Source organism: Devosia sp. J20-27 (assembly GCF_055808595.1).
On the sequence record NZ_CM147875.1, the window covers coordinates 1,070,977 to 1,524,837 of the forward strand.

Sequence of the window (453,861 nt, forward strand, 5' to 3'; positions counted from 1 at the left end):
CGGCCGCCAGCATCTACAGCGTCGAGGGTTTTGCGGGGCTGGTCGGGCGGCTGGTTTTCGGCGTGCTGGCCGATCGGGTCGGGGTGCGGCGGGTGATCGTCGGCGGCCTGGCGCTGCAGGCGGTCGGCATCTACACCTATATCTACATCACGCAACTCACCGAGTTCTACATGCTGGCGGCGGTGCTGGGCATGGCCTATGGCGGCGTCATGCCGCTCTATGCAGTGCTGGCGCGCGAGTATTTCTCGCCGCGCGTCATGGGCACGGTGCTGGGCGCCGCCACCATGACCTCGAGCATCGGCATGGCCTTCGGGCCGCTGGGCGGCGGCTGGCTCTACGACACGTTCGGCACCTATCACTGGCTCTACATCGCCTCGGCCGCCGTCGGTCTGGCAGCCGCTGCCGTGGCGCTGACCTTTCCGCCGGCCCGCCCCGATGCCGCCGGACGCCCGGCGGCACCGCAGCCGGCCTAGGCTGGCTAAAGCGTGATGCCGCCGTCGGCGATGAAGTTGGCGCCGGTGGCGTAGGCGGATTCGTCGCTGGCGAGGTAGACGGCGAGGTGGGCGATCTCGGCCGGCTGCGCCATGCGGCCCATGGGCTGACGGGCGACAAAGCTCTTCCAGACCTCGTCATGATCGCCCAGCGAGTGGGCCCGTTCGTGCAGCGAGGGGGAATCGACACTGCCCGGGCAGATGGCGTTGGCGCGGATGCCCTTGCTCATGAAGTCGAAGGCGATGGATTTGGTGAAACCGATCACCGCCGCCTTGCTCGACATGTAGCTCACCCGGTTGGGCACGCCCTTGAGAGAGGAGGCGACCGAGGCAACGTTGACGATGGTGGCGCCGCCGCGGGCGATGAAGCCGGGCAGGAACGCCTGGGTGAGGACGAACATCGGCGTGACATTGATGTCGAAGCTGCGCTGCCAGTCGGCCAGTTCGGTGGTCTCGAGCGTCCCCTGATGCACCCAGCCGGCGCAGTTGAAGAGCACATTGACGTCGCTGTGGCGCGCCGCCGCCGCGCGCAGCGCGTCATGGTCGGTGACATCGAGCACATAGGCCTCGTGGCCGGGGCCGATGGCGGCCAGATCCGCCTTGAGCTGCTCGACGGCTGCCGCGTCGCGGTCGGTGGCAATGACCCGCGCGCCCTCCCGCGCAAAGGCCAGTGCGGTGGCCCCGCCAATGCCCGCGGCAGACGCCGTCATGAATGCAATCTTGTTGTCGAGCCGGCCCATGCAAATCTCCCAATCCCTTTTGCGGCCACGACAATCGTCGCCCCGGGCGCGCTTGGCAAGTCGCTCGCAAGCTGGCACCGTAGTGCCGAGGACGGGTGAGGGGACTATTCGACATGGACAATAGCTGGGACAGCGTGCTGCCCGCCATGCTGCGGGCCGCAGGGCTGCCGGAGACCGGCTTTACGGTGGAGCCGCTGACCGGCGGCGTGTCGTCCGATATTGTCCGCATCACGCTGGGCGATGGCCGGCTGGCCTGCGCCAAGCGGGCGCTGCAAAAGCTCAAGGTGGCGACCGACTGGCAGGCGCCGCTGGAACGCAATCACTATGAAGTCGCCTGGCTGCGCCGCGCCGCGGGCATCGTGCCGGGGGCCGCCCCGGCCGTCTATGCCGAGGACGAAACGCGCGGTATCGCGCTGCTCGAATATCTGCCGGCCGACGACTTCCTGCTGTGGAAGACCGAGCTGCTGGCCGGGCGTGCCGATCCGGATGTGCCGATCAAGGTGGCCGATGCGCTGGGCCGCATCCATGCCGCCACGCTCGATGATGCCGCGGTGGCGGCGGAGTTCCCGACCGATCATCTGATCGACGCGCTGCGGCTCGATCCCTATCTGCGCTTCACCGCCAGCCGGCACCCGGCCGTCGCCGACCAGATCCTCGCCGTCCTCCAGCGGACCGCCAGCACCAAGCAGGCGCTGGTGCATGGCGATGTCAGTCCCAAGAACATTCTGATCGCCAGGGCCGATGGTCATCCGGTGCTGCTCGATGCCGAATGCGCCTGGTATGGCGACCCGGCTTTCGATGCCGCCTTCTGCCTCAATCACCTGCTGCTCAAGGCTGTTCATATGCCGTTCATCAAGCAGGCGCTTCTGGGGCAGGCGGCCGATTTCACCCGTACCTGGCTGACGCATTTCCCGCCCGAACGGCGCGGCGATCTCGAGGTGCGCACGGCGGCGCTGCTGCCCTGCCTGCTGCTGGCACGGGTCGACGGCAAGTCGCCTGTCGAATATCTCGACGAGCCAAATCGCCAGCGAATCCGGGACGTTGCACTGCCGCTGATCGCTTCGGCACCGGTCACCATCGGGGCCATTCTCGAAGGACTATCGTCATGAGCATGGACATTGTTTCGGTCAAAGGCCGGCAGGTCTGGGATTCGCGCGGCCGCCCGACGGTCGAGGCCGAAGTTATCCTCGCCAGTGGCGCCATCGGCCGCTCCATCGCCCCCTCCGGCGCCTCCACCGGGCGGCGCGAGGCGCTGGACCGGCGCGATGGCGGCAAGCGGCTGGGCGGCTTCGGCGTCAATGCCGCCATCGCTGCGGTCAGCGGCGAAATCGCCACCACGCTCAAGGGCATGGACGCAACGCAACAGTCGCAAATCGACGCCGCGCTGCTGCGTCTCGATGGCACGCCGCAGAAAGAGCGGCTGGGCGGCAATGCCATTGTCGCCGTGTCGCAGGCCGTCGCCTGGGCCGCTGCGGCGGCCAAAGGTGTGCCGCTCTGGCAGCATCTGCGCGGCCTGTCGGGGGGCGCCGAGGCGCCGATTCCGGCGCCGATGATCCAGATCTTCGGCGGCGGCCGGCATGCCGGCAATCGGATCGATATCCAGGATTTCCTCATCCTCTGCCTCGAGGCCAGAAGTTTTGCCGAGGCGGCGGAGTGGACTGCCGAGGTCTATATGGCCGCCGCGTCGGCGATGAAACAGGCCGGCAAGCTCAACGGCGTCGCCGACGAAGGCGGGGTGTGGCCCGACTTTACCGCCAATGAGGACGGGCTCGAGCATCTCACCCGCGCCATCGAGGCGGCGGGCTTCGTGCCGGGCAAGGATATCGGCATCGCCCTCGATGTCGCCGCCAGTTCGTTCTTTGTCGATGGCGCCTATGTGCTGTCGCTCGACGGCAAGCGGCTCGATACCGGCGGCATGATCGGCCTTCTGGAAGACTGGGTGAAGAGCTATCCGATCGTCTCGCTGGAGGATCCGCTGGCCGAAGACGACGACGCCGGCTTCACCCGGATCACGGCGCAACTGGGCGACCGGGTGCAGATCGTCGGCGACGACTATCTCACCACCAGCGCCGACCGCATCGGCCACGCCGCCGGCCTCAAGGCCTGCAACGCGGTGCTGCTCAAGGCCAACCAGTGCGGCACCATCTCCGAGCTGATCGCGGCCTCCAGCGCGGCGCGGGCGCTGGGCTGGAACACCATCCAGTCCGGGCGCTCCGGCGAGAGCGAGGATGTGACGCTCAGCCATCTGGCCGTCGGTCTGGGCTCGGACCAGATCAAGGTCGGCTCGATGACGCGCTCGGAACGCACCGCGAAATGGAACGAGGTGATCCGCATCGAGGAGAGCTTCGGGCCCGGCAGTTCCTGGCGGTTCTCGATTCCGTAAAATGCTGCTAGTCTGAGCGGGCTTGGGGGAAGACGTTTGGCAAACAAGGTCGGCAGCAGCGCGCGCCGCATGGTGCGCGTGGAAGATGTGGCGCGCGAAGCGGGGGTGTCACCGATTACGGTGTCCCGCACGCTCAGCAATCCCGAAAAGGTGCGTGAGGAAACCCGCAAGCGGGTCGAGGCGGCCGTCGCCAAGACCGGCTATGTGGTCAACCGTTTCGCCTCCAGCCTGCGTTCGGGCCGCTCGACCATCATTTCAGTCTTTGTCTCTGACCTCGCCAATCCGCACCACGCCCGGGCCATCCAGGGCTGTGCCGATGCGCTCGACGGCAGCCGCTATCACCTCTTGATGGCGCAGACCGGCTATTCGGCTGAACTGCAGGAAGACATGCTGCAGGAGGTGATGCCGTTCCGGCCGGCGGCCGTGGTGTTCATGGGGCTGATCCACTCGCCCAAACTGCGCGAGCAGCTGCGGGCCATGGGCCTGCCGGTGATGGAGATGTGGGACTATACGCCCGATCCGATCGACATGCTGGTCGGCTTTTCCGGCGCCGAGGCGGGGCGGCTGATGGGCCGGCACTTTGCCGATCGCGACTTTCGCAAGGTCGCCTATGTGGGCTGGACCGAAGATGATGGCACGCACCGGCGCGACGGTTTTGCCGAGGGGCTGGGGCGGCAACCCGAACTGGTGCTGCCGATTGCCGGCGAGCGGGATTTCGACGCCGGCATGCTGGCCTTCGAAACCGTGCTGAAGCAGCTGCCGGGTTGCGACGCGATCTTTTTCGGCGGCGACCTGCTGGCGGTGGGTGGCATCCTGCAGGCCCGCAAGATGCGGGTCGACGTGCCGGGGCAGGTGGCCATTGCCGGACATGGCGATCTGCAGTTTTCCCAGCACCTGACGCCCTCGCTCACCACGGTGCGCGTTTCCGGCTACGAGATGGGACTGGCGGCCGGGCAGATGCTGCTCAAGCGGCTCAAGCAGGAGGCGCTGGAGACGCGCGTGCTGATCTCGCCGGTCGAACTGGAACAGCGCGAGAGCACCTGACCGTCCGGTCCCCGGCTCAGTCGGGAAGCACGACGCCGATCTTGGCCAGCAGGCCGCCATCCACCTTGTAGTCGCCGCCGGTACAGAAGGCGGCGCGCGGTCCGGCAAGGAAGGCCACCATGTTGCCGACATCGGCCATGCTGCCGACCCGACCGATGGGGTGAGCCTTGCCCCAGCTCTCCACCACCTCGTCCTCGGTCTTGCCATCGAGGTTCTGCGAAGCGGCAAAGCGCAGCATCGGGGTATCGACGGAGCCTGGACACACGGCGTTGACGCGGATGCCGTCCCTGGCGTGATCGAGCGCCATGGCACGGGTCAGCGCCAGCACGGCGCCTTTCGAGGCGACATAGGCAGCGAGATTGGTCTGGCAGGCTATGCCCTGCACCGAGGCGATGTTGACGATGGCGCCGCCGCCGGACCGGCGCATCAGCGGTACTGCATGGTGCGAGGTGAGGTAGATGCCCTTGAGGTTGACCGCCAACACCCGGTCCCAGTCCTCCTCGTCCATGGTCTCGACGGTGCCGTAGGGCTGGATGGCAGCAGAGTTGACGACGATATCGAGACGGCCGAACGTGCTGGCGACCGTTTCGAACAGTGCCGCGACGGCGGCGGACGAGGCGACGTCGCCTTCGACCGCCGTGCCGCCGGTTTCTGCGGCGGCGCTGTCGAGCGCGGCGCGACCGAGCCCGAAGTGCACCACCCGGGCGCCTTCCGCCGCCAGGGCGCGGGCGCTGCCGAGCCCGATTCCGGTTGCGCCACCGGTGACGATGGCCACCTTGCCGTCGAGTTCACCCATACTTTCCTCCCTCTTGCCGGACGGCATCAGAGCGCACAATGTGTCGGTCCGACAAGAGCGTCCGAAACCATAGACAATTCGCCGCTGGCGCGAGAATCCCCCTGCGCCCGGCAGAAGTTTGCGCTATGAAAGACGCCAAACAGTATTACTTATTGAGGAGATAATGATGAGTTCGGCCCCCACCGGCGGCAACAAGCTGCGCAGCCGTGCCTGGTTCGATAATCCGGAAAATGCCGACATGACGGCGCTCTATCTCGAGCGCTACATGAATTATGGCCTTTCCCGCGAGGAGCTGCAGTCGGGCAAGCCGATCATCGGCATCGCGCAGACGGGTTCGGATCTGTCGCCGTGCAACCGCCATCACATGGTGCTGGCCGAACGCGTGCGTGAAGGCATCCGCGAAGCCGGCGGCATCGCCATCGAGTTCCCGGTGCATCCGATCCAGGAAACCGGCAAGCGTCCGACCGCGGGTCTGGATCGCAACCTCTCCTATCTCGGCCTTGTCGAAGTGCTCTACGGCTACCCGCTCGACGGCGTGGTGCTGACCATCGGCTGCGACAAGACCACTCCGGCCATGCTGATGGGCGCGGCAACGGTGAACATTCCGGCCATCGCGCTCAGCGTCGGGCCGATGCTCAATGGCTGGCACAAGGGTGAGCGCACCGGCTCGGGCACCATCGTGTGGAAGGCGCGCCAGATGATGGCCGCCGGCGAGATCGACTATCCCCAGTTCATCGAACTGGTGGCCTCCTCGGCCCCCTCGACCGGCTATTGCAACACCATGGGCACGGCCTCGACGATGAACTCGCTGGCCGAAGCGCTGGGCATGCAGCTGCCGGGTTCGGCCGCCATTCCGGCGCCCTATCGCGACCGCGCCGAAATGGCCTGGCGCACCGGCAAGCGCATCGTCGACATGGTGCGTGAGGACCTCAAGCCGTCCGACATCCTGACCAAGGACAATTTCATCAACACCATCGTCGTCAACTCGGCGATCGGCGGCTCGACCAATGCGCCCATCCACGTGCAGGCCATTGCCAAGCATATCGGCGTCGAAATCGAGCTGCAGGACTTCCAGACGCATGGCCACAAGGTGCCGCTGCTGGTCAACCTGCAGCCGGCCGGCGAATATCTGGGCGAGGACTTCTACCATGCCGGCGGCGTACCGGCGGTGGTCAACGAGCTGATGAGCAAGGGCCTGATCCGCGAGGACGCCCCGACCGTCAACGGCAAGACCATCGGCGAAAACTGCCGCAACACCACGATCCAGGACGACAAGGTCATCCGCAAGTTCGACAACCCGCTCAAGGTCGATGCGGGCTTCCTCGTGCTGCGCGGCAACCTGTTCGACAACGCCATCATGAAGACCAGCGTGATCTCGTCCGAGTTCAAGGATCGCTATCTCAACAATCCCGACCATCCGGGGATGTTCGAGGGCAAGGCCGTGGTCTTTGATGGTCCCGAGGACTACCACCACCGGATCGACGATCCGTCGCTCGAAATCGACGAGCACACGCTGCTGTTCATGCGCGGCGCCGGCCCGATCGGCTATCCGGGCGCCGCCGAGGTGGTCAACATGCGGCCGCCTGATTACCTGATCAAGAAGGGCATCACGGCGCTGGCCTGCATCGGCGATGGCCGGCAGTCGGGCACGTCGGGGTCACCCTCGATCCTCAATGCCTCGCCGGAAGCGGCAGCGGGCGGCAATCTGGCCATCCTGCGCACCGGCGACCAGGTGCGGATCGATCTCAACAAGGGATCGGCCGATATCCTGATCTCGGACGAAGAGATCGCCATCCGCCGCGCCGACCTCGACTCGATGGGGGGCTACCAGTACCCCAAGAGCCAGACGCCGTGGCAGGAAATCCAGCGCGGTATCGTCGACCAGCTCGGCAGCGGCGCCGTGCTCAAGCCGGCCGTCAACTACCAGCGCATCGCCCAGACCAACGGCATTCCGCGCGATAACCACTGATCTTGGCTATCGCCATGACATGCAAAGGGGCCCGGCAACCGGCCCCTTTTTTTGATTAGAGCTCGGTTGTGCTGAGACCTCATCCAGAGCCTGTCGAAGGACGAGGTCGGGTACCCAGCGCCGCACTCCCTCGGCTCCCCCCTCCCCTTGCGGGGAGGGAGACCCGACCGTGGGATCGATGCGCGTGCGAAACCCTAGTGCGCCCCCGGTCGCACCCGGGCCTCGCGGCGGAAGTCGGTGGGGGACATGCCGGCGATCTTGCGGAAGCTCTTGTTGAAGGCCGAGAGCGAGCCGAAGCCGGATTCCATGGCGACCCGCAGGATATTGCCGTTGTCGCGCAGCAGCATGGCCTGGGCGTAGGAGAGGCGGAGCAGGTTGACGTATTCGTTGAGCGTCATGCCCGTCGATTTCTTGAACACGCTCATGGCGTACTTGGGATGGATGGCGGCCGAGCCGGCGATGTCGACGGCGTCGATGTCCTCGCGGAAATTCTCGGAAATGAACTCGCAGATATTGCCGATATTGTGAAAGTTCTGCGCGTCGACCGGGTGGCTCAAGCCGCTGGCGAGTTCGGCGGGTTCGACGAGGCGATAGGGCTCGAACTGCAGGCGGTCGATGCGCAGCAGCAACTCGTCGACGGCGTGTTCGCGCCGCTCGCGGATATCGCTGTCGAGATAGCGGGCCCAGCGGTCAAAGCTGGGCGCATCGGTGGCATCGGGCTCGGCATTCACCAGCGTGGCGCCGTGGATCAGCTTGTGGGTCAGGGCTGGCGGCAGGCGCAGACGGAAGAAGTGGATCAGCGGCAGGTGGATGGCGATGTAGAAGGCGTCGTCGCTGGTGTCGGTGGTCTGGTGCGGCAGGCCGCCCCAGAACAAGGCGAGGTCGCCGGCATTGAGCCGCACGGTGTGGCCATGCATGCGGTACTCGACGGTGCCGGAATAGACGAAGTTGATCTCGACCTGGGCGTGCCAGTGCGGACAGGGCATGATGCCGGGCTCGGCCCGGCTGACGAGGACCGCATGCGGCATCTCGCCGAGCGTGCTCTTGCGCGGATCCCAGAAACGCTTGGCCACAGTCTTCTCCGTCAGCAGATAGGTCGGGTCTGGCAGCAGACCGGGGTGCATTTTTGCATATCGATCGCCGTGCGTGCACGCCTTCCCTGCTTCAACTTAGGCGAAAGTCTCACCCCGGACGCGCCCGATTGTCCGATCTGCTGGCGCCCTCAGTTCCGGCGTTCGTCGACGCTGCGCCAGGGCAAGTGCCAGGCGCGTGGCATTGCAGTTACAGCACTCGGACAACAGTGTTTTCGTCTTCACGCGGCGGTTTGACCGCTGCCATGCGGTTGGCGCATATTGCCGCCAACTTTTGGGGTTTGAGGGAACATGTCGGATATTCTTGATTTTTGTGCCGGGCGGACTGCCAAGACCTTCAAGCCAGGCGAGATCCTGATCCGGGAAAACGGCGAGGACGGCCGGCTCTTCGTGCTGATCGAGGGACAGGTCGAGGTGCTCCGCAAGGAGACCCAGGTGTCCTATATCGATGAGCCAGGTTCGATCTTCGGCGAAATGTCGGTGCTGCTCGACATGCCCTACAGCGCCACGGTCAAGGCACTGTCGGAGGTCAAGGCCTATGTCATCGACGATGCCATCGCGTTCTTGTCATCGAGGCCCGAGATCGCGGTTTATCTGGCATCGCTGCTGGCGCGCCGGCTCTACTACACCACGTCCTATCTGGTGGACCTGCAGCAGCAGGCAGCGGGCAAGCGCGAGGATCTCGACATTGTCGACCGCATCCTCGAGCAGCTGGTGCAGAAGCCGGACGAAGCCAAGCACGCCAAGAAATCCAGATAGCGATCAGCCGACGCCCTTGGCCAGCAGCGTCAGATAGATGATGGCGGCATAGGTCAGCTGGTGGGTCAGCTGGTCGATGCCATGCAGCGCCCAGAAACGGCGTGGTGCGGCATCGACATGCACACCGCGGGAATAGTGGATCTTGGAATAGTCGAGGGCATAGTGCACGACGAACTCCGCGGCCACGATGGCGGCGAGCGTCGCGAACGGGATGCCGGCAAGCAGCAGGACCAGCGCCGTCAGGCCGGCGTGAACGGCGGCGTGGGCATAGCCGCCGGGCTGGCGGAAGTCACCCTTGCCGGCGAGCATCCAGGCGGGCTGGAGGAAGTAGTCTGCGACGTAGTGCTTGATTTCCAGGCCGAGCAAGAGAGTAAAGAACAGACCGAGCATTCTGGCGGGCACCTCAATCAGGCCGCATCGTTCCGGCACTCCGGCCGGCGGCAGCACTTGCGCTAGGGGTCAATGCTGACAATCAATAGTCTGTGCGTGCAAGGGCAGAGTTTTGCATTCCGGCAAAAGACTGTCACAACTGTTCAGTAAGCGTTCAGGTAGCCCGTGCGAAGCGGCTGGGGCGGATCAGCCGGTCGGCCGCCATCGAGGTATGAAGATGCAAAAACTTGTACTCAGTCTTGCCGCATGCCTGTGTCTGTTGTTGCCGGGAGCGGTACTTGCGGCAGCTACCGGTACGGCGCGCGGTGTCGACCCGGATGCTTCGGCCAAGACCGGCGCGCAGACGCGAACACTGGTGGTCGGCGCCGATATCTTCATCGGCGATGTGGTGGCCACCGGCCCTGCCGGCCAGGTGCAGATCAAGTTCTCCGACAATACCGAGCTGGTGGTCGGGCCGCGTTCCTCGCTGACCATCGAGGACTATCTGCTGCGCGAGAATGGCTCGGCCGGCAAGATGGTGGTCAATACGCTGGCCGGCACCTTCCGTTTCGTCACCGGCAATGCACCCAAGGATCGCTACCTGATCAAGACCCCGACAGGGACCATCGGCGTGCGCGGCACGGCCTTCGATTTCGCCAATACCGCTGCCGGCACCGCCGTCATGCTCTATCACGGTGCGGTGCAGGTCTGCACGACGGGCGGCACCTGCGTGACGCTGGACGATGTATGCGATCTGGCCGAATACAATTCCAGCGACGCGCAGCTGATCGGGCATTTCGACAACGTCAGCGGCGACGCCCGCTCGGTCTTCCGCAATCTCTTCCGCTATGCAACCAGCCAGGTACCGCTGCTGCGCGAGTTCCGCATCAACGGCGCCGAGCGCTGCGTCAACCGCAAGGCCACGGATGGCGGACCAGGATCGCTCGTCGATCCGCTGAGCACGCCTGACCGTTCCCCTGGCAACCCGAGCCCCGGCTATTCGGGCTACTTGTTCGGCTACAAGGGCTGACGCCGCCGCAGCTGTAGCGGCGGCACAGTTCCCTGATTATGCTGTGACATGTTCAAGCGTCGCCTGCTGCCCGGATTGTTCGGTCTGCTGTTCGTGCTGGCCCTTGCCGGGCTGCGCATCGCCGATCCCTATCCGGTCTCGGTGCTGCGCGAAATCTCGTTCGATTTCTACCAGCGGCTGCAGCCGCGCGACATCCCGGCCGATCCGCCGGTGCGGGTTATCGATGTCGACGAGGCATCGCTGGCCAGCCTCGGGCAGTGGCCGTGGCCACGCGACCGGCTGGCGACGCTGGTCGACCGGCTGACCGAACTGGGTGCGGCGGCCATCGTCTTCGACATGCTGTTTCCCGAACCCGACCGGATGTCGCCGCAAAGCCTTGCCAGCCAGCTGCCCGGTGTCGATGCCACGACGCTGGCCGATTACGACGCGCTGTTCGCCACGGCGCTGGCCAATGGCCCGAGCATTCTGGGCACCAGCCGAGTGCCGGAGGGCGTGGCGCCGCGCCTGCCGCCCAAATCGGGCTTTGCGGTCAGCGGCAGCGATCCGCGGTCGGCATTGCCACCGATCGAGGCGGCGACCGAGCCATTGAAGCAGCTCGCCGATGCGGCGCAGGGGCTGGGGGTGGTGAGCCTCAATACCGGCCTCTCGGTGGGGGCGGTGCGGCGCCTGCCGCTGGTCTGGAGCAGCGGCCGCGAATTCTACCCGACGCTGGCGATCGAGGCGCTGCGCCTGGCGCAGGGCGCGCAGACCATCGTGCTGCTGGGCGAAACCTCCGGTGGCGGAGACTATCCGGTGGGCGTCCGGGTCGGGCAGTTCGACATACCCACAACCTCGGACGGCGATCTCTGGCTCTACTATCACCGGCCCTATCCGGAGCTCTTCATCTCGGCCAGGGACATGCTGGGCTTTGCCTACCAGCGCTATGCCGAGCGCATTGCCGGGCACATCGTCCTGATTGGCACCTCGGCCAGCGGCCTGCTCGATCTGCATGCCACGACGCTGGGCGACAATGTGCCGGGCGTCGCCATTCACGCGCAGGCTATCGACCAGATCTTTTCGGGCCAGTTCCTGACACGGGCGGACTGGGTGGAGGGCCTGGAGATCGTCGGCTTCGTGCTGCTCGGCCTGCTGACGGTGCTGGTGACGCTCAGTCTCGGTCCGCTGGCGGGCCTGCTGGCGGGCGCGACGGTGATGATCGGCACCGGCTGGTTCTCGTGGTTCATGTTTGCCAGCCAGGGGCTGATGATCGACCCGAGCTTTCCGCTGACCGGCATCGCGCTCTGCTATGCGGCGATGCTGTTCTTCCAGTTTGCCATCACCGATGCCGACAAGCGGCAGATCCGCCGGGCCTTCGGCTATTATGTGGCGCCGGCGCTGCTCAGCGAGATCGAGCGCAATGGCGACCGGCTCAAGCTCGGCGGCGAACTGCGCGACGTCACGGTGCTGTTCACCGACATGCGCGGCTTCACCTCGCTCTCCGAAAGGCTGCCGCCGCAGCAGATCCTGGGCGTGCTCAACACCCTGTTCGGCGCCCTCGGCCAGCGGATCATCGAGCAGTTCGGCACCATCGACAAGTTCGTCGGCGACGCCATCATGGCGTTCTGGAATGCGCCCCTCGACATCAAGGAGCATGCCCGCAAGGCCTGCATCGCCACCCTGGCCATGCGACAGACGCTGGCCGATCTCAATGCGCGCAACGCCTTTGGCCTGAAGACGCCGGAGGCGGCGGACGACCTGCAGATCGGCATGGGCATTGCGACGGGCGAGGCGCTGGTCGGCAATATGGGGCTCGACACGCGGTTCGATTATTCGGCGATCGGCGATACCGTCAACATCGCCAGCCGGGTGGAGGGCGCCAGCAAGGACGTGGCCTACGATATCGTGGTGGTCAACGCGACCCGCGATGCGGTGCCCGATTTCGCCTTCCTGGAAGCCGGGTCACTGGCGCTCAAGGGCAAGCGCCGGCGCGAACCCATCCATATCCTCGTCGGCGACGCCACGCTGGCCGCAAGCGGCAACTTCAAATTGCTGCGCATGTCGCATGACGAAACGCTCAAGCTCCTGCGCGCCGGGCAGGACGCGGCTGGCGGCATTGCCGAGTGCAAGGTGCTGGCGGCCGCGGTCGAACCGGGGCTGGTGCGCTTCTACGACCGGATGGCCATGCGTCCGGGGGACTTCACGCCTCAGGCGTAGGCGCGGCGCATCGCTTCGATGTCCTGCAGGGCCGTTTCAAAGGCGCTCCAGTCGTCGCTCTCGGCGATCGGCGCCCAGATCGCTTCCACCTCGTCGATCAGCATGGTGCGGGGGGTGCGGCGTTGCCAATAGGGGTGGTCGAGCGTCACGCCGGCAGCTGGCGCATAGGCGACCAGCGCATCGCGGACCGGTGCAAAACCCTCGCCCTGATAGTGAGCCGCAGCCGGACTCCTGGCAGCGCGTTCGGCGCTGAGACTGCCGCCGCGCCAGTCAAAGAAGAACTGCTCGTAGGGCGCCTGTGACTCGTAGAGGAAGGCGAAAATGGCGCTGACCAGAGCCGCGTCCTGCTCGTCGCCCCGCGGCGCCAATCCCAGCCGCTCCAGCATGGCGGTCCAGATCTCGTGGCGGAACGCCGGCCAGAAGCGGTTGAGCCCGGCCTCGAGCGCATCATGCTCGCCCAGCGGCAGCAGGCATTCAGCGAGGCGCGTCAGGTTCCAGGCCAGCGCATCGGGCTGGCGGCCAAAGGCATAGAGGCCCGATTCGTCGAAATAGGCGGCGGTGAAGGCCGGGTCATAGGTTGGCAGGAAGCGCCACGGGCCGTAGTCGAAGCTTTCGCCGGTGATGTTGATGTTGTCGGTGTTGAGCACGCCGTGAACGAACCCGGCGACCACCCAGCGGGCGCCGGTGCGGGCCACATGCTCGGCGACCGCACCCAGAAATTTCGGAGCTCGAGCGTTGTCGTCGTCGGCCCACAGGGCCGGGTAGTAGGTCTTGATCGAGTGGTCGAGCAGGGTCTTCAACCGCGCCTCGTCCCTGAAATAGGAGAGGCGCTGGAAGGTGCCGATGCGGACATGGCTGTGCGACAGGCGCACCAGCACCGCCGACCGCGTCGGCGAGGGTTCGTCGCCGCGTTCGAGTTCCTCGCCGGTCTCGATCAGCGACAGGGTCTTGCTGGTATCGACGCCATGGGCCTCGAGCATGGCCGTGGCCAGCGCTTCGCGGACGCCGCCCTTCAGCGTCAGCCGGCCATCGCCGCCGCGCGACCAGGGGGTGCGCCCCGAGCCCTTGGTGCCGAGGTCCATCAGGCGGCCGTCCTGATCCTCGAGCTGGGCGAAGAGAAAGCCGCGGCCATCCCCGAGGTCGGCATTGTAGGTCTGGAACTGGTGGCCGTGGTAGCGCAGTGCCAGCGGCTGCTCGAAACTGCCGGGCAGCGGTTCGAAGCGGCCAAAATGCGCAATCCACTGATCGTCGGTCAGCAGATCAAGGCCGATCGAGGCGGCGGCACGCTGGTTGCGGTAGCGGAGAAGCGTCTGCGGGAAGCTGGCCGGCTTGACGAGGTCGAAGAAACCGTCGCCGAGATCGGCATGCGTCTTCCGTGTCTTCACCGCCTGAATACTCCGACCACCTCGACATGTGCGGACCAGCCGAACTGGTCGACCGGGGTCACGCTTTCAAGGCGATAACCCCCGGCGATGAGAATAGCTGCATCGCGGGCAAAGGTCTTGGGCTCGCACGATACGGCGACGATGGTCTTCACCTTGGATCGCGCCAGTTCCCTCGCCTGGGCCTCGGCGCCGGCGCGGGGCGGGTCGAAGACCACCGCGTCATAGGGCTGCAGTTCGACCGGCGCCAGCGGATCGCGGAACAGGTCGCGGGCGAGGGTGGTGACGGGCTTCAGGCCCTTGGTGAACCGGACGGCCTTGGCGAGGGCTGCCGTTGCCGGCTTGTCGCTGTCGGCGGCAAAGATGCGGGCCGTCTGGGCCAGACGCAGCGCGAAGGGACCGACGCCGCAGAAGAGATCGGCGACCGACTTGGCCGGGCCGACGGCGGCGATGACCAGTCCGGCAAGCGTCTCCTCAGCCAGCTGCGTTGCCTGCAGGAAGCTGCCGACCGGCAGTTCGACGAGGCTGGTGCCAATCTTGATCGCCGGCGGGCGGGCCATGAACAGCGTTTCGCCGTTGAAGGCAAGGCGGGCCACCTTGTGGGTCTGCGCAAAGGTCGAAATAGCTTCGGGCCTGGGTTTGCGCTCGCTCTTGATGGCGAGATCGAGCCCGGTGTCGGTTGCGGTAATGGCGACATCGCCGTCGCCGGCAATGCTATGCAACGCACCGGCGATACGCGGCGCGGCCTTCTGCAGGCCGGGCACGAGGATCGGGCAGACATCGATATCGAGAATGTCGTGGGTGCGGGCCCGGGCGTAGCCGGCGCCGTGCCTGCGGATGTGCAGGGTGGTGCGCCGCCGGCCTGCGCCACGGGCGTCGATCACTGGCGCGACAGGCACGTCGATGCCGGCATGGCTGAGCGCGGTGACCACGAGGTCGCGCTTGAACGCGGCATAGGTCTGCGGCCCGGCGTGCTGCAGGCTGCAGCCGCCGCAGGTGCCGAAATAAGGGCAAAACGGGTCGATGCGGTCGGGGCTGGGGGAGAGCAGCTCGACCAGTTGCCCGCGCTCGCCCTCGGTATCGACGCCGACACGCTCGCCGGGCAGGGTGAAGGGCACGAAGACGCGATGGCCGTTGACTTCGGCAATGCCTTCGCCGCGCTGGCCGAGGGCCGTGATGGTGGTTTCAATCATGACCGAGGCTGTAGCAGCCTCAGGCCTGACTGACCATCTCCAGCACGCTGGCCAGCGAAACGAAGGGAATGCCGGCGTGTTCGGTCAGTCCCGAGGCGCAGGTCGAGACGGTCGAGACGCCGAGCGTGCAGTCGGCCGGGATTTCGGCCTTCACGAAACGGGTGGCGTGGGCGTTGAGCTCAGGCGCGAACAGCCCGCGGTCGCCGCCATAGCCGCAGCAGGTGAAGGACGACAGCACCACGACCTTGTCGGCCATGGCATTGGCCAGGGCCTCGATGGTCGCCTGCTCACCCAGCCGCTGGGCCGAACAGTTGTGGTGCACCGCCAGGACCGGCAGCTTCCTGGTCAGCTTGAGGCGCGGCAGCACGTGCTCGAGCAGGAACACGGCGCTGTCGGACACCTCGGACTGGCCCGGATGACCCTTGATATGCTTGGCGCAGGTGGAGGCATCGGTGACCACCGGCAGCTTGCCGTTGCCCGACAGGCCATCGAGCGTGCCGTTGAGAGCGTCGCCCAGGCGATCGGATTCTTCAGGGAAACCCTTCGAGAGGAAGGGCTGGCCGCAGCACTGGCCGTCGAGCTTTTCGGGAACGACCGGATTGAAGCCGGCGCGTTTGAGCAGTTCGAGCATCGCGTCGGTGGTCGGCAGCATGCCATTTTCGCGTGTCGGGGCACCGAACATGCGGGTGGCGCAACTGGGGAAGTAGACGACATCGCCGAGCGGCGCCGCGGGATTGGCGGTGACCTTCGGGGCGCCCGGGCCAGGCTTTAGTGCGGGCGACACTCGCGGCACCGTCTTTTTGGTCACCTTGCGGGCAAAGCCGGCCAGCGCATCGGTGGCGCCATTACCGATGATGGTGCGGCTCAGGGCCTGGGCGCCGACGGCCAGCTTCATGGTGGTTTCGACGGCGCCGGCATTGCCGGCCAGCCAATGGGCGGTCTTGTGGTCGGCCGGCGTGCGGCGGCGGGCCCGCTCGCCGATCACCATCGTGCCGGTCTCGATGCCGACCGGGCAGCGCATGGCGCAGACATTGCCGGCGGCGCAGGTATTGAGCCCGGCATACTGGAAGTCTTCTTCCATGGCAGCGAGCCGCGCCGGATCCTCGCCGGTCTGGCGCAGGCGGGCGCGCTCGCGGGTCACGGCAATGCGCTGGCGCGGCGACAGGGTGAGGTGGGTGGCCGGGCAGGCCGGTTCGCAGAAGCCGCATTCGATGCAGAGATCGACGATCTCGTCGGCCAGCGGCATCAGCTTGAGGTTCTTGATGTGGATATCCGGATCGGGGTTGAGCAGCACGCCCGGATTGAGCAGGCCCTCGGGGTCGAACAGCGCCTTGACCCGATGCATGATGGCATAGGCAGCGGCGCCCCATTCGGCCTCGACGAAGGGCGCGATGGCGCGGCCGGTGCCGTGCTCGGCCTTGAGCGAGCCGCCATAGCGGACGGAGACGAGTTCGCTGAGCACTTTCGAGAAATGATCGAACTTGGCCGCCGCTGCGGGCTCCATGAAGTTGTCGCTCATCTGGAAATGCAGGTTCCCGGCGAGGGCGTGGCCGAAGATGATGGCATCGTCATAGCCGCAGTCGTCGAGCAGTTGGCGCATGTCGAGGACGAATTCGGCGAGCCGGTCGATCGGCGCGGCAACGTCCTCGGTCAGCATCGAGGTGCCCTTGGGTCGGGCGGCGCCGCCCGAGGCGAAAAAGCCCTTGCGGACGTCCCAGAGGCCGGCCGAAATCGCCTCGTCGGGCGAGAATTCGATATGGGTGGCACCCTCGGATTTCAGGATGTCGACAGCCTTGGCGGTCTCGGCATCGAGGGTCGCCTGGTCGGGGGCGGTGACGTCGATCAGGATCACCGGCGAGGTTTCGGTGAAAAAGCGCACATAGGGCTGGATTGCCGGCAGGTGCTCCACTGTGGCGAGGGCGCGGCGCTCGATATATTCGGCGGCGGTGACGCCGGTGGTGGTCTGCACGCCGCCATTGGCCAGTTTCGAGATGGCGCGGGCGCAGGAATGCGGATCGGGGAAGGGGATCAGGCCCGTCACCTTGAAGGGGTGCTCGGGGATGGTCTCGTAGGTGACTTCGGAGACGAAGCCGAGCGTGCCTTCGGAGCCGACGATCAGGTGGATGAGGATGTCGATGGGGTCGTGGAAATCGACCAGCGCATTGATCGAATAGCCGACGGTATTCTTGATGCGGTATTTCTTGCGGATCAGCGCGACGAGTTCGGCATTGGCCGTCACCTCGTGATGCAGCGTCTGCAGATCGGCCAGCAGCACGGCATGGCTCTGGCGGAAGGCGGCAACCGACTCGGGATCGCCCGAATCGAGCACCGTGCCGTCGGTCAGCATGACGCGCAGGCGGCGCATGGTGTGGTAGGTATTGTAGGCGACGCCGCAGCACATGCCGGACGAGTTGTTGTTGACCACGCCGCCGATCTTGCAGGTGGCCTGGCTGGCCGGATCGGGACCGAGCTTGCGGTTGAAGGGTTTCAGCGCCTTGTTGGCATTGGCGACGATGATGGCCGGGCCGAGGGTGATGCGGTCGCCATTGTCGAAAATGCTCATCTTGCGCCAGCCATCGCCGAGCACGGCGAGCACGCCTTCGGTAATGGCCTGGCCGCTCAGCGAGGTGCCGGCGGCGCGGAAGGTCAGAGGCAGGCTTTCGGCGCGCGCGGCAGTCATGACGGCGCGGACTTCGTCCTCGGTATTGACGATGACCACCACGGCCGGGACCAGCCGGTAGGAGCTGGCGTCGCCCGAATAGGCATAGGTCATGAGCGGATCGGTCATGATGCGGTCCTTGCGGATCACGCCCACAAGGCGTGCCGCGACCCGCTTGCCGGCCTGGCTCTTGTCTCCCGCAATCGGCGCCATCTGGTTCAAGACTATCCCCTAAACTGGAATTCCAGATACCAGTCTAGACAGTTCGGGATGGTTTTGAAAGTCCCGGGCTGAGCAAATGTGAACCTGTTCCTCCTTGAAGCGACGGATGGGACGCCGGACCAGATTCCGCGCCATCGGCAAAGACTCCCGTTGACTCTGCAACCGAGTCTGATGTTCTCTATTTGTTCTCTGGCGTAACGAGAATGAAGGGAGCCCTCCCCATGCAGGGCGCGCATCGAACCACCCATCCGGATCTGGAAGCGCTGCGCTTGCGGATTGCGGCGATTGAAACGCGGCCGGTGCTGGCCGGCACGGCGCTGACGCAGCCCGGAACCGCGCAAGGCGTCCTGCCGCTGCCGGCAGGCGTGCTCACCGAGGTGTTTGCCGACGAACAGCGCGACAGCGGTGCGGCGCTGGGGTTTTCACTGGGGCTGGCGCGCGGCCTGCTGAGCCACCGGCGTTCGGCGCTGATCGTGCTGCAGCTGGCCGAGGAGGCGCAGGAAATGGGCGTCGCCTATGGCAGCGGGCTCAGCCATTTCGGGCTCGATCCGGAGCGGGTCGTGCTGGCGCGGCCCAGGACGATCATCGAACTGCTGTGGGCGATGGAGGAGGCGATTGCCTGCCGCTCGGTGGCGGCGGTGATTGCCGATATCGGCAGCCGTCACAAGGCGCTCGATTTCACCGCATCGCGTCGCCTCAGCCTGCGCGCAGCGAGCGGCGGGGCCTCGGTCTTTCTGGTGCGCTATCTGCGCGAGCGCGAGGCAAGTGCCGCAAAATACCGCTGGCGGGTGACCCCGGCGCCCAGCGGCGCCGTGCCGTTCGATGCTCGCGCGCCAGGGCCGCCGCGATGGCAGGCGCGCCTCGAAAAGGGACGGTTGCGCCCCGAACAGCCGGCTTCGGCCGATGGTGAAAACTACCTTCTGGATTGGACGGACGATGGCTTCGTTCTCGCTCACCCCCCGCGACACACCCAGGGTCCAGGCCGGCACGCTGCTGACGGCCGGCCGACGCTACCTCGCCCTCAACCTGCCACGCTGGGCGACGGACTGTCTCAAGCGAGCTGATCCGGCGCTGGCGGCCTCGCAGCGGCCGCTGGTGCTGTGGGAGCGGATCAAGGGCGGCATGCGGCTGGTGGCGATCGACAGCGTCGCCGCCGCACAGGGGCTCAAGTTCGACCAGGCGCTGGCGGATGCGCGGGCCATGGTGCCCGATCTGGAGATGCGGGAGATCGATCACGGCTATCTCGGCCAGGTGTTTGCCGAATTTGCCGACTGGCACTCCAATGCCAGCCCGATCGTGGCGGTGCAGACCGAGATGGCGCCCTATGGCGATCTGGTGCTCGATATCGCCGGGGTGACGCATCTCTTCGGTGGCGAAGCACAGATGCTCGACCGGCTGACCGGGCGGCTGCGCAAGCTCGGCTTTGCGGTGCAGGGCGCCATAGCCTCCACCGTCGGTGCGGCCTGGGCGATGGCGCATTACCGGCCGGGGGTCATCGTTTTGGAGGGGACCGAGGAAGCGGCGCTGGCCCAGCTGCCGGTGGCGGCGCTGCGTCTGGATGAAGCGCAGGTGGTCGGGCTCAACCAGATGGGCCTCAAACGCATCGGCCAGCTCTGGCAGCGCGACCGGCGGGCGCTGCAGGCGCGGTTCGGCGACAGCCTGCTGCTGCGGCTCGACCAGGCGCGCGGCGTGCTGGCGGAGCGGCCGGTGCCGCGGGTGCCACTGGCCGAACGCTATACGGAACGGCGCTTTGCCGAGCCCATCGGCATTCTCGATGATGTGCTGATGTGCGCCCATGATCTGGCCATCCAGCTCGGATTGCGGCTCGAACAAGAGGGGTTGGGGGGACAGAGCTTTCATCTCTTCATCTACCGGGTCGACCACAAGGTGATGACCCTCTCGGTCAATGCGGCGCGGGCGACGCGGGACCCCGAGCATATCTCGCGGCTCTTCAGCCATCGGGCCGAGCGGCTGGTGGCCGAATATGACCCGGGCTTCGGCATCGACATGATCCGGCTGGCGGCCGGCTCGATCTCCGAGCTCGACTCGACCCAGACGGGTGCCTTCGAGACCGATGACGGGGCTGCCGATCTCGACAGGCTATACGACCGGATGACCAGCCGGCTGGGGCCGTTTGCGGTGGTGCGGACCAAGTTCGTCAACACCCATATCCCGGAGCGGGCGGTGCGGCTCGAACCGGTGGTGGCGCGCACGGCCGACGACCCGGCTGCGGCCCCCGACCCCGCCATGCAGCGACCATTGCGGCTGCTGCCCAGCCCCGAGCCGATCACCGTCATCGCCGAAGTGCCGGACGGGCCGCCGGTGCGCATGGTGTGGCGCCGGGTGAGCTATCGCTTCGCCAAGGCCTCGGGCCCCGAGCGGATCGAAGCGGAATGGTGGCGGTCGGGCCAGAGGCTGGCCTTTCTGCAGCCGCAGCCTGCAGAAGAAATCGGAGAAGTAGAGGCAGGGTCACCCGCCGGCAAGCCGGCAGCACCCGCGCTTCCGGCGCTGGTCCCTGAACATGTCATGCGTGACTATTACGTTGCCGAGGACGATGGAGGCCGGCGGTTCTGGCTGTTCCGGCAGGGGCTTTATGGCAGCGAGCGGACCCCGGGCTGGTTCCTGCACGGGTTCTTTTCGTGACCGAGATCGTGCCGCTCGGGCGCCGCGCAGGGGTCTCGCGCGCGACCGAGCACCCCTATGCCGAACTGCTGGTCACCAGCAATTTCTCGTTCCTGCGCTCGGGGTCGCACCCAGAGGAACTGGTGTCGGCGGCCATGCATCTGGGGCTGTCGGGGCTTGGCCTCTGCGACCGCAACAGCTTTGCCGGGGTGGTGCGTGGCTATGTGGTGCATCGCGACCTGAAGGCGCAGTTCCCGGATTTTCGCTATGTGGTCGGAGTGCGGCTGAGCTTTTCCGACAAGACGCCGGACATCATCGCCTATCCCAGCGATCGCGACGCCTATGGCCGGCTCTGCCAGTTGCTGACGCGGGGCAATATGCGCGGCGAAAAGGGCGACTGCCGGCTGGTCTTTGCCGATCTCGAGGAGTTCATCGAGGGGCAGTTGCTGATCCTCACCTGCGGCACGGCGTTCGAGGTGGCCGAGCGGGTGCTGGCACGACTGGCGGCGCTGGCGCCCGGTGCCGTCTGGCTGGGGGCCTCGGTCGCCTACAAGGGCCACGACCGGGCGCGGCTCAACCGGCTGGCGGCCATGGCGCAGGCTGCCGGCGTGCCGCTGCTGGCCAGCAATGACGTGCTCTACCATGAGCCCGGCCGGCGCATCCTGCATGATGTCGTCACCTGCATCCGCGAAGGCCTGACGCTGGAAACGGGGGGGCGACGGCTCGAGCAGAATGCCGAGCGGCATCTGAAACCGCCGCGCGAAATGGCGCGGCTCTTTGCCGACCATCCGCAAGCTCTCGCCGAAACGCAGAACCTGTTATCCCGGATCGGGTTCAGCCTCGATCAGCTGCGCTACAACTATCCCGAAGAAACGGTCGGCAATGGCGAGACGGCGCAGGAGACGCTGGAGCGGCTGACCTGGGCCGGCGCGGCGAAACGCTATCCCGACGGCGTGCCGGACAAGGTGAAAGCCAGCATCTGGGCGGAAATCTGCCTGATCGCCTACAAGGGCTATGCTGCCTATTTCCTCACCGTTGCCGATATCGTCCGCCATGCCCGCGACGATCTGAAAATCCTCTGCCAGGGGCGGGGTTCGGCCGCCAATTCCTCGGTCTGCTTCTGCCTCGGGGTGACCGAGGTCGATCCGGCCAAGGCGCGGCTGGTGTTCGGCCGCTTCATTTCCACCGAGCGCGACGAGCCGCCCGATATCGATGTCGATTTCGAGCACGAGCGGCGCGAGGAGGTGATGCAGTATGTCTACCAGAAGTATGGCGGCACGCGCACCGGGCTGACCTCCACCGTCATCTCCTACCGCTCCAAGAGCGCCATCCGCGAGACAGCCAAGGTGTTCGGGCTCTCGGACGACACCATCGTCGCGCTCAACCAGATGAGCTGGGGCTGGGGGTCGATGATCGATGCCGACGGGGTCCGCAAGATCGGCCTTGATCCCGATGACCCGACGCTGTCGCAGGTGTTCGATGTGGTGCGGGTGCTCAAGTCCTTCCCGCGGCATCTCAGCCAGCATGTCGGCGGCTTTGTCATCACCCGCGATTCGCTCGAAAGTCTGGTGCCGATCAGCAAGACGGCGATGGAAAGCCGCACCATTGTGGAGTGGAACAAGGACGATATCGATGCCCTGGGCATTCTCAAGGTCGATATCCTGGCGTTGGGCATGCTGACCTGCCTGCGCCGTGCCTATGAGATGATGCATGTCCATTATGGCCGCGACATCGAACTCAGCCAGCTGCTCGACGAGGAGGCCGACGCCACCAATGCTGCCCTGCCATGGCAGCAGCGGCAGAGCGCGGCGATCTACAGGATGACGCATCGCGCCGATACGCTGGGGGTGTTCCAGATCGAGAGCCGGGCGCAGATGTCGATGCTGCCGCGGTTGCAGCCAAAAACCTTCTACGATTTCGTCATCGAGGTGGCGATCGTGCGCCCCGGGCCGATCCAGGGCGGCATGGTGCATCCCTATCTCAAGCGCCGGCAGGGGCTGGAAAAGACCGAGCCGATGCGGCCCGAGCTGGCCGAGGTGCTGGAGCGTACGCTGGGGATTCCGCTGTTCCAGGAGCAGGCCATGCAGATTGCCATTGTCGGAGCCGGGTTTTCGCCGGGCAAGGCCGACCAGTTGCGCCGGGCCATGGCGGCGTGGCGGCGCACCGGGCGGATGGCGCAGTTCGGCGAGGAATTCATCGAGGGCATGGTCAGCCGCGGCTATCCGCTCGACTATGCCAAGCGCTGCTTCTCGCAGATCCAGGGGTTTGGCGAATACGGCTTTCCGGAAAGCCACGCGGCTTCCTTCGCGCTGCTGGTCTATGCCTCGTGCTGGCTCAAGTGTCACTATCCCGATGTGTTTGCCTGTGCCCTGCTCAACAGCCAGCCGATGGGGTTTTATGCCCCGGCGCAGATCGTGCGTGATGCCATCGAGCATGGCGTCGAGGTGCTGCCGGTCGATATCAACGCCTCCGACCAGTTGCATGTGCTCGAGGCCAGCACGCCGGCGCGTGAGCGGGTGTGGGCCCGGCATGCCGAAATGGCCGATGACATCTGGTCCGATCATGCCATCCGCCTGGGCTTTTCGCAGATCAGCGGGCTGAAGGCCGATCATGCCAATCTCATCGTGGCGCGGCGCGGGCGCGGCTATGATTCGGTGCGCGACCTGTGGCTACGCACCGGGCTGTCGCCGGCAGTGCTGCAAAAGCTGGCCGATGCCGATGCCTTCGGTTCGCTCGGGCTCAACCGGCGCGATGCCTCCTGGGCGGTGCGCGGGCTGATCGGCACCAATGGCGCGGATACCCTGCCGCTGTTTGCGGCTGCCGGGCGGCCGCAGTCGAGCCGCGAGCCCGATGCCGATCTGCCGCCCATGCCGCCGGGGGAATCGGTGGTGCAGGACTACAAGGCGCTGTCGCTGTCGCTCAAGGCGCATCCGGTCAGCTTCATGCGGCCGATGCTGGACCGGCGCGGCACGACGCCGTCCGAGCGGCTCGGCGACCTGCGCGATGGCGCCACAGTCGAGGTGGCGGGGCTGGTGCTGGTGCGGCAGCGCCCGGGTACGGCAAGCGGCATCATCTTTGCCACGCTGGAGGACGAAACCGGGGTCTCCAACATCGTCATCTGGGCCAGGCTGTTCGAAGCCAACCGCAAGGCGGTGCTCGGGGCCCGCATGCTGGCGGTCAAGGGCAAGCTGCAGCGCGAGGGGCTGGTGATCCACGTCATCGCGCAATCGTTCACCGACATGACGCCGCTGCTGCTCGAGATCGCCAACGGCCATGATCTCGGCGACAGGGTGCTGGCGCGCGGCGATGAAGGCCGCAATGAACCGCCGGGTCGGGACGAGGCCGCCATCCGGCGCACCGATCAGGCCCGGCGTGCGGCCCGGGCGGCGCTGCCGGTCGGACGCAATTTCCATTGAACCCGGATGATGCTAGCGTCGTTGTCCGAGGTGCCTCCCGCCTCAACAGTCCGTGACCCGGCCATCGCCCTCTTTTCGGCAGCGCCGGCACCCTCTATCTCTCAGTTCAAACCTACAGGACGACGCCATGTTCGAAGCCCTGCGCTCGATTTTCGCCAAACCCGATGCCACGCTGCTCAGCATGGAGCCGAGGCTCGCGGTCGCCGCGCTGCTCGTCCATCTCGCCGCCGTCGACGGTTCCACCAAGCCGGAAGAACGGGCGGCGGTGCGCGGCGCGCTGATGGATTTCTACTCGCTCGACGAAGAGGAAGTGGACGACCTGATGAGCGAAGCGACGCGGCGCGACGCCGAATCGGTCGATCTCTATCGCTTCACCTCGGCGCTCTCCTCGCTGGAAAGCGGCGAGCGCATCGAGATCATCCGCATGATGTGGCAGGTGGTGTTTGCTGACAAGAAGAACCACGAGCTTGAGGATAACATGGTATGGCGAGTGGCCGAACTGATCGGCGTCTCGGCCCGAGACCGCACCGTGCTGCGCTCGCAGATGGCGCGGCAGGACTGATTTCAGTCTAGCCCCTTACATCCCAGGCTTCGAACTTGCCGACGATTTCCGGGTCGCTGCCGCAGTCGAAGGCGGGCGCCTTTTCGTCCGCCGTCTGGCGCGCCAGTGCTTCGGCATCGGGATTGGCCAGAGCGTCGATCCAGGCCACCTGGCAGGTGGCCCCCGGCGATACCTTGGTCACCACCAGCACCTCGCCATCGGGTGTCTCCGCAGCTGAATCGGCATTGGAGCTGTTCTCACGCTGCACATGGAAGCGCAGGATGGTGGCGAAGGACTTGTAGCCCCCTTCGCTGTTGGAGAGCCGCCATTCGATGCTGTCCCCCAGGTGGTGCACCGGCGGCAGCGTCTGCGATGCGGCCTTTTCGGTGGTCGAGGTCAGGCCGTAGGACACCTTGAAGCGTTGATTGACTTCCCGGATCATCACCGGGATGCCCTTGTAGCCACTGCAGGCCCAGGTGGTGCCGAAATCGTCGGACTGCACCACTGTGCAGGCATCGAGATCGATGGCGGTTTCTTCGGACTGGTTGAACTGCGCCTCGGCCGTGCCGCTGGTCACGAGCAGCAGAAAACCGGCAAGCAGAGCGCGAGAATGCACTGTCAAATCAACGTCTCCCTCCGGGCGCATGCCCGATATCCGAATTCTATGCCTTGCCTTGATGGCGCGAGATAGGCGAGAACCCGGCAACTTCTCCCAAGTAGTGCAGGCTCCAGATGAATATCGACGCCATCCCGATCGGCAAGAATCCGCCCGACGACCTCAATGTCATCATTGAGGTGCCGCTGGGCGGCGAACCGATCAAGTACGAGATCGACAAGGCCTCCGGCGCGCTGTTCGTCGATCGCTTTCTCTACACGCCGATGCGCTATCCGGGGAATTACGGCTTTGTGCCGCACACCCTGTGCGGCGATGGCGACCCGCTCGACGTGATCGTCATGAACTCGCGTCCGCTGGTGCCCGGCGCCGTGGTGCGCTGCAGGCCGTTCGGCGTGCTGTTCATGGAAGACGACGGCGGCAAGGACGAAAAAATCCTCTGCGTGCCGGTGTCAAAACTCACCAAGATGTATGACGCGATCAAGGACATCTCCGACATGCAGGAGATCCAGCTCGAGCGGGTGAAGCACTTTTTCACCCACTACAAGGATCTCGAGCCCGGCAAATGGGCCAAGATCGAGCGCATCGGCGGTGTCGAAGACGCCCGCAAGGTTATCCTCGACTCGATCGCAGCGGCCAAGTCCGACAAGACGGCCTGATTGTCGTCCCGATTGGCGCGCGCGGGATTGTCCCGCGGGCGCAGCCTGACGCGAAAGGCCCCGTAGGGCTGCCGTGACAGCTGTCGCCTCATGAAAAAATCTCCCCGCACGTCCCTGTTCTCATGACGCGCGAGGAGCCTTGATTTCGACAGCAGCCCTGTCAGTGGCCGCCCATGGCGTGCATGTGCGGCTCGGCCGGTGGCTTCTTGACGAAGAAGCTGGCAGCGACCGCGAACAGCGAGATGATGGCGCCGCACAGAAAGCCCATGCGGATGCCTGCCGCCAGCGCGTCTATCGGCTCGGCTCCCGTCGCCGCATCTGCCGCGCTGCGGATGGTCATGACGGCAACGAACAGCGCCACGCCGGCGGCGCCGGCCATTTGCTGCACCGATCCCAGGATGGCACTGCCGTGCGAGTAGAGATGCGGCGGAACCGAGCTGAGCGAGGCGGTAAAGAGCGGCGTGAACACCAGCGCCAGCCCGATGCTGATGACGATGTGGCCGGTCAGCACGCCCCAGACCGGGGTGTTCTGGTCGACCAGCGTCAGCGCCCATAGCACCGCCGAGACGATGATGGTGCCGGGCACCAGCAGGCGGGTGGCGCCGATGCGGTCATAGAGCCTGCCGACGCTGGGGGCCAGCAGCCCCATCAGCAGGCCACCCGGCAGCAGCAGCAGACCCGTCTGCAGCGTGTCGAGGCCGAGCACGTTCTGGGTGTAGATGGGCAGCAGGATGACGGTGCCGAACAGGGCCATCATGGCAATGGCCATGGTCAACACGGCAAAACTGTAATTGCGCGAGGCAAAGGTGCGCAGGTCGAGCAGCGCCTTGTCCTGCTTTTGCAGCTGCAGCTGGCGGAAGATGAAGACGGTCATGGCAATCGCACCAATCAGCACCGGCACCCAGGCGGGGAACAGCTGTGCCTCGGGATGCGCGGCACCCTCCCCCAGGCTGGAGAGGCCATAGACCAGACCGCCGAAGGCAAAGGCCGAGAGAATCACCGAGAGCACGTCGAGCGGCGCGTAGCGCGGTGTCGACACGTTCTGCACCCTGGCCCAGCCGAGTGCCAGTGCGCCAAGCGCAATCGGCAGCACGAGGATGAACATCCAGCGCCAGTCGAGATTGTCGAGGATGAAGCCGCCGATGGTGGGGCCCAAGGCCGGTGCCACGGAAATGACGATCGAGATATTGCCCATGGTCTTGCCGCGGCTTTCGGGCGGCACCAGCGTCATCACGGTGGTCATCAGCAGCGGCATCATGATGGCCGTGCCGGTGGCCTGGATGACGCGGCCGAAAACCAGCAGTTCAAGGCCTGGCGAAACGGCGCAGATCAGCGTACCGACCGAAAAGATCGACATGGCGAGCACGAAGATCGGGCGGGTATTGAGGCGCTGCAGCAGGAAGCCGGTCACCGGAATGACCACGGCCATGGTGAGAAGGAAGGCGGTCGTGAGCCATTGCGCGGCGCTGGCCGTGACGCCGAGGTCGGCCATCAGGTGCGGGATGGCGACGCTCATGATGGTTTCGTTGAGAAACACCACGAAGGTCGAGGTCAGCAGCAGCGCGATAACGAGCTTGTTGCGTGCCGCAGTGGATGCGTCGAGCGGCGCGGCAGGGGCCTGTGCGTCAGGCGAAAGCGATTCGGCAGTCATCGGAGGTCACTCCAGAAAATTCGGGCGGCGGCGGACGGCGCCAGCCGGGACGGGGTGCTTATCGGCATTTCCCCGGCGATGCAACTACAGTTAAGTCATAACTTTAGTATTCGAACCAGTACGCGAAACGCATAGCGGGCATTCATGACATTTGGTCAGCAGGGCGGAGACGAACTCTGCCGGAACAGCGATCGCCTGACATCCTCCCCGTTGGAGCAGGAAAGCACGACCCCCTGCCAGATCCTGTCAGCAGACCACTCCCAATCCGGTTCCGGCATGGCTTCGCCAGCGCCGGGGACTGCGCTATGCTGCCGGCATGAGCACCCGCCAGATCGTCGTCCATCACGATGACATTGCCGCCAACCACGCCACCAACGTGGCCTTTGTCGACCTCTTTGACGCGGGCGTCTGCTCGTCGGGATCGGTGATGGTACCTTGCCCGTGGTTTCCCGAAACGGCCGAAATCGCGCGTCGCCGGCCGGACCTCGACCTCGGCGTGCACCTGACGCTGACGGCCGAATTCGGGCCCTATCGCTGGCGGCCGCTGACCGGCGTCTCGGGCAATGGCCTCACCGATGCCGATGGCTTCATGTGGCACGACGTGGCCAGTGCCCGGAAAGCCGATCCGGCCGCCGTCGAGGCGGAGATGCGGGCGCAGATCGATACGGCCCTCGCCGCCGGCATCGATGTCACGCATCTCGATGCGCATATGGGCACGATCATGATGCCGGAGTTCTTCGACATCTACCTGCAGCTCGGCACCGACTACCGGCTGCCGCTGTTCCTGTCGCGCGATGTCGCCGCGCTGGCGCCGCCGGGCACGCATGATGCAGCGGTGGTCGCCCGCTACGCTGCGGCGTGCGAGGCGCAGGTCGCGCGCGGCAATCCCGATTTCCTGAAGTTCATTTCCAGCCCCTTCGGGCAGACTGGCGATGTCGAGACGCTCTACCGACAGATCCTCGGTGCCGCACCGCCGGGTCTCACCTGGGGTGCCTTCCATTTCGACATGCCGGGCGCCATCGAGCACTACTCGCCCGACGCGCAGATGCGGATCGACGAATACGACTTCTTCGCCAGCGGCCGGGTGACGGCGCTCTACAAGGAGCTCGATGTCGAGCTGGTGGGCATGCGGGCCTTCCGTGACGCCATGCGGGGCCGGCAGGGTTGAGCCGAAAACTGACCTGCAGCTGTCGAAACCGGCCGGCGCCCTTCGACCAGATGCAGGCCAGCAACGGAGGAAGCCATGAAATTTGTCGGTCTCGTCTATATCGACCCGGAAAAGATCGCCGCCATGACGCCTGACGAGGGCCGGCAACTGACCGATGCCACCATTGACGAAGACTGGCAGTTGCGCCGCGACGGCCGGCTGGTCCTGTCGCAGCCGCTCGACGAGCCGATCAACGGCAAGACGCTGCGCAGTGATGGCTCGGTGACCGACGGCCCCTTTGCCGAGACCCGCGAACATCTGGGCGGCTTCTTCATCATCGAGGCAAAGGACATGGCCGAGGCCCTGGAACTGGCGAAGGGCGTCATCCTCAAATATGGCAGCATCGAAGTGCGGCCGGTGATGGAGCAGACGCACAGCCAGACCGGCGTGGCGCGCCCGCCGCTAGCCGACACCTGATACGAAAAGGCCCCCGTACGCGACACGGGAGCCTTGGTTACAGACGGCTGGCGGCGCGGCCGCCAGCCCGGTGTGTGGATCAGAACTCCGACCAGTCCTCGGACTTCAGCGCCGCATTGCCCTTGCTGAGATAGTTCGAGGCCGCAGCCTTGACCTTGGCCTGCAGGCCGCGGATGCCACCCGGCTTGGCCGGGGCCTCTACCGCAGTTGGGGTCTTGGTGGCCGCCTTGGCGGTGGTCGGGGCGCGATGCTCGCCGTCGACAGCAAAGGTATCGACGATGCCGTCGAGCTGGGTCGCCTGGCTTTCCGTCTGCTCGATGGCGGCGTTCATTTCCTCGACCAGCGCCGCATTGTGCTGGGTCATCTCGTCCATCTGGCGCACGGCGGAGGTGACTTCGCCAATGCCCTGGGCCTGTGCCTTGCTGTCGCGGGCAATTCCATCCATCAGTTCGGAGGTGGACCGCACGCCCTGCAGCATCTCGCCGAGCTTGGCGGCAGCTTCCGCCACCAGCTTGGAGCCGCCGGCGACTTCGGTGCCGGACTGTTCGATCAGCACCTTCACATCGGAGGAGGCTTCGGCGGCCGACTGGGCCAATCGACGCACTTCGACGGCCACGACGGCAAAGCCCTTGCCGGCTTCACCGGCACGTGCCGCCTCAACCGAGGCATTCAGTGCCAGCAGATTGGTCTGGAAGGCGATGTCATCGATCATGCCGATGATGTTGGAGATCTTGCCCGACGACTCGGTGATGCGGGTCATGGCGCTGGTGGCTTGCTCCATCACCGTGCCGCTCTGCTCGGCAATGCCGGTGACATTGCGGGCGGTGGTGCTGGCGTCGCCGGCGCGCTGGGCGTTCTGCAGCACGGTCGAGGCGAGCTCTTCCATGGCTGCCGAAGTTTCCTCGATGGTTGCCGCCTGCTTGGTGGTGCGTTCGCTCAGGTCATTGGCGCCGGCGAGAATTTCGCCAGTGGCCAACTTGAGCGAGCTCGAGGTGTCGCGCAGCTGGCCGACAATCTCGGTGAGCTTGGCGGCAACGGCGTTGGTATTGTCTTGCAGGCCGGCGAAGGCACCCTTGTAGGAGCCTTCCATGCGCCGGGTGAGGTCGGCCTGGGCCAGTGCTTCCAGCACGGTGCCGGCATCGCCAAGCGCCACGTTGAGGGTTTCGAGCATGTGGTCGAAATTGCCGGCCACGCGGTCGAGGTCGGGATCGCCAAAGGTGGTCTGGATGCGCTTGGAGAAGTCACCGTCGACGGCAGCGCCGATGACGGTGTCAAAGCTCGCCTGGAAGCGCTGCATGGTTTCGGCGCGGCTGGCGGCAGCGCCGGCACGGCTGGCCTTCTCGGCCTCAGCGGCGCGGGCAAGCCGGCCATCGGTCTGGAACACTTCAAGGGCACGGGCCATCTGGCCAAGCTCGTGGCTGGCCTCGGTGCCGGTGATCTCCTGGTCGAGGTCGCCTTCCGACATCGACCGCATGGTCCGGGTCATGCGCGACAGGGAGGCGGAGAACCAGCGGCCGATCAACAGGGCCATGATAACGCCGATCACACCTCCCACCGCGCTGATCGAGAGGACCACCAGCACCTGGAAATCGGCATTGGCGGCGGCCTGCGGCCCCAGCGTGCTCTGGATCTCCTTGGCGCGGTCGGCCATGCCGTCATAGATGTCCTGCATCTGCGGGCCGAGCACGTCGAGCTTGGCGCGGTCGGCCATGAACTCGGCGGTGCCGGGGGCTGTGGTCGCGAGCTGCGCGAAGATCGCGCGATAGGATTCGGCGAGGGCGGTGACTTCCTCGATCGAGGCAGTGTCCTCCGGATTGGAGGCGAAGACGGCATAGCCGTCGGCATCGGTGGTGGCGACGTCGTCGATCCAGACATTGACCTCGTCCACCTGTGCCGCCGATGGCGCGTTCAGGTAGTTGAGGAACTCGATGCGCAGACGCGCGACGTCGGCCTTGTAGTCGTTGATCTCGAGCGTCTTGTTGGCCGCTGCGTGGAACTCGTCAAAAATACTGGCTGTCTTGCTGACGCCAAGATAGCCCATCGCTCCGACAGTTGCGAGCAGCGCTATGAGCGCACCGAATGCTAGATAGAGCCTTGCAGCCACTGATAGTCTTGAAAATACAGACACCTTCGAACCCCGTTGAAACAGCTGACGCTTAAGGCGGTCAGAATCGGGGCTTATGATTAAATTACCGTTGCGCTGCTCGGTCTCTTGGCTCGGAAATTGATCAAAATCGACTTCATTGGCGCGAAATAGGCCCCTCGATCAACTTGCATCCGGGTTTGTCGCGAGCCGCAACAACATTCCGGTTTCGGTCGCGATGCCTTCGCACAGCCGCGCCGCCGCCAGGCAGGGCAACCAGGCGAGGATTTCGGCCCGACCGAGGCCACTCAGTTCGGCGTAGCGGTCGAGATAGTTTTCCGCCAGTTCGGGGACGGCGCCCATCATCAGCAGAAAACTGCGACAGACGTCGGCGGCCGGCGGGCCGCTGGTGGCATCGAGCCAGTCGATGATCATGGCCTGGCCGGGCAGGCCGATGATGTTGAAGGGATGAAAATCGCCGTGACAGAGGCGATCCCCGTCCGGCAGCGCCGCCAGCCGCATCAGCAGGCTTTCGCGCACCGCCTCGGGCAGTTGCGGCGCCTGCCGGAGACGTGCCGCGATGCGGACCTTCAGCGATGGCAGCCGCGCCTCGGGTCGCTGATGGATGCGCCGATGCAGCTGCACCATTGTGTCGAGCACGTCCGGCACCTGGTCGGGCCGCTCCTGCGCAAAGCGAGCCAGCGGCTCGCCCGGCGCTCGGTCCATCACCAGCCCCCAGCGCCCGTCATAGCGGCCTGCTTCATGCACCGCCGGCGTCGGCAGGTCGTGGTCGGCGACAATCGCCAGAATGGCGGCCTCGATGAATGCGGGGCTGCGGGCGTCGGGGCGCCGATAGAGCTTGATGACGGCCTCGCCATATTCGAACGCCTCGGCGACATTGCCCGAACCGACGAGCGGACCGATCTGTGGTGCCATCCAGTTCTCCGTTTCGCTGTGTGTGTTCTCAACGTCAGCAAAAGGCCCGGGATTGCTCCCGGGCCTCGTTCAGTGCGGCCGATGCCTCTGGATCAGGCACCGCCACCCATATGGGCCAGCACCGCCAGCAGCAGCAGGGCGACGATGTTGGTGATCTTGATCATCGGATTGACGGCCGGGCCGGCCGTGTCCTTGTAGGGGTCGCCGACGGTATCGCCGGTGACCGAGGCCTTGTGCGCGTCGCTGCCCTTGAGGTGCTTGACGCCATGGCTGTCGGTGAAGCCGTCCTCGAACGACTTCTTGGCATTGTCCCAGGCACCGCCGCCCGCCGTCATCGAGATGGCGACGAAGAGGCCGGTGACGATCACGCCCATCAGCATGGCGCCGAGGGCGGCAAAGCCGTCGGCCCGGCCGGCGATCCAGAAGATCAGGCCGAACACCACCAGCGGGCTGAGCACCGGCAGCAGCGAGGGGATGATCATCTCCTTGATCGCCGCCTTGGTCAGCATGTCCACGGCCCGGGCATAGTCGGGCTTGGAGGTGCCGGCCATGATGCCCGGATCGGCCTTGAACTGCCGGCGCACCTCGACCACCACCGACATGGCGGCGCGACCGACGGCGGTCATCGCCATGCCGCCGAAGAGGAACGGCAGCAGGCCGCCGAACAGCAGGCCGACGACGACATAGGGGTTGGCGAGCGAGAAGTTCACCACGCCCATGCCGAAGAAGAAGCTGCCCTCGACCGCGGTAGCGACAAAATACTGCAGATCCTGGGTATAGGCGGCGAACAGAACCAGGGCGCCGAGGCCGGCCGAGCCGATGGCATAGCCCTTGGTGATGGCCTTGGTGGTGTTGCCCACGGCATCGAGCGCGTCGGTATTCTGGCGCACTTCCTTGGGCAGGCCGGCCATTTCGGCAATGCCGCCGGCATTGTCGGTGACCGGACCGAAGGCATCGAGTGCCACCACGATGCCGGCGAGCGCCAGCATGGTGGCGACGGCAAAGGCGATGCCGAACAGACCCGCCAGATTATAGGTGACGATGATGCCGGCGATGATGACGATGGCCGGCAGCGCCGTGGATTCCAGCGAGACCGCGAGGCCCTGGATGACGTTGGTGCCGTGGCCGGTGACCGAGGCCTCGGCAATCGAGTTGACCGGGCGGCGGCCCGTGCCGGTGTAGTATTCGGTGATGACGATGATCAGGCCGGTGATGACCAGACCGGTGACGCCGCACCAGAAAAGGCTCCAGGGCGTGAACGCCCGTTCGGCCGTGCCCAGGGCGACGTTGAGGTCGCCGAAGGTGAGCCAGAGCACGGGCAGCAGCGCCACGAGCGAGAACACGCCGGTGGCGATGATGCCCTTGTAGAGGGCGCCCATGATGTTGTTGCTCGGCCCCAACTTGACGAAGTAGGTGCCGATGATCGAGGTGATGACGCAGGCGCCACCAACGGCCAGCGGCAGGACCATGCCGGCCAGCTTGAAGGCGTCGGGCAGCACGATGGCCGCCAGCACCATGGTGGCGACGATGGTCACCACATAGGTCTCGAACAGATCGGCCGCCATGCCGGCGCAGTCGCCGACATTGTCGCCCACGTTGTCGGCGATGGTCGCCGGGTTGCGCGGATCATCCTCGGGGATGCCGGCTTCCACCTTGCCCACCATGTCGCCGCCGACATCGGCACCCTTGGTGAAGATGCCGCCGCCCAGACGGGCGAAGATCGAGATCAGCGAAGCGCCGAAGCTCAGCGCCACCAGCGAGTCGATGATGGTACGTCCGGTGGCCTCGAAGCCGAGGAAGTCCTTGAGCACGATGAAGTAGAGGACGACCCCGAGCAGGCCGAGACCGGCGACGAGCAGGCCGGTGATGGCGCCCGCCTTGAAGCTCAGGTCGAGGCCCTTGCCCAGAGACGAGGTTGCGGCCTGCGCCACGCGCACATTGGCGCGTACCGAGACGTTCATGCCGATGAAGCCGGCGGCGCCCGACAGCACGGCGCCGATCAGGAAGCCGATGGCGGGATAGACGCCAAGCAGCCAGAGCGCGAGAAAGAAGATGACCACGCCGACAATGCCGATGGTGGTGTACTGGCGCTTGAGATAGGCGGAGGCGCCTTCGCGCACCGCGGCGGAGATTTCCTGCATGCGGGCCGAGCCCGCATCGGCGGCCAGCAGGCTTTGCGTCGTGACGACGCCGTAAACGATTGATAGTGCACCGCACACCACAATCGCCCAAAGCAATAGTGTCATAAGAATTCCCTCGATTTCGACCCGACCGAGGGAACGCTCCTGTGGTGACTGGCAGACTCAGGGCCTGCCACATCCTCCCCGCCCCCGCGGCGTATAACAAAGCTTGTGATAATTCGGGCGGTTACGCAATGGCGTTAAGTCGAGGCCGGACGGTCCCGACGGTGCCTTCATTCTTCGTCGCCCAATACCGAGATATCGGGGTCACCGTCGATGCGGATGGTCTTGAGGCGGGCCGTGTCGCCCGACACCAGGGTGAGCGCCGATCTGGGCAGTTTCAGTGCCTTGGCGAGGAGCGCGATGACGGCGGCATTGGCCTTGCCCTTGTCGGGGACCGCCGCAACCCGGATGCGCAGGACGCGGGTGCCATCGGCAAGGGCATCGTAGCCCTCGATGCGGTCACGCCCGGCATTGGGCGTGACGCGGAGTCTGAGCAGCACGGAAGCGGCCGCTGCGGCCTCGCCTAGATGACGCGGCCCACGGCGATCGAGGCGATCCAGTTCTGCAGGAAGAAGATGATGACGAACACGATGATCGGCGACAGGTCGAGGCCACCTACGGGCGGCACGATGCGGCGGATCGGGCGCAGGATCGGCTCGGTGATCTGGTTGATGACGCGCCAGACCGAATCGACGAACTGGTTGCGGGTATTGATGATGTTGAAATTGATCAGCCAGCTCATGATGATCATGATCAGGAAGATCCACCAGACGATGTTGAGGATGAAGCTCAGCGTCTGCAGAATGGCGAAGATCACGGCACGGCCCTCTTGGTTGCCCGATTTATCTAGTGTTTTGACCCGGTCGGGACAAGCCGATGGTGCCAAAAAGCCGTGGAACGGTAAATCGGCGCGGCGCGCCCAAAGAGCAAGACCCGCCCGAGGTCACCGGGCGGGTCTCAATCTGACTTTGGCCCGGTACGCACAACAATATCCGGGGCACTGCATCAAGTGCACAAAGCGTGCCAGTCCGCGGCCCCCGGTTTTCGGGTCAAGTGCCTGCCGGCATGTCGCAAATTGCGAGTCCGAGTTGCAATCTGCAAGGCAGGGCGCGAGTCAGACCTTCTGGCTCGGGCGCCAGGTGATGAGGCGGTAGAGATAGAGCAGCACGACGGCGGCGATGACGATGGTGCTGAGCGGGTCGAGCCAGACCTCGATGACCTCGTAGTGCTCGGCCATCAGGTAGCCGGCGCCGGCCAGCAGCGAGTTCCAGACGATCATGCCGGTCATGGAAAAGCCGAGGAATTTCCAGAGCGGCATGGCGGCCAGCCCGGCCGGCACGGAAATCAGCGTGCGGATGATCGGCAGCAGGCGGCCGAGCAGCACGATCCAGGGGCCGAAGCGATGGAAGACGCGGGTGGCGAGGTCGACTTCCTCGGCATTCAGGGTCAGCCAGCGGCCATAGCGGTCGGCGAGGTAGCGCAGGCGGTGCACGCCGAAAATGCGACCGGCCGCATACCAGGGCAGGGTGCCGACTACCGAGCCGAGGGTGGCTGCGGCGATGACGCCAAGAAACGACAAATCACCCCGCGCCGCGGCAAAGCCGGCGAAGGGGATGATCAGCTCGCTGGGAATGGGTGGAAAGATGGCTTCCACCAGCATCAGCAGGAAGAGCCCGCCATAGCCGAACTGTTCGATCGTCGAAATGATCCAGTCGGCCACGGGTTCTATCCTGATCTAAGGGGACTCGGAAGGATCCGGTCAGCCTGCCTTGGCGGCGCGCATCATCTTCTTGCGCTCGTTGGGATCGAGGGCGATCTTGCGCAGGCGGATGCTCTTGGGCGTCACCTCGACATATTCGTCGTCGGCAATATAGCCGAGCGACTGCTCGAGGGTCAGCTTCTTGGGCGGCGTCAGCCGTACCGCCTCGTCCTTGGACGTGGTGCGGATATTGGTCAGCTGCTTGCCCTTGAGCGCGTTGACCTCGAGGTCGTTCTCGCGCGCATGCTCGCCGATGATCATGCCTTCGTAGATGTCGACGCCGGCGTCGATCATGATCTGACCGCGGTCTTCCAGGTTCCACAGGGCGTAGGTCACGGCCTGGCCGGTCCCGTTGGAGATCAGCACGCCGGTGCGGCGGCCGGGCAGGTGGCCCTTGTAGGGCTCATAGGCGTGGAACAGGCGGTTGAAGATGGCCGTGCCGCGCGTGTCCGAGAGCAGTTCGGGCTGGTAGCCGATCAGCGATCGGGTCGGCACGTAAAAGCGCAGACGGGTGCGGCCGACGCCCGAGGGGCGCATGTCGACCAGGTCGCCCTTGCGCTCGGTGAGCTTCTGCACGATGACGCCGGTATGCTCGTCATCGACGTCGATGATGACTTCCTCGATCGGCTCGAGCTTCTGGCCGTCCTGTTCCTGCAGCACGACGCGCGGGCGGCCGATGGTCAGCTCGAAGCCTTCGCGGCGCATGTTCTCGATCAGCACCGCCAGCTGCAATTCGCCGCGGCCGGCGACGTCGAAGCTGTCGTTGTCGGTGCCTTCGGTGATCTTGATGGCGACATTGCCTTCGGCTTCGCGCATCAGCCGCTCGCGAATGACGCGGGACTGCACCTTGTCGCCTTCGCGGCCGGCCAGCGGGCCGTCGTTGATGCGGAAGGTCACCGACAGGGTCGGGGGATCGATCGGCTTGCTGGGCAGCGGCACGGTGACCGACGGGTTGACCAGCGTATCGGCAACCGTCGAGGTCTCGAGACCGGCGATGGCGACGATGTCACCGGCTTCCGCCAGGTCCACCGGGGTGCGCTCGAGGCCACGGAAGGCCAGCACCTTGGAGACGCGACCGCGTTCGACGATCTTGCCGTCGCGGCCCAGCGCGTGGATTGGATCGCCGGCCTTGACGGTGCCGGAGGTGATGCGGCCGGTCAGGATGCGGCCGAGGAAGGGGTTGCGCTCGATGGTGGTCACGAGCATGCGGAACGGGCCTTCTTCGGTCTTGGGCTCGGGCACGTATTCGACGACCTTGTCGAGCAGCGGCGCCAGGCTGTCCTTGGGGCCTTCCGGCTTTTCGCTCATCCAGCCGAGCTTGGCGGCGCCGTAGAGCACGGGGAAGTCAAGCTGCTCGGGCGTCGCGTCCAGCGCGATGAAGAGGTCAAAGATTTCCTCGAGCACTTCGAGGTGACGTTCGTCGGGACGGTCGATCTTGTTGATCGCAACAATCGGGCGCAGGCCCTGGGCCAGCGCCTTGCCGAGCACGAACTTGGTCTGCGGCATCGGGCCTTCGGCGGCGTCGACGAGGATCACCACGCCATCGACCATCGACAGGATGCGCTCGACTTCACCGCCGAAATCGGCGTGGCCGGGGGTGTCGACGATATTGATGCGCGTGTCTTTCCAGACCAGCGACGTCACCTTGGCAAGAATGGTAATGCCGCGCTCGCGCTCGAGGTCGTTGCTGTCCATGGCGCGTTCTTCAACGCGCTGGTTGTCGCGGAACGAGCCCGACTGCTTGAGCAGCACATCGATCATGGTCGTCTTGCCATGGTCGACGTGGGCAATGATTGCGATGTTTCGCAAGGACATGTATGCGGCCAATCAGAATTGGGGAGATTAGTCGCGCCCCATATCGGACCGAGGTCACATTCTCAAGACAATTCGCCGTATGGCAGGGTTGCGAGGGCGGTACTCACGCCGTCTTGGTGAACGCAGGACGTGTCGCCAGCCCCTTCGAAGACCGGGACTGAACCCTCCGAAACCGGAAGTCCACCGCCGGCGCATCACGCAAGAGGCCGCCCACGTGGGCGGCCTCTCGCTTTTGGCAGAGGTCAGGCTCAGGCGAGGAAGGGTGTCGCCGCGGCCAGGACTTCTTCCTTGGTCATCGGCTCGTCGAACGCGCCGTCCCAGCTCTTCTTGCCGCCGATCTTGCGGACGATGGCGGCATGGCGCGCCTCGACCGAGTGGATCTGCAGCGCGGCGGTCAGAATGCCGTCATCGGCCATCAGGTTGGCGGCCTGGCCCTTGTAGGCGGCAACACCGAGATCCTCAAACGTCTGACTCAGGGTCAAATAGGTATCGAAGTTGGTGAGGGCGTCGGGATACTTGCCGCCGGCCGTCAGATCGAGTGCCGGCCGTTCGATCGCGGCGGCGGCGAGCACGTCGGACAGAAACGCCACATGCTGCGCTTCGTGCAGCCCGATATGGTTGAAGATGGTCCTGTACTCGTCCGGGATCAGGCCATCGGCGTCAAGGCCGGACCGGTAGAATGCGTCCTCGATATGTTCGAGCGTCAGCGCGAAGACCAGCGTGTCTTCGATCTGCTGTGGCAGATGCGCCCCGAAAGCCTGCTGCGAGGCCATGGCCAGCACCAGTGGCGCGGAGGCGAGAGCGCCAAGCTTGAGGGCAGAACTCCGGAAGAACTCGCGGCGATTGGCGGTGAGCCGTTCGGTGATCTCGGGATCAATGGTGGCAAGCAGATTGGTTTGCGTTTTCATTTGGTTTCTCCTTACACCAGCGACATGGCGGTGACTTCGGTCTTGATGAACGGGCCTGCGGCAGCCAGCACGGCGGCCGGCTCAAGCGCCACGTCGAGACCGTTCTCCTGGACCACGTCGGGGCCGGCGAAGGCCACGCTCCACTCCTGCAGCAAGTCGCGGATGGCGGCCGCATGGCGCGCCTCAATCGAGACGATGCTGCCGGCGGCGGCCAGATAGTCGGGGTTCTCGATCAGCTTGCCGGCCCCGTTATAGGCGCCGACGCCGAGGTCCTCGAACGTCCTGGCCGTCTCGAGCACACTCTGCCGGCTGGTGAAATCGACGGCGGAGAAATCCACCTCGAGATCGGGAATGGCGCCATCGGCCAGCGCGGTCTTCAGAAACTCGCGGTGCTCGACTTCATGGTCGCGGATGTCGGTCAGGAGCGTCGTCTCATCGGCCGTCATGCCGGTGTAGGGTGTGTCGATGACCTGCGTGTAGAACGCCGCCTCGAGCTGCTCGAGCGCATAGGCGTAGTTGAGAACGCCGATGTCACCTTCGCCGAGATCGGCCGCGAGCGCTGCGGAGATACCGAAATTTGGCAGCACGGCACCGGCCACGACGACGCTGGCTGCGGCTCCGGACCATTTCAGGATGTGTCTGCGGGACAGTGAATTCTTGATGTCCATGGTTGTGGACTCCCATCTTGTGTTTCGGGGACGCGTGAAGTTACGCATCCAGTGCAAGATGAGTTTCAGAAGTGATGCCCGTAAACAACATCACAACTGTAATTTTATGTCGGATTTTAAATGGAACCACTGCGTCTCTCTAATGTTCACGAGCGCTACTTGGTCACTTTATTATCATGGAACCATGTTACACTGCGGTCGTTCGCGCGAAGTCGGCTGCTGCCGTGGTCCCGCCGCGTCGCGGCAGCCGGAACGAAACTCTCCGGCCCTGCTCTCCGTAACGAGAGCATGGAAGAGAATGAAACCCACTTCACCCTCGACGAGATTTACCGGGGCTACCGCATAGCCGTGACGGGCGGAGTTCGGTTCGCGGCCAGGATTTCGAGCCCACGCGGTCCGGTCGTGCCGATTGTCGCCGAAGCCACCGTGGACGAAGGCCCGGAGACCTGCCTGCGGCGGGCCCGCGAGGTGGTCGACCGCTATATCGACTATCTGTCCGGGCGGGCAGTGGATGCGGACTAGCTGACGCGGCGCAGTTTCGGCCGGTTTTCCGCCTTGAGCAGTTCGATGACGGCCTTGCCGTCGATCGGCGGCGAGAACAGGAAGCCCTGGACTTCGTCGACGCCCTGCTCGCGCACGGCAGCCAGCTGTTCCTCGGTCTCGATGCCCTCGGCCGTGGTCGACATGCCCAGTGAATGGCCGAGGCCGATCACCGCCTTGATGATGGCGAGACTGTCGCCGCGCAATTCCAGGTCGCGGATGAAGGAGCGGTCGATCTTGATCTTGTCGAAGGGGAACGAGCGCAGGTAGCTCAGCGAGGAATAGCCGGTGCCGAAATCGTCCATCGAGATGCGGATGCCCAGCATGCGCAGCCGATGCAGGGTCACCAGCGTCGGCTCGTCCTCGGCCAGCAGCAGCGACTCGGTGATCTCGAGTTCGAGCCGGGTCGGCGGCAGGCCGCTGTCGGTAAGGGCGGCGACCACGGTGTCGTAAAGGTGCTTGTTCTTGAACTGCACCGAGGAGAGGTTGACCGCCACGCGGGCGTCGGTTGGCCAAGTCCTTGCCGCCTTGCAGGCCTCGCGCAGCACCCACTCGCCGATCGGGATGATCAGGCCGGTTTCCTCGGCAATCGGAATGAACTCCACCGGAGAGATGACGCCGCGTTCGGCATGGTCCCAGCGCAGCAGCGCCTCCAGGCAGGTGATGCGCCCCTGCTGCAGACCGACCAGCGGCTGAAAGACCAGGCGCAGTTCGTTGCGGGCCAGTGCCTGCCGCAGGCCGGCCTCGAGGCTGCGCCGATACTGGATGGCCTCGTCCATGCCGCGCTCGAAGAAATGAAAGGTCGAGCGTCCCTCGGTCTTGGCGCGATAGAGAGCCAGGTCGGCATTCTTCATCAGCTGGTCGGCGGTCTGGCCGTTGGCCGGACCCATGGCAATGCCGACCGAGGCGCCGATGGTCACCTGGTGGCCGTCGACGGTGAAGGGCTGCGACATGGTGCTGGTGATGCGCTCGGCGATGGCCGCGGCATCGGAGGGGCTGTCGATCTTGCGCAGCAGCAGCGCGAACTCGTCACCGGCAAGGCGTGCGAGGACGTCGTTCTCGCGGGTCGAGCCCCAGAGCCGGGCCGAGGCCTGCTTGAGCACCTTGTCGCCGATGGCGTGGCCCAGCGTGTCGTTGACCTGCTTGAAATCGTCGAGATCGACGCACAGCACGGCAACCGTCTCGCCGCGGCGGATATCGGTCTCGCAGTCCAGCAGTTCGGCAAGGAACTGGCTGCGATTGGGCAGTTCGGTGAGGGCATCGTGGCGCGCCAGGTGCTGGATGCGCGCCTCCTGCTGGCGCTGCTCGGTGATGTCCTCGTGGGTCGAGACCCAGCCGCCATCCTTCATCGGATGGTGCTGCATCATGATGATGCGACCGTTGAGTTCGTGGATGGTCTTGCCGAACTCGCCACGCGAGATGACCTCGCGGCGCCACTGGATATAGGCGTCGCGGTCGCCGCCGGCCTCCATGCCCTTTTCGAACAGGTGATTGAGGATGGTTTCGAGCTGGGTGCCCGGCTGCAGCATGTCCTCGGGCAGGTCGTAGATGCGGGCATAGGGTGCATTCGAGACCACCAGCCGGCCCTTGGCATCGTACATGCAAAGGCCCTGGCTGATATTGTCGACCACGGCGCTGAGCCGCAGGTTCTGCTTTTCCAGCTCGTGCTTGCGCCGCTGCACGATTTCGGAGGAGGCGATTTCCTCGGTGACATCCTCATGCGTCACCACCCAGCCGAGGCCGGGCGAATAGACATGGGCGGTCTCGATGGTGCGGCCGCCTTCGACCAGCTCGCGCACCTTGGCCCGCAGGCCGGAGCGGTTGTTGAGCAGTTCGGCCTTGTAGCTGGCGAGAAACTCTTCGGGGGCCTGGTCAGGGTGGTTGCCCAGTTCGGACGACAGCCTGACGATCGCCGCCAGCGTCATGCCCTTCCTGATGCGCCTTTCCGGAAATCCGTAGATCTCGAGATAGTGCTTGTTCCACATCACGAGCCGGAAATCGCTCGACCAGACGCAGAATCCGTACGGAATGTTCTGGAGGGCTGCGTCGAGGAGTAATGCTCCATCTGACGCCGCCTGCCCGTCAATTGGTATGGTCTTCAAAACCAGCGCCCCACCTGAATAACGCCCAAAGTATGGGGTCACACTATAGTCCGTTACTTAACTGCGACTTAAGGCGGGCGGGCTGTTTCAGGCAGGGTGCCGCAGGGCGGCGGGGTGCTGCCGCCCCGGCTCCGGGCGGGGCGGCAGCAGCATACCAATTTCTAGGATTTCATCTTCATGTTGCGCGCTGCGTAGGTCTTCAGACGCAGCCCGTTGAGCTTGATGAAGCCCTCGGCATCATGGTGGTCATAGGCAACGGCACCTTCCTCGAAGGTCACGAGGTCCATCGAGTAGAGCGAGTAGGGTGAGGTGCGCGCCGTCACATAGGCCGAGCCCTTGTAGAGCTTGAGGGTCACCTCGCCGGTGACGAACTCCTGGCTCTTGTCGATCAGCGCCTGCAACATGACGCGCTCCGGCGCGAACCAGAAGCCATTGTAGATGAGCTCGGCATATTTGGGCATCAGCTCATCCTTGAGATGGGCAGCGCCGCGGTCGAGCGTGATGGACTCGATGCCACGATGCGCGGCCAGCAGGATGGTGCCGCCCGGGGTCTCGTAAACGCCGCGGCTCTTCATGCCGACAAAGCGGTTCTCGACGAGGTCGAGGCGGCCGACGCCATGCTTGCCGCCCAGCTCATTAAGCTTGGTGAGCAGCGCTGCCGGGCTCAGCTTCTGGCCGTTGACCGACACCGCGTCGCCCTTTTCGAAGCCGACGGTGATGGTTTCGGGCTCGTCGGGAGCGTGCACCGGGTCGACGGTGCGCTGGTAGACATATTCGGGCGCTTCCTCGGCGGGGTCTTCCAGCACCTTGCCCTCGGACGAGGTGTGCAGCAGGTTGGCATCGACCGAGAACGGGGCCTCACCGCGCTTGTCCTTGGCGATCGGGATCTGGTGCTTTTCGGCATAGTCGAGCAGCTTGGTGCGGCTCTGCAGGTCCCATTCGCGCCACGGCGCGATGACCCGGATCGCCGGATCCAGCGCATTGGCGGTCAGCTCGAAGCGGACCTGGTCATTGCCCTTGCCGGTGGCGCCGTGCGAAATCGCGTCGGCGCCGGTTTCCTGGGCAATCTCGACCAGCCGCTTGGAGATCAGCGGCCGGGCGATCGAGGTGCCGAGCAGGTACACACCCTCGTAGAGGGCGTTGGCGCGGAACATCGGGAAGACGAAATCGCGCACGAATTCCTCGCGCAGATCCTCGATGCGGATATCCTTGATCCCCATCATCTCGGCCTTCTTGCGGGCCGGCTCGAGCTCTTCACCCTGGCCGAGGTCGGCGGTGAAGGTCACCACCTCGCAACGATAGGTTTCCTGCAGCCACCGCAGGATGATCGAGGTATCCAGTCCGCCTGAATAGGCGAGGACCACTTTCTTGATTTCAGACGCCATTGAGATGCACCTTCGCATTGTTATGGTGACACGATACACCAGAGCGAGCGCAATAATCTTGCGATTGCTTCACGCATGAGGCATTCGTTGGCACGATCTGCCAATAAACCGTGCAAGCGAGAGTTTTCATGTCAGCCGAACTCGATGCCGTCGATCGCCGCATCCTGATGGTCCTGCAGCGCAATGGCCGCATTTCCAATGTCGATCTCGCCAACGAGGTCGGGCTGTCGCCGTCGCCCTGCCTGCGCCGGGTGCGGCTGCTCGAAGAGTCCGGGATCATTGACCAATATGTCGCCGTGCTCAATGGCCCGAAGGCCGGACTGGGGCTCACAGTGTTCGTCCGGGTGTGGTTCAAGACCCAGGATGCGGCCATCACGCACCAGTTCGCCGAGACAGTGCGGAAGTTCCCCGAAGTGGTGGAATGCTATCTGACCACTGGCGAGTGCGATGCAATCATGCGAGTGGTGACGGCAGACCTCCATGCCTACTGGCGTTTCCAGTCCGACCACCTGACCCGGATCCCCAGCGTGCAGAGCGTCAAGACCGACGTGCCGATGGAAACCATCAAGCGAAGCTACGAGCTGCCTCTCGTCTGAGGCGCCGTGGCACATCCCAGCCGGAACCAGACATGCCCGCTTTCGTCCCCGATCTGACCGTTCTTCTCGCCTTTGCCGTGGCCACGCTGGTGCTGGCGGCGACGCCGGGGCCGGACATGGCGCTGCAGCTCAGCCGGGCGATCAACTATGGCCGGGCGCATGGCCTCGTCGCCCTTGCCGGTGCGCTGACCGGTATCCTGGTCCATACCACGCTGGTGGCGCTGGGCATCTCGGTGCTGATCCTCGCCGCCCCGCCGGCCTTCCTGGCGCTCAAGATCGGTGGCGCGATCTACCTGATCTGGCTGGCCTGGCTGGCCATCATGCATGGGGGCGGGCTGCGCATCGCCGACAAGGCCCGGCGCACGCCGCGCCTCCTCGACAGCTACATTGCCGGGGTCGGCATCAATCTGCTCAATCCCAAGGTGGTGCTGTTCTTCGTGACCTTCCTGCCGCAGTTCGTGCAGGCGCACGATCCGATGGCCACCGGCAAGCTGCTGTTCCTGGGTGCCGAGTTCGTGCTGCTGTCATTGCCGGTGGGACTTGCCATCGTGCTCGCGGCGGAATGGCTGGCGGCAGCGTTCAAGCGCAGCCGCTGGGTCGAACGGGCTCTGAACTGGGGCTTTGCGGCCGTCTTCACCAGCTTTGCAGCTGTCATTCTCACGGCTCAGGCGAGGCACTAGATGAACTACAGACACGCCTACCACGCCGGCAATTTCGCCGATGTCGTCAAGCACATCATCCTGACCCGGCTGGTCGAATACATGAAGCTCAAGCCCGGCGCCTTCCGGGTCATCGACACGCATGCCGGCATCGGTCGCTATGACCTGACCTCGTCGGAGGCGCAGCGCTCGCCCGAATGGGTGGATGGCATCGGCAAGCTGCTGGAGGCCGAGCTGCCGGCCAAGGCCAAGGAGCTGGTGGCGCCCTATCTGGACGTGGTGAAGGCGGAAAACCCGGGCAAGCTCAAGACCTATCCGGGTTCGCCCTGGCTGGTGCGGCAGCTGTTCCGGCCACAGGACCGGCTGGAGGCGCTGGAACTGCATCCCGAGGATGGCTGGGCGCTCTCCAAGCTCTTTGCCGGCGACATCCAGGCGCGGATCATCACGCTCGACGGCTGGCTGGCGCTCAATGCCCACCTGCCGCCCAAGGAAAAGCGCGGCCTGGTGCTGGTCGATCCGCCCTTCGAGGAGCCCGGCGAGTTCGACCGGTTGCTCGACGGGCTGGTGAAAGGCCACAAGAAATTCGCCACGGGCGTGTTTGCGCTCTGGTATCCGCTCAAGGACACGCGGGCGGTACACGATTTCATCTCGAACCTGCGGGCCACCGGCATCCCGAAGATCCTGCGGGCCGAAATCAGCATCCGTCCGGCCAGCAATCCGCCGCGGCTGCACGGCACCGGCATGATCATCGTCAATCCGCCATATACGCTGGAAGCCGAGCTGCGCGTGCTGCTGCCGGCGCTGGCGCGACTCTTCGGCGACGAAGGGCAGGGTCGCCACAAGCTCGAATGGGTGGCCGAGGAAACGCCGGCGACGGCGACAGCGGCGGCTCCGGCCGCGCCGGAACCCCGCCGTCCGGCCTCCACACGGCCCCGCGCCCCGGCCATCAAGTCCCGCGCCCGTCCGTCGACGTCACGGCCGCGCAAGAGCTGAGGCGCCGGATCCGGCACCCGCAACCCCCGTCATTCTCGGGCTCGACCCGAGGATCCGGCCCGCTCCATCACAACCTGAACAGGTAATACTGGATCGCCTCGTCCTCGGCCGGCGCGTGCTTGCGATAGAGGGCGTTGGCAGCGGTGTTGTCGATTTCAGTGCCGAGCCAGGCCTCCTCACAACCTAACTCGCGGCCCCAGGCAAACATCTCGGCCATCAGTGCCGTGGCGATGCCCTGGCGCAGATGGCTGTCGGCCGTGCCGACCTCATCGATATAAAGCTCTGTCTGCTTGTCGGGGTGTCGGTGCAGCACCGCGGCGCATTGCCCGACCACTTGCCCGGCATCGAGTGCCAGCAGCATCAGATGGCCAGGATCGGCCAGATAGTGCCGCAGGCGTTCGGGTTGCACCGGGGCGTCAAAGACGCCAGAGGCGATGGTGTTGAACGTCGCGTCGTCGCCCTGCGACAGGCGCTTGAGGGTGATCGGCATGGGGTGTTCCCCTGCGGGCGCAGCCCCTGGCGTGGGGCCGGTTGCGCCGGTCATCGAGTCAGACGTGCCGTGTCGGCACCGCGCCTCCGGGAAATCTAGGCGCGGCCACCGCTCGGGGCAAGCTCAGCCGATTTCCGCAATCAGCGGCAGGATATCAATGATCTTGTCGAAACGCCGGAAATGGCTCGCGTCCTGAGGATCGTCATGCAGGTCGAGGGCCCAGACATGCTCCGACGGCACGTGCACGCCCCAGGCGCCGGCCTCGAGCGCCGGCACGACGTCGGCGCGCATGGAATTGCCGATCATCATGGCCCGGCTGGCGCCTTCGCCATGGCGCGAAAAGATGCGGCGGTAGACCGGCGCGGTCTTGTCCGAAACGATCTCGATGGCATCGAAATAGCGCGCCAGCCCCGAGGCATTGAGCTTCCGCTCCTGGTCGAACAGGTCGCCGCGGGTGATCAGGATCAGCGTGTGGCTGGCGGTCAGCTGCTGCAGGGTCTCCTCGACGCCGGGAAAGGCCTCGACCGGATGCTGCAGCATGTCGTGGCCGGCGGCCAGAATGTCCTTGATGACACTGCCCGGCACCTTGCCATCGGTCACGTCGATGGCGGTCTCGACCATGGAGAGCATGAAGCCCTTCACCCCGAAGCCATAGTGCAGGACATTGCGCTTTTCGGCCGCGTGCAGGTGCTCGACCAGGTGCGTCGGCTCGGCATAGGGCTTGAGCAGCTCGACGAAACGGGCCGTCGTCAGCTCGAAATAGCGCTCGTGATGCCAGAGCGTATCGTCGGCATCAAAGCCGATAGCGGTCAGGCTAGGCACCCGTCAGCGCCTCGCGGTCGGCCTTGGTGAGCCGTTCGGTTTCCGACTTGAGCTGGCCGCAAGCGGCAAAGATGTCGCGGCCACGCGGCGTCCGGACCGGGCTGGCGTAGCCGGCGCGGTTGACGATATCGGCGAACTTTTCGATGCGCGACGAGCTCGAGCAGTCGTAATTGGTGCCGGGCCAGGGGTTGAACGGGATCAGGTTGATCTTGGCCGGAATGCCGGCCAGCAAGCGCACCAGTTCGCGGGCATCGGCGTCGGAATCGTTGATGTCCTTGAGCATCACATATTCGAAGGTGATGCGGCGCGCATTGGAGAGCCCGGGATAGTCGCGGCAGGCCTGGATCAGTTCGGCCAGTGGCCACTTCTTGTTGATCGGCACCAGCATGTCGCGCAGGTCGTCGCGCACGGCATGCAGCGAGATCGCCAGCATGACGCCGATCTCGCGGCCGGCCGGTCCGATCTGCGGCACGACGCCCGACGTCGACAGCGTGATGCGGCGCCGCGACAGGGCAATGCCGGCCTCGTCCTGGGCGATCAGCATGGCCTGCTTGACGTTGTCGAAATTGTAGAGCGGCTCGCCCATGCCCATCAGCACGACATTGGTAATGGCACGGCTGTCGCCCTCGGAGCCACCCGAGCCGCGCGGCGCCGGCACCAGCCCGCCATCATCGGGACGGCTGCCGCCAGGGAAGTCGCCGAGGCGTTCACGCGCCATCAGGATCTGGCCGAGGATTTCGCCGGCCGTCAGGTTGCGCACCAGCTTTTGCGTGCCGGTGTGACAGAACGAGCAGGTCAGCGTGCAGCCCACCTGGCTGGAGATGCAGAGCGTGCCGCGGTCATCCTCGGGGATGTAGACGGTTTCCACTTCGACCGGCGGCAGGTTGGGGTTCTGCGGGTCGCGGAAGCGGAACAGCCACTTGCGGGTGCCGTCGATCGAGATCTGCTCGGTCACGATCTCGGGCCGGTCGAGCAGGAAATTGTCGGCCAGCTTCTGGCGGAAGCCCTTCTGGATATTGGTCATGCGGTCGAAGTCGGTGACTCCGTTCACATACATCCAGTTCCACAGCTGGCTTGCGCGCATCCTCGCCTCGCGCTCGTCGAGGCCGATGCCCATGAGCGTGTCGCGCAGGTCGCTGCGGCCAAGGCCCACCAGCGAGCGGCGCTGCGGCGTGGTCGCGCGCGCCACATTGGCGGCATGGTCGAGGTTGAGAGCAATGCTCATAAGGCCCGGCTCCGGCAGGGGGACAGCAAATATAGTCTTAGATCAGGATGGCGCCCACCTATCACAAGCCGCGCCGCCGCGAAAGCGGTCAGCCCTGCGCGTGGCGAAAGGTCGGCAGACCGGATCAGCGGGTCTGGGTCAGCACGACTCGATGGCACGGGAGGCGGCAGTGGCGCCCGACAGCGAGAAGGTCTCGACGATGCGGATGCCCTTGTCGGACGTCGCCTCGATGGTCATGGTCGAGCCGGCCCGCATTGATCCCGCCAGGTCGCCATTGCGCGACGGATCGAGCAGCCAGGCGGCGTCACCTTCGGTGAAGAGGTCATAGCTGACGCCAGAAATGGTCAGCGTCGCCGGGGTGTCGGGGGCGAAGGTGAAGCCGGCGACGAGGTTCATCTCGTTGCGCACCGACTCGGCCGGCCGGTGGGTCAGGTAGAGATAGGCGCTGGTATAGCCGTCCGGCGCGGGGCTGACATCGGTCGGCTTGCTCATGGCAAAGCACACCGGACCGGCGCCGTCGGAGGCCGAATAGGCCGACCAGTCGCGATAGTCGCCGAGCGAGCGCACCGACTGGGCGGTCGCGGGGGCGATGGAAAAAGCAATCACGGCAGTGAGCGCAATGGCGCGTCGGATCATGGGGAGCCTCGTTCTGCTGCCGTGCTTAGCAGGGCACGGTCAGCATTTCCACTGCCGGAACGAGGCCGGCAGTGTCGGAGTTCCGTCCGAAATCAGGCGCAGGCCTTGTCGATCTCGGACATCGCTGCAGTCACGCCGCTGAGCGAATAGGTGTCGGTGGTCACCGTGCCGCGCTGGCTGGTGCCCTTGACCACCAGCGTGGAGCCGGCCTTGAGCGCTTCGACAAAGGCGGCTTCACCGGCCGTATCGGCCAGCCAGGCGCCTTCGCCATCGGTGACCATCGGATAGCTCTTGCCGTCGATGGTGGCCGAGGCCGCCGAATTGGTGGTGTTGAACGGATAGCCGATCAGCGTCTGCACCTCGTTCTTGGTGCCCATGCCCTTGCGATGGATGACGAGGAAATGGATCGGGCTGCGGTTCACATTGCCCGGCTCCGATTTCTCGGGCTGGCTGGAAATGTAGCAAACGTCGCCTGAGCTGTCCTTGCCCTTCCAGGCAGTCCAGGACTTGAACGTGGCCATCTGCGCGGCCTCGCCGCCGGCTTGCGCAAAGCTCGGTCCGGTGAACTGGGTCGCCAGAAGGCCACCGGCTAGCAGCCCGGCCAGGAGCGTGCGGGTAATCGAAGTCATCGCCGAAGCATCCCTATTTCCGAAGGTCGCCCCTCTCGGGCATCTGCGCCGTCCACTGTGCCGGGTTATGGTTACCAAGCGGTTTCGGGCCGATGCATTTGAATTAATTGACGACCATAGCGGCAATCGTGACGGCATTTTGGCGCGCCACATCAACTGCGTTCGTGTTTGCCCTGCCAGGGTAAAGCAAAAGTTAATTTCTGGCTCAGGCGGCCAGCGGATAGGTCTCCTCGATGCGGTAAGGACCGCCGCCGACGGAATCGCGGCTGGAATAGAGCACGAAATGCTTGACCGGGAACTCCAGCGGCTCGAACCGCCCGGCCATGGCGAGAAAGCGCGCCAGTTCCCCGGCGCTGCAGCCGCGCAGCCGCGCTAGCGATACATGCGGCACGAACTTGCGGCCGTCGGGCGCCAGACCGAGCCGCTGCAGCACCCGCTCCTGGCTGGCCTGCAGATGCGCCAGCGCGCCATTGGCCTCGACCCCGGCATAGAGCGCCCGCGGCTTGTCGCCGCCAAAGGCGCCCAGGTGGCTGAGCCTGATGCTGAAGGCCTCGCTCTCGGCCAGCCGGTCGAGGCCGTCGACCACCTCGTTGGCGGTGGGACGATCGACATCGCCGATAAAGCGCAGCGTGATGTGATAGTTTTCGGGATCGATCCAGCGGGCGCCCTGCAGGCCGCCGCGCTTGAGCGAGAGCATGAACCCCACCTGGGATGGGATTTCGATACCGGTAAAGAGTCTGGGCAAGATCCGACCCTCCTCTCATGTCGCGTTTTTCAACGCGATTCGTGACACCCGCACGACGACCGTAAACCGCATCCGATCTGCGCCGCAATGGCGCCTGATCGGGCTTTGCACGGGCAAGCCCGCCGCCAGTGCGGGCAATGAATCGGAAAACCCCGCTAACCCCCTCGCTCACTGCGACATTACGCTTGCGTTAGGTCCGCCGCTTTCCCTTGTATTGTTGGCAGGACGCGCCATATTGTGAGCCAACGCGTTGCATGCCGTGGGCATGGCGCCTTGTGTTGCCAGGAAGGGGATCTAAATGGCTGAATTCGACCGACCGACTATCGCCGCCGCGCGGGCCGGAAGCGCCGCGGCCATCGATGAGGGCCTTCGCAGCTATATGCTCAAGGTCTACAACTACATGGGCATCGGCTTGGTGGTGACCGGGCTGGTGGCCTGGTTTGCCAATCAGGCTGCCGTCACCGACGGGCAGCTGACCGCATGGGGCGAACTGCTCTATACCAGCCCGCTGATGTGGGTGATTGCGCTGTCGCCGCTGGCCTTCGTTCTGGTGCTGAGCTTTGGCATCAACAAGCTGAGCGTGACTGCCGCGCAGGGTGTGTTCTGGGCCTTCGCGGCCGTCATGGGCCTGTCGCTGTCGTCGATCTTCATGGTCTACACCGATGCCTCGATCGCCAAGGTGTTCTTCATCACCGCCGCGACCTTCGGCACGATGAGCCTTTACGGCTACACGACCAAGCGTGACCTGACCTCGATCGGCAACTTCCTGATCATGGGCCTGATCGGCCTGATCATCGCCTCGGTGGTCAACATCTTCCTCGCATCCTCGATGCTGGAATTTGCCATCTCCGCCGTCGGCGTGCTGATCTTTGTCGGCCTTACCGCCTATGACACGCAGAAGATCAAGGAAAGCTATGACGAGCGTCATGGCGCCGAGATCCTGGCCAAGGGCGCCATCATGGGCGCGCTGAACCTCTATCTCGACTTCATCAACCTGTTCATGATGCTGCTCCGGCTGTTCGGCAACCGCGAGTAATCAATAGCTGCAATCAGCAAGTCTGATTGGACGTCTGGCGGGGCTGCGATCTAGATAGGTCGCAGCCCTTTGCTTTGCCCGGTGCCACATGAGTGATCTGATTATCCGTCCCTTCGAATGGCGTGACGTGCCGGCGATAACCGCAATCTACCGGCACTATGTCGACGAGACGGTGATCACCTTCGAAACCGAGGCGCCGAGCGAGGCGACCATGGCCGAGCGCTTCGGCAAGCTGGTCGATCTCGGCCATCCGCTGATCATCGGCGAGGTGGACGGCACGACCATCGGCTACGCCTATGCCTCGTTCTACCGCCCCCGCGCCGCCTACCGTTTCACCTGCGAGGACTCGATCTATCTGGCGCCCGATGCCATCGGGCAGGGGATCGGCGGCAAGCTGCTGGCCAACCTGCTGGTGGCCAGCAAGACCGCCGGATTCACGCAGATGCTGGCGGTCATTACCGGGGAGCGCGCCAACTCGATCCGCCTGCATGAAAAGATGGGCTTTCGCAAGGTCGGCCACTATGATGCGGTCGGCTTCAAGTTCGACCGCTGGCTCGACGTCGTGCATCTGCAAAAGGCGCTCTGATCATGTCCGTGCTCTCCGCAGGCCTCTCCACGCAATACAGCACCAGTGAGAAGCTTGCGGCCCGAGCCAGGCTGCACCGGGATTTCACAGTCGCCGATGGCGGCTGGTTCGAGTGGGTGGCCGCCCGGCTCGACCTCGGCGAGGGCAGCAAGGTGCTCGATATCGGCTGCGGCCCGGGCTGGTTCTGGGCCACCGTCGCTGCCGCGCTGCCGGAAAAGGTCGCGCTGACGCTGGCCGACAGTTCAGCCGGCATGGTCAAGGAAGCCAGCGAACGCTGCGCCGCTCTGCGCAGCTGGCAGGTCACCGGCGTCGAGGCCGATGCGGTCAAGCTGCCCTTCGGCGACGCCAGCTTCGACACGGTCGTTGCCATGCACATGCTCTATCACGTGCCCGATCCGGCGGTGGCAATCGCCGAGTTTCACCGGGTGCTGAAGCCCGGCGGCCGGCTGGTCGTCACCACCAATGGCGCCGGCAATACGCGCGAACTCTACGCCCTCACCACGGCCTTCGGCGCGGACGGCAAGGAGCCGGTCGCCGCCGCCTTCGGCTACGCGCAGGCGATGGACCTGCTCGGGGCGCAGTTCGACGCCGTCGAACAGCACGAGCACCCCGCCAGCCTGCGCATCACCGACCCCGAAGTGGTCTACATGGCCCTGACCTCCTACCCGCCGGGCGACGGCGCCTCGGAAAGCCAGCTCGCTGCCTTCCGCACGGCCATCGACGCGGCTTTCAGCGCGGGCAACGGCGTGCTGGAGACGAAGAAGGAGATGGCGGTCTTCGTGGCCCGTAAGCGGTAGGGTGGCAGGCTACAACGCCTTGCTCATTGGGTAGCTCGCAACCGTTCCTTCCAGCTGCGCGGGACCGGTGTCCGTCCAGCCCCTCGATAGATAGAAGCGATGCGCTGTCGAGGTACTGGTCAGCAGGCCAAGGGTTGTGCCGCGGGCGCGCATGGCGTCCTCGAGTGCCGCCAGCATGAGCGTGCTGACGCCAGCGAACCGATGGGTCGGATCCACATAGTTGGGACCGATCTCGCTTGCACTGTTCAGGCAACCGACGGCGACTATCCCACCGGCCGCTTCAGCCAACAGCACATGCTTTTGCGGATCCGCGATCCAAACGGAGATCGACTCCGGCGATTTGTTTCGGGTCCAGGCGGCAATGACGGCCGGATCGTTCCGATGATCGGCGGCGCACAATTGTGTAATCGAAGCGACGATAACCCGGCTCATCGCCAGTGCATCTGCGGCCTCGGCCATGCGGACCGTGATCACTTCACCACTGCCAGCTCCAGCACGCGCAGTACGTTGGCCAGTTCGTGGCCGCGCTTGAGCACGCGGCCTTCCTGGCTGGTGACCATGTACTGGCCCTGCTTGTTGCGCAGTTTGGGGATTTTTTCGACGACAAAGAACGGCCGCTCCGAGCTGCGCTTGTAGATCGAGAACACCGCCCGGTCGCGCAGGAAGTCCATGGCATAGTCGCGCCAGTCGCCGCTGGCGACCTTACGGCCATAGAGATTGAGGATGGCGTTGAGTTCGGCCCGGTCAAAGCTGACAAAGAGCGGCACACGTGAGGGGCCGCCCGGTTGGGCCGGTGCGGCAGGCGTGAAATCCAGGAGCTCGCCTGAACCACGCTGCGATGGTTTTTCCGCCATATGGCTCGTCCCGTTACAGGAGTGTCATGATTGCGGCATTTGCCCGCCATGGCAAGGCGGGTGGCCGGCTTTGCAGTATTGGCCGCAAAAAGACGAAGTCGTGCGCAGCAGATTCCGCAATCTGGTCACAATCCGTCCCTCGTTGCGCCAGAATGCACGCGTAAAAGTTCAGCATTGCCTCCAGCGGCTGGCAAGCGGGCTGACCGAGCCCCCAAACCATGATGCCCGAGTGTCAGCCGCCCTTTTCATGCACAGTCGTTCTAGCGCCTGCCTGTCCCCCACAGGCGGGCGTTTTTCTTTTGCGGCATCCGGTCAGGGTGCCGGCTTGTCCGCTTGGCCGGATCTGGCCTGTTCGACAGCGGCAATCACCTCGGGCAGCGATCCGGCGTCGATCGGGCCGACATGCTTGTAGGTGATGATGCCGTCCGGGTTGACCACGAAGGTTTCCGGCACGCCATACACGCCCCAGTCGATGGAGATCCGGCCTGCGCTGTCGGCACCGACGGCGTCATAGGGATTGCCGAGTTCGCGAAGGAATGCGGCGGCGTTTTCCGGCGCGTCCTTCTGGTTGATGCCCAGCATCTGCACGCCTGTCTGCTCGGCCAGTGCCTCGAGGAACGGATGTTCGGCGCGGCACGGCACGCACCAGCTGGCAAAGACGTTGACGACGCTGACCTGGCCCTTGAGCCGCGCATCGTCGAGGCCGTGCAGTCCGGTCTCGACGACGGCCGGAAGGGTGATGCCCGGCGCCGGCTTGTCCAGCAGCACCGAGCGGATCAGCGACGGGTCGCGGTTCATGTTGAGGGCAAAGATGGCGACCAGCGCCACGAGGATGGCGAGCGGGCTCAGCAGGAGCAGGATACGGGTCACGCGGCGGTCTCGTCCGAACGGCGGCGGATGCCCGCGGCCTCCAGGCGCCTGAGCTGCGCTGCTACCTGTCGGCTCTGCCACAGCACCCAGCCGACAAGCGCCAGCGTCCCGGCGGCGACGCCGATATAGCCCCAGATGATGAATTCGGCGTGCTGGCCGAGGTCGATCATGCACTTTCTCCGGTACGGCGGCCGGCGCTTGCCGCGCTCGTCGCGCTCATGGCGGCCTGGCGCTGCAGGCTGGTGGCGCGGCGGCGCAGCACCTCGGTGCGCATCGAGATGATGTGCAGCAGGAAGAACAGCAGCGAGAAGGCCGCCAGCATAAGCAGCAGCGGCGTCAGGATGGAAGCCGGCATGCGCGGCCCTTCGGCCGTGATGACGCTCGAGGGCTGGTGCAATGTCTGCCACCAGTCGACCGAGAACTTGATCACCGGAATGTTGAGCGCGCCGACCAGCGTCACGATGGCGATGATGCGGCCGGCCTTGAGCTGGTCGTCGAAGGCGCGCCAGAGGGCGATGATGCCGAGATAGATCAGCAGCAGCACCAGCGTCGAGGTCATGCGGCCGTCCCACTCCCAGAAGGTGCCCCAGGTCGGGCGGCCCCAGAGCGCGCCGGAGTAGAGCGCCAGTGCGGTGAAGGTGGCGCCCAGCGGTGCGGCGGCCTTGGCGGCCACGTCGGCCAGCGGATGGCGCCAGACCAGCGTGCCGAAGGCGGCAACAGCCATTACGCCATAGACCATCTGGCTCAGCCAGGCGGTGGGCACGTGTACGTACATGAGCCGCACGGTGTCGCCCATCTGGTAGTCGGCGGGCGAATTGTAGAGGGCGAACCAGAGGCCGAGCGCAAACAGCGCCACGGTGCCGATAGCCATCGGCAGCAGCAGGTAGCGCGACCAGACGAGGAATTGCCCCGGATGCGCGAGACGGCTGAACCAGTTGGCTTTTGGCGCGACATCGAGTGACATGGAAGCGGTTTAGTCCTCGCCCGCACGCAAGGCAAGCGCGGCAAACAGAGGCGAAAAGGCGCAGGTCAGCAGGCTGATCGCGGCAAGGAAGATGATGGCCTGTGTGCTGCCGAGGCCGGAAATGGCGCCGACCCCGAAGATCAGCACCGGCACGCAGAGCGGCAGGATGAGCACCGGGGCAATCAGGCCGCCGCGCTTGAGGCTGACCGTCACGGCGGCCCCCAGGGCGCCGAAGCCGACCAGTGCCGGCGTGCCGACGAGCAGCGACAGCACGGCGTTCAGCCAGTCGGTCATCGACATCGACAGCAGCACGGCAAGGATCGGCGAGGCGAGGATCAGCGGCAGGGCGGTCAGCAGCCAGTGGGCAATCAGCTTGGCGCCGACCAGGGCCTCGAGCGGCAGCGTGGAGTGCCGGAAGAGCCGCAGCGAGCCGTCCTCCTCGTCGGTCCGGAACAATCGGTCGAGGCCGAGCAGCATCGAGAGGAATGCCGCGATCCAGACAATGCCCGGCGCCAGCCGGCTCAACTGGGCCGAGTCGGGGCCGATGGCAAAGGGCACGACAACGCCGATCATGACGAAGAACAGCACCAGCGTCAGCGCTTCGCCGCCGATACGGGTGGCGAGGCGCAGGTCGCGGACGATGATGGCGGCAAAGGCTCTCATGGGGCCGCCAGCGTCAGGGTGCGCACATTGGCGGGCGGCGGCACGTGGATGTCGTGATGGGTGGCTGCCACGGCGATGCCGCCGCGCTTGAGATGCGCATCGAGCAGGCGCAGGACCAGCTGTTCGCCCTCGGCATCCAGCGCCGAAGTCGGTTCATCGAGCAGCCAGATCGGCCGGTCGGCGACCAGCAGGCGGGCCAGAGCCAGCCGCCGCGTCTGCCCGGCCGAAAGATGTCCGGCTTCCAGCCCGGCGATATGTGCGAGGCCCGCTGCTTCGAGCGAGGGGGCCACGAGGGCGCGGTCGCCGGCGAAGAGATCGGCCCAGAATTGCAGGTTTTCCGCGACGGTCAGCCGTGCCTTGATGGCGGACTGGTGACCCAGCAGGTGCAGGTCAGTCCCCGGCCGGTCGTCCTCGCCGCGGCCGGTCACGGCCACGCTGCCGGCCTCCGGGCGGACGACGCCGGCGAGAGCCAGCAGCAGGGTGGTCTTGCCGACGCCATTGGGGCCGCGCAGCAGCAGCAGTTCGCCTGGCGGCACGGCAACATCCAGCCCGGTGAACAGCAGGCGCTCGCCACGACGGCAGCTCAGGCCCGATACGGTGATCGTCCTTGGCGGCAGGGCGTTGCGGGGGCCGGGTGCGGGCTTCATGGGCTAGAACTCGTATTGAACCAATGAGGAGGCTGGCAAGCGCGAATTTGTTTCTCTATAAGCGCCGTAGATTGGAGTCTTTCCAATCAAGCCCCTCTGCCCGCACCGGCCAGAAGTCCGGCCCGGCGCGCGGGTTGCGGGCGTTTGCAACGCTAGCGACAGGCACCGCACGTGACCAAATCCCTCGACAGCTTCAAGTCCAAGTCCACCCTGACCGTCGGGGGCAAGGACTATGTGTATTTCTCGCTCGTGGAAGCAGAGAAGAACGGGCTGAAGGGCATATCGCGACTGCCCTACTCGATGAAAGTCGTGCTGGAGAACCTGCTGCGCTTCGAAGACGGCGTCACCGTCACCAAGGCCGATATCGAGGCCGTCGCCGAATGGCTGAAGACGCGCAAGTCCGACCATGAGATCAGCTACCGCCCGGCGCGCGTGCTGATGCAGGACTTCACCGGCGTTCCGGCAGTTGTGGATCTGGCGGCCATGCGCGACGCCACCGCCAAGCTCGGCGCCGATCCGCAGAAGATCAATCCGCTGGTGCCGGTCGATCTGGTCATCGATCACTCGGTGATGGTCGATAGCTTCGGCTCACCCATGTCGTTCGGGCAGAACGTCGATCTCGAGTATCAGCGCAACGGCGAACGCTACGAATTCCTGCGCTGGGGCCAGAAAGCCTTCGACAACTTCCGCGTCGTGCCGCCCGGCACCGGCATCTGCCACCAGGTCAACCTCGAATATCTGGCGCAGACCGTGTGGACCAAGACCGAGGATGGCGAGACCATCGCCTATCCCGACACGCTGGTCGGCACCGACAGCCACACCACCATGGTCAATGGCCTGGCCGTGCTCGGCTGGGGCGTCGGCGGCATCGAGGCCGAGGCCGCCATGCTCGGCCAGCCGATCACCATGCTGATCCCGGAAGTCATCGGCTTCAAGATGAGCGGCAAGATCAACGAAGGCATCACTGCCACCGATCTGGTGCTGACCGTCACCGAAATGCTGCGCAAGAAGGGCGTGGTCGGCAAGTTCGTCGAGTTCTACGGCCCGGGCCTTGATTACCTCAGCCTCGAGGACCAGGCGACGATCGCCAACATGGCCCCCGAATACGGCGCCACCTGCGGTTTCTTCCCCATCGATCGCGACACGCTCGATTATCTGCGCACCTCCGGTCGCGCCGCCGAGCGCGTGGCGCTGGTCGAGGCCTATGGCCGCGCCCAGGAGATGTTCCGCGAGACCGCGACCGCCGACCCGGTGTTCACCGACACGCTGGAACTCGATCTCTCCACCGTCGTGCCGTCGCTGTCGGGCCCCAAGCGTCCGCAGGACCGCGTGGCGCTGCCCGACGTGGCCCGGAAATTCTCCGAGGCGCTGGTCGAACTCGGCGGTGGCCGCAAGGACCGCACCGCCGTCCCCGACAGTTCCGCCGAGAGCCGCTATGTCGACGAGGGTGCCACCGGCGTCGATGACATCCCCGAAGAGGCCGCCTTCCCGGTCAAGGGTGCCGACTACGGGTTGCATGACGGGCATGTGGTGATCGCCGCGATCACCTCGTGCACCAATACCTCGAACCCCTCGGTGCTGATCGCCGCGGGTCTGGTGGCCCGCAAGGCCCGGGCCCTCGGCCTGCAGTCCAAGCCGTGGGTCAAGACCTCGCTGGCACCGGGCTCGCAGGTGGTCACCGACTATCTCGATGCCGCCAACCTGACCGACGACCTCAATGCCCTAGGCTTCAACCTCGTGGGCTATGGCTGCACTACCTGCATCGGCAATTCCGGGCCGCTGCCGGAAGCCATTTCCGAGTGCATCAATGCCAATGACCTGGTCGCGGCTTCGGTGCTGTCGGGCAACCGCAATTTCGAAGGCCGCGTGAACCCCGACGTGCGGGCGAACTATCTCGCCTCGCCGCCGCTGGTGGTGGCCTATGCCATTGCCGGGTCGCTCAACGTCAACCTGACGACCGATCCGCTGGGCATCGGCAAGGATGGCAAGCCGGTCTATCTCAAGGATATCTGGCCGACCAACACGGAGATCGCCGATCTCGTCCGGACCCATATCACGCCGGAAATGTTCCTCGGCCGCTACTCGGACGTGTTCAAGGGCGACAAGCACTGGCAGGGCATCGCCGTCGAAGGCGGCGAGACCTATGGCTGGAACTCGTCCTCCACCTATGTGCAGAATCCGCCCTATTTCGAGGGCATGTCGATGACCCCCGAGCCGGTCACCGACATCAAGGATGCCCGCATCCTCAGCCTCTTCCTCGACTCGATCACCACCGACCACATCTCGCCGGCCGGCTCGTTCAAGATCGGTACGCCGGCAGGCAAGTATCTGAGCGAGCGCCAGGTGGCGCCGAAGGATTTCAACTCCTACGGGGCCCGTCGCGGCAACCACGAAGTGATGATGCGCGGCACCTTTGCCAATATCCGCATCAGGAACCAGATGGTGCCGGGCGTCGAAGGCGGCTTCAGCAAGGCGCCCAACGGCGAGACCGTGGCGATGTATGACGCGGCCATGGAATACCAGAAGACAGGTACGCCGCTGGTGGTGTTCGCCGGCAAGGAATACGGCACCGGCTCGTCGCGTGACTGGGCGGCCAAGGGTACCCGACTGCTCGGTGTGCGCGCCGTCATCGCCCAGAGCTTCGAGCGTATCCACCGCTCCAACCTGATCGGCATGGGTGTGCTGCCGCTGCAGTTCACCGAGGGACAGAGCTGGCAGACGCTGGGGCTGGATGGCAGCGAGGTCATCTCCATCGAGGGTCTCACCACGCTGACGCCGCGCTCGACCGTGACGGTCAAGATCGTTCACGCCGACGGCCGCGTCGACGAGGTGGCCACCCGCTGCCGCATCGATACCGTCAACGAGCTCGAGTACTACCAGCACGGCGGCATCCTGCAGTACGTGCTGCGCAATCTCGTCGCCGCATAGGCCGACGACTGCCAAGGTTCTGCGATGGCGGCCTCCGGGCCGCCATTGTCGTTTGAGGGCTGCGCCCCGGCGATGCGCGCGGTGCCGTCGGCGCAGTTTTCCCCGATCACATGGTCACACGCCAATTTGACTCGCCAGTGCGCCGGCGCGTGCCTAAAAGATCAGCATGTTTTTGCGCCCTGTTATCGCCATTGCCCTTCTCGGCCTTGCCACGCTGTCGCCAGCCCTGGCCGGCGAGACCCGCGCGAAGTCGAAGGCCGTGCTCGAGCTCTTCACTAGCCAGGGCTGTTCATCCTGCCCGCCCGCCGATGCGCTGCTCGAAAAGATGAGCGAGAACCCGGACTACATCGCGCTCGCCTATCACGTGGACTACTGGGACTATATCGGCTGGCCCGACACCTATGGCGCCAAGGCCAATTCCGACCGGCAGCGCGACTATGCCGCCAGCTGGGGCTCGTCGCGCATCTTCACCCCGCAACTGGTGGTCAATGGCGTCAAGAGCGTGGTGGCGTCGCGCCGGGCCGAGGTCGAAAGCGCCGTCGGTGCCACCGGGCTGCACCTGCCGATCGATCTGACCACCGCCGGCGACATGCTCGAAGTGTCCGTCGCCGGCGATGACGACATGGAAGAGGCGGTCGTCTGGCTGATCACATTCATCGATCGCGCCGAGGTCGATATCCAGCGCGGCGAGAACAAGGGCAAGAAGATTGCCTATACGCAGATCGTCACCGGCCGCCAGGCCGTCGGCATGTGGGAGCCGCAGTCGGGCGCCCGGTTCAAGCTGCCGCTTACCGAGGTGCTGCCCGAAGGCTCGAACGGCGCCGTGATCATGATCCAGCAGGAACGCGACCATCTCCCCGGCCGTATCCTCGGCGCCGCCAGTTACACGCGCTAGACCTTCCGGAACCCCTGTTGTTGCTTGTGCGTTGAGTCCCAGACGCCCGTTGTTGCGGGCACACAAAGGGAGACAAGCCATGCAGGATTTTTTGCGCAGCGTTCATGAAGGCATGAAGGTCTACGACGCCCGGAACCACGAGATCGGCAAGGTCGATTGGGTGCAGTTCGGGGCCGACGATCCGTCCACGCCGGAGCTGGAAGCGACTTCCATCGAAGGCATGGAGCAGCCGCAAAACCACAGCCTGATGAATGATCTGGCCGAGGCCTTCCGCGCCGACGAGGTGCCCGAGGTGGTGCACGAAAAGCTGATGATGCAGGGCTTTATCCGGCTCGATGCCGACGGCATCTTTGCCGCCGACCGCTATATCATGCCCGACCAGATCAGCAGCGTCAGCAACGACAAGCTGACTTTGAAGGTCGAAAAGTCCGACCTGATGAAGACCCACTAGCTGTCAGCTTTTAGCCTTCTCCCCTCAGGGGAGAAGGTGGCGCCTTGGCGCCGGACGAGGGGTGCGATGCGTCAGCACGCGCCCTTCCTCAGCTTGCATTCCACGACAGCAAGAGCCTGCCTCAGGACGCCGTTGCTTCCGGCTCCGGGTCGGGTGCGTATTTCTGCAGTATCGGCAGCTGCAGCATGGAAAAGACCACCGTCAGCGGCATGATGCCCCAGACCTTGAACGACACCCAGTAGTCGGGGAAGGCGCGCCAGACGACTTCATTGAGCGCCGCCAGCACGAAAAAGAAGATGCCCCAGCGCAGGGTCAGCACCAGCCAGCCCTGCGGCTTGAGCTTGTAGACCTCGCCGAACACATATTTGAGCAGCGACTGGCCGAACAGCAGTCCGCCCAGTAGCACCGTGCCGAACAGCGCGTTGACGATGGTGGGCTTCATCTTGATGAAGGTGGTGTCCTGGAAGACGAAGGTCAGCGTGCCGAACACGGCCAGCACCACCGCCGTCACCACCGGCATCACCGCAATCCGCTTCAACAGCAGCCAGCTCAGCAGCAGCGAGATGGCCATGGCCACCATGAAGAAGGCGGTGGCCGGATAGAGCGGATCGTCAAAGCCCTGAAACAGCGGAATGGTGTCGATCAGCTTCTGGCCGAAGGCATTGGCGACGAAGAAGACGATCAGCGGCCCCAGTTCCAGCGCCAGCTTGAGCAGCGGCGCCTTCAACTCGCTCCAGTTGACTTCTTCGGACTTGTCGGTCGCTTCGGACATCAGTTGGTCTTTCCGGCAATGGCTTCGGCAAAATCGCGGGCAGCGAACGGCTCGAGGTTGTCGACGCCTTCGCCGACGCCGATGAAGTGCACCGGCAGCCCGAACTTCTGCGCAATGGCCACAAGAATGCCGCCGCGCGCTGTGCCGTCCAGCTTGGTCATGACAATCCCCGTCACCCCGGCACGCTTGCCGAAGATTTCGACCTGATTAAGGGCATTCTGCCCGGTCGTCGCGTCCAGCGTCAGCAAAGTTGCGTGAGGCGCTGAGGGATCGACCTTCTTGATGACGCGGATGATCTTTTCGAGCTCGTTCATTAGCTCGTCGCGGTTGTGCAGGCGTCCGGCGGTATCGATCAGCAGCACATCGCTGCCTTCGGCCCTGGCGCGGGTCACCGCATCGAAGGCGAGGCCCGAGGCATCGGCGCCGGCCGGCTTGGTGACGACCGGCGCGCCGGTCCGTTCGCCCCAGACCTGCAGCTGCTCGATGGCAGCCGCACGGAAGGTATCGCCGGCGGCCAGCATCACCTTCTTGCCCTGCGCTGCATAAAGGCTCGAGAGCTTGCCGATGGTGGTGGTCTTGCCGGTGCCGTTGACGCCGACCATCAGGATGACGAAGGGCTTCGGGCCGGCCGCGATCTCGATCGGCCGCGCCACGGGGTCGAGCACCTTGACGATTTCGGCGGCGAGCACCTCGCGCACTTCCTCGGTCGAGATGTCGCGGTCAAAGCGGTCGCGGCGCAGCGTGTCGGTGACCTGGATCGCCATTTCCAGGCCGAAATCGGACTGGATCAGGATGTCCTCGAGGTCCTCGAGCATGGCGGCGTCGAGCTTTTTCTTGGTGAAGACCGAGGTGATATTAGTGGTGAGCTGATCGGAGGAGCGCTTGAGCCCGCTGGCCAGCCGCTGGAACCAGTTCAGCTTGCGTGCCGGTTCGGCGGCTGCCGCCGGCGTGCGCTCGATATAGTGGGGGGTCGCTTCGGGCGGCCCGGCCGGCGGCTCGGAGTTCGGCACGCCTTCGATGCTGCCGCCCGCGTTGTGCAGCGCCTCGACCAGCGCCAGTTCCTCATCTGCCGGCAAGACCAGCGGGTCGGCTTCGACGATGTCGTCGAGGATGATGTCGGCCTCGAGCTCGTCGGCAACGCTGGGCTCGGCCGGTGTCATCTCTGGCTCGCCGACTGGCGCCTCGGTCTCGGGGGTGATGGCAACGCCGGCATCGTGCAGGGCTTCGACCAGCGCCAGTTCCTCGTCCGCCGGCAGCACCAGCGGATCGGCCTCGACCACGTCATCGAGCAGGATGTCGGCTTCGAGATCCTCGGCAACCGTGTGCTCGGGGGCGGGCGCCGGATCGGGGCGGGGCGTCTCTCCGCCAAACAGGCGCTGGAAGAAGCCCTTTTTCTTTTCGGCCATCAGGCTGCTGTCCTTACCGCTTCGCCAATCAGGCCGTCGTCGGCGGTGCCGGTGACCCTGGCTGCAATGATCTGGCCAGGCGCAAAGCCCGGCACCGCGATCGGCATGAACTGCTCGGTGCGGCCCATGCCTTCGTGCTCGACCAGCACGTTCTCGATCAGCCCGAGGCGCGACTGGCAGAGCGCGTCCACCCTGGCACGGCCGGCGGCGCGGAGGATGGCGGCGCGCTCGCGGGCGATCCCGCGGTCGACCTGCGGCATGCGCGCGGCCGGCGTGCCGGGGCGCGGGCTGTAGGGAAAGACGTGGAGATAGGTGAGGCCGGCCTCGTTGACGATGTTGAGCGTGTTCTCGAACATCTCGTCGGTTTCGGTCGGGAAGCCGGCGATGATATCGGCGCCGAACACCATCTCGGGCCGCAGCGCGCGCAGCTTGCCGACCACCTCCAGCGCTTCGTCACGCGAGTGGCGGCGCTTCATGCGCTTGAGGATCATGTCGTCGCCCGACTGCAGGCTCAGATGCAGATGCGGCATCAGCCGCAGGTCCGATGCTATGGCGTCATAGAGAGCCGCGTCCGCCTCGATGGAATCGATCGAGGAGATGCGCAGGCGCGGCAGCTCGGGCACGTGCCGCAGGATCGACTGCACCAGCTTGCCGAGCGTCGGGGCGCCCGGCAGATCAGGTCCATAACTTGTGATATCGACGCCGGTCAGCACCACTTCGCGGTAGCCGTTGCCGACCAGCTTCTTGATCTGCTCGACCACGGCGCCCATCGGCACCGAGCGCGACGGGCCGCGGCCGAAGGGGATGATGCAGAACGTGCAGCGATGGTCGCAGCCGTTCTGCACCTGCACGAAGGCGCGCGCCCGGCCGTCCATGCCCTCGATCAGGTGACCGGCGGTTTCCCGCACGCTCATGATGTCGTTGACCTGCACCTTGTCGTTGAGCGGCACGCCGAAGGCCATCGGCTGGTAGCTCTCGGCCTTCATCTTGTCGTTGTTGCCGATGACGAGATCGACCTCGGTCATGTCGCCGAAGGTGCGGGCCTCGGTCTGCGCGGCGCAGCCGGTGACGATGATCTTGCGGTCCGGATTGTCGCGACGGGCCTTGCGGATCGATTGCTTGGCCTGGCGCACGGCCTCGGCGGTGACGGCGCAGGTGTTGATGATCAGCGCGTTGTCGAGCCCGGCCTTTTCGGCCTCGCCCTTCATCACCTCGGACTCATAGGCATTGAGGCGACAGCCGAAGGTGAGTGTTTCCACGCCCATCAGGCGACGTCCTGCCGGTGCTGCGACCAGCTGCCGGTGGCCGGATCGAAGCTGCCGGCAAACTCAAGTTCGGCCGGTCCGGTGAGCAGCACGTGGTCGTCATCCCGCCACTCGATCAGCAGGTCGCCGCCGGGCAGGGTCACCGTGGCTTGGCGCGCGGTGCGCTTGGTACGCACGCCATTAACCAGCGCGGCACAGGCGGCGGTTCCGCAGGCCTGGGTAATGCCGGCGCCGCGTTCCCAGGTGCGCAGGATGATGTGATCGGGCGCTACCACTTGCGCCACCGAGATATTGGCGCGTTCGGGGAAGATCGGATGGTTTTCGAGCAGCGGCCCGAAGCGGTCGAGCGCGTAGTTCCAGACGTCGTCCTCGACCCAGAAGGTGGCGTGCGGATTGCCCATCGAGGCGACCGAGGGCGTATGCAGCACCGGCGCGTCGATCGGCCCGACCTGCAGCTCGATGCCGGTGGTGTCGTAGAATTCCTCGGCCAGCGGGATGTCCTGCCAGCCAAAGCGCGGCACGCCCATGTCGACGGTGATCTGCCCGTCGGGGCGCTCGTCGCCGGTCAGGATGCCGGCCAGGGTCTCGAAGACGAAGTTCTTGTCGCCGGTCTCGGCGGCCAGCGCCTGCACGACGCAGCGCATGCCGTTACCGCAGGCCTGGGCCAGCGAGCCGTCGGAATTGATGATCTCGATATAGCCGAAGGTGCCGGGCGTGCGCGGGTCATGGATGGCCATGATCTGGTCGAAGCGGGTCGCCGGATCGGCATTGATCGCGATGGCGGCGGCCGGCGTCACCCGGTCGGCACGGCCGCGCATGTCGGCGACGATGATTTCGTTGCCGAGCCCGTTCATCTTGAGGAATGGGGCGCTGCTCATTGTGGCCTCCAGGGGCCAGAACCGGGTTTCGTTCGCGCCTATATGGCGCAAGGCAGTCCAAATTGCCAGTGGCCGGGGTCCCGGGTGGATTTTAGTCGATTCAGATTCAATTGAGCATAACCGGCTGAAAGCCCCGGCTGCCGGGCTTCACGGCAGCTTAACCAGAAACAGCGGTCGTCGCCGACGCGGGCAATAAACGCGCTAATCTGATGCAGTTATCTCACCACCAGACCAAGCCACTATCTGGGCAGGGATATGCGGACGCATGCAACAGGCACTATCGGGCATTGAGGGCGGGTTTTCCGGCGCGGCGGTTTCGCCTGCGTCGACGCGCGCCCAGCTCATGCCCTTCGCCGCCATCCTGCGGATCCAGTGGAACAGCCTCGCTGCCCGGCCGCTGGAGGCGAACGGCTTTCTCGATCCCGGCTTCGTGCTCAGCTCCGCCGCCCATGCCCGCAATGGCGCCGGCGGCCAGGCCCTCACGGCCTATTCCGCCCAGGGGCTCAGCGGCCTGCTGCCGGTCACCAGTGCGGCGCGCGCCCTGAAGCTGCCGATCCCGGTGCTGGTGGCGACGCAGCCCTATAACGTGCTCAGCACGCCCCTGCTCGACCCCACCGATCCCGTCGCTGCCGCCGGCGGGCTGATCGATGCGGCGGCGTCACGCGTACCGCTGCTGGTCCTGCAGACCGTGGCGCTCGAAGGTCCGGCCCATGCGGCGCTGCAGGCGGCGCTGGCCGCCCGCGGGCTGACGGCCGTCACGGACAATGTGCATGCCCGGGCCGTGCTCGCCACCACCGATCTCGACGACGAGACCTATCTGCGCTCCGGCCTCGGCTCGAAAAAACTCAAGGAATTGCGGCGCCAGGGCCATCGGCTGGCCGATGAGGGCACCGTGGCCTTTGCTGTGGCCAGTGCCCCCGACGCGGTGGCACCGGCGCTGGAGCGGTTCCTGGCGCTGGAAACGCGCGGCTGGAAGGGCCAGCGCGGTACCGGCCTCAGCCAGGATGCGGGCGACGCGCAATTTGTCCGGGCCATGGCTGCCGACCTGTCCGCCCGCGGCAAGTTCGAAGTTGCCGAGCTGACGCTCAACGGCACCACCATCGCCTCGGGCCTCGTGCTGCGGCAGGCCGACCGGGCGCAGTTCTTCAAGATCGCCTATGACGAGACGCTGGCGCGGCTGTCGGTGGGCGTGCAGCTGACCCTCGAGATGACGCGGCGCTTCATCGCCGATCCGACGCTCAATTTCGTCGACAGCACGGCCAGTGCCGAACACCCGATGATCGACCATGTCTGGCGCGAGCGCCTGACGGTGGGCGACCTCTATATCCAGACCCGCGCCGGTGACGCGGTGGGTCCGGCGCTCGGCAAGCTGATCCGCCTGCGCCACGACGCCCGCAACCATGCCAAGCGCCTTTATCATTCCGTCCGCAATCGATTGGAGAAGAAGTCATGACCTCAGTCCTGACGGCCGACAGCGCGGCCTTTGAATCGCAGTTTCCGCTCAAGCCCTTCCGCATCAGCCACGCCCTCGCGGGTGACCCGCGCCTCGAGCTGCCGGCCATTCTCGAGCTGGTGAAGTCGCTGCCGCGCGACCGCATCGAATATAATTCGGGCAAGGTCGCCGTCAACCAGGACGCCGCCTCGACGCCGCTGGTCGATCTCAGCCCCGAGGAAGTCGTCGCCAATGTGCAGACGGCCGGCGCCTGGATGGTGCTCAAGCGCATCGAACACAACCCGGTCTACAGGGAGCTGCTCGAGCAGGCGCTGATGTCGGTGGCCAAGGCGCAGGGCTTTGCCTCGCTCAAGGCCGCCGGTTTCACCGACGTGCAGGGCTTTCTGTTCGTCTCCTCGCCGGGATCGACAACGCCGTTCCACCTCGACAGCGAGGATAATTTCTTCGTCCAGGTGCATGGCGACAAACAGTTCTCGATCTACGACAACGAGGATCGCAGCATCGCCAATGAAGACACCATCGAGTACGCGATCACCAAGCATCGCAACATCAAGTATGCCGAAAGCTTCGAGCCGCGCGCCATGCACAACAAGCTCAAGCCGGGCGAGGGCGTGTTCGTGCCCTATCTCTGGCCGCACTGGGTCAAGACCTTCGACAGCTACTCGATCTCGGTCGCCATCACCTGGAAGACCCGGGCGGTGAACCGCCGCAACGACATCTACCAGGTCAATGCCATGCTGCGCGATCGCGGCCTGCCGCAGCCGGCGCCGGGCGTGCAGCCGCTGGCCGACGAGGTCAAGCTGGCGGCCTTCCGGGCGCTGAAGCTGGTGGTTGATCCGCTGCGCAAATCGGAAGGCTTCCGCCGCTGGATCCGCGGCCTCGTGCGCGGCAAGGACGCCAACTACTACTACAACGCCACCAAGCCGAAGAAGGCGCAGTAGGCCGGACACCCGGCTGCGAACGCACATGTCCAGCCTCGCCCTGCAACCCGCAACCGTCGCCCCCGTGCCGGAGCTCCTCGATGAGCTTCGGCTGATCGTCGATACCCTTGTCGACACGGCCCCGGCGCCGTTGCGGCTCGAGGTGGTCGATACCCTTGCGGCGGCTGAGCCGACCTGGCGGGCCTTCGAGGCCCACGCGGTCATCTCGCCCTATCAGCGGTTCGACTGGATCGCGCAGCTGCTGGCGGCGCGCGGGCCCCGCGGCCGCATCGCCATCGCCTTCATCTACGAGGGCAGCAAGGTCGTCGGCCTGCTGCCGCTCGAAATCACCAGCCGTCTCGGCGTCAGGGCGGCACGGCTGATCGGCTGGGATTTCAGCAATGGCGACTGGATGGGTATCGATCCCGCCGTCGCGCATCGCCTCGACCGGGCGACGCTCGAGGCCTTGCTGGCCGAGCTGTCGCGGCAGACCGGTGCCGATTACCTGGCGCTGCATAGCCAGCCCGAACGCTGGCAGGACGTGCCAAACCCGCTGCTGGCGCTGCCGCACCAGCCGGCGCCCGATCATTTCTATGTCGCGCCGCTGTTAGTCGACCGGCTCACCGCCAAACGGCACCGCAATATCGAGCGCGGCCGCCGCCGGCTGGAGGAAGCGCTGGGGCCGGTGCGCATGGAGCGGGCGACGACACCCGACGCCATCGACGCCGTGCATGCCGAGTTCCTGCGGCAGCGCGATATCCGGTTCCGGGAAATGGGCGTCGCCAATGTCTTTGCCGAAGACTGGATGCAGCGCTTTTTCCGCGATGCGGCGCGGCGCGGGCTCGATCAGACCCAGCCGGTGCTGGTGCTGCACGCCCTCTATGCCGGCGAGCAGATGGTCGCCACTTCGATCGGCAGCGTCTCGGGCCAGCATTACGCCCAGTACATCAACTCCACCACCGAGGGTCAGGCCGCCAAATACAGCCTGATGGGGCTGCTGATGCTGCTGCTGGTTGAGGACCTGCGAGCCGACGGCATCACTTCGATGGACATGGGACTGGGCGATTTCGACTACAAGCTGGACTGGACCGACCAGCAGACATCCTATGATACCGTCATCGCGCTGACGCCGCCCGGCCGCTGGGCCGCCCGCCTGCTGCAGGGCCTGCGCAACGCCAAGCGCACCATCAAGCGGCAACCCCGTCTCTGGCGCCTCGCCACCGCCATCCGCTCCTGGCTCAACCGCCGCTAGGCTCGGGGGTCGCCGTTTCGCTGCCGACCTCGGCGGTCGAAAAATGGATATAGGGAAAGAGCTCGGGAATGTGCGAATCCCAGACGCCGTGGGCGCTCCAGGCCCAGCCACCCGAATCCTCGGCAGGTTTCGCCTCGCGATAGGTATTGAAGCGCGAAAAATTCATGCGCCAGGTGTCGCCGTGGCGCGGCGGCAGGGCGCGGCCGTCGCCCCTGGCCAGCCAGTCCATGCCCGACCAGGGCAGGGCGATCTCGGCGGTCCAGCCGCGGTCGCGGTCGGTATTGTCGTTGATGGTGCCGTCCACGGCCACGGCGCTGCGGACGCCCGGCAGGTCCCAGTTGAAAAAGCCGAGGCGCGGGCCGCGCGGATGGGTGGTAAAGCCCACGCCGTTCCACGGCTTGGCGCCCGGGGCGTTGCGGGCAAATTCCGCGGCGGCGCTGAAGCCGCCGCGCTCATAGGCGTCCTCGAACAGGAACAGCGCCTCGTACATCGTGCCCAGGGCGTTGATCTCGAATTCGTAGTAGGCGTCCTGGCCGGCAATGAAGAGCTCGACGTCGTTCTCGGTCCAGATCAGCGCATCGCGCTCGGTCAGCGTCGCCTCGACAAACGGCTCTTCCACCCAGAAGCCGACATAGAGATAGGCATCGTCCCAGAGCACTGCCGCCCGGGTGTCGTGGATCGTCGGCCGGCCGGTGATCAGATCGACAAAACGCGGCGAGCGCGGCGCCAGCCGCCAGCTGGCCTCGTCGAGGCGGCCATCGATGCGCAGCGGCTCGGGGGCACGAAAAGCGGTGTAATGCGCAATGCGCTCTTCCGGCCAGGGAAAGGGGGATGGCTGTGTGGTGGTCATGCGGGCTCGCCTCGTTGCTCCCCCGCTTATGTCCGCAAAAGGCAGAGTCTGCCAACAGCTGACCCGCTCCGGAGAGGGCGTTGGACCTGCTTTTCCTTGACTCTGCCGCGCTTCCTCTCTAGGTCAGCAGCCAATTCATCAGGTTCAAACGCCTGACGCCGACCGGGACCCGCAAAGGTATAAAGAGATCCCGGAGGCAAACACCCGACAGCGCGCTGCGCTCTCGGGTGTGTTTTGCGTTTGGCTTCTTGGACACTACATCCCGGTGACCACCGCCGGGACAGGGAACGGAATATGTTTGAAAGCCTAAGCGATCGCCTTGGCAAAATCTTCGACGGCCTGCGGGGCCGTGGCGCACTCAGCGAGGCGGATACCGACGCCGCGCTGCGTGAGGTCCGCCGCGCGCTGATCGAAGCCGACGTGTCGCTCGAGGTGGTTCGGGCGTTCGTCGAGCAGGTGCGCGAACGCGCCGTCGGCGCTGAAGTGACGCGCTCGGTGACGCCGGGCCAGCAGGTGGTCAAGATCGTCCACGACGAGCTGGTCAAGGTGCTCGGCGAGACGCAGGTGCCGATCGATTTCAACACCACGCCGCCCATGACCATGCTGATGGTGGGCCTGCAGGGCGCCGGCAAGACCACGCTGTCGGCCAAGCTCGCCAAGCGGATGAAGGAACGTCAGGGCAAGAAGGTCCTGATGGCCTCGCTCGACAATCGCCGTCCCGCCGCCAAGGAACAGCTGCGCGTGCTCGGCGAGCAGGTGGGCGTCGATACGCTGGCGATCATTGCCGATGAAGCGCCGCTTGAGATCGCCCGCCGCGCCCAGCGCGAAGGCAAGCTGGGCGGCTATGACGTGCTGATCCTCGATACGGCGGGTCGCACCCATATCGACGAAGAGCTGATGGATGAGACGGCCGCGATCAAGGCCGCCACCGATCCGCATGAAATCATCCTCGTGGTCGATTCGCTGACCGGCCAGGACGCCATCAATGTGGCGCGCTCGTTCGACAGCCGGCTCGATGCCACCGGTATTGCGCTGACGCGTGTCGATGGCGATGGCCGCGGCGGCGCGGCGCTGTCGATGCGGGCCGCCACCGGCAAGCCGATCAAGCTGATCGGGACCGGCGAAAAGATGGATGCGCTGGAGGATTTCCACCCCAGCCGCATCGCCGACCGCATCCTCGGGATGGGCGACATCGTCTCGCTCGTCGAAAAGGCCGCCGAGAACGTCTCTGCCGAAGACGCGCAGAAGATGGCCAAGAAGCTCAAGAAGGGCTCCTTCGATCTCGACGACCTGCGCAACCAGCTGCTGCAGATGAAAAAGATGGGCGGCATGGGCGCCCTGATGGGCATGATGCCGGGCATGGGCCAGATGAAGAAGGCCATGGCCGGGGTCAATGTCGACGAGAAGGTGTTCGACCGGCAGGTCGCCATCATCAACTCGATGACCCGGAAGGAACGCGCCAATCCCGAGCTGCTCAACGCCAAGCGCCGTATCCGCATCGCCAGCGGTTCGGGCACGCGGGTCGAGGACGTCAACAAGCTGATGAAGCAGCACCGCCAGATGGCGGACATGATGAAGAAGGTCAGCAAGGGCGGCATGGGCTCGCTGGCCGGCATGTTCGGCGGCAAGATGGGCGGCATGATGCCCGACATGGGCAATATGCCCAGCCCCGAGAACATGGATCCCAAGGAACTGGAAAAGCTGGCGCGGCAGATGGGGATCGACCCCGCCTCGATCCCGCAGCAGGGCGCTCCGCAAAAAGATCTCTCCGACAAGCTGCCGACCGATGTCGGCAAGCTCCTCAAATCCGGCGGTTCGGGACTTCCCGGCCTGGGTGGCGCCGCGCGCTTCCCCGGCCTTCCCGGGCTCGGCGGCGGCTTCGTGCCGAAGAAAAAGTAGTCATTTCAACTCAACAGAACTCAACGCAAGGACTGAACCTATGTCGCTCAAACTCCGCCTCGCCCGTGCCGGCACCAAGAAGCGCCCCTATTACCATGTCGTCGTGGCCGATGCCCGTTCGCCGCGCGATGGCCGCTTCATCGAGCGCATCGGCACCTATGATCCGCGCCTCGCCGACAAGTCGGCCCGCGTGACCCTGGTCACCGAGCGCGTGCAGCACTGGCTCGGCGTTGGCGCCCAGCCGACCGACCGCGTCGCCCGTTTCTTCGATGCCGCCGGCCTGCTCAAGCGCGCCCCGCGCAACAACCCGGAACGCGCCGTGCCGGGCAAGAAGGCCACCGAGCGCGCCGAAGCCAAGGCCAAGGCTGCTGCTGATGCGGCCGCCGCCGCTGCGGCTCCGGCGCCCGCCGAGGCCCCGGCCGAAGACGCTGCTGCCGAGTAAGCATGGCGACCAGCGACACTTCGCGAAAACTGCTCATGGGCCGCATTGGTGCGGCCCATGGGATCAAGGGCGAGGTGCGCATCCAGTCCTATACCGAGGATCCGCTGGCGATCATGGACTACGGCGTGCTGTCGACCGGCACGCCGGGCCAGGGCATCGAGATCCTCGAGGCGCGGACCACCACCAATGTGCTGGTGGCCCGCATCAAGGGCGTCAGCGACCGCACCGGGGCCGAAAAGCTCAACGGCACCGAACTCTATATCGACCGCGATCTGCTGCCCGAGATCGAGGACGAGGATGATTTCTATCACGCCGATCTGGTGGGCCTCAGGGCCCAGCTCGCCGATGGCACCAGCCTGGGCGAGGTGATGGCGGTGCCCAATTTCGGCGCCGGCGACCTGCTCGAACTGCGCGACAAGGCGAGCGGGGAGACCCGCTTCATCCCGTTCACCAAAGACGCCGTGCCCGAAGTGCATATCGCGGCGGGCTACGTGGTCATCGTGCCGCCCGTCGAGGTCGAGGGCGAGGTCGCGCCCGGCGCGGACACGTCCGAGCCCTCATGAGCTGGCGCGCCGACGTCATCACGCTCTTCCCCGATCTCTTTCCCGGACCGCTGGGCGCGTCGGTGATCGGTCGCGGCATGGCCGACGGCGCCTGGTCGTTGCACGCCACGCAATTGCGTGATTTCGCCACCGACCGGCATCGCACCGTCGACGATACCCCGTCGGGCGGCGGCGCCGGCATGGTGCTCAAGCCCGATATTCTTGCGGCCGCGATTGATGCCGTGGCCGACGAGCGCCCGAAACTCCTGATGAGTCCGCGTGGCCGGCCGCTGACCCAGCAGCGGGTGCGCGAACTGGCGGCGGGCCCGGGGGCGATCATTGTCTGCGGCCGCTTCGAGGGTGTCGACCAGCGGGTCATCGAGGCGCGCGAGCTCGAGGAAATCTCGATCGGCGACTATGTCCTCGCCGGTGGCGAAGTGGCGGCGATGGCGCTGATCGAGGCGGTGGTGCGCTTGCTGCCGGGCGTGCTCGGTGCCGCCGAAAGCCATGCCGACGAGAGCTTTGAGGACGGGCTGCTGGAATATCCGCACTACACCCGGCCGCAGGTCTTCGAGGGTCGCGAGATCCCGGCGGTGCTGACCTCGGGCGATCACGGCAAGATCGAGAAGTGGCGCCGGGCCGAGAGCCTGAAGCTCACGACGGCCCGGCGGCCGGACTTGCTGGACAAATAGTCCGCTACACCTTGGCAAGCAGCTTGCGGATCTTGCCGACAGCGGTGGCCTGATCCTCACCATAGGCGATGGTGCCCTCGAACTCGCCTCTGGCATTGATCAGATAGACCGAAGCGGTGTGGTTCATGGTGTAGTCGTCCGGCGACTGCCCCTCGACCCGCTCGGCCACGGCGCCCCAGGCCTTGACGATCTTGTCGATCTCGGCCGGCTTCCCGGTGACGCCGATGATACGGTCCGACACCCACGAGACATAGTCGCCCAGCATTTCGGGCGTGTCGCGCAGCGGATCGACGGTGATGAAATAGGCCTGCAGCGGGCCGGCGGCATCGCCCAGTTCCTCGAACCAGCCGGCCATCTCGCCCATCGTGGTGGGGCAGACGTCGGGGCAGTGGGTATAGCCGAAAAACAGCAGCGAGGGATGGCCGACCAGCATGGTCTGGTCGATGGCCTGGCCGCGCTGGTCGACGAGGGCATAGCTGCCCCCGCCGATGCCGGCACCCGCCTTGGGCGGCGCGAAGACGAAGAGGATCGTCGCCGCAACCGCCGCCAGCACCACGGCGATCCAGAGTCCGAGCCGGACGCGGGCGAGTGTCGTGCCTGTCATCTCAGCCCCCGTGGCCGGCATGGTCCATGGCCGGCCCCTTGGCCGCCATGCCTGCCACCGACAGCTCGATCTCGACCGTACCGGCCTTTTCGAAGGTCAGCGTCACCGGCACCGTTTCGCCCTCGACCAGTGCCTGGTTGAGGCCCATGAACATGATGTGCAGGCCGCCCGGCGCCAGCGTCACCGTCTCGCCGGCGGGGATGTCGATGCCGCTCTCGAGCTGGTTCATCTTCATGACGTCGCCCTCCATCTTCATCTCGTGCAGCTGGGTGACCTCCGCGACGGGCGAGCTGGCGCCGATCAGCCGGTCGGCTTCCGCCCCGGCATTGTGGATCGTCACATAGCCGCCGCCCACCGGCGCGTTGGGGAGGGTGGCGCGGGTGAAGCCGCCGGTGATGGTGAGATCGCCCAGCGTCACTTCGGGCGCCATCTCCATGGCCACGGTCATCGCCGTCGTAGCGGCAGTGTCTTGGGCAGAGGCAGGGGCGGCGAGCAGCGCCAGCCCGGTAGCCGCGAGAGCGGCCAGTGTCAGTTTGGTAAGCATGTCAGTCTCGTTCTGTTGGCCGCAGCTCCCCGGAGTCCGGGCGCGGCGTTTGATCTCAAAGCAGGTTTCGGATCAGGCCAGAACGGGCGGGCCGCGCGCAGTCTGCGGGCCGACATAACGGTCGGGCAGGCTGAGGACGGGCAGGGCGCCATAGGTGAAGGCGGTAACGGCGCAGGGGCCCAGCGGCACCTGCGTGGGCGCCGGCAGGTCGGCTATGCCAACGCGGCAGGCATGACAGGGCGCATGCCTGGACGTCTCGTCGTCGAGCGGCGTGCCGCAGAAGCCGAGCGTCGAGGCGATGGCGAGGACGTCGCCCGGCGCCGCCTGCACAGCCACAGGCTGGTGCGCGAAATTGAGGAAAAGCAGCGCCAGCACGCACAGGGCGCGCAGGATCTCCGCAATTGTCCTCTTGGGGCTCATGGCTGCTCTCATAGCTGACCGCCTGCACCCTCGTCATGCGACAAATGCGTCGAAGCTTCATTGATCTTGCGCAAGCTTCCTGACAGAACTGACGCATGAAGACGGTGCGCGGGGGCAGCAAACCCTCCGCGTGAAACGGGAAGCAGGCGAACACCCTGCGCCGCCCCCGCGACTGTAACGGGTATCTCCTCCAGCGTGCCACTGGTTTGCGACTGGGAAGGCGGAGAGAGATACAAGCCCGGAGCCAGGAGACCGGCCGTCTTTGCAACGCAACCCGGATTGCGGGACGGTGGGTCCCGCAAAGGAGAAAATATGCGCCTCAAACTGGCTTTCGCCCTTCCTCTCGCCCTGCTGCCCTCCGCCGCCTTCGCCCATAGTGGTGCCGGTCAGGCCCATGATCTGCTGCATGGCATCCTGCACCCGCTGGCCGGCTTCGATCATCTGCTAGCCATGCTGGCCGTCGGCGTCTTCGCCGTCGCGCTGGGCGGACGTGCCCTGCTGGCCGTGCCGCTGGCCTTTGTCGGCATGATGACCGCCGGCTTCCTGCTCGGCACTGCCGGCATCCAGCTGCCCTTCATGGAACTGGTGATCGGCGCCTCATCGCTGGTGATCGCCGGTGCCGTGGTCTTCGGCCGGTCGATGAAAACCGCCGCCGCTGCCGCGCTGGTCGGCGTCTTTGCCGTCTTCCACGGCGTCGCCCACGGTGCCGAACTGCCGCTGGGCGCTTCGGCCTGGCAGTTCGCCCTCGGCTTTGTCGCCGCCACAGCTGCCCTGCATCTGGCCGGGATCGCCGCGGCCATGCTGGTCACGCGCCTCGCCCGCCGGTCGCCGGCACAGGTCGCAGACAAGCTCTAGCCCCTAGACTCCGGGCCTCACTTGCTCTATACGCGCGCTCGCTCCCCTCACTGGGGGCGAGCCAATAAGCGCATACAACAATCCGTGCAAAAACCAAGACCGGGCGGTCAGTCCCACAAGGGCTGGCAAAACGCTCCTTTGAAAAGATCAACGGAAGACGACAATGAACATCATCGAACAGCTCAATAAAGAGCAGTACGACGCGCTGACCGCCAAGGCACCGCGTCCCGACTTCACCCATGGCGATACCGTCAAGGTGTGGGTCAAGATCCGTGAAGGCGACAAGGAACGCCTGCAGGCTTACGAAGGCGTGGTCATCGCGCGTTCGGGCACAGGCATCATGGAAAGCTTCACGGTCCGCAAGATTTCCTACGGCGAAGGCGTGGAGCGTGTGTTTCCCATCCTGTCGCCCAATGTCGATCGCATCGAAGTCCTGAAGCGCGGCAAGGTCCGTCGCGCCAAGCTCTACTACCTGCGCGACCGTCGCGGTAAGTCGGCCCGTATTTTCGAGTCGACCTCGTCGCGTACCCGCAAGATCGAAGCCGGGGAGCGCGAATCCGCTCTCGAGGCCAAGAACGCCCGCGAGGCTGAGAAGATCGCTGCCGCCGAGGCGCTGGCCGCCGAGCTCGCGCAGAAGGAAGCTGAGGAAGCTGCCGCCAAGGCCGCTGCCGAGCAGGCCGCTGCTGCCGAGGCTCCCGCCGAAGCCGCCGCCGAGCCGAAAGCCGAATAATTCAGGGGCGTCCGTCGCCCCTGACGCTGACATTCAGCTGAAAGCCTGGCCCCCGCAAGGAGGTCAGGCTTTTCTGTCTTGAGCACCCACCAGCCGGACCTGAGGAGAGCCGCCCTGATGTCGACTGCCGAAACCCGCGCCGAAACAGCCGCTTCGCTGCTGCGGCAGGCCGGCCTGCTGCTGCACCGGAGCGGATTGTTCCGCCTGCTCGAGGAGCGTTTCGGCAAGGTCAAGATTACCGGCAGCGCCGGCTATGACCTGATGGTGTGGCGCGATATCGACATTCACATGCCGGTCGAGGCCTCGGCCTGGGCCGACTGGGCCTATCTCCTCTCCGAGATTGCCCGGCAGCTCCAGGATGCGGGCCTGCAATTGCACCGCGCCAATTATCTCAACGACTATGTCGACCCGCACCCGCTCGGCGCCGGGCTCTACTGGGGCCTCGAGTTCCGCGACCATGACGGCCAGGCCTGGAAGTGCGATCTCTGGGGCTGGGACCCGTTCGATTTCGCCATCCGCGAGGCCCGCGACGAGAGCCTGCGGCTCGACCTCAGCCGCTGCGACCGCGACCTGATCCTCCGCCTCAAGACCGAGGCACGCGCGCGCGACGACTACTATGGCGTCGTGATCAGCAGCTTCGACATCTACCAGTTCGCCATCGCCGGTGCCGGCAGCACGCTGGACGAGCTGGAAGCCTGGAAGGGTGTGCAGGAGGCGTAAGCTTTCAGGACTACGCGGGAGGTGTATTCTTGGCTAGAAATGCCAAGATCTCCACGAGGGCGCATCATGCAATCGTTCTTCTGCACCACCTGCGGCACCGGATTTCCGCCGTCGGACACACCGCCGCAACACTGTCCGACCTGCGCCGACGAGCGGCAATATGTGAATGCGGCGGGGCAGAGCTGGACCACGCTGGCCGAGTTGCAGGCCAACCACAGCAGCGACATCCGCGAGCAGGAGCCCGGGCTCTGGGGGATCGGGGCAACGCCGGGCATTGCCATCGGCCAGCGGGCGCTGGTGATCGCGCAGCCGGGCGCCGGGGTGATGTGGGACTGCACGCCGCTGGTCACCGACGCGGCCATCGCAAAGGTCAAGGCGCTGGGCGGGGTGCGGGCCATCGCCATTTCGCATCCGCACTTTTTTGCCGCGATGAACGAGTGGAGCGTTGCACTTGGCGGCGTGCCCATCGTGCTGCACGAGGCGCTCAGGCCGCACGTGGTGCATGAAGGCCCGAACGTCACCTACTGGTCGGGCGAAACGCACGACCTGGGCCAGGGCGTCACGTTGGTGCGCGGCGGTGGCCATTTTACCGGCAGCACCTATCTGCATTGGGCCGATGGCGCCGGTGGCAAGGGCGTGCTGATGACGGCGGACACCATCATGGTGGTGCCCGACCTCCGCTGGGTCAGTTTCATGTATTCTTATCCCAACCTCATTCCGCTCCCCGCCCGCGAAATCCGGCGCCTCGTGGCGACCACCGAACCCTTCGCTTTCGACCGGATCTATTCGGCCTGGTGGGACCGGGTGATGCAAAGCGACGCCAAGGCCCGCGTCGCCGCCTCGGCCGAGCGCTACATCACGGCCATTACGGGGTAGCCGGCGGCGACGCCGGCACGGGCAGCCACCCGGCCACCCCACCGGTCACCGAGAGGCCTCATCCTGAGCCTGTCGAAGGACGAGGCCGGGCCGCTCCCTGCGGAACAGCAGCGTCACACCAGCTTGTCGATGGCCGCTGCCAGCTGCACGTCCTTGTCCGTCAGCCCGCCGGCATCATGCGTCGACAGTGTGATCGACACCTTGTTGTAGGCATTGCTCCAGTCGGGATGATGGTCGGCCTTCTCGGCCAGCAGGGCGACGCGCGCCATGAAGCCGAAGGCTTCCGAGAAGTTTTTGAACTTGAAGTCGCGCCCGATCGCGTCCTGCGCCGCGTCAAAGCTCCAGTGTGGCAGCCGGGCGAGTGCGGCGGTGCGATCCGTAGCGTCGAGCCGATTGGCCATGGCGTTCCTCCTCCTCCTCAGCTCGTCGCCAGCGCTGCGGCCGGCGGCGAGTGTCTGGTGCAGCCTACGCCGCCAGGCCGGCGGCGTCACCCGGGATGATCCGCGTCACCCGCCCGCGCTCGATGCCCTCGGCGTCACGATAGGCAATCACGCCCGGTTCCACATCGATCTGCCAGGAGGCGCTGGGGCCATCGGCCCAGTCGACGTGGTAGCCGGTCTCGGTAATGGCCCAGCTGCCGGTGCGGCGCTTGCCATCGGGCATCAGCATGCCGGCCGCGTCCGTGCCATAGTAGATGGCGAACTCGGTGTTCGGCCCAACCTCGAGATAGTGCGTGGTGCCGGTCAGCAGCAGGTTGAGCGACGATTTGTCAGTGATAACCATGGGCTTCTCCTTTCGCGCCAGGTGGCGCCGTAGTAATCAAGATACTTGACGATATATGAGGCGCAACAGGTAATGGTCAAGTCCCTTGACGATAAGGTCGAGCTGATCGACCACATCGGCCTTCTGCTGTGGACGGCAGCGCTCGACTGGCGCACACGGATGCGGCAGGACATGGTGGCGCGCGGCTATCCCTGGCATGGCGAGGCACGCGGCGAGGTGCTGGCACATGTGGGCCCCTCCGGCACGCCGCAGGCGGAGCTGCCCGAGCGCATGGGGCTGACCAAGCAGGCGGTGCAGCAGCTGATCGATCAACTGGTCGCCGACGGGGTGGTGGCTCGCGAGCCCGATCCAGTGGACAAGCGCGCCCGGCGCATCGTGCTCACCGAACTGGGTCGCAAGGACTTCGCCGAACGCAACCGGGTCAAGCGCGCCATCGAGGATGAGTATCGGACCAAGCTGGGTGAAAAGCGCTACGACCGGCTCGCCAGAGCCCTGCGCCGGCTTACGGCCTGACGCGACCCAGCGTCGATTCCCGCAGCACCAGGTCGGGGTCGATCATGATGATCTGCGCCTCGGGCAGCGGCCCGCTGGCGCCGATCAGCTGCATAAGCCGCTCGATGGCGCCACGGCTCAGCACGCCGGCGGGATAGTCGACGCTCGAGATCGGGGTCGAGGCGTGAGCCGCGAACTCGATATTGTCAAAACCGATAATCGCCAGATCGTCGGGCACGTCGAGACCGTGCTTGAGGCACCAGTGCAGGGCGCCGATGGCGAGGGAATCGTTGCTGGCCAGCAGCGCCGTCGGCCGGTCCGGCCGCGCCAGCAGCGTCTCGGCCGCCTCATAGCCACGCGCCACCGACCGGCCGGGCGACAGCACGGCGAGGCTCTCATCGAGGCGGATGCCGGCGTCCGCCAGCGCCTGGCAGAAGCCGTCGTGCTTTTCGCGGTTGCCACGCGATCGCGCGCCATCGATCAGGCCGATGCGACGGTGACCCTGCGCGATCAGATGGGCGGTGGCCTTGTAGGCGCCGCGCTGCTCGTCCATGCACACCGCGTCGATGCCGGCATCCGGGTCGCCGACCAGCAGCACGATCGGGTAGTCCGCCTGGCGCAGCGCGCGGATGTGATCGAGCTGGCGGTGACTGGTGGGATAGATCAGCATGCCGTCGACCTGCCGTGCCCGGAACATCTCGATGGCCCGAATCTCGTCGGCGAGGGTGTTGTTGGAGGTGGCAAACAGGGTGCCATAGCCGAGCTCGGAGAGCGCCAGCTCGATGGTCTGGGCGGTATGGGTCAGGGCCGGGTTGGTCAGGTCGGTCAGCACCAGACCGATGGTCCTCGTCTCGCGGCTGACCAGCGACTTGGCGATCTGGTTAGGCAGGTAGTTGAGCTCCCGCGCGGCCTGGCGGATGAGGTCGCGGGTCGGCTCGGGAATACGGGGGCTGTCGCGCAGCGCCAGCGACACCGTGTTGGTGGAATAGCCCGTCCTGCCGGCGATGTCCTTCAGCCGTACGATGGTCTTGCCCATGGAAGCCCCCCGGTCCTTGGAAACCTTGGATAGCGCATGTGCTGCGCCCAGTGCCACCGATATCGCGGCAACCGGCGTTCAGACGGCGTTCATCATGCAGGCGCCGGCGTGGCAGCATGGTGGCGCCGCCGGCGGGCTGCTCCGCAAGGAAGCATTAATCATCTGAAAAGGTTGGTGCTTTTTGTGACACCTGAGGGCCGCCGCAGCACCCCCCGGAAAGCCGCCATTAACGGCTCCCCGCGCATCATGCCGTCCAATATTGGTGAGAAATGTTCGAAGCCGCATCCAAGTCGCTTCCACCGCTGGACTACGTCTCGATGATCCGGTCGCTCTACAACGACCGGCGCTCGCAGATGCTTGGCGCGCTCGGCTCGGCCGTCGCGGTTGCCCTGACATGGCTTGAATCGCAGGACGTTGTGCTGCTGCCGATCGCCCTGGCGTTCGTCGTGGTGGGTGTCTCGCGGCATCTCGACATGCTCGCCTTCGAGCGCGCCGATATCGCCGAGGACGACGTTGCCGGCGCCGCGCGCTGGGAAATCCGCGCCACCATCGGCGGCGGCGCCATCGCCGCGCTCTATGGCCTGTGGACCATCTACTGCTTCCTCATCGTCAACACACCGTTCTCCGAACTGGCCAGCCTGGGCGTCACCATGTCGGTGCTGGTTGGCGTGGCGGCGCGCAATTTCGCCGTCGAACGGGTGATGATGATCCAGGTGATGCTCATCTGCATCCCGACCTGGATCGGCATGCTGTTCGACGGGCATTTCCACACGGCGCTGCTGTCCTTCATCTTCCTGCCGTTCTTTGCCAGCCTGCGCAATGTTTCGGGCAACGTACGCGTCATCCTGCTGCGGGCGGTGCATGGTCGCGTCGAGGCCTCCCGCCTCGCGGCCGAACTCGATACCGCGCTCGACACCATGCAGCACGGCATCTGCATGCTCGATTCGGCGGGCCTGATTGCGGTGTCCAATGATCAGGCCGAAGCGGTTTTCCGCACCCTGGCGCCGGGCAGCTGGGAGGGGCGCCCGTTCGCCGCCCTGATCTCCAACGCGGCCGCGCGCGGTGCCGTCCCCCAGGATGCGGCGCGGGCCCTGGCGACCATGATCAACGAGCAGGGCAACGGCAAGGTGTTGCTTTATCTGCCGGGCCATCAATATTGCGAAGTGACGGTCAGCTCCCGCGAAGAGCGGACGGTGCTGCTGTTCGAAGACATCACCGCCCGCATCCGCGCCGAAGAGCGCATCAACTTCATGGCGCATTACGATGCCCTGACCGGCCTGCCCAATCGCGGCTATTTTGCCGAGCAGGTGGCAGCGGACCTCGCCCGGCGCAGCGATGGCGGCGGCTATGCGCTGCTGATGATCATCGATGTCGACGACTTCAAGCATGTCAATGACACCATGGGCCATCTGGTCGGCGACCGGGTGCTGGTGGAGACATCGGAGCGGCTGACGCGCGTGCTCGGCGAGGACAGCCTCGTGGCGCGTCTGGGCGGCGACGAGTACATCGCCTATCGCTGGTGCAATGGGGAGTTTGACGAGGCCGATCCGGGCGTCCGCGCCATTGTCGATGCCTTCCAGCAACCGTTCCAAGTCAGCGGCGAAGTGTTTTCGGTCAATGTGTCCGTCGGCATCGTCCACTCGACCTCGAAATCGGACGATCTCGACGCCCTGATGACCAAGGCCGATCTGGCACTCTACAAGGCCAAGGCCAACGGCAAGAACCAGGTTCAGGTGTTCCACAACGAGATGGACACCGACTATCGCTACCGGCAGCGATTGAAGGGCGACCTCAAGCAGACCGTGGCGGCCGGTGGCCTGACCCTGGCCTACCAGCCGATCGTGGATCTGGACTCCCGCCGCGTGGTCAGTTGCGAAGCCCTGGCGCGCTGGCACCACCCGGAACTCGGGGTCATTCCGCCGTCACTGTTCATTCCGCTGGCCGAAGAGAGCGGTCTGATCTCCGAGATCAGCCGCTGGGTGTTGGCGACGGCGACGGCCGAGTGCCGCAACTGGCCCGAAGATGTGTACGTGTCGGTCAATATCTCGGCGCGCGACTTCCGCAATGCCGATGTCGAGGCCATGGTCGAGACTGCGCTCGCCGCCTCCGGCCTCGCGCCGCATCGCCTGGAAGTGGAAGTCACCGAGACAGCCGTCATCGAGGAAAAGGATGCGGCCACCGCAACGCTCACCAAGCTTGCGGCGAAGGGTATCGGTATTGCGCTGGACGATTTCGGCACCGGTTACTCGTCGCTGAGTTATCTGCATGCCTTTCCATTCAGCAAGCTCAAGATCGACCGTAGTTTCGTGATGGAAGTCGGGACGAGCCAACGTTCTCTCAAGCTGTTGTCCAACGTAGCGCAGCTGGGAAAGGACATCAACTTGACCGTTACTGCCGAAGGCGTGGAGACCGAGGAGCAGCTCTTGCTCATTCGTCAGTACACCAAGGTAGATCAGGTGCAGGGCTATCTATTTGGCGTGCCACTGTCGCGCACCGACATTGGTGAGCTGATTCACCGCATGCTGGCCGCCTCCTACCAGGCCGAACCAAAGCGCAAACTTGGTTAAATCCCTAAACCTCTGAATTGTCTGCGGTTCCAGCCGGGGCGTGCGGCCATGGGCGGCCGTGCAGGGCAGCTATGGGATCTTTTGCGATTTCATTGGTGTTAACAAACGGTTAACTTCACTCAACAGTAGTGGAGTTCTCAATGAATCCGAATGAAGACGGTGCGAGTGCCGCCGCCTCCATGCCGGCCTCCAGGTTTGCGGGTACCTTGCTCGATGTTCTGGACCGCGTGAGCTACGCGCGTGTTGACATGAGTGCCGCCGACAACGCCGTGTACAGGCTCAGGTATGATGCCTATCGGCGCGAGGAGTTCGTGCCGTTCAACGACCAGGGCGTGGTCGTGGACGATCTGGACGAGACTCCCAATGCGATGTGCTACGGCGTGCTGATCGACGGCGAGCTGGTGAGTTCCATCCGGCTGCATCACCTGACGGCCGAACATAGGCAGTCGCCGAGCATGAAGGTCTGTCCCGATATTCTGGGGCCCTTGCTCGACGCGGGCCAGCGGTTCATCGATCCGAGCCGCTTTACCGCCGACTACGACGCGTCGCTGGCCTACCCCGCCTTGCCATTCCTGACGCTGCGCCTGGCGGTGATGGCTACGATCTATTTTCGTGCCGACATGTGCCTGGCTCTGGTGCGTCCGGAACACACGGCCTTCTACCGACGTGTCTTCGGCTCAGAGGAGATGTCCGAGTCTCGGCCCTATCCGGGACTCGCCTTCCCGGTGCAGCTCTACGGCGCGCGGGTCGAAGGCAGCCGCTACCAGTCGATCTTTTCGCGCTTTCCGTTCTTCCTCTCGACCGAGACCGAACGCAACGCGCTGTTCGGTCCCGGTTCGACAGATAGCGGCATTCCGGCAGTCAACGCCTCGTCGCGGCAGGCCTACGAGACTGCGCTTTCGCTGGCTGCCCGGAAGGATACCCAGATCGCCTGATCAGGCCTCCGGAATCCAGACCATCATCGATCCCTGGCCGCGGTTGGCCCACAGGTAGTAGGGCAAAGCCGTCAGGGTGGCCGGACCCTCGGCGGAGGGTTTGGTGCGGTAGAGCGTCGACCAGTCGCTTTCGTCAATGGCGACGGCATCGGCAGACAGGGTGACGATCCCGTCGAACAGGTCCTCGCGCCTGTTCACCTTGAGCTCGGCCTCGCGGGGCAGGCGCAGGCGCTGGACGCGGCCTCCGGGATTGTCGGTTTCCTCGACGCAATAGACGAGTGGCCCGCGCTTGAGCGTGACCCGTCCGGCATCCATGATCACGCCGGGGTGGGCGTAGATCCGCTCGGCCGGCATCTCCAGATCAAGGGTAATGACGTCTCCCTTGGCCCATTCACGATGTATGGTGACGTAGCCATTCACGGCTTTCTCCGTCACCTCGGAGCCGTTGACGGCAAGCCGTGCGTCCTTGCACCAGCCGGGGATGCGGATCTTCATGTCGAACGTCGTCGGGGTCGCGGGATCGACCTCGATCTTGATATTGCCCGACCATGGATAGTTCGAGGTCTCGCGCAGGTCGACCGTAGTCCCGGCCGTCTCGACCGTCGTGGAAATGCCGCCATAGAGATTGATGGCAATGCCATCGTCGGCGCGCGAGACAAAGTAGCCGCCGACCGAGGCGACCAGCCGGCTGACGTTCATCGTGCAGCACGGGCAGGTGTGCCAGGCCCAGCGTTCGGCCGAACCGTTGGATTCGAGCGGGTTAGCATAGAAGTAGTGCTCGCCGTCGCGGCTCAGCCCGGAGAGGGCGCCGTTGAACAGGGCCAGTTCGAGAATGTCGCCGTACTTGCCATCAAGGTCGAGATGCAACATGCGCTGGGCCCAGAAGATCAGCGCCACCGAGGCGCAGGTCTCGGCATAGGCGGTCTGGTTCGGCAGGTCGTAATCGAAGGTGAAGCCTTCGTTCTGGGCCGACGGGCCAAGCCCGGCCGTCACATACATCTTGGTCTCCATGACATCGTCCCAGAGCGTTTCGCAGGCCCGCTTGAGATCGGCATCATTGAGTTCGGCGGCGAGGTCCGCCATGGCGGTGTACATGTACATGGCCCGCACAGCATGGCCGACGACCTTGGTCTGCTCGCGCACCGGCAGGTGCGACTGCGAATATTCGTAGTTGGCAAAGACGTAGCGCTGCGTGTCCCAGCCCTTCTTCTCGCGTTCCTCGCGCTCGACATCGAAATAGTGCGGCGGCTGCCGGCCGCGCTCGTTGATGAAGTAGGTGGCCAGATCGAGATGCTTCTTCTCGCCGGTCAGCCGGTAGAGCTTGATCAGGGCGATCTCGATCTCCTGATGGCCGCAATAGCCGCGCTTCTTGCCGGGCTCGGTGCCCAGGGTCTGGCGGATGTGTTCGACAAAGCGCTCCATGATATCGAGCCAGCGGCGGCGCCCGGTGGTCTCGAAATAGGCGATGGCGCCTTCCAGCATGTGGCCGGCATTGTAGAGCTCGTGATTGTCGCGCAGGTTGCTCCAGCGCTTTTCCGGCTCGTGCCCGAGATACCAGCAGTTGAGATAGCCATCGGGCGCCTGGGCCTTCTCGAAGTCGTCAATGACGGCCTCGATCTTGGCCTCGATGTCGGCGTCGCGCCGGTGCGACAGCGCATAGCTCGCCGCTTCGATCCACTTGCCGATATCGGAATCCCAGAACACCTGGACGGTGAACCCATTGGCATGCCGCGGAAAGCGCAGGGGCGGGGGCGGCTGCGGCAGCTTGAGCGAGTCGAGCAGGCCATACTCACCCAGTTTGACGTGCTGGCTGGGGATGGTCCGGCTCAGCACGGTGTCGAGGCGCTCGCGCCAGAAGTCGCCTTCGAGGCGAACGTCGACAAATCGTATGGGCAGATACTGGCTCACTTTGAACTTCCTTGTGGACTGGAGGATTGGCGAATGACCAGCGAACAGGGCAGACGCCTGACGCCACGGTCCCTGGCGCCACCGATCATGGCGAGAAGCCGTTCGCCGGCCTCCCGCCCGAGGGCGCTCAGGTTCAAGTCGATGCTGGAGAGAGGCGGCCGGGCGGCGCTGGCCATGACGTCCCAGTTGTCGAAGCCGACAATGGCAACGTCGGCTGGGATGGCGATACCGCGCTCGCGGAGGGCTTCGGTGGCCCCGCGGGCAATCTGGTCGTTGCCGCAGAACAGCGCATCAGGCGGCTCGATGCTGCCGTCGAACAGCTTTTCGATGGCTTCGCGGCCCCAGGCCTCGGACCAGACACCGGGCAGGAAATAGTCGGCGCGAATTGGCTGACCGGCGGCCGCCAGCGAGGTCTCGTATCCCTGCCGCCGCAGGGCGACGGCCTCGAAGCGCTCCGGCCCGCTGATATGGGCAATGCGCTGGCGGCCAAGCGAGAGTAGGTGCTCGGTGGCCAGGCGTGCGCCGCCCTCGTCGTCGGGCAGCAGCGACAGCGAGTTTTCGTCATCGGCCTGCGAGAACACGTAGACCGTGGGAATATTGCCAGCGAGGATCGGCGGACGCTTGTCGGAGCGGCGAGCCGTAACCACCAGGCCATCGATACGCTTGCCGAGCAGCTGGTTGAGATGCTGCTGCTCGCGCGCCGGATCGTCGGTTGCGTTGCACATGAACACGGCAATGCCCTGATCGGCGAACTGCTCTTCCAGTGCCTGGAAGATCGGCAGGGTGAAGCGGCCGAAGCTGTCGGTCGAAATGATGCCGACTGTCATCGAGCGGGTGCGGTGCAGGCTTTGCGCCATGTCGTTGGGGCGATAGCCGATTTCCAGCGCCACGCGCCGCACGCGCTCCCGCGTCTCGTCGCGCAGCCGGCCATTGGCGTTGAGCGCCTTGGAGGCCGTGCCGATGGATACTCCGGCGAGGCGGGCCACGTCGCGAATGGTCGGGCCATGCCGGCCGGTGCGATCGCCCTTGATGGGTGTGTCGTCGTTCATGCTGCCTCTACTTCACTGCTCCGCTGAGGAAGCCGGAAACATAGTATTTCTGCAGCAGCAAGTAGATCAGGACGCACGGCAGGATGGAGATGACCACGCCGGCCTGCAGCGCACCCCAGTCGACGGCACCGAGGCGGCCGGCACGAACGCTGACCAGCATGATGGGCACGGTGAAGCTCTGTTCGTTGTTCATGAAGATGAGAGCCGACAGGAACTCGTTCCAGCTGGCAATGAACGCAAAGAGCGCCACGGTGACGATGCCCGGCATGACCAGCGGCATGAAGATCTTGAGCAGGGTCTGGAAAGACGAACTGCCGTCCACCCGCGCTGCCTCCTCGAGCTCGCGGGGAATGCTCTCGAAGCTGTTGCGCATCAGATATATCGAGAACGGCAGCTGCAGCACGGTATGGACGATGGCCAGCCCGAGATGGCTGTTGGCGAGACCCATCTTGGAAAAACTGAGATAGAGCGGCGTCAGCAGTGCCTGATAGGGGATCATCAGCGGCGCCAGCAGCAGCAGGAACCACACTTCCTTGCCCCAGATCTTGAAGCGGGCGAGGCCGTAGCCCGCCGGAATCGCGAGGGCAAGGCACAGCACGATAGTGAAAGCTGCGACCAGCAGCGAGTTGCTGACATAGGTCCAGAGACCCGCCTGGAATTCGAACACCTTGAGGTAGTTCTCGATGCTCAGCGCGGAGGGCAGATAGCTTGGCGGTGATTGCTGCGCTTCCGCCGACGGCTTGATCGAGGCGAGCAGGGACAGCACGATCGGCATCAGCATGATGGTGATCACGGCCACGCAGATCGCGCCGATCAGATAGGCGAGCGGGCGACTTTCGCCGACCACGCGGGACTTGCCCAGGCCCTTGCTGGCGGCGCGCGGGGCGGCTTCGGCGAGCGCGGTCATGACTGCGGACTCCGGTTGGAGAGGAATACCTGGATCGAGGAGAACACCAGCACGATCAGCGTCAGGATGATCGACAGGGCAGCGCCGTAGCCGAGTTTGAAGCTGATGAAGCTGTTCTGGTAGATCCAGTACACCGAGGTGAAGGTCTGCCCCCGCGGGTTGCCGCCGGTCATGATGTAGAACTGCTCGAAGGCCAGCATCGAGCCGATGACCGAGATCAGCGTGGTGAGCAGGATGGTCCGCTTGGAGAGCGGCAGGATGATGTGCCAGACGCGTTGCCAGTAGTTGGCGCCGTCGATCAGGGCCGCTTCCGAGACTTCGGCCTGGATGGACTGGATGCCGGCCACAAACAGCAGCATGCCGAAACCGATCACCTTCCAGGTCACCGAGATGATGACGGCAGTCAGTGCCATGTCGGCCTTGGTGAACCACACGGCCGGCTGCGCCAGCACGCCGAGATCGACGAGGATCTGGTTGAACTGGCCGACCTGCTGGTCGAACAGCCAGTACCAGAGCAGGCTGGAGGAGCCGAGGCCGATCACCACCGGCAGGAAGACGATGGCCCGGGTCACCTGTCGCAGCGGCCGGTTCGGTGCGGTCAGCAAGGCGAGGGCAAAGCCCAGGCCCATCAGGATCGGCGTGATGAACACCGTATATTTGACGGTGAATCCCAGCGCCCGCCAGAAGGAGGCGTCCTTGAAGGCCTTGAAGTAATTGTCGAGGCCGATAAAGCCGCCGCCGCCCAGCAACGAGGCGTCGGTCAGCGACAGATAGATCAGCTGGCAGAGCGGCCAGAGAACGAATGCGCTCACGAAGAGCAGGGCGGGCAGCACGTAGAGCATGCCCTGGTGTCTCGAAAGCGTCTTCAGCATTCGCCACATCCCACAAGAGAGCAAGGAGATGGGCCACGGCCGGAGTGCGCCGTGGCCCGGTCCGGGAGGACCTTACTGGGAAGCGATGTCGCGCATCGTCTCGCGGGCCGCTTCGATGGCACCGTCGATGTCGCCATCGAACACCGCCGTCTGCAGCATGGTCAGCCACGGCGACTGGTCGGCATTGACCATGTCGTTGAAGCGGAAGGCATAGGGCGTCTGGCCGATGCCGACCGCCTTGGCCGTGGTGATGTAGCGCGGCTCTTCCTTGAAGTACTGGTTGTCGGCCAGATCCGAGCGTGAGGGCAGGATCAGGTTCTTGGCCAGGCCCTCGAGCTGGGCTTCATCGGTGAGCTGCCACTGGATGAACTGCGTGGCGATCTCGGGATGCTTGGAGCCCCTGGGAATGGCAATCACGTCGCCGCCGACAAAGCTCGACTGGTCGCCGTCATTGATCCCTGGGATCGGCGCAATGCCGAAATCGAGATCGGGATTGCTGGCCTTGAGGCTGGCGATGGCAAAGCCGCCAGAGCCCTGCATGCCGATGGTGCCGGTCTGGAAGGTGGCCATGAAGTTGGCACCGGTGTCGGCTTCGGCACTCTCGGGGATGACGCCCGCCACCCACATCTCGTGCAGCATGGTCAGCACTTCCTTGACGCCCGGGCCTTCCATGGCCGGTGCGTCGCCCGAGGTCGGCAGCAAGGTTGCACCCGAGCCCCACATCATGGGCGCCTGGGTGAAGATGTTGCAGCCGCCGCAGGAGCCGGAAAAATAGTAGCCATAGGCCCCCGGCACCGTTTCGTGGATCTTGGTGGCGTAGTCCTGCAGCTCGGCGATGGTCTTGGGCGGGCTCTCCGGGTCGAGGCCGGCCTGCCGGAACAGATCCTTGTTGTAGAGCAGGATCGAGACGTCCGGCGTGAAGCCGGTGCCGTAGAGACGGCCCTCATAGCTGGCGAGGTCACGGAAGGCCTGGGCGACCTTTTCCTGGTTGGGATCGGCGCCGAGCGTCTCGGTCAGGTCCGTCAGCAGGCCGGCCCGCATGAAGTCGGGCATGAAGATCAGATCGAACGAGATCAGGTCGGGCACATCGCCAGCCTGCACGCTGGTGGCCAGCTTGGTCACCATCTGGTTGTCGGGAATGGTGGTGAGTTCGAGCTTGTCGTCATGGGACGCGTTCCACAGATCGACCATGTGCTGGGCCGCGTTGGCACTCGACGAGCGGGCCCAGATGCTGAGTGTTTCAGCAAAGGCCGTGCCCGGGACGAGGGCGACGGCCGACATCGAGACGGCAAGCGCCGCCGACCAGAGACCTGGCAATTTCATAGGTTTTCCTCCCTTTTTGCCGTTGACGTCCGAGCCTCCATTCCCGCCCGGCCGCAATTCAGGAAAAGCTTTTCCGTATCGTGCTGCAGCGTTGCCGAACCGGTCGCCGCAATCATTGGGAAAAGCTTTTCTCGATGCATCCATGCCATGGATGGAAACCTGATGCAAGATAGCTGCGGGGCCAAAAATGCAATTCTGTCGCCGGTCCAGCCAATGGCGGCTGCCGACGTCAGAAGCAATGGTCCCGGGCACGAACTTGCATTAGCATCCACGCTGCGATCGTGCCGCGAGGCCGGTCCAGCCGGAGGGGAGCGTCGTGAGCCAGACCGAATCCGCACCACTTTACGTGCCGCGCGCGCCCGTATTGCGCCAGCTTGGCTGGACCGACATCCGCCTGGCCGTCGCCCGCGGCTTCGCCGATTTCCGACGTGCGCCGCTGATCGGGCTCTGTTTCGGCCTGCTGATGGCCGGCAGCGGCGGGCTGGCCATCGCCATGCTGGCGGTCTTCGACGCCGCCTGGGCGGCCATCCTGATCGCGGTGATCTTTCCGCTGGTCTTCCCTTTCCTTGCCGCCGGGATCTACGAGATCAGCCGACGCCTTGCCGCGGGCCGGCCCGTCACCTGGGGAGGCGTCGTGGCGGCAATCTGGCAGCAACGCGAACGGCAGATGGGCTGGATGGCCTTTGTCATGCTGTTCGTGTTCTGGATCTGGATCTACCAGGTGCGGATCGTGCTCGCCATTTTCATGGGCTCGTCGGCCTCCGCCAGCCTCGAAAAGTTTTTGCTGCAGACCGTCACCACGCCAGGCGGCCTGAGCTTTCTGGCCGTCGGCTCGGTGATCGGCCTGGCGCTCGCCCTGGTATTGTTCTCGGCCACGGTCATTTCGCTGCCGCTGCTGTTTGAGAACGACGTCGATTTCGTCACCGGGCTGATCAACAGTTTTCAGTCTGTTGCCAGAAGCCCCGGCCCGATGCTGGGCCTCGGCGTGCTGCTGACCATTGCGACAGTCCTCGCTGTGGTTCCGACCTTCCTCGGCCTCGTCTTCATCGTCCCGATCTTCGGCCACTCCACCTGGCACCTCTACAGGATAGCGGCTGGCAAGGATGCCGCGTGATCGTTGCCTGGGCGTTGCTCAGCGGAAACGGCAGTCCCCGGTCGAGACGAAGAGTTTCTGGCCGTATTTGTGGCGTCAAACGATGTGCGCTGGCAAGAAGCCGACCTGAAGTCTTCAATAGAGACAGAAAATCTTCAGTGTTGATTGCGCGATGCTCGCTTCGTCGCTAGCGTGAACTTTCAAAGGTTGGTGGTTGTCGCCAATCAAAGGCAATCGCGAAAGTGATAATAATGAAGATCGCTGCCCTTGTTGTGCTGCTGTTCAGTCTCGTCCTGCCGTCGACCGCCAACGCCGCCGATTGGCAGTTGGTCGGCAGCTGGAAGCTCAAGGTCACCTGCAAGAACTTCACGCAGGTCAACACCGTGTCCGTATCGGAAGCATCGGCCTCCCGGGTCCGCGGAACGACCAACGTGAATGACGGCTTCGGCAAGATCGTCGCCGGGAAGTTCGACGGCGAGAACTTCATTTTCGCCAACCAGTACAAGTGGGAGGGGCGCACCTACACCGAGCAGTGGCAGGGCAAGCTGAGCAAGGGCGGACGCTATCTGCAGGGCAAGTTCTCGACCGACAATGCACAAGGCGGCGGATGTTCGTTCAAAGGCCCGCGACTCTAGCCACGACTTCGCACCCCGTCAGGTGTGCGGTGCCAGCGATTTCAAGTGGAGAAAAAATGGTGCCGCTTAGGTGACTCGAACACCTGACCCCATCATTACGAATTTCAGGATAATCGTTGTCAACTGTCGCTTGACGTTGCCTGAAGTTACCCAGAATCCTTGATATTCTGGGCGTTACCTCATATCGTGTTGCTCGGCGTTGCCTTGCGTTTTCGCACTTGGTGGTGCCCCAGTGGCGCCCGGTGGTGCCCCAGCGAGGCGGACGACCTGATGTCTACCCAGAAACTGACCAAGCGCGCTGTGGACGCGGCTCTGCCTAGATCGGCCCGCTACACGGTCTTTGACACCGAAATTAGCGGTTTTGGCCTAAGGGTGTCGCCCAGTGGGGAGAAATCTTGGGTTTATGAATATCGCGCGGGTGAAGGCGGGCGCCGGGCGCCAAAGAAGCGTGTGACCCTTGGTTCCAGCAAACGCTTCACACCCGACGAGGCGAGGACGGAGGTCGGGCGACTGCGGTCGCTCGTAAATATGGGTAAAGATCCGCAGGATCAGAAAGCCAAGCAGCGCAACGCGCTAACCGTTGCTGAACTAGCGGAAGCTTTTCTTTCTGAGCACATTGCGACGAAGCGAAAGGCTGGCACCAGGGTCAGCTACGAGGGAGTGCTGCGCGTTTGGGTGGTGCCTGCGCTTGGAGCGAAGAAGGCCAAAGACGTGAAACGTGCGGACGTCGCGCGGCTCCATTTGAGCATGCGAGATACCCCGGCTCAGGCCAACAGAACCGTTGCCATCATTGGTTCGATGTTTGGATTTGCACTTCGCCGGGGACTAGTCGATGGCGAGCAAAATCCTGCGCGAGCTATCGAGAAGTACAGGGAGGAGAGCCGGGAACGCTTCCTTTCCAGCAACGAGCTGGAACGGCTGGGTGCGGCCATTCGGGACGCCGAAACGATAGGGGTCCCGTGGAACTTGGATCCTGAGAAGAAGGTCAAGCACCTCAGGAAAGACAAGCGAGAGACAGTGATTGGCGAACACGCGGCAGCTGCCCTGCGACTCCTCATTTTCACCGGTGCCCGGCTGCGTGAGATTCTGCACCTGAAATGGTCGCACGTCGATTTTGAACGCGGTCTACTGCTCTTGCCAGATTCGAAGACCGGAAAGAAAACCATCGTTCTGAACGCACCTGCAATGGCCGTGCTCAGTGGACTTAGCCGGATGGGCGAATATGTCATTGCCGGAGACACCGCAGAGACCGACGATGAGCGGCCGCGCTCTGACTTGAAACGTCCATGGGCGCTTGTAACGCGGCATGCTGGACTTGATGGCTTGCGGCTGCACGATTTGCGGCACAACTTCGCCGCCTTTGGTGCTGGCGGTGGGATGGGACTTCCGATCATCGGCAAACTTCTCGGTCATTCCCAACCACAAACAACAGCTCGATATGCACATCTGGATGCCGATCCACTGCGGAAGGCGTCCAACACCATTGGAACCGGACTGGCTGCGGCCATGGGAGAGTTGCGACCCAGCGCAACTGTGGTGAAGTTGAAGGATCGCTTCTGATCTTACCGGCGTTCGAGCGGCCGCTTGTGGCCCAATGAGGACTCTCGATCTTCGGAGCGAAGTGCAAGTCACTTGGGCTCCTTCCAGAGCGCACCCTGAGCACTGCGGATGGCCGCTAATGTCACAACTTCGATCGAAGGCTTCGCAGTTACGGATCGCAAGACTGTATTAGTTGATGGCTAAGGCCGGGCAAACAACGTGGGCAGTCCCGATCATCAACTAAAGCGCGCACGCGCCGATCCATACTGCATGGCCGGAATCGTTTGAATCCCGCACTGCGCGTAGCCATTCTTGACCGCAAACACCCGCGCAGACGGCGCAAGGACGGGTAAGAGCGTATCCATCACAAACAGGGCACGCTCGTCGCGCCTCGCCCCGTGACCAGACCGAGCCGCACGCCGCGCAGACCGCTTCAACCTCATTGGCCAACGCAGCAACGTATTGGCGCTCTTCTTCGGTCCAGGCCAAAAAATCTTGCAGGTCATCGAAGAACGCACACGATGGAAAGTCCGCAGTGGCGGGTCTGTTGTGTGTCAGATGCACCTTGGCGACGCCGCCGCCATCATCGGCAAACAAGACATCATCAGACTGCCGGTCGCGCGCAACAGCAGTCCACTTCTTGCCGTGCATCTTGTGACCCACGCGCAACTCGTTCCTCAACACGCGCCCCAGCCACCAGGTCGAAACAGGGCCGGTACGCTCCCAGTTGTCGGGCAGTGCCGCTGCGTCGTGATGCGCCATGACTTCCTGTCTTCTTAAGACCTACGCGGTACCTTGGGTGCGGGGCGGGTTGATGCAGCAGCGTCGAAAACTCGCCAGTCAGTTGCTGCGGGCGTGCCTTGCCAGGACGCACATGTCCTGCGGCGCGGGTTCGACCCCCACGACGTCGAGATGAAGGTAGTGCTCGCCTTCTGGTCCGTTGGAACTCCGCATGGCCTCACCTTCCACGAGTGTGCCTCGCATGGCCATTTCCGCATCTTCTGACGGCATCGATGTCTGACGCATCGACGGTTCCGAACGCGATTTCGTTGAGGCGGAACACCTCGCCCCGTTGGTTTCGCACCTCGATATTGGCACACGGTTTCACAAGGCAGGTCATCATGAAGTCGGTTTCGACCCACAGCATTTCGTCAGTGGGCGTCTGCGGCGAAAATCTGGAATTCAGATAGACATCGCCAATCACCGCATGCTCATCGGGCACGAAATCGGCGAGCAGGTTCTTGGTGATGGCCGGGTGTACCGGAATGCTCTCTACGCTCTTGCTGTTGCGATAGATGTACCACTCGCGCAGTGCCCTCATGACCTCGGTGCGGTCATCAATGTGCCCAGAAGCGAGGAACTTCCGGTCGACCAGCTCTTCGCCGATACGTGATAATTCACTGTCGGTAAGCGGCGCTTCCAGGACTAAGTAGCTGGCCGAGTTGTTCCAGGTCATCGCTAGGACGCGCGCGTCGGCCTGAAAGATCGTCGTCACAGGTTCGCCCTCGCAGGCTACGGCAAAGGATCGTGCGAGCCGATGGTCCGCAGCGGCGCTTTTGCTTCCACCCGGCGGCAGCCAAAGGTCGAAGAGATTGGGGTCAGTCTCGAAATAATACGGGGTCGCGATCTGTTCGATCTGCCAGTGCGCACAAGAGATGCCGGCCATTGAGATCGAACTGTCGCCGATCTCAATGGTTTGTCCGATCGGGTGAGTATTTTCTGTCGATGGCCGGCCGCCTAGTGTGGCGACGTCGGCGCTGACGCGGCTGTCGACCACGATGTATATTCCCACAAGTGACGAGGGGCTGCCCGCCAAAGAGGCGGTCGCGATGACTGCTGACGTCGCAAAGGCAGCAAGCAAGAGGCGCGGTCGGGTGAAAGAGGCGCAGCGTCTCATGATTTCTCCTGATCGTATCGTATCGTATTGTCCCGCGCAGCAAGACGCCGCTCGACGCGATAGCGACTGCACCATAGCGTGGCCGTCATACCCCCACGGTAGCCTGCAGCCCGAACTGAGCACTCAGTCTAGTTGATCCCCGGCAGGCCGGGGATTTCGATGCTCTCGATCTCGAAATGCAGCGGCTGACCGGCCTGATTGTAACCGGCAATGATGAAGCGGTGCTGGCCAGACTGGTCAGTCAAAAACTGCGTCTCGCCACTGAGTTCACTCGACCGGTTGAGAAGTTGCGATCCACCCCCAGGCCCCTGCGCCACCATGTCCACGGCATTCACGCCATACCCGGTGAAGTCCCAAATCAAGTTCACCGCGGCTTGATATTGGCCCGATTGATTGCCAACCGCTGGCGCCGCAACTATTGAAATCTTCTTGCCCGGCAGGAATTCCCCGAAATCGAGAACATTTGCGAGCTTCGACCGCAAGTCCACGGTGTCGGGCGTATCGGTCAATTCGCAGGTCTCGGGGTCGAGTTTGACGGTGTCCACGCGGATCGCGAGCTTGCGATCGACGACCTGCGCGACGCCCTTGTCCCACCAAAATTTGCCCGGGCAGCAGCCCTTGCAGGCTATTGAGAACCAGCCGGACCATCCGGCGCCGTTCTGCCGGGCGTAGCCGATAGGCGTGCCCAGCGCTCCGGTGGTGCTGTCAACGACATACTCGATGAGGAACGGCCCGACATTGTTGATATGAACCAGGTCGATCTTCGCGTTGTCATCGCCCTTTTCGGCCGTCCACAACCCTGTCAGCGCCCCCAGCATGTCCAATGAGGGGTTGCGAGACATCTCAACGAAATCAGGCTCGAAACTATTGAGAAACTGCACCATTTCGCTTGGTGGCGGGTCGGCCTGCGCCGGCCCGGCAGTCAATGGAGCCAGCAATGCGCCGGCCAGCGTCAACACGAAGCGCATTCGCCTCTCTGCGCGAAATCGCGCCGGGACAGGGATGGTCATTGCCGTTCCTTCCACACTTCTTGACATCCACAACGTAGCGGTGACGTACGGCGATGGCAAATTGCAGGGGCGGCGCGCGTCACACGGGTATCAAACACGCGCGGTGCCCCTCGAAATGCTATTGCCCGTCGCCAGCGCACTCACTACCGCTTCGACGCGAAATAAGGTTTTACATACTCCGGCAGAATGCTGAGCCACAGCCAGACCGCCGGTTTGCCGTCGGCATGGAACGGGTCTTGATCGACAACGAGAGGAAAATCCTCAAGGAATGCCTCGGCGCCGCTTCGGGACTTGGCGCCCCACACTCCGTCAGAAGGGCCCGCCGCGTAGCCCATCTCGTTCAGCATCGCCTGGATGGCGTATGCCAGTTCCTCCTCGGTCGCCGGAAGCCGGGTGCTGACCCTATATTCCGGGATGACCGGCGGCAGGTCTGCTAGGTCAGCATTTACGTCATCCACCGATCGCACCCGCCTGACATCATCGGTGAAGGGTGAACCGGGTGCTACCTGCTCGACGCGAACATGTGTCTCATCGGCCTCCTTGTTGACGTAGATGCGGGTATCCAACTCGGCCTCGACTCGCCGTCGGCCCGAGATAACGTCACTTCCCGCCAAGCTGACGTGGTATCGCCCCGTCGGCAGTGTGATAGGCCGCGCGCCCACCTTGGACTCCGCGATCAATTGCCCCAAATCGTCCATGACCTGATAGGGCGCAACAAAGGCCGACCGCAGGGCGCGACGAAGACCCACCTCGCCACCGCCAAAATAGAACTCGCCTCCGGTGATGCCGGCAACCGCCGCGAGGCTATCTTGCGTTGCCGGATCTGAGACATCGAAACCTACAATATTGATGCGCAGCCCAAAGCCCGTCTCGACGAGGCCGCGGGCGATATCCTCGGGGTAGTAAGGGTCTCCCGGTGCCGCGTCGCAGGTCTCCTCTCCGTCAGTCAGTAGTATGATCAACGAATTGTCCGCCCCGCCGGCATCCTCAGCCGCGAGCGCCAGCGAATAACCTAGCGGCGTCTGTCCCCGCGGGACGATCGCCTTGACCACGTCGGTAATTTGATCGCGCGTATTGGACAGCGGCGCGACCGACAGCTCGCTGTCGCGACAGCTCTGCTCCTTCGGCTCTGCTGACATGTTTTGACCATAGACCCTGAGCCCGACCGGAACGCTTTGCGGAATTTCACGCAGGAGGTCCAGAACTACGGTTCGCGCCACGTTGATCCGCTGGCGACCTTGATCGGTTCCTGCCCGCATCGACCCGGAGGCGTCTATAATCAGCATGATATTACCAACCGCTGCGGCCGAGACAAATTCCTCGCCCGTTTCGAGGACCTGGAGGCGGCCATCCTGGTCGGCAATGGAGAAGCCTATGGTGTAGCTGCCGCGATCCCGAATGCGTGCAGCGATCTCGTCGTACACGGCGTACAGTTCTTCACCCGTCGGCGAGTCGAAATAGGCACCCAGCGTGCCGAGAGAAAACCCGTGCAACATATCGTCTAGGTCGCTGCCGACGGCACTATCGAACTTGCGCATGGCATTGCCGAGACCAATTGCGTAGATCGGCACGCCGGCCGCCACGATCTCGCGCCACAATTCCGGATAGGAGGCCTGTGACGAAACGTCCTCACCATCCGTCAGCAGCACGATGGCGCGGTTACCCGCTTCGTTTCGTAAAGTCTCGATCCCTGCGAGCACGGCATCGTAAACCGAGGTGCCGCTTCCCCCGTCCGTATGAACGCCAGTCTCGATCGCTTCAGCAATCGCAGCGCCATCGGTCGTCAGCTCCGACAGGGTTTCGACGTCCCCGGCAAACCGGACCAGCGACAAACGTTCTTCCGGTTGCTTGGCGAGCGCAAATAGCTTGGCGGCATCAATCGCAGTCAGAACGTTGCTACCCATGCTCCCACTGTCATCGATAACAATGGCAACGCCGGACTGTGGCTCCTCGAGCCGGATCAGATAGTTGCCCGGATCCAGTTTCCAGGTGAAAAACTGTTCAACTGAAGCTGAGGCCGGACTGTAGTCGAACAGGAGGCCTCCAGCTGAAGCCAAGAGTTGTAAGTTCGTTCGAATATGCGGCCTGCCACGCAGCACGAAATTCACAGTCTGCGGGGTTTCGCCTTCGACCGCAAAACTGAAGTAATCGACATCACCGCTGCGATCGGATCGTCCAGCATAATCGAGGTCCTCATCCATCGGCGTTGCGTAAGACGGATCGTCATTGGGTTCGGTCTCTGATTGCATAGTCGACGTGTCAGCAACTGTCTCGTCGACTGCCAATACAGTTTCGTGCTGGGCCCTGAGCCACGCATCGTACGTAGAAGTGATCTGTGCGCCCCGAATGCCCATCCGGGGGGCGCCAGGTTCGATAATGGTGAGCTTTAGAAATCTAGTCGCGGCGGCAGGGGCAAGGTCCAGACTCAATTGGTTCTCGCTGGCGTCGGGCTGCAAGTAGCCCACATCCCGAAATCCGCCCAGCGGAGAGTATCCGGTTGAAACGGACACCCTGACCTTTGGTGCCCAGCTCTCAGGACGGCCATCCGGCAAGTCGACGGCAACCGCAATTCCGCCAACCGGAATCACTGCAAACTCTCGGAACGAAAACACCAGTTCCTGCGGATAGCGCTCCTCGGCGGGGAACCAGCGCATTGTGTTGTTTGCAAACAGCCCAACCAGCCCATCGCCGCGGCCATAGGACTGCGAGGTGAAATAGGCCACGCGCCCGCCATTCTGCGGCAGAAGCAGGTCGACCTTCATGTCCGAAAGCAGCGAGGCATACCCCGCGTCGGAGAGCCGCTCGTACACTTCGATCTCGGACAGCCGGACGCTATAATTACCCGGTGAGCTGCCGACCCTCGCCATCAACTGAACCATGATGGCCTTTGTCGCCACGGGCTCAGGCATGGACAGGAATAACTTAGTTTGAGTCGCGGGTAGTTCTTCTGTCGCTCCAATGAGCTGCCAAGGGCCCGACGCACCGTCCATCGAGGCGTAGAGTTCAACTCGTCCCGGCACCCAGTCGAGCGACGAACGGACAAGAGTATTGATGGCGACACCTTCGATTTCGGCGGCGTGTCCGCCCTCGAAAGTAAACACAATCTGCGCCGGCGCCTCTGTCGTGAAGCCGATTTGGGTCAGTGCCTCGTCAGTGCCTTGCAAGCCATTGTTGATCTGCCCGACCTCACCAAATCCAACGCCGCCGCCGACGAGATCAACCTGGCCGCCATTCCCGGCCAGCGATAGCAGCGCGCCAAAACTGCGCGGATGCGCGAACTCTACAGACAAGGTCCCGGCTGCATCGTCATGAGCTGGGACGGGCTGGGAAACCGAACTCTCCTCCATTGGCGCGATGGGGGCGTCTGTTGGCGTCTCCGGCGCCTCGGGCAGAAGGTCCGGACTGGGTGTGGCAATCGGCGGGCCCAGATCCAACTCGATCAGCTCGGGTGGGGCCGCGGAAAGGTCACCTGCCGTCAACTCACCCAACGCAATCACAATCGCGCCCGCGCCCGCAGGAATCTCGAGGGTTAGCGCCCCAGAGATCGTCGGCTCAACTGCATAGGCAACCACAAAACGGCGACCGGACAAGGGGTCGAGCGGCCCTGCAAATTCGGGCAATAGTGCCGTCTCAACTCGCTCCAGGCCCGATTGCCTACGACGATCAACTCCAAGCCGTAGGAGAGTGCTTGCAGCCGGAAGGTTGATGCCGTTGGCGGCATTGCGGTTGGTAACCTTGCCCTCAGCGACGACATAGCGCTGACCCTCCGCCGCCACTACCCCTTCAATCGCTTCGAGCACGCAATATGCCTCGACCCGCAACGAAATAATCGCGTTAGCACCATCCAGCGGCTCGAGCAGGCGATTGGCTTCGGGACAGACATAGGGTTCTGAAAGCGGGCTTTCGATCTGCTCTGCCTGTCGCAACAGGTCGCCCAGATCAAAGTCATCTTGCGCCACTACAGGCAATGCTGAGATATAAGTGGCAATCAGGAAGCAGAGCGAGTGAAGAGGAAACCAGAACTCCATCCACCGAACGCGTCATCAGAGCAGATCCTGAAACAACGCGTTTAGCGCCTTTACGGCGAGGGATATGCCAAGAGCACCCCGAACTCCAGAAGTCCCCAAAGCCACTCCGTTCGCCAACATCTCGACGACGCACTTTCCGAGTGGGTCAGCGAAACGAACTTTGGCAGCGGGCAGCGTAAAAACGCACTGTGCAAATGAGTAAATCATATATGTCAGGTCGAATACTAACTTGACCACGATTTCGTAATTTGCGGCGGCCACGGTAGCTTTTTCAGTCACGATAATTGTGATTTCCCCGGACTCGGCTAGTGCATCCCCCCGACCGCCAACGACCCGGCCGATAGCCATCCCGGTTTCCGGATCGAGGCTCCACCAGATCGGTCGATCGGACTGGTGGAGCAGGCCTATATGCTGACCTGACGACACGTCCTGGTCGACGTCATGCTTGAAACTTTGGTTCCCTGGTAGAGCTCCGATTTGCTTGGCAAAGTCGAGCGTCTGGTCGGCTTCTTCGTTGAACTGGGCCGCAAATCCGAAACTGGATGAAGGGCCGACGGATGCTCTTGCGAGCAGCTGAGACTCCAGCCAGGTCCATAACACACCATTGGAAAGCAGACCGCGCGGGCCCGGCGCATAGGAGGCCTCACCGATACGTGCGAGATCTATCGAATGCAAAAGTGAGGCTTGCTGCGCGTCACTCGAGATAGCTTGTTCTTCTATAATCAGCGACGACTTGACGGAAAAAGGCTCTTCGCCAACTAGCTCCGGGCGGTTGGCCTCGAATTGATGCACCATTGAAGCAAGTGTTGAAGCCAAGCTCTGGTTCAATGCCGATGATGAAGCAGCAGCATCGGTAGACACGCCCAGCATCCTGCCCGCCTCCGCCTTTATCGGACCGAGTATCGCCGAGAGCCGCTGCAACTGAAGAAAGCCGTCATATTGTTCGTCGATGCGCGCTGGCAGCACCGCGGCTTTGGCCGTCCAGAATCGTCCCGGCAATGCCCCTGAACTGATAGCATCCGCCGTTGGCTGATCCTCGAGGGACAAGCGCCGTGTGATCGTCTCCTGCTGCAGTGGCTGGCCGAACCCCTGGCTGTCGCTAAGCACATACTGCACCGAGATAGCCTCGGCGCTGCCGGCAGGCTCTGTGGCACCGTTCATCATGTTAGTAAGCCTGCCTAAGCCGCCGCCAAGGCTATTCTGAACACCCGACTCGGCCGGCAGGTCCGATACCTCTCCCGACATCCGGTAGAACCGGGAGGACACAACCTCGTCACCGACCATGATGGTGAAGGCGAATTGATCATCCGGGCCCGGTTCAGAGAGCCAATCGGTCGGGGGCAAGCCACTCAGTATGCCGCCCAGATCGAGGGGCGTATTGGCCAGTTTGAGTGTCTTGCCAAGAGCATCAATCGATGTCAGCCCGGCTGTGCCCAGTTCGCGCTCCTCCACGCCGGACTCTGTTTGCGCCATCAAAGTGGCCTTGGCCTCTACACGGTGGAGCAGTTCTGTCGGCAACGCCTCGGGGTCAAAATGGTCCGCCGCGGCGAAGTTAAGCGCAGCCAACTCGACAATTCCCAATGTTTCCAGCCGAGTCCAGTCTCCGGATGACGCCATGACCTCAGCCCAATAGAAGTCCGATGCCATTTTGGCCCAACGACCCGACGCGATCGGGTCAGGAATAGTGATATTGCTTTCGTCGATCGCTTCTTTGAGCAGACCGCCCACGGCCACTAAATCTTGTGAGATGCTCGCCTCAAGCACGGTGCCCTCGGCCTCGCCCTCCGTCGCTAACGCAGAAATCTCGCTGGCACTTAGCCGCCCTTCATTGAGAAAAACGGCGAGAATTTCCGGCGTAAGCCGCAGTGCAACGGGTGCTGCCTTCAGCGGGACGCTTGCCAGTTGTGCCAGTTGCCCAGCGACAGGGGCGTCCAAAGTCGCGTGGCCAATTCTCACCTGATGGCCATGATGCTGCAGCAGCGCCGCGAGCAGCAGGCTACGATCGAGAGCGTTGCCGGCGCGATCGACCAGAACGCCCGTAGCGCCCTTCAGGGCGCCCCAATACGGACGATAGCCGATATTGTCCTGAACAAAACTGCGCGCCGCTTCTGGATTCGGTCCCAATCGCTCCGCCAGGCTGCCGACATCGTAGACCGATGTGTCGACCTGCGCGCGCACGTACTCGACAATGCGCTCCATCCGATCCAGTCCTGCGGCGATCTGTGCATAGCTTTCTCGCGCCTCGACCGGTTCGGCCTCCTGCGCCAGCGGCGTCAGGCAGGTCTGCGCCGACAGTATGGCTGCAACACACCAGGCACCAAGTCGCGAATAGGCGGAGTGCTTCATAGCAATTCCCAATCGTGAGGTCGGTATGCAGTTAATTCAAATAGACCGCAGACAGTCCAGCGAGTCAAATTTGAACGAATGATTCGCTGGCGTAACTTCGATGACGGATAATCGAGTCTTCGTGGACGTCATCCAAGCGGTGGCCGCGAGAAAGAACGCGAGCGCCGCTCAGATCGCCTTGGCCTGGTTGCTGGCCCAGAAGCCCCGGTTTGCGCCAATCCCCGGCACCACGAAACTGCAGCGCTTGGAAGAGAACACTGCTGCCGCCGATATCCCGCTCAGTGACGCTCCGGCGCAGCTTGGACGACGGAATGGCTTACCCTGCCTGAACTTGTTACCCTCACCGCAGCGTCATTGAACCTCGCTTGGCAACTGACGAGCCAATTGTCGTTCCACTGAGTTACCGCTTCCGGCGCGAAGCGGTCATTGGCTAGTTAGAATTCATCCCTTGAGCCAATCTCAGGCTTCAACCAATATCGGCCATGGTTCACTTGGTTCCCGAGGGTTACGTCTCACTTCCTGCCGCCTTTAACCGATTCCACGACATACTCTGGAACGGCCACTCTCCTGCTTTCGAACTTCGGACGCGAGTTCTCGGCGGGAGATTGCCCGCCGAAGTAGTTGGTACTCATATCGCCGCGCTCGATGCGGTTACCGATCTCGAACTTGCAGAGGTCACGCGTCCGTTCATTGAAGGTACCGTGGAGGCACTCGTCAGACCGGGTGAATTCGAGAACTTCACGATCCCTCGTATGGAATGGGCGTCGGCCTTCTTCCCAGAACGGTTCTTTTTGGATTCCGTGGTCAAGATTGGGCATGGAAACTATTGGGATTCCCTGGCGGGGAGAACGCCATTTGTTCGACTAACTCAATTTGAAGTGTGGCTGATGGGACTGGGGCTCCCTGCGGCCAATCCCCGTGGTCGCCGCATTCCACCGGTGCATGCCTTGCGACAGTCGATGATTAGTCTTGTGATGGACGGGGCCCTTCCTCCGGAGGAGGCCGAGGGGCTTGCGGCGAGGTGGGGCCAGCGGCCGTTCGCCAACTCGCCCCGGCCGTCGAAGTTCGATCCGATGGTCGAGTCCGGCTGGTCGCTTGCGATGACAGTCGCATGGATCTCGATGCGTTCGGCCCAGGCGGTTCGGGATAGCTGGGCGGCGTACCGAAATGAATGTTGGGAGTGGTTCGGCGTCAGGCGCCGGTTGCCGCTAGATGGCGCGGAGGAGTGGTGGATTGCCGAGGGTGCCGAGCTGCGTCCACTGGATGCCCGAACCGTTCAGGATCTGGGGCTCCTTGAGGCCACAAATTTGGACTCTGAACCCAAGGTCGTTTCCATTAAGAGCGCTCGCGAAGAGCTTTGGCGCAGGCTGGCTGAAGGTCAAATTGTGGCCACCGGACTCGACCCACGCGGAACGGCCATTCAGATTCCCGCCCATGAGTGGCACTATCTCGAGCTGTCAGGAAAGGTCGACGGGGCGGACTATGTCATCCAGCGGTCTGTGTCCCTGAAGGCGGCATACACCGACCTGAAGTTTCTTCGCACCGCTGTGATGGCCCTGTGGCCTGAGCCGAAGAACTCTGAAGAGGCACCACCTCCGTTCGACCTGTCCGCTGCCGACTGGACGCTGTGGGAGGCCGCCCAGTGGGTCGGATGCGAGGGTCTGGCGCGCTCATCGCAGGAGATTGCGGATGGTGACCTCGACGACAAGGGCGCCACTGTGCTGTTTGCGGCGTTTTTCCAGGAACGTCTCCCGGTAACCGGCCTAACCCACGTGCTGATTCGTGAACAGATTCCAGCAGTCTATTGGGAAATGGCGACGACCGATCCGGGACAGTTCCGCCAGCGCCACTTCGTAAGCTTCATCGACGAAACCCTAAACGACTACGGAGGTGAGTTTACCCCGGTTGGTACAGAGAAGCCTCGATGGTTTGGCATCCAGGTCAAGCGCGACGCCCTCTTAGCCGCCTTCCCGCAATTCGTGAGGGCTGGCGAGGCGGCCTCTCAACACTCGCCACAGCGCGGGGCAAGCGCAGCTCGCAAAACCGGTGGGTCGCTCAAATCACCGGACAAGCTCGATGCGACGAGGCGCGCGATAGCCGAGCTATATCCGCTCGGGTTACCGCTGGGATTGACCTCGAAAGATCGACTCAAGGTGGTAAACAACTGGCATCTCGCAAACGGCGGCAGCGCAGTTTCTCCCAGTACTGTTCGCAGGGCCCTTCGGAAAGAGTAGCGTCAAACCACGCCAAATTGAGCCATGAGCCGGCTGGCCTCGTTTGGCGTTTTCGTTCCACACGGTGTTTCCGCAGGTTGCGTGCAGAAGGCGCGCCGATCCGGTGCTTGCCGGGAACCTGCACGATGAACCCCGCTACTCCCCAGACTCACCGCCGCAAACTGCGCACCCGCGAGGCCGCGGCCTATACCGGCCTTGCCAAGTCCACCCTTGAAAAACTGCGCGTGCATGGCGGCGGCTGCCCCTACATGCGCGTCGGCCGCGTCGTGGTCTACGACCCGGACGATCTGGACGCCTGGCTGGCGTCGCACAAGCGCATGTCGACGTCGGACCGAGAGTAACTCGGGTGCCCGCCGCGCCGCACAACCCCCTGACCTCACCTCCTCGGCAATCCCTGCAGGCGCATAAAAAGCGCCGGCCGAACTACCGGCTGATAAAGATACATCGTCCATACACTGTGGACGACGCCGCGCGAGCGACGGGCTGTTCGAAGGGCACGATCAGGCGCTGGATAAAGTCCGGTGCCTTGCCGGCGATGGTCGACCAGAGACCAAACTTGATCCTCGGTGCTGATCTTGCCGAGTACCTCAAGGGCCGCGCCCAATCAGGACCGAAGCTACGGCTTCAGGAATTCTTCTGTTTCAAGTGCAGGGCACCGCGAGAGGCCGGCTTGAGAATGGCTGATTATGTCCCTCGCACTGCCTCGACCGGCAATCTGAAAGCGCTCTGTGCGGTCTGCATCACACCGATGAACAAGGTGATCGCTGCCGCCTCGCTGGAGCCGCTGGGGCGCATTCTTAACGTGACGCTGACGCAGGCGGTGACACACCTAGTAGATGCCGCCGGGCCCTCTCCAAATGATCACTTCAGTCAGGATCCGAAAACCAATGGTTAGGCACCACCCCGAAAACGAGAGAATGAAGCGCGCGTACTTCATCTATCTGGAGGATGCGAAGCGCATGGCAGGTTCGAGCGTCGACCAGGTCGCGGCCCATCTCGCCGCGTTCGAGGAGTCGACAAATTATCGGGCCTTCAAGAGCTTTCACATCGAGCAGGCGCGTCAGTTCAAGCGGCGGCTTCGTGAGCGGGTGAGTGCCAAGACTGGCAAGCCCCTCGCGGTCGCGACAATCAATTCTCGTCTCAAGGCGCTGCGTGCGTTCTTCATCTGGCTCGCGGACCAGCCCGGCTTTCGTTCGAAGCTCAGTTACCTCGACGCCGACTACTTCAACGATAGCAGCAACGACCAGCGTATCGCCGGCGCCGTCCGGGAGAAGAGGGTAGCGACCCTGGACGAGGTTCGGCACGTCATTCTTTCGGCTCCGATCTCAGCTGCCATAGATCGCCGCAATCAGGCCCTCATCGCCCTGGCTCTGCTCACGGGAGCCCGCGACAGTGCCATCGCGTCTCTCCGCTTGAAGCACGTAGATCTGGCTCGCAGTTCGATCTTTCAGGACGCGCGCGATGTGCACACCAAATTCCGCAAGACCTTCTCCGCCTGGTTCTTCCCGGTCGGTGAAGACATCGAGCGAATCTTCGCTGACTGGGTTAACTACCTGCGAAACGAAATTCACTTCGGCCCGGAGGACCCACTGTTTCCTGTCACCCAGATCGCACTAGACGCGAGAGGCCTGTTTGCGCCGATCGGCTTGAGCAATATGCACTGGCAAGGAACCGGCGCCATTCGCAAGATCTTCAAGACCGCATTCGAGGTAGCAGGACTCCCCTATTCAAATCCACACCTCATCCGGGACACGCTGACCCTTCTCGGCGAACAGGTCTGCAAGACACCCGAGGAGCTCAAGATCTGGAGCCAGAATCTCGGTCATGAGAAGGTGCTGACGACCCTCACCAGCTACGGAAACGTGGCAGCGCACCGTCAGGCTGAAGTCCTTGCTGCGATGCGCCTACGAGCAAAGGCGGGTCCGGAAGGTAAGCCGGGAGATCCGGACAGCGAGACGATCGCTACGGTACTTGCCTATCTCCAGCGCCGCACATCATAGTCGTTCGCGGTCAAATTCTCTCGACGAGAATGCCTTCAACAGCATAGAGCGCGACCTTCGGGCGGAGGAGGGGATCGCCAACGAGCTTAGATTGTGTCGAGCAGATCTCGTGGGTGCTGTTCCTGAAATATCTGCACGATCTGGAGGCCGATCGCCGCGACCAGGCCGCTCTGGAGGGCAAGACCTACACCCCGATCATCGAGGGCGATTTCACCTGGGACAAGTGGGCGGCGCCCAAGAAGGGCGGAGCAGGAGTTCCTGGTGGGAGTGTTGAAGGTCTACGCATCACACGGCGAGGGCGAGCTTTCACTCTCCAAAGTCTCAACTTTCCTGACTGCTCGCTACGGCAGCATCGCGGATGCCAAGATCAAGCTCGGTGACATACCGGTGATCAAGGCCGTTTTCGTCGACATGCAGCGGAAGTTTTATGAGGATTGAGGGGGGAATAGGTGGGAAGCCCATATCTCAAGGCCGGTCGACTTTCGGATGTCATCGCGACCAAGCTAGGTAATTACAAGTTTAACAAGCCCGATGCGGCCGGCTGGGCCGACAGAATATCAGGGCGTCAGAAGTCCGCTGAACACTGGGTGTCCGTATTCCGCGAGCATCCTGAGTTCTTTCGACAGGCCTCCGAGAATGAGAGGTACTCGCTGGTCTGGAGACGACAGTTTCCGCTGAGCTTCGACGTGGACGCCGAGAAGGAGATCAGCCCAAATCACCAACTGACGGCGGAGGCGTACGACCGCATCAGTCGCCGCCCACTCGAGCCCTCAGAATTGACTGCCCTGATCGGCGTTGCCGTAAACTTGCACCAGGCCGCGCTGGATCACGTCAGTTCCCGTCGGTGGTGAATTCCGCTTGCCGCCGTGGTGCTCGGTTTTCTCGGATCACTTGCGGGTGGCTGGATCAACAGCGCTTGGCAGAATTCCGGCACCGGTGGCGACCCGGTGGTGCCCTCGGGTTATTGCTTCTCCGAGTCCTCGGAAGCACCGAAGCAATAACTTCAACAATGTCAGAAGGTTGGAGTGGTGCCGCTTAGGTGACTCGAACACCTGACCCCATCATTACGAATTAGGCTCGGATACTGCAGCTGGCGTCGTACAGGGTTTGACACTTTTTGATAAGGCACTGAGCACGAAGGAACTTTCATCGGCTGAGCTTGGATCCAGCACCACGGCTTTGCACTGGCTTCCCCTACTAATCCCCTACTAGCCCCAGAGCCACAGCCGCCATGGCTCAATTGCCATACATTGAGTAGGATCGCAGCATGCGTCTCCCCCTGCCGTCCGCCGCTATCGGCCTAATCCACGCGCGTAATGCACTTCGACTGCACTACTTGTCCACGGGTCTATCCTTTACCCTCGATGGCAACCTGATTGGCGACCTGGGGGAGGCCCTCGCCAACGAGTATTTTGGCGTGAAGCTCGTCGAGCGGAATGGGACGGGTATCGATGGGTACGCGGCCGATGGTCGAACGGTGCAAGTGAAAGCAAGCGCTACCGGGCGAGGCGCCGCGTTTCGGAACACCGAAACCCGGGCCGATCATCTCCTCTTCTTCGCTCTGGACCTTGAGAGCGAACAGCTGGAGGTTCTGTTCAACGGGCCCGAGCACCACGTTGTTGCGCGGCTGCCGGCGACTTGGAATGGTCAGCGTTCGGTCTCACGAGGCCAGTTGATTGCCGCCGACAAACTCGTTGATCCGCACACGCGTCTTTCTGTCGTGAGAAGATAGGGGCGCGGGCGAGGGGCGCTCGCCCGGCGTTGTCATTTAGTTGGTTTTAGCGAAAAGCTGCCGCTCTCCCCTGGAAAAGCAGCCTTGGGATTATGCTGCCACACGAACGTGACCTCGATTGACGCGCCGATAGCAGATGCGAGGTGATATGCGGCCTTCCACGCCGCGTTGGCGTCCTGACCCTGCACCGAGAGCTTGGCTTCGGCGATGTACTTGTATCCGCCGTCGTCCTTCTGGCCCGCCACATTGTTGATAATAAGCAACGAGCTGATCTTCGCCGGTGACATTCCCTGCGCCGCGGCCTCACGGATCGCTGCAATAAGTATCGAATTCCAATAAGTCTCGGAAGGGACGTGGCGTTTGCCATTGAACACGACGGAACGAACGGTCGTGAATGACAGACTGGGCGGCGATTCCGGGCTGAAAGGCCGAAAGCTCGATGTCGTCGTCGGCGATGTGTCGTCCGCCTCTAGCGCATCAAGAGCTTTGTTGATGACCGTTTCTATGGAATCGATCAAGGGGACGGCATGGGATTGTAGCCGGGCGAACGTTTCTTGAGAGAGGCTGACCATATGCACCACAAGCTCCTTACGATTTGACCGTTATAAGTCCTATAAGCCTCATAGAAACGTGTCAAGGGTCGTATGGAATCCTAGAGCTTCATGACGCGTCTTGGTTTCGGGGAGAACATTTCCGGGTGTTCGTGACACTTTGAGCCCAGTGGAGAACGCGCGGTATTACTGACGCTAGCCACTTTCGACTTCCCTCTCCGTTGAGGTCCCGTCGGCCTCAAAGGACCACGGGAACTCCAATCGGCTTCGCTCTGGTGAGTGCTAGCTAGGCAGAGGTGCGTTTACGGGTCCCATATTCCGCTCGCGGGCCCTGCCCCTCTGACGCCGAGAGGCAAATTTCCATCAAAATTTTTTCATCTTCGCGAGAGTGATTGTCGCCTGCAACCTGCCACAGGAAGTGGCAGCTACTGGGAGCGGGCCAAACATCGGTCTACACTGTGACCTGAGCCCCTGGATCTCCTCCAGATTTTGGTAGAGTCCGCCGCATTAGGGGGCGGACGGATGAAGCGCAGCAGGTTCAACGAAGAGCAGATCATTGCGATCTTGAAGGAACAGGAGGCCGGGCTGGGGACGGCCGACCTGTGCCGCAAGCATGGGATCGGCAGTGCCACCTTCTACAAGTGGAAGGCCAAGTATGGTGGCCTGGAAGTGTCCGATGCCCGTCGGCTGAAGGCACTCGAGGACGAGAACACTCGGCTCAAGAAGCTTCTGGCCGAGGCAATGCTGGACAACGCCATCCTCAAGGATGTCGCTGCAAAAAAATGGTGACGCCCGACGCGAAGCGGGATGCGGTGGCCCATGCCTGCCTGGTGCATGGCGTGAGCCAGCGGCGGGCGTGTGAAGCTCTCGAAGTTGACCGATCGAGTGTCAGGTATCGCAGCCTGCGGCCGGACGATCGGGAACTGCGTGAGGCGATGAAGGCAGTCGCGTCACAACGCCGGCGGTTCGGCTACCGCCGCATCCACGTGATGCTGCAGCGGCAGGGCATCGACATGAACATCAAGAAGCTCAGGCGGCTCTATGGCGAGGAGAGACTGCAGGTGCGCAAGCGCGGCGGTCGCAAACGGGCCTTGGGCACGAGGCGCCCGATGATCGTGCCGGACCAGCCGAACCAGCGCTGGAGCCTCGACTTCGTCTCCGATGCCTTCACCGATGGTCGCCGCTTCCGGGTGCTGGCCGTCGTCGACAATCATACGCGCGAGTGCCTGGCTCTGGTCGCCGATACCGCGCTCTCGGGTAGGCGTGTGGTGCGCGAGCTCGATACCATCATTGCTCGCCGCGGTCGGCCCCTGACGGTGGTCAGCGACAACGGCACCGAGTTCACCAGCATGGCGATCCTGCGCTGGACCCAGGACCGCCAGATCGACTGGCACTACATCGCTCCCGGCAAGCCCATGCAGAACGGCCTCATCGAGAGCTTCAACGGCAGCTTCCGCGATGAATGTCTCAACGAGACGCTGTTCTCGTCACTGGCTGAGGCTCGGGACCGGATCAGCGCATGGAAGGAGGACTATAACACCCAGCGACCACACTCCTCGCTGGGCAATCTCACGCCCAACGAGTTCGCCACGCAACTGGCACTGGAAAAGCAGGCCGCATAGGGCCAAAACATCAACCAAGGACTCTCCTCAAAGCCGGAGGGAACTTGGGGCTCAGGTCAACTGAAATCCTGCAACTCGCCTGTCTCATACTTGACATAAAGGCATCGCGATCCGCCCTTGGCCTTCGCGACGGTGAAGTGTCGGACTGCCCGATTCTCTACCCTGTCTTCGAACTCTGGATGCATGCGGAAAAGAGCCTCGGCAAATAATGCGGCGTTCCCCACCAATGGCTCCTCGTTCGTAGTGTGCGCAGCAATCTCCTGAAATCGTCTCACGACGGCCGCCATGCTCGGAAACGTTTCATTTCCAACAGTGACTGGAATTGGTTTGGGCATCCGACCCTCCCTGCTTGAAGAGGTAAAGGATAGCTGGATCGCTGGAGAATCCCAATTGGACAGCCCAGTACAGCGTTGCACAGCATGATATAGACTGCTGATTTCTCTATCGATTTTGTAGCAATCGCCCTATCGAGATTCGAGTCTCAGGAGGTCTCCGAATGTCGATCTTGTCGCTCACGAAGAAAACCGTCGATGGTTTGCAGCACCCAGCCCGTGGACAGGTCCTCTACCGCGATGCCCAGTTTAGGGGGTTGGGCCTGAGGGTCGGCAAAGAGTCCAAGGTGTGGTTCGCGGAGGGTCAGGTTGCCCGGCGGACACGGCGCGTCACCATTGGCCGTGCGGACCTTATCCTTCCCGAAGCGGCACGCAAGAAAGCGATGACCATTCTCAATGACATGAACGCTGGGGTGGATCCCAACCGAGCGAAGCGAGAGCTGCTCGCAGAGCGGATCACGATGGACGAAGCGTTTAAGGCGTTCTTTCGGGCCAAAACCCTGTCCCGCTTTACGATAGACGCCTACGAGCGGACCCGAGCCGTTTATCTCGCGGCATGGCGCGCCAAGAGCCTGCAGGACATTAGCCGGCAGATGGTGTTGGCGCAGCATCGCAAGATCAGCGCGGAACGCGGTAATCCCACAGCGAACAGCGTTTTCCGACACTTTCGCTCCGTCTACAATTTTACGGCCGCCAACTACGACGTATTCCCACCTAACCCTGCAGGAATCCTAACGCAGGCAAGGGCGTGGCATAAGGAGCGCCGTCGACGCCGGCTCATCTCGGTGCAGCAGCTGCCCAGTTGGTGGCGGGCGGTGCAGAACGAGTCTCGAGGTGCGCGCGACATCCTACTGTTTGCCCTGTTTACCGGGATGCGCCGCTCTGAGGTGCTAACCCTGCGCTGGGAGAGTGTTGATCTCGCCGGCAAAGCCCTGCATCTGCCGACGACCAAGAATGGGGACCCGCTCGACCTGCCGATGTCCGACTTTGTCGCCGAACTTGTCTCCTGCCGGCGCGAGCTTGTGGGCCAGTCTGAATGGGTGTTTCCCGGCGATGGAGCGAGCGGGCATATCACCGAGGTAAAGTCTTTCGTCGGGAGGGTCGTCGAGGTGTCGGGCGTTGAATTCAGCATGCACGACTTGCGCCGGACCTTTGTGACCGTGGCCGAGAGCCTTGACGTCAGCGCGTATGCACTCAAGCGCCTACTTAACCACCGGGCAGACACCGACGTTACCGGCGGGTACATTATTATCGACGCCGAGCGGCTTCGGGCACCGTCTCAGCTGGTTGCAACGCGTCTACTGGAGTTGGCCTATGCTTCTGAAGTTTGATGAGTTTGATCAGCTGCTTGGTGAGTACCAGTCCGAGTTTGGCGAAGACCTGGTGAACGAACTCAAAGGCGGTCGCGGCGCCGACGACCTGCTTAAACGGATTGTGCTTGGCTTCATTTGGGCGAACCCCTCAAAAACTACGAGCGACAAAGAGCGGCTTGCGAGCGCGCTCAGCGCTCTGACGGGTCGGCCGCAGCGGGTCAAAGTCTATGACGACGAGAGCGTACTGGAAGCGATGGCAGAAGCGCGCGCGGAGGATGAGATCAGACAGAGACGCGACTCCGCTTTCCGTCCGCGTTCGGACCGCGGGTTAGCGGAACTCTATGCGCCGCTGCTCAAGGACCAACAGTCTGTCACTTCAACTGCAGAGAGGCTCAGAAAGTCATTTTCGAAGCGACAGGCGGAGCTCCTTCATACCGTCAACGAGCGAGCAGTGGCAGTTGAGGTCCTAAGGCGTTACGTCCTTGCCGACATGGAGAAAATGCTGGGCAAGTTTGGCATCGGTTTCTTTGGCGAAAGCTGAGTTGTTGGGGAAAAGTTCGCTTGAACTTCCCCCGCCCGGACCGGCAAAAATGTGAGTATTAGGAGACCTCGCTTCAACCAAGGAGGTCTCTATGTACAACCCGCGTCGCTCGCCACCCGCTTTCGACTACAGCTCTGACGACCAGCCAAACACGTCGTGCTTGGGCTGTCAGCGCGGACCGGAACAGTGCCCGTTTCGCCGACATTCCGACCTCCGTCCAGATGGACCAGCGGCCCACGATGTTGAGTCGCCTACGACTCTCACGTGCCTCATTTGGGAGGCAAAAAATGAAAAATCCTGATCCGCTGCTCAATGAGGTCGAAGCCGCGGACTACATGCGCATCAGCGTGTACTGGCTACAAAAAGTCCGTTCCCAGCAACGGACCGGGCCGAGTGTGACGCGAGTTGGCGCTGCGATCCGTTACCGGCGATCGGCGCTCGATGAATTCTTGCAAGAGCACACAGCGCCGGGCGATCCCCTTGCGCCCCCTCAGCGGGGTGGCAAATGACCGAGCCCACGACCGAAACCATCGCAGGCGACGTCGACGCCGCCATGAGCTTTCTTACTTCGCGAAACCCAGATGGTCCGTGGCACCTTTGTGCCATCATCCCGGATGGCGGGCTGCTCTCGAAGACATTTCTCGCGTCTGAGAGTGCGGCCGCACGCGCCTTTATCCAGCAGCATAACGGTCGACGAAATCTCTATGTCCACGTGAATCTGCTGCTGGACGGGCTAAAGGATATCAAAGCCAAGAAGTCCGACGTGGGTCATGCGCTCTGGGCACATGTGGACCTCGATGATCTAGATGCTCTGCCCCGAGTGGTGGCATTCCTCCCCGCTCCGACTGCGGTGGTTTGCTCGGGTGGCGGATACAACGTCTATTGGGCCTTTTCCGAACCGATTGCAGACCTTCCGCGCGTAGAGCGCATCAACCGTTGGCTGGTGGCGAAGCTTGATGGCGACCCAGCTGCGACGGATTGCAGTCGCATCCTTCGTCTTCCCGGCACTATAAATCTGCCGACGAAAAAGAAGCGCGAACGCGGCCGCACGCCGTCACTGGCATACCTAGTTGAGGAGCAAACGAATTGGACGCGACGTTACGATCCCGCAGAGTTTGGTGAGAGCACAGCTGATGCAACCGCGGTGGCGCTGATCGAGCCCGATCACCTCACAGTTGCTCCTATCGATCTGCCGGAGGGGATCAGCGAGCGTACGCGAGAGGTCGCGATCCTTGGCGACGACCCCACGCGTCCCCGTTCCAGCGACGATCCGCGCTTCAATAGCCGCAGTGAGGCGGTCTTTTCGGTGGCATGCGGTCTAGTCAAGGCAGGTCTTGATCTGCTCGCGGTCGCCGGCGTCCTCATTAACCCAAGGTACGCCATCTCCGAGTCCATTCTAGAGAAACAGTCGCCCTCGGCTGAGGCGCTGCGCCAAGCCACCAAGGCGTCCATGAGAATGAAGGATGCCTGGCCGGATGGCAGCGACGGCCGAAGCGCTGCGCCCCGCCGCACTTTCCAAAACACCCAGGCTGCCCTGTTGCGGCTCGGGGCAGAATTCTATTTCGACGAGTTTCAGCAGCGGATGTTTGTATCCGGGAGGGAGCTGCAATCCTTCCAAGGCGAGGTCAGCGACGTAGTCTCCCTCCACCTCCGTGACGCCATTAACAAGCGTTTCGGCTTTGACCCGGGCAAAGAGATGACGCGCGATGCCGTCGAGCAGCTCTGCCACCAGAACCCGATCGATCCGGTGTGCGATTACCTGGCGTCCTTGGAATGGGATGGTCAACCGCGCATCGATACTTGGCTGGTCGACTTCGCCGGTGCTGAGGACAACCCGTACACGCTGGCAGTCGGAGCGATCCTGCTGATGGCTGGCGTACGTCGACCCAGACAGCCGGGCGTAAAGTTCGATACAATAGTCGTTCTGGAGGGTCCGCAGGGATCAGGAAAGTCGACACTTCTCAGGATCATGGCGAGCGACAAGTTCTTCAGCGACAGCGACCTTCTAGCCCTAGACCAGCGCGCCCAGATGGAAGCACTCGGAGGCGTATGGATTTACGAAATTGGCGAGCTTTCGGGATTGCGGTTCACCGACGTGAACAAGGTCAAAGCCTTTGCATCGAGAGCCGTCGATCGTGCCCGGCCCGCCTATGCCAGATACAGCGAAGTGCGCCCTCGCAGGGGCGTCTTGGTGGGGACTACGAACGACGATCAGTACCTGAAGGACGAAACCGGCAACCGTCGATTTTGGCCCGTGCGAACGGGTACGATCGACCTGGTCGGACTCAGTGTTTATCGGGATCAACTTTGGGCTGAAGCTGCTCACCGCGAGGCGATGGGCGAAAGCATAGAGCTGAAGGCCGAGCTTTGGCCCGCTGCCCGCGTCGAGCAACAGAAGCGCCTTGAGGCGGACGGGTGGGAGGGGATTCTTGAGAACCTGACTGGGTCACTTGCGCACGGAAAGGAAATGGTGGCGAGCAACTGGATCATGACCGAGACCCTTGGAGTCTTGCCCGGTCATGTCCACGCACATCACTGGAAGAGACTGAGCCGGGCAATGAATGGGCTCGGGTGGAACGGCCCGCAAACCCTCACGTTCGCAAGCGGAAACAAAGCCAAAGGGTATTGGCGCGAGCCCGTCCACGACGATCAGTCGGAACCGATATAACCTTGGTAACGGTAGTAACTCTTAGCCTTACCTTTACCGGGACGCGGCTACGGCCCGGCGCGCCGGGCCCGCCTTTAACGCCCGGCCCGTTACCACGGTACGGGCGTAGGCACCGTTACCACGAGCCCTCCAGCGGTCACACAGTCGGTTGCGTCGCCGTTAGGGCGCCGTAACCTTTAGCGGGGCCTAGGACGGTGGTGATCCTCCAATCGCCATAGGGCGTCTTGTATGCAGGATGGGCTTAAGGACGTATCATAGGTAGGTGCTGCAGAAGCTCACCGTGACTTTCCTGAAATTGCACTGACAGTTTTATTCCCATCGCGTCGATCATGAAGGTGCGCCAAACATGACCGCTGACATTCTAAAACTTGCAGGTCTCGAGTTTGCCTTTGTCGCTCCAATCGAACCGGAGCGAGACGACGCCGGCGCCTTGCGGCTAACCTGGCCTCAAGCAAGATATGCGAACATCGGAAGTCTGGCGCTTAATGCTTACGGAGTAGGGCCATTCTGCAAGTTTAGGATTCCGAGCCGTCTTAAAGTGGCAGGTGTTTACGTCATCACGATCGGCGGCGAAGCGAATTACGTAGGGGAGTGCGCCAACTTCGCCGCGCGGTTCAATGCGGGCTATGGCAACATATCGCCCCGGAACTGCTTCAAGGGCGGGCAGGAAACGAATTGCCGCGTCAACAATCTCATTTGCAAGGCTGCTGGGGAGGGCACGACGGTTGGACTATGGTTCTATGAGACCACCGATTTCAAAGCCGTCGAGGCGAGACTTCGGTCCGTTCTCCGCCTTCCGTGGAACAGGATTTGATATGCCGGCCACCGCACCCCACCCTTCCCATCTAACCTGATTAGGTGCCAACGTGATCATCTGGCACCGGCGATGGTCGCCAATGAACGCATGTGGTCGACTGTTTGCTATTCCTAAGGAAATGGGCAGCCTGTAAATCGACGCTGCCCACTTGATGTCCTGCCGTCGGCAGGATGGACCAAGGGGTCGCAAGAGCAGTGAGGACTATGCCATGCCTGTCGCCACTGTATTACTTCCGGATCGTACGGATTTGGAAACGATGCTGCGCTTTGGCATTGAGCTTGATTACTACGCAATGCACAATCGGCTCTCAATTGATTTTGGGAATCAGCCCCACTTCTTTTCCCCATTCTATATGTTGTTTCTTGCTGCTAAGCTGCGAGCGCTTAAGGCTCGCAACCCCGATTTGCGCATCGACGTTAAGAACCATTCGGCCAATGTATATCCCGGCCACATGGGGTTCTTCCACATGTTCGGGCTCGACTTGGGCAGGGAGGTGGGAGAAGCGTGGGGAAGCGACAACTATGTGCCGCTGACTTGCATTGAGCGCAGCGCTCTCTATGAGGAGCCGGGCGACAAGTATAGGGAGCTTCCTGACCTAGTTCAGCGACATGCTGACGGCGTGGCCCGTGTCATTGCGCGAAGCGATGAGGTATCGGAAATGTTCAATGTTTTGTCGTTCTCCATTCGGGAGGTGATGAGGAACGTTTTTGAGCACAGTCGTTCTGACACGCTGTTCTACTGTGCTCAGTATTGGCCCAGGAGCAATAAGGTGGAATTTGCGCTTGCCGACTTCGGAATTGGTGTTCGGAAAGGATTGGCTGAAAACCCAAACTTCCGTTTCCCGTCCGACAAGCAGGCGATTGAGTGGAGTCTGCTGCCGAGCGTTTCCGGAAAAACGCACCTGCCGAGAACATCAGAGACTTGGTTCAACTCAGGATACGGCCTGTACATGACCAGCCGGCTGGCTCGCAATGGCGGGAATTTCGTGCTTGCGAGCGGTTCAACCGCCGTCCATCTGTCCAGAAAGACCAAAACCAACTACCGAACGTCATTTCCTGGTACAGCCCTGCGCTTTAACTTAAGCGTGGAAGAAATTGGCAACGTCAAGGACAGGCTGCAAGAGTTTCGTAGGGACGGCTTCGAACTTGCGAAAACTATCGCCGGGTCAGGCAATCGACCTCCCTCCGCTATGTCTCTGTTGTTACGCAGCGATTACAAGGCATAGCAGCAGCGGCGCCATGAAGTGCAGGCTTCCACCTAAGGTGGATGTCTACCGCTCGACTTTGCGTCATATGGCAAGGCGCCCTTCTTGCGGAAGTTCGACGGAGCAGGAGTTGGTTTTTGGATTGTTCAGGAAACCGGCAGCAAAACCTCTCGAGATAGGTAGTTTACGCGCGGGGTGCGTCGTCGAACGTTTGTTCCTCGGCCATCGTCGGCCGAATGTTGAGTGAACCAAGGTGCGATCGTGCGCCGCCGGATTCGGCCCGTAAGCAAGTGATGACCGAAGCCCCGATAGATAGTTAGAGATGCTGCGCCAGCTCGAATGCGCCTGCCGAAGAAACTCGCACCTCGAATTGGTCTATCTGAAAGCCCGCCTGTCTCAGCAGTTCACCGTAAAAACTGCGCCGCTCATCGGTCATTCGAAGGCCGAATGCGACGCTGGTTAGTTCACCGGGGAAATCAAACGATCCACTCGTTTCTTCGACGTATCGCCACTCCCGCTCATAGCTCCAAGTCGTTGGCTTCGTACTTATACTCGCTCGAAATACGGGATCGTCAAAAGAGAATTTCGAATTCGAAGCGAACCGAATTCCGTCAAAAGTAACTTCTACCGTCTGGTTGAAGCCGACAGTGAACGTGGGTTTGCTGTCCGCATAGGTCACGGGCAGGGTGTGGTACGAGTCGGCCAGCTTGCTGCCGTCTTGAACAGCAAAGCCCAGCGCGAGCCCGCTGTGGTCACCTGCATAGTGCGCCCACATGGGATGATTGTCTGCGCACTCGCTGAGGCTAAAAATGCCGACAGCGGAGAGCTGTGTCTGGAGACTATCGAAGATCCTTCTAGGATCTGAAAGCGCTACTCCGTGTTCTCGGTAGAGCTCCCTCATTGCGCGTATGCGCCTGTCGTGCGGGAGCTTCGATACATGCTTGAACCACTTACGGGTGCGTTGAGGGCTATATGAGAAGAGCCTGCCGCTGGGTCCCGCTGGGTTGTAAAGTACCCCCATGAACTGACCCCTCTCCATTTCTTGGATGGTTTGCTGCTTCCAGTCTTCGGGAATGATGCCGGTCCTACACTCTAGCGGGTCATTCATTTTCGCAGCGGTAGACAGCCATACCTTGCGGCTCGTTATAATTTCCTCAGTTCGGGCGCTATCGGGACGGTATTTATAGAGGATCGTTGGCATTGTTGCGGGCTGCCCTTTTTCTCACGTGGTTGGCGGTGGGGCGTGGCCGGCTCCGCGCCAGCCCCCGTCGCTCACCCCGCCCGAGTCTCCTTCAGGCTGGATGGAAGTTGGGGGCAACGTCACCGCGTCGGCCCCAAGCGACAAGGCCCAGCTAGAGGGTACATTTCACCAACCGCATGGCAATCAGGTAGGCGGGCTTGTAGATTTGGTTGTGCGTTTCATTCGGCGTTATCGACCCGTGGAACAGCGCGTTGCGGAGCCCGTAAAGCACGTCGATCAACGCGGAAAAGTTCTTGCTAGCGTCATTGATGAAGTGGACTTCGCCATAGGTGAGCTTCTTTTGTGCACCGTGGCCCGCCAAAACGCTCATAGTCACACGCGGAGCGACTGCTTCGAATAAGGCCAAGAGCAATGCGCGCTGCTCGTCCTTCAGGGCTTGGAAATTTCCGTCGTCCTCAAGCGTCTTCCGATCGTGCGAGGGAAGCGTGAGCGCAAAGGCCGCGACAGTCTTCGAGGCGGATACTTCAATGTATACTTCGCCTTTGTTCGGATGGTCGCGGCGGCAGCGAAAATCTCGCTTCCACTTTGTTTTTTGTTCGTCCTTCTTTATATTCGCGCCGATATCGACAGTGTCGAAGCAGACCCGACCTTTGCGGCCTTCAACAATGCATTCCTGAAGGCGACTGTGAAGTTCGTTGATTTGTAACCGGAACTCGCGTGCGTCGGGGCTATCGTCTTGCCAACCACCTTCTGCGTCATACGCGACCTTCAAATACTTCGACATCATGGGTAATGTCTTGTTCTTCACGACGTTGCCGGTTCCCTTGACCTTGTCCAGCAATTCGCGGTCGGAAAGGTCGCCGAATGTGTCGGTCATCCATGCGTTGAAGGGTATCCATGCCTTGATGAATTGGCTGAACCAATCGACTTCTGCCTGGTCGCGCCACCGTTTCAGATTGTCCCCCAAGCCCGGCATCACAGGGCCCCCATCTTGTCGAGATAGGCCATGGCAGCGGCCTCGCTGTCTTCGATGGCAATTTCAACAGCGCGCTTGGCAGCGTCGAGCAGGTCTCTGGCTCCACGCTCCTGAGCGAAGGCATCCATGATTGACTGACATACAGCACTCTGAACGTCATCTGGTGCCTGCCAAACCACCACCTTAGCAATGTCACTGGGATAGAGTTCAATTTGGCCTGAAGAGCCCCTGATGTGCCGCTCGATCTGCCACTGGCCGAGTGGACTATTCAGAAACACCGCCATATAGACGGGGTCGAGTTGTCCCGTTCGCAGAACTGTGACGTGATTGTCAGGCAGTGCCCTCTCAGCATGAAGATAAGCGGCCGCGCGCCCAATCGTACCCACGCCGGTTCCGTTCACCAAGACGTCGCCGTTCCCGATGACGACCGGGGAGCCTTCCTCAGTGGCGGTGCGATTGTCGTCGAGGGCCACGCGGTTGATCCGAACATGCTTTGAGTTCACGACTGGCAGACCGGTGTCAGCGTATTGCGGCTGTCGTCCCCGCGCGTTGGTGGTCAATATATCGCCCAACTCTATCCCGCGACCTGTAAGACGCAACCGCTCCGCGATCTCCGCGAAGATGGGCCTGAAATACTGAGCATCCAGCCGCCCGGCGGCGAAGGCGTCGCTGGCGCGGGCCGCGTAGGACAGTGGCCCCTGCGTGGTCCAATCAGCAAAACCAAGCGCCTTGAGTAAGGCGGTTTCGGCGTCTTTGTGCAGCTGTTTTGAGACTTCGGTGGTCGAGAGCGCTTTTCGGAAGATCGATTCAACTCTCGCCTGAAAAATTACACTTGGACGATGAACCATCACGTCCTTCAGGTCATCCAGATTCAAACCCTTCTGAATTGCGCCCCGTTCTTTGCGAAGTAATAAATTTCTACCGTATTCACTATTCAGATATACGGTCAAATATACAGGATTGATATCTCTCGGTCTTAGTACGGTGCTTTTGCAGCTAAATACAGCCGGAATATCTTTTTCCGTAACCAGCGCAGCGTTACCAAGAGTACCGACAACCGAGACCATAACGTCGTTGTTTCGAAGCGCATACTTCCTCAAGCGCTGATAGTCCTCACCTGGCATGAAGACATTGTCATTGTCCATAAGAATTAAAGGCTTGACGTCCTTTCCTCGTATGTATCTGTAATTCTGCTCATTGGTGTAGCTATCTATAGTAAACTCGGAACCGAACGGCCCAATCAAGAAATCAGTTCCGGTTCCCAGTTTTGCCGAATCGACACGCCCAATTCTCTCTTCTAGTTCAAGGAAGCGCTTCCTGTAGTACTCGCTGTCAATCCGATCGGTGAACTCGAGTTCTGACTTGGAGATAAGGCTTACTTCGAGCCCCCCCGATAGCGCATCCAATTTTGCGCTATCGTGAGGGCCTAGTGAAAAAAACTTAGGCGCTCTTTCTTCGCGAATTCGATGAACGCTTCGGCAATTCCTTCCGGTCGTTCGATCACAGTTCCGTCGGGCAGTTCGGCGTTGTGCCGGAACAGATCGTGGGCCACGATGAAGTGCCCGTGTTCGTCCCGCTCATTCACGCCATCGGCGTTCTTGACGTAGACCTTTTCGCCCCGGTTGTTGACGCTTTCGATCTGCTGCGTAGCGAAGAAGATGTTGTAGTCTTCTACCTTCTCGCACAGCGGCCCGGCGTTAACATCTTCGTTCCACTTCTGTACGAACAGCACGCTTGTCTTGGTGCCGGTGTGCGGCTTGAACGTGTTCGGGTGTAGCCCGACGACCGCCAGAATGCGGCACTGTTCCATGATGAACTTGCGCACCCGTTGGTCGCTGGAATTGTTGAAGCGGCCTTGGGGTAGCACGACCGCCATGCGCCCGCCGGGCTTCAGGAAATCCAGATTGCGTTCGATGAACAGAAGGTCGCGCCCGACGGAGCTTTCGTACTTGCCGTTGTCCTTTTGTGCGATGCTGTAAGGCGCAAGCATGTCGGTTTGTTTGATATCGCCCGCAAAGGGCGGGTTCGCCATCACCAGGTCGAAGTTGAAGTTGCGGAAGTCGCCGTTCTTCTTGTTCGCCCGCAGCTTCTTCAGCTTCGTCCAGCCCGGCCCATAGGTTTCCTGCCACTCGTCTTGCTTGGTCGTCTCTTCCCATTTCTGCCAATCCAGCGTGTTCATGTGCAGCACGTTGGTCTGACCATCGCCGGCGATGAGGTTGAGGCAGCGGGACACGCGGACACTCTTTTCGTCGAAGTCCAGCGCGAAGACTCTGTTCGTCACATAGTCGATGCAGCGTTGGGGTTTGCGTTCGGCGGTAAAAAGGTTCGATCGGGGCAAGCCCAATTCTTCAAGGATATTGCCCCAGACGTGGAACATGGAATGCACAGTGAAGCCCGCCGACCCGCAGGCGGGGTCGATGACGGTTTCCTGTTCGGTTGGGTTCAGCATCTTCACGCACATGTCGATGACCCAGCGCGGCGTGAAGTATTGCCCCTTTTCGCCCTTGGCTGATTTCGACACGAGATACTCAAACGCGTCGTCCACCACGTCCAGGTTCGAGTTGAAAAGTTTCCATTCTTCCAGCGAGGCGACGCAAACCTGTAGGTGGTCCTGCGAGAGCTTGATCCGTTCGTCATCGGAAAAGACGCCCGGCCATTCCTCCTTAGCCGCGTCGAATAGTTTTTGAATGTTCTCTTTCAGCTTCGAGGCGGTATTGCTGTTGCGAAAACGCAAGTGTGGGTATCGGCCTTGGTGGCACGACATTTCGTCGTAAAGCTTAGTGAAGACCAGCTTGAAGACCTCTTCGAACACGTCCACGCCCGCGTTCGCCAGAACTTCGTCTTCCAGGTCGACGATCTTTTCACGCAATGCCTTGTTGCCCGCCGAGGAAAGGGCGCGTTCGTTTTCCTTGTCCTCAAGGGTTTTCAGTGTCCACGGCTCATTGATGATATCTTCGATGTCCTGCGTGGCCGTAGGCAGGTGCGGGATTTCTTGTAGGTAGTTCGGGTTTTTGCGGTTCCAGACCTTGCTGTCAGGTCCGTTGCTCCAAAGCGCCAAGGGTGCGCCCGTAGCATGGGTATAAGAACGAAGCTGCTCTTTGCCGTCTTTTGCTTTCCCCTGCTTCACTTCGACGACGATATAGGGAACGGTCGGCCGGTCGGCGTCGAAGACCACGATATCCGCACGCTTCGATGAGTCGCGGCCGAAGGTTATCGGGTATTCGACGGCAAGACGGCTCAACGGATATCCATATCTGCCTTGAAGCTGGTGCAATAGAAATTGGCGAACGCACTCTTCAGGCTTGGCCAAAATCTCCTTCTTCCGAACCGGGCACTGGAAATAGAACTTGTCGTTCTTTTCAAATAGAAGCCCATCAAGCGCAGCCACTTCAGCTGCGGACAATGATCCGAGCCAAGGGCCAATGTCGCTTCCGGCAAATAGTCTAGAAACACCCACTTTAAGTCCGCCCCTCTTGCCGATTTGCCCGGATCGTTACCACACGGCGATTCGCTGTGTCAGTTCTTTCAAGCGTTCACTAGCGCCCATCTGCCACGTGCAAAAGCATCCGAAAGCGAAAGCGAAGACTGGAACTTACGTAGCAGGCAGAACAACCCGGCTCCAGCGGGTGTCACACCTTGCGACCCTCCTCGCAGCAACGCAGTTTTCGATGTGTGGTGGTGTCCGATGGTGCGCCACCGCCGAGCGGCTGAAACGCCGAAAATGCGCAGCCGATGAATACATAACGATATCAGATCATTGAGTTGGTGCCGCTTAGGTGACTCGAACACCTGACCCCATCATTACGAATGATGTGCTCTACCAACTGAGCTAAAGCGGCTTACCAGACGCAGGGCAACCTACTATCGCCCTACTATTTCGTTTCATAGCCCACCAACTCATTGGCGGCAAACGTCATTCACGGACGGACCCGCTAATTACGAATGATGTGCTCTACCAACTGAGCTAAAGCGGCGACGCGGGCGGCCGGAGGCTGCGCGACGCCGGTCTTTTACTGGCGCCGGTGCGGCTGTGCAAGGGGTCAGTTGTCGGGAAGTGCCAGCTGGGTGCCCGATGCCCGCTGCCCCTCGGGGGGTGTCTCGGGGACGCGGGTGGCGACGGCGCTGGTGGGCACCCGCCACTCGAAGGCGTCGAGCTTGCCGGTGACGGGAGAGAGCGGTTCCCATTCCTCGGCGGTAATGCCGTCGGCGGTCCAGACCGGGTCGCGCGGCGCCCGCACGGCGCGGTTGACCCATTCGCGGGCCTTGCCCTGATCGTCGGACTGGCCTTCCTCGATCTCGGCCATCAGCAGGCACACCGACTGGCTGGGATTGGCCGAGGAATAATTGGCCAGCGCATGGCGCGCCGCCGGCCAGTCATAGGCGTCGATGCAGGCGCGGGCCAACACCAGGGCGGCAGGCTTGTTCTGCGGCGGCGCATCGATCAGTTCGCGCACTCGCTTCAGCCGGTCGACGGCGGAGGTGCCCTGCACGGCATTGGCAAACAGCGTGGCGATGTCGGGATGCGAGGTGGCGCGCCAGACCCGGCGGAGCAGGCTCATGGCCTTCCGGCTGTCGCCGCGGTTGATGTAGATGCGCGCCGCGATCAGCGCGGCGGGGACGAAATCGGGCACCAGCTTGAGCGCGCCCAGCGCGTGGTCCAGTGCGGCCATCGCGTCGGTGTTTTCGGCGAGCTGGGCGCGGGCAGTGGCAACGACCGCCTGGCGGCGGCGCTTGCGCATCTTTTCCTCGCGGCTGACGGCCGGCGCGGAGGCCACCATTTCGGCAGCTTCCGCCCAGAGGCCCTTGCGCGTCAGATCGTCGAACACCGCAGCATTGGCCCACGGGGTGTGCGGCGCAATCTCGGTGGCCTTCTGGGCAAAGGTCAGCGCCGCGTCGGTGCGGCCCTGGGTGCGGGCCTGGTCATAGAGGCCCGACAGCGCCGCCAGGGCGGTCTTCTTGTTGGTGATCAGCGCCCGGTAGTGTTCGCGGGCCGAATGCATGTCGCCCAGCGCCAGGTCGGCACGCGCTTCTAGCAGTTGCGCGGCAGCGTTCTGCGGCAGGTTGGCGCGGGCCTCGCGGGCCAGCAGCCGGGCCTTTGAAGGATCGCCGGCCTGCAGGGCGATGAAGCCGTCCGACAGGGCCGAAAACGCTACGTCCTTGCGGCGCTCGCGGGCGCGGCGGGCCAGATAGTAGGGGGCCCCCAGCACCCGGCGCAGCAGGCCCCAGGTGAAAATGATGAGGGCAATCGCCGCCAGCACGAAGAACACCGCGACGCCGAGCCGCGGCTGCATGCGAAAGCCCAGCAGTTCCAGCGTCAGCGTGCCGGGCAGGCTGATCAGCCAGGCAATGCCGGCCGTGACCAGCAGGCTGATGATGATCCAGTAGGCGAGGCGGATCACTGTGCTGCCTCCGCCGTCGGCGCCAGGGCCTGGGCCCGCAATGCGGCGACAAACTGCTCGGCGGCAGCGTGATTGCGCACCGACGTGGCAACGTCTCCGGCTGCAGACTGCATCGCCGGCGGCAACTGGCCGAGCAGGTCGGCGGCGGCGACGAAGTCCTGCCGCGCCATGGCTGCCTCAAGGCGCGAAACGATGGCCTCGGGCGTATTGCCCGGCATTTCCCCGGTGGGGCGCAGCGCCAGCAGGCCCTTGGCCCACTCGATGGCGTCCTGGCCCCAGTCGCCGGTGCTCTCGGCCGTGCGGCCGGCCAGCATGGAGGGCACCACCGCTTCGAAATCGTTGAGCAGCCTGTCAGGGCGGGCGAGGCCGGTTTCCGCCGCGGCAGCCAGGGTCTCCGGCACGGCAAGGTTGGGCAGCAGGGCGTTCAGGCTCTCGAGTTCGGCGGCAAACGGGCGGCCGGCGGCGAACGCGGTCTCAAGCCCGGAAACGACGAGCGGCAGCTTGACGGCCGGGCCGATATTGGCGCCGCCCAGCGTCTGGGTCTGCTTGGCGATGGCGGATTTTGCGGCTTCGAGATCGCTGCGGAGGCCGGCAATCTCGCCCGCCTGGCCATCGAGCCCGTCGAGCCGGGCCGTTATCGCGGCGATCGCCGCCTCGATGCCGTTGAGGCTTTCCGCCAGCGCGGCCGCATCGGCAGAGGATGCGCCGGCGGCAATGGCAGTGACGCGGGCGTCGAGCGTATCGAGTTGCGTTGTGAGCGGCCCCAGATCCACGTCTGTGACGGTCGGAATACTGGCCTGCACATCATCGATGCGTGTCGCCAGCGCGTCCTGACCGGCTTTGAGCTGGTTGAGGCCGGTATCGAGCTGGGTAATCGTCGCGTCGAGGCTCACCTGGGTCTTGAGGGCCCCCTCTTCGAGCGCCGGCAGCCGGCTTTCGAGCGCAGCCAGCCGTCCGTCGAGGTCAACCAGCTGTTCGGCGGGATCGGCAAACCCCGGACTGGTCGACGGCAGCGGCACCAGATTGACCAGGGCATAGGTCAGCGCTGTGCCCAGCAGCGCGCCGGCAACCACGGCGATGGAAATGGCACTCCACGGCATGGCCAGCCGCGCCTGGCGCACCGGCGTTGCGGGTGGTGTCGGCGGCGTGGGCGGGACCGGATTGCGCGGCGTTTCGGGCTTCGGTTCCGACTTCGTTGCCGCCGGCGTCTCCGGCTCGGTCTCAGGTCTGGCTTCAGATCCCTCTGTGGCCTTCTGCGCGCCGGAGCCTGCCGGCGCGACGGTCGTCTCGGGCCTGGCAGCGGCCTCAGGCTTTGCGGCGTCCGGTTTGGCAGCGGTGTCCGGTTTGGCCCTGGTCGAGGTCCTGGCGTTCCGTGCGGCGGGCTTTTCCGGCTCGGCGGACTGGCTGGCGTCGTTGGCCTTGAGATCGATGACCGGTGGTTTCACGGGTCCCGATTTGCGCTCAGCCATGCGGCGTTTCCTCGAATTGCTGGGTCATCATGTGTTGCGGTCGCGCGAAAAAGACAAGGCCAAAGCCATCATAGCCTCTTCGCTCGGGTAGTCGGCCAGTCCCACGCGGACAAAATGGACATCGAGCAGGGGTGCGGCAACCGTTTCGGACAGACAAAGCATCCCCATTTCGAGTCGTGACAGGCCGCTCAACTGCTGCGCGCTCAGCCTGGCGAAGGTTTCCGCCGTGCGGCGCGAGTAGAACAGAACGGCGTCGATACTGCCATCCTCAAGCTCGCCGACGATCTGCGCCGGCAGTTCGGCAATTGCCGTCATGGCGTAGACCTGGGTGGCAATCACCATCAGGCCGAAGGGCGCCAGCGATTTGGCCAGGTCGCCGGACTGATCGCGGCCCGCGGGATAGAATATCGGACCGGCGAGACCGGAATGTGCCAGCAGTTCGACGAGGTCGGCAAAGCCGCCACCGGCGCTGGTCACATCGGCAAAGCCCGTGTCGCGCGCCACTGCGGCCGTGCGGTCACCCACGGCAAATACAGGCAGCCTAATGAAATCGGCGATGGCGCCGCGTTCGTCGAGGGCGCGCAGCGCGTTGGTGCTGGTGACAGCAATCGCCGCAAACCCGGCTGCATCGGGCAGACTGGTGGGCAGGGTGTGGAAGGTCAGCAGGGGACAGAGCGCGGCTTCGATATCGAGCGCAGCGAGCCGCGCGGCGGTGTCGCTGGCGTCAGGTTCGGGACGTGTGACGAGCATACGGACCAAACTGGCTCATCCCCACAATCGTTTCATGAAGGCCGGTCCGGCAAGTTCGAGCAGGTGCCGACCCAGTTGTGTTCCCAATGCGCGGGCCTCGCCCGGCGTTCCGCTGAGGCTTGCATTGAAGGCCTGTTTGCCGTCCGGCGACAGAATCTCCCCGTGCAGCGTGCAGGAACTCTCGGTCAATTCCGTGAACGCACCAATCGGTGTCCGGCATGATCCGTCCAGTGCCGCGAGCATGGCACGTTCGGCCGCAATTGCAATGGAGGTCGGGCCATGGTCGAGCGGCGCCACCAGTTCGGCGGTGCGCGTATCGTCGGCCCGGTGCTCGAGCCCGATGGCACCCTGCGCCGGGGCCGGCGGAAAGCGGCGCGGATCGATGTAGCTGCGGATAAGGCTGGATTTGCCGAGCCGGTTCAGGCCGGCAGCGGCCAGCAGGGTGGCGGCGGCGATGCCCTGTTCGAGCTTGCCGAGCCGGGTTTCCACATTGCCACGAAACGGCACGACCTCGATGTCGGGTCGCTCGCGCAGCATCTGCGCGGCGCGGCGGATCGATGAACTGCCCAGCTTGCTGCCAGCGGGCAGTTCGTCAATGCCGGCATAGTCATGCGAAACGAAGGCGTCGCGGACGTCCTCGCGCTGCAGGAAGGTCGAAAGCACCAGCCCATCCGGCAGGTCGGTCGCCATGTCCTTGGACGAATGCACGCCGACATCGACTTCGCCGGCGAGGATGGCCGCCTCGATTTCCTTGGAAAACAGGCCCTTGCCGCCGGCTTCGCTGAGGGGACGGTCGGTCAGCCGATCACCGGTGGTGGTGATGACACGGATTTCGATTTCGGCGACTGGGACGCCGTACCGCTCGGACAGCAGGCGGGCGACCAGATTGGCCTGGGCCAGGGCCAGCGGCGAACCGCGGGTGCCGAGGCGAAGGAATGGGGCGGCAGATTGCAATCTCGTCTCGTCCTCTATAGCTCAAGACGCGGGCGACGGGACGGCTTAGACCACGAACAACGACCGGGCAAGGCGCATGAAGGTATTGGGTATCGAGACCAGCTGCGACGAAACCGCCGCCGCCGTCGTCGAACGCGACGCGGCGGGGCGCGCCACCATCCTGTCCAACATCGTGCGCAGCCAGCTCGACGAGCATGCGGCCTTTGGCGGCGTCGTGCCCGAACTGGCGGCCCGCAGCCATGTCAGCCATCTCGACGGCATCATCGCCAAAGCGGCGGAACAGGCTGGCGTGGCGCTGCGCGACATCGATGCGGTCGCTGCCACTGCCGGGCCGGGGCTGATTGGCGGCGTGCTGGTGGGGCTGACCACCGGCAAGGCGCTGGCCGCGGCGCTGGGCAAGCCGTTGATCGCGGTCAACCACCTCGAAGCGCACGCGCTGACGGCGCGGCTAACCGACGGGGTGCGCTTTCCCTATCTGATGCTGCTGGTCTCGGGTGGTCACAGCCAGTTTGTGCTGGTGCGCGGCGTCGGCGACTACGAGCGCTGGGGTTCGACCATCGACGATGCTCTGGGCGAGGCCTTCGACAAGGTGGCCAAGCTGCTCGGGCTGGGCGTGCCGGGCGGACCGCATGTCGAGCGGCAGGCGCTGCAGGGCGATCCCAAGCGTTTCAGGTTTCCGCGGCCGCTGCTGCGCGAAAAGAACCTCGATTTTTCGTTCTCGGGTCTGAAGACCGCCGTGCGGCTGGCGGCCGAGCAGATCGCGCCGCTTTCCGATCAGGATGTGGCCGATATCTGCGCCAGCTTCCAGGCGGCCGTTGCCGAAATCGTCCGGGTGCGCGCGGGGCAGGCGCTGGAGCGCTTCGGCAGCAAGGCGACCCTGGTGGTGGCCGGGGGCGTCGCGGCCAACAAGGCGATCGGCGCGGCCCTGCGCGAGGCCGCCGATACGGCTGGCGCGACGCTGGTCATTCCGCCCATGGCGCTCTGCACCGACAATGGTGCAATGGTCGCCTGGGCCGGGGCGGAGCGGCTGGCGCTCGGATCGGTCGACGAAATGGCGTTCTCCGCCAAGGCCCGCTGGCCGCTGGACTCGGCGGATATGGGGCTCGACCATGGCCATTGAGCATGTCGCCGTCATCGGTGCCGGCGCCTGGGGCACGGCCCTGGCGCAGGCGGCCGCATTGGCCGGGCGCCGCGTCACGCTTGTCGGTCGCGATCCAGCGGCTTTGGACGAGATCAACCAGCAACACCGCAACAGCGCCCATCTGGGAGACTTGCCGCTGTCATCGGCGATTGCCGCCCGCCCGGACCTGCCCGCTGCCGATCTGGTCATTCTGGCCGTTCCGGCGCAGCACAGTCGCGCCGCGCTGCAGGTCCATGCCGGAATGCTGGCGGGCAGGGAGCTGGTGCTGTCGGCCAAGGGGCTGGAGACCGGCACGCTGAAGCGGCAAAGCGAGATCCTTGTCGAGGTCGTTCCCACGGCAACGCCCTATGTGTTGTCGGGTCCAAGTTTTGCCATCGATGTTGCGGCGGGACGACCGACGGCGGTGACGCTGGCCGGCCAGTCGACAGAGCGGACGCTGCAGATCGCGAGTGCGCTGGCAGGGCCGAGTTTCCGCCCGTATGCCGCAGACGACATGCTCGGCGTCGAGATCGCCGGAGCCCTCAAGAATGTCTATGCGGTAGGTTGCGGTGCCGTCGAGGGCGCAGGGCTCGGTGCCTCGGCTCGTGCAGCCCTGCTGGCCCGCGGCTTTGCCGAACTCAGTCGCTTCGTTGCCGCGATGGGCGGCTCGCCGGCAACCCTGACCGGCCTGGCGGGGCTCGGCGACCTGACCTTGTCGTGCACATCACCCGACTCCCGCAATTACCGCTACGGCATGTCACTGGGTGCAGGCACGCCGCCGGGTTCGGCGCTGGCCGAAGGTGTGGCCACGGCGCCCGTGGCCCGCGCGCTGGCTGCCAAACTGGGTGTCGACGCGCCGCTGGTCGATGCGGTAAACCTCCTGCTCGAGGGAAATTCATCAATATCGGCAATCGTTGCGGGACTCATGTCCCGGCCGCTGAAACGGGAGGACTAGCAATGCAGTATTCCATCGTCGCCTATGACAAGCCCAATGGTCTGGCACATCGCATGGAGGTGCGGCCGGACCACTTGGCACACCTGGAGACGCTGGGCGACACGCTGGTGCTGGCCGGGCCGTTTCTGGATGCCAATGGCGACATGAATGGCAGCTTCATGGTGATCGAGGCGGGGAGCCAGGCGGAAGCCGAGGCGATCTTCGCCAGGGACCCGTTCGTCTCCCGCGGTGTCTTCGGCTCGATGGACATCCGGCCGTTCCGCATCGGCGTCAACAATACCAAGGCGTAGACCGGTGGCCTACTGGCTGATGAAATCCGAACCCGATGTGATGTCCTATGACGACGTCGTCGCCAAGGGCGTGCCCGAAGAGTGGCACGGGGTGCGCAACTATGCGGCGCGCAACCATATGCGCGCCATGCAGCTGGGTGACGAAGCGTTTTTCTACCACTCCAACATCGGCAAGGAGATCGTCGGTATCATCAAGGTGGTGGCGCTGGCCCATCCCGATTCGACTGCCGAGCTGAACGCCAAGGGCGAGGTGGTTTGGGAGTGTGTCGATGTGCTGCCGGTCAAAAAGCTGCCCAGGCCGGTGACGCTCGAGACCATCAAGCAGACACCCGAACTCGAGAACATGGCACTGGTGAAGCTCTCGCGCCTCTCGGTCGGCCCGGTCACGCCGGACGAATGGCAGCTGATCTGCAAGATGGGCGGCCTCTGAGGTCTCTGGCCGCGCCGACGGAACGGCGCTAGTCTTCCCCCGTCGGATGCGTCCAAGGGGGGACCGAGATGACTTTCGCTATCAACTGGCTCGCGGTGATCGTGGGCACTGTCGTCAGTTTCGGCGTGGGTGCGGCGTGGTATGGCGTGCTCTCCACGCAATGGCTGGCGTCGATCGGCAAGACGCGTGACCAGATCAATTCCAAGGATCCAACGCCTTATGTCATCGGCTTTGTCTGCCAACTGGTGATGGCCGCGGTGCTGGCCGCGGCGATCCCGGGGCTTTTCGGCGCCACCACGGTCGCTACAGGCCTGATGGGCGGCGCGGTGCTGTGGTTCGGCTTCGTGATCACGGCGATGATTCTCAACCACCGTTACGAGGGCGCGCCCTGGATGCGCACCTTCATCGACGGCGGCTACATCCTGCTGGCGCTGCTGGTGCAGGGCCTCGTCATCGGGCTGTTCGGCTAGGCTCAGAAGTCGGCGGTCAGGCCCTTGATTTCCCAGTCGCCATAGCGATTGGGATCGAGACCGCCACGGCCGCCTTCTTCCCTTGGTGCGGCTGCTGCTTTGGCATCGATCTCCCGCCGCCGCGCGGCGGCTTCGGCCAGTGCGCGCTCAGCTGCCGGGGTCAGCGGCGGGCGTGGCGTCGGTGTGTCTTCGGGGTCAGGAACGTCCACGGGTCTTCCGGCATTACGATTTGGTCATCTGCCCTTGGCGATAGCCCGCGGGCATACCATTTTAGGCCTATCCATTCGGTCAAGTCGAGGATCAGGGCCCAAAGCGATGTTCAACTTCCTGCGTACTGGCGTGCTGTTCGCCGTGCTGACGGCACTTTTCATGGCGGTCGGCTATTTCATCGGCGGCACCAACGGCATGCTGATTGCTTTCGTGGTGGCTGCGGGCACGAACCTCTTCTCCTACTGGAATTCGGACAAGATGGTGCTCTCGATGCAGGGTGCCCGGGAGATCGATCCGCGCTCGGCGCCGGACCTCTATGCCATGGTCGAGCGGCTGGCGCGCAATGCCGGCATTCCGACGCCGAGGGTCTATCTCATCGACACGCCGCAGCCCAATGCCTTTGCCACCGGCCGGGATCCCGATCATGCGGCGGTCGCGGTTTCCAGCGGTCTGCTGCAATATCTGCAGCCCGATGAGGTTGCCGGCGTCATCGCGCACGAACTGGCGCATATCCGCAGCCGTGACACGCTGATCATGACCATTACCGGCACCTTTGCCGGTGCCATCTCGATGCTGGCGCAGTTCGGCCTGTTCTTCGGCGGCGGCAATAATCGCGACAATCCGCTGGGCGGCATCGGCGCCCTGCTGATGGTTTTCCTGGCGCCGCTCGCAGCCGGCCTTGTGCAGATGGCGATCAGCCGCACACGCGAATACCAGGCCGACAAGTATGGCGCCGAGATTTCGCGCGACCCGTTGGCCCTGGCCTCGGCGCTGGCGAAAATCTCGCAGGCGGCGCAGCGCACGGTCAATGTCGCTGCCGAGCGCAATCCGGCCATGGCGCATCTTTACATCACCAATCCGCTGTCGGGCGCCCGCATGGACAACCTGTTCTCGACCCACCCCAATGTCGAGAACCGCATTGCCCAGTTGCAGCGGTTGGCCGGCGAGATGCGGACCGACCGGACCGGTCGCCGCTACGAGTCGCCGCGCCAGGTTTCACCCGACGTGCCGCGTAATAGCGGCTGGCGTGTGCCGACGATTGGCGGTAGCGAGGGTGGCAGCGGACAACAGCGAGGCCCCTGGGGCTAGATAATTTGGCAAAATCGAAGTCGACGCCGGGGCTTGGGCTCCGGCTTTCTGCCGCAAGCCGGTTGCGGACCGTGCTGGCGGGAGATCACATGGTGCCGCTCGGCGCGTCCGAAGTGGCCGACAGCCGCGACCGGGCGCTGGCCAACAAGCTGCTGACAGCAGCGCTCCGCCACCACGGTCAGGTGACGGCGGCGATCGGCATCCTGCTCGACAAGGGCATGCCCAAAAAGAGCGGCAGCTTTGAAGCGGTGCTGCGGATCAGCCTGGCGCAACTCCTCTATCTCCCCGATATGGGCGACCACAGTGCTCTTTTTCTCGCGGTGGAAGCCGTCAAGCGCGACCCCAAGAGCCAGCATCTGGCGGCATTGATGAACGCTGTGCTGCGTCGGGCGCAGGGTGAGGCAGACGTTCTCCGCGCATTGCCGACCGATCTGCTGTTTCCTGACTGGCTGAAGGCCAAATGGACCGAGGCTTATGGCGATGTGGTGCCGGCATTCGGCGCGGCACTGGCCGAGGGGGCGCCGCTCGATGTGACGCTCAAACACGATAATCCGGTGCTGGTCGAACTGCTCGGCGGTCAGGTGATCTCCGCCGATACGGTGCGTGTCGACAAGCGCGATGCGCCAGTCAGCGAACTGCCCGGCTATGCCGATGGCCGCTGGTGGGTGCAGGACGCGGCGGCAGCGATCCCGGCACGGCTGCTGAAACTGGCAGACGGCGCGCGGGTGCTCGACCTGTGCGCGGCGCCGGGCGGCAAGACGGCACAACTGATCAAGGCGGGCTATGCAGTCACCGCCCTCGACAGCGATCCCGTGCGGCTCGAGCGGCTGCGCGAGAACCTGCACCGGCTCAACTATGCCGCCGACGTCGTCGCCGCGGACGGGACCAGCTATGTGCCCAAACAGAAGTTTGACGGCATCCTGCTCGACGCGCCGTGCTCGGCCACGGGCACGTTCCGCCGGCATCCGGAGGTCATCTGGCATCGCACCGCCCGTGACATTGCCGGCCGGGTGGCCCTGCAGCGCCAGTTCATTTCCCATGCGGCGAGCCTGCTTGAGCCGGGGGGCGCGCTGGTCTACTGCGTCTGCTCCCTTGAACCCGAAGAGGGTGAGGCTCAGGCCCGCTGGATTGCCACGCATCGGCCCGAACTCGTCGCCGATCCGGTCTCTGCCGGCGAGGTGGCGGGCCTTGAAACGACGGTGACTCCGGAAGGCTGGGTGCGGACGCATCCTGCGGTCGCAATAGGCGATTCCGGGGGAAAGGGCGGTACTTTGGACGGGTTCTTCATTGCGCGGTTCCGGCGAGCTTGACTAGTTAGGGTTGGCAAAGCGGCCGGGTGGGGACTATCACCGGCCGGGGCCTAAAGGCGTAAGGACGAGTAGTTTGGCAATTTCGATGCGATTTCTTGCGCGCCGGACTTTGCTGTCGCTTGCCGACTATGCCGTCACCAATCCATTGATTCGCTGGACCTGGACCGGTCCGTCGAACGAGGAACTGGTGGGGGCCCTCGGTGAATTCCGGCCATCGGACCGCGAAACCGTGCTCGAGATGATGCAGGGGCGCTACCTTCTGCAGTCCAAGCTCGTCGATACACACGGCGTGTCGCCGTTCTCGGTCGAGGTCAACAACGCCGACTGGCTCGACGACCTGCATACATTTGCCTGGCTGCGGCACTTCCGCGATGCCCGCACCGATGAGGAGCGGCGCTTTGCGCGGACCCTGACGCTCGACTGGATTGGCCGCGAGGGTGGTTTCAACTGGCAGACCTGGGGGCCATCGCTGACCGCCCGACGGGTCCTCAACTGGCTGCGCCACCTCAATATACTGGTGGAGGGCGCAACGCTCGAGCAGCAGGAAACGATTTCCCGTTCGCTCTCCTCGCAGATCCAGTCGCTGAAGCTGCGCGGCATACTGGCCACCGATCCGCTGGACGCGCTGCTGGCTGCCATCGCTCTTGTCGGCGTGGCGCTCAGCAACGAACGAGCCGAAGCCGAGGTTTATCCGCGGGTGCGGCGGGCGCACCGCCTGCTCGACGACCAGATCGACGAGGACGGCCTGCACCGGTCGCGCTGTGCCCGGCAGCAGGTGCTGATCCTTGTCGAACTGATCACCATCAAGCAGGCCCTGCGACGCAACCACGAGCAATATTCGAACGAGTTCACCGAACTGCTCGAGAAGATGCATAGGGCGCTGGACGCCATTTCGCTGGGTACCGGCGAGCCGGGCTATTTCAACGGTACGGGGCAGATGCCGCATGACCTCGTGGTTGCCGTGCAGGCACAGAGCCCGGCGCGGGCCCGCTCCACCGGCATTACCGGCGGCTATGGCCGGCTGATCTCGGGCCGCGCTACCGTGGTGGCCGATTCCGGCCTCGTGCCGGAGCCCGAGTATTCGGCGCTGGCGCACGCCGGTGCACTGTCTTTCGAGTTCAGCTATGGCCGCGACCTGGTGGTCTGCAATTGCGGCCCGGCGCCTGCGGGTCTGGAAGGTGACAATACGCTCTTCCGCCAGGGTATTGCCCATTCGGCGCCAACCATCAATGCGCTGTCAGCAGCGGCAATCGGCACATCGGGAGCGATGGAAGGCCGGCTCCTGCCGGTCGGACGCGACCCGGAACTGGAGACCTTCGAGGCCGACCAGTCGCTGATGATGCGCACGCATGGCTATGAGGATCGCTTCGGCGTGGTGCTGGAGCGTCATCTGACGCTGATGTCGGAAGGCAAGACGCTGGTCGGTCAGGATCGCTTCACGCATGCGCGCCGCGTGTCGGGCGCCTGCGCCATCCGCTTCCATCTGGCACACCAGACCGAGGTGCAGCACACCGACGACTTGCTGCGTCTCAAACTCTCCTCGGGAGCGATCTGGACCTTCCTGTGGGAAGGCGCGGACATGCGCGTCGAAGACAGTGTGCGGCAGTCGGCCTATTTCGGTTTTCACCGGACCAAGCAGATCGTCCTCGATGTGCTGGCGGCCGAAGCCAGCGAGGTCAGCTGGATTTTCACCCTCGAAGAGGGTTGATTCTGGTTCCAATCGTCGCGGCAAGGTGCTAGCAGGCCGCGCATCAACACCAGCGCAGGCAGCTTCTCATGTCGGACGGCAAAACCATCCCCATCAAACGCGCGCTTCTGTCGGTGTTCGACAAGACCGGCATGGCCGAATTTGCCAGCGCACTGGCCGAGCTCGGCGTGGATCTGGTGTCGACCGGCGGCACGCACAAGCTGATCGCCGGGACCGGCGCGGCGGTGCGAGACATTTCCGATCTCACGGGCTTTCCCGAAATGATGGACGGCCGGGTCAAGACGCTGCACCCGAAGGTGCATGGCGGGCTGCTCTCGGTACGGGACAATCCGGCGCACAAGGCGTCGATGGAGGACCACGAAATCGGGGCAATCGACCTGGTCGTGGTCAATCTCTATCCGTTCGAGGCGACTATCGCCAAGGGCGCGAGTTATGACGAAACCATCGAGAATATCGACATCGGCGGCCCGGCAATGATCCGCTCGGCGGCCAAGAACCACGCCTACGTCACGGTCGTGGTCGACCCCGCCGACTATCCGCAGATCCTCGAGTCGATCCGCCAGACCGGCGGCGTGCCCTACGCTATGCGTCAGAAGCTGACCGCCAAGGCCTATGCCCGTACCGCCAACTACGACGCCACAATCTCGAACTGGTTCGCCCAGACGCTCGATTACGCCGACATGCCCTACCGCAGTTTCTCGGGGCAGCTGCGGGAAGTGATGCGCTACGGCGAGAACCCGCACCAGTGGGCAGCGTTCTACGCCACCGGCGAACAACGTCCCGGCGTCGCGACGGCCCAGCAGGTGCAGGGCAAGGCGCTGAGCTACAACAATCTCAACGACACCGATGCCGCCTACGAGCTGATCTCGGAGTTCGATCCAGCGGTGCCGGCCGTCGCCATCATCAAGCACGCCAATCCCTGCGGCGTGGCCACCGGGACCTCGCTCAAGGACGCCTATCTCAAGGCGCTGCGCTGCGACCCGGTCTCAGCCTTTGGCGGCATCATCGCGCTCAACGGCGAGATTGATGGCGAGACGGCTACCGAAATCGTCAAGACCTTCACCGAAGTGATCGTGGCGCCGTCGGCCACCGCCGAGGCAGTGCAGATCATTGCGGCGAAGAAGAACCTGCGGCTCCTGACCACCGGCGCGCTTGCCGATCCGGCCTCGCCGGCGCTGATGGTCAAGTCGCTGGCCGGCGGCCTGCTGGTGCAGACCCGCGACACCGGCCGGATCGACGATGTCGAGCTCAAGGTCGTCACGAGGAAGCAGCCGACGGCGGCCGAGCTGGCCGACCTGAAGCTGGCGATGAAGATCGCCAAGCACGTCAAGTCGAATGCCATCATCTACGTCAAGGACGGCGCGTCGGTGGGCATTGGCGCGGGGCAGATGAGCCGGCTCGATTCCAGCCGCGTGGCGCATCGCAAGTCGATCGATGCAGCACAGGCAGCCGGTCTCGGAGGGGCATTGACGCAGGGGTCCGTGGTTGCCTCCGACGCCTTCTTCCCGTTCCCGGACGGCATGCTGGCGGCGGTCGAGGCGGGTGCCACGGCGGTGATCCAGCCGGGCGGCTCGGTCAAGGACCAGGACGTGATCGATGCGGCCGACGCGGCCGGCATCGCCATGGTCTTTACCGGCATGCGCCACTTCCGCCACTGATCAGGCGAGTTGCAGGCCCAAGTGGCGATGCATCGGCAGAAAGTCGCGATCGCGATGCAGAAGCTTGTGGCCGTTCTCGATGCAATAGGTCCCGATGATCAAGTCGGACGAGTTGCGGAGCGTGACGCCGCTGGAGCGTAGCGTGCGATAGTTTCGGGCCGCCGCGACAGCAAGGTCAGCGGTCAACATTGGGCGAACCGTGAAGAGCCGCAGTTCGTGCTCGATGATCCGGGCGGTTCGTTCCGAGCGAGCGCCTCTTAGAACCTCTAGGAGGATGAGGTCGCCGACAAGCACGTCATGCGCATTTTCCAGGCTGCGCAGACGCAGCACCTCAGGTTCGAGAACGCTGTTGAAATGCGAGATCCAGACCGAACTGTCGACGACGATCATCAGGCTTCATCTAGCGGTGAGCCGTCCTCGGAAAACTCCCTAAGAACCGGCATTTGGTCGGCCTCCCAGCCGATGCCGGCAAGATTGCTTATCGCCTGCTTGAGCCGGGCGTTTCTGGCGTAGAATTGCAAGGCCTCTTCGACCACAGCCTTCTTTGTCTTCTCGCCACTCGCCCGCATGGCGGCGGCCATCAGGTCATCGTCGATATCGATATTCGTGCGCATGACGTCACCGGATGTGTATGGATTTCGATTTCCATACACATAACACCTCAGGCGCTCCTGGCCAAGTCGGCGAGGAGGCCGGCGGCGACGCTGAGGCGCGATACGGTCATGTCTCCCTCGGTCAGTGACTGTACGGCGGCAGTCACCCGGTCGATGGCATCGGGGCTGGCAGCATGCCAGGCAGCGAGGCGCTCGTGGATCGGGCCGGTGCCAAAGCCGATGACGTCGGCGGTCAGGTCGCGCTGGGCCCGCATCAGGTTGGCAAGGCCGCGGTCGAGCGCCATGCGGTCGAACTTGTCGGCCAGCACGATCCGGCTGCCTGCCTCCAGCACCCGGCCGAGCTGGAAGACGTCGAGCACACCGTAAAAGGCGACGGCTGCATCGACCACATCGATACCGGTGCGGTCTGCGACCAGCACAATGTCGGTGGCAACTGCGAGGGCCGAGAGCTCGGCGATGCGCCTTGCGATTGCCTTGGGCGCGCCACCGGCCTCAAACACCGCGGCGCGCTTGCCGATGCTCTCGCTGAGGAAGGGCGAGAGCAGATGGCCCAGCTGATTGCGGATAGCCAGCACGCCGCCGGCATAGCGGTCGATCAGCGGTTGCAGCCCCTGGTCGAAAACGGCATTGCGCAGGAACCAAAGCGTCTCGCGGGTCAGCAGGGCCTCGATCTCGGCATAGAGCTGCAGCTGGGTCTCGCCGGAGATGGTGCCGTCGAGCGCGTCGATGGCGGCGTTGTAGTCCTGCAGGCCGTAGCTGTCGCGGGCGGCAGCGTAGGCCGCGGCAACCTGGCCGACATCGGCGCTGGTGGCGGTCTGCATCTCGCTGACAAAGGCGGGGCCGCCGCGGTTGATCATGGCATTGGAGAGCACGGTGGCGATGACCTCGCGCCGCAGCCGGTGCGTGGCGACGGCGTCCGGGAAGGTCTCGTCGAGCCGGGCCGGGAAGTAGCGATAGAGCTCCTTGCCCAGGTAGGGGTCGTCGGGCACCGAGGAGTCGAGCAGGTCGGAATAGACCGTGATCTTGGCATAGGCCAGCAGGACAGCGAGTTCGGGTCGGGTGAGTCCCTGGCCGCCCTGGGCGCGTTCGCGCAGGACCTGGTCGTCGGGGATGAACTCGACGGCGCGCATGAGCAGGCCGCGCCGCTCCAGCGTGTCGATGAGGCTCAGATGATCGGGGAACTCGGAGAGCCCGCGATACTGCGCCACGGAAATGGCGAGCGTCTGCAGGTAGTTGTTGCGCAGGCAGAGGGCCGCGACCTCCTCGGTCATGGACGCGAGGAACTCGTTGCGCACCTGATAGGTGAGCTCACCCGAGCGCACGACCGTCCCCAGCGCGATCTTGATATTGACTTCGAGGTCGGACGAGTTGACCCCGGCGGAATTGTCGATGGCGTCGGTATTGATGCGGCCTCCCGCGAGGGCATATTCCACCCGTCCGCGCTGCGTAACGCCCAGATTGGCGCCTTCACCCACGACCTTGGCGCGCAGTTGCGCACCGGTGATGCGGATGGCGTCATTGGCCTTGTCGCCGGCCTGGGCTTCAGTTTCTCCCGAGGCGCGGACATAGGTGCCGATGCCGCCGAACCAGAGCAGATCGACTTCGGCCTTGAGAATGGCCCGCATGACGTCATTCGGGGTCACCGGGTCGTTGCCCAGGCCCAGCGCGCGCCGCGCCTCGGCAAACAGCGGCACCTGCTTGAGCGAGCGGGAATAGACGCCGCCGCCCTTCGAGATCAGCTCCTTTTTGTAATCCTGCCAGCTGGAACGGGGCAGGGTGAAGAGCCGGGCCCGCTCGGCCAGGCTGACGGAGCTGTCTGGGTCGGGATCGATGAAAATGTCGCGGTGGTCGAAGGCGGCAATCAGCCGGGTATGCGGCGACAGCAGCATGCCGTTGCCGAAAACGTCACCTGACATGTCGCCGACGCCGACCACCGTGAAGGGTTGGGACTGGATATCGCGGTCGAGTTCGCGGAAGTGGCGCTTGACCGCCTCCCAGCCGCCGCGGGCGGTGATCCCCATCTTCTTGTGATCGTAGCCGACCGAGCCGCCGGAGGCGAAGGCGTCGCCGAGCCAGTAGTCGCGTTCCAGCGCAATGGCATTGGCGGTGTCGGAAAAGCTCGCCGTGCCCTTGTCGGCGGCGACCACCAGATAGGGGTCCTCGGGGTCGCGGGCGATGACGTTCTGCGGCGGCACGACCTCGTTGGCGACGAGGTTGTCAGTGACGTCGAGGAGGGTGGAGACAAAGATCTTGTAGCAGGCGGTGCCTTCGCGCTGCACCGTCTCGCGGTCGGCCTTGGCCGGCATGCGCTTGGGCACGAAGGCGCCCTTGGCGCCGACCGGAACGATGATGGCGTTCTTGACCTGCTGCGCCTTGACCAGGCCCAGCACTTCGGTGCGGAAGTCCTCTGGCCGGTCGGACCAGCGCAGGCCGCCGCGGGCAATGGCGCCAAAGCGCAGATGCAGTCCCTCGACGCGCGGCGAGTAGACAAAGATCTCGCGGAACGGCTTGGGTTGCGGCAGTTCGTCGACCTTGTGGCAATCGAACTTCAACGCCAGGGCCGGCCGGCGCTGACCGGCTTCGTCGCGCTGATAGGCATTGGTGCGGACAATGGCATCGACGAGGTTGAGGTAGCGGCGGATGATGCGGTCGTCATCGATCGAGGCGGTCGCCTCCAGCGCTGCCGCGATGGTGTCGCGGGCGGCGGCGGTCGCTGCATCGCGGTCGGCGTCCAGATGCGGATCATTCTGGGCATGGAACAGCGCCACCAGCGCTGCCGACACTCCGGGATGCGCTGCCAGCGTGGTCACCAGATAGCTGCGCGAATAGGCGATGCCGATCTGGCGGAGATATTTGGTGAGCGCCCGCAACAGTTCGACATCGTCCCAGGCGAGCCCGGCCGCAGCGGTCAGCCGGTTGAGGCCGTCGCTTTCGGCCGCATCACCCCAGACGGCAAGGATGCCGCTTTCCACCTTGGCCGCCAGCTCGCGGTCGGTGAGGTCGACGCCGTCGGCGGCCTCGACCACCATGTCGTGCACCCAGATCTCGCCAAGCGAGGCGGGGGAGATGGTGTAGGTCGACTCGTCGATGACGCGGAAGCCGAAATTTTCCAGCATCGGTACGCGTGACGAAAGCGGGATCGGCGCCCCGCGGTGATAGACTTTCAGACCCAGCGTGCCGTCGCTGCCCTGCCGCGCGCCCAGGCGAAGGGCAATCGAGGTGTCATCGGCAAGGCCATTGATGACGCCGATATCGGCCAGCGCCCGTTCGGGCGTGTTATGGGCCTGGTAGCCGGCAGAGAACGCCTCGAGATAGGGCGCGAGCAGGGCCGCATCCTCGGTCAGGGCGGCGAGCCTGTCGTCAAAGCTCAGGGTGATTTCGGTGACGGCCGCTTCGAGCTCGTCGCGGTCCGGCTCCGGGGTCTGCCCGCTATTGCGGCCGATAATGAAATGCACCCGCACCAGGTCGGCTTCCGGGAAGCTCGGGTAGTAGGCCGAAACGCGGCCTTCATAGACCCCGGCCAGGTAGTCGCCGATGCGGGCGCGCACGTCGCTGTCGTAACGTTCGCGTGGCACGAAGACGAGCACCGAGACGAAATTGTCGAAACGGTCGAGACGCGAGAGGACGCGGACCCGCGGCCGATCGGTCAGCGCGGCAATGGTGGTGCCGAATTCAAGCAGCTGGGCGACGTCGATCTGGAACAACTCGTCGCGCGGATAGGTGTCGAGCGCGTTCATCAGCGCCTTGCCGGCATGGCCGGCCGGGTTGTATTCGAAGCGGCGCATCACTTCGCTGATCTTGCGACGGATCAGCGGCACTTCGCTGTGCGGGGTGGCAAGGGCCATCGAGGTGAAGAGGCCGAGGATGCGCAGCTCACCGGTCACCTCGCCAAGGTCGCCGTAAAGCTTGACGCCAATGTAGTCCATGTGGGTTCGGCGGTGCACGCGGGAGCGGATATTGGCCTTGGTGACCAGCAGCGGCTCGGCCTCCTTGAGGAAGGCGACGTGCTGCGGCGTCATCTCCACGTAGTCGGCGCCGGCGCGCAGGAAGCGCACCTTGTGATCCTCGAGAATGCCGACGCCGCTGTCGGCGATCGGCTCAAGCGCCGAACCCTCGAGCCGGTATTCGCGCATGCCCAGGAAGGTGAAGTTGTGTTCGGCCAGCCAGCCGAGAAAGTGCATGGCTTCGGCAACCGCCGGCGGCGCGGCCTTGGGCGGATGGTCGTGCCAGCTCTGGATGGTCTGGCGGACGCGCTCGAGCATCGGCCGCCAGCCGGCGACAACACGGCCGACATCGGTCAGCACGGCATTGATCTCGGCGATCATGGCTTCGCGCGCACTGTCGCTGGGCAGCGGGTCGATCTGCAGGTGCAGGAAGCTCTCGTGCCGGCTGCCGGGTGTCGGCATGTCGAGCACGCGATAGGTCTGCGGATCGAACTGCAGGATGGGATGGGTGAGGAAGCGGATCACGCCGCCATGGGCGCGAATGGCCCCAAGGACGCTGTCGACAATGAAGGGCATGTCGGTCGAGAAGATCTCGATGATCTCGGGGTGTCCCGGATGCTCGGCCGGCAGGAAATAGATGCGGTGGTTGGCCAGCTCGCGCTTGCCGAGCCGCGAATAGGACTTGCGAAACAGGGCCTCCAGCAGATCGGCCGGACAGGTCTTGAGGTCTTCGGGGTCGGCAGCCTCAACCGTCAGGCGCAGGAAGCGGCCGAATCCGGGCTCGGTGGCCAGCAGATTCTGGGCGCGCGCCAGCAGGTCGGCACGGGTCTCTAGAAATAGCGCCTCGTTCACTGTTGTCCCCCTCGAACCGCAACGCAGTGTTCGGGTCAGAGTGCGTTGCGGGGCAGATATTGTCGAGTGCCAAGACCCGGCCTTGGGCTACCCTCTCAGCGTGACGCCGCCACGACGGCGGGTGCCATTGCCGCACCTGCGGGCGCGGTCCTCGCGCCGAGGTGTACGGCTCCGCCATCCGGTGAGCTTGACCAGCTTGCCTGCCGGGGACTAGAACGCCGCGTTACCCCTCACCTCCGGAGCTGGATACCTCAGGCTATGGCCAGAACGCTTTACGACAAGATCTGGGACGACCATCTGGTCGGCACGAACGAGGATGGCACAGGCATCCTCTACATCGATCGGCACCTCGTGCACGAGGTGACGAGCCCGCAGGCGTTCGAGGGCCTCCGCATTAACGGCCGTACCGTGCGCCATCCCGAGCGGACGCTCGCCGTGGTCGATCACAATGTGCCCACGTCGGACCGCCGCTTCGGCATCGACGATCCGGAATCCAAGCTGCAGGTCGACACGCTGGCGCAGAACGCCCAGGATTTCGGCGTCGAGTATTTCAACGAACTCGACCGCCGGCAGGGCATCGTTCACATCGTCGGCCCCGAGCAGGGCTTTACGCTGCCGGGCATGACCATCGTCTGCGGTGACAGCCACACCTCGACGCATGGCGCTTTCGGCGCCCTGGCGCATGGCATCGGCACCTCGGAAGTCGAGCATGTGCTCGCCACCCAGACGCTGATGCAGCAGAAGGCCAAGAACATGCTGGTGCGTGTCGACGGCCAGTTGCCGCCGGGCGTCACCGCCAAGGATATCATCCTTGCCATCATCGGCGAGATCGGCACCGCCGGCGGCAATGGCCACGTCATCGAGTTTGCCGGCGAAGCCATCCGTTCGCTGTCGATGGAAGGCCGGATGACGGTCTGCAACATGACCATCGAGGGCGGCGCCCGCGCCGGCCTGATCGCGCCGGACGAGAAGACCTTCGAATATGTGAAGGGCCGCCCCCGCGCGCCGACCGGCAAGGCCTGGGACATGGCGCTCGACTACTGGAAGGGCCTCTACACCGATGAGGGTGCGCATTACGACAAGGTCGTGGTGCTCGATGCCGCCAAGCTGCCACCAATCGTCTCCTGGGGCTCGTCGCCCGAGGACGTGATCTCGGTCAACGGGGTGGTACCCAATCCCGACGACATCGAGGACGCCAACAAGCGCGCCTCCAAATGGCGGGCGCTCGAATATATGGGGCTGACCCCCGGCACCAGGATCACCGATATCGCGGTGGAACGGGTGTTCCTCGGGTCGTGCACCAATGGCCGTATCGAGGATCTGCGGGCCGCAGCAGCGGTGGTCAAGGGCCACAAGGTCAACCCGGCGGTCAGCGCCATGGTCGTGCCGGGCTCGGGTCTGGTCAAGGAACAGGCGGAAGCCGAGGGCCTCGACGTGATTTTCAAGGACGCCGGGTTCGACTGGCGCGAGCCGGGCTGCTCGATGTGCCTGGCCATGAACGCCGACAAGCTCAAGCCGCAGGAGCGCTGTGCCTCGACCTCGAACCGCAATTTCGAGGGGCGTCAGGGGTTCAAGGGTCGCACCCATCTGGTGTCGCCTGCAATGGCAGCGGCAGCGGCCATTGCCGGGCATTTCGTGGATATCCGCGAGTGGCCAAGCCACTGAGCCCGGTGCTCGAAGGACAGGACTGGGCGGCTCAGGCCGCCCCGTCACTCGATGATTTCGAGATCATGGCGGCCGAGGCATTCGCCCGGCTGCCGGACGAATTCCGGGCGCTGGTGGGCCATGTGCCGTGCGTCGTCAGCGATTTCCCCGATGCGGAAACGATCACCGAGATGGCGCTCGAAAGCGAGTTCGACATTCTCGGGCTGTTTCGCGGCGTCGGCCTGCCGCAGGGCGCCGGTAATCCGCTGACCGGGCAGTTGCCCAATCAGATCTGGCTCTATCGCCGTCCTATCCTCGACTACTGGGCCGAGCACGAGGAGACGCTGGGGGCGATCATCACGCACGTCCTCGTGCACGAGATCGGCCACCATTTCGGCTTTTCCGATGACGACATGGAAGCCATCGAAGCCGGCGACTGAGAGTCACCGGCCTGCAGGTCACCTTTGCGGCGAGGCGACTCAGTCGCGCGGCACGAAGTCGAACTCGGCCTCGTTGCCGCCCGACGGATCGTCGGAGACGCGGACGGCAAGGCCATTGGCCTCGAGGGCGGTGAACCAGTCATCCCAGCTCGACAGTTCGAAGCCGCCCGGACGATCCGGCCCCTCGTTCTCGTCGGTATTCAGCTCATATTGTCCAAATGTCAGCTGCAGCAGGGTGCGGCTGCCGGTCCCGTCCGGAACTTCGGCGAGCATCGGATTGCCACCGCGGGCGATGGCCCACTGACGGATTTCTTCGCGGGACTTGAGGATTTTGGACATATGACGCCTCTGCTGGTTGAACCTTTACCCTACGTAGGGAGCCGCGCTGCGGTTCCCAATACAGTGCAGGACATTAACCTGTTCTTGGCGGGATGTGCCTAGTCTGATTGCGGTACCATAGTAGGATAGATTCATGAGCGGCGCGGGTTTCATCCTCGCGATCAACCTGTTTGTGGCCGGGCTATTCGCCCTGGCCTTCCTGCTCGTTGGCCTGAACAACCGCTCCGACCGGGTGTCGTACTGGTTCGCGATGGCCTATGGCTTCGTCATTGTCTATCTGTCGTGCGAGTTCATCCTGCCCACGCAGGTCTATCCCAAGCCGGTCTATCTGCTGGGGTTCACGGCATTCTTCCTGACGCTGGCAGCGGCCGTGGTGGGTGTGGCGCGACGGTTCGGCGTGGCAGTGCCCTGGCCGTTGCTGGGTATGCTGCTGCTGGCCAGCTTCGGCGCCAACTGGATCGGCTACGACCTGGGGCGCGATTCACTCTTCCGCCAGTTTGCCTACCAGGTCCCCTATGCAGCCCTGCAGGGCCTTGCCGCCTGGCTGGTGCTGCGCTCTGGACGGCGGGAGGGGCTGGATCTTGCCATCCTGGCGACGCTGGTGCTCAGTGCGGTGCAGTTCCTCTCCAAGCCGCTGATGGCGGGCCTGCTGGGCGGTCCCGGCGACAGCCCGCAGACCTATATCGCCACGACCTATGCGCTCTACTCGCAGAGCCTGGGCGCCATGCTGCAGGTCGCCATGGGGCTGCTCATGCTGACGCTGCTGGTGCGGGACATGCTGGTGGAAGTTACTGCACGGTCCGAGACCGATCCGCTGTCGGGGCTCTACAATCGCCGCGGCTTCGAGCAGCGCGTCGAGCCGGGTCTGGCCGCCATGCGCAAGAGCGACCTGCCGGCGGCGATGGTGGTCTGCGATCTCGATCACTTCAAGTCGGTCAACGATACCTACGGCCACGACATGGGCGACCGGGTCATCACCGCCTTTGCCGGCATTCTCAAGCGCGTCGCCGCTGCCCGGATGACCGTGGCGCGGGTGGGCGGCGAGGAATTCTCGATCTTCCTCCCGGGATCCAACGCGGCCGGAGCGCGGCTCTTTGCCGAAGGCGTGCGGGCCGGCTTCGCCGCCCTGCCGGTGCCGGGGCTGCCGGAGTGGAAGCGCTGCACGGCGAGTTTCGGGGTGGCCGAATGGCAGAGCGGCGAAAGCGTTTCGGATCTGCGCCGCCGCGCCGATGCGGCGCTCTATGCGGCCAAGCGCAACGGCCGCGACCGCGTCTGCATGGCCGAACTGCCGGCCGATGTCATGCCGCAGCATCCCTATCCCTCGGCGGTTCACCGCATCTGACAGCAGACAAAAAGAAAGGCCGGACTGAAATCCGGCCTTGAGGCGATGTTGGGGGTCGAAGGGGTCGGTTGAGGCCTCCGAGGCGGAGGCGGGGGCGCACTCCGTCGGCAGCCATCCCGGCTCTTAGTTGAGATCCTTGCGTTCGATCAGTTCGAACTCATCGCCCTGCGAGACGCGCAAGGCGAGACGCTGGCGATCGAGTTCAGCCAGCCACGCTGTCCAGGACACCGGGCTCATGCCGTCGTCCTGGGTGGGGGTGCTTGCCGGCATGCCGCGACGCCGGGCAAAATTGAGGGTCAGGCGGGGGTGGATCGTACCGGAATGGTCGGCAATCCGCTTGATTGCCGGCAAGCCGGACTTGCTGGCGACCCAGTTCTGAATGTCCTGATGTCGCGTGAGTGTCTGTTTGGTCTGCATCTTGGGCCTCCTCTCCCGAGTGCAAAACGCACCCGCGCGGCGAAGGTTCCAGACTTAGTTTTCCAGTGCGGTGATCAGACGATAGTCGGTCATTTCGGCCGGCGTCAGGTAGTAAAGCCGCGCCGGCGGTGTCTCGAGCGCATGCAGCCAAAGCGCCGGGTCGACGCCTGCATCGGTGAGATACCGGGTGATGGTCGCTGTCGTCTTCTGGGCGTCCGACATCGCGGCTCCCGCCGCCCGCAGGCTGGCCGGCATGCTGTTGGCGGCGACATTGGCGTAAATCTGGTGCACGCCGATGGCGGAGCCCGCATCTGCCAGCCGCTTGATGCCACCGGCCAGCACCAGCGGGCAGGACGAGGCGCAGAGCGATCCCGCGGCCACCGAGGTGCTCAGTCCCTCCTCGCGGATCAACCGGCCCATTGCCAACGCGTCGTTGACCGAGCCGCCGGGCGAGTCGAGCGCCACCACCTTGACGTATTCGCGCACGGCTTCGAGCTCGGTGGCAAAGCGGGCGGCAGATCCGGCATCGATGGTGCCGGTCAGCTCCAGCGTGCCGCCACTGCCCAGCCTGACGTCGAGCGGCTGTCGCAGGGTGTCCTGATCCGTGGTGACAGCCGGTCCGGCCGGCGCGTCGGGCGCATCCGGATCGAAGGCGGGCAATACCGGCATCTGCGGCGCCGCCAGCAGCGGATCGGCCGCCTCGTTAAGCTCGCCATAGTCGACATAGAGCACTGCGGCGCAGCCGACGAGCATGACGTAGAACGCGGTGCGGATAATGGCGCCATCATCCAGCCCGGCAAGCCAGCCTGCCAGTCCGCGCCGCTTGATGGCCTGGGTCACGAGCGTGCCGGTCCGTCGCTGCGCTTGCCGCGCCCGACTTCGATCGGGGTGACGGTGGCGTCGGTATCCTTGGGCGCTTCGGGGCGCGTGGCGGCTTCGGCCGCGACGAGGTCATCCTCGGTGGGGCCGGGTTCGCGTGTCATCTGGCGATAGAGGGCGAGGGCCCGCAGCAGTTCGCCGGCGGTCATCGAATCGGCTTCGGCGGTATTGTGGGTTTCGCGGCGCATGGCGTCGTGCACGATCATCAGCACCAGCACCAGGACGACCGGCAGCAGATCGATGGATATGGCGCCGGCCCAGCTGGGGATGAAGTCGCTCCAGTAGCGCAGCACCGCTTCGGCCGAGCTGAGCGGCACGAAGCGCCGCGGCTCGACCTTGCCCTCGGCGAGGATTTCGTCGGCGGCCTGGGTCAGCGCTGCGGACTGCGCGGCAACCGAAGCGCGCACCGTTTCCATCACCTCGTCCTGGCGGCTGACCAGCGAGGCATTGCCGCCATCGGCGACCGGCGCGATGAAGCCGAGCGACAGGTCCTGGGCGGCGCGCTTGACCGACGGCGCCACGCCGGTCTCCTGCAGCGCCGAGATCACGGCATTGAGTTCCACCACCTCGGCGGCAAAGGCATCCGAGCGCGGTTCGATGGTACCGGTGCCGGAAACCAGCTCGCGCATCCTCGCCAGATGCTCGGAGCCTTGTGAAAAGAGCGCCGATACCTCGTCGCGGCTGGCGGTGATGGTGGTGCTGAGTTCGCCCATCTGGGCGCTCATCTGGGTCAGCAGTTGCACCACCGAGCCGGAGCCGGTGGTGCCGGTCAGGGCGCCGGAATTGCGTTCATCGGTGGCCAGCCGGGCAAAGCGCTCCTGGGCGCGCTGCACGTCGGGCAGCAGCGACTGCGCCGAGAGGGCGTTGCCATGGGCATCGTCGAGATCGGAGACATAGCCTTGCAGGGTCACGGCCAGGTGCTGTTCCAGCGCCGCCGAACCGGCCAGCGCGGCGGCGTTGAGCCAGCTCGACATGGCGATGATCATCACGCAGCCGATCGCCATCGTCAGGAACAGCGCGACACGCTGCACGCCCGAGATCACCAGCGGCACAAAGCGCAGCATGAAGCTCCAGAAGGCGTAGATCGCCACCGAAACCGCCGCCGAATAGATGATGGCGGCAAAGAACACGAATGTCGCCGTGCCATCGAGCAGGCTGCGGACGCCGAGGTAGGTGTAGACGCCCGATGCGAGCGCCAGCACCGCCAGCGCAAATCGCGTCATCGTCTCAATGCTCTTGACGGATTCACTGAGACGGGCGGCGTTGGTCTTGGCAAGCATGCGGGGGTCCCCTGTTAAGGGGATGTTAAGGGACAAAACGCGGCGGGATAAGGGCGCAACTGATCCCGCTCGCGTGAAGCCTGCGTGAGGTCAGGCGCCGACCGCCACGTCGAGCGCCAGGGCGACCATGTCCTTGAGCGAACTCTGGCGATCTTCGGCGCTCAGTTCGTCATGGGTGATCAGGCAATCGGTCATGGTGCAGATGGCGAGGGCCTTCACCCCGAAGCGGGCTGCCAGGGTATAGAGCGCGGCGGCTTCCATCTCGACGCCGAGGATGCCGTGCGCCGGCAATTTGCCATAGCCCTCAAGGCCGGGCTCGGCGTGGTAGAAGAGATCGGACGAGAACATGTTGCCGACGTGGTAGCGGAGCTTTGCTGCTTCGGCTTTCTCGACCGCCGAGCGCAGCAGGCCGAAATCGGCGATCGGCGCAAAATTGAAGCCCGGGAAGGCGTCGCGGACGATGGCCGAGTCCGTGGTGGCGCCCTGGGCGATAATCAGGTCACGCACTTTCACATTGGCATTGAGCCCGCCGCTGGTGCCGATGCGGATGAGGTTCTTGACGCCATAGGTATTGATCAGTTCGTGCACATAGATCGAAAGCGACGGCTGGCCCATGCCGGTCGCCTGCACCGAGACGCGCTTGCCATTCCAGGTGCCGGTAAAGCCGAGACAGTTGCGCACCGAATTGACCTGCCGGGCGTCGCCGAGGAACGTGTCGGCCACCCACTTGGCCCGCAATGGATCACCGGGCAGCAGGACGCTTTCGGCATAGTCACCGGGCTTGGCGTGATTGTGCGGGGTCATTGGCGGCCTCTCCGTATTTCCTCGTTCTGGTTGCTTACCGCGTGCAGCGGCGGCTTGAAAGCCCCCGAGCGGCGCCGACGGGTTGCCTCGGAAGGCCTCCGGGCATATTCATGATAAAAATACTCAGGAAAAAGATGTGATGGATAGAACCCCGGTCCGCCTGCGCCACGAAACCCGAATCCGCGTGCTCGATGTCACTGCCGTGACCGATCTGACGCCGCGCATGCGGCGTGTCACCCTGTCGGGCGAGCAGCTGGCGGGCTTTGCCAGTCCGGGCCATGCCGATCACATCAAGATCTTCTTCCCCGAGCCCGGCTGCGCCCCGGTCTTGCCGGTCGCCGGTCCGAACGGGGTGCAGTTTCCGGCCGATCAGCCGCGCCCGGCAATGCGCGACTACACGCCCCGACGCTTTGATCCGGTGGCGCAGACGCTCGACGTCGATTTCGTGCTGCACGGCGATGGTCCGGCAGCGAGTTGGGCCGCGCAGGCGGAAGTCGGCCAGCAGCTGGTCATTGGCGGCCCGCGTGGCTCGCAGATCGTGCCCCTGGCATTCGACTGGTACCTGCTGATCGGCGACGAAACCGGCATTCCGGCGATTGCCCGGCGGCTGGAGGAGCTGCCCGACGGCGCAATAGCGGTCGCCCTCATCGAGATTGCCGACGATGCCGAACGCCAACCGCTGGAGACACGCGCTGCATTGCAGACCCACTGGGTGTCGCGACAGGGCCCAGCTGCCGGCGATCCAGCGCCGCTTCTGACGCAAGTCGCCGGCCTGGAACTGCCGGCCGGTGATGCGCATACGTTCATGGCTGCCGAGAGCGGCATTGTGAAAGCCCTGCGAGCCCATCTGGTGGAGCAGCGCGGTTTCAACCTCGAGTGGATCCGGGCTGCTGGCTATTGGCAGCAGGGGGTTGCCGACGCACACGAGCCGCACTGAGCCCCATGCAACGGGTTTGCCCGGCGTCACTTATGACCTATATGACGCGCTTGGTCCCATGCGACGGAGGCAGACGATGGTTGCGAAGATTTTCATCGACGGCGAGGCCGGTACCACGGGGCTGCAGATCCGCGAGCGGCTGGCCGGACGGCGCGATCTCGAGGTGATTTCCATCGCCCAGGACAAGCGCAAGGACCTTGCCGAGCGCAAGCGCCTGCTCAATCTCGCTGACGTCGCCATTCTCTGCCTGCCCGACGATGCGGCCAAGGAGAGCGTGTCGCTGATCGAGAACGACACCACCAAGGTCATCGACGCCTCCACCGCGCACCGCATTGCCGACGGCTGGTCCTATGGCTTTGCCGAGATGGACAAGGATCAGTCTGCGGCCATTGCCAGCGCCCGGCGCGTCGGCAATCCCGGCTGCTGGCCGCAGGGCGCCATCGCCATGCTGCGGCCGCTGGTCGAGGCCGGTCTCGTGCCGCCGGACCTGCCGATCAGCGTCAGCGGTATTTCCGGCTATTCGGGCGGCGGCCGGCAGATGATCGAGGACTATGTCGCTCAGGGCGAAGGCGCCAACGAGTTCATGCCCTATGGCCTCACCTTCAAGCACAAGCACCTGCCCGAGCTGCAGGCCTATGCCAAGCTCGGCCGCGAGCCGCTGTTCACCCCGGTGGTGGGCAATTTCGCGCAAGGCATGATCGTCATGGTGCCGCTGCATCTCGACCAGCTTTCCGACGACGTCACCGGCAAGCAGCTGCACGCGGCCATTGCCGACCATTTTGCGGCGATCCGCGACGGCTTTGTCGAAGTGGCGCCTCTCGCGGAGGCCGAGCGCAGCGCCGAGCTCAATCCGGAAATCTACAACAACAGCAACACCATGCGGCTGCACGTCTTTGCCAATGACAGCAAGCGCCAGGCTGCACTGATCGCGGTCTACGACAACCTCGGCAAAGGCGCCTCCGGTGCCGCGGTGCAGAACCTCAACCTGATGCTGGGTGTGGCGGCCAAGACGTCGCTGGCGGCATAGGGTCGGTTCCGGGCACAGCGCACCGCCGGCCAGTGGTGCGCCGCCCCGGGCCGAACGCCTACATCTTTCGCCGCCCTTGACCGGGAACCCCCGATTGGCTCATTACACCGCCACCAAAAGGGGTTTTGCCGACATGGACAAATTCACCACGCTCACCGGGGTCGCGGCGCCGCTGCCGATCATCAATGTCGACACCGACATGATCATCCCCAAGCAGTACCTGAAAACGATCAAGCGCACCGGCCTGGGCTCGGCGCTGTTCTCGGAAATGCGGTACAATGACGACGGCTCGGAAAATGCCGCCTTCGTCCTCAACAAGCCGGCCTACCGGCAGGCCAAGATCATCGTCGCCGGCGACAATTTCGGCTGTGGCTCGAGCCGCGAGCACGCGCCGTGGGCGCTGCTCGATTTCGGCATCCGCTGCGTCATCTCCACCAGCTTTGCCGACATTTTCTACAATAACTGCTTCAAGAACGGCATCCTGCCCATCGTGGTGACGCCCGAGCAGCTGGCACTGCTGATGGACGACGCCGAGCGCGGCTCGAATGCCACGATTACCGTCGATCTGGAAAGCCAGACCATCAAGGGTCCCGATGGCGGCACGGTAACGTTCGACATCGACCCGGCCCGCAAGCACATCCTGCTCGAAGGCCTCGACGATATTGCCGCCACGCTCAAGCAGCACGCGATGATCGGCAGCTTCGAGAACAAGATGGCCGCCGAGAGGCCCTGGATCTGATGGTGCGCCGCATTTCAACCGGGTCGCCGTTCGAGGCGACTTTTGGCTATTCGCGCGCCGTCGTCGATGGCGATCGCGTGCATGTGTCGGGCACCACCGGCTATGACTATGCCACCATGACCATGCCGGAAACGGTGGGCGAACAGGCGCGCAATGCGCTCAAGACCATCGAGAAGGCGCTCAACGATGCCGGCGCCGATATCAAGGATGTGGTCCGCGTCACCTATTATGTCGGCGACCGGTCCTATGTGGACGAGGTGGTCAAGGCCGTCGGCCCGGTGTTTTCGGACATCCGGCCGGCCGCGACCATGCTGCTGGTCGGCATGATCGAAGAGACGATGAAGATCGAGATCGAAGTCGACGCCCGCATCGGCGCGCACAAGAGCTGATGGTCGTCTACGCCGAAAAGCTCGACCCGACGACGGCCGATGTCGACGCGGTGCTGGCGGCGCTGGTGGCCAGCGAGAAGCTGGCTGGCCGTGATGCGGGGTATCAGCCCTACAGCGTGCTCCTGAGCGACGCGCCTGGTGGTCCGGTGACCGGCGGCCTCTACGGCTACCAGATCTTCGAGTGGCTGTTCATCCAGTACGTGGCAGTGCCGCCCGGCCAGCAAGGTCGCGGCATCGGCCAGGAGCTGATGGCACGCGCCGAAGCCTGGGCGCGCGACCGGGGCCTGGTGGGCCTCTGGCTTGACACCTTCTCCTTCCAGGCGAGGCCGTTCTACGAAAAGCTCGGCTTTTCCGTCTTCGGCAGCATCGACGAGCATCCGCGCGGGTCGAGCCGCTTTTTCTTGCAGAAGCGGCTCTAGCCGCCCAACCCCGAGATCATCATGTCCCAGAAACTGTTTCTTCTTCCCGGCGACGGCATCGGCACCGAAATCATGGCCGAGGTCGAAAAGCTGGTTGCCTGGACCAATAGCGAGCAGCTCACCGATTTCGCGACCGACAGCGGCCTGGTCGGGGGTTGTGCCTTCGACAAGTATGGCGAGGCCATCTCGGAAGAGGACATGGGCAAGGCGCTGGCCGCCGACGCGGTGATCTTCGGTGCCGTGGGCGGCCCGAAGTGGGACAAGGTGCCCTATGACAAGCGGCCGGAAGCCGGCCTGCTGCGCCTGCGCAAGGATTTGCAGCTGTTTGCCAATCTGCGTCCGGCCATCTGCTATCCGGCGCTGGCCGACGCCTCGGCGCTCAAGCGCGAGATCGTCGAAGGGCTCGATATCCTGATCGTGCGCGAACTGACCGGCGGCGTCTATTTCGGCGAGCCCAAGGAAATCACCGATCTGGGTGGTGGCCAGAAGCGTGCCGTCGATACCCAGGTCTACGAGACCTACGAGATCGACCGCATCTGCCGCGTGGCCTTCGATCTGGCCCGCACCCGCAACAAGCTGGTGCATTCGGCCGACAAGAAGAACGTCATGAAGTCGGGCGTGCTGTGGGACGAAGTCGCGCATGCCGTTGCCGCCGACTATGCCGATGTCGAGTTCCAGCACATCCTGGCCGATAACTGCGCCATGCAGCTGGTGCGCAATCCCAAGCAGTTCGACGTCATCGTCACGGACAACCTGTTCGGCGACATCCTGTCGGACGCGGCCGCCATGCTGACCGGCTCGCTGGGCATGCTGCCGTCGGCGTCGCTGGGCGCTCCCGACGCCAAGGGCATGCGCAAGGCGCTCTACGAACCCGTGCACGGCTCGGCCCCGGACATTGCCGGGCAGGGCATTGCCAACCCGATCGCCATGCTGGCCTCGTTCGCCATGGCACTGCGCTATTCGTTCAACATGGTGGAACTGGCCGCGCGGCTCGAGGGCGCCATTGCCTCGGTGCTCGGTTCGGGTCTGCGGACCGGCGACATCGCGCAGGACAACCGCAAAACCATCGGCACCGAAGAAATGGGCGCCGCCATCCGCAAGGCGCTGGCCGCCTGACGCATTAGCGTGTGCCGGCAGCGCTGATTTGCACTAGGCTCATCTCTCCTATGGAGGGATGAGCATGTCCGACTTGCTGCAGGCCCTGTTCGACGAGGCGGTTGAACACGCGGTTGCCTATCGCGACGGTGTCGGGACCGGGCCGGCCCGGCCCCTCGAAACCTATCACCAGCAGCGCGAACGGTTCGCTGCGCCCCTGCCCGAGACGGGCATGGACGCGCGGGCGATGCTGTCTGAGCTGGCGGAGATGGCCGGGCCGGGGCTGATGCCGACGGTGGGGCCGCGGTTCTTTGCCTGGGTGATGGGCGCCTCGCATCCGGCGGGCGTCGCCGCCGACTGGCTGGTCAGCGCCTGGGGGCAGAATGCCGGCTACCAGTCGACGGCGCCCGCCGCTGCGGCCATCGAGGAAACGGCAGAAGGCTGGCTGCTCGACATGCTCGACCTGCCGCGCCAGAGCGGCATCGGCTTTTCCACCGGGGCCACGGTTGCCAATGGCACCTGCCTTGCCGCCGCCCGGACCGGTACGCTGCTGGCTGCCGGGTGGGATCCCGATGCCGACGGGCTGTTCGGCGCGCCTCCGGTGCATGTGCTGATCGGGGCGGATGCACATTCGTCGCTGTTCTCGTCGCTGCAGCTGATCGGCTTCGGCCGCAAGCGGGTCATCACCATTGCCACAGACGATCAGGGCCGCATGCTGCCGTCGGCGCTGGAGACTGCCATTGCCGGGCTGAGTGGCCCCAAGGTGGTGATCGCGCAGGCCGGGCAGATCAACACCGGCGCCTATGATCCGTTCACGGAGATCGTCGCCATCGGCAAGGCGCATGATGCCTGGGTGCATGTCGATGGTGCCTTCGGGCTATGGGCCCGCGCCGTGCCCGCGCTCAAACAGCTGACGGCAGGTATCGAGGGATGCGACTCCTGGGTCACCGATGGCCACAAATGGCTGCAGGCGCCCTACGATTCCGGCTTCGCCATCGTGCGCGACAAGGACACTCTGATCGGGGCAATGGCACAGTGGTCGAGCTACCTGCCCTCCATCGCCCAAGGCGACCGGGTGCCCTCCAACTACGTGCCGGAATTGTCGCGGCGGGCACGTGGCGTGCCGGTCTATGCCGTGCTCAAGACCCTGGGTCGCGAGGGTGTCGTTGATCTCGTTGCCGGCCATTGCCGCATGGCGCAGCAGATGGCGGCACTGCTGGCCGGCGAGCCGGGCGTGCGCGTGGTCAACGCGGTGACCATCAATCAGCTGATCATCGGCTTTGGCGAAGGCGACGTGGCGGCGCGCAACGCCGCGACGGAAGCCGTCATTGCCAGGGTGCAAGCCGACGGCGTCTGCTATGTCGCCGGCGCCATGTGGCGCGGCGAGATGGTGATGCGCATCTCGATCACTTCGGGCAGCACCACCGAGGCCGATATCGCACTCTCGGCCGAGGCGATCATTGCGGCCTGGAGGGCCGTCCGTTGAGCTGTCAAAGCCCGAAGGCTTCGGCCAGCAGCCTATAGCTGCGCAGCCGCAGGGCATAGTCCCAGATGGTGGTGGTCACCATCACCTCGTCGGCGCCGGCCGCATCGGCGCGGCGCTGGATATCGTCGCGCACGGTTTCGGGCGAGCCGATGATCCAGAGCGGCGACTGGTTCTCGATGATGGCGGTTTCGCGCGCCGTGTAAGCATGTGCCGCTGCCGTCTCGGGCGACACCAGCTTGCGGATCTGCCCCGAATGGAACAGGGCCCAGCTGAGCGCTTGGGAGCCAGCGAGGAATTTTGCTTCCTCATCGGTCGGAGCGACAATGGCCGAGACGGCGAGGATGGCGCGCGGCTCGGGGAAGATGGCGTTGGGCTGGAAGGCCTTGCGATAGGCGTCGAAGGCCGGCCGGGGTGGCGTCGGGCTGAAATGAGCGGCGAACGAATAGCCAACCCCCAGTTGCCCGGCCGCCTCGGCACTGGCGCCGCTGGAGCCGAGCAGATAGATCGGTGGCAGGTCGACGCCTTCCGGCACCACGCGCACCTGCTCGAACGGATGCCCGGCGGGGAACGTCCCCTCCTCGAAAGCCAGCAGTTCGGCCAGCTCCTGCGAGAAGTATTCGCCACCGACGCTGCGCAAGGCCGACAGGGTGCGGCTATCGCTGCCCCCCGCGCGGCCGAGGCCGAGGTCGATGCGGCCGTCATTGAGGCCATTGAGGGTGCGATAGGTCTCGACCACCCGCAGCGGCACGTGGTTGGGCAGCATGACGCCGCCCGAGCCGACTCTGATGCGGCTGGTGGCGGCCGCGGCGGTGGCGATCAGCACCTCCGGCGAGGACGAGGCGATCGAGGGCATGCCGTGATGCTCGGCATACCAGAGCCGGGTATAGCCCAGCTCGTCCCCGAGCCGGGCGAGGTCGAGGATGTGGCGCAGGGCCTGCGGGGTCGTCGTACCCTCGGCAACGGGCGCGAGGTCGAGAATGGAAAGCGGGAGGCTGGACATGCAGCGTTATATCGGCACTTGGCGATGAATTGCCAGTGCGGGCGATGAAACTATATCGGTCGCGGCCCGTTGCTTCATGCAAGTTCCAGCGCCCTCCCTCAGACGTTGCGAACCAAATCAGTCTCCTCCCCTGCACGAACTGACCCCGGCAACTTGCCGGGGTCTCTTTATTCGGCCGGCATCAGGCCCTTGGTGAGTTCGAGCGCCTGCCGCTCGAACAGGCGGCGATAGATGCCGCCGTCGCGGCGCACCAGCGCCTCGTGCGTGCCTTCCTCGACCACCTTGCCGCCATCGAACACCAGCAGCCGGTCAAGGGCGCGGACCGTCGACAGCCGGTGCGCGATGACAATGGTGGTGCGGCCGATCATCAGCCGCTCCATCGCCTGCTGGATCAGCAGCTCGCTCTCGCTGTCGAGGCTCGACGTCGCTTCGTCGAGGATCAGCACCGGCGCATCGGCGAGAAAGGCCCGGGCAATCGCGACGCGCTGGCGCTCGCCACCGGAGAGCTTGACGCCGCGCTCGCCCACCATGGTCTCGTAGCCCTTGGGGAGGCCGATGATGAAGCCGTGCGCACTGGCCAACCGCGCCGCCTCGACGATCTGCTCCATGGTGGCGTCCGGCCGGGCATAGGCAATGTTTTCGGCCAGCGAGCGGTGAAACAGGATCGGCTCCTGCTGCACGATGGCGATCTGCTGGCGCAGCGACGCCTGGCTGACCTTGGCGATATCCTGTCCGTCGATGGTGATGCGGCCCGAATTGACGTCGTAGAGCCGCTGGATCAGCTTGACGAAGGTAGTCTTGCCCGAGCCGGAGTGGCCCACGAGGCCGACGCGCTCGCCCGGCGCGATCTCGACCGAGAAGTCGCGATAGAGCGGGGTGGCGTGGTTGCCATAGTGGAAGCCGACGGATTCGAAGCGGATGCGGCCCTCGCCGATCTGCAGCGGCACGGGGTCCGCGGCGTCCTTGATGCCGAGCGGCTCCTCATGGATGGCCACCAGTTCCTCCATGTCGTTGACGGCTCGCTGCAGGTTGCGGATGTGCATGCCGACATCGCGCAGATAGCCCTGCAGGATGAAGAACGTCGTCAGCAGCAGGGCGATGTCGCCCGCCGTCGCGAGACCCTGCTGCCACAGCACCAGCGAGGCGCCGATCAGGGCCGCCCGCAGGATCAGCAGCATGACGAACTGGCCGGTGCCGGCATAGGTGCCGCGTACCCAGGTGCGCATGGTGCGCTTGTGCCACTTGCCGACGACGCGCTGCAGCCGGGTTTCCTCGCGCTCTTCGGCGCCAAAGCCCTTGACCACGGCATTGCAGGAGACCGCGTCGGCAAGGGCGCCGCCCATCCGCGTGTCCCAGGCATTGGCAAGGCTCGCCGCCGGAGCGACGACGCCGACCGACAGCAGCACGGTGACCGCGACATAGATCAGCGAGCCGACGGCAACGATCAGGCCCATCACCGGCCAGATGGTCCACAGCATGATCGAGGTGCCGACCAGCATCATGGCCGAGGGCAGCAGCATCATGAGCAACTGGTCGTTGAGCATGTCGATGCCCCACATGCCGCGGGTGATCTTGCGCACCGTCGAACCGGCAAAGGCATTGGCGTGCCAGTCGGTGGAAAAGCGCTGCACCCGGTAGAAGGCATCGGTGGCGATTTCCGACATCATCCTGAGTGTCATCGGAATGATCGACATGAAGGCCAGATGGCGCAGCAGGGCGCTACTGATGCCAAGCCCCATCAGCAGCAGGAAGGCGGTCACCGCAGCATTCCAGGCGACTGTTTCGGTGGCCGCACCCATGGCGACGGCATCGACCAGCTGGCCGGCATAGAGCGGCGTCAGCACGTCGGCGAGCGTGGCCAGCAGGAAGGCGCCGCCGACGACGGACACCCGCACGGGCTGTTTGCGCCAGTGGGCAAAGGTAAAACCGAGGACGCGGCGAAAGGCATCACTGCGGATATCGAGTTTGAAGCGGGCCATGAAACGATCCGGTGGCGCGCAAGCGTCGAACCGGTCCCAGAAATGATTGAACTGAAAACAGGGGGTGCCGCGGTCCGTGGACCTCACAAGCAATGGCGGCGTCGGCGATACGAGAGGTCCGGTGGACCCCGGATGACCTACCGGTGCGGTCGGTGCATCAAGCCTCGCGGGGCGAACATGCGTTTGGTCATATGTCGCCCTCCTTGCTGCTCGTGGGTGCGCCCAAGCTTTCTAGGCGACTTGCCGATGGCTGTCCAGCGTGCGGCATTGGCACATCAGTTGACCAGAATCGGCGCCGCGCGGTTGACTTGAAAGGGTGGTCATGGCCTTGATGGCGCTCGATTTCGGGGTTCGGGTGCAATGACTAAAACGGTCGTCAAACTGGTTGTGGCTCTGGCGCTGGCGGTGTTTGCCGGCCGGGCAATGGCACAGGATGCCTATGATTTCGGTATCGACGAAGTGCGCGGCGGGCTGTTCTTCCACAGCGTGGACCATGCGCCGCCGAGCGCCTTTCTCGGCCTGATCGACACCAGCCGCCTCGAGGACGTCAATGTCGAGCTGCTGTTCAGGCCCTTCGACCTGGGCGATCTCAACTGGCTCGGCGCCATCCGTCCGCATTTGGGTGCCACGGTCAATTTCGGCGGTCTGGAAAGCCAGGTCTATGGCGGCCTGTCGTGGACGCACCACATCTTCGATGGCCCGGTCTTCATCGAGGCGAGCTTTGGCGCGGCGCTGCACAATGGCGCGCTGTCGGGCGCCACGCTGCCGGCGCGGAACCTCGGCTGTTCGGCGCTGTTCCGCGAGAGCGGCAGCATCGGCGTCAATGTCAGCGAGCAGGCCAGCGTCATGCTGACCGTCGAGCATTCGAGCCATGCCGGGCTCTGCGGCGCCAACAATTACGGCATCACCAATCTGGGCGTCCGCGCCGGCTGGAAGTTCTAGACCGGCTGCACGCCGCGCAAGGACCCACCATGACCGACATTTCCCATGACGTGATCGTCATCGGGGCCGGCCCGGCCGGAGCGCTGTGCGCCTATACGCTGCGCCGCCTCGGGCTTTCCGTGCTGGTGCTCGACAAGGCCAGCTTCCCGCGTCAGAAGCCCTGCGCCGGCGGGCTCACCATCAAGGCGCTGGCCCTGATGCCATACTCCGTGGCGCCGGTGCTCGAGCGGATGACGCGCGGGCTGGAACTGGGCTTTCGCACGCCGGGGGGCGACGTCTTCCGGCGGGCGCTGGGACGCGATCCGATCTGCACCTTCGCGGTGCGCGAGGCGTTCGACAGCTTCAATTTCGAGAAGATGCTGGAACTCGGTGCCGATTTCGAGACCATCGGCCGGATCGAGGCGATCACCGAGGCCAGCGACGGCGTCAGCGTCCAGACCGCCGGCAAGACCTTCCGCGCCGGCTACCTCGTGGGCGCCGACGGCGCCAACAGCAGGGTCCGCCGGCTGCTCAAGCTTGATGCCCATATCCAGCGCGGCTTTGCCCTCGAGGGCACCGTGCCCTATGCCGTGCTGGCGCAGGAGCCGCGGCCCGAGTTCTTCTTCGGCGTGGTGCGCAACGGCTATGGCTGGCTGTTTCCCAAGGGCGATCACGTCAATGTCGGCCTCTACACCACCGACGATAATCCTTCCCTCAGCAAAGACGCGCTGCGCGCCTATGCGCGCGAGCGGCTGGGCACGGATGCGGTCGAGCATGTGGTCGGCTTTCCGCTCGGCTTTGGCGGTGAACGGCGGATTCCGGTCCGCGACCGGGTGCTGCTGGCCGGCGATGCGGCGGGCTATGCCGAACCGCTGCTCGGCGAGGGCCTGCACAATGCCCTCAAGAGCGGCATCGCGGCGGCGCAGGCGATCTTCACCACCCGCGCCGGCGGTGGCCGGTTGCAGGAAGCCTATCGCCGGCAGGTGGCGCCGTTGATGGATGATCTGGTGCGCTGCCGGCAGATGGCGCGGCTCTTCTATCCGGACGTGTCGCGCGGCGCAGCGCTGGTGGGATTGGGCAAGCCCGCCCTGCTGCGTGGCTTTGCGGCGGGCAAGACCATGGTCGAGCTCACCAACCTGGCGCCGTTCTCGGCGTTGTTCCGGCCGGCGCATCCCAAGTCACTGGACGAGTTCGTTCAGGCGGCCTGACCGGCAGCCCAGCCCGACGCCCAGGCCCACTGGAAGTTGTAGCCGCCGAGCCAGCCGGTGACATCCACCACCTCGCCGACGAAATAGAGGCCGGGCACCTTGCGGGCAACCATGGTGGTCGACTCGAGGTCGCGGGTGTCGACGCCGCCCAGCGTCACTTCGGCGGTGCGGTAGCCCTCCGAGCCGGTCGGCTTGGTGGTCCAGTGCTTGAGCGCGTCGACGACGGCGGCGATCTTCTTGTCGGAAAAGTCGCCCAGCATGTTGGGGATGCCGATATCCTCGGCCAGCATCTGTGCCAGCCGCTTGGGCATGACATGGCTGAGCACCGTCTGCAGCCGCAGTTTCGGCGTTTCGCTGCGCGCCGTGGCCAGCAGCTTGCCGATGTCGAGACCGGGCAGCAGGTCGATGCTGATCGGGTTGCCCTCGCGCCAGTAGCTGGAGATCTGCAGGATGGCCGGGCCGGACAGGCCGCGATGGGTAAAGAGCAGGGCTTCGAGGAAGCTCTTGCCATTGGCCGTGGCCACGACGTCGGCGGAGATGCCGGCCAGTGGCTGCAGCCGCTCCATGATGCTGGGCTCATAGGTCAGCGGCACCAGCGCCGGCCGCGTCTCGGTGACCCGCAGCCCGAACTGCGTCGCCAGATGATAGCCCTTGGCGGTCGCGCCCATCTTGGGGATGGACTTGCCGCCCGTCGCCACGATAACCGACGCGGCAGTTACATTGCCGGACGACAATCCGACGGTGAAACCATCGCCCGTCTGCGCCACCGATTCGACGCCGGTGCCCAGCTCCAGCTTGACGCCGGCCTGCCCCATTTCGGCAGTCAGCATGTTGATGATCTGGCTGCTCGAGCCGTCGCAGAACAGCTGGCCGAGCGTCTTCTCGTGGAAGGCGATTCCGTATTTGCGCACAAGGGCGATGAAAGTGTCGGGGGTGTAGCGGGCCAGCGCCGACAGCGCGAAGCGTGGGTTCTCGCTTAGAAACCGGTCGCGGCCGACCTTGGTGGTGGCATTGATATTGGTGAAATTGCAACGCCCGCCGCCGGAGATGCGGATCTTTTCGCCCGGCGCCTGGGCATGGTCGACCAGCAGCACGCGACGGCCGCGCTTGCCGGCCTCAATGGCCGCCATCATCCCGGCGGCCCCGGCTCCGAGGATGACGACATCAAAATTTCTCATGGCGCTCTCATAGCGAGTTCATTGACTCTTTGCCAATCTGGCGTAGAAAGCCCGCCATTGCTTCGAGCTTTGGGCATTCCGCCGTGTTTCGCACTGCTGAAAATAGCCGATCGGTTGCGCCCCGGATGATCCGGTCGCACGCGCTTGCAGTCAAAACCACCAAAAAAACCCGCTGAGCCGATCCCCGGGCATCTCCCGCCGGGGAGAGGCCGGACGCTACGTGCCGCGGGCGCCATGCCCCGCGCGGGGGAACGGGTAAAAGGACTGACACAATGGGTTATCGGGTCGCCGTCGTCGGAGCCACGGGTAATGTGGGCCGCGAAATGCTCAACATCCTTGCGGAGCGGAAGTTTCCCGCCAGCGAGGTGATTGCGCTCGCCTCGTCGCGCTCGCAGGGGCAGGAAATCAGCTTCGGAGACAAGCGCCTCAAGGTGCGGAACCTCGAGAATTTCGACTTCAGCGGCGTCGATTTCGCGCTGATGTCGGCAGGCTCGGGCATGTCCAAGGAATATGGCGAAAAGATCGGCCGCACCGGCTGCATCGTCGTCGATAATTCCAGCTTCTGGCGCTACCACGGCGATGTGCCGCTGATCGTGCCGGAAGTGAATGCGCATGTGCTGGACGCCTATATGGCGCGCAATGATCGCAAGAACATCATCGCCAACCCCAACTGCTCCACGGCCCAGCTGGTAGTGGCGCTCAAGCCGCTGCACGATTTTGCAACGATCAAGCGCGTTGTCGTCTCGACCTATCAGTCGGTGTCGGGCGCCGGCAAGGATGGCGTCGACGAGCTCTGGACCCAGACCAAGGGCATTTTCGTCAACGACACGGCCACCGCCCGCAAGTTCACCAAGCAGATCGCCTTCAACGTCATCCCCCATATCGATATCTTCATGGAGGACGGCTACACCAAGGAAGAGTGGAAGATGGTGGCCGAGACCAAGAAGATCCTCGACCCCAAGATCAAGCTCACCGCCACCTGCGTGCGCGTGCCGGTGTTTGTGGGCCACTCCGAAGCGGTCAATCTCGAGTTCGAAAAGCCGATCTCCCCCGATGAGGCGCGCGGCATTCTCCGCGAGGCACCGGGCATCTCGGTCATCGACAAGCGCGAGGACGGCGGCTACGCCACGCCGGTCGAGTCGGTGGGCGAGTACGAGACCTTCGTCAGCCGTATCCGTGAGGACGTGACGGTCGAGAACGGCCTCGCGCTCTGGGTGGTGTCGGACAATCTGCGCAAGGGGGCCGCCCTCAATACCGTGCAGATCCTCGAGACGCTGATCGAGCGCAAGCTGGTGACGCAGAAGGCGGCCTGACGCGGGCCCCTGCGTGATCGCCTTTTCCCTTGCGGGAAAAGGTGCCGAAGGGCGGATGAGGGGGCTTTTCTCCCCATCCGCAACCTCCGAGAGAGATCCTCATCCGTCTCTCGCCGCGCTCGATCCACCTCCTCCCGCAAAGGGGAAGGGAAGGGCCGAAAGTATCGTGGGACGCGAGACAGATGCCCCTTCGCCACATCCTGCTCGCGCTCGCCATCGCCACCGTGCTCGGTCTCAGCTTTGTTGCCATCCATTACGGGCTGGAAGAGGCGCCGCCGCTGCTGCTGACGGCCCTGCGCTATGTTTTTGCCGCGATCCCAGCGGTCTTTTTCATCAAGCGGCCGGCCATCGACTGGCGGCTGCTGGTGGCCTACGGGCTGTTCGTCGGCGTCGGGCAGTTCGGGCTGCTGTTCATCGCCGTCAAACTGGGCATGCCGGCCGGGCTGGGCTCGCTGGTGATCCAGCTGCAGGTGTTTTTCACCGTGCTGCTGGCCTTTTTCGTCTTTGGCGAACGCCCGCGGCTCTGGCAGGTCGCCGGGGCGCTGGTCGCCTTCGGCGGCATTGGTGTCATTGCCATCGAGCGGGTGGATGGCGCGGCCCTGCTGCCACTGCTGCTGACCATTGTCGCGGCGGTGTTCTGGGGGCTGGGCAATATCACCAGCAAGAAGGCCGGTCGCATCGACATGCTGGCCCTGGTGGTCTGGTCGTCGCTGGTGCCGCCGCTGCCACTGCTGGCGGCGTCGCTGCTGTTCGACGGTCCGGCGGCGATAGGGGCTGCGTTCGGGCAGTTCACCTGGCGCGGCATCGGGGCGGTGGCCTTCATGTCCTATGGTGCGACGCTGTTCGGGTTTTCGATGTGGGCGCGCCTGCTCAGCCTCTATCCGGCCAGCCAGGTAGCGCCATTTGCGCTGTTCATCCCGGTGGCCGGCATCGGCAGCGCCGCGCTGCTGCTGGGCGAAACCGTCAGCGGCATCGAGATTATCGGCAGCGTGCTGGTTTTCGCCGGACTTCTGGTCAATGTTTTGGGACCGCGCCTGTTCGCCGGGCGCCGCGAGGGGGCAAGATGATCAATATCCGGCCAGCACATGCCGAAGACGCGGACGCTATCGGACGGCTCTTTGCCACTTCGCGCCGGGTCCTGACCTTCCTGCCGGAACTGCACACCATCGAAGAGGATATGGCCCATATCCGCGACGAGGTGATGCCGAACTACCTGGTCACGGTGGCGCTGCGCGACGGGGAGATTGTCGGCTTCATGGCCGAGAAGCCGGGCTGGATCGAGCATTTCTACATGGATGCCAGCCAGTTGCGGACGGGTATCGGCTCGGTGCTGATCGGGGTCGCCAAGGGTCGCAACAGCAGTCTCGAACTCTCGTGCTTCCGCGACAATCTGGCGGCACGGGCGTTCTATGAAAAGCACGGTTTTGTCGCCATCGCGCAGACCGATGGATCGGGCAATGAAGCCGGGGTGCCCGATGTCCGCTACCGCTGGGAGCGGGCGTGAGCCTCAGACCTCGGGGCGTGCGAAGTCGCCGTTGCTGTCCATGACCCAGAGCTCGCCGGTAGAGATGTCGAACCAGGCGCCATGCAGCTGCAGCGCTCCTTCGGCCTCGAGCTTGCTGACATAGGGGAAGGTGCGCAGATTGGCGATCGAATTGCGGATCGACAGGCGCTCCAGCATGGTCTGGCGCTCCTTGTCGGTGATGATGCTGTAGGCGGCCACCTGCTCGGACACCGGCGCCAGCATGCTCATCCACTTGCCGATGAAGTCGCCCTGGGCCAGCGGCGGCGCATTGCGCGGACCGAGGGCGGCCTGGATGCCGCCGCAGCGGCCATGTCCCATGATGACGATATTCTTGACGCCCAGCGAGTTGACCGCAAACTCGATGGCAGCCGAGGTGCCGTGCTGGCCGCCATCGGGCTGGAAGGTCGGTACCAGGTTGGCGACGTTGCGCAACACGAAGAGTTCGCCCGGACCGGCGCCGAAGATCGTCTCGGGCGCAGCCCGGCTGTCACAGCAGGCAATGACCATGGTTTCCGGGGACTGGCCTTCGGCCAGCTCACGATACCGGTGCTGCTCGTAGCGCTCGGTCATGAACGAGCGGTAGCCATCCAGCAGGGCTTTTGGAAACTTGTGCATGTCGATCCGATTAGCTGTAAGCAAGGCAAATTACAACTGCGTCGGCCGCAGTGCTGGGCTGACTTTATCGGGGGCACGATGCTGATTTATCGCTTTCTCAGCGGGGATGACGACTCCGCGTTCTGCCACAAGGTGACCAAGGCCCTCAGCGAGGGCTGGAGCCTGCATGGCGGGCCAACCTACGCCTATGACTCCATGAGCAAGAAGATGCGTTGCGGCCAGGCCGTGACCAGGGTGGTCGCCGACCAGCCCTACGATCCCGAGCGCAAGCTCGTCGATTACCGGTAGCCGCAGCCATTAACGAATTATGAACGGCCGCTTCAGTGGCCGTTCGGATCGTCGGGACTAGACCTCCATCACCGCGCCAATGGTGGCGCCGGCAGAATGGAGCGAAAGATGATGTCCAGACTCCTGACTACAGCACTTGCCGTTTCCATCGTTCTGTTGCCGCTCGCCGCCCGGTCGAGCCAGCCCGAGGTCAAGGTCATCGACCTGGCGCCGCAGGCCGAGATCCTCACGGCGCAGCCCGGTTTCGACTTCTTCCTCGATCCGGACCGCGATGCCGACCTGCGCATCAGGCTGCCGCGCTCGATCAACGAGTTCGACATCGACCGCGACCCGTTTGAGACCGCCAAGGTCTGAAGCCCGGCTCAGAGCAGCCCGTTGAGGGCCGCATACTGCAGCAGCATGATGGTCTTGCCATCACGGATCTCGCCGGTTCCGACCAGCCGCATGGCCTCGGCAAAGGGCATCTCGATCACCTCGATGTCCTCGCCTTCATCCACATGGCCGCCGCCTTCGGATACCTTGGCGGCCGCATCGTAGCGGCCGACGAACAGCCAGAGCCGCTCGGTCACCGAGCCGGGGCTCATATAGGTCCTCGGAAACACCAGCCGCACGTCCGAGACGCGATAGCCGGTCTCTTCCTCGGCTTCCTTTTTGGCGCAAGTCACCGGGTCGTCGCCATCGAGCTTGCCGGCGCACACCTCGAGCAGGTAGCCCGGTTCGGCATTGAAATAGGCCGGGAAGCGAAACTGGCGGGTGAGGACCACCGTGGCTTTTTCAGGATTGTAGAGCAGGGTCGCCGCGCCGTCGCCGCGATCATAGGTCTCGCGTACCTGCTGCTGCCAGTCGCCATTGCGCCGCTGCAGCCGGAAGCTCCAGCGGGTCAGCGTGCCCCAGCTCTTGGCCAGAACCTGCTTGGCGGTGATCTCGACGCGTTCGTTCACGACATATCTCCTCTTTCTGCCAGCCAGTTAAGCCAACGGCATGAACCGGAAATGAACGGCCGATTCACGCCCCGGCCAGCATAGGGACTGTAGATGTAAGCCCAAGCAGCGGAAGCCCGCACGGGGCCGCCCGCACCAGGGACGACAAGATGGACCGCCTCGCCACCGCACTCATGATCGCGCTTGCCGCTCTCCTGATGGCGGGTGGCTTGCCGAATGGCGTCATGGCCGAAGAGATCCGGGTCGGTCCGACCCCGGTCGCGGCGGCGGGCTCCACGTCCCGACTACCGGCGGCGTCCGGCCCGCGCAGCGAGCGAGTGCTGAGCCTTTTGCTCACGCTCGAAGCGCTGCGGGCCGCGCCGGTCCTGCTCGATCCGCCTAAAGTGTAGCCCGCAGCGCATTTCAAGCTTTGACCTGTCGCGGTCACGCGGTTAGAAGTCTCGAACCATTCCAAACTGGAGCGTCTGCGCCTGCAGCGCGGGCGGTAGCGAGACGCATATGGCTCCACGCGCCAAGCCGCTTTCACCTCATCTGCAAATCTATCGTTTCACGATGACGATGACGATGTCGATCGTGCATCGAGCCACCGGCATCGCGCTCTACGGCGGCACCCTGCTGCTGGCGTTGTGGCTGGTCGCCGCGGCGTTCGGTGGCGGCTTCTTCGACGCGGTGAACGGGCTCTTCGGCAGCTGGTTCGGCCAACTGGTGCTGTTCGGCTACACTTGGGTGCTGTTCCATCACATGCTGGGCGGCATCCGCCATTTCATCTGGGACCTGACGCAGATGATGGATGCGCCCGGTCGCGAACTGATCGTCCGGCTGCAACTGGCAGCGTCGATCCTTCTCACCCTTGTCGTCTGGGCAGCGCTTGTGTGGTTCAAATGAGCGAGAAGCCGACGGCGGCACAGATCGCCACTCCCACCACCCATTACGGCAATGCCCGGGCCTCGACGCGCCACTTCATCACCCAGCGGGTGACCGGCGCGCTCAACGTCGTCTTCACGCTGTTCTTTGTCTGGTTCGTGGTCAGCCTCGCCGGTGCCGACCGGGCCGGCATGGTCGGCATTGTCGCCAATCCACTGGTGGCCATCGCGCTGGCGCTGCTGATCGTCAATGTGGTGATCCACATGCGCAACGGCATGCGCGACATCCTGGAAGATTACTTCGCGGGTGCCCAATACCGCACTTACATGATGGCCAACACCGCGTTTGCCGTTTTCATCGCAGTGGTCGTGCTCGGCGCGATCGCCAAAATCGTCTTCTGGGGTTAGTTGCTCATGGCCGCATATGAAATCATCGACCATGAGTTCGACGTCGTGGTTGTCGGCGCCGGCGGCGCCGGTCTTCGCGCCACGCTGGGCATGGCCGAGCAGGGGCTCTCGACCGCCTGCGTCACCAAGGTGTTCCCCACCCGCAGCCATACCGTGGCGGCACAGGGCGGCATTGCCGCCTCGCTGCAGAACATGGGCCCCGACAGCTGGCAGTGGCATATGTACGACACCATCAAGGGGTCGGACTGGCTGGGCGACAATGACGCCATGGAATATCTGGCGCGCGAGGCGCCGGCCGCCATCTACGAGCTCGAGCACTACGGCGTGCCGTTCTCGCGCACCGAAGAGGGCAAGATCTACCAGCGCCCCTTCGGCGGCCACATGACCGAATTCGGCGATGGCCCGCCGGTGCAGCGCACCTGCGCGGCGGCTGATCGCACCGGTCACGCCATCCTCCACACCCTCTACGGCCAGTCGCTGCGCCACAACGCGCAGTTCTTCATCGAGTATTTCGCCCTCGACCTGCTGATGGGCGAGGACGGATCGTGCCAGGGCATCATCGCCTGGAAGCTTGATGACGGCACGCTGCATCGCTTCCGCGCCAAGATGACGGTGCTGGCCACCGGCGGCTATGGCCGCGCCTATTTCTCGGCGACCTCCGCCCATACCTGCACCGGCGACGGCAATGGCATGGTGGCCCGCGCCGGGCTGCCGCTGCAGGACATGGAATTCGTGCAGTTCCACCCCACCGGCATCTACGGTTCGGGCTGCCTGATCACCGAAGGCGCCCGCGGCGAGGGCGGCTATCTGGTCAATTCGGAGGGCGAGCGCTTCATGGAGCGCTATGCGCCCAACGCCAAGGATCTGGCGTCGCGCGACGTGGTCAGCCGCTGCATGACCATCGAGATTCGCGAAGGCCGCGGTGTGGGCCCCAAGAAGGACCACATCTTCCTGCATCTCGATCATCTCGATCCCAAGGTGCTGCACGAGCGCCTGCCGGGGATTTCGGAATCGGCCAAGATCTTTGCCGGCGTCGATCTCACCCGCGAGCCGATCCCGGTGCTGCCGACCGTGCACTACAATATGGGCGGCATTCCCACGAACTATCATGGCGAAGTGCTCGACCCGCGCCGCGGCGGGCCGGATGCCAACGTGCCGGGCCTGATGGCGGCCGGCGAGGCCGCCTGCGCCTCGGTGCATGGCGCCAACCGCCTGGGCTCGAATTCCCTGACCGACCTCGTGGTCTTCGGCCGCGCTGCGGCGCTGCGCGCCGGCCAGGTGGTCGATCGCGCTGCTGCCATTCCGTCGGTCAATGCAGCCTCCGAGGAGAAGATCCTCGCCCGCTTCGACCGGCTGCGCCATGCCAGCGGCGGTACGCCGACAGCGGTGCTGCGCGACCGCATGCAGCGCACCATGCAGGAAGATGCCGCCGTGTTCCGTACCGGCGAAACCCTGCAGTCGGGCGTCACCCGCATGACCGCGGTCTATGGCGGGCTTGCCGATCTGCAGGTCACCGACCGCTCGATGATCTGGAACTCCGATCTGGTGGAAACGCTGGAGCTGGAAAACCTGATGGCCAACGCCATGCAGACGGTGGTTTCGGCCGAGGCCCGCAAGGAAAGCCGCGGCGCCCATGCGCGCGAGGATTTCCCCGATCGCGACGACGTCAACTGGCGCAAGCACACGATCAGCTTCATCGATGACAGCGGCAAGGTGTCGCTCGACTACCGCCCGGTGCATGTCGATCCGCTGACCACCGAGGCGGAAGGCGGCATCAGCCTGAAAAAGATCGCGCCCAAGGCGCGCGTTTACTGATGTCGGCAGCCGCCGGATATTCCGGCACGCCGCTGGCCCAGAAACTCGGGCTCAAGGACGGGCAGCGCGTGCTGTTCATCGCCCTGCCGCCCGAGCACAAGGATTTGCGGACGGCGCGGCATTTCACCGAAATGACGCAGGCGGGATGGGAGACCTGGCAGGACGGCGAGCGGGGCTATGACCTGATCCACGGCTTTGCGGTGTCGCGCGGGACGCTCGAGACCAACGCCCGGCCGCTGATGGACACCATCGCCCGGGACGGGTCGATCTGGATCTCGTGGCCGAAAAAGGCCAGCAAGGTGCCGACCGACATCACGGAAGATGTGATCCGTGACGTGGTTTTGCCGATCGGGCTGGTGGATGTAAAAGTGGCCGCCGTCGATACGGTGTGGTCAGGCCTGAAACTGGTTATTCGCAAGGAACTGAGATGACGATTCGCGTGATTGCCGGCCTGCTCGTTCTCGGTCTGCTTGCCTCGCCCGTGCAGGCGGCGGCGCCGACGGCCGAACAGAAGGCCGAGTTCTACAAGACCTGCATGGGGATCGCGCAGAACGACGCCCTCTGCAGCTGCAAGCGCGATGCCGTGGACGGGCTGATCGATGCCGATTTCATGGCGGTGGTGATCGCGTCGATGAAGGGCAAGACGGCACCGGTGGATGTGACCGTGAAGTACGACACCTACATTGCCCAATCGAATGCCATCTGCATTCCAGGTTATTGAGGAGACTGCCGTGACCAAGCTCGCCTTCCTGCCCGTGCTGGCGCTGGGCGCCGGCCTGCTGGCAACGCCAAGCTTTGCCGACGCGAAGGCCGACTATCTGGCGGCGTGCCTGGGGGCCTCCAACAACAACACCGAACTGTGCGCCTGCAAGACCGAGGAAGCGGTGAAACATGCCGACGACGAGATGCTCGGCTTCATCGTCATCGCGCTCAAGGATAACCCCAAATTCAGGGAAATGGTGCAGAACGGCGAAGTGCCGGACGCGGTCATCAAGCAGTGGCCGGTCTATGTCCGCGAGAGCAATGCCGTGTGCATTCCTCCGACGAACTGAGAAGGTCCCGACGAAATGGCTGAGCTGCTGCTCCCGAAGAATTCCCAGCCCAAGCCGGGCAAGACCTGGCCCAAGCCGGCCGGCGCCACCAACCTGCGCGAGTATCGGGTCTACCGCTACGATCCCGACAGTGGCGAGAACCCGCGCATCGACACCTACTATGTCGATCTCGATGATTGCGGCCCGATGGTGCTGGATGCGCTGCTCTGGATCAAGAACACGGTCGATCCGACGCTGACGCTGCGCCGCTCCTGCCGCGAGGGCATTTGCGGATCGTGCTCGATGAATATCGACGGCGCCAACACGCTGGCCTGTACCAAGGGCATGGACGAGATCAGCCGTCCGGTGGTGGCAGTCTATCCGCTGCCGCACATGCCGGTGGTCAAGGACCTCGTCCCGGACCTCACGACTTTCTATGCCCAGCACCGCTCCATCGAGCCGTGGCTGAAGACGACGACGCCGGCGCCCAAGACCGAGTGGCTGCAGTCCAAGCCGGAGCGCGCCAGGATCGACGGGCTCTATGAGTGCATCCTGTGCGCCTGCTGCTCGACCTCGTGCCCGAGCTACTGGTGGAATGGCGAGAAGTATCTCGGTCCGGCGGCCCTGCTGCAGGCCTATCGCTGGCTGATTGACAGCCGCGACGAAGCCACGACCGAGCGCCTCGACAATCTCGAGGACCCGTTCAAGCTCTATCGCTGCCACACCATCATGAACTGCACCAAGGTCTGCCCCAAGGGTCTCAACCCGGCCAAGGCCATTGCCGAAATCAAGCAGCTGATGGTCCAGAGGGCGGTGGCATGAACCGGTTCAGGGCCGTCGCCAGAGCCGGCGGCCGCTGATGGACATGGTGGTCATCGCCGAGGTCGAGGATACGACACTGGCGATCGTGCTCAACGCCGCGCTGCGGGCGCACGGCTTTCATCCCGGCGAAGGCGGCGACCGCGGCCTGCCGGGGCTGCCCGGGGTGATCGGCCCGAAGGGCATCGCCATCCTCGTTCCCGACGACGAGGCCGATGACGCCAGGGTGCTGGCTGCCGATCTGCTGCGCGAAATGCTGGCCCGCTAGAGGCACAAATCGGGCCCGTGCCCCTAAGATTGCCACATTGACAGACGCAATAGGGGAAACACGGGGCATCCGCCGTTGAACGGCGGGCTGGCATCGCGCTATATGCCCCAGTTCAAAATCTCATGGGGGCCGCGGTCCCGCGACGGAGCAGGCCAATGACGACTTGGAAACGCGCGAGCGTTTCAGCCGCTGCGATGCTGGCACTGGCAACAGTGCTCGCAGGATGCAGCAGCGTGAGCAACAATCCGCAGACGGCACGACTGCCCACGCCCAATTCGGCGGCGGCGGTGCAGACGTCGCAGGTCGCGACCACCAACCTGCCGGCCATCGGCCAGGGTGCGGATGGCCAGCCGTTGCAGACCTCCCAGGTGGCACCCGGCCTGACCGGCCAGCCGGTGCTCGGCGGCCAGCAGAATACCATGACCCTCTCGGGTGGCGCGGGCCTTGGCGACCCGGCCAATCCGGCGCCGCTGCGCACAGCTTCGGCCGACGGGTCGTTCGTCACGCTCGATGCCGTCGGTACGGTGCCGAATGCGCCCGGCCGCGATCTCAGTGGCGGTCTCACCATCGAAAAGCTGCTGGGCGGCTGGACGGTGGTGTCGGGGCCGCAGCAGTGCAAGCTCAACCTCACCTATACCGCCAAGTCCGGCACCAGCCGCTACCGCGCCTCGACGCCGGGCTGCGCCCTGCAGGGGCTCAACGTGGTGGCGTCGTGGCAGCTGGCCGGCAGCCAGGTGCAGCTGTTCGACGAGAACGGCGACATCATTGCGGCGCTGATCCTATCGGGGAACCGGTTCATCGGCACTCTGGCCGGCGGCCAGGGCATCTCGATGGTTGGCTGAACTGGCCTCGCCGGGGCCGGTTTCCGACGCTCTTGCCGCGCTGGTCCGGCAGGGCGCCCTGAGCGCCGATTCGCTGCAGCAGCGAGCAGCGGCAGAGCTCGATCGCGTCGCCAGCGGCCTGACGCAGAAACCACGCGGCCTGTTGGGCGGGATTTTCGACAAGCCGGCACCGGTGCGCGGCGCCTATCTCGTCGGCCAGGTGGGGCGCGGCAAGACCATGCTGATGGACCTGTTCTTCGAGGCGGTCCCGATCGACGCCAAGCGGCGGGTGCATTTCCACGAGTTCATGGACGAGATGCACGAGGCAATCCGCGCCTTCCGCGCCACGGCGCGCGGCAAGGCCGACAATGCCGATCCCATTGCCGCCGTCACACGCCCGCTGATCGCCGATATCCGGCTGCTGTGCCTCGATGAATTCCAGGTTACCGACATCACCAATGCCATGCTGCTGGGGCGGCTGTTCGGCATGCTGTTCAGCGCCGGGGTGACGGTCGTTGCCACCTCCAATGTGGCGCCGGACGGGCTCTACGAGAACGGCCTCAATCGCCAGCTGGTGCTGCCGTTCATCGCCGAGCTCAAGCGACATGTCGATGTGGTGCCGCTCGATGGCCCCACCGACTACCGACGCCTCAAGTTCGAAGGCCAGGAGGTCTACCAGTTCGGCAGCGGGCCGGAGGTGCGGGCTGCCATGGACCGGCTGTGGCACCGGCTCACCGGCGGCGCCGAAGGGGCACCGGCCGAGCTGGCGTCGCTGGGTCGCAGCATCCGGGTGCCGCATGCGGCCCTGGGCGCAGCGCGCTTCAACTTCGCCGATCTCTGCGAAAAGCCGCTCGGGGCGCGCGACTATGTGCGGCTCGCCCACGCCTATGACACGGTGATGATCGACCATGTGCCGCAGTTCTCGCGGCAGCGCTCGGACGCCTCCAAGCGCTTCATCCTGCTGGTCGATACGCTTTATGACCGCGGCGTCAAGCTGGCGGCGAGCTTTGCCGTGCCGCTCGATGCCCTGGGGAAGGACGACAAGACGCAGTTCGAGTTCCAGCGCACCGTGTCGCGGCTCATCGAAATGCAGTCGGCCGACTATCTGGGCGCGCCCCACAAGGACGCCGAGCCGGCCTGAGCCCGGAGAATTCCGCGCGCTCAGCCGAACGGCTCACTTGCACGGTTTCCGCCATAGGGTTAATAGGGGCCGCAATTCAAACATACCGGGGTAACAGCTCATGGCGCGCAAGAAGATCGCTCTCATCGGAGCGGGACAGATTGGCGGAACTCTTGCACATCTGGTTGCGCTCAAGGAGCTGGGAGACGTCATCCTTTTCGACATCGTCGACGGGGTGCCGCAGGGCAAGGCTCTCGATCTCAGCCAGTCGGGTCCCGTTGAAGGCTTCAACGCCGCCATCAAGGGTACGTCCGAGTACAAGGACATTGCCGGCGCCGATGTGGTGATCGTTACGGCCGGCGTGCCGCGCAAGCCCGGCATGAGCCGCGACGACCTGCTCGAAATCAACCTCAAGGTGATGGAGCAGGTGGGCGCGGGGATCGCCAAGTACGCTCCCGAGGCCTTCGTCATCTGCATCACCAACCCGCTCGATGCGATGGTCTGGGCCCTCCAGAAGTTCTCGGGCCTGCCCTCCAACAAGGTTGTCGGCATGGCCGGCGTGCTCGACTCGGCGCGCTTCCGTCACTTCATCGCCGATGAACTCAATGTCTCGGTCGAGGACGTCACGGCCTTCGTGCTCGGTGGCCACGGCGACACCATGGTGCCGCTGCCGCGCTATTCGACCGTTGCCGGCATTCCGCTGACCGATCTGGTCAAGATGGGCTGGCTGACCAAGGACAAGCTCGAAGCCATCGTGCAGCGTACCCGCGACGGCGGCGCCGAGATCGTCGGTCTGCTCAAGACCGGTTCGGCCTTCTACGCCCCGGCCGCCTCCGCCATCGAAATGGCCGAGAGCTATCTCAAGGACAAGAAGCGCCTGCTGCCGGTGGCCTCCTTCCTCAAGGGCGAATACGGCGTCAAGGGCACCTATGTCGGCGTGCCGACGGTGATCGGCGCCGGTGGCGCAGAGCGGGTCGTAGAGATCCAGCTCTCAGGTGCCGAGCAGAAGGCGTTCGACAAGTCGGTGGCCGCTGTCGCCGGCCTGATCGACGCGTGCAAGAAGATCGCGCCCAAGCTCGCTTGATCGACGCAAGGGTGCGGCCCATGTCCCATCGCTTCCTGCTTCCCACGCTGGTCGCTGCACTTGTTGCGGCCAGTCCGGCGAGCGCGGAGAGCTTTTACACCACGCTCGATTTCGACCAATGCACCGTGCTGTCGACCGACGAGGAAGCGGGCGGCGCCGAACTGCGCTGCAAGGGCTATGGCGGCTTTGACGTCTATGTCAGCGATTTCGATGCGCGCATGTCGGTCGATTTCGGCGAGCCCGACGACCGCTTCGAGACTTTTTCCGCCTTCAACAGCGTCGGCAATACCATCGAGTGGCTGACCGATGCCGACGGCGTGCAGGCGACGGTGCTGCGTCACTTCATCGATGTCGATGGACGCAAGGCGCAGGCGCTGGTGGCCAGCAAGGTCGGGGTCCCCGGCGCGCCGGGCTGCGTCGTCGGCATCGTCGATGCCGCGACCGAGCAGGCCAACGGCGTGGCGCGTGGCCTCGCGGCCATGGCAAAACTCTTCGACTGCGGTTCCGACCCGGTCGTGATCGTCCCGGGAGCATCCGATCTGGTTGCTCAATTCAGCGGGGCCAACTAGTGACACTATCCAGTATCAAGGGCACAGGAGAGCTCAGGTGAATATTCATGAACACCAGGCGAAGGCGCTTCTGAAGTCCTACGGCCTGCCGGTCGCGGCGGGCGTGGCCATCTTCAAGCCCGAGGAAGCCGCTGCGGCAGCCAAGTCGCTGCCCGGCCCGCTCTATGTGGTCAAGAGCCAGATCCACGCGGGTGGCCGCGGCAAAGGCAAGTTCAAGGAACTCGGTCCGGACGCCAAGGGCGGCGTGCGCCTCGCCAAGAGCATCGACGACGTCGTTGCCAATGCCAGGGAAATGCTGGGCCACACGCTGGTCACCAAGCAGACCGGCGATGCCGGCAAGCAGGTGAATCGCCTCTATATCGAAGACGGCGCCGACATTGCCCGCGAGCTCTACTGCTCGCTGCTGGTCGACCGCTCCTCGGGTCTGGTCAGTTTCGTGGTCTCGACCGAAGGCGGCATGGACATCGAGACGGTGGCCCATGACACGCCCGAGCGGATCATCACCGTCGGTATCGATCCGGTCGCCGGCGTCACCGCCGACGCCGTCGCCAGGATCGTTGCGGCGCTCAAGCTCGAGGGCGCGGCTGCCGAGGATGCCAAGTCGGTCTTCCCGGCGCTCTACAAGGCGTTTGTCGATACCGACATGAGCCTGCTCGAGGTCAATCCGCTGATCGTCATGACTGACGGCCATATCCGCGTGCTCGATGCCAAGGTGAGCTTCGACAACAACGCCGCCTTCCGTCATCCCGAACTGGCCGAACTGCGCGACCTCAGCGAAGAGGACGCCAAGGAAATCGAAGCCAGCAAGTTCGACCTCGCCTATGTGGCGCTCGACGGCAATATCGGCTGCATGGTCAACGGCGCGGGCCTCGCCATGGCGACCATGGACATCATCAAGCTCTACGGCGAGGAGCCGGCGAACTTTCTCGATGTCGGCGGCGGCGCCAACAAGGAAAAGGTCACCGCGGCCTTCAAGATCATTACCGCCGATCCGGCGGTCAAAGGCATCCTGGTCAACATCTTCGGCGGCATCATGCGCTGCGACATCATCGCCGAAGGCGTGATTGCCGCGGTCAAGGAAGTGGGCCTCAAGGTGCCGCTGGTCGTCCGCCTCGAGGGCACCAATGTCAAGGAAGGCAAGGCCATCCTCAACGCGTCCGGGCTCAACGTGATCTCGGCCGATGACCTCGACGATGCGGCGCAGAAGATCGTCGCGGCCATCCGGGGCAAGAACTGATGCGGCACGCCGTCCCGGCCGGTCTGCTGGCGGCACTTGCCGTCACGTCCGCCGTGGCGGCGCCGCCGGCCTATGACGTGGCGTTTGTCGATGCCTTCAGGGATGCCTGCGTGCCGCAGCGGCTGAGCTATGACGGGACCAGGCAGGCGGCGCGGGCCGCCGGCTGGACCGAAGTCGATCGCACGGCCAATGCCGAGCTCGACGCCATGATGGCGATCTCCGAGGCGGCGGCAGACGATCCCGAGCTGCAGGCGACACTCGAATATGCCATCTACTCCAAGCCGATCGAGGGCGTGGCGCATTTCCTCGTGGTCGACCGCGCCACGGCGATCATCGGCGAGCCCGACGACCCGCTCAATCCGTGGGTCTTTATCGGCTGCTATCTCTACAATTTCGATGCCGCCGCGCCGATCGACCCCGAACTGGTCAGCGCATTGACCGGCAACCCGATCGCCGACAGCCAGGTCAACATGCACCTGGCCGGCTGGGTCTGGGGTCCGCCCTGTCCCATGCCGCGCACCGGCGATACCTATATGACCTTCATCCCGGAAGTGAGCCAGTTCAAGCAGGAGACCGGGTTCTCCGGCCTGGTGCTGAAATTCTCGACTTCCGAACCTGACCCCGAAGACGTCGTGCCTGACAGCTACTGCTAGTCACGCCGCTTCCAGCACGCGAGCCAAACGCCTATGTCCATTCTCGTCAACAAAGACACCAAGGTCCTCGTGCAGGGTCTGACCGGCAAGACCGGCACGTTCCACACCGAACAGGCGCTGGCCTATTATGGCACCAAGATGGTGGGCGGCACGCATCCCAAGAAGGGCGGCGAGAACTGGACCTCCGGCGTGGATGGCACCTCGCTGCCGATCTTTGCCACGGTGGCCGAGGGCATGGCACAGACCGGCGCCAATGCGTCGGTGATCTATGTGCCGCCGGCCGGCGCCGCCGCGGCCATCGAGGAAGCCATCGATGCGGAAATCCCGCTCATCGTCTGCATCACCGAAGGTGTGCCGGTGCTCGACATGGTGCGGGTCAAGGCCAAGCTGGAAAAGTCGAAGTCGCGGCTGATCGGACCGAACTGCCCCGGCGTATTGACGCCTGAAGAGTGCAAGATCGGCATCATGCCCGGTAACATCTTCTCGAAGGGCTCGGTGGGCATTGTCTCGCGCTCGGGCACGCTTACCTATGAAGCAGTGTTCCAGACCACCAATGCCGGCCTCGGCCAGACCACGGCGGTCGGGATTGGCGGCGACCCGGTCAAAGGCACGGAATTCATCGACATGCTCGAGATGTTCCTGGCCGACGAAGCCACCAAGTCGATCATCATGATCGGCGAAATCGGCGGTTCGGCCGAAGAAGAAGCGGCGCAGTTCCTCATCGACGAGGCCAAGCGCGGCCGCAAAAAGCCGATGGCCGGCTTCATCGCTGGCCTTACGGCGCCGAAGGGGCGTACCATGGGCCATGCTGGCGCCGTAATTTCAGGCGGTAAGGGCGGCGCCGAAGACAAGATCGCTGCGATGGAGTCGGCAGGCATCAAAGTGTCGCGATCCCCTGCAAGGATCGGCGTCACTCTGGCAGAAGTCCTCAAGGGCTGAATTCGGCCCCTGAGTCGTAGGAAGGAGAGCGGGTGTGGAGCGCCCGCCTTCCTTAACAGGATGCAAAGACAAAGCGGGCACACTCCGGCCCGCGCAATGAGGCCCCGTCGAGTGTTTCCGGGGCGGCCAAGAAGGATGGCGGGGTCGAAGCCCTGCAACACACCATGACCCGACAAGAAAAGAACGAACAGTTCTTGCTCTCTTCCTTCCTGTATGGCGGCAACGCCGACTACATCGAAAATCTGTACGCCCGCTTCAAGACCGATCCCGACAGCATCGACCCGACCTGGGCGAGCTATTTCGGCCGGCTGGAAGACTCGGCGGCCGATGCGACCAGGAACAGCGACGGCCCGTCGTGGCAGCGCAGCGACTGGCCGGTCGCGGCCAATGGCGATCTGGTGTCGGCGCTCGACGGCGACTGGCCGCTTTCCGATATTACCGTCAAGACCAGCAAGGCGCTGGGCAAGCAGGCGGCCGGCGAGGGCGCCGCGGCGCCGTCCACGGTCGATGTGCTGCAGGGCACCCGCGACGCCATCCATGCCATCATGATGATCCGCGCCTATCGCATGCGCGGCCATCTGCATGCCGATCTCGATCCGCTGAAGATGAAGGCCGACGATCCGGCGCCCGAACTGGATCCGGCGACCTACGGCTTCACCGAGGCCGATTACTCGCGCAAGATCTTCATCGACAACTACCTGGGCATGGAATTCGCCACCATTCCCGAAATGCTCGAAGTGCTGCGCCGTACCTATTGCTCGACCGTCGGCGTCGAGTTCATGCACATCTCCGATCCGGAAGCCAAGCAGTGGATCCAGGAGCGCATGGAAGGGCCGGACAAGGAAATCAAGTTCACGCCCGAAGGCAAGCTGGCGATCCTGAACAAGCTGGTCGAGGCCGAAGGCTTCGAGAAGTTCATCGACGTCAAGTATACCGGCACCAAGCGCTTCGGCTTGGATGGTTCGGAAGCGCTGATCCCGGCGCTCGAGCAGATCATCAAGCGCGGCGGCGCGCTGGGCGTGAAGGATATCGTGCTCGGCATGGCCCACCGTGGCCGTCTCAACGTGCTGACGCAGGTGCTGGCCAAGCCGCACCGCGCGCTGTTCCACGAGTTCAAGGGCGGCGCCTTCTATCCCGAGGAAGTCGAAGGTTCGGGCGACGTGAAGTACCATCTGGGTGCGTCGGCCGATCGCGAGTTCGACGGCAACAGCGTCCACCTGAGCCTGACCGCCAACCCCAGCCATCTCGAGATCGTCGATCCGGTGGTGCTGGGCAAGGCCCGCGCCAAGCAGGACCAGCGCTCGGCCGTTGACGGCAAGTTCATTGCCGACACCCGCCAGACCGATCGCTCGGTGGTGCTGCCGTTGCTGCTGCACGGCGATGCCGCCTTTGCCGGCCAGGGCGTGATAGCCGAGTGCCTCGGGCTTTCCGGCCTCAAGGGCCACCGTACCGGCGGCTCGATCCATTTCGTCATCAACAACCAGATCGGTTTCACCACGGCGCCGATGTATTCGCGCTCGTCGCCTTATCCGACCGATGTCGCCAAGATGATCGAGGCGCCGGTGTTCCATGTGAACGGCGACGATCCGGAAGCGGTGGTCTATGTCGCCAAGGTGGCGACCGAGTTCCGCCAGCGCTTCGGGCGTCCGGTGGTCATCGACATGTTCTGCTATCGCCGCTTCGGTCACAACGAAGGCGACGAGCCCAGCTTCACCCAGCCGCTGATGTATTCCAAGATCCGCGGCCACGAGACGACGCTGGATATCTACTCCAAGCGCCTGATCAGCGAGGGCCTGATCACCAGCGAAGAGTTCGACAAGCTCAAGCAGGACTGGCGGGCGACGCTGGAGACCGAGTTCGAAGCCGGACAGGATTTCCGCCCCAACAAGACTGACTGGCTCGACGGCCAGTGGAAGGACTTGCGCAAGGCCGACATCGACGGTCCGCGCCGCGGCGATACCGGCGTCGAGATGGAAGACCTGGTGCGCGTGGGCACGCGGCTGTGCGCCGTGCCCAAGGACTTCAACATCCACAAGACCGTCAAGCGGTTCATGGACAATCGCCTGGCGGCGATCGAGAGCGGCGAGGGCATCGACTGGGCGACCGGCGAGGCGCTGGCCTTTGCCACGCTGCTCGACGAGGGCCATCCGGTGCGGCTCTCCGGTCAGGACGTCGAGCGCGGCACGTTCAGCCAGCGTCACAGCGTGCTCAACGACCAGGAGCGCGACAACGAGACCTATACCCCGCTCAACAATATCAGCGAGGACCAGGCGCGCTACGAAGTCATCAACTCGATGCTGTCGGAAGAAGCGGTGCTCGGTTTCGAGTACGGCTATTCGCTGGCCGAGCCGACGACGCTGACCCTGTGGGAAGCGCAGTTCGGCGATTTCGCCAATGGCGCGCAGGTGGTCATCGACCAGTTCATCTCGTCGGGTGAACGCAAGTGGTTCCGCATGTCCGGTCTCGTGATGCTGCTGCCGCATGGCTATGAAGGCCAGGGGCCGGAGCATTCGTCGGCGCGGCTCGAGCGCTATCTGCAGCTGTGCGCCGAAGACAACATGCAGGTCGCCAACTGCACGACGCCGGCCAATTACTTCCACATCCTGCGCCGCCAGGTGACCCGCGACTTCCGCAAGCCGCTGGTGCTGATGACGCCCAAGTCGCTGCTGCGCCACAAGCGTGCTACGTCGGCCTTGGCCGAGTTCGGAGCGGAGTCGAGCTTCCATCGCCTGCTCTGGGACGATGCCGAAGCGCCGGGCGCGCCCAAGACCACGATCAAGCTGGTTCCCGACGACAGGATCCGCCGCGTCGTGCTGTGCTCGGGCAAGGTTTATTACGACCTGCTCGAGGATCGCGAGAAGCGCGGCATCGACGATGTCTACCTGTTGCGTGTGGAGCAACTCTATCCGTTCCCGGCGAAGGCCTTGCTCGACGAGCTCAATCGCTTCAAGAATGCCGATATCGCCTGGTGTCAGGAAGAGCCCAAGAACATGGGTGCCTGGGCCTTCGTGCAGCCCTATATCGATTGGGTGCTCGATCAGATGGGCAAGGGCAATGAGCGCCCGCGCTATATCGGACGGCCGGCGTCGGCCTCCACCGCCACGGGCCTGATGCGCACGCATCTGGCGCAGATGCAGACGTTCCTCGAAGAAGCGTTTGCCAAATAAGGATCGGAATGAATGTCGGTAGAAATCCGGGTACCAACGCTGGGTGAGAGCGTCACCGAAGCCACCATCGGCCAGTGGTTCAAGAAAGTTGGCGATGCGGTCGCCGCCGATGAACCGGTGGTGGAGCTCGAAACCGACAAGGTGACGATCGAGGTGCCGGCGCCCTCCGCCGGGACGCTGGAATCGATCGCTGCCAATCCGGGCGATACAGTCAATGTCGGAGCGCTGATCGGCGCCATCGGCGCGGCCGGCGCCACCGTGACGGCCAAGCCCGCCGAGGCTGCCAAGCCGGCGGAGCCCGCCAAGGCACCCGAACCTGCAGCCGCTCCAAGGGCCGAGGCTGCTCCGGCAGCCGCGCCGGCGGCCGCCAACGGTTCGGCCAGTCCCTCGGCGCAGAAGTTGATGACCGAAAACGGCATGAGCTTGGGCGACGTCGACGGCTCGGGCAAGCGCGGTCAGGTGCTCAAGGAAGATGTGCTGGCGACCATGTCGCGTCCGGCCGGCGCAGCCAGCGGCTCGGCCGTCATCCAGCCTGCCGCCAGGCAGGCCGAGGCACCCAAGGCGGCGCCCGCTGCACCGGCTGCGCCTGCCGCTCCCTCGATTGCTGCGGCTCCCGCTCCGGCGCCTTCGGCTGCGCCGCGCGCTCCGGTCGCTGCCGAGGACGAGCCGCGTGAAGAGCGGGTGAAGATGACCCGCCTGCGCCAGACCATTGCGCGGCGTCTCAAGGATGCCCAGAACACGGCCGCCATGCTCACCACCTTCAATGAGGTGGACATGAAGCCGGTGATGGACCTGCGGGCCCAGTACAAGGAACTGTTCGAGAAGAAGCACGGCGTGAAGCTCGGCTTCATGGGCTTTTTCACCAAGGCCGTGACGCATGCCCTCAAGGAGATTCCGGCGGTCAATGCCGAGATCGATGGTGAGGACCTCGTCTACAAGCAGTACGCGCATATCGGCGTCGCGGTGGGCACCGACAAGGGCCTCGTGGTGCCGGTGGTGCGCGATGCCGACCAGATGTCGATCGCCGAGATCGAGAAGGCCATCAACGTCCTGGGCAAGAAGGCCCGCGACGGCGCGCTGGCGATGGCCGACATGCAGGGCGGCACCTTCACCATCTCCAATGGTGGCGTCTATGGCTCGCTGATGTCGACGCCGATCCTGAATGCGCCGCAGTCGGGTATCCTGGGCATGCACAAGATCCAGGAGCGTCCGGTGGTGGTCAACGGCCAGGTCGTCGTCCGTCCGATGATGTATCTGGCGCTGAGCTATGACCACCGTGTGGTGGACGGCAAGGAGGCAGTGACCTTCCTCGTGCGCGTCAAGGAAAGTCTTGAGGCTCCCGAGCGTCTGGTGCTTGATCTCTAGACGCCGATAGCGTCTGATTGCCCTCCTCTGGGGGTAATCATGTTGCAGACCAACATTCTGGCCCGCCTTCTGGCGGGCCTGTTTTTTTTGAACATTTTTCCGCTCTCGCTTGCAATCGCCCAGGAAACCGTCATCGCCACCGCCGAGGACGCGACGCGGGTGCATGTTGCCTTCCTCACCATGGACCTCTTGATGGAGCGCTGCGGCCTTGAGACCGGACAGCCGGCGCTGATGGAGACGGCGCGCGCCAGATGGGAGGCGCAGAACACGCCAGTTCTCGACCTCGCCGATGTCATGCTGAAGCATTTCGACGTTGCGGTGAGCGAGGCAGAACTGGAGCCGCGGGCCGAAGCGGATGTAAAGGCGCTGCTGACCTCGCTCGTCACGCCGGCCGAACTCTGCGACAGCTTCGTCAGCCGCATTGACGCCGGGATCATGGACCTCGTCGAGCAGGTGCCCGACATGGTCTATCGCCTGTCGGTGTCGGTGGAGATCATCCGCAAGAACGGTTGAGCCCTGTCGCGCCTTGTGTTTCGCCGGGCGCCCACTAAGCTTTCCGAAAAATCAGGGAGAACGTTCATGGCTGGTCCAGTCCTCGTGGTCACCGGCGGCAGCCGCGGTATCGGTGCGGCAACGTCATTGCTTGCCGCCAGGCGCGGCTATGCCGTCGTGGTCAACTATGTCGGCAATGTCGAAGCGGCCGAGCGAGTCTGTCACCAGATTCACGCCGCGGGCGGCGAGGCCGTGGCGGCGCGCGGCGACGTCTCGATACCCGAGGACGTCGAGCACATCTTCCGCGCCGCCGACCGGCTGGGGACGCTGGGCGGGCTGGTCAACAATGCCGGCATCGTCGATGTGGCGCAGCGGGTCGACGAGATGAGTCCGGAGCGGCTGGCGCGTATGTTTGCGGTCAATATCACCGGCAGCTTCCTGTGTGCCGCGGCAGCCATCCGGCGCATGTCGACCCGGCACGGCGGCAAGGGTGGCGGCATCGTCAACCTGTCCTCGGCTGCCGCCAAGCTTGGCGCCGCCAATACCTATGTCGACTATGCGTCGGCCAAGGGCGCCATCGACACGTTTACTGTCGGGCTGGCGCTGGAGGTGGCGGGCGAAGGCATCCGCGTCAACGGCGTCCGTCCCGGTATAATCGATACGGAAATCCACGCCGCGGGCGGTGCACCGGACCGGGCCGCGCAGGTCGGTCCGACGCTGCCGATGGCGCGTGCCGGCACGGCCGAGGAAGTGGCCAATGCCATTCTCTGGCTGCTGTCGGAGGAAGCCTCCTACACCACCGGGTCGACCATTTCGGTGACCGGCGGGCGTGCCATTTCGCCATGAGCCCGTTTCGCCCCCAAGCTTTGGCGGCCGGCCGGCGTCTTACCTCCTGGATCAGGATTACGGGGCTATGGATGCGCTCACTGTCTGCACTGGCACTGGTTTCGGTGCTTACCGCCAATGCGGCGTCGGCCGAGGAGGTCTGCACGCTTGAGCATGCCGTCTACAGCGACGGCGAGCTTGGCTATCAGCTGAAATTCCGGCCGCCGGAATCCTGGGAACAGATGGGCATGGTGTCGGGCGTGTTCGAAATGACGCTGCCCGACCAGCGCGTGCTCTGGGGGCAGGTGGCCTCCAACATGGGGACCAGCCGCGATGTCGGCTCGCTCTATTCCGGCTGCGACCGGCCCGGTCCGGATGATGCGCCGATGTCGGAGCAGCAGGAGGAAGAGTGCAAGGTCTGGTCTAACGTAGTCTATGCCATTGCCGATGGCCGGATCGCGTTTCTGCCCATGGCCGACGAACCGGCGCCGCCTAGCCTCGTGCTCGCCGATCTGGGCCGCAAGCTGCGCTACAGCGTCCTCGATGGCCCCGGCGACGAGCCCTGGGACCAGTTCGATCTGACCGGCTGCGAGTAGGGCCGACGAAACTTCGCGGCCGCCGCGTCGTTGCTGCAGCAGACCAACACCAGGGCGGGCCGAATCCCATGTCGATTGAACTGACGCTGCTCATCTGGAGCACCACGCTGTTTGCCGGCTATGTCGGCGTGCAGTCCACCCTTTATCGCCTGCAGCACGGGGTCGAGTTCGCCAATACCGGCCGTGACAACGAAGCGCCGCCCAATGCGCTCACCGCCCGTGGCGAGAAGGCCCTGCGCAACCTGCTCGAGACCTATGGCGTGTTCCTGGCGCTGGCGATCGCCACCGAGTTGTCCGGCCGCTCCGATGTGCTGACGCAGTGGGGCGCCCACATCTACTTCTGGGCCCGCTGGGCCTATTTGCCGCTCTACATCCTTGCCGTACCGCAGATCCGCTCGCTGGTCTGGGTGGTGTCGCTCGCCGGTCTGGCGCTGATGTTCTTCGGCGTGGCGTTCTAAAATACTGGATGCTGTGTCAACGGGGCTTTCATCGAACGGATGGGTGGTTTAACCCGGTAGGGACGACTATCTAGGGCTTGCGCACCCTGGCGCAGCAGCAGCGGTTCGGAGACATCATGGCTGACACGTTCGACCTCACGGTAATCGGCTCGGGGCCGGGGGGCTACGTGGCCGCCATTCGCGCCGCCCAGCTCGGCATGAAGGTCGCGGTGGTCGAGAAGTGGGCCACCCATGGCGGCACCTGCCTCAATATCGGCTGCATCCCGTCCAAGGCCCTGCTGCACGCGTCCGAACTGTTCGAGGAGGCTGGTCACAGCTTCAAGAGTTTCGGCATCGACATTCCGGCGCCGACGCTCAACCTGGCGCAGATGATGACGCACAAGGACGACACCGTGACGGCCAATGTCTCGGGCGTCGATTTCCTGTTCAAGAAGAACAAGATCACCACCTTCCGCGGCATCGGCTCGATCGGCGCGCCGGGCCGCGTGCTGGTCACCCCCGAAAAGGGCGCCGGCCAGACCATCGAAACCAAGAACATCATCATCGCCTCGGGCTCGGTCTCGGCCAACCTGCCGGGCATCGAAGTCGACGAGGAAACCATCGTCAGCTCGACCGGCGCCATCAAGCTCAAGCAGGTGCCCAAGCGCCTGCTGGTGATCGGCGCGGGCATTATCGGGCTCGAGCTCGGCTCGGTCTGGTCCCGCCTCGGCGCCAAGGTGACGGTTGTCGAGTTCCTCGACCGTATCGTGCCCGGCCTCGACAGCGAGGCGGCGCGGCAGTTGCACCGCATGCTGCAGAAGCAGGGCATGGAGTTCAAGCTTGGCACCAAGGTCAAGTCGATCGACAAGAACGACGATGGTTCGCTGACCGCCCGGCTGGAGCCGGCCGCTGGCGGCGACATGGAACTGGCCGAGTTCGACGTTGCGCTGGTGGCCGTCGGCCGCAAGCCCTTCACCGAAGGGCTGGGGCTGGAGGTGGTCGGCGTCGCCCTCGACGAGCGCGGCCGTATCCGCACCGACGGCAAGTACCGCACCAATGTGCAGGGTATCTATGCCATCGGCGACGTCATTGCCGGGCCGATGCTGGCGCACAAGGCCGAGGACGAGGGCATCGCCGTCGCCGAGATCATCGCCGGCCAGGCCGGTCACGTGAACTACGGCGCCATTCCGTCGGTGCTCTACACCAGCCCGGAAGTGGCATGGGTCGGCAAGTCCGAGGACGAACTCAAGGCCGAAGGCATCGAGTACAAGATCGGCAAGTTCCCGTTCACGGCCAATGGCCGCGCCAAGGCCATGCTGGCGACGCAGGGCTTCGTCAAGATCCTCGCCGACGTCAAGACCGACCGGGTGCTGGGCGCCGTGATCATCTCCCGCAGCGCGGGCGAAATGATCCACGAACTGACCGTGCTGATGGAATTCTCCGGCGCCGCCGAAGATCTGGCGCGCACCACCCACGCTCATCCGACGCTGTCCGAAGCGGTGCGCGAAGCCGCCCTGATGTGCGGCGACGGCGCCATCCACATCTAGGCCACAGCCGGACTTTTCCGGAACCTGATCGCCGGCCCGGGGCTTTCTCCTCAAACCAGTCTGAGGAGAAAGCCATGAGCTATCTGCGTTTCGGCGCCATGATCGCCAGCTCCACGGTGGTGATGTTCGGCCTGATGTATCTGAACACGTTCGAGCTCGACCACGTGTTCTTCAGCCAGACGCGGATGTGGATGGCGCTGCTGATGGGTAGCGTCATGGCCGTGATCATGCTGCTGTTCATGCTTGGCATGTACAAGAACCGCACCACCAACATCGCCATCCTCGCGGGCAGCGTCGTCGTCTTCGTGCTGACGCTGTGGCTGGTCCGCAGCCAGACGACGGTCGATGATGTCTCCTATATGGAGGCCATGATTCCGCACCACTCGATTGCCATCATGACCAGCAGCCGGGCCCATATCCGCGACCCGCGGGTGCGCGAACTGGCCGACAGCATCTACGCCGCGCAGGTCAGGGAAATCGCCGAGATGAAGGCGCTGATTGCCGATCTCAAGGCCAATCCGGTGCCCGCCGGGACGCCAGACCTGCCGCTTGGTCCGCCGCCCGCCAACTAGGGCTCGACATCCACCTTGGGGGTTTTCACCCGCGCCTTGCGGGTGAAGAGCCACGCGCCCACCAGTACCAGCGTGGTGCCGGCCGCATGCCAGAGCGTGAACGCTTCGCCGAGGATGACGACGGCGAGGGCAATGGTCACCACCGGCGAGACATTGCCGATTACCGCCGTGCGTTCCGGCCCGATCAGCCCGATGGCGCCGGAGATGCAATAGGCCGGCAGCACCGTGGATACGGTGCCGATGGCCAGCATCAGCCAGAACGCCGGGCCGCTGACGGCGAGGTCGCTCACCGGGTGGGTCAGCAGAAAATGCAGCACCACCATCGGGCCGGCGCCCGACATGGCAATCGAGGTAAAGAGCTGGGCGCCCATGCGGTCGATCAGCGGCTTGGCGAGGATCTGGTAGCCGGCATAGCTGATCGAAGCGATGAACACGAGGCCGGCGCCGAGCAGCACGTCATGGCCCTCGAGCCGGAAGTCGCGCCAGAAGATCAGCGCAATGCCCGCATAGCTCATGAGCATGGCGCCCACCATCAGCGGCGTCACCTTGCGCCGGAAGAACACCGCGCCGAACAGCACCACGAAGAACGGATAGGTCAGCAGGATCAGCCGGTCGAACTGGGCCGAGATATACTCGAGCGCCTGGAAGTCGAAATAGCTGGCCACGTAATAGCCAAGCACGCCGACGCCGAGTGTCTTGAGGATGGTCGGCAGGTTGAGGAGGGGCGGTGCCCCGGCCGGCCGCGTCGCCATCTTGCGGCGGTAGCCCAGCAGCCCGACGCAGAGAAAGATCGGCACGGCGACGATCATGCGCCAGGTCAGGGTGGTGACGGCGTCCACGCCTTCGAGCAGCGCCAGCTTGATGACGATACCCTTGGTGGCAAAGAACGCGGCGCCGCCAATGGCCAGCGCCAGGCCCAGCCAGCCGAGGTTGCGGACATCGAAACGGGGGGCAGTGGTGTCGGAAGGCATTATCGGCAGTCCAGTGTTGGGCCCTGCCATCAACCGGGAGCGGTTGCTCGCGACCGGATCGTTATGTTCACCGGATCGCCTGATGGCGCGGGCCGGTGGAGTCGCGGGGTGTCAGCCGCGCGCGTCCCGGTCCCTGCTGGGGCCAAGCCAAATCTTGCCAATCAGAATAATGGCGCGCGCGAACATGGCGTTTTCGTACGCCTGCCGGCGCCGGCTGTAAAGCGGGGTGTTTGGATGCCTGCCGGTGCCAGACCTCGTCCTTCGACAAGCTCAGGATGAGGTCTCACATATGACTTGGGTAGGTAGCGACTGACTTGTCGGTGGGCATGAAATATCTATCCGCCTCATCCTTATCCGCTCTCCTCATGGTGAGCTTCTCGAACCACGAGGACGCTGCTCACTCCCCCCATTTACCGCCGTCATCCCGGCGCAGGCCGGGATCCAGTAAACGCTGGCCTGGCGGCACTGCTGCACTCGAACCAGGCCAGAGCATACTGGGCCCCGGCCTGCGCCGGGGTGACATCGAGGAGGAAGCGCGCTCGCGCGCATCACCTCCCCGAAAGCACCTACCCCCGCGGGTGCGCGGCGCGGTAGCTTTCCAGCAGGCGGTCGGTATCGACGGCGGTATAGATTTGGGTGGTCGAGAGCGAGGCGTGCCCGAGCAGTTCCTGGATGGCGCGCAGGTCGCCGCCACGGCCCAGCAGGTGGGTGGCAAAGGAGTGCCGCAGGGCGTGCGGCGTGGCCGATGGCGGCAGGCCGAGGGCGGAGCGCAATTGCGCGACGCGCAGCTGGATCAGCCGCGGCGACAGCGTACCGCCCTTGACGCCGCGGAACAGCGGCTGGGTCGGGGTCAGCGCAAACGGGCAGTGCTTGAGATAGGTCTCGATGCTGGCGCGCACCGCTTCGATCAGCGGCACCATGCGGGTCTTGCCGCCCTTGCCGGTGACGCGCAGCACATTGGTGTCGAGATCGGCCCGGGTCACCGCCAGCGCCTCGGAAATACGCAGGCCGGCGCCGTAGCAGAGCGACAGCACGGCCATGTCGCGGGCTGCCACCCAGGGGCGGTCTTCCATCTCGCCGGTGGTGGCGATGGCCGTCCGCGCTTCGAGCACGGTCAGCGGCTTGGGCAACGATTTCTTCGCCTTGGGTGTGCGGATGACGTTGAGTGCCTCGGTGGTCATCACGCCTTCGCGCTCGAGATAGCGGAAAAAGCTCTTGATGGCCGAGAGTGCCCGCGCCAGCGAGCGCGACTGCAGGTCCTCTTCGCGCCGCACGGCGAAATAGGCACGGATGTCGGCCGCCCGCATCTCCTTGAGCGTCGCCACGCTGACAGTGCCGCCGGTATGTCCGGCAAGGAATGACAGGAAGGCGCCAAGGTCGCGCTGGTAAGCCTCCAGCGTATTGGCGGCGAGCCGGCGCACGGCACCGAGGTCGCGGTGCCAGCCGGCAATGTGCTTTTCGATGCGCGCGTCGACGCGGAAGGCGGTGCTGCTCATGGTGCCATCCTAGACGGATGATGTTAGCACGTGGTTGATTATCGCGACCACCCAAGGAGCCCCGCATGCCCATCGCCCAGATCGCCCTGCCGTCAGGCGAAACCGTTCCGGCCCTGGGGCTGGGGACGTGGAAGATGGGCGAGCAGTCGCGTCTGCGTGCCGGCGAGGTCCGGGCGCTGCAGGCCGGCATCGATCTGGGCATGACGCTGATCGACACCGCCGAGATGTACGCCGATGGCGGCGCCGAGGAGGTCACCGGCGAGGCCATCAAGGGGCGGCGCGACGGGCTGTTCCTGGTCTCCAAGGTGCTGCCCAGCCATGCCAGTCATGAGCAGACGGTGCGCGCCTGCGAGCGCAGCCTGAAGCGGCTGGGCACCGATGTGATCGATCTCTATCTGCTGCACTGGCGCGGCGGTTATGGCCTGGATGACACCATTTCCGGCTTCGAGGCGCTGCAGCAGGCCGGCAAGATCCGACACTGGGGCGTTTCCAATTTCGATGTCGAGGACATGGAGGAACTGCTCGAGCTTGGCGGCGCGGCGGTGGCGACCAATCAGGTGCTCTACAACCTCAGCCGTCGCGGCATCGAATATGACCTCCTGGACTGGCAGGCCGACCACAAGGTCCCGGTCATGGCCTATTCGCCGATCGGGCAGGGGCGGCTGGCCGGCGACCGCAATCTGGCGCGCATCGCCGAGGCGCACGGGCGGACGCCGGCGCAGATCGCACTGGCCTTCGTGCTGTCGCGGCCCAACATGATCGCCATCCCCAAGAGCGGCAGTGTCGATCACGTTCGCGACAACGCCGCGGCCGCCGAAATCGTCCTCACGGCAGACGATATTGCCATGCTGGACAGGGCTTTCCCGCCGCCGCGGCGCAAATCGCCGCTCGAAATGATCTGACCGGCGGCGTTGCATGGCTGCATCGGCAGGCGTGGCGTCCGTTATCCTGCCATCTGGCCGCCGCAATTGACCCTGCAAGCATCCTTGCATGACCCGAGTGTTCGCCATTTTCACGCTGCTGCTCGCGCTGGTTGCCGTCACGGTACCCAGCGTGGTGATGGGCGCGCGTGGTGTCGTCGAACATCCGGCGCCGATGCTGATCCTGCAGGCCAATGGCAGCTATGTGAAGGCACCCTGCCTGCTGACCGGTAGCAGCCGATTGCTGGCCTGCCGGTCCGATACCGGGGTGATGCCGGCGCAGGTGCTGCTCGACCCGCCGGCGGCCGAACCGATGGCAGCCTCGCTGAGCGACGCAATGCCGGGCGCCTTTTCCGCCGAACCGGGCCTGCCGCCGCCGCGCCGCGCCTGAGCCAAGGCATCCATTCCTCCGTTTCCGCATTACCCCGTGCAGCGATCAGCTGCGAACGAAAGCTATTTCCATGACTTCTCTTGTCCTTGGCCGCCGTCAGTTCCTCGGCGGCGCCGCCAGTCTCGCCACTCTGGCGCTGGCAGGCTGCGCCACCTCCGGCAGCGGCCGTGTGGTCGCCGATACGCCGCGCGTGCCGCCCGACGTGCTGGCCATGTATGCCGCCATGCCCAATGAGCGCTTCCCGCTGCCGGCGGCGCGCATCGATCTGGTGGAGCCGCAGTACTGGCGGCAGGTCGTCCCCGATCCGACCGGCGAGCGCCCGGGCACGGTGGTGGTGGATACGGCCAACCGCTTCCTCTACCTCGTGCGCGACGACGGTCAGGCCATGCGCTACGGCATCGGCATCGGCCGCGAGGGTTTTGCCTGGTCGGGCCGCGCCATGATCGCCTACAAGCGCGAATGGCCGACTTGGACGCCGCCATCCGAGATGATCGAGCGCCAGCCCGAGCTGGAGGAATACCGCAACGGCATGCCGCCGGGCCTCGAAAACCCGCTCGGCGCGCGGGCGCTCTACATCTTCAAGGACGGGCGCGACACGCTCTACCGCCTGCACGGCAATCCGGACGAGCGCTCGATCGGCAAGGCCGTCTCCAGCGGCTGCGTGCGGCTCCTGCAGCAGGACATCATCGATCTGCACAGCCGGGTGCCGAGCGGCACGCCGATCCTCGTCATCTAGGGGCGTCGCAGAATCACCTTGCGCTGCCTATGGTCCCGTGAACAAAACGGGCACCCATGGAGCAGCTTCCCGACATCGTCGCCGTCATGGTCAGCGTCTCGGTGGATGGACCCTATTCGTACAGGGTCCCCGCCGGGATGTCGGTCGTGCGCGGCTCCATCGTTGCCGTGCCGCTGGTCGGCCGGTTGACGCTGGGTGTCGTCTGGGGCGTGCCCAAGGACAATTTTGCCCATAACCGGCTCAAGGACATCGCGCAGGTCTACAACACGCCGCCGCTGTCCGAAGAACTGCTCAAGACCGTCGACTGGGTCAGCCGCTATACGCTGGCGGCGCCCGGCCTGGTGCTGCGGTCGGTGCTGCGCTCGACCGAGGCGCTGGAGCCCGAGCGGCCGCTGGTGGCCTTCCGCAAGACCGGCCAAGAGCCGGCGCGGATGACACCGGCGCGGTTGCGGGTCATGGATGTGGTCGAGGATGGCTCGGCCTGGGCCAAGGCCGCCATTGTCGGGGCCAGCGGTGTGTCGGCCTCGGTGATCGAGGGGCTGGAAAAGGCCGGGGCGCTGGAACGGGTCGAGGTCCCGGCGCCGCCGATCGTCGAGCCACCCGATCCCGATGCCGCAATCCCGACGCTCAACCCCGAGCAGGCGCAGGCGCTGGCCCAGATCAGTGCCATCCCGGTCGGCGGGTTCGGCGTGGCGCTGCTCGATGGCGTCACCGGCGGCGGCAAGACCGAGGTGTTCTTCGAGGCGGTGGCGGAAACGCTGCGGGCCGGGCGGCAGGCGCTGATTCTCCTGCCCGAGATCGCGCTGACCCACACCTTCCTCGAGCGCTTCACCCGCCGCTTCGGCGCGCGTCCGGCTGAATGGCATTCCGACATGACGCCGGTGCAGCGCGGCCGCGTCTGGCGCGGCGTGCTGTCGGGCCAGGTGCGCGTGGTGCTGGGCGCGCGCTCGGCGCTCTTCCTGCCGTTCCGCGAGCTGGGGATGATTGTCCTCGACGAGGAACATGACGGAGCGTTCAAGCAATATGAGGGGGTGAACTATCACGCCCGCGACATGGCGGTGGTGCGCGCAAGGTTTGCCGAGGCGCGGGTCATCCTGTCCTCGGCCACGCCATCGGTGGAATCGCGCAACAATGCCAATCAGGGGCGCTACACCCACGTGCTGCTGACGTCGCGCTTTGCCGAGGCGGCCATGCCCGACATCACGGCGCTCGACATGCGCGAGGAGCCGCCGGAAAAGGGCCACTGGATCGCGCCGCGGCTGGCGCGCGAAGTGTTCGCGACGCTCGACCGCGGCGAGCAGGCGCTGCTGTTTCTCAATCGCCGCGGCTATGCGCCGCTGACGCTCTGCAAGGCCTGCGGCCACCAGTACCAGTGCCCGGATTGTTCGGCCTGGCTGGTCGAGCATCGCTTTCGCGGCGTGCTGATGTGCCATCACTGCGGGCATGAGCAGCGGGTGCCGCAGTCCTGTGGCGCCTGCGGCGCGGTGGACTCGCTGGTGCCGATCGGACCGGGCATCGAACGGGTTGCCGAGGAAGCAGCCGCCCGCTTTCCCGATGCGCGCACCGTCATTCTCTCCTCGGACATGGGATCGAACGCCCAGATCCGCGATCGCTTCACCGAGATCGAGCGGGGCGAGTATGACCTCATCATCGGCACGCAGCTGGTCGCCAAGGGGCACCATTTCGAAAAGCTGACTTTGGTCGGGGTGCTCGATGCCGACCTGGGACTGGCGCATGGCGATCCCCGGGCGGCGGAGAAAACCTTCCAGATTCTCACCCAGGTCACCGGCCGGGCCGGTCGCGCCAGCAAGACGGGCCGGGCGTTCCTGCAGACCTATCACCCGACCCATGCGGTGATGCAGGCGATGATCAAGGGCGACCGCGAGGCCTTCTACAGCTACGAGCTGGCCAGCCGCGAGGCCGGCGGGCTTCCGCCGTTCGGCCGGCTGGCGGCGCTGATCGTCTCGGGCAACGAGCACGATCCGACCTTTGCCTTCGCCAAGAGCCTGCTGGCGGCAGCGCCGATGGCTGACGGGCTGAAGCTCTTCGGCCCGGCCGATGCACCGATTGCCATGGTTCGCGGCCGCCACAGGGTGCGACTTCTTGCCCAGTCGGGCAAGGATTTCGACCTCTCGGGCTATGTCCGGTTCTGGATCGAGAGCGCCCCGAGAGCCACGGGGAATCTGCGGATTCAGGTCGACATCGATCCGCAGAGCTTTTTCTGAGCAATTGCCTGCGTCACAACTGCGACAAAACTGCCTTAAAGAGTCCGTCACGCAGCCTTGCGTGTGGCTCTGTCATCATGCTAGACGGAGCGCGATTTCGAGGAGCCGAGGGGTTTTCCTCGATCGATCCCAAGACAAAGCAACCGCCCGACGCCTAGACTTCAGCGGGTACTGAGGTTGCGTATCAAGAGGTGACGGGGCATTGGCAGCGCAGGATTCAGTGCTTGTGCAGATCGCGCGGCCTTACGCGCAGGCGCTCTTTGACATCGCCGAGGGCGACAAGAGCCTTGAACGGGTCGAGCAGGGTCTGGTTTCCATCGCGGCGCTGAACGAGGGGAGTGCCGATTTCGCACGCTTCCTGCGCTCGCCCGTGATCAGCTCGGAGGCGAAGGCGGGTGCCGTCGACCTCATCCTGAGCAAGGCCAAGGCCGATCCGACTGTCAGCAATCTGGTGCGCGTGGTGGCCGCCAACGGCCGCCTGTTCGCGCTGCCGGCGATCATCGCTGCCTTCCGCGAGCTCGCCGCCAAGGCGCGCGGCGAAGTCTCGGCCGACGTGACCTCGGCGGTGCCGCTGAGCAAGGCGCAGCTCACCAGTCTGGCAGCGACGCTCAAGGCCAAGATCGGCAAGACCGTCACGCTCAACGAACATGTCGATCCCTCACTGATCGGTGGCCTGCAGGTCAAGGTCGGCAGCCAGATGATCGACAGCTCACTCAAAACCAAATTGACTGCGATGAAGATCGCCATGAAAGAGGTCGGATAATGGACATCAAAGCCGCGGAAATTTCTGCGATCCTCAAGGACCAGATCAAGAATTTCGGCCAGGAAGCCGAAGTTTCCGAAGTCGGCCAGGTGCTTTCCGTCGGTGACGGTATTGCCCGCGTCTACGGCCTCGACAACGTGCAGGCCGGTGAGCTCGTCGAGTTCCCGGGCGGCATCAAGGGCATGGCGCTCAACCTCGAATCCGACAATGTCGGCGTCGTGATCTTCGGCAATGACCGGGGCATCAAGGAAGGCGATACCGTCAAGCGGACCGGCTCGATCGTGGACACCCCGGTGGGCAAGGAACTGCTGGGCCGCGTCGTCGACGCGCTGGGCAATCCGATCGACGGCAAGGGCCCGCTCAAGGCCAAGGAACGTCGCCGCGTTGACGTCAAGGCACCGGGCATCCTGCCGCGCAAGTCGGTGCACGAGCCGATGTCGACCGGCCTCAAGGCCATCGACGCGCTGATCCCGATCGGCCGCGGCCAGCGCGAGCTGATCATTGGCGACCGCCAGACCGGCAAGACCGCCGTGATCCTTGACACCTTCCTCAACCAGAAGCCGGCGCATGCCGCCAACGCTTCCGAGACCGAGAAGCTGTACTGCATCTACGTCGCCGTGGGTCAGAAGCGCTCGACCGTGGCGCAGTTCGTCAAGGTGCTCGAAGATGCCGGCGCTATGGAATACTCGATCGTCATCGCGGCGACCGCGTCCGACCCGGCACCGATGCAGTTCCTCGCGCCGATGACCGGCGCTGCCATCGGCGAGTATTTCCGCGACAACGGCATGCATGCCGTGATCGCCTATGACGATTTGACCAAGCAGGCCGTGGCGTACCGCCAGATGTCGCTGCTGCTGCGCCGTCCGCCGGGCCGCGAAGCCTATCCGGGCGACGTGTTCTACCTGCACTCGCGCCTGCTCGAGCGCGCCGCCAAGCTCAATGAAGATCACGGGCTCGGCTCGCTCACCGCTCTGCCGGTGATCGAGACCCAGGCGAACGACGTGTCGGCCTATATTCCGACCAACGTGATTTCGATCACCGACGGCCAGATCTTCCTCGAGACCAACCTGTTCTTCCAGGGCATCCGTCCGGCCGTGAACGTCGGTATCTCGGTGAGCCGCGTGGGTGGCAACGCCCAGATCAAGGCGATGAAGCAGGTCGCCGGCTCGCTCAAGGGCGAACTCAGCCAGTATCGCGAAATGGCGGCCTTCGCCCAGTTCGGTTCCGATCTCGATGCGGCAACGCAGCGTCTTCTCAACCGTGGCGCGCGTCTGACCGAGCTGCTCAAGCAGCCGCAGTTCAGCCCGCTCAAGCCGGAAGAAGAAGTCGCGGTGATCTTTGCCGGCGGCCAGGGCTATCTCGATGACATCCCGGTCTCGGCCGTGGGCAGTTTCGAGGAAGGCCTGCTCAGCGCCCTGCGCTCCAAGCACCAGGACGTGCTGACGGCCATTGCCACCGAGAAAGCCCTGTCGGACGACCTGCGCGCCAAGCTCAAGGCAGCAATCGACGGCTTCAAAAAGACGTTCCAGGCGTAAGCGCCCTGTTCTAGGAGAGCGGCTGCTCGATGGCTTCGCTAAAGGACCTCAAGAACCGGATCACCTCGGTCAAATCGACCCAGAAGATCACCAAGGCCATGCAGATGGTCGCGGCGGCCAAGCTCCGTCGCGCCCAGGAAGCGGCCGAAGCGGCACGTCCCTATGCCGAGCGCATGGGCAACGTGCTGACCGCGCTCGGATCGGCCTATGAAGGCCGCGCCGACGCGCCGCAACTGCTGGCCGGCAACGGCAAGGACCAGGTGCATCTGCTGGTGGTCGCCACCGGCGAACGCGGCCTGGCCGGCGGCTTCAACTCGTCGATCGCGCGGCTTGCCCGCGAAACGGCGCAGAAGCTGCTGAGCGAAGGCAAGACGGTGAAGATCCTCACCGTCGGCCGCAAGGGCAACGATATCCTCAAGCGCATCTTCGCCGACAAGATCGTCGAGTCGATCTCGTTCCGCGATGTGCGTCAGGTTGGCTATGCCAATGCCGCGACCGTCGGCGAGAAGATCCTCGCCATGTTCGAGGCAGGCGAGTTCGATGTGGCGACGCTGTTCTATGCCCGCTTCAAGTCGGTGATCGCGCAGATCCCGACGGCGCAGCAGCTGATCCCCGCCAGGTTCGACGCCGAGGATGGCGCCGAGACCGGCACTACTGCCGCGGTGAACTACGAATACGAGCCGGACGAGGAAGCGATCCTCAACGACCTGCTGCCGCGCAACATTTCGGTCCAGGTGTTCCGTGCGCTGCTCGAGAACAACGCGTCGTTCTTCGGCGCGCAGATGAGCGCCATGGACAACGCAACCCGGAACGCCGGCGACATGATCAAGAAGCTCACGCTGGTCTACAACCGCCAGCGTCAGGCTCAGATCACCAAAGAACTCATCGAAATCATTTCGGGCGCGGAAGCGCTCTAAGCAGAACGAGGAACGAAAATGGCCAGAGCAGCGACAGCTAAAGCCCCCGCCGCGGAGAAGGCTCCGGCGGCCCGCAAGCCGGCAGCGGCCAAGGCGACGACCACGACCAAGGCAGCTGCCACGGGCGTTGCCAGTGGCAAGGTCTCGCAGGTCATCGGCGCCGTGGTCGACGTCACCTTCGCCGGCGACCTGCCGCCGATCCTGAACGCCCTCGAGGTCGACAATAACGGCGCCCGTCTGGTGCTGGAAGTGGCGCAGCACCTCGGTGAAAACACCGTGCGCACCATTGCCATGGACACCACCGAAGGTCTGGTTCGCGGCGCATCGGTCATCGACACGGGCGAAGCCATCTCGGTGCCGGTCGGCGAAGAGACGCTGGGCCGCATCATGAACGTGATCGGCGAACCGGTGGATGAAGCCGGCCCGATCAAGACCTCGGCCCGTCGCGCCATCCACCAGGAAGCGCCGTCGTTCACCGACCAGTCGTCGGAAGCCCAGATTCTGGTCACCGGCATCAAGGTCGTGGACCTCATCGCCCCCTACGCCCGTGGCGGCAAGATCGGCCTGTTCGGCGGCGCCGGCGTGGGCAAGACCGTGCTGATCCAGGAACTGATCAACAACGTCGCCAAGGCGCACGGTGGCTATTCGGTGTTTGCCGGCGTGGGTGAACGCACCCGCGAGGGCAACGACCTCTACCACGAAATGATCGAATCGGGCGTGAACAAGAACCCGGCCGAGAACAACGGCTCGACCGAAGGCTCCAAGTGCGCCCTCGTGTTCGGCCAGATGAACGAGCCCCCCGGTGCCCGTGCCCGCGTGGCGCTCTCCGGCCTGACCGTCGCCGAGAACTTCCGCGATCAGGGCCAGGACGTGCTGTTCTTCGTGGACAACATCTTCCGCTTCACCCAGGCGGGTGCCGAAATGTCGGCTCTGCTCGGCCGTATTCCGTCGGCCGTGGGCTATCAGCCGACGCTGGCCACCGACATGGGTGCGCTGCAGGAACGCATCACCACCACCAACAAGGGATCGATCACCTCGGTGCAGGCCATTTACGTGCCGGCCGACGATTTGACCGACCCGGCGCCGGCGACCTCGTTCGCGCACCTTGACTCGACGACGACGCTGAACCGCGCCATCTCGGAAAAGGGCATCTACCCGGCCGTGGATCCGCTGGATTCCACCTCGCGCATGCTGTCGGCCAACATTGTTGGCGAAGAGCACTACGCCGTGGCCCGCCGCGTGCAGGAAATCCTGCAGCGCTACAAGGCCCTGCAGGACATCATCGCCATTCTCGGCATGGATGAGCTGTCCGAAGAGGACAAGCTGACCGTGGCCCGCGCCCGCAAGGTCGAGCGCTTCATGAGCCAGCCGTTCTTCGTGGCCGAAGCCTTCACCGGTACGCCGGGCGTGTTCGTCAACCTCGAAGACACCATCAAGGGCTTCCAGGGTCTGGTGAACGGCGATTACGATCATCTGCCCGAAGCTGCCTTCTACATGGTCGGCACCATCGAAGATGCCGTCAAGAAGGCCCAGAAGCTGGCTGCGCAGGCCGCCTAAGCACCAAGGCCTGCCCTCGCGGGCAGGCCCTTCGTCTTTGCAAGGACCGGATTAAATGGCCGAAGGCACCAAGCTCGAAATCGTCTCGCCGGAACGGCTGGTCATCTCCGACACCGTCAAGTCGGTGGTTGTGCCGGGCGCAGACGGGTATTTCACCGTCCTGGGCGAGCACTCGCCGTTGATGACCACGCTCAAGCCGGGCTTCATCACCGTCGAGGACACCGGTGGCGTGAGCCATGTCTACTATGTGCGCGGCGGCTTTGCCGACGTCTCGCCCGAGGGTCTGACGATCCTCGCCGAGGAAGCCCGGCCGGTGGCCGAGTTCAAGCGCGAAGAGATCGAGGCGCTGATCGCGACGGGCATGACCGAACTTGAGGCTGCCGAGACGGCCGAGGACGAAGCGCGGCTGCAGAAGGATCTGGACGCCTGGCGCAATTTGCTGCTCGAAGCGACGTCGACCGCTACCAGCCACTAGATCATTGTGACAGCACAGTAAAATGGCGCTCCTAACGGGGCGCCTTTTGTTATTGCACCAACTCCCGCCAGCAGCCGCGGACAGCAATTTGTTCCGCTTCACACGGAATTAACGTTTCACGACCAATGCTGGTTCGGGGAATGCAGGGTTGTCTGTAGTTCCGGCTCTTGATGGCTGGAACGCCAGAGTTACTGCGGGTGAGGTGCTGCGTCGATCATGAGTTGTTTCAGTCGTTCCCGACCGGGATCGACGGCGACTGCGTCGACAACTGTATTCTCCCTGTTCGACATCGGGCGCTTGACGCCAGTGAAACAAACGGGGGTCGCCCTGCGTGGCGTCGTGCCCCCAACACGGAGTGTGACTATGACTTTTTCAATGCCGGCTTTCGGCAAGACTATCGCTCTTCTGGGGACTGTTGCGGCACTGGCGTTGCCGTCGTTCGCACTGGCGCAGGACAATGAATATGCCGAGCCGCTGACTGCGCTCGCCAATGGCCAGCTGCGCGCGCTCGCCCAGAGCCCGACGATCGTCGCCGCCATCGAGGCGCAGAACGCCGTCACCGCCGGCTACGACCAGGCCAAGATCGACGAGCTGGATACGCAGTGGCGCGCCGAAGTGAGCGCCGCCAGCAAGCCGCTGATCGATGCCACGCTGGCCAATGCCGCCTCCAAGGAATTGCTGGCAGCCCAGGACGCCAGCGCCGGCCTCTTCACCGAGATCTTCGTGATGGACGCCAAGGGCCTCAATGTCGGCCAGTCGACGGTGACGTCGGACTACTGGCAGGGCGATGAGGACAAGTGGCAGCAGACCTTCCCGGTCGGTGCCGATGCCGTGCATCTGGGCGAAATCGAGCAGGACGAGTCCACCCAGGCCTTCCAGAGCCAGGTCAGCATCACCATCGTGGATGCCTCGGGTAAGCCGATCGGCGCTGTGACCGCCGGCGTCGATCTCGCCGCGCTCTAGGCTGCAAACCGGTGCCGGCCGCTGGCCGGCACCGCTCCCATTCGTCCAGAAAGGCGTCCGTCCAAATGAAGTTCCGCATCCCGCTCTCGCTGGCCATCCTTGTCCCGGTCGCGGCAACGATCCTGATCGTTGTCTCGTTGACCATGGTGCTCTCGGCGTCCAGCAACATCGCCTCGGTCGAGCAGACGCTCAAGGACCGGCAGGACGAGATGATCCAGGTGCTGACCGCGCAGTTCGCCGGCAGTGTCAAGTTCGGGAAGCTGGAACCGGTACAGGCGTCGTTCGAGGGCTACAAAGCCGATCCGGACTTCGGTCTCGCCGCTGCCGGCACGGTGGATGCCACCGGTGTGGCAAGCCTGCGCTTCGGCGAGGATCAGGCCCTGGTCGATCAGGGCATTGCCCTGGCCGGCGAGGCGCTGAACGGGGACGGACTGGTTTCGGCCACCAGCGGTGACCACCACCTCGCTGCCTATCCGGCCCATTTCGGCAAGGACAATGCGCTGGTCGGCGCCGTCGTCATGGTCTGGGACCTCTCGATCCACCGTGGCGCCATCATCCAGCAGCAGATTTTCAACGGCCTGATCGCTCTGGGCATTGCCGCAGCCGGCATGGTGGCGCTGGCACTGCTGCTGACGCTCTACGTCACCCGCCCGCTGCAGAACCTCACCCGCGTCTCCACGGCGCTCGCCAAGGGCGATCTCGATGCCGAGATCAAGGGCGCGTCGCGCGGCGACGAACTGGGCGATCTGGCGCGGGCGGTGGAAGTGTTCCGCGACAACTCGCTGAAAGTGCGCAGCATGACGGAGGCCGAGGCGGCCCGGATCATCTCGGACCAGGAAGCTCGCCAGGTCATGATGCAGGAGCTGCAGAAGGCCTTCGGCGAGGTGGTCGATGCCGCCATCGCCGGCGACTTCACGCAGCGCGTCACCACCGAATTCCCCGATGCCGAGCTCAACAGCCTCGCCGGCAGCGTCAACTCCCTGGTCCAGACCGTCGATCGCGGCCTCACCGAAACCGGTACCGTGCTGGCCGCGCTGGCCGAGACCAATCTCACCAAGCGGATGGTCGGCGACTATTCGGGCGCCTTTGCGCAGCTGCAGTCCGACACCAATCGCGTTGCCGAGAACCTGACCGAGATCGTCACCCGGCTGCGCTCGACCTCGGCGGGCCTGAAGACCGCCACCGGCGAAATCCTGGCCGGCGCCAACGACCTCAGCGAACGCACCACCAAGCAGGCTGCGACCATCGAAGAGACGTCGGCGACGATGGAACAGCTGGCGGCCACGGTGGTGCAGAACGCCGAACGTGCCAACGAGGCGAGCCAGGTGGCCGACACCGTCACCCGCACTGCCGAAGAGGGTGGTCAGGTGATGAGCGAGGCCAATGCCGCCATGGAGCGCATCACCAATTCCAGCGCCAAGATCTCCAACATCATCGGGCTGATCGACGATATCGCCTTCCAGACCAACCTGCTGGCGCTCAATGCCTCGGTCGAGGCCGCGCGGGCCGGTGACGCGGGCAAGGGCTTTGCCGTCGTCGCCGTGGAAGTGCGTCGCCTGGCGCAATCGGCCGCCAGCGCCTCGAGCGAGGTGAAGGCGCTGATCGAACAGTCCGGCACCGAAGTCGCCGGCGGGTCCAAGCTGGTCGCCGATGCGGCCGCCAAGCTCGAGGCCATGCTGGTGGCCGCGCGCAGCTCCAACCAGCTGATGACCAACATCGCCCGCGAAAGCCGCGAGCAGGCCAGCTCGATCGAGGAGGTCAATGCTGCCGTCCGGCAGATGGACGAAATGACCCAGCACAATGCGGCGCTGGTGGAAGAAACCAATGCGGCCATCGAGCAGACCGAGGCGCAGGCCAGCGAACTCGACACCATCGTGGATGTGTTCACCGTCAACCAGACCGTGCAGGTGACGGCCACCCGCACGGCGCCGCCGGCCGCCAGCGCGCAACAGAAGCCGGGTGGCATCAAGGCCATTCAGGGCAAACTCAAGTCGGCGGCCAAGTCCTATCTCAGCCACGGCAATGCCGCGGTCAAGGACGACTGGTCGGAGTTCTGAGCCGGCCGAGATCGACAATCTGGAAAGGGCGCTTCGGCGCCCTTTTTGTTGTCTGGCGCAGATTTGGCTCCGTATTAAGCGGCCATTAACCGTGTCTGTTCATAGTCGATATCGGGAATGCAGGTCGTGTCGCGATCACCAGTGCCAGACGGCGAGGTGATCACCAACGTGAAGCGAGTTTGCAGCCCCAACCTCCGACAGACTTGACCGAGAGAGCCGGGCGCAGCACGCCCCTATGCGCCACCCGTTCATGGCGTCTGGCACACGAGGCCCTGAGACGGCGTTTCCGCCCGATCCGGCCTCAGGCCCGGCTCTCTCGAGTCAGTCATCTTCCCCGCCGGAGCCGACAGTCCAAGTCCATGTGGTCCTCCCTGCCTCATTTGTTAAATTTGCATACACAAATATGTCTTACGACTATTAGATATCATCTTCGGGGGTCGTACGACGGTTATGGGATTATTTCGCAATAGTGTTCGCCGCTCACATGTCCAAGATCAGAGCAAGATCGATGCGATCTATCGCAGCCAGGCAGTGATCGAATTTGCCCTCGATGGCACCATCCTTGCGGCCAACGAGAATTTCCTGCAGGCGACGGGCTATGCGCTCGACGAGATCGTCGGCAAGCACCACCGCATGTTCGTCGATCCGGAGATGGCCGAGCGTCCCGAATATGCCGCGTTCTGGCGCAAGCTGGGGGCCGGCGAGTTCGAGGGGGGCGAGTTCCGCCGTATCGGCAAGGGTGGCCGCGAGCTCTGGCTGCAGGCTACCTACAATCCGTTGCTCGATCGCGGCGGCAAACCGGTGGGCGTCATCAAGTTCGCCTCCGACATCACGCGCCAGAAGGCCGTCGCCGCCGATCATGCCGGCCAGGTCGCCGCCATCAACCGGGCGCAGGCGGTCATCGAGTTCGAGCTCGACGGCACCATCATCACCGCCAACGAGAATTTCTGCGCCGCCGTCGGCTACGGCCTGGGCGAAATCGCCGGCAAGCATCACCGCATGTTCGTCGATCCGGCCTATGCGCAGACCCAGGCCTATGCCGATTTCTGGGCGCAGCTGCGCGCCGGCCAGTACGTGGCGGCCGAATTCAAGCGGTTCGCCAAGGGTGGCGCCGAGATCTGGATCCAGGCCTGCTACAATCCGGTGCTCGACGCCGACGGTCGTCCGGTCAAGGTGGTCAAGTTTGCGGTCGACATCACCGAGCGCAAGCGCGCCGAAGGCATTATCGAGCAGCTCAAGTCGAGCCTGGGACGGATGGCCAAGGGCGACCTGTCAGGCCATATCGCCACGACATTCACCGGCCAGTACGAAGACCTGCGGCAGGCCTTCAACAGCTCGCTGGCCACGATCGCCGACATCATCAGCCGGCTGCAGGATACCTCACGGGCGCTCAAGCTGGCGACGGGCGAAATCCTCTCGGGCGCCAATGATCTGAGCGAGCGGACGACCAAGCAGGCGGCTACCATCGAGGAGACGTCGGCAGCCATCGAACAGCTGGCCCATATCGTCAGCGAGAATGCGCGGCGCGCCGATACGGCCAGCATCAAGGCAAGGTCGGTCAGCCAGATCGCCAATGACGGCGGCGAGGTGATGCGACAGGCAACCTCGGCCATGGAGCAGATCACTGTCTCGTCGGGCAAGATCTCCAACATCATCGGCCTGATCGACGACGTCGCCTTCCAGACCAACCTCCTGGCGCTCAATGCCTCGGTGGAGGCGGCGCGGGCCGGTGATGCCGGCAAGGGCTTTGCCGTGGTGGCCGTCGAAGTGCGGCGGCTGGCGCAGAGCGCCGCCCAGGCCTCGAGCGACGTCAAGGAACTGATCGAGCAGTCGGCAACCCATGTCGCCAGCGGCTCGCGCCTCGTGGGCGATGCTGCCGACAAGCTCGGCGGCATGCTGAGCGCCGTGCAGGAAAGCGCCGAACTGGTGGGCGAGATCGCGGTTGCCAGCCGCTCGCAGGCGGAAAGCATCGACGAGGTCAGCATCTCCGTCCGGCAGATGGATGAAATGACCCAGCACAATGCGGCCCTCGTGGAACAGACCAATGCGGCTATCGAGCAGACCGAGGGCCAGGCTTCCGAACTGGACCGGATCGTCGAGGTGTTCTCGCACCGCGAGCGCCGGCCGGCGCCGGGGGCAGACGGCGCGCAGCAGGCTGCCTGAGGCGCTGCCGCATCGGCACCACATTGGCAGCGTTGTTAGCGCCGTGTTTGCTATGGTTCAGGCGTTGATTCGGAGTATTTGCACGGCATGCCGGGTTTGGCCCGTACCACGAGGGGTGTGATTGCCGGAGGCGTGCTGCTGGGGCTGTGTGCCGCAGCGCTGCCGCTGCTCGCCCAGACGCAGCCGGCGCCCAGCGAGGCGGCCGGCGAGGCCGCGCCGCTCGACACCCTGCCGGGGGTCTCGGCCGACGCGCCGGCCGAAGCCAGCCAGTCACCGGAAGCGGATGTCGCAACGCCCGATGCCAATGTGGATCTGCGGCCCGGCGTCGATGTGCCGGCTGCCGATCCGCCGGTTGCCGTCGCTGAACAACGCGAGCTCGAACAGATCGAGACCTCGATCACGCTCAGCAAGGAGCGGGTCACGGCGCTGCAACAGGAAATCGCCGATATGCAGGGCGACAGGACGCAGCAGAACGCGGCGCTGATCGCGGCGGCGCAGCGCGTCAAGACCGCCGAAACCGACATTGTCGCCATCGAGGACCGGCTGGGCGACCTGATCGTGCAGGAGCTCGAGGTGCGTGGCCGGCTCGACGGCTCGAACGCCTCGATCTCCAATGTGCTGGCGGCGCTCGAACGCATCTCGCGCAATCCGCCGCCGGCCCTGATCGTCAACCCCTCCGATGCCCTGGGCTCGGCGCGCAGCGCCATCCTGATTGCCGCCATCCTGCCCGAACTGCAGAGCAAGGCCGATGCGGTGATGGCCGACCTGCGGCGGCTGACTGCCATCAAGACGGCGGCGCTCGAGGAAGAAAAGAACCTGCGGGCCAATCTGACCATCCTCGAAGAGGAGCAGTTGCGGATCGGCACGCTGATCGCGGCGCGCAAGCAGGGCGAGCAGGTGATGACCGCCGAACTGGCGGCCGAGCAGAAGCAGGCCGAAGAGCTGGCGGCCAAGGCTTCCTCGCTCAAGCAGCTGATCGCCGACCTCAGCAAGCAGGCCGGCGCCGTTGCCATTGCCTCGCAGGCCACGGCCGCCGCCGATGCGGGCGATAAGGCCCCTCGGCTCGACAGCGAGACCATCCGGCTGGCGCTGGCCAATAGCAGCCGCACGCAGCCGGCTGTGCCCTTTGCCCAGGCCAAGGGCTGGCTGACACAGCCCTCGAGCGGCGTCCGGGTGATCGAATATGGTGCCGGGGACGGCTTCGGCGGCATCTCGCAGGGGGTGTCGCTGGTGACCCGGGCGGAGGCCACCGTGGTCGCTCCGGCCGATGGCTGGGTGCTCTACAAGGGCGACTACCTCAATTATGGCCAAATCGTCATTCTCAATACGGGTCAGGATTTCACCGTCCTGCTTGCCGGCCTTGAGAAAGTCTCTGTCGAGATCGGCCAGTTCGTCCTGATGGGTGAACCCGTGGGAAGCATGGGTTCACGCACAATTGGTCGGACGGTGACCACCAGCGCTGGTGTATCCAGACCGACGCTTTATATTGAGATGCGAAAAAGCAATGAGCCCGTCGATCCAACCGGTTGGTGGGCCAACCCGGAAACCTCGACCCAAAGTGGATAGACCCTTGATGCGATTCACGCCCGCCCGCGCTGCCGTTGTGGTGCTTGCCCTGGCTTCGTTTGGCGTTCCGGCGCTGATCGCGCAGGAAGAGCCGGTGCCGCCGGCTCCGGCCGCCGCTGATGCGCCTGCGCCGCGCACGCCCGACGAGATCTATTCCGATCTGACGCTGTTCGGAGAAATCTTCGACCGCGTCCGCGCCGAATATGTCGACGCGCCGGACGAGCGCAAGCTGATCCATGCCGCCATCCAGGGCATGCTGACCTCTCTCGATCCGCATTCGGGCTATCTCGAGCCGGTCGACTATGCCGGCGTGCAGGAAGACACCTCGGGCGAGTTCGGCGGCCTGGGCATCGAAGTGACGATGGAAGAGGGCCTGATCAAGGTCGTCTCGCCCATCGATGATACGCCGGCCTCCAAGGCGGGCATCCTCTCGAACGACTATATCGTCGAGCTCGATGGCCAGCAGGTGCTGGGCATGACGCTGGACGAAGCGGTGGGCAAGATGAAGGGGCCGGTCGGCACCAACATCAAGATCACCGTGGTGCGCGACGGCGTTGCCGATCCGATCCCCATGGAACTGACCCGCGATATCGTGGCCATGCGTGCCGTGCGCTGGAGCATGGAAGGCGATGTCGGCGTGATGCGCCTCAGCCGCTTCTCCGAGCAGGCCTTTGTCGGGATCCAGAAGGCCATCGAAGACATCTACGAGGCCAATGACGGCAAGGCCCCCAAGGGCCTCATCCTCGACCTCCGCAACAATCCGGGCGGCCTGGTCAACCAGGCGGTCTACGTCACCGATGCGTTCCTCAAGCAGGGCGCCGTGGTGCTGACCCGCGGCCGCGCCGACAGCGAGAGCGCGCGCTACGATGCCCGCCCCGACGACCTCGATGCCAAGATTGCCGACGTGCCGCTGATCGTCTTGATCAATGGCGGCTCGGCCTCGGCGGCCGAGATCGTTGCCGGTGCGCTGCAGGACCACAAGCGTGCCACGCTGGTGGGCACACGCTCGTTCGGCAAGGGTTCGGTGCAGTCGATCATCAACCTCGGCCCTGATGGCGCCATGCGGCTCACCACGGCGCGCTACTACACGCCGAACAACCGGTCCATTCAGGCCGCCGGCATCCGCCCGGACATCACCGTGACCCAGGATGTGCCCGAAGAATTCCAGGGCAAGGACGAGATCATCGGCGAGGCCGGCCTCGACGGCCAGATCGGTGGCGGTACCGAGGAACAGGCCACGGTCGGATCTTCGGTCTACGTGCCGTCCGACAAGTCCAAGGACAACCAGCTGCAGTACGCCATCAAGCTGATCGACGGCATCGAAAAGAACGATGCCTATCCGCCCAAGTCGATCGGCTGAGCGGACGTGCAGCGCCTTTCAAAATCCCCGGCCTCGGCCGGGGATTTCTTGTTGCCCCAGTTGCTCGCGGCCTGAACCGGTTAGCAGCAGATGAACAGACGCGGTTAACAGTCCATTACCCCTTGCTGGCCTACAACAGTGCGAGCGGCAGATTCGCCGCGACGTGGATGAGATGACGAGCGAACTGAGCGCACCCCTGGGCCGCAGGCGCGCCCGTGCTGCCAAGGCGCAGGCCGGCAAGCGGCGCCGCCACCTGCCGATTGCCCGGCTGGCATTCGGCGGCGTTGCCGTGCTGCTGGCCAGCGTGGTGCTGCGCATCATGCTTGTCGATACGCCGGACGGCGGCCGACCGTTTGCCGAAGTCGCTATCGGCACGGGGCAGCCCTCAAGCGGTGCCGGTGCCGCGGCCTCGTCCAGACCCGGCATCATCGAGGTGGGGCCGGAAATCCCGGTCGATGGCGCCGGCTCGATCCAGACGCTGGACGCCGAAGGGCATGTCATCGACACCCTTGGCCTCGAACCGGGCGGCGAGATGCTGGCCGATCCGAGGACCGGCATCATCGCCGATCTGGCCGAAGAGACAGAGCATGGCCAGATCCCGCGCATGTCGGCGACCGGCGTGCGGCCGTTCGAGCTCTATTCCCGCCCCGTGATGGCGGCGACCAACAACAATCCGATGCTGGCGATCGTCGTCACCGGGCTGGGGATCAATGCCGCGACCTCGGTCGACGCCGCCAGCCGGCTGCCGGCCAATATCACCATGGCCTTCGCGCCCTATGGCAAGGATCTGGTGCAGACGGCGGCAGCAGCCCGCTCGGCGGGCCACGAACTGTTTCTCGAAGTGCCGCTCGAACCCTTCGACTATCCGGAAAATGATCCGGGTCCCGATACCCTGCTCACCGGCAAGCCACCGCGCGAGAACCTCATCAAGCTGTTCTCGGTCATGGGCAAGTTCGGCGCCTATGTCGGGCTGATCAACAATATGGGCGCGCGCTTTACCTCCTCGGGCGCCGATTTCGGCCCGATGATCGAGGAACTCGGGGCGCGCGGCCTCGGCTATCTCGACGACGGCTCCTCCAACCGCTCGCTGGCCGAGCAGCTGGCAGCAGCCAACAAGGTGCCGTTCGGCCGGGCCAGCATCACCATCGACGCCAATCCCAGCCGCTCGGCGATCCTCACCCAGCTGACGGCACTGGAGGATCAGGCGCGCAGCACCGGTTCGGCCATCGGGGTGATCTCCGCCCTGCCGGTGTCGATTGCCGCCCTTGCAGAATGGAGCCAGACGTTGGAGTCTCGGGGCATCACCCTTGTTCCAGCCAGCGCCCTGATGAAATGACCGACCGTAAACTGCCTGACCGCGACGCCATGCCCTATCGCGACTGCGTCGGCGTCGCCGTGTTCAATCGCGAGGGGCAGGTCTTTATCGGCCGTCGCAAGCCCGACGGCGATCCCGATGCCTCCGCCGCGCATGGCGCGCCCTGGCAGATGCCGCAGGGCGGCATGGACAAGGACGAAGTGCCGCTCGACACCGCGTTTCGCGAACTCTTCGAGGAGACATCCATCGCCTCGGTCGAGTTTATCGCCGAGGCCCCGAAATGGGTCTATTATGACCTGCCCGACGACATGCTCGGCATCGCCTTCAAGGGCAAGTATCGCGGGCAGCGGCAACGCTGGATCGCCTTCCGCTTCACTGGCAGCGATGACGAGATCGATGTGCTGACGCCGGGTGGCGGCAAGCATCCGGCCGAGTTCGATGCGTGGCGTTGGGAAGAGCTGGAAAAGCTGCCCGACCTGATCGTGCCGTTCAAGCGTCAGGCCTATAGCGAGATCGTCGCTGCGTTCCGCGACATCCCGTTCAGAGTCCGTTCATCAAAGTGACCCTTTTGCGGCAAAGCGCATGAAGACCATCGGCCTCATCGGCGGCATGAGCTGGGAATCGACAGCGCATTACTACGCCATTCTCAATCGCGAAACCGCGCGCATCCGCGGCGGACTGCACTCGGCTCCGGTCGTCGTGCACTCGGTCGATTTCGCCCCGATCGAGGCGATGCAGCGCGCCGGCAACTGGGATGGTGCCGGGCAAGTGCTTGCCGATATTGCGAAATCTCTCGAGGATCAGGGCTGCGGCGTCATCGGCCTCGCCACCAACACCATGCATATCTGCGCGCCGCAGATCGTCGCCGCGCTATCGGTGCCCTTCGTCCATATCGCGGCGCCGACGGCCGATGCCCTGCTCGCCGACGGAATCGGCAGGGTGGGCCTGCTCGGCACCCGCTTCACTATGGAAAAGCCGTTCTACATCAACGAATTGACCGGCCGTGGGCTGGAGGTTCTGGTGCCCGATGTCGACGTCACCAACCTCAATGGCATCATCTACGAGGAGCTCTGCCTCGGCATCGTCCGCGATGCCTCGCGGCAGATCTATATTGAGGCCATTCAACGGCTTATGAGACGCGGCGCAGAGGCGGTGATCCTCGGCTGCACCGAAATCGGCATGCTGATCGACGATTCGGTCAGCCCGCTGCCGACCTATGACACCACGGACCTGCACGCCAAGGCGCTGGTCGCGGCAGCTTTGGGCTGATCACTCGCGGTGATAGGGGTGTCCCGAGAGAATGGTCGTCGCCCGATAAAGTTGTTCCGCCAGCATGATACGCACCATCTGATGCGGCCAGGTGAGGGGCGAGAAGCTCAGCGTCAGGTCGGCTGACTTGACGAAATCGGGCTCCAGCCCGTCCGCCCCGCCAATGACGAAACTCACCGCCGGCCGGCCATCGTCGCGCCAGCGTGCCAGCTGGCCGGCGAACGCTTCTGAGCCGATGCTCTTGCCGCGCTCGTCGAGGCAGACAACGATGCCGTCGGGCAGGGTGGCCCGCAGCGCCTTGGCCTCGTCCGTCTTGCGGGTGGACGACGCGGAGGCGCGGGATTCGGTGAGTTCGGAGACTTCGAAGCCGGTCAGGGCAAGCGGCTTGCCGCTGCCCACGGCGCGATCAAGATAGCGCGCCACGAGCTCGCGCTCGGGGCCCTGCTTCATACGGCCGACCGCGGCGATGTGAATTTTCATCGCCGCAGTTCAGCTGGTCAGTGCGCGTCGGCGGCGAAGTCGGCCGCCCACATCTTCTCGATGTTGTAGAACTCGCGCACTTCGGGCCGGAAGATGTGGACGATCACGTCGCCACCGTCCACCAGCACCCAGTCGGCATGCGGCAGGCCTTCGACCCGCGGCTTGCTGAAGCCGTTCTCGCGAAGGGCTTTCACGACCTGGTCGGCGACAGCGCTGACATGGCGGTTGGAACGTCCGGAAGTGACAACCATATGGTCCGAAAGCGACGACTTGCCGGTGATGTCGATGGCAACAGTCTGCTCGGCCTTGGCGTCGTCAAGGCTTTGCAGCACAACGTCGATCATTTGGGGCTCTTGGGATTGCGTCGCAGCCGGAACTGGCTCGATCGTCTGGGTCTTCTTGTTGGGGGCGGTAGCCATCACTTGGCCTCTGCCCACGCTATTACAGCATGAGTCATGCGTGTTTCAGCTTGTCCTTGGTTGATGGGGCGATGTCGCGAAAAGCTGCGATTGTCGTTTTCCCGTTCAAAAGCGACTATAGTCACTTGCATAGTAATATGACGCTTCGACCTTCGTTCCGCAAGGGAACGATCACTTTCAATTTGCTGCAGCCTTGGCGGCCCGGATGGCAGACGAGGAAAGCGGCGACATGATGCCCCGCAGATAGACCCATGCCGGCGGCTCCCGGTCGGCCAGCGTTTCCGCTTCCTCTTCCCGAATCCGGAAGGATTTCAAGGCGATCGCGGCCTTCGACGAGGTGGCCCGGCGGATCGATCCGGGGCGGGCGTAGACGGCAATCGGCATCAGCCCGGCCAGGTCTCGCCAGCGCTCCCACTGCTCGAACTGCACCAGATTGTCGGCTCCCATGATCCAGACGAACTTCACGCCGGTGCAGGTCTCGCGCAGGTAACTCAGCGTATCGAAGGAATATCGGAAGCCGTGCTCGGCCTCAAAGCCGGTCACCTCGATGCGCGGATGGTCCATCAGCTCGCGGGTGGCGCGCACCCGGTCGGCGAGTGGCGGCAGGTTGCTGTTTTCCTTGAGCGGATTGCCCGGCGAGGCCATCAGCCAGACGGCATCGAGGTCGAGCCGTTTCAGGCACTGCACGGCAACCAGGCGGTGGCCTGCATGGGCCGGATTGAAGCTGCCGCCAAACAGGCCGATGCGCATGCCGGCGGCATGCATCGGCAGGTCGGTGATGCCGGGAATGCGAGCCATCAGGGGCGCGTCTGCCCCGCGCCTCGGACCAGGTATTTGAAGCTGGTCAGCTGCTCGACACCCACCGGCCCGCGGGCGTGGAACTTGCCCGTGGCAATGCCGATCTCGCCGCCGAAGCCGAATTCACCACCATCGGCAAACTGCGTCGAGGCATTGTGCATCAGGATGGCGCTGTCGATCTCGGCAAAGAAGCGCTGCACCGCGGCCGGGTCCTCGGCGAGGATGGCTTCGGTATGGTGCGAGGAGTAGGTGTTGATGTGGGCGATGGCCGCGCCGACATCCTTGACCACCTTCACCGAGATGATGGCATCCTCGTATTCGGTGTGCCAGTCGGCTTCGGTGGCAGGAATGGCGGCGGGCACCAGCCTCTGGACGCGTTCGTCGCCGCGGATCTCGCAGCTCTTGGCAATCAGCGCGTCAATCAATGGCAGGCCGTGGCTCTCGAGCACGGCCTCGTGCAGCAGCAGCGTCTCGGTCGCGCCGCAGATGCCGGTTCGCCGCATCTTGGCGTTGACCACCACATCGATCGCCATCTGCCGCTCGGCGCTGGCATCGACATAGGTATGGCAGATGCCCTCGAGGTGCGCGAACACCGGTACCCGGGCCTCCTCCTGCACGCGCGCCACCAGAGTCTTGCCGCCCCGCGGCACAATGACGTCGATCGTGCCATCGAGGCCGCGCAGCATCTCGCCGACCGCCGCGCGATCTGTCGTCGGCACGATCTGGATGCAGGCTTCCGGCAGCCCGGCGGACTTCAGCCCCTCCACGAGACAGGCGTGGATGGCGCGGCTCGAGTGGACGCTGTCCGAGCCGCCGCGCAGGATCACCGCATTGCCCGATTTCAGCGTCAGCGCTCCGGCGTCGGCGGTGACATTGGGACGGCTCTCGAAAATGACGCCGATGACGCCCAGTGGGGTGCGTACGCGCGAAATCACGAGGCCATTGGGCCGCGTCCATTCCGCCATCACGGCACCCACGGGATCGGGCAGTTCGGCGATGGTGCGCAGCCCGTCGATCATGGCGTCGATGCGTTTGTCATTGAGCTGCAGGCGGTCGAGGAAGGCCTTGGAAATGCCCTTTGCCTCCGCCGCCCGCATGTCGAGCACATTGGCGTCGAGCAGGTCGGCGCGATGGCGGTCGAGTGCCTGGGCGGCGCCAATCAGGGCGGCATGCTTGCGTTCGGCAGAGGCGAAGGCGAGGGTCGCCGCGGCGTCGCGCGCCTTGCGGCCGATCTCGGCCATCAGCGCGGGCAAATCACTCGAATAGACTTCGGCTGTGCTCATCAGACCTTGGCCTCCCGGCCCAGCAGGACCACCATGTTGTCGCGATGCACCATTTCGGTGCGCGTGTCATGCCCCAGCATCTGTTCGATGCGCGCCGAGTTCTTGCCCTTGACCAGGTCGGCGTCAGCGCGGCCCAGGCCGGCAAGGCCGCGGGCAATCTCGCGCCCGTCGGGGTCGAGGATGGCAATGGCGTCGCCGCGATCGAACTCACCGGAGACCCGGGTGATGCCGATCGGCAGCAGGCTCTTGCCGGTCAGCAGGGCGCGCGCGGCGCCGGCGTCGATCTGCACGCTGCCGGCAACGTCGAGCGTTCCCAGGATCCAGCGCTTGCGCGCCTGGCCACGCGAGTCGGCCGGGGCAAAAAGCGTGTGCCGCCCGCCTTCGGTGAGGGCCCTGAGCGGATGCAGGTCGGTGCCCTTGGCGATGATCATGGCGGTGCCGGCCAGCGTGGCGATCTTGCCTGCCTCCACCTTGGTGGTCATGCCGCCGCGGCTGAGGTGGCTGGCTGCGCCGCCGGCCATGGCCTCGATTTCAGGGGTGATCTGGAGCACGCTGGCAAGATGGGTTGCCGTTGGATCCTTGCCGGGCGGAGCGGTATAGAGCCCGTCGACATCGGAGAGCAGGATCAGGCAGTCGGCCTCGATCATGGTGGCGACGCGGGCACTCAGGCGGTCATTGTCGCCATAGCGAATCTCCGCCGTGGCAACGGAATCGTTCTCGTTGATGATCGGCACCGCACCCAGCCCGAGCAGGGTCGCGATCGTGGTGCGGGCATTGAGGAAGTAGCGCCGCTCCTCGGTGATATTGGGGGTGAGCAGGATCTGGCCGGTGACGATATCGTGCTCGCCCAGCGTGTCGGCCCAGGCCTGGCTGAGGGCGATCTGGCCGGCGCTGGCGGCGGCCTGGCTCTGGTCGAGCGGCAGGCTGAGGGCCGAGAGGCCCAACAGGCGACGACCGAGTGAGATGGCGCCGGACGAGACGATGACGACCGAACAGCCCGCCTTGCGTAACTCGGCAACATCGCTGGCGATCGAGCGCAGCCATTCGGTGCGCAGCTTGCCGGTCTTGCCATCGACAAGCAGGGCAGAGCCGATCTTGATGGTCAGGCGCCGGTAGGACGCGAGCGCGTTGGTCATCAGGGGGTCCAGTTGGGCTCAAGCTTGCGGCGCTCGGCCTCGGCAATGGCCGCCTGTTCGGCATCCATATGGGCGAGCACCTTGTAGAGCACCTGTTCCACACCCTGACCGGTCACGCCCGAGCAGGTCAGCACCTCGCTCTTGCTCACCTTCTTGAGGATCTTGGTCTTTTCCTTGATGGCGTCGTCATCGAGCGCGTCGACCTTGTTGAGCACCAGGATTTCCGGCTTGTCGGCCAGTTCCTCGGCATAGGAGGCAAGCTCGTGCCGGATGGTGGTGTAGGCCAGTTTGACGTCGTCCTGGGTGCCGTCGATGAGGTGCACCAGCACGGCGCAGCGCTCGACATGGCCGAGAAAACGGTCGCCGATGCCGGCGCCCTCATGCGCGCCCTCGATCAGGCCGGGGATATCGGCGATGACGAAATCGCGTTCCCCGATCGAGACGACGCCCAGGTTGGGGTGGAGCGTGGTGAACGGGTAGTCGGCAATCTTGGGCTTGGCCGCCGACACGGCCGCGAGGAAGGTCGATTTCCCGGCATTGGGCAGGCCGACCAGGCCGGCATCGGCAATGAGCTTCAACCGCAGCCAGATCCATTTCTCGGTGCCTTCGATGCCGGGATTGGCCCGGCGCGGCGCCTGGTTGGCAGAGGTCTTGAAATGGGCATTGCCGAAACCGCCATTGCCGCCCGACAGCAGGACGATTTCCTGCCCAACCTCGGTGAAATCGGCAATCAGGGTCTCGTTGTCTTCCTCGAACACCTGCGTGCCCACCGGCACCTTGAGGATCACGTCGGCGCCCTTGGCGCCGTGCCGGTCCTTGCCCATGCCATGGGTGCCGGTCGCCGCCTTGTGATGCTGCTGGTAGCGGTAGTCGATCAGCGTATTCAGACCGTTGACGCACTTGATGATGACGTCGCCGCCGCGCCCGCCATTGCCGCCATTGGGGCCGCCGAACTCGAGGAATTTTTCGCGCAGGAACGACACCGCACCGGCACCGCCATTGCCGGAGCGGACGTAGACCTTGGCCTGGTCGAGAAATTTCATGTCAGTCCGATGCCTGTTGTTGTCGCGATACTAACGCCAATAGGGCGGAACGCCTATGGCGACCGCCGTTCGACCCAAGTCGCGCGCGTCAATTCGGTGTCGATATGGCGCACCTCTTCGCCGCGCGCAAGGCAGAGCCGGTAAGTGGTTCCAGTTTCGGTGAATCCGAGCTTCTTCTGGATGGCCAGCGAGGCCTTGTTGAAATGAAAGACGCCGGAGCCGATCAGCGGGGCTTGTGTCACCTCGAAATACCAGTCGAGGCAGGCGGTGACGGCCTCGCTCATGAAACCGCGGTTCCAGTATGGCTCGCCCAGCCAGTAGCCGATGACCGGGCCCTGCTCGTCATCATGAAAGCCGACATGGCCGATCAGGCCATCGCCCGCCAGATCGATGGTGAAGCCGGTCTGGTTGGCCGGGCGGTCTGGCCGCCAGGTGCGGAGCCAGGCCTTGGCGTCGGCCAGCCGGTAGGGGTAGGGCACCCGCGACAGGTTGCCGGCAACGGCAAAGTTGTCGAGATAGCGCGCCAGGCGCTCGGCATCGCCGGGCACCGGCTGCCGCAGGGTCAGGCGCGCGGTGGCAAGGGTCACATCCATTTGGGCTGCTCCATCTCCAGCAGCACCACAGGCCTGTCCTTGGCGTCCGACGCCTCGCCGGTCCGCCTGAAGCCGGCTTTCTCCAGAACCTTGAGCGACCCGGCATTGTCCGTCAGTGCCCGTGCGACGACCCTGGGGTAGGCGTGCGTGCTGAAGGCGGCATTGAGCAAAGCCTTGACCGCCTCGGTCATGATGCCTTTGCCCCAGTAGGGCTCGCCCAGCCAGTATCCCAGCTCGGGCGCTACGCCCTCGACAAAGGTGAAGCCGACCACACCGATAAAGCGGTCGCCCATGGTGATGGCGAAGGGCCGTTCATCGGCGCGCTGCGCGAAAATCTCGACAAAGGCGATGCCGTCGGCCCGGGTATAGGGGCTGGGCAGCCGCGACAGCACGGCGTGAATCCTGGCGTTGTCGGCCAGCCGCACGAGGTCGGGAACATCGCCGCGGATCGGTGGCCGCAGCACCAGGCGCGGGGTGGTGATCTTGACCGGCAGCAGGTCGCGCTGGCGCCGCGCCGTCAGTCGATGCGCCGCCAGTGCGAAGGCCCGGTCATCGGCGGCGGAGCGCCGGAGTGTCGTGACGGTTTCTTCCTCGGGCTGCTTTTTCATCATGCAATCCTCAGGAGGCTATCGGCGGGGCGGGCCCGCGTCTCGGTCCAGACGATGACATCGCCATCGCTCAGCGCCCCGGTAGCGCAGGCCGCGGCCGCTCAGATGGCGAGCGGCGCGCTCGGCCGCGGCACTTTCGGGGTGCTGCGAGCGGTAATGCGGCACGATGGCATAGTCGATCAGCCCCAGTCCGTCCCACACGGGCTCGGGGTCGTAGCCAAGCGGCACTTCGGCAGGGTCGTCCATCAGGTCGATGCCGGCGAGTGTCGGCGCCGCGACAACCGCACCGGCCGAAAATCCGCCATAGACGAGTTCGTCGCGGTCGAGCATGTCGACGATCACATCGTCGAAACCCGACTGCTTCATGGCGCGCCGCAGCACGAATGCATTGCCGCCCAGGACCCAGACGAGATCGACGCTGTCGAGCCTTGTGCGCAAGGCCGCCGGATCGCCGAAATAGTGGCGCAGGTCGAGCTCCTCGGTGTCGAGGCCAAGCGAGGCCAGCTCGACATGCGGGTCGTAAACCTCGTCGCGATAGATGGCGCGTGCCGTCGCCGAAATATTGTCCAGCGCGTTGGAAATAATCGCCGCCCGCTTGCCCGACCCGAGCAAGGCCAGCAACGATCCGGCGCGGTCGCCTATTCTGTATGACGAAAGATAAAGTCTCATTTTCAGCCGCCCTCACAGCGAAAAAGACGAAGGGGAACCGGATTCCGGCTCCCCTTGGAACTTCTGGCGCTGTGGCTGGTGGTCTGCCTTGCCGGGGAGCTGGTCTCCGGCAGGGTGAGATACCTTACCGGGCTATTCTGCTGCTTCGAGTGCCGGGGTTACCGACACGTAGACTTTTGCGTTAGCTCGGGTTTTGAAGGTCACGGCGCCTTCGACGAGCGCATAAATGGTGTGATCAATACCCATGCCGACACCCGTGCCCGGATGCCACTTGGTGCCGCGTTGGCGGATGATGATGTTGCCCGGGATCACGGCTTCGCCGCCGAACTTCTTGACGCCAAGGCGCCGGCCAGCTGTGTCACGACCGTTGCGGGATGAACCGCCTGCTTTCTTATGTGCCATCGGTTGTGCTCCTTATTCCTTGTCGGCCTTGGGTGCTGCCTTCTTGGCAGCGGGCTTCTTCTCGGCGGCGGGCTTTTCAGCCTTGGCCTTGGGGGCAGCTGCGGCCTTGGGCTTGGCAGCGGCTTTCGCCTTGGGCGCCGCAGCGGCGTCATCGGCCTTGGGTGCAGCAGCCTTCTTGGCGGCGGGCTTCTTGGCCGGCGCTGCCTTGGCAGCCGGCTTTTCGGTCACCGACTGGACGCCGGCAGCTTCCGCACGGGCGGCAGCGCGCTTCTTGGCAATCTCGTCGGGCTTGGTGGTGACCTTGGCACCGCCGGTCAGGATCTCGGTGATCCGGACGGTGGAGAGGCGCTGACGGTGACCATTGCGGCGATCAAAGTGCAGGCGACGGTGCTTCTTGAGAATGATGACGGTGCGCTCTTTCTCGGTAGCGATGAACTGGCCGGCCACCAGAGCGCCATCCACGAGCGGCACGCCGACGGTGACATTGTCGCCCTCGCCCACCATCAGGACCTGATCGAAAGTCACCACGTCGCCGGCTTCGGCTTCGATCTTTTCGATCTTGATCACGTCATTGGCGGCAACCTTGTATTGCTTGCCACCGGTCTTGATCACTGCAAACGTCATCATGCTTCCAGGTATTGCCCTGGATCCCTTGTTGTCGCGCCCTGTGGCGCCGCAGGCACTGCCTCTCCTGCGGGCTTCGAGTAGACGGCCGACAGATGTCGGCGGCGGCCTCGGACAGCGGTTTCAACCAAACCAAAAACAGCGCGCAGGTATCCCCGCACGCAAGTCGAGCGGCCTTATCGTGGGAAATGCTGCCAGAGTCAAGCTCCGGCGGCACCTCGACCGGTGCCGATCAGGCGGCGTACCAGTCGCGCAGCCGCACCTCTGCCGCGTCGCCGACCATCGCTGCAAAGCTGGCGGTGTCGCTCTCGCCGTAGTGGTAGGGATAGACCGTCTTCGGGGCAAAGGTCCTGACCGCCTCGGCGGCCTGCTCGACCGTCATCGTATAGGGCAGGTTCATGGGCAGGAACGCCACATCAATGCCGCTCAGCGCCAGCATTTCGGGCGTTGGCTCGGTGTCGCCGGCCACATAGACGCGCTGGTCGCCAAAGGTCAGCACATAGCCATTGCCGACGCCGACGGGATGATACTGCATCCGGTCGGTGGTGACGTTGTGCGCCGTGACGGCATCGACCGGCACGCCGACGATCTCGCCGCTCTCGCCGTTGCGGATGACTGCGGCCTGGGCCTGCAACTCGGGCGCCAGCTTGCCGAACACTTCCTCGGTGGTGAGGATCGGCACGCCCGCGCCGGCCACCTTGGCCAGCGTCTCGGGGTCGAAATGGTCGCCATGGCCATGGGTGATCAGGATGGCGGTCGCCGCGGGCAGGGCCGAAAAATCGGCGCGGGCCGGGTCGACATAAAGCACCTGATCGCCAAAACCCAGTGCCAGGCTGGCATGCTTGACGGGCATGATGGTCACCGCGCCAGCCGAGGTCTCGAGGGTGTCGGCTGCCGGCATGGCGGCAAAGGCGGGGATCGCGGCGACCGCCGGCAGGGCGGCGAGTCCGGCGAGGACGGGGCGTCTTTGCATGGGAGCTTCCTTTGCATTCTTGTCAGGTCGCGCGTTGATCAGTGCGGTCGCGCGGCCAGCAGCTTGCGGCGAATGGCATCAGCCTGAAAAGCCGCTCGCGGCAGACTCTCGGCTTTGTGAAGCGCCTGCCAGGTGTCGAGACTCCAGGGATCACCGCCGCTGACCGTTATCCCGGGCAGATAGGCGTCGGCCTCGTGCAACTCCTCGTCGATCATCACCGGCACCACGCCCCGGCGGTAGACGCCGTCCTGCCAGCGATCGAGCACCTCCAGCTCGAAGGGCGAGAGATCCAGCAGCACAAGGCCGGTGGCGGCCGCTCCGGGGCCGCGAACCAGGGCCGCGCCGAGCCGATCGGGGTACCAGGCCGCCCGGAATCCCGGCGCCGCCGCCGCCAGCACGCGCCCAGCGCCCGGCCGCCGCCCCAGCACGGCGGTCAGCAGATCGATGTCACGCAATCGGCCATAGACGAACAGCGGACGATCCAACTCTGCCTCAAGATGGTTGCAGGCCCTTCTGGCCTATGCCATAAGCCCGACCTTGTCGGCCAGCCGCAATGCGGAACGACCTCGCGGAGAGGTGGCAGAGTGGTCGAATGCACCGCACTCGAAATGCGGCGTGGGGGCAACTCCACCGGGGGTTCGAATCCCTCCCTCTCCGCCATTTCAATTCTGTAACCTCTTCAAATCGCACGACTAATTCTTGCTTAGCGCCAGCCGGCCCTAGCAACGGCCCTAGCTGGTCACTTTGAACCGTGATAACCGCAGGTGAATGTCGGCGATCAGCTGGCCGGATGTGGTACCATTTGCTAATGGGCATCGCTCTCGACCTCGAAAGCCAGACGCGACAGTTTTGGGCCGCCGCGTACTTTAGCCGCAAAGCCAAGGACCGAGACCGGCGCAACGCTGCCCGGGTGCTTCAACACCTCGCTAGGGTGGGAAAAGCTAGGCTCCGCGATCGTGCACGCGCTGTCCTGCGCTCGACGAAGGACGAACCTGCTGTTTAGTCTGCGACTAAAACCGCGAGTATCAGGTTTTGTCAGGTTTTGCCGCGGTTTAAGGTCAGCTCTTGCAAGCAGAACGGGCGAATTCAAGCTGGCGTCCAAGATAGACCACTCCGATGACGCCTACGATCTCATCCTCACTGTCAGGGACTGCTACGACAATCTCGATCAGGTTCGCGTCTTCGTACTGACCGATGGCGTGGCGAAGTCCAAGAGCTACAAGCCCCGCGATATCGGGGGCAAGTCGGTCCTCCTTGAGGTCATGGACATCGAGCGCCTGTACCGCCACGTGTCCGAAGGCAGACCGCGTGATGAGCTTTTGGTCGACTTCGTCGAGGCCTTTGGTAGCCCCGTGCCATGCGTCTATGTACCTGGCGCATCAGGCGAATACGACTATGCCTTGGCGGCATTCCCTGGGGCGATGCTCAGAACCCTGTACGAGAAGTGGGGCTCCCGTTTGCTGGAGGCCAATGTCAGGTCTTTTCTGAGCCAGACGGGCAAGGTCAACAAGGGCATTCGCGACACGCTGCGAACCTCGCCGGACAGGTTTCTCGCTTACAACAACGGCATCGTTGTGGTGGCAGATGAACTGAGCATCGGTACATCGCCGGACGGTGGAACCGGCATCAGCTGGCTCAAGGGCATGCAGATCGTGAACGGGGGCCAGACCACGGCTTCGATCTATTTCACGAAGCGCAAGTTCCCGGAAATCGACCTGTCCCAAGTGCGCGTCCCGGCCAAGATTGTCGTCCTGCGATCTAGCGACGAGGAGTCCGACGAGGCCTTGATCTCCGACATTTCGCGGTTCGCGAATTCGCAGAACCAGGTCCGTGTTTCCGATCTCTCTGCAAACAAGCCGTTCCACGTCGAGATGGAGCGGCTGTCCTCCACAACGTACTGCCCGGACGGCGTGGGCCGATGGTTTTATGAGCGTGCCACCGGAAGCTACAATGTGATGCTTGCTCGCGAGGGCAAGACGCCAGCGAAACTGCGGGACTTGAAGCTCGCCATGCCCACATCCCGTAAAGTGACGAAAACCGATCTGGCAAAATACGTCCACGCTTGGCGGCAAAAACCGCATCTGGTCGCGCTTGGCAGTCAGAAGAACTTTCAGATCTTCAACGATGAGGCCATTGCCGATGGGGCTGTTCCTGACCTCACCGAATTTAAGAACTCGATGGCGCAGGCCCTAATCTACCGCCGCGCCGAGAAGCTGATCCGACCGGCGTTTCAGGGTTTTCAGGCCAACATCACGGCCTACACGATCAGCCTGATCGCGAACCGCCTTGAGAACCGCATCGCCCTTTCGCAGATATGGCAACAGCAGGGGATTTCGGACGCCTTCGTTTCCCTGATCAATCGATGGTCGAGGGAGGTGAACGACGCTCTAAGATCCAGTGCAGGGCAGCGGATCGTCTCTGAGTGGGCGAAAAAGGAAGAGTGCTGGGAATACGTGCGGTCCTGCGACTTTTCCGAACCAGCCGTCCGAATACCAGAGATGCAGCAGTGATGTCCGCTTTGCGCCCCATTTCGGACGTTGGGTCGATCGTGGCAGGATCTCGATAGCGGACACACCGGCTATCAGGTCAGGGCGGCAGACGAGAGTTCCTTGGCGGCGGCGATCGAGCCGATCAGGCGCTGCTGGAACAGAGCGCGGTCGGCGTACAGTTCGCTGGTCCGTTATTGGTTTTCTTCGGTCGAACCGGGGCGGTTGTCGCGTCCGAAAACGTCGATGGCCAAGCCAGTGTAGCCCCGCTCGACGAGCATCTCGGCTCGGCGGACTTCGTAGTCGGTCAGCCCGTCCCAGTCGTGCAGGATGGCGACCGTGCCACGGGTCTCTAAAAGTTCACTATTATAGGCCACATGCCCTTCAAATACGGCACCGCCAACATCTTAGGTGAATGCCTCGGAGACGATTTCGGCATGGGCCGATGTCGCGGTCAGGGCAATGGCAACTGCAAGCAATATTCGACGCATGGTCTCTTCTCCAAAAGTTTGAGAGCTTGGTGACTGACACTCTACTGACCCCGCGACGGTCTCGTCGATCTCCAGAATTGTTTCCCGCCGGTCTGGGTGGGGGAATGTTGGGCAGGGTCAGACCGGCGGGATGTCGACGCGTCAAAGGAAGAGGGCGCGTCGATGTCTTAGTTGGCGGGCGGCATGAGCACGGTGTCGATTACGTGGATGATACCGTTCGAGGTCATGATGTCGGTGGCGGTCACTGTCGTGTCGCCATTCAGCATCACTGTACCGCCCTCTACCTTGATTGAGACCTTGGCGCCGTTGACCGTGGTCGCCTCGGTCAAAGTGACAACATCGGCAGCTGGTACTGCACCAGCGACCACGTGGTAAGTGAGGATTGCTGTGAGCTTGTCCTTGTTCTCGGGCAGCAGAAGGCTCTCCACGGTGCCGGCGGGAAGCTTGGCGAAGGCTGCGTCAGTCGGCGCGAAAACGGTAAACGGACCATCACCCTTCAGCGTTTCGACAAGACCAGCTGCACCAAGTGCGGCGGCCAGAGTGTTGAAGTCGCCGGCAGCAACAGCCGTATCGACGATGTCCTTGGAGTGGTCAGCGGCCATTGCGGCCGAGCTCGCCATTGCGAAAACGACAGCTGTGGCCGTGGTGGCTGCGAACTTTACGATCTTGGAAGCAAACATGGTTTCTATCCTCCGTGTGGCGTTTGATGCCGCGTCGTCCATCGACTCTGTGCGGCGAATCAGAATGTCATAACATGATAATTCTTTTGCACGTAATGCACATGTTCGTGTTGTGATAATTTACTTTCCTGTCACGACAATAGGAATAGACTGATATGCGAACCGGAAACCGAAACGATGCTGTCTGACACACTCTCTGAGGGTCTTGAGACCTACAGGATCGGCCCAAAGATCCGCGCCCTGCGCCAGGCCAAGGACCTTGGCCTCGTGCAACTGGGTGAACACACGGGTCTGTCCTCAGGCATGCTGTCGAAGATCGAACGCGGCACGGTGTTCCCGACGTTGCCCACGTTGCTCAGGATTGCGATGGTCTTCGGGGTTGGGTTGGAGCACTTCTTCGTCAACGAACAGCAGGCAACGATCGCAGTGGTGCGCAAGAAGGATCGCATGCGGCTTCCGAGCCAGCCGGGGAAAGAGCCGCCGACCTACTTTTTCGAGAGCCTCGACTACCCGGTCAGTGACCGCAAGATGGAGGCATTCTTTGCGGAGTTCGAGGGTGCAAACCGCGCCTCCGAGCCACATACGCACTCGGGAGCAGAGATCATCTATGTGATCTCAGGTGTCCTTGTGATCAATGTCGACGGAACCGAGACGTCTCTTGCCGCGGGTGACGCGATGTATTTCGACTCGGCCTACCCCCACAGCTACCGTCGGGACAGCGACGATCCGTGCAGGGCGATCGTTGTTGTGTCGCGGTAGCGGAACGGCGGAACCAAACCGAGGCCGGCGCTTGGCAGAAAATGCTTAAGTCGCGCTGCCAGCAGATGACGCGTGAGAAAAAAGGAAAGCCATAATGAAGGTCCTAAGCAAGATGCTCGTTGCCGCCGCTTTTGCGGCTCTGGCGACCGGCGCAATGGCTGTGTCGGTTGGCGAGATCGTCGGCCAGTGCGGCGACGATGCGAAAAAATTCTGCAAAGGTGTCGGCTACGGCGATGCCATGACCGAATGCCTCGACAAACGCGGGTCTGACTTGCAGCCTTCGTGCAAAGTGGTTGTCGATCGGATCAAGGGCGGTGAGCCGGTCTCCCTCTTCTAGCTTGGCTGAGATGGTCGCGACGGCCGAAGCGATAGACTATCCCGCGCGCCCCCGCGCGCCGTGAGGCTCGCGCTGACAACCTGTCGCACCCCATTGCAGACCATCACTGAACACATCACCTCACCCTGCACACCAAGCTGGCCAGGGAGTGCATCAGCATGTTCAATATCGATGGCATCATCAGAGCGCTGCAGACGGATCCGAATGCGAAACGCACCGCGCTGAGCGGCGCTGCCGGGCTGGCGGCCGGAATGCTGCTGAGCGGCGGCGGATTGGGCAAACTCGCGGGCAATGCTGCAAAGGTTGGCGCCGTCGCCGCAATCGGCGGGATCGCTTATGCCGCTTGGAAAAATCATCAACAGCAGCTCGGTGGTGTGCAGCCGAAACTCGAGGATTTTGCGCCATCTGCGCATGCTCCGGTGGCCAACGAGGAACTCGGAAAAAAGATGGTTCGCGCGATGATCGCCGCTGCAAAAGCCGACGGTCAGATCGATGCTGACGAGAAGCGGCGTATCTTCAGCCAGCTCGAAACAATGCCACTTTCTGCCGAAGAGAAGGCTTTCGTCTTTGACGAGCTCTCAGGGCCATTAGATATGGATGCAATTGTCGCCAGCGCCGACAGTCCCGAGCATGCCGCAGATATCTACGCTGCCTCGCTGGTTGCGATGATTGCGGATACCGACCTGGAGCGAAGCTACCTCAATAGCCTCGCCCAGCGTCTGGGTCTCGAAGCGGGTCTGGTTGCCGAAATACACCGTGCGGCTGAACTCCCACCAGCGGCATCTGCACAGCACACACCATAGCGCGCAGTTCCGTTTGGGGACGATGCAGACAAAATCAAACCCCGGACCTTGAAGTGCGGAGATCGGATCCTAACTCTTCATTGTGATCCGGGCCCCTTTGGTGCGGTAAGGTTCTAGCTTTACCCACGATGTCGGTTCACCTCAGGGGCCAGCATTCAGCACATGGTGTGATGAACTCCTGGTCCTTGTTCGCCAACGGCAATGAGGAGTTCCGCCATGACAAAACATCGAAACAACGACTCTGACATCTTTACCCGCCGCCCTGTCGTAGACCTCCGCGCCAAGCTCAACCGACTGGACGTTCTTGCCGAGGCCGATATTGCGGGTCACGAGACGTTCATGGAGGCAACGATCGCCGCAGCAATGATCATTGCGCATGCAGATGGCCAGGCCGACCTGACAGAGCGCCGCCGCGTCATTTCGTTGTTTCGAACCAACCCGATGCTGCAAGGCTTTTCGGCCGACGATATCGCTCGGGAAATTGTCTCGCATACCCAGGCATTTGACCTGGACCACGCATCCGCCGATCGTCGTGCACGCTCGCAGATCGTCATGGCCGATCTGAGCGACGATCAGTTCCGAGCGCTTCTCGGCGTCTGCGTTTCGGTGCTTGAAGCGGACGGCGTGCGGCATCCCGCAGAGGAAGATGCGTTGGCGAACATCTCGACGATGCGGCCATGGGGATATCGCTAGCTATTGGTGCCTTAATCCTACAACTCGCCGAATAAGACTGAGGTGCCCCGAGCCACTGCGCCCGGGGCGCCCGATTTAACTAGAGCGACGTCTACGCGTGCTCTGATGGAGCGTGGCTCCGTTGTGAGGTTGGTCACCGTTCTACAGGGATCATCACTTCATTGCGTCGCATGAACCAAAGCGTCCAAGGCGGGTCGTAGCGAGCGAGGGATGGCGCTCCGAGCGGCTTCAAGTTGCGCTGACGCACGATATTCTCGAGTTCTTCTGTATGTCGAGCGACCGCATCATCGCCGGCAAGCCCTGAGAATTTCAGGACTGCCATGCGAACCGGCGGTAGCGCCTTGATGACCACACGTTGGTCATTGGGTGTCGGCAAGTCGTCGATCGACAGTTGGCTGGGCATTGTGAACCTGACAGTCCACCGTCCCTGTTCTCCCAGCAGATTGACCGGCGCAGTCATGGCGATCTTGCTCCCGGTTGCGGCAGACTGCTCCACCGGGACGGTCATGGCGATACTGCGTTTACCCGAGTTCCCCCCAAAGATGTAACCAGCGAGCAAACGAAACCCCTCACTGGAAGCAGATCGTCGGTCTCCTCCCACAATGGTTTCCGCGACGATGAGACTTGGGTAGTCGCGCAACTCAAAGGCCCGGTCCCTCGAGACGAGAGAAAACTTAGGTTCTTCGGTAGCCATTCTTCTTCACCTCGAATTGTGCGTCTTCCAGCCTGCGGGCTGATGATAGTTGCTGACCTTCAGGGACAGAGCTTCCTGGACGTCGAAGTACGACGCTACCTCATACCTGTGTCGCGAACAGAACCAGCCAATCCGGCATCAATTGCACCAGACTTGCTTCCAGCATGCGATCAAGACCGGTAATCGCAAAAAGCCCCACGATGACAAGGACGCCTCCCAGTGCGATGCGACCTATGCGTGCCGACTGGCGCGTGATCACCTTGTTGCGACTTGTCAGCCGTCCCAGCAGGAAACCCGCAAGCAGGAGAGATAGGGCCGACCCGAAAGCAAAAACGCCCATGGTCAACATCGCCAGCGGCAATGTGCCGGTTCCAGCTGCCAAGACGAGCGCTGCCCCAAGCGTTGGTCCAACGCATGGCCCCCATAGCAGGGCTAGAAGAGCGCCAAGTCCAGCCTGTCCAAGCAATCCGGTCTGAGGGATAGCCGCAGATAAGCGGTGTCCGAGTTGCACGACCGGGGCCAGGAGCCGCTCGCCTCCGTGTGATATCACTGGCAACGCCATCGCGAGGCCGAGGACTATCATGATCAATGACGATGCAACGCGAAGTGCGAGATTGTCGCCCAATTCAGCCCCAGCGGATGCAATCAGACCGCCTGCAACTCCGAAAGTCAGAGCCAGCCCTAGCGCCAGAGCAAAGGGCCCACGCGGGTCTTTTGCAGCCGCTCCGGCCACCACAATCGGCGCAAGCGGCAGCACGCAGGGATTGAGGATGGTCAGCAAGCCTGCAAGGAACGCCAGCCCTATGCTGAGCATGCTATTCTACAGTCTCAAGCACACCCAGCACCGCACTCGTGCTCGTACCCCAGGACATCTTCGCCACTTCCGCTCCGCCCTTGTAGGCGATCAGAGTTGAGCGCGGCACCCCAAGGGTTTTTACTGCATCCTTCTGCTTGTCATAGTCGACGCGATAGAAGGCGACGCCGTCAAAGCTGGCGTCAGTCGACAAGCGCTCGAGAATGGTCTGCTGCGCCCGGCATTGCAGGCACCAAGGTGCAAACACATGCACCACTACGGGTTTGCCTGAGGCGATTACCTTCTGCACGGCGGAAGCATCATATGCCTTGAATTCAAAGGCACCCGCCGATGACGCCCACGTCAGCGCCAGCATTACTCCCGCAGCAAAGCCCGTCAATTTTCTGGTCATTAGCGATCTCCCGAACACCCTTGTGCCTGCCAAGAGCTACGGCAATGTGCCCCAGAGAGTTTCAGAGAGTCATGGACCTATCAGGGAACGGTTTCACCCCTCCAGTCAAAGAAGCCGCCGCTTGCCTCCGGTCCCAGCGCATCAATCACCGAAAGCAGATGAGCGGCCGCTACCGAAGGGCTATGGACCTCAATTCCGACCGACGAGAATGGCGCTGACAGGTCCGTCGCCACCGTACCCGGGTGCAAAGCCACGCAGATCGCCTCGGGGCATCGACGCCTCAGTTCAATCGAGGCCGTTCGTACCAACTGGTTTAACGCCGCCTTGGATGACCTGTAGGCGTACCAGCCTCCGAGTCGATTATCCTCGATGCTGCCGACCCGAGCCGAAAGGGTCCCGAACACTGCCTTGCCCGATCGTGGCATGAGAGGCAGCATGTGCTTCATCATCAGTGCAGGCGCTATCGCATTGAGGGCAAAGCTGCGTGCCAGCTTTTTGGCATCAAGCTGTCGCCAGCTCTTTTCAGGCTCCTGCTGATCGTCGTGAAGGAACCCGGTCGCGTCGATAACCAGTCTGATCTCACCCGAGGTCGCTGCCGCCTGCGCAGCGCGATTCAGACTGCTTTCATCCAGAATGTCCACCGGCAGCGATGTTGTCCGCCCGAAACCCTTGACGTCGGAAAAACTACCGTCATCGCGCAACGCAGATAGCAAGGCTGTGCCAATTCCGCCTCCCGCACCAAAGACGACGGCGACGCCACCTGCGGGAAATGATTCAAGTACTGCCATTCAGCTAATTCTCAACAACCATGCTCTTCTAGTGCTCCGCGGATGGCACGTTCGGATGTTTGCCCACTTGGTGGGCGTTACGCCAAAATTGTTTCCCGATACTCACTCGTCAGTCGCACGGCGAGAGGACGATCTCGCGCCGCTATGCAGTTGAATAGTTTCTATGTCGGAACCTTATCAGACTGTCGGCGTTGTGGGCGACTGGCGCAACGGAGGGACGGACCGCTTCTTTTTTGGAGTGGCATTTCCCGTCCTTAAGGTCGCCTTCGGGGAGGGTGAGCGAGTTCATGGGTGAGCTAGAGACTGCAGGTTTTCTCGTCGAGTCAGAGTGTCTGCAGGAAGGGTTGCACCTTGGCGGAGTGGGAGTCTGGCGCTGGAAAATTGACAGCGGCCAACTCAGCTGGACCCGTAACCTCGAAGAAATTCACCAACTGGCGCCAGGTTCATTCGACGGCACCCTCGCGAGCTTTCAACGCGACCTGCATCCTGAAGACGCGGGAGGCGTCTTGGAGAAGATATCAGCCAGCATCAAGTCGGGGGCCGCTTACCGCACAATCTATCGAACGGCTCCACGCAAGGGGGAACCCGATTTGTGGATCGAGACTTGTGGCGGGATCGCCGTAGCACCTGACGGTTCCAGATATCTCACCGGCACGTGTGTCGACGTGACCGAGCGGGTGCTGGGCGACCAACAACTGCGACGCCGTCTTGCACAACAAAGCGCGATCGCAACCTTCGGTTCTTTCGCGCTCGGCGAAACCAACTTCTCAAAAGTCCTGGATGGCGCAGTCCAGCTCGCCGCAGAGGTCCTGCAAGCTCCGCTCACCAAGATATTGCAGTTCTCGGACAGCGCCGATCATCTCGTCTTTCAGGCAGGAGTTGGGTGGGCCGATGGCCTCGTCTGCAAAGCGCATGTCGGGACTGAGCGCGCCTCACAGGCAGGTTTCACGCTATCGACTGGCGATCCGGTTATCGTCAGAGACCTGCGAACCGAGACGCGGTTTGATGGGCCGCAGCTTCTGACGGACCATCAGGTTCGGAGCGGCATCTCGGTTGTCATTCCTGGCTCCGGCACGCGACCGTTTGGCGTGTTCGGCATACACACACGTGACGTGCGGGAGTCCGATCAGACCGACGCCCAGTTCCTGCAGTCTCTGGCCAACATCGTAGCGGGCTCAGCGAGGCAGAAATCGGCCTCCGATCACCAGGCGCTGCTCATCCGCGAAATGGCGCATCGCGCGGGTAATATGCTGCAACTGGTCAACAGCATCGCCAGCCAGACGTTTCGCGCCGACGCTGACGTTCACCACGCCAGAAAATCCTTCAGCGAGCGCCTGAGTGCCCTCGCCCGATCGAACTATGTCGTCGCCCGCGCCGGCTGGGGCTCGACCCGCTTTGCCGAGATGGTCGATGAGACGCTCAAGCCGTTCAGGGAACAGTTTGCTGCGGCGGGCCGCGACATCCTGCTCGCCCCGGAGCTGTGCTTTGATCTGGGGTTGGTGCTCCACGAGCTGGCAACCAATTCAGTAAAATACGGGACGCTCGGAAGCGATTTCGGACAAGTATCCATCCAGTGGGAAACCCTGCACCAGGTCGATGGCTCACTGATGTTCCGATTCAACTGGACCGATCCTCAACGAACAGAGACAACGAAAGAAGCGGGGAGCGGATTTGGCTCCAAGCTCATCAGTGCCCTTATTGAGAAGAAGTGGAATGGCACCGTTGTCACCGCTGACGGTTCGGAGTTCAGCATCAGGCTGGATGTTCCCTTGCCGGATGTATCAACGATGTCGGATGCCGCTGCGGATCGCTGATGTAAGGTCAAGGACCGGCCCGGGCATCGAGATGGTCGGGCGGCTTGCACGAACAACTTGACTTTCGTCGGCGAGCCGCTGCCAAGCGGTCAGCACTCTCCGGCCGGTTTCCTGACGATGGCAACTATAGCATTTTAGAGCATGAAAGCAGACTGACCGCTTCCGGCCCCTACCCTGCCCTTCCGCATCGCGCCCCATTCCTGCCATCCAGGTGGCCGTTTGGATTACCTAAAGCGGACTGGCCGCTCCCGTCGCGGCGATGGCAACAACGGGGTGGATTCCGGAATGGCGGCTTTGGGCGAAAGTAACGCGAATAGCAGGCATTCATCTCGGCGGGGTCGAACTCCGCTGTGGCGCGTACTTTCAACCGTAGCTGAATTCACATCTGTGCATGCGGGTCTTTGGCCGTGTCTTTGGTGACGCGGGGGCCTGACGTTCGCCGAATTCGGCCAACCCTTTCTTAACTTCCTTCGAGGAATATAATTACCGATTGTCGCTGGAACGGCGCAATCGGCCCGCTGTCGAAAGGGAATGCGCAGCGGAAAAGATCTCATAGCCACTGGTGCCTGCCGGTGCGCCAGATACCCGGGCGTGACGGCAACGAGCATCGTCTATGTCGATTAGAACAAAACTTGCTGTATCGCTCGGGGTTCTGAGCCTAATTATCCTTCTCCTTATCGTCGCTTCCTACTCAACACTTTCCTCGGTCAATGCCAGCATGGGCTCAGTTATTGCCGATCGCGTTGAACCGCTTGCGCAACTCAAGCTAGTGGCTGACGGCTATGCGGTGTCGATCGTGGACAATGCCCACAAGGTCCGCGCCGGCTCGATTACCTTTGCGACTGGACTGGAAAGCATGCAGGCAGCAGAGTCCGCCGTCGGTAAAGAATGGTCTGCCTATCTGGCGACAAGCCTTACAGCGGATGAACAAGTTCTCGTCACTCACAGCTCCGAAGTCATGGCCGCGGCTGCGCCGGCGATGACAGAGCTGCGCCAGTTGCTTCAGGCAGGCGACATGCCGGGCTTGGAAGCATTCATCACCAACGCGCTCTATCCTGCAATCGATCCCATTAGCAATGATGTCAGCAAGCTGGTCGATCTACAGGTCAATGTTGCGCGTTCCGAATATGCCAAGGCGCAGGATATGTTCGGCATATTGAATATTGCCATGATCGTCATGGCGTTGATCAGCGCATTGGCAGTCGGCCTCGCTGCCCTGGTGATCATTCGTACCGTCTCTGGGCGCCTCACCGCGATGGAGCGGGCACTGATCGCAGTGGCATCGGGCGACTACACGTTCAAGGTTCCTTCTGCAGGCGATCGGGACGAAATCGGCCGTATCGCGCGGGCCGCCGAAACATTCCGTCAGAATGGCCTGAAGGTCGCAGCGATGACTGAGGCTGAAGCAGCGCAGGCGCTGGCTTCGACCGCCTCGCGGCGCGCCATGATGGAAGAATTGCGTGATGCCTTCGGCTCTGTAGTGGACGCCTCAGTGGCTGGCGATTTTTCTCGGCGCGTTGAGGCGAACTTCCCCGACGCAGAACTGAACGACCTCGCTGACGGGGTGAATAAGCTGGTTGCCACTGTGGAACGTGGCATGGACGAAACCGGGGCCGTGTTGGATGCCCTTGCTCAGACCGACCTGACGCTGCGGGTGGAAGGCAGCTATGAAGGCGCATTCAACAAACTCAAGAACGACGTCAATGCTGTAGCCGACAAGCTTACAGACATTGTGGGCCAGCTGCGCAAGACCTCGCGCGGCGTGCGTTCGGCGACCGGCGAAATTCTGGCAGGTGCAAATGATCTGAGCGAGCGAACCACCAAGCAGGCGGCGACCATCGAGGAAACCTCTGCGACCATGGAGCAACTGGCGTCCACCGTGCTGGCCAATGCCAACAAGGCGCAGGACGCCAGCGTCAAATCACAGGCCGTATCGCGCACCGCCGAAGAAGGCGGCGTGGTGATGACCCAGGCGACCGGGGCGATGGAGCTGATTACCAGTTCCTCGTCCAAGATTTCCAACATTATCGGGCTGATCGACGATATCGCCTTCCAGACCAATCTACTGGCACTGAACGCCTCGGTGGAAGCGGCGCGGGCCGGTGACGCTGGCAAGGGCTTTGCTGTGGTGGCCGTGGAAGTGCGGCGGCTAGCGCAGTCAGCGGCTTCTGCGTCCTCGGACGTCAAGGTTCTGATTGAACAGAGCACCACCGAGGTGGCGGGAGGCTCCAAGCTGGTGGCAGAGGCCGCCAGCAAGCTGGAAGCCATTCTCGAAGGGATCCGTGCCAACAGCCTGGTGATGGAGGCCATTGCCCGAGACAGCAAGGAACAGGCGTCCTCGATCGAGGAGGTCAATGTTGCCGTGCGGCAAATGGACGAGATGACCCAGCACAATGCGGCATTGGTAGAACAGACCAATGCGGCCATCGAGCAGACCGAGAGCCAGGCCAGCGAACTAGACCGGATCGTGGATATCTTCGTGCTCGAAGACAATGGTCGACCGAGCCGGACAAGCGCACCGAGTGCACCGTCGCAGCACATGGGCATCAAGGGGTTGCAGGACAAGGTCAAGCTGGCGGCTAAGGCCTATATCAGCCACGGCAATGCCGCAGTGAAGCAGGACTGGAACGAGTTCTAGAAGCTGACCATCACCCATCTGAACACAAAGGGCGCCAGTGAGCGCCCTTTGGCTCTTTTTCAGCAGCGAATGGAGCACCAAACGCCGCAGTGACCGCCGCCGACTCAGCAAATACAAATCTGCCGCCCGGCTAGGTGTCCACTTTCAGGATTCAGGGCTTCGACCGCGAATGGCAGGAACGGGGTCGGCAACTGCCATCCGCGACCTTGCCACAATCATTTCTCCTGCGGCCGTTTCGGCCACAGGAGAAATGTAATGGGTATCTCACAATACGACCCCGCTGCAGCAGGAAGGCCCGCGTGGAATGCTGGCCGGCAGGTTGGCGCCAAGCGTGCTCTGAAAGTCAGGCAGATTTGGTCAATCCGGTTCTTTCTGGATCGGGAAGGCAGAATGCGCGACCGGGCGCTCTTCGACCTCGCAATCGACAGCAAGCTTCGAGGCTGTGATTTGGTGAAAATCAAGATTGGCACGCTCGTGGCCGGACCTGCTATCCGCACTCGATCGATGGTGATCCAGCAGAAGACGGGAAGGCCCGTTCAGTTTGAGATCACGTCAGACACGAGAGCCAGCCTGCTCGCTTGGCTTGAACGACGAGGCGGCAGTGTCGAAGATTTCGCCTTCCCCAGCCGTGTTCATCCCAATGACCACCTAAGCACACGTCAATACGCAAGGCTCGTCGACGAATGGGTGACAGCCATTGGCCTGACGCCGGAAGAATACGGAACTCATTCCCTGCGTCGAACCAAGGCGTCTTTGATCTACAAGGCCACTGGCAACCTGCGAGCCATCCAGATCTTACTCGGGCACAGCAAGATCGAAAACACGGTTCGCTACCTTGGCGTGGACGTGGATGATGCCTTGTCGCTGTCTGAGGCAACTGAGATCTGATCCAAGCTGGCTTCGCCGATGATCATATAATCGCCGTCGGCGAAGCGCCACAAGCGGTCATTGCCTTGCGCAATCGCACTGGCGGATATGGGGGCGGTGGCGACCGTCCGCTAATGGGGACATTCAAAGGCAAGCCGACACATCGCGATGAGGCACTGGGCTGAAAGTGACCTAAAGCGGTCCATAGCCAGCCGTATGCACCCCCGACCGCATGCCCAGGCTTGGGCGGCTCATCGCCGACACCGCGGCTGAACTCACCTTTGCGCTCGGCGGCACCCGACCGCCACACATCCCTGGTGGACGAAATCCGCTCGGTTCTCTCCAACGGTGCTAAGCACTTCAATGCTAAGCACGTGCCTGATGAGCTGCTGCCGGTTCGGTGGACACGAAGTTAGGCTCGCTTGGCTTGCTCTTCGTATTCGACGGGGCTGAGGTAGCCCAGCGTCGAGTGTCGACGCCTCGGGTTGCAGAAGCGCTCGATATAGTCGAACACATCGGCCTTGGCATCGTCCCTGGTGCGATAGACCTTGGCTGCGGTGCGTTCGGTCTTGAGCGATGAGAAGAAGCTCTCCATCGCCGCATTGTCCCAGACGTTTCCGGACCGGCTCATCGAGCAGGTTATGCCGTGATCGGCCATCAGCCTCTGGAACTGCTCGGACGTATATTGGCTGCCCTGGTCGGAGTGGTGCAGCAGGCTGTCAGGCTTGCCGCGACGCCAGATGGCCATGATCAGCGCATCGGTCACCAGTTGAGCGGCCATCGACGCGCTCATCGACCAGCCCACCACCCGGCGGGAGTAGAGGTCGACCACCGCCGCCACATACAGCCAGCCCTGGGCCGTCCAGATGTAGGTGAAGTCGGCGATCCACTTCTGGTTCGGCGCCGATGCCACGAACGCCCGGTCCAGGATGTTGGGCGACACGGCATGACGCTGACCTGCATCCTTGGGCAGTTCACGCCGGCGGGGACGCGCCCGCCCGCCTTCCTGGCGCATCAGCCGCTCGATGCGATGCAGACCGGCATCGAGCCCTTCGGCCAACACATCGTGCCAGACCCGCCGGGCACCATAGGTGCGATCGCTGCCAGCAAAGCTTGACCGGATCCCGGCGACGAGCACCTCGTCATACTGAGCCCGTCGACTCGGCGAGCGGTTGAGCCAGGCATGGAAGCCCGAGCGAGACACACCGAGCGCCCCGCAGATCCACGAGACCGGCCAGATAACTCGGTGCTTCGCCACAAACGAGAACCTCATATCGAGTCCCTGGCGAAGTAGGCCGCGGCTTTTTTTAGGATATCGCGCTCCGCCTTGAGCTTGGCGACTTCGCGGCGCAGCTTCTCGATCTCGAGCTGCTCTGGCTTGAGCTGCCCATGACCGGGAAAGGCCTGCTGCGGATCGGCAGACAGCTCCCGCACCCATTTGCGCAAAACGTTTTCATGCAGGTCCAGGTCACGGGCCGCTTGCGCCACCGCAACGCGCCGTTCCTTGACCAGCCTGACAGCCTCGAGCTTGAACTCCCGGCTGAACTTGCGTCTCTCCATCAAAACTCTCCAGTTCCAAAAACACCTTAACTCGGTGTCCTCAAAACCGGCAGCAGCTCATGAGGACGTTTTCGTCACAACGCCAACGCCCCGCCTAGTTCGAACTCTCGACCGCTCCTAGCTCAAAGAAATGGCTGGAGACCACAGATTTGCTTTTCTCAATATCAGTATCGGTTGGGAGGGCGGCCCGCCACTGCTCCAGAAACAGGCGGCGTTTTGCCTGATCCAGTCCAACCAGCAATGCTGGTGTAAAGGGAACTGGCCGAAGCGACTGAGGGTCGCTGCCACCAAATTGACCGATGGCAAACAGATCGTCGGCGCCGTTCACCGGCGAGAACAGGCGGGATGACCCGGCGAGCAGATTGGTGCCCTCGGGTGAGTAGAGAAAATCCAGGAATGCCTTTGCCATTTCTGGATTTTGTCCGTGGCGCGACACGAACGCCGCTCGAGAGAGCACCAGGGTGTAGTCGCTTGGCAGAACGACACCAATTCTCGGATCGTCTTCCGCCTTCGCCAGCGCATAGGACCCCAGCACGTTGTAGCCAATCAGCAGCCGGCCATCTGCCACGCGGTCGAGGATTTCAGCAGTGCAGCAGAATAACTGGACTGAGTTGCGTCCCAAGCTTTCGACCAGACGCCCCCAGGTGGTGGCCTGCGTCGCGTCCTGGAAGGCCAGCAGGTAACCCACGCCTGAGGTCTCGATGTCGTAGGTCCCGACCTTGCCGCTGAACTCGGAACCATCGCGCAACAGATCGATAAGGTCAAAGCGGCTCGACGGTGCAGCACGGGTAGCAAACGCTGCGCGGTTGTAGACGATCACCGCAGGCTCGAACGTCAGTCCGAAGAGTTCGTCCCGCCACTGCGCCCAATCTGGCAGTCGCCCCGGCGCGACATCTCCCACTGCCAGTCCGCAGCCATCATTGACCAGTTTGAGTTGCTGGTCAACCGACGAACTGATCACGAGGTCGGCTACGTAGGTTTCGCTCTCGCATCCAGCGGCCACCAGACCATTGAGTTCATTGGTGGTGACCTCGTCATAGGTGATCGACACGTCCGGCCACAGCTCCTGAAAAGCCGCCACAATGGGTGCGAACACAGCCAGGTCCGTCGTGCTTTCGATGCGCAAGGCTCGCGCCTCGCTTCTGAGGGCCGGAAAGTCAGTCTCGGCCGCTGTGGCCACGGTCGATGAGAGGACCAGCAGCCCGATTGCAAGCGGGCGGATCATCGAACAACCGCAGGAAACTGCAGGCCGATTTCGAAACCGCCATCGGCAGGCTGGTGCAGGAGAAGGTTCGCGCCATGAGACGCTGCCACCGCCGCCGCAATCGATAGACCCAACCCCGCGCTTTCCGGACTGATGCCATCAGCGGTGAAGCGCTCCCCGATCCGCGTTCTGACTTTGGCGGGAATGCCCGCGCCGCAATCGTGAACCGTCACGCAGGCGACACCGGCCAAATCCTTGCGCACCTTGATGCGAATGGGCGCAACGCCGTGCTTGATTGCGTTGTTGAGGAGGTTCTTCAGGGCCTCGCGCAGCCCGATCAGGTCGCCCATCACCATCACCTCCTCGTCTGGCAAATCCATCTCCACGGGCTGCGTACCCATGGCGCGCAATTCCCGCTCTGCCTCCAGCGCCGCGCGACGGAGATCCACGGACTCGAGCGGGATGGTTTCGGCGCGATGCGAGATCAGCGCCTGACTGAGCAACTGGTCTGCCAGTCGCCCAAGGCCGACGCTGCGCGCATAGATGCGTCGGTGCAAACGCTCGAGCTTTCTCGGGTCGGTCTCGTCGAGCGCCAACTGCGCCTGCGCTCGCAACGCTGTGATCGGCGTGCGAATTTGGTGAGCCGCATCAGCGACGAAATTCTGCATCGCGTCGAGCCGGCGCTGCAATCGTCCCATGAACCGGTTGACCGCTTCGAGCAGCACCGCAACCTCGGCCGGGGCGGGGACGTCGATAGGCGACAGATCGTTGACGTTGCGCGTCAGGATGGCCTGCTCCACTCGCGCCAGGGGACGCAGCGCAATGCGCACGATCACGATGGCCAGCAGGACAAGTGCGATGCCTGCGGCCGCGATGGTACCGACGGCCTGGGTGACGATCTGATTGGCCAGGGCTCCCCGCTCCTCCAGCGTCTGGGCGACGAGGATGCGCACCGAACCGCTAACCCCTCGCTCCGCCAGCCTGCGGGTCAGAAACGCGACGCGCACCGAGGCGCCCTTGTACGCGGCGTTGTATACCGCGAAATCTCCCGGATCTCGCACCGGCAGCGGCAGGTCCTCGTAGCCCGTGATCGTCGCGCCATTTGGACCGATGACGCGATAATATACCCGGTCTGACCTTGCCAGAGACAGCAGTTCGAAGGCGGACACCGGCAGGTCGACCACAGCATCGCCATCCGCCACGGTGACTCGTTCGGCAATCTGCAGGGCAGCGCCGCGCAACAGCCGGTCAAAGGCCTGGTCGGCGGCGGCTTCGCCGAAGCGATTGGCGGCAGCGAGTGTGCCAAAGATGACCAGCGCGAGAATTGTCGCCATGGCCAGCCCCAGGCGGTAGGCGATCGAAGCCGTAGGGCGGGATGTGAGGACCTGCACGTTCAAGGGCGGCCGCCGGTCGTCTTGGCCTGATACCCGAGGCCGCGAAGCGTCTTGATCTGCAGATCGGCATCGCCAAGCTTGCGGCGGAGCCGTGCCACATAGACCTCGATGGCATTCAGGCCAGCCTCTCCGGTAAGGCCGAAGAGCCTCGAATAGAGCTCGTCCTTGTCCAGCACGCGATCAAGATTTTGCAGAAAGGCTTCCAGGAGCACAAATTCGCGGCGCGTCAGGTCCACCTGTTGCCCGCTGACCACCACGGTCCGGCTGGCGAAATTGCAGCTCAAATTTCCGGCCTCGAATGCCGATTCGCTGGACCCGTGCTGTCGTCGCGTAATAGCGCGGGCGCGGGCCTCAAGCTCTCGCAGATCAAAAGGTTTGACGAGATAGTCGTCAGCCCCGAAATCGAGCGCGTCGATCTTGTCATCGACCTGCAGACGTGCCGTCAGGATGAGGACCGGCACGCTATCCTTTCTGGTTCGCAGGTGGCGAAGAAACGCCATGCCGGATCCGTCGGGCAGGTTGATGTCCAGGATGACCAGGTCATACGGATCAAGGCTGGCAAAGTGCTCGGCGTCGGCCAGTGTCGCGGCATGATCGCAGACATCACCACGGCGCCCAAAATGCGACAGGATCGCATCGGCCACATCCTCCGTGTCCTCCACGACAAGGATTCTCACTTTCTCTCCTCCCGGACCGTGACAGCTTGGTGACAGTTTGGCGGCCTAAGGTCGACGACATTCGCACGGAAAACGTGCGTGAGGAAACTCTGGGAGGACTTCATGAGAAAGCTCGTTGCGGCTGGAGCCGCTGCGCTTATCGCTGCCTTCGCCTTTGTTGGCGCACCGTCGGCCTTTGAGCCGACAAACACTGAATGCATCGCCCCGGCCGGCGCTGGCGGCGGCTGGGATTTCACCTGCCGACAGATCGGCAAGGCACTCTATGACCAGAAGATCATCCCCAATCCCATGCAGGTGACTAACCTGGCGGGTGGCGGTGGCGGTGTTGCCTTTGCCGAAGTCGTTGCCAAGCACGACACGGATGACAATCTGATCGTCGCCGCCTCCTCGGCGACATCGACCCGCCTGGCTCAGGGCGCCTTTCCCGGTGCCAACATGGATCAGGTCAAGTGGGTCGGCGCCGTCGGCGCTGATTACGGCATTATCGCCGTGGCCAAGGATTCGCCGATCAGTTCGCTGCCCGAGTTGTTCGATGCCATCAAGGCGGATCCCGGTTCGATCGCCTTCGCCGGTGGCTCGGCCGTCGGTGGTTGGGATCACCTCAAAGTGCTGATCGCCGCCAAGGCGGCTGGTATCGATGACGCCCGCACCATCAAGTACGTTGCTTTCGAAGGCGGTGGCGAAGCCGTCACTCAACTGCTCGGCGGGCACGTTCAGGCCTTCACCGGAGACATTTCGGAAGCCAAGGGTTTCTCGGACTCCGGCGATATCCGGATCCTCGCCGTCCTCGCGAAGGACCGCCTGCCGGGAGACGACTTCAAGAGCTTTCCCACTGCCATGGAGCAGGGCATTGACGCAGTAGGTGCCAACTGGCGCGGCTTCTATGCCCCGGGCAATATCAGCGACGACGCCTACGCCTTCTGGGTTGATGCGATCAAGAAGATTTACGACAGCGCCGAGTGGAAGGAGACGATGGCTTCCAATGGCCTGATGCCGCTTGAGAGTTCGGGCGCCGAGTTCCAGACCTTCGTCAAAGGTCAGATCGACGATACCGAAAGGCTCAGCCGCGAAATCGGCATTCTGCAGTAGTCTGATGGTATCCCGGCCGGCAATCTGCCGGCCGGGCGTATCCTCGCTGGTGTTGTGTCCAGCGTTAGCGACAGCGGGTGGGAACTCCGATGAGTGACAGAATTCTGGGCGGAGCCTGCGTGGTTCTTGCGGCGCTCTATATCCTCTTTTCAACTCAGATTCAGATCGGTTTCATGTCTGATCCGCTGGGTCCGCAGGCTTTCCCTATCTTGATCGGTGTCGTGCTCGGTGGCGCCGGACTCTATCCACTGCTGCGGCCCGACCCCGAACCCGCGTGGCCGGCCTTTGGCCGCGTCCTGGAGATCGTCTTCGCCGTCGCCGTAATGGTTGCCTATACCTACGCGCTCCCGATTGTTGGCTTCGTCATTTCCACCTCGTTCGCAGCCGGGCTGCTCAGTTGGCGCCTCGGTGCAACGCCGTTGAAAGCCGCGATTGCGGGTGTCTCCATAGCGGTGGGCATTTTCGTCATCTTCCGCCTGATCCTGAAACTGTCGCTCGCAATCGGACCGTGGGGTTTCTGATATGGACGTCTTTGCAAGTCTCGTAGACGGTTTCGCGGTTGCCCTGACCTGGCAGAACCTCGGTCTCGCGTTGATCGGTTGTGTTCTCGGTACGATGATCGGGGCATTGCCCGGTCTTGGCCCGTCCAATGGCGTCGCCATTCTCATTCCCCTGGCATTCACATTGGGTCTGCCGGCCGCTCCGGCCCTCATCCTTTTGACCTCGGTTTATTACGGCGCCATGTATGGCGGCCGCATCTCATCGATCCTGCTCAATATTCCGGGCGACGAGCCAGCCCTTATGACGACGCTCGACGGCTATCCGATGACTCAGAAGGGGCAGGCAGGTGAGGCGATGGCACTCTCCGGGATAGCGTCCTTCATCGGCGCGTTCGTCGCCACCTGGGGCCTGGTCTTCCTCGCACCGCAACTCGTCAAGGTAGCCCTGCTGTTCGGTCCTGCCGAGTATTTCGCGCTCTTTACCCTGGCTTTCGCCACGCTCGGCGGCGTGGCGGCCAAAAATCAGGCCAAGGCCGCCATTGGCGCCGCGCTCGGACTTGGCATCGCCATGATTGGCGTTGACCACCAGACAGGCGTGCCGCGTCTCACGTTCGGCAACATCCATCTCTACGACGGCATCAGCTTCCTCGTTGCCATCGTCGGACTTTTCGCCATTTCGGAAGTCCTGCTGTTCCTCGAACATGCAACCGGCAAGGCTCCCGAAGGCGCCCACACCAAGTTGGCCCGCGTTACTGTGCCGCTCAAGATGCTCAAGCAATCCAGCGGCGCCATCACGCGCGGCACCATCATCGGTTTCCTGGCCGGGGTGTTGCCTGGCGCCGGTGCCTCGATCGGCTCGTTTATCGCCTACACGGTAGAAAAGCGCGTCAGCAACAAGAACGACACATTCGGCAAAGGCGACCCGCGTGGCGTAGCCGCTCCCGAGGCAGCAAACAACGCCTCGGCTGGCGGCGCGCTGATTCCGATGCTGGCGCTCGGCGTGCCAGGCTCCGGCACCACGGCAGTGCTACTTGCCATGCTGCTGGCACTCAACATCACCCCGGGACCACTGCTTTTCACCCAGAACCCCGACGTGGTCTGGGGACTGATCGCGGCGCTGTTCATCGCCAACATACTGCTGCTGCTGCTGAACGTCCCGATGGTCGGGTTCTTTGTGCGGGTCCTGCAGATCCCGTCGAAATACCTCATGCCCGGCGTGGCCATGATCTCCTTTGTCGGCATTTACGGGATTTCGGGCTCCACCTTCGACCTCACAGTCATGATCATTTTCGGGGTTGTCGGCTACGTCCTGCGCAAGCTCGATGTGCCTTTGGTGCCCGTGATCCTTGGCATCCTGCTCGGCAATGAAATGGAAAAGAACCTGCGGCGGGCATTGACGATCTCCGATGGCAGCCTCGACATCCTCTGGGGATCGCCGTTAGCCATCGGCATCTGGTGTCTGGCGATATTCGGAGTGCTTGCACCCTTGCTGTTCGGACGGTTCATGCGACGCCCCAAGGCCCCAGACAGCACCAGCCCTTGATTCGCGGTTTCCCACTCGCTTGGCCTCTGCTCTCAGGCCGTTGGCGAATGCGTGAAGCAAACCAGAAGTTCTATCTCGAGTGGTCGCGCAGACTCCCGCGCGGCTGCCAGCAGCATTTGCGCAGGGCGCATTGAAACAGGGGGGGACCTGAGTCCCTGAGGTTCTTGAAGCTCACCCCGATGCCCTGGCGCTGCAGCACTACGTGGAAGCGTCGACGGCCGAACCGCCGGCGCTCCGAGGCGACGGCCTTCATGGCTGCCGCAGTTCCAAGTCCGGTGCCCAAGTGCTTCAATACTGACGCTCGTTCGAGCGATTGATCTCGAGAGCTTCACACGCCCGCCGCTGGCTCATCTGTTCAGTCCCGATCATCGTCGCGGTCGTCCTCATCGTCGGCGTCATGGTGGCGACCTTGATCGTCGTCGTGGTGCTTTCCCGATGCCCTCATCGCCGATGCGGCAAGATCGGCTTCGGTGCAGAGCACGGTTCCGGTCACGCGACCGCTGGGTAGCATAAAGGTGCCCTCCGTTTCGCTGCCGACGCCGGCAGTGCGGCAGTGATTGTATATGAGGTCGGATGTGAGTTGGGCGCGGATGTCGGTCGCTGAGGCGGGCAGTGTCACGCCCAGGCCGCACAAGGCGATGGCTAGTCGGATAGTCGGTATGCTCATGGTTGGTTCTCCTGTGTTGAGAGGGGTCGTCTGGCTTCGTCCGAAGTGCCGTCGCGCGGCCGTTCAATGAACAGGGCCTCGAGTCCCAGTTGTGATGCGATGTCTCCGCCCGCGGCCGGTCCCAAGACGAGCAGAGCGGTGGCCCAGGCGTCGGCCGCCATGCAGGTCTCGGCGAGTACGGTGACAGCGGCTGGTCCGTTGGAGAGCGGCTCCTGCCGACGGGGGTCGATGGTATGTGCATAGCGAACGCCGTCGATATCGACGAAATGCCGATAGTCGCCCGACGTGGCGACGGCGCCATCGGTTAGTTCGAGGACGCCCTCTGCCTCGCGGCTGCCAACGTTTGGCTTCTCAACGGCGACACGCCACGGCGTGCCGTCCGGCTTGCCACCCGACGCGCGGAGCTCGCCATCGATCGAAACGAGGAAGTGGCCGATACCGTGCGCGTGCAGCACGTGGGCAAGTTCGTCCACACCGAAGCCCTTGGCGATACCGGAGAGATCGAGGGTGATCTCGCTCCTCCTGCGCACCCGACCCTGCGCCGGATCGAGGTCGAGACAGAGATGTGCTGGCAGCCCGGAACTGGCCTTTGCGACAGGGGCTCGTACGTGGCTGCCTGCCGCGTGACCGCTGCCAAAACCCCAGGCCGAAATCAGGTCGCCGACGCCGATGTCGAAGGCGCCACCCGACAGACGACCAATCTCAAGGGCGGCAGACAGCACAGTGCAGAACTGCGTTGGGATGTCGAACCACCTACCGGTCGGGGCGCGGTTGAGCCGCATCAGGTCTGAATCAGGCTTCCAGGTGGACATTTGGTCGTCGACCGCATCGACCGCTGCCAGCAGCGCGTGGCCGAGTTCGGTGGGATCGTCGCCCCCCGGGGCGTAGAACACGGCGGAATAGCGCGTGCCCATCGTCGCGCCACTAATGACGTGCCGGTGGAGCAAACCGGGTGTCGCGGTCGGGCTGGATCGATCAGTACGCATCTTCGAGATACCGCCCGCTCTGCTTGAGGCCGTCGGTGGAGAGCCCCAGCGGCGCCAGACAGGCGTCGATCGCCTCTCGCACGCCTCTGGCCATGTCACGCCCGCCGCAGACCATGATCTGGGCGCCCTGGCCGACAAGGCGGCGCAGCGTTTCGGCTTCTCCAAGCAGTCGCGTCTGCACGTAATCGCCACCAATGACGCGAGAAAAGCTGGTGTGCAGCGATGTGAGGCGGCCGTCTCGAAGGGCACTCTGCAGGTCGTCGCGATAGAGGAAATCAGATGCCGGATCGCGGCCACCGAAAAACAGATGCACGGGCCGGTGCGTGCGGTTCTGGCGAACGAAGCCGGCCAGTGGAGCCACCCCGGCCCCGGCTCCGATCAGGACTAGCGGCCGGCGCCCCAGACTGGGCCTGAAATCTGGGTTGGGTCGGATAAAGCTCTCGATCTCGTCGCCGGGCGACAGCGCGTGAAGAAATTCCGAGCTCAGCCCGCCTGACTGCTTGCGTACGCAGATTTCGAGGACGCCATCCCGCGATGCCGTCGCGAGGGAATAGTAGCGCGGCACATCGCTACCGGGCGGCACAATGCCGACCAGGTCGCCAACCTCGAAATGCGGCAGCCGGCGGCCAAGCCAGGTCCGCTTGCCCTGAGTGGCGGCGAAGCGGAGAATCACGACAGGTGCCTGCACTTCCATGCCATAGACGGCCCGTTCGGCCAGCACGAGGCTGCGGGTCGGTGGCAGAACGGGGACATGGTTGAGTGCCAACGGCAGGCCAAGCTGTTCGCCGAGCAGGTTGCCCCATGCTGCGAAATGCCCGGCCGACTGGCGGTCGACGCCATAGAGCGGGAGCAGGCGGGCAAAGCCCTTGGCGTCGAGAGCGGCATCGACGTCGGCGGCATAGCCGCAGAAGCGTGCAAAGCTCTGGTCGCCGAACCCCAGCACGGCGAATTCCATGCTGGATCCGAGGCGCTCGAGGCGGGCGAGGAACTGGCGGGCGGAGGCCGGCGCGGCGCCGTCGCCATAGGTGGCGGCCAGCACGATCAGCCGGGTGGCGGCGGGATAGCGTCGGCGCAGATCGTTCATGGCGGCAACATGGACACGCCGTCCCTGCTGCCGAAGGGCACCGTGCAGGGTCGCGGCAAAGCCCCAGGTGCTGCCGGCCTCACTGCCGACCAGCACGATCGTATCGGCTTCACTCCACGGCGCGCTGCCGGCGATGCGCGGCGTGTTGCGGTGGCGCGTCCACCAGATGATCGTGCCCGTGACTGCAAGCAGAGGTACGGTCAGCGCCGCCAGCCCGACGACGAGCGCAAGCATCGGCGCACCCTGACCGGTATGCAGCAGGTAGACGAACTCGTAGACCTGCTGCCACGCGTCATTGGGCGCGAACGAGAGCATTGCGCCGGTGCCCTGGTCGACATAGCCCTGTCCGGCGTTGGTGGTCACGGTGAAGACGTCTGTCACATCCCCGACCGCCGGAAAGCTCAGCTCGCGCAGCTCGGCGAACGGGATGGAGGCGAGGGCGCCGAGGGACTCGATGGGCTCCGGAGGATCGCCCGCGCTTGCTGGGGGGAACGAGAATGCCTGCGCGGTGCCCTCGGGCAAGAGCTCGAAATAGATCGCGGCCATATAGGTACCAGTCATCGAGGTCAGAAGCAGAACGAGCACCCCGATACGCGCCAGGTCGGTATGCAGCCGCTGCGATCCTCTGCCACGCGACTTGGTGAAGAGCTTGCGCCAACCACCCAGCTTGGCGACCAGCAGCAGCAGGCCACTGGCTGACAGGGCAACAATGGCGAGCGCGGAAACGCCGGCCATGCCGTGCCCGAAGCTGCCCAGCAAGAATGAGCGATGCAGGTCGGTGAAAAAGCTGAAAAAGGCCGAGGGCTCATAGGCGCCCTTCACCGCGCCAGTCTCGGGGTCGATGACGAGGGCGCTGCGGATCCCACCCTCCATCGCATAGGCGACGAGCTTGCCCGAGGCCGAGCGGACCAGTCGCTCTACGCCGGGCAAGTTCTGCGCCACCTGTTGGGCAACTGTCGCCACGCTGGGGTTTCCGGCCGCAGGAAGACGCGTCACTGCATCGGCAAGCGGTTGCAGCGAAAGGACAAACCCGGTCGCTGCCATGAAGACGACGAGCACCGCGCCTATAAGGCCCGCGAACGAATGGAAGCTGCGCATGGGAAACCTGCTAGCGACCAACAGTGATGGTGTTCACATAGCCGCTGCCGGTCTCCATTGCCGGCGCAGACGTGAGCGCGATCACCGCATCGTCGGCATACTGACCGCCATTCTCGACGGCGGTGTCCACATGGATCGTGTAGCCGGCATCGAGAAGCGTGTCGGCCAGGGCGGCTTGAACCGTGAGCGTCTCGCCGCCGCCAACGCTGGCGCCGGTGATGCCGTCGAGACTGAGCGATCCGCCACTGGAGGCCGCACGGGCCCAGCCGCGCAGGTCGCCGTAGTATTTCGACTTATGTCCCGAGACCCATAGCGTCGAGTTGTAGCTGCCATCCGGATTGGCGAGGTATATTGCAAGGTATGCGGCGTGGCCCGAGTACTGTACCAGGGACGTTTGAATGGTGACCTCTGCGGCCGTCGCGATACCGGGAGATATCAGTGCGGTTGCCAGCATCAGCATGGCGACGAGTTTCTTCATTCCTTGGCACTCCTGTTCTTTCGTCCGATGCCGCACTTGCATCATGCCAAGCTGACGAGAGGCTGAAGAGCGGTCGGTTTCTTGTTCAGTCTGGTGTCAGGTTCAGGCACTATTGGTCTGCCTGGGAGCATCAAGCTTGAGAGTCCTGCTGATCGAAGATGACCATGTGCTGGGAGGCGCTATCCGCGACCATGTGCTGTCCAGCGGGCACGCGGTCGATTGGATGCAGCGGCTCGATGATGCGCGTCTGTCTCTCGCGAGCGTTCGGTACGAACTGGTGCTGCTCGATCTCAACCTGCCTGACGGCCGCGGCCTCGACTTGTTGAGGAGCTTGCGGGCGGAAGGCAACACCGTGCCGGTTATCATTACCACGGCGCAAGATCAGATCGCCGTGCGGATCGAGGGACTGAACTCGGGAGCGGACGACTACCTCGTCAAGCCGTTCGACTTGTCCGAGATGGGAGCGCGCATTGCAGCAGTTGCACGCCGCTACGGCGGCAGCCCCGCACCCGAGATCACCGCGGCCGGGGTGACTGTCGATCTGGGCAGACGGACAGCTGTGGTCAACGGCGAGAAAGCCAGCCTCACGGCACGTGAATGGGCCGTGCTCGAACGGCTGCTGGCTCGGCGCGGCGGGGTCGTTACCAAGTCCGAGATAGAGGACTCGCTCTACGCCTTTGGCGCCGAGGTGGAGAGCAATGCCGTCGAAGTCTATGTAAGCCGGCTTCGCAAGAAACTTGGCAGGAACTTCGTCCAGACCATCCGTGGTCTTGGCTACCGGGTGAACGCGTGAAGCGGCGTCCATCGATTGCCCTCCGCCTTGCCTTCGGCCTGACCGGCGGTATGGCGCTGTTGTGGGTCGCCGCGGCCGGCATTTCCGTCGGTGTCATGCAACACGAACTCAACGAGGCCTATGACGACAGCCTGCAGCAAAGTGCGCAGCGACTGCTGCCCCTGGCCGTGCACGATCTGCGCGAACAGCGCGGGAGCCGCCGCCTGATCGTCAGCGATGACGACGATGATGCGGGGGACGGCGATAACAAACTGCTGGCCAGGCCGACGCCGCACGACCCCGCCTTTACCTACATCGTACAGGATCGAACCGGGGAGGTTGTCCTGCGCGATGAGCACTCCAGTGAGATTTCCCTTCCGGATGACCTCCCCAACGGGTTCGCGGACATCGCCGGCCAACGTACGTTCGGCCTTGCTGATCCGCGCACTGGCTTTTCTATCCTCGTGGTAGAGACCAGTGACCGTCGCCTGAACGGCCTGCGCGACAGCATCGCCGCGTTGGGCCTGCCCCTTCTCGCCCTTTTGCCGCTGATGGCCGGTGGGATTTGGTTGGCCATGCGCCTGGCACTGCGGCCGCTCGAGTTGCTGCGCAGAGACATCAGCCAGCGCGATAGTCGCAATCTGCAACCGCTCAGGTCCGACGGGCATCCGGCAGAGCTCGCCCCCATTGCCGAAGCGGTCGGGGCCCTTCTGTCCCGGCTGAAGTCAGCGCTCGACGCCGAGCGCTCGTTTGCTGCGCGGAGCGCCCACGAGCTGCGAACTCCGATTGCGGGAGCCCTCGCCCAGACGCAGCAGCTGGCCGCAGAGCTTGGAAGCGGACCTGGTTCAAGCCGCTTGCGGGAGATCGAGGCAGCGCTCAAGCGCCTCTCCACGTTGTCGGAAAAGCTGCTGCAAATGGCCCGTATCGAGGCAGGTTTTGCCAAGCTCGACCGTGAGGTCGACCTGCTGCCGGTGCTGACTATGGTGGTCGCGGACATCAATGCCAGCAGCACCTGGCGTGGACGAGTCCACTTCGACGGCGGACCGGCGAGCCTGGTGGCGCCCATCGATCCGGATGCCTTCGCCATAGCGGTTCGCAATCTTGTCGAGAATGCCCTCAAGCACGGCGAACAAGACTGCCCGGTGCTCGTGCGCGTCGACGATGCCGCGACAGTGCGTATCCGCAATGCCGGCGCCGTGGTCGAAGGAGCCGAACTGGCTCGCCTCGGTCAGCCCTTTGTGCGCGGAGCAACCACGGCCGATGGCAGTGGCCTCGGCCTCTCCATCGCCGGCTCGATCCTCGAGCAGGCCGGCGGAACGCTCGTGCTAAGCTCTCCTGCCCCTGGAGCCGCTGACGGCTTCGAGGCGGCAATGGTGCTTCCCAACGTTCGACACTGAGCAGCGACCCCATCAGAGGACACAGCACTTTGCTGTGAAACGACCATGCATCTTCCCTATCAGTCCGCCCACCAAGAGCTCCACTTCATCAACCGATCGGGATGGTTGCGTGCGGCAGTGCTCGGGGCCAATGACGGCATCGTCTCGGTCTCGTCGCTGATCGTTGGTGTCGCAGCTGCTGTTCCGGGACCTGGCGCCATTCTGATCGCGGGCGTCGCGGGGCTTGCCGCCGGAGCAATGTCGATGGCGGCAGGTGAATATGTGTCGGTCAGCTCCCAATCCGATATCGAGCGGGCAGACGTCTCGCGCGAAAGGCAGGCCTTGATTGACACTCCCGCCGAGGAAGAAGCCGAACTCGCCTCCATTTATCAATCGCGCGGACTATCACCGGCAACAGCGGCTCTGGTGGCAAGAGAGCTGACCGAAAAGGATGCCTTGGGCGCCCACGTGAGGGACGAGCTTGGCCTCTCCGATCTCCACACCGCCAACCCGCTGCAAGCGGCACTGGCCTCGGGCCTGACCTTTACAATCGCCGCGGCCCTGCCGCTGATCGCCGCCGTGTTGGCGCCTGCCGGCACGACCATTCCGGTTGTTGTCGTGACCACGCTCATCTGTCTGGCAGGGCTTGGGGCGCTTGGCGCTCGGGCCGGTGGCGCGCCACTGCTGCGGCCGACCGCGCGAGTGCTCTTCTGGGGTGCTGCCGCGATGGCCATTACGGCGGGTGTCGGTCGCCTTTTTGGGGTCAGCGTCTAGCGTACTCCGAGGGTTCGCTTTGGGCCATAAGCCGCCGTTGAGGCCTCCGCGGGACTAGTGGTCCTGATACTAGACACCGGACAGAACAACACCCCTCTGGGGCGTTGTCTGTCTGTCCGTCGTCAGATTGGTGAGACAAATGAAGACATGAAGCATTTGTCGTTGTCTGTCCTCAGCTAAGTTGCCATACCCACTCTACGCCCGCGGCGGTCTCTGTAGAGAAGTCTGCCGGCAGGTTGTCGATGGCACGACGGAATGCCTTCATGGCGCTAGCCTTCTGCGTGGGCCCGTCGTCCTCTCCCGTTACCTTTCGTCGGAGGTATTCCTCCCGAAACGAATTGATCCTGACAGCTTTCACGTTTGGGCCGCGGCTGTTGAGTTGATGCATCTCTCCGCTATCGAGCGATGCACATTCGAACGCTTCACGGAATAGGCGCAGTGCCGCGGTTGCCGGCCGGCCCCTAGTCTTGGGCGCGATTCAGGTTTGCCCAATCGCGCACGAGTAGAAGGTTTCGCCGTAGCGGTTCTCACCCATTTGCATTTCGACGAGGTCGAAGCCTGAGAGAGGTCCCTCTTGTCCAGTTCGAACTCTTGGCAATGGCGATAGATCGGTCCTTGCAGGTTCCCGAGATTTCATCCCGCGTTGCCAAGACCGAGATTACGGCATCAGCGCCCGCCCGGTACGCAGAGGCGCCGCGCAATCCAGTCTCGGATGACTTCCCGTAGTGGTGAACCACCATCACCAAAGTGCCAGTCTTGGCTGCCATGCCAGCCAGGCTACGCATGACTGCCGCCGCTTCGCCGTTGGCATTCTCATCCTTGATTGAGAATGCCGCCGCCAAGGTATCAACAATGACCAGGCCGAGCGCGCAGCGGTGCCGATCTCGGAAGTGGCTGTCGATCGAATTGAGCGTCCGGATCAGGTCTTCCATCTGCTGTGGGTTGGTAAGGTCCCCGGCGAGCTTGACGCGCGCGATGGGCAGCTGTGGACCGGCTGCTCGATGCCTACGTGCCGCTTCAAAGCGCGTCCCGAGTGTGCTGGCTCCTTCTGCCGCCACGTACGCGACCCCAACCTTTGTTCGGACCTTGCGTCCGAAGAACGGCTGTTGGGTGGCGAGACACAGGGCAAGGTCTACTGCGATGAATGTCTTGCCTGCCCCTGATTGGCCGCCTAGGAACGCGATGCCTTCAGTTGGAAGCATGCCTTGGACCAACTCCGGTGGATCGTCTAGTGACGCCTCTCCATCGAAGACGACGCCCTCGAGAGCGAACGAAGGAGCGATTTGTACGATCGAAGGTGTGTCGCTGGTTGAATCACCCCAGTCGACGCACACAGCATCGGGAGGCGTATTGCGCGTGAACCAGTCCGGAGGGTCAAATGTCACGCATGGGCCTCATACCGATGTATTTTTCCCAGAGACGATCGACGAACGTCTGCATCCGGTAGAGGTACCCAATCGCTAACTCCACAGTGTTTCCTGGCACCTTAGGGCGCTCGTTCGTGTAGTTGCGCGATACGTCGACATCACGAAGTGCGAGATCGAGCACCTTCAAATTGAAGTGGGCCTGGAGAAATGTGCGGCGCTCCGCGGCGGTCAGAGGCGCGAATTCGTATAGATGGTCGATCTCACAAGCGAGATCCTCCACGTCCTTGCAGTTAAAGACCCTGCGCCAGTCCCGGCCACAAAAGGAATGAGGAAATTTCTGACTGAAGCGGTTCATTTGCCGACTACCGGCAGATTTCGGAGGAAGACCAGGAGGTCTTCATGGAGAACCAGAGTTCTCCGCCCGAATTTCCGTGCTGGCAGGGCACCAGAGCTGATCTGGCTGTAAAGGTGAGTGCGGCCAACACTCAGCATTTCCATCAGAGTGGGAATGGAGTGGGCAATGGCAATGACTTCGTTTACGGCGCTTAGGTCTTCCAAGACGAGGTCTCCTTGTTACGAGACCTCCCAAGTGCACCACAGATAGTTTGTTTGAAAACTCGCCCGCGCACCTTGCCGGATCAGGCCACCTTCGTGCGGCCGAGCACGTAGTCGGCCCACGCCTGCATGAGACCAAGCCTCTTCTTCAAAGCATCACCACGCCTGTACGCACGTTCGGTCTCGTCTCCAAACACGTGCGCCAGCGCGGCCTCGGCAATCTCCCGCGGATATTCTGTTTCTTCTGACACCCAGTCACGGAACGCAGACCGGAACCCATGCACAGTGAAATGCCCCTGCTTCAGTCTCCGCATCGCCATGGTGAGCGCCATGACAGAAAGGCCTGAGCTCTTTTTCGTGCCTGGGAACACGAACTCTTCACCGGCCGTGTCCTCTCTGGCACGCAGCAGTGCGATGTCCTCAAGGATCAGCTTCATGGCGTCTGTGAGTGGTACGCGGTGCTCGCGCCCAGCTTTCATGCGCGAGGCAGGGACAGTCCAGACGTTGCTCTCCAGGTCGAACTCTTTCCAGCGCGCGCCCATTACTTCACCGGAGCGGGCCGCGGTCAGGACAGTGAAAGCCAAAGCGCATGCTGAAGACGAGCTGAGGGCCTTCAGTCGGCCGAAGAAAGCTGGCACATCCGAATATGCCATCGCGGCATGATGCCCGCGGGCGAGCTTCTGGCGCTTCGGTAGAAGGGCATCAAGGTGTCCCTTCCAGCGGGCCGGGTTTTCGCCCTCGCGCAGGCCTTTGGCTTTTGCAGCATCCAGAACCCGTTCAATTCGTCCCCGAATGCGGGACGCCGTCTCCTGCTTCGTCAACCAAATCGGCTCCAGAACCCCAATCACGTTCTGGGTGGAAATCTCGGACACCAGTTCTGTACGGAGCAGGCCGCAATACCTGTCGCCTAGAAGTCATCTTCCACTGGGCGATGTGCTTTTCATTACGGAAGCCACTCGCAAGTAAGTCGGCGAGATCGTCGGCAAACTCACCGAATGTCGGTACCACTCGGTCCGGGACTTTAGCCGCCAGCGGGTCTAGGCCCGCCTGCAGCGCCTTCCTCGCGCGTTCGGCGAGGTCACGCGCATCGGCAAGTGAAACGTCCCGAGCAGACCCCAGACCCATTTCTCTCTGTCGTCCGCCCAGGCGAAACATGAAAACCCAACGACGGCGGCCGTCGGCTGACACGTTGAGGTAGAGCCCACCTCCGTCGCTGTGCCTGCCGGCCTCCTTTATGGATTGTACGGCACGAGCCGTAAGCTTGTTTAGAGGGCGGGCCATCGTGATTTCCTGGGCTCAGGGCGACTTACGGCCCCAGCAGTGGCCCTAGCACGAGGAGTGTCTCGTGGCGAACAAATACGAATGCCAATGAACTATGCCTCATCCGGAGCGACGATAAATGTTTCACAATCAGTATGTTGTGTGGATACCTCCGATCAGTCATGAACGCCGGCGGATTGAGATATAGCGGACTCCCTCTCCGCCACTATCATTCGACACATCCAACTATTTGATTTGCATCGAAAAATTCTCACGTTCACGTCGGTGCCGACGCAGGTGCCCAATAATTAAGTCTTGCGACAGCAATTTGCCGCAGAATGGTGACCGGTGCAGACAGGGATTGATACGTGGCGGTAGTCTTCAACATTGGATACGAAGGTACTGATATCGGGCGGTTCATCGCGACCCTCAAGGCAGTCGGAATAGAATGTCTCGTCGATGTCAGGGCGGTACCCCAATCTCGGAAGAAGGGGTTCTCCAAAAAGAGCCTCTCCCTCGCGTTGGAAGAGGCCGGTATTCGCTACGTCCATATGGTCGCACTGGGAGATCCAAAAGAGGGACGTGACGCTGCCCGGGCCGGCGATTACTCTGCCTTTAGACGGATATACAGTGGGCATCTCGAAGAACCAACCAGCCAGCAGGCCTTGGTGGCGTTGACGGAGCTGGCGGATAGCGAAATATCGTGCATGCTGTGCTTTGAACGTGATCCCAATACTTGCCATCGTAGTATAGTTGCTGAAAAACTTGTGGCCAAAGGTCACGAGTCGTTTGAGCTGTTTGGCGATGATCCCGGAAGATACGAGCGGCACAGTTCAAAGCTCCCGCGTAGTCATTCTCGTCAAGGCGCTGCCGCAACCGAGCACTAAGCATCAAGAGACGGTGTGCTGTGCCGGTGTCACGGCCGAAGGCGCTTGGAAACGACTTTATCCTGTACGGTTCAGGCAGCTTACCAGCGATGCCGCCTTTGGGCGTTGGAATTGGGTAGATTTCCGCTATCGGCGTGCAACGAGTGATCCGCGCATCGAAAGTTGCAGGGTTCATGAGGACAGCATCGTAATATCGGGGGAGCTACCCAAGGTGGAGCGCCCGCGCTTCCTGGACAAGGTCTTTGTGTCTTCCTCCAAGGAGGCCGAGGGGAGAGGACAAAGTCTGGCCCTCGTCCGCCCGCGCAACACCCGTTTTCTTTGGCGAGAGAAGTCAAAGTCCGAGTTGGATTCAGAGCGGGAGCGCTTCAAAGCAGTAACGAGGCAGGGCTCGTTCTTGGACCGAGAACTGGCAGCGATAGAACCGACCCCTTATGAGTTTCGATTCAAGTTTGAAGACGACGCCGGAGAGCATGATTGCGAGAACGGCGACTGGGAGGCGCATGCTATGTTTGCGAACTGGTCGCGCGGCAGCACCGCAACTGAGGCTCTCAGAATGATGTCTGACAAGTTCAACGAAGAGTACCCAAAGCTTGGAATGGCCTTCGCAATGGGCACGCTTGCAAAGTGGCCTAACATATGGACGCTTTTGGGGGTCATTCGGGTAGATCCAACAGTGCAGGGCGACTTGTTCCAGTAGGCGGGGGGCGACATTGTCCGCCCTTCGGCTCCGCAGCAGCAGGTTACTTGCTGCCGTGGGGAGCCGAGCAAAGAGTGACGATTGCCTCGCTCGATAACTTGTGGTCATCCAGCTGCTTTTCTACCTCCTTCGCGTCCCCAAAGTCGTCAGAACTCGCTAGTACAACAGCGAACCCGTGAACTGCGTCTCTATTGACAGAGTGTAGACCGGCGGGATCAGGTCAAGCCGGCGTCGACGAGGAAATTCGTACCGGTGCATCCGGCGCTTTCGTCGGAGGCGAGGAACAGTGCCATGCGGGCGACATGGGTAGGATCGAGGAGCACCTTGATGGACTGGTTCTCGAGGATACGCTCGTTGCTGCCCGGCTTTCGCCAGAGCGTATTCTGGCGCTCGGTGGCGATGGCGCCGGGGACGATGCAGTTGACGCGGATGCCGCTTGGGCCGAGCTCGCGCGCCAGCGTCCGGGTCAGGCCGTTGATGGCGGCCTTCGCGGTCGTGTAGCCGACCATGTTCGGCTGACTGCGCATCCATGAAATGGAGCCGAACATGATGATCGAGCCGCCGCCTGCCTCCGCCATCAGGGGGGTGACCGCCTGGGTCGCGAAGAACTGGTGATCGAGGTTGAGTGCCAGGGTCCGGCGCCAGTAGTCGGGCTCGACCTCGGACATGGCGTGGCGGTCGTCGCGGGCGGCATTGTTGACCAGCACCTGGATCGCGCCCGTCTCGGCTTCGATCTCCGCAATCACGGCGCGAAGACGCGCAATGTCTGTTATGTCGCAAAGATGAAACCTGGCGCCGGTCTCGGCAGCAGTCGCTTGGCCGCCGGCTTCGTCGATATCGACGAAGGCCACGTGGGCTCCCTGGCTGGCGAAGGCGCGCACCATTTCCTGCCCGATCCCGGAGGCGCCGCCGGTGATCAGGACATGTCTGCCCGCGAGGGAGTTGTAGCGCACAGTATCGTAGGTCGTCATCGGAGGCTCCAGTAAGGTCGTCAATGCGCGGAGTCGGCGCGATGTTGGAAGGTCTTCTCCCGCAGCGTCCGCAGTGAGTAGCACCGAGCCGGCGGCCAAGTCGACATTGGCGACGCGGTGCTGGCGCAGGCCCTGCAGCAGCAATGGCGCGCGCTCACCCTTTCAGCGCACCCGCCGTCAGCCCGGCGACGACGTGCTTTTGCGCCAGGAAGAAGACGATGATCGTCGGCAGGATGGTCAGGGTGATGAAGGCGAGGATCAGGTGCCAATCCGTTCCGAACTCGCCGCGATAGACCATCATCCCCAGCGGCCAGGGATAGAGCTCCTCGGAGTTGAGGAAGATCAGCGGCAGCAGATAGTTGTTCCAGCTCTGCACGAAGGTGATGATACCGACTGTGGCGAGGATCGGCCGGGAGAGCGGCAGCGTTACGTGCCAGAAGAACCGGATATAGCCGCAGCCGTCGATGAAGGCGGCATCGAAGAGCTCCGAGGGCATGTTGCGGAAATAGTTGCGGAACAAGAGGACCGCCATGCCGATGTGAAACGCCACCTGCGGCAGGATGACGCCCCAGTGCGTGTTGAGAATGCCCAGGTCGCGGATCTTGAGGAACAGCGGCAGGATGGCCGTTGCCACCGGGAACATCAGGCCGACCAGCAAATAGTTCAGCAGCAAGCCCGAACCAAAAAACCGCACATGCGCAAAGGTGTAGGCGGCCGTGGCGGAAACGATGACGGTGAGCACAACGGTCAGCACGGCGATGAACAGCGAGTTCCATAACAGCTGCCAGTAGCGGAACGAGAAGAAGATCTCGGCATAGTTCGTCCAGTTCCACTCGCGCGGCAGGCCGAACGGATTGGTGCGCAGGTCGCCCAGCGTCTTGAAGCCGCCCAGGGCCGTGGTGATCAGCGGGATCAGGATGATCGCCGAGACGATAAACAGGGCCGCATAGACATAGAGCTGGACAACAAAGCCCGGCCGGCGGTCGGAGGCGGTTTGCGTACTTTCGTAACGATCGACGGCTGCTTCAGTCATTTCGCATGAATATCCGCTTGTAGCTGAATGCCAGCACCACACTGAGGACGAAGAGCACCACGCCGACCGCACTGCCGAACCCGACCTGCATGCGCATGACGCCAAAGGTGTAGAGGAAGCTGACCAGGGTCTGTGTCGTATCGGACGGCCCGCCGCCGGTCAGCGGCATGACGATGTCGAAGAGCTGCAGCGAACCGACGATGACGAAGAACACCGAGAGCCGCAGGGTCGAGCCGAGGAGCGGCAGCGTCACGTAGCGGAACTTCTGCCAGCGCGAGGCGCCGTCGATTTCGGCCGCCTCGAGGAGATCACGGTCGATCGCCTGCATGCCCGCGATAAAGAGCATCATGTGGAAGCCGAAATACTTCCAGACGATCACGCCGAGCAGCGCATAGATCGCCGTGTTCTGGTCGGCGAGAAGGAACAGTTCGGGGTTGCCGAAAGCCCGGCCAATGGCGCCGAAGAGGCCATAGTCGCCGTCATAGACGAAGCGCCAGATGAGGCCGGCGGCAACGTCAGCCAGCACATAGGGCATGAAGAAGATCAGCCGGAAGGTAACGGCGCCGCGAATGCGGTTCGACACCAGCGTGGCGAGCCAGAGCGCCAGCGGCAGCTGGATCGCCAGCGACACGAGGATGATCAGGCCGCAATTGATCAGCGCCTGCAGGAAGGCCGGGCGACGGAACAGCACTTCGAAATTGCGCCAGCCGACGAACTGCGTCGGCAGGCCGTAGCCGTTCCAGTTGTAGAAACTGTACCAGGCCGCTTCGCCCATCGGCAGTATGACGAAGACGGTGAACAGTACCAGCGCCGGCGGCAGAAACAGCACCAGTACCGGCAGCCGGTCACGCCAGGTCGTAATTCTCGATCCACCGCGAATGGCGGCGCGAGCCTCGGCATCAGCCGACTCGGTCGTCATGATCGTCCCCACGCTTGCAAAGAAGGAGGGCGCGGCCGCACCCGTAAGGCACGGCCGCGCGCCGGATCACATGGCGAGCGACGCTTCGTCCTGGATCGCCTGAGCGCCCTGCTCGGGCGTCATGTTGCCCACGAACATCTCGACAGCCACGTCGTTGACGACGCGCCCGACGGCAGGACCGAGATCCTGGTCGAGGAAGTTCTGGTGCCACGGGGCCCCCGCGACCGCCTGGGCGGAAGCCCGCATCAGATCGTCCGTCAGCGCCGCATCTGCGCCCACCGCGACCGGGACAATCAGGCCTTGCGAGGCCAGATAGGTCTGGCTTTCGACCGAGTTGAAGAACTTCATGAACTCGATCGCTTCGGGCGGTGCGCCGGCCGAGACGGCCCAGCCGTTGAGGCGTCCCAGTGTATCCTCCGGATTGCCGGCTCCGCCCTCGACCATCGGGAACGCCATGCGGCCGAGATTCTCGTAGGCGATGCCCACATCGTCCGCCGCATTGGTCTTCTGGTTCTGGTAGGTGGCCTCGAAGCCGAGGATCATCGCGGCCTTGCCGTCGGCGAAGACGCCGAGGGAGTCAGGCCACTTGGCGGCGAGGAAGCCGGGCTGGCAGGGCTCGAGTTCGCCGAGCTGGCGCAGGTTCTCGCCCGCCTTGACGAAGGGCTCGGCTGCAAAGCCGTCGCCTTCGCCGGCCTTGGCGGCCTCGAAGGCGGCCTGGCCGCCATTGCGCATCACCAGGTAGCCATACCAGTGGTGGATCGGCCACTTGTCACCGCCGCCGCAGGCAAGCGGCGTCAGGCCGGCATCCTTGAGCTTGGAGACGGCACCCAGGAGATCGTCCCAGGTCTTGATCGCAGCGGCGTCGACGCCGGCCTGGGCGAACTGCTCCTTGTTGTAGAAGATCGCCATCGAGCCGGTCTTGTAGGGCACGGCCCAGACCCGGTCGTTGAAGACGAGGCCGGCGAAGATGCCCTGGCTGAAGCTGTTCCGCCAGGCGCCGCCATCGGCATCCATGGCCTCGGTGAGGTCCATGATGGCGCCGGTGGTCGACTGTTCCTTGAGCACGCCGCCGCCCCAGCTGTAGAAGATGTCCGGACGCTCGTCGGACTGCAGCAGCGTCGGCAGCTTGGCCTTGAAGGCCTCGTTCTCGAGATACTGGATCTGCACGTCGACGCCGGGATGTGCCGCCTCGAAGTCGGTGGCGAGCTTTTCCCATGCATCCGTCGTGGGTTTCCCCTGCTCGACATGCATCATGGTGACGACGGTTTGTGCCATTGCCGTTCCCGCCAGAAGCGTGAAAGCAATAGGCGCGAAGGCCCATGCGAGCCCTTTGCCGATAGTCATTTCTTCTTCCTCCCTCTGCCCCGATTTAGGGGCGCCGGCCACGCTTGTGCGTTGGCCGAAATGTTCATTATTGAACTGGACAAGGTCAAATTTGGCCCTGCGCCGGGCAATATCCTAACACGCGACGCGCATTCGGCAAGCCGCAATGAGGTACGTTAGGCAACGCTCTCTCTCCCTCTGCAACAAGTGCGGCATGAGTGGCATACAAGTGCGGCGGCGGTGACATGCACCGATCGACCGGGAAGGTCGATATGTATCGCATCGCCACGACTGAACCTCGCAACCGCTGGAAGCCTGGCAGGAGGAGTTTCGCGAGAGGACGCTATGTCGTGGCCGCCTGCACCCGGTTTGCCCAGGCCGACAGGCCCAGCGCCAGGACAACGAACACGGACGCCGCGGCGAAGACCGATTGAAGTCCAGATCCGCCGGCCGCACCGCCGTCCGAGCCGAGCGAGAACAGCGTTCCCATCGCCGATGCGCCGGTGATCAGGCCCACATTGCGGCCAAGGGAGAGCAGGGCGGAGGTCACGCCGCGCTGATCCTTCGGAGCGCCGGTCATGAGCGCGGTATTGTTGGCGGCCTGGAACAGCGCATAGCCCGACGTGATCAGGACGAGGCTGAGAACGTAGCCGGCAAGGCCGAAACTGCCCGGCAGAAGCATCATGGCGATCGTTCCGCCGAGCAGTGCGAACAGCCCGAAATAGCCTGCCATGGTCGCGCCACTGCGGTCGACGATGCGTCCGGCGGGCAGGCCGACAATGGCGGATACCGTCGGCCCGATCGTCATCACGAGGCCTGCGCCGGCCATATCCAGGCCAAGCACGCCGGTGAGATAGAAGGGGCCGACCACGAGCGTCGTCATGACGATCGCGGAGACGAGGCCGATGGAGAGCAATCCGGCGGCGACCGCAGGTTGCTGGAGGCGGTCCAGCTGCACGAGGGGCGCGGCAGCCCGTCGTTCGATGTGAACAAAAGCGATCACGCCCAGAACAGCGCCTCCTCCCAGGATGGCGTTGAGCAGGGTGAAGGGGCTCACGGTCGTCGCCAGCGCGAACGCCGCAACGGTCAGCATCAGGGCTGCGGCACCGGGCAGGTCGAAGGCCGGCCGGCGGCGCACGGACGCGACGGCGGGCAACTGCGTGCCGATGAACAGCGCGGCCAGCAGTCCGGTGCCGGCCATCAGCACGAAGATTGACGGCCAGCCAAAAATGCCGACCAGCAGCCCGCCCAGCGATGGACCTGCCGCTGTGCCGATTGCCGAAACGGTGCCGAGCAATCCCATCGCGGTCCCGGCGCGCTCGGCCGGAACCGCGTCGCTGACCGCGGCGACAGTGAGCGCCATCATCATCGCTGCGCCAACCCCCTGAACTGCGCGGGCGAGGACCACCACCCAGATCGTGGGCGCAAACAGGGCAGCCAGCGACGCCAGGGAAAAAATCGCGATGCCGGCAAGGAGGAGCGGCTTGCGGCCGAGCAGATCGCCCAGTCGGCCCGCGGTGACCAGAGACGAGGTGACGACAACCAGATAGGCGATGACGACCCACTGGACTTCCTGGCTGGTCACATCGAAGGCAGCGCGCAGGTTGGGGAGGGCGATGTTGGCAACGCTGATGCCGAGTGACGGCAGCAACATCGCCAGGGACAGCGAGGCCAGGCGCCAGGCCTGTGCCTTGGACGGTCGAGTGGACATCGGACTAGCGCGCCGCCGGTGCTTTGACGAGGACACTGACCAGGCGGCGCGCCACCGGCGCGACGACCAGCACCACCGGGAACGCGATCAGCCATGACGGCAACCAGGCGCTGATCCAGATGCTGAGGAAGCCGTCGACGAGGCCGGCATTGCGGAAGGTGGCGATGCCGGAGACGAGGAACGACATCAGTCCCGAGAGGATGAACCCGAAGAGGATCGGGGCGTAGCGAGCGGGCATTGGATACTCCTGTAATCGAATGCCCTTCAGGTACGCTGCGGCCGGCTATTGCGGAACGCGCAGCGTTCGCATCTTATTCCTGCACCGGACGCCATATGGGTTCCTGCCGATGCCCGATTTCAACTTGCTGGTGACGCTGGATGTCCTGCTTGCCGAAGGCAGCGTCGCGGGCGCGGCCAGGCGCCTCGGGCTCAGTCCCTCCGCCATGAGCCGCGCACTGGCCCGGCTGCGAGAGGTCACGGGGGATCCGCTGCTGGTCCGTGCCGGGCGGGGCCTCGTCCCGACGCCACGGGCGCTGGAACTGCGCGGTCAGGTCGGCTCGATCGTCGAGGGAGCGCGGACGATCTTGCGCCCGGCCGACAAGCTCGACCTCGCGACGCTGGAGCGTCGCTTCGTCCTGCGCACGAGCGAGGGCTTCGTGGAAACCTTCGGTCCGCGCCTCATCGCGCGAGTCCGCAAGGAAGCACCCGGTGTGGCGCTGCAGTTCGTAACCAAGCCCGACAAGGAGAGTGCGCCTCTGCGCGAGGGCGAAGTAGATGTCGAAACGGGGGTAATCGATCCGACGACGGCTCCGGAGATGCGTGCACTGCCCCTGTTCGAGGACCGTTGGGTGGGCGTCGCCCGGGACGGACATGCGGTGCTCGACGCGCAAGTGACACTCGAACGCTACGGGGCCGCCGAACACATACAGATCCTGCGTAGGGGGCTGCATAGCTCCGAGGTCGATGAGGCGGCGCAGGCTGCCGGAGCCCAGCGGCGCATCGGCGTCATCGTCAATGGCTTTGCCGCCGCTGTCGCCCTTGCCCGCGACACGGAGCTCATTGCCACGGTGCCCGAGCGGCACACCGGGGGACTGCGTCGCGGCGTCACGACCTTTGCGCTGCCCTTCGCACTCTCCGGGTTCACCATCTCCATGCTGTGGCACCCGCGCATGGATGGAGATCTGGCGCATCGGTGGCTTCGTTCATGCCTGCGGAGTGCGTGTGCCACCGGCAAGGCGCACTGACAGTTTCCGCTGCCTTGTAGAGGAACAAAGATATGTGGCGTCGGGCGCACGAATGAAGTGCAAACGGTGCGCGTTCCGCATGCCGCGTGCCAGACGTAGGAAGGTGGCGTTCACTTCACCACCAACCCATGAGGGCACTAGATGACTACGATCGCTACGTCGGCCCCGGCCGTCGCCAGTTTCCACTTTCCCGAAGCAACCCCAGACCGGCGGACCACTGACCGTGCTGCCGAGCGCCACAGGGACGCCCAGCGTCTCGGCCGTCTCACCGGCCTCTTCTTTCTGGTCACCTACGCCACGTCCATTCCGCCGGTCCTGACACTCTATGTTCCGGCGCTGAGCGATCCGGCCTTCATCCTCGGTGGGCCCTTCAAGGCCGGCGTGACGTGGGGCGTCATGCTCGAGCTCCTGCTTATTGCCGCCAACATCGCCTCGGCGCTGACGCTCTATCCGGTGCTCAGCCGCCGCTTCCCGGTGCTGAGCCTTGGTTTCGTCGCCGCACGTGTCATGGAGAGCGCGTTCATTGCCATCGGCATCATCTCGGTTCTCGCTCTCGTCACGCTGCGGGCGACCGCCGCTGACGCCGACCCGGCCGCGCTCGCCGTGGTTGGGCAGGCTCTGGTCGCCGTTCATGACTGGACGTTCAAGATGGGGCCCGGTGTCGTGGTCGGCGTCGGCAATGGCCTGATCCTCGGGTACATGATGTGGAAGACCCGGCTGCTGCCGCGCTTCCTCTCGATCCTCGGTCTCATCGGCGGCCCGGCCCTCCTCCTCGGCAGCTGCGGCGTGATGCTCGGCCATTTCGAGTTCGGCTCGACCGCCCACAGCCTGTCGGTTGCCCCCGAGTTCTTCTGGGAACTGCTGCTTGGCATCTGGCTGCTGGTCCGCGGGTTCAATCCCGCGGCGCTGGCCGCCCTCGATGCCCGGCGGTCGTGAGGTCGGTCGAACCGACATCCAACCCGACGGCCAGCGATGTCGCGTCTCGTCGTAGCGGGACATCGCCGATCTCATGACTGGAAGGGGAGGGCCCGGGTCCTCCCTTTCGTTCGTTTGCAGGCTTGCGTCCGACGCGGGCCGGGCACAGAACTGGCAACATGGCCATCCCGCTGGTTACCACCAAGTTGAACCTGCCAGTCCTGCGGTCCCGCATTGTCTCGCGGCCCCGGCTGCGTGAGGTGCTCGACCGCGGTCTCCAGGGCAGACTGACCTTGATCTCGGCGCCTGCCGGGTTTGGCAAGACAACGCTCCTCGCCGACTGGTTTGCCGCTCTGGCCCGACCCGACCTGGCGATTGCCTGGCTGTCTCTTGATGAGAGCGACAATGATGCGTCCGTCTTCTGGCCTCACGTCGTTGCGGCCCTGCAGGCCGCCCGCGCCAAGGCCGGTACGAGCCTCGCCGATCTGCCCGCCGCCATGCAGCCCGACCAGGGCTTCGTCGCCATCCTGCTCAACCAGCTGGCGGCGGTGGAGACCTCGATCCTGCTCGTCTTCGACGACCTGCACGTGGTCAACCGGCCGGACGTGCACCAGCAGCTTGGTTTCTTCATCGAGCACCTGCCTTCGCACATTCATGTCGTCATCAGTACACGTGCTGACCCGGGCCTGCCCCTCGCACGGCTCCGGGTGCGTGGTGACCTGGTCGAGATCCGCTCGCCCGATCTGCGTTTCACCGCCGACGAGGCCACGACCTACCTCAACGATGTCATGCATCTCGGCCTGTCGGCCGTCGACGCCGCGACACTGGAGCAGAAGACCGAGGGCTGGATCGCGGCGCTGCAACTGGCCGTGCTCTCGCTCGATGGCCGCGAGGATGCGTCGACTTTCATCGATGATTTTGCCGGCAGCGGCCGCTATATCGTCGACTATCTGGTCGAGGAGGTGCTGGCCCGTCTGCCCGATGATCTCCGCGCCTTCCTGATGGCGACTGCAGTTCTGCGGCGGATGAACGCCTCGCTTTGCGATGCTGTCACCGGAGAGCCGGGTCGCGGTCGACAGATGCTGGAGCGGCTGGAGCGCCAGAACCTGTTTCTCGTTCCGCTCGACGCGCACCGGCAGTGGTTCCGCTACCATCACCTGTTTGCCGACGTCCTGCGCAGTCACCTGGCGGACGCCCGGCAGCAGGCGTTACCCGCGATCCATCGCCGGGCCAGCGAATGGTTCGAAGCCTGCGGGGAGCGTGCCGAGGCCATCCACCACGCGCTGGAAGCGCGCGACTACGAACGGGCGGCCGATCTCATCGAACATGCCATCCCCGATATTCGCCGGCAGCGGCAGGAGGCGCGGTTTCGATCCTGGATGCGCTTGATCCCCGACACGGTGGTCCGCAACCGGCCAGTCCTCGGTATCGCCTACGCCGGTGTGCTGGTGTCGCTCGGCGACTTTGCGGGTGTCGCGGAACGCCTCGACGCTGCCGAGGCCGAGGTCGCCACGTTCAGCGATCCCAGGCCGCTCCTTGCCCATGTCGCACTCTACCGAACAGCGCTCGCGCAAGTGCGTGGTGACATGGCGGCTGCTGCCGGTCATGCACATCGCGTGCTTGAGTTCGCACCCAAGGACGATCACCTGGCCCGGTCCGGTGCCACGGGCTTCCTGGGGATCGTGTCGTGGACCAAAGGCGAGCTCGAGGATGCCGCGCGGTACTGGACCGAGTGCCGCGACGGCATGCGGGAGCAGGGTCACATTGCCGATGTACAGGGCACCAGCATCGCCCTCGCCGACATACGGAACGCACAGGGTCGAATAAGTGAGGCCATGCGGATCGGCACGGCGGCGCTGGCGCTCGCGACGGACAATGGTCGTCCCATCGCCCGTGGTGTCGCGGACACGCACGCCGGCCTCGCTTTCCTGCTGCTCGAACGCAACGAACTTGCCGCCGCCCGCGAGCAGCTGGAACGCTGCCGCGCGCTCGGCGAGGTCTGGGGACTGCCGCAGTTTCCCTACCGCTGGCGTGTCGCTGAGGCGCGCCTCGATATCGCGGAAGGCAGGCCGGCAGGCGCACTCGAGCATTTGCGGGAGGCCGAGCGTCGCTACGTCAGCGACTTCTTCCCCAACGTGCGTCCCGTACCGGCCCAGATCGCCAGCATCCACATCAGGATGGGACAGCTCGAAGAGGCCACGCAATGGGCGCGCACTGTCGCCATCGGGCCGGACGATCCGTTGTCCTACCTCCGGGAATTCGACCATGTGACCCTGGCGCGGCTCTCTCTCGCGCGGGGCGACGACGGTTCGGTCCGCATCGCGCTGCGTCTGCTCGACCGCCTCGCCGACGCGGCCGCGGCGGGCGGGCGAACCCGCAGCCTGATTGATATTCTGGTCCTCACGGCGCTGGCCCGACGCGCTGCGCACGACATGCCCGCCGCACTCGAGGCCCTGCGTCGGGCGATCGCTCTGGCCGAACCGGAGGGCATCCGTCGGCCGTTCATCGACGACGGCGAGGGGCTTGGCGGCCTGCTCAAGCAGTTGAGCAGGCGGGAAGCGTCATCTGCCTTCGTCCGCAGCATCACGGTCCCTGGCGGGAGCGCTGCGGTGTCCGTCGCGAGCGACCACCCGGATCTGATCGAACCGCTGAGCGACCGCGAAGTCGACGTGCTGCGCCTCCTCCGCACCGACCTGAGCGGCCCCGAGATCGCCGACGAGCTTGCCGTCTCGCTCAACACCCTGCGCACCCACACCAGGAACATCTTCCAGAAGCTTGGCGTGAACAGCCGCAGGGCGGCCGTCCGCCGGGCCGAAGACCTGGCGCTCTTTGTCAGGGCGCACACAACCTAAGCGCCCCCAAAAAGCATGTCGTCTCACCATGTCTGCTCACCACATCGGGTGAGTACGGCTCACCACGTGCACGACGATAGTCATCCTCAGCGGACTGCGGTTCGCCGTGACGAATGCTGAGGACATCATGACGACCAGATCCGGCCGATCGAGCCAATCCGGAACCTACGACATCCGCCTGCGCGGCCAGCTCGACCAGCAGTGGGCCGAGCAGCTCGGGGTCCCGGAGCTGATCCACGAACCCGACGGGGTGACGCTGCTGCGCGGCGTTGCCGCCGACCAGGCCGCGCTGCACGGCCTGCTGCAGCGCATCCGCGATCTTGGCGTGCCGCTGATCTCGGTCACCCACGTCCCCGCCACGACCATCGACTGACCATCAACCCTGAGGAGAGCTACCGTGACCACCACCGCCACCACACACCGCCCGCTGACCGCCGACACGCTCATCCGCGCAACCGGACCCTTCGCTATCCTGGCGGGGCTCATCTTCGCCGGCATCCAGCCAATTCATCCGCCCGACTTCGTCGGTTCTGTCACCTCGCCGCAGTGGACCGTGATCATTTCCCTCAAGCTCGTGATGTGCCTGTTCTTCATGGTGGGCACAGCCGGCCTCTACTTCCGGCAGATGAGCAAGGCGGGCTGGCTTGGCCTCGCAGCCTTCATCCTGTTCGTCTTGAGCTGGTGGCTGCAGACCGGGTTCGTCTTTGCCGAACTGTTCGTGTTGCCGCCGCTCGCTGCCGCCTCGCCCCAGTTCGTCGACAGCCTCCTCGGCATCGTCAACCAGCATCCAGGTCCGCTGGATGTCGGCGCCATGGGCATCGTCTATGGAGTGCTGAGCGTCCTCTACCTGGCCGGTGGCATCCTGCTCGGCATCGCAACGGTCCGAGCCGGCGTCCTTCCGAAGGCTCCCGCAACCGTGCTGGCGCTGGCCGCGCTGCTCACGCCTGCCGCGGCGCTGCTGCCGCACGACTTCCAGCGCTACGCCGCCATCCCGATGGGCCTGGCATTCGTCTGGCTGGGGTTCGCCCTTTGGTTCCCTCGCACCTCCGTCGCCCCCGGCGCGTCGCGTGCCACGCAGTTGATCGCCGCGGCCTAGCCGTTTTACCAGGAGTACAGGCGATGAGCCTTGCCAACGGTTTCCCGATGGCGCCGCCCCGCGTTGACACGCCCACACGCGGCCGCTCAGCCGGATGGCTCATGGCTTTCCTCGTGATGTTCAGCGCGCTGCCACTGAGCTTCGGCGTCCTTCGGCTGCTGCAGTTGGCGGGTATCTCGCAGGTGATGCCGGCGGCGATGGCCCCGCCACTGCCGCTGGTGCTGCACATTGCAGGGGCGCTGGTCTACGCGCTGCTGGGCGCCTTCCAGTTCTCGCCTTCCATCCGCCGGCGGTGGCCCGTCCTGCACCGCGCCTCAGGACGTCTGTCGCTGGCGGGAGCCTTGCTGGTCGTCGTATCGGCGCTCTGGCTCACTGCCATCTATGCGAACCCCACCGCCGGCGGCCTGGTTCTTGTGATGCTGAGGGTGGTCGTCGCGTCGGCAATGGCGCTGTCCATCGGACTCGGACTCGCCGCAGCCATCAGGCGCGACATCCTCCACCATCGGCAATGGATGATCCGCGCCTACGCCCTCGGCCTCGGATCGGCCACACAGATGCTCGTGCTCATGGCGGCCGAGATCGCCACGGGCGGTCCCCCGACCGATCTCAACCGCGCGCTGCTCATGGGGCTGGCCTGGGGCATCAACCTCGTGGTCGCGGAGCGGCACATCCGGCGCGTATCGCGCGGAAGCTAGCTGGCGTTCCGTGCACGAACAAGGTGTGAGCCGTGCGCGTTCCGCCACGTCCCGCAGCCGCCTATCCTCAACATCGCAATCATCCCGCCGCCGGAGGCCTTCACCATGACCAAACACGCGACTGTCCCCCTCACACCTGAGCGCCCCACGCGGGTTGCGATCCGCGATCGCTTCGGTTCTCCCGAGGTCGTCCACCCGCGAGGCCGGGCCCTCGTAGCAAGAGGTGAACGTCCATGACCGACATCCTCAGCACCACCCTGCTGGTTGTGGTCCACACCCCCGTCTGGGTCTGGCTTCTCTATGCCGTGCTGCTGTCCCTCGGGATCGTCCGTACCCGCGACAGCATCGTGCCACTCTGGCGCATGCTGATCCTGCCTCTCGTGGTGACCGTGCTCGCTGCCACGAGCGTCATCGGTGCAGGCCTCGACGCCGCGTTCGCAACGGGCCTCGGCCTTGCCGCAGGTGCGGTGGCGGGATGGCCGCTCGAGCGGCCCGGCGCGGTCCGCCGCCTGCCCGGCGGCTCGCTCTGGCTGCGCGGGGAGTGGCTGTCGCTGGTCCAGATCGTGCTGGTCCTCGTCGCCCGTTACGCCACCAACGCCGTTGGCGCGATGAACCCGGTCCTGCACGCCAACCCGATCTGGCACTTGGGGACGCTGATCGTCTGCTCGTTGCTCTCGGGTCTCTTCCTCGGTCGCACCGGCAGGAGACTTCGAGATTACGTCTTTCCCGCTCGATCACGGCGGCCAACCGAAACCGCAGAGATGATCGCGTGAGGAGTGCGGCCAACTGCGTGATTGTTCAGTCGTGGGAGCAGATGACGCTCACGCCATCCACTCGGGACAGCGCCCGCAAGCGGTTGAGGTTCTGCCGTGCTGCCGGGGGATCGGTCGACATGATGCGCTCGTAGCATCTCAGGCCGAACGGCATGTGGCCCCCTTCGAGCTGGCTCTGATGCAGGTAGGCATCGCCGGCGTGAAGCAGCCAGCCATCCGCCGTGCTGATGGCAATGCCGGCGTGTCCCAGGGTGTGCCCACGCAGCGGCACCATGAGGATTTCCGGCGGCAGGCCATCAAGGGCGCGCACCGACTGGAAGCCGAACCAGGGTTCGCCGCCCGCGCCATAGGTGCGCCAGTCCCGGACATTGACCCAGTTGGCGGGGCGATAGCGTTGCGCGTCGACGAAGCTGCGCCTGCGGCGTTCGGCCGCCTCGCGCTCGGCGGCAAGGACATGGACGCGGGCCTCCGGAAAATCATCGATGCCACCGGCATGGTCGAAGTCGAGATGGGTCACGACGATGTGCCGCACATCGCGGGCCGAATAGCCCAGCTTCTCCACCTGTCGCAGCGCCGTGTCCTCCGCGCGCAGCCGCGTGTTGAGAACGAGCACCGGCCAGATGAAGGGCAGCCGCCGGTACGGCCGCCCGGTGACGTCCTGCATCCCGTAGCCGGTGTCGATCAGCACGAGCCCGTCGGAAGCCTCGAGCAGCAGCACACGCGTCGGGATGTGCGCGAGCAGCCCGCGACTCCTGCCATCAAAGAGCGCGCCGCCAAGCGGGCAGTGTGTTCCGCAGTTGAGATGATGGATATGCAAGACGGCCTCCAACCTGTGCGGCGGCGCTCGGTCCGCCCGGCTATGCTGCGGTTCGCTTGATCGGGGAGACGCTGTTGCCACCTGTCGCCACAGCGCGGGTTGCCCAGTCCAGCGACAGGTCGGCGACCTCCTCCCAGCCCGGATCCATGCAGGTCCAGTGAGAGCGGTCCGGGAAGATGCGCAGTTCGGTCAGCGAGGGAGCCCGCCTCTGCCGGGCATAGATCGCCCTGGTCATGCTGGCATCGGCAATGAGGTCCCTGCCGCCACCGATCAAGAGCAGCGGCGCCCGCTTGGGGTTGTCCCAGGTGAGCTTGCCGGACTGGGTCAGGATGCCGTCCCAGTAGAGCTTGCCCGGAGTGGGCACGATGTACCGGTCATAGAGCGGGTCGGACTGGCCGGCCGGGATGGTCTGGGCGAACCGCGTCGCGAAGAACTTCCGCGACATGTGCATGACCCGGCCCCAGCTGCCGAGCGATCCCAGCACCGGGAAGGCCGAGACGATGGCATGTGGTCCCAGCGGCACGCCCGTGGTGGGCGCCGGATCGATAGCGACGCCTGCCGCGCCCAGCCCGCGGTCGAGCAGGCTCTGCACGAACACTGCGCCGGCCGAATGACCGATCAGGATAGGGGCTTCGGGCAAGGCGCGGATGGCGCGCTCGTAGCTCTCGACGATCCTCTCGAAGCCGACCTTCCTCAGTTCCGGGTGGGGATTGGCGCGCAGTTCCGCCGGGTCGCGATCATCGAACGGCCAGTTCGGCGCCACTACCGTGAAGCCCCTGGCCTGGTAGCGGGTTATCCAGTTCTCCCAGCTTCTGGCATTGAGCCAGGCGCCGTGAATCAGCATGATTGTGTTGGTCATTTCGCAGTCTCCTGGTTGAGGCAGTCACAAGGCAAGGCGATGCGGCGCAGCTGGCGCCAACGTCCGGGACTGATGCCGGTGTGGCGATGAAAGGTGCGGGAAAAGTGCGACTGGTCGACAAAGCCGCAGGCGTCGGCGATCTCGACCAGTGGCGCGCTGGACGCGAGCATGAGCCGCATTGCCTCGCGCACCCGGTACCGGCAAACCAGCGCATGGGGTGATGCGCCGAAGCTCTCCCGGCATGCCCGCGAGAAGTGGCTGACCGACAGTCGCGCGATGGCCGCCAATGTTCCGACGTGGATCCGTCCGGTCACGTGCTCGGCGATGTAGCGGACCACTCGCCTTTCCTGCCAGGGGGGCAGTCCGCCGACAAAGGGCCGTGCGGGACCGGGCGGCAGACGGCCGAGGCCGAGCTGCCTGCCCGACGCGTCGGCCGTCAGGGCGTGGAACGCGTCGTTCTGGACTTGCGGCCTGGTTACTGGTTGGGCGTGCATGTTCGGTGTCCTCTCGGGGGGGCGGCCGGATCCAACGCGTGGCGGGGCCATGGCGGCCGGTGCGGTGTCGCTGTCTGGTCAGGCGGCCGTGCGCACCGCAGAGGTGCCGGTCACGAAGCTCCACAGGTCGGCGTTGATCCGGTCCTTCTGGGTGGTGCAGATGCCGTGGTCGCCGCCGGCGTAGACGGTGTAGGTGGCGCCGTTCACGATCTGCGAGGACAGGTTGCCCGACGCCGCGATCGGCACGATCTGGTCGTCGTCGCCATGGAGGATCAGGGTGGGTATGTCGAACCGCCTGAGGTCCTCGGTCAGGTCGGTTTCCGAGAACGCCTTGATGCAATAGTGGCTCGCCGGCATCCCGGCCATCATGCCCTGCAGCCAGAAGCTGCGGCGGACGCCCTCGCTCACTTTCGCGCCATCGCGGTTGTAGCCTTAGAACGGAAGCGAAAGATCCATGAAGAACTGGCTGCGGTCGGCCTGCACGCCGGCCCGGATCGCATCGAAGACCTGCATGGGCAGGCCCAGCGGATTGGACGGCGTCTTCAGCATCAGCGGCGGTACCGCGCCGATCAGCACGGCCTTGGCCACCCGCCCGGTCCCGTGTCGCCCGATATAGCGCGCGACTTCACCGCCACCGGTGGAATGGCCGATGTGAACGGCGTCCCTCAGGTCGAGATGTGCGACGAGCTCTGCGAGGTCATCGGCATAGGTGTCCATGTCATTGCCGTGGAGGGGCTGGCTCGAGCGGCCATGGCCGCGGCGATCATGGCCGATGGCGCGATAGCCGCGCTGCGCGAAAAAGAACATCTGATCCTCGAACGCGTCGGCCGAGAGGGGCCAGCCATGCGAGAAGACGATCGGCTGTCCGCTTCCCCAGTCGTTGTAGTAGATTCGGGTGCCGTCCCTGGTGGTGAAGGTGCTCATCTGGTCCTCGTTGAAAATGAGAGAGAAAGGACGTGCCGACGCTGCATGGGAGAGGCGCCGGCACGCAGGGCCGCGAGGCGGGGGCAGGCTCGCGGGAACTAGGTTCTGTACCCATAAAGGGGATTCCCTTTGAGTACGAAGGCTGATTCAACCTCCTGAATGGAGGTGGCGATGGCTCGATTTGATCTCAGCGATGCGGAGTGGCGGATCATTCTGCCCCTCCTGCCCAACAAGCCGCGCGGAGTGCCGCGCACCGATGACCGACGGGTGATCAACGCCATCTTCTATGTGCTGCGCACCGGCTCGCCCTGGCGCGACCTGCCGGAGCGCTACGGCCCCTATACGACCGCCTATAACCGGTACAACCGGTGGGCCAAGGCCGGGGTGTGGCTCGGGATATTCGAAGCCCTCGCCGAGCGCTCGCCGCAGTCGATGGCGCTGATCGACAGTTCGATCATCCGGGCACACCAGCACGCCGCGGGCGGAAAAAAGGGGGCCCGGATCACGCCATCGGTCGGTCTCGTGGAGGACTGAGCACCAAAATCAATGCCGTGGTCGATGGGACCGGCCTGCCGATCCGCATCATGCTCACTCCCGGCCAAGCCTCCGACAAGCAGGCCGCCGCCGTCCTCATCGAGAGCCTTACACGCACCCGCGACCTTGTTGCCGACCGCGGCTATGACGCTCGCGTCCTCATCGACCTGGCTGCGGCACGGGGAGCCCGTGCCCACATCCCCACACAGAAAGACCGCAGGGTCCAGCGCAGCATTGACCGGGGCCTCTATCGCGAACGCAATCTGGTCGAGCGCTTCTTCTGCAAACTCAAACACTTCCGTCGCGTCGCCACACGATTCGACAAGCTCGCCCGCAACTTCCTCGCCAGCGTTCTGCTCGCCTCAATCCGACTCTGGACCAGAAGTTATGAGTCCAAGACCTAGTTGGCCGTCGCGGCGCCCTTGGCCGCGTCCATGATCAGCTGGGCGGTCTCCCTGGCGTGGGCAATGAACGCCAGATGGCCGCCACTCACCTCCTGGACTGTCGAACCGGCGCGCGTGAACATCATCTTCTGCAGCTCGGGCGGGATGACGTGGTCGGCATCGGCGGTCTGATACCAGGTCGGCTTGCTCTTCCAGGCCGCCACGGTCAGCGGGAATGCGCCGGCATCGTTGAGCGAGATCGGCACCTGCGAGTCGCGCAGGAACTCGGCGTCCTGCACCGGGAGAGAGTCGGCAAAGCCGGGGACGTACGCAGCTTCCGTGAAGAAGGCAAAGCCATCGGCGGTGAAGTCGAACGGAGGCGGGTGGGCGGGATCCTGCGGGATCATGCCGAACACGCTTTCGCCGACGTCGGGCATGAAGGCCTCGACATAGACGAGGCCCGCAACCTTGTCGTGGTCGCCCGCCTCGGTGATCACTGCGCCACCATAGGAGTGGCCGACGAGGATGGTCGCACCATCCATGCGGTCGAGCACGCGGTCCGTTGCCGCGACATCGGCGGTGAGCGAGGTCAGCGGGTTCTGCACCATGCGGACATTGTAGCCCTCGGCCTTGAGGATCTCGTACACCGGCCGCCAGCCCGAGCCATCGGCCCAGGCGCCGTGCACCATGACGATATTCTTGATCTCGCTACCGGCCGCGTGCGTGGCGCCGGTCATTGCCGTCGCGATGACGGCGGCGGCCAGCAATACCGGCCAGGACGTACGTGTGGGTAACATTGTGCTTCTCCTGCCGAGGTGATCTCGGGTGCCACCTTGATCGGCGATGCAGCGGCGGAGAGCGAGTGAATGTCCGTGAAGGTTTGCGAACGCCGCCCCGATGGCGATTTGCAAAGATTCACTTCAACCGGCGCGTCGCGAGGCGGATCATCGCGCCGATGACCAACGCTTGCAGGATGCAGGACATGAATGGACATGTGATCGGGATAATCGGAGCCACCAGTACCGGCCTCGCACTGGCCCGCCTCGTGTCGAGCATCGGCATCGAGGTGGCGCTGGCCGGCGTACCGCAGGCCACGGACCTGGGTGAACGCGTGCATGTTACAAGCATCGAGGAAGCAGCCGATCCGGAGATCGTCGTGCTCGCAACCGAGTTCGATGGCGTGCCGCAGGTTCTGGCGCAGATCCGTAACTGGGATGCGAGAATTCTGGTCGATGCGACGAGGCCCGTGACTCGGGCCGGCCTTCCCCAGAGCCGGCAGGTCGCCGACCTCGCGCCTGGTGCGCAAGTCATCAAGTCGCTGGGATCATCCGCCAGCGCTGTGTACGACCGTCCCATGCCATGGCCCGGCCTGCGGCACGTGATCTTCATGTGCGGTGATCACCCGAGAGCCAAGCGGCAGTTCACGGGCTTCCTCGACAGGCTGGACCTGCATGGCATCGACCTGGGCGGGCTCGAGGACGGCTCGCGGCTGCTCGACCCCCCTGATGGACCGCTCGGCGGCACGGCGCTGTTTGCCGAGGTCAGGCCGGCCGTGGCGACGTAATTCACAACTATTCACACTGTTGACCTCCCGCGTGCGGCTACAACATGCCCGTATCAGGGGAGGGCAAGATGGTGATTGCAGTTGCAGACGTGACGACCGACAGCCCGCAGGTCGACGCCAGTCTCTATGCACGGCTTGACCGGCTTGGGGTGACCTGGCTGCACCTCTGCATCCTTGGTGTGGCCTCGATCGGCTTTGCCTTCGACCTGCTCGAAGTGGCACTCGGCAATGTTCTCTCGGCCGTGTTCTCGCAAGGCGAGGCCGCTGCCGACCCGGTCCGGCTCAGCTGGCTGCTGGCCGCGATGTATGTGGGCGCCATCATCGGCGCGCCCGCCGCCGGCTGGCTGGCCGATCGGGTGGGGCGCAAGCTGGTCCTGATGGCAGTCCTCGCAGTGCTCGCTGTGACCTCGCTGTCGGCTGCCCTGAGCTCCGGCATTGACGCCCTGATCGTCTCGCGGCTGCTTTCGGGGCTTGCGCTCGGCGCCTATCCGCCGCTGGTCATTGCCTACCTCACCGACATCCTGCCGCCACGCCGGCGCGGGCTGCTGATCATGGTCGCATCGGCGCTGGCCGCCCTCGGACCGGTCCTGATGATCTTTTTTGTGCGGTGGCTCACGCCGCTGCAGCCGCTGGGTCTCGAGGCATGGCGCTGGGCGTTCATCGTGGGCACCGCCGGTGCCGCGGTCACGGCGATCCTCTTTGCGCTGGTGCTGCCGGAATCGCCACGTTGGCTGGCGGCGCGCGGCCGCTCCCGCGAGGCCGAAGTCCAGCTGCGTCGCCTGGAACTCTCCCGCGTGGTGGCAAAAGGCGGCGCAGAAGCAGCCACCGTGGCGAGGCAGCCGACGGCGTCGCCGGCGCCGGCTCAGGAGAGTGCACGACGGCCGTTCGTGCCGATGGCCGCGCTCTCGTTCCTCGGTCCCTGGTCCATGGTGGCCTTTCCGGTGCTGATGGGCGCCGTGCTGATCGAAAAGGGTTTCCAGCTTGCCGACACGCTGCTCTATGTCGGCATCTCGACCTTCGGTCCGGTCATTGGCACTCTGCTTGCCGCCCCCTTCCTCGACCGGCTCGACCGACGTCTGGCGGTGGCGCTCTGGGCCGGCGGGATGCTGGTCAGCGGGGCGGCATTCGCCTGGAGCTTCAATCCGGTCTGGCTGATGGCCTCCGGCGTCATCTTCTACATTTTTGCGTCGCTCCAGGCGCCGACCCTTTCGATCTATGCGGCGGAGTCGTTTCCAACCGGCACGCGGGCCGGCACGACTTCCGTGCTGTGGGCAATCAACCGGATTGCCTCGGCCGTCGGGCTGCTGCTGCTTGTGCCTCTTCTCAGAACCGCCGGCGTATGGCCGATGGTGACCATCATCCTGGGGTCGCTGTCCCTGGTCATCGCCGTGGCGCTGGTGTTCGGTCCGGTCGGCCGCGGCCGACGCGCCATCGATTAGGCCACGGCGCGCTCGGCCAGTTCGGACGCCCGACGAAAGTCAGCCGTTTCCCGCCCTTCCACGAAGCGGGCGAGCAGAGGTCGCAGCAACCGGGCTGCCTCCTCGCGGCCCTGCCGTTGCAGCAGCTGTTCCGCCTGCGTCGTTGCGATGCGGAGCTCCCAGCTCAGCGCGCCCTGCCGCTGTGCCATGGCCATGGCGCGCTCCAGCTGGGCGTCTGCTTGCGCCGGGTCGTCGCCGGCTGCGGCGCGCCGCGCGGCCTCGCTGCGGAAAATTTCCGGCGCGCACCAGGCGGCATGGCCGGTATCGACGCGCAGGACCAGTTCCGGCCCGATGAATCGTCCGTCCAGCGCGCCCATGAACTCATCCACCATCGGCCCCGCTTCGGTGCTGATCCCCGGCCGGGGATCCGCTGCGTCTCCCGTCGACTTGATGGCGAGGATCTCGTCGAACCGTTCGGTCCAGCGTTCCCACCAGCCGAGCGCCAGCTTGCGGGCGTGAAGCCGCATTTCGTCGTTCATCTGGCGGGCGCTGTCGAGTTCACCACGCCAGATGGCGATCGGAATGGCGGCCAGCGCCCATGCCTGGCAGGGCGCATAGGCCGCATCCCCGAACGAGGCTTCGATCGCGCGCCGTGCCAGATCGACGGCGCGGTCGGACATGCCCAGCAACCAGTGCGCCCGGGCCTGAACGATGCGCATGCTCACATCGACCGCGATCGGGAACAGCATGTACGACGTCGGTACGGTCTTGACCGGGCTGCTCAACACCCGCTCGGCGAGCGTGATGGCCCGCGCATGATCACCCAGTCCCGACCGTGCCTGCGCCAGACAGCGATCGGCGATAAAGGCGATGGCGGGATCGTTGTGGCCGCGCGCGATCATCGCCAGTTGCTGTCCGTAGGTTTCGCAGGAGCGATAGTCCGCCACCCCGTAGGCCCAGGCGAAGGACCCGGCGAGAGCCTCGACCTGCATCGCCGGCACGCCGATGCGTGTGGCGATGTCCAGTGCCCTGGCATAGTTTGCGGCCACCACCTGGCTGGACCCGCTGGTCATGTTGGTCAGCCCGGCGTAGGCGATGCACAGCCGGGCCTCGATATTGGGTGCCGGCGAGAGATCGAACGGGTAGGAGCGCAAGGTGAGAGACACCCGCTCCTTCAGTTCGTCGATGAGCCAGAGCCTGAATCCCAGCGTGGTGAACCCGGACATCAGCTCGAGGCCGATGCGCTGGTCGCCGCCGGTCGCAAAGGCCCAGTCGAGCGCCGCGCGGGCATCGTCGACCATGCCTCGATAGCGCGCCAGCCAGTCCGATGGGCTCACCTGGCCCCACAGCCGCTGCGCTTCGGCAAGGGCGTCGCGAAAGTAGGCGGCGTGTCGCTTCTGCACGTCGCGCTGCTCCGCCGTTTCCGCCAGCTTGTTGGTCGCATAGACGCGGGTCACCACCGGCAACCTGTAATAGACTTGGTCGCCGCTGACGTCGGCAGCCAGCAGGGATTTGGCGCTCATGTCCATGACCAGTGCCAGCGCCTCGGACCTGGTCATGAGGGTATCGGAGGCTACCGCGACGGCCGCGTCCTGCGAGAAGCTGCCGCGGAATGCAGAAAGCCGGCGGATCACAGTCTGTTCGTCGGCCGAAAGCAGATTGTAGCTCCAGTCCAGCAGAGCATTGAGAGACTGATGGCGCGATCGCGCCGTGCGGGCGCCGCGGACATCGAGGATTGCGCTGGACTCCAGCCGGCTCGCAAGCTCGTCGATACTGAACGATCCGGTCTGCGCAGCGGCGATCTCTATTGCCAGCGGCAGCCCATCCAGTTCGCGGCAAATCCTGCTGACGACCGCAACGGCGCGCGCATCGAACTCGAGGCTGTCCGTCGTGGCGCTGGCGCGCTCGATGAAGAGTTCAATCGCCGAGTACTCGCCCGTGACAGCGTTGACGGGGTCTTTATGCTCGGCGGGGAAGGTCAGCGATGCCAGCCGATGCACCCATTCCCCCGCCACGCGAAGCGGCTCCCGGCTGGTGGTGATGACAGACACCTGCGGTGCGCCAGCCAGCAGGCCCTCGACGAGCTGAGCTGCGGCATCGAGCAGGTGTTCGCAATTGTCGAGCACGAGCAGCATGCGGCGCGAGCGCATGTGACTGACGAGACTGACAACCGGATCGGGTCCCCCCAGTGCGACGCCCAGCACGGATGCGATGGCGCTGGGCAAGAGGGCGGCTTCGTCGATTGGCGCCAGATCGATGAAGGCGATGCCGTCCTGATGGCGGCCGGACAGCTGGTCGGCAGCGGCAACTGCCACCGTCGTCTTGCCGATGCCCCCCGCGCCAGTGATGGTCAGCAAGCGTCGGCTGGCTGCCTGCTCGATGATCGCCGTCAGCGCCTGGTCACGGCCGATGAGCCGCGTCAGTGGCGCGGGCAGGCTTCGTCGCACAGTCTGCGACGGTGCCGGCTGCTGAAAGGGCGTCGCCCAGTTGAGCTTTTCGACCGGTGCAGTGAAGCAATAGCCGCGGCCCGACACATTGACGATGAAGCGGGACTGCTCGCTGCCGCCGAGAATCCTGCGCAGGGCAGCGATGTGGACCCTCAGGCTGGACTCTTCCACAAATGTGTCGGGCCAGGCCACCGCTTCCAGTTCGCCCTTGGAGATGATCTCGCCGGCACGCCCGACTGCCCAGCCTCACCGGCTTGCCAGCGTCCAGCAGCAGCTTCTGATAGGGCAATAGGTGAAACGTGCCGAAGGCCGCGGCCGGCTGGCTGGAGAGCAGATCGTCGTAGGACCCGTCTTGCATGCTGCACCCATGGCAATGCTCGCCCCGCAAGTATCGTGTCCCTTGGGCCGGGGGAGGTGGGCTCGGCAATAATCATGTTAGGCGTGACAATGTGTAATCATTTCACCTAGTATGAATAGCGTCAACCCCGGAGATGCTGGTGAAGGTTTCGAGACAACAGGCGGAGAAGAACCGGGCCGACCTGATCCATGCCGCCCGCCGGCTGTTCCGTCAGCACGGTTTCGCCGGTGTCAGCGTGGCATCGATTGCCAAGGCCTGCGGACTTACCCCGGGAGCGTTCTACAGCCACTTCTCGAGCAAGCGGGACATCGAACAGCTGGCGATCGTGTCGATGATCGAAAAATCGGCGGAGGACTGGCGCGCCGTTGTCACGGCCAATCCTGCCGCCCCCCTCGATGCGCTGGTGAGTGGATACCTCACGCACGACCATGTCAGCGCAGGGGATGTGGGTTGCACCTTTGTTGCCCTGGGGGCCGACCTCGCCCGCGGCGATCACGAGGTGCGGGCAGCGGCCGCAGGCAGCTTGCCGCTGCAGATTGCCGTCCTCGAGAGCCTGTTCGCGGGCGATGCGCCGGAGGTGCGCAACAGCAAGGCGCTGGCCGCCTATGCCAGTCTGGTCGGCGCGGCAACCATGGCCCGCAGCCTCGACGATCCTGAGCTGATAAAGCGGATAACCGAAGCGGCAGCCGACCAGATCATGCGGATGCGAACCCCAGGTGTCGCTGCCTGAAGCCTGCTGTCGCGATCGAATCCGCACTGTCCAGATCCATGTAGTCCGAACGGACTACATGGGGATGTCTTGCCCGGCGGCGCAATTCCGTTTCTTCTCAGGCAACGGTCCGAGTTCGGTGGTGCCCAAGGTGCCGCAAAGATCCCTGGCCACGTGGGGGCGCGAGTCCGCCCAAGCAGTTCAATCCATGCCGGTGCCCTCGGTCCGGCCGTCCGACCGAAAGCGGCTTTCCATGACCCGACGCCCCAACATTCTCTGGATCTGCACCGATCAGCAGCGCTTCGACACTATCGGCGCGCTGGGCAACCCGCATGTCTCGACGCCCAATATCGACCGGCTGGTTGCCGAGGGTACGGCTTTCGAGCGCACCTATTGTCAGGCCCCGATCTGCACGCCGTCGCGCTCGTCCTTCCTCACCGGGGTCTATCCGAGCACCGGCAAGGCCAACCGCAATGGCAATGACCGGTTTCCCGGCATGCACCCGCTGGTCACCCGGATCATGGCCGACAATGGCTATGTCTGCGGCAATATCGGCAAGCTGCACCTCGCCAGTCCCTATCACCGCATGGAGCCGCGCACCGATGACGGCTATGCGGTGTTCGAGTATTCGCATGCGCCGCGCGACGGCTGGCCGGAAGGCCATGCCTATGCCGACTGGGTCAAGGCACAGGGCCAGTCGCTCGACGAGCTGACCAGGAGCGTCGATGGCGTGCCCAAAGAGCTGCACCAGACCACCTGGGCCACCGAGCGCTCGATCGCCTTCATGGACGATCACCGCGAGCAGCCGTGGCTGCTGAGCATCAACATCTACGACCCGCACCCGCCCTTCAATCCGCCCAAAGAGTACCGGGCGCAGTTCGACCCCAAGGACATGCCCGGTCCGCATTTCCGCCAGAGCGACATCGTGGCCCAGCAGAAACTCGGCACCATCGATTTCCAGTCCAGTCCGCACGATCCCGCGCGGCTCGACATCAACCACCCGATCCTGCCCAAGAGTCTGGTCTCGGGCGAAGGCGATCCGGCCGGCGAGTCCGCCGGCGAGCGCGATGCCTGGACGCTGCAGGCGGCCTACTACGCCATGATCAAGCTGATCGACGACAATCTGGGCCGCCTGCTGGCGGCGCTGGACGAGCGAGGGCTGCGCGAGAACACGGTGGTCATCTTCACTTCCGATCACGGCGAGACGCTGGGCGACCACGGCTTGATCCAGAAGGGCTGCCGCTTCTACGAGGGGCTGGTGCGGGTGCCGCTGATCTGGAGCTGGCCCGGTCATATTGCGGCCGGACAACGCCGCGATGCGCTGGTCGAACTCATGGACAAGGCGCCGACCATTCTCGATTTCGCCGGCATCGAGATTCCGGCGCACATGCAGGGCCGCTCGCTGCGGCCGCTGCTCGAGGATGCCGCAGCGCCGGACCAGCACCGCGAGTTCGCGCGCTGCGAATATTACGACGCGCTCGATCTGCCCGATGCGACGCGGGCCACCATGATCCGCACCGACCGGCACAAGCTCGTCGTCTATCACGGGCACAATCTTGGTGAGCTGTTCGACCTCGAGACCGACCCTTGGGAGCATGACAATCTCTGGGACGATCCGGCCCACGCGACGCTCCGCTCCGAACTGTTGCTCAAGAGTTTCGACGCGGCGGTTGCCACTTTCGAACATGGTTCGAAGCGCATCGGGCCCTACTAGGCGTGCGACGGACGGGGGCCATGCAGACTTGACCGACCCTACCCCTGATCCGGCGGTGCGGCCGAGAAATGCCGAGGCGTGGGCGGCATGGTTCTGGGACAGCCTGCTGCCGGGCTGGCTGGGCCGGGTGCAGGATCTGGACGGCGGCGGCGTCCACGATGCGCTGGCGCTGGATGGCAGTCCTGACCTCGCAGCCGAAAAGACCGTGCTGGCGCAGGCGCGGACGCTCTTTTCCTTCGCCCATCTGGCGCCGCTTTCCGATGATCCGGCACCGCATGCCGCGGCCGGCCGGCAGGTCGACATGCTGCGCCGCTTTCGCAAGGCTCCGGGTCTCTACCGCCGCGCCGTCAGCCGCTTCGGCGGGGCCAGTGGACGGGCTGCAGACGAACTGGCCAGAAGCTACGATCAGTGCTTCGTCATTCTTGGCCTTGTCACCTGGAACAGGCTCGCGCCCTCTGCCGCAGTCGAGACCGAGATCGAGGCCTGCTGGCAGGCGCTTGCCGACCATCTGACCGATCCGGCAACTGGTCTTCTCCTCGAAGACGACAGCCGTTTCGATCCTGCCGCCCCGGAAGCGCCGCCACGCGCGCAGAACCCGCACATGCATCTCTACGAGGCCTGCCTGCAGGCCTCTGAAATGACCGGGCAGCCCCACTGGCTCGAGCGGGCGCAGCAGCTGCGCGCCATGGCGCTGCGCCACTTCTTTGACAACCATACCGGCAGCCTTGTCGAGTTCATCGCCCCCGACCTCTCGCCGCTGGCCGGAGCCGCCGGGGCCCGACGCGAGCCCGGGCATCAATATGAATGGGCCTGGCTGCTGCTGCGGGAGACGGAACTGGGCGGGGACGCGGCAGTGCACGACACGGCAGCGCGTCTCATGCAGTTTGCCGACCGCTTCGGCCGTGTCGCCTCCGGCCCCCTTCGGGGTGCCGCCTGCGATGCGCTGTGGCCGGATGGTACGGTCATGGAGGCGACCTGCCTGCTCTGGCCGCAAACCGAGGCCATCAAGGCGCTGGCCGTCCGGCATATGGCCGGTGACGCCGGTGCCGGACAGCGCGCCCGCGACCTTTTGTGTCTGATGTTCGAGCGCTGGTTCGCCGGGCATGCGCTCTGGATCAACCGCGTCGACGCCACCGGCACGGTGATCTGGCCCGAGGCCCTGACGCGGCTCTTCTACCACGTCGTTCTGGCACTGACGGAAGGCGCCCGGGCCGGACTGTGGCCGGGGATCGCCCGGCGATAATGCGGACGAGCCAACGGTCCTGAGCTGGCTCGATCGCCATTCATACCAGTCCTAGATCTGTTTCCGGAACAGGCCGGGCGTGACTGCCGTGGCGCGGCGAAATACCCGGGTGAAGTGGCTCTGGTCGGCGAAGCCGCATTCGAGGGCAATGTCGGCAAGCGACATGGCATTGCCGGCCAGCAGCGACTTGGCACGCTCGATGCGGCGCAGCAGCAGCCATTGGTGGGGTGCGACGCCGGTCGATCTCTTGAAGGCGTGGGCCAGGTGCATGGGCGAGAGGTGGCAGGCGGATGCGAGGTGTTGCAGTGATACATTGCCATCCAGGTTGGCATCGATCAGGGCTTTGGCGACCCGCAACTGCCAGGCGGTGAGACCATCGCGCACCGGCCTGGGCGTCTTCAGCGAGCTCCGGGTCGCGCAGAGATAGGTCCCGAAGGTGAACATCAGCTGGCTCGCGAACAGTTCGTTGGCTTCGTGCGGCGCGTCCAGCGCCGGCCGTACGGCGTTGCCGAGGCGGTGGATGACGTTGTCGCTGCTCACTTCCCCGGGGATGACCCGCAACTGGTCGATACGCGGGGCTTCCAGATCGTCGCAGAGGGCATTGAGAAAGCTGCGCGAGAGGTGAAAATGCAGGTGGTGCACATGGTGTTCGAAGCGTGCCGTGCCGATCGATTTGAGATCAAACAGGATGAACTGGCCCGGCTGGATATGGTGGGCTGAGACAGCCTTGCCGTCATACCAGAGGTCCACGAAGGGCAATGGATAGAGGCAGAAGGCCACATTGAAAGCGTCCTCGGGCACGACCTGGTCCGTCATGCCGAAATTCTCGCGGGCGCGGATTTCGGTTATGCCCATCAGGGCGCCGCTGAGCGGGCGCACGAAAAGCTTTCGTGCGTCACGCTGACGAAACCACTCGCCGGCCCGGCTGGGGGCGGTCGCCTCAGCAGGGCCCTCGGTCAAGAACACATCAGGCAACCCGGCCTCCCGGTACTGCTTCCGCAAGGAAAAATGTGTCGATCGAGCGAGTCTTGCTGACCCGCTTCATGCAAGAATACAGTCGAACCGGATCCTGAGTATAGAACAATTTTGTGCAATCGGGGGCCGATATTTGCCGTTTGGTATTATTTGATCCGATGTGCCGCCGCTGGCGGCCGAGAGCGGCCCGCATCGCAAGAACGTGCAATCAATCACCCTGTCCCGGTGCAAGGAGACGGCGGCGTGCCGATCACCTGCCGGAGATATCATCGAAATGCCGCTCCCAATCCTTGCGTTGCTCCTTGGGACCTTCGCCCTGGGCACAACAGAGTTCGTCGTAGCGGGCCTCTTGCCCCTCGTCGCGGCAGACCTTGCCGTCTCCGTCCCCACCGCCGGCTTCATCGTTACCGGTTACGCGCTGGGCGTGGCTGCCGGTGGGCCGGTGTTCGCACTGGCGGCCTCCAGGGTTTCTGCCCGCGCGGCCCTGCTGGGTCTGCTGGCTCTGTTTACCCTGGGCCAGGTCGCCTGCGCCCTCGCGCCGGGCTTTGCCTGGCTGCTTGCCATCCGCGTTCTCGTGGCCGCCTGTCACGGTGCCTTCTTCGGCATTGCGGCGGTACTGGCGACCCGAATGATGCCGCCCGAGCGCTCAGGCAGGGCCGTGGCCGTCCTGCTGGCCGGCGTCACCGCTGCCAATGTTCTAGGCGTCCCTGCCGGTACGGCAATCGGTGGGCTGCTGGGATGGCGCTTCGCCTTCTGGGCTGCGTTCGGGCTGGGGGCGGTGGCACTGCTGGCTGTGGCCGGCTGGGTCCCAGACGTTCCGCGAGGCCGGGCCGGTCGCAACGGGCTGGCAAACCAGCTGTCGCAGCTGCTGAAACCTGCTGTCTATCTCTCAGCGCTGGTCATCATTCTCAGCATGCTCGGTCAGCTCGCGCTTTTTGCCTATGTTGCATCTTACGTGACCACCGTTGCCGGTGCGGCGCCGGAGGCGATACCTCTTTTCCTGCTGATCTACGGCGTCGGGTCGACCCTTGGTGTCGTGGCAGGCGGCCGTCTTGCCGACTGGCGCCTGATGCCTTCGCTGCTGACTATTCTCTGCCTGCAGGCCCTGGTCTATCTGCTCATCGGCTTTACCGGCGGGGGCGGGGGGGTCATGCTGGTCCTCGCGCTGCTGTGGGGTTGCGTCGCCTATGCCTTTGCCGCTCCGGCACAGGCACAGATTCTGCGCAGCGCCAGCGCGGCGCCTGTGCTGGCGTCGGCACTCATCCCCACCGCTTTCAACATCGGGATCGCGCTGGGAGCCGCTGGCGGTTCGCTCGCCCTGCAGGTCTGGGACACGTTTGCGGTTCTGCCGTGGATCGGCGTTGCCGCGTCCAGCGGTGCCGCCCTCTTGGCGCTGGTGGCGTGGCGGCTGGAAACGGGCGACGCGGCGCCGGCGCCAGCGCCGCAGCCGCAACAGCAGCCTTGAGGGGCAGCGCCGAACCAGCCGCGGAAACAGCAAGAACGTTCAAGAGTTCGCCAGCGTCCGGACCGATCATTGCGACAGTCAGCGTGCAAGGAGGCACCAGTGGACAAGACCAACCTGTCTGGACAGACGAGGATCGAGGGCAGCAGTGGACTGCGGCTCAACTATCGCTCGTGGGACGTGGACGGGACCGCGCGTGCGGTCCTCGTGATCGTCCCCGGTTTCAATTCGCACAGCGGCTACTATGACTGGTTCGGTGCAGAGCTGTCGCAAGCCGGCGTGGCGAGCTACGCCGTCGACCTGCGCGGCCGCGGCCATTCCGATGGCGAGCGGTACTATGTCGAGACGTTCGACGACTATGTCGCCGACGTCCATACCGTGCTGCAGGTGGCGCGCGCGCGTCATCCCGGCACGCCGGTCTTTATCATGGGCCACAGCGCCGGTGGGGTCGTGGGCTGGCTCTATGCCCTTGAGCATCGCTCGGAAATTGCTGGCCTCATCTCGGAGAGTTTTGCCTTCCAGTTGCCGGCTCCGGACTTCGCGCTCGCGGTCATCAAGGGGCTCAGCCATCTCGCGCCCCACGCTCACGTCCTGGCACTCAAGAATGACGATTTCTCGCGTGACCCGGCCGTGGTTGCCGCCATGTCCGCCGACCCGCTGATCGCCCATGAAACCCAGCCCACGCGGACGCTCGCTGCCATCGTGCGCGCCGATACCCGGCTGAAATCGGAATTCGGTGCAGTTAAATTGCCGGTGCTCATCCTGCACGGCCTGGAGGATCGCGCCGCCAAGGCCTCCGGCAGCCAGTTTGCCTTCGATCACGTCGGCTCTGCCGACAAGACGCTCAAGCTCTACGAGGGCGTCTATCACGATCCGCTCAATGATCTGGGGCGCGAAGTGGTTCTCAAGGACATCGAGGCCTGGCTGCTCGCCCGGAGCGCACCACAATAAGCCGATCGCCGCTACTCCCGTCGCTCAGGCTCCCGTCGGCGCGACGGGAGCATGGGTGGTACTGCGGGTTCGCATCTGCTCGATCATGTGCTTGCCCGATCCGCGCACATGCGCCTCGATGACGCGCGCCGCGCCCTCCGGGTCGTGGCGCTTCACCGCGTCGATAAGCTGGCGATGCTCGCTGATGATCGCGGCCTCGCGCCAGGGCGCGTAACGATTATTGCGCGACAGGGCGCCGAGGATCTCGCGGTGCTTCCACCAGAGTTCGAGCGCGTGGGTGTTGAAATGGTGCTCGTAGAACACCCAGTGAAACTGGGTATCCAGCGCCCCGAATTTCGCGGTGTCCTCAAAGCCGACAGCTTCGATTTCCTTCTGGATGTCTTCCAGCCGCGCGATGTCGGCGCGTGTGGCGATGTCGACAAACCAGCGCGTGAAATAGGGTTCGAGCAGTACCTCGATATCGGAGATGTCGCGGATGAAATTGCCATCCATCGGCCGAACCCGTGCGCCGCGATTGGGCGAGATCACCACAAAGCCCTCGCCCCGTAGCTGCTGCAGCGCTTCCCGGACGGGATTGTTGCTGGTGCCGTAGCGTTCGGCCAGCGATGCCGTCTTGAGGCGCTCGTTGGGTGCAAGGCGGCCGGCAACGATGTCGTCGCGGATCATTTCATAGACGGTCGGCGCGCCCCCCGGGGCCGCCGGGATCCCGGCCGGTTCTTCTTCCATCATGGCTTCGTCCCTACCGCATCGGCGCTCACCGCGCCAGATGTCGAGAGTACACCAAAGTTGACAAAGAATGTACAATCTGAGAGCGTCCGCCGACCAAGAGCGGTATTCGGCCGCCTGGGGGAGAATGCCTGCTGCCCCGCGAAAAAAGGCGGGACAGGCGACGGCGAGTCCTTCGCCGGACGTCATTGATTGCCCTGATGTTCAGGCCGGAATCGCAGACGAGGCCCGTCGGCATCGTCGCGTTCATCGCGCCCCGCATGGGCTCCGACTGCGACTGACATGAGCGGCCAAAGGAAACGACTATGAAAATTACTGACATCACTCCGTTCCCCGTCTGGGTCGGCACGCGCAACCAGTTGCTCGTCAAGATCGATACCGACGCAGGCCTATTCGGCTGGGGAGAGAGCGGGCTGTCCGGTCGCGAAAAGGCGGTGGCGGGGGCCATCGAGCACTATCGCGAATTCCTCATCGGCCAGGACCCGATGCAGATCGGCCGGATCTGGCAGGAAGTCTATCGCAGCCAGTATTTCGAAGGCGGGCGCGTGCTGCTGGCGGCGTTGTCGGCCATCGACATCGCGCTCTACGACATCAAGGGCAAGGCGCTGGGCGTCCCGGTCTACGAACTGCTCGGCGGCAAGCAGCGCGATGTCATCCCGACCTTTGCCACCACCTCGGCCCCGCCGGGACCGGAAATGATCGAGCAGGCCCAGGCGCTCGTCGCCGCCGGCTGGACCGCCATGCGTCTGTCGCCCGCCGATCACCGGGGCAAGCTGGTCTATGATCCGCGCGCCTCGATTGCGGCGACGGCGCCTTGGATGGTGAAGGCCCGTGAAGCGCTGGGCGAGGGCGTCGTGCTGGGCATCGACTACCACCATCGGCTCAATGTCGCCGAGGCCGCCAGCTTCTGCCAGAAGATGCCGTCGGGCACGCTGGATTTCCTCGAGGAGCCGATCCGCGACGAAACCCCCGAGGCCTATGAGGCGCTGCGCAAGCTCACCGACGTGCCGTTCGCCATTGGCGAGGAGTTCGCCAGCAAGTGGCAGTTCCTGCCCTACATCGAACGCGACATTCACCAGTTCAACCGCATCGACGTGTGCAATGCCGGCGGCCTGACCGAATCCATGAAGGTCGCCGGATGGAGCGAGGCGCATTATGTCGACATGATGCCGCACAATCCGCTCGGTCCCATCTGCACCGCGGCCACCATCCATTTCTCAGCCGCGGTCGCGAACTTCTCCTGGCTGGAGACGCGAGCCAGCCCGGCCGAAGCGGGCGTGCATCGTTTCGATGACGACGAGTTCTTCCCGGTCAAGCCACGGCTCGAGGGCGCCATCTACCGCGTCAGCGACGCGCCCGGTCTGGGCGTTGAGGTCAACGAGGCGTTGATCCGCAAGCAGAGCTTCAAGTTCTGGGAAGCGCCGCATCTGGTGCGGCCGGACGGGTCGGTGACCAATTGGTAGACCGTCCCCTTGGCCCGATCCCGGGCCCGTCCGTCGAAATACTCGATCCCGAGTTCGCCGCCTGCATCGATGGCGATGCCGTGGTCGAACGGGTCTGGACGGGCGGGGTGTGGACGGAAGGGCCCGCCTGGTTCGAGCGGGAGAACCGGCTGGTGTGGTCGGACATCCCCAACAAGCGGATGCTGGCCTGGGACGCCGGGACCGGCGTCGTCACCACCTTCCGGGCACCTGCGAACGGCGCCAATGGCAACACCACCGACCGCGAAGGCCGGCTGGTGACCTGCGAGCAATATACCCGTCGCATCACCCGCACCGAAACCGACGGGACCATTTCCGTGCTGGCCGATCGCTTCGAGGGCAAGCGCTTCACGGCACCCAACGACATCGTGGTGAAGTCGGATGGCAGCATCTGGTTCACCGATCCCGACTATGGTCGCGGTCCCGACTATGAAGGCGACATCGAGCTCGATGGTTGCCACGTCTATCGCATCGACCCGGCCGACGGCTCCGTGCGGCAGATGACGGTCGATATGGTCATGCCCAACGGGCTCGCCTTCTCGCCCGACGAGCAGGTGCTCTACGTCATCGATACCGGCAGCACGCATCGCGACGATGGCCCGAACCATATCCGGGCCTTCGATGTCGGCGATGACCAGACGCTGAGCGGCGGCAGGGTTGTCGCGGTCGACGAGCAGAAGTTCTTTGATGGTCTGCGGGTGGATCGCGATGGCCGGCTGTGGTGCGGAATGGGCGACGGCGTGCGCTGCTACCGGCCGGACGGCACGTTCCTCGGCCGCATCCGTCTGCCCCAACGGGCTTCCAACCTGCAGTTCTCGGGTCGGGACCGTTCCATGCTGATGATCTGCGGCAGCAGCTCGCTCTACCGCTGCCAGACGCGCGTCACCGGCTGCTAGGGGACGCGCCCCGGCTTTGGCGAGCGGCCGCTGTGGCCGCCCGCCTGTTCGGTTGTCAGGTGCGCAGCACCCGGTAGATCGCCGGGATCACCAGCACGGTCAGCAGGGTCGAGGACGCCAGCCCGAACAGCAGGGAGATGGCGAGGCCCTGGAAGATCGGATCGGTGAGGATCACCGCCGCGCCGATCATTGCCGCCAGCGCCGTCAGCAGGATCGGCTTGAAGCGGATGGCGCCAGCCTCGATGAGGATCTCGGTCAGCGAGCGGGTCCGCATCGGCACCGCGCGAGGCACCGCCGGCGCTTCACTGTGCGGCACGACGATGGACATCTCCGCCTCGATCTCCTCGATTTCACCTTCGACGGGCACTTCGCGCGGCGCATGGCGCACGAAATCGACCAGGAGGATCGAGTTGCGCACGATGATGCCGGCGAGGGCGATGAAGCCGATCATCGAGGTGGCGGTGAACTGCGCCTGCATCAGGTAGTGCCCGCCCAGGATGCCGATGAAGGTCAACGGGATCGGCGTCAGGATGACCAGCGGCAGCTTGAACGAGCCGAACTGCGCCACGACGAGGATATAGATGCCGAGCAGGGCGACGATGAAGGCGGCGCCCATGTCGCGGAAGGTGATCCAGGTCACGTCCCACTCGCCGTCCCAGAGCAATGTTGCCCGGGTCTCGTCTTCGGGCTGGCCGTGCAGCCTGATCAGCGGTCTTTCGAGCCCGGTCCAGTCCTGCTGGTCGAGCGCCGCCTCGACGGCCAGCATGCCGTAGAGCGGGGCTTCGAAGGTGCCGGCGAGTTCGGCGGTCACCATTTCCGCATAGCGGCCATTGTGGCGGTAGATGGGGAACGAGGCCCGTTCCTCAGTCAGGCGCACGACGTCGCCCAGTTCCACCACGCCGCGGTCGCCGGGCAGGAGATTGGCCGGGATCGGGGTGGTCAGCGTTCCCTCGTCGACGCGCCGGTCGCCGCGCGGGCGCTCGATGATGATGGGGATCGCCATGCGTCCGTCGCCGCGGTGCGAATAGCCCACGGTCGAGCTGCCGTTGAGAATGGCCAGGGTGTCGAAGACATCGGATTCCTCGACATGGAAGAAGTCGAGATCGTCGGTCGAAATGCTGGCGCGGATGCGGCGCGCCGGCTCGCCCCAGCTGTTGTCGATATCGACGATGAACGGCACCGAACGGAACGCGGCCTCGATCCTGGCGGCGGTCTGCCGCCGGGTTTCGGCGTCGGGTCCGTAGACCTCGGCGAGCAGCGTCGCCATCACCGGCGGACCGGGCGGCGGTTCCACCACCTTGATCGCGGTGCCCTCGGGCATGGTCACGGCGGCGAGGCGCTGCCGCAGATCGATGGCGATGTCGTGCGAGGAGCGGGCCCGCTCGGACTTGGGGCCGAGATTGACCTGCACGTCGCCCAGTTGCGGTTCAGCCCGCAGATAGGCGTGGCGCACGAGGCCGTTGAAGTTGAACGGCGCCGCGGTGCCGGCATGGGTCTGTGCCGAGATCACCTCGGGCAAGGCCAGCGCGACGCGGGCAACGTCCTGCGCCACGGCGTCGGTGGCTTCCACCGAAGCGCCCTCGGGCAGGTCGATGGTCACCGAGAGCTCGGACTTGTTGTCGAAGGGCAGCAGCTTGACCGTCACGTCGCGGGTATAGAACAGCGCCAGCGAACCGAGAGTGGCAATGCCGACAATGGCCAGAAACACCCATGAGGCGATCTTGGAGCGCAGGATCGGCGTTGCCAGCTTCTGGTAGATGCGGCCCAGCACGCCACCATGGGCGGCATGCGGGGCGTGCCCATGTGCCGGGCCCTTGCCCACCACCTTGAGCATCAGCCAGGGCGTCATGATGACGGCCACGAAGAAGGAAAAGATCATCGCGGCCGAGGCATTGGCCGGAATGGGGCTCATATAGGGGCCCATCATGCCCGAGACGAAGAGCATCGGCAGCAGCGCTGCCACCACGGTGAGGGTGGCCACGATGGTCGGGTTGCCCACTTCCGCAACGGCCGCGATGGCGGCGCTCTTGCGGTCGCGGCCATCCGGCATGGCCCAGTGCCGGGCGATATTCTCGATGACGACGATGGCGTCGTCGACGAGGATACCGATCGAAAAGATCAGTGCGAACAGGGAGACGCGATTGAGCGTGTAGCCCATCAGCTTGGCGGAAAACAGCGTGAGCAGGATGGTGACGGGGATGACGATCGCCACCACCAGGGCCTCGCGGCGGCCGATGGCAATCCACACCAGCGCAATGATCGAGAGGGTCGCGAGGCCGAGATGGAACAGCAGTTCGTTGGCCTTCTCGTTGGCGGACTCGCCGTAGTCGCGGGTCACGGTCACCGCAATCGAATGCGGGATCAGATGCCCTTCGAGACTCTCGACGCGGTGCAGGATGGCCTCGGCCACGGTGACGGCATTGGCGCCGGCGCGTTTGGCCACGGCCAGCGTCACCGCCGGAGCGCGTGCAATGGTGCCGTCTTCGGCGCGGCTGATATGCGCCACCACGAGGTCGGCGGTGTCGGTGACATAGGCGATGTCGGCGACATCGCGCACGTAGACCGGGCGTCCGTCGCGGGTGGTGACCAGCAGGTTGCCGATGGCTTCGGGGCTTTGCAGCGTCTCGCCGGCAACCAGCTCGATCTGCTCGCCGCCATCGCGCACCTGGCCGGTGGTGAAGGCACGGTTGGCGGACGACACCTTGCCGGACAGCTGCTGCAGCGTGACACCGTACAGGGCGAGCCGCTCGGGATCGGGATTGATGCGGATGGCATCGCCGGTCTCGCCGACCAGATAGGTCAGACCGACATCGGCCACCTTGGCGATTTCCGAACGCAATTCGCGGGCGATGCGGGTGAGGTCGGCGGCCGAGACCTCTGCAGCCGCCTCCGGTCGCGGCGACAGCGTCAGCGTGACGATGGCGACGTCGTCGATGCCGCGTCCGACAACCAGCGGTTCGGGGATGCCGACCGGGATGAGGCTGCGATTGGCGGCGATCTTGTCGTGGATGCGCAGCACCGCCGCATCGGCCGAGGTGCCGACGAGAAAGCGGGCGGTGACCATCGTCTGCTCGTCACGCGTCTGCGAATAAACATGCTCGACCCCGTTGATGCCCTTGACCAGGGTCTCGAGCGGTTCGGTGACGAGCTTGACCGCGTCCTCGGCCCTGAGGCCGGGGGCGATGACGAGGATGTCGACCATCGGCACCGAAATCTGCGGCTCTTCCTCGCGCGGCAGGGTGAGGAGCGCCACCAGCCCGAGCGAGAGTGCGGCGAGCAGCAATAGCGGCGTCAGCGCGGAACCGATAAAGGCCCGCGTCAGGTGGCCGGCAAGACCAAGCTTCATGGCGTCACCACCACATCGCCGGCGCTGAGCCCGGTGACGATCTCGACGCGATCGCCGTCCGTGGCGCCGAGAACGACGCTGCGCTCGACTTCGGCGCCGCCGCTCTCAATGGTGATGAAGTCGAGGCCGGACCGGGTGCTGATCGCACTCCTCGGCACCAGAAGGGCCGCACGCTGGCCGACCGGCACGCGCACCAGCACGCGGCGGTTGACGAAGTCCTCCGGCAGGCCGGCGACTTCCACGTCGGCGGTGACCCGGCCGTTCTGGATCTGCGGGTAGACCTTGCTGAGCTTGCCTTCGAACGCCGCGGCGCCGGCCTCGATGCTCAGCGCCATGCCCGCCGCGAGCAGGTCCGCATGCCGTTCCGGCAAAGCGAGGCGCAGCAGGAAGCCGCCGCTGCCCACGGTCGCCACCGGTTCGCCCGGCATCAGCACGGCGCCCGACGTCACCGGCACGCTGAGGACGATCCCGGCGCTGGGGGCGAGCACATCGCCCTCCACCGCCTGCTCGAGCAGAACCTGGCGTTGCGCCTCGGTGGATGCGATCTGGTTGCGGTAGACGTCGACCTGGGTCGAGAGCTGGCCGAGCCGCTGCTCGGTGGCAATGCCGCGGTCGACCAGGGCCTGCCCGCGCGTCAGTTCTTCCTCGGCATTGGCGAGCTGGGCGTTGAGCGCATTGAGCTGCGCATCGCGCGCCTCGACCTCGAGCGCAATCTTGTCGTCGTGCACGGTGGCCAGCCGCTGGCCGGCCGTCACCCGTTCCCCTTCGGTCACCAGCAGTTCCACCAGGGTGCCGCCGATGCGGGCCCGCGCTGCGATGGTGTCGCGGGTCTCGACCCGCCCGTGCACGGCCTTCCACTCGGTGATCTGGGTGGGCGCGACGGCAATGCTCCCGGCGGCTGCGTTCGAGGACAGGGTGGCCAGAGCAATCAGGGTGGCGGCCGCCAAAGCATGGCGGCGGTGAAACAGGTCGGAAAAAACGGGCATGAACGAACCGGGTTAGCAAGTCTGGGGAAGCGCTGACGAAGACCGTCAGCCGACGGTAGACATGCCTATATATTCGAATATACGAATATGCAACTGCTGGAGCGGCACTGTTGCGGACCGGTGGAGCCGTTGACCATGAGGGCCGGTCTAGGCCGGCGGGTGGAGGGTGTGGAAGTCGGTTGCGTCCTCGAAAGCGGTGCCGGCCTGCACCAGCAGGGGCTCCGACAAGGGGGGACCCACCAGCTGCAGGGATGCCGGCAGGCCGTCATGGGTCAGTCCGGCGGGCAGTACGATGGTGGGCAGGCCGGCATAGTTGTGGGGGACGGTGAAGCGGCTGGTCCAGGTGTCGCGGTCGGCGGGGATCGGACCGTAGAGGGTGTCCGGGCTGACCGGATAGGCGGCCCGGGCGGTGGCCGGGCAGGCCAGCAGGTCGATGTCCTGCATCAGGACCTGCATGGCGCCGTTGCAGGCGAGGCGCAGGTCGTTGGCCCGCGCATAGTCGATGGCCGAGAACGCCGTTCCGCGGTCCAGCCACTGGCGGAAGAACGGCCCGTAGTCGGCGGCCCGCTGCGGAAAGGTCGCGGCATGGGCGAGCGCCGCTTCGGCGCCGCAGATCAGCGGCCAGGCCGCGAGATAGTCGCGCAGTCGTTCCGGCATGCGGACAGGCACGATGGTGGCGCCAAGGCGCTCCAGCGTCCTGACGCCGTCGAGCACCGCCTGGGCGAAGGACGGTTCCATGTCTTCGAAGGTGTAGCGCTCGTCATGACCGATGCGCAGGCCCGCTACGCCGCGTCCGACGCCGACCAGCAGGTCGGGCACGGCGGCCGGCAGGCTGGTCGGATCGGCCGGATCGTGTCCGGCGATGGCCTGCAGCATGATTGCAGCGTCCCGCACGGAGCGCGTCAGCGGGCCGACATGGTCGAGCGAGGCAGCGAGCGTCATGATGCCGTGGCGGCTGACCCGGCCCCAGGTGGGCTTGAGCCCGACGCAGCCGCAGACTGCCGCCGGATGCCGGATCGAGCCACCCGTGTCGCTGCCCAGGGTCGCGAACGCCAGTCCGGCGGCTGTCGCCGCGCCCGAGCCGCTGGAAGAGGCGCCGGCCCAGTACCCCGGACGCCAGGGGTTCTCGGGAATCAGCAGGCCGGGATGGTACCCGCCCATGGCGCCTTCGGTCATGTTGAGCTTGCCCAGCAGCACGGCGCCGGCTTCCGCCAGCCGGCGCGTTACCGTGGCATCGGTCTCCGGCACGAAATCGTCGAACACCGCAGAGCCGCCCATGGTGCGGATGCCGCTGGTGCAGACCAGATCCTTGAGGGCGATCGGCACGCCATGCAGCGGCCCCCTGTAACGACCGGCCGCAATCTCGTCCGCTGCCCGCCGGGCCTGCTGCCGGGCGAGATCGGCGGTGACGGTGGCGTAGGTGTGCAGGCGTGGCTCGAGCGTCGCGATGCGCGCCAGCATTGCCTCGGTCAACTCGACCGGCGAGAGGGTGCCGGCTGCGATCTGCGGGGCAATGCCGGCAATGTCCCGATAGGCTGTGTCGGCGGGCAGCGACATGCAGCGTCCTCCTTCAGCAAGCCGGCCAGTCGAGGCCTGCATGTCCAAGCCATAACCGACCAGTTGCCTGACGGGAATGACGGCTTTCCGGAAGTGTCTCGGCCGGCGGCGAAATTTCCGCACCAGTAGGCACAAGCGGCGCTGAATCCAGGCCAAGCAGGTTCGGTTGGCGTCGATTACGTGCCATTAACGACCTCTGCTTATCTTTGACCGACAGGCCCCGGAAGCTATTCAACCCATGTCCAAGATCGAAAAAGACGCGAACCGACACGCCATCCGTCGTGCCCGCGTCGGCGTCTGGGACTGGAATCTGCTCGACGACACCTGCACCTACTCGGACAGCTGGTTCGAGATGCTGGGCTATGCGCCCGGCGAACTGGCGCAGGCCAGCGATCTGTGGATCCAGCTGGCGCATCCGGAGGATGTGGAGCGGGCCGTGGCCAGCGGCGATCGCCATCTGAGCGGCGAAGTCGACGAGATCGAGACCGAACTCAGGCTGCGGCACAAGAGCGGCGAATGGATCTGGGTGCTCGACCGTGGCGGCATTGTCGAGCGGGATGCCAACGGCACCCCCACCCGGATGGTCGGGGTGCAGACCGATATCACCCAGCAGAAGCGCACGGCGCTGCAGCTGCAGGAGGTGAACGAGCGGTTCCGGCTGGCCCTGGAGGCCAGCGAACTGGGCATCTGGCAGTTCGACCTGGCGACGCAGCAGAGCTATTGGGATGCGCGCACCCGGCAGATCTTCGGCCTGCCGCATGGCGACGGCGAGATCGACCGCGAGACCTGGCACCGCTTCCTGCATCCCGAGGACAAGGAGCGGATCGAGCGCAGCCACGACTCGATCGGCGGCGATACGGTGAGCATGAAATACCGCATCGTGCTCGAGGACGGCTCGGTGCGCCACGTCGAGACGTTTGCCCGGCTGGTCCAGATCGACGGCGCTTCGGGACGGCAGATCGGCACGATCCGCGACGTCACCGAAGAGGAGTTGCATCGTGACAGCCTGCACTGGGCGGCCAATCACGACGCGATGACGGGGCTGCTCAATCGCAAGGCGTTCGAGCAGAAGCTGACCGAGTGCATCGCCGACTCGGAGCATCACCCGGTGGCGCTGCTGTTCATCGACCTCGACCATTTCAAGGTCATCAACGACACCGCCGGCCACGCCGCTGGCGACACCATCCTGCGCAAGCTGGCCGATATCCTGACGAGGGTGGCGGACGGCGCCGCGCTGGGGCGTCTGGGCGGCGACGAATTTGCGCTGCTCATGGCCGGCGACGATCTGGAGGCCCGTACCAGGGCGCTCCGCATTCTCGGCCTGGTCAATGACTACAACGCCTCCAGCGGTCTGCAGTCGAGGGTCAGTGTCAGCATTGGCATTGCGGCCATCGCCGATCCGGCCATGCCGGTCACCGATGCGCTGGCGCGGGCCGATGACGCCTGCTACGCGGCCAAGGCGGCCGGCCGGAACTGCTGGTCGGCGTTCACCGAGTCGGGCCCGACCTCATCGGGGCTGACGGCAGCCCGGCTGGTTTCGGATCTGGACGTTGCCAAGCGCGACGGGCGACTGCGGCTCTTCGGACAGAAAGTGCTGACGCTGGCGCCGGGCGCCCCGGAGTGCAGCTATATCGAAGTACTGTCGCGGCTGAATTCGACCAGCGGGCGGTCTATCCCGCCAGTCGAGTTCGTGTCGGCCGCCGAGCGCTTCGGGCTGGCCTCGGCGCTCGACCGCTGGGTGTTCAGGACGGCTCTCACCCGGTTTGCCGGCACGCTCGCGCACACGCCGCTGGCCTTCAACTTCTCGGCGCAGACGGTCAGCAGTCTGCAGATCTGGGACTTTGTCGAGCAGGCCATGGCTGAAGCGGGCGTCGACCCGAACCGGATATGGTTCGAGCTGACCGAGACCTCGGCGATCACCAATCCGGGCGCCGCCGAAAGCTTCATGCGGGCGGCGCGGGCCAGTGGCTGCCGCATTGCCCTCGATGATTTCGGCGCAGGCCTGAGCTCGTTCTCCTATCTGCAGAAGTTCGACGTCGATGCCATCAAGATCGACGGCTCGCTGGTCAGCGGCATTGCCGTCAACCGGCTGAACCGCGAAATCGTCTCGTCGCTGCGGCGGATCGCCGAAACCATCGGCTGCGACCTCATTGCCGAAAAGGTCGAGGACGAGGACTCGCTCCGCGTTCTGCAGGAACTCGGCGTGCCGCGGGGGCAGGGTTACTTCCTCCACATGCCCGAAGCGCTGGACGGATTTGCAGCATCGGGCGGCATCGACCGCGCCGTCTCCGGCTAGATCCGGTCGGGCGTCGTCCATCCGCGCCGGGACGTGCGCCCGGGGCCGTTCATAAGCCGTTCATCAAGCAGGCCATATTGCGGCGAGGCTGCCTTTTGCAGTGTGGCGGCAGGTGCCATTTGTCGGCCTTTGCCTCCTCTCTTTTGCGGCGCTTCTACCCCGGCGCGACTTGGCACCGCAGACGCCACCGAAGCCCGGCCCCTTGACTCACGTCCCGCAGACAGCCTATGACATCGGTGTCATGACATCGGTGTCATAATCCGGGATGACAAGCGGGAGTGAGACATGGCCACGATTTACGACGTCGCGAAAGCGGCCAACGTATCGCCGAAAACCGTCAGCCGCGTGCTGAACGGCGACGCGCCCGTCGGCCAGAAAACCCGCGACGCCGTGCAATCCGCCATGACCGCCCTCGGCTACGTTCCCTCCAGCGCCGCGCGCATGATGCGCTCCAATCGTTCCGGCCTGATCGGCCTGATTACCGGGGCGATTTCCACCACGCCGCAGGACGGGCGGGTGTCCGGCCTGCCCGAACTGCAGATCGTGCAAGGCATCCAGAACGTCATTGCGCCCAGCGGCAAGACGCTGATGATTGCCGACACTGGTGGCGACTCCAGCCGGGTCCCGGCGCTGATCGACACCTTCATCCAGCATCGCGTCGAGGGGCTGCTCTATGTGGCGGAGTATCACCAGCGGGTGCTGTTGCCCAAGGTGCCGGCCAATACACCCATGGTGCTGGCCAACTGCTTTGACACCCACAACACCCCGGCCGTCATCCCCGATGACCGGCGCGGCCAGCGCGAGCTTGTCGCCCGGCTGATCGACGCGGGGCACCAGCGCATCGCCTATCTCACCCTGCGCGAGAACATCGTCGCCACGCCGTTGCGCAAGCAGGGCTATCGCGACGCGCTGGAGGCGGCGGGCCTGCCCTATGACGCAGCCCTGGTGCAGCCCTGCGAGATCGACGATCCGGAAGGCGAGACCCAGGTGCTCTGGGACGTCATCGACTCGATGCTGAGCTTTTCGCAACCGCCGACGGTCATCTGCTGCGGCAACGACCGGCTGGCGCTCAAGGTCTACGGCATCCTGCGCTCACGCGGCATGAAGGTGCCCGACGAAATCTCGGTCGCCGGCTATGACAACTACCGCGTCATCGCCGAGACCCTCTATCCGCCGCTGACCACGGTGGAACTGCCCTACACCGCCATCGGCGTGCGCGCGGCGCAGCGTCTGCTTGGCTTGATTTCCGGCCAGGGCCGGGACAGCGCCAACCCGGCCATCGTGGCCGGACCGGTGCACTGGCGTGGCTCTGTCACCGAGCAGCGCCGCTCCAACGTCACCCAACTCAAAGTCATCAGGGAGGATTGAGAATGAACAAGTTCGCAGCCGTCACCGGCCTGCTTCTGGGCGCAACGCTGCTCAGCGGGCCCGCCATGGCCCAGACCACGCTCAGCATGTGGTATCACGGCGCCGGCAACGACGTGGAAGCCAAGATCATCAACCAGGTCGTTGCCGACTTCAACGCCAGCCAGTCCGACTGGGTCGTGGAACTCGAGAGCTTCCCGCAGGCCGCCTATAATGACAGCGTCGTTGCAGGCGCGCTGGCCGGCAACCTGCCCGACATTCTCGATGTCGATGGCCCCGTCATGCCGAACTGGGCCTGGTCGGGCTACATGCAGCCGCTGCAGATCGATGAATCCAAGATTGCAACCTTCCTGCCTGGCACCAAGGGCATGTGGGATGGCAAGCTCTACTCCATCGGCCTGTGGGACGCAGCAGTCGCGCTGGTTACCCGCCAGTCCATTCTCGATGAACTGGGCCTGCGCACGCCGACGCTGGAGCAGCCGTGGACCCATGACGAGTTCATGGCCGCGCTCGATGCCGCCAAGGAGTCGGGCAAATATCAGGCAGCCTTCGATCCCGGCATGGCCTGGACCGGCGAGTGGTACCCCTACGCGTTCTCGCCTTTCCTCCAGAGCTTTGGCGGCGACATCATCGATCGCACCACCTACACCACCGCCGAAGGTGCGCTGAACGGCGATGCAGCCGTGGCGTTTGGCGAGTGGTGGCAGGGCCTCTTCACTGGCGGCTACGCCCAGGCGACGCAGGATCCGGCCGATCGCGACTCCGGTTTCGCTGAAGGCAAGTATGCGTTCTCGTGGAACGGCAACTGGGCGGCACTTGGCGCACTGGAAGCCTTTGACGACACCGTCTTCCTGCCGGCCCCAGATTTCGGCAACGGCCCGAAGATCGGTGCGGCGTCCTGGCAGTTCGGCGTCTCGGCCAAGTCCGAACATCCCGAGGGTGCCTCGGCCTTCATCGAGTTCGCGCTGCAGGACAAGTACCTTGCCGCCTTCTCCGATGGTATCGGCCTGATCCCCGCAACCCCGACTGCTGCGGCAATGACCGAGCACTACAAGGACGGCGGCAAGCTGGCAGTGTTTTATGAACTTTCCGCCAAGCAGGCGCTACTGCGTCCGGTGACTCCGGGCTATGTCGTTGCGGCCAAGGTGTTCGAAAAGGCCATGGCCGATATCGCCAACGGGGCCGACGTCGCCGACACGCTGGATGCGTCGGTCGACGAGATCAACGCCGACATCGCCAAGAACAGCAATTACGGCTTCTAGGTCTCCCTCGTCACCTGACGGGATCCCGGCTCCGGCCGGGGTCCCACTTCTCAGCAAGGGCGCTCAACGTGGCATCGAAATTCTCCAGATCGAATCGTGCGGGATGGCTCATGGCGGGTCCCGCGTCCCTGCTGATGGCGGGTTTCATCGTCCTGCCGTTCATCTTTGCCATTGCCCTCAGCTTCACCAACCAGCGGCTGATCTCGCCCAATCCCACCGAGTTCGTCGGCCTCTCCAACTACGAGCAATTGCTGGGCATCGGTGTCCTGACCCTCGACCCGGTGCGCGACGAGGCTGGGGCAATCGTCCGCGACGACGCCGGAGAGGCAGAGTATCCCTCTGTCCGTCGCCTGGTCCGCAACAACCCCGATTATCCGCAATTTGCCGGCATGCGTGAATGGTTCAGCGTGCCGTTCGGCGACGCGCGCAGCTTTGTGCTGGTGCGCGACGTCGTCTTCATGAAGGCCCTGGTCAACACCTTCCTCTTCGTGCTGGTCGTGGCGCCCGTACAGGGTGGTCTGGCGCTGGGGCTGGCGCTGCTGATCAACCAGCGACTGCGCGGCATCAACATCTTCCGCGCCATCTATTTCATGCCCGTCGTGGTTTCGATCGTCGTGGTCTCGCTGCTGTGGCGCTTCATCTACGACGGCAATAGCGGGCTGCTGAACAACCTGCTGGGAGCGTTGAGTTTCGGCGCATTTCCCAAGGTCGACTGGCTCGGCGAGCCGTCCACGGCGCTCGGCGCCATCATGGCCATGTCGATCTGGCAGGCCGTGGGCTTTCACATGGTGATCTGGCTCTCGGGCCTGCAGACCATCAGCCCGACGCTCTATGAGGCCGCTGCCATTGAAGGCGCCAGTCCATGGCAGACCTTCCGCTATGTGACCTGGCCCGGGCTGCGCAATACGGCCATCCTGGTGCTGATCGTGATCACCATGCAGGCCTTTGCCCTGTTCGCGCAGATCGATGTGATGACCGGTGGCGGGCCGCTGGACTCCACCCAGACCATCGTTTTCCAGGCCGTCGAACGCGGCTACGGCAAGCAGGACATTTCAGGTGGTTCCACCATCTCGGTGATCCTCTTCGTGCTGGTGCTGTCAATTTCGTTGCTGCAACGCTGGCTGACGCGGGAGAAGGCATGATGGCCAATACCGGTTCCGACAATCACCGACTGCGCCTTGTCGTCCGCTACGCCGTCCTGGTGCTGATCGCGGCGATGTTCATCTTCCCGCTGGTTTTCATGCTGATGTCCAGCCTGAAGCCTGACCAGCAGTTGCTGGTCGATACCAAGAGCCTGGCGGCCTTCCTGCCGGTCGGCGACATCTCGCTCGACAACTATGCGGCAGCTTTCCGCCGCGCGCCGGTGGGGTTGTTCGTATTCAATTCGGTGCTGGTCACCGGTGTCACCGTTCTGCTGTCGCTGCTGGTCTGCTCGGCAGCTGCCTTCGCCTTCGTCTTCATCGGCTGGCGCGGCCGCGACCTTGTGCTGACCGTCATTCTGGCGACGCTGATCGTGCCCTTCGAGACCATCGCCATTCCGCTGTTGCTGATTGCCTCCAAGCTGCCGTGGATCGGGCTGGACGGGCTGACCATTGGCTGGCTCAACTCCTACCAGGTGCAGATCGTCCCCTTCATCGCCGACGGACTGACGGTGTTTCTCTTCGTGCAGTATTTCAAGGATCTGCCGGGAGAACTGATCGAGGCCGCCCGTGTCGAGGGTGCCAGCTGGTGGCAGGTCTATCGCCGCGTGGTCATGCCTCTTGCCGGCCCGGTGCTGGCGACGGCGGCGATCCTCAAGTTCCTCGCCATGTACAACCAATACCTGTGGCCGCTCATGGTGGTACAGCAGGAAGCCTATCGGCCGGTCATGGTCGGGCTGCAATATTTCTTCCAGCTCAACCGGGCCTGGGGCGAGATCATGGCCTATCTGTCCATGATCACCGTGCCGGTGCTGGCCTTCTACCTCTTCCTGCAACGCGCATTTATCGCCTCGATCGCCTCGACCGGCGTCAAGGGCTGACGGAGACTGCTTATGACCATCGCACTCAAGGACAAATGGATCTGGGACAGCTGGTACTATCGCGATGGCGATCAGTATCACGGCTATTTCCTGCAGGCTGATCGCAGCCTCGGTGATCCCGATCTGCGCCACTTCAACGTGTCGCAGGGCCATGCCGTCTCGACCGATCTGGTGAACTGGACGCACCAGGGTACCTGCCTGGCGCCTGCAGTGGGCCCGGCCTGGGACGACATGACGACCTGGACTGGGTCCGTGACCCGCGACGATGCGGGCCTGTGGCATCTGTTCTACACCGGTTCCCGTCAGGCAGAGGCCGGCATGTACCAACGCATCGGCCATGCGACGTCGGCAGATGGACATAACTGGCAGCGGGTCGGCGACCAGCCCTGCCTCGATCTGACGGGGCCGGCGGCCCAATTCTACGAGGTCGAGCATGCGGTTGGCCACTGGCACGATCGCGCCATGCGCGACCCGTGGGTAATGCGCGACCCGGATGGTGACGGCTGGCTGATGTACTTCACGGCGCGGGTGCCCGGCGTGGAAGAGCCCAATGCGGGCGGCGCCATCGGCCTTGCCACATCGCCCGATCTGATGACTTGGATCCTGCAGAAGCCGGTGTTCTCCGGCGGCTTCGGCCAGCTGGAAGTGCCGCAGGTCTTCCGGTCCGGCGACAAGTGGTACTGCCTGTTCTGCACCTCGTCGACGCATTGGTCCGAGGCCTACAAGCAGTTCAATCCGCAGTCCCCGGTGACTGGCAACCACTATCTCATCGCCGATGATCCGCGTGGCCCCTGGCAGATCGCGCCGGGCAAGTTTCTCGACGGCGCCGAGCCCTGTCGCCGCTACGCGGCGCGCATTGTCGAGACTGACGATGGCCTGGTGATCATGGGCTTTGCGGACGGCGGCAAGGACAAGTTCGGGGGCTATGTGATGGACCCCGAGTCCGTCACCATCGATGACAGCGGGCTGCTCGCGGTGGTTCCAGCCGCCCGGGCAGCGGAGTAGCGCCATGGCACAAGTGTCCCTCAAGGCGATCAAGAAGAGCTATGGCGCAACTGAGGTCATCAAGGGCGTCGACATCGAGATTGCCGATGGCGAGTTCGTGGTGTTTGTCGGCCCCTCCGGTTGCGGCAAGTCCACGCTGCTGCGCATGATTGCCGGGCTCGAGGACATCTCCGGCGGCACGCTGACAATCGGCGACACCGTGGTCAACGACCTGCCGCCCAAGGATCGTCGTATCGCCATGGTGTTCCAGAGCTACGCGATCTTCCCGCACATGACGGTACGCGAGAATCTGGCCTTCGGCCTGACCATCGCCAAGGCGCCCAAGGCGGAAAAAGATGCCAAGGTGGCCGAAGCGGCGCGCATCCTGCAGATGGAGCCGCTGCTCGACCGTCGTCCAAGCCAGTTGTCAGGCGGCCAGCGCCAGCGGGTGGCTATCGGACGGGCAATCGTGCGCAACCCCGCGGTGTTCCTGTTCGACGAGCCGCTCAGCAATCTTGACGCAGCACTGCGCGTCGACATGCGCATGGAGTTGTCAAAGCTGCACGCCGACCTTGGCGCCACCATGGTCTATGTCACGCACGACCAGGTCGAGGCGATGACGCTGGCCGACAAGATCGTGGTGCTGAACGCCGGCGTCGTGCAGCAGGTCGGCACGCCGCTCGAGCTCTATCACCATCCGGCCAACCTCTTTGTTGCAGGCTTTATCGGTTCGCCCAAAATGAACTTCCTCAAGGCGAAAGTGGAGGCCTGCGACGAAACCTCCATAGTGGTAGGGTCGTCTGACATTGGCCGTCTGGTGCTGCCGAAGGGCAACGTTGCGGCGAGGCCCGGCGACGAGGTGACCCTCGGAGTGCGGCCCCATCACCTGACGCTGGACGGTGCCCAGGACATGACGGGGAAGGTCGCCATGGTCGAGCGGCTGGGCAACGAGACGCTGGCGGCCGTGCTCCTCGGTTCCGGCCAGCAGATCATCGTTGCTCTCAACGGCGACCTGAACGTAAAGACCGGTCAGGAGCTGCACCTGGCGATGCAGCCCGACCGCGCAAACCTGTTTCTCGCCGATGGCCTTGCGGCCTAGGAATGCCGGGCTGCACCTTGCGCTGCCAGGGCAGTCACGATAGGCGAAAGCGGGTGCGGTTTAGGCTTCTGGTCACAAACTTGCCGCATAGATGACTGTCAGTTGAACGCGTAGTCGTCGGAGCGGCGCGTCGCGCTTTGGCAATCGGGTGGGTGTCGCTGTGACGCGATATCGGGCGACGAGGATTTGTACACTGTTCCTGCGGCGGGTAAGCTCTGGACTGGCCGTCATGGCGTTTCTGGCCATGTCTGGCACGAGCGCGCTGGCGTTCGAATTTTTTGGCATCAAGTTCTTTGAAGATCAGAGCGAGAGCGACGCCGCGTCGGTCATTGCCGACCCGCAGGGCTATAGCGCCGCGCTGACGACGTCGGCGACCGGCGATGTCGAGGCCGCCATTCGCTCCGCCTCGAGCCTCCTCAAGGAGCAGGACCAGCCGGCCTCGGGCGTGGCCGGTCTGCTGGCCAGGGCGCGCGGCGACTACAAGCGGATACTCGGAGCGCTCTACAACGCCGGTTACTACGGCGGCACGATCAGCATCCTGGTCGATGGGCGCGAAGCTGCGAAGCTGCCGCCGGACACCCGGCTGCCTGATCCGGTGGCAGTGGCGCTGCGGGTGGAACCCGGGCCGCTGTTCACCTTTGGCCGGATCGGCATCGCCAACCGGGCGCCGCAGACCGACGACCCGGGTGATCAGGTCGATCTACCCGAGACGTTGGGCTTCGGCGCCGGCGAAGTGGCGCGTTCGTCAGTGATCCTGCTCACCGAGCAGCAGGCCATCGAGGCGTGGAAGCAACTGGGCTATGCGGAGGCTAGGGTGGCCGGTCGCGATGTTGTTGCCGACCATGCCAGCCAGACCGTCGATGTGACCATCCAGGTCGAACCGGGGCGCCGCGCTGTTTATGGTCCGGTCGCCGTGCAGGGTAACGAGCGGATGGATGCTGACTTCGTGGCGCAGCAGACGGGCCTGCAGCCGGGCGATGAATATGATCCCGACGATCTGCGGCGGGCAGAAAAGCGGCTGGCGCGGCTCGACGTGTTCCGGGCCATGCGGCTCGAAGCCGCCGGCGGGATCGGCAGCGATGGTGTGCTGCCGTTCAATGTCATTGTCGAGGAACAGGCGCAGCGCCGGTTCGGCGTCGGCGCCACCTATTCCAGCGTCGACGGCATCGGTGTCGAGGGCTTCCACCTCTGGCGCAACCTCTTCGGCCGGGCCGAGCGGTTGCGGCTCGATGCCAAGGTCGCCGGCATCAACTGGCCGGTCAACACCGCCGAATTCGACTATGCGTTCGGCGCCACCTTCACCAAGCCCGGCTTTCTCAATCCGGACAATGATCTGGTCGCTGCCGTTGCGGCAGAGCGCACGGTGCTGCCGGCCTATACCGAGACTTCGGCAACCGGACGCGTCGGGCTGACGCAGTACCTGACCGATCAGATCACGCTCGACGGGTCGGCCTTTTACGAGCGATCGCTGTTTGAGGATGGCTTCGGTTCGCGTGACTTCTCGCTCGCCGGCCTCAGCACGGCTGCCGTATGGGACGCGCGCGACAATGCGCAGGACGCCACCGAGGGGTTCTACCTCGCGGCGACGGCGGAGCCGTTCTACGAATTCTACTATGGCAATCCGGCCTTCCGCAGCACCATCGAGGCGCGCGGCTATCTGGGGTTGATGGATGACCGCCTGGTGCTGGCGGCGCGTGCCAAGGTCGGGGCGCTGCTCGGCCCCTCGCTGTCGGAAATCCCGCCGGACCGGTTGTTCTTTGCCGGCGGCGGCAGTTCGGTGCGCGGCTATGCCTACAAGGGCATCGGGGTCAATTCCGGCGGCACGATCACTGGTGGCCGCTATCTGCTGGAAGGCTCGCTGGAGGCGCGCTTCAAGGCGACTGACGAAATCGGCGTCGTCGGCTTCGTGGATGGTGGCTATGTCGCGGCCGATACGTTCCCGGGCATCGACCAGTTGCGCATCGGCGCCGGCGTCGGCCTGCGCTACTACACCAGCCTCGGGCCGTTGCGGCTCGATCTCGCTGTGCCGCTCAACAAGCAGGCAGGTGATCCGGACTTCGCGCTCTATGTCGGCATCGGGCAGGCGTTCTGATGGGGCGCGTCATTGCCTTGGCCCTTGCCGGGCTCGCATTCCTCGTGGCGCTGCCGCTGTTTGCGCAGGACCAGATGTCGCCCGAGGAGCAGCGCGACTGGTTTGTGCAGTTTGTCGAGGGACAGCTCTCAACACCTGACCGGCAGATCCGCATTTCCAATATCGACGGCGCGCTGTCCAGCCAGGCCTCGATCCGGGAAATCACCATTTCGGATCAGGAGGGCGTTTGGCTACGCGTCAACAACGCAGCGATTGACTGGGATCAGGGGGCGCTGTTCACCGGCCGCCTGCTGGTGCGCGATCTGCAGGCCGACAGCATCGAATATCTGCGCAATGCCATCCCAAGCGGCGAGGTGGATCTGCCGCAGCCGGAAGCGACCGCTTTCGAAGTGCCGGAGTTCCCGGTTGCCATCCAGCTCGACAAGCTGTCGGTGCCCAGGGTTACCTTCGGCGAGAGCGTCTTCGGACTTGGCTCGGAGATTGCGGTGGCCGGCAGCCTGACGCTGGAAGGCGGATCGCTGACCACGGCGATGCAGATCGACCGGCTCGACGGACCGGGCGGCCAGCTGGCCATCAATGTGGGCTACCAGAATGCCGACAAGGCCGTCGATATTGCGGTCAAGCTGACCGAGCCGCCCAATGGCATTCTGGCCAACCTGCTCAATATCGAGGGCAAGCCCGAGATCGCCCTCAGCGTCGCCGGCAAGGGACCCGTCGACAATCTGCGAGCCGGCATGGAGCTCAACGCCGGTGGCGAGACGGCGCTGGAAGGCGTTGCGACGCTGCAGCAGGTGGCGGGCGGGCTGCAGATCGATGCCGATCTCGGCGGCCCGGTCGCTTCGCTGATGGCGGAGATCTACCGGCCATTCTTCGGCGCCCGGACGGCGCTCACCGCCAGGGCGCTGGTGCGATCCGCAGGCGGCGTTACCATCGAGGCTCTGCGACTGAGCGGCGGGCAGCTGTCATTGAGCGGCAGCGCCGACACCACCAGCGACGGTTTTCTCAGCAAACTGGCACTCGAGGCGACCATTGCCGATCCGGCCGGGGCGCGCGTGCTGTTGCCGGTGCCTGGAGCCAGGACCAGCGTCGGCAATGCGCGCCTTGCCATCGACTATGGCAGCGCCGGCGGCGAGACCTGGTCGGCAGATCTGGCGGCGAGCGGGTTTGACAATGGCGATCTGGCGGCCCGCGAGATCACCATGACGGCCAGCGGCGTTGCCGCCAATCTGACCGATCCGGCGACCCGCCGCGTCACCTTCAATGCCGACGGCACGATTGCCGGTATTGTCAGCGATGATGCCGACATCCAGTCGGCGCTGGGCGACAGCGCCGGCTTCGGGCTGGCCGGGCTGTGGACGGCGGGCGAACCCATCCAGCTGGCCGAACTGCGGCTGGTCGGCAAGGCGCTGACCATGGCACTCTCCGGCACGGTGCAGGATTTCGTTTTTGACGGCCGGCTCGGTATCGAAACGGCGTCGATTGCGCCGTTCTCGGGTCTTGCCGGCCGCCGCCTGAATGGCGCCATGGCCTTGACCGCGACGGGCACGGCCAGCGCCCTGAGCGGCGGTTTCGATCTGACACTCGACGGCACGGCCAGTGATCTGCAGGTTTCCGAGCCGGCGCTCGATACCGTGCTGGCCGGCAGCGTCAAGCTCACCGGCCGAGTGGCGCGGAATGAGACCGGCCTGGTGGCCGAGAACTTCCGCATCGGCAATGACAAGGTCGAGATCCGCGCCGATGGCAGCCTTGCCACGGGGGCAGCCGACTTCAATTTCTCCGCCGATCTGGCGGACCTGGCGCTGCTGTCGCCCGAGGCGAGTGGCAGGCTGCAGGTCACCGGCTCGGCCAAGGGCAAGGGCACGGTGGCGTTCGACCTGACGGCGCGTGTTGCCCAGGGGCGCCTCGCCGGCAAGACGCTCGCCAATGCGGTCGTCGGCTTTGCCGGCAATCTCACCGAGGGCGGGGCGCTGGCCGGCGATCTGAGTGGCAACGCCATGCTCGACGGCTTCCGCGTCGCGCTAGCGGGCGGCGTCGCGGCGGACGAAACGAGCAAGCGGCTCAGCGGACTGCGGTTCGAGGCAGGACCGACGGTGTTCAGCGGCGACGTCGCGCAGGATGCAGACGGGTTGCTCAGCGGGCAGTTGCTGCTGGAGTCGCCCAACATCACTACCGCTGCTGCCCTGGCACTGATCGAGGCGACGGGCAGCGCCAATGCGGCGATCACCCTGCGGGCGGCCGACGGCCAGCAGGCGGCCGATGTCAGCGGCCGGATCGAGAACCTCAAGGCCAATGACGTCGTGGTTGGTTCTGCCGACATCAAGGCGACCTTGCAGGACCTCTTCGGCACGCCGGCCGTGGACGGCACGATCCGCGCGCAGACCGTGACGGCCGGCGGCTTTACGGTGGACCGGCTCGATGCCGATGCCTCGCAGAGTGGCGACACCACCCGCTTTACCGTCGATGCGACGCTGCAGTCGGACCGCACGCTGGCCAGTGCGGGCATCACGCCGCTGCAGGCCTCTGCGCGTGGCAGTCTCGTCGGCCGCATGGTGACGATCGACCAGATTACTGCAAGCGGGCAGGGCGGGCTGCAGATGTCCGGCAGCGGTCGCGTGCCGCTGGAGGGCGACGGGCTCGCCATCGATCTCAACGGCTCGGCACCGCTTGCGCTTGCCAACCGTTTCGTCGCCGATCGCGGTGGGCAGTTGAGCGGTACCGCGACGCTGCGGGCGCGGGTCAGCGGCAGCCTCGCCAAGCCGCAGTTTACCGGCACCGTGTCGACCGGCGGCGCCGGCTATGTCGACCCGCAACTCAATCTGCGGCTCGTCGATATCGGCGGCAGCGCGACGCTGTCGGGCGAGCGGCTGGTCATCGACACACTCGGCGCGCGGCTGTCGACGGGTGGCAGCGTGTCTGTCGGTGGTTCTGTGGGGCTGACCGGCGGCAATACGGCCGACCTCTCGATCCGCCTCGACCAGGCGCGTTATGCCGACGGCAATCTCTTCGTGGCGACGGCCTCCGGCAGCCTGTCGCTGACCGGCGAACTGGCCGGAAGCTCGCTGCTGTCGGGCAACGTCACAATCGAGAAGGCCGACATCACCGTTCCCGAAGATTTCGGCAAGGGCACAACCTATGTCGATGCCGACCATCGCAATACGCCGGCCGGCGTGGCGGCGACGCTGGCGCGGGCCAAGGTCGACGAGGCGAGCCGCAACGCGCGGGCTGCGCGACCATCCGATATCCGGCTGGACGTCAATGTATCTGCACCGAACCAGATTTTTGTGCGTGGCCGCGGGCTCGATGCCGAAGTCGGTGGATCGGTTCGGCTGACCGGATCGCTGACCGATATTCAGCCGGTGGGCGGCTTCAGTCTGACGCGTGGTCGCCTGGCGATCCTCGGGCAGCGGATCACCTTCGAGAGCGGTTCGGTGACCCTGGTCGGCGATCTCGACCCGCTGCTCGATTTCACTGCCCGCACCGAGGGCGACGGCATCACCGTCTTCGTGACGGCCAGCGGCCGCGCCTCGGATCTTTCCATCCGGTTCTCGTCGAATCCGGCGCTGCCCGAGGACGAGGTGCTGTCGCGCCTGTTGTTCAATCGCTCGATGGGCGAGCTGACACCATTGCAGCTCGCCAAGCTGGCCGGCGCGGCGGCGGAACTGGCGGGCGGCTCGAACAGCTCGCTGGTCGACTCGTTGCGCGGCAAGGCGGGTCTCGCCGATCTCGATATCGTCACCGGCGACGACGGCAACCTGGCGGTGCAGGCCGGCACCTACATCCAGGACAATGTTTATCTCGGCGTTCAGGCGGGGGCGGACGGGCAGTCGCGTGTCACCGTCAATCTCGACATCACCGAGGACATCAAGGCGAAGGCCTCGACTGGCACGGATGGCGAGACCAGCATCGGCGTCTTCTACGAGTCCGACTACTAGCCGATCGGGGCGTAGCGGCGACCCCGTTTCGGGAGTAGCGTCGCTGCCGATACACCCGTCGCGAGCCCGCGCATGAGCACGCCTACGCCGTTCTGCCCGTCCGAGCGCCGCATCTTCGTGCTGGTGGCAGCCATCCTTGCGTCGTCGATGGGGTTCATCGACGGTTCGGTCATCTCGATCGCCACGCCTGCCATCCGGGCCGATCTCGGGGCAACGCTGTCGGACGCGCAATGGGTGTCCAATGCCTATCTGCTGCTGCTCTCCTCTGTGCTGCTGCTCGGTGGTGCCGCCGGGGACCGGTTTGGCGTCCGCAATGTGTTCATCGGCGGTATCGTGGTCTTTGTGCTGGCGTCGCTGGTTTCGGCGGTGGCTCCGGATGCAGGGTGGCTGATTGCGGCCCGTGCCGTGCAGGGACTTGGCGCGGCATTCATGGTGCCCTCGAGCCTGGCCATCATCGCCAAGGCCTATCCCAAGTCGGAGCGCGGCCGGGCGATCGGCATCTGGTCATCGGCCTCGGCCTTCTTCACCATTGCCGGGCCGGTCGGCGGCGGGCTGCTGCTCACGGCGCTGGGCGACTGGAGCTGGCGGCTGGTGTTCGCGGTCAATCTGCCGCTCGGCATCGTGGCGCTGCTGCTGCTCGTCCTCAGGGTGCCGCCGGACATGCCGGAGGCCGACCGGCGGCTCGACGTCATCGGCGCAGCGCTGGGAACGGCCGCGTTGCTGCTGCTGGCGCTGGCCCTGACCGGCGAACGCGCCACGATGACGACGCGGCTGCTGTTCGGCACGGGCGGGGTCGGTCTCAGTGCCGTCTTCATCTGGTGGGAAAGTCGGGCGAAGGCGCCGATGGTACCGCTGACGCTGTTTCGCCAGGCGTCGTTTTCCGGCGCGCAGGGACTGACCTTCGCGCTTTATTTCGCGCTGGCGGCCATCACCTTCTATCTGCCGACGACGCTGATCGTCGGCTGGGGCGTATCGCCGGCGCAGGTGTCGCTGATCCTCCTGCCGCTCGGGGTCCTGCTCACGGTGCTGTCGCCCTTCGCGGGCACGCTGGCCGACCGGTATGGGCCGGGACCGATGATCACTGCCGGCTCGGTGCTGGTGTCGCTGGGCTTTTTCGGGCTCGGGGCGCTGGTGAGCACGCATAGCGTCTGGTTCGTGGTGCTGCCGATGATGATCCTTTTTGGCCTCGGCATGAGTCTGGTGGTGTCGCCATTGTCGACCGCGGTAATGACCGCGGTATCGGACCATGACACCGGCACGGCCTCGGGGATCAACAATGCCGTGGCGCGTGTTGCCGGACTGCTGGCCGTGGCAACCATGGGTGGGCTCGGTGCGTTGGTGTTCAACGGCGTTCTCGGCAGTGGTGCGGATGCCTATTCGTTTGGTGCGGCAGTGGCCGGTGGTTTGCCGCCTGAAGCAGTCGCGGCGACGGACGTAGCGTTTGCTGCCATCGCCTATGTGACGGCGGCGCTGGCGTTGGGGTCGGCCGTGATTGCCTGGCTGACGCTGGAACGGAAGTCGGGACGGGCGGGCAAAAGGGCGGGGGATCAATAAAGATTTACAAAGTCCCGGCGAAACACTGACACAATCTGTCACTGCGGGCATCTAGAGTGTTTTGACTGCCAGACACCAAAAGACCATGCTGGACTTTGGTGCACTCCATCGCCGGCTCGCTGGCGTTACTTGCAATTCGCGCCGGCGAGGCTGGCGACAGAAGGAGACCATCATGCGACTTTTCACCCGGATTGTCGGCGCGGCCACTGGCCTTGCGCTGATGGCAACGGCAGCATCGGCCCAGGTGGTCGTGTCTTCCAAGATCGATACCGAAGGCGCCCTGCTCGGCAACATGATCCTGCAGGTGCTGTCGTCCAATGGCATCGAGGTCACCGACAAGGTGTCGCTCGGCGCCACACCGATCGTGCGCGAGGCCATCAAGGCCGGCGAGATCGACATCTACCCCGAATATACCGGCAATGCGGCGTTCTTCTACAACATGGCCGACGACGCGGCCTGGAAGGACGCAGCGATGGCCTATGACAAGGCCAAACAGCTCGACTATGACGCCGAAAAGATCGTCTGGCTGACACCGGCACCGGCCAACAACACCTGGGCCGTGGCAATCCGGAGCGATGTTGCGGATGCTAACTCGATCAAGACCTTCTCCGAGTTCGGCGCCTATGTGGCGGGTGGCGGCGAGATCAAGCTGGTGGCCTCGGCCGAGTTCGTGAATTCCGCATCGGCACTGCCGGCGTTCCAGGAGACTTACGGCTTCACGCTGTCGCCGGAGCAGCTCATCGTTCTGTCGGGCGGCGATACCGCGGCGACCATCGCGGCTGCGGCACAGCAGACCGACGGGGCCAATGCGGCCATGGTCTACGGCACGGACGGCGCCATTTCGGCAGCTGGCCTGACCGTGCTCGAGGACGACAAGGGCGTGCAGCCGGTCTATGAGCCGGCGCCGACCATCCGGGAGGCTGTGCTGAACGAACATCCCGAGATTGCCGAGCTGCTCAAGCCGGTGTTCGAGAAGCTCGACCTGGTGACGCTGCAGACGCTCAATGGCCGCATCCAGGTCAACGGCGAAGCGGCAAGCGACGTCGCCAAGGACTGGCTGACCAGTAACGGCTTTCTGAAATAAGCGCTGACGGGGCGGCCTCACGCCGCCCCGGCACCCATGTCGGACACGACCCCAGCCCGCATTGCCACGCCTGACATCCGCCTGTGGCGGGTCGACAAGCTCGGTACCATCATCGCACTGCTGGTGCTCGCCGGCGTCTTTCTGCTGCCGTTCGTCATCTCGCGGCCCAACCGCATCGTTTCGGGCGAACCGCTGACGATCGGGTTCGCCCTGCCGCTGCTGCCGGCGACTTTTCTCTATGGCCTGATCGGGGTGGCGACGCTAGTAGCGCTGCTGCGGACGCCGAGCCTCTGGCGGCTGCTGGCGAGCGCCGCGGTGCTGGCCGCGCTGGTGGTGCTACTCGGCGCATCGGCGCGTTTCCTCACCCCTGAGGGCAATACCGTAGCCCGCGTGTCGCCGGGTGGCGGTTTCTGGCTGCTGAGCTTTGCCTTTGCGCTGGTCGCCGCCGATGCGCTGATCCGATTGAAGCTGCGGCCGCTGCCGCGCATCGGGATCCTCGCCCTCGTGATTGCCGCCGTTGCAGCTTTGCTGTGGAGCGGCGCATGGAACGAACTGTCGATCCTGCGGGAATATGCCAACCGGGGTTCGGCCTTCTGGCGCGAGGCGCAGGTGCATGTGGGGCTGGCATTCGGTTCGCTGGCGGCGGCGGCGCTTGGCGGCATACCGCTCGGCATTGTCTGCTACCGCCGCACCGGGCTGCGTGCCACGGTGCTCAACCTGCTCAACATCGTGCAGACGATCCCCTCGATTGCGCTCTTCGGTCTGCTGATCGCGCCACTGGCCTGGGTGGCGGCGACCATTCCGGGGGCATCGGCGCTCGGTATTTCGGGCATCGGCATGGCGCCGGCACTGGTCGCGCTGTTCGGCTACTCGCTGCTGCCGCTGGTGGCCAATACGGTGATCGGACTCGATGGCGTGCCGTCGGCAGTCAAGGACGCGGCCCGTGGCATGGGCATGACCGACCGGCAGGTGCTGTTCGGCGCCGAGCTGCCACTGGCCTTCCCGGTGATCCTCACCGGCATCCGCATCGTGCTGGTGCAGAATATCGGCCTGGCCACCATCGCCGCTCTCATTGGCGGCGGTGGCTTCGGCGTGTTCGTGTTTCAGGGCATCGGGCAAACGGCAATGGATCTGGTGCTGCTGGGCGCTGTGCCGACTGTGGCGCTGGCCTTCACGGCAGCCGTGGTGCTCGATGCCCTGGTCGAGATGGTATCTACCCGCGGGAACGGAAGCGCATGATCGAGCTCGATGGCCTGACCAAGACCTATGACGGCGTCACCGTGGTGGACCATGTGTCGCTGCAGGTCGAGCAGGGCGATGTGTGCGTGATCGTCGGCACCTCCGGATCGGGCAAGACGACGCTGATGCGGATGATCAACCGGCTGATCGAGCCGACATCGGGCAGTGTGCGGATCAAGGGCCGCGACACGCGCGAGTTTGTACCCCACGAGTTGCGCCGGCAGATCGGCTACGTCATTCAGGGACACGGCCTGTTTCCGCACCGCACTGTCGGGCAGAACATCGGCACCGTGCCCAAGCTGCTGGGATGGGACAAGGCGCGGATCGATGCCCGGATCGATGAGCTGCTTGATCTGTTCCAGCTCGATCCGGCGCAGTTTCGAGATCGCTTGCCCAGCGAACTCTCCGGCGGACAGAAGCAGCGGGTCGGGGTGGCGCGGGCGCTCGCTGCCGGAGCCGAAATCCTGCTGATGGACGAACCCTTCGGGGCACTCGACCCGATCATCCGTCACAAGGCGCAGAGCGATCTGCTCGCCATCCAGAAGCGCTTCGGCACCACCATCGTGCTGGTCACGCACGATATGGATGAGGCCATGACGCTGGGCAGCAAAATCGCTGTGATGGATGCAGGCAAGCTGCTGCAATATGCGCCGCCGGCCGAGATCATCACCCGTCCGGCAACGCCGTTCGTCGATCAGTTGATCGGCACGGGCGACCGGCCGTTCCGGCTGCTGGGGCTCGATATCGTGCTCAATCATGTCGAGGCGGGTGAAGCCCCCGGCGAGGCGGTCGACTGTCATATTACGCTGCGCGACGCCTATGCCGAATGCCTGTGGTCGGGGCGGGACGCCTTGCCGGTGGTCCAGGACGGCAAGCGCATCGGCCGGATCACGCTCGATGGTCTCAAGGCCCTGGCGGAGCGGCCGGCGTGAGCGTGGGGGTCATCATCCGGCTGCTGGTGCTGGCGCTGCTGGTGGCGTTTCTCGTGACGCCCGAGAGCTTCGCCTTCGTCTTTGCACCAATGACACGGTTCGATGCCCCGGCGATCTACAATCAGGGCAATCTGCTCGACCTGACGGTCAATCACCTGCTCATCACCTTCATCGCCACGCTGGCCTCGACCATCGTGGCCGTGGGGCTGGCGATCATCGTCACGCGGCCGTTCGGCGAAGAGTTTCTGTCGCTGTCGCGCAGCCTGGCAAATATCGGGCAGACCTTTCCACCAGTGGCGGTACTGGCGCTGGCGGTGCCGGTGCTGGGCTTCGGTACCGAGCCGACGCTGGTGGCGCTGTTTCTCTACGGCCTGCTGCCGATCTTCGAGAATGCGCTGACCGGGCTGACCACCGTGCCGGCCAATATGCGCGAGGCGGCGCGGGGCATGGGCATGACCGGGTTGCAGCGCCTGACGCAGGTGGAACTGCCGCTGGCTCTCCCGGTGATCCTCTCGGGTATCCGGGTGGCGACGGTGATCTCGCTGTCGACGGCGACCATCGGCTCCACCGTGGCGGCGCGGACGCTGGGCGAAGTCATCATTGCCGGTCTTACCACCAACAACACGGCGTTCGTGCTGCAGGGCGGGCTGATCGTCGGCGTGCTGGCCGTGCTGATCTATGACAGCATTGCCGGCATCGAGCGCCTGCTGATGGCACGCCTTGGTGGCAAGCCGGCCTGAGCCGGCTCAGGTCCGCATGTGTGACAGGTCGCGCGAATAGAAGCGACGGTACATCGGCAGATAGGCGGCGCCAATGGAGGGCGCGGAACCGCCGAGGTGACCCCGGCGAATTTCAGGCCTGTCAAAGGTCAATGTCGGCAATTTCTCCAGGCTTTCACGGATCGAGGTGATCATGCGGTCGAGAACGGCGGGCGGCATGACGCCATCGACAACGGCGGCGCGGAACTCGATGACGGCGGCGGTATTGCTGATGACCTTGGCAAGTGCCGGGCCGGCCTCGGCTATCCAATCGGAAACATGCGGCTCCCATTCGTCCCAGGGCCAGAACAGCGGTGTGGTCGCCGGAATGACGATACCGGCCGTGGCCAGCCGTCGCTGCAGCGCGTGGATGGATGCCAGCATGTGGGCGAAGTTCTGGTTGCCCTGCGAGTCGGCGACCAGCATCGAGCCCAGATTGGCCGAGTTGCCGGTCGGCCCTTCCCAGAGCGCGCCTTCGGCAATGATGCCGGCCCCGATAAAAGTGCCGATCAGAAGATAGGCAAAGCTGGTGGGACGAGGCTTCTCGTGGGCGATCAGTTCAGCCCAGCAGGCGGCATTACCGTCATTGTAGAGGTGAACCTGCAGGCCGGTCGCCCGACTTGCCTCGGCCTGCAGATCGATATCCCGCCAGCGGCGACCAAGTTCGGGACCCGCCTCAAGCAGGTCCACATTGCGATCGATGCCGCCCGGGGAGGCGATTCCCAGGCCGACGACCTTGGGTCGCTGGTTTTCCGGAAGCTTGGCGACCAATTGCCGGGAGACGTTGCCCAACTCGTTGAAAATGGTGCGTGCGTCGGGGAAGGTATAGTCGCGACGATAGTCGCCGATGACGTCGCCGGTGAAATTGACCAGCCTGGCCTCGATATGCTGCCAGCCGATTTCCACGCCGATGCCAAAGGCCCCGGAAGGGGCGAGGGTATAGGGCGTTGCCGGCTGGCCGCGACGGCCTCGCAGCAGTTCTCCTGCCTGCAGCAGGCCCGCCTTGGAAAGGTCCTCGAGCAGCAGCGCCACGGTCTGCGGCGCCAGCCCTGACCGTCGCGACAGGTCAGCCGCAGAAAGGCCGGGATTGGTGCCGACCAGTGTCAGGATGGCGCGCAGATTGGCCTGCCGCACCCCGGAAGTTTGCATTCCAAGGCCGGCGGCCTCGAAGAAATCCTGTTCTTTTCTCACTTGTTCAGACTGCCATACCGCAAGGTTTGATCGTTCTTATCCCGCTTCAGCAGGAAAGGACCAGACCAGTCTACCTCTTGGTACGAATTAAACCTTCCGTGGTGAGCCGCTTCGCTCCAGTGCCCCTGGAAATTGGCATGGTTCTAGTCACACATACTTCCGAGACAAGAAAGACCTGGCAGTTATTGTTCCGGTCAGAACTGCTCCATGGTGGTGCGCACCTTGCCGGCAAAGCCGGCGAGTCGCTCCGGCGTGCAATTGTTCATGTCATAGAGGGCGAGATATTTCGGTGGGGTCGGCGTGCCGAACGTCACCCAGGCCCAGCGGCGCGCCAGGCGGCGCGGCGGATCGCCCATCACCATGGTACGGAAGCGGTCGCCGCCATAGGTGGTGACGAAGGCGACCTTCTGGATGTGCTTGAGGTTGGGGCGGAGCCTGCCGCGGTCGCTGCCGCCCTCGAGGACGAAAGAGACGCCGGGCAGGAAGACGCGGTCGAAATAGCCCTTGAGGATGGCGGGATAGCCGTAGTTCCAGACAGGATGAACGAAGACCAGTGCGTCGGTATTCATCAGGCGGTCGACGAAGGGCTTGACCAGCGCCGTCAGGTTGCCCGGGACGTCGTGATAGTTGAGGCGCTCCTCGCGGCTGAGCACGGCATCGAAACCCTCGTCGTAGAGGTTGAGGGCGTCGACCTGGTGTCCCTTGCCTTCGAGCGCCTCGACGACAGTCGAAAACAGGTGCCGATTGAAGCTGGTCTCGACCGGGTGAGCGTGAACGACATGGACTTTCATCAGGCGGCCCGCACCGGATTGAGTCCGTCAAACAGCCAGGCGCGTCCCGCGTTAAAGTCGAAGTCCGGATTTTCCCAGGCCACCATCTTGCCCGGATTGAGCATGCCCTTGGGGTCGGCTTCGCGCTTGAAGTCGAGCTGTTCCTGATTGGTGCGCTTCATGCCGCCTTCCTCGAGGGTGTAGCGGTGCGGGTTGAAGACATCGCAGCCATTGTCCTCGTGAATGCGGATGATCTCCTCGAGGCGCGCCTCGGTGGTGTAGCGGACCAGCGGCAGACCGGAGAATGTGACGACGCCGTCCTGCCGGGTGATCTCGATATGCATGGGCAGTTCGTCACCGAGGATATCCATGACGGTTCTGATGTGCTCGATGCTGGGATAGCGCGTTTGCAGGTAGGTGATCGTCGGGTCGACCTTGAGGGCCCGCAGCGTGGTGTGGTTCCAGCCCAGTTCGTAGATGGGCGGGAGCTTCTTCTTTTCGTCGTCGCTGGCGGTGTCGGAGCGGTAGAGCATGTCGCCGCCATGGTGGCTGACAAACAGCGTCATGGCCGCTGCAGCCACCGGCGCTACCATCAGCAGCACGACCGACTGGCCGCCCTTGATGTAGGGCTTGTGGCGGGTGAAGTAGGCCTCGGGGATCGGCGCCTGGCAGGGCGCCACTTCCTTGACCAGCAGGCCGTCCTGCAGGGCGACATTGCGGCTGAACTCGCAGGCGGCGATGAAATCGTCAAAGCCGACCAGCATGTCGACCCAGTCATAGGCCGACGTCAGCGGCATCTCGGCTTCGACGATGATGCCGTTGGTGCCGTAAGCATGGGCGACCTTGAGGATATCCTCGCCGAGCAGGTCGAGTTCGCGCGGCTCCGCCTCGCAGGTGATGACCTTGAGGCCGAGAATGCTGCCCAGATTGCGCAGCCCGCCCCAGCGCACCGACCCGACGCCGCCGGAGCCGCCGGCTATGAAACCGCCGATCGAGGCCATGCGATAGGTCGAGGGATGGAAACGCAGTTCGCCACCCACAGCGGCCCGGGTTTCGTGGTCGATCTTTTCCATCACGGCACCAGCCTGAGCCCGCACCCGGTCGGGCTTGATCTCGAGCACCTTGTCCATGTTCATCAGGTCGAGCATGGCCCCACCCGCAAGCGGCATGGCCTGGCCGTAATTGCCGGTGCCGGCGCCGCGCGGGGTGATGGCAACGCCGTGCTCGTAGGCGGCGCGCAGGACGGTTTTCACCTCCTCGTTGGAGCGCGGCGAGACGACGATCTCGGCGGTCACGTCATCGAGCTTGGCCTTGAGCACAGGCGAGTACCAGTAGTGGTCGCGGCTGCGCTGCTGGACGATGCGCGGATGATCCTGGACGGGGATGTCGCCCAGGTCGGCGCGAAAGGCATCAATGGTCATCAACGGGCTCCCATCAGGTCGTCGAGTTCTCGGTAGTCAGGCAGGGTGGTGTCGATTGTCGCGCCGCGGCGGAGGACCGTGCGGTCCGCCTGCGGGCGCGACATGAGTTCGCTCCAAGTGCGGGCCCCAAACAGCACGAGGTCGGCAGGGGCCCCGGTCTCGATGGTCGCCCTGTAGCTAAAGCCGGCGATAGCCGCCGGGTCGGCGCCAACCGAGCGGACCCAGGCAAAGGCGTCGTCCTGCGGGTGATCGAACTGCAGGATGCGGGCGCCTTCGCGCAGCACCTCGAAGCCATCGAGATCGCCATAGGCATAGAACGGGTCGCGGGTGTTGTCGGAAGCAATGGCCACTGCGGCACCGGCGGCTTTCAGTTCATTGAGCAGGGTGACGCCGCGCCAGCGCGGCGTTCGCAACACACCGTCCTCGTTGTGGCGGTCCTGCAGATACATGTTGCACATGGGCAGCGAGACGACAGCGACGTCGGCTTCGGCGACCTTGTCGATGACGCGGCGGGCATGGTCGTCGGGCTGGTTGGCAAGGGCGCAGCAATGGCCGGCCAGCACCTTGCCGTCGAAGCCGGTCTCAAGCACGGCCTCGGCGAGGCAGTGCAGCGCCGTCGCCGCCGGATCGGGGGACTCGTCGGCATGAAGGTCGATATCGAGCCCGAACTCGCCAGCCACCTCGATGAGGATGCGCATGATCTGCGCGTTCTCGGGATGCACCGCGGTCGAGCCGCCGAGCGTGCCGCCGGCCGCCTTGACGCGACGGGCGACGGCGCGCATCGCGTCTCGATCCAGCATGGTGTCGGGACCGACGATGGAGACGGCCTGCATCTCGATACGGCCGGCCCAGCGATCACGCATCTTCTCAAAGACGTCGAAGCTGATCTCGTGCTGGGGCGGGGTAGAGTTGAGATGGGTGCGGATCGCTGCCGTGCCGTGCGCATAGGCGCAGCGCAGCGAGAAATCCATGCGCCGCTCGACGTCGCTGGCGGCCCAGTTGCTTTCGCGGTCGTCCTGCACGGCCATCAGGGCGCCCAACCAGGTGCCGTCCGGGCTCGGCCTGCGCGGCCAGATGTGTCCCTTGTCGAGATGGGTGTGGAGGTCGACAAAGGCGGGCAAGACAATGCCGCCATCCATGTCGACGACGTTGGGAAGGGGGGCTGTCGTGCCGGCAGCGCTCGCCTGCGTGACGACGCCATCGGCAATCGTCAGGTCGACACGGGCGAGGGCGCCGGATGATGGCTGATCCATCACCGACTCCGGCACCGAGGCGTTGGTCAGGGTGTAATGTGCGTCGGCCGGAATGGTGCGTGCCATATCAGTTTTCGCGCTTGAGCGCGCTCTCGTGCCAGCGGTGCAGCAGCAGCCAGGCGATGAGCGAGGTAACAGCGAAGATGGCGACGCCCGTGAGCATCAGCAGCACCAGCGCCGCATAGAGCCGCGGATAGTTCAGGCGATAGCCGGATTCGAGCAGGCGGAAGGCCAGTCCGGCGCCCTTGCCGGCGGAGCCGGCGGCAAACTCGGCAACCACGGCGGCGATCAGCGACAGGCCGCCACCGATGCGCAACCCGGCCGCAAAATAGGGCAGCGAGGATGGCAGCTTGAGGTAGATCAGTGTCTGCCAGCGATTGGCGCCATAGAGCTCGAAGAGGTTGAGCAGGTTGTGATCGACGCTCTTGAGGCCCGCCACCATGTTGGAGAGGATCGGGAAGAAGGCGACGACGAAGGCGCAGGTCAGCAGCGCCGACTGGGTGTCGGGCATGTAGATGATGAGCAGCGGCGCGATGGCGATCATCGGCGTCACCTGCAGGATCACCGCGAAGGGGAAGATCGCGAGTTCGATCCACTTGCTCTGCACCAGGATGATGGCGAGGCCGACGCCGCCAATCAGGGCGATGGCCAGGGCGAGGAAGGTGATGCGCAGCGTCACCAGCAGGGACGGGTAAAGGGTGCCCCAGTCGCTGACCAGTGCCCCGGCGACATCGCCGGGCGCCGGCATGATGTAGCGCGGCACCTCGTTGACGACGATATGCAACTGCCAGAGGCCAATGGCGAGCGCCACCATCAGCGTGGGCACGAGGATGCGGAGGAGGCGCTCGGTATTGCTGGTGCGGACGAGCGCGATCTTGACGGCGCTATCGGTCCCCGCTTCGGCGCTGCCGGAGGTTTGCACGGCGTCGGTCATTGGCCGGCGGCTCCCATCATGATCGCCTCTTGCAGGGCGCGCGAGACCTTGTCGGTGGTGGCGCGATACTCCTCGGAGGTGCGGTAGTTGGCGTCGCGCACGGCAGACGTCTCGATCGGCAGGTCGGCATAGACCTGGCCGGGACGGGCGCGCATGACGACGATACGGTTGGAGAGAAACGCGCTCTCGAACACCGAGTGGGTGACGAAGATGACGGTGATGCCGGTTTCGTGCCAGAGCCGCAGCACGTCGTCATTGAGTTTCTGCCGGGTGATCTCGTCGAGGGCGGCGAAGGGCTCGTCCATCAGCAGCAGGCTGGGCTTGGTCACTAGGGCGCGGGCGATGGAGACGCGCATCTTCATGCCGCCGGAGAGTTCGCGCGGATAGGATCTGGCAAAATCGGCCAGGCCAACGGAGGCGAGGGCATCCATGATGCGCGGCCGCGCGGCGGACTTGCTGACGCCGGTCAGGCGTAAAGGCAGGTAGACATTGCCGAACACCGTCTGCCACGGCATCAGCGTCGGCTCCTGGAAGACGAAGCCGACATCGCCCTGCGGCAGGCCCTTGGAATTGATCTGCGAGCTGGGCCAGTCGATGCTGCCCGAGGACGGCGCGCCGAGCCCCGCAATAATGCGCAGGGCCGTCGACTTGCCACAGCCGGACGGGCCGAGCAGGCTCAGGAACTCGCCGCGACGGACGTCGAGCGACATCTCCTTGAGGGCGAGCGTGCCGTTGGAGAAAACTTTGGAAACGTTACGCATCGAGACGACGTTGCGCGCCACGCTCATGGGTCGCGCGCCGGTCTCGGCAAGGGTCTGGTCAGTCAATATCTCTCGCCCAGGTTAGGGTCGGAACGGCGCGGGCGGATTGCCCGCGCCGGGAGGAGCTTAGCTCCGCTTACTTCACGAGGTCCATGCCAAGACCCTGGCAGACGAACTCGGTGGTGTAGGCCTGCTTGATGTCGATGCCGGCTTCAAAGAGGCCGATCTCGACCATGCCGTCGTAGAATGAGGACCAGCCTTCGTCGGTCATGCAGCCGATGCCCTTGGTCTCGGCGTCGCCGGACACGGCGATGCCGTATTCCTTCATCTTGGCGATGCCGTAGGCAATCTGCGCGTCGGTCATCTCGGGATTGTCACCCTTGATGAGTTCGTTGGCTGCAGCATTGTCGCCGTAGAGATAGTTGTACCAGCCGACGATCGAGGCTTCGACGAAGCGCTTGGCGACTTCCTTGTGCTCGTCGAGCCAGGGCTTCATCACTTCGATGGTCGTGGAGTAGGGGTGGAAGCCCTGATCGGCGAGCAGCCAGACCTGCGGCGCAAAGCCGGCTTCGGTCTCGATCGAGAGCGGCTCCGAGGTCAGATAGCCCTGCTGGATGGAGTCGGGATCGGCGAGGAAGGACGACGGGTTGAACTGGTAGGGCTCGTATTTCTCATCGACGAAATCGGGCCACTGCGCCTTCATCCAGGTGAAATAAGAGGTGAAGCCCTCGGCCGAAAGGATGTATTTGGACGCGCCGGCGAGGTCCTTGAACTCGGCGAACTTGCCCGGATGCGACATCAGGATCTGCGGATCCTTCTGGAAGATGGCGGCCAGCGTCACCGTCGGGATGCCTTCCTTGACGGCGTTGATCGCCGACGTGGTGCCGCCCATGTAGAATTCGATGGCGCCGGCCACGAGCCGCGCACGATTGGCGGCCTGCGGGCCGCCCTGGGCGATGGTGACGTCGAGGCCGTATTTGGCATAGGTGCCATCGGCGATGGCCTGGTAGTAGCCACCATGCTCAGCCTGCGCGAGCCAGTTGGTGCCGAACGTCACCTTGTCCTGGGCCATGGCGGTTCCGGTGAGGCCAGCCATCAGAAGGGCAGCCGCAGTCGTCAGTCGGATTGTCGTGTGCATCTGTTTGAACTCCCCTGCCGGCATTCGGGCGCCGGCGAAACTTGCGCGAGCTTTCTCGCATCTGCAATTCATGGCGCGTGGCCGGCGGCTTGTGAAGTCAAAAAGTAGGCAGACGCATGAAATGCCTGCCATGCATGCAATTTTGCACTTTTTGGCTAGGCAAGCGGTTGCGGCGCGGCTAGCGTTCGCGTTCCGGAGCCGATTGCAGACGATGACCATCCCCCTCAACCCCGCCCATATTCATCCGCCTTTCGCGCCCTATAGTCATGGTGTGCTGGTGCCGGAGGGGCAGAGGCTGGTGTTCTGTTCGGGACAACTGGGCATTGGCGCCGACAAGGTGGTCCCCGCCGATTGCGCCGGGCAGACGCGGCTCTGTTTCGACAATATTGCCGCCATTCTGGCAGAGGCCGGCATGACGCTGGGCAATATCGTGCGCCTCAACGCCTATGTCGCCGGACGCGAGTATCTGAGCGACTATATGGGAGTGCGCAATGCGCTCTTTGCCGAACCCTATCCCGCCTCGACCTTGATGATCGTCACCGGCTTTGCCCGGCCCGAGTTCGTGGTCGAGATCGAAGCCATCGCCGCTGGCCCCGCCTGACGAGTACCGAAATGACCTATCGCAAGATCTGGTGGAACGACTTCGCCGCCACCGAATTCCACGGCCTCGACCCGATGAAGACCATCGCTGTCTTCCCGGTCGCCGCCATCGAGCAGCATGGTCCGCATCTGCCGGTCGGCACCGACACGATCATCAATCAGGGCCATCTCGATCTGCTGGTGCAGCGCGCACCGGCGGACCTCGATATCCGTATCCTGCCGGTGCAGGCGGTCGGCAAGTCCAACGAGCACACCTGGCAGCACGGCACGCTGAGCGGCACGGCGACCAACCTCATCGAAGCCTGGACGCAGATCGGGCTCGAGATCGCCCGGACCGGCATCCGCAAGGTGGTGTTCGTCAACAGCCATGGCGGCAATGTGTCGATGCTCGACATCATCGCCCGCGAGCTGCGCGTGCAACGCGGCATGCTGGCGGTCAAGGCCGGCTGGAGCCACTTCTGGCCAAAGGACATCTACTCGGAGATCGAGAACCGCTACGGCATTCATGGCGGTGACAGCGAGACGTCGCTGGTCATGCATTTCCGCCCCGAACTGGTGAACAGGGACAAGCTGCAGGATTTTCCGTCGGTCGCCCAGCGTGACGAGCAGGCCTACAAGTATCTGCGCCCCACGGGGATGCTGAGTTATGCCTGGATCGCCTCGGACATCCATCCGCTGGGCGCGGCCGGCGAAGCGCATCTGGCTACCGCCGACAAGGGCCGGCTTACCGTGGAGGCGGCGGTCGACGGCTTCGTCGAGCTGCTGCGCGAAGTCGAACGCATGCCGCTGCCGGGGACGCAGGACTAGGTTCTGTACCCATAAAGGGGATTCCCTTTGAGTACGAAGGCTGATTCAACCTCCTGAATGGAGGTGGCGATGGCTCGATTTGATCTCAGCGATGCGGAGTGGCGGATCATTCTGCCCCTCCTGCCCAACAAGCCGCGCGGAGTGCCGCGCACCGATGACCGACGGGTGATCAACGCCATCTTCTATGTGCTGCGCACCGGCTCGCCCTGGCGCGACCTGCCGGAGCGCTACGGCCCCTATACGACCGCCTATAACCGGTACAACCGGTGGGCCAAGGCCGGGGTGTGGCTCGGGATATTCGAAGCCCTCGCCGAGCGCTCGCCGCAGTCGATGGCGCTGATCGACAGTTCGATCATCCGGGCACACCAGCACGCCGCGGGCGGAAAAAAGGGGGCCCGGATCACGCCATCGGTCGGTCTCGTGGAGGACTGAGCACCAAAATCAATGCCGTGGTCGGCCTGCCGATCCGCATCATGCTCACTCCCGGCCAAGCCTCCGACAAGCAGGCCGCCGCCGTCCTCATCGAGAGCCTTACACGCACCCGCGACCTTGTTGCCGACCGCGGCTATGACGCTCGCGTCCTCATCGACCTGGCTGCGGCACGGGGAGCCCGTGCCCACATCCCCACACAGAAAGACCGCAGGGTCCAGCGCAGCATTGACCGGGGCCTCTATCGCGAACGCAATCTGGTCGAGCGCTTCTTCTGCAAACTCAAACACTTCCGTCGCGTCGCCACACGATTCGACAAGCTCGCCCGCAACTTCCTCGCCAGCGTTCTGCTCGCCTCAATCCGACTCTGGACCAGAAGTTATGAGTCCAAGACCTAGATCATGTCGTCGCAAGCCGCTTCATCTGCGCGTATGCTGGCGGCATGACCTTCGAGATCCGACCAATGAGCCGCGCCGACCTCGATGTCGCGCTCGGCTGGGCGCGGAGCGAAGGCTGGAACCCGGGATTTGATGACGCCGGTCCATTCCATGCGCAGGATCCTGGCGGCTTCCTGATGGGCTGGCTCGGAACGGTGCGCGTTGGCTGCATCTCGGTGGTGAAATATGCCGGAGATTTCGCCTTTCTCGGGCTCTACATCGTGGTGCCGGCGTTTCGCGGCAAAGGCTATGGCAAGGCGATCTGGGACGCCGGCATGGCCAGCGCGGCAGGACGGACCATCGGGCTCGACGGCGTGGTGGCGCAGCAGGACAACTACCTCAAGTCCGGCTTTGTCTATGCGCATCGCAATGCCCGATGGAGTGGTACGCTGCGCGGCCTGGTGGCCAAGCGCTCCTATGTCCGGCCGGTGACGCTGGCGGACGAAACCGCGATCATCGCCTTTGACCGGCGGCATGTCGCTGCGGAACGTGAGGCTTTCCTGAAGGCCTGGCTGGCGCCCTCGGCAACGCGCCAGACCGAAGGCTATTTCGAGGACGGCAGGTTACGCGGTTATGGCACGATCCGGCGCTGCGCCGACGGCTGGAAGATCGGCCCGCTGTTCGCCGACTCGCCGGCCATTGCCGAGAACCTGCTGGCCACCTTGCTGAGCACGGCGGGAACGGACCGAGTGTTCATCGATATCCCCGAGCCCAACACCGCCGCCGTCGACATGGTCAAACGCCTCGGATTTGCGCCGTCTTTCGAGACCGCGCGGATGTATCTGGGGCCGATGCCCGATCTGCCGCTCGACGCGATCTTCGGCATCACAACGCTGGAACTGGGCTAGCGGCGGAACCGCAGGGCGGGTTTGCTGGTTCAGCTGTCATGGACCAGCCAGCCCTCGCCCATCCCAGTTTCCTGTCGCGCACCAAGGCACTGGTGGTTGGAACCGTCAAAGCCTTCATGGATACGGATACGTCGCTGCGCTGTGCCGGAACCGCCTTTTTCGGTTTCCTGTCGCTGTTTCCTGCCATTGGCATCGTCGTCTTCACTTTCGGTCTGGTCGCCAATATCGACGTGCTGCTGACGACCGTTGAATCGTTCAAGTACCTCGTGCCCGAGATCGTCCTGCAGGTGGTGCGGGAGCAGCTGTCGATCATTCTGTCGCAGGAACGGGAAACGCTCGGCATCGGGCTGGCGGTGTCGGTCGTGCTGGCGCTGTGGAGCGGCTCGCGCGGCGTCAGCGCGATGATCTACGCCATGTCGAAGGTGCGCCGCGAGCCGACCAAGCGCGGCTTCATCGGCAATGTGATCATGTCGATCGTGCTCACCATCGGCGGTGCGGTGTTCCTCTCGATCTCGCTGCTCACCATTGCCGGCCTGCCGGCGCTGTTTCCATTTCCGCGCGGCAACGAAATCTGGCTGATGGCGTTGCGCTGGCCGGTGCTGCTGTTGCTGACGACAGTTGTGCTGGGTGTGCTCTACCGCTGGGGTCCCGACCGGCATCCGCGCCGGTTCAGCCACATCTGGCCCGGTGCCGTGCTGGCCTCGCTGCTCTGGCTGGTCGCCGGGGCACTGTTTTCGATCTATGTATCAAATTTTTCGAACTATCAGGCGAGCTTCGGCTCGGTGACCGCGGCGGTGGTACTGCTGCTCTGGCTCTACAGTTCGGCGCAGATTTTTGTGCTGGGAGCAGCGTTTAACGCGCAACTCGACTACCAGGCGAATTGACAGGACAACGTGAGCACCGCAGGGTCGGGTCTTCCTGATCCGAGACCCTGCATGCCCTCCACTCCCTCTCCCCGCGCCGACCGTCACGCCGCCCTCGCGGCCGCGATCGAGGCCAGACGCGACGACCTGATTGCCCTGACGCAGGACCTGATCCGTATTCCGACGCTCAATCCGCCGGGCAATGCGTACCTCGAAATCTGCGAATATGTGCAGACGCGGTTGAGCGCCCGCGGCTTCCTGACCGAAATGGTGCGGGCCGAAGGCACTCCCGGCGACAGCACGCGCTACCCGCGCTGGAATGTCGTGGCGCGCAAGGAAGGCACGTCGCCCGGCGAGACAGTGCATTTCAATTCGCACCACGACGTGGTCGAGGTCGGTTCGGGCTGGACCTTCGATCCGTTCGGCGCCGAACTTAAGGACGGCAAGATCTATGGTCGCGGCACCTGCGACATGAAGGGTGGACTGGCGGCCTCGATCATTGCCGCGGAGGCCTTTGCAGAGACATTTCCCGATTTTGCCGGTGCCATCGAGATCTCGGCGACCGCCGACGAGGAAACCGGCGGCTTTGGCGGCGTCGCCTACCTGGCCGAGAAAGGCTTCTTCACCCCGGAGCGGGTGCAGCACGTCATTATCCCGGAGCCGCTCAACAAGGACCGTATCTGCCTCGGGCATCGCGGCGTGTGGTGGGCGGAGATCGAGACCAAGGGGCGGATTGCTCACGGCTCGATGCCGTTTCTCGGCGACAGCGCCATCCGCCACATGGGTGCGGTAATTGCCAAGATCGAGGATGATCTCTATCCGGCGCTCGCCTCGCGGACCACCGCCATGCCTGTGGTGCCGCCGCAGGCGCGGCAGTCGACGCTCAACATCAATTCGCTGCATGGTGGTCAGCCCGAGCCCGAAGACGGCTTCGACGGGTTCCCGGCTCCTGTCGTGGCGCACTCGGCGCGCATGATCATCGACCGGCGGTATCTGATCGAAGAGGCGCCGGAGGCGGTGCGCAAGGAGATGATCGATCTGCTCGAGCGGGTGAAGTCCGAGCGTCCCGAGTTCAAATACGAGGTGCGCGACCTCTGGACAATTCCACCGACCATGACGGCAAAGGATTCGCCGGTGGTCACGGCCGTGGCCGCTGCCATCTCGGACGTGCTCGGGCTGGCGCCGGAATATGTGGTTTCGCCGGGCACCTACGACCAGAAGCACATCGACCGGATCGGCCGGATGCACAACTGCATCGCCTATGGCCCGGGCATTCTCGATCTGGCGCACCAGCCCGACGAATATGTCGGGGTGGAAGATATGGTCGACGCTGCCAAGGTCATGGCGCTGACGCTCGACAAGCTGGTGGGTGCGGGCCGGGCAGAGGCCTGAGCCCGGCCGGCACAGTTTTCTGCCGCGAGGCCAATCTTGGGCATGTTCAAGTCACGACTCTTGTTGTCGATTTGGCCGGGCTGGGGCAGGATCATATTCAGGGGGCCGGCGCAGATCGGTCCCGACTGCAGGGAAAGGACTACCATGCGCAAATCACTCCTCGTTGTCGCCATTGCCGCGCTCGCCGTCTCGACGGCGATGACGCCGGCGGCGTTTGCTCAGGCGCGCACCGATGTGAAGATCGGTCTCGTGCTCGAGCCCCCAAGCCTGGACCCGACGGCGGAAGCCGCCGCCGCGGTTGACGAAGTGGTCTATGCCAATGTGTTCGAGGGGCTGACGCGATTTGCCGCCGATGGCAGCGTGCTGCCGGCGCTCGCCAAGTCCTGGGAGATTTCCGAGGACGGCCTGACCTATACGTTCCACCTCGTCGAAGGTGCCAAGTTCCACGATGGCAGCGATTTCAACGCCGATGACGTGAAGTTCTCGCTCGAGCGCATCAATGCCGAAGGCTCGCTCAATGCGCAGAAGGCGCTCTACGCCGATATCGCCTCGGTCGAGGTGGTCGACCCGGCGACTGTTGCGGTGACGCTCTCCAAGCCGAATGGCGACTTCATCTACAATCTGGCCTGGGGCGATGCCGTCATGGTGGCGCCGGAAAGCGCCGACGGCAACAAGACCAACCCCATCGGCACCGGTCCGTTCGTCTTCGAGAACCGCGTCGAGGGCGACTCGATCGTGCTGGGCAAGAATGCCGATTACTGGGGCACGCCGATCAAGCTCGAAGGCGCGACCTTCCGCTTCATCGCCGACCCGACGGCGGCCTTCGGCGCCATGCAGGCCGGTGACGTCGACGCCTTCCCGAACTTCCCGGCTGCCGAGACCATTGCGCAGTTCGAGAACGATCCGCGCTTCAAGGTGGTGGTTGGCTCGACCCAGGGCGAAACCATCCTCGCTATGAACAATGCCAAGCCGCCGCTCGATAACGTCAAGGTGCGCCAGGCCATTGCCCATGCGATCAATCGCGAGGACATCATCAACGGCGCCATGTCGGGCTTCGGCCTGCCGATCGGCTCGTTCTTCCCGCCGGGCGACGCCAACTATGTCGACCTGACGGCGCAGTCGAACTTCGATCCGGAAAAGTCCAAGGCGCTGCTGGCGGAAGCCGGCATGACCGACATCACGCTGTCGCTCAAGCTGCCGCCGGTCGAGGGCTATGCCCGTCGCGGTGGCGAGATCATCGCGCAGCAGCTGGCAGCCGTCGGCATCAAGACCGAGACGACCAATCTGGAATGGGCGCAGTGGCTGGACGAGGTCTTCAAGCAGAAGAACTTCGACATGACCATCATCTCGCACACCGAGCCGAACGACATCTCGATCTTCTCGCGGCCGGACTATTACTTCGGCTACAAGTCGGATGCGTTCAACCAGATCATCGCCGATCTGTCGGTGACGGCCGATCAGGCGAAGCGCTCCGAACTGCTCAAGGCAGCGCAGCAGCAACTGGCCGACGACTATGTCGTGGGCTTCCTGTTCGAACTGCCCAAGATCGGTGTGCAGAGTGCCAAGCTCGAAGGCCTGTGGGAAAATGCTCCCGCCCAGGCCACCGACCTCACCGGCGTCTACTGGACCGAGTGATGCAGACTGGACCCCGACCTTTCGCTCCCCTCCCCCTTGAGGGGAGGGGCTGGGGGTTGGGGTCTATAGGTTCAAGGCCAAATAGCTTGTCATCTGTGGTCTCCCCCTCCCCAACCCTCCCCGCAAGGGGGAGGGTGTCTGCCGGTTCGTCTGGTACGATCGCGCCATGGGCACGGAGCGTCACCTTCCCCCTTGCGGGGGAGGTTGGGAGGCGGGCCGCCAAGGACGCGTCTGCCGCCAAGGTTCAGACGTGTCATAGCCCGCCCGCCCTCTCGGTTCTCACCTGATGCCCGCCTTTCTTTTCGGCCGCTTTATCTCGCTGGCCCTCAGTCTGCTGGCGGCCAGTGTCGTCATTTTTGTGGTGCTCGAGGTGGTGCCGGGGGATCCGGCGCAGTTCATGCTCGGCCTCAATGCGACGCCGGAAATCGCCGACAAGCTGCGCGAGACGCTCGGGCTCAACGGGCCGCCGGTGGAGCGCTATTTCACCTGGCTGTTCGGCCTGCTGCGGGGCGATCTCGGCATTTCCTATTCCTACAAGGTGCCGGTGGCGGACCTCGTCGCCGATCGCATCTGGATTTCGCTGCCGCTCGCCATCTATGCGCTGGCGCTGTCGACGCTGATTGCCTTTCCGGTCGGCATCCTGGCGGCCACCAAGCGCAATTCACCCACCGACGTGTCGATCATGGGGCTGACGCAGCTGGGTGTGGCGGTGCCGAATTTCTGGTTTGCCATGCTGCTGGTGCTGCTGTTCTCGATCACGCTGCGCTGGTTCTCGGCCGGCGGTTTCGCCGGCTGGCAGGATCCGGTGGCGGCGATCAAGTCACTCACCCTGCCAGCCATCGCCCTGGCGCTGCCGCAGGCCTCGATCCTGGCGCGTGTCATGCGCTCGTCGCTGCTCGATACGCTGGGTGAAGACTATGTGCGCTCGGCTCGCGCCAAGGGCCTGACACGCGGGCAAACGCTGTGGCGGCACGCGTTGCGCAATGCGCTGATCCCGGTACTGACCATTATCGGCCTGCAGTTCTCCTTCCTGCTGGCCGGCGCAGTGATCATCGAAAACGTCTTCTTCCTGCCCGGGCTCGGGCGGCTGGTGTTCCAGGGCATCACGCAGCGCGACCTGATCGTCGTCAAGTCGGTGGTGATGATCCTCGTCTTCGCGGTGATCCTCGTCACCTTCCTCGTCGACATCGCCTACGCCATTGTCGATCCGCGGCTGCGGAGGGCGACACGATGAGTGTGGAGGCCCGGCCTTTGCAGCAGGACACGCTGTGGCGTGCGGCGTTCCGCTCGCGCAACTTCGTCATCGGGGCGGTGATCACCGCAGTGTTCGTGCTGGCGGCGCTGGTGTCGCTGGTGTGGACGCCGTACGATTTTGCGGCGCAGAACATACCCAACAAGTTCCAGCCGCCGTCGCCGGAGCACTGGTTCGGGACCGATCATTTCGGCCGCGACATCCTTTCGATGATCATGAAGGGGGCACAGACGTCGATCGCCGTGGCGCTGGTCGCGGTGTCAGTGGGGGCCGCCATTGGCACGCCGCTCGGGCTATGGGCGGCAGCCAGGCGCGGTTCGCTGCTCGACGAAACCATCATGCGGCTCAATGATCTGGTGTTCGCGTTTCCGGCGCTGCTGATCGCCATCCTGATCACTGCGGTGTTCGGGCCGAGTGCGGTCAATGCCATCATTGCCATCGGCATCTTCAATATCCCCGTCTTCGCGCGGCTGTCGCGGGCCGGGGCGCTGAGCCTCTGGCAGCGCGAGTTCATCATGGCGGCACGGGTGGCGGGGAAGGGTGCGGCGCGCATCTCGGCCGAGCACATCCTGCCCAATATCTTCAATACGCTTTTGGTGCAGATCACCATCCAGTTTGCGCTCGGCATCCTGGCCGAGGCGGCGCTGGCCTATGTCGGGCTGGGCGCCCAGCCACCGATACCGAGCTGGGGGAAGATGCTCTCGGACAGCCAGACGATGATCTCGATTGCGCCGCATGTGGCGCTGATCCCGGGTCTCACCATCGTGCTGATGGTGCTGGGCGTGAACCTCCTGGGCGACGGGCTGCGCGACGTGCTCGACCCGCGCCTGCGCAGGAGCCGCACATGAGCCTCCTCACCATCAAGGACCTGTCGCTGCGCATCGGCAGCGCGACGATCCTGCATGACGTCGATCTCTCGGTCGAGGCCGGGGAAGTGCTCGGCATTATCGGCGAAAGCGGCTCGGGCAAGTCGATGACGGCGCTCTCGATCATGCAGCTGGCGCCGGCGGGCACGGTGTTCGGCGGCTCGATCGTGCTGGATGGCCAGGAGATGATCGGCAAGCCGGAGCGCGAGCTCTGTGACATCCGCGGACGCGACGTCGGCATGGTGTTCCAGGAGCCGATGACGGCGCTCAACCCGCTGATGACCATCGGCGACCAGGTGGCCGAGACCGTGCTGGTGCACCGGCGCACCTCGCGCGAGGAGGCCGAACGCATCGCCTCGGAGACGCTCGACCGGGTCGGTCTGCCGGAAGACAAGTTCAGGCGCGACCGCTATCCGCATGCGCTCTCGGGCGGGCAGCGGCAGCGGGTGGTGATTGCCATGGCGATTGCTGCCGGGCCCAAGCTGATCATTGCCGATGAGCCGACCACGGCCCTCGACGTGACGACGCAGGCGCAAGTGCTGACATTGCTCAAGCGGCTCGTCGACGAGGATGGTCTGGGGCTGATCCTGATCACCCACGACCTTGCAGTGGTGGCCGGCATTGCCGACCGGATCGCCATCATGAAATCGGGCGAAGTGGTGGAGGCCGGGCCGACGGTCGAGCTGTTCCGCAATCTCAAGCATCCCTATTCGCAGGCCCTCTTCGAGGCGTCCTCGCACCAGCCGCCGCGCATCCCGCCATCGGTCAAGAGCGGCACGCCGGTGCTGGCGGTCGACAAGGTGGTGCGCGACTACCCGCTGCCGCGCAAGGCGCTGTTCGGGCCGAAAAAGGCCTTCCGTGCCGTCGATCAGGTGTCGCTGCGCATCGAGCGCGGCGAGAATGTCGGCCTCGTCGGCGAGAGCGGCTGCGGCAAGTCAACGCTGGCCCGCGCCATCATGGCGCTGGAGCCGACGCAGGGCGGCAGCATCGCCATTGATGGTTCGACCATCGATCCACAGCGCGGCGCCAGTTTCGAGACGCGCCGCAAGCTGCAGGTGGTGTTCCAGGATCCCTATGGCTCGTTCAATCCGCGGCAGCGCGTCGACACGCTGGTCAGCGAGCCGTTCCATCTGCTCAAGTCGGCGGCGCCGCAGGGCGTCGAGCGCGACAAGCGCATCGCGCGGGCGCTGGAAGAAGTGGGCCTGAGCGCCAGCGATGCCGAGAAATACATTCACGAGTTCTCCGGCGGGCAGCGGCAACGCGTCGCCATTGCCCGGGCGCTGATCATTGAGCCGTCGCTGATCATCCTCGACGAGGCGGTGTCGGCGCTCGATGTGTCGATCCGCGCGCAGATCCTCGATCTGCTCGCCGAGCTCTCGGACCGGCTGCACCTGAGCTATCTGTTCATCAGCCACGATCTCTCGGTGGTGCGGGCGATTACCGACAGGGTGCTGGTGATGCGCGCCGGCAAGATCGTCGAGGACGGTCCGACCGAAGAGGTGTTCGCCAATCCACGGCACCCCTATACGCAGGAACTGCTGGCGGCGACGCCCAACCTCGAACGCGCGCTGCGAGCGCGGGAGGGTACTGCCACAACTGCTGACCGGCTCCCTCCCCCTTGAGGGGAGGGCTGGGGTGGGGGTCCTTTGGTGGCACACTTGACCACCCCCACCCTCGATCCCTCCCCTCAAGGGGGAGGGAAGGATGACTGAAATGCCGGATGCCCGGCAAATGAAAGACTGACGCGATGACTGACGACCTCGACCTCTTCTTTGATCCGACGCGCTGTTTCATCGGCGGCGAGTGGGTCAAGCCCAATGGGCAGCAGACGCTGCCGCTGGAGAATCCGTCGACCGGCGAGACCATCGGCGCCATCGCGCGTGGAACGGCTGACGATGTCGATCTGGCGGTGCGCGCGGCGCAGAGTGCGCTTGACGGCGAATGGGGCCGCATGCCGGCGGCGGAGCGCGGGCGCATCCTGACGCGCATCGGCCAGAAGGTGCTGGAACGCGCCGACCAACTGGCCAGGGTGGAAGCCATCGATGTCGGCAAGCCGCTCAAGCAGGCCAAGGCCGATGCGCTGGCGCTGGCGCGCTACATGGAATTCTACGGCGGCGCCTGCGACAAGATCCATGGCGAGACCATCCCCTATCAGGAGGGTTACACCGTCTACACGCTGCGCCAGCCGCATGGCGTCACCGGGCATATCATCCCGTGGAACTATCCGATGCAGATCATCGGCCGGTCGGTGGGCGGAGCGCTGGCGATGGGCAACGCCGCCGTGCTGAAACCGGCCGAAGAGGCGTGCCTGACGGCCATCGCATTTGCCAGGATCTGCGAAGAGGCAGGACTGCCCAAAGGTGCGCTCAATGTCGTACCGGGACTGGGCGAAGAGGCGGGCGCGGCGCTCACCACGCATCCCGGGGTGCACCACATTTCCTTTACCGGTTCGGTGGGCGTCGGCCAACTTATCCAGGAGGCGGCGGCGCGCAACGTCGTGCCGGTGACGCTGGAGCTGGGCGGCAAGTCGCCGCAGCTGGTATTTGCGGATGCCGATCTCGACCGGGCGCTGCCGTTCCTCGTCAATGCCGGCATCCAGAATGCCGGCCAGACCTGCTCGGCGTCGTCACGCATCCTGGTGCAGCGCGACGTGCATGACGAGGTGCTGCGCCGCATGAGCGAGCGCTACGAGGCGCTGCGCGTCGGACCGGCGCTGGCCGATCTCGATGTCGGGCCGCTGGTTTCGGCGCGGCAGAAGCAGATCGTCTCAAGCTTCATCGCGCATCTCGACGGCGCCAGGATCGCGGCGCGCGGACAGGTCGTATCGGGCCATCCGGCAGGCGGGCACTATCTGGCGCCGACACTGGTCAGTCACGTGGTGCCGGAGCACACCCTTGCCCGCGACGAGATCTTTGGTCCGGTTCAGGTGGTCATCCCGTTCGACGACGAGGCTGATGCCATCCGCATCGCCAATGGCACGGACTACGGGCTCGTCGCCGGAGTCTGGACGCAGGATGGCGGGCGGCAGATGCGGCTGGCCAAAGCCATTCGTTCGGGCCAGGTGTTCATCAACAATTACGGTGCCGGCGGCGGCGTCGAGCTGCCCTTTGGCGGGGTCGGCAAATCCGGCCATGGCCGCGAGAAGGGCTTTGAGGCGCTGTACGGCTTTTCGGTGCTCAAGACCGTAGCTGCGTGGCATGGGTAGGGGCGAGTCCCCAACTCTCGCTCCCCTCCCCCTTGAGGGGAGGGGCTGGGGGTGGGGGTCCATCGGGTGTCACCACATCCACCCCCACCTTTGATCCCTCCCCTCAAGGGGGAGGGACGCCCGACTGCAAGCTTCTGCTGAAAAAGGTGAGACTATGAGACTAAAAGACAAAGTGGCGATTGTTACGGGCGGCGCATCGGGGTTCGGGGCCGGCATTGTGCGCAAGTTCGCCGCCGAAGGCGCGAAGGTGCTGATCGCCGACATCAATGTCGAGGGCGCCGAAGCCTTGGCGCGGGAACTCGGGCAGAAGGCCGGACATGTCGATGTGAGCAGCGACGCGAGCGTCAATCAGCTCGCCGCCGCAGCGCTGATGGCTTTCGGCCGGGTGGACATCCTCGTCAACAATGCCGGGGTCAGCCACAATCCGGCGCCGCTCGACGAGATCTCCGAAGCCGATTTCGACCGGGTATTCAACGTCAACATGAAGTCGGTCTATCTCACCGCCCGGCACCTCGTGCCGCATTTCAAGGCGCGGAAGACCGGCGTCATCCTCAATGTCGCCTCGACCGCGGCAGTCAGCCCGCGGCCGCGCCTGAGCTGGTACAATGCCTCGAAGGGCTGGATGGTGACGGCGACGAAATCCATGGCGGTCGAACTGGCGCCGCTGGGCATCCGGGTCAATGCCATCAATCCGGTTGCCGGCGAGACGCCCCTGCTCAAGACCTTCATGGGCGAGGACACGCCGGAAATCCGCGCCAAGTTCCTCGCCACCATTCCGCTCGGCCGCTTCTCGACCCCCGAGGACATGGGCAATGCCGCCTGCTTCCTCTGCTCGGACGAAGCGTCGATGATCACCGGCATCGCCATGGAAGTCGATGGCGGCCGGGTGATCTGAGCGACCGTCCGCCGCTACACCTGTCTCTCACCCCTCACGGTGAGCCTCCTCATGGTGAGCCTGTCGAACCACGAACCACGAGGGGCTGCACCGGGGCCTCTCCCACAACGCGCCCGACCTCGTCCTTCGACAGGCTCAGGATGAGGTCTCTCTGCTAAGGTTGCACATGGCCTGCACCCCCACCGCCGTCATCCCGGCGCAGGCCGGGATCCAGTATCCGCCGGCGCCTGCGGCACCCCACCGGCCTCTCCATCACCCTCCCCCTCGCGGGGAGGGCCGGGGTGCGGGGCGAGAGCCGCGGTGGGTTATTCATCCGACCGATGTCACTTCCCGCACGGAAGACACCTCCAACCCACTGACGCAGCACGATGATCCAGCCCCGTCGCAAAACTTGTCCCCGCCCTCACCGCTCGGCGTACTCTCCCCCCATCTCCCCGCGACGGACGGGAAGCGCGACGAACGCTTGCGGAGGGGACTGCCGGGAGGGGGAAGGGAGTCGTCTCACGCCCCTGGGCCAAGTGCACGGAGTTGAAAAGGGGCGGCAAGTCGGGCTCCAGTCTCCCGAAGCGCGGGACAATGCCACAAAACCCGGTTCCCCGAGGCGGCTACCGTCTCGTTATTATCATACCCAGAGACGGCAAGCGCCTCGGGGCCCGATCCACCACACTCCAACCGGAGGCGGCAACGCCGGCCGGGGGGCAGGCGTGCGTAACCCTCTGTCGATCAATGGCTTGACCCGCCCGCACATCCCGCCGATACCTCGGCGGCTAGCCTTGGAGTACCCTGATGACCTCGTCTTTCATCCTCACCCTCTCGTGCGCCGATCGGCCCGGGATCGTGGCCGCCGTGACGACGGAACTGGCGGCGCTCGACGCCAATATTGCCGAGTCCAATCAGTTCTGGGACAAGGAAACCGGGACCTTCTTCATGCGTCTGGCCTTCACCGCACCGGACGGGGTGACGCGGGAGCGGCTGGAGCGGGCGCTGAAGCCGGCGATCGAGCGTTTCGGCATGCGCACGGCGCTGGTTGATCAGGCCAGGAAAAAGAAGATCCTGGTGATGGTCTCGAAGTTCGACCACACGCTGCTGCACCTGCTCTACCAGATCAGGGTAGGCTGGCTGGATGCCGAGGTCGTCGCCATCGTTTCCAACCACGAGGACAGCCGCAGCACGGCGGACTATGAGGGCGTGCCCTATCACTACCTGCCGGTCGGCGCGGACAAGCTGGCGCAGGAGGAGCAGGTGATTGAACTCTTCAACAAGACGGGCGCCGATCTCGTGGTGCTGGCGCGTTACATGCAGATTCTCAGCGACAGGTTCGCGACCCGGCTGTTCGGGCAGATCATCAACATCCACCACTCGTTCCTGCCCAGCTTCAAGGGCGCCAAGCCCTATCACCAAGCACATGTGCGCGGCGTCAAGATCATCGGCGCCACGGCCCATTACGTGACGCCCGATCTCGACGAGGGCCCGATCATCGAGCAGGAGACGGCCCGTGTCACCCATGCGATGACGCCTGACGACCTGATTGCCGTCGGCCGGGATACCGAGAGCCGGGTGCTGGCCCGCGCCGTCAAGCTGCACCTTGAGAGCCGGGTGATGCTGAATGGCCGGAAGACCGTGGTCTTCGGGTGATCGGGACGCGCCGCGACGGCGCGTCAGTTGGCCGTCATCCGGCCTAGTTGACCTGGATGAACGAGACGTCGGCGGATGCGTGGTGCAGGACAGCCGGCGGTTGCCCGTCGGCGCGAACGACGACGATTCCGGCGATCAGCATAGCGACCACCAAGCCACCATAAGCGAGCATTTCGGCAGACTTTTTCATCATTGCCTCCCGGCCGTGACCAACCCTCATACTCTACCAGTTTAATCGGGATTAACAAGATAGTAATATCTGGCGCCGGGGGTTGAATCGAAACAGAATTCTACGCATCGCCGTGTCCTCGGCTTGCGTGGCGCGCGTTTCGTGCCAATCAGACGTCTGGGGAGAATCTGATTCCGGAAACGTCGCTAAAGGGCGATTTCGGGAATGGTCAGGGAGTCCGCCAGGCTGGTCTCGTCCAGCACGGCGCGTGTGGCCAGCGTCACCCGGGCGAACACGTGACGGATTTCGCAACTGGTCTCGTCGCCGCAGTCGACGCAGCGGCGGTAGGCGATCTTGGAGAGGCAGGGCAAGGGCGCAATCGGCCCGTCGATCAGCCGCAGCACCTCGCCGAAGGTGATTTCGCCCGGGGCCCGCAGCAGCGCGTAGCCGCCAAGCCGGCCCCGGCGGGACAACACGATACCGGCGCGCTTGAGTTCAAGCAGGATCTGCTCGAGAAACTTCTTGGGAATCGCCTGATCGCGGGCAATATCCGAGATCATCAGCGACGCCCCCGGTCCGGCTTTCACCAGCGCCACCAACGCCCTGAGCGCATACTTGGCCTTCTGCGAAATCATCTGTGGCACCAGTCGGCGGTCATCGGCTCAACTGTCCGCCGTTTCCGGCGGCGCCACCTCGGGGTTGAACGGGGTTGCCGCCATACGCGCCGGCTGGCGCGCCTTGTACGGCAGGGTTTCGGGGGCAGGGGGCTCCGGGATCGGGTCGGGTTCTTCGCCGAGGGCCGAAACGACGGCAGGCGGCTCGGCCGGGCCGCTGTCGGGGTGTTGTACCACTGCAGTCTCGATCTCGGCCAGCAGGGCTTCGGGGGCCTTGGTCTGGGGCACCGGGCGGGCTCGCGGGGCGGGCGTGCCGAGGTCCGTGCCCAGCGCCGCGGCGACGGCATCGGCCGCGGTGATTTCGGCAACGGCGATGGAATCGCGGGTTACCATCTCGACCATGCCCATGCCGATCTCGCGTGCCCCGAGGATCACCGTATTGGCACCGAGGTGGAGCAGGTGCCCTTCCTCTTCCTGCGACTGGGCCCGCGCGATGATGACGAGGCCGGCATTCTGCTGGCGGCATTGCTCCACCGCCTGGCCGGCCTCGAAGGTGTTGAGGATGGCGACGATCACCGTTGTGGCCCCGGCGATATTGGCGAGCCCCAACACATCGGGGCTGGCGGCATTGCCGACAATGACCTCGACGCCCTTGGCGCGGGCCGCGTTGATGCGCCCTTCGGCGTCCTCGATCACGAGGAAGGGCCTCCTGGCGGCCATGAGTCCCTCGGCGACGACCGAGCCGACGCTGCCATAGCCGATGAGGATCGTATGACCTTCGAGGCTGGTGGGGTGCACAGTCGGTTCGACTGCGTCCGGTTCAGCGGGCGCCTCGGCTGCGGAGGCGGGCGCCATTGCCGGCTCGACCCGCGGCGCATCGGCGGGGGCGAGGCGCGATTCGAGCAATGGCCGCAGATGCTCGGCGGCCCAGAACACCACCGGATTGAGCAGAATGGACAGGATCGCGCCGGCAAGGATCAGGTCGCGCCCCTCGGTGGGCAGCACGCCGATGGCAACGCCGAGCGTCGCAAGAATGAAAGAGAACTCGCCAATCTGCGCCAGGCTGGCAGAGATGGTCAGCGCGGTGCCGACCGGATGGCGGAACGCCAGCACGATGAGAAACGAGAGCAGCGATTTGCCGATGATGATGATGAGCACCGTCGCCAGTACCGGCAGTGGATTGTCGATTACGATGGTCGGGTCGAACAGCATGCCGACGGACACAAAGAACAGCACGGCGAAAGCGTCACGCAGCGGCAGGCTTTCCTGCGCGGCGCGATGGCTGAGTTCGCTTTCCGACAGAATCATGCCGGCAAAGAACGCGCCCAGCGCCAGGCTGACACCGAACAGGTAGGCGGCGCCGGCGGCCACGCCCAGGGCAATCGCCAGCACGGCCAGGCGGAAGAGTTCGCGGCTACCCGAGTGAGCAGTGAAATGCAGGATCATGGGGATGACCCGACGCCCGACGATCAGCATGAAGCCGACAAAGGCCGCAAGCTTGACCACCGTGACCACCAGCACGCCGGGCAGGCCAAGCTGCAGTCCGGTGATGCGCTGGAAGAAATTGACGAAGGGATCGTCGAGCTGCACCTCGCTGAGGCCAGACAGCCCTGCCACTGCCGGGATCATCACCAGCGCGAGGACCATGGCCATGTCCTCGACGATCAGCCAGCCAACCGCGACCTTGCCGCGCTCGCTGTCGATGAGACGCCGGTCCTGCAGGGCCTTGAGCAGCACCACGGTGGACGCCACCGAAAGCGCAAGGCCGAAAATGATGCCGGCGCCGAGCGACCAGCCGAGGAACAGCGCCAGGGCGATGCCCATGAGTGTGGCACCGACCATCTGCACCACCGCTCCCGGCACGGCAATGGCGCGCACCGACAGCAGGTCCTTGAGCGAGAAGTGCAGCCCGACACCGAACATCAGCAGGATGACGCCGATTTCGGACAGTTCGGTCGCCATCTCCGCATCGGCGACGAAGCCGGGTGTGAACGGACCGACAAGGACACCGGCCACCAGATAGCCGACAAGGGGTGGCATGCGGAAACGATTGGCGATTGCACCAAAGATAAACGCCAGCACCAGACCCGCGACGATCGTGGAGATCAGGGGGGTGTCGTGATGCATCTGCCCTCCAAAGGCATGAACCTGAAACACGTTGACTCGTGCGACGCAAGAATGAGCGAGCGGAGGCTCTGCTGCAAGCTACTCGCGTGCAAAACTGCGGCCAAATCATGAGTTTCCGGACGAGGCGGGGAGTTTCCCGCCTTGGGAGCTCAGGCGGGCCGCTTCACCATCACGGCACGTCCCTTGCGCAGCGGCTCGGCGGCGTCCCGCCAGGGCTCGGAACGGACAAATGCGGCCATCTTGGCGCCCGGCATCGGGCGGGCCAGGACGTAGCCCTGCAGGATATCGCAGCCGAGGTCGCGCAGGATGCGGGCATGGTTCATGGTTTCCACGCCTTCACCTACAACCTCGATATCGAGCGACTTGCCGATCTCGATCACCGATTCCACGAGGTGGCGCTGGGCCGAGCTCTCGACGATCGGCATCACCAGCTGGCGGTCGATCTTGAGGCGGCGCGGCTTCAGCTTCATCAGGCTGACAATCGAGGCATACCCGGTGCCGAAGTCGTCGATCTCGATGTCAATGCCCAGTTCCTTGATCTGGTCGACGTGCCAGCGCACCAGGTCATCATTGTCATCAAGAAAGATCGACTCGACCAGTTCGAACGACACCGTGCCCGGCTTGATCCCGAGGTCGCGCAGCCCGGCCAGCAGAGTGTCGTCGCGAAGCCGGCGCGACGAGACGTTCACCGAAATCCGCGGTACGACGATGCCATCGCGCTCCCAACCTGCCATATGTTCAAGCGCCTGCTCGAGCACGAGGCGATCGATCGTTGCGACAACGTTGAGTTCCTCGGCGATCTCCATGAAGGCGTCGGGCGTGAGGATGCCCTGGGTCGGATGGCGCCAGCGGGCGAGGACCTCGCAGCCCACCAGATTGAGCGACCGGGCGTCGAACTGCGGCTGGAACCAGGGTTCGAACTCGCCGTGATCGAGACCCTGCAGGATCTGATCGGCCACACGCTTGGTGTGAATGACTTCGGCCTGCAGTTCTTCGGAGAAGTATTCGAAGCGATTGCGGCCGTGGCTCTTGGCCTTGTAGAGGGCAATGTCGGCATTGACGAGCAGCTTACGCGGATCCACCTGGGCGCCGGTCGCCATGGCGATGCCGACCGAGACGCCGAAGCGACACTCGTGTCCCTCGTAGATCACCGGCTGCCGAATGCGCACGATGATGCGCTCGGCGAGGTCGCCGAGCATCGAGTGGTCATCGTCGATGACACATACGATGACGAACTCGTCACCGCCGATGCGGGCCACGAAATCTTCGGGGCGGACATTGGACTTGAGCACTTCGGAGGCATGGATGAGCATGGCGTCGCCGGCAGCGTGTCCCATGGTGTCATTGATCTGCTTGAAGCGGTCGAGGTCAATATGCAGCAGCGCCAGCTTGCGGCCGTTCAGGGCGCAGCGGGCAGCATGCCTGGTCAGGATGTCGTCAAGGTAGCGCCGGTTCGGCAGTTCGGTGAGGCTGTCATGCAGTGCATTGTGCTCGATACTCGCCTTGGCCTCGGCCAGGGCGGCATTGCGGGCCTCAAGCAGCCGGTTCGCCTCCCGCATGCTCTCGTTGAGATTGATGTCGGCCGTCACGTCCCAGTTGACGCCGGCGATCTTGGGTGTCGAACCGGGATCCCGGTAGACCATGCCGATGGCCCGGACGTGTCGAATGTCGCCGTTGCGCGTGATGATGCGGTAGTTGGAGGCGTACTGGCCGGTCTTGTCGATGGCCGTCCTGAACTCCTGCTCGGCGCGTTCAAGATCGTCAGGGTGCAGCGCGGTGCGCCAGTCGTTGTAGTGACGGGGACCGCCATCCTGCGGCAGGCCGTAGATGGCATTCACCCGGTTGTCCCAATAGAGGTTGCCGGTGGCGAGATCGTTTTCCCAGATGCCGATGCGCGATGTCCGCAAAGCCATGCCGAGGCGACGGGATATGCGCTTGAGCTCGGTTTCGTTGGCCGCGAGAGCGGTGATGTGCGCCTTGCGCTCTTCGCCCATCCGGGTGCTGATGAAGATGGGAATAACCGCAAGGCCACCCAGGAAGAGAATGATCAGGCGCAGTCCGAGCGCTGATGGCGGCGTCTGCAGCCATCCACCCCTGGGTATGCCGTAGAGTTGCCAGGTACCGTTTGGCAGGGTGACTTCGACGCTGACCGGGGACTGTGAAAGGATCGCCCCCGGACCGTAGAAATGGTGGCCGTCAGCGCCGAGGCCATCACTGCCGACAATGGCAACGGTGATTGGCAACTGCGGATCGAGCAAACCGCTCTGCGCGTAAAGGCTGTCGGCGTCGATGACAGCGGAGAGAATGCCCCAGAAGTCCTTGGCAGCACTCTCGCCGACAAAGACCGGCAGGCGGCCGATAAAGCCCTGACCGCCCTGCACCAGATCCACGGGCCCGGCAAAGACCACCTGCCGGGTGGTCTTGGCGCGTAGTGCCGCGTCGCGCTGGGCTTCATTGTTGCGGTAGTCGAGGCCGATGGCCTTTTCATTGCCCTCGACAGGATACATCAGCCGCACCACCAGATCGGGCGCGCCGGCGATGTTGCGAAGCTGGGTGGATTTGTCGAACACGTTGTCGGCCAGCTGGCTGAAACGGTCCTGCTGCATCCCGGGCTCGGTCGAGATCGTCGCCGCCAGCCCCTGCACCAGCTGGATCGAACCGTTGATATTGCCCTCGAGCTTGGCCCGGATGAGGCTGAGGTGGGCCTGGACGTCGGCCCGGGCGCTCTGCTGGTAGAGCACGTTGTTCTGGACGTCGGCGAAGATGCCGGCCACCGCCACGACGCCGAGGGAGATGAGCGCGGGCAGACTGGACGGCCTGCGCACGAATCCCCAGGTCGCCGCCGCTATCTGTTGAAGCCAGTTCAGGTGCATCGTCGTCCTTGCCGGCGCCGCATCGGTCACCGTGGAAAGGCGGACACTAGCCCTGATGCCGTTAAATTTGGCTTATCCCCCTAGACTACCTTCGCCTTGTTCCTGAACTCCGGTCGGTCCCATTCGCGACGGCGCATGACCTGCGCCAGAATCGATGCGGCCCGCCAAATGTCTGCATAGCGCAGATAAAGCGGCGTCAGGCCGAAGCGCATGATGTCGGGTTCTCGAAAGTCGCCAATGACGCCGCGCGCCATCATCGCCTGCACGGCGGCGTAGGCGTCGTGGAAGCGAAAGCTGACCTGCGAGCCACGCCGGGCCGGATCGCGCGGCGACAGCAGCTCAAGCTCGGGAAACTGGGCCTCTACCTCGGTCACGAAGAGGTCGAATAGCCGGTCGGCCTTCGATTTGAGACGTGCCAGATCGAGGTCCTCGAAGACGTCGAGAGCGGCATCGAGGGCCGACATGGAGAGGATGGGCGGCGTGCCGACCCGCATGGCTTCGATCCCCTCGGCGGGACGATAGCCGGGGGCGAAGGCGAAAGGCTCGGCATGTCCGAGCCAGCCGGTCAGCGGCTGGCGCATGCCGTAGTGGTGTTCGGGAGCGACGTAGATAAAGGCCGGTGCGCCGGGGCCGCCGTTAAGGAATTTGTAACCACATCCGACGGCAAAGTCGGCCCGGGACGTCATCAGGTCGACCGGGAGGGCGCCGGCGCTATGGGCCAGATCCCAGACGGTCAGCGCTCCCATCTCATGGGCGAAGGTGGTGAGGGCGGACATGTCGTGGCGAGTGCCGGTGCGATAGTCGACTTCGGTGAGCATCACCACGGCGACATCGCGGTCGATGGCCGTCGCCAGTTGTCCGGCCTCGACGAGGCGCAACTGATGTCCCTGACCGAGCAGATCGGCGAGGCCCTGCGCGATATAGGTATCGGTCGGAAAATTTCCGCTCTCCGAGACGATCACCCGCCTGTCCGGACGCAGGAACAGCGCCATCGACAGCGCCTTGAAGAGATTGATCGAGGTTAAATCGGCGACCGTGACCGTGCCCTCTGGTGCGCCGATCAACGGGGCGATGCGATTGCCGACACGACTGGGCAGATCGATCCAGTCGTGGGTGTTCCAGCTGCGGATGAGGCCTTGGCCCCATTGCGTCGAGACGACATCGGCGACCCGCGCCGGGACGCTTCTGGGCAAAGCTCCGAGCGAGTTGCCATCGAGATAGATGACCTCGTCGGGCAGGTCGAACAGCGCGCGGAACGGCGCGAGGTCGTCAGCACGATCAAGCGCCTCGGCCTCGCCGAGGGTATAGCGCCTCACGCCCCGCCCCATTTCTGCTGCCAGGTGGGGGCGATGTCGCCGTCGGCCGGTGTCGCCAGAAACACGGCCCGGGCGATCGCCCGCGACAGACAGATCGCGGCGGCGTGGCCGAGATGGATGATGTCGAGGATCGGATCGCTGATCGGCTTGTCACAGGTCGCCACCGAGAAGATGAGGTCGCCGTCGACCGGGCTGTGGGCCGGGCTGGCCGCTCGGGCGATGCCGTCCTGTGCTGCGACGGCGAAGCGCTTGGCCTGGGCCTTGCTGAGCACCGCGTCGGTGGCGACGATGGCGATGGTGGTGTTGGCCAGTGCGCTGGTGCCGTCGCGCTTGGTACGCGCCGACTGGGCGAAGGAGAGCGGCGTCAGCAGCGGCCCGCGATTGCCGAACTCGCCATCCACCTCGAACGGCGCGGCCCAGAAATGCGCGCTGTCGCCCATGGTGACGCTGCCGGTCGGATTGGCGGCGACCAGTGCCCCGACGATGTGACCCGAGGGCAGTACGAGGGAGGCCGAACCGAGCCCCCCCTTGAGGTTGGCGGTCAGGGCACCGGTGCCGGCGCCGACGGTGCCGAGCGCGAAATCAACGGCAGCATTGTCGAGGGACTGCTGTCCCAGGCGGCGGTAGGGGTTCTCGTCCCACGCCTTGTCGCCGCCGTTGAGCAGGTCAAAGATGATGGCGCCCGGCACGATGGGGATCGTCGCCATCTCGACGCGGAAGCCGCGTCCCATGCGGCGCAGCCCGTCCATGACGCCGGAGGCGGCATCGAGGCCGAAGGCGGAGCCGCCCGAGAGGACCAGCGCGTCGATCTCCTGAACCATCTTGTCGGGCGCCAGCAGTTCGGTTTCGCGCGAACCGGGTGCTCCGCCCATGACGTCGATGGAGGCGATGAACGGCCGTTCGGCCAGCAGCACCGTCGTGCCGGATTTGACGAGGTGATCCTGGGCGTTGCCGACCATGAGGCCAGTGACGTCGGTGATGAGATTGCGGGGGCCGGGAATCATGCGGCTGAATGTGCCAGATGCATGCGGACATCCGCCAGCGCGCGATTGAGGGGCACCCCGTCGGGATCCCAGGTGCGCCGCATTTCCAGCATCTGCTCGGCGACCTGCCAGTTGCCCGATTTCAGATGGGCGTCGAGCAGCAACTGGCCGAAGAGGTCGCGCTGGGCGTGACTGCCGCCGATTTCGGTCAGCCGCGGATTGGCAATGGAGAGCCAGCGCACCGCATCGGCGAACCGGCCCCGTGCATGAGCGAGCACACCGCGGGCGGCGGGCAGGGCAACATCCTGCCAGACCAGCCGGTCGAAGGCATCGGCGGTGGCCGCCCTGTGCTCGATGGCCTGCATCAGCTGGTCGGCCTCGGCGTAGTCGGCGCGGGCCAGACCGTAGAGATATTGCAGGGTGAGGAACGGCAGGAGGGTATCGCTGGCGCGGGTCTTGAGGTGACGTGCCACATCCTCCCAGCGATTGCCGACATCGAGGCCGGCGACTTCCATCCGCGCCAGCAGCGACACGGCACCGACCTGATCCTGCGAATAGTCCGGCTCGATGCCCCAGACGTGATTGTCATAGGCATCGAAGACGGCCGCGTTGTCGCCCAGCGAGATGTGAAACAGCGCCTTGTGCCACCAGTTGTGGGTGTACATGAACGAGTTGAGGCCGACCCAGGTCGTCTGGGCCGCGTCGAGAAAGGCGACGCCTTCCTGTACCCGGCCGGTGCTCAGCATCACATGAGCCAGCGCATGCTGCGCCCACGGCTCCTTGTGCTTCAGCTCAAGCGCCCGGCGGGCCGAGGCTTCGGCCAGAACCAGCTCGTGCGATTGCTCGTAGCCGAAGGCCAGCATGCCATGCAGATGCGGGTTGTCGGGGTTCTCGGCCTCGACCGTCCGCGCGATGCGCAGCATGGCCGCCGCGTCGCCGCGATTGAAGGAGAAATACTGGTCGAGCTTGACCGAGGCGAGGTCGCGGGGCCAGCGCCCGGCGATCTCGGTGCCAATGCGTTGTACCGCCGGCACGTCGCCGGCGATCCAGAGGCGCAGTTGCTCGATCAGCAGCGACTCGCGCGCATTGGGGATGCCGGCGGCCTCGGCGCGCCGGAGATAGCGCGCCGCGTTGCGCCGCGCGCCCCGGGCTTCAAGGAACATCCAGGAAAAACCGGCATAGACATTGGCCAGCACCGAGCCATCATCGGCATCAGCTGCAGCCAGCACATTGCCAGCCCTGGTTTCGTAGGCAAGAAAGCCGGTGACGAAGTCGTCTATGCCGGCAAGCGTTGCCGCCGAGCCGCTGCTGACTTCATTTCCGAGGGCATCATGTGCCATGACTGAAAAAGCCTTTGTCCAATCGGTCAAATATAGGCTGCCGAGGCGGCCTGTCCATTGCTGTTGCTCGCCTTTTTCATCCGGAGCCGAAGATGCCCGAATTCGTTCGTGACGCTGCAAGCCTGCACTACGAGATCGTCGGATCCGGCCCACCGCTGCTGCTGATCGCCGGTACGGCGAGCGACGGCGCGAGTTGGGGGCCGCTGCTCGAGCGGCTGCCCAACCGGCAGCTGCTGCTGCTCGACAATCGCGGATCGGGCCGCAGCCGCGTCGAGGGGCCGCTGGAGATCGGCGAGATGATCGATGACGCGGCGGCTCTGCTCGGGCATCTGGGTATCGACAAGGCTGATGTGGTTGGCCATTCGCTCGGCGGCTTGCTGGCGCTCGGTCTTGCCGCCCGGCATTCTAGCAAGGTCAATCGCGTGGTGACGCTGGCGGCGGGCACCATCTCGGCCAAGGAACGCGTGCTGTTCAAGGATCTGGCGCGGCTCTACCCCACAATCGCGCCGCAGGACTGGTTTCGATTGCTGTACCAGTTCCTGTTCTCGGCGCCGTTTTTTGAGGATGCGGATCGCGTCCAGGCTGCGGCCGAGGCCTCGGCGAGCTACGCCTATCGGCAGTCGCCGGCCGACTTCGCCCGGCAGGTCGCGGCCATCGAGCGCTTTGGCGGGATCGATCTTTCGGCCGTTGCCGCGCCCGTGCTGGCGGTGGCGGCCGAACGCGATCTGCTGGCGCCGCCGGCGGCTGTGGTGCGGTTGCATGCCGGGATCGCGGGGCACGAGATGATCACCCTTGAAGGTTGCGCACATTCCATCCATTGGGGGCGGCCTGACGCGGTTGCGCAGGCGATTGTCGGGTTTCTCGGCAAGCCGTGACGCCCGGCCGGCGTTGCCGCCTCCGGTTGGTGTGTGGTGGATCGGGCCCCGAGGCGCTTGCCGTCTCTGGGTATGATAATAACGAGACGGTAGCCGCCTCGGGGAACCGGGTTTTGTGGCATTGTCCCGCGCTTCGGGAGACTGGAGCCCGACTTGCCGCCCCTTTTCAACTCCGTGCACTTGGCCCAGGGGCGTGAGACGACTCCCTTCCCCCTCCCGGCAGTCCCCTCCGCAAGCGTTCGTCGCGCTTCCCGTCCGTCGCGGGGAGATGGGGGGAGAGTACGCCGAGCGGTGAGGGCGGGGACAAGTTTTGCGACGGGGCTGGATCATCGTGCTGCGTCAGTGGCTTGGAGGTGTCGTCGGTGCGGGAGATGACATCGACGGGATGAATGACCCATCGTGGCTCCCGCCCCCCACCCCGGCCCTCCCCACAAGGGGGAGGGTGGCGGAGGGGCTGGTGGGGATATCGCAAACGCTGGCGTCTACTGGGTCCCGGCCTGCGCCGGGATGACGGCGGTGGGGGTGGCAGACCATGTGCAACCTTAGCAGAGAGACCTCATCCTGAGCCTGTCGAAGGACGAGGTCGGGTGCACCGCAGGGTCGGGCCCCGATGCAACCCCTCGTGGTTCGACAGGCTCAACATGAGGGGGCTCACCATGAGGGGTGAGAGAGATGTGCAGCGGCGGTCGTGCGCCGCACGCCAAGGCTTCCTCCTCGACCCATACGGGGACGAGTGATTGGCTCAGGCGAGCAGCCACTCATGTTCGGGGGCGTTGTGGAATTTCCAGGTGCGGCGGGGGCCGGCCATGACGTTGAGATAGTAGATGTCGTAGCCGGCAATGGCGGCGACCGGGTGGTAGCCCCTCGGGACGAGGACCACGTCGCCGTCCTCGATCAGCATGGTTTCGTCGAGCGCGCGGTCATCGGTATAGACGCGCTGGAAGCCATAGCCCTGCGGTTTGGAGAAGCGGTGGTAGTAGGTTTCCTCGAGCAGGCTCTGGCGCGGCAGGTCGTCCTCGTTGTGGCGGTGCGGCGGGTAGCTGGAGGTGTGGCCGCCGGGGGTGATGACCTCGACCACCAGCAGGCTGTCAGCCGGCTGGTCCTCGGGCAGGATATTGGTGGGATAGCGCGTGTTGGTGCCCTTGCCGCGGGTCAGGCGCTCGGCCTGATCGGGACCGATGAGGCGGGCGGGACGGGCGCCGGGCGTGCCGGGGGCGGAACAGACGGCGGCCTCGAGCGGGGTCAGGGCCTCGATATGCCAGCTGGCGCCGGCGGGCGCGTAGACGGACCAGGGCTGGCCCTCGAAGGGGCTCATGCGTTCGCCGGCCAGAAAGGTCTGGCCATCGACAGTGATGGCGGCGCGGCCGGAGACGAGGACAATGCAGACCTCGCGATCGGGCAACATGCCCTGGGCGACGTCGCCGGCATTGGGCAGGCGATGCAGATCGAAGCCGACATGGGTCCAGCCGGCGCTTTCGGGGGTGACGTGATGCACGTGGCCGATGGGCGCCTGCGGCTTAACTTTCAGGTTTGGCATCTTTGTCCTGCTGCTTGAGGGCGGCGAGCGCCTTGTCGTAATTGATAAAGAAGGTCCAGACGGCGTAGCCGAGCATGGCGATGGTGACGACGCCCCAGAACTGGTCGTGATTGAACAGCCATTCCCAGACCGACCATGCGGCGATGATCAGCAGCACGATGACGCGGCGGTAGAGCGGCTCGAACCAGGCCAGCGTCAGCAGGCCGGGTTTCTTGCTGGTGCCATTGTCGTTGGTCAAATCTCAGTCTCCAGAACAGGTCAGCGGACGGGGAAGCCCTGCGTCTCGACAGTGTAGCCCGCCGCAGTCATCACCCGCATCAGTTCCTTATAACCCACCTGCGCCATCTTGAGCGGCGGATTTGCCCTGGGGTCCTGTTCGGCCTCGACGACGAACCAGCCCTCGTAGCCGTAGTCGGCCAGTTTCTGGACGATGGCGCCGAAGTCGAGCGAGCCGTCGCCCGGGACGGTGAAGGCGCCGAGCGCCACGGCATCAAGGAAGGACTGTGTGCTGCGGTCGAGGCTGTCGACGACGGACCGGCGGATGTCCTTGACGTGCACATGGGAGATACGCGCGTGATGGTTGTCGATGGCGCGCAGCACATTGCCGCCGGCAAAGGCGAGGTGACCGGCATCAAGCAGCAGCGGGATGCCGGGGCCGGAATGACGCATGAAAGCATCGAGCTCGGGCTCGGTCTCGACGACGGCGGCCATGTGATGGTGATAGGCCAGCGGCATGCCCTCGGCGGCGCACCATTCGCCAAAGCTGGTGAGTTTTCGGGCGTAAGAACGCATCTCGTCGTCGGAGAGTCTTGGCTTGGTGGCCAGCGGCCTGCTGCGGTCACCCTGAATGGAGCGGCCGACTTCGCCATAGACGATGCAGGGCGCATCGACGGCCTTGAAGAGCTCGATCATGGGCTGGATACGGGCCTGGTTGGAGGCCAGATCGTCGTCGACCAGGGTGCCGGAAAACCAGCCGCCGCACAGCGTCACGTCGGCGGCCTTGAGGATGGGCAGCATGACCGCGGGATCGTCGGGGAAGCGGCGGCCCTTCTCCATGCCGGTAAAACCGGCCGAGCGCGACTGGCGCAGGCATTCCTCGAGCGAGACGTCGTCGCTCAGTTCGGGCAGATCGTCGTTCCACCAGGCGATGGGCGACATACCGAGTTTGGCTTTCATCTTTGGTCCGCTTCCTGCTTCGTGCTGGGGCTCACCCCCTCCCGGCCTCCCCCATCAAGGGGGAGGTGTGTATCGCGTGTGTGGCACTATCTCGCCCAGCCACCGGCGGACACGGGAGGGCTGAAGCCTCGCGCGCTGACGCCTAGAGCCTCTGCCCCTTGAGCGCCGCCTCATACTCCTGGCGCGCCTTGTTGACCTGGGGGCGGACCGAGACTTCGGGGACGGCGACGTCCCACCAGTGGCCGCCTGCGTCGGTGGCGATCAGCGGGTCGGTGTCGATGACGATGACCGTGGTGCGCTCGATGCCGCGGGCCTCATCGAGGGCGGTCTCGAGTTCGCTGACCGAGCCGACCTTGCGACTCCAGGCGCCCATGGAGGCGGCATGCATGGCGAAATCGATCTCGGGCAGGACCTCGTGGCGGGTGTCCTTGAGCAGGTTGTTGAAGTTGGCGCCGCCGGTGGCCATCTGCAGCCGGTTGATGCAGCCGAAGCCGCGATTGTCGAGCACGACGATGGTGAGCTTTCTGCCGATCATGACCGAGGTGGCGATCTCGGAATTCATCATCATGTAGCTGCCGTCACCGAGCATGACGATGACGTCGTGATCGGGCTTGGCCAGCTTGACGCCGAGGCCGCCGGCGATCTCGTAGCCCATGGTCGAGTAGCCGTATTCCATGTGGTAGCTGCCGGGGGCGCCGGCCGGCCAGAGCTTGTGCAGTTCGCCGGGCAGGCCGCCGGAGGCGCAGACCAGGGTGGCCTGCGAGCCGCGGGCGCGGTGCACGGCGCTGATCACCTGCGCATCGGACGGCAGGGCATTGGTGGGGTCGGTCACCGCCTTGGCGGCAGCGAGCCACTCGGTGCGTGCCGATGCGGCGGTGGAGAGCCAGGCGGCGGGCGCGGCCCAGTCGCCCAGCCGGGTGTCGAGCGCCTCGAGGCCAGCGCGGGCGTCGGCGACGAGCGGCATGGCGCGATGCTTGCCGGCGTCGAAGGCCTGCGTGTTGAGGCCGATGATCCGCACGCCCTCGGCCTTGAACAGGGCCCAAGAGCCGGTGGTGAAATCCTGCAGGCGCGAGCCGACGGCGAGGACGACATCGGCCTGTTCGGCCAGAAGGTTGGAGGCGGACGAGCCGGTGACGCCGACCGAGCCCATGTTGAGGGCGTGGTCATGCGGCAGGCTGGACTTGCCGGCATTGGTCTCCATGACAGGGATGCCGTGCCGCTCGGCGAAGGCCTGCAGCGCCGGGGCGGCCTCGGAATAGAGCACGCCGCCGCCGGCGATGATCACCGGCTTTTTCGCGGCCTTGAGCGCGGCGAGGGCGGCATCGAGCTCGCGGGCGTCGGGCTGCGGGCGACGGGGAACCCAGATGCGTTCGGCAAAGAAGCTCTCGGGATAGTCGTAGGCTTCGGCCTGCACGTCCTGGCAGAGGCTGAGCGTTACGGGGCCGCATTCGGCCGGATCGGTGAGCACCTGCATGGCGCGGTTGAGCGCCGTCATGATCTGCTCGGGACGGGTGATGCGATCGAAATAGCGCGACACCGGGCGGAAGACGTCATTGGCCGAGACGGTGCCGTCGCCCCAGTCCTCGACCTGCTGCAGTACGGGGTCGGGGGCGCGGTTGGCAAAGACGTCGCCGGGGAGCAGCAGTACCGGGATGCGGTTGACGTGGGCGAGGGCGGCGGCGGTGACCATGTTGGTGGCGCCGGGGCCGATCGAGGAGGTGGCGACCATCATGCGGCGGCGGAAACTGGCCTTGGCAAAGGCAACAGCGGCATGGGCCATGCCCTGCTCGTTATGGGCGCGCCAGGTCGGTAGCTCGTCGCGGACCTGATAGAGGGCCTCGCCGAGGCCGGCGACATTGCCGTGGCCGAAAATGGCGAAGACGCCGCCGAAGATGGGGACCACGCGGCCGTCGATTTCGGTCTTCTGCATGGTGAGGAAGCGCGCCAGCGCCTGCGCCATGGTGAGTCTTGTCGTCCTGGTCATGGCGTTCTCCCCTCGCTGTGGGCGGGGCCTACCCCCTCCCCAGCCCTCCCCACAAGGGGGAGGGTGTTGTTCCGTGTCTTTGGCACGATCGTGCCCCTCGCTCTGCCGTGCACCGCCCCCCTTGTGGGGGAGGTTGGGAGGGGGGTGAGCCGAGTGCCCGAAGCCATCAACTTCCCTCCCACGCGGCGACGAGCGTGGCAAACTTGTCGGCCATGTCGGCAATCGCCGCGTCGTCGGACATGGTGCCAGCAAACCACGCCTTGGCGGCATCGGCAAAGATGGTGCGGCCGACGGCGAAGCCGCGCACGGTGCGGGCGGCCCTGGCGATGTTGAAGTCGGCCCGGAGCGTGTCGATGGGCGCTTCGAGGCCGAGCATGACGACGCCGCGGCAATAGGCATCGCGGCTCTCGATGACAGTGTCGACCTGGTCCCAGGCGGCGGCACTCGGTTGCGGCTCGAGCTTCCACCAGTCGGGCTTGAGGCCGGCGTCGTAGAGTTCGGACATGGCAGTGGCCGCGGTGGCGTCGGTGACTTCGCCGTGCTTGGAGGCGATGATCTCGATCAGGATCTCGCGACCGATCTTGCGCGCGGCATCATAGGCGGTGCGCAGGGTGTCGATCTGCGCGCGCTTGAGGTCGGCGGGGTCGTCGGGATGGTAGAAGCACAGCACCTTGAGACAGTGGGTGGCCGGCCATTCGACGAGACGGCTGCCGACGTCCTGGGAGAACTCGAACTGCAGCGGGCGGCTGCCGGGGAGTTCGAGCGGTCGGGCGACCCAGAAGTGCTCGGTGGAGCCGGCAGCAAAGAGGGCATCGCGGCCGTATTTGTCGTCGAGCAGCATGCCGAAGCCGGGGCGGCCGTCGGCGACCTTGAGCGCGGCCTCTGCGGCCAGCGCCTTGAAATGCGGGATGCGGTCGAACTGACCGGGGCCGGCGATATCCTCGATCTGCTTGCGGTGGTCGATGGCCAGTGCCATCAGCCGGGGCCAGGCGCCGCGGCGGGTGGTGGCCCAGTGGATGTGGTTGAGATCATCGTCCTGGCGCAGGGCACGGTGCTTGCTGCCATGGGCGAGGAAGTAGCTCAGCTCGTCCGAGGTGGGGTATTCCGGAGCGCAGAGCAGGCGGGAGACGGCGAAGGCGCCGCAGGCATTGGCCCAGGTCGCACAGGTGCCGAGCGGCTCGCCCTTGAGCCAGCCGCGGAGGAAGCCGGACATGAAGGCGTCGCCGGCACCGAGGACGTTATAGACCTCGATGGGGAAGCCCTTGCCGACGATGCCCTGCTCAAGGTCGCCGGGGATGGCGCCGTCATAGACGATGCAGCCCATGGCGCCGCGTTTCAATACGATGGTGGCGGAGGAGACGGCGCGGATGGCCTTGAGGGCGGCGAGCAGATCGCTTTCACCACCGGCGATCAGCACTTCTTCCTCGGTGCCGACGATCAGGTCGCAATTGCCGAGGATCGGCTTGATCCTGCCGGTGACGTAGTCCGACTTCACGTAGCGGGAAAAGCCGGCCTCGTGGCCGGCGAGGCCCCAGAGATTGGGGCGGTAGTCGATATCGAAGATCACCTTGCGGCCATGGGCCCGGGCGATGCGGATGGCCTTGAGCTGGGCGGCCTCGGCGTTGGGGGTGGAAAAGTGCGTGCCGGTAACGACGATGGCGCCGGCCGAGGCGATGAAGGCTTCATCGATGTCGGTCTCTGCGAGGGCCATGTCGGCGCAATCGGTGCGCACGAAGACCATGGGCGAGACGCCTTCCTTTTCGACAGCAAGGAGGACGAGGGCGGTCAGGCGGTCGGGGTCGGAGACGATGCCGGCGGTGTCGACGCCCTCGCGGGTCAGCTGTTCGGTGATGAAGCGGCCCATCTGTTCGCCGCCGACGCGGGTGACGAGGGCCGATTTCAGGCCGAGGCGGGCGGTGCCGATGGCGATATTGGCGGGGCAGCCGCCGACCGCCTTGGTGAACGAGGCGATATCCTCGAGCCGCGAGCCGATCTGCTGGCCATAGAGGTCCACCGAAGCACGGCCGATGGTGATGACATCGAGCTTGGCGTCCGGCATATTGTCTCCCCCAAGCGTCACTCTGGACAGGTTTCTGGCGTCGTTGTATCCCTCGCGAGAATGAAACGTCAATTCTGAAATAGAACAACTTCGGAATAAACGTTCCAAATTCAGTAATGAGGCATTTTCGTGATCAGTTTCGGAATCCTGGGTGCGGGACGTATCGGCAAAGTGCATGCGCGCACCATTGCGGAGTCGGGGCGGGCGCGGGTGGCCTTTGTCGCCGATGCGATGGCCGATGCCGCAATATCGCTGGCGGGCAGCGTGGGAGCACAAGTGGCCTCGGTCGAGGCGGTGCTTGCCTCCGATGTCGACGCCATCCTGATCGCGACGCCGACCGATACGCATGCCGATCTGATCGAGCAGGCGGCGCGGGCCGGCAAGGCCATTCTCTGCGAAAAGCCGGTGTCGCTGTCGGTCGAGCGGATCGAGCAGTGCCTGCCGGTGGTGGAGACGGCCGGCGTGCCGCTGATGGTCGGCTTCAATCGCCGCTTCGATCCGAATTTTGCGGCGCTGCAGCAGCGGTTGCGGGCCGGCGAAATCGGCGAGGTGGAGCTGGTGACCATCATCAGCCGCGATCCGGCACCGCCGCCGGTGAGCTATATCGAGCGCTCGGGCGGGCTGTTCCGCGACATGATGATCCATGATTTCGACATGGCGCGCTTCCTCGTGGGCGAGGAGTTCGTCACCGTGCATGCGCTGGGCGGCGCGCTGGTCGATCCGGCGATCGGGACGGCGGGGGATGTCGACACGGCGTCGGTGCAGATGCAGACGGCGTCAGGCAAGATAGCGGTGATCACTAATTCGCGGCGCGCCAGCTATGGCTATGACCAGCGCATGGAAGTGCATGGGTCAAAGGGCATGCTGCGCGGCGGCAATGTGCACATGACGACGCTGGAACGCGCCGACGGCTCGGGTTTTACCCAGGACGTGATCCAGAACTTCTTCATCGACCGCTATGTCGCCGCCTATGCGGCCGAGGTGAACAGCTTCATCGACGCAGTGATCGGCGGCGGCAAGCCGACCCCGTCGGGTCACGACGGGCTGATGGCGCAGCGGCTGGCGGAAGCGGCGACGGCATCGCGCAAGAGCGGGCAGGCAGTTCGGGTCCAGAGCTAGAGCTAGAGCTAGAACTAGAACTTAGAACTAGAACGGGGCTCTCCACCCCCCCCCTCCCGGCCTCCCCCGCAAGGGGGGAGGTGAGCAGGGCCGGCGCAGGGCGTCACAGACTAATGCGGGGCTTGGCGGGCGTGACGGGGTTGCCTAGTGTGGCGGCACCCACCTTGCGAGTTCCCAAATGACAGACCCCTACGCTACCTCATCCCTTGCCGGAAAAATTGCCGTCGTCACCGGTGCGGCGCAGGGCATCGGGGAGGCGACGGCGCGGCTGTTCTGCGCCCGCGGCGCGGCGGGCGTGGTGCTGGTCGATGTGCAGGCCGACAAGCTCAAAACGGTCGAGGCATCGCTGACGGCGGCGGGCCACAAGGCGATCGCCGTGCCGACGGACCTCGCCGATGCCGAGGCGGTGGCGCGGGTGATGCCGGCGGCGGAGGCCGCCTTCGGGCGGGTCGACATCCTCGCCAATATCGCCGGGCTGACCGACCGGGGCGGCATCACCGACACCGACCTGGCTTTGTTCGACCGGATGTTCGCGGTCAATGTGCGGGCGCCATTCTTCCTGATGCAGGATGCCATCGCCATCATGCGGCGCGAAAAGTGCGATGGCACGATCGTCAATATCCTTTCGGTCAATGCGCATGTCGGGGCGCCGAACCTGGCACCCTACAGCGCCTCGAAAGGCGCCATGCTGACATTGACCAAGAACACGGCGAACGCGGTCAACTGGCAGCGCATCCGGGTCAACGGCATCCTCTTGGGCTGGGTGGATACGCCGGGCGAGCACGTGACGCTCAAGACCTATCACGATGCGCAGGAGGGCTGGCTGGAGGCGGCGGAAAAGAGCCGGCCGTTCGGCAAGCTGCTCAAGCCCGAGGATGTGGCGCGGCAGGTGGCGTATCTGGCGAGCGCGGAGTCGGCGCCGATGACGGGCGCGGTGATCGACTATGAGCAGACGGTGTTCGGCGGGCATGGCGGGCCGCCGGTGGCCTATCCGGGGCGGAAGTAAGCGCGGGTTTGCGCTGGAGGTGAGACAGGTCCACTGGCGGTGCCCCCTCCACCGGCGGCGCCGGTCCCCCTCCCACGTGGGCGGGGGAGGATCAGGAGAGATCGGGTTGCAGGTCGTGCCAATCAGGTGCCGGAGCGGCGGCCGGCGATGGCGACGGTGAGGGTCATGGCGAGGGCCAGGGTGGCGGCCATGGAGCGGAAGCCTTCGAAATTGGCCTCGACCACCTCGAGCCAGACATCGGCATTGGGGGCGATGGGCGAAAAGATGGAATCGGTCAGCGAGACGATGCGAGCGCCGCGCGCCTTGGCGGCATTGGTGAGGCTGACGGTTTCGTTGGAATAGGGCGTGAAGCTCACCGACAGCATGGTGTCGCGGGCGGAGATGAAGCTGGTCTGTTCGGCGCCGAGGCCGGCGATGCCATCGACGAGGATGTGGCGGATGCCGAGCTTGCCCATGGCATAGGCCATGTAGGAGGTGATCGGAAAACTGCGGCGCAGGCCAACGAGATAGATGGTTTCGGCATCGGCCAAGAGGGTGATGGCGCGCTCGAGGGCGGCGGGATCGGCCTTGTGGCGGAAGTCGGCGACCGAGCGTTCGGCGGCTTCGGCAAAACCATCGAGCAGCAGGCCGGCGCGGCTGGCGGCGAGGCCGTGCTCGCGCAACTGCTTGAGACGTTCGTCATAGCTCGGGACTTTGTCGCGCAGGCGAGCGCGAAAGACGTCCTGCAGGTCGGAAAAACCTTGATAGCCAAGGGCCTGGGCAAAGCGCACGAGGGTCGACGGCTGCACGCCGGCATGGGTGGCGACGCTGGCGGCGGTGCCGAAGGCGATCTCGTCGGGGTTCTGCAGGGCATAGGTGGCAACCTGGGTCAGGCGGCGCGGCAGCGTGGCAGCGCGCTCGCCGATCAGGGTGCGGAGAGCCGCGAATTCGCGCGGGGCGATGTCCTCGACGGCGTCCTCAGCCACAAATCGGCCCCGTAGATGAATGCAACCTGAACGTCATGGACGATGCTCCCGAACTGACCGTCGGCGCGCAACACTGCGTGCACTGTCACTCTAGCGGCCAGGGCGTCGTTCCGGAATGGAATAAAAATTCTATCGACAAATTTGCGCCGCCGGCTTTTCTGAAGGTCGGTTGGAGGGAGTGCAGACGATGGACAGCATTGGCGTCGGACTGATCGGCACGGGCTATATGGGCAAGTGCCATGCGCTGGCCTGGAACGGGGTGGGCCCGGTATTCGGCGAGACGCTGCGGCCGCGGCTGGTGCATCTGGCCGAGGTGAACGCCGAACTGGCGCAGCGCAAGGCGGAGGAGTTCGGCTTTGCGCGCGCCAGCGGCGACTGGCGGGCGCTGATCGCCGATCCGGAGGTGGAGGTGGTGTCGGTGACGACGCCGAATGCCTTTCATGCGGAGATGGCGATCGCGGCGCTGCGGGCGGGCAAGCATGTGTGGTGCGAAAAGCCGATGGCGGTGGGGCTGGCCGATGCCGAGCGCATGGCGCAGGCCGCCGCTGCGTCCGGCAAGGTGGCGGTGCTGGGCTACAACTACATCCAGAACCCGGTGATCCGGCATATCGAGAAGCTGCTGGGCGAGGGCGCCATCGGCGAAGTGAACCATGTGCGCTTCGAGATGGACGAGGATTACATGGCTGATGCCGAGGCGGCCTTCACGTGGAAGAGCGAGGCGGCTTCGGGCTACGGGGCGCTCGACGATTTCGGCGTGCATCCGCTCAGCCTGCTGCAGCGCCTGTTCGGCGGCGTCGAGGCGGTGCTGGCGCAGATGTCCAAACCCTATGCCGAGCGGCCGCTGGCCGATGGCGGGCGGCGGGCCGTGGAAAACCACGACGTGGCGGTGGTGCTGCTGCGGCTGCGCGGCGGAGTTTCGGGGGTGATGGCGCTCAATCGCGCCGCCTGGGGGCGGAAGGGGCGGATCGCGCTGCAGATCTTCGGCTCGAAAGGGTCGATTACTTATGACCAGGAGCGGATGAACGAGTTTGAGCTGTTTGTGGCCGACGGGCGGGCCACCGAGCAGGGCTTCCTCACCGTGCTGACGGGGCCGCAGCATGCGCCCTACGAGCGGTTCATCCCGGCGCCGGGGCACGGGCTGGGGTTCAACGAGCTCAAGATCATCGAGTGCCACGAACTGCTGAAAGCGGTGCGCGGCGAGGCAGCGCGGGTGGTGGATTTTGCGCGCGGGCTGGAGATCGAGCGGGCGGTGCATGCGATGGCGCGCAGCCATGACGCGGGGCGGTGGGTGGAGGTGTGACGGAGGCTTCTGCCTGGGCCGCGCAGCCGCTAGCATTGCGCGAAGCAGCGGGAGGTGCAGATGCCGAAGATCGATATGGGTGCGGTACCCAGTGAGCCGGGTTCGGGTTATCCGAAGCCGTTCGATACGCCATGCATGGGGCGGTTACGGCAACGGCTCGGCGATGCCGGGGGCATTGCGGACTATGGGCTCAACATCATGTGGCTGCCGCCGGGCAACTGGTCGAGCCAGCGGCACTGGCACAGCCACGAAGATGAGATGGTCTTCGTTCTCGAAGGCGAAGTGGTGCTGATCGAGGATGGCGGCGAGACGGTGCTCAGGGCCGGCGACTGCGCGGCCTTTCCCAAGAACAGCGGCAACGCCCACCACATGATCAACCGCTCCGGCACGGATGCGGTCTATCTCGAGGTCGGCTCGCGGCACCCCGACGACATCACTACCTGCGCCGATATCGATTTAAAGAGCGCCAATACGGATGGGGTGTGGCGGCACAACGATGGTACGCCGTATCCGGGATAGTGCCATGATCCGCCTGGCCTTTTTGACTAGAGACGCCTGCTATACTTTCAGTCGGGGCCTCCCTCCCCCTTGAGGGGAGGGACGGGAGGGTGGGGGTCTATCAGTGATCCACCGCACCACCCCCACCCCTGACCCCTCCCCTCAAGGGGGGAGGGGGAGCGAGGGGCCGGTGGAACTGCGAGGCTTCTATCTCAGGCGGCCTGCAGGGTGCCGGATGCGGTCCGGTTCTCGGCCCAGAAGATGAAGGCCGAGGCGAGGATGATGAGGGCGGCGCCGGGCCAGAACCAGACCGAGGAGACCTGGCCGAGGATGACCCAGCCGACGAGGGCCGAGAGCGGCACCTTGAGATCGCCGAAGGGCTGCAGGTAGGTGGCGTCGGCGACCTTGTAGGCATAGGCGAGGAGATATTGCGCCGCTGCTGTCAGCGCCCCGAGCAGCAGGAGCAGCCAGAGCGCGGTGCCCGTGGGGATGGAGAAGACGTTGTCGGTGAGGCCGGCCGGCAGCGTGCCGGGAGCCACGAGGCCGAGGGCCCAGACGGCGAGCAGGATCAGCAGGTGATTGGGGGTCACGAGGACCAGCAGCGAGACGGTGAGGGTCTCGGGGCTTTCGCCGCGCTTGCTGAGGGCGCGGGTGAGGATGTCGGTGGTGGCCCAGAGGAAGGCGGCGGTGATGGGGATCAGCGCCGACCAGCTGAGGCCCTCGCTGCCGACGCCGGAGACGATGATGGCGCCGACAAAGCCGACGAGGCCGGCGGCGAGGCGGGCGGGCGAGGCCTTTTCGCCGAGGAACAGCACGGAGCCGAGGATGATGAAGAGCGGGCCGGTGGCGAGCAGCGTCACCATCTGCCAGATCGGCACGCCGGTGGCGAAGCCATAGACGAAGACGTGGACGCCGAGCGCCGAGACGAAGGCGCGCAGTTCATGGGCCAGTGGATAGCCGGTGCGCAGGTTGCCGATGCCGATGCGGAGGATGAGCGGCAGGAACAGCACGCCGGCAATGACATATTGCCAGAAGGCCATGCCGGTCGAGCTCATGCCGAAGCCGCCATAGTCGACGGGGGTGGGTAGCACCGACTGCAGGAGATTGGTCGCGGCGAAGGCGAGGCTGGCGACGACCATGAAGGCGGCGCCGGTGGCAGTGCCGCTGCGGGGAGTCGAGGTGATCTGGTTCAATTTTCGATCCTTTCGTAACCAGAGCTACCTCAGGGGTTACGAAGATCGACGCCGGCAGACGCCATGACCGCAACAGGCCATGACGCCGGAACACCAGCGTTAATCCCCGTTCTCTCTCATCCGGACTATACCGTCGGCCCCGGGATCGCACCGGAGTCTGCTGACCTCTCCGGGGGGCTGGCCGCGGCCATTTCCGGAAAGCGCTCGCGGGCTGGAGGGAGACCCTCATTACCGCCGGTGGGGAATTGCACCCCGCCCTGAGAACGTTTGTCATCGTCAGATGACGACGGAGAAATAAGCCGATCAGGGGCAGAGGGCAAGAGGCGGGGGCAGAACGGGTTGTTCCGGCGGGGTGAACAGTGGCGGCCGCTGGCGCGGAGATTTGCCGATGCCGTCCGACATGGCCTATATGGCTCAGGCAATATTGTTTGGCTATTTCAACGCCGTGGGGGCGACCAATGGATTTTCTGGCAGGGTTCTGGGCGGAGCTATCCAAGTTCAACGGGTTTGCGGTGGAGGTCGCCGTCGGCGTGGTGACGGCGCTGATCATCGCGGCAGCAGGTTATATCTACAGGCGTCAGCACCGGTCGGTGATCAAGCAGATCACCCGGCCGTCCGATCCCGATATCGGCGCCATCGAGTATCTGCAGGGGCTGATCTTTCCCGAAAACGAGCTGGATCCGCCGGGCGTGCTGGCCGAGAAGATCCGTCACTCGAACTTCGACATCATGAAAAAGCCCAACAGCACGCAGTGCCTGATCCTGCTGTGTCACAAGGTCAACGGGCAGATCAACGGCTACATCTCGGCGGAGTATTTCGTCGAAAGCCGGATCATTTTCTTCTGGTACCTGGTCAGCGTGCACCCGCGGAAGGTCAGTGCTGCGATCAGCAGCATGGACCGCCAGGGCAAGGCGCTGGCCGATGCCTATGACAAGGAAACGGCGCTGCTGCTGATCAAGCGGCTGAGCGCGATCTGCAACAAGATCGGCAAGCCGTGGCGCTATGTGATGGCAGAGGTCGACAGCGAAGACCCCAAGAACGCCCTGGCGCGGTTGGCGCAGTTCCAGGCCTATCGCAAGGCCATCCTCAACCAGATGCGCGAGCAGGGCATGACGGCGAGCAATGCCAAGCCCAGTGCCGTGTCGAAGGTGGACATCGACTTCATGATGCCGCTGCACGAGCCGGGAATGCTGGCGCAGGCCGAAGCGCACGAGACTCCCGCCTGGCTGGTGATTGCGGCGCAGCGGCAGATCGAACTGGCCTCCAGCGAGGACGGCTATGTGCTGACGCGGGCCGATGCGGAGGCGATGCTGCGGGCGCTGCAGAAGTCCTACACGGATGCCGACGAGAAAGCCTACAACAGCTATCTCGCCGCGTTCTACGGCCGGCTGATCGACAAGCTGCCCGACTACTGCCGGCTGCAGCAGCTGCGCAGCGAGATCATGAAGCCGCGCCCGAAGCCGGCGGTCGAGAAGGTCTTGCCGTAGGCCCTAGCCGGAGCGTGGCCGGCGCATCTGCAGCAGCAGGGCCGCTCCGACGCCGATGGTGACGATGGCGATGATGATCGTGCCCAGGGCGTTGACCTCGGGCGCGACGCCCAGGCGGGTCTTGGAGAAGATGATCATCGGCAGGGTGGAGGAGCCGGGGCCGGAGACGAAGCTGGCGATCACCAGGTCGTCGAGCGACAGTGTGAAGGCGAGCAGCCAGCCCGAGATCAGCGCCGGGGCAATGATGGGCAGGGTGATGTCAAAGAACACCCGCACCGGGCCGGCGCCAAGGTCCATGGCAGCTTCCTCGAGCGACAGATCGAGATCGGCAAGACGCGACTGCACGACGACCGTGACGTAGGCGGTGCAGAAGGTCGAGTGGGCGATGATGATGGTCAGCATGCCGCGGCCATGCGGCCAGCCGATCAGTTGCTGCATGGTGACAAAGAGCAGCAGCAGGGCGATGCCGGTGATGACATCGGGCATGACCAGCGGGGCCGAGACGGTGGCCTGCAGCAGGGTCTTGCCGCGGAAGCGGCGGAAGCGGACGAGGGCGACGGCGCAGAGCGTGCCGAAGACGAGGGCGATCGAGGCGGCGATGGCGGCGATCTGCAGGCTGAGCAGGGTGGCGGGCAGCAGTTGCGGGTCGGCCAGCAGATCGGCATAGGACTGAGTAGAGAAGCCTGACCAGACGGTGACCAGCCGGTTGGCGTTGAACGAGAAGATCACCAGCGAGATGATCGGCGCGTAGAGGAAGATGAAGCCGAGCGTGGCGGTGAGCGGCAGGAACCAGCGGTTCTTTCCCATCAGCGGCGGCCCTCCACGACGGCGTTCTGGGCGCGCTGCATCAGCATGATCGGGATGACGACCAGCACCAGCATGACGAAGGCCAGCGCGGCGGCGCGCGGCCAGTTGGTCTTGGCGAAGAACTCGTCCCAGAGGATGCGGCCGATCATCTGCGTGCCCGGGCCGCCGAGCAGCGAGGGGATGACGAACTCGCCGATGGCGGGGATGAAGACCAGCATGGCGCCGGCGACGACGCCGGGCATGGAGAGCGGGAGAGTGATCGAGAGGAAGGTGCGGATGGGGCGGGCGCCGAGATCGGCGCTGGCCTCGAGCAGCGCGCCGTCGAGTTTCACCAGGTTGGTAAAGAGCGGCAGGATGAAGAAGGGCAGATAGGAATAGATGATGCCGACATAGACGGCGAAGTCGGTCTGCATCATGACCAGCGGCGGGATGCCGAACAGGCCGATGAACTGGTTGATGACGCCTTCGCCGCGCATGAAGCCGCTCAGCGCATAGACGCGCAGCAGGAACGAGGTCCAGAACGGCAGGATGACCAGCATCAGCAGCAGGTTGCGCCAGCGGTCGGAAGCGCGGGCGATGGCATAGGCCATCGGATAGCCGATGAGGATGGCAAAGAGGGTGGAGATGCCGGCAATGCGGATCGAGGAGAGGAAGGCATTGAGATAGATGCCGGACGGGTCGGTCAGCACGCGGATGTAGTTGGAGAGGTGCAGGGTGAGCTGCACCGTGCCGTCCTCGGTGGTCAGAAGATCGGAAAAGGGCGGCTGGCCGAACTTCTTGGTGGCCAGCGAGATGCCGAAGACCACCGCCAGCGGCACGAGGAAGAACAGGCCCATCCAGATGGCGGGCGCAGCGATGACGAGGGCGCGGCCGGAAATGCCGAGCGCCTTGAGCGGGTGATGCAGCCAGTCCTTCTTGGCGCGCTCGGTCAATTGGTGAGCACCGAGCCGGAGGTGTCACCCCACTGGCACCAGACCGGTTCGTCCCACTTGATGGCATCGGGATCGCCGCGGCGGATATTGGTCTTGGTGACGCGGATGCGTTTGCCGCTGTCGAGAATGATCTGGTAGACGCTCATGTCGCCGAGATAGCCGATATCCTCGACCATGCCGTGGGCGAGGTTGGCATCGCCCGCCGGCCTGTCGCGGCTGAGCTGGATCTTTTCGGGACGGATGGCGTACCAGAGCGTCTGGTCGGGGGCGCATTCGACGCCGTGGCCGACATAGATGTCGCCGCCCAGTTCGGTGGAGCGGATGCGGACGTGATCGGTAGCGTCCTCGGTGACGACGCCCTCGAACATGTTGACCGAGCCGATGAAGCCGGCGACGAAGCGGGAATTGGGGAACTCGTAGATCTCGGTGGGTTCGCCGATCATGGCGATCTCGCCCTGGTTCATCACGCCGATGCGGGTGGCGAGCGACATCGCCTCTTCCTGGTCGTGGGTGACGACGATGAAGGTGACGCCGAGGGTCTCCTGGATCTTGACCAGCTCGAACTGCGTCTCCTCGCGCAGCTTCTTGTCGAGGGCGCCGAGCGGTTCGTCGAGCAGCAGCAGCTTGGGGCGCTTGGCGAGGGCGCGGGCGAGAGCGACGCGCTGGCGCTGGCCGCCCGAGAGCTGGTGCGGCTTGCGCTGGCCATAGGCGTCGAGCTTGACCAGCCGGAGCAGTTCATCGACGCGTTCGGCGATCTGGGCGCGCGGCATGTTTTCGCGGCGGAGGCCATAGGCGATGTTGTTCCACACGGTCATGTGCGGGAACAGCGCATAGGACTGGAACATCATGTTGATCGGGCGGCCGTAGGGCGGCACGTCGGCCATGTCCTGACCGTCGATCTCGATGCTGCCGGAGGTGGGGGACTCGAAGCCGGCGAGCATGCGCAGCAGCGTCGACTTGCCCGAGCCGGAGCCGCCGAGCAGGCAGAAGAGCTCGCCCTTGAAGATGTCGAGCGACAGATCATCGACCGCGGCGATGTCACCGAACTTCTTGGTGACGTTGCGGATGCGGACAAAGGGCTTTGCCGCCGGGTCGCGCCAGGGTCGGGTGTCGGCTGCGGACTTGGGTTTGTTGGACATCGACGCTCGATCTGTTGGACGGGAACGGGGCGCCGCAGCGCCCCGTCCGAAGTGTGGTTACTGGCCGGCCTTGATGCGCTGCCAGGATTCGGTGAGCAGCTCGTCATAGTCGGGCGAGTGGGCCTTGAGCGGGAACAGCTTGGCCGAGATTTCGGCGGTCGGGTAGATCGCCGGATCGTCCTTGACCTCGGCATCGATCAGCTCGAGGGCGGCCTTGTTGCCCGAGGCATAGAACACGTAGTTGGTGTTGGCCGCGGCAATGTCGGGACGCAGCATGAAGTCGATGAACTTGTACGCGTTCTCGACATGCGGGGCGTCGGCGGGGATGGCGAAGAGGTCGAACCACTTGAGCGCGCCTTCGGCCGGGATGACGTAATCCACCTCGACGCCGGCACCGGCCTCGGAGGCGGCATCGCGGGCGATGAAGACGTCGCCGGAATAGCCGACCGACAGGCAGACCTCGCCGTTGCCGAGATCGTCAATGTACTGGCTGGAGTTGAAGTAGCGCACATAGGGGCGGATCGACATCAGCAGCGCTTCGGCCTGCTTGAGGTCGTCGGCCGATTCCGAGTTCGGGTCGAGGCCGAGATAGTTCAGCGCCGAGGCCATCACCTCGGCCGGGGCGTCGAGCAGGGTGACGCCGCAATCGGCGAGCTTGCTGACCAGCTCGGGCTTGAAGACGATGTCCCATGTGTTGACCGGCTGGTCGGGGCCGAGCGCCTCGGCGACCTTGCCGACATTATAGCCGATGGCCGTGGTGCCCCACATGTAATCGACCGAATGGGCGTTGTCGGGATCATGGGCGGCGGTGCTGGCCATGACTTCGGGGTCCATGTTGACCAGGTTGGGCAGCTTGGACTTGTCGAAGGGCAGGAAGAGGCCGGCGGCGACCTGGCGCTCGAGGAAGAAGCCCGAGGGGACGACGACGTCATAGCCCGAGGAGCCGGCGAGCAGCTTGGCTTCAACCAGTTCGTTGCTGTCGAAGACGTCGTAATTGACCTTGATGCCGGTCTCGGCCTCGAACTTGGCGACCGTGTCATCGGCAATATAGTCGGACCAGTTGTAGACGTTGACGACGTTCTCCTGCGCCAGGGCAGGGGTGGCGAGCATGAGGGCTCCGAGAGCCACCAGAAGTTTGGTCTGCATTATCGTCTCCTTTGAAGAGGGGGCGTTGCCGGGTTTCCGGCGGTCGGGATGGGCGGCAGGTGGCTGGACGGCACGTCTGCCGGTGCGGGGCGACCGGGCAATCGGAGTGGTTGGCCGGTGTTGCGCGGGAGCGGGCATAGCTCGCATGAGGTCCATCAGCGCGGGCAGGGCGCTGGCAATCAGTCTGGCCGCAGAGTGCCCCTTGTCGGGTGCGCATCGATCCGGCGCCTTGCCCGGATCAACAGTGACTGTACTCAGTGAAGTTGCCCTTGGAGCTGATGGTTGGAAACTGCCATTCTGGCGCAGCTATGCTGGACCGAACTAACCAGCAAATGCGGCGGGCCACAAGGTGGAAGGCGGGCAAAATTCGCGACCCCTTGACGCTGCGGGCCGTCAGCACTCTATAGGGTGCAACCCCAAGTTTTCGAGGATCGCACGTGTCGGCCAAGGACTATCTCTCCGTTTCTTCCGAGGTCAAGAAAGCCCTCGCCGCCGGCAAGCCGGTGGTGGCGCTGGAATCGACCATCATCACCCATGGCATGCCCTATCCGCAGAACCTGGAAATGGCGCAGAACGTCGAGGCGGTGATCCGTCGCAACGGCGCCACGCCGGCGACGGTGGCGATCATGGACGGGGCGTTCAAAGTCGGCGTGACGCCGGAGGAGCTCGAGGAACTGGCCAAGACCGGCGGCAAGGCGGCCAAGGCGTCGCGGCGCGACGTGGCGGCGCTGCTGGCAGCAGGCGAGATCGCCGGCACCACGGTGGCGACGACGATGATGGCGGCGGAGTGGGCCGGGATCAGCGTGTTTGCGACCGGCGGCATTGGCGGCGTGCATCGCGGCGCCGAGACCACGTTCGACATCTCGGCCGATCTCGAGGAGCTGAGCCGGACGCCGGTGGCGGTGGTCTGCGCCGGCGCCAAATCGATCCTCGATATTCCCAAGACGCTGGAAACGCTGGAGACCAATGGCGTACCGGTGCTGGGCTGGCAGACCGACGACTTCCCGGCCTTCTGGGCACGGCAGAGCGGCCAGAAGGTGGACCACCGGATCGACAGCGCCAAGCAGGCGGCCAAGGTGATCGCGCTGCAGTTCGAACTGGGGATGGGCGGCGTGCTGATCGCCAACCCGATCCCCGAGAGCCATGCGATGGATGCCAGCGTCATCGAGGCGCGGATCGAGGAAGCCATCCTCGGGGCCGAGCGCGAGGGCGTGTCGCGCAAGGACCTGACGCCGTTCCTGCTCAAGCGGATTTTCGAGCTGACCGAGGGGCGGAGCCTCGTCGCCAATATCGCCCTGGTCGAGAACAACGCCGCAGTGGCCTCCGAGATCGCGGTGGCGCTGAGCAAGCTGGCCGAGAAGGGCAAGTCGAAGGGCAAGGGAGACGCATGAGCGACACCGGCCGGGTGCTGGTTGTCGGCGATGTGATGACCGATGTGATCGTCCGGCCGGAGGGACCGCTGGTGCGCGGCTCCGACCGGCGTGCGGCGATCCAGAGCCGGCCCGGCGGGTCGGGTGCCAACCAGGCGGTATGGCTGGGCTCGATGGGTACGCCGGTGAGCTTGGTGGCGCGTGTCGGGGCGCGCGACAAGCCGCATCTCGAGGCCTATTTCAAAGGCTTCCATGTTGATCCGCAGCTGATTGCCGATGCGCAGAAGCCATCGGGCGTGCTGGTGACGATCGTCGATCCGGATGGCGAGCGCAGCTTTCTGACCGACCGGGGCGCCAACCTGGAGCTGTCGCCGTCGGACATGCCGGTCTGGCTGCTGGACGAGACGCGGCTGGTGCTGCTGTCGGGCTATTCGCTGTTTGCCGAAGGGCCGCGCCGGGCCGTGCAATGGCTGATCGAGGAAGCGCGGGGACGCCAGATACCGATTGCCATCGACGCCGCCTCGGCCGGGTTCCTGCGCGAGGTGGGGGTAAGAAATTTCCTCGAGTGGACGGCAGGGATCTCGACGCTGTTTGCCAATGAGGACGAGGCGGAGGTGCTGACCGGTACCGATGATGCCACCGACCAGATGATCGCGCTGGGCCGCAGCTTCGACCGGGTGATCATCAAGCGCGGGGCGCGGGGCGCGGCGATCGGCGATGCGCGCGGGGTGCGGCTGGAGAAGTCGGCGCCGTTCGTGGCGGTGATCGATTCGACCGGGGCGGGCGACGCCTTTGCGGCGGGCTTCCTGTCGGCGGAGCTGGCGGGGGCCGACGAGGACGAGGCGCTGCGGCGCGGCATTCGCGCCGGGTCAGAGGCGGTGAAGACGGTGGGCGGGCAGCCGGGGTAACCGGGCTTTGGGTGTGGGGGGCAGCCCCTCATCCGGCCTGCGGCCACCTTCTCCCCTGAGGGGAGAAGGGAAGGGCGCGAATATCCGGGCAGGTGCGTACGGACGCCCCCTCCACCGGCCGACGGCCGGTCCCCCTCCCCCGCGGGCGGGGGAGGGGCGGGAGGGACCGGTGGCGGCCCGACAGCTTCCTATTGCGCCAGGGCGCACCAGTCGAAGCTGTTGGGGGTGTAGGCGGGCTTGGTGCCGTCAAGGTCGCCCAGTTCGTGCAGGTAGGCGGTGTGGACGGCGTCGCGGCTGAGGGCGAGGTCGAGCTCCCAGCAGCCGCGGGCGAGCTGGTGGGCGGGATCGTCGAGCGTGGTCTCGAAGCCGGTGCCGACCAGCTTGCCGAGAACGCGGATGACGGTGCCGGCGGGGTCGACATAGATACGGCCCTCGCGGGTGAGGCTGCCGGTGGCGCCTTCTGCCATGTCGGGCGAGGTCATGCGCGTGAAGACGAAGGCGAGGCTGCCGTCAGGGCGGTAGCAGAAGGTCTGCTCCTCGCTGGCGATGGCGTCGATCAGGTAGGTGCGCCTGAGAATGGAGGGGCCATAGCCGTCGGCGCCCTGATCCCAGAACTCGAAAAAGTCGGCATAGCCGCCATCGTGGACACGGCGCCAGCCCTGCCAGTTGTCGGGCTGCTGCGCCAGCGTCTGGGTGCAGGCGGCATAGGCCGCGCGGATTTCGGCAATGGCGGCAACATCGGCGGCACGGGGCGGTGTCGTGGCGGCGAGCAGGACGGCAATGGCGACCAGCAGGTGGCGGAACATGATCGAGGCCTCGGCGATCCGGTGCCGGTAGCGTAGCGGAAATGAAGGGGGGATGAACACCTCCCGGGCTGTCCATCCCCCCTCACGCTCCTCCCCCGCAAGCGGGGTTGGTCCGCCGATCGCCAGTCGTTCTAGATGGCCAGATATTCCTGACGCAGTTCGGCGTTGTCGAGCACTTCCTGGGCGGTGCCGGTGAAGGCGACTTCGCCGGTGTCGAGAATGACGGCGCGGTCGGCGAGCTTGAGCGCGGCGACGGCGTTCTGCTCGACGATGATGGTGGTGATGCCCAGCTGCTTGATCTCGTTGAGGATGCGCTCGATCTCCTGGACGATGACCGGCGCGAGGCCCTCATAGGGCTCGTCGAGCAGCAGCAGCTTGAGGTCGCGGGCGAGGGCGCGGGCGATGGCGAGCATCTGCTGTTCGCCGCCCGAGAGGGTGACGCCTTCCTGCTTGCGACGCTCGGCGAGGCGCGGGAAGTGCGCATAGATGCGATCGAGATCCCAACCGCCGCCGGGTGCCACCTTGGCGAGGGTGATGTTTTCCTCGACCGTCAGGCCCTGGATGATGCGCCGATCCTCGGGCACCAGCTGGACGCCGACGCGGGCGGCCTCGAAGGACTTCATCTTGTGCAGCGGCTGGCCGTCGAGCCAGATTTCGCCCTGCTGCAGCGATGGGTAGTCGACGCGGGCGATGGTGCGCAGCGTCGAGGTCTTGCCGGCGCCGTTGCGGCCGAGCAGAGCGAGGATCTCGCCGTGGCGAATGTCGAAGCTCACGCCCTGGACGATGTAGCTTTCGCCGTAATAGGCGTGGATGTCCTTGACGGCGAAGAACGGCGCTTCGGCCGGGGCGGTGCGCTCGGCGGAACGGGCCTTCGAGCTATCGGCGGGAATGGCATTGGCATCCATGGTGATGGCACTCATCTAGTGGGCTGCCTCTTCAAGCTGGTGGGTGCCGCCCAGGTAGGCTTCCTGGACCTTGGCATTGCCGCGGACTTCATCGGGAAGACCTTCGGCGATGATACGGCCACCAGCGAGAACAGAGATCTTGTCGGCCAAGGAGAACACAACATGCATATCGTGTTCAATGATGACCTTGGTCATGCCGCGGGCCTTGATCTTCTTGAGCAGGTCGATGGTGGTGTTGGTGTCGTGGCGGCTCATGCCGGCGGTCGGTTCGTCGAGCAGCAGCAGGCGCGGATGCTGGATCAGGCACATGGCCAGTTCCATGCGCCGCTTGTCGCCGCGGCTGAGGGCGCCGGCGTGATTGAGGCGCTGGCCGTGCAGCCCGACATCCTCGAGGGTGGCCTCGGCCTCCTCGCGCAGGGCGTGCTCGGCGTCGAGCGCCTTGAAGATGTTGATCGAGAAGGCGCCGTCGCGCTTGGCGAAGGCCGGCGCCATGACGTTCTGCAGGACCGAGAGCTCGGGGAAGATTTCCGGCGTCTGAAACACGCGCACGACGCCCATCTGGTTGATCTCGTGCGGCTTCTTGCCGGTGAGGACCTTGCCATCGAAGACCACGGCGCCGCGGCTGGGGGCGAGGCGACCGATGATGACGTTGAGCAGGGTCGACTTGCCGGCGCCGTTCGGGCCGATGATGGCGTGGGTCTTGCCCTCCTCGACCTGCAGGTCGATATCGGCGAGGGCGTGCAGGCCGCCGAAGTGCATGTGGACGTCGGCAACGTGCAGGACGACATTCTTGTCTGACTGGCTCATCGGGCTATTCCGCGGGCTGGACTGAGGGCGGGGCGGAACTGGTGGCCGGCGAACTGGGTGGCGTGCGCCGCTGGAACAGGCTGCCGATGCGGCGCGCGCCTTCCATGATGCCGCCGGGCAGGAAGACCACGACGAGCACGAAGATCAGGCCGAGCGTCAGATGCCAGCCTTCGCCGACGAACTTGGACGCCACGGTGACCACCAGATCGCCGATCTCGGCCGGCAGGAAGCTGAAGAAGCTGTGCAGCACGCTTTCGTTGAAGGCCGAGAAGATGTTCTCGAAGTACTTGATCAGCCAGGCGCCCATGACGGGGCCGATCAGCGTGCCGACGCCACCCAGGATGGTCATCAGCACCACTTCACCCGAGGCCGTCCACTGCATGCGCTCGGCGCCGGCAAGCGGATCCGTGACCGCGAGAAGGGCACCGGCGAGGCCGGCATACATGCCCGAGATGACGAAGGCGGTGAGCGTGTAGGGCTTGGTGTCAAAGCCGGTGTAGTTCATGCGCGTCTGGTTGGACTTGATGGCGCGCAGCATCATGCCGAAGGGCGACGAGGAAACCTTCATCGCAATGAAGAAGGCGATGAGCAGCAGCACGGCGCAGAAGTAGAAGCCTTCAAAGCCAGAGAAGTCATGCCCGAACAGGCTCGGCCGCGGCAGGCCGGCGCCGCGCTCGCCAAACATCAGGTCGATGACGCGCGGGTCCTGGAGCGTGAGCTGCAGGCTGGTTTCGCCATTGGTGATGGGCGTCAGCACCGAGTAGGCGAGATTGTAGCACATCTGCGCAAAGGCGAGCGTCAGGATGGAGAAGTAGATGCCCGAGCGCCGCAGGCTGAGATAGCCGATGACGAGGGCGAAGAGGCCCGAGACGATCACCGCAAAGATGATGGCAGGAATGGCATCCATGGTGAGCAGCTTGAACGACCAGACGGCCGTGTAACTGCCGACGCCGAGGAAGGCGGCGTGGCCGAAGCTCAGGTAGCCGGTGAGGCCGAACAGGATGTTGAAGCCGATAGCGAAGATCGCAAAGATCGCGAACTTCTGCAGCAGCCCCGGGTAGGAGGCGCCGAGCGGGGTCAGCCAGATCGGCATGGTGACAACCACAAGGGCGAAGAGCACGAAGGTGATGAGGTCCCGGCGGGACAGGCGGAAGATATCCATCTCAGCTCTCCATCATGCCGCGGCGGCCGAGCAGGCCACGCGGGCGGACAAGCAGGATCACCACGGCGGTGAGATAGATGATGATCTGGTCGATGCCGGGAAGGATCTGCTTGACCTCGTTCATGGAGGCAAAGCTCTGCAGTATGCCGAGGAGGAAGCCGGCCGCGACGGCGCCGGGCAGCGAGCCCATGCCGCCGACCACGACGACGACGAAGCTGAGCACGAGGAAGTCCATGCCCATGTGATAGTTGGGCGGCACGAGCGGCGTGTACATCACACCGGCCAGGCCGGCGACGACGGCGGCGATGCCGAACATGATGGTGAAGCGGCGGCCGATATTGATGCCGACCAGGCCGACGGTCTCGCGATCGGCCATGCCGGCGCGGACCACGAGGCCGAAGGTGGTGAAGCGCAGGAAGCTGAACACGGCGACGATCAGGCCGACCGAGAACAGGAAGTAGATCAGGCGCCAGAGCGGGTAGGTGACCGCACCGGCCGACAGGCCGATCCAGACGCCGACATCGGCGGCACCCTGCAGGGCGGTCGGCATGGGCTGGCTGATCGGGTTGGGGCCGAAGACGGCCTTGACGACCTCCTGCAGCACGATGGCGAGGCCGAAGGTCACGAGGATCTGCTCGGCATGGGTGCGCTTGTAGAAATGCTTGATGATGCCGCGTTCCATGGCGATGCCGATCAGCAGCATGGCCGGGATGGCGAGCAGGATCGACAGCGGCACGGAGTAATCGACGAGGATGGCGCCGAAATCGCCGAACCAGGTCTGGGCCAGCGGCGTCCGGATTTCCAGCGGCGTGCCCCAGGGCGACAGCTGATCGGGATCGATGGTGATGGTCTCGAGCGTGATGAGCTGGCGGAAGGCCACGGCGCAGAAGGCGCCCAGCATGAAGAGCGCGCCGTGGGCGAAGTTGACGACGCCGAGCGTGCCGAAGACGAGCGTCAGACCGAGGGCGATCAGCGCATAGGCACCGCCCTTGTCGAGGCCGTTCAGTAGCTGGGCGAGAATGGCGTCCATGGGAAGTTCCTCAGGTACGGTCGATCTGGTGAGCGCCATCCCTGCGCGGGGGAGACGGAGCCCGAAGAAACGAATGGGGGGTAAGTCCCGGCAGCGTCCGGGCGAGGCCTACCCCGCATGCGTCCCGCATTCGCCGATCCACCTTCTCCCGCGAGGGGAGAAGGGGAACCGACTTGAAAGTACCGGCTGAAAGGGGCAGCCGGTACTCAAACGCGATCAGCACATATTGGGCGTATCGGGGCCGAGTTCGCCGCCGAAGATGGCCGGATCGTAGGTCACCGATTCCTTGGAGGCGGTGTCGACGACCTGCAGCAGATCGAACGGGTTGGCCGGAGCCTCCTTGCCCTGCACGACGAGGACGTCCTTGAAGCACTGGTGATCGGAACCACGGTAGGTGGTCGGACCATTGCCGAGGCCGTCAAAGTCGAAGTCCTCAAGGGACTTGATGACTTCGGGCGGGTAGAAGGTGCCGGCGCGTTCGCAGGCATCGGCATAGAGCAGGGTCTGCACGTAGGACGTGTGCGCGGCCTGGCTCGGCGGCTGGCCGAACTTGGCGCCGAAGGACTTGGTGAAGGCCTTGGAGCCTTCGTCGCCCAGCTGCCAGTCCCAGTTGGAGGTGCCGTAGATGCCCTTCATGGCAGCGCCGGCGCCCTTGGCCATCAGGTCCGAGACCAGCGGCACAACGATTTCGAACTGCTTGCCGTTGACCTGCTTGTCGCGCAGGCCGAACTGCACGGCCTGGGTCAGCGAGTTGACCATGTCGAAGCCGTAGTGGTTGAGCACCAGCACGTCGGCACCGGAGTTGAGAACCGGCGTGATGTACTGCGAGAAGTCACCGGCACCCACAGGGGTCCGTACCGGGGCGATGGTCTTCCAGCCGAGGGCTTCGGTGGCGTTCTTCATCGACTCTTCCTGGGTCCAGCCCCAGGTGTAGTCGGCCGTCAGGTGATAGGCGACGCGATCGCTGCCGTAGGCTTTGGCCAGAGTCGGGGCGATGGCGATACCGGACTGGTAGGCGTTGAAGAAGTGGCGGAAGCCATACTTCTTCTTGTCCTTGCCGGTGGTGTCGTTGGAATGGGTCAGGGCGGCCATGAAGATGACGCCCATTTCCTGGCAGAGACCCTGCACGGCGATGGCCACACCGGACGAGGAACCGCCCGAGATCATCAGAGCGCCGTCGCGTTCGATCATGCGGCGGGCGGAGTCGCGGGCCGCGTCAGCCTTGGTCTGGGTGTCGCCGGTGACGTAGGCCACCTTCTTGCCCAGGATGCCGCCACCCTTGAGGGTCTTGGACGAGAAGGTCGGGATCATGCCGCCGTCGCCGCCGCCGTTGAGATGCTCGACGGCGAGCTCGAAGGCGCGCAGTTCGTCGGCACCTTCATCGGCATAGGCGCCGGTCTGGGGAACGTTGAAGCCGAGCGTGACGGTGTCACCGGTCGGGGCGTTGCAGAATTCCTGCGCGTAGGCGCTGCGGGTGAAAATGGTCGGGGCGACGCCGGTGGCGATGATGCCGGCGAGGCCGGTTTTCATCACGGTACGACGGCTGAATCCCTTATGAGATTGGGTCATGCACTCCTCCTGTTGCGCGGGGGGCCTGATGCGTGCCGGGACACCTCACCGCAGCCGAAAGCATTGGGCAGAATGCAAACGAGCGCAATAGATCATTGAAAACATTGTTGAATTTTGTAAATAGTTGCACTGAAACGGCTTTACATGTGTAAATACGTTGACAACGCGGAGGTGGAGACATGCGGGGGCCGATCGGGATCCGGATCAGTTCGCGGCGCAAGGTGCTGCGTATCTCGCAGGCCGAGCTGGCCCGGCGTGCGGGTATTTCACCGAGCTATCTCAACCTGATAGAGGCCAACAAGCGCGATGTCGGCGGGGCCCTGCTGAAGCGCATTGCCGGCGAGCTGACGATCGATATCGGCGAGCTGACCGGGGAGAGCGAGCACCGGCTGATCGCCGAACTGGAGGAGGCGTTCGCCGACCCGGTGCTGGCCAGTGCCGCGCTGGGCAGCGCCGAGGCGCGCGATCTGGTGGCGCGGCAGCCGGCAGCGGCGGCGGTGATCGTGCAATTGCACCGCGCCTATGCCGGCGCCATGGCGAGCGCGGATGACTATGCGCAGCGGCTGCGGGCCGATCCGCTGTTCTCGCAATTGCTGCACCGCATCCTGTCGGGGATCACCGCCGTGCGCTCGAGTGCCGAAATTCTCGAGGACGTGCCCGACCTGGAGGAGGCCGAACAGGCCCGGTTCCGGGCGACGATCGCGCGCGAGGCCAAGGCGATGACGGAGGTGGCGCACAACCTGATCGGGCAGTTCGACCGCGAGGCCGCGGGACGGCGGGCAGTGTCGCCGATCCGCGAGCTCGACGACCTGATCTTTTCCAACGACAACTATTTCCCGCGGCTGGAAGAGGTGGCCGAGACGCTGCGCGGCGAGATCCGCGTGCTCAACGAAGGCACGATGATCGACGCGCTGCAGGCGCGATTCGGCATCGAGGTCCGTCGTTCGGCGGGGCGGGAGGTGGATGCGCACGGCTTTCCCGGGCAGTATCATTTCGACGCCAGCCGGCGGGAAATGTGGTTCCAGACCAGTGCCATCGCGGCCACGCGGCAGTTCCAGATGAGCCGGCTCTACGCCGAGCTGGCGGCGGGCAAGGCGATCGAGGCCGAGGTCGAGTCGCCGGTGCTGACCTCGGCGACGTCCCGGCGACTCGCCTACCGGGCGCTGTCGTCCTATGTGGCCGGGGCGATGGTATTCCCCTATGCGCAGTTTCTCGGCGAGGCGGAGGACCTCAGCTACGATATCGAGGCGTTGCGGCAGTCCTATACGGCGAGTTTCGAGCAGGTGGCACACCGGCTGGTGACGTTGCGGAAGCCCGACGAAGCGGGGATTCCCTTCGGCTTCCTGCGCTCGGACCCGGCCGGCCGGCTGACCAAGCATTTCCCGTTGCCGGGACTGCTGCTGCCCAATAGCGGACATGCCTGCCCGCTCTGGGCGATCTACAATGCGTTCCGGACGCCCGACGCGCTGGTGCGGCAGGTGGTGCAGTTCTCGGACGGCTCGCGCTATCTGTTCATCGCCAAGACGGCGGCGCGGCGGACTGCGAGTTTTTCGGATCGGGCGATTCATACCTCGGTGATGCTGGCCTGCGACGTGCTGCAGGCGGATCGCACGGTTTATGCCGCCGGGCTCGACCTTGACGACAGCGCCGCAGACGTACCGGTGGGGCCGGCGTGCCGGCTGTGCACGCGACGCGATTGCCCGGAGCGGCAGGAGGAAGCGCTGGCACCGGGCAGCGATCAGGGGGCCGTCCGGGCGCCTCTGGTGCCGAGGGCATTTGACCAATCGCTGTGATTGAGCTTGTGTATCGCAGTCCCCGCAGGGAGAGCAGGGACAAGGGGGAACATTTTGGCGCTCGATATTCTCATAGCGGAGGACGAGCCGAGCATTCTGGAGTCGCTCGACTTCATCCTGAGACGTGCAGGCTGGTCGATTGAAAGCGTGACCGACGGCGAGGCGGCGCTCGCCGCGCTCAAGCGCGCGCGGCCGCGTGTGGTGGTGCTCGACGTCATGCTGCCCAAGCGCTCGGGCTTCGAAGTGCTCAAGCACATCCGGGCGGATGCGGAAACGCATGACCTGCCGGTACTGATCCTGACGGCCAAGGGCCAGGTGCAGGACCGGCGCACGGCCGAGGAACTGGGGGCGAACAGTTTCGTCACCAAGCCCTATGCCAATGCCGACGTGGTCAGCGCCGTGCGGCACCTGCTGGGCGAGGGAAGGGACTGAAGCCGGTGCCACCCGTTCCATTTCCCACCGGCGGCTGATGCGAGGGCGGCTATGATCCCAAGCAAGATCAGCAGTGCGGCACTGTTTTTCGGGCTGCTGGGAACGATGCTGTTCCTGCCGCCGCTGGTGCTGCTGTTCAATGTCGAGACGCGGTTCTTCGGCGTGCCGGCCGAGGTGATCTATCTGTTCACGGTGTGGCTGGTGCTGATCCTGGGGGCGCGCTGGTTCGCCTACCGGCTGCCCAATGACGACAAGACGGACGAGCGCGGCGGGGACGCCGGATGACGCTGTCGGCGGATTTCGTCGTTGCCACGGCCATGGCCTATGTGGGGCTGCTGTTCCTCATCGCCTATCTGGGCGACCGGAGGGCCAGGAAGCATCCCGGCTCGTTCCTGCGCTCGCCGTTCATCTACACGCTGGCCATCTCGGTCTATTGCACGAGCTGGACCTTTTATGGCGCGGTGGGATCGGCGGCGCGCAACGGGCTCGAGTATCTGGCGATCTATCTGGGCCCGACGCTTGTGTTCGTGGGCTGGTGGTTCGTGCTGCGCAAGCTGGTGCGGATCAGCCATATGCAGCGGCTGACCTCGATCGCCGACCTGCTGAGCTCGCGCTTCGGCAAGTCGAGCCCGCTGGCGGTGCTGGTGACGGTGATCGCGGTGATCGGCATTGCGCCCTATATCGCGCTGCAGCTGAAAGCCGTGACCTCGTCGATCCAGGCGATTGCCGGGGCGTCGGAATTCGGCGTGGGCAGCCTGCAGGGCGTCGACGATGTCGGCCTGGCGCTGGGCATTGCCGCGGCCATGGCGCTGTTCACGATCCTGTTCGGGACGCGCAATGTCGACGCCAAGGAGCAGCATCACGGGGTGGTGGCGGCGATCGCCTTCGAGGCGCTGGTCAAGCTGGCGGCGTTTCTCGCCATCGGCATTTTCGTCATCTGGGCGGGCGGCGGCTTCGAGGCGATCTTTGCCAATGCCGAGGCCAAGGGCATCGACATCTATTCGTCCGAGACCTTCGGCAATCGCTGGGTGGCGATGAACGTGCTGTCGATCGCGGCCATCGTCTGCCTGCCGCGGCAGTTCCAGATCACGGTGGTGGAGAATTCCGACGAGAACCACCTGCGGACCGCCAGCTGGGCGTTTCCGGCCTATCTGATGCTGATGAGCCTGTTCACGCTGCCGATCGCGCTGTTCGGGCTGACGTCGCTGCCGGCGGGGTCGAACCCCGACATGTTCGTGCTGACGCTGCCGCTGGCCGCCGGGCAGGAGGGACTGGCGCTGTTCGCGTTCATCGGCGGGTTCTCGTCGGCCACCTCGATGATCATTGTCGAGGCCATCGCGCTCTCGATCATGGTGTCGAACCATATCGTGATGCCGATTGCGCTGCGGACGGCGGGAAGCTTTGGCGAAGGCAATGACAAGGGTTTCAGCCGGCTGCTGCTCAATTCGCGGCGGCTGTCGATCGGCATCATCCTGTCGCTGGGATTTTTCTATTTCTACTTCACCCGCGACAGCGATGCGCTGGCGCCCATCGGGCTGATCTCGTTTGCCGGCGTGGCGCAGTTCCTGCCGGCGATCATCGCGGCGCTGTTCTGGAAGGACGCGACGCTCAAGGGGGCGACGGCGGCGGTGGCGGTGGGATTCGTGGTCTGGGCGTGGTCGATGTTCATGCCCTCGTTCGAAACCAGCTCGCCGGCCGTGGCGGCGCTGATGGCGGAAGGACCGTTCGGGATCAGCTGGCTGCGGCCGCTGGGGCTGTTCGGGCTCGACGGCCTGGACCCGCTGGTGCACTCGGTGTTCTGGAGTCTCTTCCTCAACACCGTGGTGCTGATCACCGTCTCGCTGTTCACCAACCAGTCGGCGCTGGAGCGGCTGCAGGCCAACCTGTTCGTGGATGCGTTCAAGCGGACGGGGCGCAACGACCGGCAGTTCATTCGCGGCTCGGCGGCAGCAAACGACCTGTTCTTTGTGGCGCAGCGGGTGCTGGGCGCCGAACGGGCGACGGCCATCTTCGAGGGTGTGCCGCAGGCCACCATGGTGCCGACGCCGGAGTTCATCGGGCGGCTGGAGCGCGAGCTGGCCGGCTCGATCGGCGCGGCCTCGGCGCATGTGATGCTCTCGAAGGTGGTGTCGGGCGAGGCGGTGTCGCTCGAGGAGGTCATGCAGATGGCCGACGAGACGCAGCAGGCCATCGAATATTCGCAGGAGCTGGAGCAGACCTCGTCGGAACTGCGGGAGACGGCGAAAAAGCTCGAGGATGCCAACGAGCAGCTGCGCGAGCTCGACCTGCAGAAGGACGAGTTCCTCAGCCAGGTGAGCCACGAGGTGCGCACGCCGATGACCTCGATCCGTAGCTTTTCGGAAATCCTGCTGGAGGAGGACAAGCTGCGGCCCGAGGAGCGGCAGCGCTTCGTCACCACGATCCACGACGAGAGCCTGCGGCTGACCAAGCTGCTCGACCAGATCCTCGACCTGTCGGCGATGGAACGCGGCGAACGCGGCTGGGAGAACGAGCCCATTGATGCGGAAGCGGCGCTGGAACGTGCGGTAGAGGTGTGCCGGGGGCTGGCGCGGCAACGCCACATGCAGCTCGTGGCCGAACCGCGCCAGGCCGGCGCCATGGTGAGCGGCGACAGCGACCGGCTCTGCCAGGTGCTGATCAACCTGATTTCGAACGCCATCAAGTACAATACGTCCGATACGCCGGTGGTGCAGATCCGCTCGTCGGTGCGCGGGCGGTTCTACACGGTCGATGTGGAGGACAATGGCCGGGGGATCTCGCGCGAGGAGCGCAAGGTGATCTTCGAGAAGTTCTCGCGCGGCCAGCAGTCGGGGGCGGAGTCGGGCGCCGGGCTGGGGCTGGCGATCTCGCGGCAGATCATCTCACGCATGGAGGGGACGCTGGAACTGGTGCCGGGCAGCGGCTCGGGTGCCTGCTTCCGGGTGCGGCTGCCGCTGATCCGGGAGCAGGGCTAGTTCATTCCTCGCGCAGGAAGCGGGCCGGTCGGATCGAGAGGGCGGACCAGGTCGAGGCGACGCCGATGGCGATGCTGAGCAGGACGGCGCCGAGCACAACGACGGCGATGGTCAGCGGATCGGCAAAATAGTCGATCTCGAGGATGCGGGTGACGAAGGCCCAGGAGCCGGCAACGCCAAGGGCAACCGCCAGCAGGGCGGCGAGGGCACCCAAGAGGCCATATTCGACGATATAGGCGACGATGACGTCGCTGCGGCTGGCGCCGAGGACCTTCATCACCACGGCATCGGCCTCGCGCTGCTTGCGGCCGGCGGCCATGGCCCCGGCGAGCACGAACAGCCCGGAGACGACGGCCAGCCCGCCGATGACAGCGACGGCATTGGTGACCGCCCCGAGAATGCTGGCGAGCGCGTCGATCGCCTCGCCGACGGGCACGAAAATCAGCTCGGGGAAGGCGTCGATCAGCGCCTGCTGCACGGCGCGCTCGTCGCCGGGGGCGGTCTTGAGCAGGCCGATATAGCTGACGGGCGTGGTGACGGCGCCAGGCGAGAGCAGGAAGGAGAAATTGATGCCGCCCGAGCGCCAGACGAAGTCGCGGAAGGAGGCGATCTTGGCGGTCACCGGCTCGCCGAAGATGGTGAGGGTGACCTCGTCGCCCAGTTTCAGGCCGAGCGGCTCGCGCAGCCTGTCAAAGACCGAGATCAGCGGCGGGCCAGCATAGTCGGCGGGCCACCACTCGCCCTGGGTGATGGTGGACTTGTCGGGCAGTTCGCCGGTGAAGCTGAGCGGGATCTCGTTTTCGTAAATCCAGGAAAAGTCGGTGTCGACGCGCGGCAGATCGGCGACCGGGGTGCCGTTGACCGAGGTGAAGGCCCCACGGATCATCGGCGTGGCGGTGAAGGTCTCGATGCGGGCGTCGGTGGTGGCGAAGGTCGTGAGATCGGCGGCCTCGTCATCGAACAGATCCATGAACACGAAGGTCGGGGCGTCCGGGATCGACTCGCGGTCGAGCTGGCGGCGCAGGCTGCCGTCGACCAGCGAGATGATCAGCAGCAGCGCGAGGCCGAGCCCGAGCGACATGATGACCACCGGCGCCGGGGCGCCGGGGCGATGGATGGCCTTGAGGGCATTGCGCAGATGGGCATTGGGCAGCGGCGGCACGAGGCGGAGACCGCGCTGCAGCAGCCAGGCGGCGCCGCGCAGCAAGAGGAAGGCGAAGGCGACGCCGAGGGCGTAGTAGAAGACCAGCAGCGGCCGGCCGGTGGTGACGGCGGCGAGCGCGTAAATGCCGCCGAGGGCGACGAGCAGAGGCAGCCACAGCGCCGGACTGGCCAGATCGCGCCAGGTGGTGACGCCTTCGATGGCGGAGCCGGCGGAGCGGAACAGCAGGGCCGGCTTCAGGGCCTGGGCGCGATGCAGCGGCAGGTAGCCGAAGGCGAAGCCGATCAGCAGGCCGAAGCCGCCCGCGGTGAGCAGCGAGGTGGCGTCGACCACGGCGGGCAGGTCGAGCCGGAGCAGGCCACCGATGACGGGCAGGGCAACCAGGGTGAGGACAATGCCGAGGGCGATGCCGAGAGCGATGCCGATCAGGGTGAGGATCATCACCTGGGTGAGGAAATGGAAGAGGATGCGGGTGCTGGTGGCGCCGAGGCTGCGCATGGTGGCGATGGAGCGCTGGCGCTCGGTGACATAGGCGCTGACCGCATTGGAGACGCCGACGCCGCCGACGATCAGCGAGGAGAGGCCGACAATGACGAGGAAGCGCGCGAAGACATCAAAGAAGCGGGCGAGGTCGGCAGTGGCATCCTGGGGCGAGGCAATGGTCCAGCCGGCATCGGGGAAGGCGTTGCGGATGGTGACCGCAGTGGCGATGAAGCCGGGCGGATCGAGCAGCATCTTGTAACGATACTTGGCCAGTACGCCGGGCTGCAGGATGCCGGTGGTGCCCAGACCCTCAACCGAAAGCAGCGCCGGGATGCCGAGCTGCACGCCCTGCGTCACCTGGTCGGGCAGGGATTTGAGGATGCCGCGGAGCTGGAAGTCGGCCTCGCCGATGGTGACGAGGTCGCCCAGCTTGATGCCCATGCGGTCGAGCAGCAGGGAATCGACGACGGCGCCATAGTGGCCGTCGCGGTTGGCCAGCAGCGTGGCGAGGGAGGCGGGTGGACCGTCGGTCTCGAGCTCGACGCTGCCGAGCAGCGGATAATTGTCATCGACGCCGCGCAGCGCCAGAAAGGCGCTCTGGCCAGGCACGCGGGCGCGGCCCATGACCTCGACGACCTCGCTGACGGTGGCGAGCTCGGAAAAGAGGGCACGTTCGGCTTCGTTGGCGGCGCGGTAGGAGAGGCTGGCCTCGAGATCGCCGCCCAGCACGGTACGGGCATCGCGGGCGAGGGCGGCCTGCATCGAGGCGCCGACGGAGCCGACAATGGCGATGGTGCCGACGCCGAGTGCCAGGCAGGCGAGCAGGATGCCGAAGCGCCGCAGATCGCCGCGCAGGTCGCGCAGGGCTACTCGCAACCACGCGCCGAGGACGGTCATCAGCTGAGCCGACCCTGGTTCATGTGCAATTGCCGGTCGGCCTTGGCGGCAAGCGCCGGGTCGTGGGTGATGAGCAGGATCGAGGTGCCCTTGGTGCGGGCGAGGCCGAACATCAGCTCGATGATGCGGGCGCCAGTCGACTGGTCGAGATTGCCGGTGGGTTCGTCGGCCAGCAGCAGCCGGGGCTCGGTGACCATGGCGCGAGCGAGGCCGACGCGCTGCTGCTCACCGCCCGAAAGGGCGCTGGGCAGGTGGGTCAGGCGATCGCCGAGACCGACTTCCTCGAGCGCGGCTGTGGCGCGGTCGCGAATGGCCTGCCAGGGCATGCCGGCATCGGCAATCTCGAGCGACAGGGCGACGTTTTCGAGCGCCGTCATCGAGGGCACGAGGTGGAAGTTCTGGAACAGGATGCCGAGGTTGTTGCGCCGGGCGATGGCCAGCTGATCCTCGTTCATGCTGGTCATCGGCGTGCCGTTCAGCACGATGGTGCCGTTGCTGGCGCGCTCGAGGCCGCCGAGGACCATGAGCAGCGAGGTCTTGCCGCTGCCGGAGGGACCGACAACGGCGGCGACTTCGCCGGCTGCGAGGGTGAGGTCCACGTCCTTGAGGATGTGGAGGGGAACGCCCCCGCTCTCGAGATGGAGGTTCACTCCGGTAGCCTGAACGACGGGCAGGGACATCAAATCAACTCTGGTGGTCCCGCATAGATAGGCGGCGACGCCGCAAAATCAATCGGCGGCGCCCGCCTGCGTCAGAACACCGCCAGATATTTCAGCAGCGAGATGATGCCGATGATGATGACGACGATCTGGATGATCTGCTTGATGCGCGCCTCGACCGGCAGGCGCTGAACCAGCCAGAGGATGAGGACGACGACGAGAAAGGTGATCAGAATTCCGACGAGAACAGACATTGGGCACTCCGTTGAAGGGGTGTGACGCTACCCCGGTTGCCCAGACAACGAGCCAGTGGCGAAAAAGTGCCATGAGTGCGGCGGAATTGTCTGGTCCGACGAAAGCCGACTTGCACCGGCGGGCCGGTTGAGGTCTTGCTGTAGCCTCAGGAACACCAAGCCATGGCCGGAAAACCACCAGAGACGATCGAGGACACGGACGAACTCGTCGGCCCGCGCGTACGGGGCGGCGGGGCGCAGCGCGTCTATGACCGGCTCAAGCAATCGATCGTCGAACTGACGCTGGCGCCGGGCAGTGCGCTGGACGAGGTGTCGCTGTCGGAACAGTTCGCCATGTCGCGCACGCCGATCCGCGAGGCGCTGGTGCGGCTGGCGGCCGAGGGGCTGGTGACGACGCTGCCCAATCGGTCGACGATCGTGACGCCGATCGACTTCATCGGGCTGCCGACTTATTTCGAGGCGCTGACGCTGATGTACCGGGTGACGACGCGCACCGCGGCGCTGCGCCGGCGGGCCGAGCATCTGGTCACGATCCGGGCGCATCAGGCCGGATTTGCCGATGCGGTGCGGCGGCGCGATGCGCGCGAGATGATCAGCACCAATCGCGATTTCCACGTCGCCATCGCCGAAGCGGGCGGCAATCCGCATTTCACCGGGCTGTTCACGCGGCTGCTCGACGAAGGGCGGCGGATCCTGCGGCTCTATTATTCGAGCTTCGATGACAAGCTGCCGCGCCAGTATGTCGACGAGCACGAGGCGATCATCCAGGCCATTGAAGCGGGCGACGCCGAACTTGGCGAACAGCTGGCAGCCGGCCATGCGGCGCAGATTGTCCGGCAGATCCAGGACTATATCGCTCGCGACGACCTGCAGGCGCTCAAGCTCTAGCTGGAGCGGACCAGGCGCTGGTCGCCGTCGCGCAGGCGCCGCGGCACCACGTCGAGGGTGCCACGGAAGCCGGTGACGCGGTCGCGGCCGGCGGCCTTGGCGTCATAGAGGGCCTGATCGGCGCGGCGCAGCAGGTCGACTTCGGAACGATCCACGGCGTTGTCGGCATAGCTGGCGATGCCGACGCTGACGGTGATAACGCCCTTTTCGCTGGCCTCATGCGGCAAAGCGAGGTCGCGCAGGCTGCGACGCAGCCGCTCGGCGATGACATAGGCGCCGTCCTCGTCGGTGTTGGGCAGCACGGCGACGAACTCCTCGCCGCCATAGCGGGCGAGGGAATCGCCGGGGCGCAGGGCGGCGTCGCGCAGGCTGCTGGCGACGAGCTTGAGGCATTTGTCGCCGGCCTGGTGACCGTAGCAGTCATTGTAGGCCTTGAAGCGATCGACATCGATCATCAGCAGGCTGACGGGCTGGCGCTCGCGGGCGGTGCGGGCCAGCTCGTTGCCGAAGATCTGGTCGAAGGAGCGGCGGTTGAAGAGGCCGGTGAGTCCGTCGGTGGTCGCCAGTTCCTTGAGCTGATCGGTCATGCCCTGCAGCGACAGCTCGGAATTCTTGATGGCGGTGATATCGGACACGACGATGAGCGAGGAGCCGTCGCTAGTCGGGCGGGTGCGGATCTGCAGCCAGCGGGCATCCTTGTAGCCGACCTCGATCTGGCTTTCGTGCCTGAGATCGAGGGCAATGCGCTCGACCCAGGCGCGCTGCGCCTGTGGATCGTCGGGAAGGGCGAGCTGCTCGCCGGCGGCAACGACCGCCGCGAGAATGTCGTGGATATGAGCGCCTTCATGCGGCCGGTTGTCGGGCAGCGGGAAGAGTTCGGCATAGCGCTGATTGCAGAGGACGAGATAGCCGGCGTCGTCGAACATGGCGAGGCCATCCGACATTTCGGTGAGCGCGAAGGAGACGAGGTTGTGATCGCGGGCGGCCTTTTCCTCGAGGCGACGGCGATCCGTGATGTCGCGGGTGACGCCGACAAGTCCGATCACGTTGCCCTCGCTGTCGTGCAGCGTGGACTTGGAGGTGGAATGCCAGCGCTGCTCCCCGTCGCGGCCGAGATGGGCTTCCTCGATGTTGTTGACCGTCGCATCGGTGCGGACGATCTCCGCGTCGCAGGCGGCCACCTCTTCGGCGCGGCCCGGTGGAAAGGCTTCGGCCTCCAGCTTGCCGACAAGCTGGCGCGGGCCGGCGAAGCCGAGCTCGCGGGCGACGCCGAGATTGGTGGCGATGAAGCGGCCCGTGGTGTTCTTGATGTAGAAGAAATCCGGCGCCTCGGTCACGGCGGCCTTGAGCAGCGTGTGTTCGAAGGCGAGGCGTTTGCCGTGGCGCAGGGCGGCCGACGCCAGCAGCAGGCCGATGGTCACCAGCGGCGCGATGAGCGCGGCGCTGGCGAGCACACCGCCAAGGTCGGCTGCGGCGGGCACGAGGGAGAAGCCGCAGGCCGTGCCGATACCGATCAGGACCGAGCTGGACAGCAGGGCCAGCGGGGTACAGCGGCGACCCGAGAGCAGGCGGCAGCCCGTGGCGACAACTGCGGTGAGCACGATGACCGCGAGACCGGGCCAGAGACCGGGGCCGCCGAGGACGAGTTGCCCGCCGGCGGCCAGCAGCGCGGCGGCGAGGCCAATGACGGGTCCGCCGAAAAATCCGGAGAGGGCAATCGGGATGGCGCGCAGGTCGAACGGCGCGCCGGTCATCAGTTCGACGGGCAGTTGCATGGTCGCCAGCGCCGCCAGGCCCATGGCAGTGGCAAAGGCGAGCTTGCGATAGCGGCGCGGGTGCCGTTCAAGGACCTGCTGGGCGTGGACCCAGAGGGACACGAAGAGTGCCACAACGGCCAAGTTCGCAATCAGGACGAACCACACGACAGTCAATCACTCCAATACGCGCAGACAACATTGGAGTTTTAGGGCTATTAACCCTTCCAGCCGGTTAACCGGGCTTTTCCGGCGCACGCGGGCTGGAGAATTGCGCATCGGGACGGGATGAAATGATCAAGTTTTCGGCCAATCTGGGTTTCATGTGGACTGACAGGCCCTTGCTCGAACGCATCGCGGCGGCGGGCCGGGCCGGGTTTCCGGCGGTCGAACTGCATTGGCCATACGATGTCCCGGCCAGCGAGACACGGGCTGCCTGCGCCGCCGCGGGCGTGACGCTGCTGGGACTGAATACGGCGCCGGGCGAGCGTGCGGGAGATTTCGGACTGGCGGCCCTGCCCGGGCGGCAGGCCGATTTCCGGGCGGCGTTCCGGCAATCGCTCGACTATGCCCAAGCAGCAGGAGCGACAGCGATCCACGCCATGGCCGGGGTGGCGGCGGATAGCGCCGAGAGTGCGGCGGTGCTGGTGGAGAACCTGCAGGCCGCGGCGGACGCGGCGGCCGGGAGCGGCGTCACCGTGCTGCTCGAAGCCATCAACCGGCGCGACAAGCCGGGCTATTTCTACTGGCAGGTGGAGCGGGTGGCCGAAATCATCGCCCTGACGGGCAGGCCGAACGTGCGGATGATGTTCGACTGCTATCATGTGGGCGCCGGGCAGGGCGAGGTGATCGGCCGGCTGGCGCAGATGTGGCCGCTGGTCGGCCACATCCAGATCGCGGCTGTGCCGTCACGCGCCGAGCCGGACGAGGGTGAGCTCGATTACGCGGCGGTGTTCGCGGCGATCGAGCGGCTGGGCTATGACGGGTTTGTCGGCTGCGAGTACCGGCCCCGCGGCGATACCGACACGGGGCTGGGGTGGCGGCAGGCGCTTACGCGGTAGCGACGGCGCTTTCGCCGGGCCGGGAGCGTTCGGCGGCAAGAGCGCTGTCGAGGATGCGCTGCAGATTGGCGGCATGGGCAAATGACGGCTCGAGCGTATGCCCCTCGCGGACGGCGCGGATGAAGCGCTGGTAGTTGGTCTCGACCGGCTCGAGCGGGATTTCGGTCCAGGTCTGGGTGTGGCGGTCCTCGCCGAGGCAGGCGCGCAGGCGCGAGATGCGCGGGCCACCAGGGGCTTCGACAGCAAAGCGGACTTCGAGCCCGCCGGTATCGCCGAAGATGCGCAGGAAGAGATCATCGGCGTGGCCGGTGGCAAAGCGCGAGGCGTGGATGACGCCCAGTGCGCCGTTGTCGAATTCGACGGACATGACGAAGCTGTCGTTGGCATCTAGCAGATACTCGCCGATGCGGTCATCCTTGGCCTTGTGGAAGGTCTTGAGCCGGCAGGACATCTCCCGGACTTCCGAAGCGCTGCCGTAGGAGGCGAAATCGAGGATGTGGATGCCGATATCGCCCAGCACGCCGTTCGAGCCATGCTGGCGTGACAGGCGCCAGAGCCAGGCGGGCGTGGTGCGCCAGTCGCCCCACTGGTTGCTGGTGAGCCAACTCTGCAGGTAGGAGGCCTCGATGTGGCGGATGTCGCCGATGTCGCCGGCCAGCACCATTTCGCGGGCGCGCTGCAGGGCCGGGACGTTGCGGTAGGTGAGGTTGACCATGCCGACGAGCCCGGCCCGCGTCGCAGCCTCGGTCATTTCGAGTGCGTCGGCGTGGTTGGTCGCCAGAGGCTTTTCGCAGAAGACGTGCTTGCCGGCGGCGAGCAGTTGCATGGTGGTGGGGTGATGGGCGTTGTCGGGCGTGATGTTGGCGACGGCGTCGAACTCGCCCCAGGCCAGCGCCGCCTCGAGAGAGTTGAAGCGGTTGGGGACGCCATGCTTGTCGCAATAGGCGTTCAGCCGCTCGGGATTGACGTCGACGGCCGCCACGATGGCGACGGTGTCGATGGTCTTGAAGGCTTCGGCATGCAGCCGTGCCATGCCTCCGGTGCCCAGGATCAGCAGGCGTGTTGCAGCGGTCATCAGGTGTCTCCGGGAGGCGGTTCCAGCAGCCTGCTGCACATTGGCGCCCCGGCAGGTGTCGGGGGGAGTAGCTTGCTGCGCGATGGTTGATCGAGACCCGATGTGACACGGATTCGACATGGGCGGTCAATTGCGTCAAAAGGTTCAACCATCGAGCACATTGTAAGTTCAGTCCCCTCGCCGGGATTGGTCGACATTTTCGCAAACCGCGTTCCGACCGCCCGGTCCGGGGACCGGATGCCGCCGGTTTGTTCCATGCAATGAGGAGATCGGGTGACCGACATGACCTTCCGTACGATCCGCCGCGAACAGGAAATGAAATTCGGGACGCAGCTGACGCGGGACGGATGCCGTTTCCGCCTGTGGGCGCCGCAGTGCGAGAGCGTGTCGATACGACTGCACGACATGGACAAGACTCTGCCGCTGCAGGCGCAGCCGCGCGGCTGGCACGAGATCGAGGTGCGCGGCGCCGGACCTGGCACGCGCTACAACTACGTGCTCGAGAACGGCATGCAAGTGCCCGATCCGGCCTCGCGCTACCAGCCGAACGACGTCGAGGGGCCGAGCGAGGTTGTCGATCCGTTGGCATTCGAGTGGACCGACCTGGGCTGGCGCGGGCGACCGTGGGAAGAGACGGTGCTCTACGAGATGCATGTCGGGACGTTTACGCCGGAGGGGACGTTTCGCGCTGCTATCGACAAGCTCGACTATCTCGCCGGCCTCGGGGTCACCGCGATCGAACTGATGCCGGTGGCCGAGTTCCCGGGCGGCTGGAACTGGGGCTATGACGGTGTGCTGCTGTTCGCACCCGACCAGAGCTATGGCACGCCCAACGACCTGAAAGCCCTCATCGACGCCGCGCATGCGCGCAACCTGATGGTGTTTCTCGACGTTGTGTACAACCACTTCGGCCCGAAGGGGAATTACCTGTCGATCTACACGCCGGTGCTGACCGACAAGCATGAGACGCCCTGGGGAGCAGCGGTGAATTTCGACGATGAAGGCTCAAGCATGGTGCGCGATTTCGCCATCGCCAACGCCAAGTTCTGGATCAACGAATACCGGTTCGACGGTCTGCGCTTCGATGCGGTGCATGCGATCCGTGACAGCGGTCCGCTGCATCTGCTGCAGGACATGGCCGAACAGGTGCGGGCCGCCACCGATGGCCGGCATGTGCACCTTGTGGCGGAGAACTCGGACAATCACGCCGGCTGGATGACGCGCCGGGAAGACCTGACGCCGGGGCTCTATACGGCGCAGTGGAGCGATGACCTGCACCACTGCCTGCACAGTGCCGTTACCGGTGAGGCATTCGAATATTACGTGGACTATGCCGGCCGTCGCGACCTGCTGGCGCGGTCGCTGGCCGAAGGGCTCGCCTATCAGGGCGAGAAAGCCGCCTATACCGGCGACGCTCGCGGCGAGCCGAGCGCGCATCTGCCGCCGCTGGCGTTCGTGTCGTTCATCCAGAATCACGACCAGGTGGGCAACCGGCCGCATGGCGACCGGCTGCATGCGATTGCGCCGCCCGAAGCGGTGCGGGCCATTGCGGCAATCTATCTGCTGGCGCCGCATGTGCCGCTACTGTTCATGGGCGAGGAGTGGGGCACGCTGCGGCCCTTCCCGTATTTCACCGATGTGGGCGAGGACCTCGCCGACATCATCCGCCGGTCGCGCATGGAAGAGTTCGCCGACTCGCCATGGGCCAGTTCGGGGACGGCGCCGCCCGACCCGATGGCCCGCACGACATTCGAGGCCGCCAAGCTCGACTGGGACCAGCAGCAGAGCATGGGGCATGGCCAATGGCTGGCGCTCTACAGGACGCTGATCGAGACGCGACACGCCGAGATCGTGCCGCGGCTGCCCAACATGAGCGGACACGCGGGCAGCTATGACATTCTGCAGGACCAGGGCATCGCGGTGCAGTGGCAACTGGGCGACGGCTCGACGCTGGCACTGATCGCCAATCTCGACGCGCGGCCGCTCGACAATGTCGCCCGTCCGGCCGGCCGATCAATCTGGCAGGAAGGCAAGGTCGAAGGCGGCAGCTACGCTCCCTGGTCGATGACACTTACCCTAGCCGAGGCCAATTGATGACTGCCCGACCCACCCCGGTGCCGCGCGCCACCTATCGACTGCAACTGACCAAGGACTTCGATTTCGGCGACGCGGCAGCCACGGCGCCCTATCTGGGGGCTTTGGGGATCAGCCATGCCTATCTGTCCCCGGTGCTGAAGGCGCGGGCCGGCAGTGCGCATGGCTACGACACCGTCGATCACTCGATGCTCAATCCCGAACTGGGGACGCTCGAGGATTTCCGCGCCATGGCGGCGGCCTTCCGGGCACATGGCGTCGGCATCATTCTCGATATCGTGCCCAATCACGTGGGCATTGGCGGGGCCGACAACGAGATGTGGCTCGACCTGCTCGAGTGGGGCGAGCAGAGCCGCTATGCGCGCTGGTTCGACGTCAACTGGATGCCGACCGAAACGTCGCTGCACCACAAGGTGCTGGTGCCGTTTCTCGGCTCGGCCTATGCGGATGCGCTGGGCAATGGCGATCTGCAATTGCGGTTCGACGAGACGGCCGGCGAACTCTCGGTGTGGATGCATGATACGCACAAGCTGCCGCTGGCGCTGCCAAGCTATGCCGAGGTGATCGGCGGCATTGCCGGGCTCGAGAACATTGTCGAGCGCTGCAAGGCGCTGTCGGAGGCGAGCGAGGAAGAGGGGCTCGAAACCGTCACGGCGCTGAAGCGCGAACTGGCCGAGAAGGCCGCAGCAGGGACGGAAGCCGGCGATGCGCTGCGGGCGCGGGTGGCGCAATTCGGCCGGCCTGAGAACGCCGATGCCTTTGACGCGCTGATCAATGCGCAGCACTGGCGACCGGCGCGCTATTCGGTGGCCGCCGATGACATCAACTACCGGCGCTTTTTCATCGTCTCCGATCTGGCCGGCATGCGCGTCGAACGCAACGAGGTGTTCGAGCATGTGCACAAGCTCACCTTCCAGCTGGTGGAGGAGGGGCTGGTCGACGGGCTGCGGGTCGATCATATCGACGGACTGTTCGACCCCAAGGGTTATGCGCTGAAACTGCGGGAACGCTGCCCGCGGCCGATCTACCTCGTGGTCGAGAAGATCCTCGCGCCGCACGAGACGGTACCGGCCGACTGGCAGGTGGACGGCACCACGGGCTATGAATTCATCACCGAGACGGTGCAGCTGATCACCGACCCGGAGGGCGAGGCGGCGCTGACCAGCGGCTACCAGGACATCACCGGCGACCTTTTGAGCGTCGACGAAACCGAGCGTGTCGCCAAGTTCGAGATCATGGATTTCGAGATGTCGGCGGAACTGGACGCGATCTGTGCGCAGCTGGCCGAACTGGCCGCGTCGCAGCGCGAGACCAGCGACCTCACCACCAATTCGCTGCGCAATGGCCTGCGGCAATACGTGGCCTCTCTGCAGGTCTATCGCACCTATTTCGATGGCGGTCCGTTGAGCGAAGCGGACCGGCGCGAGATTGCGGCGGCGTTCGAACTGGCGCGGAACACGGCGTCGACGCTCTATCCGGCGGTGTTCGACTTCCTCGAGCAGGTGGTGAGCGGCAGCGACATGGTGCATGACACGGCGATGGCGGCGGCCATTGCACGTCGCATCCAGCAGTTCTCGGGGCCGGTGATGGCCAAGGGGCTCGAGGACACGGCGCTCTATCGCTACAACCGCTTCATTGCCAGCAGTGATGTCGGGCACCGGCCCGACCTCCTCAGCAAGTCCATCGATGCCTATCACGCCTACCAGAGTGCGCGGCAGGTCGATGCGCCACACGGCATGCTGACCAGCTCGAGCCACGACACCAAGCGGGGCGAGGATATCCGGGCGCGGCTGGCGGTGCTGAGCAGCCGGGCCGAGGCATGGCTGGGCGCGGTGGACCGGTGGCGGGTGGCGCTCAAGCAGGCCGGAGCGCCCGAGATCGACGCCAACGACGCCTACTATTTCTTCCAGATGCTGCTCGGCGCCTGGCCGGCGGGATTTGCTCCCGATGCCGAGCTGGACCCGGCCGCGGTGGAGCTGTTCTGCCAGCGGCTGACGGCGGCGATGATCAAGTCGATGCGCGAGGCGCGGTCGCGCACCAACTGGACGCTGCCGGACGAAGACTACGAATCGCGGGTGTCGAATTTCGTCGCAATGGCCCTCAATATATCGCCCGAGAATGGCTTCCTCGCCGACTTCAAGCGATTTGAGGCGGATGTGGCGTTGGCAGGGGCGCAGAATGGTCTTATTGTTGCTGTACTCAAGCTGAGTGTTCCCGGGGTGCCCGATATTTATCAGGGCGCGGAATTCTGGGAACAGAGCATGGTCGATCCCGACAACCGCCGCGCCGTCGATTTCTCGGTGCGGGCGGAGGCGCTCAACGAGACAGTACCGCTGCCGGCCTTGCTGGCGGCCTGGCGTGACGGGCGTATCAAGCAGCGGGTGATTGCCACCCTGCTGGCGCTGCGCAAGGCCAGACCGGCACTGTTTGCCGAAGGCAGCTACGAAAAGCTGCAGGTGTCGGTGGGCGGATCGGTGCTGGCATTCCGGCGCCGCCACGGGACCGACGCGATCGCTGTCGCCGTCCGGCTCTATCCCGGACGGACAGAGGCCGGAGAGCGGCCGACAGTGGATCTGGGAACATCGCCAACGGGAGGTTGGCGGATCGAACTGGGAGAGGGGAGTGTCGACGACGCAGGGCAACTGCGCGTCGATTTCGACCGGTTGCCGGTCGTGGTCGCGGTGACCGAATAGGGAGATCAACGGCCTCGATCGGAACCTCCGGTCCCGGCCAGCCGTTTTGACTGCAAGGAGACTGACGAAGATGAACCAGACACAGGACTCACACCCTGATGTTGCGCTGTTGATCCGGCAGGAAATGATGCTCGAGCAGCTGCGGCCGATCGAGGACATCATTGAGGCCGCGCGCAAGGAAGTGGCCAAGCATCGGGCCGCCTGCGCGACGGCGGAAGCTACGCGTCACATCGATCCGCAACGGCTGCGCGAGGCGACGGCTGCTGCCAACGGCATCGACGAACTGCTCAGCCGCTTCGATTCAATGGTGGCGGAAGTGGGCGGGGTCTCCAAGGTCGGCGACGAGGCCCTCGACCAGATGCGTGCGACGCTGAAGGCGCTCCGCAGCCAGATGACCACCGTGGTCGCCAAGCTCGACACCCTCGGCGAGCACTAAGAAAATCGGCCGCCCTCGGGCGGCCGTTTCGTTTGCGGATGTCTTCCCCTGTGACTCTAAAGAAGGGCGCGCAGGGCGTTGAGGATAACGGCGACGTCGATGGCCTCCTGCAGCAGGGCACCCTCGACCGGCGAGAGATAGCCGAAGGCGGCAAAGACCATCGCGATCACCGACAGGCCCAGGCCGACGATGACGCTTTGCAGGGCAATGTTGCGGGTGCGCCTGGCAATGACGATGGCTTTGGCGAGGGGGCCGAGCTTGTCTATGAGGAGCACCACGCCGGCGGCTTCGGACGATGCGGCGGTGCCGCGCGCGCCCATGGCGACGCCGACGTCTGCCGCAGCGAGGGCAGGGGCATCGTTGACGCCATCCCCCACCATCATCACCACGGCAGTGGCCGCTTCCTTGCGGATGACATCGACCTTGCCGGCGGGATCGAGCGCGCCCAGCACCTCGTCGACCTGCAGTTCCTCGCCAACCGAGCGGGCGATCTCCTCGCGGTCGCCCGAGGCCAGAACAATACGCCTGAGGCCGGCGCTGCGGAGGTCGCCGAGCAGCTGCGTGGCGTCGTCGCGCAGCCGGTCTTGCATGATGATCAGCCCGGCGGCGACGCCGTCGCTGGAGACCGCCACGGTGATGACATCGCGCGCCAGGCCGGCCTGCAATGACGCCGGCATCGGCGCGGGCGTGAGGCGGCTGACAAAGCCGTAGCCGCCGACCACGATCCGGTGCCCCTCCACCAGACCTTCGATGCCCTCGCCCGGCGTTTCCTCGGTGTCGAGCGGCGCGGAGAGCGGAAGGCCGCGCTTTGTCGCCTCGCTGATCAGGGCGGTGGCGACGACGTGGCCGGAGGCCTGATCGAGACTGGCGGCGAGGCGCAGCACGTCGTCCTCGGAAAAGCCCTCGGCCGGGCGGATGGCGGAGACCGTGGCATGACCATGGGTGAGCGTGCCGGTCTTGTCGAGCACGGCGGTCTCGACCTTGGCCAGCGCTTCGAGGATGCCGCCGCCCTTGACCAGCACGCCGATACGGGCGGTGCGCGAGATGCCGGAGATGACGGCCACCGGCACGGCGAGGATGAGCGGGCAGGGCGTTGCGACCACCAGCACGCTGAGGGCGCGGACCGGATCGCCGGTGAGCAGCCAGGCAGCGGTGGCCAGCACGACGGTGAAGACGAGGAACCAGATGGCGTAGCGATCGGCCAGCCGCACCATGGGGGCCTTGCTGGCCTGGGCGCGCTCGACCAGCCGGACGATGGCGGCATAGGTACTTTCCGAGGCCGGGCGCGTGGCCAACAGATCAAAGGAGGAGCCGACGCAGGTGGCGCCGCTGAGGCCTTCGCCACCGGGCAGGATGCGCTGGGGAATGGATTCGCCGGTCAGAGCCGAGAGATCGAGCGTCGCTGCCGAGCCGGTGACGGTGCCGTCGACGGGCAGGGTTTCGCCCTTGCGGATCAGCAGGCGATCGCCCGGCACGATCCCGGCGACCGGCACCTCCTCAAGGTCGGCGCCGTGATAGCGCATGGCCGAGTGGGCGACGCGGCCGAGCAGCGCCGTCATCTCGCGGCGGGCCCGGCTCTGGGCAAAGGTCTCCAGCAGCTGCCCGCCCGCATACATCAGGGCCACGACATTGCCGGCGAGAGTCTCGCCAAAGGCGAGCGCCGCCGTCATGGAGAGGGCGGCGACGATATCGAGGCCGACATCGCCGCGGCGCAGCGAACCGATGATCTCGACGATCAGCGCCAGCAGCACCGGCAGCGTGGCGGCACTCCAAGCGAGGCTCGACCACTCGGGCCGGCCGAGCAGCCAGAAACCGATGCCGGTTGCGAGGCCGGTGACGGCGATGCCGACCAGAACATAGTGCAGGTTGATGCCGCGGAGCCCTGCAGCCGGGCCATGGCCGGTCACGACGCCGGTGCTGCCGGAGGGTGTGGTTTCCGGGTTGGCCGAACTGGTAATGGGCCTGCCTCCTTGTTGCGGCGCCCATCACGTCTTCGCATCGGTTCGCCGACCCGAGCTTCCACTGCCACGATGTCCAGCACAAGACCCCGGCAGGGGCGAGCTGGAAACCGTTGCTTCCGATCGTTCGCGAGGGAGGCGAGTTTTTGTTGGTTCCCCGTCAGCTTTAGAATGCCAATCGTGGATTTGGGCGACGATGCGCTCTACATTTCGTTCACGTTTTTCCTGGGAGTGGTTTGTATGCGCATTGCTGGTTTGTTTGTTGCTGCCGTGCTGGCGGCGTTCCCAGTGGCGTCGCTTGCAGCGGACGCCACGCCGCTCGTCACGGCGGAGTGGCTGAAGGCGCACGCCAATGACGAAAACGTCGTCATCGTCGATATCCGCGACAAGGTGGCAGAGACCGATCTCGGTGACCTGCCCTATATCGCCAATGCCGTGGTCGCGCCCTACAGCACCGCCGGGTGGCGCACCGAAGCCGAGGGTGTTCCGGGCCAGATCCCGGCGCCCGAGCAGATCGCTGGCCTGATCGGCGGCCTCGGCATCGACGGAGACGACCATGTCGTGATCGTTCCCTGGGGCACCGACTCGTCCGAGTTCGGCGGCGCCACCCGCGTCTTCTGGACCTTCAAGTATCTGGGCCATGACGAGGTCTCGATCCTGGATGGCGGCTGGCGGCAGTACGATGCCGAAGGCGGCGAGCGGGTGGCCGAACCGGTTGCTCCGGTGGCCGTGACCTTCCCCTATGAAATCCAGCCGCAGCTGCGGGCCACCACGGCCGATGTGGAGGCCGCACTGGCCGACGGGACCAAGCTGATCGACGGTCGTCCCGAGGAGCAGTATCTGGGCCAGTCCAAGAGCCCGGTGGTGCGCATCGAAGGGACCATTCCGGGCTCCCGCAATCTGCCGCACTCGAAGTTCTACAGCGCCGAGTATGCAAGCTTTGCGCAGCCCGAGACGATCGCCGCGCTGATGCAGAGCGTCGCCCTGGCGCCGGACGAGAAGAACATCGTCTTCTGCAATACCGGTCACTGGGCCTCGATTGCGTGGTTCGCCCTGCATGAAGTGGGTGGCAATGCCAACACCACGATGTATGACGGCTCGATGGCGGAATGGACCGCCGATCCGGCCCGACCGATCCAGTAAGCATAGCTTCGACCCCAACGACTGCGGTTCCGGCTGCTGCCCATAGGGCGGCAGCCGGAATCACGGTTCAGCCACCCAGAGTTCTATGAGCGACGTTTCCGGCATCGCGCCAAACTTCCTGCCTTCGGTACAAGCCAACCGCGCGCCTCTCCTGGTCGCCGCTGCGATGCTCATCGTCGGCTTCGTGTTCATCTCGCTTGCCGTCGATCTGCGGCAGGGCGCCCTGTTCCTCATCGGCGGCGGACTGGGCGTTGCGCTCTATCACGGCTCGTTCGGTTTCACCGGCGGCTGGCGCCGGATGGTGGTGGAACGGCGCGGCCAGGGCATGCGCGCGCAAATGCTGGCCATCGGCGTTGCCGCCATTGCCATGATCCCGCTGGTCGCGGCCGGCAATATCGGTGGTCAGGCCCTTGTCGGCGCGATGGCGCCGGTCGGTGTTTCGGTGCTGGTTGGTGCCGCCATCTTCGGGCTCGGCATGCAACTGGGCGGCGGCTGCGGCTCGGGGACGCTGTTCACGGTCGGCGGCGGCTCGTCGCGCATGCTGGTAACGCTTGCCTTCTTCATTGTCGGCGCGGTGGTGGGGACGGCGCATCTGCCGTTCTGGCTGCAGCAACCCTCGCTTCCGGCGATCAGCCTCGGCGCGGAATTCGGCGTCGGCTTTGCCGTCGCGGTGACCATACTTGGCCTCGCGCTCGTCGCGCTGATCACGGTGCTGGTGGAGAAGCGGGCGCATGGCTCGATCGAGCGGACCCCGGCGCCGGCCCGGGCAGGCTGGAGCTGGGTGCTGCGCGGGCCGTGGCCGCTGGTCGGCGCGGGTCTGGTGCTGGCGCTGCTCAACATCGCCACGCTGCTGGTCGCCGGGCACCCCTGGTCGATCACCTATGGCTTTGGCCTGTGGGGCGCCAAGATCGCACAGGCAGTGGGGGTCGATGTCGGGAGCTGGGAGTTCTGGACGTGGCCGGCGCAGGCCCAGGCGCTCAATTCCAGCGTGCTTGCCGATACGGTTTCGGTGATGGATTTCGGCCTCGTGCTGGGCGCGGCACTTGCAGCGGCCGTGGCCGGAAAATTCGCGCCCAAGGCCAGCCTGCCGCTGGGGTCGCTGCTGGCCGCCATCGTGGGTGGCCTGCTGATGGGCTATGGCGCGCGGCTGGCGTTCGGCTGCAATATCGGGGCGCTGTTCTCCGGCATTGCCACGGGAAGCGTGCACGGCTGGCTGTGGTTTGCAGCAGCCTTTGTCGGTTCGATAGGGGGTGTCGCCCTGCGTCCGGTTTTCGGCCTTGATGGATTCTCCAGGAAATGACCGCTCGCAACACCCTGATCTTTGGCGCTGCGCTCGCTGTTGCCACCGCCGCCATTGCTGCCGATCATGCGACCCGGCCGGTGCCGCCGCGTCCCGTGTTTGACGCCGGTAGCAAGTCGGCGGGCGCTGCGCCATGCGCTGCCGGTGCCGTGGCGCCCTGCGCCGCGGGCGCCGCAACGCTTCTGGCTGCGCCACCGCCGCCGGCAAAGCGTCCTGCCGAGGGCGCCAGTACGCTCGCCCCGCCGCCACCCGTGCCGAAGGCAAACGCGGCAGGCGGGGAAGCGCCTGACCTCAAGGTGGACGGGAGCTAGATGGCCCAGTCTGACCGTGCGCAAGCGCTGACCGAGATTGCCTTTTGCGAAGCCATCCTTGCCAAAGGCGGGCTCAGTATCCTCGGCGAACTGTTCGGCGGCGTGCCGGAGATTGCGGCCTGGGAGCACTACCCGCCCGGTGACGTGTTCGATCCGGCGAGCAATGCGCAATGGTATTACCATTGTCATCCGGCGACCGAAGGCGACGCCGAGCATGGACATTTCCACTGCTTCCGCCGGCCGGAGGGCCCCGACGGTCCCATCCATCATCTGGTCGCGGTGGGGATGGACAGCGGTGGACGCCTGTCCCGGCTGTTTACCGTCAACCAGTGGGTCGTTGGCGATGACTGGGCCGACGCAGACGAGACCATATCGCTGCTCTCGGGATTCGACATGCAGATGCCCAGACCGTCCTATCTGGTCAATCGCTGGCTGACGGCGGTCCTCGTTGCCTATGAAGCGGAGATCATCGCGTTGCTGCAGCAGCGGGACCGCGTGCTGAATGCGCGGGCTGCGGCGGGGGGCGAAGCCGTGCGCGACGACCGGACGATTGAGGTCCTGTCGGAGTACAGGATTCCGGCCTGACGCTGTGGCAGCGGGTCAAACTCCGGCGCGGGCCTCCAGCTTGAGGAAGAAATCCCGCAGGATCGGGTTGCGCTTTACATGGGTGACGTAACGCATCAGATGCCGGCCGCGATCGGTGCTGTAGGTGGTGTTGTCGGTCATGACCGGCGTGGGGAGAAGGACGCTGGGCGCCCAGGTGTCGTCGAGCAGCCAGCCGACGGGGGCCATGTCCCAGATCTCCTTGGCCCAGCCGAGGTGATCGTCGGAATATTGCTTGAAACGCATGGCAAGAAACCTGCCGATCTCGCCGTGTGGTTCGACATAGCGCTCGATCTCGGGGACGGTGGACTGCAGATGCGACACCACACCGTTGCAGGGCACCAGTACCAGCGGCACACCGGACTCGAACAGCACCTGCGCGCCGCCCACATCCTGCCGAAGATTGAACTCCCGCTGGTGCGGCCATTCCAGCGCATGGCCACCGAGCCAGACCACGACCGTGCGGTCGATGATGTCCGGCGCCCTGAGCAGGGCCGAGGCCACATTGCTGATGGCGCCAATGGCAATGACATAGAGCGGGCTGTCGGGGGAGCCGCGGCGGGCCCGGGCGATCAGGTCATCGACCGCTGGCGCGTCGCGCGCCGTTCTGGCCAGGCCGACATAGTCGTCCACGCCGCGATGCACCAGTCCGTCAGGATTGACGTCGAGGCGCTCGAGCAGCGCGAGGATCTCGTCGTAGCTCAGTTCCATGCCGTGCCCCGGCCCGGTCGAGCGATCGTTGAAGAAAGGCGCCGCATAGATCGCCTCCAGAGCCAGGCGTTCGGGCGAGAGCAGCACCTGTACCAGAGCAAACTGGTCGTCGATCTCGTTATAGGTGTCGGTATCGAGCACACAGCGCAGCGTGCCGGCGCGCGGGGCCAACAGGTTCAGGCGGGCAGTATCTGACAGAGACAAGGCGTCCTCCTCCAGGCATGTCGGGATCTATCCAGATCGTCACGCACGATGTCGGCGCAAGCTACCCATTGGTCGGAAGGGGCGCAGCGGCGGCTTTGCGGGCACCCAGAGGGTCAAAAGAGTTCCCAACGTCGCTGCAGGACAAGACGAGCCGGTTCGCGGCGGCGATCCGGAAGAGTCACCAGCCGGTCGCGCGGGGGCTGACCTGTCGAGCTCAACTCATGTCGTATGTGATTGGAACTGGAATGGTGGAGCTGAGCGGGATCGAACCGCTGACCTCGTCATTGCGAACGACGCGCTCTCCCAACTGAGCTACAGCCCCGTTCCAGTGAGTGCGTGTTTAGCCAATCGCGCGGCTTTGGCCTAGCCCCTTTTTCATCAGATGAGGTGCTGGTCGATCAGGCTCCGGGCAGTCGCGGTGACGGATTGCTCGGTGGTGATGAAGGGGCGGCCGAGCAGGGCCTTGGCGTCGAGGGCTTCGGTGCGCTTGACGACGCCCAGTTCACCCAGGTTGCTGCGGATATCCTTGTCGAACAGGGCGAGCAGCCGGACCAGCCATTGCGGCGCCTCGATGCGCGGCAGCTTGCCGGCATAGGCGGGGAAGGCGGGGCGGAGCATGTTGGCCATCTGCAGGAAGCTGTGGGTGGGGCCGGCAGTGAGAAAGCGGCGGCCGCCGGCTTCGAGCGCGGTCATGGCCTTGACCTGCACGGCGGCGACATCGCGGACGTCGATGAGGGAGAACCAGATCGGCGGCGCGGCCGGGACGGTGCCGTTCATCAGCCGCTGCACCAGGGCGACGGAGGTGCCGGGATCCTCATCGAGCAGCGGGCCCATGATGCCGCTGGGATTGACGACGGCCAGGTCCCGGGTGCGGCCCAGCCGCTCGGCAATGGCCCAGGCTTCCTTTTCGGCGCGGGTCTTGCTCTCGATATAGGCGTTGACGCCGCGACCCTCGAGATTGGTCCAGTCCGAGGCGATGAAGGGCGCCGTGCGCGCCTTGTCGTGGCCGTACATGACGGCGGCCATGGACGAGGTGACGACAACGCGTTCGACCTGGCTGGCAAAGGCGGCTTCGAGCGCCCGGCGGGTGCCGTTGACGGCGGGGCGGATCAGTTCCATCCTGTCGTCGGGCATCTTGGTGACAAAGGGCGAGGCGACGTGCTGGAGGTAGCGCACGCCCTGCATGGCTTCGGTCCAGCCGGCATCGCTCATCAGATCGAGGGCGACGAACTCGAGCCGCGATATGTCGGCGCCGGCTTTGGCGAGGGTGTCGCGGACCTTGTCGGCCTTGTTGAGGTTGCGCACGCTGCCGCGTACTGTAAAGCCCGCCTCAAGCAGTTGCAGGGCGACGTGGCCGCCGAGAAAGCCGGAAATGCCGGTGACAAGGACGCGATCTGACATGGTTTCAGCCTTATTGGGGGTGCATTGAACGAAATGTATGTTATTCGTTCAATTCGTTCAAGATGACCGATTCAGTTTCCGCCCCGACCCGCAAACTTTCTCCGGAACGGCGTGCCCGTATTCTCGATGCGGCGCGGACGCTGATCCTGCGCGTCGGGCTGCGGGCGGCGACGATGGAAGCGATTGCGCGCGAAGCACGGATCGCCAAACCGACTCTCTATGGCTATTTCGCCGACAAGGAGGCGGTCTACAGCGCCATTCTCGAGGACCTGTTCCTCGAAATCCGGGCGGCTTTCGCGGCGGGGCTCGGCAGCGGGACAGACGTGGTCGAGCGCATCGCGGCCGGTGTTGCCGCCAAATACAAGGTGATCAACCGCTTGCTGGCGGCCTCGCCGCACGCCGCCGAACTCTATGACGAGCAGGCGCGCATCCCTGCCGGGCGTGCCGCTTCCGGGCTGGATGGCGATGTCGAGAGCGCGGTGACGCGCGTGCTGGAGGCGGCGGGCGTGGCGCGCCCGCGGCCGCTGGCGCAGCTGATCCTCGCTGCGTCATTCGGCATTTCGCGCAAGGCCCAGAGCCCGGCCGAGATCGGGCCGGCCATCCGGCTGCTGGTGGAGCGGCTGGTGCGGCCCGAACTCTAGCGTCAGACCCTCGCCCAGGCGCTGGTCTTTTCGCTGGCGAACACGGCATCGATCACCCGCATGTTGAGGATGGAATCCTCGATGCCATAGGGCAGCGGCTTGTCGCCGAGCACCGCGAGGGCAAAGGCCTCGGCCTGTTCGGTGTACTGGTCGACCGGGCGGATGATCTCGCGCCGGGCGAGGCTGGTGTCGAGCGACATGCCGGAATCGACCAGCAATGCGGTGGGCGAATCGGGCGGGGCGTTGAACGGGATGACGATCTCGACGCGGCCCTTGGTGCCGATGACCTCGATGGTCTGGTGCGGCACCGACTGGGTGGAGCAGGTGAAGCTAAGCTGCCGGCCATAGCCGAAATCGGCAATGACGCTGGCTAGCCGGTCCGTCTTGAAGTCTGGATCACGATCCACCAGCGAGACGACGCGGACCGGTTCGCTCTCGAACAGATAGCGGGCCGCCGTGATCGGGTAGCAGCCGATATCCATGATGCCGCCGCCGCCGATCGCGGCCTGGTTGCGGACATTGCCGGCATCGTCGTTGAAGTAGCAGAAGGCGGCGCGGATGGAGCGCAGTTCGCCCAGTTCGCCGGAGCGGACGATTTCGCGGGCGCGGTGCCATTGCGGGTGGAAGCGGATCATGAAGGCTTCCATGACGATGACGTCGGACGGGCACTCGCGCAGGCCCTCGGCTTCCTTGGCATTGAGCGCAATGGGCTTTTCGCAGAGCACATGCTTGCCGGCCTTGGCGGCGGCCACCGTCATGGGGACATGCAGGTGGTTGGGCAGCGGGTTGTAGATGGCGTCGACATTGGGGTCGGCGAACAGTTCTTCATAACTGCCATAGGCGCGCGCATGGCTGCGCAGTCCGAGGTGTGAGATGGCCGAATGCGCCCGGCCTAGGTCGCGCGAGGCGATGGCAACGACTTCGGAATGTGCCGATTTGAGGATGGCGGGGATGACCTTCTGTACCCCGATATTGGCGGTCGACAGGATGCCCCAGCGGACTTTGCGTGATTCAGTCATCGTTCAATCTCCTCATCCGCGCGGGACGCTAGCGGAACTCGCCGGGCCCGTCCACGCCACAAAGGTGCGCTTGCAGAATTGAACAGTTTTAGGTCTGACACTGGAGTCCAGATGTGCGAAAATAGCGCCGTTGACTCGGTCTTGGGACAAGTGTTGGGACACTTGGGCAGACAATGGACGCGTTGCGGAATGATCCGGGGGAGACGGTTTGGGCGCTGCATGGGGCGGCCGATCCCGGGCTGCCGGTGGCAGACAAGCTGGCCGAGTGGCAGCGCCGGCTGGCGCTGCTGCGGCTGACGGCATTGCAGGCCGAACTCTGTGGCGGCAGTCGCGCCCGGCTCGTCGAGCAGGCCATGTCGCTGGGGCATGAAATCTATCGTGACCGCAAGATCTTCGTGGCGCTGGTGGCGGCGCTGGAACGCGAGAGCCGGGTCGATGAAGTGCAGGCGGGATGCGACCGGGTGACGGCCGGGGTGCGGCAGTTGCTGCGGCAGGCGGGCTACTGCGACAGGTAGCGGCTGGAAATCCAGCCTTCGCCGACCTCCTCCAGCGCCACATTGGTCCAGCCGTTCTGTTCGCCGAGCACGGTGACGGTGGTGCCGGCGGCGGCAACGGTAACGGCTTCAGCCTGCATGCCCGGACCGGATCGCACATTGACGTCGGTGACGACGCTGGCCGTCAGGGTCGGCGTTTCGGCGGGGGCGGATCGCGGCGTCAAGGAGATGGTGCGCGGTGCCGGCGTGGCTTCGGCCAGCGCGCGGCGCTGCGCCAGTTCGTCGGGCGTCGGTTCGCGCACGGCCACCAGGTAGCTCGGCCGCAGCGGCTCGGCAGATGTCGAAACCGACAGCTCTTCGGCCGGCTGCATTTCGCCCATGGCAAGATAGGCGGTGCCGACAAGTGCGGCGAGTGCCAGGCCGGCAAGACCGGCGGTGCGGCCTGGTGAAATCCTCGAAAACGGTATCTGCATGGTCCCTGCTCCTTCGTGGGGAGTAACGGGTTGCGGCGCGGACAAGTTCCAACGTGCGCCCGGTGCGGCGGGAGATCGCAGGCCTGTACGGCCAGCAACAATGTCCACTTGCATCTGACTGACCGGTCAGTTATGTATATCTGACTAGACAGTCAGTTACGACTGACGAGGAGATGCTTGATGGCCGACGACCAGACCCGTCGTATTCCGAAATTCCGCCGGCGCGCCGAGGCGCGGCCGGACGAAGTGCTGGATGCGGCGCTGGAGCTCTTCATCGAGCAGGGGTTTGCGCAGACGCGGGTCGATGACATCGCCAAGCGGGCCGGCATCTCGAAGGGCGCCGTCTATCTCTATTTCGAGTCCAAGGAAAAGGTGCTCGAGGGGCTGGTGCGCCGGGCCGTGGTGCCGATTGCCGAGAACGCGCTGGGCTTTCTCAAGGAGTTCGAAGGCGATCCCCGGCTGGTCATCACCATGGTGCTCAAGATGCTGGCGGGGCGGTTCAGCGATCCCAAGACACTGGCCATACCCAAGCTGGTGCTCGGCGAGGTGCGGGCCTTTCCCGAACTGGCGCGGATGTATCGCGAGGAGGTGCTGGACCGGATCATCCCGGTGATCGAGGCGCAGGTGGCGCGCGGCGTCGACCAGGGCTATTTCCGTCCGGTCGATCCGCACCTGACCATCCGCTCGATCATCGGGCCGCTGGTCCTGCACATCGCCATGGCCGAGGTGTTCGGCATCATGCCCGAGGGTGGCCTCGGCTTTGACCGGCTGATCGACAACCACGTCACCATTCTTTTCGACGGGCTGAGTGCGCCGCAGGGCGCCAAGCTCTGGTCGAGCAGCTGAGGAGTTCGGCAATGGACCACATCGCCGCCTTTTTCGCCGGCCTCCTGGCCCTGCTCCCCGGCATGGGTCCGGCGCCCGAGCCGGTCTGGAACGGCTATGTCGAGGCAGACTATGTCTATGTCGGCACCGTGACCTCCGGAACCATCACCGATATCGCGGCGCAGGAAGGCGAGATGGTCGAACCGGGTGCCATGCTCTTCCGGCTCGATGACCGCCAGCAGCAGGCGAGCCTGCGGGCCGCGCAGGCGCAGGTGGAGGCGGCGCGGGCCAATGCGGAAAACCTCGAGACCGGCAGCCGGGTCGAGGAACTGGAAGTGATCCGCGCCAGCCTCGCCAAGGCGGAGGCCGATCTCACCCTGGCGCGGACGCAGGCAGACCGCAGCGACAAGCTGCTGGACGAGGGACTGGTGCCGCAGGCCAAGGCCGATCAGGACCGGGCCACGTTCAAGAGCGCCGAGGCGCAGGTGGCGCAGTTGCGGGCCCAGCTCAAGGTGTCGGAACTGCCGGCGCGCGACACGCAGCGGCTGGCGGCCATTGCCAACCTCGCGGCGGCGGAAGCCGATGCCGACCGGGCGCAGGCGGCGCTCGACGACAGGGTCGTACGGGCGCCGGCCGCCGGCCGCATCGAGAAGGTCTATTTCGATGCCGGAGAGCTGGCGATGGCCGGCACTCCGGTGCTGGCGCTGCAGCCGGCCGATGCGATCAAGGTGAAGTTCTACGTCCCCCAGGCGCAGCGAGCGTCGCTGGCGCTGGGCGACAGGCTGGACGTGAGTTGCGATGGCTGCGCGACGGACATTGTCGCCACCATCACCTCTTTCGCGTCCGACCCGCAGTTCACGCCGCCGGTGATCTACAGCCGCGATGAACGCAACCGGCTCAGCTTTCTGGCAGAGGCGCGGATCGATGCCGGTGCGGAACTGCATCCGGGGCAGCCGGTGACGGTGGGCAGATGAGCGACGAGCCGGTCATTTCGGTCCGCGGCCTGACCAAGAGTTTTGGTGACAAGCGGGTGGTCGACCACTTCGACATCGAAGTGCCACGCGGTGCCATCTACGGCTTTCTGGGGCCGAACGGCTCGGGCAAGACGACGACCATCCGCATGCTGTGCGGCCTGCTGACGCCTGATGAGGGGGAGGGCACCTGCCTGGGGTTCGACGTGCGCAAGCAGGCCGAACGGATCAAGGAGCAGGTCGGATACATGACGCAGAAGTTCTCCTATTACGAGGACCTGTCGATCCGCGAGAATCTCGACTTCGTGGCCCGCATGTACCGGCTCGACCGGCGCCGGGAGCGTGTCGACGCGGCGCTGCGCGATCTCGGACTGACCGACCGGCAGAAGCAGCTGGCCGGATCGCTGTCGGGCGGCTGGAAGCAGCGGCTGGCACTGGCCGCCTGCCTGCTGCACGACCCGCGGCTGCTGTTGCTCGATGAACCGACGGCGGGCGTCGATCCCAAGGCGCGGCGGGACTTCTGGGACGAGATCCGGCGGCTGTCGGCCAGGGGCGTCACCGTGCTGGTATCGACCCACTACATGGACGAAGCCGTGCAGTGCGATTTCATCACCTACATCGCCTATGGCAAGAAGCTCATCGACGGACCGTCGGCGGACATTCCGGCAATGGTCGGGCTCGAGACCTGGCGGGTGGAAGGTCCGGACCTGGCGGCGCTGGAGCAGCGGCTGAAGGCCGAGCCCGGCGTCGAACAGGTGGCGCGCTTCGGCTCGGTGCTGCATGTGTCGGGGACTGACAAGGCCACGCTCGACGCGACGGTCGAGCGACTCAAGGGCGACGGCACGCATCGCTGGAGCCTGCAGGTGGCGGGGCTGGAAGAGGCCTTCATCTACCTGATGGCAGGCTCGCGCGACAATTACGCCGGCGAGACCGGCAAGGCAGCGGCGTGATGGCGTTCTCGCTCAGCCGTTTCGGCGCCATTCTCTACAAGGAATTCATCCAGATGCGGCGGGACCGCGTCACCTTTGCCATGATGATCGGGCTGCCGATCATCCAGCTCATGCTGTTCGGATTTGCCATCAATGCCGATCCGCGCCACCTGCCGACGCTGGTCGAGATGGGAGACGACGGGCCGCTGACCCGGGCGGTGATCTCGAGCATGGCGCAATCGGGCTATTTCGACTTCCAGGGGGCAGTGGGCAGCACGGCGGAAGGCGAAACCGCGTTGCGGCGCGGCGACGCCAATTTCGTCGTGGTCATTCCGCAGAATTTCGAGCGCGATGTCATCCGTGGCCGCAACCCGGAAATCCTGCTGGCGGCCGATGCCTCCGATCCGTCGGCTGTCGGCGGCGCGGCGAGCGCGCTGACCGGCATTGTCGGCGTCGCCATCCGCGAAACCCTGCACGGGCCGCTGCTGGCCAGTGCCGGCGGGGCGGCGCCGTTTTCGGTCGCGGTGCAGCGCGAGTACAATCCGGAGGGCAGGACCTCGACCAATATCGTGCCGGGGCTGCTGGCCATCATCCTGTCGATGACCATGGTGATGATCACCGCGGTGGCCATTGTCAAGGAAAGCGAGCGCGGCACCATGGAAATGCTGATCGCCACGCCGGCGCGGCCGCTCGAGGTGATGCTGGGCAAGATCCTGCCCTATGTGTTTGTGGGCTACGTGCAGGCCGTGGTGTTCCTGCTCGCGGCGGCGATCATCTTCGCAGTGCCGTTCGAGGGCAGCTGGCTGGCCTTCTTTGTCGGCTTCAACCTCTATATCGTGGTGAACTTGGCGCTGGGTTTCCTGATCTCGACACTGTCGCGCAGCCAGATGCAGGCCATGCAGCTGTCGTTCTTCACCATCCTGCCCTCGATCCTGCTGTCGGGCTTCATGTTCCCGTTTGCCGGCATGCCTGACTGGGCACAGGTGCTGGGCACCGGCGTGCCGGCGACGCATTTCCTGCGCGTGGTGCGGGCGGTGATGCTCAAGGGCGGCGACGTGGCCGATGTCAGCGAGGAGTTCGTCGCCATGGCGATCATCCTGCTGGTGATTTCCGCCGTCGCCATGCTGCGCTACCGGCAGACACTGGACTGATATGACCGCTTGCGGGGTTGCGTTCCCCGCCCGGTTTGCGCCATTCCATGCACACCAAAGAGACGCGACGACTCCTGCCGCCCGTCCCAGCACCTCATCCAGGGAGCGAAACGTGATGCGCACGACTATCCGTCTGACTGCTATCGGAGCAGGCCAGTGACCCGGAAACCAACCGGTGCCACGGCTACTGCCGGAGCCTCCACCCTGACCGATGCCGACGACAATCGCGGCCTTAACCTGCTGGTGCTGAGCCTGCTGGCGCTTGGACTGGGCATTTTCACCGGCTTCGGGGCGCTGCTGTTCCGCGACCTAATCAACCTGGTGCACAACCTGTTCTTCAACGGGACGATCAGCCTCGACTACGACGCCAACACATTCACCGAGCCGAGCCGCTGGGGGCCGCTGATCATTCTGGCGCCGGTCATCGGCGGTATCATCGTCACGTGGCTGGTCAGCAATTTCGCGCCGGAGGCCAAGGGGCACGGCGTACCCGAGGTGATGGACGCGATCTACTACAAGGAAGGCAAGATCCGGCCGGTGGTCGCGCTGGTGAAGTCAGTTGCCTCGGCCTTTGCCATCGGCAGCGGCTCATCGGTGGGCCGCGAGGGACCGATCATCCAGATCGGTTCGGCGCTGGGCTCGACCCTGGGGCAGATCATCAACATGCCGGTGGGGCAGCGCATCACGCTGGTGGCCGCGGGCGCCGGTGCGGGCATTGCGTCCACCTTCAACACGCCGATCGGCGGCGTGATGTTCGCGATCGAACTGATGCTGCCCGAAGTCAGCGTCGCGACCTTCCTGCCGGTGGCGATCTCGACCGGGGCAGCAACCTTCGTCGGGCAATGGTTCTTCGGTCAGGCGCCGGCCTTCATCGTGCCGCCGATCGATGCGGTCAGCGCCGACGCGAGTGCGGTGGGGCTGCTGGTGCTGTATGCAGCACTTGGCGGCGTGACGGGCGTGGCGGCGGCGGGCTTCATCCGGCTGCTGCATTTTGCTGAAGACTGGTTCGAGAAGATCCCTGGCCGCTATACCCGGCACATTGTCGGCATGCTGGCCGTCGGCACCCTGATGTATGTGCTGTTCGTGACGCTCGGCGAGTACTATGTCGATGGCGTCGGCTATGCGACCATCGAGGCGATCCTGAACAATAACCTGACGGTGGTCTGGCTGTTGCCACTGCTGTTCGTGGTCAAGGCTCTGGCCACGTCCACCAGCCTTGGGTCGGGGTCGTCAGGCGGCATCTTCTCGCCATCGCTGTTCATGGGCGCGACGCTGGGGGGAGGCTTTGCCGCGCTGCTACAGGCAATCGGCGTGCCGCTGCCGCTCAGCATCCCGGCTTTCGCCATGGTCGGCATGGGTGCGATGGTGGGTGGCGGTACCGGTGCGGTGATGACGGCGATCACCATGACCTTCGAGATGACGCGCGACTACAATATCGTCATGCCGATGATCCTGGCGGTGGCGACCAGCGTCGGGGTGCGCCGGTTGCTGCAGGTCGAGAACATCTACACCGTCAAACTGGTCCGGCGCGGCCGTTCGATCCCCAAGGCCCTCCACTCCAACATGTTCCTCGTCAAACATGCGCGCGACGTGATGGACAGGGACGTGCTGGTACTGCCGGCAGAGGCCAGTTTCGACGATTTTCTGCGGCAGCACGAAGAGGAAGGCAGGCTGCGACACGTGGTGGTGGTGCGCGGCGACCAGATCATTGGCGTTATCCGCGTCAATACCGGCCTGCGGCGCGGGCTGCAGAGCACGCATACCGGCGTGACGCTGGCGGATGTGGCCAGCCGCGATTACACCATCGTCGGCGCGGACCTGGTCGCCTCGGACATCATCGAGCGGATGTGGCGCAAGAATGCGCTGATGGCCGTGGTGGTCACGGGGCACGGCGTGCCGCGAGCTGACGACGTCGCCGGTGTGATCACCCGCGAGCATGTCGCAAACTCGGTCGCCGAAGGACTCAAGGTCTATCCGCGCTAGGGCGGCAACCGCTACTCGCCGAGGGCGGCCCGCATCTGGCCGATGAGGCGCTGGTCGTCCCAGTAGTTGGCCTGCAGCCACGGATCGGCCTGGTCGACCTGGGCCTGGTCCTTCGCCACCCAGCCGATGCGGAGGGCGACGCAGTGACGGTGCGGCTGGATGTTGTACATCTGCGCCATGGCCTCGAAGACCCGCTTGGAATGGCCATAGGCATTCTGGTTGTGCATGGCCCAGCGGGTCTTGGGGTCGGCCCAGTCCGAGGACGGGATGACGACGCGGCGGATGTCGTAGCGATTGCAGGCGGCGAGCAGGCGGCCGGTATCGACGACGGCCTGCCAGTGGATGGCGTCGTCGTCGCCGACATTGGCGCTGGTGGCGACATGGATGAGACCATCGGCCTTCTCGAAGGCGGCGCGCACGGCGGGGGCATCGTAATCGATGTCGGACAGCGAGGCGACGATATCGGCACCCGGTACCCGGTCGATGCCGATGGTGTCGGGAAAGGCCGGCATCAGCCGACGGCCGATATTGCCCATGGCACCAACGATAATCACAGTCATCCGGCTACTCCGAGCATCTGGTCCTGCAGCATGCGCAGGACATACAGCCGCGTCATGACATCGGGCGCGGCATTGGTCTTGGTCAGCAGTTCACCCTTCTTGACCGGGGCGACCACGCGGCCGCCTTCGAGCAGGCCGACGGGGACGGCGCCCAGCGCACGGGCTTCGGCAGCCTGCATGATGTAGCTGCGATAGCAGGTCTCGCCGATGGCATCGAAGGTCTCGCCAATGGCGAGGTCGCGCTTGGCGACGGCGCAGACTTCGGCGACCGGGTTGGGCAGGGGCACCATGTCGGGCCGGCCATAGAGCATGATGCGCGCCGCCGTCAGCGGCACCTCGAGCGAGGTCAGGTGATAGGGACGGAAGAGCGCATAATAGGGACCGACGCCGACATGCAGATCGTCCATGCGTTCGATGATGCGCGGATGCTCGGCCTCGACGATGACGAAGACGCCCGGCGCGACGCCCTTGCCGATGGTGAAATCGACAACACCCTTGCGGGTGAGGATGCCGCCGTCCTCGCGGGGGATCAGCACCTTGGCCATGTCGTCGCGGTCGGCCCGGGGCCCGTGCATGCCCGGCACATCGGGCACCAGCCCGGTGGCATTGGCGATGGCGCACATCTCGACCATGGTCTTGGAGCCATCGACGAATTCGACCAGCATGCGCGGGTTCATGTTCCGGCGCGCCGCTTCCTCGCGGTAGTCGTCGGGCACGGCGTCATGGTTGAGCGGGTTGTTCTTGCCCTTGCCGGCCGACACGATGCGATAGCCGAGGGCGCTGGCGAATTCGATCAGCTCCATGCAGCTGGAGGGTTCGTCGCCGGCGCCGACAGAATAGATGACGCCGAGGCGGTCGGCCTCATGCTTGAGATAGGGGCCGATGGTGACATCGGCCTCGACGTTCATCATCACCAGATGCTTGCCGTGCTCCATGGCCATCAGGTCATAGTCGGCGGCGACACCCGGCTTGCCGGTGGCATCGATGACGACATCGATCTGCGGCGTGGTGACCAGGGTCTCGGCCGAGCAGATGGCGAGCTTGCCCATCTCGATGGCGCTGGACACCTTGCCAGCGGTGTCGGCCTCGATGGCCCGGCTGTCATCGCCATAGGCAATGGTGAGCGCATCGCGGACGGTCTGCGGGCGGCGGGTGGCGACGGCGGTGATCTCGATGCCGCGCATCAGGGCGCCCTGGGTGACCAGGTCGGTGCCCATCTCGCCCGAGCCGATGACGCCGACGCGGATCGGGTTGCCGGAGGCGGCACGCTCCGCCAGATCGCGGGCAATACCGGTCAGGTGAACATTGGTCAGCGGGCTGGCGGGGACGAGCGGTTTCATTGTAGGCTGATCTAGCACCGCGCCCTTGCCTTGGGAACCAGCAAAGGGTGAAGGTGGTTGGGCTTGCCGACCGGAGGCCCCATGACAGAGCAGATCCAGACCAGTATCGAAGGCCATCTCGGGGTCATTGCGCTCAATCGCCCCGAGGCCATCAACGCGCTCAACCTGGCCATGATCGAGGCCATCAGCGCTACCCTGACGCAATGGGAGAGCGACGACCAGGTGCGGGCCGTGCTGTTCGAGGGGCGAGGCATCCGCGGCTTCTGCTCGGGGGGCGACGTGCGGGCGGTGCGGGAGGCGGTGCTCAGCGGCGACGTGGACCGGGCACGCACGTTCTTTGCCTTCGAATATGCGATGAACGGGCAGATCGCCACCTACCCCAAGCCGATCGCCGTGATCGCCGACGGCGTGGTGATGGGCGGCGGCATCGGCATTGCCGGGCACGCGCGCTACCGCTTCACCACGGCGAACGCGCGTTTTGCCATGCCCGAGGCGGCGATCGGCTTTTTCTGCGACGTGGGCGTCAACGAGATCCTCGGCAAGGCGCCGCTGCACCGGGCGCTGCTGTTCGAACTGAGCGGCCAGGCCGTCGGCGCTGCCGATGCGCTGGCGCTGGGCCTGACCGACTGCGCCGTGGCGCCGGACCGGCTGGATGACGTGCGCGCCGCCATCGTCAGTGCGGCGGGCGCCAGCAAGATCGATGCGGCGATTGTGGCGATCATGGAAGCAGAGACCATCCAGGCGGGAGAGCGGAGCTTCTGCGATCTGGCCGACCATCTCGAGGAGGCCCTGCTGCTCGACGATCCGGTCGAGATCATCGCGGCAATCGCGGAGTCGGGCGCGGCGCCGGAGCTCGCAAAGCTGCTGCAGTCGCGCTCGCCGACCAGCCAGGAGGCCATCCTGCGCAGCCATCTGGCGGCGCGCAAGGCGACCGGCATCGCGGCGATCCTGGCGCTCGACCTGCGGCTGGCGCACCTGCTCAGCGGGCTGCCCGACTTCGCCGAAGGGGTGCGGGCAGTGCTCGTCGACAAGGATCATGCGCCGCAGTGGCAGGCGCTCGTTCCCAAGCGCGAGATTGCCCAGATAACGGCGGTTTGAGGCCTGCGGCCCGCGCCGAATTAGCACTTCTTAAACCGTTCTTGTGGAAAGTGCCCTTTGGGATACATCCTTCCTGGGGGCAGCCATTTCATGGCCGAAACGCACACTATCAGCATCGTCCTGCCGGCGATTGTCGACCTCGATGCTCTCGATAGCGTTCGCGACAAACTCATCGATGCCGTTGAATTGGGGGCGGTCGATGTGAACGCAGGAGCGGTCGAGCGTGTGTCCACCAACGCACTGGTGATGCTGATCAGTGCCGGCGAGACGGCTCGCCGCAACAATTTCGAGTTTCACGTCGACGGTGCAAGCCAGCCCATGCTCTCGGCCATCGACCGGTTGGGCTTCGGCCCGAGCTTTTCCGGCATGATGAAAGGATAACTTTTCGATGCGCGTACTGACCGTAGACGATTCCCGAACCATTCTGGCGATGCTGCACCACACCCTGAGCAATGCCGGGTTCGAGGTGCTGCAGGCCGAGGACGGGCAGAAGGGCCTCGACGTCCTCAAGACCGAGAGCGTCGATATCGTCATCACCGATATCAACATGCCGGTCATGGATGGCATCGAGTTCATCAAGAACGTGCGGGCCTCGGGCCTGCATAACAGCCTGCCGATCCTGATCCTGACCACCGAGACGAGCCAGGACAAGCGCGATCAGGGACGGGCCGCCGGCGGTACCGGCTGGATCGTCAAGCCGTTCGATCCGGAAAAGCTCATCAGCGTCATTCACCGCGTCGTCCACTAATTAAACCCCAAAAGGGTAGCCCGGTTCACATGAGCGATCTCGACGACTTCAAAGCCACTTACTTCGACGAGTGCTCCGAGCTGCTGCTCGACCTCGAGGAACAGTTTGCCGCCATCGAGGATGGCGATCGCTCCAGTGATCGGCTCAATGCGGTGTTCCGCGCCATCCACTCGATCAAGGGCGGCGGCGGAGCGTTCGGCTTCACGGCGCTGGTGGCGTTTGCGCATGCCTACGAAACGCTGCTCGATCATGTCCGCGACGGCCGTGTCGAACTCTCCGAGCCGACGGCCGCGCTGTGCGTGCGCGCCAACGATATCGTGGCCGACTTCGTGGCCGCGGCGCGTGACGGCGAGGACCTTGCTGCCGACCACGGCGCCGACGAGAAGGCCCAGTTCGACGCGCTGACACGCGGCGACCTGCCGGAAGGCGAAGACGGCGAGCATATCGAAGAGTTCGACATCGACTTCACGCCGGTCATGGTCAAGATCGGCGATGATGACGAGGACGAGGTGTCGGCCGAGGAAGAAGCCGAGGCCGACGACGTTTTCGCCGCTGCGCCGCTGCTCGTCGAGCCGGGCCACTGGGAAATCAAGTTCACGCCGCACAGCGAGCTCTATGCGCGTGCCAACGACCCGCTGCTGCTGTTTCGCGAACTGGCGAGCCTGGGCGAGATCCAGGTCCGCGCGGTGTTCGAAGAGGTGCCGCCGCTCGCCGATTTCGAGCCGTTCGGCGTCTATTGCTCCTGGGAAATCAGCCTCAATTCGCCGACGGCCACCGAAGGGGCCATCGCCGAGGTGTTCGAGTTCGTCGAAGGCAATTGCGATATCTCGATCGCCCAGCTGACCTCGACGCCTGCCGCCGGCATGGCCGAGGCAGCGCCGGTTGCGCCCGCTCCGGTCGAAATGGCCGAGGCCGAGGCGGACGAGCCGACACTCAGCTTTGCCGAACTGGCCGAATCCATTGCACCGCCGCCGCCCAAGCCAGCTCCGGCACCGGCGCTGCGGGCCGTGCAGGATGACGGCGACGACCGCCGGACGGGCCAGGAGGATCGCCGCGGCAATGCCGTGCAGTCGATCCGCGTCGATCTCGACAAGGTCGACCGCGTCGTCAACATGGTGGGCGAGCTGGTCATCACGCAATCGATGCTGACCCAGCAGATGGATGAAGTGCTGCGCGCCCGCTATCAGGAACTGGTGCGTGGCCTTGAAGTGCTGGCGCAGACGACCCGCGGGCTGCAGGACTCGGTGATGGCCATCCGGGCCCAGCCGGTGAAGTCGGTGTTCAGCCGCATGCCGCGCCTGATGCGCGAGCTGGCTGCCAAGACCGGCAAGAAGATCAAGCTCGAGACGATCGGTGAGAACACCGAAATCGACAAGACCATCATCGAGCAGCTTTCCGATCCGCTGACGCACATGATCCGCAACTCCGCCGACCACGGAATCGAGTCGCCAGAAAAGCGCCGCGCTGCGGGCAAGAACGAGACCGGCACGATCCGGCTCTCGGCCGAGCAGGCCGGCGGCAATATCCTGATCATCGTCGAGGACGACGGCGCGGGCATCAACCGCGAACGCGTGCTGGCGGTGGCCCGTGATCGCCTCGTGGTCGGCGCCGATCAGCAGCTGACCGAAGAGCAGATCGACCAGCTCATCTTTGCGCCGGGCTTTTCGACCGCGTCGGAAGTGTCCGACATCTCCGGCCGCGGGGTGGGCATGGACGTGGTGCTCTCCAACATCAAGAAGATCGGCGGCTCCGTGCACGTCAAGAGCTGGACCGGCAAGGGGACGCGCATGACGCTCCGCCTGCCGCTGACGCTCGCCGTGCTCGATGTCATGCTGGTCAAGGTGGCGGGCTCGCCCTACGTCATTCCGCTGTCGTCGATCGTCGAGACCATCCAGTGCTCGCGCGCCAATTTTTCGCGCATGCCGACCGGCAACCAGGTGCTGCAGGTGCGCGGCGAATATGTCCAGGTCGTCGATCTGGCATCGCGCTTCGAGATGCACACCGACGCCAGCGACGAGAGCCGCTTCGTGGTGCTCTGCGAGGCCGAGGGCGGGGTGAAGGTGGCACTGGTCGTCGATGACATCATCGGCCAGCAGCAGGTTGTGATCAAAAGCCTCGAAGAGAACTTCCAGTCGATCGAGGGGATCGCTGGCGGCACCATTCTCGGAGACGGCAATGTTGCCCTCATCGTGGATGTGCAGGGGCTCAAGTCTTCGATCGGTCATAAGAGCGCCGCGTAGAAGCGGCGTCAGGAAAGGCAAGTTGATATGGAAAACCTTGGTTTCAAGGATGAGACTTCAGGTAACCCGGGTGCCGCGGCGGCTGCCAATTCGCTGCAGCTGATCGCATTCTCCATCGGGGAGCAGACCTACGGAGTGGAGATCACCACCGTACGCGAAATCCGCGCCTGGAACGGCGCGACGCCGCTGCCCAACACCCGCGAGTTCGTGCGCGGCGTCATCAACCTGCGCGGCACCATCGTGCCGATCTTCGATCTGCGCGCGCGCTTCGGCGAAGGCGTGACCGCCCCGACCAAGAACCATGTCGTGGTGGTGATGTCGGTTGGTGAAAAGTGGGTCGGCATCCTGGTGGATGCGGTCAGCGACATTCTCACCGTGTCCAAGGATGAGATCCACAACGTGCCCGAGGGCAACTCGGTCGATACCGAACTGCTGAACGGCATCGTCACGCATGACAGCCGCATGGTCGGGCTGATCGATCTCTACGCCGTGGTGGCGGGCGCCAAGCTCGACAGCTAGGCGTTCTCGCCGTCCCGATCGAACGAGGGCGCCGACCGGCGCCCTTTTTCATTGCCGGATGACCGCCCCCAAGGCAAGAAGCAGCGCCCGGGTGAGGCGGGGCGATTGGCAGTCGTCAGGTCATGGAAAGTCAGGGGAACCGGCGGGCGGCCGGCAGAGGTTGCTAGAAAAGCTCGGCGTCGCCGCTGGAGCCATTTGCTGCAACACCGGAAAGCGCCGGGACGCGCAGTTCGTCGAGCACCAGCATCGACCAGATCTGGTCATAGTCGGACAGCGGGGCAGTGGCCGGCAGCAGGGCGAACTGGCGCACGGCCAAGGCCATGTTCTGGCAACGCTGCTCGATGCGATCCTGACCCTGCAGCGCCGAGATGATCATCGCCACCGCTTCCTTCTTGGCTTTTTCGGGCGGCAGATTGCGGTCGGCGAGGACTTCGAGCGCGAGCGTAATGCCTTCAACCATTGCTGCCGACTGACGCGCGGTTTCGTCGAGCTCGCGTGCGAGTTTCTGCAATGACATCTATGCCTTACCCCCGAATGTATCAGCCCATACTAAGGGGGCAAATCTGAATGGCTTCTTTCCGGGGCGCATAGTGTGGGAACCGTTCGTTGCCGTGGTTAGCGCTTCACTAACGAATTGTCTCCTAGGGTGGAGCAGTTCCGGCTCAAAGGTCTTCTCAATGGCAGTGCCCAACTCTCTACCCGCCGAATTCGACCGCGGCGTGGTAACGACCGTCCATCAGGGGGACTGCCTGGTTTCTGAAGATGCCAACCTGACCTACTCGACGGTCCTGGGCAGCTGCATCTCGGCCTGCGTGCGGGATCGGGTGGCCAATGTCGGCGGCATGAACCATTTCCTCCTCGCCGAGCAGTCCGGGTCGGCCAAGGATCGCTATGGCGCTTCGGCGCGTTACGGTGCCTTTGCCATGGAGCAGCTGATCAACAAGGTGCTCAGCAAGGGCACAGGGCGCAAGCATAACCTCGAGATCAAGGTGTTCGGGGGCGGCAAGATCAACGCTGCGCTCGATGATGTCGGCGCCAAGAACATCGAGTTCGTGCGCGGCTTCCTGGCGGCCGAAGGCTATGCGCTGGATGGCTCGGATCTGGGCGGCATGTTCGCACGCCGCGTGCTGTTCAAGCCGCATTCCGGGCGGGCTTTCGTCAAACGTCTCGACAACGCCACGGGCGCCAATGTCGCCAAAGAGGAACTGCTCATCGTGTCGCGTCCGGTGGTCAAGCCGCCGGTGGACGATATCGAACTGTTCTAGCGGCGCAGGCCTCGTCGTTAGCAAACCGTTACCGAAGGGCCTGCGCGCAAAGGTTTGGTTAACCATTGCGCGCCTAGTGTCGGCTGCATGACCGGTCGATTTGCCTACGGACTGCCCCCACCATGTCGCGCACCCATGTAGCGCTGATCGCGAACTGCTGCTGGCTGCTGGCACTGCTGGCGGCGGGCGGAGCATTATTTGCCCTTGGAGTCACCCTGGCCGGTCTCATGGCAGGCGCCGTTGCGGTCGCCGCCGGGTTTGCCGGCAGCGCCTATATCGGCAGCCGGGTGGAGCGCATGCACGCGCGCAAGCTCGACGAGCTCGGCCGGGCGGTTGGCGTCACCCGAGCCGGGGAAGGCGTCAGTGTCGAGGCCATCATCAAGAACCTCTGCAGCCGCCTGGAGCGGGCCAACCAGTTCAAGATCGCTTTCAATGGCCTGCGCCAGCCGGTCATGCTGCTGACGGCCGAAGGGGAGATCGTCGGCGCCAGCCATGGCGTGCTGAGCATCGATCCGCGCGCCGTGGAAGGCCAGAATGCCGAAGCGGTCTTCGGCCCCGGCTTCCTCGAGGGCGGCGGTATTGCGGCGGAGGGGCTCGTGCAGCTGGGCGACATCCGGTACGCGGTATCGCAACGGCCCAGCAGCGGCGGGCGCATGGTGCTGGAGATGACGCCGGCCGGGCAGTTCATCGCCGACGATGACCTCGATGCCTTCGCATCGGCGCTCGAAAGTGGCCAGACCTCGTTCCGGTTCGGGGCGCAGGCGGTGCAGAAATCGACGGCATTGCGGGCCCTGCAGGATGGTCTGGAGAGCTTTGACGACGGCGCGCGCGCCATGGCGCAGATGCTCGCCGGAGAGCTCGTCGACGCTGCTTTCCTCAATTCGAACAAGGGGTTTGCACCGCAAGTCCGGGAACTGCACGATACGCTCTATGCCATTCTGGACGAGCGTGACGAACTGGCAGCGGAGCGCGACCGGCTGGAAGCCAAGATGCAGGCGGTACTCGATGCCATCGATCGCTACCGCGAGACCGTGACGGTGATGGCCGAATATGCCGACCGCAGCCGCGCGGGGCTCGTCGCTGCCAGCGGATCGATCGAGCAGGGCCGGGGCCGGGCCAAGACCGTGCGCGACCTCGAAGCCAAGGCCAAGCTGATGGCGACCGATGCCGGCCTGGCGGCGCGGCGGACGGAGGCTGCGGTCGAGGGCGTCGATGCGACCACGGCCCAGATCGACAAGCTGATGTCGGCAATCGAGGATGTCAGCTTCCGCACCAATCTGCTGGCGCTGAACGCCGCGGTCGAGGCGGCGCGGGCGGGCGAAAAGGGCGCCGGTTTCGCCGTCGTCGCCGACGAGGTGCGCATGCTGGCGCAGACCACCCAGCATACCGCCAAGGAAATCCGCCAACTCGTCAGTTCGAGCCGCACGCAATCAGTGTCGAGCATGAGCGAGTCTGACAAACTCAAGAAAATTCTGACCGATCTGGGCGATCATTTAGAGAATCTAAGCAATGAGACGGACATGATCGCCGGCGCACTGGATGAAGGCAGCACCGCGATCTCCCGGCTCGACACCGATGTCGACGCCCTGGGACATGAAGCGGAGCGGGCCCTCTTGCTCCCGGTGCGACGGAAATCGGCCTAAGCATCCCGCTTGGCCGCGGACCGGACAGATGGGGTGGCAGCATATGGAACAGGGCGAAATTGCCCTCAGCGATCGCGAGTTTTCTCGCGTCAAGGCACGCGTTTACGAGCAGGCCGGCATCTCGCTGAGCGATGCCAAACGCACCCTTGTGGTATCGCGACTCTCCAAGATGGTCCGGCAACTCGGCCTCGACTCCTTCGACGCCTATCTCGACTTCCTCGAGAGAGGCGGTTCGGAGCGGGATGCCCAGGACTTCGTCAACGCGCTGACCACCAACCTGACCCGCTTCTATCGTGAGGATCACCACTTCGATCATCTGGTGAGCTATGTCGGTCAGCTGATGGAACGTCGGCCCCGGGTCGGCCCGGATGGCAAGCCGCGGCTGCGCATCTGGTCGGCGGGCTGCTCGACGGGGCAGGAGCCCTACACCATTGCGATGTGCCTGCTGGGCAAGCTGCCGGAACTCAGGCGCTGGGACTTCAAGATTCTGGCGACCGATATCGACACCAACGTGCTGGCCAAGGCGGCCAGCGGGGTCTACCCGGCGACCGAACTGAGCGGGCTCAGCGCCGAGCGCGCGCGACCGTTCGAAAAGAGCGCCGGCGGCGACATCCAGGTGCCGATGGCCATCCGATCGCTGATCTCGTTCAAGCCGCTCAACCTGATGACGGCCTGGCCCTTCAAGGGGCCGTTCGATGCCATCTTCTGCCGCAACGTGGCGATCTATTTCGACAAGCCGACGCAGGGCCAGCTGTTCGGCCGGCTCGGCAAGATGCTGGCGCCGGAAGGCTTCATGTATATCGGGCATTCGGAAAATGTCGGTTCGGGCGGCGAAAGCTTCCGGCTCGTGGGCAAGACCATCTACCAATCCAAACTGGTTCAGAAGACAAGAGACGCAGCATGAGCATCAAGGTGTTGGTCGTTGACGATTCCGCGCTCATTCGTGAGGTGCTGTCGCGTACGCTGGGCAAGGACGGCGACATCATCGTGGTGGGGACCGCCGAGGATCCCATCGACGCGCGCGAAAAGATCAAGAAGCTCAACCCCGATGTCGTGACGCTCGACATCGAAATGCCGAACATGAACGGGTTGCAGTTCCTCGACAAGCTGATGCGCCTGCATCCGCTGCCGGTGGTGATGGTGTCGACCCTGACGACAAAGGGGGCCAGCGAGACGCTGCTGGCGCTCGAACTGGGCGCCATCGATTTCGTCGCCAAACCCAATGCGACGCTGGCCGGCGGTCTCGAGGCCTTCGGCGAAAACCTGCGCCAGAAGGTGCGCGCTGCATCCCATACTGATGTCCGGTCGCGTTCGATGCGGGTGACGGCGCCGGTGGTGGCCGTGCGCACGGCCGCCGCACCGCGCGGTTCACTGATTGCCATCGGCGCCTCGACCGGGGGCGTCGAGGCCATTCGCGTCGTGCTCTCGACCATGCCGCCGGACTGTCCCCCGATCGTGATCGCGCAGCACATGCCGCCCGGCTTCACCTCGCGCTTTGCGGCGCGGCTCGACGAAGTCACCGACCTCACCGTGGTCGAGGCGCAGGATCGCATGCCGCTCGAAAGCGGCCACGCCTATGTCGCCAAGGGTGACCATCACCTGCGGGTGGAACGCAGTTCCGGCCAGCTCAAGTGCCGTCTGACGCAGGACGAACTGGCCTCGGGTCACCGGCCGAGCGTGGACGTGCTGTTCGAGTCGGTGGCCAAGCAGGTCGGAGCGATGGCGGTGGGCGCCATTCTGACCGGCATGGGCCGGGACGGCGCGCGCGGCCTCAAGCAGATGCGCGAGGCAGGTGCCTATACCGTCGGCCAGAGCCAGGCCTCGGCGCTGGTCTACGGCATGCCGCGGGTGGCCTTCGAGGAGGGCGCCGTGGTCGAGCAGTCTCCGGTCGAGGGCATCACGGCGCGTCTCGCGGCGGCCCTGACACGTATCAAAAGTGCGGCGTAACCGTGCCGTCGCAATTGAGGGAATGGTAACGGTTTTTGCCTACGGTTGTGTCTCGCGCGCGGCCTTCAGGCCGGGCAGCTAGAAGGCGAAGAGTAACAATGCCGAAGGCAAGTGCCGTCAACGTTCTGATCGTGGATGACCAGCAGTCGATGCGGGGCATCTGCAAGTACATCCTCACGCAGCTCGGCTTCACGACCATCATCGAGGCCAAGAGCGGTCGCGATGCGCTGGGCAAGCTGGAAAAGAGCAATGTCGATCTCATCATTTCCGACTGGAACATGGATGATATCGACGGCCTGACGCTGCTCAAGGTGATCCGCAAGCACCCCAAGACGCAGGCGATGCCGTTCATCATGGCCACCGGCCGTTCCGACAAGGAACAGGTGAAGGAGGCGATCTCGTGCGGGGTGAACAATTACATCATCAAGCCGTTCGACGCCTCGACGATGAAAAAGCGCATCGAAGCCGTGATCGGCGCCCTGAGCTAGGCGCACGGCCTACAACAGATTTTTGGAACGGCGCTGGATCATTTTGATCCGGCGCCGTTTTCATTTGCGGTGACTGTATAGCCGCGGCGCAAGCCCCCGCATGTAATCAGAAATTAAGTATCTGCATCTAGTGTCGCTGCACTGCCAGGGCTTCTCCGGGGGGAAGTCGGTCCTGTCTTCAGCACACATCGACGACAGATCTGCCACCTCGACGCCTCTGCATCGACCAGTGATACAGCGTTTGCTTTTGAGGGAATTGGTTCATGGGTTTGCTTCCCGCGTTCAAGATTGCGCAGAAGGTGCCGCTCGCGGTGCTCGGATCGGCTCTGCTGGTCAGTGCCGGTGTGGGGATTGCCAGCTATCTGATCGGGTCGTCGACCGTGAGCCGGATGAGCCATCACCAGCTCGAAACCGTGGCCACCGAGCGGGCCGCGCAGTTCACGTCCTATCTCGAGAGCCTGCAGGGTGACCTGGTGAATTCGGCAGCGGCCGAGAACGTGCAGACGACGGTGCGCGATTTCAGCATCGGCTGGGGGCAGTTTGCCACCAAGAAGCCGCCGCTCGACCCCGTTTTCGAGCTGCGCACGGCCTATATCGACAGCAACCCGAACCCTGCCGGTGAACGTCAACTGCTCGACGTGTCGGCGTCGGCGACAAAGTCGAACTACGATTTCCTGCACTCGAAAGTGCATCCGAACTTCCGCAAGCAGGTCGAGTTGCGCGGCTACCAGGACCTGTTCCTGTTCGATACCAAGGGCAACCTGATCTACACGGTGATGAAGGGCGACGACTTCGCCAGCAGCTTCGCCGAAGGCGGCCAGTTCGCCGACAGCGGACTCGGCCGTGTCTATCACGCTGCACTGGAGTTCACCGAACCCGGACATGTCGCCTTCGATGATATTGCGCCCTACGCGGCGGCCGCTGACCTGCCGTCGTCGTTCATGGCGACGACGGTGTTTGATCCGCGCGGCAAGGTCATTGGCGTCATGGCGGTGCAGCTGTCCATCGCCGCCATGAACCAGATGATGCAGAACAACAAGAATCTCGGCCAGAGCGGCGAGAGCTTCTTTGTCGGCGCCGATCACCTGCTGCGCAGCGATTCCAAGTTCTCCAGTGCCGACGACACGCTGAGCACTGTCTATGACAACGCCATCGTCGATGCGGCGCTGGCGGGCACGGCGGCCAGTGGCCTCACCACCGACTATCGCGGGCAGAACATGCTGGCGACGGCGCTGCCTGTCGAGTTCGACGGGGTCAAATGGGCCATGGTCACCACCATCTCCGAGCAGGAGGCGCTGGCGCCGATCACCGACATGCGGGACATGATGCTGATCGTCGGCGGCGTGCTGCTGGCGATTGCGGCGGGGGTCGGTTTCCTGTTCTCGCGTACCATCACCCGGCCGATCTCCCGACTGACCGAGACCATGGATGGCCTGGCCAAGGGCCAGCTCGACATCGAGGTGAGCGGCACGACCCGGGCCGACGAACTGGGTGCCATGTCGCGGGCCGTCGAGGTGTTCAAGCAGAACGCCCTCAAGGTCACGGAAATGACCGAGGAGGAGCGCGCGGCCGAAGTGCGGCGGGTGGCCGAGCGCGCCGGGATGATGCAGGACCTGCAGGGCGCCTTCGGCAAGGTGGTCGACGCAGCGATTGCCGGCGATTTCAGCCAGCGCGTCGATGCCAGCTTCCAGGACGCCGAACTCAACACTCTCGCCGCCAGCATCAATGATCTGGTCGAAAGCGTCGACGGCGGCCTGGTCGAGGTGGGCGATGTGCTGTCGTCGCTGGCCGATACCGACCTGACCAAGCGCATGACCGGCGACTATCGCGGCGCTTTCGCCAAGCTCAAGGACGATACCAATGCGGTGGGCGACAAGCTGTCCGAGGTGGTCGGACAACTGCGCCAGACGTCGTCGTCGCTGAAGTCGGCGACCGGCGAGATCCTGGCCGGTGCCAACGATCTGGCCGAGCGCACCACCAAGCAGGCGGCGGCGATCGAGGAGACCTCGGCGGCAATGGAACAGCTCGCCAACACGGTGACCGACAACGCCAAGCGGGCGGGGTCGGCCAGTGCCAAGGCGCAGGGCGTCTCGCACACGGCCGAGGAAACCGGCGAGGTGATGAAGCAGTCCAACAAGGCGATGGAACGGATCAGCAGTTCGTCGCAGAAGATCTCCAATATCATCGGGCTGATCGACGACATCGCCTTCCAGACCAATCTTCTGGCGCTCAATGCCTCGGTCGAGGCGGCACGGGCCGGCGATGCCGGCAAGGGTTTTGCGGTTGTCGCCGTGGAAGTGCGCCGCCTCGCGCAATCGGCGGCCAGTGCCTCGAGCGAGGTCAAGGCGCTGATCGAGCAGTCGGCCAATGAGGTGACCGGCGGCTCCAGGCTGGTTGCCGAGGCCACGGAGAAGCTGACCAGCATGCTCGAGGGCGTCAGGGAAAGTGCCAGCCTGATCGAGGGGATTGCCTCGGCCAGCCAGGAACAGTCCAATGCCATCGGCGAGGTCACCACCGCCGTGCGCGAGATGGACGAGATGACCCAGCACAATGCCGCGCTGGTGGAGGAGATCAACGCCGCCATCGAGCAGACCGAGGGCCAGGCGAACGAACTCGACCGTATCGTGGAGGTGTTCGTCATCGACGGGGGCAGCACGCAGGCGGCGCCGCGCGCGGTGGCTGCGGACAAGCCGCAGGGCGCGCGCGCCCTGCAGGACAAGGTCAAGACCGCCGCCCGATCCTATCTCAGCCAGGGCAATGCAGCGGTCAAGCAGGACTGGTCGGAGTTCTGATCTCCGCAACTACTGCTGACAATGGAAAAGGGCGCCTGCGGGCGCCCTTTTTATTTGCGGCGGCAAGTGACGCCACAGTCGAGGCGATTAACCGGACGGAAACGCGTCTCTGCAATACATCGCGCGGGAATGCAGTTCGTGACGTGGTGAATAGCGGCCAGATCTGGCGCTTCGGACCTTGAGTTGGGCAGCATTTCCCTCTTGCTTCCCGATCATTGCGAGCTGCAGCCCGGTTCGGCCGGCCCGGCAGGTTTCTGTCGGGTCTCCGGATCTGCCTTGGCATTGCCTGCGTCCAACGCCCTCCTGTCGGTGACCCCATAATGAAGCTCAAGATTTCCTATCGCATCTATGCCCTCGTCGCGCTGGCGCTGCTCGCGCTCGGCGTCTCGACGGCGGTATCCATTGTCAGCGTGACCACGACCCGCAGCGACTTGCGGGCGCTGGAGCTCAAGTCGATCACGCAAAGCGCCATCAGCCTGGTCGCCGCCGCAGCGGCGCGGGTCGAGGCCGGCGAGATCAGCGAGGCGGATGCCAAGGCAGACGTCCTCGAGACGATCTCGCATATCCGCTATCGCGGCAACGAGTACATGTTCGTCCTCAACCAGGACGCCATGATGCTGATGCATCCGATCAAGCCGGAACTGAGCAATACCGATCAGTCGGCGTCCTCGGATGCGAACGGCAAGCCGATCTTCACCGATATGGCGACCATCTCCAGAACGCAGGGCTCGGGCAACATGTCCTATGTCTGGCCCAAGGCCGGATCGGACGTGCCGGTCGACAAGCTCAGCTATATCGACACCTTCGAGCCGTGGGGCTGGATTGTCGGAACCGGCGTCTATGTCGACGACCTGAATGCCGAGAACCTGCAGTCGACGATGAGCCAGCTCGGCATGGCCGGCCTGATCGGCGCCTTTCTGATCGTCGCGGCCTTCCTCGTGTCGCGCACCATTACCAAGCCGATCAACAGGCTCACCGGCACGATGTCCAATGTTGCGGCAGGTGATTTTGACGTGACGATCGAGGGTGCCGGGCGCGGTGACGAAATCGGTGCCATGGCACGTGCCGTCGAAGTGTTCCGTGCCAACGGCATCAAGGTCGCAGCGATGACCCAGGCCGAGGCCGCCCGGATCATCTCGGACCAGGAAGCGCGCACGCAGATGATGGCCGAGTTGCAGGGTGCCTTCGGCAAGGTGGTCGATGCGGCCATTGACGGCGATTTCAGCCAGCGGGTGGAGACCGAGTTCCCCGATCCGGAACTGAACGCTCTGGCGTCGAGCATCAACAATCTGGTGCAGACCGTCGATACCGGGCTCGATGAGGTCGGCACGGTGCTCTCGTCGCTGGCCGATACCAACCTGACCAAGCGCATGACCGGCGACTACCGCGGTGCCTTCGCCAAGCTCAAGGACGATACCAATGCGGTGGCCGACAAGCTCACCGATATCGTCACGCAGTTGCGCGACACATCGCGGGCCCTCAAGACCGCAACCGGCGAGATCCTCTCGGGTGCCAACGATCTGAGCGAGCGGACGACCAAGCAGGCCGCGACCATCGAGGAGACCTCGGCAACGATGGAGCAGCTCGCCGCCACCGTGCTCGAGAATGCCAAACGCGCCGAAGAGGCCAGCACCAATGCGGCAGGCGTCTCCAAGACCGCCGAGGACGGCGGGCAGGTGATGACCGAGGCGACGCACGCCATGGAACGCATCACCAGCTCGAGCGCCAAGATCTCCAACATCATCGGACTGATCGACGATATCGCCTTCCAGACCAATCTTCTGGCGCTCAATGCCTCGGTTGAAGCGGCGCGCGCCGGCGACGCCGGCAAGGGCTTTGCCGTCGTCGCCGTGGAAGTGCGGCGGCTGGCGCAGTCGGCGGCTAGTGCTTCGAGCGAGGTCAAGGCGCTGATCGAACAGTCCGGCACCGAAGTGGCCGGCGGGTCCAAGCTGGTGGCGGAAGCGGCCAGCAAGCTCGAAGCCATGCTCGAAGGCGCCCGCAAGAACTTCGACCTGCTGCAGGGCATTGCCCGGGAAAGCCGCGAGCAGGCCAATTCCATCGACGAGGTCAACGCGGCCGTCCGGCAGATGGACGAGATGACCCAGCACAATGCGGCGCTGGTGGAAGAAACCAATGCGGCCATCGAGCAGACAGAGGCGCAGGCCAGCGATCTCGACCGGGTCGTCGAGATCTTCAAGCTCGACGACGCCGGCCGCAAGGCGACGCCGGCTGTGGCGGCCGCGAGCAAGCCCAAGGGCATTCATGCCCTGCAGGCGCAGGTCAAGAGTGCGGCCAAGTCGTACCTCACGCACGGCAATGCGGCGGTGAAGGACGACTGGTCGGAGTTCTGATCGGCCGGCAATGATCCAAATGGAAAGGGGCGCCCTGGTGGTGCCCTTTTTGTTGGCCGGCGCGAAACCCTGACGGCGGATGACGCAGCGGCACGCTAGTCTCCCGCGCATGACCGATCTCGATACCCTGCTCACCCGAGTGCCTCTGCCCGTCGCCGATCTGACCCGGCTGGTGATGGAGTGGCTGGTTGCCGAACGTCCGGAGATGACGGCGCGGGTGCGGCCGGGCTGGGGGACGATCAACTTCCACCATCCGCAGGCCGGCTTCGTGCTGGCCGTCTATCCGCGCAAGGAGCATGTCTCGGTGCTGTTCCAGCGCGGGCGCCTGCTGTCGTCACCGCTGCTGGTGGGCGACACCAAGGCGGTGCGCTGGATCGAACTGCGTCCGGGCGCACCCGTTCCGAAGGACGAGATCGGCATCCTGATCGTCGAGGCCATTGCGCTTCACGCCTGAACGGCTATCAAGGACCCAGCAGGAGCCGGAGGAAGCTGAATGGCACGTGTTGGCCTCGTCGCCCATGACGACAAGAAGGATGAACTGGTCGCCTGGGCCCTCGCCAATCGCGCGCAGCTGGAAAAGCACGAACTTTGGGGTACGGGAACCAGCGGCGGCCGGGTGGCCAAGGGCACAGGCCTCGCCGTATCGCTGCTCAAGAGCGGCCCGCTGGGCGGCGACGCACAACTGGGCGCCATGATCTGCGAGGGGCGGCTCGACGTGCTGATCTTCTTCCAGGATCCGCTGACGGCGATGCCGCATGATGTGGACATCAAATCGCTGACGCGGCTGGCAACGCTCTACGATATTCTGTTTGCGCCGAACCAGCGCACAGCGGACGCGGTGCTTGCTGGGCTTTGACCATCCGGTCAAGGTTGACCGGCAATCCCTCTTATGAGCAGATGCCGAAAAACCGGCGGGAATCCGCCTTTTTGTCAGGTAATAGGGCGGGCACTTGTCCTTCGATGCAGTCATCGACGTCCAGAACGTCTCCAAGAGCTTTGGCGGGCTCCAGGCCGTCAACAGCTGTTCCCTGCGGGTCGAGCGGGGCTCGATCACCGGGCTGATCGGTCCGAACGGCGCGGGAAAATCCACACTTTTCAACCTCGTGGCCGGCAATATCGTCCCCGACAGCGGCAAGATCATCTTTGACGGCGCCGACGTTACCGGGCTGCCCCCGCACAAGCTGTTTCATCGCGGCATGCTGCGCACCTTCCAGATCGCGCATGAGTTCTCGAACATGACGGCGGTGGAGAACCTGATGGTGGTGCCGTCGGGGCAGAAGGGCGAAAGCCTGTGGAATACCTGGGTCATGCCCGGCGCGGTCAAGGCGCAGGACGCGGCCGTGCGGCAGAAGGCGCTCGACGTCATCGATTTCCTCAAGCTCGGCCATGTGCGCAACGAACTGGCCGGCAACCTCTCGGGCGGCCAGAAGAAGCTGCTCGAGCTGGGCCGGACGATGATGGTTGACGCCAAGGTGGTGCTGCTCGACGAGGTCGCCGCTGGCGTCAACCGCACGCTGCTGCAGGATCTGGCGGCCAATATCGAGCGCATGAACCAGGAACTGGGCTACACCTTCTTTGTCATCGAGCATGACATGGACCTGATCGGACGGCTCTGCGACCCGGTAATCGTGATGGCGCAGGGCGAAAAGATCGCCGAGGGACCGATGGCGGAAATCCGCGCCAATCCGGCGATTGTCGAAGCCTATTTCGGCACCCCCGTGGAGGCCGCGTAGATGGCGCTGGTGGAACTCAAGGACGTCGTCGGCGGCTATGGCGGCGCCCCGATCCTCAATGGCGTCAACATCTCGATCGAGCAGTCCGATATCGGCGTCATCGTCGGACCCAACGGCGCGGGCAAGTCGACCACGCTGAAGGCGCTGTTCGGCCTGCTCAAGGTCACGTCGGGGTCGATCAGCTTTGCCGGTGACGACATCACCAACGCGCTGCCCGACAAGCTGGTGCCGCGCGGCCTCAGCTTCGTGCCGCAGGAAAAGAACGTCTTCACCTCGATGAGCGTCGAGGAAAATCTCGAGATGGGCGCCTTCACGCGCCGCGATGACTTTTCGACGACCCGCGACTGGGTGTTCGACATGTTCCCGGTGCTGCTCGAGAAGCGGCACCAGAAGGCGGGCGAGCTCTCGGGCGGCCAGCGCCAGATGGTGGCCATGGGGCGGGCGCTGATGAGCCAGCCGCGGCTGCTGCTGCTGGACGAGCCGTCGGCCGGCCTCAGCCCGCGCTACGTGCTCGAGATCTTCGAGCAGATCGTCAAGATCAACAAGGCCGGGGTGGGCATCCTGATGGTCGAGCAGAACGCGCGCCAGGCACTGGCGTTCGCGTCGCGCGGCTTCGTGCTCGCCAACGGGCAGAACCGCTTCACCGGCACGGGCGCCGAGCTCATCGCCGATCCCGAAGTCGCCAAAAGTTTCCTGGGGGGCTGACCGGGATGAACGAACTCATTTTCTTCGTCAACAAGGTGCTGATCTCGGGCGCCGTGCTGGGATCGATCTATGCGCTGGGCGCCATCGGCGTGACGCTGATCTTCGGCATCCTGCGCTTCGCACATTTCGCGCATGGCGACATGATGACGATGGGCGGCTTCATTGCCTTCCTCCTGGCATTGCTGGCGGCGCAGATGGGCATCGTGGCGCCGATCCCGACCGGCTTCCTGGTGCTGCCGGTCGCCATGGTGATCGCGGTGTTCATCGCGCTGGGCATCGACAAGACGTTTTACGCGCCGCTGCGGGCACGCGGCGCCAAGCCGGTGACGCTGCTGATCGCCTCGATCGGCGTGACGCTGATCATCCAGGGTCTGATCCGGCTGTTCTTCGGCTCGGCGAGCTACAGCTTTTTCGAGAACGAGCCCAAGACCATCTTTTCCATCGACATGTCGGCCATCGGCGCCACGCGCGACATTACCTTCACCCAGCCGCAGCTGCTGATGGTGATCGTGACGGTGGTCGCCGTGCTGGCGCTGCACGTCTTCCTCACCCGCTCGCGGCTGGGCAAGGCGATGCGCGCCATGGCCGACAATGCCGACCTGGCGCAGGTCTCGGGCATCAACACGGCGCTGGTAGTGCGGGTGACCTGGGTGATCGCCGGGGCGCTGGCCTGCGCGGCCGGCACCATGCTGGCGCTCGATGTGTCGCTCAAACCGGACCTCGCCTTCAACATCGTGCTGCCGATCTTTGCGGCGGCGATCGTGGGCGGCCTCGGGCAGTCCTATGGCGCCATAGCAGGCGGCTTCCTGATCGGCTTTGCCGAAACCATGTCGGTCTTCAACTGGGCCATCCTGCTGCGGCCGTTCAAGGATGTGCTGCCGTTCGCCATTCCGGCCGATCTCGCCATCGTGCCCACCGAGTACAAGCTGACGGTGGCCTTCGTGATCCTCGTGATCGTGCTGCTGTGGCGACCGACCGGCATCTTCAAGGGAGCCTCGACATGATCCGGCGCGCCCTCGCACTCTATTTCGGCGTCGCGGCGCTGATCTTTGTGGTCGGCATGGTGATGGGTGCCGCCAACGTCTCGCTGCTGCTGGTGCAGAGCTTTGCCTATGCGCTGATCGCGCTCGGCCTCAATATCCAGTGGGGCTATGGCGGGCTGTTCAATTTCGGCATCATGGGCTTCCTGATGGTCGGCGGCTTTGCCGTGACCTTCGTGTCGTTCCCGATCAATGCCGAGTTCTGGGCCTCGGATGGCCCGCTGCTGCTGGGCAAGGCGCTGCTGGCGTTCCTTGCCGGCATGGCGCTGGTGTTCGGCGCCCGGCAGCTTGGCCGCGTCGGGGTCACCGGCAGGTTCAAGACGGCGCTGACGGTGCTGGCCTGGATCGTCGCCTATATCGTCTATCGCAGCCAGATCGACCCGGCAGCGGCCTATATCGAGGCCAATGGCGGCTGGATCGGCGGGCTGGGCCTGCATCCGCTGCTCGGCTGGCTGTTCGGCGGCGTGCTGGCGGCCGGCGTGGCGTTCATCATCGGACGCATCGCGCTCGGCCTGCGGACCGACTATCTGGCCATCGCCACCATCGGCATTTCCGAGATCATCCGGGCGCTGCTCAAGAATGCCGACTGGCTGACCCGCGGCACGCGCACCGTCTCGCCGGTCGCCTGGCCGACGCCCCTGCCGCAGGACCTGCAGGCCGGCGGCATGGCCATCACCGACTCCTTCGTCTGGGCCCGCGTCGGCTTCCTCGCCGTGCTGATCGCCGTCCTGATCGGCATCTTCTTTCTGGTGCAGCGCGCCTATGACGGGCCGTGGGGCCGGATGATGCGCTCGATCCGCGACAATCACATCGCGGCTGCCTCGATGGGCAAGGACGTCAAGAACCGGCAGCTCGAAGTGTTCATCCTCGGCTCGGTGCTGATGGGCATCGGCGGCGCCGTGCTGGTGTCGTTCGGCCAGATCTACGATCCGGGCGCCTACCAGCCGATCAACCACACCTTCATCTTCTGGGTGATGGTGATCGTGGGCGGCGCCGGCAACAACTGGGGCGCCATCCTCGGCGCGGTGCTGATCTACGTCACCTGGGTGATCTCCGATCCAGTGGCGCAGCAGCTGTTCCGCGCCATTTCGGATATGAGCGTCAATCAGGGCTGGGGCGCGATCCCGGATATCGAATCCCGCGCCTCGCAGATGCGCGTCTTCATCCTTGGCGTTGTCATCACTCTGGCCCTGCGCTACGCCCCCCGCGGCCTGATCCCGGAAGTGGTCAAACGCAGCCGCTAGGCTAGGGGGAGGGGCTCGGTCTCGTCCCCGGCAGGCCGGTGACGAGGTTTCGGGGGCGGTAGCGCCGCAATAGCCCGACGTCCCCACTGACCTGAGCCCCTGGATCTCCTCCAGATTTTGGTAGAGTCCGCCGCATTAGGGGGCGGACGGATGAAGCGCAGCAGGTTCAACGAAGAGCAGATCATTGCGATCTTGAAGGAACAGGAGGCCGGGCTGGGGACGGCCGACCTGTGCCGCAAGCATGGGATCGGCAGTGCCACCTTCTACAAGTGGAAGGCCAAGTATGGTGGCCTGGAAGTGTCCGATGCCCGTCGGCTGAAGGCACTCGAGGACGAGAACACTCGGCTCAAGAAGCTTCTGGCCGAGGCAATGCTGGACAACGCCATCCTCAAGGATGTCGCTGCAAAAAAATGGTGACGCCCGACGCGAAGCGGGATGCGGTGGCCCATGCCTGCCTGGTGCATGGCGTGAGCCAGCGGCGGGCGTGTGAAGCTCTCGAAGTTGACCGATCGAGTGTCAGGTATCGCAGCCTGCGGCCGGACGATCGGGAACTGCGTGAGGCGATGAAGGCAGTCGCGTCACAACGCCGGCGGTTCGGCTACCGCCGCATCCACGTGATGCTGCAGCGGCAGGGCATCGACATGAACATCAAGAAGCTCAGGCGGCTCTATGGCGAGGAGAGACTGCAGGTGCGCAAGCGCGGCGGTCGCAAACGGGCCTTGGGCACGAGGCGCCCGATGATCGTGCCGGACCAGCCGAACCAGCGCTGGAGCCTCGACTTCGTCTCCGATGCCTTCACCGATGGTCGCCGCTTCCGGGTGCTGGCCGTCGTCGACAATCATACGCGCGAGTGCCTGGCTCTGGTCGCCGATACCGCGCTCTCGGGTAGGCGTGTGGTGCGCGAGCTCGATACCATCATTGCTCGCCGCGGTCGGCCCCTGACGGTGGTCAGCGACAACGGCACCGAGTTCACCAGCATGGCGATCCTGCGCTGGACCCAGGACCGCCAGATCGACTGGCACTACATCGCTCCCGGCAAGCCCATGCAGAACGGCCTCATCGAGAGCTTCAACGGCAGCTTCCGCGATGAATGTCTCAACGAGACGCTGTTCTCGTCACTGGCTGAGGCTCGGGACCGGATCAGCGCATGGAAGGAGGACTATAACACCCAGCGACCACACTCCTCGCTGGGCAATCTCACGCCCAACGAGTTCGCCACGCAACTGGCACTGGAAAAGCAGGCCGCATAGGGCCAAAACATCAACCAAGGACTCTCCTCAAAGCCGGAGGGAACTTGGGGCTCAGGTCACCACCGGCCGTTGGATCGCGACGCCACTCCACACGCCGTCATCCCGGCAGGCCGGAGTTTTGTATCTGCCAGCGCCTGCTGTAGGCACCTCCTAATGACGGCAGACAGACCGCCCTGTTGTCCGTGAGACCTCATCCTGAGCGTGTCGAAGGACGAGGTCGGGTCCGACGCAGCCCCTCGTGGTTCGACAGGGCTCACCATGAGGGGTGAGAGTGCCGTGCAGTATCTCCATCACGCTCCGCACCGTCCGTCGACCCGCCTACACTTGCTAGGGAGGGAGGTCGAGACCTTACAGCGAAGAACCCCTGAGCCCCATGCGCCGGGCACCTGGTGCAGTGCTGCCTGTGGCTCCTGCCCAAATGAAAAGGCCCGGGATCGCTCCCGGGCCTCGTAACCTTCACAAAGGTGCGTGTGCTTACTGCACGGCGCCCTTTTCGACGAACTTGCCGCCTTCGACGACGACTTCGACGATGGTGCCGTTGACGTCACCGGCCGCGTCGAAATCGAGCGGGCCACCGGCGCCGTCGTAGTCGATGTCGGTACCGGCCTTGATCAGCTCGACAGCCTTGGCCCATTCACCCGGACGGATGATTTCGCCGGGAGCGGAAGCCACTTCGCGGAGGGCCGCGGAGAGGCCTTCGCGCGAGGCGGAGCCGTTCTTTTCGATGGCGAGAGCCAGCAGGAAGCCGGCGTCATAGGCCTGCGGCGCGTAGGTCGCGGCAGGATCCTGGCCAGCGTCGGTGGCGATGGTCTTGTAGAGGTCGGCCGATTCACCGGAATAAGCACCGGCGCGCGTTGCGGTCAGGCCTTCAACCTTGCTGGCATCGATACCCGAGAGCAGATCGTCGCCGATCACGCCGTCAACGCCGAAGAATACGGAGAAATCACCGGCTTCGACAGCCTGCTGCAGGATGGTGTGGGCCGAGCCCGAGGCATAGCCGATGAGCACCAGGTTCTGGCTGCCCGAACCGGCGAGCTGGCCGAGTTCGGCACGGTAGTCGGCCTTGCCGTCCTCGTGCGAGACATTGGATGCCACGGTGCCGCCATTGGCTTCGAACTGCTTGACGAACACGTCGGCAAGACCCTTGCCGTAGTCATTGTTGACATAGGTCAGGGCAACGTCGGTGACGCCCTTCTGGGTCAGCAGGTCAGCCAGCTTGACGCCCTGGAAGGCATCGGACGGCGTGGTGCGGAAGACGAGGTCGTTGTCCTCGAGGGTGGTCAGCGCCGGGGCGGAAGCCGACGGCGAGATCTGGACAACATTGCCCGGGATGCTGGCGGCATTGGCGGCGCCGATGGTGGCACCGGTGCAGAATGCGCCAACCATGGCGGTGACCTGGTCGGTGTTGACCAGCTTGTCGGCGGCCGGGCCGGCAGCCGTCGGGTCACAGGCGCTGTCGCCGACGACCGAAATGATCTGGCCGCCGAGCAGGCCGCCCTGGGCATTGATCTGGTCGAAGGCCAGCTGGGCACCGGCCACAATCGGCGGTGCCAAGGATTCGATGGGACCGGTGAGGTCGCCGAGGATGCCGATCTTGACGTCTTCTGCAAGGACCGGGGCGGCCAGGCTGAGGACCGACGCGGCAACTGCAAGGCCGAGAAGTTTCTTGTTCACGTGCATATTCCCTCTGCAATGGTCACGCCGACCGTGCCCGTTTATCCGGGACATCTAGAAGCGCCGGCGCAACTGCGGTTCTGGGGGCACAACCCGTGCCCCGCTGCGGGCGATATTGCATAGTTGGCGCGGGAGAGTCATGCGGTTTTGATCGATTGGTCAAACAGCTGCCGTGTTGCTTGCGGCAAATCCGGCTATAGACTTGCGCTGATTTCCTGCCCCAGATCCCGGATTCTCGCTCATGACAGCCCGACTAGCTCTCGCACTCGCCGCGCTGCTGCTGCTGGTGATGCCGGCCAGCGCACAGGAGAGTTCGATCCAGGTGCTTGGCGGCCCCGACAGCGAGATCGCGGCGGGGGAGACCGCCGAGCCGGCGCCGCCCTGCGGCACGCAGCCGATCACCATCACCCGCATGCAGTGGCCGAGTTCGGCCATTCTCGCCGAGATCCACGCCCGCATCCTGAAGGCCAGCTTCGACTGCGACACGCGCGTGCAGGAAAGCGACATGGCAGCAGCGGGGTCGTCGATGGGGGCGAACGGGCAGCCGGCCGTGGTGCCGGAGATGTGGATCGCCAGGATTGCCGAAATCTGGAATGCGGCGATCAAGGCGCAGAAGGTGCGGCAGGCCGGAACGACCTATGCCGAAGGCACCTATGAAGGCTGGTACGTGCCCGACTATGTCGTCGAGAAATGGCCCGAGGTGACCGGCATCGAGGGCATCAAGGCCCATGCGGCCGATTTTGCGGCCGATGGCTCGGGCAAGGGCCGCTTCATCTCCTGCCCGCTCGACTGGGGGTGCTCGCTGGTCAACCGCAACATGCTGCGCGCCAACGGGCTGGACGGGCTGTTCGAGATCGTCGAGCCGGCCAATCGCTTCGAGCTCGATACGCTGATTGCCGAGGCGGTGAGCCGCAAGGAGCCGATCCTCTTCTACTACTGGCAGCCAAACGCCATCCTGTCGCAATTTGCCTTCAAGGCGGTCGATCTGGGCCCCTACAACAAGGACAACTTCCTGTGCCTCGGGCGGAACGCCTGCGCCACGCTGCTGCCCAGCGGCTTTGCCCCCGATCCGGTGATCATCGCGGTCTCCGAATGGGTGTTCATCGACGCGCCGCAGGTGGCAGCCTATTTCGGCCGGGCCCGCATGCCGCTGGCCGAAATGAACGCCATGCTGCAGGCGCTCAGCGTCGGTGGCACCGCCGAGGAGATCGCCGAGGTCTTCATCAACACCCGCGAAGCGGTGTGGCGGCCCTGGCTCGGCAGCGTTCCCGGCACATCGCCGTGACGCCGGCGGCAACGGTTCGGTAACCCTGGCGGACGGGACCGCCGGCGCCGTTGCAGAACTGTCATGCAGGCGGCATAACATGCCGCATTTTGGCTGCGTCCAGCCGTTAAATCTTTGATTGTAAATCACTTTTTGTCGTTTGTTCAGACCCGCTTAACGCCGGGCATGGCACTGTTGTGCAGGGTTTGGGAGCCTGTGTATGAGAAACAACAACGCGCTGTCGGGCATGAAAAAGACGTACAGGAAGGTCGCGTTCGGCATTGCCGGCCTGATGACCGGCATGCTGGTGATCACCGGGCTGTGGATCTGGCGCCTGCCGGGTGTCGACGATCTCGCTGTCGTCGTGGCGATGACCGCCTGCTACGCCGGCGCGGTGCTGCTGCTTGTGCATGGCCATCGCCTCACCGGGCGGCAACTGGCGGCGGCGAGCGCCGACCAGCGGCGCGTGCTGACGAACGCGCATCGCGACGCGCTGACGGGTGCCTTTACGCGCTCCTATTTCCTCAGCACGCTGCGCGAGGAGGTCAAGCACGATGCGGAGGTGTCGATTGGCTACATGCAGATCGACATGGATCACCTCAAGGTTCTCAACGACAGCGGCGGCCATTCGACCGGCGATACGGCGCTGGTGCATCTGATTGCCACGGTGGGCCGCATCCTGCCGGGCGCCATGGTCGGGCGGCTGGGTGGTGACGAATTCGGCATCGCCATCCGCGGTATCGACAACAAGGCGGCGCTGCGGCGGCTGGGCGACCGGGTCCTGCATGAACTGGGCGAGCCGATGCAGATCAACGGCCGGCCGGTGCGGCTGTCGGCGACGATCGGCGTGGCGATGGCCCCGGCCGACGCCCAGGACGTCGACCAACTGATCTCCAAGGCCGATCTCGCGCTCTACAAGGGCAAGCGCAGCGGCCGGCACGTGACCGTGGCCTTCGACGACGACATGCTGGTGGACGAGCGGCATCGCCGCTTCATCGAGCGCGAGCTGCGCGCCGCGATCCTGCTCAACGAGCTCGATCTGCACTTCCAGCCGATCCTGGACAATGACGGCAAGACCATCCGGTCCTACGAGGCGCTGGTGCGCTGGCAACATGTGGTGCGCGGCACCATCATGCCGTCCGATTTCATTCCGATCGCCGAGGAGAGCGACCTGATCGACAAGCTCGGCGACTGGGTGCTGCGGCGGGCCTGCCTCGACTTCGACACGCTGCATGCCCCTGCCATGAGCATCAACGTGTCGGCGGTGCAGTTGCGGCGCCCCGACTTCGCCGACCGGTTCAAGCAGATCCTCGCCGAGACGGGCATGGATGGGCGGCGGCTGGTGGTGGAAGTGACCGAGACGGTGCCGATGCAGGCGGGGTCGGTCGAGCAGACCAACCTTGCGGCCCTGCACGGGGCCGGCGTGCGCATCGCCATCGACGATTTCGGGGCGGGCTATGCCAGCCTCGCCTATCTGCGGGGTTTCGAGTTCGACATCATCAAGATCGATCGCACCTATGTGGCGAATCTCCCCGCCAGCCGGGTCGACGGGTTGATCGTCTCGGCCATCTGCAAGATCGCCCGGGCCCTCGACCTCGAGGTGGTGGCCGAGGGCATCGAAACGCAGGAGCAGTTCGAATTCCTGCAGCAGTGCGACTGCACCGGGTTCCAGGGCTATCTGCTCGGCCGGCCGGCGCCGCTGCGGGTGGCTGCCTCGGAAGCCAGGACACTGGCGAGCGCTGCCTGACGCGTCGCAGTTGCGTCTGCTGCGACCCCGTTGATATAGATGAACCCGGGAAAGCCTTTGTGGCATACGGGGAGTAGGCGATTTGGAAGTGAAGCGGATCAACGAGCACGTCAGCGTGTCCCCGCAGATCAGCCCAGAAGACGTCGCGGCCATAAAGGCCGCCGGATTCGTGTCCATCATCAACAACCGGCCTGATGGCGAGGCAGCGGACCAGGCATCCAGTGCCGCGATCGAAGCGGCCGCGCATGCCGCGGGCCTTGCCTACCACTACATTCCGCTGGGGCGCGAAGGCGTGTCGGCGGACATGATTGCGGCGACCAAATCGGTTCTCGAGGGGAGCTCCGGTCCGGTCTTCTGCTACTGCCGCTCCGGCACGCGTTCCACCACGTTGTGGGCATTGAGCCAGGCGGGCACACAGCCGGCGGGCGAGATCATCGCGGCCGCGGCCAATGCCGGCTACGACATGTCCCATCTGGCGGGCCATCTGAGCTAGAATCCGGGACCCCGAGGACGGGTCCGCGACTGCCTAGGCCGGGCGAACTGCCCATTTTTCCCCTCCTGTTCGGGTAACAGAATCTATGCCGATCAAGAAAATCCTCGTCGCCAACCGCAGCGAAATTGCCATCCGGGTGTTCCGGGCGGCCAACGAGCTCAACATCAAGACGGTCGCCTGCTACGCCGAAGAGGACAAGCTGGCGCTGCACCGGTTCAAGGCCGACGAGGCGTATCTGATCGGCAAGGGCAAGGGGCCGGTCGAGGCCTATCTGCAGATCGATGAATATATCCGCATCGCCCGGATTGCCGGCGCCGATGCCATTCACCCCGGCTACGGCCTGCTGTCGGAAAGTCCGGAATTCGTCGACGCCTGCGAAGATGCCGGGATCATCTTCATCGGGCCGCGAGCCCAGACGATGCGCGACCTCGGCAACAAGGTGGCGGCCCGCAACATGGCGCTGGCCTCCGACGTGCCGGTGGTGCCCGCCACCGAGGCGCTGCCCGACGATCCCGAGACCATCAAGAAGCTGGCGGCCGAGATCGGCTATCCGCTCATGCTCAAGGCCAGCTGGGGCGGCGGCGGCCGCGGCATGCGCCGGATCATGGACGAAAAGTCGCTGATCGCCGAGGTTTCGGAAGGCAAGCGCGAGGCCAAGGCGGCGTTCGGCAAGGACGAGATGTATCTCGAAAAGCTGATCGAGCGGGCGCGCCATGTCGAGGTGCAGCTGATCGGCGACGATCACGGCAATCTGGTGCACCTTTATGAACGCGACTGCTCGGTGCAGCGGCGCAACCAGAAGGTGGTCGAGCGCGCCCCGGCACCGTATCTTTCGGACAAGGTGCGCGACGACCTGACGGCTGCCGCCCTGCGACTGGGCAATGCGGCCAACTACCGGGGTGCCGGAACGGTCGAATTCCTCATGGATGCCGATACCGACGCCTTCTACTTCATCGAGGTGAACCCGCGCATCCAGGTCGAGCACACGGTGACCGAGGCGGTGACCGGCATCGACATCGTCAAGGCGCAGATCAAGCTGCTTGAAGGCGCGGTGATCGGCACGCCGGAATCGGGCGTGCCGATGCAGGAGGATATCCGGCTCAACGGCAATGCCATCCAGTGCCGTGTCACCACCGAAGACCCCGAGCAGAACTTCATTCCGGACTATGGCCGCATCACCGCCTATCGCGAGGCCACCGGCTTTGGCGTGCGGCTCGATGGCGGCACGGCCTATGCCGGCGCGATCATCACCCGCTATTACGATCCGCTGCTCGAGAAGATCACCTGCTGGGCGCCGGGTCCGGAAGAGGCCATCGCCCGCATGCATCGCGCCCTGCGCGAATTCCGCATCCGCGGCGTGGCGACCAATCTCGCCTTTCTCGAAAACATCATCACCCATCCCGATTTCGTCGAGAACCGCTACACCACGCGGTTCATCGACACGACGCCGGCGCTGTTCGACTTCAAGCGCCGTCAGGACCGCGCCACCAAGCTGCTGACCTATGTTGCCGACGTCACCGTCAACGGCCACCCGGAAGTGCGCGACCGGCCGCGGCCGCCGGCCGATGCGCTGGTGCCACACGTGCCGGACTATCCGGCGCTGATGCTGGTGGAGGGCTCGCGGCAGGTGCTGGAGCGTGACGGACCCAAGGGTCTGGCGCGCTGGATGAAGGCGCAGAAGCAGGTGCTGTTCACCGACACGACGATGCGCGATGCGCACCAGTCGCTGCTGGCCACCCGCATGCGCTCGTTCGACATCACCCAGATCGCCGGGGCCTATTCGCGCGGCCTGCCCAACCTCTTCTCGCTCGAATGCTGGGGCGGGGCGACGTTCGATGTGGCGATGCGTTTCCTCAACGAGGATCCGTGGGAGCGCCTGGCGGCGGTGCGCGACGGCGCGCCGAACATTCTGACGCAGATGCTGCTGCGCGGCTCGAACGGGGTGGGCTACACCAACTATCCCGACAATGTGGTCAAGTTCTTCGTGCAGCAGGCGGCCAAGGGCGGGGTCGATATCTTCCGTGTCTTCGATTGCCTCAACTGGGTGGAGAACATGCGCGTCTCGATCGACGCGGTGATCGAGGCCGACAAGGTGGCCGAAGGGGCGATCTGCTACACCGGCGACATGCTCGATCCGAACCGGGCCAAGTATGACCTCAAATACTATGTCGGTCTGGCCAAGGAGCTCGAGGCAGCGGGCGCCCACGTGCTCGGCCTCAAGGACATGGCCGGGCTGCTCAAGCCGCAGGCGGCAAAAAAGCTGATCGAAACGCTCAAGCAGGAAGTCGGGCTGCCGATCCACCTGCATACCCATGATACGTCGGGCGCTGCGGCGGCGACCATCATTGCGGCAGTCGATGCCGGCGTGGACGCCGTCGACGCGGCAATGGATGCGCTTTCGGGCACGACGTCGCAGGCGACGCTCGGCTCGATCGTTGCCGCGTTGCGCGACGGCGATCGCGATCCGCAACTGGATGGCAAGGCGATCCGCGAGATCTCGTTCTACTGGGAAGCGGTGCGCCAGCAGTACCGGGCGTTCGAAAGCGACCTCAAGGGCGGCGCCTCGGAAGTCTATCTGCACGAAATGCCCGGCGGGCAGTTCACCAATCTCAAGGAGCAGGCGCGCTCCCTGGGGCTGGAAAGCCGCTGGCACGAAGTGGCGCAGACCTATGCCGACGTGAACCAGATGTTCGGCGATATCATCAAGGTGACGCCGAGCTCCAAGGTCGTGGGTGACATGGCGCTGGCCATGGTGTCGTCGGGCCTCACCCGCGCCGATGTCGAGGATCCCAAGCGCGAGGTTTCGTTCCCCGATTCAGTGGTCGGCTTCTTTGCGGGCGATCTTGGCCAGCCGCCGGGCGGCTTCCCCAAGGAGCTGCAGAAGAAGGTGCTGAAGGGCAAGACGGCGCTCACCGAGCGTCCGGGCTCCTATCTCGAGGACGTCGATCTCGAGGCCGAACGCAAGAAGGCCGAGGAAGCTACCGGTCTGGAGATCGACGATCTCCGCCTGGCGTCGTACCTGATGTACCCCAAGGTCTTCACCGACTTCGCCAAGACGCAGGAAAAATACGGCCCCACCGAAGTGCTGCCGTCGCCCGTCTATTTCTACGGGCTCAAGGAAGGCGAGGAACTGTTCGTCGACATCGAGAAGGGCAAGACGCTGGTCCTGACCTATCAGGGTCGCTCGCCGACCAATGAAAAGGGCCAGGTGCGGGTATTCTTCGACCTCAACGGCCAGCCGCGCACCATCACCGTGCCCGACCGCATGAAGGTGGGCGAGATCCAGGTTCGCGCCAAGGCGGCGCTGGGCGATGCCAAGCAGGTCGGCGCGCCGATGCCGGGCGTGGTGTCGGGGCTGGGCGTGAAGGTCGGCGACAAGGTATTTGCCGGCGACGTGCTGCTGTCGATCGAGGCGATGAAGATGGAAACCGCCATCCACGCCGAAGCCGACGGCACGGTGGCCGAGGTCACCGTCAAGGTCGGCGATCAGATCGACGCCAAGGACCTGCTGGTCCGGTTCGAATAATCAGCGCCGGGCGTGCGTTTGTGATGCACGCCCGATCCACGGGGAATCAGCGGCGGCGATAGCTGGTGTCAATGACCGGACCCTTGTCGGCGCGCGCATCGTGGCGCGTGCTCCGCGCTTCGGCGGCCTGGGGCAGCATGGAGACGATCCAGCTCACCAGCATCGGCACGATCACCAGGTCATCGAGCCAGCCGACAAACGGGATGAAGTCGGGGATCAGGTCGAGCGGGCTCAGCAGGTAGAGCGGCACCAGCAGCATCAATGCCTTCAGATGCAGCGGCGTCCCCGCAGCCATGAAGGCGCGCCAGAGCGTGACGAGTTCCTTGCGGAAGGTGAGGAAACGAAAAACCAGCTTGTTCATGACCAAGAGATGGTTTCGCAAATCCCCGGCTTCAAGAGCTCGGGATCACGATTTCATGACGCCGCGCGCCTTGAGCAGTTTGACGATCGCCATGGCGTGACCATGCCCCAGCTGGAAGTCGGCCTTGAGCCAGTCGGTAACCTGGGTCGCCCTGGTGCCCGGCGCGCCAAAACCCTTGGCGGTGGCCAGCTTGACGAAGCCGTCCGGGGTCACGCCGGTCTGCTTTTCGATGGTGTCGAGATAGGCCTGGAAACTCATCTTTCATCCTTGGGGCAGTGAGGGCGTCGACGTCTCCGCCAGCCGCGGGTGGCCGGCGCATTGCGCTCGTCACATGCGGGGACTATGTGTTTGGCGCTGGAAAGAGGTGATCCCATGGCGGCGGCGCGTCGGCAATCTATTGGTGTCAAAGTTGGTGACGTGATGGTGGGCGGCGGCGCTCCCATCGTCGTGCAATCGATGACCAACACCGATACTGCCGATATCGACGCCACCGTGCGCCAGGTGGCGCAGCTCTGGCGCGCCGGCTCGGAACTGGTACGAATTACCGTCGACCGGGACGAAGCGGCCGCCGCGGTGCCGCATATCCGCGACAAGCTGCTGGCCCGTGGCGTCGATGTGCCGCTGATCGGCGATTTTCACTATATCGGCCACAAACTGCTCACCGACCACCCGGCCTGCGCGGAAGCGCTGGCGAAATACCGCATCAATCCGGGCAATGTGGGCTTCAAGGCCAAGCGCGACACGCAATTCGCGACGTTGATCGAGCTGGCCATCAAATATGACAAGCCGGTGCGGATCGGCGTCAACTGGGGCTCGCTGGACGAGGAACTGCTGACCCGGCTGATGGACGAGAATTCGGCGTCGGCCAACCCGGTCTCGGCCGCCGCCGTGCAGCGCGAGGCGATCATCCAGTCGGCGCTGCTGTCGGCCCAGCGGGCCGAGGAAATCGGGCTGGGACGCGACCGTATCCTGCTCTCGACCAAGGTGTCGGACGTGCAGCATCTGATTGCGGTCTATCAGGACCTGGCCGCCCGCTGCGACTATGCCCTGCATCTGGGGCTGACCGAGGCCGGCATGGGGTCAAAGGGCATCGTAGCCTCGTCGGCTGCCATGGGCATCCTGCTGCAGCAGGGGATCGGCGACACCATCCGCGTGTCGCTGACGCCGGAACCTGGCGGCGACCGGACCACCGAGGTCAAGGTCGCGCAGGAACTGCTGCAGACCATGGGATTCCGGCAGTTCCTGCCGGTGGTGGCGGCCTGCCCGGGTTGCGGCCGCACCACCAGCCAGACCTTCCAGGTGCTGGCCAAGGAAATCCAGGATCACCTCTCGAGCTCGATGCCGGAGTGGAAGGAACGCTATCCGGGCGTCGAAACGCTGTCGGTGGCGGTGATGGGCTGCATCGTCAACGGACCTGGCGAGAGCAAGCACGCCAATATCGGCATTTCGCTGCCCGGCACCGGCGAGACCCCGGCGGCGCCGGTGTTCGTGGACGGCCAAAAGGTCGCAACATTGCGCGGCGCGGATGTGGCGCAGCAGTTCAAGGTCATGGTGGCCGACTATATCGAGCAGCGTTTCGGCGCCGGCAAAGCCGCCGCGGAATAGCCCGCAGGTCGGAACTAAGAGAACAGATTCGGAACCCTCCCGGCTTCCGTGGGTTTGCCCCTGGCGGGACACATTCACGAAGAAGAACAAGGAGGACGATCATGTCGTCTAGCAAAATCATTCTGGCTGCCCTCGGCTTTACCGTCATGGGCGTCAGCGCTGCCGCCGCAGCACAGTCCACTGTGGCGCTCAATGTGCGCTCGGGCCCCAGCACCAGCTATGGCGTCGTCGATACGCTCTATGCCGGCGAGAACGTCGATGTGGACGAGTGTCGGTCGAACGGCTGGTGCCGCATTTCGCACAACGGACCCGATGGCTGGGTGTCGGCGCGCTATCTCTCCGACATCGACAGAGCGCCCGCCCGCCCGAGCCGTCCGGATCGCAGCGAGCCGGATGTGAACATCAGCTTCGGCGTGCCGGGCTTTTCGTTCTCGATCGGCAATGGCGGCAATTTCGACGTGCGCCCCGGCCGTCCGGCCGGCCGCGTCTGCTTCTACGAGGACGTGAACTATCGCGGCGCCAGCTTCTGCGCCCGTCCGGGCGATCGCGACCGCAGCCTCGGCAGCTTCAACGACCGCATCTCCTCGATCCGCATCCAGGGCGACGCCCAGGTGCAGGTCTGCGAAGACTATAACTTTAACGGCCGCTGCGCGGTGCTCGACCGCAGCCTGAGCAATGTCGGCCGCCGGAACAACGACATTATCTCGTCCTACCGCGTCCGCTAGATCCGGACCTGATGACGCCGCCGCAAGGCGGCGTCATTTTTTGTGCTCGGGCTTTCAGTCGGCGTCAGGCACGTCGCAGGCGTCGGCCCATTTGCTGCCGCAGAGGTCCACCAGCCGCTCCACGCTCAGCCGCACTGAGGCGTGCGTGTCGCCGCCGGCCGGAATGACCTCATCATAGATTTTCAGCGAGGCATCGCAGTAGATCTCCAGCGGCGCGGGCAGCCCGAAGGGGCAGACGCCGCCGACCTGGTGGCTGGTCAGCCGCAGCACGTCCTCCGCCCCCAGCATGCGCGGACGGCCGCCAAAGGCCTGCTTGGCCTTGCTGTTGGAGAGCCGGGCGTCGCCACGCGTCACCAGCAGAAATTCGCGGTCGCCGACGCGGATGGCCAGCGTCTTGGCGATCTGCCCGGGCGCCACGCCATGCACATCGGCTGCCAGTTGCACGGTGGCGGTGGAGGCATCGGTGACGATGACGGTGAGGTCGGGTGCGCGGGCGGCGAGGTCGGCGCGGACAGAGTCGAGGCTCATCGGGGCTCCTGCAAATACATGTAATCAAACGGTTTTGTGGCTAACTCTGGCGAAGGGCTGCATATTTGACGCGGGTCCGGTCGCGCACCGGCGTGGCCAGAACCCGCTCGATGAGGCTCCTGGGGAGGTCTCGCGACCCGTCGAACGACATCAGCTCGGCGACAGTGACGGTCTCCCCGGCAAACGGGATGTAGCCCACATCCATGCCCGCTTCGACCGTCCCCGGCGTCAGCACGCGCGTATAGGCGCCGGGCCTCAGGGCCCTGGCGAAGCGCTTGACGAAGGCGGGCGAGCCCATGCGGCGGGCGAGGGTATTGCAAGGGGTGCGGTGATAGGTGACTTCCAGCAGCACATCGCCGATCTGCAGGCGGTCGCCGATGGCGAGGGTGTCGCCGGCAAGGCCGTCGATCGTCAGGTTCTCGCCAAAGGTGCCGGGAGCCAGTTTCTCCCCCAATTCCTTGCCCCACCAGTCGTAATCGGACTGGAGATAAACGTAGACGGCCTGATCGGCCCCGCCATGGTGCTTGCGGTCGAGCACGGCGTCGCCCAGCACTCCCGCCGCATCGATCAGCACCGGGCCGCTGCGTGGCGTCTTGACGATGCCCGTGGGGCTGGCGCTGCCGGTCAGCACGGTCGGCGAGCCCACATTTATGGCGCGGAGCGTCGGCATCAGTTCTCCCGGGTGGCAAAGAATTGGGCGGTGGCACGCAGGCCATTGGCTTCATCGCCAAAGATCTGCAGGGCCGAGAGGGCGTCGTGAATGGTCTCGCCGAGCTGGCGGCGGGCGCCGTCGATGCCGAGCGTGGAGACCAGCGTCTGCTTGCCCTTGCCGGCATCCTTGCCGGTGGCCTTGCCGAGCGCTTCCGGCGTGGCGGTGACGTCGAGCAGGTCGTCGGCCAGTTGGAAGGCGCGGCCGGCGGCCTCGGCAAAATCCGTCAATGCGCCCAGGGCGTTGGTATCGGCGCCGCCGAGGATCGCCCCCATGCGGACGGCGGCGCGGATGAGGGCGCCGGTCTTCATCGCCTGCATCCGCGAAATCTCCTGGAATCCCAGGCCCGTCGTTCCGCCCCTGGTTTCGCCCTCGATGTCGCGCATCTGGCCGCCGACCATGCCGCCAATGCCGGCGCCGGCGGCCAGTTCAGCGATCAGCGGGCCGACTCCGGGGCCGTGCAACTCGGTCGCCAGCAGATGAAAGGCGAGGGTCAGCAGGCCGTCGCCGGCAAGAATCGCCGTGGCGTCGTCATAGGCCTTGTGGACGGTGGGCCGGCCGCGGCGCAGGTCGTCGTCGTCCATGGCCGGCAGGTCGTCGTGGATCAGCGAATAGCAGTGGATCAGTTCGACGGCGACGCCCGCCATCAGGCTGCCGGCATGCGGCACGCCAAAGACGCTGGCCGCCTGGCGGACCAGCAGCGGCCGCAGGCGCTTGCCACCCCGGAGGCTGCCGTGACGCATCGCCGCGATCAGCCGGTCGGGTGGCACGCCGGGGCCGCTCAGCCGGCCGGCATCGAGCAGCGCGTCGAGCGCCGTCTCGACATCGGCGGCGCATTGGGTCATTTCGTCCTGAAAGGAAACGGTCACGGTTCGCCCCTTGGTTGTCCGCTTTCCTAATGGATTCCTGCCGCCGCGGGAATGACCCGGTGGAGTTTGCATGGACGAGGACGGCAGCACCAAGCCCCGGCGCCGCAAGAAGCGCAGTCTGATCGGCCGGCTGGCGCGCGCCGCACTGCTGGTCTGCGCTGTGCTGGTCGCCATTCCGGCGGTGCTGACACCGGTCTATCTGGTGGTCGAGCCGGTCTCGGTGCCGATGCTGGCGCGTTACGTCACCGGACGGCCGGTGGTACGCGACTGGCGGCCCATCGGCGCGATCTCGGACCGGCTGAAGGCGGCGGTGATCCTCTCGGAAGACGGGCAGTTCTGCCGTCACTGGGGCGTCGACCTGCGGGCGCTCAAGGACGAAATGGACCTGATGCTGGCCGGCAAGCCGTTCCGGGGCGCTTCGACGCTCACCATGCGGCTGGCGCGCAACCTCTTTCTCACCAACGACCAGTCGGTGCTGCGCAAGGCGCTGGAAGTGCCGCTGGCGCTCTATATCGACCTGGTGATGCCGAAGCGGCGGATCATGGAACTCTATCTCAATATCGCCGAATGGGGGCCCAACGGGCAGTTCGGCATCGAGGCGGGGGCGCAGGCCGCCTTCGGCACCGATGCCGATGCACTGACTTGGGAGCGGGCGAGCCTCCTGGCCGTGACGCTGCCCAATCCTCTCGTGCGCAAACCGGGTCGCCCGAGCAGCGGCCTCAGGCGGGTCGCGCGGATTGTGGAAGGGCGCGCCCGGGAGTATGGAGAACGCGCCGGCTGCGTGGGGGAAAACGGCACGCTGGCGCTTCAATAAGCACTAGCCAGCCGCGTCCATTAAATGTATAGAGGCCCGCAATTCCCGACAGACCCCGTCTGTTGACCGCCCGCGAGGGCGAGACGCATTTACTGGAGTAACACCAATGGCAGTGCCAAAACGCAAGACCTCGCCGATGAAGCGCGGGTTCCGCCGCTCCGCCGATGGCCTGAAGGCCGAGGCATATGTCGAAGACAAGGATTCGGGTGAGCTGCGCCGTCCGCATCACGTCGACCTGAAGACCGGCATGTATCGTGGCCGTCAGATCCTGACGCCGAAGAACTAGTCGAGCCAAGGTCACTTGCGCACAGACTGAATATTGAGCGGCCAGTCCCAATCGGGGCTGGCCGTTTCCTTTTGACTTGGAGGTTTAGGTGATGGGATTGCGCGTAGAAAGCGACTCGATGGGCACGATCAATGTGCCGAGCGAAAAGTATTATGGCGCGCAGACAGCCCGCAGCCTCGCCAATTTCGACATCGGCGGCGAAAAGATGCCGACCGAGATCATCCGCGCCTTCGGCATCCTGAAAAAGGCGGCGGCGCTGGCCAACAACAAGCTCGGCCTGATGGACGATGCGACCCGCGACCTGATCGTGGCGGCCGCCGACGAGGTGATCGAGGGCAAGCTGGCCGAACATTTCCCGCTGGTGGTGTGGCAGACCGGCTCGGGCACGCAGTCCAACATGAACGTCAACGAGGTGATCTCGAACCGGGCCATCGAAATGGCCGGCGGCGTCATGGGCAGCAAAAAGCCGGTGCACCCGAACGATCACGTCAACATGAGCCAGTCGTCCAACGACACCTATCCCACGGCCATGCACATCGCGGCCGTCGAGGCGGTGAAGTCCTACCTCGTCGATCGCGTCATGCTGCTGCGCAATACGCTGAACGAGAAGTCCGGGCAGTTCATGGATGTGGTCAAGATCGGCCGCACGCACCTGCAGGACGCCACGCCGCTGACGCTGGGCCAGGAAATGAGCGGCTGGGTGGCGCAGCTCGATCTGGCGCTCAAGGCCATCGATGTCACCCTGCCGCAGCTCTATGAGCTGGCGCTGGGCGGCACGGCCGTCGGCACCGGGCTCAATGCCCACCCCAAATATGGCGAGACGGTCGCGGCGGAAATTGCCCGACTCACCGGCCAGCCCTTCATTACGGCGCCTAACAAATATGCCGTTATGGCCGGGCACGATGCCTTTGTCGGCAGCTCCGGTGCGCTCAAGCAGCTGGCCGCGGCGCTGATGAAGATCGCCAATGACGTGCGCTGGCTGGCCTCCGGCCCGCGCTCGGGGCTTGGCGAGCTGACCATTCCAGAGAACGAGCCGGGCTCGTCGATCATGCCGGGCAAGGTGAACCCGACCCAGGCGGAGGCCACCACGATGGTGGCCGTGCAGGTGATGGGCAATGACGCGGCGATCGGTTTTGCCGCCAGCCAGGGCAATTTCGAGCTCAACGTCTTCAAGCCGGTGATTGCCTATAATTTCCTGCAGTCGGTGCGGCTGCTGGCCGACGCCGCCAAGAGCTTCAACGACCACTGCGCCGTGGGTATCGAGCCGGACCGGACGCGCATCAAGCAGCTGGTCGACCAGTCGCTGATGCTGGTCACCGCGCTCAACCGCAAGATCGGCTACGACAATGCCGCCAAGATCGCCAAGAACGCCCACAAGAAGGGCACGACCCTGCGCGAGTCGGCGATCGAGCTGGGGCTGCTGACGGGCGAAGAGTTCGACGCCGAAGTCAAACCCGAGCAGATGGTCGGACCGCTCAAGGTCTAGCGTCTTGGGCGGACTCAGGGACTGGGCCCGCTCGCTCAAGCGCGAGGTGATCGCGCTCTGGCTGGTGAGCCGCGACCCGCGCACGCCGTGGGTCGCCAAGCTGCTGGCAATGGTGGTGGTGGCCTATGCGCTCTCGCCCATCGACCTGATCCCCGATTTCATTCCCGTGCTGGGCCTGCTCGACGACCTGCTGCTGGTGCCGGCCGGTATCTGGCTGGTGCTGCGCCTCGTGCCGCCGGCGCTGATGGCCGAACACCGACGGGCTGCCGGGACCATTGCCGAGAAACCGGTGAGCCGGACCGCAGCGGCCGTCGTCGTCCTGGTATGGCTGGCAGCGGCCGGACTGGTCGGCTGGTGGGTGCTGGGCAGCCGGTGACGCCGCCGGCGGTGGCGGATCGGGTCTAGCGGCTCATTGGGTTTCTTGGCATGGTGCGGCTCCACCTGAGGAGAGACAGATGTCGGACAGCACCGTGTTCATTCCGCCCGAGCGCCGTCAGCGCAACGGTAGGTTCATCCCGCCGCTGCTGCTGCTGCCGCTGATCATCTATAATCTGGTGGCGTTCGTCTTCATGGGCGGTCAGCCGACCGGCTGGTCGAGCCACGTGCTGACTATCCCGATGGTATCCGGCGTCGACTGGTCGATGACGGCCGGCGACCTGATGGTGGCGTTCGGGCTGGCGTGCCTGTTTTTCGAAGTGCTGAAATCCACCAATAGCGGGCGCTCCTCGGTGGTCGAGCACATGCTGTCGACGCTGGTCTTCGTCGTCTTCCTCGTGGAATTCCTGCTGTTTGGCGCCTGCGCCAGTTCAGTGTTCTTCATCCTGATGCTGATGGCGATCTTCGACGTCGTTGCCGGCTTCACCGTCTCGATCACCAGCGCCGGCCGCGACGTCACGATGGGGTAGCTGCGCCTAGAGGCGGTGGAGCACCATGACGTCGAGCACGGCCCAGAGGTGCAGGGTGGCACCCAGCACCACGAAGCAGTGCCAGACGACGTTGTGGAAGCGCAGGCGTTCCCAGACGTGGAAGACTATGCCGGAGGAGTAGGCAATGCCGCCGGCAAGCAGCAGCCAGAGGGTGCTGGCGGGCAGGGCGGCGGCCAGCGACTGGAATACGGCGATGCCGCTCCAGCCAATGCCAAGATAGAGCACCAGCGCCAGGCGGCCGAAGTGCTGCGGCACGATCAGCTTGAGGGCAATGCCGATCAACGCCGCGCCCCAGATGGCGGCCAGCATGATATCGCCCGCGGCCGTGCCGCTGAGCAATGACAGCAGCGGCGTATAGGTACCGGCAATGAGCAGGAAGATGGCCGCCTGATCGAGCCGGGCCAGGACCTGCTTGACCGGCGTCACCGGTGCCATGTTGAAGGCCAGCGAGACGGTCAGCACGACGACCAGCGAGGCGACATAGACGGCAATCATCGGCAGTTCGGTGGGCGCGGTCTCGAGGCCGGCGGCGGTCAGGAGGGCGCCACCGAGGCCGGCCGCAATCACGAGGCCAATGGCATGGACGATCGCGTCAAGGATCAGCTCGGTCCTGGAGTAGGCGTGGCCCCGGTGCCACCAGGTGCGTTTGGTCAGGACGGGGGTCAGGGGGGACATTGCGCTCTTCCGTTGGTTCAAGGCTCAACGCGACAGCGTCCCAATCGATCCAACAGCAATAGGATGACCAAACAGTGACCCGTTTGGTTGCAACGTCGGCTTCAGACGATCACGGTCCGGCGATAGCCGGCCGGCATGCGCAGCACGGAGGCTTTCACCGTCGCTGCATAGGCATCGGCCGCGATGGCCTCGCGTTGGCGTGCCGGTTGCGCCACGGTCCGGGGGCGCGGCTGCAGCATCTGCGAGAGCAACTGGGCCGGCGGCGCATAGGCGCGCAGCGGTGTGCGGTGGCTCTGGTAGCTGCCCTTCTCGAGATCGATTGTCCTGAACTGGGTCATGACGGCGCCGTTCCTGTGTCAAAGCGGGCCGTTTGTTTCGTTTTGGTACAGTGTGTCCCGGGCCCTTACAGGTAAGGTCGCAATCCCCATGCCAGGTTGCAACGATTTGTTAACTTTTTGCCCAGCGGGCCGTCATCACGGTTAATCGCGACGCCGTGCGGGCGTCGCGATCGAGCGGTTGCGTGCCGCTATTTGAAGTCGTCCTTGGCCTTGCGCAGCGCCGCGAAGACCACTGCCGGGTCGGTGTCGGGCGGCAGGCCCATGGCCTTGGCGAGCACCGGGTCATCGGCGCGCAGGAAGGGATTGGTGCGCTTTTCCATGCCCAACGAGACCGGAATGGTGAACTGGTCATTGTCGCGCATGCGCTTGACCTCGGCGGCGCGGATCTTGAGCGCGCTGTTGCCGGGGTCGATGCTGAGCGCGAAATTGGCGTTGGCGACGGTGTATTCATGGCCGCAATAGATCAGCGTCTCGTCCGGCAGTTCGCGCAGTTCGGCCAGCGCCTCCCACATCGGGCCGGGCTTGCCTTCGAACATGCGGCCGACGCCCATCGAGAACAGCGCATCGGCGGAGAACAGATGGCCGCCGACCGGCTCGTAGAAAACGATGTGGCCCAGCGTATGGCCGGGCGCCTCGATGACGAGGAAATTGGTGTTGCCCAGCGTAACGGTGCTCGAGCCCGACAACAGCATGTCGAGGCCGAGAATCTTCTCGGCTTCGGCGCGCGGACCGTGCACGGTGCAGCCGAACTCGCGCTTGAGGGCCGGGATGCCCTCGACGTGGTCGGTATGGTGATGGGTGATGAAGATGTCGTTGAGGTCCCAGCCGCGCCGCTCCAGCGCTGCCTTGATCGCCTTGGCGTCCGGCGCATCGATGGCGGCGGTCTTGCCGGTGTCGACATCGTGTACGAGATATCCATAGTTGTCGCTGCGGCAGAGGAAAATGTCGATGAGCAAGGCCAATATCGGTACTCCGTTTCGATGGGGCGGGCGTGACAAGCCCGGCGCTTGAGGTCAGAGTTTAGAGGCAGCGGACGGGATTATCCAATGGACAACGCATGAGCACCGACGTCAGACGCCTCATCGAATTCTACAAGTCGCCGCTGGGCAAGATCGCGCGCACGCTGGTGCGCGAGGAGGTGACACGCATAGCCGGCAATGTGAAGGGCCAGCGCGTCCTGGGGCTGGGCTTTGCCACGCCCTATCTGCGCTTCACCCTGCAGAGCGCCGAGCGGGTACTGGCCTTCATGCCGGGGCGGCAGGGCGCGTCGGCCTGGCCGCGCGAGGGCCCGTCGCATACCGTGCTCTGCGACCCGATGGATATGCCGCTCAACGATGCGGCGGTTGACCTGATCATTGCCGTACACGCTTTCGAGCATGTCGCCGATGCCGAGGAACTGATGCGCGAACTGTGGCGGATCGCGGCACCCAATGCGCGGCTGGTCGTGGTGGTGCCGCGGCGGCGCGGTCTCTGGGCGCAGACCGACAATACCCCCTTCGGCGACGGCCATCCCTATAGCCGCACGCAGCTCGAAAAGCTGCTGCGGGAGCACAGCTTCGTCCCCGAGCAGTGGCGCGACGCGCTCTATCTGCCGCCCAGCCAGCGCAGCATCGTGCTCAAGTCGACGCGGCTCTTCGAGGGCATTGGCCGCATGTTCATGCCGATGTTCTCGGGGGTGATGGCGGTCTCGGCGAAAAAAGCGCTGTTCCCGGCCGTGCCGCGGCGCAAACGCATGGAACGCTTCGTGCGGGTGCCGGCGCTGTCGCCACAGGCGGCAATGGAAATCCCGGGCGAACGCTGAGCCGGAAGGCTTTGCGTTCGGCGGGCCGTTTCTCTATGGTCCGCCGGGCTTTCGACCCCGCTCCAGACCGGTTCCGGACCATGACCAACACGCCCCTTCGCCCGCAGCCGCAGCCCGGCATCGACAAGATTGCGCCCTACGTCCCCGGCCGTTCCGATGTGCCGGGCGGGGTGACGCTGGTCAAGCTCTCGGCCAACGAGAGCCCGCTGGGGGCGAGCCCGAAAGCCGTCGCGGCCTCGCGGGCCATGGCCGACAGGATCCATATCTACCCGGAAGGCACGTCGCGGGAGTTGCGGCAGGCGCTGGGCGAGGTGCATGGCCTCGATCCGGAGCGCATCGTCTGCGGCTTCGGCTCGGACGATCTGCTGCACCTGCTGGCGCAGGTCTATCTGGGCGAAGGCGATGAGGCGGTGATGAGCCAGTATGGCTTCAACGTTTATCCGATCATCACGCGGGGCGCCTCGGCCGAGATCGTCATGGCGCCGGAAACCGAGTTCTGCGCCAATGTCGATGCCCTGCTGGCGGCGGTGACGCCGAAGACCCGCATGGTCTTTCTGGCCAATCCCAACAACCCGACCGGCACCTATCTCGATGCCGGCGAAGTGGCGCGGCTGCAGGCCGGGCTGCGGCCTGACATCCTGCTGGTGGTCGACTGCGCCTATGCCGAATACGTGACGGCGGACGACTACACGGTGGGCACCGAACTGGTCGACACCGCCGAGAATGTCGTGATGATGCGCACCTTTTCGAAGATGGGTATCGCCGGCGAGCGGGTCGGCTGGATGTATGGCCCGCCGCATATCGTGGATGCGGTCAATCGCATTCGCGGACCGTTCAACGTCTCGCTCTCGGGCCAGGCAGCAGCGGCGGCAGCGGCGCGGGATACGGCTTTCACGGCGCAGTTGCGCGATCACAATGCGCGCTGGCGCGACTGGCTGAGCCGCAGCCTCGCGTCCAACAGCATTCGCGTGCCGCCCAGCCAGGGCAATTTCGTGCTGGCGGTGTTCGCCGATGCAGAAGTGGCGAAGGCGGCCTTCACGGCGCTGCGCGACAACGGCCTTCTGGTGCGCGAAATGCACAGCTATGGCATTCCCGAGGGGCTGCGGATCAGCATCGGGCTGGAGGCGCATATGCGTGCCGTGGTCGAGGTGCTCAAGGATTTTGGTGCATTGGGAGCACAGGATTGATGTTCGAAAAACTCACCCTTGTCGGCATCGGCCTGATCGGCTCGTCGATTGCCCGGGCAGCGCGGCTCAAGGGGCTGGCGCGCCATATCGCCATCACCACGCGCAAGACCGAGACACTGGAAGAGGCGCGGGCCCTGGGACTGGGCGACAGCTACAGCCTCGACGCGGCCGAGGCCGTCAGGGGCGCCGATCTCGTCATCCTCTGCACCCCGGTGGGCGCTTACGGGGCGGTGATGGAAAGCATCCGGGACGCACTGGCGCCGGGGGCGATCCTCTCCGATGTCGGTTCGGTCAAGCAGCATGTGCTCGACGTCATCGGACCGCTGCTGCCCGCGGGCGTGCATTTCGTACCGGCGCACCCGCTGGCCGGCACCGAGCATTCAGGCCCGGCCTCGGGTTTCCCGGAACTCTTCGTCGGGCGCTGGTGCGTGCTGACGCCGGGGCCGGACTGCGATGCAGCGGCGGCGGCCCGGGTGCGGGCGTTCTGGGAGGCGCTCGGCAGCACGGTCGAGGCGATGAGTGCCGATCACCACGATCTGGTGCTGGCCATTACCAGCCACGTGCCGCACCTCGTGGCCTACAATATCGTGGGCACGGTGGCCGATCTCGAAGCCGATACGCAATCGGAAGTGATCAAGTTCTCGGCCTCGGGGTTCCGCGACTTCACCCGCATCGCCGCCAGCGATCCGGTGATGTGGCGCGACGTCTTTCTCACCAATCGCGATGCGGTGCTCGAAATGCTCGGGCGCTTCATGGAGGATCTGTCCAAGCTGCAACGTGCCGTGCGCGTCGGCGACGGTCCGGGCATGGAGGCGCTGTTCACCCGGACCCGGGCGATCCGACGCTCCATCATCACGGCCGGGCAGGAAACGGCAGCCGCCGATTTCGGTCGCCCGCATCCGGCCACGGCGCCGGAGCCGGTGCCGGTGCGCGAGCATGGCGGCGGCGAGGACGCCTGAGCCGGCCGCAGCCGTCCCCGGACGCTGAGCTCAGTACAGCGCTTCGAGCTGAAACAGCGGGATGCCGGCCACCAGCAGCGCGCCATTGGCAAACTGCAGCGCCTGCTTGAAACTGCCGTCGGGCTGCGGCAGGCCGGAGAGCACCGAGAGCAGCATGGGGTTGACGAAGGCCGCCAGGCGTTCGCGGACGCCGCGATTGGTGTAGGTGATTTCGCCCTCGACCTGCCGGTTGGCATTGAGCCCGAGACTGCCGCTGGCGTCGAGCATATCCTCGCCGTCGGTGCCGCTGATCTGCACCACGTCCAGCTTGCCGCCGGCGGCCTGCCAGGCTGGCAGCAGGTCAGCGTCGGCAAAGCGGCGCAGATCGTCGGGGAGCCCGGTGACCTGCAACTGCACTTCGGCGTCGCCGTCACTGACGCTGTAACCGGGCGCCGCCACATCGCGAGCGAAGGCATAGACGGCGAGCGCCGCGGTGCCGGCGGCCGGATCGTGCAGTTCGGGGATATCGCCGATCTGCAGTTCGGCGTGGCTGGCCCTGGCGCGTGGCAGATCGCCGGCAACCGTGTCCACCCAGTCGAGATTGTCGCCGACCACGGC

427 protein-coding genes, 3 tRNA genes, 3 pseudogenes and 2 riboswitches (2 of these 435 cut by a window edge) are annotated in these 453,861 nt (G+C 64.5%); of the genes and pseudogenes, 248 read left to right on the forward strand and 185 right to left on the reverse strand.

The features are described 5' to 3' along the window. A protein-coding gene (locus tag AC0L4C_RS05265) for an MFS transporter (protein ID WP_473402563.1) crosses the window boundary here: on the forward strand, positions 1-473 show its end. 787 nt of this gene lie to the left of the window's left edge; only the last 473 of its 1,260 coding nucleotides appear in the window; the start codon falls outside the window, past its left edge; the stop codon is at positions 471-473. A gap of 5 nt (positions 474-478) precedes the next feature. Here AC0L4C_RS05265 and AC0L4C_RS05270 read toward each other — a convergent pair whose 3' ends face one another. Beyond that, positions 479-1,231, reverse strand: a complete 753-nt coding sequence (locus AC0L4C_RS05270) for an SDR family oxidoreductase (RefSeq protein WP_473402564.1) — start codon at positions 1,229-1,231, stop codon at positions 479-481. Between the two features lie 113 nt (positions 1,232-1,344). Here AC0L4C_RS05270 and AC0L4C_RS05275 point away from each other — a divergent pair, with 113 nt between their 5' ends. The 3 genes from AC0L4C_RS05275 to AC0L4C_RS05285 are packed head-to-tail and all read left to right on the forward strand — an operon-like array spanning position 1,345 to position 4,658. After that, entirely contained in the window at positions 1,345-2,340 is a 996-nt protein-coding gene (locus AC0L4C_RS05275; protein ID WP_473402565.1) for a phosphotransferase family protein, read from the forward strand. Continuing rightward, on the forward strand, positions 2,337-3,614 hold the full coding sequence (eno, locus tag AC0L4C_RS05280; protein ID WP_473402567.1) for a phosphopyruvate hydratase: 1,278 nt from the start codon (positions 2,337-2,339) through the stop codon (positions 3,612-3,614). Before AC0L4C_RS05275 ends, eno begins: the two co-directional genes overlap by 4 nt. 36 nt (positions 3,615-3,650) lie before the next feature. Then, positions 3,651-4,658, forward strand: coding sequence for a LacI family DNA-binding transcriptional regulator (locus AC0L4C_RS05285; RefSeq protein WP_473402568.1), 1,008 nt, complete (start codon positions 3,651-3,653; stop codon positions 4,656-4,658). Between the two features lie 16 nt (positions 4,659-4,674). On the opposite strand, the gene AC0L4C_RS05290 is transcribed toward AC0L4C_RS05285, so the two are convergent. Beyond that, the gene (locus AC0L4C_RS05290) at positions 4,675-5,454 is read right to left on the reverse strand and encodes an SDR family NAD(P)-dependent oxidoreductase (protein WP_473402569.1); all 780 of its coding nucleotides are present in this window, start codon (positions 5,452-5,454) and stop codon (positions 4,675-4,677) included. Between the two features lie 163 nt (positions 5,455-5,617). Here AC0L4C_RS05290 and AC0L4C_RS05295 point away from each other — a divergent pair, with 163 nt between their 5' ends. Next, positions 5,618-7,423: an IlvD/Edd family dehydratase gene (locus AC0L4C_RS05295; protein WP_473402571.1), complete on the forward strand. Its 1,806-nt coding sequence runs from the start codon at positions 5,618-5,620 to the stop codon at positions 7,421-7,423. Positions 7,424-7,617: 194 nt separating this feature from the next. Here AC0L4C_RS05295 and AC0L4C_RS05300 read toward each other — a convergent pair whose 3' ends face one another. Beyond that, positions 7,618-8,451 (reverse strand): helix-turn-helix domain-containing protein, encoded by an 834-nt coding sequence (locus AC0L4C_RS05300; RefSeq protein WP_473403453.1) that lies wholly within the window; start codon positions 8,449-8,451, stop codon positions 7,618-7,620. 354 nt (positions 8,452-8,805) lie between these two features. Here AC0L4C_RS05300 and AC0L4C_RS05305 point away from each other — a divergent pair, with 354 nt between their 5' ends. Then, positions 8,806-9,273, forward strand: a complete 468-nt coding sequence (locus AC0L4C_RS05305; RefSeq protein WP_473402572.1) for a Crp/Fnr family transcriptional regulator — start codon at positions 8,806-8,808, stop codon at positions 9,271-9,273. A 3-nt stretch (positions 9,274-9,276) separates the two neighbouring features. On the opposite strand, the gene AC0L4C_RS05310 is transcribed toward AC0L4C_RS05305, so the two are convergent. Further along, positions 9,277-9,663, reverse strand: coding sequence for a DUF3307 domain-containing protein (locus tag AC0L4C_RS05310; RefSeq protein ID WP_473402574.1), 387 nt, complete (start codon positions 9,661-9,663; stop codon positions 9,277-9,279). Between the two features lie 217 nt (positions 9,664-9,880). Between AC0L4C_RS05310 and AC0L4C_RS05315 the strand changes: the two genes are divergently transcribed. Both AC0L4C_RS05315 and AC0L4C_RS05320 read left to right on the forward strand, forming a co-directional pair. Further along, positions 9,881-10,672 carry a FecR family protein gene (locus AC0L4C_RS05315; protein WP_473402575.1) on the forward strand — a complete coding sequence of 264 codons (792 nt, stop codon included), beginning with the start codon at positions 9,881-9,883 and terminating at the stop codon, positions 10,670-10,672. A 48-nt stretch (positions 10,673-10,720) separates the two neighbouring features. Further along, the gene (locus AC0L4C_RS05320) at positions 10,721-12,865 is read left to right on the forward strand and encodes a CHASE2 domain-containing protein (RefSeq protein ID WP_473402576.1); all 2,145 of its coding nucleotides are present in this window, start codon (positions 10,721-10,723) and stop codon (positions 12,863-12,865) included. Here AC0L4C_RS05320 and AC0L4C_RS05325 read toward each other — a convergent pair. From AC0L4C_RS05325 to AC0L4C_RS05335, 3 genes are read right to left on the reverse strand one after another with little or no spacing between them, the layout of a single operon-like run. Continuing rightward, positions 12,856-14,259, reverse strand: a complete 1,404-nt coding sequence (locus AC0L4C_RS05325; protein ID WP_473403454.1) for a protein adenylyltransferase SelO — start codon at positions 14,257-14,259, stop codon at positions 12,856-12,858. The two genes, AC0L4C_RS05320 and AC0L4C_RS05325, sit on opposite strands and share 10 nt — an antisense overlap. Beyond that, positions 14,247-15,440 carry a class I SAM-dependent RNA methyltransferase gene (locus AC0L4C_RS05330; RefSeq protein ID WP_473402578.1) on the reverse strand — a complete coding sequence of 398 codons (1,194 nt, stop codon included), beginning with the start codon at positions 15,438-15,440 and terminating at the stop codon, positions 14,247-14,249. The genes AC0L4C_RS05325 and AC0L4C_RS05330 overlap by 13 nt, the downstream gene beginning before the upstream one ends. Positions 15,441-15,459: 19 nt before the next feature. After that, positions 15,460-18,312 (reverse strand): FAD-binding and (Fe-S)-binding domain-containing protein, encoded by a 2,853-nt coding sequence (locus AC0L4C_RS05335; protein WP_473403455.1) that lies wholly within the window; start codon positions 18,310-18,312, stop codon positions 15,460-15,462. 212 nt (positions 18,313-18,524) lie between these two features. On the opposite strand from AC0L4C_RS05335, the gene AC0L4C_RS05340 reads away from it, so the two are divergent. The 4 genes from AC0L4C_RS05340 (at position 18,525) to AC0L4C_RS05355 (ending at position 24,921) form a co-directional block, all read left to right on the forward strand. Further along, the gene (locus AC0L4C_RS05340) at positions 18,525-19,385 is read left to right on the forward strand and encodes an ImuA family protein (RefSeq protein ID WP_473402579.1); all 861 of its coding nucleotides are present in this window, start codon (positions 18,525-18,527) and stop codon (positions 19,383-19,385) included. Beyond that, positions 19,315-20,964, forward strand: a complete 1,650-nt coding sequence (locus AC0L4C_RS05345; RefSeq protein WP_473403456.1) for a Y-family DNA polymerase — start codon at positions 19,315-19,317, stop codon at positions 20,962-20,964. The genes AC0L4C_RS05340 and AC0L4C_RS05345 overlap by 71 nt, the downstream gene beginning before the upstream one ends. Then, entirely contained in the window at positions 20,961-24,359 is a 3,399-nt protein-coding gene (locus AC0L4C_RS05350; protein ID WP_473402580.1) for an error-prone DNA polymerase, read from the forward strand. The genes AC0L4C_RS05345 and AC0L4C_RS05350 overlap by 4 nt, the downstream gene beginning before the upstream one ends. Before the next feature lie 127 nt (positions 24,360-24,486). Further along, positions 24,487-24,921 carry a tellurite resistance TerB family protein gene (locus AC0L4C_RS05355; RefSeq protein WP_473402582.1) on the forward strand — a complete coding sequence of 145 codons (435 nt, stop codon included), beginning with the start codon at positions 24,487-24,489 and terminating at the stop codon, positions 24,919-24,921. 7 nt (positions 24,922-24,928) lie between these two features. Here AC0L4C_RS05355 and AC0L4C_RS05360 read toward each other — a convergent pair whose 3' ends face one another. Then, entirely contained in the window at positions 24,929-25,522 is a 594-nt protein-coding gene (locus AC0L4C_RS05360; protein WP_473402583.1) for a hypothetical protein, read from the reverse strand. A gap of 110 nt (positions 25,523-25,632) precedes the next feature. Between AC0L4C_RS05360 and ppa the strand changes: the two genes are divergently transcribed. Beyond that, positions 25,633-26,172: an inorganic diphosphatase gene (gene ppa, locus AC0L4C_RS05365; protein ID WP_473402584.1), complete on the forward strand. Its 540-nt coding sequence runs from the start codon at positions 25,633-25,635 to the stop codon at positions 26,170-26,172. Positions 26,173-26,332: 160 nt separating this feature from the next. Here ppa and AC0L4C_RS05370 read toward each other — a convergent pair whose 3' ends face one another. Continuing rightward, on the reverse strand, positions 26,333-27,823 hold the full coding sequence (locus AC0L4C_RS05370) for an MDR family MFS transporter (protein ID WP_473402586.1): 1,491 nt from the start codon (positions 27,821-27,823) through the stop codon (positions 26,333-26,335). Between the two features lie 316 nt (positions 27,824-28,139). On the opposite strand from AC0L4C_RS05370, the gene AC0L4C_RS05375 reads away from it, so the two are divergent. Both AC0L4C_RS05375 and AC0L4C_RS05380 read left to right on the forward strand, forming a co-directional pair. Continuing rightward, positions 28,140-28,991, forward strand: coding sequence for a polysaccharide deacetylase family protein (locus AC0L4C_RS05375; protein WP_473402587.1), 852 nt, complete (start codon positions 28,140-28,142; stop codon positions 28,989-28,991). Between the two features lie 75 nt (positions 28,992-29,066). Further along, the gene (locus AC0L4C_RS05380; RefSeq protein WP_473402588.1) at positions 29,067-29,447 is read left to right on the forward strand and encodes a YciI family protein; all 381 of its coding nucleotides are present in this window, start codon (positions 29,067-29,069) and stop codon (positions 29,445-29,447) included. A gap of 79 nt (positions 29,448-29,526) precedes the next feature. Here AC0L4C_RS05380 and AC0L4C_RS05385 read toward each other — a convergent pair whose 3' ends face one another. The 9 genes from AC0L4C_RS05385 to AC0L4C_RS05425 form a co-directional block, all read right to left on the reverse strand. Further along, complete coding sequence (locus AC0L4C_RS05385; protein ID WP_473402590.1) at positions 29,527-31,575, reverse strand: HAMP domain-containing methyl-accepting chemotaxis protein; 2,049 nt, start codon at positions 31,573-31,575, stop codon at positions 29,527-29,529. Positions 31,576-31,713: 138 nt separating this feature from the next. Next, positions 31,714-32,466: a phosphotransferase family protein gene (locus AC0L4C_RS05390; RefSeq protein ID WP_473402591.1), complete on the reverse strand. Its 753-nt coding sequence runs from the start codon at positions 32,464-32,466 to the stop codon at positions 31,714-31,716. Between the two features lie 92 nt (positions 32,467-32,558). Next, the gene (locus AC0L4C_RS05395) at positions 32,559-34,712 is read right to left on the reverse strand and encodes a sodium-translocating pyrophosphatase (protein WP_473402593.1); all 2,154 of its coding nucleotides are present in this window, start codon (positions 34,710-34,712) and stop codon (positions 32,559-32,561) included. Positions 34,713-34,879: 167 nt separating this feature from the next. Further along, positions 34,880-35,149: a DUF167 family protein gene (locus AC0L4C_RS05400; RefSeq protein WP_473402594.1), complete on the reverse strand. Its 270-nt coding sequence runs from the start codon at positions 35,147-35,149 to the stop codon at positions 34,880-34,882. Positions 35,150-35,172: 23 nt separating this feature from the next. Then, positions 35,173-35,466: a YggT family protein gene (locus AC0L4C_RS05405; protein ID WP_473402595.1), complete on the reverse strand. Its 294-nt coding sequence runs from the start codon at positions 35,464-35,466 to the stop codon at positions 35,173-35,175. Positions 35,467-35,763: 297 nt separating this feature from the next. Continuing rightward, a complete protein-coding gene (locus AC0L4C_RS05410; RefSeq protein WP_473402596.1) occupies positions 35,764-36,369 on the reverse strand; it encodes a DedA family protein in 606 nt (201 codons plus the stop codon). 39 nt (positions 36,370-36,408) lie between these two features. After that, the gene (gene typA / locus AC0L4C_RS05415) at positions 36,409-38,223 is read right to left on the reverse strand and encodes a translational GTPase TypA (protein ID WP_473402597.1); all 1,815 of its coding nucleotides are present in this window, start codon (positions 38,221-38,223) and stop codon (positions 36,409-36,411) included. Between the two features lie 248 nt (positions 38,224-38,471). Next, complete coding sequence (locus AC0L4C_RS05420) at positions 38,472-39,131, reverse strand: ferritin-like domain-containing protein (protein ID WP_473402598.1); 660 nt, start codon at positions 39,129-39,131, stop codon at positions 38,472-38,474. Between the two features lie 11 nt (positions 39,132-39,142). Next, entirely contained in the window at positions 39,143-39,799 is a 657-nt protein-coding gene (locus AC0L4C_RS05425) for a ferritin-like domain-containing protein (protein ID WP_473402600.1), read from the reverse strand. A 288-nt stretch (positions 39,800-40,087) separates the two neighbouring features. On the opposite strand from AC0L4C_RS05425, the gene AC0L4C_RS05430 reads away from it, so the two are divergent. After that, positions 40,088-40,321, forward strand: coding sequence for a hypothetical protein (locus AC0L4C_RS05430; RefSeq protein WP_473402601.1), 234 nt, complete (start codon positions 40,088-40,090; stop codon positions 40,319-40,321). On the opposite strand, the gene AC0L4C_RS05435 is transcribed toward AC0L4C_RS05430, so the two are convergent. Together AC0L4C_RS05435 and AC0L4C_RS05440 are read right to left on the reverse strand one after the other, a co-directional pair. After that, positions 40,318-42,483 carry a sensor domain-containing protein gene (locus AC0L4C_RS05435; RefSeq protein ID WP_473402602.1) on the reverse strand — a complete coding sequence of 722 codons (2,166 nt, stop codon included), beginning with the start codon at positions 42,481-42,483 and terminating at the stop codon, positions 40,318-40,320. The genes AC0L4C_RS05430 and AC0L4C_RS05435 overlap by 4 nt on opposite strands. 119 nt (positions 42,484-42,602) lie before the next feature. Further along, positions 42,603-43,826, reverse strand: coding sequence for an argininosuccinate synthase (locus AC0L4C_RS05440; protein ID WP_473402603.1), 1,224 nt, complete (start codon positions 43,824-43,826; stop codon positions 42,603-42,605). 128 nt (positions 43,827-43,954) lie between these two features. Between AC0L4C_RS05440 and AC0L4C_RS05445 the strand changes: the two genes are divergently transcribed. The 3 genes from AC0L4C_RS05445 to AC0L4C_RS05455 are packed head-to-tail and all read left to right on the forward strand — an operon-like array spanning position 43,955 to position 46,074. Further along, positions 43,955-44,422 carry an Lrp/AsnC family transcriptional regulator gene (locus AC0L4C_RS05445; protein WP_473402604.1) on the forward strand — a complete coding sequence of 156 codons (468 nt, stop codon included), beginning with the start codon at positions 43,955-43,957 and terminating at the stop codon, positions 44,420-44,422. A 32-nt stretch (positions 44,423-44,454) separates the two neighbouring features. After that, entirely contained in the window at positions 44,455-45,102 is a 648-nt protein-coding gene (locus AC0L4C_RS05450; protein ID WP_473402605.1) for a LysE family translocator, read from the forward strand. Then, positions 45,103-46,074, forward strand: a complete 972-nt coding sequence (locus AC0L4C_RS05455; protein ID WP_473402606.1) for a 23S rRNA (adenine(2030)-N(6))-methyltransferase RlmJ — start codon at positions 45,103-45,105, stop codon at positions 46,072-46,074. 67 nt (positions 46,075-46,141) lie between these two features. Here the strand turns inward: AC0L4C_RS05455 and AC0L4C_RS05460 are convergent, their stop codons facing one another. The 6 genes from AC0L4C_RS05460 to thpR form a co-directional block, all read right to left on the reverse strand. Next, on the reverse strand, positions 46,142-46,564 hold the full coding sequence (locus AC0L4C_RS05460; RefSeq protein WP_473402608.1) for a GNAT family N-acetyltransferase: 423 nt from the start codon (positions 46,562-46,564) through the stop codon (positions 46,142-46,144). Positions 46,565-46,687: 123 nt separating this feature from the next. Then, positions 46,688-47,386, reverse strand: coding sequence for an HAD family hydrolase (locus tag AC0L4C_RS05465; RefSeq protein ID WP_473402609.1), 699 nt, complete (start codon positions 47,384-47,386; stop codon positions 46,688-46,690). Further along, complete coding sequence (rlmN, locus tag AC0L4C_RS05470) at positions 47,379-48,611, reverse strand: dual-specificity RNA methyltransferase RlmN (RefSeq protein WP_473402610.1); 1,233 nt, start codon at positions 48,609-48,611, stop codon at positions 47,379-47,381. Before rlmN ends, AC0L4C_RS05465 begins: the two co-directional genes overlap by 8 nt. A gap of 138 nt (positions 48,612-48,749) precedes the next feature. Then, positions 48,750-49,247, reverse strand: a complete 498-nt coding sequence (locus AC0L4C_RS05475; protein WP_473402611.1) for an invasion associated locus B family protein — start codon at positions 49,245-49,247, stop codon at positions 48,750-48,752. A 92-nt stretch (positions 49,248-49,339) separates the two neighbouring features. Next, the gene (locus AC0L4C_RS05480) at positions 49,340-49,876 is read right to left on the reverse strand and encodes an invasion associated locus B family protein (RefSeq protein ID WP_473402612.1); all 537 of its coding nucleotides are present in this window, start codon (positions 49,874-49,876) and stop codon (positions 49,340-49,342) included. A 205-nt stretch (positions 49,877-50,081) separates the two neighbouring features. Beyond that, a complete protein-coding gene (gene thpR, locus AC0L4C_RS05485; protein WP_473402613.1) occupies positions 50,082-50,621 on the reverse strand; it encodes an RNA 2',3'-cyclic phosphodiesterase in 540 nt (179 codons plus the stop codon). A gap of 298 nt (positions 50,622-50,919) precedes the next feature. Between thpR and AC0L4C_RS05490 the strand changes: the two genes are divergently transcribed. From AC0L4C_RS05490 to AC0L4C_RS05500, 3 genes are all read left to right on the forward strand, one after another. Beyond that, the gene (locus tag AC0L4C_RS05490) at positions 50,920-51,657 is read left to right on the forward strand and encodes a Bax inhibitor-1/YccA family protein (RefSeq protein ID WP_473402614.1); all 738 of its coding nucleotides are present in this window, start codon (positions 50,920-50,922) and stop codon (positions 51,655-51,657) included. Between the two features lie 88 nt (positions 51,658-51,745). Beyond that, positions 51,746-52,243: a GNAT family N-acetyltransferase gene (locus tag AC0L4C_RS05495; RefSeq protein WP_473402616.1), complete on the forward strand. Its 498-nt coding sequence runs from the start codon at positions 51,746-51,748 to the stop codon at positions 52,241-52,243. A gap of 2 nt (positions 52,244-52,245) precedes the next feature. After that, positions 52,246-53,040 (forward strand): class I SAM-dependent methyltransferase, encoded by a 795-nt coding sequence (locus AC0L4C_RS05500; RefSeq protein ID WP_473402617.1) that lies wholly within the window; start codon positions 52,246-52,248, stop codon positions 53,038-53,040. A 9-nt stretch (positions 53,041-53,049) separates the two neighbouring features. On the opposite strand, the gene AC0L4C_RS05505 is transcribed toward AC0L4C_RS05500, so the two are convergent. The 7 genes from AC0L4C_RS05505 to ccmA form a co-directional block, all read right to left on the reverse strand. Then, positions 53,050-53,499, reverse strand: a complete 450-nt coding sequence (locus AC0L4C_RS05505; RefSeq protein ID WP_473402618.1) for a GNAT family N-acetyltransferase — start codon at positions 53,497-53,499, stop codon at positions 53,050-53,052. An 11-nt stretch (positions 53,500-53,510) separates the two neighbouring features. After that, positions 53,511-53,894, reverse strand: a complete 384-nt coding sequence (locus AC0L4C_RS05510; RefSeq protein ID WP_473402620.1) for a DUF2794 domain-containing protein — start codon at positions 53,892-53,894, stop codon at positions 53,511-53,513. A gap of 312 nt (positions 53,895-54,206) precedes the next feature. After that, on the reverse strand, positions 54,207-54,764 hold the full coding sequence (locus AC0L4C_RS05515; RefSeq protein ID WP_473402621.1) for a DsbE family thiol:disulfide interchange protein: 558 nt from the start codon (positions 54,762-54,764) through the stop codon (positions 54,207-54,209). After that, complete coding sequence (gene ccmD / locus AC0L4C_RS05520; RefSeq protein WP_473402622.1) at positions 54,761-54,934, reverse strand: heme exporter protein CcmD; 174 nt, start codon at positions 54,932-54,934, stop codon at positions 54,761-54,763. Before ccmD ends, AC0L4C_RS05515 begins: the two co-directional genes overlap by 4 nt. Further along, a complete protein-coding gene (locus AC0L4C_RS05525; RefSeq protein WP_473402623.1) occupies positions 54,931-55,728 on the reverse strand; it encodes a heme ABC transporter permease in 798 nt (265 codons plus the stop codon). Before AC0L4C_RS05525 ends, ccmD begins: the two co-directional genes overlap by 4 nt. Before the next feature lie 9 nt (positions 55,729-55,737). Then, positions 55,738-56,391, reverse strand: coding sequence for a heme exporter protein CcmB (ccmB, locus tag AC0L4C_RS05530; RefSeq protein WP_473402625.1), 654 nt, complete (start codon positions 56,389-56,391; stop codon positions 55,738-55,740). Next, a complete protein-coding gene (ccmA, locus tag AC0L4C_RS05535) occupies positions 56,388-56,993 on the reverse strand; it encodes a heme ABC exporter ATP-binding protein CcmA (RefSeq protein ID WP_473403457.1) in 606 nt (201 codons plus the stop codon). Before ccmA ends, ccmB begins: the two co-directional genes overlap by 4 nt. Positions 56,994-57,209: 216 nt before the next feature. Here ccmA and acnA point away from each other — a divergent pair, with 216 nt between their 5' ends. The 3 genes from acnA to AC0L4C_RS05550 all read left to right on the forward strand — a co-directional run bounded on the left by acnA (position 57,210) and on the right by AC0L4C_RS05550 (position 61,312). Next, positions 57,210-59,966, forward strand: a complete 2,757-nt coding sequence (acnA, locus tag AC0L4C_RS05540; RefSeq protein ID WP_473402626.1) for an aconitate hydratase AcnA — start codon at positions 57,210-57,212, stop codon at positions 59,964-59,966. A 166-nt stretch (positions 59,967-60,132) separates the two neighbouring features. Beyond that, on the forward strand, positions 60,133-60,861 hold the full coding sequence (locus tag AC0L4C_RS05545) for a DUF1223 domain-containing protein (protein ID WP_473402627.1): 729 nt from the start codon (positions 60,133-60,135) through the stop codon (positions 60,859-60,861). A gap of 79 nt (positions 60,862-60,940) precedes the next feature. Then, complete coding sequence (locus AC0L4C_RS05550) at positions 60,941-61,312, forward strand: hypothetical protein (RefSeq protein WP_473402629.1); 372 nt, start codon at positions 60,941-60,943, stop codon at positions 61,310-61,312. Positions 61,313-61,433: 121 nt separating this feature from the next. Here AC0L4C_RS05550 and AC0L4C_RS05555 read toward each other — a convergent pair whose 3' ends face one another. The 4 genes from AC0L4C_RS05555 to dapF are packed head-to-tail and all read right to left on the reverse strand — an operon-like array spanning position 61,434 to position 65,633. After that, the gene (locus AC0L4C_RS05555; RefSeq protein WP_473402630.1) at positions 61,434-62,084 is read right to left on the reverse strand and encodes a septation protein A; all 651 of its coding nucleotides are present in this window, start codon (positions 62,082-62,084) and stop codon (positions 61,434-61,436) included. Beyond that, entirely contained in the window at positions 62,084-63,490 is a 1,407-nt protein-coding gene (ftsY, locus tag AC0L4C_RS05560; protein ID WP_473402632.1) for a signal recognition particle-docking protein FtsY, read from the reverse strand. The genes AC0L4C_RS05555 and ftsY overlap by 1 nt, the downstream gene beginning before the upstream one ends. After that, positions 63,490-64,755 carry a tRNA (N(6)-L-threonylcarbamoyladenosine(37)-C(2))-methylthiotransferase MtaB gene (mtaB, locus tag AC0L4C_RS05565; RefSeq protein ID WP_473402633.1) on the reverse strand — a complete coding sequence of 422 codons (1,266 nt, stop codon included), beginning with the start codon at positions 64,753-64,755 and terminating at the stop codon, positions 63,490-63,492. Before mtaB ends, ftsY begins: the two co-directional genes overlap by 1 nt. Beyond that, positions 64,755-65,633 carry a diaminopimelate epimerase gene (gene dapF / locus AC0L4C_RS05570; protein WP_473402634.1) on the reverse strand — a complete coding sequence of 293 codons (879 nt, stop codon included), beginning with the start codon at positions 65,631-65,633 and terminating at the stop codon, positions 64,755-64,757. Before dapF ends, mtaB begins: the two co-directional genes overlap by 1 nt. A gap of 265 nt (positions 65,634-65,898) precedes the next feature. Here dapF and AC0L4C_RS05575 point away from each other — a divergent pair, with 265 nt between their 5' ends. The 3 genes from AC0L4C_RS05575 to AC0L4C_RS05585 are packed head-to-tail and all read left to right on the forward strand — an operon-like array spanning position 65,899 to position 69,258. Beyond that, complete coding sequence (locus AC0L4C_RS05575) at positions 65,899-67,086, forward strand: GNAT family N-acetyltransferase (protein WP_473402636.1); 1,188 nt, start codon at positions 65,899-65,901, stop codon at positions 67,084-67,086. Continuing rightward, positions 67,083-68,027: a cupin-like domain-containing protein gene (locus AC0L4C_RS05580; RefSeq protein WP_473402637.1), complete on the forward strand. Its 945-nt coding sequence runs from the start codon at positions 67,083-67,085 to the stop codon at positions 68,025-68,027. Before AC0L4C_RS05575 ends, AC0L4C_RS05580 begins: the two co-directional genes overlap by 4 nt. Before the next feature lie 25 nt (positions 68,028-68,052). Then, entirely contained in the window at positions 68,053-69,258 is a 1,206-nt protein-coding gene (locus AC0L4C_RS05585) for a GNAT family N-acetyltransferase (RefSeq protein ID WP_473402638.1), read from the forward strand. Here AC0L4C_RS05585 and AC0L4C_RS05590 read toward each other — a convergent pair. Further along, on the reverse strand, positions 69,245-70,108 hold the full coding sequence (locus tag AC0L4C_RS05590; protein ID WP_473402639.1) for a carbohydrate-binding family 9-like protein: 864 nt from the start codon (positions 70,106-70,108) through the stop codon (positions 69,245-69,247). The genes AC0L4C_RS05585 and AC0L4C_RS05590 overlap by 14 nt on opposite strands. A 294-nt stretch (positions 70,109-70,402) precedes the next feature. On the opposite strand from AC0L4C_RS05590, the gene ffh reads away from it, so the two are divergent. The 4 genes from ffh to trmD are packed head-to-tail and all read left to right on the forward strand — an operon-like array spanning position 70,403 to position 73,683. Continuing rightward, positions 70,403-72,007, forward strand: a complete 1,605-nt coding sequence (ffh, locus tag AC0L4C_RS05595; protein WP_473402640.1) for a signal recognition particle protein — start codon at positions 70,403-70,405, stop codon at positions 72,005-72,007. A gap of 40 nt (positions 72,008-72,047) precedes the next feature. Further along, on the forward strand, positions 72,048-72,449 hold the full coding sequence (gene rpsP / locus AC0L4C_RS05600; RefSeq protein WP_473402641.1) for a 30S ribosomal protein S16: 402 nt from the start codon (positions 72,048-72,050) through the stop codon (positions 72,447-72,449). 2 nt (positions 72,450-72,451) lie between these two features. Then, a complete protein-coding gene (rimM, locus tag AC0L4C_RS05605; RefSeq protein ID WP_473402642.1) occupies positions 72,452-73,012 on the forward strand; it encodes a ribosome maturation factor RimM in 561 nt (186 codons plus the stop codon). Next, a complete protein-coding gene (gene trmD, locus AC0L4C_RS05610; RefSeq protein ID WP_473402643.1) occupies positions 73,009-73,683 on the forward strand; it encodes a tRNA (guanosine(37)-N1)-methyltransferase TrmD in 675 nt (224 codons plus the stop codon). The genes rimM and trmD overlap by 4 nt, the downstream gene beginning before the upstream one ends. Before the next feature lie 4 nt (positions 73,684-73,687). Here trmD and AC0L4C_RS05615 read toward each other — a convergent pair whose 3' ends face one another. The 3 genes from AC0L4C_RS05615 to AC0L4C_RS05625 form a co-directional block, all read right to left on the reverse strand. Continuing rightward, positions 73,688-74,287 carry an SCO family protein gene (locus AC0L4C_RS05615; protein ID WP_473402644.1) on the reverse strand — a complete coding sequence of 200 codons (600 nt, stop codon included), beginning with the start codon at positions 74,285-74,287 and terminating at the stop codon, positions 73,688-73,690. A 1-nt stretch (position 74,288) separates the two neighbouring features. Next, on the reverse strand, positions 74,289-74,831 hold the full coding sequence (locus AC0L4C_RS05620) for a copper chaperone PCu(A)C (protein ID WP_473402645.1): 543 nt from the start codon (positions 74,829-74,831) through the stop codon (positions 74,289-74,291). Between the two features lie 72 nt (positions 74,832-74,903). Next, the gene (locus tag AC0L4C_RS05625) at positions 74,904-75,251 is read right to left on the reverse strand and encodes a hypothetical protein (RefSeq protein WP_473402646.1); all 348 of its coding nucleotides are present in this window, start codon (positions 75,249-75,251) and stop codon (positions 74,904-74,906) included. A gap of 85 nt (positions 75,252-75,336) precedes the next feature. After that, positions 75,337-75,526, forward strand: a riboswitch (cobalamin riboswitch). Positions 75,527-75,563: 37 nt separating this feature from the next. On the opposite strand from AC0L4C_RS05625, the gene AC0L4C_RS05630 reads away from it, so the two are divergent. From AC0L4C_RS05630 to AC0L4C_RS05645, 4 genes are all read left to right on the forward strand, one after another. Next, a complete protein-coding gene (locus tag AC0L4C_RS05630) occupies positions 75,564-76,106 on the forward strand; it encodes a HupE/UreJ family protein (protein ID WP_473402647.1) in 543 nt (180 codons plus the stop codon). Positions 76,107-76,269: 163 nt separating this feature from the next. Next, a complete protein-coding gene (gene rplS, locus AC0L4C_RS05635) occupies positions 76,270-76,836 on the forward strand; it encodes a 50S ribosomal protein L19 (protein ID WP_473402648.1) in 567 nt (188 codons plus the stop codon). 117 nt (positions 76,837-76,953) lie between these two features. Next, complete coding sequence (locus AC0L4C_RS05640; RefSeq protein WP_473402649.1) at positions 76,954-77,556, forward strand: hypothetical protein; 603 nt, start codon at positions 76,954-76,956, stop codon at positions 77,554-77,556. A 66-nt stretch (positions 77,557-77,622) separates the two neighbouring features. Then, entirely contained in the window at positions 77,623-78,432 is an 810-nt protein-coding gene (locus AC0L4C_RS05645; protein WP_473402650.1) for an MBL fold metallo-hydrolase, read from the forward strand. Positions 78,433-78,545: 113 nt separating this feature from the next. Here the strand turns inward: AC0L4C_RS05645 and AC0L4C_RS05650 are convergent, their stop codons facing one another. Both AC0L4C_RS05650 and AC0L4C_RS05655 read right to left on the reverse strand, forming a co-directional pair. Beyond that, positions 78,546-78,833 carry a 4a-hydroxytetrahydrobiopterin dehydratase gene (locus AC0L4C_RS05650; protein WP_473402651.1) on the reverse strand — a complete coding sequence of 96 codons (288 nt, stop codon included), beginning with the start codon at positions 78,831-78,833 and terminating at the stop codon, positions 78,546-78,548. A gap of 64 nt (positions 78,834-78,897) precedes the next feature. Then, positions 78,898-79,215 carry a hypothetical protein gene (locus AC0L4C_RS05655; protein ID WP_473402652.1) on the reverse strand — a complete coding sequence of 106 codons (318 nt, stop codon included), beginning with the start codon at positions 79,213-79,215 and terminating at the stop codon, positions 78,898-78,900. Positions 79,216-79,287: 72 nt separating this feature from the next. Between AC0L4C_RS05655 and AC0L4C_RS05660 the strand changes: the two genes are divergently transcribed. Then, complete coding sequence (locus AC0L4C_RS05660; RefSeq protein WP_473402653.1) at positions 79,288-79,728, forward strand: MarR family winged helix-turn-helix transcriptional regulator; 441 nt, start codon at positions 79,288-79,290, stop codon at positions 79,726-79,728. Here AC0L4C_RS05660 and AC0L4C_RS05665 read toward each other — a convergent pair. Further along, entirely contained in the window at positions 79,718-80,743 is a 1,026-nt protein-coding gene (locus tag AC0L4C_RS05665) for a LacI family DNA-binding transcriptional regulator (protein WP_473402654.1), read from the reverse strand. The two genes, AC0L4C_RS05660 and AC0L4C_RS05665, sit on opposite strands and share 11 nt — an antisense overlap. A gap of 16 nt (positions 80,744-80,759) precedes the next feature. Between AC0L4C_RS05665 and AC0L4C_RS05670 the strand changes: the two genes are divergently transcribed. From AC0L4C_RS05670 to AC0L4C_RS05680, 3 genes are all read left to right on the forward strand, one after another. Further along, positions 80,760-80,909, forward strand: a complete 150-nt coding sequence (locus AC0L4C_RS05670; RefSeq protein ID WP_473402655.1) for a hypothetical protein — start codon at positions 80,760-80,762, stop codon at positions 80,907-80,909. 103 nt (positions 80,910-81,012) lie between these two features. Beyond that, entirely contained in the window at positions 81,013-83,310 is a 2,298-nt protein-coding gene (locus tag AC0L4C_RS05675) for a putative bifunctional diguanylate cyclase/phosphodiesterase (protein ID WP_473402656.1), read from the forward strand. A gap of 140 nt (positions 83,311-83,450) precedes the next feature. Then, positions 83,451-84,245: an N-acyl amino acid synthase FeeM domain-containing protein gene (locus AC0L4C_RS05680; protein ID WP_473402657.1), complete on the forward strand. Its 795-nt coding sequence runs from the start codon at positions 83,451-83,453 to the stop codon at positions 84,243-84,245. On the opposite strand, the gene AC0L4C_RS05685 is transcribed toward AC0L4C_RS05680, so the two are convergent. From AC0L4C_RS05685 to AC0L4C_RS05705, 5 genes are all read right to left on the reverse strand, one after another. Continuing rightward, a complete protein-coding gene (locus AC0L4C_RS05685; RefSeq protein WP_473402658.1) occupies positions 84,246-86,153 on the reverse strand; it encodes a glycoside hydrolase family 127 protein in 1,908 nt (635 codons plus the stop codon). Continuing rightward, a complete protein-coding gene (locus AC0L4C_RS05690; RefSeq protein ID WP_473402659.1) occupies positions 86,150-87,202 on the reverse strand; it encodes a LacI family DNA-binding transcriptional regulator in 1,053 nt (350 codons plus the stop codon). The genes AC0L4C_RS05685 and AC0L4C_RS05690 overlap by 4 nt, the downstream gene beginning before the upstream one ends. Before the next feature lie 7 nt (positions 87,203-87,209). Next, positions 87,210-88,109, reverse strand: a complete 900-nt coding sequence (locus AC0L4C_RS05695; RefSeq protein ID WP_473402660.1) for a carbohydrate ABC transporter permease — start codon at positions 88,107-88,109, stop codon at positions 87,210-87,212. Then, the gene (locus tag AC0L4C_RS05700) at positions 88,106-88,981 is read right to left on the reverse strand and encodes a carbohydrate ABC transporter permease (RefSeq protein WP_473402661.1); all 876 of its coding nucleotides are present in this window, start codon (positions 88,979-88,981) and stop codon (positions 88,106-88,108) included. Before AC0L4C_RS05700 ends, AC0L4C_RS05695 begins: the two co-directional genes overlap by 4 nt. Positions 88,982-89,053: 72 nt before the next feature. Then, the gene (locus AC0L4C_RS05705; protein ID WP_473402662.1) at positions 89,054-90,304 is read right to left on the reverse strand and encodes an ABC transporter substrate-binding protein; all 1,251 of its coding nucleotides are present in this window, start codon (positions 90,302-90,304) and stop codon (positions 89,054-89,056) included. A gap of 316 nt (positions 90,305-90,620) precedes the next feature. On the opposite strand from AC0L4C_RS05705, the gene AC0L4C_RS05710 reads away from it, so the two are divergent. The 3 genes from AC0L4C_RS05710 (at position 90,621) to AC0L4C_RS05720 (ending at position 93,592) form a co-directional block, all read left to right on the forward strand. After that, positions 90,621-91,418: a DUF2189 domain-containing protein gene (locus AC0L4C_RS05710; protein ID WP_473402663.1), complete on the forward strand. Its 798-nt coding sequence runs from the start codon at positions 90,621-90,623 to the stop codon at positions 91,416-91,418. A 230-nt stretch (positions 91,419-91,648) separates the two neighbouring features. Then, positions 91,649-92,032, forward strand: a complete 384-nt coding sequence (locus tag AC0L4C_RS05715) for a hypothetical protein (RefSeq protein ID WP_473402664.1) — start codon at positions 91,649-91,651, stop codon at positions 92,030-92,032. 270 nt (positions 92,033-92,302) lie between these two features. After that, on the forward strand, positions 92,303-93,592 hold the full coding sequence (locus AC0L4C_RS05720; protein ID WP_473402665.1) for a tyrosine-type recombinase/integrase: 1,290 nt from the start codon (positions 92,303-92,305) through the stop codon (positions 93,590-93,592). Positions 93,593-93,811: 219 nt separating this feature from the next. Here AC0L4C_RS05720 and AC0L4C_RS05725 read toward each other — a convergent pair whose 3' ends face one another. The 5 genes from AC0L4C_RS05725 to AC0L4C_RS05745 form a co-directional block, all read right to left on the reverse strand. Then, a complete protein-coding gene (locus tag AC0L4C_RS05725) occupies positions 93,812-94,333 on the reverse strand; it encodes a hypothetical protein (RefSeq protein WP_473402666.1) in 522 nt (173 codons plus the stop codon). A 196-nt stretch (positions 94,334-94,529) separates the two neighbouring features. Then, positions 94,530-95,468, reverse strand: coding sequence for a hypothetical protein (locus AC0L4C_RS05730; RefSeq protein ID WP_473402667.1), 939 nt, complete (start codon positions 95,466-95,468; stop codon positions 94,530-94,532). 128 nt (positions 95,469-95,596) lie between these two features. Then, entirely contained in the window at positions 95,597-96,436 is an 840-nt protein-coding gene (locus tag AC0L4C_RS05735; protein ID WP_473402668.1) for a hypothetical protein, read from the reverse strand. A gap of 185 nt (positions 96,437-96,621) precedes the next feature. Beyond that, a complete protein-coding gene (locus tag AC0L4C_RS05740; protein ID WP_473402669.1) occupies positions 96,622-100,506 on the reverse strand; it encodes a VWA domain-containing protein in 3,885 nt (1,294 codons plus the stop codon). A 15-nt stretch (positions 100,507-100,521) separates the two neighbouring features. Then, on the reverse strand, positions 100,522-102,852 hold the full coding sequence (locus AC0L4C_RS05745; protein WP_473402670.1) for a hypothetical protein: 2,331 nt from the start codon (positions 102,850-102,852) through the stop codon (positions 100,522-100,524). A gap of 109 nt (positions 102,853-102,961) precedes the next feature. On the opposite strand from AC0L4C_RS05745, the pseudogene AC0L4C_RS05750 reads away from it, so the two are divergent. The 9 genes and pseudogenes from AC0L4C_RS05750 to AC0L4C_RS05790 all read left to right on the forward strand — a co-directional run. Continuing rightward, positions 102,962-103,126, forward strand: a pseudogene (locus AC0L4C_RS05750) (aldo/keto reductase); the annotation flags it as partial. A gap of 331 nt (positions 103,127-103,457) precedes the next feature. Continuing rightward, on the forward strand, positions 103,458-105,086 hold the full coding sequence (locus AC0L4C_RS05755; protein ID WP_473402671.1) for a hypothetical protein: 1,629 nt from the start codon (positions 103,458-103,460) through the stop codon (positions 105,084-105,086). A gap of 125 nt (positions 105,087-105,211) precedes the next feature. After that, complete coding sequence (locus AC0L4C_RS05760) at positions 105,212-105,427, forward strand: helix-turn-helix transcriptional regulator (RefSeq protein WP_473402672.1); 216 nt, start codon at positions 105,212-105,214, stop codon at positions 105,425-105,427. Positions 105,428-105,543: 116 nt separating this feature from the next. Then, entirely contained in the window at positions 105,544-105,981 is a 438-nt protein-coding gene (locus AC0L4C_RS05765) for a helix-turn-helix domain-containing protein (protein ID WP_473403458.1), read from the forward strand. Between the two features lie 22 nt (positions 105,982-106,003). Further along, positions 106,004-107,086 (forward strand): tyrosine-type recombinase/integrase, encoded by a 1,083-nt coding sequence (locus AC0L4C_RS05770; RefSeq protein ID WP_473402674.1) that lies wholly within the window; start codon positions 106,004-106,006, stop codon positions 107,084-107,086. 113 nt (positions 107,087-107,199) lie between these two features. Continuing rightward, a pseudogene (locus AC0L4C_RS05775) lies at positions 107,200-107,259 on the forward strand (hypothetical protein); the annotation flags it as partial. A gap of 88 nt (positions 107,260-107,347) precedes the next feature. Continuing rightward, positions 107,348-107,524, forward strand: a complete 177-nt coding sequence (locus AC0L4C_RS05780) for a hypothetical protein (protein ID WP_473403589.1) — start codon at positions 107,348-107,350, stop codon at positions 107,522-107,524. An 11-nt stretch (positions 107,525-107,535) separates the two neighbouring features. Next, positions 107,536-107,937, forward strand: a complete 402-nt coding sequence (locus tag AC0L4C_RS05785) for a hypothetical protein (protein ID WP_473402675.1) — start codon at positions 107,536-107,538, stop codon at positions 107,935-107,937. Between the two features lie 416 nt (positions 107,938-108,353). Further along, complete coding sequence (locus AC0L4C_RS05790) at positions 108,354-108,818, forward strand: DUF6998 domain-containing protein (RefSeq protein WP_473402676.1); 465 nt, start codon at positions 108,354-108,356, stop codon at positions 108,816-108,818. Positions 108,819-108,850: 32 nt separating this feature from the next. On the opposite strand, the gene AC0L4C_RS05795 is transcribed toward AC0L4C_RS05790, so the two are convergent. Beyond that, a complete protein-coding gene (locus tag AC0L4C_RS05795; RefSeq protein ID WP_473403460.1) occupies positions 108,851-109,390 on the reverse strand; it encodes a T4SS efffector SepA family protein in 540 nt (179 codons plus the stop codon). Between the two features lie 501 nt (positions 109,391-109,891). Here AC0L4C_RS05795 and AC0L4C_RS05800 point away from each other — a divergent pair. After that, positions 109,892-110,991 (forward strand): IS3 family transposase gene (locus AC0L4C_RS05800; protein ID WP_473399812.1). Its coding sequence is split into 2 segments (ribosomal slippage): positions 109,892-110,144 and positions 110,144-110,991, totalling 1,101 coding nucleotides; the frame shifts between segments, so codons are not numbered across the junction. A 56-nt stretch (positions 110,992-111,047) separates the two neighbouring features. On the opposite strand, the gene AC0L4C_RS05805 is transcribed toward AC0L4C_RS05800, so the two are convergent. Further along, positions 111,048-111,326 carry a DUF3223 domain-containing protein gene (locus tag AC0L4C_RS05805; protein WP_473402677.1) on the reverse strand — a complete coding sequence of 93 codons (279 nt, stop codon included), beginning with the start codon at positions 111,324-111,326 and terminating at the stop codon, positions 111,048-111,050. A gap of 161 nt (positions 111,327-111,487) precedes the next feature. Here AC0L4C_RS05805 and AC0L4C_RS05810 point away from each other — a divergent pair, with 161 nt between their 5' ends. The 6 genes from AC0L4C_RS05810 to AC0L4C_RS05835 all read left to right on the forward strand — a co-directional run bounded on the left by AC0L4C_RS05810 (position 111,488) and on the right by AC0L4C_RS05835 (position 117,887). Beyond that, positions 111,488-112,654, forward strand: coding sequence for a tyrosine-type recombinase/integrase (locus AC0L4C_RS05810; protein WP_473402678.1), 1,167 nt, complete (start codon positions 111,488-111,490; stop codon positions 112,652-112,654). Continuing rightward, positions 112,638-113,177, forward strand: a complete 540-nt coding sequence (locus AC0L4C_RS05815) for a hypothetical protein (protein ID WP_473402680.1) — start codon at positions 112,638-112,640, stop codon at positions 113,175-113,177. Before AC0L4C_RS05810 ends, AC0L4C_RS05815 begins: the two co-directional genes overlap by 17 nt. A gap of 287 nt (positions 113,178-113,464) precedes the next feature. After that, a complete protein-coding gene (locus AC0L4C_RS05820; RefSeq protein WP_473402681.1) occupies positions 113,465-113,686 on the forward strand; it encodes a helix-turn-helix domain-containing protein in 222 nt (73 codons plus the stop codon). After that, positions 113,683-115,845 (forward strand): VapE domain-containing protein, encoded by a 2,163-nt coding sequence (locus AC0L4C_RS05825; protein WP_473402682.1) that lies wholly within the window; start codon positions 113,683-113,685, stop codon positions 115,843-115,845. Before AC0L4C_RS05820 ends, AC0L4C_RS05825 begins: the two co-directional genes overlap by 4 nt. A gap of 346 nt (positions 115,846-116,191) precedes the next feature. Further along, complete coding sequence (locus tag AC0L4C_RS05830) at positions 116,192-116,659, forward strand: GIY-YIG nuclease family protein (RefSeq protein WP_473402683.1); 468 nt, start codon at positions 116,192-116,194, stop codon at positions 116,657-116,659. Positions 116,660-116,870: 211 nt separating this feature from the next. Continuing rightward, positions 116,871-117,887, forward strand: coding sequence for a hypothetical protein (locus AC0L4C_RS05835; protein ID WP_473402684.1), 1,017 nt, complete (start codon positions 116,871-116,873; stop codon positions 117,885-117,887). A 295-nt stretch (positions 117,888-118,182) separates the two neighbouring features. Here the strand turns inward: AC0L4C_RS05835 and AC0L4C_RS05840 are convergent, their stop codons facing one another. The 9 genes from AC0L4C_RS05840 to hemC form a co-directional block, all read right to left on the reverse strand. Continuing rightward, the gene (locus AC0L4C_RS05840; RefSeq protein WP_473402685.1) at positions 118,183-118,767 is read right to left on the reverse strand and encodes a DUF2971 domain-containing protein; all 585 of its coding nucleotides are present in this window, start codon (positions 118,765-118,767) and stop codon (positions 118,183-118,185) included. 451 nt (positions 118,768-119,218) lie between these two features. Continuing rightward, positions 119,219-120,034: a hypothetical protein gene (locus AC0L4C_RS05845; RefSeq protein ID WP_473402686.1), complete on the reverse strand. Its 816-nt coding sequence runs from the start codon at positions 120,032-120,034 to the stop codon at positions 119,219-119,221. An 8-nt stretch (positions 120,035-120,042) separates the two neighbouring features. Then, positions 120,043-121,449, reverse strand: a complete 1,407-nt coding sequence (locus AC0L4C_RS05850) for a restriction endonuclease subunit S domain-containing protein (protein ID WP_473402687.1) — start codon at positions 121,447-121,449, stop codon at positions 120,043-120,045. 20 nt (positions 121,450-121,469) lie between these two features. Beyond that, positions 121,470-123,431 carry an N-6 DNA methylase gene (locus AC0L4C_RS05855; protein ID WP_473402688.1) on the reverse strand — a complete coding sequence of 654 codons (1,962 nt, stop codon included), beginning with the start codon at positions 123,429-123,431 and terminating at the stop codon, positions 121,470-121,472. 375 nt (positions 123,432-123,806) lie between these two features. After that, a tRNA-Thr gene (locus AC0L4C_RS05860) sits at positions 123,807-123,882 on the reverse strand. 201 nt (positions 123,883-124,083) lie between these two features. Continuing rightward, positions 124,084-125,442 (reverse strand): heme biosynthesis HemY N-terminal domain-containing protein, encoded by a 1,359-nt coding sequence (locus tag AC0L4C_RS05865; protein ID WP_473402689.1) that lies wholly within the window; start codon positions 125,440-125,442, stop codon positions 124,084-124,086. Further along, positions 125,439-126,911 carry a COG4223 family protein gene (locus AC0L4C_RS05870; protein ID WP_473402690.1) on the reverse strand — a complete coding sequence of 491 codons (1,473 nt, stop codon included), beginning with the start codon at positions 126,909-126,911 and terminating at the stop codon, positions 125,439-125,441. The genes AC0L4C_RS05865 and AC0L4C_RS05870 overlap by 4 nt, the downstream gene beginning before the upstream one ends. A gap of 27 nt (positions 126,912-126,938) precedes the next feature. Continuing rightward, a complete protein-coding gene (locus AC0L4C_RS05875) occupies positions 126,939-127,661 on the reverse strand; it encodes a uroporphyrinogen-III synthase (protein ID WP_473403461.1) in 723 nt (240 codons plus the stop codon). A gap of 15 nt (positions 127,662-127,676) precedes the next feature. Further along, entirely contained in the window at positions 127,677-128,615 is a 939-nt protein-coding gene (gene hemC, locus AC0L4C_RS05880; RefSeq protein WP_473402691.1) for a hydroxymethylbilane synthase, read from the reverse strand. Between the two features lie 76 nt (positions 128,616-128,691). Between hemC and tsaD the strand changes: the two genes are divergently transcribed. From tsaD to AC0L4C_RS05905, 5 genes are all read left to right on the forward strand, one after another. Then, positions 128,692-129,735, forward strand: a complete 1,044-nt coding sequence (gene tsaD, locus AC0L4C_RS05885; RefSeq protein WP_473402692.1) for a tRNA (adenosine(37)-N6)-threonylcarbamoyltransferase complex transferase subunit TsaD — start codon at positions 128,692-128,694, stop codon at positions 129,733-129,735. Further along, positions 129,725-130,690 carry an NAD(P)H-dependent glycerol-3-phosphate dehydrogenase gene (locus AC0L4C_RS05890; protein WP_473402693.1) on the forward strand — a complete coding sequence of 322 codons (966 nt, stop codon included), beginning with the start codon at positions 129,725-129,727 and terminating at the stop codon, positions 130,688-130,690. The genes tsaD and AC0L4C_RS05890 overlap by 11 nt, the downstream gene beginning before the upstream one ends. Positions 130,691-130,692: 2 nt before the next feature. Next, on the forward strand, positions 130,693-130,980 hold the full coding sequence (locus AC0L4C_RS05895) for a YciI family protein (protein WP_473402694.1): 288 nt from the start codon (positions 130,693-130,695) through the stop codon (positions 130,978-130,980). Positions 130,981-130,984: 4 nt separating this feature from the next. Next, positions 130,985-131,410 carry an EVE domain-containing protein gene (locus AC0L4C_RS05900; protein ID WP_473402695.1) on the forward strand — a complete coding sequence of 142 codons (426 nt, stop codon included), beginning with the start codon at positions 130,985-130,987 and terminating at the stop codon, positions 131,408-131,410. Between the two features lie 68 nt (positions 131,411-131,478). Continuing rightward, entirely contained in the window at positions 131,479-131,880 is a 402-nt protein-coding gene (locus tag AC0L4C_RS05905; RefSeq protein ID WP_473402696.1) for a DUF1761 domain-containing protein, read from the forward strand. Positions 131,881-131,882: 2 nt separating this feature from the next. Here AC0L4C_RS05905 and AC0L4C_RS05910 read toward each other — a convergent pair whose 3' ends face one another. Continuing rightward, positions 131,883-132,089 (reverse strand): DUF1674 domain-containing protein, encoded by a 207-nt coding sequence (locus AC0L4C_RS05910; RefSeq protein WP_473402697.1) that lies wholly within the window; start codon positions 132,087-132,089, stop codon positions 131,883-131,885. 106 nt (positions 132,090-132,195) lie between these two features. On the opposite strand from AC0L4C_RS05910, the gene htpX reads away from it, so the two are divergent. The 4 genes from htpX (at position 132,196) to purH (ending at position 137,855) form a co-directional block, all read left to right on the forward strand. Beyond that, entirely contained in the window at positions 132,196-133,179 is a 984-nt protein-coding gene (gene htpX / locus AC0L4C_RS05915; protein ID WP_473402698.1) for a zinc metalloprotease HtpX, read from the forward strand. Positions 133,180-133,268: 89 nt separating this feature from the next. Beyond that, positions 133,269-134,489 carry an RsmB/NOP family class I SAM-dependent RNA methyltransferase gene (locus AC0L4C_RS05920; RefSeq protein WP_473402699.1) on the forward strand — a complete coding sequence of 407 codons (1,221 nt, stop codon included), beginning with the start codon at positions 133,269-133,271 and terminating at the stop codon, positions 134,487-134,489. 85 nt (positions 134,490-134,574) lie between these two features. Then, entirely contained in the window at positions 134,575-136,197 is a 1,623-nt protein-coding gene (locus AC0L4C_RS05925) for a heparinase II/III family protein (protein WP_473402700.1), read from the forward strand. 68 nt (positions 136,198-136,265) lie between these two features. Further along, a complete protein-coding gene (purH, locus tag AC0L4C_RS05930) occupies positions 136,266-137,855 on the forward strand; it encodes a bifunctional phosphoribosylaminoimidazolecarboxamide formyltransferase/IMP cyclohydrolase (protein WP_473402701.1) in 1,590 nt (529 codons plus the stop codon). Here purH and vapC read toward each other — a convergent pair whose 3' ends face one another. From vapC to AC0L4C_RS05945, 3 genes are read right to left on the reverse strand one after another with little or no spacing between them, the layout of a single operon-like run. After that, positions 137,856-138,245 carry a type II toxin-antitoxin system VapC family toxin gene (gene vapC, locus AC0L4C_RS05935; protein ID WP_473402702.1) on the reverse strand — a complete coding sequence of 130 codons (390 nt, stop codon included), beginning with the start codon at positions 138,243-138,245 and terminating at the stop codon, positions 137,856-137,858. Further along, positions 138,245-138,469 (reverse strand): type II toxin-antitoxin system VapB family antitoxin, encoded by a 225-nt coding sequence (locus AC0L4C_RS05940; protein WP_473402703.1) that lies wholly within the window; start codon positions 138,467-138,469, stop codon positions 138,245-138,247. The genes vapC and AC0L4C_RS05940 overlap by 1 nt, the downstream gene beginning before the upstream one ends. Before the next feature lie 47 nt (positions 138,470-138,516). Further along, a complete protein-coding gene (locus AC0L4C_RS05945; RefSeq protein ID WP_473402704.1) occupies positions 138,517-143,265 on the reverse strand; it encodes an NAD-glutamate dehydrogenase in 4,749 nt (1,582 codons plus the stop codon). A 258-nt stretch (positions 143,266-143,523) separates the two neighbouring features. Between AC0L4C_RS05945 and leuC the strand changes: the two genes are divergently transcribed. Continuing rightward, a complete protein-coding gene (leuC, locus tag AC0L4C_RS05950) occupies positions 143,524-144,930 on the forward strand; it encodes a 3-isopropylmalate dehydratase large subunit (protein ID WP_473402705.1) in 1,407 nt (468 codons plus the stop codon). Between the two features lie 65 nt (positions 144,931-144,995). Further along, a complete protein-coding gene (locus tag AC0L4C_RS05955; RefSeq protein WP_473403462.1) occupies positions 144,996-145,349 on the forward strand; it encodes a metallopeptidase family protein in 354 nt (117 codons plus the stop codon). A 39-nt stretch (positions 145,350-145,388) separates the two neighbouring features. Here AC0L4C_RS05955 and AC0L4C_RS05960 read toward each other — a convergent pair whose 3' ends face one another. Then, positions 145,389-145,688: a hypothetical protein gene (locus AC0L4C_RS05960; protein ID WP_473402706.1), complete on the reverse strand. Its 300-nt coding sequence runs from the start codon at positions 145,686-145,688 to the stop codon at positions 145,389-145,391. 133 nt (positions 145,689-145,821) lie between these two features. On the opposite strand from AC0L4C_RS05960, the gene AC0L4C_RS05965 reads away from it, so the two are divergent. Further along, positions 145,822-147,030: a GGDEF domain-containing protein gene (locus tag AC0L4C_RS05965; protein ID WP_473402707.1), complete on the forward strand. Its 1,209-nt coding sequence runs from the start codon at positions 145,822-145,824 to the stop codon at positions 147,028-147,030. Between the two features lie 123 nt (positions 147,031-147,153). Here AC0L4C_RS05965 and AC0L4C_RS05970 read toward each other — a convergent pair whose 3' ends face one another. The 4 genes from AC0L4C_RS05970 to deoD all read right to left on the reverse strand — a co-directional run bounded on the left by AC0L4C_RS05970 (position 147,154) and on the right by deoD (position 150,410). After that, positions 147,154-147,447, reverse strand: coding sequence for a hypothetical protein (locus AC0L4C_RS05970; RefSeq protein WP_473402709.1), 294 nt, complete (start codon positions 147,445-147,447; stop codon positions 147,154-147,156). A 54-nt stretch (positions 147,448-147,501) separates the two neighbouring features. Continuing rightward, entirely contained in the window at positions 147,502-148,287 is a 786-nt protein-coding gene (locus tag AC0L4C_RS05975) for a COG3904 family protein (protein WP_473402710.1), read from the reverse strand. Next, the gene (locus tag AC0L4C_RS05980; protein ID WP_473402712.1) at positions 148,284-149,606 is read right to left on the reverse strand and encodes a hypothetical protein; all 1,323 of its coding nucleotides are present in this window, start codon (positions 149,604-149,606) and stop codon (positions 148,284-148,286) included. Before AC0L4C_RS05980 ends, AC0L4C_RS05975 begins: the two co-directional genes overlap by 4 nt. A 90-nt stretch (positions 149,607-149,696) precedes the next feature. After that, complete coding sequence (gene deoD / locus AC0L4C_RS05985) at positions 149,697-150,410, reverse strand: purine-nucleoside phosphorylase (RefSeq protein WP_473402713.1); 714 nt, start codon at positions 150,408-150,410, stop codon at positions 149,697-149,699. Between the two features lie 139 nt (positions 150,411-150,549). Between deoD and AC0L4C_RS05990 the strand changes: the two genes are divergently transcribed. The 7 genes from AC0L4C_RS05990 (at position 150,550) to AC0L4C_RS06020 (ending at position 156,502) form a co-directional block, all read left to right on the forward strand. Then, entirely contained in the window at positions 150,550-151,347 is a 798-nt protein-coding gene (locus AC0L4C_RS05990) for a siderophore-interacting protein (protein WP_473402714.1), read from the forward strand. 76 nt (positions 151,348-151,423) lie between these two features. Next, entirely contained in the window at positions 151,424-152,374 is a 951-nt protein-coding gene (gene argC, locus AC0L4C_RS05995) for an N-acetyl-gamma-glutamyl-phosphate reductase (RefSeq protein WP_473402715.1), read from the forward strand. 133 nt (positions 152,375-152,507) lie between these two features. Beyond that, the gene (gene leuD, locus AC0L4C_RS06000; protein ID WP_473402716.1) at positions 152,508-153,113 is read left to right on the forward strand and encodes a 3-isopropylmalate dehydratase small subunit; all 606 of its coding nucleotides are present in this window, start codon (positions 152,508-152,510) and stop codon (positions 153,111-153,113) included. Next, complete coding sequence (locus AC0L4C_RS06005) at positions 153,113-153,502, forward strand: RidA family protein (protein ID WP_473402717.1); 390 nt, start codon at positions 153,113-153,115, stop codon at positions 153,500-153,502. Before leuD ends, AC0L4C_RS06005 begins: the two co-directional genes overlap by 1 nt. Beyond that, on the forward strand, positions 153,502-153,921 hold the full coding sequence (locus AC0L4C_RS06010) for a GNAT family N-acetyltransferase (protein WP_473402718.1): 420 nt from the start codon (positions 153,502-153,504) through the stop codon (positions 153,919-153,921). Before AC0L4C_RS06005 ends, AC0L4C_RS06010 begins: the two co-directional genes overlap by 1 nt. Positions 153,922-153,942: 21 nt before the next feature. After that, on the forward strand, positions 153,943-155,037 hold the full coding sequence (gene leuB / locus AC0L4C_RS06015; RefSeq protein WP_473402719.1) for a 3-isopropylmalate dehydrogenase: 1,095 nt from the start codon (positions 153,943-153,945) through the stop codon (positions 155,035-155,037). Positions 155,038-155,101: 64 nt separating this feature from the next. After that, positions 155,102-156,502: a pyridoxal phosphate-dependent decarboxylase family protein gene (locus AC0L4C_RS06020; RefSeq protein WP_473402720.1), complete on the forward strand. Its 1,401-nt coding sequence runs from the start codon at positions 155,102-155,104 to the stop codon at positions 156,500-156,502. A 4-nt stretch (positions 156,503-156,506) separates the two neighbouring features. On the opposite strand, the gene AC0L4C_RS06025 is transcribed toward AC0L4C_RS06020, so the two are convergent. Together AC0L4C_RS06025 and AC0L4C_RS06030 are read right to left on the reverse strand one after the other, a co-directional pair. Next, positions 156,507-157,502 carry an LLM class flavin-dependent oxidoreductase gene (locus tag AC0L4C_RS06025; protein WP_473402721.1) on the reverse strand — a complete coding sequence of 332 codons (996 nt, stop codon included), beginning with the start codon at positions 157,500-157,502 and terminating at the stop codon, positions 156,507-156,509. A 167-nt stretch (positions 157,503-157,669) separates the two neighbouring features. After that, a complete protein-coding gene (locus AC0L4C_RS06030; RefSeq protein WP_473402722.1) occupies positions 157,670-159,481 on the reverse strand; it encodes an ABC transporter ATP-binding protein in 1,812 nt (603 codons plus the stop codon). Between the two features lie 360 nt (positions 159,482-159,841). Between AC0L4C_RS06030 and AC0L4C_RS06035 the strand changes: the two genes are divergently transcribed. Together AC0L4C_RS06035 and AC0L4C_RS06040 are read left to right on the forward strand one after the other, a co-directional pair. Then, complete coding sequence (locus tag AC0L4C_RS06035) at positions 159,842-160,423, forward strand: acyloxyacyl hydrolase (protein WP_473402723.1); 582 nt, start codon at positions 159,842-159,844, stop codon at positions 160,421-160,423. Positions 160,424-160,452: 29 nt separating this feature from the next. Continuing rightward, positions 160,453-161,610 (forward strand): geranylgeranyl reductase family protein, encoded by a 1,158-nt coding sequence (locus tag AC0L4C_RS06040; protein ID WP_473402724.1) that lies wholly within the window; start codon positions 160,453-160,455, stop codon positions 161,608-161,610. Here AC0L4C_RS06040 and AC0L4C_RS06045 read toward each other — a convergent pair. Continuing rightward, positions 161,598-162,788 (reverse strand): BaiN/RdsA family NAD(P)/FAD-dependent oxidoreductase, encoded by a 1,191-nt coding sequence (locus tag AC0L4C_RS06045; protein ID WP_473402725.1) that lies wholly within the window; start codon positions 162,786-162,788, stop codon positions 161,598-161,600. The genes AC0L4C_RS06040 and AC0L4C_RS06045 overlap by 13 nt on opposite strands. A 272-nt stretch (positions 162,789-163,060) precedes the next feature. Between AC0L4C_RS06045 and AC0L4C_RS06050 the strand changes: the two genes are divergently transcribed. The 3 genes from AC0L4C_RS06050 (at position 163,061) to AC0L4C_RS06060 (ending at position 165,605) form a co-directional block, all read left to right on the forward strand. Continuing rightward, complete coding sequence (locus tag AC0L4C_RS06050) at positions 163,061-164,101, forward strand: aspartate-semialdehyde dehydrogenase (protein WP_473402726.1); 1,041 nt, start codon at positions 163,061-163,063, stop codon at positions 164,099-164,101. Positions 164,102-164,283: 182 nt separating this feature from the next. Further along, positions 164,284-165,168 carry an EamA family transporter gene (locus AC0L4C_RS06055; protein WP_473402727.1) on the forward strand — a complete coding sequence of 295 codons (885 nt, stop codon included), beginning with the start codon at positions 164,284-164,286 and terminating at the stop codon, positions 165,166-165,168. Further along, the gene (locus tag AC0L4C_RS06060) at positions 165,165-165,605 is read left to right on the forward strand and encodes a GNAT family N-acetyltransferase (protein WP_473402728.1); all 441 of its coding nucleotides are present in this window, start codon (positions 165,165-165,167) and stop codon (positions 165,603-165,605) included. The genes AC0L4C_RS06055 and AC0L4C_RS06060 overlap by 4 nt, the downstream gene beginning before the upstream one ends. A gap of 3 nt (positions 165,606-165,608) precedes the next feature. Here AC0L4C_RS06060 and AC0L4C_RS06065 read toward each other — a convergent pair whose 3' ends face one another. Continuing rightward, positions 165,609-166,241: a carbonic anhydrase gene (locus AC0L4C_RS06065; protein WP_473402729.1), complete on the reverse strand. Its 633-nt coding sequence runs from the start codon at positions 166,239-166,241 to the stop codon at positions 165,609-165,611. Between the two features lie 78 nt (positions 166,242-166,319). On the opposite strand from AC0L4C_RS06065, the gene AC0L4C_RS06070 reads away from it, so the two are divergent. Together AC0L4C_RS06070 and AC0L4C_RS06075 are read left to right on the forward strand one after the other, a co-directional pair. Further along, positions 166,320-166,529 carry a DUF1737 domain-containing protein gene (locus AC0L4C_RS06070; protein WP_473402730.1) on the forward strand — a complete coding sequence of 70 codons (210 nt, stop codon included), beginning with the start codon at positions 166,320-166,322 and terminating at the stop codon, positions 166,527-166,529. Between the two features lie 108 nt (positions 166,530-166,637). Continuing rightward, entirely contained in the window at positions 166,638-166,883 is a 246-nt protein-coding gene (locus AC0L4C_RS06075) for a hypothetical protein (RefSeq protein WP_473402731.1), read from the forward strand. Positions 166,884-166,891: 8 nt separating this feature from the next. Here AC0L4C_RS06075 and AC0L4C_RS06080 read toward each other — a convergent pair whose 3' ends face one another. Continuing rightward, positions 166,892-167,470 carry an NUDIX domain-containing protein gene (locus AC0L4C_RS06080; protein ID WP_473402732.1) on the reverse strand — a complete coding sequence of 193 codons (579 nt, stop codon included), beginning with the start codon at positions 167,468-167,470 and terminating at the stop codon, positions 166,892-166,894. Between the two features lie 149 nt (positions 167,471-167,619). Here AC0L4C_RS06080 and AC0L4C_RS06085 point away from each other — a divergent pair, with 149 nt between their 5' ends. The 24 genes from AC0L4C_RS06085 to AC0L4C_RS06200 all read left to right on the forward strand — a co-directional run bounded on the left by AC0L4C_RS06085 (position 167,620) and on the right by AC0L4C_RS06200 (position 188,098). Then, positions 167,620-167,859, forward strand: a complete 240-nt coding sequence (locus tag AC0L4C_RS06085; RefSeq protein ID WP_473402733.1) for a hypothetical protein — start codon at positions 167,620-167,622, stop codon at positions 167,857-167,859. Positions 167,860-167,968: 109 nt separating this feature from the next. Beyond that, a complete protein-coding gene (sdhC, locus tag AC0L4C_RS06090; protein WP_473402734.1) occupies positions 167,969-168,355 on the forward strand; it encodes a succinate dehydrogenase, cytochrome b556 subunit in 387 nt (128 codons plus the stop codon). After that, complete coding sequence (sdhD, locus tag AC0L4C_RS06095; protein ID WP_473402735.1) at positions 168,352-168,741, forward strand: succinate dehydrogenase, hydrophobic membrane anchor protein; 390 nt, start codon at positions 168,352-168,354, stop codon at positions 168,739-168,741. Before sdhC ends, sdhD begins: the two co-directional genes overlap by 4 nt. A 6-nt stretch (positions 168,742-168,747) precedes the next feature. Continuing rightward, on the forward strand, positions 168,748-170,556 hold the full coding sequence (sdhA, locus tag AC0L4C_RS06100; protein WP_473402736.1) for a succinate dehydrogenase flavoprotein subunit: 1,809 nt from the start codon (positions 168,748-168,750) through the stop codon (positions 170,554-170,556). After that, complete coding sequence (locus AC0L4C_RS06105; protein WP_473402737.1) at positions 170,556-170,987, forward strand: DUF3052 domain-containing protein; 432 nt, start codon at positions 170,556-170,558, stop codon at positions 170,985-170,987. Before sdhA ends, AC0L4C_RS06105 begins: the two co-directional genes overlap by 1 nt. Next, positions 170,984-171,277, forward strand: a complete 294-nt coding sequence (locus tag AC0L4C_RS06110) for a hypothetical protein (RefSeq protein WP_473402738.1) — start codon at positions 170,984-170,986, stop codon at positions 171,275-171,277. The genes AC0L4C_RS06105 and AC0L4C_RS06110 overlap by 4 nt, the downstream gene beginning before the upstream one ends. A 10-nt stretch (positions 171,278-171,287) precedes the next feature. Beyond that, a complete protein-coding gene (locus tag AC0L4C_RS06115; protein WP_473402739.1) occupies positions 171,288-171,608 on the forward strand; it encodes a hypothetical protein in 321 nt (106 codons plus the stop codon). A gap of 15 nt (positions 171,609-171,623) precedes the next feature. Beyond that, the gene (locus tag AC0L4C_RS06120) at positions 171,624-172,409 is read left to right on the forward strand and encodes a succinate dehydrogenase iron-sulfur subunit (RefSeq protein ID WP_473402740.1); all 786 of its coding nucleotides are present in this window, start codon (positions 171,624-171,626) and stop codon (positions 172,407-172,409) included. 37 nt (positions 172,410-172,446) lie between these two features. Continuing rightward, positions 172,447-172,674, forward strand: a complete 228-nt coding sequence (locus tag AC0L4C_RS06125) for a putative signal transducing protein (RefSeq protein ID WP_473402741.1) — start codon at positions 172,447-172,449, stop codon at positions 172,672-172,674. Between the two features lie 233 nt (positions 172,675-172,907). Then, positions 172,908-173,516 (forward strand): AprI/Inh family metalloprotease inhibitor, encoded by a 609-nt coding sequence (locus tag AC0L4C_RS06130; protein ID WP_473402742.1) that lies wholly within the window; start codon positions 172,908-172,910, stop codon positions 173,514-173,516. Position 173,517: 1 nt separating this feature from the next. Then, positions 173,518-174,636 carry a cell division protein ZapE gene (zapE, locus tag AC0L4C_RS06135; protein ID WP_473403463.1) on the forward strand — a complete coding sequence of 373 codons (1,119 nt, stop codon included), beginning with the start codon at positions 173,518-173,520 and terminating at the stop codon, positions 174,634-174,636. A gap of 100 nt (positions 174,637-174,736) precedes the next feature. Then, a complete protein-coding gene (gene mdh, locus AC0L4C_RS06140; RefSeq protein ID WP_473402743.1) occupies positions 174,737-175,699 on the forward strand; it encodes a malate dehydrogenase in 963 nt (320 codons plus the stop codon). A gap of 20 nt (positions 175,700-175,719) precedes the next feature. Further along, on the forward strand, positions 175,720-176,268 hold the full coding sequence (locus AC0L4C_RS06145) for a hypothetical protein (RefSeq protein ID WP_473402744.1): 549 nt from the start codon (positions 175,720-175,722) through the stop codon (positions 176,266-176,268). 37 nt (positions 176,269-176,305) lie between these two features. Then, the gene (gene sucC, locus AC0L4C_RS06150; RefSeq protein ID WP_473402745.1) at positions 176,306-177,505 is read left to right on the forward strand and encodes an ADP-forming succinate--CoA ligase subunit beta; all 1,200 of its coding nucleotides are present in this window, start codon (positions 176,306-176,308) and stop codon (positions 177,503-177,505) included. Beyond that, positions 177,505-178,158, forward strand: a complete 654-nt coding sequence (locus AC0L4C_RS06155) for a hypothetical protein (RefSeq protein WP_473402746.1) — start codon at positions 177,505-177,507, stop codon at positions 178,156-178,158. The genes sucC and AC0L4C_RS06155 overlap by 1 nt, the downstream gene beginning before the upstream one ends. A gap of 33 nt (positions 178,159-178,191) precedes the next feature. Beyond that, the gene (sucD, locus tag AC0L4C_RS06160) at positions 178,192-179,097 is read left to right on the forward strand and encodes a succinate--CoA ligase subunit alpha (RefSeq protein ID WP_473402747.1); all 906 of its coding nucleotides are present in this window, start codon (positions 178,192-178,194) and stop codon (positions 179,095-179,097) included. 164 nt (positions 179,098-179,261) lie between these two features. Then, entirely contained in the window at positions 179,262-182,264 is a 3,003-nt protein-coding gene (locus AC0L4C_RS06165; RefSeq protein WP_473402748.1) for a 2-oxoglutarate dehydrogenase E1 component, read from the forward strand. A 12-nt stretch (positions 182,265-182,276) separates the two neighbouring features. Beyond that, positions 182,277-183,629: a 2-oxoglutarate dehydrogenase complex dihydrolipoyllysine-residue succinyltransferase gene (gene odhB / locus AC0L4C_RS06170; RefSeq protein ID WP_473402749.1), complete on the forward strand. Its 1,353-nt coding sequence runs from the start codon at positions 182,277-182,279 to the stop codon at positions 183,627-183,629. A gap of 39 nt (positions 183,630-183,668) precedes the next feature. Beyond that, positions 183,669-184,142: a hypothetical protein gene (locus tag AC0L4C_RS06175; protein WP_473402750.1), complete on the forward strand. Its 474-nt coding sequence runs from the start codon at positions 183,669-183,671 to the stop codon at positions 184,140-184,142. 66 nt (positions 184,143-184,208) lie between these two features. Beyond that, positions 184,209-184,967: an SDR family oxidoreductase gene (locus AC0L4C_RS06180; RefSeq protein ID WP_473402751.1), complete on the forward strand. Its 759-nt coding sequence runs from the start codon at positions 184,209-184,211 to the stop codon at positions 184,965-184,967. Positions 184,968-185,038: 71 nt separating this feature from the next. Continuing rightward, complete coding sequence (locus tag AC0L4C_RS06185; protein WP_473402752.1) at positions 185,039-185,542, forward strand: hypothetical protein; 504 nt, start codon at positions 185,039-185,041, stop codon at positions 185,540-185,542. Positions 185,543-185,610: 68 nt separating this feature from the next. Further along, the gene (locus tag AC0L4C_RS06190; protein WP_473402753.1) at positions 185,611-186,000 is read left to right on the forward strand and encodes an MAPEG family protein; all 390 of its coding nucleotides are present in this window, start codon (positions 185,611-185,613) and stop codon (positions 185,998-186,000) included. Positions 186,001-186,116: 116 nt separating this feature from the next. After that, the gene (gene lpdA, locus AC0L4C_RS06195) at positions 186,117-187,526 is read left to right on the forward strand and encodes a dihydrolipoyl dehydrogenase (protein ID WP_473402755.1); all 1,410 of its coding nucleotides are present in this window, start codon (positions 186,117-186,119) and stop codon (positions 187,524-187,526) included. Between the two features lie 74 nt (positions 187,527-187,600). Beyond that, positions 187,601-188,098, forward strand: coding sequence for a DUF305 domain-containing protein (locus AC0L4C_RS06200; protein ID WP_473402756.1), 498 nt, complete (start codon positions 187,601-187,603; stop codon positions 188,096-188,098). Here the strand turns inward: AC0L4C_RS06200 and AC0L4C_RS06205 are convergent. After that, positions 188,095-189,069, reverse strand: coding sequence for a DMT family transporter (locus tag AC0L4C_RS06205; RefSeq protein ID WP_473402757.1), 975 nt, complete (start codon positions 189,067-189,069; stop codon positions 188,095-188,097). The genes AC0L4C_RS06200 and AC0L4C_RS06205 overlap by 4 nt on opposite strands. A 566-nt stretch (positions 189,070-189,635) precedes the next feature. Further along, positions 189,636-190,565 carry a tyrosine recombinase XerC gene (locus tag AC0L4C_RS06210; RefSeq protein WP_473402758.1) on the reverse strand — a complete coding sequence of 310 codons (930 nt, stop codon included), beginning with the start codon at positions 190,563-190,565 and terminating at the stop codon, positions 189,636-189,638. Between the two features lie 65 nt (positions 190,566-190,630). On the opposite strand from AC0L4C_RS06210, the gene AC0L4C_RS06215 reads away from it, so the two are divergent. The 17 genes from AC0L4C_RS06215 (at position 190,631) to AC0L4C_RS06295 (ending at position 210,777) form a co-directional block, all read left to right on the forward strand. Continuing rightward, positions 190,631-191,467 (forward strand): aldo/keto reductase, encoded by an 837-nt coding sequence (locus tag AC0L4C_RS06215; protein ID WP_473402759.1) that lies wholly within the window; start codon positions 190,631-190,633, stop codon positions 191,465-191,467. A gap of 88 nt (positions 191,468-191,555) precedes the next feature. Further along, the gene (locus AC0L4C_RS06220) at positions 191,556-191,876 is read left to right on the forward strand and encodes a hypothetical protein (RefSeq protein ID WP_473402760.1); all 321 of its coding nucleotides are present in this window, start codon (positions 191,556-191,558) and stop codon (positions 191,874-191,876) included. A gap of 70 nt (positions 191,877-191,946) precedes the next feature. Continuing rightward, positions 191,947-192,612, forward strand: coding sequence for a L,D-transpeptidase (locus tag AC0L4C_RS06225; protein ID WP_473402761.1), 666 nt, complete (start codon positions 191,947-191,949; stop codon positions 192,610-192,612). 56 nt (positions 192,613-192,668) lie between these two features. Then, entirely contained in the window at positions 192,669-194,837 is a 2,169-nt protein-coding gene (locus AC0L4C_RS06230) for a primosomal protein N' (protein WP_473402762.1), read from the forward strand. Positions 194,838-195,039: 202 nt separating this feature from the next. Then, positions 195,040-195,600, forward strand: a complete 561-nt coding sequence (locus tag AC0L4C_RS06235; protein WP_473402763.1) for a F0F1 ATP synthase subunit delta — start codon at positions 195,040-195,042, stop codon at positions 195,598-195,600. Continuing rightward, complete coding sequence (atpA, locus tag AC0L4C_RS06240; protein ID WP_473402764.1) at positions 195,600-197,135, forward strand: F0F1 ATP synthase subunit alpha; 1,536 nt, start codon at positions 195,600-195,602, stop codon at positions 197,133-197,135. Before AC0L4C_RS06235 ends, atpA begins: the two co-directional genes overlap by 1 nt. Positions 197,136-197,164: 29 nt before the next feature. Further along, positions 197,165-198,052, forward strand: a complete 888-nt coding sequence (locus AC0L4C_RS06245) for a F0F1 ATP synthase subunit gamma (protein WP_473402765.1) — start codon at positions 197,165-197,167, stop codon at positions 198,050-198,052. 18 nt (positions 198,053-198,070) lie between these two features. Continuing rightward, positions 198,071-199,609: a F0F1 ATP synthase subunit beta gene (gene atpD, locus AC0L4C_RS06250; protein WP_473402766.1), complete on the forward strand. Its 1,539-nt coding sequence runs from the start codon at positions 198,071-198,073 to the stop codon at positions 199,607-199,609. 55 nt (positions 199,610-199,664) lie between these two features. Next, positions 199,665-200,084, forward strand: a complete 420-nt coding sequence (locus AC0L4C_RS06255; protein WP_473402767.1) for a F0F1 ATP synthase subunit epsilon — start codon at positions 199,665-199,667, stop codon at positions 200,082-200,084. Positions 200,085-200,447: 363 nt separating this feature from the next. Beyond that, on the forward strand, positions 200,448-201,047 hold the full coding sequence (locus AC0L4C_RS06260; protein WP_473402768.1) for a PDC sensor domain-containing protein: 600 nt from the start codon (positions 200,448-200,450) through the stop codon (positions 201,045-201,047). Positions 201,048-201,112: 65 nt separating this feature from the next. Then, a complete protein-coding gene (locus tag AC0L4C_RS06265) occupies positions 201,113-203,104 on the forward strand; it encodes a methyl-accepting chemotaxis protein (RefSeq protein WP_473402769.1) in 1,992 nt (663 codons plus the stop codon). Positions 203,105-203,635: 531 nt separating this feature from the next. Beyond that, the gene (locus AC0L4C_RS06270) at positions 203,636-205,267 is read left to right on the forward strand and encodes a methyl-accepting chemotaxis protein (RefSeq protein WP_473402770.1); all 1,632 of its coding nucleotides are present in this window, start codon (positions 203,636-203,638) and stop codon (positions 205,265-205,267) included. A gap of 87 nt (positions 205,268-205,354) precedes the next feature. Further along, entirely contained in the window at positions 205,355-206,833 is a 1,479-nt protein-coding gene (locus tag AC0L4C_RS06275) for a murein hydrolase activator EnvC family protein (RefSeq protein ID WP_473402771.1), read from the forward strand. A gap of 7 nt (positions 206,834-206,840) precedes the next feature. After that, positions 206,841-208,193: a S41 family peptidase gene (locus AC0L4C_RS06280; protein WP_473403464.1), complete on the forward strand. Its 1,353-nt coding sequence runs from the start codon at positions 206,841-206,843 to the stop codon at positions 208,191-208,193. Positions 208,194-208,365: 172 nt separating this feature from the next. Continuing rightward, complete coding sequence (locus AC0L4C_RS06285; RefSeq protein WP_473402772.1) at positions 208,366-209,529, forward strand: divergent polysaccharide deacetylase family protein; 1,164 nt, start codon at positions 208,366-208,368, stop codon at positions 209,527-209,529. Then, positions 209,526-210,071, forward strand: coding sequence for an RNA pyrophosphohydrolase (locus AC0L4C_RS06290; protein ID WP_473402774.1), 546 nt, complete (start codon positions 209,526-209,528; stop codon positions 210,069-210,071). The genes AC0L4C_RS06285 and AC0L4C_RS06290 overlap by 4 nt, the downstream gene beginning before the upstream one ends. Positions 210,072-210,090: 19 nt before the next feature. Then, entirely contained in the window at positions 210,091-210,777 is a 687-nt protein-coding gene (locus AC0L4C_RS06295) for an aspartate/glutamate racemase family protein (RefSeq protein ID WP_473402775.1), read from the forward strand. On the opposite strand, the gene rlmH is transcribed toward AC0L4C_RS06295, so the two are convergent. The 13 genes from rlmH to AC0L4C_RS06360 form a co-directional block, all read right to left on the reverse strand. After that, positions 210,778-211,257, reverse strand: a complete 480-nt coding sequence (gene rlmH / locus AC0L4C_RS06300) for a 23S rRNA (pseudouridine(1915)-N(3))-methyltransferase RlmH (protein ID WP_473402776.1) — start codon at positions 211,255-211,257, stop codon at positions 210,778-210,780. It abuts the gene before it with no gap. A gap of 17 nt (positions 211,258-211,274) precedes the next feature. Further along, positions 211,275-211,601 (reverse strand): ribosome silencing factor, encoded by a 327-nt coding sequence (rsfS, locus tag AC0L4C_RS06305; RefSeq protein WP_473402777.1) that lies wholly within the window; start codon positions 211,599-211,601, stop codon positions 211,275-211,277. Between the two features lie 252 nt (positions 211,602-211,853). Beyond that, positions 211,854-212,474, reverse strand: coding sequence for a nicotinate-nucleotide adenylyltransferase (locus AC0L4C_RS06310; protein WP_473402778.1), 621 nt, complete (start codon positions 212,472-212,474; stop codon positions 211,854-211,856). Then, positions 212,474-213,760, reverse strand: coding sequence for a glutamate-5-semialdehyde dehydrogenase (locus AC0L4C_RS06315; RefSeq protein WP_473403465.1), 1,287 nt, complete (start codon positions 213,758-213,760; stop codon positions 212,474-212,476). The genes AC0L4C_RS06310 and AC0L4C_RS06315 overlap by 1 nt, the downstream gene beginning before the upstream one ends. Beyond that, complete coding sequence (gene proB / locus AC0L4C_RS06320; RefSeq protein WP_473402779.1) at positions 213,757-214,893, reverse strand: glutamate 5-kinase; 1,137 nt, start codon at positions 214,891-214,893, stop codon at positions 213,757-213,759. The genes AC0L4C_RS06315 and proB overlap by 4 nt, the downstream gene beginning before the upstream one ends. Further along, positions 214,893-215,936, reverse strand: coding sequence for a GTPase ObgE (gene obgE / locus AC0L4C_RS06325; RefSeq protein WP_473402780.1), 1,044 nt, complete (start codon positions 215,934-215,936; stop codon positions 214,893-214,895). The genes proB and obgE overlap by 1 nt, the downstream gene beginning before the upstream one ends. A 53-nt stretch (positions 215,937-215,989) precedes the next feature. Next, positions 215,990-216,529 (reverse strand): GNAT family N-acetyltransferase, encoded by a 540-nt coding sequence (locus AC0L4C_RS06330; RefSeq protein ID WP_473402781.1) that lies wholly within the window; start codon positions 216,527-216,529, stop codon positions 215,990-215,992. Then, on the reverse strand, positions 216,520-217,140 hold the full coding sequence (locus AC0L4C_RS06335) for a GNAT family N-acetyltransferase (RefSeq protein WP_473402782.1): 621 nt from the start codon (positions 217,138-217,140) through the stop codon (positions 216,520-216,522). Before AC0L4C_RS06335 ends, AC0L4C_RS06330 begins: the two co-directional genes overlap by 10 nt. Positions 217,141-217,155: 15 nt before the next feature. Then, positions 217,156-217,806, reverse strand: a complete 651-nt coding sequence (locus tag AC0L4C_RS06340; protein WP_473402783.1) for a Type 1 glutamine amidotransferase-like domain-containing protein — start codon at positions 217,804-217,806, stop codon at positions 217,156-217,158. 132 nt (positions 217,807-217,938) lie between these two features. After that, positions 217,939-218,208 (reverse strand): 50S ribosomal protein L27, encoded by a 270-nt coding sequence (rpmA, locus tag AC0L4C_RS06345; protein WP_473402784.1) that lies wholly within the window; start codon positions 218,206-218,208, stop codon positions 217,939-217,941. 12 nt (positions 218,209-218,220) lie between these two features. Further along, positions 218,221-218,835, reverse strand: a complete 615-nt coding sequence (gene rplU / locus AC0L4C_RS06350) for a 50S ribosomal protein L21 (protein WP_473402785.1) — start codon at positions 218,833-218,835, stop codon at positions 218,221-218,223. A 229-nt stretch (positions 218,836-219,064) separates the two neighbouring features. After that, on the reverse strand, positions 219,065-219,805 hold the full coding sequence (locus tag AC0L4C_RS06355) for an MBL fold metallo-hydrolase (RefSeq protein WP_473402786.1): 741 nt from the start codon (positions 219,803-219,805) through the stop codon (positions 219,065-219,067). 38 nt (positions 219,806-219,843) lie between these two features. Continuing rightward, a complete protein-coding gene (locus AC0L4C_RS06360) occupies positions 219,844-220,290 on the reverse strand; it encodes a gamma-glutamylcyclotransferase family protein (RefSeq protein WP_473402787.1) in 447 nt (148 codons plus the stop codon). 85 nt (positions 220,291-220,375) lie between these two features. Here AC0L4C_RS06360 and AC0L4C_RS06365 point away from each other — a divergent pair. Continuing rightward, a tRNA-Ser gene (locus AC0L4C_RS06365) sits at positions 220,376-220,465 on the forward strand. A 296-nt stretch (positions 220,466-220,761) separates the two neighbouring features. Then, a complete protein-coding gene (locus tag AC0L4C_RS06370; protein ID WP_473402788.1) occupies positions 220,762-222,315 on the forward strand; it encodes an AIPR family protein in 1,554 nt (517 codons plus the stop codon). A gap of 170 nt (positions 222,316-222,485) precedes the next feature. Here the strand turns inward: AC0L4C_RS06370 and AC0L4C_RS06375 are convergent, their stop codons facing one another. Further along, positions 222,486-222,668: a hypothetical protein gene (locus AC0L4C_RS06375; RefSeq protein ID WP_473401105.1), complete on the reverse strand. Its 183-nt coding sequence runs from the start codon at positions 222,666-222,668 to the stop codon at positions 222,486-222,488. Between the two features lie 281 nt (positions 222,669-222,949). Continuing rightward, positions 222,950-223,402 carry a fasciclin domain-containing protein gene (locus AC0L4C_RS06380; protein ID WP_473403466.1) on the reverse strand — a complete coding sequence of 151 codons (453 nt, stop codon included), beginning with the start codon at positions 223,400-223,402 and terminating at the stop codon, positions 222,950-222,952. A 237-nt stretch (positions 223,403-223,639) separates the two neighbouring features. Between AC0L4C_RS06380 and AC0L4C_RS06385 the strand changes: the two genes are divergently transcribed. From AC0L4C_RS06385 to AC0L4C_RS06400, 4 genes are all read left to right on the forward strand, one after another. Next, positions 223,640-224,221 (forward strand): cupin domain-containing protein, encoded by a 582-nt coding sequence (locus AC0L4C_RS06385; protein ID WP_473401104.1) that lies wholly within the window; start codon positions 223,640-223,642, stop codon positions 224,219-224,221. A gap of 94 nt (positions 224,222-224,315) precedes the next feature. Further along, positions 224,316-224,558, forward strand: coding sequence for a hypothetical protein (locus tag AC0L4C_RS06390; protein WP_473402789.1), 243 nt, complete (start codon positions 224,316-224,318; stop codon positions 224,556-224,558). A 158-nt stretch (positions 224,559-224,716) separates the two neighbouring features. Then, positions 224,717-225,361, forward strand: a complete 645-nt coding sequence (locus AC0L4C_RS06395; protein WP_473402790.1) for a tellurite resistance TerB family protein — start codon at positions 224,717-224,719, stop codon at positions 225,359-225,361. A gap of 216 nt (positions 225,362-225,577) precedes the next feature. Next, positions 225,578-226,054 carry a TerB family tellurite resistance protein gene (locus tag AC0L4C_RS06400; protein ID WP_473402791.1) on the forward strand — a complete coding sequence of 159 codons (477 nt, stop codon included), beginning with the start codon at positions 225,578-225,580 and terminating at the stop codon, positions 226,052-226,054. A 133-nt stretch (positions 226,055-226,187) separates the two neighbouring features. Here AC0L4C_RS06400 and AC0L4C_RS06405 read toward each other — a convergent pair whose 3' ends face one another. The 4 genes from AC0L4C_RS06405 to AC0L4C_RS06420 all read right to left on the reverse strand — a co-directional run bounded on the left by AC0L4C_RS06405 (position 226,188) and on the right by AC0L4C_RS06420 (position 228,741). After that, on the reverse strand, positions 226,188-226,748 hold the full coding sequence (locus tag AC0L4C_RS06405; RefSeq protein ID WP_473402792.1) for an SOUL family heme-binding protein: 561 nt from the start codon (positions 226,746-226,748) through the stop codon (positions 226,188-226,190). A 100-nt stretch (positions 226,749-226,848) separates the two neighbouring features. Further along, a complete protein-coding gene (locus tag AC0L4C_RS06410; RefSeq protein WP_473402793.1) occupies positions 226,849-227,562 on the reverse strand; it encodes a cytochrome c biogenesis CcdA family protein in 714 nt (237 codons plus the stop codon). Position 227,563: 1 nt separating this feature from the next. Beyond that, positions 227,564-227,953, reverse strand: a complete 390-nt coding sequence (locus AC0L4C_RS06415) for a thioredoxin family protein (protein WP_473402794.1) — start codon at positions 227,951-227,953, stop codon at positions 227,564-227,566. An 80-nt stretch (positions 227,954-228,033) separates the two neighbouring features. Beyond that, complete coding sequence (locus AC0L4C_RS06420; RefSeq protein WP_473402795.1) at positions 228,034-228,741, reverse strand: SDR family NAD(P)-dependent oxidoreductase; 708 nt, start codon at positions 228,739-228,741, stop codon at positions 228,034-228,036. A gap of 287 nt (positions 228,742-229,028) precedes the next feature. Here AC0L4C_RS06420 and AC0L4C_RS06425 point away from each other — a divergent pair, with 287 nt between their 5' ends. From AC0L4C_RS06425 to AC0L4C_RS06435, 3 genes are all read left to right on the forward strand, one after another. Then, complete coding sequence (locus AC0L4C_RS06425; protein WP_473402796.1) at positions 229,029-230,555, forward strand: sensor histidine kinase; 1,527 nt, start codon at positions 229,029-229,031, stop codon at positions 230,553-230,555. A 613-nt stretch (positions 230,556-231,168) separates the two neighbouring features. After that, on the forward strand, positions 231,169-233,193 hold the full coding sequence (locus AC0L4C_RS06430) for a HAMP domain-containing methyl-accepting chemotaxis protein (protein WP_473402797.1): 2,025 nt from the start codon (positions 231,169-231,171) through the stop codon (positions 233,191-233,193). 255 nt (positions 233,194-233,448) lie between these two features. Beyond that, positions 233,449-234,081, forward strand: coding sequence for a tyrosine-type recombinase/integrase (locus tag AC0L4C_RS06435; protein WP_473402798.1), 633 nt, complete (start codon positions 233,449-233,451; stop codon positions 234,079-234,081). Between the two features lie 391 nt (positions 234,082-234,472). Here AC0L4C_RS06435 and AC0L4C_RS06440 read toward each other — a convergent pair. The 4 genes from AC0L4C_RS06440 to AC0L4C_RS06455 form a co-directional block, all read right to left on the reverse strand. Then, a protein-coding gene (locus AC0L4C_RS06440; protein ID WP_473402799.1) for an IS3 family transposase occupies positions 234,473-235,620 on the reverse strand; the annotation gives its coding sequence in 2 pieces (ribosomal slippage) (positions 234,473-235,362 and positions 235,362-235,620; 1,149 coding nt in all). A gap of 94 nt (positions 235,621-235,714) precedes the next feature. After that, entirely contained in the window at positions 235,715-236,845 is a 1,131-nt protein-coding gene (locus AC0L4C_RS06445; protein ID WP_473402800.1) for an ABC transporter substrate-binding protein, read from the reverse strand. Further along, positions 236,842-238,158 (reverse strand): sensor histidine kinase, encoded by a 1,317-nt coding sequence (locus tag AC0L4C_RS06450; protein ID WP_473402801.1) that lies wholly within the window; start codon positions 238,156-238,158, stop codon positions 236,842-236,844. Before AC0L4C_RS06450 ends, AC0L4C_RS06445 begins: the two co-directional genes overlap by 4 nt. 59 nt (positions 238,159-238,217) lie before the next feature. After that, complete coding sequence (locus AC0L4C_RS06455) at positions 238,218-238,895, reverse strand: response regulator (RefSeq protein ID WP_473402802.1); 678 nt, start codon at positions 238,893-238,895, stop codon at positions 238,218-238,220. Between the two features lie 102 nt (positions 238,896-238,997). Here AC0L4C_RS06455 and AC0L4C_RS06460 point away from each other — a divergent pair, with 102 nt between their 5' ends. From AC0L4C_RS06460 to AC0L4C_RS06470, 3 genes are all read left to right on the forward strand, one after another. After that, positions 238,998-239,984: a Bug family tripartite tricarboxylate transporter substrate binding protein gene (locus AC0L4C_RS06460; RefSeq protein WP_473402803.1), complete on the forward strand. Its 987-nt coding sequence runs from the start codon at positions 238,998-239,000 to the stop codon at positions 239,982-239,984. Positions 239,985-240,073: 89 nt separating this feature from the next. Then, positions 240,074-240,505, forward strand: a complete 432-nt coding sequence (locus AC0L4C_RS06465; RefSeq protein WP_473402804.1) for a tripartite tricarboxylate transporter TctB family protein — start codon at positions 240,074-240,076, stop codon at positions 240,503-240,505. Position 240,506: 1 nt separating this feature from the next. Continuing rightward, positions 240,507-242,027, forward strand: coding sequence for a tripartite tricarboxylate transporter permease (locus AC0L4C_RS06470; RefSeq protein ID WP_473402805.1), 1,521 nt, complete (start codon positions 240,507-240,509; stop codon positions 242,025-242,027). Positions 242,028-242,382: 355 nt separating this feature from the next. Here the strand turns inward: AC0L4C_RS06470 and AC0L4C_RS06475 are convergent, their stop codons facing one another. The 4 genes from AC0L4C_RS06475 to AC0L4C_RS06490 form a co-directional block, all read right to left on the reverse strand. Next, positions 242,383-242,694 carry a hypothetical protein gene (locus tag AC0L4C_RS06475; protein WP_473402806.1) on the reverse strand — a complete coding sequence of 104 codons (312 nt, stop codon included), beginning with the start codon at positions 242,692-242,694 and terminating at the stop codon, positions 242,383-242,385. Beyond that, entirely contained in the window at positions 242,691-243,608 is a 918-nt protein-coding gene (locus tag AC0L4C_RS06480) for an FAD:protein FMN transferase (RefSeq protein WP_473402807.1), read from the reverse strand. Before AC0L4C_RS06480 ends, AC0L4C_RS06475 begins: the two co-directional genes overlap by 4 nt. A 61-nt stretch (positions 243,609-243,669) precedes the next feature. Beyond that, positions 243,670-245,862, reverse strand: coding sequence for a PepSY domain-containing protein (locus AC0L4C_RS06485; RefSeq protein WP_473402808.1), 2,193 nt, complete (start codon positions 245,860-245,862; stop codon positions 243,670-243,672). A 10-nt stretch (positions 245,863-245,872) separates the two neighbouring features. Next, complete coding sequence (locus tag AC0L4C_RS06490) at positions 245,873-246,340, reverse strand: DUF2271 domain-containing protein (RefSeq protein WP_473402809.1); 468 nt, start codon at positions 246,338-246,340, stop codon at positions 245,873-245,875. A gap of 136 nt (positions 246,341-246,476) precedes the next feature. Here AC0L4C_RS06490 and AC0L4C_RS06495 point away from each other — a divergent pair, with 136 nt between their 5' ends. Genes AC0L4C_RS06495 through AC0L4C_RS06505 form a run of 3 tightly spaced genes read left to right on the forward strand, consistent with a single transcriptional unit; the run spans position 246,477 to position 249,262 of the window. Continuing rightward, a complete protein-coding gene (locus tag AC0L4C_RS06495; protein WP_473402811.1) occupies positions 246,477-247,133 on the forward strand; it encodes a response regulator transcription factor in 657 nt (218 codons plus the stop codon). Further along, the gene (locus tag AC0L4C_RS06500; protein WP_473402812.1) at positions 247,130-248,509 is read left to right on the forward strand and encodes a sensor histidine kinase; all 1,380 of its coding nucleotides are present in this window, start codon (positions 247,130-247,132) and stop codon (positions 248,507-248,509) included. Before AC0L4C_RS06495 ends, AC0L4C_RS06500 begins: the two co-directional genes overlap by 4 nt. Before the next feature lie 45 nt (positions 248,510-248,554). Next, positions 248,555-249,262, forward strand: coding sequence for a VIT1/CCC1 transporter family protein (locus AC0L4C_RS06505; protein WP_473402813.1), 708 nt, complete (start codon positions 248,555-248,557; stop codon positions 249,260-249,262). A gap of 527 nt (positions 249,263-249,789) precedes the next feature. Here the strand turns inward: AC0L4C_RS06505 and AC0L4C_RS06510 are convergent. From AC0L4C_RS06510 to AC0L4C_RS06530, 5 genes are all read right to left on the reverse strand, one after another. Next, positions 249,790-250,647 carry an AAA family ATPase gene (locus tag AC0L4C_RS06510; RefSeq protein WP_473402814.1) on the reverse strand — a complete coding sequence of 286 codons (858 nt, stop codon included), beginning with the start codon at positions 250,645-250,647 and terminating at the stop codon, positions 249,790-249,792. Then, positions 250,637-250,984: a hypothetical protein gene (locus AC0L4C_RS06515; RefSeq protein ID WP_473402815.1), complete on the reverse strand. Its 348-nt coding sequence runs from the start codon at positions 250,982-250,984 to the stop codon at positions 250,637-250,639. Before AC0L4C_RS06515 ends, AC0L4C_RS06510 begins: the two co-directional genes overlap by 11 nt. After that, positions 250,981-251,127 (reverse strand): helix-turn-helix domain-containing protein, encoded by a 147-nt coding sequence (locus AC0L4C_RS06520; protein WP_473403467.1) that lies wholly within the window; start codon positions 251,125-251,127, stop codon positions 250,981-250,983. The genes AC0L4C_RS06515 and AC0L4C_RS06520 overlap by 4 nt, the downstream gene beginning before the upstream one ends. 140 nt (positions 251,128-251,267) lie before the next feature. Beyond that, a complete protein-coding gene (locus AC0L4C_RS06525; protein WP_473402816.1) occupies positions 251,268-252,056 on the reverse strand; it encodes a tyrosine-type recombinase/integrase in 789 nt (262 codons plus the stop codon). Next, positions 251,962-252,465, reverse strand: coding sequence for an Arm DNA-binding domain-containing protein (locus tag AC0L4C_RS06530; protein ID WP_473402817.1), 504 nt, complete (start codon positions 252,463-252,465; stop codon positions 251,962-251,964). The genes AC0L4C_RS06525 and AC0L4C_RS06530 overlap by 95 nt, the downstream gene beginning before the upstream one ends. A gap of 347 nt (positions 252,466-252,812) precedes the next feature. Between AC0L4C_RS06530 and AC0L4C_RS06535 the strand changes: the two genes are divergently transcribed. Both AC0L4C_RS06535 and AC0L4C_RS06540 read left to right on the forward strand, forming a co-directional pair. Next, the gene (locus tag AC0L4C_RS06535; RefSeq protein ID WP_473402818.1) at positions 252,813-253,331 is read left to right on the forward strand and encodes a DUF488 domain-containing protein; all 519 of its coding nucleotides are present in this window, start codon (positions 252,813-252,815) and stop codon (positions 253,329-253,331) included. Continuing rightward, positions 253,249-254,028, forward strand: a complete 780-nt coding sequence (locus AC0L4C_RS06540) for a hypothetical protein (RefSeq protein ID WP_473402819.1) — start codon at positions 253,249-253,251, stop codon at positions 254,026-254,028. The genes AC0L4C_RS06535 and AC0L4C_RS06540 overlap by 83 nt, the downstream gene beginning before the upstream one ends. A gap of 215 nt (positions 254,029-254,243) precedes the next feature. On the opposite strand, the gene AC0L4C_RS06545 is transcribed toward AC0L4C_RS06540, so the two are convergent. The 6 genes from AC0L4C_RS06545 to AC0L4C_RS06570 all read right to left on the reverse strand — a co-directional run bounded on the left by AC0L4C_RS06545 (position 254,244) and on the right by AC0L4C_RS06570 (position 260,223). Beyond that, entirely contained in the window at positions 254,244-254,999 is a 756-nt protein-coding gene (locus tag AC0L4C_RS06545; protein WP_473402820.1) for an SDR family NAD(P)-dependent oxidoreductase, read from the reverse strand. Between the two features lie 154 nt (positions 255,000-255,153). Next, positions 255,154-256,032, reverse strand: a complete 879-nt coding sequence (locus AC0L4C_RS06550) for a carbohydrate ABC transporter permease (protein ID WP_473402821.1) — start codon at positions 256,030-256,032, stop codon at positions 255,154-255,156. Beyond that, positions 256,025-256,951 (reverse strand): carbohydrate ABC transporter permease, encoded by a 927-nt coding sequence (locus AC0L4C_RS06555; RefSeq protein ID WP_473402822.1) that lies wholly within the window; start codon positions 256,949-256,951, stop codon positions 256,025-256,027. Before AC0L4C_RS06555 ends, AC0L4C_RS06550 begins: the two co-directional genes overlap by 8 nt. 66 nt (positions 256,952-257,017) lie before the next feature. Then, the gene (locus tag AC0L4C_RS06560) at positions 257,018-258,226 is read right to left on the reverse strand and encodes an extracellular solute-binding protein (RefSeq protein ID WP_473402823.1); all 1,209 of its coding nucleotides are present in this window, start codon (positions 258,224-258,226) and stop codon (positions 257,018-257,020) included. A gap of 391 nt (positions 258,227-258,617) precedes the next feature. Beyond that, the gene (locus AC0L4C_RS06565; protein WP_473402824.1) at positions 258,618-259,985 is read right to left on the reverse strand and encodes an MFS transporter; all 1,368 of its coding nucleotides are present in this window, start codon (positions 259,983-259,985) and stop codon (positions 258,618-258,620) included. A gap of 4 nt (positions 259,986-259,989) precedes the next feature. Continuing rightward, complete coding sequence (locus tag AC0L4C_RS06570) at positions 259,990-260,223, reverse strand: DUF2798 domain-containing protein (protein WP_473402825.1); 234 nt, start codon at positions 260,221-260,223, stop codon at positions 259,990-259,992. Between the two features lie 103 nt (positions 260,224-260,326). On the opposite strand from AC0L4C_RS06570, the gene AC0L4C_RS06575 reads away from it, so the two are divergent. From AC0L4C_RS06575 to AC0L4C_RS06605, 7 genes are all read left to right on the forward strand, one after another. Further along, positions 260,327-261,229 carry a LysR family transcriptional regulator gene (locus tag AC0L4C_RS06575; protein WP_473403468.1) on the forward strand — a complete coding sequence of 301 codons (903 nt, stop codon included), beginning with the start codon at positions 260,327-260,329 and terminating at the stop codon, positions 261,227-261,229. A gap of 141 nt (positions 261,230-261,370) precedes the next feature. After that, complete coding sequence (locus tag AC0L4C_RS06580; protein ID WP_473402826.1) at positions 261,371-262,165, forward strand: DUF4386 domain-containing protein; 795 nt, start codon at positions 261,371-261,373, stop codon at positions 262,163-262,165. 158 nt (positions 262,166-262,323) lie between these two features. Continuing rightward, the gene (locus AC0L4C_RS06585) at positions 262,324-264,996 is read left to right on the forward strand and encodes a winged helix-turn-helix domain-containing protein (protein WP_473402827.1); all 2,673 of its coding nucleotides are present in this window, start codon (positions 262,324-262,326) and stop codon (positions 264,994-264,996) included. 127 nt (positions 264,997-265,123) lie between these two features. After that, the gene (locus AC0L4C_RS06590) at positions 265,124-265,369 is read left to right on the forward strand and encodes a hypothetical protein (protein ID WP_473402828.1); all 246 of its coding nucleotides are present in this window, start codon (positions 265,124-265,126) and stop codon (positions 265,367-265,369) included. 24 nt (positions 265,370-265,393) lie between these two features. Continuing rightward, positions 265,394-266,092: a hypothetical protein gene (locus AC0L4C_RS06595; RefSeq protein ID WP_473402829.1), complete on the forward strand. Its 699-nt coding sequence runs from the start codon at positions 265,394-265,396 to the stop codon at positions 266,090-266,092. Between the two features lie 23 nt (positions 266,093-266,115). After that, positions 266,116-266,787, forward strand: a complete 672-nt coding sequence (locus AC0L4C_RS06600) for a DUF2306 domain-containing protein (RefSeq protein WP_473402830.1) — start codon at positions 266,116-266,118, stop codon at positions 266,785-266,787. A 233-nt stretch (positions 266,788-267,020) separates the two neighbouring features. Continuing rightward, the gene (locus tag AC0L4C_RS06605) at positions 267,021-267,560 is read left to right on the forward strand and encodes a DUF6622 family protein (RefSeq protein ID WP_473402831.1); all 540 of its coding nucleotides are present in this window, start codon (positions 267,021-267,023) and stop codon (positions 267,558-267,560) included. 25 nt (positions 267,561-267,585) lie between these two features. On the opposite strand, the gene AC0L4C_RS06610 is transcribed toward AC0L4C_RS06605, so the two are convergent. From AC0L4C_RS06610 to AC0L4C_RS06625, 4 genes and pseudogenes are all read right to left on the reverse strand, one after another. Continuing rightward, positions 267,586-268,377, reverse strand: coding sequence for an MBL fold metallo-hydrolase (locus tag AC0L4C_RS06610; RefSeq protein WP_473402832.1), 792 nt, complete (start codon positions 268,375-268,377; stop codon positions 267,586-267,588). Positions 268,378-268,417: 40 nt separating this feature from the next. After that, the gene (locus AC0L4C_RS06615) at positions 268,418-269,236 is read right to left on the reverse strand and encodes an alpha/beta hydrolase (RefSeq protein WP_473402833.1); all 819 of its coding nucleotides are present in this window, start codon (positions 269,234-269,236) and stop codon (positions 268,418-268,420) included. Then, positions 269,233-269,730: a helix-turn-helix transcriptional regulator gene (locus AC0L4C_RS06620; protein ID WP_473402834.1), complete on the reverse strand. Its 498-nt coding sequence runs from the start codon at positions 269,728-269,730 to the stop codon at positions 269,233-269,235. Before AC0L4C_RS06620 ends, AC0L4C_RS06615 begins: the two co-directional genes overlap by 4 nt. Before the next feature lie 78 nt (positions 269,731-269,808). Next, positions 269,809-270,654, reverse strand: a pseudogene (locus tag AC0L4C_RS06625) (alpha/beta fold hydrolase). A 171-nt stretch (positions 270,655-270,825) separates the two neighbouring features. Between AC0L4C_RS06625 and AC0L4C_RS06630 the strand changes: the two are divergent. Beyond that, positions 270,826-271,592, forward strand: a protein-coding gene (locus AC0L4C_RS06630; RefSeq protein WP_473400093.1) for an IS5 family transposase whose coding sequence is annotated in 2 segments (ribosomal slippage) — positions 270,826-271,135 and positions 271,135-271,592 — 768 coding nt in all. Because the reading frame shifts where the segments join, the coding sequence is not laid out codon by codon here. Here AC0L4C_RS06630 and AC0L4C_RS06635 read toward each other — a convergent pair. Continuing rightward, positions 271,589-272,368 carry an alpha/beta hydrolase gene (locus tag AC0L4C_RS06635; RefSeq protein WP_473402835.1) on the reverse strand — a complete coding sequence of 260 codons (780 nt, stop codon included), beginning with the start codon at positions 272,366-272,368 and terminating at the stop codon, positions 271,589-271,591. The two genes, AC0L4C_RS06630 and AC0L4C_RS06635, sit on opposite strands and share 4 nt — an antisense overlap. 185 nt (positions 272,369-272,553) lie before the next feature. On the opposite strand from AC0L4C_RS06635, the gene AC0L4C_RS06640 reads away from it, so the two are divergent. Next, complete coding sequence (locus AC0L4C_RS06640; RefSeq protein ID WP_473402836.1) at positions 272,554-273,135, forward strand: NADPH-dependent F420 reductase; 582 nt, start codon at positions 272,554-272,556, stop codon at positions 273,133-273,135. A gap of 68 nt (positions 273,136-273,203) precedes the next feature. Then, complete coding sequence (locus tag AC0L4C_RS06645; RefSeq protein WP_473402837.1) at positions 273,204-274,574, forward strand: MFS transporter; 1,371 nt, start codon at positions 273,204-273,206, stop codon at positions 274,572-274,574. Here the strand turns inward: AC0L4C_RS06645 and AC0L4C_RS06650 are convergent. Continuing rightward, positions 274,571-277,219 (reverse strand): ATP-binding protein, encoded by a 2,649-nt coding sequence (locus AC0L4C_RS06650; RefSeq protein ID WP_473403469.1) that lies wholly within the window; start codon positions 277,217-277,219, stop codon positions 274,571-274,573. The two genes, AC0L4C_RS06645 and AC0L4C_RS06650, sit on opposite strands and share 4 nt — an antisense overlap. A gap of 278 nt (positions 277,220-277,497) precedes the next feature. On the opposite strand from AC0L4C_RS06650, the gene AC0L4C_RS06655 reads away from it, so the two are divergent. From AC0L4C_RS06655 to AC0L4C_RS06665, 3 genes are all read left to right on the forward strand, one after another. After that, positions 277,498-278,088 carry a TetR/AcrR family transcriptional regulator gene (locus AC0L4C_RS06655; protein WP_473402838.1) on the forward strand — a complete coding sequence of 197 codons (591 nt, stop codon included), beginning with the start codon at positions 277,498-277,500 and terminating at the stop codon, positions 278,086-278,088. Positions 278,089-278,320: 232 nt separating this feature from the next. Then, entirely contained in the window at positions 278,321-279,781 is a 1,461-nt protein-coding gene (locus tag AC0L4C_RS06660; RefSeq protein ID WP_473402839.1) for a sulfatase family protein, read from the forward strand. Between the two features lie 28 nt (positions 279,782-279,809). After that, positions 279,810-281,024: an AGE family epimerase/isomerase gene (locus tag AC0L4C_RS06665; RefSeq protein WP_473402840.1), complete on the forward strand. Its 1,215-nt coding sequence runs from the start codon at positions 279,810-279,812 to the stop codon at positions 281,022-281,024. A 51-nt stretch (positions 281,025-281,075) separates the two neighbouring features. Here AC0L4C_RS06665 and AC0L4C_RS06670 read toward each other — a convergent pair whose 3' ends face one another. Beyond that, positions 281,076-281,903, reverse strand: a complete 828-nt coding sequence (locus AC0L4C_RS06670; RefSeq protein ID WP_473402841.1) for a helix-turn-helix transcriptional regulator — start codon at positions 281,901-281,903, stop codon at positions 281,076-281,078. Positions 281,904-282,273: 370 nt separating this feature from the next. Here AC0L4C_RS06670 and AC0L4C_RS06675 point away from each other — a divergent pair, with 370 nt between their 5' ends. Continuing rightward, positions 282,274-283,464, forward strand: a complete 1,191-nt coding sequence (locus tag AC0L4C_RS06675) for an MFS transporter (RefSeq protein ID WP_473402842.1) — start codon at positions 282,274-282,276, stop codon at positions 283,462-283,464. A 99-nt stretch (positions 283,465-283,563) separates the two neighbouring features. Then, positions 283,564-284,412, forward strand: coding sequence for a lysophospholipase (locus AC0L4C_RS06680; protein WP_473402843.1), 849 nt, complete (start codon positions 283,564-283,566; stop codon positions 284,410-284,412). Between the two features lie 24 nt (positions 284,413-284,436). Here AC0L4C_RS06680 and AC0L4C_RS06685 read toward each other — a convergent pair whose 3' ends face one another. Continuing rightward, complete coding sequence (locus AC0L4C_RS06685; RefSeq protein WP_473402844.1) at positions 284,437-285,141, reverse strand: GntR family transcriptional regulator; 705 nt, start codon at positions 285,139-285,141, stop codon at positions 284,437-284,439. Between the two features lie 302 nt (positions 285,142-285,443). Here AC0L4C_RS06685 and AC0L4C_RS06690 point away from each other — a divergent pair, with 302 nt between their 5' ends. Then, the gene (locus tag AC0L4C_RS06690; RefSeq protein WP_473402845.1) at positions 285,444-286,601 is read left to right on the forward strand and encodes a mandelate racemase/muconate lactonizing enzyme family protein; all 1,158 of its coding nucleotides are present in this window, start codon (positions 285,444-285,446) and stop codon (positions 286,599-286,601) included. Further along, positions 286,595-287,515, forward strand: a complete 921-nt coding sequence (locus tag AC0L4C_RS06695; RefSeq protein ID WP_473402846.1) for an SMP-30/gluconolactonase/LRE family protein — start codon at positions 286,595-286,597, stop codon at positions 287,513-287,515. Before AC0L4C_RS06690 ends, AC0L4C_RS06695 begins: the two co-directional genes overlap by 7 nt. Before the next feature lie 55 nt (positions 287,516-287,570). Here the strand turns inward: AC0L4C_RS06695 and AC0L4C_RS06700 are convergent, their stop codons facing one another. The 3 genes from AC0L4C_RS06700 to AC0L4C_RS06710 form a co-directional block, all read right to left on the reverse strand. Then, the gene (locus AC0L4C_RS06700; protein ID WP_473402847.1) at positions 287,571-290,861 is read right to left on the reverse strand and encodes an efflux RND transporter permease subunit; all 3,291 of its coding nucleotides are present in this window, start codon (positions 290,859-290,861) and stop codon (positions 287,571-287,573) included. Continuing rightward, on the reverse strand, positions 290,858-291,847 hold the full coding sequence (locus tag AC0L4C_RS06705) for an efflux RND transporter periplasmic adaptor subunit (protein ID WP_473402848.1): 990 nt from the start codon (positions 291,845-291,847) through the stop codon (positions 290,858-290,860). Before AC0L4C_RS06705 ends, AC0L4C_RS06700 begins: the two co-directional genes overlap by 4 nt. Before the next feature lie 147 nt (positions 291,848-291,994). After that, positions 291,995-293,404 carry an amidase gene (locus AC0L4C_RS06710; protein ID WP_473402849.1) on the reverse strand — a complete coding sequence of 470 codons (1,410 nt, stop codon included), beginning with the start codon at positions 293,402-293,404 and terminating at the stop codon, positions 291,995-291,997. Between the two features lie 238 nt (positions 293,405-293,642). On the opposite strand from AC0L4C_RS06710, the gene AC0L4C_RS06715 reads away from it, so the two are divergent. The 14 genes from AC0L4C_RS06715 (at position 293,643) to AC0L4C_RS06780 (ending at position 314,003) form a co-directional block, all read left to right on the forward strand. Next, entirely contained in the window at positions 293,643-295,700 is a 2,058-nt protein-coding gene (locus tag AC0L4C_RS06715) for an EAL domain-containing protein (RefSeq protein WP_473402850.1), read from the forward strand. Between the two features lie 285 nt (positions 295,701-295,985). Next, positions 295,986-297,068 carry a LacI family DNA-binding transcriptional regulator gene (locus AC0L4C_RS06720; RefSeq protein ID WP_473402851.1) on the forward strand — a complete coding sequence of 361 codons (1,083 nt, stop codon included), beginning with the start codon at positions 295,986-295,988 and terminating at the stop codon, positions 297,066-297,068. Between the two features lie 2 nt (positions 297,069-297,070). Further along, positions 297,071-298,327, forward strand: coding sequence for a sugar ABC transporter substrate-binding protein (locus tag AC0L4C_RS06725; RefSeq protein WP_473402852.1), 1,257 nt, complete (start codon positions 297,071-297,073; stop codon positions 298,325-298,327). A gap of 110 nt (positions 298,328-298,437) precedes the next feature. Continuing rightward, positions 298,438-299,469 (forward strand): carbohydrate ABC transporter permease, encoded by a 1,032-nt coding sequence (locus AC0L4C_RS06730; RefSeq protein ID WP_473402853.1) that lies wholly within the window; start codon positions 298,438-298,440, stop codon positions 299,467-299,469. After that, a complete protein-coding gene (locus AC0L4C_RS06735) occupies positions 299,466-300,347 on the forward strand; it encodes a carbohydrate ABC transporter permease (RefSeq protein WP_473402854.1) in 882 nt (293 codons plus the stop codon). The genes AC0L4C_RS06730 and AC0L4C_RS06735 overlap by 4 nt, the downstream gene beginning before the upstream one ends. Positions 300,348-300,359: 12 nt before the next feature. After that, positions 300,360-301,352, forward strand: coding sequence for a hypothetical protein (locus AC0L4C_RS06740; RefSeq protein WP_473402855.1), 993 nt, complete (start codon positions 300,360-300,362; stop codon positions 301,350-301,352). Between the two features lie 4 nt (positions 301,353-301,356). Further along, positions 301,357-302,430: an ABC transporter ATP-binding protein gene (locus AC0L4C_RS06745; RefSeq protein ID WP_473402856.1), complete on the forward strand. Its 1,074-nt coding sequence runs from the start codon at positions 301,357-301,359 to the stop codon at positions 302,428-302,430. 244 nt (positions 302,431-302,674) lie between these two features. Continuing rightward, on the forward strand, positions 302,675-304,522 hold the full coding sequence (locus AC0L4C_RS06750) for an autotransporter assembly complex protein TamA (RefSeq protein WP_473402857.1): 1,848 nt from the start codon (positions 302,675-302,677) through the stop codon (positions 304,520-304,522). Next, entirely contained in the window at positions 304,522-308,454 is a 3,933-nt protein-coding gene (locus AC0L4C_RS06755; RefSeq protein ID WP_473402858.1) for a translocation/assembly module TamB domain-containing protein, read from the forward strand. Before AC0L4C_RS06750 ends, AC0L4C_RS06755 begins: the two co-directional genes overlap by 1 nt. 72 nt (positions 308,455-308,526) lie before the next feature. Then, positions 308,527-310,008: an MFS transporter gene (locus AC0L4C_RS06760; RefSeq protein ID WP_473402859.1), complete on the forward strand. Its 1,482-nt coding sequence runs from the start codon at positions 308,527-308,529 to the stop codon at positions 310,006-310,008. 172 nt (positions 310,009-310,180) lie between these two features. Next, positions 310,181-311,092 carry a glycine betaine ABC transporter substrate-binding protein OsmF gene (gene osmF, locus AC0L4C_RS06765; RefSeq protein ID WP_473402860.1) on the forward strand — a complete coding sequence of 304 codons (912 nt, stop codon included), beginning with the start codon at positions 310,181-310,183 and terminating at the stop codon, positions 311,090-311,092. A 36-nt stretch (positions 311,093-311,128) separates the two neighbouring features. Further along, the gene (locus tag AC0L4C_RS06770; protein WP_473402861.1) at positions 311,129-312,331 is read left to right on the forward strand and encodes an ABC transporter permease; all 1,203 of its coding nucleotides are present in this window, start codon (positions 311,129-311,131) and stop codon (positions 312,329-312,331) included. Then, complete coding sequence (locus AC0L4C_RS06775; RefSeq protein ID WP_473402862.1) at positions 312,328-313,263, forward strand: ABC transporter ATP-binding protein; 936 nt, start codon at positions 312,328-312,330, stop codon at positions 313,261-313,263. Before AC0L4C_RS06770 ends, AC0L4C_RS06775 begins: the two co-directional genes overlap by 4 nt. After that, positions 313,260-314,003 (forward strand): ABC transporter permease, encoded by a 744-nt coding sequence (locus AC0L4C_RS06780; RefSeq protein ID WP_473402863.1) that lies wholly within the window; start codon positions 313,260-313,262, stop codon positions 314,001-314,003. The genes AC0L4C_RS06775 and AC0L4C_RS06780 overlap by 4 nt, the downstream gene beginning before the upstream one ends. Before the next feature lie 6 nt (positions 314,004-314,009). On the opposite strand, the gene AC0L4C_RS06785 is transcribed toward AC0L4C_RS06780, so the two are convergent. The 7 genes from AC0L4C_RS06785 to AC0L4C_RS06815 form a co-directional block, all read right to left on the reverse strand. After that, positions 314,010-315,212, reverse strand: a complete 1,203-nt coding sequence (locus AC0L4C_RS06785; RefSeq protein WP_473402864.1) for an ROK family protein — start codon at positions 315,210-315,212, stop codon at positions 314,010-314,012. A gap of 194 nt (positions 315,213-315,406) precedes the next feature. Continuing rightward, positions 315,407-316,003, reverse strand: a complete 597-nt coding sequence (locus AC0L4C_RS06790; RefSeq protein WP_473402865.1) for an NAD(P)H-dependent oxidoreductase — start codon at positions 316,001-316,003, stop codon at positions 315,407-315,409. Next, positions 316,003-317,406, reverse strand: coding sequence for an FAD-binding oxidoreductase (locus AC0L4C_RS06795; protein WP_473402866.1), 1,404 nt, complete (start codon positions 317,404-317,406; stop codon positions 316,003-316,005). Before AC0L4C_RS06795 ends, AC0L4C_RS06790 begins: the two co-directional genes overlap by 1 nt. Further along, complete coding sequence (locus AC0L4C_RS06800) at positions 317,403-318,722, reverse strand: cytosine deaminase (protein ID WP_473402867.1); 1,320 nt, start codon at positions 318,720-318,722, stop codon at positions 317,403-317,405. The genes AC0L4C_RS06795 and AC0L4C_RS06800 overlap by 4 nt, the downstream gene beginning before the upstream one ends. A 1-nt stretch (position 318,723) precedes the next feature. Then, positions 318,724-319,590, reverse strand: a complete 867-nt coding sequence (locus AC0L4C_RS06805; RefSeq protein ID WP_473402868.1) for an ABC transporter permease — start codon at positions 319,588-319,590, stop codon at positions 318,724-318,726. Continuing rightward, positions 319,587-320,378, reverse strand: a complete 792-nt coding sequence (locus AC0L4C_RS06810) for an ABC transporter ATP-binding protein (protein WP_473403470.1) — start codon at positions 320,376-320,378, stop codon at positions 319,587-319,589. Before AC0L4C_RS06810 ends, AC0L4C_RS06805 begins: the two co-directional genes overlap by 4 nt. Before the next feature lie 109 nt (positions 320,379-320,487). Further along, positions 320,488-321,489, reverse strand: a complete 1,002-nt coding sequence (locus tag AC0L4C_RS06815; protein ID WP_473402869.1) for an ABC transporter substrate-binding protein — start codon at positions 321,487-321,489, stop codon at positions 320,488-320,490. A gap of 211 nt (positions 321,490-321,700) precedes the next feature. On the opposite strand from AC0L4C_RS06815, the gene AC0L4C_RS06820 reads away from it, so the two are divergent. From AC0L4C_RS06820 to purU, 13 genes are all read left to right on the forward strand, one after another. Then, positions 321,701-322,090 (forward strand): RidA family protein, encoded by a 390-nt coding sequence (locus AC0L4C_RS06820; protein WP_473402870.1) that lies wholly within the window; start codon positions 321,701-321,703, stop codon positions 322,088-322,090. A gap of 11 nt (positions 322,091-322,101) precedes the next feature. After that, positions 322,102-322,896 carry a creatininase family protein gene (locus tag AC0L4C_RS06825; RefSeq protein WP_473402871.1) on the forward strand — a complete coding sequence of 265 codons (795 nt, stop codon included), beginning with the start codon at positions 322,102-322,104 and terminating at the stop codon, positions 322,894-322,896. Between the two features lie 69 nt (positions 322,897-322,965). After that, a protein-coding gene (locus tag AC0L4C_RS06830; RefSeq protein WP_473402872.1) for an IS5 family transposase occupies positions 322,966-323,723 on the forward strand; the annotation gives its coding sequence in 2 pieces (ribosomal slippage) (positions 322,966-323,275 and positions 323,275-323,723; 759 coding nt in all). A 65-nt stretch (positions 323,724-323,788) separates the two neighbouring features. Beyond that, entirely contained in the window at positions 323,789-324,610 is an 822-nt protein-coding gene (locus AC0L4C_RS06835) for a GNAT family N-acetyltransferase (protein ID WP_473402873.1), read from the forward strand. Between the two features lie 38 nt (positions 324,611-324,648). Then, the gene (locus AC0L4C_RS06840; RefSeq protein ID WP_473402874.1) at positions 324,649-325,494 is read left to right on the forward strand and encodes a YihY/virulence factor BrkB family protein; all 846 of its coding nucleotides are present in this window, start codon (positions 324,649-324,651) and stop codon (positions 325,492-325,494) included. Positions 325,495-325,545: 51 nt separating this feature from the next. Next, a complete protein-coding gene (locus AC0L4C_RS06845; RefSeq protein WP_473402875.1) occupies positions 325,546-326,865 on the forward strand; it encodes an acetylornithine deacetylase/succinyl-diaminopimelate desuccinylase family protein in 1,320 nt (439 codons plus the stop codon). Between the two features lie 144 nt (positions 326,866-327,009). Continuing rightward, positions 327,010-328,500 carry an ABC transporter substrate-binding protein gene (locus tag AC0L4C_RS06850; protein ID WP_473402876.1) on the forward strand — a complete coding sequence of 497 codons (1,491 nt, stop codon included), beginning with the start codon at positions 327,010-327,012 and terminating at the stop codon, positions 328,498-328,500. Positions 328,501-328,786: 286 nt separating this feature from the next. Then, entirely contained in the window at positions 328,787-329,734 is a 948-nt protein-coding gene (locus AC0L4C_RS06855; protein ID WP_473402877.1) for an ABC transporter permease, read from the forward strand. Beyond that, on the forward strand, positions 329,731-330,600 hold the full coding sequence (locus AC0L4C_RS06860) for an ABC transporter permease (RefSeq protein WP_473402878.1): 870 nt from the start codon (positions 329,731-329,733) through the stop codon (positions 330,598-330,600). The genes AC0L4C_RS06855 and AC0L4C_RS06860 overlap by 4 nt, the downstream gene beginning before the upstream one ends. Next, positions 330,597-332,240, forward strand: a complete 1,644-nt coding sequence (locus tag AC0L4C_RS06865) for an ABC transporter ATP-binding protein (RefSeq protein ID WP_473402879.1) — start codon at positions 330,597-330,599, stop codon at positions 332,238-332,240. Before AC0L4C_RS06860 ends, AC0L4C_RS06865 begins: the two co-directional genes overlap by 4 nt. A gap of 125 nt (positions 332,241-332,365) precedes the next feature. Further along, positions 332,366-333,823, forward strand: a complete 1,458-nt coding sequence (locus AC0L4C_RS06870; RefSeq protein ID WP_473402880.1) for an aldehyde dehydrogenase family protein — start codon at positions 332,366-332,368, stop codon at positions 333,821-333,823. Positions 333,824-333,977: 154 nt separating this feature from the next. Beyond that, positions 333,978-334,718: an SDR family oxidoreductase gene (locus AC0L4C_RS06875; RefSeq protein ID WP_473402881.1), complete on the forward strand. Its 741-nt coding sequence runs from the start codon at positions 333,978-333,980 to the stop codon at positions 334,716-334,718. 786 nt (positions 334,719-335,504) lie between these two features. Then, a complete protein-coding gene (gene purU, locus AC0L4C_RS06880; RefSeq protein WP_473402882.1) occupies positions 335,505-336,353 on the forward strand; it encodes a formyltetrahydrofolate deformylase in 849 nt (282 codons plus the stop codon). A 43-nt stretch (positions 336,354-336,396) separates the two neighbouring features. Here the strand turns inward: purU and AC0L4C_RS06885 are convergent, their stop codons facing one another. The 7 genes from AC0L4C_RS06885 to AC0L4C_RS06915 form a co-directional block, all read right to left on the reverse strand. After that, positions 336,397-336,546, reverse strand: coding sequence for a hypothetical protein (locus tag AC0L4C_RS06885; RefSeq protein ID WP_473402883.1), 150 nt, complete (start codon positions 336,544-336,546; stop codon positions 336,397-336,399). A gap of 182 nt (positions 336,547-336,728) precedes the next feature. Continuing rightward, the gene (locus AC0L4C_RS06890; protein ID WP_473402884.1) at positions 336,729-337,157 is read right to left on the reverse strand and encodes an RrF2 family transcriptional regulator; all 429 of its coding nucleotides are present in this window, start codon (positions 337,155-337,157) and stop codon (positions 336,729-336,731) included. 27 nt (positions 337,158-337,184) lie between these two features. Continuing rightward, positions 337,185-339,263 carry a cation:proton antiporter domain-containing protein gene (locus AC0L4C_RS06895; RefSeq protein WP_473402885.1) on the reverse strand — a complete coding sequence of 693 codons (2,079 nt, stop codon included), beginning with the start codon at positions 339,261-339,263 and terminating at the stop codon, positions 337,185-337,187. Between the two features lie 149 nt (positions 339,264-339,412). Further along, positions 339,413-342,088, reverse strand: a complete 2,676-nt coding sequence (locus AC0L4C_RS06900; protein WP_473402886.1) for a bifunctional diguanylate cyclase/phosphodiesterase — start codon at positions 342,086-342,088, stop codon at positions 339,413-339,415. 128 nt (positions 342,089-342,216) lie between these two features. Beyond that, complete coding sequence (gene kynU / locus AC0L4C_RS06905; protein ID WP_473402887.1) at positions 342,217-343,452, reverse strand: kynureninase; 1,236 nt, start codon at positions 343,450-343,452, stop codon at positions 342,217-342,219. Further along, positions 343,449-344,456, reverse strand: a complete 1,008-nt coding sequence (locus AC0L4C_RS06910; protein ID WP_473402888.1) for a P1 family peptidase — start codon at positions 344,454-344,456, stop codon at positions 343,449-343,451. The genes kynU and AC0L4C_RS06910 overlap by 4 nt, the downstream gene beginning before the upstream one ends. Continuing rightward, positions 344,453-345,775, reverse strand: coding sequence for a tetratricopeptide repeat protein (locus AC0L4C_RS06915; protein WP_473402889.1), 1,323 nt, complete (start codon positions 345,773-345,775; stop codon positions 344,453-344,455). The genes AC0L4C_RS06910 and AC0L4C_RS06915 overlap by 4 nt, the downstream gene beginning before the upstream one ends. A 92-nt stretch (positions 345,776-345,867) precedes the next feature. Here AC0L4C_RS06915 and AC0L4C_RS06920 point away from each other — a divergent pair, with 92 nt between their 5' ends. Continuing rightward, a complete protein-coding gene (locus tag AC0L4C_RS06920; protein WP_473402890.1) occupies positions 345,868-346,650 on the forward strand; it encodes an alpha/beta fold hydrolase in 783 nt (260 codons plus the stop codon). A 742-nt stretch (positions 346,651-347,392) separates the two neighbouring features. On the opposite strand, the gene iolB is transcribed toward AC0L4C_RS06920, so the two are convergent. The 5 genes from iolB to AC0L4C_RS06945 all read right to left on the reverse strand — a co-directional run bounded on the left by iolB (position 347,393) and on the right by AC0L4C_RS06945 (position 353,406). Continuing rightward, positions 347,393-348,187, reverse strand: a complete 795-nt coding sequence (gene iolB / locus AC0L4C_RS06925) for a 5-deoxy-glucuronate isomerase (protein ID WP_473402891.1) — start codon at positions 348,185-348,187, stop codon at positions 347,393-347,395. After that, entirely contained in the window at positions 348,168-348,425 is a 258-nt protein-coding gene (locus tag AC0L4C_RS06930) for a hypothetical protein (protein WP_473402892.1), read from the reverse strand. Before AC0L4C_RS06930 ends, iolB begins: the two co-directional genes overlap by 20 nt. Before the next feature lie 20 nt (positions 348,426-348,445). Continuing rightward, positions 348,446-349,363, reverse strand: coding sequence for a myo-inosose-2 dehydratase (iolE, locus tag AC0L4C_RS06935; protein WP_473402893.1), 918 nt, complete (start codon positions 349,361-349,363; stop codon positions 348,446-348,448). Positions 349,364-349,505: 142 nt separating this feature from the next. After that, positions 349,506-351,347: a 3D-(3,5/4)-trihydroxycyclohexane-1,2-dione acylhydrolase (decyclizing) gene (gene iolD / locus AC0L4C_RS06940; RefSeq protein ID WP_473402894.1), complete on the reverse strand. Its 1,842-nt coding sequence runs from the start codon at positions 351,345-351,347 to the stop codon at positions 349,506-349,508. A gap of 166 nt (positions 351,348-351,513) precedes the next feature. Further along, positions 351,514-353,406, reverse strand: coding sequence for a bifunctional 5-dehydro-2-deoxygluconokinase/5-dehydro-2-deoxyphosphogluconate aldolase (locus AC0L4C_RS06945; RefSeq protein ID WP_473402895.1), 1,893 nt, complete (start codon positions 353,404-353,406; stop codon positions 351,514-351,516). 129 nt (positions 353,407-353,535) lie between these two features. On the opposite strand from AC0L4C_RS06945, the gene iolG reads away from it, so the two are divergent. Together iolG and AC0L4C_RS06955 are read left to right on the forward strand one after the other, a co-directional pair. Continuing rightward, complete coding sequence (gene iolG, locus AC0L4C_RS06950) at positions 353,536-354,525, forward strand: inositol 2-dehydrogenase (protein WP_473402896.1); 990 nt, start codon at positions 353,536-353,538, stop codon at positions 354,523-354,525. A gap of 178 nt (positions 354,526-354,703) precedes the next feature. Continuing rightward, positions 354,704-355,531 (forward strand): SDR family oxidoreductase, encoded by an 828-nt coding sequence (locus tag AC0L4C_RS06955; RefSeq protein ID WP_473402897.1) that lies wholly within the window; start codon positions 354,704-354,706, stop codon positions 355,529-355,531. A gap of 122 nt (positions 355,532-355,653) precedes the next feature. On the opposite strand, the gene AC0L4C_RS06960 is transcribed toward AC0L4C_RS06955, so the two are convergent. Beyond that, complete coding sequence (locus tag AC0L4C_RS06960) at positions 355,654-356,496, reverse strand: MurR/RpiR family transcriptional regulator (protein ID WP_473402898.1); 843 nt, start codon at positions 356,494-356,496, stop codon at positions 355,654-355,656. A gap of 187 nt (positions 356,497-356,683) precedes the next feature. Here AC0L4C_RS06960 and AC0L4C_RS06965 point away from each other — a divergent pair, with 187 nt between their 5' ends. Both AC0L4C_RS06965 and AC0L4C_RS06970 read left to right on the forward strand, forming a co-directional pair. Further along, complete coding sequence (locus AC0L4C_RS06965; RefSeq protein WP_473402899.1) at positions 356,684-357,796, forward strand: Gfo/Idh/MocA family protein; 1,113 nt, start codon at positions 356,684-356,686, stop codon at positions 357,794-357,796. 60 nt (positions 357,797-357,856) lie between these two features. Beyond that, entirely contained in the window at positions 357,857-358,315 is a 459-nt protein-coding gene (locus AC0L4C_RS06970; RefSeq protein ID WP_473402900.1) for a cupin domain-containing protein, read from the forward strand. Positions 358,316-358,506: 191 nt separating this feature from the next. On the opposite strand, the gene AC0L4C_RS06975 is transcribed toward AC0L4C_RS06970, so the two are convergent. After that, positions 358,507-359,487 (reverse strand): DMT family transporter, encoded by a 981-nt coding sequence (locus tag AC0L4C_RS06975; protein ID WP_473402901.1) that lies wholly within the window; start codon positions 359,485-359,487, stop codon positions 358,507-358,509. 104 nt (positions 359,488-359,591) lie between these two features. Further along, positions 359,592-359,756: riboswitch (FMN riboswitch) on the reverse strand. 189 nt (positions 359,757-359,945) lie between these two features. Between AC0L4C_RS06975 and AC0L4C_RS06980 the strand changes: the two genes are divergently transcribed. Further along, positions 359,946-360,974 (forward strand): hypothetical protein, encoded by a 1,029-nt coding sequence (locus AC0L4C_RS06980; RefSeq protein ID WP_473402902.1) that lies wholly within the window; start codon positions 359,946-359,948, stop codon positions 360,972-360,974. 3 nt (positions 360,975-360,977) lie between these two features. Here the strand turns inward: AC0L4C_RS06980 and AC0L4C_RS06985 are convergent, their stop codons facing one another. The 4 genes from AC0L4C_RS06985 to AC0L4C_RS07000 are packed head-to-tail and all read right to left on the reverse strand — an operon-like array spanning position 360,978 to position 364,998. Beyond that, positions 360,978-361,781 carry an ABC transporter permease subunit gene (locus tag AC0L4C_RS06985; RefSeq protein ID WP_473402903.1) on the reverse strand — a complete coding sequence of 268 codons (804 nt, stop codon included), beginning with the start codon at positions 361,779-361,781 and terminating at the stop codon, positions 360,978-360,980. Beyond that, positions 361,781-362,713, reverse strand: coding sequence for an ABC transporter permease subunit (locus AC0L4C_RS06990; RefSeq protein ID WP_473402904.1), 933 nt, complete (start codon positions 362,711-362,713; stop codon positions 361,781-361,783). The genes AC0L4C_RS06985 and AC0L4C_RS06990 overlap by 1 nt, the downstream gene beginning before the upstream one ends. Continuing rightward, on the reverse strand, positions 362,710-363,852 hold the full coding sequence (locus AC0L4C_RS06995; RefSeq protein ID WP_473402905.1) for an ABC transporter ATP-binding protein: 1,143 nt from the start codon (positions 363,850-363,852) through the stop codon (positions 362,710-362,712). Before AC0L4C_RS06995 ends, AC0L4C_RS06990 begins: the two co-directional genes overlap by 4 nt. 57 nt (positions 363,853-363,909) lie before the next feature. Continuing rightward, positions 363,910-364,998 (reverse strand): polyamine ABC transporter substrate-binding protein, encoded by a 1,089-nt coding sequence (locus AC0L4C_RS07000; protein ID WP_473402906.1) that lies wholly within the window; start codon positions 364,996-364,998, stop codon positions 363,910-363,912. A gap of 437 nt (positions 364,999-365,435) precedes the next feature. On the opposite strand from AC0L4C_RS07000, the gene AC0L4C_RS07005 reads away from it, so the two are divergent. Beyond that, positions 365,436-366,389: a pseudouridine-5'-phosphate glycosidase gene (locus AC0L4C_RS07005; RefSeq protein WP_473402907.1), complete on the forward strand. Its 954-nt coding sequence runs from the start codon at positions 365,436-365,438 to the stop codon at positions 366,387-366,389. Beyond that, positions 366,386-367,276, forward strand: a complete 891-nt coding sequence (locus AC0L4C_RS07010) for a carbohydrate kinase family protein (protein WP_473402908.1) — start codon at positions 366,386-366,388, stop codon at positions 367,274-367,276. Before AC0L4C_RS07005 ends, AC0L4C_RS07010 begins: the two co-directional genes overlap by 4 nt. Positions 367,277-367,464: 188 nt before the next feature. On the opposite strand, the gene AC0L4C_RS07015 is transcribed toward AC0L4C_RS07010, so the two are convergent. The 6 genes from AC0L4C_RS07015 to AC0L4C_RS07040 form a co-directional block, all read right to left on the reverse strand. Next, a complete protein-coding gene (locus AC0L4C_RS07015) occupies positions 367,465-368,142 on the reverse strand; it encodes a hypothetical protein (protein ID WP_473402909.1) in 678 nt (225 codons plus the stop codon). A gap of 71 nt (positions 368,143-368,213) precedes the next feature. Then, complete coding sequence (locus AC0L4C_RS07020) at positions 368,214-369,002, reverse strand: ABC transporter ATP-binding protein (RefSeq protein WP_473402910.1); 789 nt, start codon at positions 369,000-369,002, stop codon at positions 368,214-368,216. After that, positions 369,003-369,794 (reverse strand): ABC transporter ATP-binding protein, encoded by a 792-nt coding sequence (locus tag AC0L4C_RS07025; RefSeq protein WP_473402911.1) that lies wholly within the window; start codon positions 369,792-369,794, stop codon positions 369,003-369,005. It abuts the gene before it with no gap. A gap of 4 nt (positions 369,795-369,798) precedes the next feature. After that, entirely contained in the window at positions 369,799-370,956 is a 1,158-nt protein-coding gene (locus AC0L4C_RS07030) for a branched-chain amino acid ABC transporter permease (RefSeq protein WP_473402912.1), read from the reverse strand. Between the two features lies 1 nt (position 370,957). Continuing rightward, positions 370,958-371,986: a branched-chain amino acid ABC transporter permease gene (locus tag AC0L4C_RS07035; protein WP_473402913.1), complete on the reverse strand. Its 1,029-nt coding sequence runs from the start codon at positions 371,984-371,986 to the stop codon at positions 370,958-370,960. 216 nt (positions 371,987-372,202) lie between these two features. Beyond that, on the reverse strand, positions 372,203-373,516 hold the full coding sequence (locus AC0L4C_RS07040; RefSeq protein WP_473403471.1) for a substrate-binding protein: 1,314 nt from the start codon (positions 373,514-373,516) through the stop codon (positions 372,203-372,205). A 218-nt stretch (positions 373,517-373,734) separates the two neighbouring features. Here AC0L4C_RS07040 and AC0L4C_RS07045 point away from each other — a divergent pair, with 218 nt between their 5' ends. Genes AC0L4C_RS07045 through AC0L4C_RS07060 form a run of 4 tightly spaced genes read left to right on the forward strand, consistent with a single transcriptional unit; the run spans position 373,735 to position 378,755 of the window. After that, the gene (locus AC0L4C_RS07045; protein ID WP_473402914.1) at positions 373,735-375,348 is read left to right on the forward strand and encodes a helix-turn-helix domain-containing protein; all 1,614 of its coding nucleotides are present in this window, start codon (positions 373,735-373,737) and stop codon (positions 375,346-375,348) included. Between the two features lie 54 nt (positions 375,349-375,402). Then, the gene (locus AC0L4C_RS07050; RefSeq protein ID WP_473402915.1) at positions 375,403-375,780 is read left to right on the forward strand and encodes a response regulator transcription factor; all 378 of its coding nucleotides are present in this window, start codon (positions 375,403-375,405) and stop codon (positions 375,778-375,780) included. 51 nt (positions 375,781-375,831) lie between these two features. After that, complete coding sequence (locus AC0L4C_RS07055) at positions 375,832-376,065, forward strand: hypothetical protein (RefSeq protein ID WP_473402916.1); 234 nt, start codon at positions 375,832-375,834, stop codon at positions 376,063-376,065. Next, positions 376,062-378,755: an ATP-binding protein gene (locus AC0L4C_RS07060; protein ID WP_473402917.1), complete on the forward strand. Its 2,694-nt coding sequence runs from the start codon at positions 376,062-376,064 to the stop codon at positions 378,753-378,755. Before AC0L4C_RS07055 ends, AC0L4C_RS07060 begins: the two co-directional genes overlap by 4 nt. A gap of 1 nt (position 378,756) precedes the next feature. Here AC0L4C_RS07060 and AC0L4C_RS07065 read toward each other — a convergent pair whose 3' ends face one another. The 3 genes from AC0L4C_RS07065 to AC0L4C_RS07075 all read right to left on the reverse strand — a co-directional run bounded on the left by AC0L4C_RS07065 (position 378,757) and on the right by AC0L4C_RS07075 (position 382,210). Then, positions 378,757-381,297, reverse strand: coding sequence for an ABC transporter permease (locus tag AC0L4C_RS07065; protein WP_473402918.1), 2,541 nt, complete (start codon positions 381,295-381,297; stop codon positions 378,757-378,759). Beyond that, entirely contained in the window at positions 381,297-381,947 is a 651-nt protein-coding gene (locus AC0L4C_RS07070; RefSeq protein ID WP_473402919.1) for an ABC transporter ATP-binding protein, read from the reverse strand. Before AC0L4C_RS07070 ends, AC0L4C_RS07065 begins: the two co-directional genes overlap by 1 nt. A 101-nt stretch (positions 381,948-382,048) precedes the next feature. Then, complete coding sequence (locus AC0L4C_RS07075) at positions 382,049-382,210, reverse strand: Thivi_2564 family membrane protein (RefSeq protein ID WP_473402920.1); 162 nt, start codon at positions 382,208-382,210, stop codon at positions 382,049-382,051. Positions 382,211-382,372: 162 nt separating this feature from the next. Here AC0L4C_RS07075 and AC0L4C_RS07080 point away from each other — a divergent pair, with 162 nt between their 5' ends. After that, the gene (locus AC0L4C_RS07080) at positions 382,373-383,098 is read left to right on the forward strand and encodes a GntR family transcriptional regulator (RefSeq protein ID WP_473402921.1); all 726 of its coding nucleotides are present in this window, start codon (positions 382,373-382,375) and stop codon (positions 383,096-383,098) included. On the opposite strand, the gene AC0L4C_RS07085 is transcribed toward AC0L4C_RS07080, so the two are convergent. After that, positions 383,095-384,975 carry a diguanylate cyclase gene (locus AC0L4C_RS07085; protein ID WP_473402922.1) on the reverse strand — a complete coding sequence of 627 codons (1,881 nt, stop codon included), beginning with the start codon at positions 384,973-384,975 and terminating at the stop codon, positions 383,095-383,097. The genes AC0L4C_RS07080 and AC0L4C_RS07085 overlap by 4 nt on opposite strands. A gap of 170 nt (positions 384,976-385,145) precedes the next feature. Here AC0L4C_RS07085 and AC0L4C_RS07090 point away from each other — a divergent pair, with 170 nt between their 5' ends. Then, positions 385,146-385,913 carry a hydroxypyruvate isomerase family protein gene (locus tag AC0L4C_RS07090; protein ID WP_473402923.1) on the forward strand — a complete coding sequence of 256 codons (768 nt, stop codon included), beginning with the start codon at positions 385,146-385,148 and terminating at the stop codon, positions 385,911-385,913. On the opposite strand, the gene AC0L4C_RS07095 is transcribed toward AC0L4C_RS07090, so the two are convergent. Continuing rightward, the gene (locus AC0L4C_RS07095) at positions 385,903-386,988 is read right to left on the reverse strand and encodes a Gfo/Idh/MocA family protein (RefSeq protein WP_473402924.1); all 1,086 of its coding nucleotides are present in this window, start codon (positions 386,986-386,988) and stop codon (positions 385,903-385,905) included. The genes AC0L4C_RS07090 and AC0L4C_RS07095 overlap by 11 nt on opposite strands. Before the next feature lie 282 nt (positions 386,989-387,270). On the opposite strand from AC0L4C_RS07095, the gene treZ reads away from it, so the two are divergent. The 3 genes from treZ to AC0L4C_RS07110 all read left to right on the forward strand — a co-directional run bounded on the left by treZ (position 387,271) and on the right by AC0L4C_RS07110 (position 392,211). After that, the gene (gene treZ / locus AC0L4C_RS07100; protein ID WP_473402925.1) at positions 387,271-389,082 is read left to right on the forward strand and encodes a malto-oligosyltrehalose trehalohydrolase; all 1,812 of its coding nucleotides are present in this window, start codon (positions 387,271-387,273) and stop codon (positions 389,080-389,082) included. Next, positions 389,082-391,775 (forward strand): malto-oligosyltrehalose synthase, encoded by a 2,694-nt coding sequence (treY, locus tag AC0L4C_RS07105; RefSeq protein ID WP_473402926.1) that lies wholly within the window; start codon positions 389,082-389,084, stop codon positions 391,773-391,775. The genes treZ and treY overlap by 1 nt, the downstream gene beginning before the upstream one ends. Positions 391,776-391,845: 70 nt before the next feature. After that, positions 391,846-392,211, forward strand: a complete 366-nt coding sequence (locus AC0L4C_RS07110) for a hypothetical protein (RefSeq protein WP_473402927.1) — start codon at positions 391,846-391,848, stop codon at positions 392,209-392,211. A 56-nt stretch (positions 392,212-392,267) separates the two neighbouring features. Here the strand turns inward: AC0L4C_RS07110 and AC0L4C_RS07115 are convergent, their stop codons facing one another. Next, entirely contained in the window at positions 392,268-394,118 is a 1,851-nt protein-coding gene (locus tag AC0L4C_RS07115; protein ID WP_473402928.1) for a heavy metal translocating P-type ATPase, read from the reverse strand. 291 nt (positions 394,119-394,409) lie between these two features. On the opposite strand from AC0L4C_RS07115, the gene AC0L4C_RS07120 reads away from it, so the two are divergent. The 4 genes from AC0L4C_RS07120 to AC0L4C_RS07135 all read left to right on the forward strand — a co-directional run bounded on the left by AC0L4C_RS07120 (position 394,410) and on the right by AC0L4C_RS07135 (position 397,508). Next, a complete protein-coding gene (locus AC0L4C_RS07120; protein ID WP_473402929.1) occupies positions 394,410-395,312 on the forward strand; it encodes a sulfurtransferase in 903 nt (300 codons plus the stop codon). An 85-nt stretch (positions 395,313-395,397) separates the two neighbouring features. Then, a complete protein-coding gene (locus AC0L4C_RS07125; protein ID WP_473402930.1) occupies positions 395,398-396,612 on the forward strand; it encodes a YeeE/YedE family protein in 1,215 nt (404 codons plus the stop codon). Continuing rightward, positions 396,609-396,923, forward strand: a complete 315-nt coding sequence (locus tag AC0L4C_RS07130; RefSeq protein ID WP_473402931.1) for a hypothetical protein — start codon at positions 396,609-396,611, stop codon at positions 396,921-396,923. Before AC0L4C_RS07125 ends, AC0L4C_RS07130 begins: the two co-directional genes overlap by 4 nt. Beyond that, the gene (locus AC0L4C_RS07135; protein WP_473402932.1) at positions 396,924-397,508 is read left to right on the forward strand and encodes a DUF6969 family protein; all 585 of its coding nucleotides are present in this window, start codon (positions 396,924-396,926) and stop codon (positions 397,506-397,508) included. It begins immediately after the preceding gene. A 15-nt stretch (positions 397,509-397,523) separates the two neighbouring features. Here AC0L4C_RS07135 and AC0L4C_RS07140 read toward each other — a convergent pair whose 3' ends face one another. The 3 genes from AC0L4C_RS07140 to AC0L4C_RS07150 form a co-directional block, all read right to left on the reverse strand. Then, entirely contained in the window at positions 397,524-398,441 is a 918-nt protein-coding gene (locus AC0L4C_RS07140) for a nucleoside hydrolase (protein WP_473402933.1), read from the reverse strand. 246 nt (positions 398,442-398,687) lie between these two features. Then, positions 398,688-398,763, reverse strand: a tRNA-Ala gene (locus AC0L4C_RS07145). 56 nt (positions 398,764-398,819) lie between these two features. Beyond that, complete coding sequence (locus AC0L4C_RS07150; RefSeq protein ID WP_473402934.1) at positions 398,820-399,842, reverse strand: SDR family oxidoreductase; 1,023 nt, start codon at positions 399,840-399,842, stop codon at positions 398,820-398,822. Between the two features lie 62 nt (positions 399,843-399,904). Between AC0L4C_RS07150 and AC0L4C_RS07155 the strand changes: the two genes are divergently transcribed. Next, positions 399,905-400,483: a TetR/AcrR family transcriptional regulator gene (locus tag AC0L4C_RS07155; RefSeq protein WP_473402935.1), complete on the forward strand. Its 579-nt coding sequence runs from the start codon at positions 399,905-399,907 to the stop codon at positions 400,481-400,483. Positions 400,484-400,485: 2 nt separating this feature from the next. Here AC0L4C_RS07155 and AC0L4C_RS07160 read toward each other — a convergent pair whose 3' ends face one another. Beyond that, positions 400,486-401,502: a Gfo/Idh/MocA family protein gene (locus AC0L4C_RS07160; protein WP_473402936.1), complete on the reverse strand. Its 1,017-nt coding sequence runs from the start codon at positions 401,500-401,502 to the stop codon at positions 400,486-400,488. A gap of 173 nt (positions 401,503-401,675) precedes the next feature. Between AC0L4C_RS07160 and AC0L4C_RS07165 the strand changes: the two genes are divergently transcribed. Beyond that, positions 401,676-402,017, forward strand: a complete 342-nt coding sequence (locus tag AC0L4C_RS07165) for a hypothetical protein (RefSeq protein ID WP_473402937.1) — start codon at positions 401,676-401,678, stop codon at positions 402,015-402,017. Here the strand turns inward: AC0L4C_RS07165 and AC0L4C_RS07170 are convergent. Beyond that, entirely contained in the window at positions 402,002-402,469 is a 468-nt protein-coding gene (locus AC0L4C_RS07170) for an SH3 domain-containing protein (protein ID WP_473402938.1), read from the reverse strand. The two genes, AC0L4C_RS07165 and AC0L4C_RS07170, sit on opposite strands and share 16 nt — an antisense overlap. A gap of 180 nt (positions 402,470-402,649) precedes the next feature. Here AC0L4C_RS07170 and AC0L4C_RS07175 point away from each other — a divergent pair, with 180 nt between their 5' ends. The 5 genes from AC0L4C_RS07175 (at position 402,650) to AC0L4C_RS07195 (ending at position 408,328) form a co-directional block, all read left to right on the forward strand. Then, entirely contained in the window at positions 402,650-403,315 is a 666-nt protein-coding gene (locus AC0L4C_RS07175; RefSeq protein WP_473402939.1) for a TetR/AcrR family transcriptional regulator, read from the forward strand. A gap of 11 nt (positions 403,316-403,326) precedes the next feature. Continuing rightward, on the forward strand, positions 403,327-404,268 hold the full coding sequence (locus AC0L4C_RS07180) for an HlyD family secretion protein (protein WP_473402940.1): 942 nt from the start codon (positions 403,327-403,329) through the stop codon (positions 404,266-404,268). Further along, the gene (locus AC0L4C_RS07185; RefSeq protein ID WP_473402941.1) at positions 404,265-405,215 is read left to right on the forward strand and encodes an ABC transporter ATP-binding protein; all 951 of its coding nucleotides are present in this window, start codon (positions 404,265-404,267) and stop codon (positions 405,213-405,215) included. The genes AC0L4C_RS07180 and AC0L4C_RS07185 overlap by 4 nt, the downstream gene beginning before the upstream one ends. Next, a complete protein-coding gene (locus tag AC0L4C_RS07190) occupies positions 405,215-406,345 on the forward strand; it encodes an ABC transporter permease (protein ID WP_473402942.1) in 1,131 nt (376 codons plus the stop codon). Before AC0L4C_RS07185 ends, AC0L4C_RS07190 begins: the two co-directional genes overlap by 1 nt. Before the next feature lie 156 nt (positions 406,346-406,501). Next, a complete protein-coding gene (locus AC0L4C_RS07195) occupies positions 406,502-408,328 on the forward strand; it encodes a chloride channel protein (protein WP_473402943.1) in 1,827 nt (608 codons plus the stop codon). A gap of 11 nt (positions 408,329-408,339) precedes the next feature. Here AC0L4C_RS07195 and AC0L4C_RS07200 read toward each other — a convergent pair whose 3' ends face one another. Beyond that, positions 408,340-408,888, reverse strand: a complete 549-nt coding sequence (locus AC0L4C_RS07200) for an NAD-dependent epimerase/dehydratase family protein (protein ID WP_473402944.1) — start codon at positions 408,886-408,888, stop codon at positions 408,340-408,342. Continuing rightward, a complete protein-coding gene (locus AC0L4C_RS07205; RefSeq protein ID WP_473403472.1) occupies positions 408,885-410,201 on the reverse strand; it encodes an NAD(P)H-dependent oxidoreductase in 1,317 nt (438 codons plus the stop codon). Before AC0L4C_RS07205 ends, AC0L4C_RS07200 begins: the two co-directional genes overlap by 4 nt. A gap of 108 nt (positions 410,202-410,309) precedes the next feature. On the opposite strand from AC0L4C_RS07205, the gene AC0L4C_RS07210 reads away from it, so the two are divergent. The 5 genes from AC0L4C_RS07210 to AC0L4C_RS07230 all read left to right on the forward strand — a co-directional run bounded on the left by AC0L4C_RS07210 (position 410,310) and on the right by AC0L4C_RS07230 (position 414,833). Beyond that, the gene (locus tag AC0L4C_RS07210) at positions 410,310-411,326 is read left to right on the forward strand and encodes a 3-hydroxyisobutyryl-CoA hydrolase (RefSeq protein WP_473402945.1); all 1,017 of its coding nucleotides are present in this window, start codon (positions 410,310-410,312) and stop codon (positions 411,324-411,326) included. Positions 411,327-411,416: 90 nt separating this feature from the next. Further along, positions 411,417-411,707 (forward strand): STAS domain-containing protein, encoded by a 291-nt coding sequence (locus AC0L4C_RS07215; protein WP_473402946.1) that lies wholly within the window; start codon positions 411,417-411,419, stop codon positions 411,705-411,707. Between the two features lie 7 nt (positions 411,708-411,714). Continuing rightward, positions 411,715-412,074: a response regulator gene (locus AC0L4C_RS07220; protein ID WP_473402947.1), complete on the forward strand. Its 360-nt coding sequence runs from the start codon at positions 411,715-411,717 to the stop codon at positions 412,072-412,074. Positions 412,075-412,103: 29 nt separating this feature from the next. Then, on the forward strand, positions 412,104-414,314 hold the full coding sequence (locus tag AC0L4C_RS07225) for a chemotaxis protein CheA (protein ID WP_473402948.1): 2,211 nt from the start codon (positions 412,104-412,106) through the stop codon (positions 414,312-414,314). Positions 414,315-414,341: 27 nt separating this feature from the next. Further along, positions 414,342-414,833, forward strand: a complete 492-nt coding sequence (locus tag AC0L4C_RS07230) for a chemotaxis protein CheW (RefSeq protein WP_473402949.1) — start codon at positions 414,342-414,344, stop codon at positions 414,831-414,833. A gap of 163 nt (positions 414,834-414,996) precedes the next feature. On the opposite strand, the gene AC0L4C_RS07235 is transcribed toward AC0L4C_RS07230, so the two are convergent. Further along, a complete protein-coding gene (locus AC0L4C_RS07235) occupies positions 414,997-415,344 on the reverse strand; it encodes a hypothetical protein (protein ID WP_473402950.1) in 348 nt (115 codons plus the stop codon). Positions 415,345-415,510: 166 nt separating this feature from the next. Between AC0L4C_RS07235 and AC0L4C_RS07240 the strand changes: the two genes are divergently transcribed. The 14 genes from AC0L4C_RS07240 to AC0L4C_RS07305 all read left to right on the forward strand — a co-directional run bounded on the left by AC0L4C_RS07240 (position 415,511) and on the right by AC0L4C_RS07305 (position 431,291). Beyond that, positions 415,511-416,098 (forward strand): chemotaxis protein CheD, encoded by a 588-nt coding sequence (locus tag AC0L4C_RS07240; RefSeq protein WP_473402951.1) that lies wholly within the window; start codon positions 415,511-415,513, stop codon positions 416,096-416,098. Positions 416,099-416,220: 122 nt separating this feature from the next. Continuing rightward, on the forward strand, positions 416,221-417,741 hold the full coding sequence (locus AC0L4C_RS07245) for a methyl-accepting chemotaxis protein (RefSeq protein ID WP_473402952.1): 1,521 nt from the start codon (positions 416,221-416,223) through the stop codon (positions 417,739-417,741). A gap of 43 nt (positions 417,742-417,784) precedes the next feature. Next, on the forward strand, positions 417,785-418,645 hold the full coding sequence (locus tag AC0L4C_RS07250; protein ID WP_473402953.1) for a CheR family methyltransferase: 861 nt from the start codon (positions 417,785-417,787) through the stop codon (positions 418,643-418,645). After that, positions 418,642-419,688: a protein-glutamate methylesterase/protein-glutamine glutaminase gene (locus AC0L4C_RS07255; RefSeq protein ID WP_473402954.1), complete on the forward strand. Its 1,047-nt coding sequence runs from the start codon at positions 418,642-418,644 to the stop codon at positions 419,686-419,688. Before AC0L4C_RS07250 ends, AC0L4C_RS07255 begins: the two co-directional genes overlap by 4 nt. A gap of 98 nt (positions 419,689-419,786) precedes the next feature. Beyond that, positions 419,787-420,176 carry a response regulator gene (locus tag AC0L4C_RS07260; protein ID WP_473402955.1) on the forward strand — a complete coding sequence of 130 codons (390 nt, stop codon included), beginning with the start codon at positions 419,787-419,789 and terminating at the stop codon, positions 420,174-420,176. A 263-nt stretch (positions 420,177-420,439) separates the two neighbouring features. Beyond that, a complete protein-coding gene (locus tag AC0L4C_RS07265; RefSeq protein ID WP_473402956.1) occupies positions 420,440-422,968 on the forward strand; it encodes a methyl-accepting chemotaxis protein in 2,529 nt (842 codons plus the stop codon). Between the two features lie 320 nt (positions 422,969-423,288). Then, the gene (locus tag AC0L4C_RS07270) at positions 423,289-425,319 is read left to right on the forward strand and encodes a methyl-accepting chemotaxis protein (protein ID WP_473402957.1); all 2,031 of its coding nucleotides are present in this window, start codon (positions 423,289-423,291) and stop codon (positions 425,317-425,319) included. Between the two features lie 109 nt (positions 425,320-425,428). Continuing rightward, positions 425,429-425,773 carry a DUF1801 domain-containing protein gene (locus AC0L4C_RS07275; protein WP_473402958.1) on the forward strand — a complete coding sequence of 115 codons (345 nt, stop codon included), beginning with the start codon at positions 425,429-425,431 and terminating at the stop codon, positions 425,771-425,773. A gap of 39 nt (positions 425,774-425,812) precedes the next feature. After that, on the forward strand, positions 425,813-426,175 hold the full coding sequence (locus AC0L4C_RS07280; RefSeq protein WP_473402959.1) for a methylglyoxal synthase: 363 nt from the start codon (positions 425,813-425,815) through the stop codon (positions 426,173-426,175). Between the two features lie 94 nt (positions 426,176-426,269). Further along, on the forward strand, positions 426,270-427,052 hold the full coding sequence (locus AC0L4C_RS07285; protein WP_473402960.1) for an ABC transporter ATP-binding protein: 783 nt from the start codon (positions 426,270-426,272) through the stop codon (positions 427,050-427,052). Then, positions 427,053-427,757, forward strand: coding sequence for an ABC transporter ATP-binding protein (locus tag AC0L4C_RS07290; protein ID WP_473402961.1), 705 nt, complete (start codon positions 427,053-427,055; stop codon positions 427,755-427,757). Positions 427,758-427,762: 5 nt separating this feature from the next. After that, positions 427,763-428,761: a branched-chain amino acid ABC transporter permease gene (locus AC0L4C_RS07295; RefSeq protein ID WP_473402962.1), complete on the forward strand. Its 999-nt coding sequence runs from the start codon at positions 427,763-427,765 to the stop codon at positions 428,759-428,761. Beyond that, complete coding sequence (locus AC0L4C_RS07300; protein ID WP_473402963.1) at positions 428,758-430,041, forward strand: branched-chain amino acid ABC transporter permease; 1,284 nt, start codon at positions 428,758-428,760, stop codon at positions 430,039-430,041. The genes AC0L4C_RS07295 and AC0L4C_RS07300 overlap by 4 nt, the downstream gene beginning before the upstream one ends. Before the next feature lie 150 nt (positions 430,042-430,191). Continuing rightward, a protein-coding gene (locus tag AC0L4C_RS07305) for an IS3 family transposase (RefSeq protein ID WP_473399812.1) occupies positions 430,192-431,291 on the forward strand; the annotation gives its coding sequence in 2 pieces (ribosomal slippage) (positions 430,192-430,444 and positions 430,444-431,291; 1,101 coding nt in all). Between the two features lie 474 nt (positions 431,292-431,765). Here the strand turns inward: AC0L4C_RS07305 and AC0L4C_RS07310 are convergent. Then, a complete protein-coding gene (locus AC0L4C_RS07310; RefSeq protein WP_473402964.1) occupies positions 431,766-432,965 on the reverse strand; it encodes an ABC transporter substrate-binding protein in 1,200 nt (399 codons plus the stop codon). A gap of 241 nt (positions 432,966-433,206) precedes the next feature. Here AC0L4C_RS07310 and AC0L4C_RS07315 point away from each other — a divergent pair, with 241 nt between their 5' ends. From AC0L4C_RS07315 to pyc, 4 genes are all read left to right on the forward strand, one after another. Then, a complete protein-coding gene (locus tag AC0L4C_RS07315) occupies positions 433,207-434,250 on the forward strand; it encodes a glycine betaine ABC transporter substrate-binding protein (RefSeq protein ID WP_473402965.1) in 1,044 nt (347 codons plus the stop codon). A gap of 199 nt (positions 434,251-434,449) precedes the next feature. Next, entirely contained in the window at positions 434,450-435,976 is a 1,527-nt protein-coding gene (locus AC0L4C_RS07320) for a putative bifunctional diguanylate cyclase/phosphodiesterase (protein WP_473402966.1), read from the forward strand. Between the two features lie 88 nt (positions 435,977-436,064). Beyond that, complete coding sequence (locus tag AC0L4C_RS07325; protein WP_473402967.1) at positions 436,065-436,469, forward strand: protein tyrosine phosphatase family protein; 405 nt, start codon at positions 436,065-436,067, stop codon at positions 436,467-436,469. A gap of 85 nt (positions 436,470-436,554) precedes the next feature. Beyond that, positions 436,555-439,995, forward strand: a complete 3,441-nt coding sequence (gene pyc / locus AC0L4C_RS07330) for a pyruvate carboxylase (RefSeq protein ID WP_473402968.1) — start codon at positions 436,555-436,557, stop codon at positions 439,993-439,995. Positions 439,996-440,041: 46 nt separating this feature from the next. On the opposite strand, the gene AC0L4C_RS07335 is transcribed toward pyc, so the two are convergent. Both AC0L4C_RS07335 and AC0L4C_RS07340 read right to left on the reverse strand, forming a co-directional pair. Continuing rightward, positions 440,042-440,356: a YkvA family protein gene (locus AC0L4C_RS07335; protein WP_473402969.1), complete on the reverse strand. Its 315-nt coding sequence runs from the start codon at positions 440,354-440,356 to the stop codon at positions 440,042-440,044. 45 nt (positions 440,357-440,401) lie between these two features. Continuing rightward, positions 440,402-440,614, reverse strand: a complete 213-nt coding sequence (locus AC0L4C_RS07340) for a DUF4287 domain-containing protein (protein ID WP_473402970.1) — start codon at positions 440,612-440,614, stop codon at positions 440,402-440,404. 114 nt (positions 440,615-440,728) lie between these two features. Between AC0L4C_RS07340 and ispG the strand changes: the two genes are divergently transcribed. Both ispG and AC0L4C_RS07350 read left to right on the forward strand, forming a co-directional pair. Then, a complete protein-coding gene (gene ispG / locus AC0L4C_RS07345; RefSeq protein ID WP_473402971.1) occupies positions 440,729-441,961 on the forward strand; it encodes a flavodoxin-dependent (E)-4-hydroxy-3-methylbut-2-enyl-diphosphate synthase in 1,233 nt (410 codons plus the stop codon). Positions 441,962-442,062: 101 nt separating this feature from the next. After that, positions 442,063-442,686: an SH3 domain-containing protein gene (locus AC0L4C_RS07350; RefSeq protein WP_473402972.1), complete on the forward strand. Its 624-nt coding sequence runs from the start codon at positions 442,063-442,065 to the stop codon at positions 442,684-442,686. A gap of 54 nt (positions 442,687-442,740) precedes the next feature. On the opposite strand, the gene AC0L4C_RS07355 is transcribed toward AC0L4C_RS07350, so the two are convergent. Genes AC0L4C_RS07355 through AC0L4C_RS07365 form a run of 3 tightly spaced genes read right to left on the reverse strand, consistent with a single transcriptional unit; the run spans position 442,741 to position 444,792 of the window. Further along, entirely contained in the window at positions 442,741-443,214 is a 474-nt protein-coding gene (locus AC0L4C_RS07355) for a YbaK/EbsC family protein (protein WP_473402973.1), read from the reverse strand. 40 nt (positions 443,215-443,254) lie between these two features. Then, positions 443,255-443,884, reverse strand: coding sequence for an MOSC domain-containing protein (locus AC0L4C_RS07360; protein WP_473402974.1), 630 nt, complete (start codon positions 443,882-443,884; stop codon positions 443,255-443,257). Beyond that, a complete protein-coding gene (locus AC0L4C_RS07365; protein WP_473402975.1) occupies positions 443,884-444,792 on the reverse strand; it encodes a polyprenyl synthetase family protein in 909 nt (302 codons plus the stop codon). The genes AC0L4C_RS07360 and AC0L4C_RS07365 overlap by 1 nt, the downstream gene beginning before the upstream one ends. Positions 444,793-444,862: 70 nt before the next feature. Here AC0L4C_RS07365 and AC0L4C_RS07370 point away from each other — a divergent pair, with 70 nt between their 5' ends. The 5 genes from AC0L4C_RS07370 (at position 444,863) to AC0L4C_RS07390 (ending at position 448,283) form a co-directional block, all read left to right on the forward strand. After that, positions 444,863-445,606 carry a biosynthetic peptidoglycan transglycosylase gene (locus AC0L4C_RS07370; RefSeq protein WP_473402976.1) on the forward strand — a complete coding sequence of 248 codons (744 nt, stop codon included), beginning with the start codon at positions 444,863-444,865 and terminating at the stop codon, positions 445,604-445,606. A 106-nt stretch (positions 445,607-445,712) separates the two neighbouring features. Beyond that, positions 445,713-445,892, forward strand: a complete 180-nt coding sequence (gene rpmF, locus AC0L4C_RS07375) for a 50S ribosomal protein L32 (RefSeq protein WP_395818146.1) — start codon at positions 445,713-445,715, stop codon at positions 445,890-445,892. 91 nt (positions 445,893-445,983) lie between these two features. After that, positions 445,984-447,378: a class II fumarate hydratase gene (fumC, locus tag AC0L4C_RS07380; protein ID WP_473402977.1), complete on the forward strand. Its 1,395-nt coding sequence runs from the start codon at positions 445,984-445,986 to the stop codon at positions 447,376-447,378. Between the two features lie 4 nt (positions 447,379-447,382). Next, positions 447,383-447,754 carry a YkvA family protein gene (locus tag AC0L4C_RS07385; protein WP_473402978.1) on the forward strand — a complete coding sequence of 124 codons (372 nt, stop codon included), beginning with the start codon at positions 447,383-447,385 and terminating at the stop codon, positions 447,752-447,754. 79 nt (positions 447,755-447,833) lie between these two features. Continuing rightward, positions 447,834-448,283 (forward strand): hypothetical protein, encoded by a 450-nt coding sequence (locus AC0L4C_RS07390; protein ID WP_473402979.1) that lies wholly within the window; start codon positions 447,834-447,836, stop codon positions 448,281-448,283. Positions 448,284-448,289: 6 nt separating this feature from the next. Here the strand turns inward: AC0L4C_RS07390 and trhA are convergent, their stop codons facing one another. The 3 genes from trhA to gloB all read right to left on the reverse strand — a co-directional run bounded on the left by trhA (position 448,290) and on the right by gloB (position 450,282). Then, a complete protein-coding gene (gene trhA / locus AC0L4C_RS07395; protein ID WP_473402980.1) occupies positions 448,290-448,979 on the reverse strand; it encodes a PAQR family membrane homeostasis protein TrhA in 690 nt (229 codons plus the stop codon). A 101-nt stretch (positions 448,980-449,080) separates the two neighbouring features. Further along, positions 449,081-449,317 (reverse strand): hypothetical protein, encoded by a 237-nt coding sequence (locus AC0L4C_RS07400; protein ID WP_473402981.1) that lies wholly within the window; start codon positions 449,315-449,317, stop codon positions 449,081-449,083. A gap of 188 nt (positions 449,318-449,505) precedes the next feature. Beyond that, positions 449,506-450,282 (reverse strand): hydroxyacylglutathione hydrolase, encoded by a 777-nt coding sequence (gloB, locus tag AC0L4C_RS07405; protein WP_473403474.1) that lies wholly within the window; start codon positions 450,280-450,282, stop codon positions 449,506-449,508. A 92-nt stretch (positions 450,283-450,374) separates the two neighbouring features. Between gloB and AC0L4C_RS07410 the strand changes: the two genes are divergently transcribed. The 3 genes from AC0L4C_RS07410 to AC0L4C_RS07420 all read left to right on the forward strand — a co-directional run bounded on the left by AC0L4C_RS07410 (position 450,375) and on the right by AC0L4C_RS07420 (position 453,264). Further along, positions 450,375-451,118 (forward strand): class I SAM-dependent methyltransferase, encoded by a 744-nt coding sequence (locus AC0L4C_RS07410; protein WP_473402982.1) that lies wholly within the window; start codon positions 450,375-450,377, stop codon positions 451,116-451,118. 80 nt (positions 451,119-451,198) lie between these two features. Beyond that, positions 451,199-452,305, forward strand: a complete 1,107-nt coding sequence (locus tag AC0L4C_RS07415; protein ID WP_473402983.1) for a pyridoxal phosphate-dependent aminotransferase — start codon at positions 451,199-451,201, stop codon at positions 452,303-452,305. After that, on the forward strand, positions 452,305-453,264 hold the full coding sequence (locus tag AC0L4C_RS07420) for a prephenate/arogenate dehydrogenase family protein (RefSeq protein WP_473402984.1): 960 nt from the start codon (positions 452,305-452,307) through the stop codon (positions 453,262-453,264). The genes AC0L4C_RS07415 and AC0L4C_RS07420 overlap by 1 nt, the downstream gene beginning before the upstream one ends. Before the next feature lie 30 nt (positions 453,265-453,294). Here AC0L4C_RS07420 and AC0L4C_RS07425 read toward each other — a convergent pair whose 3' ends face one another. After that, positions 453,295-453,861 carry the 3' portion of a DUF2125 domain-containing protein gene (locus AC0L4C_RS07425; RefSeq protein ID WP_473402985.1) on the reverse strand. The gene runs 438 nt beyond the window's last position, so only the last 567 of its 1,005 coding nucleotides appear in the window; its start codon lies off the right edge, out of view; the stop codon is at positions 453,295-453,297.

Coding starts and splice junctions, on each gene's coding strand:
- AC0L4C_RS06915 (WP_473402889.1), bottom strand. CDS start 345,775: ATGGCACATGATGCCCTCGGAAATGAAGTCAGCAGCGGCTCGGCGGCA.
- AC0L4C_RS06965 (WP_473402899.1), top strand. CDS start 356,684: ATGGACAGCATTGGCGTCGGACTGATCGGCACGGGCTATATGGGCAAG.
- AC0L4C_RS07290 (WP_473402961.1), top strand. CDS start 427,053: ATGGCGCTGGTGGAACTCAAGGACGTCGTCGGCGGCTATGGCGGCGCC.
- AC0L4C_RS07010 (WP_473402908.1), top strand. CDS start 366,386: ATGAGCGACACCGGCCGGGTGCTGGTTGTCGGCGATGTGATGACCGAT.
- AC0L4C_RS05980 (WP_473402712.1), bottom strand. CDS start 149,606: ATGCTTGCCAAGACCAACGCCGCCCGTCTCAGTGAATCCGTCAAGAGC.
- AC0L4C_RS06700 (WP_473402847.1), bottom strand. CDS start 290,861: ATGAAGCTTGGTCTTGCCGGCCACCTGACGCGGGCCTTTATCGGTTCC.
- AC0L4C_RS06110 (WP_473402738.1), top strand. CDS start 170,984: ATGACGATTCGCGTGATTGCCGGCCTGCTCGTTCTCGGTCTGCTTGCC.
- AC0L4C_RS07025 (WP_473402911.1), bottom strand. CDS start 369,794: ATGAGCCAGTCAGACAAGAATGTCGTCCTGCACGTTGCCGACGTCCAC.
- AC0L4C_RS06330 (WP_473402781.1), bottom strand. CDS start 216,529: ATGGATGTGACCCTTGCCACCGCGCGCCTGACCCTGCGGCAGCCGGTG.
- AC0L4C_RS05725 (WP_473402666.1), bottom strand. CDS start 94,333: ATGGCGCATCACGACGCAGCGGCACTGCCCGACAACTGGGAGCGTACC.
- AC0L4C_RS06775 (WP_473402862.1), top strand. CDS start 312,328: ATGATCGAGCTCGATGGCCTGACCAAGACCTATGACGGCGTCACCGTG.
- AC0L4C_RS07360 (WP_473402974.1), bottom strand. CDS start 443,884: ATGCCGACGCTCCGCGCCATAAATGTGGGCTCGCCGACCGTGCTGACC.
- AC0L4C_RS05735 (WP_473402668.1), bottom strand. CDS start 96,436: ATGCGCTTCGTGTTGACGCTGGCCGGCGCATTGCTGGCTCCATTGACT.
- AC0L4C_RS05620 (WP_473402645.1), bottom strand. CDS start 74,831: ATGCTTACCAAACTGACACTGGCCGCTCTCGCGGCTACCGGGCTGGCG.
- AC0L4C_RS07335 (WP_473402969.1), bottom strand. CDS start 440,356: ATGAACAAGCTGGTTTTTCGTTTCCTCACCTTCCGCAAGGAACTCGTC.
- htpX (WP_473402698.1), top strand. CDS start 132,196: ATGTTCAACTTCCTGCGTACTGGCGTGCTGTTCGCCGTGCTGACGGCA.
- sdhC (WP_473402734.1), top strand. CDS start 167,969: ATGGCTCCACGCGCCAAGCCGCTTTCACCTCATCTGCAAATCTATCGT.
- AC0L4C_RS06860 (WP_473402878.1), top strand. CDS start 329,731: ATGAGTGTGGAGGCCCGGCCTTTGCAGCAGGACACGCTGTGGCGTGCG.
- AC0L4C_RS05965 (WP_473402707.1), top strand. CDS start 145,822: ATGAGCGGCGCGGGTTTCATCCTCGCGATCAACCTGTTTGTGGCCGGG.
- AC0L4C_RS07185 (WP_473402941.1), top strand. CDS start 404,265: ATGAGCGACGAGCCGGTCATTTCGGTCCGCGGCCTGACCAAGAGTTTT.
- AC0L4C_RS05920 (WP_473402699.1), top strand. CDS start 133,269: ATGGTGCCGCTCGGCGCGTCCGAAGTGGCCGACAGCCGCGACCGGGCG.
- AC0L4C_RS05335 (WP_473403455.1), bottom strand. CDS start 18,312: ATGGCGCCGATTGCGGGAGACAAGAGCCAGGCCGGCAAGCGGGTCGCG.
- AC0L4C_RS05955 (WP_473403462.1), top strand. CDS start 144,996: ATGGCGGCCGAGGCATTCGCCCGGCTGCCGGACGAATTCCGGGCGCTG.
- AC0L4C_RS06955 (WP_473402897.1), top strand. CDS start 354,704: ATGACAGACCCCTACGCTACCTCATCCCTTGCCGGAAAAATTGCCGTC.
- eno (WP_473402567.1), top strand. CDS start 2,337: ATGAGCATGGACATTGTTTCGGTCAAAGGCCGGCAGGTCTGGGATTCG.
- leuB (WP_473402719.1), top strand. CDS start 153,943: ATGTCCCAGAAACTGTTTCTTCTTCCCGGCGACGGCATCGGCACCGAA.
- AC0L4C_RS05590 (WP_473402639.1), bottom strand. CDS start 70,108: ATGACCACCACACAGCCATCCCCCTTTCCCTGGCCGGAAGAGCGCATT.
- AC0L4C_RS07260 (WP_473402955.1), top strand. CDS start 419,787: ATGCCGAAGGCAAGTGCCGTCAACGTTCTGATCGTGGATGACCAGCAG.
- AC0L4C_RS05380 (WP_473402588.1), top strand. CDS start 29,067: ATGAAATTTGTCGGTCTCGTCTATATCGACCCGGAAAAGATCGCCGCC.
- AC0L4C_RS05455 (WP_473402606.1), top strand. CDS start 45,103: ATGAACTACAGACACGCCTACCACGCCGGCAATTTCGCCGATGTCGTC.
- AC0L4C_RS05445 (WP_473402604.1), top strand. CDS start 43,955: ATGTCAGCCGAACTCGATGCCGTCGATCGCCGCATCCTGATGGTCCTG.
- AC0L4C_RS05720 (WP_473402665.1), top strand. CDS start 92,303: ATGTCTACCCAGAAACTGACCAAGCGCGCTGTGGACGCGGCTCTGCCT.
- AC0L4C_RS05895 (WP_473402694.1), top strand. CDS start 130,693: ATGCAGTATTCCATCGTCGCCTATGACAAGCCCAATGGTCTGGCACAT.
- AC0L4C_RS06850 (WP_473402876.1), top strand. CDS start 327,010: ATGCGCAAATCACTCCTCGTTGTCGCCATTGCCGCGCTCGCCGTCTCG.
- AC0L4C_RS05760 (WP_473402672.1), top strand. CDS start 105,212: ATGAACCCCGCTACTCCCCAGACTCACCGCCGCAAACTGCGCACCCGC.
- AC0L4C_RS06245 (WP_473402765.1), top strand. CDS start 197,165: ATGGCTTCGCTAAAGGACCTCAAGAACCGGATCACCTCGGTCAAATCG.
- AC0L4C_RS06225 (WP_473402761.1), top strand. CDS start 191,947: ATGACTTCTCTTGTCCTTGGCCGCCGTCAGTTCCTCGGCGGCGCCGCC.
- rpmF (WP_395818146.1), top strand. CDS start 445,713: ATGGCAGTGCCAAAACGCAAGACCTCGCCGATGAAGCGCGGGTTCCGC.
- AC0L4C_RS05480 (WP_473402612.1), bottom strand. CDS start 49,876: ATGACTTCGATTACCCGCACGCTCCTGGCCGGGCTGCTAGCCGGTGGC.
- AC0L4C_RS06620 (WP_473402834.1), bottom strand. CDS start 269,730: ATGCACGCCCAACCAGTAACCAGGCCGCAAGTCCAGAACGACGCGTTC.
- AC0L4C_RS05290 (WP_473402569.1), bottom strand. CDS start 5,454: ATGGGTGAACTCGACGGCAAGGTGGCCATCGTCACCGGTGGCGCAACC.
- AC0L4C_RS06750 (WP_473402857.1), top strand. CDS start 302,675: ATGTCTGGCACGAGCGCGCTGGCGTTCGAATTTTTTGGCATCAAGTTC.
- AC0L4C_RS07160 (WP_473402936.1), bottom strand. CDS start 401,502: ATGACTGAATCACGCAAAGTCCGCTGGGGCATCCTGTCGACCGCCAAT.
- AC0L4C_RS05270 (WP_473402564.1), bottom strand. CDS start 1,231: ATGGGCCGGCTCGACAACAAGATTGCATTCATGACGGCGTCTGCCGCG.
- mtaB (WP_473402633.1), bottom strand. CDS start 64,755: ATGGGCGTGGAAACACTCACCTTCGGCTGTCGCCTCAATGCCTATGAG.
- AC0L4C_RS06585 (WP_473402827.1), top strand. CDS start 262,324: ATGGCCATCCCGCTGGTTACCACCAAGTTGAACCTGCCAGTCCTGCGG.
- AC0L4C_RS06010 (WP_473402718.1), top strand. CDS start 153,502: ATGGTCGTCTACGCCGAAAAGCTCGACCCGACGACGGCCGATGTCGAC.
- atpD (WP_473402766.1), top strand. CDS start 198,071: ATGGCCAGAGCAGCGACAGCTAAAGCCCCCGCCGCGGAGAAGGCTCCG.
- rlmH (WP_473402776.1), bottom strand. CDS start 211,257: ATGAAAATTCACATCGCCGCGGTCGGCCGTATGAAGCAGGGCCCCGAG.
- AC0L4C_RS06280 (WP_473403464.1), top strand. CDS start 206,841: ATGCGATTCACGCCCGCCCGCGCTGCCGTTGTGGTGCTTGCCCTGGCT.
- AC0L4C_RS06840 (WP_473402874.1), top strand. CDS start 324,649: ATGGACCAGCCAGCCCTCGCCCATCCCAGTTTCCTGTCGCGCACCAAG.
- AC0L4C_RS05675 (WP_473402656.1), top strand. CDS start 81,013: ATGTTCGAAGCCGCATCCAAGTCGCTTCCACCGCTGGACTACGTCTCG.
- AC0L4C_RS06605 (WP_473402831.1), top strand. CDS start 267,021: ATGACCGACATCCTCAGCACCACCCTGCTGGTTGTGGTCCACACCCCC.
- atpA (WP_473402764.1), top strand. CDS start 195,600: ATGGACATCAAAGCCGCGGAAATTTCTGCGATCCTCAAGGACCAGATC.
- pyc (WP_473402968.1), top strand. CDS start 436,555: ATGCCGATCAAGAAAATCCTCGTCGCCAACCGCAGCGAAATTGCCATC.
- AC0L4C_RS07075 (WP_473402920.1), bottom strand. CDS start 382,210: ATGTCTGTTCTCGTCGGAATTCTGATCACCTTTCTCGTCGTCGTCCTC.
- AC0L4C_RS06050 (WP_473402726.1), top strand. CDS start 163,061: ATGGGTTATCGGGTCGCCGTCGTCGGAGCCACGGGTAATGTGGGCCGC.
- AC0L4C_RS05705 (WP_473402662.1), bottom strand. CDS start 90,304: ATGAAATTGCCAGGTCTCTGGTCGGCGGCGCTTGCCGTCTCGATGTCG.
- AC0L4C_RS05615 (WP_473402644.1), bottom strand. CDS start 74,287: ATGACAGGCACGACACTCGCCCGCGTCCGGCTCGGACTCTGGATCGCC.
- AC0L4C_RS06405 (WP_473402792.1), bottom strand. CDS start 226,748: ATGGCTACCGAAGAACCTAAGTTTTCTCTCGTCTCGAGGGACCGGGCC.
- AC0L4C_RS05320 (WP_473402576.1), top strand. CDS start 10,721: ATGTTCAAGCGTCGCCTGCTGCCCGGATTGTTCGGTCTGCTGTTCGTG.
- AC0L4C_RS05940 (WP_473402703.1), bottom strand. CDS start 138,469: ATGCGCACGAATATCGATATCGACGATGACCTGATGGCCGCCGCCATG.
- proB (WP_473402779.1), bottom strand. CDS start 214,893: ATGACCAACGCGCTCGCGTCCTACCGGCGCCTGACCATCAAGATCGGC.
- AC0L4C_RS06290 (WP_473402774.1), top strand. CDS start 209,526: ATGACCGACCGTAAACTGCCTGACCGCGACGCCATGCCCTATCGCGAC.
- AC0L4C_RS05490 (WP_473402614.1), top strand. CDS start 50,920: ATGGCTGAATTCGACCGACCGACTATCGCCGCCGCGCGGGCCGGAAGC.
- AC0L4C_RS05475 (WP_473402611.1), bottom strand. CDS start 49,247: ATGATCCGACGCGCCATTGCGCTCACTGCCGTGATTGCTTTTTCCATC.
- AC0L4C_RS06145 (WP_473402744.1), top strand. CDS start 175,720: ATGTCCCATCGCTTCCTGCTTCCCACGCTGGTCGCTGCACTTGTTGCG.
- AC0L4C_RS06260 (WP_473402768.1), top strand. CDS start 200,448: ATGACTTTTTCAATGCCGGCTTTCGGCAAGACTATCGCTCTTCTGGGG.
- AC0L4C_RS07270 (WP_473402957.1), top strand. CDS start 423,289: ATGAAGCTCAAGATTTCCTATCGCATCTATGCCCTCGTCGCGCTGGCG.
- AC0L4C_RS06480 (WP_473402807.1), bottom strand. CDS start 243,608: ATGGGCACGCGCTATTCCGCCGTGTTCTACGCCCCGGGGGGCGACGAT.
- AC0L4C_RS06465 (WP_473402804.1), top strand. CDS start 240,074: ATGAGTGACAGAATTCTGGGCGGAGCCTGCGTGGTTCTTGCGGCGCTC.
- AC0L4C_RS05835 (WP_473402684.1), top strand. CDS start 116,871: ATGCCTGTCGCCACTGTATTACTTCCGGATCGTACGGATTTGGAAACG.
- AC0L4C_RS07175 (WP_473402939.1), top strand. CDS start 402,650: ATGGCCGACGACCAGACCCGTCGTATTCCGAAATTCCGCCGGCGCGCC.
- ffh (WP_473402640.1), top strand. CDS start 70,403: ATGTTTGAAAGCCTAAGCGATCGCCTTGGCAAAATCTTCGACGGCCTG.
- AC0L4C_RS05420 (WP_473402598.1), bottom strand. CDS start 39,131: ATGAAAACGCAAACCAATCTGCTTGCCACCATTGATCCCGAGATCACC.
- AC0L4C_RS07135 (WP_473402932.1), top strand. CDS start 396,924: ATGGCCCAGTCTGACCGTGCGCAAGCGCTGACCGAGATTGCCTTTTGC.
- AC0L4C_RS07245 (WP_473402952.1), top strand. CDS start 416,221: ATGTCGCGCACCCATGTAGCGCTGATCGCGAACTGCTGCTGGCTGCTG.
- AC0L4C_RS07295 (WP_473402962.1), top strand. CDS start 427,763: ATGAACGAACTCATTTTCTTCGTCAACAAGGTGCTGATCTCGGGCGCC.
- AC0L4C_RS07155 (WP_473402935.1), top strand. CDS start 399,905: ATGACCGATTCAGTTTCCGCCCCGACCCGCAAACTTTCTCCGGAACGG.
- AC0L4C_RS06125 (WP_473402741.1), top strand. CDS start 172,447: ATGGACATGGTGGTCATCGCCGAGGTCGAGGATACGACACTGGCGATC.
- AC0L4C_RS07250 (WP_473402953.1), top strand. CDS start 417,785: ATGGAACAGGGCGAAATTGCCCTCAGCGATCGCGAGTTTTCTCGCGTC.
- AC0L4C_RS07390 (WP_473402979.1), top strand. CDS start 447,834: ATGTCGGACAGCACCGTGTTCATTCCGCCCGAGCGCCGTCAGCGCAAC.
- AC0L4C_RS06835 (WP_473402873.1), top strand. CDS start 323,789: ATGAGCCGCGCCGACCTCGATGTCGCGCTCGGCTGGGCGCGGAGCGAA.
- dapF (WP_473402634.1), bottom strand. CDS start 65,633: ATGAGCAGCGCCCCATTCCTCAAGATGAACGGGCTCGGCAACGAAATC.
- AC0L4C_RS05680 (WP_473402657.1), top strand. CDS start 83,451: ATGAATCCGAATGAAGACGGTGCGAGTGCCGCCGCCTCCATGCCGGCC.
- rpsP (WP_473402641.1), top strand. CDS start 72,048: ATGTCGCTCAAACTCCGCCTCGCCCGTGCCGGCACCAAGAAGCGCCCC.
- fumC (WP_473402977.1), top strand. CDS start 445,984: ATGGGATTGCGCGTAGAAAGCGACTCGATGGGCACGATCAATGTGCCG.
- AC0L4C_RS07225 (WP_473402948.1), top strand. CDS start 412,104: ATGAGCGATCTCGACGACTTCAAAGCCACTTACTTCGACGAGTGCTCC.
- AC0L4C_RS06435 (WP_473402798.1), top strand. CDS start 233,449: ATGGGTATCTCACAATACGACCCCGCTGCAGCAGGAAGGCCCGCGTGG.
- AC0L4C_RS07040 (WP_473403471.1), bottom strand. CDS start 373,516: ATGAAAACCGGCCTCGCCGGCATCATCGCCACCGGCGTCGCCCCGACC.
- mdh (WP_473402743.1), top strand. CDS start 174,737: ATGGCGCGCAAGAAGATCGCTCTCATCGGAGCGGGACAGATTGGCGGA.
- AC0L4C_RS06070 (WP_473402730.1), top strand. CDS start 166,320: ATGCTGATTTATCGCTTTCTCAGCGGGGATGACGACTCCGCGTTCTGC.
- AC0L4C_RS06040 (WP_473402724.1), top strand. CDS start 160,453: ATGACCGACATTTCCCATGACGTGATCGTCATCGGGGCCGGCCCGGCC.
- AC0L4C_RS06105 (WP_473402737.1), top strand. CDS start 170,556: ATGTCGGCAGCCGCCGGATATTCCGGCACGCCGCTGGCCCAGAAACTC.
- AC0L4C_RS05695 (WP_473402660.1), bottom strand. CDS start 88,109: ATGACCGCGCTCGCCGAAGCCGCCCCGCGCGCCGCCAGCAAGGGCCTG.
- AC0L4C_RS05370 (WP_473402586.1), bottom strand. CDS start 27,823: ATGACTGCCGAATCGCTTTCGCCTGACGCACAGGCCCCTGCCGCGCCG.
- AC0L4C_RS07095 (WP_473402924.1), bottom strand. CDS start 386,988: ATGACCGCTGCAACACGCCTGCTGATCCTGGGCACCGGAGGCATGGCA.
- AC0L4C_RS06770 (WP_473402861.1), top strand. CDS start 311,129: ATGTCGGACACGACCCCAGCCCGCATTGCCACGCCTGACATCCGCCTG.
- AC0L4C_RS06540 (WP_473402819.1), top strand. CDS start 253,249: ATGATCCCGGAAGATACGAGCGGCACAGTTCAAAGCTCCCGCGTAGTC.
- AC0L4C_RS07275 (WP_473402958.1), top strand. CDS start 425,429: ATGACCGATCTCGATACCCTGCTCACCCGAGTGCCTCTGCCCGTCGCC.
- rimM (WP_473402642.1), top strand. CDS start 72,452: ATGGCGACCAGCGACACTTCGCGAAAACTGCTCATGGGCCGCATTGGT.
- AC0L4C_RS07420 (WP_473402984.1), top strand. CDS start 452,305: ATGTTCGAAAAACTCACCCTTGTCGGCATCGGCCTGATCGGCTCGTCG.
- AC0L4C_RS05500 (WP_473402617.1), top strand. CDS start 52,246: ATGTCCGTGCTCTCCGCAGGCCTCTCCACGCAATACAGCACCAGTGAG.
- AC0L4C_RS05585 (WP_473402638.1), top strand. CDS start 68,053: ATGTCCAGCCTCGCCCTGCAACCCGCAACCGTCGCCCCCGTGCCGGAG.
- AC0L4C_RS06920 (WP_473402890.1), top strand. CDS start 345,868: ATGCCCGAATTCGTTCGTGACGCTGCAAGCCTGCACTACGAGATCGTC.
- AC0L4C_RS05510 (WP_473402620.1), bottom strand. CDS start 53,894: ATGGCGGAAAAACCATCGCAGCGTGGTTCAGGCGAGCTCCTGGATTTC.
- ccmB (WP_473402625.1), bottom strand. CDS start 56,391: ATGAGAGCCTTTGCCGCCATCATCGTCCGCGACCTGCGCCTCGCCACC.
- AC0L4C_RS06550 (WP_473402821.1), bottom strand. CDS start 256,032: ATGACTGAAGCAGCCGTCGATCGTTACGAAAGTACGCAAACCGCCTCC.
- AC0L4C_RS05355 (WP_473402582.1), top strand. CDS start 24,487: ATGTTCGAAGCCCTGCGCTCGATTTTCGCCAAACCCGATGCCACGCTG.
- AC0L4C_RS05650 (WP_473402651.1), bottom strand. CDS start 78,833: ATGGCCAATCGGCTCGACGCTACGGATCGCACCGCCGCACTCGCCCGG.
- AC0L4C_RS06460 (WP_473402803.1), top strand. CDS start 238,998: ATGAGAAAGCTCGTTGCGGCTGGAGCCGCTGCGCTTATCGCTGCCTTC.
- odhB (WP_473402749.1), top strand. CDS start 182,277: ATGTCGGTAGAAATCCGGGTACCAACGCTGGGTGAGAGCGTCACCGAA.
- AC0L4C_RS06505 (WP_473402813.1), top strand. CDS start 248,555: ATGCATCTTCCCTATCAGTCCGCCCACCAAGAGCTCCACTTCATCAAC.
- trmD (WP_473402643.1), top strand. CDS start 73,009: ATGAGCTGGCGCGCCGACGTCATCACGCTCTTCCCCGATCTCTTTCCC.
- AC0L4C_RS05740 (WP_473402669.1), bottom strand. CDS start 100,506: ATGGAGTTCTGGTTTCCTCTTCACTCGCTCTGCTTCCTGATTGCCACT.
- AC0L4C_RS06185 (WP_473402752.1), top strand. CDS start 185,039: ATGCGCTCACTGTCTGCACTGGCACTGGTTTCGGTGCTTACCGCCAAT.
- AC0L4C_RS06450 (WP_473402801.1), bottom strand. CDS start 238,158: ATGGCGACAATTCTCGCGCTGGTCATCTTTGGCACACTCGCTGCCGCC.
- AC0L4C_RS05450 (WP_473402605.1), top strand. CDS start 44,455: ATGCCCGCTTTCGTCCCCGATCTGACCGTTCTTCTCGCCTTTGCCGTG.
- AC0L4C_RS06820 (WP_473402870.1), top strand. CDS start 321,701: ATGACCATCCCCCTCAACCCCGCCCATATTCATCCGCCTTTCGCGCCC.
- AC0L4C_RS07120 (WP_473402929.1), top strand. CDS start 394,410: ATGCGCATTGCTGGTTTGTTTGTTGCTGCCGTGCTGGCGGCGTTCCCA.
- AC0L4C_RS06855 (WP_473402877.1), top strand. CDS start 328,787: ATGCCCGCCTTTCTTTTCGGCCGCTTTATCTCGCTGGCCCTCAGTCTG.
- AC0L4C_RS05495 (WP_473402616.1), top strand. CDS start 51,746: ATGAGTGATCTGATTATCCGTCCCTTCGAATGGCGTGACGTGCCGGCG.
- AC0L4C_RS07060 (WP_473402917.1), top strand. CDS start 376,062: ATGACGCTGTCGGCGGATTTCGTCGTTGCCACGGCCATGGCCTATGTG.
- AC0L4C_RS06570 (WP_473402825.1), bottom strand. CDS start 260,223: ATGCCCGCTCGCTACGCCCCGATCCTCTTCGGGTTCATCCTCTCGGGA.
- ccmD (WP_473402622.1), bottom strand. CDS start 54,934: ATGATCGACCTCGGCCAGCACGCCGAATTCATCATCTGGGGCTATATC.
- AC0L4C_RS07265 (WP_473402956.1), top strand. CDS start 420,440: ATGGGTTTGCTTCCCGCGTTCAAGATTGCGCAGAAGGTGCCGCTCGCG.
- AC0L4C_RS06645 (WP_473402837.1), top strand. CDS start 273,204: ATGGTGATTGCAGTTGCAGACGTGACGACCGACAGCCCGCAGGTCGAC.
- treY (WP_473402926.1), top strand. CDS start 389,082: ATGACTGCCCGACCCACCCCGGTGCCGCGCGCCACCTATCGACTGCAA.
- AC0L4C_RS05640 (WP_473402649.1), top strand. CDS start 76,954: ATGTCGACTGCCGAAACCCGCGCCGAAACAGCCGCTTCGCTGCTGCGG.
- AC0L4C_RS06710 (WP_473402849.1), bottom strand. CDS start 293,404: ATGTCGCTGCCCGCCGACACAGCCTATCGGGACATTGCCGGCATTGCC.
- AC0L4C_RS05315 (WP_473402575.1), top strand. CDS start 9,881: ATGCAAAAACTTGTACTCAGTCTTGCCGCATGCCTGTGTCTGTTGTTG.
- AC0L4C_RS07315 (WP_473402965.1), top strand. CDS start 433,207: ATGACAGCCCGACTAGCTCTCGCACTCGCCGCGCTGCTGCTGCTGGTG.
- AC0L4C_RS05890 (WP_473402693.1), top strand. CDS start 129,725: ATGGCCATTGAGCATGTCGCCGTCATCGGTGCCGGCGCCTGGGGCACG.
- leuD (WP_473402716.1), top strand. CDS start 152,508: ATGGACAAATTCACCACGCTCACCGGGGTCGCGGCGCCGCTGCCGATC.
- AC0L4C_RS05295 (WP_473402571.1), top strand. CDS start 5,618: ATGATGAGTTCGGCCCCCACCGGCGGCAACAAGCTGCGCAGCCGTGCC.
- AC0L4C_RS05810 (WP_473402678.1), top strand. CDS start 111,488: ATGTCGATCTTGTCGCTCACGAAGAAAACCGTCGATGGTTTGCAGCAC.
- AC0L4C_RS06445 (WP_473402800.1), bottom strand. CDS start 236,845: ATGATCCGCCCGCTTGCAATCGGGCTGCTGGTCCTCTCATCGACCGTG.
- AC0L4C_RS06045 (WP_473402725.1), bottom strand. CDS start 162,788: ATGAGAAATTTTGATGTCGTCATCCTCGGAGCCGGGGCCGCCGGGATG.
- AC0L4C_RS06815 (WP_473402869.1), bottom strand. CDS start 321,489: ATGCACACGACAATCCGACTGACGACTGCGGCTGCCCTTCTGATGGCT.
- AC0L4C_RS05905 (WP_473402696.1), top strand. CDS start 131,479: ATGACTTTCGCTATCAACTGGCTCGCGGTGATCGTGGGCACTGTCGTC.
- AC0L4C_RS06475 (WP_473402806.1), bottom strand. CDS start 242,694: ATGAGCATACCGACTATCCGACTAGCCATCGCCTTGTGCGGCCTGGGC.
- tsaD (WP_473402692.1), top strand. CDS start 128,692: ATGAAGGTATTGGGTATCGAGACCAGCTGCGACGAAACCGCCGCCGCC.
- AC0L4C_RS07180 (WP_473402940.1), top strand. CDS start 403,327: ATGGACCACATCGCCGCCTTTTTCGCCGGCCTCCTGGCCCTGCTCCCC.
- AC0L4C_RS06490 (WP_473402809.1), bottom strand. CDS start 246,340: ATGAAGAAACTCGTCGCCATGCTGATGCTGGCAACCGCACTGATATCT.
- AC0L4C_RS06295 (WP_473402775.1), top strand. CDS start 210,091: ATGAAGACCATCGGCCTCATCGGCGGCATGAGCTGGGAATCGACAGCG.
- AC0L4C_RS05870 (WP_473402690.1), bottom strand. CDS start 126,911: ATGGCTGAGCGCAAATCGGGACCCGTGAAACCACCGGTCATCGATCTC.
- AC0L4C_RS05375 (WP_473402587.1), top strand. CDS start 28,140: ATGAGCACCCGCCAGATCGTCGTCCATCACGATGACATTGCCGCCAAC.
- AC0L4C_RS06085 (WP_473402733.1), top strand. CDS start 167,620: ATGGACCGCCTCGCCACCGCACTCATGATCGCGCTTGCCGCTCTCCTG.
- AC0L4C_RS06985 (WP_473402903.1), bottom strand. CDS start 361,781: ATGGGAAAGAACCGCTGGTTCCTGCCGCTCACCGCCACGCTCGGCTTC.
- sucD (WP_473402747.1), top strand. CDS start 178,192: ATGTCCATTCTCGTCAACAAAGACACCAAGGTCCTCGTGCAGGGTCTG.
- iolD (WP_473402894.1), bottom strand. CDS start 351,347: ATGACCAGGACGACAAGACTCACCATGGCGCAGGCGCTGGCGCGCTTC.
- ispG (WP_473402971.1), top strand. CDS start 440,729: ATGGCGGCGGCGCGTCGGCAATCTATTGGTGTCAAAGTTGGTGACGTG.
- obgE (WP_473402780.1), bottom strand. CDS start 215,936: ATGAAATTTCTCGACCAGGCCAAGGTCTACGTCCGCTCCGGCAATGGC.
- AC0L4C_RS07220 (WP_473402947.1), top strand. CDS start 411,715: ATGCGCGTACTGACCGTAGACGATTCCCGAACCATTCTGGCGATGCTG.
- AC0L4C_RS06065 (WP_473402729.1), bottom strand. CDS start 166,241: ATGCACAAGTTTCCAAAAGCCCTGCTGGATGGCTACCGCTCGTTCATG.
- AC0L4C_RS05440 (WP_473402603.1), bottom strand. CDS start 43,826: ATGGCGTCTGAAATCAAGAAAGTGGTCCTCGCCTATTCAGGCGGACTG.
- AC0L4C_RS07200 (WP_473402944.1), bottom strand. CDS start 408,888: ATGACTGTGATTATCGTTGGTGCCATGGGCAATATCGGCCGTCGGCTG.
- AC0L4C_RS06530 (WP_473402817.1), bottom strand. CDS start 252,465: ATGGCCCGCCCTCTAAACAAGCTTACGGCTCGTGCCGTACAATCCATA.
- AC0L4C_RS06760 (WP_473402859.1), top strand. CDS start 308,527: ATGAGCACGCCTACGCCGTTCTGCCCGTCCGAGCGCCGCATCTTCGTG.
- AC0L4C_RS06200 (WP_473402756.1), top strand. CDS start 187,601: ATGAGCTATCTGCGTTTCGGCGCCATGATCGCCAGCTCCACGGTGGTG.
- AC0L4C_RS06035 (WP_473402723.1), top strand. CDS start 159,842: ATGACTAAAACGGTCGTCAAACTGGTTGTGGCTCTGGCGCTGGCGGTG.
- AC0L4C_RS07255 (WP_473402954.1), top strand. CDS start 418,642: ATGAGCATCAAGGTGTTGGTCGTTGACGATTCCGCGCTCATTCGTGAG.
- AC0L4C_RS07415 (WP_473402983.1), top strand. CDS start 451,199: ATGACCAACACGCCCCTTCGCCCGCAGCCGCAGCCCGGCATCGACAAG.
- AC0L4C_RS06865 (WP_473402879.1), top strand. CDS start 330,597: ATGAGCCTCCTCACCATCAAGGACCTGTCGCTGCGCATCGGCAGCGCG.
- AC0L4C_RS06870 (WP_473402880.1), top strand. CDS start 332,366: ATGACTGACGACCTCGACCTCTTCTTTGATCCGACGCGCTGTTTCATC.
- AC0L4C_RS05790 (WP_473402676.1), top strand. CDS start 108,354: ATGCGTCTCCCCCTGCCGTCCGCCGCTATCGGCCTAATCCACGCGCGT.
- AC0L4C_RS05815 (WP_473402680.1), top strand. CDS start 112,638: ATGCTTCTGAAGTTTGATGAGTTTGATCAGCTGCTTGGTGAGTACCAG.
- AC0L4C_RS05630 (WP_473402647.1), top strand. CDS start 75,564: ATGCGCCTCAAACTGGCTTTCGCCCTTCCTCTCGCCCTGCTGCCCTCC.
- AC0L4C_RS06755 (WP_473402858.1), top strand. CDS start 304,522: ATGGGGCGCGTCATTGCCTTGGCCCTTGCCGGGCTCGCATTCCTCGTG.
- AC0L4C_RS05575 (WP_473402636.1), top strand. CDS start 65,899: ATGCAACAGGCACTATCGGGCATTGAGGGCGGGTTTTCCGGCGCGGCG.
- AC0L4C_RS07210 (WP_473402945.1), top strand. CDS start 410,310: ATGACAGAGCAGATCCAGACCAGTATCGAAGGCCATCTCGGGGTCATT.
- AC0L4C_RS07320 (WP_473402966.1), top strand. CDS start 434,450: ATGAGAAACAACAACGCGCTGTCGGGCATGAAAAAGACGTACAGGAAG.
- AC0L4C_RS06175 (WP_473402750.1), top strand. CDS start 183,669: ATGTTGCAGACCAACATTCTGGCCCGCCTTCTGGCGGGCCTGTTTTTT.
- AC0L4C_RS06600 (WP_473402830.1), top strand. CDS start 266,116: ATGAGCCTTGCCAACGGTTTCCCGATGGCGCCGCCCCGCGTTGACACG.
- AC0L4C_RS06720 (WP_473402851.1), top strand. CDS start 295,986: ATGGCCACGATTTACGACGTCGCGAAAGCGGCCAACGTATCGCCGAAA.
- iolE (WP_473402893.1), bottom strand. CDS start 349,363: ATGAAAGCCAAACTCGGTATGTCGCCCATCGCCTGGTGGAACGACGAT.
- AC0L4C_RS06790 (WP_473402865.1), bottom strand. CDS start 316,003: ATGAAAGTCCATGTCGTTCACGCTCACCCGGTCGAGACCAGCTTCAAT.
- AC0L4C_RS06255 (WP_473402767.1), top strand. CDS start 199,665: ATGGCCGAAGGCACCAAGCTCGAAATCGTCTCGCCGGAACGGCTGGTC.
- AC0L4C_RS05390 (WP_473402591.1), bottom strand. CDS start 32,466: ATGGCACCACAGATCGGTCCGCTCGTCGGTTCGGGCAATGTCGCCGAG.
- AC0L4C_RS06025 (WP_473402721.1), bottom strand. CDS start 157,502: ATGTCCAGCCTCCCGCTTTCCATTCTCGACCTCGCGCCCGTTGCCGAG.
- trhA (WP_473402980.1), bottom strand. CDS start 448,979: ATGTCCCCCCTGACCCCCGTCCTGACCAAACGCACCTGGTGGCACCGG.
- AC0L4C_RS07350 (WP_473402972.1), top strand. CDS start 442,063: ATGTCGTCTAGCAAAATCATTCTGGCTGCCCTCGGCTTTACCGTCATG.
- AC0L4C_RS05340 (WP_473402579.1), top strand. CDS start 18,525: ATGAAGGGAGCCCTCCCCATGCAGGGCGCGCATCGAACCACCCATCCG.
- AC0L4C_RS06420 (WP_473402795.1), bottom strand. CDS start 228,741: ATGGCAGTACTTGAATCATTTCCCGCAGGTGGCGTCGCCGTCGTCTTT.
- AC0L4C_RS07355 (WP_473402973.1), bottom strand. CDS start 443,214: ATGAGCCTCGACTCTGTCCGCGCCGACCTCGCCGCCCGCGCACCCGAC.
- AC0L4C_RS07030 (WP_473402912.1), bottom strand. CDS start 370,956: ATGGATATCTTCCGCCTGTCCCGCCGGGACCTCATCACCTTCGTGCTC.
- AC0L4C_RS06580 (WP_473402826.1), top strand. CDS start 261,371: ATGACTACGATCGCTACGTCGGCCCCGGCCGTCGCCAGTTTCCACTTT.
- AC0L4C_RS06560 (WP_473402823.1), bottom strand. CDS start 258,226: ATGGCACAAACCGTCGTCACCATGATGCATGTCGAGCAGGGGAAACCC.
- AC0L4C_RS06060 (WP_473402728.1), top strand. CDS start 165,165: ATGATCAATATCCGGCCAGCACATGCCGAAGACGCGGACGCTATCGGA.
- typA (WP_473402597.1), bottom strand. CDS start 38,223: ATGTCCTTGCGAAACATCGCAATCATTGCCCACGTCGACCATGGCAAG.
- AC0L4C_RS05305 (WP_473402572.1), top strand. CDS start 8,806: ATGTCGGATATTCTTGATTTTTGTGCCGGGCGGACTGCCAAGACCTTC.
- AC0L4C_RS06400 (WP_473402791.1), top strand. CDS start 225,578: ATGACAAAACATCGAAACAACGACTCTGACATCTTTACCCGCCGCCCT.
- AC0L4C_RS05715 (WP_473402664.1), top strand. CDS start 91,649: ATGAAGATCGCTGCCCTTGTTGTGCTGCTGTTCAGTCTCGTCCTGCCG.
- AC0L4C_RS06800 (WP_473402867.1), bottom strand. CDS start 318,722: ATGGCACGCACCATTCCGGCCGACGCACATTACACCCTGACCAACGCC.
- AC0L4C_RS06485 (WP_473402808.1), bottom strand. CDS start 245,862: ATGCGCAGCTTCCATTCGTTCGCGGGCCTTATAGGCGCGGTGCTCGTC.
- AC0L4C_RS07035 (WP_473402913.1), bottom strand. CDS start 371,986: ATGGACGCCATTCTCGCCCAGCTACTGAACGGCCTCGACAAGGGCGGT.
- AC0L4C_RS06385 (WP_473401104.1), top strand. CDS start 223,640: ATGCTGTCTGACACACTCTCTGAGGGTCTTGAGACCTACAGGATCGGC.
- AC0L4C_RS06425 (WP_473402796.1), top strand. CDS start 229,029: ATGGGTGAGCTAGAGACTGCAGGTTTTCTCGTCGAGTCAGAGTGTCTG.
- AC0L4C_RS05970 (WP_473402709.1), bottom strand. CDS start 147,447: ATGCAGACCAAACAGACACTCACGCGACATCAGGACATTCAGAACTGG.
- AC0L4C_RS05330 (WP_473402578.1), bottom strand. CDS start 15,440: ATGATTGAAACCACCATCACGGCCCTCGGCCAGCGCGGCGAAGGCATT.
- AC0L4C_RS05655 (WP_473402652.1), bottom strand. CDS start 79,215: ATGGTTATCACTGACAAATCGTCGCTCAACCTGCTGCTGACCGGCACC.
- AC0L4C_RS06705 (WP_473402848.1), bottom strand. CDS start 291,847: ATGCCCGTTTTTTCCGACCTGTTTCACCGCCGCCATGCTTTGGCGGCC.
- AC0L4C_RS07130 (WP_473402931.1), top strand. CDS start 396,609: ATGACCGCTCGCAACACCCTGATCTTTGGCGCTGCGCTCGCTGTTGCC.
- AC0L4C_RS06055 (WP_473402727.1), top strand. CDS start 164,284: ATGCCCCTTCGCCACATCCTGCTCGCGCTCGCCATCGCCACCGTGCTC.
- AC0L4C_RS07190 (WP_473402942.1), top strand. CDS start 405,215: ATGGCGTTCTCGCTCAGCCGTTTCGGCGCCATTCTCTACAAGGAATTC.
- AC0L4C_RS06660 (WP_473402839.1), top strand. CDS start 278,321: ATGACCCGACGCCCCAACATTCTCTGGATCTGCACCGATCAGCAGCGC.
- AC0L4C_RS05545 (WP_473402627.1), top strand. CDS start 60,133: ATGTTTTTGCGCCCTGTTATCGCCATTGCCCTTCTCGGCCTTGCCACG.
- AC0L4C_RS07230 (WP_473402949.1), top strand. CDS start 414,342: ATGGAAAACCTTGGTTTCAAGGATGAGACTTCAGGTAACCCGGGTGCC.
- AC0L4C_RS05460 (WP_473402608.1), bottom strand. CDS start 46,564: ATGCCGATCACCCTCAAGCGCCTGTCGCAGGGCGACGACGCGACGTTC.
- ftsY (WP_473402632.1), bottom strand. CDS start 63,490: ATGGCCGAAAAGAAAAAGGGCTTCTTCCAGCGCCTGTTTGGCGGAGAG.
- AC0L4C_RS07280 (WP_473402959.1), top strand. CDS start 425,813: ATGGCACGTGTTGGCCTCGTCGCCCATGACGACAAGAAGGATGAACTG.
- treZ (WP_473402925.1), top strand. CDS start 387,271: ATGACCTTCCGTACGATCCGCCGCGAACAGGAAATGAAATTCGGGACG.
- AC0L4C_RS06725 (WP_473402852.1), top strand. CDS start 297,071: ATGAACAAGTTCGCAGCCGTCACCGGCCTGCTTCTGGGCGCAACGCTG.
- AC0L4C_RS07055 (WP_473402916.1), top strand. CDS start 375,832: ATGATCCCAAGCAAGATCAGCAGTGCGGCACTGTTTTTCGGGCTGCTG.
- AC0L4C_RS06205 (WP_473402757.1), bottom strand. CDS start 189,069: ATGCCTTCCGACACCACTGCCCCCCGTTTCGATGTCCGCAACCTCGGC.
- AC0L4C_RS05825 (WP_473402682.1), top strand. CDS start 113,683: ATGACCGAGCCCACGACCGAAACCATCGCAGGCGACGTCGACGCCGCC.
- rpmA (WP_473402784.1), bottom strand. CDS start 218,208: ATGGCACATAAGAAAGCAGGCGGTTCATCCCGCAACGGTCGTGACACA.
- AC0L4C_RS06735 (WP_473402854.1), top strand. CDS start 299,466: ATGATGGCCAATACCGGTTCCGACAATCACCGACTGCGCCTTGTCGTC.
- AC0L4C_RS05795 (WP_473403460.1), bottom strand. CDS start 109,390: ATGGTCAGCCTCTCTCAAGAAACGTTCGCCCGGCTACAATCCCATGCC.
- AC0L4C_RS07080 (WP_473402921.1), top strand. CDS start 382,373: ATGGCCGGAAAACCACCAGAGACGATCGAGGACACGGACGAACTCGTC.
- AC0L4C_RS06285 (WP_473402772.1), top strand. CDS start 208,366: ATGACGAGCGAACTGAGCGCACCCCTGGGCCGCAGGCGCGCCCGTGCT.
- AC0L4C_RS05580 (WP_473402637.1), top strand. CDS start 67,083: ATGACCTCAGTCCTGACGGCCGACAGCGCGGCCTTTGAATCGCAGTTT.
- AC0L4C_RS05310 (WP_473402574.1), bottom strand. CDS start 9,663: ATGCTCGGTCTGTTCTTTACTCTCTTGCTCGGCCTGGAAATCAAGCAC.
- AC0L4C_RS06220 (WP_473402760.1), top strand. CDS start 191,556: ATGACCCGAGTGTTCGCCATTTTCACGCTGCTGCTCGCGCTGGTTGCC.
- osmF (WP_473402860.1), top strand. CDS start 310,181: ATGCGACTTTTCACCCGGATTGTCGGCGCGGCCACTGGCCTTGCGCTG.
- AC0L4C_RS05430 (WP_473402601.1), top strand. CDS start 40,088: ATGGAAGAGAATGAAACCCACTTCACCCTCGACGAGATTTACCGGGGC.
- AC0L4C_RS05730 (WP_473402667.1), bottom strand. CDS start 95,468: ATGAGACGCTGCGCCTCTTTCACCCGACCGCGCCTCTTGCTTGCTGCC.
- AC0L4C_RS05770 (WP_473402674.1), top strand. CDS start 106,004: ATGAAGCGCGCGTACTTCATCTATCTGGAGGATGCGAAGCGCATGGCA.
- AC0L4C_RS06635 (WP_473402835.1), bottom strand. CDS start 272,368: ATGTTACCCACACGTACGTCCTGGCCGGTATTGCTGGCCGCCGCCGTC.
- sdhD (WP_473402735.1), top strand. CDS start 168,352: ATGAGCGAGAAGCCGACGGCGGCACAGATCGCCACTCCCACCACCCAT.
- AC0L4C_RS07090 (WP_473402923.1), top strand. CDS start 385,146: ATGATCAAGTTTTCGGCCAATCTGGGTTTCATGTGGACTGACAGGCCC.
- AC0L4C_RS06395 (WP_473402790.1), top strand. CDS start 224,717: ATGTTCAATATCGATGGCATCATCAGAGCGCTGCAGACGGATCCGAAT.
- AC0L4C_RS06875 (WP_473402881.1), top strand. CDS start 333,978: ATGAGACTAAAAGACAAAGTGGCGATTGTTACGGGCGGCGCATCGGGG.
- AC0L4C_RS06165 (WP_473402748.1), top strand. CDS start 179,262: ATGACCCGACAAGAAAAGAACGAACAGTTCTTGCTCTCTTCCTTCCTG.
- AC0L4C_RS06980 (WP_473402902.1), top strand. CDS start 359,946: ATGGATTTTCTGGCAGGGTTCTGGGCGGAGCTATCCAAGTTCAACGGG.
- AC0L4C_RS06265 (WP_473402769.1), top strand. CDS start 201,113: ATGAAGTTCCGCATCCCGCTCTCGCTGGCCATCCTTGTCCCGGTCGCG.
- AC0L4C_RS05550 (WP_473402629.1), top strand. CDS start 60,941: ATGCAGGATTTTTTGCGCAGCGTTCATGAAGGCATGAAGGTCTACGAC.
- AC0L4C_RS07170 (WP_473402938.1), bottom strand. CDS start 402,469: ATGCAGATACCGTTTTCGAGGATTTCACCAGGCCGCACCGCCGGTCTT.
- AC0L4C_RS05275 (WP_473402565.1), top strand. CDS start 1,345: ATGGACAATAGCTGGGACAGCGTGCTGCCCGCCATGCTGCGGGCCGCA.
- AC0L4C_RS07165 (WP_473402937.1), top strand. CDS start 401,676: ATGGACGCGTTGCGGAATGATCCGGGGGAGACGGTTTGGGCGCTGCAT.
- AC0L4C_RS06155 (WP_473402746.1), top strand. CDS start 177,505: ATGCGGCACGCCGTCCCGGCCGGTCTGCTGGCGGCACTTGCCGTCACG.
- AC0L4C_RS06355 (WP_473402786.1), bottom strand. CDS start 219,805: ATGCAAAGACGCCCCGTCCTCGCCGGACTCGCCGCCCTGCCGGCGGTC.
- AC0L4C_RS06180 (WP_473402751.1), top strand. CDS start 184,209: ATGGCTGGTCCAGTCCTCGTGGTCACCGGCGGCAGCCGCGGTATCGGT.
- AC0L4C_RS07045 (WP_473402914.1), top strand. CDS start 373,735: ATGCGGGGGCCGATCGGGATCCGGATCAGTTCGCGGCGCAAGGTGCTG.
- AC0L4C_RS07000 (WP_473402906.1), bottom strand. CDS start 364,998: ATGCAGACCAAACTTCTGGTGGCTCTCGGAGCCCTCATGCTCGCCACC.
- AC0L4C_RS05395 (WP_473402593.1), bottom strand. CDS start 34,712: ATGACACTATTGCTTTGGGCGATTGTGGTGTGCGGTGCACTATCAATC.
- AC0L4C_RS07065 (WP_473402918.1), bottom strand. CDS start 381,297: ATGACCGTCCTCGGCGCGTGGTTGCGAGTAGCCCTGCGCGACCTGCGC.
- AC0L4C_RS06810 (WP_473403470.1), bottom strand. CDS start 320,378: ATGAGCGTGGCGCGCAACGTCGTCTCGATGCGTAACGTTTCCAAAGTT.
- AC0L4C_RS06030 (WP_473402722.1), bottom strand. CDS start 159,481: ATGGCCCGCTTCAAACTCGATATCCGCAGTGATGCCTTTCGCCGCGTC.
- AC0L4C_RS07125 (WP_473402930.1), top strand. CDS start 395,398: ATGAGCGACGTTTCCGGCATCGCGCCAAACTTCCTGCCTTCGGTACAA.
- AC0L4C_RS06415 (WP_473402794.1), bottom strand. CDS start 227,953: ATGACCAGAAAATTGACGGGCTTTGCTGCGGGAGTAATGCTGGCGCTG.
- AC0L4C_RS06210 (WP_473402758.1), bottom strand. CDS start 190,565: ATGAGCAGCACCGCCTTCCGCGTCGACGCGCGCATCGAAAAGCACATT.
- AC0L4C_RS07400 (WP_473402981.1), bottom strand. CDS start 449,317: ATGACCCAGTTCAGGACAATCGATCTCGAGAAGGGCAGCTACCAGAGC.
- rplU (WP_473402785.1), bottom strand. CDS start 218,835: ATGATGACGTTTGCAGTGATCAAGACCGGTGGCAAGCAATACAAGGTT.
- AC0L4C_RS06675 (WP_473402842.1), top strand. CDS start 282,274: ATGCCGCTCCCAATCCTTGCGTTGCTCCTTGGGACCTTCGCCCTGGGC.
- AC0L4C_RS05690 (WP_473402659.1), bottom strand. CDS start 87,202: ATGAACGACGACACACCCATCAAGGGCGATCGCACCGGCCGGCATGGC.
- AC0L4C_RS05745 (WP_473402670.1), bottom strand. CDS start 102,852: ATGAAGCACTCCGCCTATTCGCGACTTGGTGCCTGGTGTGTTGCAGCC.
- AC0L4C_RS06745 (WP_473402856.1), top strand. CDS start 301,357: ATGGCACAAGTGTCCCTCAAGGCGATCAAGAAGAGCTATGGCGCAACT.
- AC0L4C_RS06340 (WP_473402783.1), bottom strand. CDS start 217,806: ATGAGACTTTATCTTTCGTCATACAGAATAGGCGACCGCGCCGGATCG.
- AC0L4C_RS06120 (WP_473402740.1), top strand. CDS start 171,624: ATGGCTGAGCTGCTGCTCCCGAAGAATTCCCAGCCCAAGCCGGGCAAG.
- purH (WP_473402701.1), top strand. CDS start 136,266: ATGTCGGACGGCAAAACCATCCCCATCAAACGCGCGCTTCTGTCGGTG.
- AC0L4C_RS06615 (WP_473402833.1), bottom strand. CDS start 269,236: ATGACCAACACAATCATGCTGATTCACGGCGCCTGGCTCAATGCCAGA.
- AC0L4C_RS06430 (WP_473402797.1), top strand. CDS start 231,169: ATGTCGATTAGAACAAAACTTGCTGTATCGCTCGGGGTTCTGAGCCTA.
- AC0L4C_RS05625 (WP_473402646.1), bottom strand. CDS start 75,251: ATGAGCCCCAAGAGGACAATTGCGGAGATCCTGCGCGCCCTGTGCGTG.
- AC0L4C_RS05660 (WP_473402653.1), top strand. CDS start 79,288: ATGGTCAAGTCCCTTGACGATAAGGTCGAGCTGATCGACCACATCGGC.
- AC0L4C_RS06885 (WP_473402883.1), bottom strand. CDS start 336,546: ATGATGAAAAAGTCTGCCGAAATGCTCGCTTATGGTGGCTTGGTGGTC.
- AC0L4C_RS06555 (WP_473402822.1), bottom strand. CDS start 256,951: ATGACGACCGAGTCGGCTGATGCCGAGGCTCGCGCCGCCATTCGCGGT.
- AC0L4C_RS07020 (WP_473402910.1), bottom strand. CDS start 369,002: ATGAGTGCCATCACCATGGATGCCAATGCCATTCCCGCCGATAGCTCG.
- AC0L4C_RS05665 (WP_473402654.1), bottom strand. CDS start 80,743: ATGGGCAAGACCATCGTACGGCTGAAGGACATCGCCGGCAGGACGGGC.
- AC0L4C_RS06275 (WP_473402771.1), top strand. CDS start 205,355: ATGCCGGGTTTGGCCCGTACCACGAGGGGTGTGATTGCCGGAGGCGTG.
- AC0L4C_RS06805 (WP_473402868.1), bottom strand. CDS start 319,590: ATGACCGACGCCGTGCAAACCTCCGGCAGCGCCGAAGCGGGGACCGAT.
- AC0L4C_RS06335 (WP_473402782.1), bottom strand. CDS start 217,140: ATGATGAAAAAGCAGCCCGAGGAAGAAACCGTCACGACACTCCGGCGC.
- AC0L4C_RS06895 (WP_473402885.1), bottom strand. CDS start 339,263: ATGCATCACGACACCCCCCTGATCTCCACGATCGTCGCGGGTCTGGTG.
- AC0L4C_RS07300 (WP_473402963.1), top strand. CDS start 428,758: ATGATCCGGCGCGCCCTCGCACTCTATTTCGGCGTCGCGGCGCTGATC.
- AC0L4C_RS05505 (WP_473402618.1), bottom strand. CDS start 53,499: ATGGCCGAGGCCGCAGATGCACTGGCGATGAGCCGGGTTATCGTCGCT.
- AC0L4C_RS06730 (WP_473402853.1), top strand. CDS start 298,438: ATGGCGGGTCCCGCGTCCCTGCTGATGGCGGGTTTCATCGTCCTGCCG.
- AC0L4C_RS05555 (WP_473402630.1), bottom strand. CDS start 62,084: ATGTCCGAAGCGACCGACAAGTCCGAAGAAGTCAACTGGAGCGAGTTG.
- AC0L4C_RS05525 (WP_473402623.1), bottom strand. CDS start 55,728: ATGTCACTCGATGTCGCGCCAAAAGCCAACTGGTTCAGCCGTCTCGCG.
- AC0L4C_RS06845 (WP_473402875.1), top strand. CDS start 325,546: ATGCCCTCCACTCCCTCTCCCCGCGCCGACCGTCACGCCGCCCTCGCG.
- AC0L4C_RS05300 (WP_473403453.1), bottom strand. CDS start 8,451: ATGCCGCATGCGGTCCTCGTCAGCCGGGCCGAGCCCGGCATCATGCCC.
- AC0L4C_RS06190 (WP_473402753.1), top strand. CDS start 185,611: ATGTCGATTGAACTGACGCTGCTCATCTGGAGCACCACGCTGTTTGCC.
- AC0L4C_RS07150 (WP_473402934.1), bottom strand. CDS start 399,842: ATGTCAGATCGCGTCCTTGTCACCGGCATTTCCGGCTTTCTCGGCGGC.
- argC (WP_473402715.1), top strand. CDS start 151,424: ATGGTTGCGAAGATTTTCATCGACGGCGAGGCCGGTACCACGGGGCTG.
- deoD (WP_473402713.1), bottom strand. CDS start 150,410: ATGACCCCGCACAATCACGCCAAGCCCGGTGACTATGCCGAAAGCGTC.
- leuC (WP_473402705.1), top strand. CDS start 143,524: ATGGCCAGAACGCTTTACGACAAGATCTGGGACGACCATCTGGTCGGC.
- AC0L4C_RS06740 (WP_473402855.1), top strand. CDS start 300,360: ATGACCATCGCACTCAAGGACAAATGGATCTGGGACAGCTGGTACTAT.
- sdhA (WP_473402736.1), top strand. CDS start 168,748: ATGGCCGCATATGAAATCATCGACCATGAGTTCGACGTCGTGGTTGTC.
- AC0L4C_RS05645 (WP_473402650.1), top strand. CDS start 77,623: ATGCAATCGTTCTTCTGCACCACCTGCGGCACCGGATTTCCGCCGTCG.
- AC0L4C_RS05925 (WP_473402700.1), top strand. CDS start 134,575: ATGCGATTTCTTGCGCGCCGGACTTTGCTGTCGCTTGCCGACTATGCC.
- AC0L4C_RS07410 (WP_473402982.1), top strand. CDS start 450,375: ATGAGCACCGACGTCAGACGCCTCATCGAATTCTACAAGTCGCCGCTG.
- AC0L4C_RS06545 (WP_473402820.1), bottom strand. CDS start 254,999: ATGACGACCTACGATACTGTGCGCTACAACTCCCTCGCGGGCAGACAT.
- AC0L4C_RS06075 (WP_473402731.1), top strand. CDS start 166,638: ATGATGTCCAGACTCCTGACTACAGCACTTGCCGTTTCCATCGTTCTG.
- AC0L4C_RS06380 (WP_473403466.1), bottom strand. CDS start 223,402: ATGGCGAGCTCGGCCGCAATGGCCGCTGACCACTCCAAGGACATCGTC.
- AC0L4C_RS06945 (WP_473402895.1), bottom strand. CDS start 353,406: ATGCCGGACGCCAAGCTCGATGTCATCACCATCGGCCGTGCTTCGGTG.
- AC0L4C_RS07240 (WP_473402951.1), top strand. CDS start 415,511: ATGGCAGTGCCCAACTCTCTACCCGCCGAATTCGACCGCGGCGTGGTA.
- AC0L4C_RS05960 (WP_473402706.1), bottom strand. CDS start 145,688: ATGTCCAAAATCCTCAAGTCCCGCGAAGAAATCCGTCAGTGGGCCATC.
- AC0L4C_RS06685 (WP_473402844.1), bottom strand. CDS start 285,141: ATGATGGAAGAAGAACCGGCCGGGATCCCGGCGGCCCCGGGGGGCGCG.
- ppa (WP_473402584.1), top strand. CDS start 25,633: ATGAATATCGACGCCATCCCGATCGGCAAGAATCCGCCCGACGACCTC.
- AC0L4C_RS06470 (WP_473402805.1), top strand. CDS start 240,507: ATGGACGTCTTTGCAAGTCTCGTAGACGGTTTCGCGGTTGCCCTGACC.
- AC0L4C_RS06215 (WP_473402759.1), top strand. CDS start 190,631: ATGCCCATCGCCCAGATCGCCCTGCCGTCAGGCGAAACCGTTCCGGCC.
- AC0L4C_RS06515 (WP_473402815.1), bottom strand. CDS start 250,984: ATGAACCGCTTCAGTCAGAAATTTCCTCATTCCTTTTGTGGCCGGGAC.
- AC0L4C_RS05700 (WP_473402661.1), bottom strand. CDS start 88,981: ATGCTGAAGACGCTTTCGAGACACCAGGGCATGCTCTACGTGCTGCCC.
- AC0L4C_RS06970 (WP_473402900.1), top strand. CDS start 357,857: ATGCCGAAGATCGATATGGGTGCGGTACCCAGTGAGCCGGGTTCGGGT.
- AC0L4C_RS06020 (WP_473402720.1), top strand. CDS start 155,102: ATGTCCGACTTGCTGCAGGCCCTGTTCGACGAGGCGGTTGAACACGCG.
- AC0L4C_RS06005 (WP_473402717.1), top strand. CDS start 153,113: ATGGTGCGCCGCATTTCAACCGGGTCGCCGTTCGAGGCGACTTTTGGC.
- AC0L4C_RS06995 (WP_473402905.1), bottom strand. CDS start 363,852: ATGTCCAACAAACCCAAGTCCGCAGCCGACACCCGACCCTGGCGCGAC.
- AC0L4C_RS06715 (WP_473402850.1), top strand. CDS start 293,643: ATGTCCAAGATCGAAAAAGACGCGAACCGACACGCCATCCGTCGTGCC.
- iolB (WP_473402891.1), bottom strand. CDS start 348,187: ATGCCAAACCTGAAAGTTAAGCCGCAGGCGCCCATCGGCCACGTGCAT.
- AC0L4C_RS06590 (WP_473402828.1), top strand. CDS start 265,124: ATGACGACCAGATCCGGCCGATCGAGCCAATCCGGAACCTACGACATC.
- AC0L4C_RS06390 (WP_473402789.1), top strand. CDS start 224,316: ATGAAGGTCCTAAGCAAGATGCTCGTTGCCGCCGCTTTTGCGGCTCTG.
- AC0L4C_RS05990 (WP_473402714.1), top strand. CDS start 150,550: ATGGATAGAACCCCGGTCCGCCTGCGCCACGAAACCCGAATCCGCGTG.
- rsfS (WP_473402777.1), bottom strand. CDS start 211,601: ATGATCGACGTTGTGCTGCAAAGCCTTGACGACGCCAAGGCCGAGCAG.
- AC0L4C_RS05805 (WP_473402677.1), bottom strand. CDS start 111,326: ATGCCCAAACCAATTCCAGTCACTGTTGGAAATGAAACGTTTCCGAGC.
- AC0L4C_RS07215 (WP_473402946.1), top strand. CDS start 411,417: ATGGCCGAAACGCACACTATCAGCATCGTCCTGCCGGCGATTGTCGAC.
- AC0L4C_RS06690 (WP_473402845.1), top strand. CDS start 285,444: ATGAAAATTACTGACATCACTCCGTTCCCCGTCTGGGTCGGCACGCGC.
- AC0L4C_RS07370 (WP_473402976.1), top strand. CDS start 444,863: ATGGACGAGGACGGCAGCACCAAGCCCCGGCGCCGCAAGAAGCGCAGT.
- AC0L4C_RS07340 (WP_473402970.1), bottom strand. CDS start 440,614: ATGAGTTTCCAGGCCTATCTCGACACCATCGAAAAGCAGACCGGCGTG.
- AC0L4C_RS07110 (WP_473402927.1), top strand. CDS start 391,846: ATGAACCAGACACAGGACTCACACCCTGATGTTGCGCTGTTGATCCGG.
- AC0L4C_RS06825 (WP_473402871.1), top strand. CDS start 322,102: ATGACCTATCGCAAGATCTGGTGGAACGACTTCGCCGCCACCGAATTC.
- rlmN (WP_473402610.1), bottom strand. CDS start 48,611: ATGAGCATTGCTCTCAACCTCGACCATGCCGCCAATGTGGCGCGCGCG.
- AC0L4C_RS05820 (WP_473402681.1), top strand. CDS start 113,465: ATGAAAAATCCTGATCCGCTGCTCAATGAGGTCGAAGCCGCGGACTAC.
- AC0L4C_RS06565 (WP_473402824.1), bottom strand. CDS start 259,985: ATGTCCACTCGACCGTCCAAGGCACAGGCCTGGCGCCTGGCCTCGCTG.
- rplS (WP_473402648.1), top strand. CDS start 76,270: ATGAACATCATCGAACAGCTCAATAAAGAGCAGTACGACGCGCTGACC.
- AC0L4C_RS06520 (WP_473403467.1), bottom strand. CDS start 251,127: ATGGAAATGCTGAGTGTTGGCCGCACTCACCTTTACAGCCAGATCAGC.
- purU (WP_473402882.1), top strand. CDS start 335,505: ATGACCTCGTCTTTCATCCTCACCCTCTCGTGCGCCGATCGGCCCGGG.
- AC0L4C_RS06910 (WP_473402888.1), bottom strand. CDS start 344,456: ATGATTCCCGGCCCCCGCAATCTCATCACCGACGTCACTGGCCTCATG.
- AC0L4C_RS06410 (WP_473402793.1), bottom strand. CDS start 227,562: ATGCTCAGCATAGGGCTGGCGTTCCTTGCAGGCTTGCTGACCATCCTC.
- AC0L4C_RS05875 (WP_473403461.1), bottom strand. CDS start 127,661: ATGCTCGTCACACGTCCCGAACCTGACGCCAGCGACACCGCCGCGCGG.
- AC0L4C_RS06890 (WP_473402884.1), bottom strand. CDS start 337,157: ATGATTTCGCAGAAGGCCAAGTATGCGCTCAGGGCGTTGGTGGCGCTG.
- AC0L4C_RS06310 (WP_473402778.1), bottom strand. CDS start 212,474: ATGGCTCGCATTCCCGGCATCACCGACCTGCCGATGCATGCCGCCGGC.
- lpdA (WP_473402755.1), top strand. CDS start 186,117: ATGGCTGACACGTTCGACCTCACGGTAATCGGCTCGGGGCCGGGGGGC.
- AC0L4C_RS05830 (WP_473402683.1), top strand. CDS start 116,192: ATGACCGCTGACATTCTAAAACTTGCAGGTCTCGAGTTTGCCTTTGTC.
- AC0L4C_RS05840 (WP_473402685.1), bottom strand. CDS start 118,767: ATGAGGGAGCTCTACCGAGAACACGGAGTAGCGCTTTCAGATCCTAGA.
- AC0L4C_RS06640 (WP_473402836.1), top strand. CDS start 272,554: ATGAATGGACATGTGATCGGGATAATCGGAGCCACCAGTACCGGCCTC.
- AC0L4C_RS06230 (WP_473402762.1), top strand. CDS start 192,669: ATGGAGCAGCTTCCCGACATCGTCGCCGTCATGGTCAGCGTCTCGGTG.
- vapC (WP_473402702.1), bottom strand. CDS start 138,245: ATGATCGTCGTCGACAGTTCGGTCTGGATCTCGCATTTCAACAGCGTT.
- AC0L4C_RS05425 (WP_473402600.1), bottom strand. CDS start 39,799: ATGGACATCAAGAATTCACTGTCCCGCAGACACATCCTGAAATGGTCC.